Origin of the sequence: Candidatus Manganitrophus morganii, assembly GCA_021651055.1 — a bacterium.
Taxonomy (GTDB): domain Bacteria; phylum Nitrospirota; class Nitrospiria; order SBBL01; family Manganitrophaceae; genus Manganitrophus; species Manganitrophus morganii.
Genome location: JAJHOH010000001.1, coordinates 806,529 through 1,267,901, shown reverse-complemented (window position 1 = coordinate 1,267,901; position 461,373 = coordinate 806,529). Strand labels below are relative to the sequence as shown.

Annotated in this window: 400 protein-coding genes, 4 tRNA genes, 4 pseudogenes and 3 riboswitches (1 of these 411 cut by a window edge); of the genes and pseudogenes, 219 read left to right on the top strand and 189 right to left on the bottom strand. The window is 57.3% G+C overall.

Features of this window, described 5'->3' with window-relative positions; translation table 11 throughout:
* Positions 1 to 196: 196 nt before the first annotated feature.
* Together MCM46_05650 and MCM46_05645 are read left to right on the top strand one after the other, a co-directional pair.
* Positions 197 to 409, top strand: a complete 213-nt coding sequence (locus tag MCM46_05650) for a cold shock domain-containing protein (GenBank protein ID MCG3111293.1) — start codon at positions 197 to 199, stop codon at positions 407 to 409.
* Between the two features lie 81 nt (positions 410 to 490).
* Entirely contained in the window at positions 491 to 1,903 is a 1,413-nt protein-coding gene (locus MCM46_05645) for an FAD-binding oxidoreductase (GenBank protein MCG3111292.1), read from the top strand.
* 246 nt (positions 1,904 to 2,149) lie between these two features.
* Here MCM46_05645 and MCM46_05640 read toward each other — a convergent pair whose 3' ends face one another.
* Both MCM46_05640 and MCM46_05635 read right to left on the bottom strand, forming a co-directional pair.
* Entirely contained in the window at positions 2,150 to 2,911 is a 762-nt protein-coding gene (locus MCM46_05640) for a hypothetical protein (GenBank protein MCG3111291.1), read from the bottom strand.
* Positions 2,911 to 3,918, bottom strand: a complete 1,008-nt coding sequence (locus MCM46_05635; GenBank protein ID MCG3111290.1) for an SIR2 family protein — start codon at positions 3,916 to 3,918, stop codon at positions 2,911 to 2,913. Before MCM46_05635 ends, MCM46_05640 begins: the two co-directional genes overlap by 1 nt.
* 315 nt (positions 3,919 to 4,233) lie before the next feature.
* Between MCM46_05635 and MCM46_05630 the strand changes: the two genes are divergently transcribed.
* Both MCM46_05630 and MCM46_05625 read left to right on the top strand, forming a co-directional pair.
* Positions 4,234 to 4,851, top strand: a complete 618-nt coding sequence (locus MCM46_05630; protein MCG3111289.1) for a MarR family winged helix-turn-helix transcriptional regulator — start codon at positions 4,234 to 4,236, stop codon at positions 4,849 to 4,851.
* Positions 4,852 to 4,907: 56 nt separating this feature from the next.
* Positions 4,908 to 5,786, top strand: a complete 879-nt coding sequence (locus MCM46_05625) for a multicopper oxidase domain-containing protein (GenBank protein MCG3111288.1) — start codon at positions 4,908 to 4,910, stop codon at positions 5,784 to 5,786.
* 70 nt (positions 5,787 to 5,856) lie between these two features.
* On the opposite strand, the gene MCM46_05620 is transcribed toward MCM46_05625, so the two are convergent.
* On the bottom strand, positions 5,857 to 6,852 hold the full coding sequence (locus MCM46_05620) for a ParB N-terminal domain-containing protein (protein ID MCG3111287.1): 996 nt from the start codon (positions 6,850 to 6,852) through the stop codon (positions 5,857 to 5,859).
* Between the two features lie 247 nt (positions 6,853 to 7,099).
* On the opposite strand from MCM46_05620, the gene MCM46_05615 reads away from it, so the two are divergent.
* Complete coding sequence (locus tag MCM46_05615) at positions 7,100 to 7,474, top strand: peptidoglycan-binding protein (GenBank protein MCG3111286.1); 375 nt, start codon at positions 7,100 to 7,102, stop codon at positions 7,472 to 7,474.
* A 162-nt stretch (positions 7,475 to 7,636) separates the two neighbouring features.
* Here MCM46_05615 and MCM46_05610 read toward each other — a convergent pair whose 3' ends face one another.
* The 8 genes from MCM46_05610 to MCM46_05575 all read right to left on the bottom strand — a co-directional run bounded on the left by MCM46_05610 (position 7,637) and on the right by MCM46_05575 (position 18,542).
* On the bottom strand, positions 7,637 to 10,516 hold the full coding sequence (locus MCM46_05610) for a hypothetical protein (GenBank protein ID MCG3111285.1): 2,880 nt from the start codon (positions 10,514 to 10,516) through the stop codon (positions 7,637 to 7,639).
* A gap of 571 nt (positions 10,517 to 11,087) precedes the next feature.
* Complete coding sequence (locus MCM46_05605) at positions 11,088 to 11,471, bottom strand: hypothetical protein (GenBank protein MCG3111284.1); 384 nt, start codon at positions 11,469 to 11,471, stop codon at positions 11,088 to 11,090.
* Between the two features lie 89 nt (positions 11,472 to 11,560).
* Positions 11,561 to 12,409, bottom strand: a complete 849-nt coding sequence (locus MCM46_05600) for a hypothetical protein (protein MCG3111283.1) — start codon at positions 12,407 to 12,409, stop codon at positions 11,561 to 11,563.
* Between the two features lie 2 nt (positions 12,410 to 12,411).
* Positions 12,412 to 12,735 (bottom strand): zf-TFIIB domain-containing protein, encoded by a 324-nt coding sequence (locus tag MCM46_05595; GenBank protein ID MCG3111282.1) that lies wholly within the window; start codon positions 12,733 to 12,735, stop codon positions 12,412 to 12,414.
* Positions 12,736 to 12,915: 180 nt separating this feature from the next.
* Complete coding sequence (locus MCM46_05590) at positions 12,916 to 13,839, bottom strand: hypothetical protein (GenBank protein ID MCG3111281.1); 924 nt, start codon at positions 13,837 to 13,839, stop codon at positions 12,916 to 12,918.
* A gap of 4 nt (positions 13,840 to 13,843) precedes the next feature.
* A complete protein-coding gene (locus tag MCM46_05585; protein ID MCG3111280.1) occupies positions 13,844 to 16,483 on the bottom strand; it encodes a PAS domain S-box protein in 2,640 nt (879 codons plus the stop codon).
* A gap of 79 nt (positions 16,484 to 16,562) precedes the next feature.
* Complete coding sequence (locus MCM46_05580; GenBank protein MCG3111279.1) at positions 16,563 to 17,780, bottom strand: ABC transporter permease; 1,218 nt, start codon at positions 17,778 to 17,780, stop codon at positions 16,563 to 16,565.
* Between the two features lie 81 nt (positions 17,781 to 17,861).
* Entirely contained in the window at positions 17,862 to 18,542 is a 681-nt protein-coding gene (locus MCM46_05575) for an ABC transporter ATP-binding protein (GenBank protein ID MCG3111278.1), read from the bottom strand.
* 211 nt (positions 18,543 to 18,753) lie between these two features.
* Between MCM46_05575 and MCM46_05570 the strand changes: the two genes are divergently transcribed.
* A complete protein-coding gene (locus MCM46_05570; GenBank protein MCG3111277.1) occupies positions 18,754 to 20,148 on the top strand; it encodes a carboxypeptidase-like regulatory domain-containing protein in 1,395 nt (464 codons plus the stop codon).
* A 27-nt stretch (positions 20,149 to 20,175) separates the two neighbouring features.
* On the opposite strand, the gene MCM46_05565 is transcribed toward MCM46_05570, so the two are convergent.
* The 3 genes from MCM46_05565 to MCM46_05555 all read right to left on the bottom strand — a co-directional run bounded on the left by MCM46_05565 (position 20,176) and on the right by MCM46_05555 (position 23,795).
* On the bottom strand, positions 20,176 to 21,303 hold the full coding sequence (locus MCM46_05565; GenBank protein MCG3111276.1) for an efflux RND transporter periplasmic adaptor subunit: 1,128 nt from the start codon (positions 21,301 to 21,303) through the stop codon (positions 20,176 to 20,178).
* Positions 21,300 to 22,832 carry a TolC family protein gene (locus MCM46_05560; protein ID MCG3111275.1) on the bottom strand — a complete coding sequence of 511 codons (1,533 nt, stop codon included), beginning with the start codon at positions 22,830 to 22,832 and terminating at the stop codon, positions 21,300 to 21,302. The genes MCM46_05565 and MCM46_05560 overlap by 4 nt, the downstream gene beginning before the upstream one ends.
* Positions 22,833 to 22,988: 156 nt before the next feature.
* On the bottom strand, positions 22,989 to 23,795 hold the full coding sequence (locus MCM46_05555; GenBank protein MCG3111274.1) for an outer membrane lipoprotein-sorting protein: 807 nt from the start codon (positions 23,793 to 23,795) through the stop codon (positions 22,989 to 22,991).
* 280 nt (positions 23,796 to 24,075) lie between these two features.
* Between MCM46_05555 and MCM46_05550 the strand changes: the two genes are divergently transcribed.
* The 3 genes from MCM46_05550 (at position 24,076) to MCM46_05540 (ending at position 25,810) form a co-directional block, all read left to right on the top strand.
* Positions 24,076 to 24,387, top strand: a complete 312-nt coding sequence (locus tag MCM46_05550; protein MCG3111273.1) for a hypothetical protein — start codon at positions 24,076 to 24,078, stop codon at positions 24,385 to 24,387.
* A gap of 288 nt (positions 24,388 to 24,675) precedes the next feature.
* A complete protein-coding gene (locus tag MCM46_05545) occupies positions 24,676 to 24,858 on the top strand; it encodes a hypothetical protein (GenBank protein ID MCG3111272.1) in 183 nt (60 codons plus the stop codon).
* Positions 24,848 to 25,810, top strand: a complete 963-nt coding sequence (locus MCM46_05540; GenBank protein ID MCG3111271.1) for a site-2 protease family protein — start codon at positions 24,848 to 24,850, stop codon at positions 25,808 to 25,810. Before MCM46_05545 ends, MCM46_05540 begins: the two co-directional genes overlap by 11 nt.
* Before the next feature lie 184 nt (positions 25,811 to 25,994).
* On the opposite strand, the gene MCM46_05535 is transcribed toward MCM46_05540, so the two are convergent.
* The 4 genes from MCM46_05535 to MCM46_05520 all read right to left on the bottom strand — a co-directional run bounded on the left by MCM46_05535 (position 25,995) and on the right by MCM46_05520 (position 32,033).
* Positions 25,995 to 27,482, bottom strand: a complete 1,488-nt coding sequence (locus tag MCM46_05535) for a response regulator (GenBank protein ID MCG3111270.1) — start codon at positions 27,480 to 27,482, stop codon at positions 25,995 to 25,997.
* Positions 27,475 to 29,676 carry an ATP-binding protein gene (locus MCM46_05530; GenBank protein ID MCG3111269.1) on the bottom strand — a complete coding sequence of 734 codons (2,202 nt, stop codon included), beginning with the start codon at positions 29,674 to 29,676 and terminating at the stop codon, positions 27,475 to 27,477. Before MCM46_05530 ends, MCM46_05535 begins: the two co-directional genes overlap by 8 nt.
* A gap of 12 nt (positions 29,677 to 29,688) precedes the next feature.
* Positions 29,689 to 30,903 carry a hypothetical protein gene (locus MCM46_05525; protein MCG3111268.1) on the bottom strand — a complete coding sequence of 405 codons (1,215 nt, stop codon included), beginning with the start codon at positions 30,901 to 30,903 and terminating at the stop codon, positions 29,689 to 29,691.
* A 344-nt stretch (positions 30,904 to 31,247) separates the two neighbouring features.
* Positions 31,248 to 32,033 (bottom strand): inositol monophosphatase, encoded by a 786-nt coding sequence (locus MCM46_05520; GenBank protein ID MCG3111267.1) that lies wholly within the window; start codon positions 32,031 to 32,033, stop codon positions 31,248 to 31,250.
* A gap of 196 nt (positions 32,034 to 32,229) precedes the next feature.
* On the opposite strand from MCM46_05520, the gene MCM46_05515 reads away from it, so the two are divergent.
* The 14 genes and pseudogenes from MCM46_05515 (at position 32,230) to MCM46_05450 (ending at position 49,376) form a co-directional block, all read left to right on the top strand.
* Positions 32,230 to 33,549, top strand: coding sequence for an MATE family efflux transporter (locus MCM46_05515; GenBank protein MCG3111266.1), 1,320 nt, complete (start codon positions 32,230 to 32,232; stop codon positions 33,547 to 33,549).
* A gap of 57 nt (positions 33,550 to 33,606) precedes the next feature.
* Complete coding sequence (locus MCM46_05510; GenBank protein ID MCG3111265.1) at positions 33,607 to 35,088, top strand: VCBS repeat-containing protein; 1,482 nt, start codon at positions 33,607 to 33,609, stop codon at positions 35,086 to 35,088.
* Between the two features lie 167 nt (positions 35,089 to 35,255).
* Complete coding sequence (locus MCM46_05505) at positions 35,256 to 36,395, top strand: polymer-forming cytoskeletal protein (GenBank protein MCG3111264.1); 1,140 nt, start codon at positions 35,256 to 35,258, stop codon at positions 36,393 to 36,395.
* Positions 36,396 to 36,558: 163 nt separating this feature from the next.
* Positions 36,559 to 36,918 (top strand): annotated as a pseudogene (gene mscL, locus MCM46_05500) (large conductance mechanosensitive channel protein MscL).
* A gap of 160 nt (positions 36,919 to 37,078) precedes the next feature.
* On the top strand, positions 37,079 to 37,807 hold the full coding sequence (locus MCM46_05495; GenBank protein MCG3111263.1) for a DUF481 domain-containing protein: 729 nt from the start codon (positions 37,079 to 37,081) through the stop codon (positions 37,805 to 37,807).
* A gap of 98 nt (positions 37,808 to 37,905) precedes the next feature.
* Complete coding sequence (locus MCM46_05490; GenBank protein ID MCG3111262.1) at positions 37,906 to 39,750, top strand: chloride channel protein; 1,845 nt, start codon at positions 37,906 to 37,908, stop codon at positions 39,748 to 39,750.
* 237 nt (positions 39,751 to 39,987) lie between these two features.
* The gene (locus MCM46_05485; GenBank protein MCG3111261.1) at positions 39,988 to 41,550 is read left to right on the top strand and encodes an ATP-binding protein; all 1,563 of its coding nucleotides are present in this window, start codon (positions 39,988 to 39,990) and stop codon (positions 41,548 to 41,550) included.
* Positions 41,537 to 42,940: a sigma-54 dependent transcriptional regulator gene (locus MCM46_05480; GenBank protein MCG3111260.1), complete on the top strand. Its 1,404-nt coding sequence runs from the start codon at positions 41,537 to 41,539 to the stop codon at positions 42,938 to 42,940. The genes MCM46_05485 and MCM46_05480 overlap by 14 nt, the downstream gene beginning before the upstream one ends.
* A gap of 238 nt (positions 42,941 to 43,178) precedes the next feature.
* The gene (locus MCM46_05475; GenBank protein ID MCG3111259.1) at positions 43,179 to 43,409 is read left to right on the top strand and encodes a hypothetical protein; all 231 of its coding nucleotides are present in this window, start codon (positions 43,179 to 43,181) and stop codon (positions 43,407 to 43,409) included.
* Positions 43,410 to 43,902: 493 nt separating this feature from the next.
* Positions 43,903 to 44,367 (top strand): universal stress protein, encoded by a 465-nt coding sequence (locus MCM46_05470; protein ID MCG3111258.1) that lies wholly within the window; start codon positions 43,903 to 43,905, stop codon positions 44,365 to 44,367.
* Between the two features lie 40 nt (positions 44,368 to 44,407).
* A complete protein-coding gene (locus MCM46_05465) occupies positions 44,408 to 45,361 on the top strand; it encodes a TerC family protein (GenBank protein ID MCG3111257.1) in 954 nt (317 codons plus the stop codon).
* Between the two features lie 107 nt (positions 45,362 to 45,468).
* On the top strand, positions 45,469 to 45,744 hold the full coding sequence (locus MCM46_05460) for a hypothetical protein (protein ID MCG3111256.1): 276 nt from the start codon (positions 45,469 to 45,471) through the stop codon (positions 45,742 to 45,744).
* 161 nt (positions 45,745 to 45,905) lie between these two features.
* Positions 45,906 to 46,358 carry an HIT family protein gene (locus MCM46_05455; GenBank protein ID MCG3111255.1) on the top strand — a complete coding sequence of 151 codons (453 nt, stop codon included), beginning with the start codon at positions 45,906 to 45,908 and terminating at the stop codon, positions 46,356 to 46,358.
* Positions 46,359 to 46,430: 72 nt separating this feature from the next.
* Positions 46,431 to 49,376, top strand: a complete 2,946-nt coding sequence (locus MCM46_05450) for an ATP-dependent helicase (GenBank protein ID MCG3111254.1) — start codon at positions 46,431 to 46,433, stop codon at positions 49,374 to 49,376.
* Between the two features lie 157 nt (positions 49,377 to 49,533).
* On the opposite strand, the gene MCM46_05445 is transcribed toward MCM46_05450, so the two are convergent.
* The 5 genes from MCM46_05445 to MCM46_05425 form a co-directional block, all read right to left on the bottom strand.
* Entirely contained in the window at positions 49,534 to 51,129 is a 1,596-nt protein-coding gene (locus MCM46_05445) for an ATP-binding protein (GenBank protein MCG3111253.1), read from the bottom strand.
* Positions 51,130 to 51,304: 175 nt separating this feature from the next.
* Positions 51,305 to 52,255: an alcohol dehydrogenase catalytic domain-containing protein gene (locus MCM46_05440; GenBank protein MCG3111252.1), complete on the bottom strand. Its 951-nt coding sequence runs from the start codon at positions 52,253 to 52,255 to the stop codon at positions 51,305 to 51,307.
* Between the two features lie 86 nt (positions 52,256 to 52,341).
* Entirely contained in the window at positions 52,342 to 52,659 is a 318-nt protein-coding gene (locus tag MCM46_05435) for a DUF3467 domain-containing protein (GenBank protein MCG3111251.1), read from the bottom strand.
* A 113-nt stretch (positions 52,660 to 52,772) separates the two neighbouring features.
* On the bottom strand, positions 52,773 to 53,921 hold the full coding sequence (locus MCM46_05430) for a DNA recombination protein RmuC (protein ID MCG3111250.1): 1,149 nt from the start codon (positions 53,919 to 53,921) through the stop codon (positions 52,773 to 52,775).
* 127 nt (positions 53,922 to 54,048) lie between these two features.
* Entirely contained in the window at positions 54,049 to 54,555 is a 507-nt protein-coding gene (locus MCM46_05425) for an ORF6N domain-containing protein (protein MCG3111249.1), read from the bottom strand.
* A 162-nt stretch (positions 54,556 to 54,717) separates the two neighbouring features.
* On the opposite strand from MCM46_05425, the gene MCM46_05420 reads away from it, so the two are divergent.
* From MCM46_05420 to MCM46_05395, 6 genes are all read left to right on the top strand, one after another.
* Entirely contained in the window at positions 54,718 to 55,440 is a 723-nt protein-coding gene (locus MCM46_05420) for a hypothetical protein (protein ID MCG3111248.1), read from the top strand.
* Positions 55,441 to 55,525: 85 nt separating this feature from the next.
* On the top strand, positions 55,526 to 56,956 hold the full coding sequence (locus tag MCM46_05415; protein ID MCG3111247.1) for a hypothetical protein: 1,431 nt from the start codon (positions 55,526 to 55,528) through the stop codon (positions 56,954 to 56,956).
* Between the two features lie 23 nt (positions 56,957 to 56,979).
* On the top strand, positions 56,980 to 57,225 hold the full coding sequence (locus tag MCM46_05410; GenBank protein MCG3111246.1) for a glutathione S-transferase N-terminal domain-containing protein: 246 nt from the start codon (positions 56,980 to 56,982) through the stop codon (positions 57,223 to 57,225).
* A 47-nt stretch (positions 57,226 to 57,272) separates the two neighbouring features.
* Entirely contained in the window at positions 57,273 to 58,382 is a 1,110-nt protein-coding gene (locus MCM46_05405) for a KamA family radical SAM protein (protein MCG3111245.1), read from the top strand.
* A gap of 93 nt (positions 58,383 to 58,475) precedes the next feature.
* Positions 58,476 to 59,027 carry a dCTP deaminase gene (gene dcd / locus MCM46_05400; protein MCG3111244.1) on the top strand — a complete coding sequence of 184 codons (552 nt, stop codon included), beginning with the start codon at positions 58,476 to 58,478 and terminating at the stop codon, positions 59,025 to 59,027.
* 46 nt (positions 59,028 to 59,073) lie between these two features.
* Positions 59,074 to 59,430 (top strand): peptide chain release factor-like protein, encoded by a 357-nt coding sequence (locus tag MCM46_05395; protein MCG3111243.1) that lies wholly within the window; start codon positions 59,074 to 59,076, stop codon positions 59,428 to 59,430.
* A gap of 398 nt (positions 59,431 to 59,828) precedes the next feature.
* Here the strand turns inward: MCM46_05395 and MCM46_05390 are convergent, their stop codons facing one another.
* The 4 genes from MCM46_05390 to MCM46_05375 form a co-directional block, all read right to left on the bottom strand.
* The gene (locus MCM46_05390; protein MCG3111242.1) at positions 59,829 to 61,514 is read right to left on the bottom strand and encodes a GspE/PulE family protein; all 1,686 of its coding nucleotides are present in this window, start codon (positions 61,512 to 61,514) and stop codon (positions 59,829 to 59,831) included.
* Positions 61,515 to 61,524: 10 nt separating this feature from the next.
* Positions 61,525 to 61,752: a hypothetical protein gene (locus tag MCM46_05385; protein ID MCG3111241.1), complete on the bottom strand. Its 228-nt coding sequence runs from the start codon at positions 61,750 to 61,752 to the stop codon at positions 61,525 to 61,527.
* Positions 61,753 to 61,976: 224 nt separating this feature from the next.
* On the bottom strand, positions 61,977 to 62,213 hold the full coding sequence (locus tag MCM46_05380) for a tetratricopeptide repeat protein (GenBank protein MCG3111240.1): 237 nt from the start codon (positions 62,211 to 62,213) through the stop codon (positions 61,977 to 61,979).
* 3 nt (positions 62,214 to 62,216) lie between these two features.
* On the bottom strand, positions 62,217 to 66,596 hold the full coding sequence (locus tag MCM46_05375; protein MCG3111239.1) for a DEAD/DEAH box helicase: 4,380 nt from the start codon (positions 66,594 to 66,596) through the stop codon (positions 62,217 to 62,219).
* Between the two features lie 229 nt (positions 66,597 to 66,825).
* Between MCM46_05375 and MCM46_05370 the strand changes: the two genes are divergently transcribed.
* The 7 genes from MCM46_05370 (at position 66,826) to MCM46_05340 (ending at position 74,109) form a co-directional block, all read left to right on the top strand.
* Positions 66,826 to 67,584, top strand: a complete 759-nt coding sequence (locus tag MCM46_05370; GenBank protein MCG3111238.1) for a hypothetical protein — start codon at positions 66,826 to 66,828, stop codon at positions 67,582 to 67,584.
* Positions 67,585 to 67,886: 302 nt separating this feature from the next.
* Positions 67,887 to 68,567 carry a MotA/TolQ/ExbB proton channel family protein gene (locus MCM46_05365; GenBank protein MCG3111237.1) on the top strand — a complete coding sequence of 227 codons (681 nt, stop codon included), beginning with the start codon at positions 67,887 to 67,889 and terminating at the stop codon, positions 68,565 to 68,567.
* The gene (locus tag MCM46_05360; GenBank protein MCG3111236.1) at positions 68,564 to 68,980 is read left to right on the top strand and encodes a biopolymer transporter ExbD; all 417 of its coding nucleotides are present in this window, start codon (positions 68,564 to 68,566) and stop codon (positions 68,978 to 68,980) included. The genes MCM46_05365 and MCM46_05360 overlap by 4 nt, the downstream gene beginning before the upstream one ends.
* Position 68,981: 1 nt before the next feature.
* Positions 68,982 to 69,851: a TonB family protein gene (locus MCM46_05355; protein MCG3111235.1), complete on the top strand. Its 870-nt coding sequence runs from the start codon at positions 68,982 to 68,984 to the stop codon at positions 69,849 to 69,851.
* Positions 69,852 to 69,899: 48 nt separating this feature from the next.
* Entirely contained in the window at positions 69,900 to 72,194 is a 2,295-nt protein-coding gene (locus MCM46_05350) for a TonB-dependent siderophore receptor (protein ID MCG3111234.1), read from the top strand.
* Positions 72,195 to 72,212: 18 nt separating this feature from the next.
* Positions 72,213 to 72,893: a Fe2+-dependent dioxygenase gene (locus MCM46_05345; GenBank protein ID MCG3111233.1), complete on the top strand. Its 681-nt coding sequence runs from the start codon at positions 72,213 to 72,215 to the stop codon at positions 72,891 to 72,893.
* Between the two features lie 13 nt (positions 72,894 to 72,906).
* Entirely contained in the window at positions 72,907 to 74,109 is a 1,203-nt protein-coding gene (locus MCM46_05340; protein ID MCG3111232.1) for a PepSY domain-containing protein, read from the top strand.
* 11 nt (positions 74,110 to 74,120) lie between these two features.
* Here the strand turns inward: MCM46_05340 and MCM46_05335 are convergent, their stop codons facing one another.
* A complete protein-coding gene (locus MCM46_05335) occupies positions 74,121 to 74,525 on the bottom strand; it encodes a 6-carboxytetrahydropterin synthase (protein ID MCG3111231.1) in 405 nt (134 codons plus the stop codon).
* 17 nt (positions 74,526 to 74,542) lie between these two features.
* Positions 74,543 to 75,274, bottom strand: coding sequence for an SDR family oxidoreductase (locus MCM46_05330; protein MCG3111230.1), 732 nt, complete (start codon positions 75,272 to 75,274; stop codon positions 74,543 to 74,545).
* Positions 75,275 to 75,528: 254 nt separating this feature from the next.
* Between MCM46_05330 and MCM46_05325 the strand changes: the two genes are divergently transcribed.
* The 5 genes from MCM46_05325 to MCM46_05305 all read left to right on the top strand — a co-directional run bounded on the left by MCM46_05325 (position 75,529) and on the right by MCM46_05305 (position 79,926).
* Positions 75,529 to 76,200, top strand: coding sequence for a 7-cyano-7-deazaguanine synthase (locus MCM46_05325; GenBank protein MCG3111229.1), 672 nt, complete (start codon positions 75,529 to 75,531; stop codon positions 76,198 to 76,200).
* Positions 76,193 to 77,152, top strand: coding sequence for a hypothetical protein (locus MCM46_05320; protein ID MCG3111228.1), 960 nt, complete (start codon positions 76,193 to 76,195; stop codon positions 77,150 to 77,152). The genes MCM46_05325 and MCM46_05320 overlap by 8 nt, the downstream gene beginning before the upstream one ends.
* A gap of 72 nt (positions 77,153 to 77,224) precedes the next feature.
* Complete coding sequence (gene rplI / locus MCM46_05315) at positions 77,225 to 77,689, top strand: 50S ribosomal protein L9 (protein MCG3111227.1); 465 nt, start codon at positions 77,225 to 77,227, stop codon at positions 77,687 to 77,689.
* Between the two features lie 172 nt (positions 77,690 to 77,861).
* Complete coding sequence (locus MCM46_05310; GenBank protein ID MCG3111226.1) at positions 77,862 to 79,142, top strand: nodulation protein NfeD; 1,281 nt, start codon at positions 77,862 to 77,864, stop codon at positions 79,140 to 79,142.
* Positions 79,143 to 79,158: 16 nt separating this feature from the next.
* Positions 79,159 to 79,926, top strand: a complete 768-nt coding sequence (locus MCM46_05305) for a slipin family protein (protein ID MCG3111225.1) — start codon at positions 79,159 to 79,161, stop codon at positions 79,924 to 79,926.
* Between the two features lie 9 nt (positions 79,927 to 79,935).
* On the opposite strand, the gene MCM46_05300 is transcribed toward MCM46_05305, so the two are convergent.
* Together MCM46_05300 and hemL are read right to left on the bottom strand one after the other, a co-directional pair.
* On the bottom strand, positions 79,936 to 80,334 hold the full coding sequence (locus tag MCM46_05300; protein MCG3111224.1) for an ATP synthase subunit I: 399 nt from the start codon (positions 80,332 to 80,334) through the stop codon (positions 79,936 to 79,938).
* Positions 80,334 to 81,617 carry a glutamate-1-semialdehyde 2,1-aminomutase gene (hemL, locus tag MCM46_05295; protein MCG3111223.1) on the bottom strand — a complete coding sequence of 428 codons (1,284 nt, stop codon included), beginning with the start codon at positions 81,615 to 81,617 and terminating at the stop codon, positions 80,334 to 80,336. The genes MCM46_05300 and hemL overlap by 1 nt, the downstream gene beginning before the upstream one ends.
* A gap of 123 nt (positions 81,618 to 81,740) precedes the next feature.
* On the opposite strand from hemL, the gene MCM46_05290 reads away from it, so the two are divergent.
* A complete protein-coding gene (locus MCM46_05290; GenBank protein MCG3111222.1) occupies positions 81,741 to 84,356 on the top strand; it encodes a hypothetical protein in 2,616 nt (871 codons plus the stop codon).
* Positions 84,353 to 84,943 (top strand): type II secretion system GspH family protein, encoded by a 591-nt coding sequence (locus tag MCM46_05285; GenBank protein ID MCG3111221.1) that lies wholly within the window; start codon positions 84,353 to 84,355, stop codon positions 84,941 to 84,943. The genes MCM46_05290 and MCM46_05285 overlap by 4 nt, the downstream gene beginning before the upstream one ends.
* Positions 84,944 to 84,949: 6 nt before the next feature.
* Here MCM46_05285 and MCM46_05280 read toward each other — a convergent pair whose 3' ends face one another.
* Together MCM46_05280 and MCM46_05275 are read right to left on the bottom strand one after the other, a co-directional pair.
* Positions 84,950 to 87,823 (bottom strand): hypothetical protein, encoded by a 2,874-nt coding sequence (locus MCM46_05280; GenBank protein ID MCG3111220.1) that lies wholly within the window; start codon positions 87,821 to 87,823, stop codon positions 84,950 to 84,952.
* Between the two features lie 24 nt (positions 87,824 to 87,847).
* Positions 87,848 to 88,309 (bottom strand): hypothetical protein, encoded by a 462-nt coding sequence (locus tag MCM46_05275; protein MCG3111219.1) that lies wholly within the window; start codon positions 88,307 to 88,309, stop codon positions 87,848 to 87,850.
* A 623-nt stretch (positions 88,310 to 88,932) separates the two neighbouring features.
* Here MCM46_05275 and MCM46_05270 point away from each other — a divergent pair.
* Entirely contained in the window at positions 88,933 to 90,138 is a 1,206-nt protein-coding gene (locus MCM46_05270; GenBank protein ID MCG3111218.1) for an FAD-binding oxidoreductase, read from the top strand.
* 102 nt (positions 90,139 to 90,240) lie between these two features.
* Here MCM46_05270 and MCM46_05265 read toward each other — a convergent pair whose 3' ends face one another.
* Positions 90,241 to 90,576, bottom strand: coding sequence for a hypothetical protein (locus tag MCM46_05265; GenBank protein MCG3111217.1), 336 nt, complete (start codon positions 90,574 to 90,576; stop codon positions 90,241 to 90,243).
* 196 nt (positions 90,577 to 90,772) lie between these two features.
* On the opposite strand from MCM46_05265, the gene MCM46_05260 reads away from it, so the two are divergent.
* On the top strand, positions 90,773 to 90,922 hold the full coding sequence (locus tag MCM46_05260; protein MCG3111216.1) for a hypothetical protein: 150 nt from the start codon (positions 90,773 to 90,775) through the stop codon (positions 90,920 to 90,922).
* 79 nt (positions 90,923 to 91,001) lie between these two features.
* Here the strand turns inward: MCM46_05260 and MCM46_05255 are convergent, their stop codons facing one another.
* The 5 genes from MCM46_05255 to MCM46_05235 all read right to left on the bottom strand — a co-directional run bounded on the left by MCM46_05255 (position 91,002) and on the right by MCM46_05235 (position 93,522).
* Positions 91,002 to 91,397: a type II toxin-antitoxin system death-on-curing family toxin gene (locus MCM46_05255; GenBank protein ID MCG3111215.1), complete on the bottom strand. Its 396-nt coding sequence runs from the start codon at positions 91,395 to 91,397 to the stop codon at positions 91,002 to 91,004.
* A gap of 3 nt (positions 91,398 to 91,400) precedes the next feature.
* Positions 91,401 to 91,628 carry a hypothetical protein gene (locus MCM46_05250; protein MCG3111214.1) on the bottom strand — a complete coding sequence of 76 codons (228 nt, stop codon included), beginning with the start codon at positions 91,626 to 91,628 and terminating at the stop codon, positions 91,401 to 91,403.
* A gap of 419 nt (positions 91,629 to 92,047) precedes the next feature.
* Complete coding sequence (locus tag MCM46_05245; protein MCG3111213.1) at positions 92,048 to 92,239, bottom strand: hypothetical protein; 192 nt, start codon at positions 92,237 to 92,239, stop codon at positions 92,048 to 92,050.
* Positions 92,240 to 92,257: 18 nt separating this feature from the next.
* Entirely contained in the window at positions 92,258 to 93,259 is a 1,002-nt protein-coding gene (gap, locus tag MCM46_05240) for a type I glyceraldehyde-3-phosphate dehydrogenase (GenBank protein MCG3111212.1), read from the bottom strand.
* The gene (locus MCM46_05235) at positions 93,256 to 93,522 is read right to left on the bottom strand and encodes a BON domain-containing protein (protein MCG3111211.1); all 267 of its coding nucleotides are present in this window, start codon (positions 93,520 to 93,522) and stop codon (positions 93,256 to 93,258) included. The genes gap and MCM46_05235 overlap by 4 nt, the downstream gene beginning before the upstream one ends.
* A gap of 450 nt (positions 93,523 to 93,972) precedes the next feature.
* Between MCM46_05235 and MCM46_05230 the strand changes: the two genes are divergently transcribed.
* The 3 genes from MCM46_05230 to MCM46_05220 all read left to right on the top strand — a co-directional run bounded on the left by MCM46_05230 (position 93,973) and on the right by MCM46_05220 (position 95,362).
* A complete protein-coding gene (locus MCM46_05230) occupies positions 93,973 to 94,308 on the top strand; it encodes a hypothetical protein (GenBank protein MCG3111210.1) in 336 nt (111 codons plus the stop codon).
* Between the two features lie 66 nt (positions 94,309 to 94,374).
* Positions 94,375 to 94,797 (top strand): hypothetical protein, encoded by a 423-nt coding sequence (locus MCM46_05225; GenBank protein MCG3111209.1) that lies wholly within the window; start codon positions 94,375 to 94,377, stop codon positions 94,795 to 94,797.
* A gap of 112 nt (positions 94,798 to 94,909) precedes the next feature.
* Entirely contained in the window at positions 94,910 to 95,362 is a 453-nt protein-coding gene (locus MCM46_05220; GenBank protein ID MCG3111208.1) for a hypothetical protein, read from the top strand.
* Here MCM46_05220 and MCM46_05215 read toward each other — a convergent pair whose 3' ends face one another.
* The 16 genes from MCM46_05215 to MCM46_05140 form a co-directional block, all read right to left on the bottom strand.
* Complete coding sequence (locus MCM46_05215; protein MCG3111207.1) at positions 95,363 to 96,715, bottom strand: cytochrome ubiquinol oxidase subunit I; 1,353 nt, start codon at positions 96,713 to 96,715, stop codon at positions 95,363 to 95,365. It abuts the gene before it with no gap.
* A gap of 18 nt (positions 96,716 to 96,733) precedes the next feature.
* Entirely contained in the window at positions 96,734 to 97,849 is a 1,116-nt protein-coding gene (locus MCM46_05210) for a cytochrome b N-terminal domain-containing protein (protein ID MCG3111206.1), read from the bottom strand.
* A gap of 7 nt (positions 97,850 to 97,856) precedes the next feature.
* On the bottom strand, positions 97,857 to 98,402 hold the full coding sequence (locus MCM46_05205; GenBank protein ID MCG3111205.1) for a ubiquinol-cytochrome c reductase iron-sulfur subunit: 546 nt from the start codon (positions 98,400 to 98,402) through the stop codon (positions 97,857 to 97,859).
* Positions 98,399 to 99,622 (bottom strand): hypothetical protein, encoded by a 1,224-nt coding sequence (locus MCM46_05200; GenBank protein ID MCG3111204.1) that lies wholly within the window; start codon positions 99,620 to 99,622, stop codon positions 98,399 to 98,401. The genes MCM46_05205 and MCM46_05200 overlap by 4 nt, the downstream gene beginning before the upstream one ends.
* A gap of 33 nt (positions 99,623 to 99,655) precedes the next feature.
* Positions 99,656 to 100,030: a hypothetical protein gene (locus tag MCM46_05195; protein ID MCG3111203.1), complete on the bottom strand. Its 375-nt coding sequence runs from the start codon at positions 100,028 to 100,030 to the stop codon at positions 99,656 to 99,658.
* Positions 100,031 to 100,261: 231 nt separating this feature from the next.
* Positions 100,262 to 101,197: a sigma-54 dependent transcriptional regulator gene (locus MCM46_05190; protein ID MCG3111202.1), complete on the bottom strand. Its 936-nt coding sequence runs from the start codon at positions 101,195 to 101,197 to the stop codon at positions 100,262 to 100,264.
* 41 nt (positions 101,198 to 101,238) lie between these two features.
* Positions 101,239 to 102,198 carry an ATP-binding cassette domain-containing protein gene (locus MCM46_05185; GenBank protein ID MCG3111201.1) on the bottom strand — a complete coding sequence of 320 codons (960 nt, stop codon included), beginning with the start codon at positions 102,196 to 102,198 and terminating at the stop codon, positions 101,239 to 101,241.
* A gap of 107 nt (positions 102,199 to 102,305) precedes the next feature.
* Positions 102,306 to 103,145, bottom strand: coding sequence for an ABC transporter ATP-binding protein (locus MCM46_05180; GenBank protein ID MCG3111200.1), 840 nt, complete (start codon positions 103,143 to 103,145; stop codon positions 102,306 to 102,308).
* Between the two features lie 103 nt (positions 103,146 to 103,248).
* Entirely contained in the window at positions 103,249 to 104,658 is a 1,410-nt protein-coding gene (sucB, locus tag MCM46_05175; GenBank protein MCG3111199.1) for a 2-oxoglutarate dehydrogenase, E2 component, dihydrolipoamide succinyltransferase, read from the bottom strand.
* Between the two features lie 52 nt (positions 104,659 to 104,710).
* Entirely contained in the window at positions 104,711 to 105,691 is a 981-nt protein-coding gene (locus MCM46_05170) for an alpha-ketoacid dehydrogenase subunit beta (protein ID MCG3111198.1), read from the bottom strand.
* Positions 105,692 to 105,787: 96 nt separating this feature from the next.
* The gene (locus MCM46_05165; protein MCG3111197.1) at positions 105,788 to 106,750 is read right to left on the bottom strand and encodes a thiamine pyrophosphate-dependent dehydrogenase E1 component subunit alpha; all 963 of its coding nucleotides are present in this window, start codon (positions 106,748 to 106,750) and stop codon (positions 105,788 to 105,790) included.
* Positions 106,751 to 107,705: 955 nt separating this feature from the next.
* The gene (locus tag MCM46_05160; GenBank protein ID MCG3111196.1) at positions 107,706 to 107,918 is read right to left on the bottom strand and encodes a hypothetical protein; all 213 of its coding nucleotides are present in this window, start codon (positions 107,916 to 107,918) and stop codon (positions 107,706 to 107,708) included.
* A gap of 44 nt (positions 107,919 to 107,962) precedes the next feature.
* Entirely contained in the window at positions 107,963 to 108,325 is a 363-nt protein-coding gene (locus tag MCM46_05155) for a response regulator (protein ID MCG3111195.1), read from the bottom strand.
* A 114-nt stretch (positions 108,326 to 108,439) separates the two neighbouring features.
* The gene (locus MCM46_05150) at positions 108,440 to 109,423 is read right to left on the bottom strand and encodes an NTP transferase domain-containing protein (protein ID MCG3111194.1); all 984 of its coding nucleotides are present in this window, start codon (positions 109,421 to 109,423) and stop codon (positions 108,440 to 108,442) included.
* A 73-nt stretch (positions 109,424 to 109,496) separates the two neighbouring features.
* Positions 109,497 to 110,243 carry a Crp/Fnr family transcriptional regulator gene (locus MCM46_05145; GenBank protein MCG3111193.1) on the bottom strand — a complete coding sequence of 249 codons (747 nt, stop codon included), beginning with the start codon at positions 110,241 to 110,243 and terminating at the stop codon, positions 109,497 to 109,499.
* A gap of 301 nt (positions 110,244 to 110,544) precedes the next feature.
* Positions 110,545 to 111,918 (bottom strand): sigma-54 dependent transcriptional regulator, encoded by a 1,374-nt coding sequence (locus MCM46_05140; protein MCG3111192.1) that lies wholly within the window; start codon positions 111,916 to 111,918, stop codon positions 110,545 to 110,547.
* A 252-nt stretch (positions 111,919 to 112,170) separates the two neighbouring features.
* On the opposite strand from MCM46_05140, the gene MCM46_05135 reads away from it, so the two are divergent.
* Positions 112,171 to 114,171, top strand: a complete 2,001-nt coding sequence (locus MCM46_05135; GenBank protein ID MCG3111191.1) for an ATP-dependent helicase — start codon at positions 112,171 to 112,173, stop codon at positions 114,169 to 114,171.
* A 47-nt stretch (positions 114,172 to 114,218) separates the two neighbouring features.
* On the opposite strand, the gene MCM46_05130 is transcribed toward MCM46_05135, so the two are convergent.
* Positions 114,219 to 115,331, bottom strand: a complete 1,113-nt coding sequence (locus MCM46_05130; GenBank protein MCG3111190.1) for an SGNH/GDSL hydrolase family protein — start codon at positions 115,329 to 115,331, stop codon at positions 114,219 to 114,221.
* Between the two features lie 146 nt (positions 115,332 to 115,477).
* On the opposite strand from MCM46_05130, the gene MCM46_05125 reads away from it, so the two are divergent.
* The 19 genes from MCM46_05125 (at position 115,478) to MCM46_05035 (ending at position 131,908) form a co-directional block, all read left to right on the top strand.
* A complete protein-coding gene (locus MCM46_05125; GenBank protein ID MCG3111189.1) occupies positions 115,478 to 116,485 on the top strand; it encodes an ATP-binding protein in 1,008 nt (335 codons plus the stop codon).
* Between the two features lie 137 nt (positions 116,486 to 116,622).
* Positions 116,623 to 117,285: a hypothetical protein gene (locus MCM46_05120; GenBank protein MCG3111188.1), complete on the top strand. Its 663-nt coding sequence runs from the start codon at positions 116,623 to 116,625 to the stop codon at positions 117,283 to 117,285.
* Between the two features lie 149 nt (positions 117,286 to 117,434).
* On the top strand, positions 117,435 to 117,857 hold the full coding sequence (locus tag MCM46_05115) for a VOC family protein (GenBank protein ID MCG3111187.1): 423 nt from the start codon (positions 117,435 to 117,437) through the stop codon (positions 117,855 to 117,857).
* 6 nt (positions 117,858 to 117,863) lie between these two features.
* Complete coding sequence (locus tag MCM46_05110; GenBank protein ID MCG3111186.1) at positions 117,864 to 118,844, top strand: hypothetical protein; 981 nt, start codon at positions 117,864 to 117,866, stop codon at positions 118,842 to 118,844.
* A gap of 22 nt (positions 118,845 to 118,866) precedes the next feature.
* On the top strand, positions 118,867 to 119,355 hold the full coding sequence (locus tag MCM46_05105; protein MCG3111185.1) for a cupin domain-containing protein: 489 nt from the start codon (positions 118,867 to 118,869) through the stop codon (positions 119,353 to 119,355).
* Positions 119,356 to 119,611: 256 nt separating this feature from the next.
* Entirely contained in the window at positions 119,612 to 119,986 is a 375-nt protein-coding gene (locus tag MCM46_05100) for a YciI family protein (protein MCG3111184.1), read from the top strand.
* 543 nt (positions 119,987 to 120,529) lie between these two features.
* A complete protein-coding gene (locus tag MCM46_05095; GenBank protein ID MCG3111183.1) occupies positions 120,530 to 120,958 on the top strand; it encodes a YciI family protein in 429 nt (142 codons plus the stop codon).
* A gap of 35 nt (positions 120,959 to 120,993) precedes the next feature.
* Positions 120,994 to 121,416, top strand: a complete 423-nt coding sequence (locus tag MCM46_05090) for a VOC family protein (protein ID MCG3111182.1) — start codon at positions 120,994 to 120,996, stop codon at positions 121,414 to 121,416.
* Positions 121,413 to 121,769 (top strand): YciI family protein, encoded by a 357-nt coding sequence (locus MCM46_05085; protein MCG3111181.1) that lies wholly within the window; start codon positions 121,413 to 121,415, stop codon positions 121,767 to 121,769. Before MCM46_05090 ends, MCM46_05085 begins: the two co-directional genes overlap by 4 nt.
* Before the next feature lie 41 nt (positions 121,770 to 121,810).
* A complete protein-coding gene (locus MCM46_05080; protein ID MCG3111180.1) occupies positions 121,811 to 122,194 on the top strand; it encodes a hypothetical protein in 384 nt (127 codons plus the stop codon).
* 121 nt (positions 122,195 to 122,315) lie between these two features.
* Positions 122,316 to 122,672, top strand: coding sequence for a DUF1428 domain-containing protein (locus MCM46_05075; protein ID MCG3111179.1), 357 nt, complete (start codon positions 122,316 to 122,318; stop codon positions 122,670 to 122,672).
* A gap of 117 nt (positions 122,673 to 122,789) precedes the next feature.
* Positions 122,790 to 123,218: a YciI family protein gene (locus MCM46_05070; GenBank protein MCG3111178.1), complete on the top strand. Its 429-nt coding sequence runs from the start codon at positions 122,790 to 122,792 to the stop codon at positions 123,216 to 123,218.
* 66 nt (positions 123,219 to 123,284) lie between these two features.
* Entirely contained in the window at positions 123,285 to 124,466 is a 1,182-nt protein-coding gene (locus tag MCM46_05065; GenBank protein ID MCG3111177.1) for an efflux RND transporter periplasmic adaptor subunit, read from the top strand.
* Between the two features lie 8 nt (positions 124,467 to 124,474).
* Positions 124,475 to 127,618 carry an efflux RND transporter permease subunit gene (locus tag MCM46_05060; GenBank protein MCG3111176.1) on the top strand — a complete coding sequence of 1,048 codons (3,144 nt, stop codon included), beginning with the start codon at positions 124,475 to 124,477 and terminating at the stop codon, positions 127,616 to 127,618.
* Between the two features lie 20 nt (positions 127,619 to 127,638).
* A complete protein-coding gene (locus MCM46_05055) occupies positions 127,639 to 128,892 on the top strand; it encodes an RNA polymerase sigma factor (protein MCG3111175.1) in 1,254 nt (417 codons plus the stop codon).
* A 197-nt stretch (positions 128,893 to 129,089) separates the two neighbouring features.
* Positions 129,090 to 129,809, top strand: coding sequence for a class I SAM-dependent methyltransferase (locus MCM46_05050; GenBank protein MCG3111174.1), 720 nt, complete (start codon positions 129,090 to 129,092; stop codon positions 129,807 to 129,809).
* Positions 129,810 to 130,001: 192 nt separating this feature from the next.
* On the top strand, positions 130,002 to 130,709 hold the full coding sequence (locus MCM46_05045; GenBank protein ID MCG3111173.1) for an FKBP-type peptidyl-prolyl cis-trans isomerase: 708 nt from the start codon (positions 130,002 to 130,004) through the stop codon (positions 130,707 to 130,709).
* Positions 130,710 to 130,977: 268 nt separating this feature from the next.
* A complete protein-coding gene (locus tag MCM46_05040) occupies positions 130,978 to 131,568 on the top strand; it encodes an exopolysaccharide biosynthesis protein (GenBank protein MCG3111172.1) in 591 nt (196 codons plus the stop codon).
* A gap of 112 nt (positions 131,569 to 131,680) precedes the next feature.
* On the top strand, positions 131,681 to 131,908 hold the full coding sequence (locus tag MCM46_05035) for an amphi-Trp domain-containing protein (GenBank protein MCG3111171.1): 228 nt from the start codon (positions 131,681 to 131,683) through the stop codon (positions 131,906 to 131,908).
* Positions 131,909 to 131,954: 46 nt separating this feature from the next.
* On the opposite strand, the gene MCM46_05030 is transcribed toward MCM46_05035, so the two are convergent.
* Positions 131,955 to 132,512, bottom strand: coding sequence for a DsbA family protein (locus tag MCM46_05030; GenBank protein MCG3111170.1), 558 nt, complete (start codon positions 132,510 to 132,512; stop codon positions 131,955 to 131,957).
* Positions 132,505 to 133,002 carry a peroxiredoxin gene (locus MCM46_05025; GenBank protein MCG3111169.1) on the bottom strand — a complete coding sequence of 166 codons (498 nt, stop codon included), beginning with the start codon at positions 133,000 to 133,002 and terminating at the stop codon, positions 132,505 to 132,507. The genes MCM46_05030 and MCM46_05025 overlap by 8 nt, the downstream gene beginning before the upstream one ends.
* A 136-nt stretch (positions 133,003 to 133,138) precedes the next feature.
* On the opposite strand from MCM46_05025, the gene MCM46_05020 reads away from it, so the two are divergent.
* Positions 133,139 to 134,038, top strand: a complete 900-nt coding sequence (locus tag MCM46_05020) for an SDR family oxidoreductase (protein MCG3111168.1) — start codon at positions 133,139 to 133,141, stop codon at positions 134,036 to 134,038.
* 9 nt (positions 134,039 to 134,047) lie between these two features.
* Entirely contained in the window at positions 134,048 to 135,040 is a 993-nt protein-coding gene (locus MCM46_05015) for a GNAT family N-acetyltransferase (protein MCG3111167.1), read from the top strand.
* A gap of 34 nt (positions 135,041 to 135,074) precedes the next feature.
* Here the strand turns inward: MCM46_05015 and MCM46_05010 are convergent, their stop codons facing one another.
* From MCM46_05010 to MCM46_04985, 6 genes are all read right to left on the bottom strand, one after another.
* The gene (locus MCM46_05010) at positions 135,075 to 135,356 is read right to left on the bottom strand and encodes a hypothetical protein (GenBank protein ID MCG3111166.1); all 282 of its coding nucleotides are present in this window, start codon (positions 135,354 to 135,356) and stop codon (positions 135,075 to 135,077) included.
* 134 nt (positions 135,357 to 135,490) lie between these two features.
* Complete coding sequence (locus MCM46_05005; GenBank protein MCG3111165.1) at positions 135,491 to 137,338, bottom strand: glycoside hydrolase family 15 protein; 1,848 nt, start codon at positions 137,336 to 137,338, stop codon at positions 135,491 to 135,493.
* Positions 137,339 to 138,442: a glucose 1-dehydrogenase gene (locus tag MCM46_05000; GenBank protein ID MCG3111164.1), complete on the bottom strand. Its 1,104-nt coding sequence runs from the start codon at positions 138,440 to 138,442 to the stop codon at positions 137,339 to 137,341.
* 100 nt (positions 138,443 to 138,542) lie between these two features.
* Positions 138,543 to 139,124: a hypothetical protein gene (locus tag MCM46_04995; protein MCG3111163.1), complete on the bottom strand. Its 582-nt coding sequence runs from the start codon at positions 139,122 to 139,124 to the stop codon at positions 138,543 to 138,545.
* A 24-nt stretch (positions 139,125 to 139,148) separates the two neighbouring features.
* On the bottom strand, positions 139,149 to 139,544 hold the full coding sequence (locus MCM46_04990; protein ID MCG3111162.1) for an ester cyclase: 396 nt from the start codon (positions 139,542 to 139,544) through the stop codon (positions 139,149 to 139,151).
* Positions 139,545 to 139,564: 20 nt separating this feature from the next.
* Positions 139,565 to 139,720, bottom strand: coding sequence for a hypothetical protein (locus MCM46_04985; protein ID MCG3111161.1), 156 nt, complete (start codon positions 139,718 to 139,720; stop codon positions 139,565 to 139,567).
* Between the two features lie 318 nt (positions 139,721 to 140,038).
* Here MCM46_04985 and MCM46_04980 point away from each other — a divergent pair, with 318 nt between their 5' ends.
* The 3 genes from MCM46_04980 to MCM46_04970 all read left to right on the top strand — a co-directional run bounded on the left by MCM46_04980 (position 140,039) and on the right by MCM46_04970 (position 142,552).
* Entirely contained in the window at positions 140,039 to 140,776 is a 738-nt protein-coding gene (locus tag MCM46_04980) for a rhomboid family intramembrane serine protease (GenBank protein ID MCG3111160.1), read from the top strand.
* A gap of 17 nt (positions 140,777 to 140,793) precedes the next feature.
* Positions 140,794 to 141,633, top strand: a complete 840-nt coding sequence (locus tag MCM46_04975; protein ID MCG3111159.1) for an ATP-dependent Clp protease proteolytic subunit — start codon at positions 140,794 to 140,796, stop codon at positions 141,631 to 141,633.
* 115 nt (positions 141,634 to 141,748) lie between these two features.
* Positions 141,749 to 142,552, top strand: coding sequence for a hypothetical protein (locus MCM46_04970; protein ID MCG3111158.1), 804 nt, complete (start codon positions 141,749 to 141,751; stop codon positions 142,550 to 142,552).
* A 156-nt stretch (positions 142,553 to 142,708) separates the two neighbouring features.
* Here the strand turns inward: MCM46_04970 and MCM46_04965 are convergent, their stop codons facing one another.
* From MCM46_04965 to MCM46_04940, 6 genes are all read right to left on the bottom strand, one after another.
* Complete coding sequence (locus MCM46_04965; GenBank protein ID MCG3111157.1) at positions 142,709 to 144,376, bottom strand: PxKF domain-containing protein; 1,668 nt, start codon at positions 144,374 to 144,376, stop codon at positions 142,709 to 142,711.
* Positions 144,377 to 144,595: 219 nt separating this feature from the next.
* On the bottom strand, positions 144,596 to 145,570 hold the full coding sequence (locus tag MCM46_04960; GenBank protein MCG3111156.1) for a hypothetical protein: 975 nt from the start codon (positions 145,568 to 145,570) through the stop codon (positions 144,596 to 144,598).
* Positions 145,571 to 145,584: 14 nt separating this feature from the next.
* On the bottom strand, positions 145,585 to 146,439 hold the full coding sequence (locus tag MCM46_04955; GenBank protein MCG3111155.1) for a hypothetical protein: 855 nt from the start codon (positions 146,437 to 146,439) through the stop codon (positions 145,585 to 145,587).
* A 51-nt stretch (positions 146,440 to 146,490) separates the two neighbouring features.
* Entirely contained in the window at positions 146,491 to 147,324 is an 834-nt protein-coding gene (locus tag MCM46_04950) for a fibronectin type III domain-containing protein (protein MCG3111154.1), read from the bottom strand.
* 15 nt (positions 147,325 to 147,339) lie between these two features.
* A complete protein-coding gene (locus tag MCM46_04945; protein ID MCG3111153.1) occupies positions 147,340 to 154,803 on the bottom strand; it encodes a fibronectin type III domain-containing protein in 7,464 nt (2,487 codons plus the stop codon).
* A gap of 297 nt (positions 154,804 to 155,100) precedes the next feature.
* Positions 155,101 to 155,189, bottom strand: a riboswitch (cyclic di-GMP riboswitch).
* 98 nt (positions 155,190 to 155,287) lie between these two features.
* On the bottom strand, positions 155,288 to 156,733 hold the full coding sequence (locus MCM46_04940; GenBank protein MCG3111152.1) for an FG-GAP-like repeat-containing protein: 1,446 nt from the start codon (positions 156,731 to 156,733) through the stop codon (positions 155,288 to 155,290).
* 190 nt (positions 156,734 to 156,923) lie between these two features.
* On the opposite strand from MCM46_04940, the gene MCM46_04935 reads away from it, so the two are divergent.
* The 7 genes from MCM46_04935 (at position 156,924) to MCM46_04905 (ending at position 165,610) form a co-directional block, all read left to right on the top strand.
* Positions 156,924 to 158,723, top strand: a complete 1,800-nt coding sequence (locus MCM46_04935) for a M3 family oligoendopeptidase (protein ID MCG3111151.1) — start codon at positions 156,924 to 156,926, stop codon at positions 158,721 to 158,723.
* Between the two features lie 99 nt (positions 158,724 to 158,822).
* On the top strand, positions 158,823 to 160,109 hold the full coding sequence (gene tviB / locus MCM46_04930; protein ID MCG3111150.1) for a Vi polysaccharide biosynthesis UDP-N-acetylglucosamine C-6 dehydrogenase TviB: 1,287 nt from the start codon (positions 158,823 to 158,825) through the stop codon (positions 160,107 to 160,109).
* A 12-nt stretch (positions 160,110 to 160,121) separates the two neighbouring features.
* Positions 160,122 to 161,138, top strand: a complete 1,017-nt coding sequence (locus tag MCM46_04925) for an NAD-dependent epimerase (GenBank protein ID MCG3111149.1) — start codon at positions 160,122 to 160,124, stop codon at positions 161,136 to 161,138.
* A 109-nt stretch (positions 161,139 to 161,247) separates the two neighbouring features.
* Positions 161,248 to 162,699 (top strand): hypothetical protein, encoded by a 1,452-nt coding sequence (locus MCM46_04920; GenBank protein MCG3111148.1) that lies wholly within the window; start codon positions 161,248 to 161,250, stop codon positions 162,697 to 162,699.
* A 132-nt stretch (positions 162,700 to 162,831) separates the two neighbouring features.
* Complete coding sequence (gene ligD / locus MCM46_04915) at positions 162,832 to 163,890, top strand: non-homologous end-joining DNA ligase (protein MCG3111147.1); 1,059 nt, start codon at positions 162,832 to 162,834, stop codon at positions 163,888 to 163,890.
* 59 nt (positions 163,891 to 163,949) lie between these two features.
* Positions 163,950 to 164,816 carry an SDR family oxidoreductase gene (locus MCM46_04910; protein MCG3111146.1) on the top strand — a complete coding sequence of 289 codons (867 nt, stop codon included), beginning with the start codon at positions 163,950 to 163,952 and terminating at the stop codon, positions 164,814 to 164,816.
* 59 nt (positions 164,817 to 164,875) lie between these two features.
* Entirely contained in the window at positions 164,876 to 165,610 is a 735-nt protein-coding gene (locus MCM46_04905) for a DUF2892 domain-containing protein (GenBank protein MCG3111145.1), read from the top strand.
* A gap of 55 nt (positions 165,611 to 165,665) precedes the next feature.
* On the opposite strand, the gene MCM46_04900 is transcribed toward MCM46_04905, so the two are convergent.
* Positions 165,666 to 166,427, bottom strand: coding sequence for a GGDEF domain-containing protein (locus MCM46_04900; protein ID MCG3111144.1), 762 nt, complete (start codon positions 166,425 to 166,427; stop codon positions 165,666 to 165,668).
* Positions 166,428 to 166,709: 282 nt separating this feature from the next.
* Between MCM46_04900 and MCM46_04895 the strand changes: the two genes are divergently transcribed.
* The 5 genes from MCM46_04895 (at position 166,710) to MCM46_04875 (ending at position 171,365) form a co-directional block, all read left to right on the top strand.
* Positions 166,710 to 167,363 (top strand): sulfite exporter TauE/SafE family protein, encoded by a 654-nt coding sequence (locus MCM46_04895; GenBank protein MCG3111143.1) that lies wholly within the window; start codon positions 166,710 to 166,712, stop codon positions 167,361 to 167,363.
* Positions 167,363 to 169,441, top strand: coding sequence for a cation-translocating P-type ATPase (locus tag MCM46_04890; protein MCG3111142.1), 2,079 nt, complete (start codon positions 167,363 to 167,365; stop codon positions 169,439 to 169,441). The genes MCM46_04895 and MCM46_04890 overlap by 1 nt, the downstream gene beginning before the upstream one ends.
* 93 nt (positions 169,442 to 169,534) lie before the next feature.
* Positions 169,535 to 170,242 carry a lysophospholipid acyltransferase family protein gene (locus tag MCM46_04885; protein MCG3111141.1) on the top strand — a complete coding sequence of 236 codons (708 nt, stop codon included), beginning with the start codon at positions 169,535 to 169,537 and terminating at the stop codon, positions 170,240 to 170,242.
* Between the two features lie 32 nt (positions 170,243 to 170,274).
* Entirely contained in the window at positions 170,275 to 170,607 is a 333-nt protein-coding gene (locus MCM46_04880; protein ID MCG3111140.1) for a hypothetical protein, read from the top strand.
* A 140-nt stretch (positions 170,608 to 170,747) separates the two neighbouring features.
* Positions 170,748 to 171,365, top strand: a complete 618-nt coding sequence (locus tag MCM46_04875; protein ID MCG3111139.1) for a CHAP domain-containing protein — start codon at positions 170,748 to 170,750, stop codon at positions 171,363 to 171,365.
* Between the two features lie 90 nt (positions 171,366 to 171,455).
* Here MCM46_04875 and MCM46_04870 read toward each other — a convergent pair whose 3' ends face one another.
* Positions 171,456 to 172,052 carry a hypothetical protein gene (locus MCM46_04870; protein ID MCG3111138.1) on the bottom strand — a complete coding sequence of 199 codons (597 nt, stop codon included), beginning with the start codon at positions 172,050 to 172,052 and terminating at the stop codon, positions 171,456 to 171,458.
* A 285-nt stretch (positions 172,053 to 172,337) separates the two neighbouring features.
* Between MCM46_04870 and MCM46_04865 the strand changes: the two genes are divergently transcribed.
* The 5 genes from MCM46_04865 to MCM46_04845 all read left to right on the top strand — a co-directional run bounded on the left by MCM46_04865 (position 172,338) and on the right by MCM46_04845 (position 176,146).
* The gene (locus tag MCM46_04865) at positions 172,338 to 172,646 is read left to right on the top strand and encodes a protease inhibitor I42 family protein (protein MCG3111137.1); all 309 of its coding nucleotides are present in this window, start codon (positions 172,338 to 172,340) and stop codon (positions 172,644 to 172,646) included.
* Between the two features lie 43 nt (positions 172,647 to 172,689).
* A tRNA-Glu gene (locus tag MCM46_04860) sits at positions 172,690 to 172,765 on the top strand.
* A 181-nt stretch (positions 172,766 to 172,946) separates the two neighbouring features.
* Entirely contained in the window at positions 172,947 to 174,140 is a 1,194-nt protein-coding gene (locus MCM46_04855) for an efflux RND transporter periplasmic adaptor subunit (protein ID MCG3111136.1), read from the top strand.
* 16 nt (positions 174,141 to 174,156) lie between these two features.
* Positions 174,157 to 174,885, top strand: a complete 729-nt coding sequence (locus MCM46_04850) for an ABC transporter ATP-binding protein (GenBank protein MCG3111135.1) — start codon at positions 174,157 to 174,159, stop codon at positions 174,883 to 174,885.
* 43 nt (positions 174,886 to 174,928) lie between these two features.
* Positions 174,929 to 176,146 (top strand): ABC transporter permease, encoded by a 1,218-nt coding sequence (locus MCM46_04845; GenBank protein ID MCG3111134.1) that lies wholly within the window; start codon positions 174,929 to 174,931, stop codon positions 176,144 to 176,146.
* Positions 176,147 to 176,239: 93 nt separating this feature from the next.
* Here MCM46_04845 and MCM46_04840 read toward each other — a convergent pair whose 3' ends face one another.
* Both MCM46_04840 and MCM46_04835 read right to left on the bottom strand, forming a co-directional pair.
* On the bottom strand, positions 176,240 to 176,563 hold the full coding sequence (locus MCM46_04840; protein MCG3111133.1) for a YnfA family protein: 324 nt from the start codon (positions 176,561 to 176,563) through the stop codon (positions 176,240 to 176,242).
* A 39-nt stretch (positions 176,564 to 176,602) separates the two neighbouring features.
* A complete protein-coding gene (locus MCM46_04835; GenBank protein ID MCG3111132.1) occupies positions 176,603 to 176,962 on the bottom strand; it encodes a hypothetical protein in 360 nt (119 codons plus the stop codon).
* Between the two features lie 397 nt (positions 176,963 to 177,359).
* Between MCM46_04835 and MCM46_04830 the strand changes: the two genes are divergently transcribed.
* Positions 177,360 to 178,784: a DUF4382 domain-containing protein gene (locus tag MCM46_04830; protein ID MCG3111131.1), complete on the top strand. Its 1,425-nt coding sequence runs from the start codon at positions 177,360 to 177,362 to the stop codon at positions 178,782 to 178,784.
* 208 nt (positions 178,785 to 178,992) lie between these two features.
* Positions 178,993 to 179,232, top strand: a complete 240-nt coding sequence (locus MCM46_04825) for a hypothetical protein (protein ID MCG3111130.1) — start codon at positions 178,993 to 178,995, stop codon at positions 179,230 to 179,232.
* A 36-nt stretch (positions 179,233 to 179,268) separates the two neighbouring features.
* On the opposite strand, the gene MCM46_04820 is transcribed toward MCM46_04825, so the two are convergent.
* Positions 179,269 to 179,862: a hypothetical protein gene (locus tag MCM46_04820; protein MCG3111129.1), complete on the bottom strand. Its 594-nt coding sequence runs from the start codon at positions 179,860 to 179,862 to the stop codon at positions 179,269 to 179,271.
* A 112-nt stretch (positions 179,863 to 179,974) separates the two neighbouring features.
* Here MCM46_04820 and MCM46_04815 point away from each other — a divergent pair, with 112 nt between their 5' ends.
* Positions 179,975 to 180,472, top strand: coding sequence for a mechanosensitive ion channel family protein (locus tag MCM46_04815; GenBank protein ID MCG3111128.1), 498 nt, complete (start codon positions 179,975 to 179,977; stop codon positions 180,470 to 180,472).
* A 271-nt stretch (positions 180,473 to 180,743) separates the two neighbouring features.
* A complete protein-coding gene (locus tag MCM46_04810; protein MCG3111127.1) occupies positions 180,744 to 181,583 on the top strand; it encodes a hypothetical protein in 840 nt (279 codons plus the stop codon).
* Positions 181,584 to 181,644: 61 nt separating this feature from the next.
* On the opposite strand, the gene MCM46_04805 is transcribed toward MCM46_04810, so the two are convergent.
* The gene (locus MCM46_04805; protein MCG3111126.1) at positions 181,645 to 182,334 is read right to left on the bottom strand and encodes a LuxR C-terminal-related transcriptional regulator; all 690 of its coding nucleotides are present in this window, start codon (positions 182,332 to 182,334) and stop codon (positions 181,645 to 181,647) included.
* A gap of 331 nt (positions 182,335 to 182,665) precedes the next feature.
* Between MCM46_04805 and MCM46_04800 the strand changes: the two genes are divergently transcribed.
* A complete protein-coding gene (locus tag MCM46_04800) occupies positions 182,666 to 184,282 on the top strand; it encodes a sigma 54-interacting transcriptional regulator (protein ID MCG3111125.1) in 1,617 nt (538 codons plus the stop codon).
* A 170-nt stretch (positions 184,283 to 184,452) separates the two neighbouring features.
* Here the strand turns inward: MCM46_04800 and MCM46_04795 are convergent, their stop codons facing one another.
* From MCM46_04795 to MCM46_04780, 4 genes are all read right to left on the bottom strand, one after another.
* Positions 184,453 to 185,994 (bottom strand): tetratricopeptide repeat protein, encoded by a 1,542-nt coding sequence (locus MCM46_04795; GenBank protein MCG3111124.1) that lies wholly within the window; start codon positions 185,992 to 185,994, stop codon positions 184,453 to 184,455.
* A gap of 9 nt (positions 185,995 to 186,003) precedes the next feature.
* Positions 186,004 to 186,513 carry a hypothetical protein gene (locus MCM46_04790; protein MCG3111123.1) on the bottom strand — a complete coding sequence of 170 codons (510 nt, stop codon included), beginning with the start codon at positions 186,511 to 186,513 and terminating at the stop codon, positions 186,004 to 186,006.
* 199 nt (positions 186,514 to 186,712) lie between these two features.
* Positions 186,713 to 191,851, bottom strand: coding sequence for a fibronectin type III domain-containing protein (locus MCM46_04785; protein ID MCG3111122.1), 5,139 nt, complete (start codon positions 191,849 to 191,851; stop codon positions 186,713 to 186,715).
* Positions 191,852 to 191,892: 41 nt separating this feature from the next.
* Positions 191,893 to 193,479 (bottom strand): hypothetical protein, encoded by a 1,587-nt coding sequence (locus MCM46_04780; protein ID MCG3111121.1) that lies wholly within the window; start codon positions 193,477 to 193,479, stop codon positions 191,893 to 191,895.
* Between MCM46_04780 and MCM46_04775 the strand changes: the two genes are divergently transcribed.
* Positions 193,439 to 194,035, top strand: coding sequence for a hypothetical protein (locus MCM46_04775; GenBank protein ID MCG3111120.1), 597 nt, complete (start codon positions 193,439 to 193,441; stop codon positions 194,033 to 194,035). The genes MCM46_04780 and MCM46_04775 overlap by 41 nt on opposite strands.
* Positions 194,036 to 194,513: 478 nt before the next feature.
* On the opposite strand, the gene MCM46_04770 is transcribed toward MCM46_04775, so the two are convergent.
* The 11 genes from MCM46_04770 to MCM46_04720 all read right to left on the bottom strand — a co-directional run bounded on the left by MCM46_04770 (position 194,514) and on the right by MCM46_04720 (position 206,693).
* Positions 194,514 to 195,725 carry a hypothetical protein gene (locus MCM46_04770; protein MCG3111119.1) on the bottom strand — a complete coding sequence of 404 codons (1,212 nt, stop codon included), beginning with the start codon at positions 195,723 to 195,725 and terminating at the stop codon, positions 194,514 to 194,516.
* On the bottom strand, positions 195,722 to 196,426 hold the full coding sequence (locus MCM46_04765) for a hypothetical protein (GenBank protein MCG3111118.1): 705 nt from the start codon (positions 196,424 to 196,426) through the stop codon (positions 195,722 to 195,724). Before MCM46_04765 ends, MCM46_04770 begins: the two co-directional genes overlap by 4 nt.
* The gene (locus MCM46_04760) at positions 196,410 to 198,344 is read right to left on the bottom strand and encodes a tetratricopeptide repeat protein (protein MCG3111117.1); all 1,935 of its coding nucleotides are present in this window, start codon (positions 198,342 to 198,344) and stop codon (positions 196,410 to 196,412) included. Before MCM46_04760 ends, MCM46_04765 begins: the two co-directional genes overlap by 17 nt.
* Positions 198,341 to 199,591 carry a protein kinase gene (locus tag MCM46_04755; protein MCG3111116.1) on the bottom strand — a complete coding sequence of 417 codons (1,251 nt, stop codon included), beginning with the start codon at positions 199,589 to 199,591 and terminating at the stop codon, positions 198,341 to 198,343. Before MCM46_04755 ends, MCM46_04760 begins: the two co-directional genes overlap by 4 nt.
* A gap of 11 nt (positions 199,592 to 199,602) precedes the next feature.
* Entirely contained in the window at positions 199,603 to 201,114 is a 1,512-nt protein-coding gene (locus MCM46_04750) for a tetratricopeptide repeat protein (protein MCG3111115.1), read from the bottom strand.
* 13 nt (positions 201,115 to 201,127) lie between these two features.
* Positions 201,128 to 202,189 (bottom strand): hypothetical protein, encoded by a 1,062-nt coding sequence (locus MCM46_04745; GenBank protein MCG3111114.1) that lies wholly within the window; start codon positions 202,187 to 202,189, stop codon positions 201,128 to 201,130.
* Between the two features lie 32 nt (positions 202,190 to 202,221).
* The gene (locus tag MCM46_04740) at positions 202,222 to 202,698 is read right to left on the bottom strand and encodes a hypothetical protein (GenBank protein ID MCG3111113.1); all 477 of its coding nucleotides are present in this window, start codon (positions 202,696 to 202,698) and stop codon (positions 202,222 to 202,224) included.
* A 58-nt stretch (positions 202,699 to 202,756) separates the two neighbouring features.
* The gene (locus MCM46_04735; GenBank protein MCG3111112.1) at positions 202,757 to 203,134 is read right to left on the bottom strand and encodes a hypothetical protein; all 378 of its coding nucleotides are present in this window, start codon (positions 203,132 to 203,134) and stop codon (positions 202,757 to 202,759) included.
* Between the two features lie 95 nt (positions 203,135 to 203,229).
* Positions 203,230 to 203,613: a hypothetical protein gene (locus MCM46_04730; GenBank protein ID MCG3111111.1), complete on the bottom strand. Its 384-nt coding sequence runs from the start codon at positions 203,611 to 203,613 to the stop codon at positions 203,230 to 203,232.
* A 429-nt stretch (positions 203,614 to 204,042) separates the two neighbouring features.
* Entirely contained in the window at positions 204,043 to 206,109 is a 2,067-nt protein-coding gene (locus tag MCM46_04725; protein MCG3111110.1) for a sigma-54 dependent transcriptional regulator, read from the bottom strand.
* Between the two features lie 185 nt (positions 206,110 to 206,294).
* Positions 206,295 to 206,693, bottom strand: a complete 399-nt coding sequence (locus MCM46_04720) for a hypothetical protein (protein ID MCG3111109.1) — start codon at positions 206,691 to 206,693, stop codon at positions 206,295 to 206,297.
* 162 nt (positions 206,694 to 206,855) lie between these two features.
* On the opposite strand from MCM46_04720, the gene MCM46_04715 reads away from it, so the two are divergent.
* A complete protein-coding gene (locus MCM46_04715; protein MCG3111108.1) occupies positions 206,856 to 209,078 on the top strand; it encodes a GAF domain-containing protein in 2,223 nt (740 codons plus the stop codon).
* Positions 209,079 to 209,203: 125 nt separating this feature from the next.
* On the opposite strand, the gene MCM46_04710 is transcribed toward MCM46_04715, so the two are convergent.
* Entirely contained in the window at positions 209,204 to 210,169 is a 966-nt protein-coding gene (locus MCM46_04710; GenBank protein ID MCG3111107.1) for a PKD domain-containing protein, read from the bottom strand.
* Between the two features lie 322 nt (positions 210,170 to 210,491).
* Between MCM46_04710 and MCM46_04705 the strand changes: the two genes are divergently transcribed.
* From MCM46_04705 to MCM46_04670, 8 genes are all read left to right on the top strand, one after another.
* Complete coding sequence (locus MCM46_04705) at positions 210,492 to 211,004, top strand: cytochrome c family protein (protein MCG3111106.1); 513 nt, start codon at positions 210,492 to 210,494, stop codon at positions 211,002 to 211,004.
* Between the two features lie 13 nt (positions 211,005 to 211,017).
* Positions 211,018 to 213,195 (top strand): molybdopterin-dependent oxidoreductase, encoded by a 2,178-nt coding sequence (locus tag MCM46_04700; protein ID MCG3111105.1) that lies wholly within the window; start codon positions 211,018 to 211,020, stop codon positions 213,193 to 213,195.
* Positions 213,196 to 213,918 carry a 4Fe-4S dicluster domain-containing protein gene (locus MCM46_04695; protein ID MCG3111104.1) on the top strand — a complete coding sequence of 241 codons (723 nt, stop codon included), beginning with the start codon at positions 213,196 to 213,198 and terminating at the stop codon, positions 213,916 to 213,918. It begins immediately after the preceding gene.
* 104 nt (positions 213,919 to 214,022) lie between these two features.
* Positions 214,023 to 215,396, top strand: a complete 1,374-nt coding sequence (gene nrfD / locus MCM46_04690; protein ID MCG3111103.1) for a polysulfide reductase NrfD — start codon at positions 214,023 to 214,025, stop codon at positions 215,394 to 215,396.
* Complete coding sequence (locus MCM46_04685) at positions 215,374 to 215,910, top strand: DUF3341 domain-containing protein (GenBank protein MCG3111102.1); 537 nt, start codon at positions 215,374 to 215,376, stop codon at positions 215,908 to 215,910. The genes nrfD and MCM46_04685 overlap by 23 nt, the downstream gene beginning before the upstream one ends.
* Positions 215,907 to 216,383, top strand: coding sequence for a cytochrome c (locus MCM46_04680; protein MCG3111101.1), 477 nt, complete (start codon positions 215,907 to 215,909; stop codon positions 216,381 to 216,383). Before MCM46_04685 ends, MCM46_04680 begins: the two co-directional genes overlap by 4 nt.
* 9 nt (positions 216,384 to 216,392) lie before the next feature.
* Positions 216,393 to 217,649 (top strand): cytochrome ubiquinol oxidase subunit I, encoded by a 1,257-nt coding sequence (locus MCM46_04675; protein ID MCG3111100.1) that lies wholly within the window; start codon positions 216,393 to 216,395, stop codon positions 217,647 to 217,649.
* On the top strand, positions 217,649 to 218,986 hold the full coding sequence (locus tag MCM46_04670) for a cytochrome ubiquinol oxidase subunit I (protein MCG3111099.1): 1,338 nt from the start codon (positions 217,649 to 217,651) through the stop codon (positions 218,984 to 218,986). The genes MCM46_04675 and MCM46_04670 overlap by 1 nt, the downstream gene beginning before the upstream one ends.
* 9 nt (positions 218,987 to 218,995) lie before the next feature.
* Here MCM46_04670 and MCM46_04665 read toward each other — a convergent pair whose 3' ends face one another.
* The 4 genes from MCM46_04665 to MCM46_04650 form a co-directional block, all read right to left on the bottom strand.
* Complete coding sequence (locus MCM46_04665) at positions 218,996 to 220,084, bottom strand: SDR family oxidoreductase (GenBank protein ID MCG3111098.1); 1,089 nt, start codon at positions 220,082 to 220,084, stop codon at positions 218,996 to 218,998.
* A gap of 90 nt (positions 220,085 to 220,174) precedes the next feature.
* Entirely contained in the window at positions 220,175 to 220,786 is a 612-nt protein-coding gene (locus MCM46_04660; GenBank protein MCG3111097.1) for a porin family protein, read from the bottom strand.
* A 36-nt stretch (positions 220,787 to 220,822) separates the two neighbouring features.
* The gene (locus MCM46_04655; GenBank protein MCG3111096.1) at positions 220,823 to 221,263 is read right to left on the bottom strand and encodes a DoxX family protein; all 441 of its coding nucleotides are present in this window, start codon (positions 221,261 to 221,263) and stop codon (positions 220,823 to 220,825) included.
* Between the two features lie 40 nt (positions 221,264 to 221,303).
* Positions 221,304 to 223,100 (bottom strand): thiamine pyrophosphate-requiring protein, encoded by a 1,797-nt coding sequence (locus MCM46_04650; GenBank protein MCG3111095.1) that lies wholly within the window; start codon positions 223,098 to 223,100, stop codon positions 221,304 to 221,306.
* Between the two features lie 244 nt (positions 223,101 to 223,344).
* On the opposite strand from MCM46_04650, the gene MCM46_04645 reads away from it, so the two are divergent.
* The 5 genes from MCM46_04645 to MCM46_04625 all read left to right on the top strand — a co-directional run bounded on the left by MCM46_04645 (position 223,345) and on the right by MCM46_04625 (position 230,933).
* The gene (locus tag MCM46_04645; protein ID MCG3111094.1) at positions 223,345 to 223,797 is read left to right on the top strand and encodes a DUF5069 domain-containing protein; all 453 of its coding nucleotides are present in this window, start codon (positions 223,345 to 223,347) and stop codon (positions 223,795 to 223,797) included.
* A 90-nt stretch (positions 223,798 to 223,887) separates the two neighbouring features.
* Positions 223,888 to 225,069 carry a tRNA 4-thiouridine(8) synthase ThiI gene (thiI, locus tag MCM46_04640; protein MCG3111093.1) on the top strand — a complete coding sequence of 394 codons (1,182 nt, stop codon included), beginning with the start codon at positions 223,888 to 223,890 and terminating at the stop codon, positions 225,067 to 225,069.
* A gap of 474 nt (positions 225,070 to 225,543) precedes the next feature.
* The gene (locus MCM46_04635; GenBank protein ID MCG3111092.1) at positions 225,544 to 226,773 is read left to right on the top strand and encodes an epoxide hydrolase 1; all 1,230 of its coding nucleotides are present in this window, start codon (positions 225,544 to 225,546) and stop codon (positions 226,771 to 226,773) included.
* Between the two features lie 541 nt (positions 226,774 to 227,314).
* Positions 227,315 to 230,257 carry a PAS domain S-box protein gene (locus MCM46_04630; GenBank protein MCG3111091.1) on the top strand — a complete coding sequence of 981 codons (2,943 nt, stop codon included), beginning with the start codon at positions 227,315 to 227,317 and terminating at the stop codon, positions 230,255 to 230,257.
* 346 nt (positions 230,258 to 230,603) lie between these two features.
* Positions 230,604 to 230,933, top strand: a complete 330-nt coding sequence (locus MCM46_04625) for a PEP-CTERM sorting domain-containing protein (GenBank protein ID MCG3111090.1) — start codon at positions 230,604 to 230,606, stop codon at positions 230,931 to 230,933.
* A 78-nt stretch (positions 230,934 to 231,011) separates the two neighbouring features.
* On the opposite strand, the gene MCM46_04620 is transcribed toward MCM46_04625, so the two are convergent.
* Positions 231,012 to 231,443, bottom strand: a complete 432-nt coding sequence (locus MCM46_04620) for a CBS domain-containing protein (GenBank protein MCG3111089.1) — start codon at positions 231,441 to 231,443, stop codon at positions 231,012 to 231,014.
* 260 nt (positions 231,444 to 231,703) lie between these two features.
* Between MCM46_04620 and MCM46_04615 the strand changes: the two genes are divergently transcribed.
* The 6 genes from MCM46_04615 to MCM46_04590 all read left to right on the top strand — a co-directional run bounded on the left by MCM46_04615 (position 231,704) and on the right by MCM46_04590 (position 243,243).
* Positions 231,704 to 232,867 carry a hypothetical protein gene (locus tag MCM46_04615; GenBank protein ID MCG3111088.1) on the top strand — a complete coding sequence of 388 codons (1,164 nt, stop codon included), beginning with the start codon at positions 231,704 to 231,706 and terminating at the stop codon, positions 232,865 to 232,867.
* Positions 232,868 to 232,972: 105 nt separating this feature from the next.
* Positions 232,973 to 238,486 carry an excinuclease ABC subunit UvrA gene (uvrA, locus tag MCM46_04610; protein ID MCG3111087.1) on the top strand — a complete coding sequence of 1,838 codons (5,514 nt, stop codon included), beginning with the start codon at positions 232,973 to 232,975 and terminating at the stop codon, positions 238,484 to 238,486.
* Between the two features lie 311 nt (positions 238,487 to 238,797).
* Positions 238,798 to 239,955, top strand: a complete 1,158-nt coding sequence (locus MCM46_04605) for a glutathione-dependent formaldehyde dehydrogenase (protein ID MCG3111086.1) — start codon at positions 238,798 to 238,800, stop codon at positions 239,953 to 239,955.
* A gap of 30 nt (positions 239,956 to 239,985) precedes the next feature.
* Positions 239,986 to 240,624, top strand: coding sequence for a hypothetical protein (locus MCM46_04600; GenBank protein MCG3111085.1), 639 nt, complete (start codon positions 239,986 to 239,988; stop codon positions 240,622 to 240,624).
* A gap of 164 nt (positions 240,625 to 240,788) precedes the next feature.
* Positions 240,789 to 241,277, top strand: a complete 489-nt coding sequence (locus MCM46_04595; protein ID MCG3111084.1) for a hypothetical protein — start codon at positions 240,789 to 240,791, stop codon at positions 241,275 to 241,277.
* Between the two features lie 355 nt (positions 241,278 to 241,632).
* Positions 241,633 to 243,243, top strand: coding sequence for a peptide chain release factor 3 (locus tag MCM46_04590; GenBank protein MCG3111083.1), 1,611 nt, complete (start codon positions 241,633 to 241,635; stop codon positions 243,241 to 243,243).
* A gap of 20 nt (positions 243,244 to 243,263) precedes the next feature.
* Here MCM46_04590 and MCM46_04585 read toward each other — a convergent pair whose 3' ends face one another.
* From MCM46_04585 to MCM46_04570, 4 genes and pseudogenes are all read right to left on the bottom strand, one after another.
* The gene (locus MCM46_04585; GenBank protein MCG3111082.1) at positions 243,264 to 245,420 is read right to left on the bottom strand and encodes an ATP-binding protein; all 2,157 of its coding nucleotides are present in this window, start codon (positions 245,418 to 245,420) and stop codon (positions 243,264 to 243,266) included.
* Positions 245,421 to 245,800: 380 nt separating this feature from the next.
* Complete coding sequence (locus MCM46_04580) at positions 245,801 to 249,139, bottom strand: fibronectin type III domain-containing protein (protein ID MCG3111081.1); 3,339 nt, start codon at positions 249,137 to 249,139, stop codon at positions 245,801 to 245,803.
* Between the two features lie 99 nt (positions 249,140 to 249,238).
* Positions 249,239 to 249,691 (bottom strand): annotated as a pseudogene (locus MCM46_04575) (fibronectin type III domain-containing protein).
* 124 nt (positions 249,692 to 249,815) lie between these two features.
* Positions 249,816 to 250,011, bottom strand: a riboswitch (cyclic di-GMP riboswitch).
* A 64-nt stretch (positions 250,012 to 250,075) separates the two neighbouring features.
* Positions 250,076 to 250,170, bottom strand: a riboswitch (cyclic di-GMP riboswitch).
* A gap of 301 nt (positions 250,171 to 250,471) precedes the next feature.
* A complete protein-coding gene (locus MCM46_04570; GenBank protein ID MCG3111080.1) occupies positions 250,472 to 253,153 on the bottom strand; it encodes a beta-propeller fold lactonase family protein in 2,682 nt (893 codons plus the stop codon).
* Positions 253,154 to 253,453: 300 nt separating this feature from the next.
* Between MCM46_04570 and MCM46_04565 the strand changes: the two genes are divergently transcribed.
* A complete protein-coding gene (locus MCM46_04565; GenBank protein ID MCG3111079.1) occupies positions 253,454 to 253,606 on the top strand; it encodes a DUF3309 domain-containing protein in 153 nt (50 codons plus the stop codon).
* A 57-nt stretch (positions 253,607 to 253,663) separates the two neighbouring features.
* On the top strand, positions 253,664 to 253,870 hold the full coding sequence (locus MCM46_04560) for a CsbD family protein (GenBank protein ID MCG3111078.1): 207 nt from the start codon (positions 253,664 to 253,666) through the stop codon (positions 253,868 to 253,870).
* Positions 253,871 to 254,164: 294 nt separating this feature from the next.
* Here MCM46_04560 and MCM46_04555 read toward each other — a convergent pair whose 3' ends face one another.
* Both MCM46_04555 and MCM46_04550 read right to left on the bottom strand, forming a co-directional pair.
* The gene (locus tag MCM46_04555) at positions 254,165 to 255,871 is read right to left on the bottom strand and encodes a PAS domain S-box protein (protein MCG3111077.1); all 1,707 of its coding nucleotides are present in this window, start codon (positions 255,869 to 255,871) and stop codon (positions 254,165 to 254,167) included.
* A gap of 481 nt (positions 255,872 to 256,352) precedes the next feature.
* Entirely contained in the window at positions 256,353 to 257,609 is a 1,257-nt protein-coding gene (locus MCM46_04550) for an HTTM domain-containing protein (GenBank protein ID MCG3111076.1), read from the bottom strand.
* Positions 257,610 to 257,783: 174 nt separating this feature from the next.
* Between MCM46_04550 and MCM46_04545 the strand changes: the two genes are divergently transcribed.
* The 4 genes from MCM46_04545 to MCM46_04530 all read left to right on the top strand — a co-directional run bounded on the left by MCM46_04545 (position 257,784) and on the right by MCM46_04530 (position 262,474).
* On the top strand, positions 257,784 to 259,628 hold the full coding sequence (locus tag MCM46_04545; protein ID MCG3111075.1) for a carbamoyltransferase: 1,845 nt from the start codon (positions 257,784 to 257,786) through the stop codon (positions 259,626 to 259,628).
* On the top strand, positions 259,597 to 260,040 hold the full coding sequence (locus MCM46_04540) for an SxtJ family membrane protein (protein MCG3111074.1): 444 nt from the start codon (positions 259,597 to 259,599) through the stop codon (positions 260,038 to 260,040). The genes MCM46_04545 and MCM46_04540 overlap by 32 nt, the downstream gene beginning before the upstream one ends.
* Positions 260,040 to 260,192 carry a DUF5989 family protein gene (locus MCM46_04535; GenBank protein MCG3111073.1) on the top strand — a complete coding sequence of 51 codons (153 nt, stop codon included), beginning with the start codon at positions 260,040 to 260,042 and terminating at the stop codon, positions 260,190 to 260,192. The genes MCM46_04540 and MCM46_04535 overlap by 1 nt, the downstream gene beginning before the upstream one ends.
* Before the next feature lie 149 nt (positions 260,193 to 260,341).
* Entirely contained in the window at positions 260,342 to 262,474 is a 2,133-nt protein-coding gene (locus tag MCM46_04530) for a tetratricopeptide repeat protein (GenBank protein MCG3111072.1), read from the top strand.
* 29 nt (positions 262,475 to 262,503) lie between these two features.
* Here MCM46_04530 and icd read toward each other — a convergent pair whose 3' ends face one another.
* From icd to MCM46_04510, 4 genes are all read right to left on the bottom strand, one after another.
* Positions 262,504 to 263,757, bottom strand: coding sequence for an NADP-dependent isocitrate dehydrogenase (gene icd / locus MCM46_04525; protein MCG3111071.1), 1,254 nt, complete (start codon positions 263,755 to 263,757; stop codon positions 262,504 to 262,506).
* Positions 263,758 to 263,958: 201 nt separating this feature from the next.
* Complete coding sequence (locus tag MCM46_04520) at positions 263,959 to 267,651, bottom strand: DUF4091 domain-containing protein (GenBank protein ID MCG3111070.1); 3,693 nt, start codon at positions 267,649 to 267,651, stop codon at positions 263,959 to 263,961.
* Positions 267,652 to 268,045: 394 nt separating this feature from the next.
* On the bottom strand, positions 268,046 to 269,038 hold the full coding sequence (locus MCM46_04515; GenBank protein MCG3111069.1) for a PstS family phosphate ABC transporter substrate-binding protein: 993 nt from the start codon (positions 269,036 to 269,038) through the stop codon (positions 268,046 to 268,048).
* 31 nt (positions 269,039 to 269,069) lie between these two features.
* A complete protein-coding gene (locus MCM46_04510; GenBank protein MCG3111068.1) occupies positions 269,070 to 270,308 on the bottom strand; it encodes a putative porin in 1,239 nt (412 codons plus the stop codon).
* Between the two features lie 739 nt (positions 270,309 to 271,047).
* On the opposite strand from MCM46_04510, the gene MCM46_04505 reads away from it, so the two are divergent.
* From MCM46_04505 to MCM46_04495, 3 genes are all read left to right on the top strand, one after another.
* A complete protein-coding gene (locus MCM46_04505) occupies positions 271,048 to 271,590 on the top strand; it encodes a hypothetical protein (GenBank protein ID MCG3111067.1) in 543 nt (180 codons plus the stop codon).
* Between the two features lie 337 nt (positions 271,591 to 271,927).
* A complete protein-coding gene (locus MCM46_04500; GenBank protein ID MCG3111066.1) occupies positions 271,928 to 273,952 on the top strand; it encodes a TonB-dependent receptor in 2,025 nt (674 codons plus the stop codon).
* 80 nt (positions 273,953 to 274,032) lie between these two features.
* Positions 274,033 to 274,659 carry a YfiR family protein gene (locus MCM46_04495; protein MCG3111065.1) on the top strand — a complete coding sequence of 209 codons (627 nt, stop codon included), beginning with the start codon at positions 274,033 to 274,035 and terminating at the stop codon, positions 274,657 to 274,659.
* A 52-nt stretch (positions 274,660 to 274,711) separates the two neighbouring features.
* Here the strand turns inward: MCM46_04495 and MCM46_04490 are convergent, their stop codons facing one another.
* Together MCM46_04490 and MCM46_04485 are read right to left on the bottom strand one after the other, a co-directional pair.
* Positions 274,712 to 275,509 carry an outer membrane lipoprotein-sorting protein gene (locus MCM46_04490; protein ID MCG3111064.1) on the bottom strand — a complete coding sequence of 266 codons (798 nt, stop codon included), beginning with the start codon at positions 275,507 to 275,509 and terminating at the stop codon, positions 274,712 to 274,714.
* A 310-nt stretch (positions 275,510 to 275,819) separates the two neighbouring features.
* On the bottom strand, positions 275,820 to 278,945 hold the full coding sequence (locus MCM46_04485; protein ID MCG3111063.1) for a PAS domain S-box protein: 3,126 nt from the start codon (positions 278,943 to 278,945) through the stop codon (positions 275,820 to 275,822).
* A gap of 475 nt (positions 278,946 to 279,420) precedes the next feature.
* Between MCM46_04485 and MCM46_04480 the strand changes: the two genes are divergently transcribed.
* On the top strand, positions 279,421 to 281,130 hold the full coding sequence (locus MCM46_04480) for an EAL domain-containing protein (protein MCG3111062.1): 1,710 nt from the start codon (positions 279,421 to 279,423) through the stop codon (positions 281,128 to 281,130).
* Between the two features lie 196 nt (positions 281,131 to 281,326).
* On the opposite strand, the gene MCM46_04475 is transcribed toward MCM46_04480, so the two are convergent.
* Together MCM46_04475 and MCM46_04470 are read right to left on the bottom strand one after the other, a co-directional pair.
* Positions 281,327 to 281,908: an NAD(P)H-dependent oxidoreductase gene (locus MCM46_04475; GenBank protein ID MCG3111061.1), complete on the bottom strand. Its 582-nt coding sequence runs from the start codon at positions 281,906 to 281,908 to the stop codon at positions 281,327 to 281,329.
* A 14-nt stretch (positions 281,909 to 281,922) separates the two neighbouring features.
* Positions 281,923 to 282,942: an alpha/beta hydrolase gene (locus MCM46_04470; protein MCG3111060.1), complete on the bottom strand. Its 1,020-nt coding sequence runs from the start codon at positions 282,940 to 282,942 to the stop codon at positions 281,923 to 281,925.
* 192 nt (positions 282,943 to 283,134) lie between these two features.
* Between MCM46_04470 and MCM46_04465 the strand changes: the two genes are divergently transcribed.
* Entirely contained in the window at positions 283,135 to 283,848 is a 714-nt protein-coding gene (locus MCM46_04465) for a Crp/Fnr family transcriptional regulator (GenBank protein ID MCG3111059.1), read from the top strand.
* Here MCM46_04465 and MCM46_04460 read toward each other — a convergent pair.
* The 15 genes from MCM46_04460 to MCM46_04390 all read right to left on the bottom strand — a co-directional run bounded on the left by MCM46_04460 (position 283,845) and on the right by MCM46_04390 (position 300,845).
* Complete coding sequence (locus tag MCM46_04460; GenBank protein MCG3111058.1) at positions 283,845 to 284,420, bottom strand: hemerythrin domain-containing protein; 576 nt, start codon at positions 284,418 to 284,420, stop codon at positions 283,845 to 283,847. The two genes, MCM46_04465 and MCM46_04460, sit on opposite strands and share 4 nt — an antisense overlap.
* Positions 284,421 to 284,533: 113 nt before the next feature.
* On the bottom strand, positions 284,534 to 285,460 hold the full coding sequence (locus tag MCM46_04455; protein MCG3111057.1) for a carboxypeptidase-like regulatory domain-containing protein: 927 nt from the start codon (positions 285,458 to 285,460) through the stop codon (positions 284,534 to 284,536).
* Between the two features lie 70 nt (positions 285,461 to 285,530).
* On the bottom strand, positions 285,531 to 290,447 hold the full coding sequence (locus MCM46_04450) for a multicopper oxidase domain-containing protein (protein MCG3111056.1): 4,917 nt from the start codon (positions 290,445 to 290,447) through the stop codon (positions 285,531 to 285,533).
* 297 nt (positions 290,448 to 290,744) lie between these two features.
* A complete protein-coding gene (locus MCM46_04445; GenBank protein MCG3111055.1) occupies positions 290,745 to 291,197 on the bottom strand; it encodes a DUF4149 domain-containing protein in 453 nt (150 codons plus the stop codon).
* A gap of 179 nt (positions 291,198 to 291,376) precedes the next feature.
* A complete protein-coding gene (locus tag MCM46_04440; protein MCG3111054.1) occupies positions 291,377 to 292,750 on the bottom strand; it encodes a sigma 54-interacting transcriptional regulator in 1,374 nt (457 codons plus the stop codon).
* A gap of 120 nt (positions 292,751 to 292,870) precedes the next feature.
* Positions 292,871 to 293,257 (bottom strand): hypothetical protein, encoded by a 387-nt coding sequence (locus MCM46_04435; protein ID MCG3111053.1) that lies wholly within the window; start codon positions 293,255 to 293,257, stop codon positions 292,871 to 292,873.
* A 259-nt stretch (positions 293,258 to 293,516) separates the two neighbouring features.
* Positions 293,517 to 293,843 carry a c-type cytochrome gene (locus MCM46_04430; GenBank protein MCG3111052.1) on the bottom strand — a complete coding sequence of 109 codons (327 nt, stop codon included), beginning with the start codon at positions 293,841 to 293,843 and terminating at the stop codon, positions 293,517 to 293,519.
* A gap of 60 nt (positions 293,844 to 293,903) precedes the next feature.
* The gene (locus MCM46_04425) at positions 293,904 to 295,217 is read right to left on the bottom strand and encodes a cytochrome b N-terminal domain-containing protein (protein MCG3111051.1); all 1,314 of its coding nucleotides are present in this window, start codon (positions 295,215 to 295,217) and stop codon (positions 293,904 to 293,906) included.
* A complete protein-coding gene (locus MCM46_04420) occupies positions 295,217 to 295,720 on the bottom strand; it encodes a ubiquinol-cytochrome c reductase iron-sulfur subunit (GenBank protein MCG3111050.1) in 504 nt (167 codons plus the stop codon). The genes MCM46_04425 and MCM46_04420 overlap by 1 nt, the downstream gene beginning before the upstream one ends.
* 123 nt (positions 295,721 to 295,843) lie before the next feature.
* The gene (locus MCM46_04415; protein ID MCG3111049.1) at positions 295,844 to 296,257 is read right to left on the bottom strand and encodes a CBS domain-containing protein; all 414 of its coding nucleotides are present in this window, start codon (positions 296,255 to 296,257) and stop codon (positions 295,844 to 295,846) included.
* Positions 296,258 to 296,307: 50 nt separating this feature from the next.
* Positions 296,308 to 296,841 (bottom strand): universal stress protein, encoded by a 534-nt coding sequence (locus MCM46_04410; GenBank protein MCG3111048.1) that lies wholly within the window; start codon positions 296,839 to 296,841, stop codon positions 296,308 to 296,310.
* Between the two features lie 91 nt (positions 296,842 to 296,932).
* Complete coding sequence (locus MCM46_04405) at positions 296,933 to 298,642, bottom strand: AarF/ABC1/UbiB kinase family protein (protein ID MCG3111047.1); 1,710 nt, start codon at positions 298,640 to 298,642, stop codon at positions 296,933 to 296,935.
* A 10-nt stretch (positions 298,643 to 298,652) separates the two neighbouring features.
* Positions 298,653 to 299,105: a universal stress protein gene (locus tag MCM46_04400; protein MCG3111046.1), complete on the bottom strand. Its 453-nt coding sequence runs from the start codon at positions 299,103 to 299,105 to the stop codon at positions 298,653 to 298,655.
* Between the two features lie 84 nt (positions 299,106 to 299,189).
* Entirely contained in the window at positions 299,190 to 299,645 is a 456-nt protein-coding gene (locus tag MCM46_04395; GenBank protein ID MCG3111045.1) for a response regulator, read from the bottom strand.
* 30 nt (positions 299,646 to 299,675) lie between these two features.
* Positions 299,676 to 300,845: a PAS domain S-box protein gene (locus MCM46_04390; GenBank protein ID MCG3111044.1), complete on the bottom strand. Its 1,170-nt coding sequence runs from the start codon at positions 300,843 to 300,845 to the stop codon at positions 299,676 to 299,678.
* 173 nt (positions 300,846 to 301,018) lie between these two features.
* Between MCM46_04390 and MCM46_04385 the strand changes: the two genes are divergently transcribed.
* Positions 301,019 to 301,696 (top strand): response regulator transcription factor, encoded by a 678-nt coding sequence (locus tag MCM46_04385; protein ID MCG3111043.1) that lies wholly within the window; start codon positions 301,019 to 301,021, stop codon positions 301,694 to 301,696.
* Between the two features lie 12 nt (positions 301,697 to 301,708).
* Here MCM46_04385 and MCM46_04380 read toward each other — a convergent pair whose 3' ends face one another.
* The 6 genes from MCM46_04380 to MCM46_04355 all read right to left on the bottom strand — a co-directional run bounded on the left by MCM46_04380 (position 301,709) and on the right by MCM46_04355 (position 307,886).
* A complete protein-coding gene (locus tag MCM46_04380) occupies positions 301,709 to 301,894 on the bottom strand; it encodes a hypothetical protein (protein ID MCG3111042.1) in 186 nt (61 codons plus the stop codon).
* 357 nt (positions 301,895 to 302,251) lie between these two features.
* Entirely contained in the window at positions 302,252 to 302,773 is a 522-nt protein-coding gene (locus MCM46_04375; protein MCG3111041.1) for a universal stress protein, read from the bottom strand.
* 78 nt (positions 302,774 to 302,851) lie between these two features.
* Positions 302,852 to 303,295, bottom strand: coding sequence for a CBS domain-containing protein (locus MCM46_04370; protein ID MCG3111040.1), 444 nt, complete (start codon positions 303,293 to 303,295; stop codon positions 302,852 to 302,854).
* A gap of 270 nt (positions 303,296 to 303,565) precedes the next feature.
* Entirely contained in the window at positions 303,566 to 304,987 is a 1,422-nt protein-coding gene (locus MCM46_04365) for an MBL fold metallo-hydrolase (protein MCG3111039.1), read from the bottom strand.
* Between the two features lie 34 nt (positions 304,988 to 305,021).
* Positions 305,022 to 307,427, bottom strand: a complete 2,406-nt coding sequence (ppsA, locus tag MCM46_04360) for a phosphoenolpyruvate synthase (GenBank protein MCG3111038.1) — start codon at positions 307,425 to 307,427, stop codon at positions 305,022 to 305,024.
* Positions 307,428 to 307,472: 45 nt separating this feature from the next.
* Positions 307,473 to 307,886, bottom strand: a complete 414-nt coding sequence (locus tag MCM46_04355) for an OsmC family protein (GenBank protein ID MCG3111037.1) — start codon at positions 307,884 to 307,886, stop codon at positions 307,473 to 307,475.
* A 247-nt stretch (positions 307,887 to 308,133) separates the two neighbouring features.
* Here MCM46_04355 and MCM46_04350 point away from each other — a divergent pair, with 247 nt between their 5' ends.
* Positions 308,134 to 309,495, top strand: coding sequence for a diguanylate cyclase (locus MCM46_04350; GenBank protein ID MCG3111036.1), 1,362 nt, complete (start codon positions 308,134 to 308,136; stop codon positions 309,493 to 309,495).
* A gap of 188 nt (positions 309,496 to 309,683) precedes the next feature.
* Positions 309,684 to 310,613, top strand: a complete 930-nt coding sequence (locus MCM46_04345) for a calcium/sodium antiporter (protein ID MCG3111035.1) — start codon at positions 309,684 to 309,686, stop codon at positions 310,611 to 310,613.
* Positions 310,614 to 311,007: 394 nt separating this feature from the next.
* Here the strand turns inward: MCM46_04345 and MCM46_04340 are convergent, their stop codons facing one another.
* From MCM46_04340 to MCM46_04330, 3 genes are all read right to left on the bottom strand, one after another.
* Entirely contained in the window at positions 311,008 to 311,241 is a 234-nt protein-coding gene (locus MCM46_04340) for a hypothetical protein (protein MCG3111034.1), read from the bottom strand.
* Between the two features lie 415 nt (positions 311,242 to 311,656).
* Complete coding sequence (locus tag MCM46_04335; protein ID MCG3111033.1) at positions 311,657 to 313,069, bottom strand: sigma-54 dependent transcriptional regulator; 1,413 nt, start codon at positions 313,067 to 313,069, stop codon at positions 311,657 to 311,659.
* A gap of 4 nt (positions 313,070 to 313,073) precedes the next feature.
* Positions 313,074 to 314,420, bottom strand: a complete 1,347-nt coding sequence (locus MCM46_04330; protein MCG3111032.1) for an ATP-binding protein — start codon at positions 314,418 to 314,420, stop codon at positions 313,074 to 313,076.
* Positions 314,421 to 314,855: 435 nt separating this feature from the next.
* Here MCM46_04330 and MCM46_04325 point away from each other — a divergent pair, with 435 nt between their 5' ends.
* From MCM46_04325 to MCM46_04305, 5 genes are read left to right on the top strand one after another with little or no spacing between them, the layout of a single operon-like run.
* Positions 314,856 to 315,248, top strand: coding sequence for a response regulator (locus tag MCM46_04325; GenBank protein MCG3111031.1), 393 nt, complete (start codon positions 314,856 to 314,858; stop codon positions 315,246 to 315,248).
* 52 nt (positions 315,249 to 315,300) lie between these two features.
* Positions 315,301 to 317,232, top strand: a complete 1,932-nt coding sequence (locus tag MCM46_04320; GenBank protein ID MCG3111030.1) for an ATP-binding protein — start codon at positions 315,301 to 315,303, stop codon at positions 317,230 to 317,232.
* An 11-nt stretch (positions 317,233 to 317,243) separates the two neighbouring features.
* Positions 317,244 to 318,596, top strand: a complete 1,353-nt coding sequence (locus MCM46_04315) for a sigma-54 dependent transcriptional regulator (GenBank protein MCG3111029.1) — start codon at positions 317,244 to 317,246, stop codon at positions 318,594 to 318,596.
* A 58-nt stretch (positions 318,597 to 318,654) separates the two neighbouring features.
* Complete coding sequence (locus MCM46_04310) at positions 318,655 to 319,473, top strand: hypothetical protein (GenBank protein MCG3111028.1); 819 nt, start codon at positions 318,655 to 318,657, stop codon at positions 319,471 to 319,473.
* Between the two features lie 11 nt (positions 319,474 to 319,484).
* Positions 319,485 to 320,159 (top strand): tetratricopeptide repeat protein, encoded by a 675-nt coding sequence (locus tag MCM46_04305; GenBank protein ID MCG3111027.1) that lies wholly within the window; start codon positions 319,485 to 319,487, stop codon positions 320,157 to 320,159.
* A 213-nt stretch (positions 320,160 to 320,372) separates the two neighbouring features.
* Here MCM46_04305 and MCM46_04300 read toward each other — a convergent pair whose 3' ends face one another.
* Complete coding sequence (locus MCM46_04300) at positions 320,373 to 320,564, bottom strand: TMEM165/GDT1 family protein (GenBank protein MCG3111026.1); 192 nt, start codon at positions 320,562 to 320,564, stop codon at positions 320,373 to 320,375.
* Between the two features lie 67 nt (positions 320,565 to 320,631).
* Between MCM46_04300 and MCM46_04295 the strand changes: the two genes are divergently transcribed.
* Together MCM46_04295 and MCM46_04290 are read left to right on the top strand one after the other, a co-directional pair.
* Positions 320,632 to 320,796 carry a hypothetical protein gene (locus MCM46_04295; GenBank protein MCG3111025.1) on the top strand — a complete coding sequence of 55 codons (165 nt, stop codon included), beginning with the start codon at positions 320,632 to 320,634 and terminating at the stop codon, positions 320,794 to 320,796.
* Between the two features lie 722 nt (positions 320,797 to 321,518).
* Positions 321,519 to 322,619, top strand: coding sequence for a hypothetical protein (locus MCM46_04290; GenBank protein MCG3111024.1), 1,101 nt, complete (start codon positions 321,519 to 321,521; stop codon positions 322,617 to 322,619).
* Positions 322,620 to 323,089: 470 nt separating this feature from the next.
* Here the strand turns inward: MCM46_04290 and MCM46_04285 are convergent, their stop codons facing one another.
* Together MCM46_04285 and MCM46_04280 are read right to left on the bottom strand one after the other, a co-directional pair.
* A complete protein-coding gene (locus tag MCM46_04285) occupies positions 323,090 to 323,707 on the bottom strand; it encodes a LysR substrate-binding domain-containing protein (protein MCG3111023.1) in 618 nt (205 codons plus the stop codon).
* A gap of 183 nt (positions 323,708 to 323,890) precedes the next feature.
* Positions 323,891 to 324,022: pseudogene (locus MCM46_04280) on the bottom strand (LysR family transcriptional regulator).
* A 146-nt stretch (positions 324,023 to 324,168) separates the two neighbouring features.
* Here MCM46_04280 and MCM46_04275 point away from each other — a divergent pair.
* Positions 324,169 to 325,626, top strand: coding sequence for an MFS transporter (locus MCM46_04275; GenBank protein MCG3111022.1), 1,458 nt, complete (start codon positions 324,169 to 324,171; stop codon positions 325,624 to 325,626).
* Positions 325,627 to 326,218: 592 nt separating this feature from the next.
* On the opposite strand, the gene MCM46_04270 is transcribed toward MCM46_04275, so the two are convergent.
* The 6 genes from MCM46_04270 to MCM46_04245 all read right to left on the bottom strand — a co-directional run bounded on the left by MCM46_04270 (position 326,219) and on the right by MCM46_04245 (position 332,217).
* Positions 326,219 to 326,292, bottom strand: a tRNA-Gln gene (locus MCM46_04270).
* A 58-nt stretch (positions 326,293 to 326,350) separates the two neighbouring features.
* Positions 326,351 to 327,775, bottom strand: coding sequence for a glutamate--tRNA ligase (gene gltX / locus MCM46_04265; protein MCG3111021.1), 1,425 nt, complete (start codon positions 327,773 to 327,775; stop codon positions 326,351 to 326,353).
* A gap of 120 nt (positions 327,776 to 327,895) precedes the next feature.
* The gene (locus tag MCM46_04260) at positions 327,896 to 328,477 is read right to left on the bottom strand and encodes a hypothetical protein (protein MCG3111020.1); all 582 of its coding nucleotides are present in this window, start codon (positions 328,475 to 328,477) and stop codon (positions 327,896 to 327,898) included.
* Positions 328,478 to 328,484: 7 nt separating this feature from the next.
* On the bottom strand, positions 328,485 to 329,330 hold the full coding sequence (gene larE, locus MCM46_04255) for an ATP-dependent sacrificial sulfur transferase LarE (GenBank protein ID MCG3111019.1): 846 nt from the start codon (positions 329,328 to 329,330) through the stop codon (positions 328,485 to 328,487).
* Entirely contained in the window at positions 329,327 to 330,823 is a 1,497-nt protein-coding gene (locus MCM46_04250; GenBank protein MCG3111018.1) for an insulinase family protein, read from the bottom strand. The genes larE and MCM46_04250 overlap by 4 nt, the downstream gene beginning before the upstream one ends.
* Positions 330,820 to 332,217 (bottom strand): insulinase family protein, encoded by a 1,398-nt coding sequence (locus tag MCM46_04245; GenBank protein ID MCG3111017.1) that lies wholly within the window; start codon positions 332,215 to 332,217, stop codon positions 330,820 to 330,822. The genes MCM46_04250 and MCM46_04245 overlap by 4 nt, the downstream gene beginning before the upstream one ends.
* A 195-nt stretch (positions 332,218 to 332,412) precedes the next feature.
* Between MCM46_04245 and MCM46_04240 the strand changes: the two genes are divergently transcribed.
* A complete protein-coding gene (locus tag MCM46_04240) occupies positions 332,413 to 333,102 on the top strand; it encodes a periplasmic heavy metal sensor (GenBank protein MCG3111016.1) in 690 nt (229 codons plus the stop codon).
* A gap of 60 nt (positions 333,103 to 333,162) precedes the next feature.
* On the opposite strand, the gene MCM46_04235 is transcribed toward MCM46_04240, so the two are convergent.
* Both MCM46_04235 and rlmN read right to left on the bottom strand, forming a co-directional pair.
* On the bottom strand, positions 333,163 to 333,318 hold the full coding sequence (locus MCM46_04235) for a YHS domain-containing protein (GenBank protein MCG3111015.1): 156 nt from the start codon (positions 333,316 to 333,318) through the stop codon (positions 333,163 to 333,165).
* An 84-nt stretch (positions 333,319 to 333,402) separates the two neighbouring features.
* Positions 333,403 to 334,506 carry a 23S rRNA (adenine(2503)-C(2))-methyltransferase RlmN gene (gene rlmN / locus MCM46_04230; protein ID MCG3111014.1) on the bottom strand — a complete coding sequence of 368 codons (1,104 nt, stop codon included), beginning with the start codon at positions 334,504 to 334,506 and terminating at the stop codon, positions 333,403 to 333,405.
* Between the two features lie 202 nt (positions 334,507 to 334,708).
* Here rlmN and MCM46_04225 point away from each other — a divergent pair, with 202 nt between their 5' ends.
* From MCM46_04225 to MCM46_04125, 21 genes are all read left to right on the top strand, one after another.
* Positions 334,709 to 336,361, top strand: a complete 1,653-nt coding sequence (locus MCM46_04225; protein MCG3111013.1) for an Ig-like domain-containing protein — start codon at positions 334,709 to 334,711, stop codon at positions 336,359 to 336,361.
* 205 nt (positions 336,362 to 336,566) lie between these two features.
* Complete coding sequence (locus tag MCM46_04220; protein MCG3111012.1) at positions 336,567 to 337,712, top strand: hypothetical protein; 1,146 nt, start codon at positions 336,567 to 336,569, stop codon at positions 337,710 to 337,712.
* A 147-nt stretch (positions 337,713 to 337,859) separates the two neighbouring features.
* Positions 337,860 to 338,627, top strand: coding sequence for a hypothetical protein (locus MCM46_04215; GenBank protein MCG3111011.1), 768 nt, complete (start codon positions 337,860 to 337,862; stop codon positions 338,625 to 338,627).
* Between the two features lie 118 nt (positions 338,628 to 338,745).
* Positions 338,746 to 339,339, top strand: a complete 594-nt coding sequence (locus MCM46_04210) for a hypothetical protein (GenBank protein ID MCG3111010.1) — start codon at positions 338,746 to 338,748, stop codon at positions 339,337 to 339,339.
* A gap of 710 nt (positions 339,340 to 340,049) precedes the next feature.
* Positions 340,050 to 341,441 (top strand): hypothetical protein, encoded by a 1,392-nt coding sequence (locus tag MCM46_04205; GenBank protein MCG3111009.1) that lies wholly within the window; start codon positions 340,050 to 340,052, stop codon positions 341,439 to 341,441.
* A gap of 11 nt (positions 341,442 to 341,452) precedes the next feature.
* Positions 341,453 to 342,277 (top strand): hypothetical protein, encoded by an 825-nt coding sequence (locus MCM46_04200; GenBank protein MCG3111008.1) that lies wholly within the window; start codon positions 341,453 to 341,455, stop codon positions 342,275 to 342,277.
* 119 nt (positions 342,278 to 342,396) lie between these two features.
* Entirely contained in the window at positions 342,397 to 344,979 is a 2,583-nt protein-coding gene (locus MCM46_04195) for a tetratricopeptide repeat protein (GenBank protein ID MCG3111007.1), read from the top strand.
* Positions 344,980 to 344,990: 11 nt separating this feature from the next.
* A complete protein-coding gene (locus tag MCM46_04190) occupies positions 344,991 to 347,705 on the top strand; it encodes a carboxypeptidase-like regulatory domain-containing protein (protein ID MCG3111006.1) in 2,715 nt (904 codons plus the stop codon).
* Complete coding sequence (locus MCM46_04185; protein MCG3111005.1) at positions 347,702 to 350,242, top strand: hypothetical protein; 2,541 nt, start codon at positions 347,702 to 347,704, stop codon at positions 350,240 to 350,242. Before MCM46_04190 ends, MCM46_04185 begins: the two co-directional genes overlap by 4 nt.
* 146 nt (positions 350,243 to 350,388) lie before the next feature.
* Positions 350,389 to 351,048 (top strand): class I SAM-dependent methyltransferase, encoded by a 660-nt coding sequence (locus tag MCM46_04180; GenBank protein MCG3111004.1) that lies wholly within the window; start codon positions 350,389 to 350,391, stop codon positions 351,046 to 351,048.
* A gap of 73 nt (positions 351,049 to 351,121) precedes the next feature.
* The gene (gene dat / locus MCM46_04175) at positions 351,122 to 351,907 is read left to right on the top strand and encodes a D-amino-acid transaminase (protein ID MCG3111003.1); all 786 of its coding nucleotides are present in this window, start codon (positions 351,122 to 351,124) and stop codon (positions 351,905 to 351,907) included.
* A 131-nt stretch (positions 351,908 to 352,038) separates the two neighbouring features.
* On the top strand, positions 352,039 to 352,509 hold the full coding sequence (gene rimP / locus MCM46_04170) for a ribosome maturation factor RimP (protein MCG3111002.1): 471 nt from the start codon (positions 352,039 to 352,041) through the stop codon (positions 352,507 to 352,509).
* 109 nt (positions 352,510 to 352,618) lie between these two features.
* Complete coding sequence (gene nusA, locus MCM46_04165; GenBank protein MCG3111001.1) at positions 352,619 to 353,971, top strand: transcription termination factor NusA; 1,353 nt, start codon at positions 352,619 to 352,621, stop codon at positions 353,969 to 353,971.
* A 75-nt stretch (positions 353,972 to 354,046) separates the two neighbouring features.
* The gene (infB, locus tag MCM46_04160; GenBank protein MCG3111000.1) at positions 354,047 to 356,581 is read left to right on the top strand and encodes a translation initiation factor IF-2; all 2,535 of its coding nucleotides are present in this window, start codon (positions 354,047 to 354,049) and stop codon (positions 356,579 to 356,581) included.
* A 63-nt stretch (positions 356,582 to 356,644) separates the two neighbouring features.
* Complete coding sequence (locus MCM46_04155; protein MCG3110999.1) at positions 356,645 to 356,926, top strand: DUF503 domain-containing protein; 282 nt, start codon at positions 356,645 to 356,647, stop codon at positions 356,924 to 356,926.
* A gap of 26 nt (positions 356,927 to 356,952) precedes the next feature.
* Complete coding sequence (rbfA, locus tag MCM46_04150) at positions 356,953 to 357,315, top strand: 30S ribosome-binding factor RbfA (GenBank protein MCG3110998.1); 363 nt, start codon at positions 356,953 to 356,955, stop codon at positions 357,313 to 357,315.
* A gap of 78 nt (positions 357,316 to 357,393) precedes the next feature.
* Complete coding sequence (locus MCM46_04145; GenBank protein ID MCG3110997.1) at positions 357,394 to 358,374, top strand: bifunctional oligoribonuclease/PAP phosphatase NrnA; 981 nt, start codon at positions 357,394 to 357,396, stop codon at positions 358,372 to 358,374.
* A gap of 67 nt (positions 358,375 to 358,441) precedes the next feature.
* Entirely contained in the window at positions 358,442 to 359,425 is a 984-nt protein-coding gene (truB, locus tag MCM46_04140) for a tRNA pseudouridine(55) synthase TruB (GenBank protein MCG3110996.1), read from the top strand.
* 20 nt (positions 359,426 to 359,445) lie between these two features.
* Positions 359,446 to 359,715 (top strand): 30S ribosomal protein S15, encoded by a 270-nt coding sequence (gene rpsO, locus MCM46_04135; protein ID MCG3110995.1) that lies wholly within the window; start codon positions 359,446 to 359,448, stop codon positions 359,713 to 359,715.
* A gap of 193 nt (positions 359,716 to 359,908) precedes the next feature.
* Positions 359,909 to 361,999, top strand: coding sequence for a polyribonucleotide nucleotidyltransferase (gene pnp / locus MCM46_04130; GenBank protein ID MCG3110994.1), 2,091 nt, complete (start codon positions 359,909 to 359,911; stop codon positions 361,997 to 361,999).
* 91 nt (positions 362,000 to 362,090) lie between these two features.
* Complete coding sequence (locus MCM46_04125; GenBank protein ID MCG3110993.1) at positions 362,091 to 363,347, top strand: insulinase family protein; 1,257 nt, start codon at positions 362,091 to 362,093, stop codon at positions 363,345 to 363,347.
* Positions 363,348 to 363,433: 86 nt separating this feature from the next.
* Here MCM46_04125 and MCM46_04120 read toward each other — a convergent pair whose 3' ends face one another.
* Positions 363,434 to 364,825 carry a diguanylate cyclase gene (locus MCM46_04120; protein ID MCG3110992.1) on the bottom strand — a complete coding sequence of 464 codons (1,392 nt, stop codon included), beginning with the start codon at positions 364,823 to 364,825 and terminating at the stop codon, positions 363,434 to 363,436.
* A gap of 312 nt (positions 364,826 to 365,137) precedes the next feature.
* Between MCM46_04120 and MCM46_04115 the strand changes: the two genes are divergently transcribed.
* From MCM46_04115 to MCM46_04085, 7 genes are read left to right on the top strand one after another with little or no spacing between them, the layout of a single operon-like run.
* Positions 365,138 to 366,685 (top strand): type I restriction-modification system subunit M, encoded by a 1,548-nt coding sequence (locus MCM46_04115; GenBank protein ID MCG3110991.1) that lies wholly within the window; start codon positions 365,138 to 365,140, stop codon positions 366,683 to 366,685.
* A complete protein-coding gene (locus MCM46_04110; GenBank protein ID MCG3110990.1) occupies positions 366,682 to 367,833 on the top strand; it encodes a PDDEXK nuclease domain-containing protein in 1,152 nt (383 codons plus the stop codon). The genes MCM46_04115 and MCM46_04110 overlap by 4 nt, the downstream gene beginning before the upstream one ends.
* The gene (locus tag MCM46_04105) at positions 367,826 to 369,124 is read left to right on the top strand and encodes a restriction endonuclease subunit S (protein ID MCG3110989.1); all 1,299 of its coding nucleotides are present in this window, start codon (positions 367,826 to 367,828) and stop codon (positions 369,122 to 369,124) included. The genes MCM46_04110 and MCM46_04105 overlap by 8 nt, the downstream gene beginning before the upstream one ends.
* Complete coding sequence (locus MCM46_04100) at positions 369,117 to 370,496, top strand: hypothetical protein (GenBank protein MCG3110988.1); 1,380 nt, start codon at positions 369,117 to 369,119, stop codon at positions 370,494 to 370,496. Before MCM46_04105 ends, MCM46_04100 begins: the two co-directional genes overlap by 8 nt.
* A gap of 25 nt (positions 370,497 to 370,521) precedes the next feature.
* Positions 370,522 to 371,406 carry a DNA adenine methylase gene (locus tag MCM46_04095; GenBank protein MCG3110987.1) on the top strand — a complete coding sequence of 295 codons (885 nt, stop codon included), beginning with the start codon at positions 370,522 to 370,524 and terminating at the stop codon, positions 371,404 to 371,406.
* Positions 371,407 to 371,411: 5 nt separating this feature from the next.
* A complete protein-coding gene (locus MCM46_04090; protein MCG3110986.1) occupies positions 371,412 to 374,363 on the top strand; it encodes an HsdR family type I site-specific deoxyribonuclease in 2,952 nt (983 codons plus the stop codon).
* Positions 374,360 to 374,674, top strand: a complete 315-nt coding sequence (locus MCM46_04085; GenBank protein MCG3110985.1) for a M48 family metallopeptidase — start codon at positions 374,360 to 374,362, stop codon at positions 374,672 to 374,674. The genes MCM46_04090 and MCM46_04085 overlap by 4 nt, the downstream gene beginning before the upstream one ends.
* 78 nt (positions 374,675 to 374,752) lie before the next feature.
* On the opposite strand, the gene mutS is transcribed toward MCM46_04085, so the two are convergent.
* The 10 genes from mutS to MCM46_04035 all read right to left on the bottom strand — a co-directional run bounded on the left by mutS (position 374,753) and on the right by MCM46_04035 (position 385,110).
* The gene (gene mutS / locus MCM46_04080) at positions 374,753 to 377,371 is read right to left on the bottom strand and encodes a DNA mismatch repair protein MutS (protein ID MCG3110984.1); all 2,619 of its coding nucleotides are present in this window, start codon (positions 377,369 to 377,371) and stop codon (positions 374,753 to 374,755) included.
* Between the two features lie 137 nt (positions 377,372 to 377,508).
* Positions 377,509 to 377,862 carry a LapA family protein gene (locus MCM46_04075; protein ID MCG3110983.1) on the bottom strand — a complete coding sequence of 118 codons (354 nt, stop codon included), beginning with the start codon at positions 377,860 to 377,862 and terminating at the stop codon, positions 377,509 to 377,511.
* A gap of 7 nt (positions 377,863 to 377,869) precedes the next feature.
* Entirely contained in the window at positions 377,870 to 378,346 is a 477-nt protein-coding gene (locus MCM46_04070; protein MCG3110982.1) for an HIT domain-containing protein, read from the bottom strand.
* The gene (locus MCM46_04065) at positions 378,343 to 379,140 is read right to left on the bottom strand and encodes a uracil-DNA glycosylase (GenBank protein ID MCG3110981.1); all 798 of its coding nucleotides are present in this window, start codon (positions 379,138 to 379,140) and stop codon (positions 378,343 to 378,345) included. Before MCM46_04065 ends, MCM46_04070 begins: the two co-directional genes overlap by 4 nt.
* Positions 379,113 to 379,640, bottom strand: coding sequence for a tRNA (adenosine(37)-N6)-threonylcarbamoyltransferase complex ATPase subunit type 1 TsaE (tsaE, locus tag MCM46_04060; GenBank protein ID MCG3110980.1), 528 nt, complete (start codon positions 379,638 to 379,640; stop codon positions 379,113 to 379,115). The genes MCM46_04065 and tsaE overlap by 28 nt, the downstream gene beginning before the upstream one ends.
* A 14-nt stretch (positions 379,641 to 379,654) precedes the next feature.
* Positions 379,655 to 380,272 carry a hypothetical protein gene (locus MCM46_04055; protein ID MCG3110979.1) on the bottom strand — a complete coding sequence of 206 codons (618 nt, stop codon included), beginning with the start codon at positions 380,270 to 380,272 and terminating at the stop codon, positions 379,655 to 379,657.
* 62 nt (positions 380,273 to 380,334) lie between these two features.
* The gene (locus MCM46_04050) at positions 380,335 to 381,903 is read right to left on the bottom strand and encodes an NAD(P)H-hydrate dehydratase (protein MCG3110978.1); all 1,569 of its coding nucleotides are present in this window, start codon (positions 381,901 to 381,903) and stop codon (positions 380,335 to 380,337) included.
* Positions 381,900 to 382,286 carry a holo-ACP synthase gene (gene acpS / locus MCM46_04045; GenBank protein MCG3110977.1) on the bottom strand — a complete coding sequence of 129 codons (387 nt, stop codon included), beginning with the start codon at positions 382,284 to 382,286 and terminating at the stop codon, positions 381,900 to 381,902. Before acpS ends, MCM46_04050 begins: the two co-directional genes overlap by 4 nt.
* Complete coding sequence (locus MCM46_04040; protein MCG3110976.1) at positions 382,283 to 383,014, bottom strand: pyridoxine 5'-phosphate synthase; 732 nt, start codon at positions 383,012 to 383,014, stop codon at positions 382,283 to 382,285. Before MCM46_04040 ends, acpS begins: the two co-directional genes overlap by 4 nt.
* Positions 383,015 to 383,259: 245 nt before the next feature.
* Positions 383,260 to 385,110, bottom strand: a complete 1,851-nt coding sequence (locus MCM46_04035; protein MCG3110975.1) for an alpha-amylase family glycosyl hydrolase — start codon at positions 385,108 to 385,110, stop codon at positions 383,260 to 383,262.
* Between the two features lie 132 nt (positions 385,111 to 385,242).
* On the opposite strand from MCM46_04035, the gene MCM46_04030 reads away from it, so the two are divergent.
* Both MCM46_04030 and MCM46_04025 read left to right on the top strand, forming a co-directional pair.
* The gene (locus MCM46_04030; GenBank protein MCG3110974.1) at positions 385,243 to 385,836 is read left to right on the top strand and encodes a hemerythrin domain-containing protein; all 594 of its coding nucleotides are present in this window, start codon (positions 385,243 to 385,245) and stop codon (positions 385,834 to 385,836) included.
* A 26-nt stretch (positions 385,837 to 385,862) separates the two neighbouring features.
* Positions 385,863 to 386,663 carry a DHHA1 domain-containing protein gene (locus MCM46_04025; GenBank protein ID MCG3110973.1) on the top strand — a complete coding sequence of 267 codons (801 nt, stop codon included), beginning with the start codon at positions 385,863 to 385,865 and terminating at the stop codon, positions 386,661 to 386,663.
* On the opposite strand, the gene MCM46_04020 is transcribed toward MCM46_04025, so the two are convergent.
* From MCM46_04020 to MCM46_03995, 6 genes are all read right to left on the bottom strand, one after another.
* Positions 386,657 to 387,178, bottom strand: coding sequence for a metallophosphatase family protein (locus MCM46_04020; GenBank protein ID MCG3110972.1), 522 nt, complete (start codon positions 387,176 to 387,178; stop codon positions 386,657 to 386,659). The genes MCM46_04025 and MCM46_04020 overlap by 7 nt on opposite strands.
* Positions 387,179 to 387,188: 10 nt before the next feature.
* Positions 387,189 to 387,665 carry a DUF4864 domain-containing protein gene (locus MCM46_04015; protein MCG3110971.1) on the bottom strand — a complete coding sequence of 159 codons (477 nt, stop codon included), beginning with the start codon at positions 387,663 to 387,665 and terminating at the stop codon, positions 387,189 to 387,191.
* Positions 387,656 to 388,096: a DUF4864 domain-containing protein gene (locus MCM46_04010; protein MCG3110970.1), complete on the bottom strand. Its 441-nt coding sequence runs from the start codon at positions 388,094 to 388,096 to the stop codon at positions 387,656 to 387,658. Before MCM46_04010 ends, MCM46_04015 begins: the two co-directional genes overlap by 10 nt.
* A 114-nt stretch (positions 388,097 to 388,210) precedes the next feature.
* Positions 388,211 to 389,182 carry an aldo/keto reductase gene (locus tag MCM46_04005; GenBank protein ID MCG3110969.1) on the bottom strand — a complete coding sequence of 324 codons (972 nt, stop codon included), beginning with the start codon at positions 389,180 to 389,182 and terminating at the stop codon, positions 388,211 to 388,213.
* Between the two features lie 187 nt (positions 389,183 to 389,369).
* On the bottom strand, positions 389,370 to 389,777 hold the full coding sequence (locus MCM46_04000; GenBank protein MCG3110968.1) for a hypothetical protein: 408 nt from the start codon (positions 389,775 to 389,777) through the stop codon (positions 389,370 to 389,372).
* 238 nt (positions 389,778 to 390,015) lie between these two features.
* Positions 390,016 to 390,453 (bottom strand): hypothetical protein, encoded by a 438-nt coding sequence (locus MCM46_03995; GenBank protein ID MCG3110967.1) that lies wholly within the window; start codon positions 390,451 to 390,453, stop codon positions 390,016 to 390,018.
* A gap of 237 nt (positions 390,454 to 390,690) precedes the next feature.
* Here MCM46_03995 and MCM46_03990 point away from each other — a divergent pair, with 237 nt between their 5' ends.
* Positions 390,691 to 391,950 (top strand): outer membrane protein transport protein, encoded by a 1,260-nt coding sequence (locus MCM46_03990; GenBank protein MCG3110966.1) that lies wholly within the window; start codon positions 390,691 to 390,693, stop codon positions 391,948 to 391,950.
* Between the two features lie 7 nt (positions 391,951 to 391,957).
* On the opposite strand, the gene MCM46_03985 is transcribed toward MCM46_03990, so the two are convergent.
* Entirely contained in the window at positions 391,958 to 392,266 is a 309-nt protein-coding gene (locus MCM46_03985; protein MCG3110965.1) for a PilZ domain-containing protein, read from the bottom strand.
* A 209-nt stretch (positions 392,267 to 392,475) separates the two neighbouring features.
* Between MCM46_03985 and MCM46_03980 the strand changes: the two genes are divergently transcribed.
* Together MCM46_03980 and MCM46_03975 are read left to right on the top strand one after the other, a co-directional pair.
* A complete protein-coding gene (locus MCM46_03980; GenBank protein MCG3110964.1) occupies positions 392,476 to 393,123 on the top strand; it encodes an outer membrane beta-barrel protein in 648 nt (215 codons plus the stop codon).
* Between the two features lie 117 nt (positions 393,124 to 393,240).
* Positions 393,241 to 393,651 (top strand): hypothetical protein, encoded by a 411-nt coding sequence (locus MCM46_03975; GenBank protein ID MCG3110963.1) that lies wholly within the window; start codon positions 393,241 to 393,243, stop codon positions 393,649 to 393,651.
* Between the two features lie 9 nt (positions 393,652 to 393,660).
* Here the strand turns inward: MCM46_03975 and MCM46_03970 are convergent, their stop codons facing one another.
* From MCM46_03970 to MCM46_03945, 6 genes are all read right to left on the bottom strand, one after another.
* A complete protein-coding gene (locus MCM46_03970; GenBank protein MCG3110962.1) occupies positions 393,661 to 394,071 on the bottom strand; it encodes a VOC family protein in 411 nt (136 codons plus the stop codon).
* Between the two features lie 32 nt (positions 394,072 to 394,103).
* Positions 394,104 to 395,066 (bottom strand): dienelactone hydrolase family protein, encoded by a 963-nt coding sequence (locus MCM46_03965; GenBank protein ID MCG3110961.1) that lies wholly within the window; start codon positions 395,064 to 395,066, stop codon positions 394,104 to 394,106.
* Between the two features lie 143 nt (positions 395,067 to 395,209).
* Positions 395,210 to 396,229 carry an acetylserotonin O-methyltransferase gene (locus MCM46_03960; GenBank protein MCG3110960.1) on the bottom strand — a complete coding sequence of 340 codons (1,020 nt, stop codon included), beginning with the start codon at positions 396,227 to 396,229 and terminating at the stop codon, positions 395,210 to 395,212.
* A gap of 54 nt (positions 396,230 to 396,283) precedes the next feature.
* Positions 396,284 to 396,631, bottom strand: a complete 348-nt coding sequence (locus MCM46_03955; protein MCG3110959.1) for a hypothetical protein — start codon at positions 396,629 to 396,631, stop codon at positions 396,284 to 396,286.
* Positions 396,632 to 396,637: 6 nt separating this feature from the next.
* Positions 396,638 to 396,880: a hypothetical protein gene (locus tag MCM46_03950; protein ID MCG3110958.1), complete on the bottom strand. Its 243-nt coding sequence runs from the start codon at positions 396,878 to 396,880 to the stop codon at positions 396,638 to 396,640.
* A gap of 149 nt (positions 396,881 to 397,029) precedes the next feature.
* On the bottom strand, positions 397,030 to 398,655 hold the full coding sequence (locus MCM46_03945; GenBank protein ID MCG3110957.1) for a hypothetical protein: 1,626 nt from the start codon (positions 398,653 to 398,655) through the stop codon (positions 397,030 to 397,032).
* Between the two features lie 233 nt (positions 398,656 to 398,888).
* Between MCM46_03945 and MCM46_03940 the strand changes: the two genes are divergently transcribed.
* The 4 genes from MCM46_03940 to MCM46_03925 all read left to right on the top strand — a co-directional run bounded on the left by MCM46_03940 (position 398,889) and on the right by MCM46_03925 (position 402,248).
* Positions 398,889 to 399,332, top strand: a complete 444-nt coding sequence (locus MCM46_03940) for a cyclic nucleotide-binding domain-containing protein (GenBank protein MCG3110956.1) — start codon at positions 398,889 to 398,891, stop codon at positions 399,330 to 399,332.
* 161 nt (positions 399,333 to 399,493) lie between these two features.
* Positions 399,494 to 400,525 (top strand): alpha/beta hydrolase, encoded by a 1,032-nt coding sequence (locus tag MCM46_03935; protein MCG3110955.1) that lies wholly within the window; start codon positions 399,494 to 399,496, stop codon positions 400,523 to 400,525.
* Between the two features lie 96 nt (positions 400,526 to 400,621).
* Positions 400,622 to 401,608 carry an aldo/keto reductase gene (locus tag MCM46_03930; protein MCG3110954.1) on the top strand — a complete coding sequence of 329 codons (987 nt, stop codon included), beginning with the start codon at positions 400,622 to 400,624 and terminating at the stop codon, positions 401,606 to 401,608.
* Between the two features lie 220 nt (positions 401,609 to 401,828).
* On the top strand, positions 401,829 to 402,248 hold the full coding sequence (locus MCM46_03925) for a hypothetical protein (protein MCG3110953.1): 420 nt from the start codon (positions 401,829 to 401,831) through the stop codon (positions 402,246 to 402,248).
* A gap of 5 nt (positions 402,249 to 402,253) precedes the next feature.
* Here MCM46_03925 and MCM46_03920 read toward each other — a convergent pair whose 3' ends face one another.
* From MCM46_03920 to MCM46_03905, 4 genes are read right to left on the bottom strand one after another with little or no spacing between them, the layout of a single operon-like run.
* Positions 402,254 to 403,000, bottom strand: a complete 747-nt coding sequence (locus MCM46_03920) for a peptidase (protein MCG3110952.1) — start codon at positions 402,998 to 403,000, stop codon at positions 402,254 to 402,256.
* Between the two features lie 25 nt (positions 403,001 to 403,025).
* Complete coding sequence (locus tag MCM46_03915) at positions 403,026 to 403,829, bottom strand: transglutaminase family protein (GenBank protein MCG3110951.1); 804 nt, start codon at positions 403,827 to 403,829, stop codon at positions 403,026 to 403,028.
* The gene (locus MCM46_03910) at positions 403,820 to 404,755 is read right to left on the bottom strand and encodes an alpha-E domain-containing protein (protein MCG3110950.1); all 936 of its coding nucleotides are present in this window, start codon (positions 404,753 to 404,755) and stop codon (positions 403,820 to 403,822) included. The genes MCM46_03915 and MCM46_03910 overlap by 10 nt, the downstream gene beginning before the upstream one ends.
* A 3-nt stretch (positions 404,756 to 404,758) precedes the next feature.
* Entirely contained in the window at positions 404,759 to 406,249 is a 1,491-nt protein-coding gene (locus tag MCM46_03905; GenBank protein MCG3110949.1) for a circularly permuted type 2 ATP-grasp protein, read from the bottom strand.
* Positions 406,250 to 406,672: 423 nt separating this feature from the next.
* Between MCM46_03905 and MCM46_03900 the strand changes: the two genes are divergently transcribed.
* The 3 genes from MCM46_03900 to MCM46_03890 all read left to right on the top strand — a co-directional run bounded on the left by MCM46_03900 (position 406,673) and on the right by MCM46_03890 (position 409,351).
* Positions 406,673 to 408,019, top strand: a complete 1,347-nt coding sequence (locus tag MCM46_03900) for a sigma 54-interacting transcriptional regulator (protein MCG3110948.1) — start codon at positions 406,673 to 406,675, stop codon at positions 408,017 to 408,019.
* 167 nt (positions 408,020 to 408,186) lie between these two features.
* Entirely contained in the window at positions 408,187 to 408,390 is a 204-nt protein-coding gene (locus MCM46_03895) for a hypothetical protein (GenBank protein MCG3110947.1), read from the top strand.
* A 130-nt stretch (positions 408,391 to 408,520) separates the two neighbouring features.
* Complete coding sequence (locus tag MCM46_03890; GenBank protein ID MCG3110946.1) at positions 408,521 to 409,351, top strand: hypothetical protein; 831 nt, start codon at positions 408,521 to 408,523, stop codon at positions 409,349 to 409,351.
* Between the two features lie 77 nt (positions 409,352 to 409,428).
* On the opposite strand, the gene fusA is transcribed toward MCM46_03890, so the two are convergent.
* From fusA to MCM46_03870, 4 genes are all read right to left on the bottom strand, one after another.
* Positions 409,429 to 411,525, bottom strand: coding sequence for an elongation factor G (fusA, locus tag MCM46_03885; protein MCG3110945.1), 2,097 nt, complete (start codon positions 411,523 to 411,525; stop codon positions 409,429 to 409,431).
* A 74-nt stretch (positions 411,526 to 411,599) separates the two neighbouring features.
* Positions 411,600 to 411,806, bottom strand: coding sequence for a cold shock domain-containing protein (locus MCM46_03880; GenBank protein ID MCG3110944.1), 207 nt, complete (start codon positions 411,804 to 411,806; stop codon positions 411,600 to 411,602).
* A gap of 244 nt (positions 411,807 to 412,050) precedes the next feature.
* Positions 412,051 to 412,419 carry a metallopeptidase family protein gene (locus MCM46_03875; protein MCG3110943.1) on the bottom strand — a complete coding sequence of 123 codons (369 nt, stop codon included), beginning with the start codon at positions 412,417 to 412,419 and terminating at the stop codon, positions 412,051 to 412,053.
* The gene (locus MCM46_03870; protein MCG3110942.1) at positions 412,416 to 413,057 is read right to left on the bottom strand and encodes a dienelactone hydrolase family protein; all 642 of its coding nucleotides are present in this window, start codon (positions 413,055 to 413,057) and stop codon (positions 412,416 to 412,418) included. The genes MCM46_03875 and MCM46_03870 overlap by 4 nt, the downstream gene beginning before the upstream one ends.
* A 197-nt stretch (positions 413,058 to 413,254) precedes the next feature.
* Here MCM46_03870 and MCM46_03865 point away from each other — a divergent pair, with 197 nt between their 5' ends.
* The gene (locus MCM46_03865) at positions 413,255 to 413,821 is read left to right on the top strand and encodes a class I SAM-dependent methyltransferase (protein MCG3110941.1); all 567 of its coding nucleotides are present in this window, start codon (positions 413,255 to 413,257) and stop codon (positions 413,819 to 413,821) included.
* 14 nt (positions 413,822 to 413,835) lie between these two features.
* Here the strand turns inward: MCM46_03865 and metF are convergent, their stop codons facing one another.
* The 7 genes from metF to MCM46_03830 form a co-directional block, all read right to left on the bottom strand.
* The gene (metF, locus tag MCM46_03860; GenBank protein ID MCG3110940.1) at positions 413,836 to 414,705 is read right to left on the bottom strand and encodes a methylenetetrahydrofolate reductase [NAD(P)H]; all 870 of its coding nucleotides are present in this window, start codon (positions 414,703 to 414,705) and stop codon (positions 413,836 to 413,838) included.
* Between the two features lie 74 nt (positions 414,706 to 414,779).
* A complete protein-coding gene (locus MCM46_03855) occupies positions 414,780 to 415,088 on the bottom strand; it encodes a hypothetical protein (GenBank protein MCG3110939.1) in 309 nt (102 codons plus the stop codon).
* A 16-nt stretch (positions 415,089 to 415,104) separates the two neighbouring features.
* Positions 415,105 to 416,574: a YdiU family protein gene (locus MCM46_03850; protein MCG3110938.1), complete on the bottom strand. Its 1,470-nt coding sequence runs from the start codon at positions 416,572 to 416,574 to the stop codon at positions 415,105 to 415,107.
* A 118-nt stretch (positions 416,575 to 416,692) separates the two neighbouring features.
* Positions 416,693 to 417,037, bottom strand: a complete 345-nt coding sequence (locus tag MCM46_03845) for a hypothetical protein (GenBank protein ID MCG3110937.1) — start codon at positions 417,035 to 417,037, stop codon at positions 416,693 to 416,695.
* A gap of 171 nt (positions 417,038 to 417,208) precedes the next feature.
* Entirely contained in the window at positions 417,209 to 417,463 is a 255-nt protein-coding gene (locus MCM46_03840) for a hypothetical protein (protein MCG3110936.1), read from the bottom strand.
* A gap of 101 nt (positions 417,464 to 417,564) precedes the next feature.
* Positions 417,565 to 418,644: a cytochrome-c peroxidase gene (locus tag MCM46_03835; protein ID MCG3110935.1), complete on the bottom strand. Its 1,080-nt coding sequence runs from the start codon at positions 418,642 to 418,644 to the stop codon at positions 417,565 to 417,567.
* A gap of 106 nt (positions 418,645 to 418,750) precedes the next feature.
* On the bottom strand, positions 418,751 to 420,853 hold the full coding sequence (locus MCM46_03830; protein MCG3110934.1) for an EAL domain-containing protein: 2,103 nt from the start codon (positions 420,851 to 420,853) through the stop codon (positions 418,751 to 418,753).
* A gap of 396 nt (positions 420,854 to 421,249) precedes the next feature.
* On the opposite strand from MCM46_03830, the gene alaC reads away from it, so the two are divergent.
* The 31 genes and pseudogenes from alaC to MCM46_03675 all read left to right on the top strand — a co-directional run bounded on the left by alaC (position 421,250) and on the right by MCM46_03675 (position 449,921).
* Positions 421,250 to 422,422, top strand: a complete 1,173-nt coding sequence (gene alaC, locus MCM46_03825; protein ID MCG3110933.1) for an alanine transaminase — start codon at positions 421,250 to 421,252, stop codon at positions 422,420 to 422,422.
* A gap of 9 nt (positions 422,423 to 422,431) precedes the next feature.
* Positions 422,432 to 423,745 (top strand): homoserine dehydrogenase, encoded by a 1,314-nt coding sequence (locus tag MCM46_03820; protein ID MCG3110932.1) that lies wholly within the window; start codon positions 422,432 to 422,434, stop codon positions 423,743 to 423,745.
* Positions 423,738 to 424,838, top strand: a complete 1,101-nt coding sequence (thrC, locus tag MCM46_03815; protein ID MCG3110931.1) for a threonine synthase — start codon at positions 423,738 to 423,740, stop codon at positions 424,836 to 424,838. The genes MCM46_03820 and thrC overlap by 8 nt, the downstream gene beginning before the upstream one ends.
* 43 nt (positions 424,839 to 424,881) lie before the next feature.
* Positions 424,882 to 426,087, top strand: coding sequence for a cofactor-independent phosphoglycerate mutase (locus MCM46_03810; GenBank protein MCG3110930.1), 1,206 nt, complete (start codon positions 424,882 to 424,884; stop codon positions 426,085 to 426,087).
* A 22-nt stretch (positions 426,088 to 426,109) separates the two neighbouring features.
* A complete protein-coding gene (locus MCM46_03805) occupies positions 426,110 to 427,378 on the top strand; it encodes an aspartate kinase (GenBank protein MCG3110929.1) in 1,269 nt (422 codons plus the stop codon).
* 63 nt (positions 427,379 to 427,441) lie between these two features.
* Complete coding sequence (gene cimA / locus MCM46_03800) at positions 427,442 to 429,004, top strand: citramalate synthase (GenBank protein MCG3110928.1); 1,563 nt, start codon at positions 427,442 to 427,444, stop codon at positions 429,002 to 429,004.
* A 75-nt stretch (positions 429,005 to 429,079) separates the two neighbouring features.
* On the top strand, positions 429,080 to 429,958 hold the full coding sequence (locus MCM46_03795; GenBank protein ID MCG3110927.1) for a trypsin-like peptidase domain-containing protein: 879 nt from the start codon (positions 429,080 to 429,082) through the stop codon (positions 429,956 to 429,958).
* Positions 429,959 to 430,220: 262 nt separating this feature from the next.
* Positions 430,221 to 430,496: an integration host factor subunit alpha gene (locus MCM46_03790; GenBank protein ID MCG3110926.1), complete on the top strand. Its 276-nt coding sequence runs from the start codon at positions 430,221 to 430,223 to the stop codon at positions 430,494 to 430,496.
* 12 nt (positions 430,497 to 430,508) lie between these two features.
* Positions 430,509 to 430,838: a MerR family transcriptional regulator gene (locus tag MCM46_03785; protein ID MCG3110925.1), complete on the top strand. Its 330-nt coding sequence runs from the start codon at positions 430,509 to 430,511 to the stop codon at positions 430,836 to 430,838.
* Position 430,839: 1 nt separating this feature from the next.
* Positions 430,840 to 430,916: transfer RNA gene (locus tag MCM46_03780), tRNA-Pro, on the top strand.
* Between the two features lie 160 nt (positions 430,917 to 431,076).
* Positions 431,077 to 431,859: a 5'/3'-nucleotidase SurE gene (gene surE / locus MCM46_03775; GenBank protein ID MCG3110924.1), complete on the top strand. Its 783-nt coding sequence runs from the start codon at positions 431,077 to 431,079 to the stop codon at positions 431,857 to 431,859.
* A gap of 168 nt (positions 431,860 to 432,027) precedes the next feature.
* Entirely contained in the window at positions 432,028 to 432,705 is a 678-nt protein-coding gene (locus MCM46_03770) for a protein-L-isoaspartate(D-aspartate) O-methyltransferase (protein ID MCG3110923.1), read from the top strand.
* 66 nt (positions 432,706 to 432,771) lie between these two features.
* A complete protein-coding gene (cysS, locus tag MCM46_03765) occupies positions 432,772 to 434,226 on the top strand; it encodes a cysteine--tRNA ligase (protein MCG3110922.1) in 1,455 nt (484 codons plus the stop codon).
* On the top strand, positions 434,223 to 435,038 hold the full coding sequence (gene rlmB / locus MCM46_03760) for a 23S rRNA (guanosine(2251)-2'-O)-methyltransferase RlmB (GenBank protein MCG3110921.1): 816 nt from the start codon (positions 434,223 to 434,225) through the stop codon (positions 435,036 to 435,038). The genes cysS and rlmB overlap by 4 nt, the downstream gene beginning before the upstream one ends.
* The gene (locus MCM46_03755) at positions 435,038 to 435,505 is read left to right on the top strand and encodes a hypothetical protein (GenBank protein MCG3110920.1); all 468 of its coding nucleotides are present in this window, start codon (positions 435,038 to 435,040) and stop codon (positions 435,503 to 435,505) included. The genes rlmB and MCM46_03755 overlap by 1 nt, the downstream gene beginning before the upstream one ends.
* A gap of 32 nt (positions 435,506 to 435,537) precedes the next feature.
* Positions 435,538 to 435,696 (top strand): hypothetical protein, encoded by a 159-nt coding sequence (locus tag MCM46_03750; protein ID MCG3110919.1) that lies wholly within the window; start codon positions 435,538 to 435,540, stop codon positions 435,694 to 435,696.
* A 293-nt stretch (positions 435,697 to 435,989) separates the two neighbouring features.
* The gene (locus tag MCM46_03745; GenBank protein ID MCG3110918.1) at positions 435,990 to 437,132 is read left to right on the top strand and encodes a DUF898 domain-containing protein; all 1,143 of its coding nucleotides are present in this window, start codon (positions 435,990 to 435,992) and stop codon (positions 437,130 to 437,132) included.
* An 11-nt stretch (positions 437,133 to 437,143) separates the two neighbouring features.
* A complete protein-coding gene (locus MCM46_03740) occupies positions 437,144 to 438,262 on the top strand; it encodes a M48 family metallopeptidase (protein MCG3110917.1) in 1,119 nt (372 codons plus the stop codon).
* A gap of 55 nt (positions 438,263 to 438,317) precedes the next feature.
* Positions 438,318 to 438,392, top strand: a tRNA-Gly gene (locus MCM46_03735).
* A gap of 167 nt (positions 438,393 to 438,559) precedes the next feature.
* A complete protein-coding gene (locus MCM46_03730) occupies positions 438,560 to 439,201 on the top strand; it encodes a histidine phosphatase family protein (GenBank protein MCG3110916.1) in 642 nt (213 codons plus the stop codon).
* A gap of 70 nt (positions 439,202 to 439,271) precedes the next feature.
* Entirely contained in the window at positions 439,272 to 440,183 is a 912-nt protein-coding gene (locus tag MCM46_03725; GenBank protein MCG3110915.1) for a phosphoribosylaminoimidazolesuccinocarboxamide synthase, read from the top strand.
* A 358-nt stretch (positions 440,184 to 440,541) separates the two neighbouring features.
* A complete protein-coding gene (gene typA, locus MCM46_03720) occupies positions 440,542 to 442,374 on the top strand; it encodes a translational GTPase TypA (protein ID MCG3110914.1) in 1,833 nt (610 codons plus the stop codon).
* Between the two features lie 180 nt (positions 442,375 to 442,554).
* Positions 442,555 to 443,139: pseudogene (locus MCM46_03715) on the top strand (hypothetical protein).
* A gap of 238 nt (positions 443,140 to 443,377) precedes the next feature.
* Positions 443,378 to 444,619, top strand: coding sequence for a ferredoxin oxidoreductase (locus tag MCM46_03710; GenBank protein ID MCG3110913.1), 1,242 nt, complete (start codon positions 443,378 to 443,380; stop codon positions 444,617 to 444,619).
* Positions 444,620 to 444,634: 15 nt separating this feature from the next.
* Positions 444,635 to 445,513 carry a thiamine pyrophosphate-dependent enzyme gene (locus tag MCM46_03705; protein MCG3110912.1) on the top strand — a complete coding sequence of 293 codons (879 nt, stop codon included), beginning with the start codon at positions 444,635 to 444,637 and terminating at the stop codon, positions 445,511 to 445,513.
* 35 nt (positions 445,514 to 445,548) lie between these two features.
* Positions 445,549 to 446,292: a 2-oxoacid:acceptor oxidoreductase family protein gene (locus tag MCM46_03700; GenBank protein ID MCG3110911.1), complete on the top strand. Its 744-nt coding sequence runs from the start codon at positions 445,549 to 445,551 to the stop codon at positions 446,290 to 446,292.
* Between the two features lie 383 nt (positions 446,293 to 446,675).
* A complete protein-coding gene (locus tag MCM46_03695) occupies positions 446,676 to 446,861 on the top strand; it encodes a hypothetical protein (GenBank protein MCG3110910.1) in 186 nt (61 codons plus the stop codon).
* 13 nt (positions 446,862 to 446,874) lie between these two features.
* Complete coding sequence (locus MCM46_03690; GenBank protein MCG3110909.1) at positions 446,875 to 447,387, top strand: mismatch-specific DNA-glycosylase; 513 nt, start codon at positions 446,875 to 446,877, stop codon at positions 447,385 to 447,387.
* A complete protein-coding gene (gene modA, locus MCM46_03685) occupies positions 447,384 to 448,178 on the top strand; it encodes a molybdate ABC transporter substrate-binding protein (protein MCG3110908.1) in 795 nt (264 codons plus the stop codon). The genes MCM46_03690 and modA overlap by 4 nt, the downstream gene beginning before the upstream one ends.
* Positions 448,175 to 448,855: a molybdate ABC transporter permease subunit gene (gene modB, locus MCM46_03680; GenBank protein ID MCG3110907.1), complete on the top strand. Its 681-nt coding sequence runs from the start codon at positions 448,175 to 448,177 to the stop codon at positions 448,853 to 448,855. The genes modA and modB overlap by 4 nt, the downstream gene beginning before the upstream one ends.
* Positions 448,839 to 449,921, top strand: coding sequence for an ABC transporter ATP-binding protein (locus tag MCM46_03675; GenBank protein MCG3110906.1), 1,083 nt, complete (start codon positions 448,839 to 448,841; stop codon positions 449,919 to 449,921). The genes modB and MCM46_03675 overlap by 17 nt, the downstream gene beginning before the upstream one ends.
* Before the next feature lie 10 nt (positions 449,922 to 449,931).
* Here MCM46_03675 and MCM46_03670 read toward each other — a convergent pair whose 3' ends face one another.
* A complete protein-coding gene (locus MCM46_03670; GenBank protein MCG3110905.1) occupies positions 449,932 to 450,435 on the bottom strand; it encodes a cyclic nucleotide-binding domain-containing protein in 504 nt (167 codons plus the stop codon).
* Positions 450,436 to 450,635: 200 nt separating this feature from the next.
* Here MCM46_03670 and MCM46_03665 point away from each other — a divergent pair, with 200 nt between their 5' ends.
* A complete protein-coding gene (locus MCM46_03665) occupies positions 450,636 to 451,511 on the top strand; it encodes an MBL fold metallo-hydrolase (protein ID MCG3110904.1) in 876 nt (291 codons plus the stop codon).
* Here the strand turns inward: MCM46_03665 and MCM46_03660 are convergent.
* The gene (locus MCM46_03660) at positions 451,470 to 451,775 is read right to left on the bottom strand and encodes a hypothetical protein (protein ID MCG3110903.1); all 306 of its coding nucleotides are present in this window, start codon (positions 451,773 to 451,775) and stop codon (positions 451,470 to 451,472) included. The genes MCM46_03665 and MCM46_03660 overlap by 42 nt on opposite strands.
* Positions 451,776 to 451,793: 18 nt before the next feature.
* A complete protein-coding gene (locus MCM46_03655; GenBank protein MCG3110902.1) occupies positions 451,794 to 452,129 on the bottom strand; it encodes a hypothetical protein in 336 nt (111 codons plus the stop codon).
* Positions 452,130 to 452,419: 290 nt separating this feature from the next.
* Between MCM46_03655 and msrA the strand changes: the two genes are divergently transcribed.
* The 3 genes from msrA (at position 452,420) to MCM46_03640 (ending at position 457,270) form a co-directional block, all read left to right on the top strand.
* Positions 452,420 to 453,061: a peptide-methionine (S)-S-oxide reductase MsrA gene (gene msrA, locus MCM46_03650; protein ID MCG3110901.1), complete on the top strand. Its 642-nt coding sequence runs from the start codon at positions 452,420 to 452,422 to the stop codon at positions 453,059 to 453,061.
* 323 nt (positions 453,062 to 453,384) lie between these two features.
* Entirely contained in the window at positions 453,385 to 456,501 is a 3,117-nt protein-coding gene (locus MCM46_03645) for a hypothetical protein (GenBank protein ID MCG3110900.1), read from the top strand.
* 211 nt (positions 456,502 to 456,712) lie between these two features.
* Positions 456,713 to 457,270 carry an HdeD family acid-resistance protein gene (locus MCM46_03640; GenBank protein ID MCG3110899.1) on the top strand — a complete coding sequence of 186 codons (558 nt, stop codon included), beginning with the start codon at positions 456,713 to 456,715 and terminating at the stop codon, positions 457,268 to 457,270.
* Positions 457,271 to 457,371: 101 nt separating this feature from the next.
* Here the strand turns inward: MCM46_03640 and MCM46_03635 are convergent, their stop codons facing one another.
* Positions 457,372 to 457,737 (bottom strand): CBS domain-containing protein, encoded by a 366-nt coding sequence (locus tag MCM46_03635; protein MCG3110898.1) that lies wholly within the window; start codon positions 457,735 to 457,737, stop codon positions 457,372 to 457,374.
* A gap of 168 nt (positions 457,738 to 457,905) precedes the next feature.
* On the opposite strand from MCM46_03635, the gene MCM46_03630 reads away from it, so the two are divergent.
* The 4 genes from MCM46_03630 to MCM46_03615 form a co-directional block, all read left to right on the top strand.
* Entirely contained in the window at positions 457,906 to 458,172 is a 267-nt protein-coding gene (locus MCM46_03630) for a hypothetical protein (protein MCG3110897.1), read from the top strand.
* A gap of 215 nt (positions 458,173 to 458,387) precedes the next feature.
* Positions 458,388 to 459,485, top strand: coding sequence for an RDD family protein (locus tag MCM46_03625; protein MCG3110896.1), 1,098 nt, complete (start codon positions 458,388 to 458,390; stop codon positions 459,483 to 459,485).
* A gap of 114 nt (positions 459,486 to 459,599) precedes the next feature.
* Entirely contained in the window at positions 459,600 to 460,316 is a 717-nt protein-coding gene (locus MCM46_03620) for a hypothetical protein (protein MCG3110895.1), read from the top strand.
* Positions 460,317 to 460,585: 269 nt separating this feature from the next.
* Positions 460,586 to 461,373: the beginning of a hypothetical protein gene (locus MCM46_03615; GenBank protein MCG3110894.1), read on the top strand. 832 nt of this gene lie beyond the right edge of the window; only the first 788 of its 1,620 coding nucleotides appear in the window; it begins with the start codon at positions 460,586 to 460,588; the stop codon falls past the right edge of the window.

The following is a 461,373-nucleotide window of genomic DNA, read 5'->3' as shown; positions in this document are numbered from 1 at the left end:
ATTCGACGCGAGCCGCGCCCGGGCGGTTCGATGAGGTTGGCTTGTCCTACTTGAGTGGAGTATTACTTCGGAATTCCCTCCATGGGGTTGATTGATTCCTCCTCCCTTGGAATGCTAACTTAGTAGTATCGATATGCGTGTGTCCGCATTCCGGTTTCAGGCGGTTTGGGACACTTAATTACCAAAGGAGGAATCAATGGCAAAGGGACGTGTAAAATGGTTTAGCCGCGAAAAGGGGTATGGCTTTATTTCTCAAGAGGACGGGGAGGACGTTTTCGTCCATCACACCGGACTCAGCGGCGAGGGTTACCAGAATCTCGAAGAAGGGGAAGAGGTCGAGTTTGACGTGACACAGGGGGTGAAGGGCCTGCAAGCGACAAACGTCCGGCGGATCTCAAAAGCCGCCTAAAATATCTCGAAGTTTCTGAAAATCGGATCCGCTGAATCATCTGGGATGTTCCGCTCTGTATGTAAAAAGAGGAGGTCGAGGATGTCCGATTTGCTTATCGCGCTCCGCTCGGGCGGGGAGAGCCGCTTGAAGGAAGCGAGGGTCCGGGAACTCAAAGAACGCCTGCGCGGCGGGCTGATTCGACCGGAGGATTCCGGCTACGATGAGGCGCGCCGCGTCTACAACGCCATGCATGACCGCCGTCCGGCGATGATCGTTCAAGCGGCGGAAGCGGGCGACGTGACCGCCGCGGTGCGGTTTTCGGCGGAGCACGATCTTTTGCTGGCGGTCCGGGGGGGCGGCCACAGCATCGCCGGTTTCAGCACCTGCGACGGCGGGATGGTGCTCGACCTCGGACGGATGAAAGGGGTTCGTGTCGATCCGGAGCGCCGCACCGCCCGGGCGGAGGGGGGAAGCACCTGGCGCGATTTCAACGACGCCACGCATCCCTTCGGGCTGGCGACGACCGGCGGGATTGTTTCCACCACTGGCATCGCCGGGCTGACCCTCGGCGGTGGGATGGGGCATCTCGCCCGCCGTTGCGGGCTCTCCTGCGACAATCTTCTTTCGGCCGATGTCGTCACCGCCGACGGCCGCTCCGTCACTTGCAGCAAGGAGCGGGAGCCCGATCTCTTCTGGGCCCTCCGCGGCGGGGGCGGGAACTTCGGCGTCGTGACCTCCTTCGAATACCAACTCCATCCGGTGGCCGACATCCTCGGCGGGCCGACCTTCTATCCGCTCGACGGCGACATCCTTCGCGGCTACCGGGCATTGATGGACGAGGCGCCCGAAGAGCTCAATGCGCTTTTGGTGTTGACCCTCGGCCTCCCCGTGCCGTTTCTTCCTGAAAAGTGGCATGGGCGGCCGATGGCGGCGGTGCTGATCTGCTGGAGCGGACCGGCCTCTCAGGACGAAGCGGTCCGCGGGCGGCTGAGCCGCCTGGGCTCGATCGAGGGTCAGTATCTTGAGCGGATGCCCTACCCGGTGATCAACACCCTCTTCGACGAACTTCTCCCCAAGGGGCTCTATCACTACTGGAAAGGGAATTTCATTACCCGTATTGCCGACGGCGCGATCGACGTCCATCTCGACTACGCCGCCCGCATCCCCTCTCTTCAGACGGCGACCATTCTCTTTCCGATCGACGGCGCCTGCCATCGTGTGAAGTCCGACGCCACCGCCTTCGCCTACCGGGATGCTTCTTTTGCCACGGCGCTCGGGCCGAGTTTTTCCGATCCGGCCGACACGGAGCGGAACGTCGCGTGGGGCCGCGCTTACTATGAGGCGCTCCGGCCCTTTTCAGAAGAAGGGGGGTATGTGAACTTCATGTCAGAGGACGATCAGGAGCGCGTCCGCAGCAATTACCGGCAGCACTATCGGCGGCTGGCGGAGATTAAGAAACGGTATGATCCGATGAATCTATTTCATTTGAATCAGAATATCAAACCAGCCTAAAACCTAATTTTTATAGAACACGGAAGGCTATAGGAAGAAAGAACATTCTATTCCGATTTTGGTAAAACCACATCTCTTTGCATCTGCGTAATGAGGTTCTTATATATATTTCTGCGAACTTCGCCTGTGACTTCGATCGGATGCATAAAGGGAGTCAATATGATTGCTGGCAGCCATTGAAAGATAACATTGGCATCGGCTAGCGTATATGAATATTCCTGCTTGCTCCGACTCTAATGCCTGGAGTTAAGGAGGGTTCGGAATGAGTTCATACTTGATGCGGACCTTCCGGCGAAAGTGAATTGGCGGTACTTCGACTTCGTTGTTCTCCTGTCTGAGACCTCCGATAGTCAGAGTAAATTCCTGTTCTGGTGTTGGAGTGGTAGTCGGATATTCCAGCACAAAACATATCCTTTGATGAAAATGCATCGGGCCGCTGGGAGTGACGAGTGTCATCTTACCTTCTGTCAGAAGGGCATCGTTGCAGCGCCAATTGTGTCCAGGTGATACATACGATGGATTCCTGGCAAACGTGGCATAGGAAGGAGGATATGGATCATCAGGTAACGTTAGATATTTGGTTGGTGTAATCTCGCTCTTGCTGCCATCGACGAAGATTCTCACCTGATCGGGATTGAGAGAAAACACCTCATTGTGAAGGGACTCAAACTGTAAATAAATTCTAAAGTCTTCTGTTGGCCTTGTTTTGGTACCGGGAAGAGGAAGAATCGGTACGAGATATCCCATCACAGCAGTAGTCACCCCAGCATTTTGAGGCCGAACCGAAATAGTAAGATCAGGCAATTCTAAAACGCCGTTCGTATTTAGTTTCGTTGATTCAATTTCATCTATGAAGGGATAACTGCTTTGGCCAAAGCTTAGGGCTACACAGCCTTGGAGAAAAACTGCGACGCATAACACAGATAGCAATATAAAGAATGAGTTTCCACGAATATCTTTAGATATCATACGCGGAAGAACATGAGTTAGGAGCAGAGTTGAACCCATTATGGTCGTTGATTCTCAAGGAAGTAATGTTTATTCAATAATTTAAATTGATCCCCTTCTAATGCTTCTAGAAGTTTATACGGGAAATAGCCTGATAGCCCTTCGAGAATATCTGATCCAAAAGGACAGTGATCTGTTTCGCTATGTTCTAATTTTTTGATAAAATCTCTTGGCCCTTCTGGCGAAACTACATATATCTTCAACCCATGTTCTTTTACAGCCGCTGCGATAATCTGGTTAATATGCTTGTCACGGAAGCGGTATCCGATAATTAATATCCTCCTATCTTTCTGAGAAAGAACTTGCTTGAAGATATCAGCGTACCATCTAAGAAGAGGCTCTCTGCTTATTTGATGTTCTTTATCTTTCCCAATCACCATGATATTTGAACCATCTGAGCTTTTCCAGTTGAATGAACCGTGTAACTTTACATAATGTAATTCCAGATTGGATAATTGATCGGCTGGTATCCAAGTTGAGTCATTTCCTCTTATTACCGTGATAAAGTCACCTTCTTGCAGCATAGATTTTCTTCTATCGTTACTTGAGTAATCGGGTATTCGTTTCATCTTCGGAAGCACAAGCGGTTTGTTCGATGAGTTATAAAATCTTTCGACAAAGATATCCTGATTTAGAGTAAAGAAAAATCCAATCGTTCTCATGTCACCGGAAAAACGCTCAATAAATTTATTGACCGCATACATGTAATCTATATTAGGGTGTTTATTGTAATTTAAAATAAGCTGATCTAGTTGTCTATATGCTTCAAGAACTGCGGTCTTTATAGCTGTTCTATCTGAATCAAACCACTTACCTGTCTCACCGAGAAGAACCTCGTTATATATAGACTCATAATCAAAGTCCTTCAGCAGAACATCTTTAATTAATTGTCGGTCCTGAATCTCTGGATGATTAAAAATTTGTGACCACATCCCATCTGCAAGAAATCCACCGAAGTTGTGACTAAACCCCGCACCTGTTAGCAGGATATTTTGAGATATATCCATTATTCCTAGCCCTCTACCATCCCACCCGATCGCGCCAAATCTTCCGTCTTAACTCAATCCCTCTCCACATCCGAGTACCTTCCTGATTTATCTCTTGCATCATAAATCCCTGCGGAAGATAACGGCTCCATCATAACCAAGCCGAAATCAAAAGGAAAGTGTTATCCGTTTCAACCTGGGGCGATATTTTTGCCCGTCTGTTACTTCTTGTTTAAAGGCGCGCATTCTTTTTTGTTGACAGATCGGAAGGCGGCATGATATTTAGGAGTCCTAACTAATTTGGTAGAACCATCTCAGACAAAGACTCGGAGCAGTATGCAACACGACGAATCGTTTCCTATTGAAGAGCGGCTTCTCTTTGGCCTGGAGCAGGTGGTCCAGGCGGTCGGGTTTTTATTGGAGCGCCGCAGCCGGGATTCGGCGATCAGCCCGTTGCAGCTTCGGATCCTTCTGACGCTGTTGAAGACGGGGGCGAAGCACACCGTCGGAGGAACGGCGGAGGAGCTGTCGGTGACCCCCGCGACGGTCAGCGACGCGGTCGCCTCGCTTGTCAAAAAGGGATTGCTCGCCAAGAAACGGGGAACCGAAGACGGAAGGGTGGCCCATCTGGCGCTCAGCGCGCGGGGAAAGCGGCTGGCCGTGTCGCAGACCGTTCCCGACGAGCTGATCGACTTGATTCGGACCCTCTCCAAAGGAGAGCAGGAGTCGCTCCTCCTTGTCTTGATCAAATTGATCCGGGGATTTCAGGAGCGGGGGATGATTCCGATCGCGCGGATGTGCACCAATTGCCGCTTCTTTTCCCCGAACGCGTATCCGAATTCGAAGAAGCCGCACCATTGCGGATTTGTGGAGGCCCCTTTCGGCGATCGCGAGCTGCGGATCGAATGCCCCGACTACGCGGCGCCGGCCGGTCTGAATGTGCTGAAAGATTAAATTGAATATGGGGAAGGTTACGGCGGAATGAAAACATACAAATAAAGGAGCAGTGCATGACACATTTGAAAAAAGCCGCCGCCATCGGCGCCGCGGGCGTTTTGATCGGCTGGATGATCCTGCCGGGCGGGACGTCGGCCGCCACCGTGAAAGTTCATCTCACGGCCGAAGAGAAGACCCTTCCGATTTCCGCCGACGAAACGTATGAAGCCTGGACCTACAACGGAAAAGTCCCGGGCCCCGTGGTTCGCGTGAAGCAGGGGGACCAGGTCGAGTTTACGTTGGAGAACAAAGGGGCCCGGCCCCACTCGATCGACTTCCACGCGGCCCGGATCAATCCCGGAGTGGCCTACCGGAGCATCGGGGTCGGAGAGACGAATTCGTTTACCTGGAAGGCCGAATATCCCGGTCTCTTCGCCTACCACTGCGGGACCTCGCCGATGATCCAGCATGTCGCGAACGGCATGTTCGGGGTGGTCATCGTCGATCCGCAAAAGCCGATGCGGCCGGCGAGAGAGTATGTCCTCGTTCAGAGTGAGTTCTACCCCGACGTCCCCGCCATGATGGAAAAACGGCGCAAGCATGTCGTCTTCAACGGCCGGGTCAATCAATATATCGAAAAGCCGTTGATCGCCAAACCAGGGGAGCTGGTCCGGCTCTACATCGTGAATATCGGACCGAACAACTTCTCGGCGATCCATGTGATCGGGGGGATTTTCGACGCGGTTTATGAAAGCGGAAATCCGGCGAACGCGGTCCGCGGGGTCCAGACCTGGACCATCCCTCCGGCCGGCGGCGCCATCTTCGAATTGACCTTCCCGGAAGAGGGGAGCTACCCGATCGTGACCCACTCCCTTTCCGACGCGCTGAGCGGGGCCATCGGCGTGATCAAAGTTTCCAAGGATGCCGACGGCAAGACGGAGCTGGTGCCGTAACCTTCCCCTCCTTGCAGTCGGCCCGGGCGGCCCCGATTTCCTTCGCGGGGCCGCCTATCACCTTTCCAGCTTATTCGGTTTCCTCCGCCACCCCGCCTGTCTTCGCCAGATCTTCCATCTTGATCTTCTCCGGATTAAACTTCGCCAGCGCCTTGTTCATCCGCTCCAGCGTTTCATTGAACGAAAGCTGCTCGGCATCTTTGGGCCGAAAGCGGATCGGATTGATTCTTGCGACGACGAAGCTGCGAAGGTAAGGGCTGGTCAGTCCGCGGGCTTTTAGAAGCTCGACCCGGCTGCTGACCGTCTCATCCAATCGGAGCAAGGTGTCGGCCCGTTCTTGACGGAGCGCCGTTGCGTCGCCGATCGGCTTCTTGATGAAGGTGTCGACGCGCCGCAGGATCGGATGATACGCCCCGCCGGAGAAACGGGGGCGCGCTTCGTAGCAGAAGCCGAGGGTGATCAGGGCCGCTTCTTCGAATTCGAGCTGATAGGTCTCTTCCGTGGCGTCGCCCAGGCCGGCCAGTTCCCGATACATCCGGACCACTTCCAGCGCCCGCTCGCGAAGGTTGTGCGCCTTCTCGGTATTCAGGGCCAGGATTTGATAGGCGACCGATGCTTCGGGCGCGACGATCGCGATGATGCTTTTGGCGCCGAGGGTCCGCATCGCCGAGAGCCGGTGATGGCCGTTGGGGGTCCAGTATTTCGCGATGCCCTCCTTGTCGATCCGAACGGTGATGATCGGGTCGAGGAAGCGACCGATCTTACCGATCACCCGCTCCAGCTTGAGGACATGCGTTTCGGAGAGATTGCGTTGATAGGGGGTCGGCGACACTTTGTCGATCGGAAGCGCCGCCATCACCAGCCAATGACCGCCGTAGGGCTCCCGGTAGATCGACAAGACCTTCCCGCCGTCGGCTTCGATCTGCTGATGGAGATCGATCACATTTCCCGGCGGTCGCGCGGCCAGCAGCTCGGTCGCCGCCAGCCCCACCGACACCCCCGCCGGCTTCCGCCGTTTTCGAACGGCGCCCGGCGCGCGCGGCTTCTTCGGTTTTTTCTCCGGCATGAGAAATCCCTCAGGAGGGTAACGCAATATCATAGCCTAAGCCGGCATAAAAAGGGAAGCCCTGCCGGCTGAACAACAGGTAAGCGGTCGTACCTGCGAAGTGATTAATACAATGGAGGGCGGACGCCTCCTCCTTCGAGTGGATTGATCGCCCGTGAGAGGCGCTGCTACGCTGGGTTTATCATCGAAGGGGTCCTCGGAGGGGAGCCGCGATGATCCTGTGGAACGCAAGCGAAGGAGGTATGTGATGAAATTTAAAATGATCGCAGTCAGCGTGATGGCAGTTCTCTTCTTGGTCTCCCCGGTTTATGCGCAAGGGGCCGTCGAGCAAGACAAAAAAGAACAGGGAGATGCGATGCAAAACGGCGGCGCGGGCCAGGAGGAGGCCCCGGTCGTGGCCGAGGTGGTGATCATCGAAGTCCAAGAAAAACTAAATGACCAGGGATACGACGTCGGCGCTCCCAGCGGAAAATTGGATCCCGGCACGCAACAGGCGCTCCGTGACTTCCAGAAAGAAAAGGGGCTCCCGCAGACCGGACAGCCCGACGAGAAAACGAGGACCGCACTCGGCATTCAAGAAGACGATACCGGGATGGGGGGCCAGCAAGGGGGCAGCCAGTAATCGAAACAACCGCAAGCACCCACTCCACCAGGCCAAATAGCGAACGCGCTCACGAACAGCGAAGGAGAGAAGGCTGAGGTTGGTTCAGCCTTCTCTCCTCATGATGGTTTCAGCGGTTCAATTAACATGGAACGGAGAACTTACCGCTCGTCTTTCATTTATTCATTTAAATCCCTCGTCTTCCTCCGCCCCCGCGCGCGGTTTCCACTCCAGCGAATAATACTCGCCGCGGTCGCGCCCCCAGGGATCGAACGCGTTGACCACATTCGACAACTCCGGCGCCAGCTCCGGCGCGGTCCGCAGCAGCACCCGCTTGAGCGGGGAGACCTCCACCAGGTGGCCGTTCGGCGTTCCCTTCTCGATTACTTTTCCGTCGGGGCCGTTGTTCGTCACCCACTCGACGCCGAGATGGGTGTAGAACTCGGGGCGGAAGCTGGAGGTGAAGAAGCGGTCGCTGAAGAGACGCCGGGAGGCGTTGAGGATGAAGACCTGGAATTGGGTCTCCGAGATCGCGAAGCCGTGCGGGCGGGTGAATTCCGAGAGCCAGCCGACGACAGTATCGACATCTTCGATATTGTCGACCAGGCTTCCGTCGGGATGTCCGAGGCAGTCGGTGATCGGCGTGCCGTCGTCGTTGACCTGAGCGGAGGTGATGACCTTCGACGCATCGCAAATGTGCTGGCCGTAGACCTCGCGAAGGAGTCCCACCAGTTGTCTTTGTTCAACCCCTTCCGGTGAATCTTTCGGAAGGCGCGGATCGATGAAGTCGTCGAAGCGGGTCAACTGCTTCAATCCGTATTGCCGGCGGAACTCGTTGAAGCGGGGGACCCCCCGCTCGCGGTCGCGGATCAGATCGAGCGCCGGCACATCGAGCCTGTTCGTCGCCGTCTGAAGGCGCGGCATCGGGAGGTTCTGGAGAAACTGCGGCTGGTTCTGGAGGGTGAGGAGACCCAAGCGTTGCCGCCCCATCGAAAGGGCCCAGTTGGCGAGGCCGCGGCTCTCCATCGCCGCCGTCGCTTTTCCGCGGAAAGTTTCGATCACCGGAATCTTGTTTCGGATGACATTCGGATCTCCGGCCTCGCGGAATTCGATCAGGTCGGGGACCAAGGCATGCAGCCGGTAGACGGTGACGAACTCTTCCGGGAAGTTGAAGGGGGAGCCGAAGTGGTTGATCCCGCCGTTGACATGATCGGGGTTCGCGACATTCCAGATGTCGGTCTTCTTCGGATCGAACTTGGCGAGGATTGCGTCATCCGAATAGACCCGGCTTCCGAGACCGAAGATCCCCGGGCCGGATGCGAAGACCGAATACCACTGTCCCGCTTTCCGGGCGTTTTCCGAGGCGCCGAAGTTGTCGATCACGATCTTCTCCAACGCCCGGGAGACGAGGTTGTCGCCGTGGATCAGCCCGCTCCAGTTGGAGTTCATTCCGAGGAAGAGCGGCTCATCGTAGAGGAGCTGCGGGGTCCATTCGATCGTGTGGATTTTGGCGATCTCCGCCGAGACGACCAGCCGCGCCGCCTCGAAGAGCTCGTCGTCGGTGACTTCCTTGTTGCGGATCACCCCATCGGGCCGCGCGGGGTTGCGAAGGCCGGAGTCGGCCTCCGGCATCTCCGCCGCCTGCGTCCGGAAGGCGTCGACGAAGAGGTTGTGCTCGCGTGCGAAGAGGTTGTGATAGAAGCTCATGCCGATCGACCAGTTGTCCGGAAACGCGGTCGCTTCCTGGCCCGACCAGGCGGGATGGATCGGATCGCCGGGCGAAAACGGGGGGAGGTAGCCGTTCTTCTCGCCGGCCGCCTCCCGCTGCGGGATCGAAACCAACAAGAGCTTGGCCCGGTCGGCCGGATCGCGCTTCACCCGGCGGCGCGACCTCTCGTCATAGCCGTAGATCTGAGAGGCGTCCCACCAGGCGGTGACGTTGTTGTTCGTCGTTTTGTAGGCGCGAGTGAGAACGCGCTTGCCCTTGTGGATGAAGGTCGCGGGATCGCTTTCGTCGGCGGTGAGCGATTTTTCCATTCGATCATCCGGACGGCAGCCGAGCTTCGCAGCCTCTTCCGGTGTGATCGGCTGCTCCACATTGGCCACCTTCTGCGTCGCACAGCCGACGGCCATCATCTCCGGCCCGTTCTGTCCTTCTTCCAGATGAGAGAACCAGTCGTGCGTCATGAACTGAATCCAGAACGCCGCCAGGACGTTGAAGAAGGGGGCCTTCTTGTAGTCGCAGTTTGCTTCGGGCGAGTCGCCGGGGAGCCCCTGCCCTTCTCGGCATTTCTCCGGCTGTGACTGCGGGCGGGTGAAAAGCTTCCGGCTGATCACCTGCGGATCGGGGGTGAGCAGACCGAGACGATCGCCGTGACGGTTCCGGGCCAGCTCCTCTTTACCGAGGTCGGGGAAGGTCGCCTCGAATTGAACGTTTCGGGCGAACGGCATCTGTGTCGATCCCATCGCCGGGTTTTTGAGATCGTTGCAGATCCCGGTCAGTGTGCGATGTCGGATCAACTCTCCTCGGCAAAGCTGCGGGCCGTTCCCCCCGACGGCGGAAAAGTTCGGATCGCTCTGCGGCAGACGCATTGTGTCCCAGACCTTCAATGCCGCACCGGGAATGCCGTCGCGTCCCTGGATATAATCGGGATAGGTCCCGCTGTTGTCGAAGAGATTGAATTTGACCAGCTCCACCCGCTGATATTCCAGATCGAGGAGGGCGCCGTCGATCCCGCGGCCGTTCGGATCGAGATGCCGATTGGTCCTGTCGGAGCCGGGGACGCGGCTGTTCAGATCGCCGGTGGCCCAGTAGTTCGACCAATCGAGCCAGGGGGCGCTCCGGAAGGCGGCGGCTTTTTCTCCGCCGCGGCAGCGGGCAGTCGCTTCCTGGACCTTTCCGAGGAACCGCTCGGTCCGCTCGCCGGCGACGGGACGGAACCCGCTCGCCGCCATCTTCGCGCAGCTGTCGAGATCGCGCTGCCCCTCCAGCCGTTTCTTCGCCCCGGCGCATCCACCCATCACGATTAGGATCAACAATAATGCACAGACCGCTCTTTTCATCCTCCCCTCCTTGGTCGAAGCCGAGACGTCTCTTTCCGTCTTGTTCAATGCCGCCTGGTATATCACGCAATGAGATTCAATTCAATAAAAAACAGGGAGAGTCCCCGTGGGCTTGGGCGCGGGCCGATCCCTCCGGAATGTATGCCGGGCGGAACGCTCGGCTCGGGAGGAATGCCAGGGTCCCCGAGAGGGTCCCTTGCTTCCCAAAGCCCACGGGGAGGGGATGCGGCAGCAGATGGGTGGGAATCCCAACGGCGAAGAGAACGCCGAAGGAACGGCTACCGCAGGCTCTGTATTCATCTCTCATCGGGACCTTGCAACAGAGATGCCGCAGTGGTTTATCCGTTCCGAACAGAGACTTTTACTGGAAAGACAAAGGATTTGTGAGTAGAGGAAAGAATGAAGTTTAATTTTAAGAAGAAGCTGAGAAGTTTTCGGATACACCCGATTAAAAAGAATACAGTTTATTGAATGAGGTCGAGGTTTGTAGTAGGGGCGCACCGATGTGTGCGCCCGTCTTTTTCTTTTTCGGTTGAAAGACAGGGCGGACACACAGGTCCGCCCCTACTGATCAATTGATTCCTTGGACGACTTTCTTTTCGAAGGGAGATCCTTTTTTAGTACGGCCCTGTGCTCGGATGGTCACGCCTTGAGGCGGCGGATCGGTCAGGGTGAAGGAGAGCTCAAGGACCTGTTCCCCTCCGGCGGGGAGGGTTCCCTGCCAGTGGGGAACGCCGGCGGTCAGTTCCAAGCCTTTTGAAGAAACGACGGTGAGATGGGTTAAATCGAGATCGGTCCGGGCGAGCAGCGTGACGGTGAGAACCCATCCTCCCCCGGGCGACGGCACGCCGTCAAAGAGGATTTCCAGAGAGATCGGCTCCTCGGCGGAAGCGGAGGAGGGGAGGAAGAGAGTCAGCAGAACAAATCCGATGATGATGGCTCTCCGGAGGTTCACGGGGTTCTCTAGACCGATTGTTCTTTCACGTTGGGACGGTCTGATCATAATCATCCTCATTCCAATTTCCATTAAGAAAAAGAGGCCGATCAGTCGGAGAAGGGAAGGAGATTGAACTCGGTCCGCCGGAGGATCTCCCCCGCCTCGTTGGTGACGATCAGATCGTCGCCGTCCCAGGCGATCGCTTCGGCTTGACCAAAAAAGAAGAAGATGCTCCGGCGTTTGCCGGCGAGATAACGATCTCCATCTTTCGGTTTTTCGAAGAGATGGATGGAATTGTAGGTGAGAACGGCGAGGCGAGATCCGTCGGGGGCGAGGTCCGCGGCGGTGACCAGGCCGTCGATCTCGGTTTTGCCGACATAGGTGACAGTCTGCTCGCGCTCCGGACGCGACAGGTCGAGCCGGTAAAGGAACGTCTCGTCGGCCCCCCGCTCTTTGGTGAGGATGTACATCGCGCCGTCGGCGAAGAAGCAGGCTTCGGCATCCGGTGAGCGAAGGCCGGGATAACGGAAGGGGAAGCGGGCGGCGACATTGACGGTTCGAACGCGCCTCGGATCGACCTCCGGCACCCGATAGACGACGAGGTCGGTCCGGCGGTTCCTGTTGTTTCCGATGTCGCAGAGATAGAGGAACCCGACATCGTCGATCGCGATGTCCTCCCAGTCGACGTTCCGTGTGTTCAGAACTTCGACGGCGCCGATCGACCGGCCGTCCCGGGTGGCGGCGAAGATCCGCGGGCGGTCCCCCGAATCGTTATGCGTCCAGAAGACGCCGTCGAGACGGCGGCTCTTCACCAAGCCGGACGATTCGCTGATGGCGGGCTCTTCGAACCGGGCGTCGGGTGTCTGAAAAAGGGCGGCGCGGCCGATCGAAACCGATCCGGCGAGAAGAACGAAGAGGGCAATGAACCGGACGGCGCGGGAAGCGAGGCGGCTCATCCTTACTTCTTGAAGACCTTCCGAAACCCGCTCAGAAATCCCTTCGGTTCCTGGGCCTGGAGGAGAATTTCGAGCTCGCCGTTATCAAAGAAAACACCTGAGCAGTTGCTGCAGCGATCGATCTTGATCCCGAGATGCTCCACCTCCTGGAGGTCCGAGCCGCACTTGGGGCACTTCATCCAGTGGGTGTTTTTTCGGGCCAGGGCCTCCTCCTCGTCCCGGTGGGAATCGCGCTCTTTGCGCATCTTTTCGATCAACTCTTGGTTCTTCTTGAAAAAATATTCTTCTTCCTGGTTGTAACCTTGCTTTCTCATATCCAATTCCATATGCCTCTTCCTTTCTCTGCGAAGATCCGGATTTAAACGGTTAGAGGGAAACGCCGGCCTGTTTGAAGCGCCGATCGGTTTTCGCTTGCTTCATCCCGGTGGGATGATAACCGAATCGAGGCCCGGATTTCAACGGGGCCCGTCGCCGGAATGCCGAAGAGCGATTCGAAATTCTGCCGCTTAGGACAATACGATCAGCCGCTGATCGTCCTGATCCCAGCGCCAGGCCGGTTCGCTCCCATGAAGATGAACCCCCCCGAGCCGGCGGTCGATCCCGTTCAGCCCGATCGAATCGGCGTGGCCGGCGAGGACGGCCCGGCCGCTGCCGGTGACCTCAAACATCCGTCCCATCGTGAGGAGCGGCGAGGGGCCTGCGGTGAGCCGCTTGAGCGCGGCGTAGAAGATCAGGTCGGTCATCCAGAAGACCTTCTCGCGGCGATTGACCTCCCGGAAGATTCGATCGGGCCGGTTTTCCCCGGAGGCGATCACCTCGAGCGCCCATTGCTCGGTCAGGTTCAACCCGTTCTTCCGTGAGGGAAACTCTTGGAGATGACGGAGCAAGGCGTCATGGAGGAAGGGGAGGGGAGCGGTGCCGTCGCGAAGGAGCCGCTCGATCCCGCTCGGGTCGGGGGAGCAGAAAGCGCTCCAGGCGCGGCGGGCGAGATCGAACTCCGCCGCAGTCACCTCGTGTTCGGTTCCAAAGAGCCGGGTTAATTCTTCGCCGCTTAAATGGCCGAGATGTTTTCCGATGCAGATTAAGAAGAGTTTCGTTTTGCCCAGCTTTTGCCGGGAGAACCAGTCGAGCAGGTAGATGAGATTGATCTGGCAGAAGAGGTCGTGCTCGAACCAGAGGAGCACCCGGTCATGTTCGCGGAAGCGTTCTAGGTTTTGATCCTGTTCGGCGAGAAACGGGAGGGCTTTATCGAAAGGAAGGTAGCCGTTCTCCGCGGCGAACCGCGCGCGGAGTGTTCGCCATTCCTCCGGGGGCAGACCGGCCGGAGTCGGTCCCTGACAGAGCGCATCAGCCCACCGGATGAATTCGCCGGGGAGGCCCGCTTCCTTCAGTTTCGGGAGGATATCATCACCGGGCCGAATGTGAAGCATCGGATTATTCCCACGGCTGCTGAAGCGCTTCCATCACCCTCCGAAGAAGGTCATCGGGGCGGTAGGGCTTCGGGAGGAAGAGGACGTTCGTGAAGTCGAAGGAGTGATCGGTCCGGTGGCCGCTCGACATGATGATCTTCAGCTTCGGGTCGATTTGACGTAGCTGGCGGAGGACCTCTCCCCCCGATCGATGAGGCATCATCACATCGAGAATGACCAGGTCGATCGTTTCTTTCTCTTTGGAGAAGATCTCGATCACCTCCCTGCCGTCCCCCGCCGTCAGAACCTGATAACCTTTTTGCTCCAGAATCGCTCTCCCCAGATCGCGAATCGCCTCTTCGTCATCCACGAAAAGGATCGTTTTTCCGCCGCCCGTGGCCGGTTTTTCGGACGAGGGAGCAATCGATGAAATCGGGGCCTGCTTTGTCCGAGGAAAATAAATCGAGAACCGGGTCCCCTCGTCTCTCGCGCTCTCCAATTCGATCCAGCCTTGATGCGCGGCGACGATTCCGTAGACCGCCGACAGCCCCAACCCGGTCCCCCGCCCGACCTTCTTGGTGGTGAAGAAGGGCTCGAAGATCCGGTGGCGAATCTCTTCATCGATTCCGATGCCGTTGTCGGAGATGGAGAGCCGGACATGGTCGCCGCTTTTGGCGTTGGGGTGCGCTTGGCAATGCGCGTCATCGACGATCATATTTTCGACGCGAATCAGAATCCGCGGCTCCCAGTCGGACGGCGCGGAAGCGTCCGCATTTTTTTCGATCTTCTCCAACAGGGCATCGCGCGCGTTGACGCAAAGATTCATCATCAGCTGGTTCATCTCCCCCGCATCGGCCAATACAGGCCAAAGATCGGCGGCGACGTCGATCTCCATCCGGATTCGCCGGTCGATCGCCTGCCGGAGAAGACGCGCCACCTCTTTGACTTCCATCCCGAGATTTTGCGGCCGCCGGTCGATCGGACTTCGCCTGCTGAATGAGAGGAGTTGTTTGGTGAGCGAGGCCGCTCGCCAGGCGGCCTGTTCGGCCGTATTTACGAGGCCGTGCAATTCGCCGCCGGGAGGAAGCTGATCGAGAACGAGATCGAGGCTTCCCGTGATCGCCGTGAGGAGATTGTTGAATTCGTGGGCGACCCCGCCGGTGAGCTGGCCGACCGCTTCCAGCTTATGGGCGTGCCGGAGCTGATCTTCCAGCTGTTTCCGTTCGGTGATGTCGTTCAAGGTGCCGAAGAGTCCGGTCAAAGCGCCCTTGGCGTCGCGGGCGGTCTGAAGGTAGGTTTCGATCCAGCGAACCCCTCCCTCCTTCGTCCGGTAGCGGGTCTCATACCGGGCCGACTCTTTTTTCCCCGTCGTCAGCGAGCGGAGGTGCTCCTCATTTTTTCGCTTGTCGGGAGGGTGAACGTATTTCCAGAAAGGGGCGCCGAGGCTGGCCTCGACCGAAAAGCCGGTCATCGTCCCCCAGGCGGGGTTGAGAAATTGAAAGCAGCCGTGGATGTCGGCCTGAAAGATGACCTCCTTTACATTTTCCACGACCGAACGGTACTGCTCCTCCGATCGACGCAGATTCCGATAGAGAATCAGGTTATCGAGCGCGTCGGCGATTTTTCGGGAGAGGTCTTTGAAGAGCCGCTTCTCGTTCGGGCACCAGACGCGCGGATGGGAGCATTGGTGCAGACCGAGCATCCACGGTTTGCCGAGCTTGGGCCGAAGGGCGGTGGAGATATGGGACTGGATCGAAAAATCTTTTTGCCACGCCGGGTTTCCCGGGATCGGCCGGTCGGGCCCATAGGTCACCGGCTCCGCCTGATCGAGGGACGACCGGCACATCTCCCGGACCACCGCATCGAAAGGAAGCTCAACGTTCTTGGCAAACGCGCCGGGATATTCCGGAACGGTGCTCTCGACGGGGACGCGCCAGGTGGGGGCGTCCGGATCGCACGGATAAAAAAGCCATGCGCGGTCCGCGTTGAAGATCTGGCGGATCCGCTCGATGACCCGGGTGATCATCTCTTCCACGTCGTTCGTCTGCTCGATGATTTCGGAGATCTGCTGCATCGCCGACATGTAGGCCAATGTGGCCCGCCGGGTCTCCTCCAACCGCTTGCGCTCCAGGGCGGCGGAGATGATCTCCCCCACCATCTTCAAGAGGCGGATGTCCGCTTCGGCCCACCTCTTTTCGGCGCGGATTGAGTCGAAGCCGATAAAGCCGACCAAGGCGCCGCCGTAGGTGACCGGGACCGAAAGAACCGAGCGGACGCCGTCTTGCTCGAAAATCGATTTTTCGGCCGCGGCTTCGGGAGGAAGGTCGGCGATGCGGGGAATATGGATGCTTTCAAAACGGCGGAGTTGGTCCATCCACCAAGGAAAGATGTCGACCGAGAGTCCTTTGACATTGTCGATGATCGAGGCGATTCCTTCGGCGCACCACTCGTGGGTGTTCTCGATCCTGGTCCCCTGATCGGTAAAAAGGTAGAGATAGCTGCGGTCGTCCCCGGCGAACTCGCCGATCGTTTTGAGGGCCCAGCTGATCCCGTGGTCGGTTTCTTCCGGGGGAAGGTTAATGAAGTAGGTGGAGATGGCCGTAATCTGTTTTTCAATGCCGATTCGATGTTGAAGCGCCTCTTCCGGCTTGAATCGCTCGGTCATTGAAAGATCCTTGGAGAGTTGTCTAAAAGAATGGCGCAATCATAACATGACTTTTTTGTTTGATCCACCCTGAATATACCTACTGATATCTAAGCGCCTCGGCCGGATCGAGGTTCGACGCCTTAAAGGCCGGGTAGAGGCCGAAGGTGATTCCGACCGCCATGGCGAAGAAGAAGCCTAGGAAGACGGCGCTCGGCAGGAGCACGGCGTTCCACCCGGTGATGGCGCGACTGGCGAGCCAGCCGAAGCCGAGGCCGAGGCTGGCGCCGAGCAGAATTCCGATGATCCCTCCGATGAGGCTGATGGCGACCGACTCGATCAGAAACTGGGTCAAGATCGCCCGGCGGCTCGCACCGATCGCTTTGCGCAGTCCGATCTCGCCGGTCCGCTCCGTGACCGTGACCAGCATGATGTTCATGATTCCGATCCCGCCGACCAGGAGCGAGAGGGCGGCGGTGCCGCCCAAGATCACACGAAAGGTAAAGATAATCAGCTCGGTGTTTCGGACCAGCTCGTCCTGGCTTCGAATCACGAAATCTTCGACCCCGTCGTGCCGCTGCAGGAGGATCGACTTGATCATCGCGTCGGTCTTCTTCATGTTTCGCCGCTCGTCCACCTTCACGATGAAGGAGTTGAGCTCATCGTTTCCCTTGAAGAGCTTCATCGCCGTTGTCGCCGGGATCAGGACCGTCTCGTCGTAATTGATCCCATGCAGGCTCCCTTTCTCCGCCAGGATGCCGACGACGATAAAGCGATGATCGCCGATTTTGACGTCCTGGCCGAGCGGGTCGGCGCTCCCGAAGAGCTCTTTTACGATCTCGGTCCCGAGCACCGTCACCTTTTTGAATTCAGCGCTGTCCTCCGCGGCGAGGAACCGGCCCCGATCGACGTCGTAGTTTCGTATCTCCCGGTAGGTCTCGAGGACCCCTTCGACCATGCCGCTGTAATCGCGGTCGCCGTATTTAAGGTGGGATTGGAAGTTGATGACCGGCGTGACTTGCTCGGCGTAGGGAACCATCGCTTTGACCTGCTCGATGTCGCCGTAACGGAGCCCTTTGGAGCGGCCCGGGAATTGGCGGAGCTCCTCTTCATTCAACTTCTTGGGACGGATCGAGAGGAGGTTGGTCCCCATTTTTTCGATCATCTCGACAGTCATTTTCTGGCCCCCCTCGACGATCGACGACATGGCGATCACTGCCGCAACGCCGATGATGACCCCCAGCATCGTCAGCCCGGAGCGGAGCTTATTGGTCGAGAGATTCTTGAAGGCATCGGTAAAGATTTCGAAGAAATTCATGAAGAAGTCCCTTATTTGTAGGGCCGACCCGTGGGTCGCCCTTCTTTTGTGAGCGGATCCGGGCGAGGCGCCCCCTCGCCCCTACGAATTCCGTTTCACATCATCCACGATCCGGCCGTCTTTTAATACGATGGTCCGCTCGGCCGAATCGGCCAGCTCTTTGTCGTGCGTCACCATGATAATGGTGTGGCCGTCCCGATGGAGCTGGCGAAGGAGGTCGACGATCTCATGGCCCGATTTCGAGTCGAGATTTCCGGTCGGCTCGTCGGCCAGAATGATGTCCGGGCGGTTGACCAGCGCCCGCGCGATCGCCACCCGCTGCTGCTGTCCGCCGGAGAGCTGGTTCGGCCGGTGGTGGATCCGATCGGCCAGGCCGACTTTGGCCAGCGCTTCTTTCGCCCGGGCCGTCCGTTCTTCTTGCGGAAGACCTGCATAAAAGAGGGGGAGCGCCACGTTCGCCAGGGCGGTCTGGCGGCCTAAAAGATGAAACGTCTGAAAGACGAAGCCGATTTTCCGGTTGCGCACCCGCGCCAGGTCGGGATCGGAAAGATGCTGGGTCTCCTCTCCCTTCAGAAGGTAGGTTCCCGAGGTCGGGCGGGAGAGGCAACCGAGGATATCGAGCAGGGTCGTTTTCCCGCTCCCGGAAGGCCCGATGATCGAAATAAAATCGCCGCTGTCGATCGTAAAGCTGATCCCGGCGAGGGCGCATACCGCGACCTCTCCCATTTGGTAGGTTTTGGTGACCTCTTTCACTTGGATCAGCATGGCTCGGTGCCGGCTAGAAAGTGTGGTGCCGAAGTTAGAATAACAAAAGGAGGATGAAAATTCAATTTTGATCGATGTGGCGTGTCCGATCCGGTCATTGACGCTTAATCACTTTGAGGTATACTTCATTGGGTAAAGAAAGATGTAATTATTCCATCCAGGAATTTTAAATAAAAACGTGCTCAGATCTCCCGGAAAGGGGTGCTTTGTGCAACACTTCGATCGCATATTGTCCGTGGTTTTGACCGCAGGGTTTCTACTCGCCGGCTGCGGCGGGGGGGGCGGAAGTTCCGACGCGTCTCCGACATCCCCGGAAACGACCACCCTGCGAGGCGTCATTTTGGAGACGGCGGGGACCGATCAGACCAAGGTGGCGGAGAGCGCCACGATTACCGCGGAGGTGGTGACCGCGGAAAAGCCCGGACTGGCGAAGACCGACATCCTGACGGCCCAAACAAACTCGGATGGAAGTTTTGAAATTCCGGAGGTTCCCGTTGGGGCGACCGTCACGCTGACGATGAGCAAGGAAGGTTATACCTCCACGACGAAAGAGATCGCCATTTCAGGCCTGACGTATGCCGGCGCTTCTCTCCAGCGGAAGGACGAAACGTCTGTGATCCTTACCGCCTCCGGAGGGACTTTGACGACGGACGGCTCGGAGTTAGTGGTCCCGGCCGGCGCTTTAAATGAAGATGTCCCGAATGTCACCCTTACTTCTTATCATACCGCCCAAAATCTTCCGGTTCCGCTCCCCGACGGCGCCACCCCGCTGGCCGGGGCGGATCTGAGCGCGTCGACCGAAGTGGTCTTTAACGCCGGGTTCGGCGCCGCTCTGATGACCCAGCCCCCTTCAAATCTCACCGCCGACGATCTTCAAGACGCCGATATCCGGCTTTTTGAATTCACCGCACTCGGCTGGCAGGAGCGTCCGGGGAAGGGGATTTTGCTGACCGCGGGACCGTATGCCGGTTCTCTTGGGCCGGATCCGGATGATCCCGCGACCCTCTCCGGCCTTTTTCCCGCCGTTTATGCCCGGATGGGGATCCTTCCGGGATCGGTGAGCGGAACGGTCCGTAATACGGCCGGTACCCCTCTTCCCGGCGTCTACGTTTTCGGAGGGGGGGACCTGGCGATCACCGACAGTAACGGAAACTATCAACTGCAAAGGGTATCGGTCCTGAAAGACGCGGGAGAGAACATCCCCCTGATCGCCGCGACCTCCGGCTTTTTGGCGGGCGCTCAGGTGGCGACGCTTGCGCCGGGAGAGTCGGCCGCGGTTGATTTCACCCTGACCAGCCTGATCCAAATTCCTACCATCGGATCGAACTCGGAAAGTTTTTCCATCGGGACGATCCGCCTTACCGTGACGGCGCCACTGTCGAATCCGGAACCGCTTGACGCTGATATCGTCCGAGGGGGGGTCTTATTGGGAGAGTTCTCGCTCGACCCGGGCGAGTCGGTTTTTATTATCTATATCACGGACGGAAGTTTTTCGACGGTGTATGCGCTGGATATCCTCGTCTTATCAGGAGCGGTCGATTTTGACGTACAGGGCCAGGCCAGCACGTTGAATGCCGGCCAGGACCAGCTTTTTATCCTGTAACGTTCAGGCGTTTCTCCCACCCCACCTTTATGCCCGTTCCTTGGAATTCCGTTTTGGCAGGATAACTTGATCCCCCTCCTTCAAGCCTTCGGTGATTGTGATGACACTCTCATTCCGAAGGCCGAGGACGATGGGGCGGAGCTGATCCTCGCCGGAGGGGAGGCGCAGGGTGACCGCACTCTTCCCGTCGTTCTGGTTCAGCGCGATCAGGGGAAGGTAGAGGACATCTTTGGCGACATCGGTAATGATGTCGATATTGGCAGTCATCGACGGTCTTAAGCGTTGGTCGGAGTTGTCCAATTCGATCGTGACCTCGTAGGTGACGATGTTGTTGTTTTTCTCCCCCTTCGGAGAGATTTTGACGACGCGTCCCTGGTAGATCTGGTTCGGGATGGCGTCGAGGCGGATTTCGGCCGGCTGGCCGGCCTCCACCTGGCCGATATTCACTTCGTTGATCTTGGTTTTCACCCACATCTTCGAGAGATCGGCGATCTTCATCAGCGTCGTCCCCCCCGAAAAACCGGAGGTCCCGGAAGAGACGATCTCGCCGACCGAAACGCTCAGCTCCAGGACCGTCCCGGAGAGGGGAGCGTAGATGGTGAAGTCGTCCGGTTCATCGCTCGTCAAGTCCCGTTGAAGATATTTCTCATAGAGCGCTTTGTTCCCACTGAGGGTGAGGAGAAGCTGGCGTTTGGAGAGGTCGTACCTGATCTGCGCGTTGTCACGCAACTTCTGGGCGCTCTCCAGCTCCTTTCGGGCGACGAACCCCTTCTCGAAGAGCTCCTTCATCCGGTTGTATTCCCGCTCGGCCTCTTCGAGGTTGAGCCGTTCCTGCTCGATCGTCGCCCGCGCCTCGGCGACCCGCCGCGCCTGAGTTGATTCCTGCTGGATCCTCGCCAGCGGCTGCCCCGCCTCGACGGTATCTCCGGAACGGACGAAGAGTTTTTTCACCTCGCCGGCCTGCTCCGATTTGATCTCGACGATGTTGGTCGGCTCCAACGACCCGGTCTCGGTCGCCTTGGCGACGACATCTCCCCGCTTGACGACGACGATCTCCTCGTCGGCCGCCGCGTGCCGTCCCTTGCCGCGGAAGGTCGCAATCCCGGCGATCAATACAAAGATGACCAGGGTGAGGACGATCGTTTTTTTTCTCACCGCTTCTCTCCCGCGGCCGGGACCGTCTCGATGTTAAAGCGCTCCAATAAGAGGCCGGTGACCCGGTCGAGATTGATCAATGATTTATTATAATCGGTGATCGCCCGGATCTCCCTCCCCCGCGCGTCGGCGAGCTCCGTTTGGAATTCCAGAAGGTCGTGGCTGCTGATCAAGCCTAGCGCTGCCCGTTCGTTTCCGGCCGAGAGCTGCCGCTCGGCGAGGATCCGGGCGCGCCGGTTTGATTCGATCCGGCGGTAGTCGGTCTCCACCCGCCGAAGGCCCTCTTTGGTTTCGAGGGTGATCTGCTGGATCGTCCGTTCTCGATTGAGGGTCGCCCGGTTCCATTCGGATCTTTCCCTCTGAACATTGGCCCGCGCCGAGCGGTTGCCGAGGGGGAAGCTCAAGACGACCCCCGCCTCCCAGCGGTAGAAGTCGCCCGATTCGATCTGGTCGAGTTCGGTCGAGTAACTTCCGCCGATTCCGTTGAGGCCGACACTTCCGACGAGATCGAGGGAGGGATAGAGCTGATTTTCTGCGATCCGGATGGAGAGCGCCCGATTCTTCAGCACCATCTCACTCTGTTCGATCTCCGGCCGTTCTCTCAGCGCGGTGGTCAGGAGGGATGCCTCGTCGAGCTCGATGCGGGTGTCGATCGGCGCCTCCGTCGGAAGAAGAGGGGGCGGGGCGCTGAACGATTGCTCCGGAAGGTTGAGGAGCCGGCGCAGTTGGTCTTCCGTATCCTCGATCCCTTTTTCGGCGACCACCACCCCTTCAACCCGTGAGGCGACCCCCGCCTCGGCGACCAAAATTTCGATCGGCGCCAAAAGTCCCAGCTCAACCTTGTTTCGGTTGAGCTCCAAGAGCTGCTCTGCGGCCCTTAGCGATTGTTGCTGCACTTTGAGGTTCTCCCGTTGGAAAATCAGATCCCAGTAGACGTCGCTGATTTCCAAGATGATCGCCATCAACTGTGATCGAAAAACCGACTGTGAGATCTGCAGTTGGGTTTGAGCGATCCGAAGGAGGCCTTGGGTGACCTCCCTCCCGAATCCGCGCAGCAGCGGCTGTGTGAAAGTCAGGACAGGCTCGCCGCGAAACGTGGGGTTGATCTCCTGGAGGGTTGCGCTGGAGCGGCTTTGTGAAAAGGTGACGTCGTAATCGCCTCCCCAGCCAAAGCGCTGATTCAGTCCGAGGCTCAGCCGCTGGGATTCCTGATCCACCTGGCCGGTCTCGACAAAACCGGCTTCGATGACGGAGGTGCTCTCCTGAACCGATTTGCCGACGCGGGCATCGAGGTGAAGGGTTGGATCGAATTGGCCTTGTTCGAAGAGAATGTCCGATTCCTGGAGACGGATGTTTTCCCGCTCTACCTTAAGATCGACGTTGTTTCCGAGCGCGATGCGGATGGCCTCCGTCAGTGAGAGTGACTGCGGGGTCCTTTCCGCCGCTTTGAGAGAGGATGTCTGAAAAAAGGGGAAAAGAAGCAGGGTAAAAGAGAGCATGACCACGATCCTGGAAGGGAAGTTCGGCATAAGTGGATCTTAAGATAACAAATGCAGGATGAAAATTCAACGGAGAGAGGGGAGATAAATTGCGGATTGCGGAATGGGAAACAGAAAATGAAAGGGAAAGGCCCCATCTCCTGTCCCACCTCCGAAATCCGCATTCCGCAATCCGAAATCGTAGTGTTATCGCCGGAGGGCTCTTTCGGAGAACTGGTCGTCTTGCAGACCGACGTTGATCTTCACGTCGCTCACCTCGACGAAAGTCTTTCTGGAAGATTCCGCGTTGACGACCTGAGAGCCCTTCCATACATATGATTTATCCACCTGTTGCCAGTCGATCCATTGCGTCTTCAGCAGGGTTCCATCGTCGGAAAAGTAATCGACCTTTCGAAGGGTTCCCTCGTTTTTGGAGAGGTGGAGAATCTTCTTTCCATAGAGATGGTGATCCTTGAGCTTGCTCTCAACCACGTAACAGGGCTCGCCGCGGACCTCGCTCTCCGGAAGAAGTTGATGCTCATCCCATTCGACAGGACGCTGGTGCATGTCTTCAAAAAGAAGATCGGAATCAGGCTCGTTATCGTGCTTGTGCCGTCCCGGTTGAAGACGCCTGACCTGACGCAACTCCGGGAGATAAAGCCAGAGGTCGGCTTGATTTTCTTGCGCCCGTTCCCAGAGAAGGAACTTAATCCCCTTGTCGTTCACAGGCGATTCAGTAACGAGGAGCGTCTTGCTGTGGAGATTCTCCTGGCCGGCATAATTCTTCCAGTAGAGCCGAAAGATTGTTTTCTTCTCGGTTCCGTCGGTATCGACGATCCGGAAGGTCACCTGCGAGGTCTGATCCTTGATCCCATACATCCGCTTGTGAGCCGCCTTGAGGATCGCTTCGGCGGTGGGTCCTTGTTTGGGGGGAGCCTCCTGGGCGATTGCGAGGGGGGCGGGGAGGAGCAAGAGAAAAACAAAGAGAAAGAATCTACCGATTACAGGTTGCATCGTCATAAAGCGACTTCCTTTCTCTGCCGGAAGATGGGGAGAGGGCCCTTGATCCGGCAGCCGAAGAGGAAGCGTATCAAAAACCCTGTCATCCGTCAAATTGCCTTCCATGATTCTCCTAGGTAATGGGGGCGTGTCGGCGCTTGCCCCTGTTTTCCTCGGTCGGTCCCGAGCGATCGGTGAGATCGCCCTTCCTAAGTTCTATCGAAGAAAGTTGACACGGAGGGCTTTTTGTCATTATGATCAAAAAATCCTTTTTGATTAAAACGGGAGCCGCTCCGTGGCCGATACGTCGGACAAACGAAAATCAAATCAGATCGCTTTTATCCTCTCCGGGATTCACCCGGGGCTGGGGCAGTTTTACAATGAGGATTGGGGGAAAGGAATCGCCTTTTTTGTTTCCTTTTTCTTCTTGAACGGTTTGCTTCTCCCCGAAAGTTATCTTGATATTTTGCGGATGAAGGTGCCGATGAGCTGGAATCTCTTCTTGCGACTGCTCTTGCTCGGCGCCTTCTGGGCAGTCTCCATTTATGATGCGGATCGATCCGCAAAGAGAAGGAACGCCGCCCTTTCCGCCCCGTCCCGGACTTAGTTTCCCTTACCCCTGAGCACTGGCGATCTCCGAGGCTTTTTCCCCTCCCACTCCGTTCAGAGGCAATTTCCCGTCGACAGGTGGCAAGTTGAGAATTCATCTGGTAAACTGAGGCGATGATGGGGAAGTTCTTATCGGGATGACTCCGGATTCTCCCCGTTGAGACGGTTATTTGACCCAGCTTCTTGGACAAATGCAATACAACGTTTCTGAAATACAACTTGCCAGCGGAATGAAGAGAAGATTATAATTAGTCACAAGAATCGGTGTGCCAAAGGAGTCGCCCCGGTGGATCGATTACAAATGCTCCAGGGAAAACAGGTCGAAGTCGTTTATCAAGGGATCGTTTACAAGGGGACGTTGGTCGGCGCGAGCGAGAGTGAAGTCTATCTTCAAACGCTGAACGACTGGGTCACCCTACCGATGGAAGATGTCACCGACGTTCGAGAGGCGAGCGGAAATGGAGCATGAAAGCGAAGGACCAAAGATCCCTGAAGTAAAAGAGGTTTTCCACACCGGCCCGATCGGAAACGGGATGGCTCCTCCGATGCAGGAGGAGTCTTGGATCGCGGCGGGGGAAGAGGAGAAGACCCGGTTTGCTCTTCCTGCCATCCTCTTTCTCATCACCATTTTTACCACCCTTTTGGCGGGAAGCTACCAGGAGGGGGGAGAGCCCTTTCGCCGTCCCGCCGACCTGGTCAAGGGGATTCCCTTCTCATTCACGTTGATGTCGATCCTTTTTGTTCACGAGATGGGTCATTACGTGACGTCAAAGTATTACGGGGTTAAAACGACCCTCCCCTATTTTATTCCGGGTCCCTGGGCGCCCTTCGGCATCGGAACGTTCGGCGCGTTTATCCGGATGAGATCCCCCATTCTCCGAAAGAACGCCCTCCTCGACATCGGTGCCGCCGGGCCGATCGCCGGATTTGTAGTCTCCATCTTTGCCGTGGGGATCGGCCTTTATTCATCGAGGATTGTGGAGATTCAAGAAGGAAACGCCTTGCTTCGCCTGGGCGATCCGCTGATGTTCACCTTCTTGGCCCATTTCCTCGGGAAGGTTCCTCCGGCCGGTTATGATGTGGCGCTCAGTTCCGTCGCATTTGCCGGATGGTTCGGCTTGTTTGTGACCTCCATGAACCTCCTTCCGATCGGTCAACTCGACGGGGGGCATATCGCTTACGCCCTGCTCGGACGCAAGCAGCGATTCCTCTCGATCGGGATGGTTGTGACCCTGATTATCTTGGGAGTGATCGGATGGCCCGGCTGGTATATCTGGGCGATCTTGATTTCATTCCTGGGCCTTCATCACCCACCGACGATCGACGAAGATGTGCCGCTCGATCTGAAGCATCAATTGATCGGGTGGGGATCGATCGTCCTCTTTATTGTGACCTTCATGCCGGTTCCGTTCAAAGTCTAGCAGGCTACTGAAACAGTCCACCTGCTTCGTTCTCAGTCGCTCAGAAATCCTCACGTACAACAAAGTACGCTGCGGTTTCCTCGCTCCCTGCGGCCTCGCATCTGGAACTTTTTGAGCAGCCTGAAGATATTTCAAACTTATTAAACGATTGGGTTGTATCAGGTTTTTTGTCGAAGTACCGGGGTTATCCTGAAAGGGCATCGAGATCGGAGAATTCCGGATCGAGGAGGGTTTTTTCTTCAATTCCCAGGAAAATGTCTACCAGATTCGGATCAAATTGGCTCCCCTTGAACCGCCGGATTTCGTCCCGCGCTTCGGCCAGCGTGACCGCTTGTTGATAGGGGCGGGGAGTCGTCATGGCGTCAATCGTATCGGCGATGGCAATGATCCGAGAGAAGAGCGGAATCTCTTCTCTGGAGAGGCCCTTCGGATATCCGCTTCCGTCCCACCATTCGTGATGGTGGAGAATCGAGGAGAGAATTTCCCGGGAAAGGCCGATTGTCTCCAGGATTTTGACGGCATTGCCGGGATGCGACTTCATTAATTCGAATTCGTCCTCGGAGAGCTTGCTCCCCTTTTTTAGAATGTCGTCGCTGCTGCCGATTTTTCCGATATCGTGCAGGATCGCGGCAATGATCAAGTCTTGCATCCGGCCCTTTGAGAGTTGCAGCGCTTTCCCGATGACCGCCGCGTATTGCGCCACCCCGGAGGAATGGCCTTTGCTGAATTGGTCTTTGATCTCGATGGCGGCGACAAGGGCTTGCAGCGTTCGAAGATAGCTGTTCCGGATGTCGCGGTAGAGGCGCGCATTTTCGATTGCCACCGCTACCTGTCCGCAAAAGATCGAGATCAGCCCCAGATCGCTCTCCCCCAACGGCTGGCCGCGGTTGAATTTAGAAAGATTCAGAACGCCGATCACCTTCTTTCGAATCATGATCGGAACCGCCAGTCCGGACGCGACCTTTTCATCGTCGAGGAGACCCTTCAGATCCGGGTTTTCTTCGATCCCTCCTTGCACCAAAATCGGCTGCTTCTTCTCCACGGCCAATCCGGCGATTCCTTCTCCCACATGTTTTTTTAGCTTGTTTTCATCCAAATTCTCGAAGCCGGTGGTGGCTTTCACGACGAGTTCGCCGGTTTTTTCGTTCAGAAGCATGATGCTGGCGCGATCCACTTTGAGTTCCGTTTTCACCAAATCGACGATCAGGCGCATCAGATGGGTGAGATCGGTCTGCATCATCAGCTGTTGGTTGACCTGAAAGAGCGGCATGAGCGATTTCATCCGGACGTTTTCCTGACGCAACCGGTACTTGTCGAGGGCGTTGTGGATGGCGGAGAGGAGCTCCTGGCGCGTGAACGGTTTGAGGATAAATCCCATGGCGCCCATTTTGAGCGATTCGATGGCGGTGGTAATCGTTCCGTGGCCGGTGATCACGACCATGATGATTTCGGGCCGGACCGATCGGGCCATCTTCATCAACTCCAGGCCGCTCATCCCCGGCATTCGAATATCGGTGAGAAGGATTTCATAAGGGCCTTGCTCCAAAAGCTTCATCGCCTGCATCCCTTGAGAGGCGGTTTCAACATCGAATCCTTCAGAGGAGAGAAAACGCTGGCCCAGTTCCAGGATGGTCCTCTCGTCGTCGACCACCAAGATCCGCTCTTTAGACATTTCGGCTCCCTTGATGCGAGAGTGCAGGGAGCTTGATCATGAAATTGCTCCCCTTCCCGAGCTCGCTTTCGACTTCCAGCCTTCCGCCGTGTTTCTCGATAATGTTGTAGCTGATGGAGAGGCCGAGTCCGGTACCCATTTGGCGGCCTTTGGTGGTAAAGAACGGATCGAAAATGTTTTGAATATTATCCGGATGGATTCCCATACCGGAATCTTTGAATTGGATCATGACCATCTCTTCGGACGGACTCTCATGGAGGGAAGTCCTGTTCAGCATGAGCGGTTTCTCCGGGAGGGTCGATGTCTCGATCGTGAGCATGCCCCCTTTGGGCATCGCATCAAACGCATTCTTAATTAGGTTGATGAAGACCTGCTTGAGCTGATCGGCGTCGGCCTGGACGGGGGGGAGATCCTTTGCAAACTTCTCGACGATATTGATGTTGGAAGTTTTTGCTTGATACTGAATCAGGGTGAGCGTATTTCGGATGAGGCCGTTGATGTCGATCGGCTCTTTTTTGGAACCGTGAGAGCGGGAGAAATCGAGCAGATTACGGACAATCTGCCGGGATCGCAACGCTTCGCTCTCGATGACTTTCAGATCTTTCGTCCGAGGATCTTCAGGGGGCATTTCGGAGAGGAGGAGACTGGTAAAGCCGAGAATGCCGGTGAGCGGATTGTTGATCTCATGGGCGACGCTGACCGCCAGTTCTCCGACGGAAGCAAGCTTGGCCGACTGCATCAGCTGTTCGCTCTGGTTCTTTTTCAGCTCTTCCATCTGTTCCTGGACCCGTTTATAAAGCCGCGCGTTTTCGATGGAGGTGCCGGCCTGAGAAAAGATGATCTCCAGCATCGAGAACTCATCTTCCGTATAAATATCTTCCGACCGTTTGTCGTCGAGAAAGAAAAGACCGATGAGGCGTCCCTTAATATAGATGGGGCCGACCAGCGTGACGCCCAGTTTCTCCATCTCCCGGATCAGCACGGTCAAATCACGATCGCTGGGATCTTCTTCAGACTGTTTTGCGATCTCATTATACACCAGAAGTTCTTTCTGAATACCTTGAATATTGAAATATTCGATCAGAGGATTATTGGAAGAAAGGGCAAGGGTGGCTTCGTCAAAACCTTCTTGAGCGCCGATAATGACAAAAGGGGATTCCTCTTCCACCAAGAGAATCGCCATCTTCTTCGCCGTCAGCTTGGTCATCAATGTGTAGGTGAGATCTTTACAAAGCTTTTCGAGGTTGATCGTGTTCCGCATCATGGTGGAAAGCCGGGAGAGGAGGAGTTTTTGGTCGTACTCGCCTTTGAAAAAAATCCGATCGGTCGCCCGCTGAAAGAAGCGCTTCAACGGTTCGAAACCGATGGCCACCAAAAGGGCGGAGAGGAACATCCGGAAGGTCGGCTCGGATTTATCCCCCAAGGTATTCTGGGAAAAAAGAATCATAAAGACATAAACGGAAAAGGTGATAATCAAGAGCATGGAATAAACGAGGGTGCGTTTGAGGATGATCTTTATGTCCAACAGGCGGTAGCGAACGATGGCATAGGCGATAAAACTGCTCATAATGATGGTGAGGATCTGGCCGAGCCAGTTGAGGGAGAAAATGCCGAGGGTCGGGAGGATCAAGTTGGTGATCATTCCGAGATTGGCCGAGATGAATGTGCCGAAGAAGACGTAGCGAATCTGCATCCGGCTGATTCCGGAGGAATTGAAATATTGCTTGCTCAGAATAATGAAGGACCAGCAGAAATAGGCAATGATAAAGATGAAATAAATCGGATAAGCGGGCCCGAAAACAATTTGCTTTTCGCCGGAGGCGGTGTGGAGCACGGCCTGGATGACCATCTCCGGCAGCAGGGTGAGCGCCAGAATCCCCAATGCGGGTGCAAGGGGGAGCAGATAGGCAAGTCGAGAAGAGCGCTCTTGAGAAAGAAAGGTGAAATTGAAGAACAAGAAGGAGGTCACGATGGAAATCGGGCTGACATATAAAATCTTAGACCAGAGAAGCGATTCAACTGGATCGACGGCGGAACGGAAGGGAATCACCGAGAAACACCAGGAGGCGACACTCAGCGCCACCAGACTGTACAGCGCGTTCAGGGTGTTCTTACGGCCCCGGGACCAAACGACAAAACCCAGCGCCAGATTGGTGATTCCCGCCAAAAGGCTAAGACTATTTTGGATGTCCATCTTGTTCCCGCTCTACTTGGGAAAGAGCTCGGCCATCGGCTGGTGGAATGTCTTGATATACTCTAACTTTTCTTGAGAGACCAATTCATTGAAGCTTCTGAGGGGAGCAATTTTAAATTTCATCTCTTCACTCCATCGGGTCATTTGATGGACGAGCTGGTCATCGAATTGTCCGACGGCGAAATGTCCTTTCCAATTGCGCGCGGCTAAAATCATCACCTCGCCGCAGCAGGTAAAAACATCGTCGGACTGTGGAAAACCGAATGAGAAATGGGTATCCACGCCGGGAGCCTGAGCGACCACATCCAGGATGAGAACGTCGGGCCTTGTCCAGACGAGGTCCTTGGAGGTGTTCCGGGGCTGCGTGTCGTCGAGTACGACGGCGCCGGGCTTCAAGTGCTCCGGCTTGATGAGAACCTCGACCGAATTCGTGACGACAATGACGATGTCCGCCTGGCGAAGACTATGAAGGGTGGTGGCCACTTCGATGGTGACCGATTTTATTTCTTGCTGCAGAAGATCCAACGCGACTCGCTTGGCCGGGCGATCGACGAGGAGTAATTTCCCTATTTTCCTCTTCTCGGAAAGGATCCGCGTACAGGGGACGCCCATGTAGCCGGCCGCGCCGACGATCGCCAAGGTTTTTTGTTCCAAGTCCATGTTTAAGACGTGGGCGATTTCATCCAGCATCTGGAGGATGACCGAAGTGGTATAGGCATGTCCTGTGGTGACGCCGATATTGGTTTTGTCGGTCAGGTATTCGCCCCCCATGCTCATGGAGGTGGAAAGCGCGCCAAGGCCGATGACTTCGCAGCCGAGCTTCTCGGCCAACCGGGCCGTTTGAAGGATCCTTTTTTTAGCAAGGCGCTGATTGTAGTGCATCTGCTCAGGGGTCAGCGGACAGATGACGATATATCCGGTCTTATCCTCCCCGTCCGCCGACTTCAGGCCGGTAATGCGGGAGCCGATGATCGGCCACAACATCCGTGTGGCGCGTTCGACCCAGTGGGGCGGAAAATAAGACGAAAAGGGATACTTTCTCGAAATATCGGTGAGATCTCTTGGATGAATGAGGAAGGCATAATCCCCCTTGCGGATCACGAGGCGAGCGATGATCCCAGGGAACCACAAAATAAAGAGGTCTCGAATGGCGGCCAGAAAGAGCGCCAATGAATTGACGGTGAGTTTAAAAAAAGAGGGATTCTTCCTGGATTCTTTATCGCTCATCTGACTCCTGCTGAAAAGTTCGAATGTGTTGAACAAAACTGAACAGCGCTGTCGATGGCTAAAAAGCAATTTTTATACCAACAGTGTATTGTAAGATAGATTAACTATGCCATTCAAAATCAATGACTTATAAAAATTTTAAGAATGCCCGGAAAAAAGTAAGACCGAAAAGAGGACGAAATTACCCATCAGTTGACAAAAAATGTCACTCTGTCCTGGTATTCAGAGTGCTGCAGCAAGGGCTTTCCCCGCTTATCCATGGACTGAAATTAAAACGAGATAGATCAAAAAGAGGGCCAGGGGAGCGGGTTCCCCATTTTCGCCTGCCGGTCAGCAGGGGGTCTTCATCGGACCTTTTGCAGCACGTCGATCATCTCTCTATGAATTTTTCCATTGGTGGCGAGCAATTCCGAATCGTAAATTGAATAGGGTTTCCCGGAGAAATCGCTCAATTTCCCGCCGGCTTCGGTCAGAATCAAACTTCCGGCAGCGGTATCCCATGGCTGGAGCTTAAGTTCCCAGAAGCCGTCGAGCCGGCCGGAGGCGACATAACAAAGATCGAGCGCCGCCGAACCGGTTCTGCGGACCCCCTGGGCCTTCATGCTGAAATTGATAAAATGATTGAAGTTGTTGATCGGGTCGGTTCGAACATCGTAGGCAAAACCGGTGACAAGAAGACTCTTACTCAGGCGGGTAGCCGAGGAGACGGAGATCGGTTTCTCATTGAGGAAGGCCCCTTTCCCCCTTTCGGCGAAGAAGAGTTCGTTCCGAAGGGGATCGAGCACCATGCCGAGCTGCACCTTCCCCCGCATCTCCACCGCGATCGAAACGCAGAAAAAAGGAAACCGATGAGAGTAGTTGGTCGTTCCATCCAACGGATCGATAATCCACCGGAAGGGAGAAGGTTCGGTTCGATCGTGGCCCTCCTCCGCCAGAACCTGGTGGTCGGGGAACTGTTTGTTGACCATTGCCACAATCGCCTCTTCAGAGCGATGATCGATGTTGGTCACCAGATTGAGGTCCCCCTTATAGGAGACCGTGACCTCTCCTTCCAGTCCTTTCTTGAGGATCCGTCCCGCCTTTTTCGCGGCGCGAAGGGCGACTTCGCGAATGCGTTTCATTTCCGTCATGGCTGCAATATATCATGTTTTATATTGAAAGTTAAAAAAATGTGATCAGTTGCCGATCCGAACCAAAGCGGATATAATCATTCACATCCATGAAAGATCGATTTGTTTTCCTTCCATTTCCTCCGTTTTCGTCTTGCCGGCCGCGCCGTTTGCACACAGAAAAGCATCTCCGGGCTGTCCCGCGATGAGAAGAGAGGTGCGCCGAAAGATTTTGGCGCTGGCCCTGCCTGTGGTCGCCAGCAGCCTCTTGGAGCGGGCGGTCACGACCACCGATATTTTCTTGGTCGGCGGGCTCGGAGCCTCTGCGATTGCAGCCGTCGGCCTCTCACAGTTGATCATCGTTTTCATGATGAGCTTGATTGCCGGGCTATCGGTCGGAACCACGGTGGTCGTGGCTCAACTGGTCGGCGCGCAAAGAGGACAGCGGGCTTCGGAAGCGGCATTCAGCGCGTTATGGGTCGGCTTTGCGCTCAGTTTTTTGATCGGCGGGGTCGGGCTTTTTTTCCGCCGGGAAGCGGCCGCCCTCCTCGGAGCGGAGCCGGCGCTCATCAAATTGATCGATGCATACCTCTTTTATATTTTTCTCTTTTTGCCGGTCAGCGTCGGAGTCGATCTTCTTTCAGCGATCATGCATGGAAGAGGGGATACGCGAACTCCGATGGTCGCCATTATCGGGGTGAATCTTCTCCATCTCGGCATCGCTTACGCGTTGATCTACGGCCATTTCGGATTCCCGGCGATGGGCGTTCGGGGGGCTGCGATTGCGGTCGGCATTTCCGAAATCTTCGGCGCCGTCTTCCTTTTGATCAGGGCCTTTCAGAAAGGTTTTCTCCACCGAACCCCGCTTCGCCTCGATTTGATCCGGCAGGTCGTTCGTGTCGGTCTCCCCTTTTGCGCCGACCGGCTTGTCCAGCAGGTGGCCCAAATGTCGTACGCACGGGCCGTGCTGGTCTATGGGACGGTCACCTATGCCGCGCATCAGGTCGGGCTTGCGATCGAGGCCTTCTCCTTCATGGCCGGAAGCGGGTTTGCGATTGCCGCCGTCACCTCCGTGGGGCAGAGCATCGGCGCCTCGCAATACAAGCGGGCGAAGGCTGAGAATTGGGAGGCGAATCGACTCGCCGTCTTGGTGATGGCCTCCATGGGAATTGTTTTTTTCTTCTTTCCCTATTTATTACTTCGGCTGTTTACGGAAGATACGGAGGTCGTTCGTCTAGGGACCCTCTTCCTGAAGATCGTCGCGCTGATTCAGATTCCGCTGGCGATCACGATGGTCCTCTCCGGATCCCTCAAGGGGGCGGGGGACACCCGCTTTCTCCTGACGGTCACCTTCGTCGGCGCCTGGCTGATCCGGGTTCCCCTCGCCTTTTATTTTTCTTTCGTCCAGCCTCTCGGGATCACTTACGTCTGGGGGGTGATGGTGGTCGATTGGTTTGTCCGCATGACGTTGACCCTCCTTCGATATCGCTCCGAAAAGTGGCAGAGCATCCGTGTCATCGAGCAGGAAAGATCGTAATCATCCGTTTGCCAAAATGGGATCTCGGCAGTATTCTTACAGTAAAGAGGTGCCGGGATGCCGTTTTCAAAAAAGCTTATCTTTTTATTGATTCTTTCTGCGCTCTTCGGCTGCGGCCGGAAGGAGGCGGATGACAGTGTCGGTGTCGCGGTGGTCCCGACGTTCTTTAAACTTCCGGCCGGGGGAGAGGTGCAACTTTCGGCCGATGTGTTCGGGACCCTTGACAAAGGGGTGACCTGGCAGATCAACGGACCTGGAAGTATCAATCCCGCGACCGGCCTCTATCGATCGGATCCTAATTTCGATTCGAATAGACCGACCGCCACGATCCAGGCGGTCAGCCAGGATGATCCGAGTGCGATCGGTTTTGCGGCGATCACGATGACCTCTTCCTCGAAGTCGTCGAGCGATCCGGCGGTTCCGGTCGGATCCCGCAGCTTGGTCATGGGGGGATACACAGTCCGCGCGGGGCAGACGATTGACCTCAATGGGGATAGCCTGCTCGACATGGTTTCGGTGAGTCGTTCAGGAAATCTCGCGGTGGTCTTCCTGGGGGTCGGCAACGGCCTCTTTCGAAAACAGGCCGAGATTTCATTGGGCGACCCATCCGGCGTCACCGTCGGCGATTTTGTCAATTCGGAGGCCTTTATTGCCGATCTTGCGATCGGAAGCCGAGACGAGCGGGCGGTCAAGATCATCTCCGGAGAGGCGGGGAGCCCTCACGTCGCTTTCCCGGTGACCGTCACGACCCACTTACTCCCCGGCGGGGTAACCCCCTCGGCCCTGGCCGCCGGGCAGTTCCATGGCGATGTCGCAAGCCGAAATTCGGATCTGATCGTCGGAACCGAAGAAGGGTCGATCATCCTTTTTCTACAGGACCGGTCCACGAATCAATTTAGTCCGCAGCCTTCCATTGCCGTCGGCGGAAAAGTGACTCAGATGGTCACGGCCGATTTTAATGGGGATGAGCTTCTCGATCTGGCCGTCCTCCGTGAAGGGGCCGGCGATGTCCTCGTCTTCCCGGGCGACGGTGCCGGCGCCTTTTCCGAACCGGTCTCCGTCTCATTCTCATCGCCGCCGACGTCGCTTGCGGTGGGGGACTTGAACGGAGACAGCCTTATTGATTTGGCGGCGGCGCATCAGGCCTCCAGCCAAGTTTCGACCTCGAATGGGACAGGGGATGGGACGTTTTTGCCGGCCGTTTATCTCCCCGTTGACTTTCCGCCCGGAGCGATCGTCGTGGAAGATTTCAACCTCGACAGGATTAATGAAACCCCCACCCGACCGGGAAATCCGATGTTGGACATCGCCGTGACCCTTCCCTCTTTACGTGAAATTCTGGTTCTCTTCGGAGACGGCACCGGGAAGTTTATCGGAAAGTTTAATCACAGCACCGGCACCACGACCCCTCTGACTCTGATCTCCGGATTCTTTCTCACCGGGGGTTTCCAGAGCCCGCAAGGTTTTCAAAGCGTCAGCCTGGTCTATCTCAGCGAAACGGAAGACAAGTTTCACCTCCTCAACAACATCAGCTTCTAGTCTAGGGCGTAAACCGCTCCCCCCTAAAAACTTACAGACATCGCCCTGTCGCTTGGAGCCGTGCCGCCCGCGGCATTTTTAATGCCCCATCCGGGGGATTGCCACGCGTGCCGATGGGGATCAAAATGGAGAGGGTAGGCGAGGGCTTTGGTTTTGGAGGCAGCGCGATGAAAGCGAATATCAGAAAGGGGATTCAACGAAGGTGGGTGAAGGGGGTTCTGCCGTTTTTTGTCGTGATGATTTTGGGGATAATTTTTTTGCGCCCCCTCTCAGCCGCGGCCGAGGAAGGGTCGCCGGACAGCTCCAACAGGGTCGTCACCCTCCGGGCCGATCAAACGGTGAACGGTGATTATTTTGCTTTTGGGGATGTGGTCGAGATTTTGGGGACGGTTCATGGCGACGTCTACGCGGCGGGGGGAAAGGTCCGAGTCGCAGGGAAGATCTCCGGCGATCTGCTGGCCGCCGGCGGGGAGATCGATATCGAGGGGAAGGTCGATCAAGACGCCCGGATCGCAGGGGGCGAGATCACCCTCTCGGGCAACATCGGAAGAAACCTCACGATCGCAGGCGGCCGGATCATTCTGGCCGATCCCTCGGCGGTTCAAGGGAACGTCATCTCCGCCGGCGATCTCGTGATCTCCAATCAGATTCACGGAAATGTAAAGGCGATGGCGGGGAATCTCCAAATTACCTCGACGGCAGCGGTCGGCGGGGATATCTCCTACCGGAGTCCTCAGCCGGCGCGGATCGCGGAGGGGGCGGAGATCGGCGGGACGGTGATGCGGCGGACGCCGCATGAGATGTTCGACTTTTCTCCCGGCCGGATGATAGGGGTGATGGCCGGTCTGATTTTTTTCTTCAAAATGATCAGCTTCGTATCGACCCTCCTCCTCGGATTGCTGTTGATCTTTCTCTTTCCCGGGTTCAGCCGCGCGGTGGTCTCCACGCTGAGGGAGAAACCGTTGGCGTCGCTCGGCTGGGGACTGGTCTGGCTGATCGTTACCCCGGTCGTCCTCATCGCCCTCCTGGCGACGGTGGTCGGAATCCCGCTTGCCCTGATCCTCTTTCCCCTCTACTTTATCAGCCTCTACCTGGCGCGGATCGGGATCATTCTCTGGGCCGGCACCGCCATTCTGGAGCGGATGGGGAAGCAAGGACATCCGGGATGGGGATTACTCATCGGTCTCTTCCTTTATATGCTGCTGACGCTGATCCCGGGACCGGGCGGTCTCATCAGTCTTCTTGCGATTCTCTTCGGGTTGGGCGCGGCGCTTTTAACCTTGAGGGCGCAATACGCCGCCGCATGAACGGTAAGGGCGGTTCTCAGACCGCCCACCCTTCATCGAATTCTTTTCGTCATCCGTCCAATATCACCCAATCATTTGTATATTGACATGGGATAAACCCTGAGGATATGATTCCGATTCCAGTAAGCGTCGGGCCGCGTCCATCTCTTCAGAATAAGGAGAACTGAACATGTTTAAAGAGTTCAAAGAATTCGCCATGCGCGGGAATGTCCTCGACATGGCGGTCGGGGTGATCATCGGGGCGGCCTTTGGGAAAATCGTGAATTCGTTCGTGGCCGATATCATGATGCCGCCTCTCGGCCTGCTTCTCGGGCAGGTCGATTTCTCGAATCTCTTCATTAATCTCTCCGGGAAGCCGCTGGCTTCCCTGGCGGAAGCAAAAACGGCCGGCGCGCCGACGATCAACTATGGTGTTTTTATCAATCAGGTAATCGATTTTGTCATCGTCGCCTTCGCGATCTTTTTCCTGATTCGACAGATCAATGCAATGAAGCGACGGTCTGAAGCGCCTCCGGCCGTGCCGACGACCAAAAGCTGCCTCTACTGCCTGTCGGATATTCCGCTCAAGGCAACCCGGTGTCCCCACTGCACATCGGAGCTGAAGGCTGCGGCCTAGGGTTTGCTCTTTTATTCGGGAAAACAACACTTCCGCTTCCCGTCCCTCACTCAATAGGAGAATACTTATGAAATATCCGATCCGTCTTGTCGTCACGTTTTGTCTTGCGATTGCGATTGCCGTTCCGTTGTATGCTCAAGAAACGCCCCCCTGGATGGGAAACCTGGAGCTTTCTTATGTTGAGACCTCCGGGAACACGAACGCGGAAACGATGGTGGTGGCCGGCAAGGTAGAGCGCACCTTTGCCGCTTCGAAGCTATCGGGGGAGGTGAAGGCGCTTTATGGAAAAAGTGAGGAGATCACCTCCGATAAGAACTGGATCGGCATCCTCAAATATGATCGGAACATTACCGAAAGTACATACGGCTTTCTTTCGCAGACGGTCGAGCGGAACACGCCGAAGGGGATCGAGGCCCGTTATATCACGCTCGTCGGTTTGGGTCATTATTTCGTGAAGACCGCCTTGGACACCTTGCGGGCGGAGGCCGGTCTTGGTTATACCCGAGAGAACCCGGTCTCTCCCTTGGAGGATGAAGGTTTTCCGACAGCCCGCCTCTTCGGCGGCTATATCCATGCCTTCACGGAGAAGACCCGATTCGAGCAGACGGCGGAGTACACGCCGAGCTTACAGGAGGCGAAAGATTACCTGATCAACGAGGAGTCGGCCTTCATCACGAACCTGATGGGAAACCTCGCCTTCAAGATTTCCTACGCCGTCGTCTACGACAACCAGCCTCCCGTCGGGTTCGGGAAATATGATCGTCTTTTTAAGACGGCGCTGCTCTATACGTTTTGAGATGAATGATTGCGCATCCTTGACGGACTGTGATAATTTCATGAAATAAAGTAATGATCCGTTCAGTCACATGAACGTCAAAGTAGATCACCCAGCCTATGGCTCCTGTATCGAAATCATCAACGACTGAAGGCCTGCCGGTCGCCCCTGCATTAGAGGCGGCGCATGTTCCCCAGCGGGCGACGCGGGTGGACCGGCGCGTCGTCCAGGTGACCTTCGTCGCCGTGCTTATCGCGCTTGTTGCGGGGGTGATTGCGCAAGGTCTCGCCCATTTGATCGATCTAATCACCAACATCGCCTTTTATGGCCGTTTTGCTTTGACGCCTGTTTCACCTGCAGGTCATCAACTTGGAATCTTTGTGCTCTTTGTCCCTGTCGTGGGTGGAATCTTGGTCGGTTTTATGGCGCGCTATGGCTCCAAGAGCATCCGCGGACACGGCATTCCGGAAGCGATGGAGCAGGTTCTGATCAATCAAAGCCGTATTCCGGCGCGGATGGCATTTCTCAAGCCGATCTCCGCCGCGATTGCGATTGGAACAGGAGGGCCGTTTGGCGCGGAGGGGCCGATTATCGCGACGGGCGGCGCGCTCGGCTCCGTGGTGGGTCAGCTCTTGAAAACGACCGCCGACGAACGGAAGATTCTTTTATCGGCCGGGGCGGCGGCCGGCATGTCGGCGACATTCGGCAGCCCTGTGTCGGCTGTCTTGCTGGCGATTGAGCTGTTGTTATTTGAATTTCGGCCCCGCTCCTTCATCCCGGTGGCATTGGCCAGTGTGACAGCGGCGGCGGTTCGAATGGGATTTGTCGGCGCGGCCCCCGCCTTTGCCATGCCTGAATTAGCCCAGCCCGCCGGGGCGGCGATCGCCTCTTACATTTTCCTGGGCGCCGCCGTCGGGGTGGTCTCCGTCTATATCACGCGTGCGGTCTATGCGATTGAAGATGGGTTCGAGCATTTACCCATTCATTGGATGTGGTGGCCGGCGCTCGGCGCGGTTGCCGTCGGCGTCATCGGTTATGCCGTGCCTCGAACCCTGGGGATCGGGTATGAAAATATTGAGGAGATCCTTTCAGGAGAGATCACCGGCCAAGCGCTGGTGATCCTTTTTACTTTTAAATTCATTTCATGGGCGGTCTCGCTTGGAAGCGGGACCTCCGGGGGAACGCTGGCTCCCTTGTTCACCATTGGAGGAGGCCTGGGAGCCGCTCTCGGAAGCGCGACCTTGTTTCTCTTTCCCCATATCGGGCTGGATGTGCGCGTCGCCGCTCTTGTCGGAATGGCGGCGATCTTCGCGGGAGCCTCCCGGGCGCTGCTGGCTTCCGTGGTCTTTGCCTTCGAGACGACCATGCAACCGCTGGGTCTGCTTCCGCTGCTGGGTGGATGCACAGCGGCCTATTTGGTTTCGAGCCTGCTCATGAAGCATACGATTATGACGGAAAAAATTGCGCGCCGCGGAGTCCAGGTCCTCACCGAATATACGGTTGATTCCCTAGCGCAGATACTCGTTCGAGAGAGCGCTTCATACCCGGCCGTCTCGCTTAAAGCCGATATGACGGTCGAGCAGGTTCGCTCCTGGGTTGTTTTAGATCTTCCAGAGAGCCGTCATCAAGGGTTTCCCATATTAGACCCAGAGGGCCATCTTATCGGCGTCTTAACCCGGCGCGACTTGTTTGATCCCAACATTCCTGTGACGACACCACTCAAGGAACTTATTAAACGGCCGCCGGCTGTCGTCTTTGAAGAGCATACCCTTCGTGAAGCGGCCGACTTGATGGTCGAAGAGGATATCGGACGGCTTCCTGTAATCAAGCGATCCCATCCATCCAAAGTCGTTGCCATGCTGACACGGAGTGACCTGCTGTTAGCACACCGCAAACGCCTCGAAGAAGCGCACCAAATGCAACAGAGTATCCGTTGGGGTAAAGGTCCATCCGCTTCGGGATAATTCACAACCATCCTTCCACGAGAGATCTTGAGAGAAACGTCGGAAGCAAGGTTCCTTAGCCCCCTATTTTTTCTTTGCCGGCCTGAAGCGTATTGTAATAATCTCTGTTCTTAAAGAAGAATCGCTTGTTGCATTCGCGCTAACACTCCGAATGGGACTGTCACCGTCACGCCGCCTTCTTGGCGTTCGGGCCTATATTTGGTATGATCCTCCTATCGTTCTCCCAAGGTAGTCGTTATGATCCATTTGTCCCGATGGAACATCGGTCTTCAGACGAAGATTACCCTTTATGTGATCGGGATCGTCGTCTCGGTCCTTTTGATCGCAATCACCGCTTCCCGGCTGGTTATCGAGCGGCAAGCCCGCTTACTCCTCCGGGAAGAATACATCACCCTCGTCAGGCAGATCGGGGCCGGCATCGGAACGCTCGGAGAGCTTAGAGATCGGCCGGTTTTAGAAGAGGAGCTGGCGAAACTCCGGGAGATTGATCCGGAGATTCTTCTGATAGAGATTTTCGATCTGGCAACAGGCGCACCTCAGTTGATGGCCGGAAGCGGGACGGCAGTCAGTGGATTGAGTCCCCTGCCGGCTGAATCGGAAATCGAAATGATCCGGCGAGGGGATCCCGTGGCACATCTCGCGGAGCTGCGGGGACAGCTTTTTTGGGAAATCCAGGCGCCGGTCAGGATCGGAACGCAGGTTTCCGGCTTGGTCCTTGCCCAAATTTCCATGACGCGATTCGAAGCGCTGGTGGCGCGGGACCGCCTCCATGCCTTTCTGGTGACAGGGGCGGTCGCGGCGGTGATCTTGATTTTCCTGGTCTGGTATCTGCGCCAGAGGATCGGGCGGCCGATCGGGTCGCTGGTGGCCGAGATGGCCCGCGTGGAGGCGGGCGACCTGGAACGGCAGGTTTCAATCGAATCTCAAGACGAAATCGGCGCACTCGCGGCGCAATTTAACCGTATGCTTCTGCGGCTTCGGGAGGGAACCGAGGCGGTCCGGCAGCTAAATGAATCGCTGCAGGGGAGAATCGAGCGGGCCACCGCCGAAGTCAACCGGCGTTACGAAGAGCTGGTGCGGGTGAACCGGCGTCTCTCCGAAATGCAGCTCCGGCTGGCCGACAGCGAGCGGCTGGCCGCGGCGGGGCAGATGGCGGCGGCGCTGGCTCACAAGATCGGGACCCCGCTTCACTCGACCCTGGGGCACCTGCAACGCCTGAAGCGGGACACCTCGACGGAAAAACGGGAGGAGCGGCTGAAGATCATCGAGTCGCAGCTGGAGCGGATGGTTCAGAGCATCCAAGAGGTCCTCGAAAAGGTCCGCAAGCCGGCCCCTCGGATGGCGCCGGTGGAGATCAATCCCCTTTTACAGGGGCTGCTCGATTTGGTCATGCCGGGGCTGTCGTTCCGCGGCATCGAGATGCGGACCTCTTTTGAGGAGCGGCTGCCGGCGACGCTCGGGGACAATGGGGAGTTGCAGGAAGCGTTTCTCAATCTTCTCACCAATGCAATGGATGCCATGCCGAACGGCGGGCTCTTGCGCTTGGAGACCCGATCGAATGACGGAACGATCCGCGTCACGATCGCCGATACCGGCGTCGGAATCGCCGAAGCCGATCTGGAAAAGATTTTCGAGCCGTTCTTCTCGACGAAGGAACGGGGAAAGGGAACCGGTTTGGGGCTGAGCATCTGCCGGAACATTATCAGAGCGCACGGCGGGGAAATTGAAGCGGAGAGCCGCCGCGGCGCGGGGACGACATTGATCATTACACTGCCGGTGAGGGATCATGAGACGAAATGAATCCGCTTCCGCCCGAATGTTGGCCGTGGACGACGACGCCGTCGCCTGCCAGCTGCTGGTCGAGATTTTATCGGAAGAGGGATACACCGTCGAATCGGCCTCCGGGGGCCGGGAGGCGGTCGACCGTCTGGAGAAAGCATCTTACGACCTGATCATCACCGACCTGAAGATGCCCGGCCTGGACGGTCTGGAAGTCCTGCGCCGTTATAAAGAGCAGAGCCCGGAGACACTGGTGATTTTAGTGACCGCCTTCGGATCGATGGAATCGGCGATCGAGGCGATGAAGGCGGGCGCTTTCGACTATGTCAGCAAGCCGTTTCGGGAAGACGAGATCAAGATCGTCGTCCGGCGCGCCCTCAATCAACGCCGTCTGAAAAAAGAAAACGAGCAATACCGGCAGGAGTTCGTCCGGACCTACGGCCTCGATCAGATCGTCGGCCACAGCCGGCCGATGACCGAGGTCTACAAGACGGTTGCGATGATCACCGGCCAGAACAGCACCGTTCTTATCCAGGGGGAGAGCGGGACCGGAAAAGAGCTGATCGCGCGGGCGATCCATTACAACGGCCCCCGCGCGGGGAGGCCGTTCGTCGTGGTGAACTGCGCCGCCCTCCCGGAGCCGCTCCTCGAGAGCGAGATGTTCGGTCATGTGCGGGGGGCTTTTACCGGGGCGGTCGTGAGCAAAAAGGGGCTCTTCGAAGAGGCGGAGGGGGGAACCCTCTTTCTCGATGAGGTCGGAGAGATGAGCCTTTCACTTCAGGCCAAGCTGCTGCGGGCGCTTCAGGAGCGGGAGGTCCGGCGGGTCGGCGCCAACGATCCGATCCGGGTCGATGTCCGAATCGTCGCGGCGACCAACCAGCCGCTCGATGTGAGGGTGAAAGAAGGCCGGTTCCGGGAAGATCTTCTCTATCGCTTCCGCGTCGTCACGATTGCCCTTCCCCCTTTGAGGGAGCGGAAAGAGGATATCCCCTTGTTGGCCGACTATTTCTTGAAACAATATGCCGCCGAGACAAAAAAAACCGATCTCTCTTTTCATCCCCAGACAATTGAGGCGATGTGCCGGTACGACTGGCCGGGAAACGTCCGGGAGCTGCAACATGCAATCGAACAGGCGGTGGTCTTGACGACCGGCCGCATCATCCTTGCGGACGACCTTCCTCTGTCGATTCGGGATGTGGCGGTTACGGGAGAGGCGCTTCCTCCCTTTCCGCTCATGTCGCTCGATGAGTTGCAGCGGCGTTATCTGATCCGGGTTCTTCGTGAAATCTCGAACCGAACCGAAGCGGCGCGGATCTTGGGGGTCGACCGAAGGACCCTCTACCGAATGGCGCGACGGTACGGCATTCCTCTTGCGGACGAACGGGGCGAAGCGTCCCCCTCGTCCGAATAACAAGCAAAGACGCCCCACCCCCTGTGGCCGTTTGGCTTCTCCTCGCCCTGATCCTCTCTTTCCCCGTCTGTTCTTCTTTCATGCCGAAAGGTTATTTCTTCTTGAAAGAATAAGTAGATACGCGGCGGTTCTCAATTTTCCTTCGATCGGAATGCGGACGGCATCCCTTCTGCAATATGCTGCGGCGTGAGTCGTTTCAAAGGGCGGGCGTTCATTCTTAATGAAGGAGGCATGTTTCATGGCTGGATCGACAAAAACGGAATTTCAGGCGAGTGTCTATGCCGAGCAGGGTAAAAAAGAAATGTCACGCTCTTCTACCGAGCCGTCGGGCGGCTCTTCGATCATCGCACCCGGACTCGATCAATTTTATGAATTTCTTTACCGATACGGTCTCGCGCTCGTTCTTTTCTCATCGGTAGCCTTCAGCTTTTGGATGATTTGGGCGCTTGATTTCAGCGGCGGGATGTAGACGGGCAGCGGCATTCTCCGAATGATCCGGCACGCGGCCGGGCGGGTCACTGGGGCGTCCGTCTGGCGATTTGGGAGGACCGTTGCCTAGAGGAGCCATCGGGCCGACTGACGAGTTCGGTCCGATGGCTCTATGAAATGCCCTCCTTTGTCACGCGTTCATCCCACCCTTCTCAGGCAAGATCTGGTTCATCAGGCGATCGAATCTTTTCTCAATTAAATCCTTCCATGTTTTTTCTGACGAAGGGCACGTTCAGAACGGTCTTCCCCATTCCCTTCCGTCTTGATCTAATCGATTCTTCCCTCATTGACCTCGCTCTTTCTACCGGGTTAGAATAAAAAACTGTTTTCTCATCCGCCCGAAGTTTCCGCGGTCGTGGGACTTCGTCGCGCGATGCGTTAAAGACTTCCGGTTCACTTTCTGTTAAGATGAATGGGGTAAAAACCGTTGGGAGGAGGAGAGAGCCCCCAGGCGGTATTTGAGAGGGAGGATCATGATGACGCCCCGCCGTATCTTGGTGGCCACCGATTTTTCAGAGTGTTCAAAAGACGCGATCGACTCTGCCGCGCGTCTGGCAGCGTGCTTCTCGGCAGAGCTTTTTCTGCTTCATGTGTTTGAGCCGCCGTTTTATACGCTGGAAGGAAGGGAGGCCCGCATTCATCCGGAGGTCGACCGTTGGGTTCGGGAATTGAGGGAAAAGGAATCGAAAAAACTGGACGGAGAGGTGGAAGCGGTGAAACGCCAAGGGGTCAATGTCCGCCCCTATTTTAAGGAAGGGTCGCCGCTGGTCGAGATCCTGAAAGTCGCGGAAGAGATCGGGGCCGATCTCGTCGTCCTCGGAACCCATGGACGGACAGGGATGGACCGTTTCGTCATGGGGAGCGTGGCGGAGCGGGTGACGCGGAAGGCCCCCTGCTCCGTCCTGATCATCCGGGAGAAACATCCGGGCGGCGGCTAGCCTTTATATCAAAACCAGAAAGGAGATAATCGTTAAATAAATGTGGCCATGGATTCTTTTCAATCTTTTCGTTCTTGCCATGTTGGCTTTGGACCTCGGTGTGTTTCATCGAAAGGCCCATGTGGTTCGCCTCAAAGAGGCGCTGGGGTGGAGCGTGGTCTGGATCGGCCTGGCGCTCCTCTTCAACCTGCTCATTTATTCCTGGCTCGGTCCGGAGACGGCCCTCCAGTTTTTAGCCGGTTATATCATTGAAAAGTCGCTGAGCGTCGATAACCTCTTCGTTTTCCTGCTGATCTTTTCCTATTTCTCCGTCCCCTCGGTCTACCAGCACAAAATCCTATTTTGGGGGATTCTCGGCGCCCTGATCATGCGCGCCATCTTTATTGCCGCCGGGATTACGCTGATTGAAAAGTTCCATTGGATGATTTATCTCTTCGGCGGTTTTCTGATTATCACCGGCATCAAGATGGCCTTTCAAAAGGACAAAGAGCTTCACCCGGAAGCGAACCCGGTCCTCCGGCTCTTCCGCCGGTTCGTCCCGGTCACCGACCAATATCACAACGACCATTTTTTTGTTCTAAAAGAGGGAAAGCGTTGGGCCACCCCCTTGTTCGTCGTCCTTCTTCTGATTGAGACGACCGATGTGATCTTCGCCGTCGATTCGATTCCCGCCATCCTGGCGGTGACGCGGGATCCTTTTATTGTCTACACCTCGAACGTCTTCGCCATTTTGGGACTGCGCGCTCTCTACTTTGCGCTGGCCGGCATCATGCAGCTCTTCCATTATCTGCATTATGGTCTCTCTCTCATCCTTGTTTTTGTCGGGACGAAGATGCTGATCTCCGACATTTACAAGGTCCCGATCGGCATCGCGCTTGCGGTGATCGCCGGAATTCTCATCGTTTCCGTCGTTGCGTCGATTCTCCGGCCCCGACCGGAGGCGGTACCTACCCCTCCACCCGGCCAGCCCGAGGAGCAGGGCGGCCACCATTGACATCGTCGGCTCTGAGGAGCCGCTCGGTCCGTGTCTTTTTGCCGGTGATGGTATCCGATCTTTCACTGTGATAGGATGAAAATAAGCATCAAGTGAAGGAGGTGTCGATGGAAAAGTTGCCGGAAGAGAACGAAGAGGTTTACCAAGTCATCGTTGAAGATCGCGAATGGCGCAAGGGGCCGGTCTTCCGCCCGTTGAGCCGGATGGAGCGGTTGAAGTTCAGCTTGATGACCCTTTTCGGCCTGACGATTTTCCTGGCGGTGATTGTTTCCGCCTTCTTCATCGGGCTGGTTTTGGCGATTCCGCTGACGGTGATCTGGATGATCTGGCTGGCCCGGATCGCTTGGCGCTTGCGGATGCGATCGCGCGCCAACCGGTTTTAGCGGGACCGGTGAAGAACGTCTCCAAATTTAACGACGCGTCCCCCCTTTTAAGGGGACCCAATATTTGTGGCCGCGTTCCCGTCTTTTCCTTTCCTTAAGCACTCCACTCCTGTATAATCCACTCCCGAAAAAAGATTAAGGTTTCGGGATGGAGTCCCAAAGTGTCCAAGGTTGAACGTTCTCATTGCGGTTTCTGCAAAATCATCCGGGGAGAGGTCCCAAGCCATCCCGTTTTTGAGGATGAGGTCTCTTTCGCCTTCCTCGATCATCGGCCCCTCTTCGCAGGGCATCTCCTGCTTGCGCCCAAGGTCCATTATCCGACGCTGGTCGATCTTCCGGCCGCTCTGCTTGCGCCGCTCTTCGGCAGCGCGCAGTTGCTGGCCCGTGTGGTGGAGGAGGGGATGACGGCCGAGGGGAGCTTCATTGCGATCAACAACCGTGTCAGCCAGAGTGTCCCGCATCTTCACATCCATGTGGTCCCCCGGCGAAAAGGGGATGGCCTGAAAGGGTTCTTTTGGCCGCGCCACGCCTACAAGAACAACGATGAGATCGCCCAGGTCCAGCAAACCCTCCGGGCGGCGATCGACCGAATCCGATCGGCGGGTGCGGTCTAGTCCGAGCGAGCATCGGATTTTTCGTCCCTCATTTTCATTGACTTCCTCGGCGGCTTTCTTTACATTTTCCAAATGGAACCCTCCTCTCTTCTCGGATCGGAAGCCGGCACCCGTCCCCTCTCGCCGAAGCAGAAAGCGGCGGTGGAACATGGCGAAGGACCGCTCTTGATCATCGCCGGGGCGGGGACGGGAAAGACCCTCGTCATCACCCGCCGGATCGCCCACCTCATCTCGACCAAAAAAGCAAAGCCGCATGAAATTTTGGCGCTCACCTTCACCGAGAAGGCGGCGAAAGAGATGGAGGAGCGGGTCGATCTGCTGGTTCCCTACGGCTATACCGGCATCACGATCTCGACTTTCCATGCTTTCGGCGATCGGATCTTGCGGGAGCATGGGCTGCGGCTGGGGCTTACCCCCGATTTTCGGGTGTTGTCGCGGCCGGAGCAGGTGATCTTTTTCAGAAAGCACCTCTTCTCGCTCCCCCTCAAGACCTTTCGTCCCCTCGGCAACCCGACTAAACATATCGAAGCGCTCCTCTCCCTCTTCTCGCGCGCCAAGGATGAAGATGTCGGCCCCGAGACCTATCTTGCCTATGCCGACCGGCGGCTGACGAAGGCCCTGGCGACTCCCGAAGATCCGAGCCTCTTGGAAGAAGCGGCCTTTGAGAAGGAGCTGGCCGAGACCTACCGGCGTTATCAGGATCTTCTGATGGAGGAGGGGTGCATCGACTTCGGCGACCAGGTTTCAATGGCGCTGCGCTTGCTTCGAGAGAACCCGACCGTTCTTAAAAAAGTCCAGTCGCAGTTCCGGTATATCCTGGTCGATGAATTTCAAGATACGAACTTCGCCCAATTCCAGCTGGTTCGCCTGCTCTCCGAGAGCCACCATAACATCACCGTCGTCGGCGATGACGATCAGAGCATCTACAAGTTCCGGGGGGCGGCGATCTCGAATATCCTCGGTTTCGGAAAGATGTATCACGACGCGAAGCGGGTGGTCCTGACCGAGAATTACCGCTCGGTCCAGCCGATCCTCGACGTTTCTTATCGCCTCATCCAGCAGAACAACCCCGACCGTCTGGAGGTTCAGGAGAAGATCGACAAGCGCCTGATCTCGCAGGTCGAAGAGCCCGCACCGTCGCTTTTAGAGCCGCCGGTGGTCCATCTCCATTACGACACCCTCTCGTCCGAGGCCGATGCGGTGGCGCGGATCATCGCCGAGGAGCACGAAGCCGGCCTCGACTTCGGCGATGTTGCGATCCTCGTCCGGGGGAATGCCGACGCCGATTCGTTTCTCCGGGCGCTGAACGTCCGCGGGATTCCCTATCGGTTCACCGGCAACCGGGGCCTCTACTCGCGGCCGGAAGTCCGGCTGCTGATCGCCTTCATGCGGGCGGTCGCCGACTTCCACGATAGCAGCAGCCTCTACTATCTCGCGACTTCGGAGCTTTACCGCTTGCCGGATGAAATCCTCGCCCGATGCAATGCGTTGGCGCGCCGGAAGAACCAGAGTCTTTATGACGTTTTTAAGACGATTGAATCGGTAGGCATCTCCGTTTCGCCGGAGGCGGCGGCGACCCTCGAGAAGTTGCTGGCCGATTTACAGGCCTCGCTCCAGCGGGCGCGGGAGGTCGATGTCGGGGTGGTCCTCTACGAGTTCATCCGCCGCAGCGGGTTGCTGGAGCAATATGCCGAGCGGATGACGGTGGCGCAGGAGGTGAAGATTCAGAACGTCGCCCGCTTCTTCGAAGAAATCCGCCGCTTCCAGCAATTGACCCCGACCGCGGCGCTGCACGACGTGGTCACCTACCTCGATCTTCTGATCAAGGCCGGGGAAGATCCCCCCGCCGCCGAAGCCGATGTCGATGCGTCGGCGGTTTCGGTCCTGACGATCCACAAGTCGAAGGGGCTGGAGTTCGACACCGTCTTCATGGTCGGTCTGGTCGACGGGAAGTTCCCGAGCCGGGAGCGGAGCGAGCGGATCGAGCTGCCGGTGGAGTTAATCCAGGAAGTGCTCCCGCAGGGGGATTTCCACATCCAGGAAGAGCGGCGGCTTTTCTATGTCGGGATGACCCGCGCGCGGCGGCGGCTTTATCTCTCCAGCGCCCGCGACATCGGCGGGGTGCGCGAGCGGAAGGTGAGCCCCTTCGTGCTGGAGGCGTTGAATCTCCCGATTCAGGCGGTGCCGACGACGAAAGCATCGGCCCTGGAGGCGATCGCCCGGCATGGGGCCGTGGAGCAGCCCGATCTCTTCACCCGCCGCGCTCCGGCTTCGGATGAGCCGCTTTATCTGACGCATTATCAGATCGATGATTATTCCACCTGCCCGCTGAAATACAAGTACACGCATATTCTCCGCGTGCCGATCTATCAGCATCATGCCGTCCTCTACGGCAATGCGATGCACCAGGCGGTGGCGGTGTACCTCTCGGCGAAGATGACCGATCAAACCATTCCATTCGAGGAAATCCTCATCGTGTTCAACCGGGCCTGGCGGAGCGAGGGGTTCTTAAGCCGCCAGCATGAGGAGCAACGTCTTGCCGCCGGCCACGCGGCGCTCCGGCGGTTCTATGACGAGCAGGAGCGGGGCGGGCGGAAGCCGACCTACATTGAGAAAGAGTTTTCATTCACCTTTGAGGGGAACCGGATTGCGGGGCGGTGGGACCGGGTCGATGAGACGCCAGAAGGCGGGGTGATCATCGACTACAAAACCGCCGAAGTGCATGATCAGAAGACCGCCGATAAGAAAGCAAAAGAGAATCCGCAGCTCACGCTTTATGCCTGGTCGTATCGGGAGCGGTTTGGGACATTGCCGGTGCGGGTGGAGCTGCATTTTCTCGACTCGGGGTTTATTGGAACGGCGGTGAGGAAAGAGAAAGAGATTGAGAAGATGCAAGAGAAGGTCCGCGTTGTCGCGGAGGGGATTCGAAAGGAAGACTTCGAGGCCCGGCCGACCTATATTGCCTGCCAGTATTGCGCCTACCAGGATATTTGTCCGAATACGGCGGGCGCGGAGTAGAAACGTGAGGGATCAAAAATTGTACCCATTTTTCATCTTTCAAGCGGGAAAGACAGTCGGGTGCTTTCACCCGCGGATGGAGAGGGAAGGATCGATTACAGAAAAATGAAAGAGGCTCAGTTTAGGAGTGTGCTCCAAGTGGGTGTTGTAGCATAAGCTAAGCTTTTTCGGATAAAGCCCGATTAGACTTTGCTTCAGTCGTTTTAGGAGGAGGTAGACTCTCCGGTAGGAAGATAGTAAAGGTTGATCCATCTCCGAATTTGCTTCTCACTTCGATTTTTCCGTGAAGTATTTCAAGTATATTTCTGACAATGGTCAGGCCCAAACCGCTCCCGCCGACTTTTCGTGTCATCGAACCGTCGATTTGCCTGAAAGCATCGAAAATGGCGGGGAGGTCTTCGTCTTTGATCCCAATACCGGTATCCTCAATCGACAAAAGAATTCCTCCATCCGCATTGGCGGCAGAGATGATAATCGACCCTTCCTCTGTGAATTTAATCGCATTGGTGAGAAGATTCATAAAGACCTGCCGGATCTTTAGCGGATCACTTTGAATCCTCTTTAGGTTGTCCTCGATTTTCCAATTTAATTCAACTTTCTTTCCATTTAACAGCAGCGCTACCTTCTGAGCCGCTTCCGGAAGAAGGCGTCTTAAGTCTACTGATTCGATGGCGATCGATATCTGGCCCGATTCCATTTTTGAGAGATCGAGAAGGTTATTGATTAACTCAAGCAGTTCGATGGCGTTTCTTTGGATTCCATCCATCGGACTTTTCAGATAGTCGGGGATTTCGCCGTAAGTTCCTTCCAATACAAGGGAGGAGTAGCCGAGGATGGCATTCAGCGGGGTTCGCAGTTCATGGGAGACGTTGGAGACGAATTCCGATTTTAGACGGGTTGCCGCCTCCGCCTCCTTCTTTTTTTGTTCCAATGCCTCGATGATCTGCTGTAATTTTTCCTGCCCCTGTTTTTGATCATTGACATCGGTTGCCGTTCCTAACCAAGCGAGAACCCGCCCCTGAGGATCTCGCTCCGGAAAAGCGCGATAGAGATGCCAACGATAGACGCCATCGGCCCGCTTGAGCCGGCACTCCATTTGATACTCTTTCTCTCCTCTGAGGGCTTCTGTCCACTTATCGATTGCCGCTTGATGCTCTTCTGGATGGATCATCTTTGTCCATCCCCACCCCTCACTCTGTTCAAAGGTCAGACCGGTATAGTTAAACCAGGACTGATTGAAGAATTCGAAGGCGCCGTCCGGCTGGGCAATCCAGACAATCTGTGGGATAGCCTGGGTAAGGTTCCGGTAAGGCTGGGAGAGCGCCGCATTTTCTAGAGGGAGGGTCTCAGCGGGTCGGGGGAGTTCCTCTTTTTTGTGCAATCCCGTCAGGACCGCCACTTTCGCCTTGAGGGAGTCTGGATCGAACGGCTTGATAATGTAGTCAACGGCTCCGACCGAATATCCTTTCTCCACATCTTCTTGGGATTTGTTGACGGCCGTAATGAAGATGATTGGAATATCGCGGGTCTTTGGGCGCTCGCGAATAAGAGCCGCCGTCTCATAGCCATTCAGCCCCGGCATATGGACATCGAGCAGAATGAGGGAGAATGACTTTTTCAGGAGAAGTCTGAGCGCTTCCATCCCTGACTGTGCCCGGACCAGGTGATAGTCGGGGGAATCCAGGACCGCTTCTAGGGCAAGAAGATTCTCCGGATGATCATCGACCAATAAGATATTCATTTCTTCTTTCACTTTGGACATCCCCCCATTAAAGACTTTTCTCTATTTTACAGAATTCTTTTTACCGTATACAAGGGGGAACTCTGAAAGAGCTGTCTGGAGCGGAGAATAAGTGAAGAAAGCAGAGGACCAACTCCTGGATCGGAACCGCAATCGACGCCCAAGATCAAAAACAGGTGGGGGATTTCTAGGGGCGAAGCATTACCTTCAACACCCCTCGCTCCGCCGCTTTCCGAAACGCTTCCTTCCCTTTCTTCAACGGAAACACCGCCGTAATCAACGGGCGGACATCCACCTTCTTCTGAGCAAGTGCTTCCAGAGCCGGTTCGAACGGTCCGCACCGGGAGCCGACGACGGTAACCTCATCAATCACGATTTTCGCCAGATCGACTTTGGGGCGGCCGGCGCAGGTCGTCTTCAGGACGATGGTTCCTTGAGGGCGGACGAGTTGTTGGGCGAGGTCGAAGCCTTTCGGGGAACCGGTGGCGTCAATCACGATGTCGGAGAGATGCTGGAGCGGGACGGTTTGGCCAGGGGAAAGAGATTGAATGCCCCACTGCTCCAGGAGTTCTCTTCGTTCTGTGTGTCGTCCGACGGCGATCAAGCGGCAGCGGTCTTTCAGGACTTGTGCGATCAGAAGGCCAAGCTTGCCGTCGCCGAGGAGGGTGACGCGCTCTTCGGGACGGATCGCAAGTTGCTCGGTGATTCTGAAAGCGGCGGCGAGCGGTTCGGTGAAGACCGCTTCTTCGTCGGTGAGATTTTCCGGAACAAGGTGGAGATTCTGAATCGGCAACGAGAGCTGCTCGGCGAAGCTGCCGTCCCTTCCTAGGATGCCGAGGACGGTCCGTTGAGAGCAGTGGTTTCGCATCCCTCGAACACAGAAGCAGCAGCCGCCGCAGGCGGCGTTGATTTCACCGACGACCCGCTTCCCGATCCAGGCCCGATCGGGGGCCGCTTCGACGACACCGACGAATTCGTGTCCCAGGATGCCGTGGAAACCCATGTAGCCTTTGGCGATTTCAAGATCGGTGCTGCAAATTCCGGCGAGGGAGACGCGGATGCGGGCTTCATCGGGTATGGTGGGGAGCGGAAGATGCTTGCGGAGGGAGAGCGATTTCTTAAAAAAGAGGCCTTGCATCGATCATCATGTAGGGGCGTGATTCATCACACCCTGATCCATCCCATATGGCAAACGACAGGGCGCAATGAATTGCGCCCCTACGATTAGAGATAAAGCCCCTGGTAGGGGGGATTGCCTTTGTCCGGCTCGCCGGCGACTTTGATGGTACCGAAGCGCTGCTCGTAGCGCTGGATGTTTTCTTGAAGGGCGGCTAAGAACCGTTTCGCGTGGGCGGGGCTGGTAATCACGCGCGACCGCACCTTCGCCTTCGGCGCTTGCGGCTGGATGTAGATGAAGTCCATGACGAACTCGGTCTCGCTGTGAGTCAAGAGGGCGAGGTTGGTATAGATTCCCTGAGAGGTGGCATCGTCAATTTCGACCTGGACTTGAACAGGGGGCTGCGATGGTTGTCCGTTCGACATGAGGGTCCTTTCTATTTTATGTGGGGGCCCGTCCGGCAATTAAAAAGAAAGGTCCTCCGATGCCCCCACACCCGCGGCTCGGACAGGCAGAGCCAGATCCTCGCCTTGATTTATTAATCGAACAGGGCTGGGCGGGCCAGTTCTTCTTTGGGGAGGGTGACTTTTACTTTTGGGTCCAACACTTTCGTCTCGGCGCTTTCATGGTCGATCGTGACGAGGCGGTCGCCGAGCCGGTCGAGTTTCTTGGAGGCCTCTTCGTATTTGCCGCGCGTGTTCGATAGATGTTTCCCGATGACATCGAAATCGTCTTTGAATTTAAGAAAGTCTCCCGAGAGCCGTTGCAGGCGCTGGTGGATCTCCTGCGCCGATTTCTCGATCCGCAGCCCGCGGAATCCGAGGACGATTGCCTGAAGATAAGCATAGAACGAGTTGGGGGAGACGGGGATCACCCGCTTTGTAAGGGCATAGCTGCAAAGGCTTTTCTCGTCGCCGAACGATTCGTCCTTGATGATCGTTTCGTAATAAACATTTTCAGCTGGGATATACATCAGCGCGAAGTCGTACGTTCCCTCATCCGGAAGGATATATTTCGCGGCGATGGCATCGATGTGCTTTTTTACGTCGGTGAGAAAGCGTTTTCGATGGGACTTCTTCTCCTCGTCAACGCTGGTTTCGATCATCTTCTTGAAGTTCTCGAGCGGAAATTTGGAATCGACAGACACCAGTCCCGGTCCCAGGGTGATCACGGCATCAACCGCTTCGTTGCTTTTAAAGCGATATTGCAGGGAGAAGTGGGTCGGCGGGAGGACCTGGGCGAGGAGCTCGCCTAAAAAAAGCTCGCCGAGGCTGCCGCGCAGCTTGGGGGCGCGGAGGATCTCCTGAAGCGAGGAGATATCTTTTCCGACCTCGTAAACCTGCTGGGTCGCTTTGGTGAGCTCCCCGAGGTTTTGCTTCACTTCGCCGACGACGCGGGCGGCGTTATCGAGGCGCGTGCCGATCTGGCCGGTGGCCGAGGTGAGCTGCTGATTGACCGATTGAAGCTGGGAATTGACCTGCGTCGTGATTTGTGAAAGCTGCTGCTGCATCTGGTTCGTATTTGCGGTCAGCGTTTCCGAAAGCTGCTGGCGCAGCTGATCGACCTGCTGCTGCATCACAAGCATTCCGGCATCGGCCGCTTGCGCGGGCGGCTTGAATGAGCGAACGAGGAGCACCAGAAGAAGGACCACCAAGACCGCAAGGAGAACAAAAATCCCCAGTTCCATAAAGAAGTGCTCCTGTTTGGTATCTGTTGATCATTACTACCGGAATCGAGGGGTGAAGTCAAACAGATTTTCAGAATCGAGGGAAGAGAGGCGGTCGGGTTTAATGAAATCGGCGGAGGGTGCCGAATTATTTAAACCCAATTTTCCGGTTTGTGTTTTCCGGCGGGGCCATCAATTGCCGGATTGCTTCGAAGACCACCTGGAATTGCTCATCATATTTCTTTTCGAGTTCATCCAGTTTTTTCACCAGATCTTTGTGGGAGGCAATCATCTCGCGTAGTTTGACGAAGGTGCGCATGATGAGAATGTTGACCTCAATAGCCCGCTCGCTGTTCAAAGCGCTGGAGAGCATTGCGACCCCCTGTTCTGTAAAGGCATAGGGGAGGTATTTGAGGTGCTGACCGCGTCCTGTTTTTAAGGTCGCATTTTGCGACCTTAAAAATTTTGCTTCGTCCGCAGTAAGTTGAAACATAAAATCGGGTGGAAACCGCTTTATATTTCGGCGAACTTGTTCGTTCAATCTTTTTGTCGGCACGCCATAAAGTTTGGCAAGATCCCCGTCGAGCATCACCTTATGTCCCCGGATAAAATAGATTTTCTGCTCAATGACTTCCGTAGGAATGGTTGTCTTCATTCAACGCTCCGCCTTGAAATCACCGGGTTTGGGATGGGGCGATGATAGGTAATTATGGGATGATTGTCAATTCAGAGATTGCCGGACGCTCCATTTTTCGGCCCGGGATCAATTGGCCGTGCTTCCTTTACAACCCCAACCGCCTGTGTTACCTTTCGCCCCATGGATAAAAAGATCATCATCTGGGGCCATCGGGGCGCGTCGGGCCATGCGCCGGAGAATACCCTTGTTGCATTTCAGAAGGCGATGGCGATGGGGGCCGACGGCATCGAGTGCGATCTGCGCGAGAGCCGGGAGGGGGATCTGGTCGTCTTCCACGATCCGACGATCAAACGGCTGACCGGACAGAGCGGCCGGGTCGTCGATTTGACCCTCTCCGAATTAAAGCGGCTCGACATCGGGAGCTGGTTTGCCCCTTCGTTTGCGAGACAGACCGTTCTCACGGCGGCGGAGCTGATCGACAAAATTCCCCCTCCTTTTCTGCTGAACCTGGAGATCAAAGCGGCCTCTCCCCAGAAAGTCGTCGACCTGATCCAAAAGAAGGGAATCGCCGATCGGGTCATTGTCTCCTCGTTCGATCATATTCTCCTCAAAAAAGTCCGCTCCCTTCATCCCACCCTCCCGATCGGCTACCTGGTCAACCGGGAGCCGTGGAAAAAGACGCTGCAGGAGGTCCGGCGGCTGGAGGCGGTCTCCATCCACCTTGCTTCCAAAAAGGTGACGCTGGCCCTCATTGAAAGCGCCCACAAAGAAAAACTGAAAGTCTACATCTATACGGTTAATGATCCGGCCCAGATGGCGGCTTTTATCGAAATGGGGACCGATGGTCTCTTCACCAATTACCCCGACCGGTTGGCCGAGGTTCTAAGTAAAAAGAAGGAGTAAGGGGGCTTTCTCCTCTCAAAATCTTACTTGCGGATCGGCTTCCGGCGGTGTTATCATCAAATCATTGTCTTTGGAGAATTTGACATTGTCCAAGGCCTTTGAGCCTCCACCTGACCCATCGAGAGACGCGCCCATTCAAAAAAAGAGCCATTCGATCCGGGGTAGCCTTGTTCAAGAGGGGCTTTTTAGGCCCGAAGGGACTTCGGCGGCCGGAAACGACCTCTGGCGGATCGCGACCGAACCATACTGGATTACAAAAGAGGAGTTGGGTTTTCTAGAAACGCTTGGAAACCAGCTCCTTTCTTTTTACCAGGCGGCGAACCGGCTTTACCTCGACAGTGTCCATGGCCGGGCGCCCCGTTGGGTCGCAGGTTATCTCGATCAGGGAAAACCGGAATCGGTCGTCGAATATGGCCGGATGAACCGGTTTAAACAGGATCTGCCGGGGATCATTCGACCCGACCTCATCCCGACCGAAGAGGGGATGATTGCGACGGAATTGGATGCTGTTCCCGGCGGCATGGGGCTGACGGCGGGACTCTCGATTGCTTACGCTTCGGAGGGAGACCGTCCGGTCGGTGAGCGAGACGGGATGGTGGCCGGTTTCGAGCGGATGATCCGGGCCCATGCTTCCCAAGAGGATCCGCTTCTGGCAATCGTCGTCTCGGATGAATCGAAAGATTACCGCCCGGAGATGGAGTGGCTGGGGCGGGCGCTTCATCAACGCGGACTTCGGACGCGGGTGCTTCATCCGAGAGAGATCTCTTTTACCGAAGAAGGACTCTGGGCCGATCGGGAGCGGATCGATATCCTTTATCGTTTTTTCGAGCTCTTCGATCTAAAGAACATCCCGAAGTCGGAGCTGATCCTCTATGCCGCCAAGAAGAAGCAGGTGGCCATGACGCCGCCGCCGAAGGCGTTTCTGGAGGAGAAAAGTCTCTTCGCTCTTTTTCACCATCCTGTTTTGCAGGAATTCTGGTTGGGGCATTTGGGGGAGGGGACGATGTCTCAGCTCCGGCGGATTTTCCCGAAAACCTGGATCATCGATCCGCGCGAGGTCCCTCCCCATGCGATCATTCCCGACCTCACCCTGGAGAGTCGGCCGGTCACCGATTTCCGGCAACTGGGGGAGGCGACGCAGAAAGAGCGGCATTTGATCATCAAGCCGTCCGGTTTCTCGGAATTCGCTTGGGGAAGCCGTGGGGTCATCGCGGGCCACGATCATCCGGAAGAAGCGTGGAAAGAGGCGATCGATCGGGCGCTACAGAGCTTCCCGACGACCCCCCATCTCCTCCAGAAGTTCCACAAAGGGAAAAAGGTGACGGTCCGTTATTACGACTTCGAAGGAGCGCGAGAGGTTGCGATGGAGGGGCGTGCGCGGCTGTCGCCCTATTATTTTGTCGATGGAAAGGAAGCGAAACTCGGAGGAATTTTGGCCACTGTCGTCTCCACCGAGAAGAAGCTGATTCATGGGATGGTCGACGCGGTCATGGCGCCGTGCGCCGTCGCGGTATAGAGAGGGGATTTGGTAAGTAAACAATGGAAAAAATGAAACTGTATGATCTCGATTCATGTCCTTATTGTCGGATGGTGCGGGATAAATTAGAGGAGCTTGGGCTCGAATACGAGAAGATCGCGGTTCCTTCTTATCGGCCGAACCGGAAGGAGGTCTTCGAGGTCTCAGGGCAATATTTGGTGCCGGTGTTGGTCGATGGCGATGTCGTCCTGGACGACGAGGATGAGATCATCGCCTATCTGGAAAAAAAGTACGGACAGCAGCCCTGACGAGGGGGCGGGCCTTTCTATTCCATTATGAAGAGGGGAGTAGCGCTGTGGAGCAGTGGCAGAAAGATATCAAAGAAAGTATCGACGACGTCGAGACGCTGGAGAAGATGTTGGGCGTCCCTGCGGAAGAGGTGCGCGAGATCGTCGAGCAGTACCCAATGCGGATCACGCCGCATGTCTTTAAATTAATCAGAGAGAAGGGGGATTCCATCTGGAAGCAGGTGGTTCCGACCGCCGAGGAAGACCATCCCGACGCCGCCTGCGATTCCGAAGATCCGCTGCACGAGGAGAAAGACAGTCCCGTGCCGAATCTGGTCCATCGCTATCCCGACCGGGTGCTGCTGGTCATCACCAACCAATGCCCGATCTATTGCCGATTTTGCACTCGAAAGCGGTTTGTCGGCTCGCCCGGCACGTTGACGCCGGAGAATCTCAAGCAGGTGGTCGATTACATCTCGGCCCATACCGAAATCCGCGATATCATCCTCTCCGGCGGCGATCCGTTGATGGTGGTCGACATGCTTCTGGAGCGGGTCTTAAAGGCGCTCCGCGCGATTCCGCACCTGGAGATCATCCGGATCGGCACCCGCGTGCCGGGGACCCTTCCCTCCCGGATCACCGAGAACCTCTGCAACATGCTCAAGAAGTACCACCCGCTTTATATGAACCTGCATTTCAATCACCCCGACGAAATTACCCCCGAAGTCGCCAAGGCCTGCGGGATGCTCGCCGATGCCGGGATTCCGCTCGGCAGCCAGACCGTCTTGCTCGAAGGGGTCAATGACGATCCGGAGGTGATGAAACGACTGATGCAGAAGCTCCTCTCGATCCGGGTGAAGCCGTATTATATCTATCAAGCCGACCTGGTGAAGGGGACGCATCACTTCCGGACCCGTGTGGAGAAGGGATTGAAGATCATCTCCGCGCTGCGCGGCCATACTTCCGGGATGGCGGTGCCGCACTATGTGATCGACGCCCCCGGCGGCGGGGGAAAGGTGGCCATTCTCCCCCAGGACACCCTCCTCTACCTTGATGACGACCAGGCGATTGTGAAGAACTACGAGGAGAAGACCTTCAAATACCCCCAGCCGAACGCTCCCAAAGAGGTGAACAAGGACGCGGCGTCATTCTGGGTGGTTCCGCACGATACCGACTAAAAAGTTGATGGTTTTGATTGCAAGCAGTCCCCATTTGTGGTAGCGTACTTTCAATCGAACACATTATGTGGGGCACTTAGCAGGAGGGATCGGATGATCAAGAGCGATCGGTGGATTCGGCGGATGGCCAAAGAGCACGGAATGATCCAGCCGTTTGAGGAGAAGCAGGTCCGCGCCGGAGGGATTTCCTACGGTGTTTCTTCGTACGGTTACGATATCCGGATTGCCAACGAGTTTAAAATCTTCACCAACATCAACAACACCCTCGTCGACCCGAAGGAGTTCGATACCAAATCGTTCGTCGACTTCAAAGGGGATGTTTGCGTGATTCCGCCCAACTCTTTTGCGTTAGGTAAAAGTGTCGAGTTTTTCAAGATTCCCAGGAACGTCATGACGATCTGCGTCGGAAAATCGACCTACGCCCGCTGCGGCATCATCACCAACGTCACCCCGTTCGAGCCGGAGTGGGAAGGGTTCGTCACCCTGGAAATTTCCAACACCACCCCGTTGCCGGCGAAGATCTACGCCAACGAGGGGATTGCTCAGGTCCTCTTCTTCGAGTCGGACGAGGTGTGTGAGGTTTCTTACGCCGATAAGAAGGGGAAATATCAATCTCAAGTCGGGATCACGCTTCCCAAGATATAGTCTGTCGAAGATGAATCTGTTTGCCATGAGAAAATCGGAGGGGAGCGTGAGGAAGAAGCCGTTTGCGACCGATATGAAGACCCTCGAACGCGAAACCGAGGTCTCGTTTTACAAAAGCAGCGGTCCGGGCGGGCAGAAGAAAAATAAAACTGAATCGGCTGTTCGCCTCCACCATCCTCCCTCCGGAGTGATCGTCATCGCCACCGAGCAGCGCTCTCAAGTCCAGAACCGTCTCGCAGCGTTCCGCCGCCTCCAGCGGAAATTGTCGACGCTGAACCGGGTGCCAAAGCCGAGGGTGAAAACCCGTCCTCCAAAAGCCGCCAAGGAAAAAGTCCTTACCTCCAAGAAAAAACTCGCCGAAAAGAAACAGCTGCGCCAGTCAAAAGACATCGCTTCGGAATAGATCCAACCCTATCTTTTTTCTCTCCGATCGGACCGATCTAAACGACCTTACGGCATTTTTTCCCAGCCACGGCCGGATTGCTCTTCTCGTTTGTTCTCAGTGAGGGAGTGGATCGGATTTGGGGCCAAAATAGGGAATCGGTTTCTTGGGGGCTAAGGCCGGGTGGGATTGATCGAGGAGATTTTTCCCGCACCCGTTGCAATGCGCCGTGCCGCTCTTATACGGTGATCCGCAAGAGCGGCAATGAAGCGCGATCATAAACCGGCACTTCCAGCAAAAAGAGCGATGATCTCCATTTCGAACCTTGCACTTTGGACATTCCATACCTAAAATCTACCAGATTGTGCCGGTTCGTCAATTTGTGAGTCAGCCGCTTTCTCATCGATCGTCTTCGGCGTTTAGAGACCCCGCGTGACACGGAGAATCTCTTCAATCGTCGTCAACCCTTTGGCGATCTTTCTCACTCCGTCGAGCCTCATGTTGATAAATCCTGCCTGCGCGGCCTGTTGGCGAATCGCCGCCAGGGGGGCTTGTTCACCAATAAGCCCGCGAATGGTCTCATCTGTCACGAGGACCTCATAAATGGCAATTCTCCCCTTGTAGCCGGTCCCGTTGCATTCGGCGCACCCCTTCCCGCGAAAAAATGCGATTTCGACCGACCCGTCCAGCAGTCCAAGCGCATCAAGATCGCTCTTTCCGGGCGTATGCGGTGTTTTGCATTCCAGGCAGATTTTTCTCGCCAATCGTTGCGCCACAATCCCCAATAAAGAGGGGGCGAGAAGATAAGGTTCGATTCCCATTTCAACGAGACGGACGATCGCGCTGGCCGCGTCGTTTGTATGAAGGGTCGAGAGGACGAGGTGCCCCGTCAGTGCGGACTCCGTCGCGATTTCGCCCGTTTCGGGATCCCGAATTTCACCGACCATAATGATGTTCGGATCTTGCCTGAGAATGGCTCGAAGCGCGTTGGCGAAGGTAACGTTCTTCTTAACGTTGACCTGGACCTGATTGATCATCGGAATTTGATATTCGATCGGATCTTCAACGGTGATGATGTTTCTCTGTTCGGAGTTAATCACGTTGAGACAGGCGTAGAGGGTGGTGCTCTTTCCGCTTCCGGTCGGGCCGGTGACCAAGATGAGCCCATAGGGCTGGGTGATCATATTTCTGATCGAGGCGAGATTCTGCGGGGAAAGTCCCAGCTCTTCCAGGCTGAAGCGAACCCGCTTCTGGTCGAGCAGCCGGAGAACGACCTTTTCCCCGTAGTAGGTCGGGAGCGTGGAGACCCGCGCGTCGATCTCCTTTGAGCCGATTTTCAATTTGATTCGTCCGTCCTGACACTTCTGTCGTTCGGAGATATCCAATTTGGAGAGGATCTTGAGACGAGAGAGAATGGCCGGTTGCTGCTTTTGAGAGAACGTACGGACTTCCTTGAGGATGCCGTCGATTCGAAAACGGACCGAGAGTTTGTCCTCCCTCGGCTCTACATGAATATCGCTGACCCCTTCTTGAACGGCTTGGATGAGGATGTCGTCGACCATCCGAATGATCGGAACCTCTTTCCCCGCCTCTTCGAGAAGCTTCAATTCTTCCGCAGAAAGGGGAGCCTCGTCCGATTCAACGACCATCTGTGACTTTTGCGCGCTGTAATTCGATTCGATGGCCGCCAGAATTTCTTTTTCTAGGGCCAAGACCACCTGAATCTTGCAACGGGTCTGCCGGGCGAGCACATCGAGCACTTCTATCTGAGTGGGGTCGCTCGCGGCAATGGTGAGATCCTTTTCGTTGAGGTAGAGAGGAAAGATTTTGAATCGGGTGGCCATCGCTTCCGGGATAAGTTCCAAGACCTTGGGATCGATCCCGATCCCCTTCAGTTGAATGATCGGAAGATTAAACTGGACGCCGAGGGCTTTTAGAACATCTTCCTCCGAAACGAATCCCATCTCCACCAAGAAGGAGCCGATCTGCTTCTGCTTGAAGCCGCGTTTCTCTTGCTCTTCCAGGGCCTTCGCCAGTTTTTCCTCTGTAATGTGTCCTCCGGCGACAAGAATTTTTCCGAGTTTTTCGTGAACGGCCTTCAGCATGAGTCGATCCCTAAAGATTGAATAACTTGTTGATTTCTTCCTGAGTCATAATTCTCTTCTCCTCTTTTTTCTCCTTTTGGGTTTCGGGGAAATCATCCCGGAGCAGGTCGGCAATCGTAATAGAGGAGAACGGTTTGGAAGAGGCGGTCCGAACCGATTGGTTGTCCGTCCCAGGATCGGTATGTAAAGCGGGTGAAAGTTTTCGTCCGCAGCCGCCACAGTAAAAATCAGCGGTCATCTCGTTGCCGAAACCGCATTGCGGACAATGGACTAAAATCTGAATGCCGCATTGTCGACAAAACGATCGATGGCCCTTATTTTCCGTATGACATTGCAGACATTTCATGCGGATTACTCCCACATTTTACATGAAATGACTCTAACACACGACTGTGTATTGTCAAATGGGATGAGGGGTATGGCAGCAGACAAACGATGTAACGGTGGGGGGGAAGGGGAGGGTTACTTCCCTTCGATGTCCTTCAACCGGGTTTCGGCCTGCTTGGCCGTTTCGGTTTCCGGATAGTCTTTCAGAATCCGCTCGTAAAGCTGCCGCGCATGTTTGAAGTTCCGCTGCTGCTCTTCGAATTGGGCGGTGTCGTAAAGTTCTTTGCTCTTCGCCTCCGGGTTGCCGCATCCGACCGCCAGCAACAGAAGGCCGATTGAAAAGATTTGATTGATCCGATGATGCCACTGCATCCGTCACTCCGTCAATAAGCCGATCTGTTCCATCTCCCCTTCGCCCTCTTCTCCCGGTTCTTCCGGCGCCAACAACCGGCCCGACGTCAGGGTCCGCTCGATCTGCCGGGCGGTCTCTTTCTGGAGCTTTTCGGAGATCCAAATTTCCTTTCCCTCGCGCGATCCGACGAAGGCGCCGCCGTGGAAGGCGACGGCGTTCGACGGCTGGGCCGTCACCCGCCGGCCCGGGGTCAGAATGCCGATCAGGTTCAATGGATCGACCGCGGAGAGGAAGACCGTCTCCGGCTCCGGCGGATGCTGTTTCAGATGCCGCAGCGACTCGACCGCTTCCGGTAGACCATACTGCTCCCCGCCGACATCGAGGACAAATCGCCCCCCCCGAACCTCTCCCCGTTGTTCCAGCCGCCGCAGGATCGGAAGAAGTTGATACCAGGGAGGCGCTCCCTCTTCGCGGCCCATGAGATCCCTGAAGAGAATCCCATATCTTTGAAGGAGCTGCCAGGCCCACGCCTCAACATATTCTTCGGGTGGAATGGTGTCGAGAGCAGAGCGGAGGAAGGTCCATCGGCCGCTTCCGCGCGCCCGAGGGGTCCGCTTCCATCCGCGCCGCCGGCGAGAGAGGGCGGCCCGCTCCGTGCGATTCGGATCGGTCAACAACCGAACCGCCGAGAACCCGTCGCCGGTGACGAGACCGGCGGCGACCAGCTCCCAGAGCGCCTCATCCACCTGCGTCGGGAGGAGACGGGTGGCGGTGAGCAGATCGGAGACGAACGAGGCCCCTTGTCTGCGGAGCGCGTCAAGGACTGTCTTCGCATTTTCGCTGAGAAAGGGAATCTCTTCCGATGATATTCTGAGCCAGCCGAGATCTTCCCGCGCCATCAGCGAGATCGGAAGGTTTCGCGTCGCCTGCCGGGGCCGGCCCGGTTCGTCGCCGTTGTTTTTGGTGGCCGATCCTTTCCCTGGGCCATTCTTGGAAGCGGGCGGGGTCAGCCGTCCCCAGGCGACCTCGCCGTTCAAGCAGAGCTCATCGAGCCAGGTTGGATTGTAGCGGGCGACCCGGGAGGGGAGGATGATCCGCTCCCACGCGCTGGCCGCAATCTCAAATCCCTGGAGCTGCTCGATGACCGAGAAGAGCCCCTCGCGGCCGTGCAGCTGCGTTTTCGGAAGAAGCCGGTGCCACTGGAGGAGAAATTGGAGGAAGGTTTCCACTGAAGCCGGCTCAATCTGACGCCGCAGACGGTCGAGCGTCAGACGGTGGATCCGACTGAGCAGGCGCCGCGCACACCATTCGGTTTCGGCTGCATCTTGTGTGAAGTGGCCTCGCAGGACAAACCCTTCCGCCTCCAGTGCTCCTAACGCCGATTCGACATGATCCGGGTCCAATCCAAGGTCGTGGGCGATCTGCACCGTCGTGGCCGGGCCGACCACTTCCAGCCGCCCGCGTACCAACGCCACCCAACCTTCGGAGGCCGACCCATCCTGTCGAATCCCGTCAGGGATGATCGGCGTCGTTTGCGGGGTCAGATCGGGCCGGGCGGCATGAACCATCGGCCACTGCTCGACGGCGATCCAGAAGCGCCGGTCGTCCGGACCGCGCGCCTCCACTGCGCGGCCGGAGAGATGCAGCGTATGGAAGAAGGGGGACCAATCGATTCCCTCCACGGCGGGAATCATTCCCATCAGTAAGAGCGCATCGTGCAGCTCGTCGGCGTCGCGGACCAACGGCCAGGCCTCTTTCCGGACCTGCTCGATGGCGAGCGGATCGAGCCGGCCGATGTCGCGGACCGACTCCACCGTCAACGTCCGCCGGGTCGCCACCGCCCGCGCCCGCCGCTCTTCCAGCGGCGCGTCATCCAGGAAAGCATACGGGCTGGCGTTCAAAATCTGATACGCGAAAGGGGTCGGCTCGCGCGTGTCGGCGGCGGTGATTTCGATTTCGCCCCGCTCAATCGACCGAAGCAGATCGAGCCAACCGTCGAGATCCATCGCTTCATGCAGGCAGTCGACGATTGTCTGCTCGACCAGGGGATGATCGGGGACCGGGATATCTCCCGGCAGGTTTTCCCGGCAGGCCATCTGCTGCGGGAAGACGGCGCAGAGAAGATCGTCCGATTTCATCCGTTGGAGCGCCGGCGGAACCCGCTTGCCGTTCCGCTGACGCAGGATCGCGAGCGAGCGGTTGGCGTTCCACCGCCAGCGGGTGTTGAACATCGGCGCGGCAAGAAGCGCTTGTACCAAAATTTCACGGCCGTTCTCGGCCCGGAGCATCTTGGCGATCTGCTCCAGCGGAAAACTTTGCTGCGGTCCGAGCGAGAGGACGATCCCGTTATCGTCGGCGCTCGCCTGCAGCTCAAAGTCAAACGTCCGGCAGAAGCGCTTCCGGAGCGCCAAACCCCACGCCCGGTTGATCCGCCCGCCGAAGGGGGAGTGGATGACGAGTTGCATCCCCCCCGATTCATCGAAGAAGCGTTCGAAGAGAAGATGCCGCTGGGTTGGCAACAGGCCGATCGCGGCTTTCTGTGCCTGGGCGTAATGGACCATCTGGCGGGCGCCGAATTCATCCAGCGCCGCTTCTTCCATCAACCAGGTCGCCGCTTCGTCGGGCCGATCGACCCGGTCGGAAAGTTCTTCGCGCAGATCGGAAAGCGCCGCCGACAGCTCCACCGTCCGCGCTGGCGCTTCGCCGCGCCAGAAGGGGATCGTCGGAGGGGCGCCATGGGCGTCGGTGACGACGACATCGCCGCCGCGGACATGAACGACACGCCAAGAAGTGTTTCCTAAGAGAAAGACATCTCCCGAGAGGCTCTCGACGGCGAAATCTTCATCGACCGATCCGACGACGATTTTCTCCGGTTCCGCCACGACCCGATAGTCGGCGAGCTCCGGAATGGCGCCGCCGGAGGTAATCGCCGCCAGGCGGGCCCCGCGCCGGGCCTTGATCTTCTTGTTCACCCGATCATGATGGAGGTACGCCCCGCTCCGGCCGAGCCGGGTGGCGAATCCCTCGCTCAACATCTGAACGACTGCGCCGAATTTCTCTCGCGTCAGCTGATGATACGGCCAGGCGCCTCGGCTGAGATCGAAGAGGGCCTGCTCGTCCATCTCCCGATCGGCCGTCTCGGCGATGATCTGCTGCGCCAAAATATCGATCGGCGCCTCCGGGGGAATGATCCGGTCGAGGCGGCCATGGCGGATCGCCCGGATCAGCGCCGCGCATTCAATGAGTTCATCCCGCGTGAGGGCAAAGAGCCGGCCTTTCGGGGTCAGGCCGAGGGCGTGGCCGGAGCGCCCCACCCGCTGCAAAAAGGTGGCGATCGACCGGGGGGAGCCGACCTGGATGACCAGATCGATGAAGCCGATGTCGATCCCCAGCTCCAGGGAGGCGGTCGCGACAACCGCTTTCAGCTCCCCCGCTTTGAGGCGCTGCTCGGCTTTGAGCCGAATCTTTTTAGAGAGGCTGCCGTGGTGGGACGAGACCGCATCCTCGCCGAGAAGGTCGGCAAGCTGATGGGTCACCCGCTCCGCCAACCGGCGTGTGTTGACGAAGACGAGGGTGCTTCGATGCTGCTGGATCAGCGCCGCGAGGCGATGGTAGACCTCGGCCCACTGCTCGTTCGAGCAGACTGCGGAAAGCTCGCTGGGAGGAACTTCAATCGCGAGGTCGAGGTGGCGCTGATGGCCGACGTTGACAATCGCGCAGGGGGAATGTCCATCGGCATCGACCCGTTTGCTACCGATCAAAAACCGGGCGATCTCCTCCATCGGCCGCTGCGTGGCGGAGAGGCCGATCCGGACCGGCCGCTTGTTGCAGAGCGCTTCCAGCCGTTCCAATGAAAGGGCGAGGTGAGATCCCCGCTTATCGCGCGCGACGGCGTGGATCTCATCGACAATGACCGTTTCGACCGTCCTCAGAATCTCGCGGCTTTTTTGCGCCGTGAGCAAAAGGTAGAGCGACTCGGGGGTCGTCACCAGAATGTGCGGCGGCTTCCGGAGCATCGCCTGCCGCTCATGCGAGGGGGTATCGCCGGTCCGGACCAGCGCCCGGATCTCCGGCAGCTTGACCCACTGTTTGACCGCCCGTTTTTGGATCTCCTCCAGCGGCGTCTCAAGGTTCCGCTGGACGTCGCTGCTGAGCGCTTTGAGCGGGGAAACATAAAGGACCTTCACCTCATTCGCAAGCCGCCCCGCGATCCCGTCCCGAACGAGCCGATCGATGGCGCAGAGAAAGGCTGCCAGCGTCTTTCCCGATCCGGTCGGCGCCGCGATCAGGGTATCTTCGCCCGAGAGAATAGGGGGCCAACCGAGTTTCTGCGGTTCGGTCGGCTCGCCGAATTTTTCTTTGAACCAGTCGGCAATAATGGGATGAAAGGGGGTTAAAGACATGGGGGTCATTATACACTTTAGGAGGGGGGGTAGGGAAGAGGGAGAAGGAAATAGGAATGAGAAAGGACCGGCATTTTTGACATGGATGAGAATGAGAATTGTGGTAGAGTGTGGATTGCCTTAATTAGGACCGGACTACTTGAGAGATAGCTACGCACTCGAAGCGACCGTGAAATACCGCGGGGTTTTATACTAGGCGGCGGGCCACCTTGATCGTGAGGGGCGGCAGATGCGAAGAATTTTTCTCATTGTTTTTGTAATTGGACTATCCGGGTGCAGCGCCCTCCGGAGCGCCAAGCTTTTTGCCCCCACCTGGTTCGGATTCATTCAGATCGACGACGGCGTTTATGTCGATGCGTCGATGCCCCCTTCCCAACGTGAGACATTGTTAGAGACAATTGGCACTGCGAAGGGGCGCGTCTCGGACTTTTTCGGTCGTCTCAAAGGCAACCCCACGATTTATGCCTGCTCCACTGAAGCCTGTTTTGCCGCAAACGGCGGCTTGACGGCGAGAGCGAAAGCATATGGGTCGTCCAGGGTGTTGCTTTCACCGCGTGGACTCGGCCTGGTGACGATCTCTCACGAGTTGACGCATGTCGAGCTTTATCGCCGGATCGGTGATTTTAGGGCCTGGCATGCGATTCCTCCCTGGTTCGATGAGGGCTTGGCGGTTCTGGTCAGCCAAGATCCCGACTACACCATCGATACGTGGCTGCGGGCCACCGATAACGGCCGGGGCGCTCCGGCGCTGAAGCTTCTCGGCAAAGTGATCCCCTGGTCCGATGGACAGCGAAGTTACGGCACGGCAAGACAGGCCGTCGGAGAGTGGTACTCCCGCGCCGGCTCGGAAGGGCTTTTACGGCTCATCCGCGGGATCAAGGCAGGCCACGACTTTGAGACCCTGTTCGGTCGTTATCCCGTCATGCCGATCCCATCGGACCCGCTGCCCCACACCGTCGGAGCGCAGAACGCGAGCTGGACGCCATGAGTTCGCCCGTACTTCCTCCGCGCTCCGGTCCGCGACCGCGCACGACCGACGCGAACCCTCACTCCCGACCCGATCAACATCCGCCTCACATTTTCTTTCATTAAATTTAAAAAAGATGTTGACACCGGAAAGCCGGATGGGGTATCTTGTCGATGATATTGAGATTGATTCTCAATTGCACGAGGCTCGCGCCGTAACATTTTTGGCCCAAGCCCAAAGTCGAAGCGATTCGGCTTTGGGCTTTTTATTTTCACCGGGCGGAAACGGGGCGGGCGATCTTTTTTCAGGTAGGAGGAATCTTTATGGATGCGATCTTTCATCGGTTGGCCCTCTTGGGGGATATATGGGTGCTCTGGCTGCTCGTCGTCGCTAGCGTGGTTTCTTTGGGCGTCATGCTGGAGCGGTGGTGGCTCTTCCGGAAAAACCATCTCGACTTTCCGCGTTTTCTGGAGACGTTGGCCGGCCGCTTGGAAGAGGGAGATCTGGCGGGCGCGCGGCAGGCGGCGGAGAACGGACGGGGGGTGGAAGCACGGGTGGCGGCCGCGGGTCTGGCGCACTTTGCCAAGGGGCCGGCCTCCGTGTCGGAAGCGATGATCTCCCGTCTGGTGCTGGAGCGGGCCGCTCTGGAGCGCAACCTGATTATTCTCGGGAGCCTGGGGAACAACGCGCCGTTCATCGGATTGTTCGGCACGGTCCTCGGCATCATCAAAGCCTTCAACGACCTTGCGACGAGCGGCCAGTCGGGGGTCGGCGTCGTGATGATCGGCATCTCCTCGGCGCTGATCGCCACGGCGTTCGGGATTTTCGTGGCGATCCCGGCCGTGGCGGCCAACAACGCTTTCCACACCCGAGTAAAAAGAGTGAACGCCAATGCCCAAAGCCTCATTCACCGTGTGCAGGTCTATTTAAGAGATGAGACCAAGCGAGGCGCGCATCGTCTTGTCGGCGCAACGGAAGAAGAGAAAGAGGAGGTGCGCGCATGAGCGGATCGGATTCCGGCGATGACGGTGTGGTGACCGGCATCAATGTCACGCCGCTGGTCGACGTGGTCCTGGTGCTCCTGATCATCTTTATGGTGACGGCCCATTTTACCTCCAACGGGGAACTGAAGATCAATCTACCCAAAACCGCCGCGGCGGAGGCCCCTCCCACCGCCGCCGGCCTGATCGTCTCGCTCGACGGCGAGGGCCGGCTTTTTCTGATGGAGGAAGCGGTCGATCTCAACGGCCTGAAGGCAAACCTGGCGCGCGAGGCGGAGTTGAATCCCGGTGTGCGGGTGACATTGGCCGCCGACGGCCGGATTCATTACCAGCAGGTCGTCGGTGTTCTCGACGCGATCAAGCAATCGGGGGTCACGCGGGTGGCGTTGGCGTCGGAGCAGGGGGCGTCGCCTTAAGATGATTCTCCTTAAGCAGATATTGAGCGGCACAACTATCGGGATCTTTCTCTCGACCCTCGTCCATGCCGGATTGGGCGGCGGGGTCTACTATACCTTGACCTCGGCCGTCGAGCCATCCCCCCGCGTTGTGGCCGAACTCGACCTCTCCATGACGTCGCTTTTACCGGCTCCCCCCGCCCCGCCCCCGCCGGGAGCGGGAGCCCAGGCGGAAACAAAGCCCGCTCCGATCCGGACCGTCGCGAAGAAGCGGGCGACGGCATCTCCTCTCCCCCAGAAGGAGACGCCGCCGAAGCCGGAAGCGATCATCCCGCCGGTCGTTTCGGAAGTCTCCTCCGATCTTCCGGAGGTTTCGGAGGCGCCTGAAACCCCCTCCCCGGAGGAGGCTCCTTCGGAAGTCTCTTCCGTGGAGGCTCAGGAGACAGACGGGGGCGAGTCCGCAGCGGAAGAACCTGTCTCCGTCGCCGCGGCGGAGAGCGGCGAACCTGGAGGTGTGGCCGGGGGAATTCCGGGGGGGACTCCCGGCGGGGAGACGGGCGGGGTGTCTGGGGGATCGGCCGATGCCGCGGGCCGCTACCTTTCCGCCGCTCAAGTCGCCAAACTCCCTCGATGGGTCGACAATCTCATCACCCCCCGCGACTACCCCCGCTCGGCGCGGCGGGAAGGGAAGGACGGACGGGTGCTCCTCTCGGTTTTCATCGACGCGGGCGGGCGGGTGAGGGATGTTCGTCTGTTGCAGGGAAGCGATGAAGCTTTAAACGAAGTGGCCCTTCGCAAAGTCCGGGAGGCGGTCTTCACCCCCGCCTACAACCAGAAAGGGGAGCCGGTCGCCTGCAAGGTGACCCTCCCGATCCGATTCCATTTACAATAGGTTCAAATCAAAAACGCTCACCTCTAAAAGAGAAAGGAACATCTGAGAATGAGACAACTGAAACGGACCTGCCGCCGCAACCGGCGGCTGGTGGAAGCGACGGCGAAGAAAAGAAGCGTCAAACAATCCCATGCAGAGATCAGACCGCGCAAAGGACGCTTCACCCAATCGATTGTCAGCGCCATCGGCGCCGCCGCTTTGATCGGCATGGGGACGGTCGCCTGGGCGCAGCAGACGAATGAAGAGTCGGCCGTCCTTCCGGAGGTGGTGGTGCCGGGGCAACAGGAAAGAGATGAGGACTCCTACAAGCCCGAAGCGCCCGCCTCGCCGAAATTTACCGAGCCGCTGGTCGATATCCCGCAGACGGTCACCGTGATTCCCGAGGCGGTGATCGAAGAGCGGGGGGCGACGACGCTGCGCGACGTGCTGCGCAACGTCCCCGGCATCTCCCTCCAGGCCGGCGAAGGGGGTGTTCCGGCCGGCGACAACCTGTCGATCCGCGGATTCAACGCCCGGACAGACCTCTTCATCGACGGCGTCCGCGATTTCGGCGGCTATTCCCGCGATCCGTTTAACGTCTCACAGGTCGAGGTCTTCAAAGGTCCGGCCTCTTCGTACGCCGGGCGCGGCTCGACCGGCGGCGCGATCAATCTGGTCAGCAAGCGGCCGCTCCTCGATCCCCTCTACGGGGGGACAATCGGGATCGGCACCGACGATTTCAAGCGGGCAACGCTCGATCTGAACCAACCGATCGAAGGACTCAAAGGGACCGCGCTCCGGCTGAATGCCCTCTGGCATGACGCCGACATTCCGGGCCGGGACGTGGTGACCGATCAGCGTTGGGGGATGGCCCCGTCGATTGCCTTTGGACTCGACACGCCGACTCGTTTGACCCTCAGCTACTTCCGTCTCGATCAAGACAACATCGCCGGCTATGGCATCCCCTGGGTGCCGGCCGGCAACAGCGACCCGGTGCTGGCGACCTACGCCGACGAAGCGCCGCCGGTCGACTTCAGCAATTTCTACGGCCTCAAGGATCGCGATTTCGAAAAAGTAGTTACCGACATCGCCACCGCGGAGATCGCGCACGACTTTAACCCCTCCGCCACCCTCCGCAATCTGACCCGCTACGGCCAGACCCGGCGCGACTCGGTCATCACCGCCCCGCGCTTTGCCGATTTAGATCCAGGACCGCTGACGGTGCAGGGGACAGTGATCAACCGGAATCTGCAATCGCGCGATCAGACCGACACGATCCTCGCCAACCTGACCGACCTGACCCTCCGGTTCCGGACCGGCGGGATCGATCATGCCGTCGCCACCGGAATCGAATACACTCATGAGACCTCGATCAATTATCTGAGGACGGGACCGACGGCGCCTCAGACAGATCTCTACAATCCGAATCCCGACGATCCGTATCCCGCTTCGTTGAGGCGGACCGGCGCCAAAAACGATGCAACCGGAAAATCGCTCGCCCTTTTTCTCTTTGATACCCTTCATATCGGGGAGCGGTGGGAAGTGACCGGGGGGTTACGGTGGGACTACTTTGATCTCGACTATCAGTCGCGCGCGGCCGATGGTGCCGTGACACCGTTTGAGCGGACCGACCGGATGCTCAGCTGGCGGACCGGGATTGTCTTCAAGCCGGCGCCGAATGGGAGCCTCTACGCCGCCTACGGAACGTCGTTCAATCCCTCCGCGGAAGGGCTGACCCTGGCCAGTACCGCGACGGCCGCCAACAACGCCGATCTCGAGCCTGAAGAAAGCCGGACCTATGAAGTCGGCACCAAATGGAATCTGTTCGAGGAGCGCCTTGCCCTGGCGGTGGCCTTCTTCCGGACCGAGAAGACCAACACGCGGACCGAAGACCCGACCGACCCCGCCGATGTAATCGCGCTTGAGGGAAAAGAACGGGTCGACGGCGTGGAGCTGAGCGTCGCTGGAAACGTCACCGATCAATGGCAGCTCTTCGGCGGCTATGCCCTTATGAACAGTGAAGTCGTCGAAACGCTTGACGCGGCGGAGGTCGGAAACGAGCTGGCCAATACGCCGAAACACTCCTTCAGCCTATGGACGACCTATCAGTTGCCGTTGAATCTCGAAGTCGGGGGAGGAGCGCAGTTCGTCGGTGACCGATTCTCGAACGTCAACAACGATCGGACCGCGCCGAGCTACTGGCTCTTCGACGCGATGGTCGCCTACCGGGCGACCGAGAGCCTGACCCTTCGGGTCAACGGATACAATCTGGCCGACGAGGGATATATTGAGTCGCTCGGCGGCGGCCACTTTATCCCCGGCGCGGGGCGGTCGGCGATCGCCGCGGCCGACTTTCAATTCTAAGACGAAAGGAGAAGACAGATGTTATTAAGCATCCCCGACATATTGACGAAGGAGCAGCTCGTGGAGGCCCGGAGAGTCCTGGATCAGGCTGAATGGGTCGACGGCCGCGTCACCGCAGGGCATCAATCGGCCAAGGCGAAGGACAACATGCAGGTGCGGGAAGGCCATCCCGCGGCGGTGAAAGTGGGGGAGATGATCCTGGAAGCGCTCGGGAAAAGTCCGCTGTTTATTTCGGCGGCCCTCCCGCTGAAGGTCTTCCCGCCGCTCTTCAATCGCTATCAAAACGGCCAGTCGTTCGGCACCCACGTCGACAACGCCGTCCGACAGGTTCCGGGGACCCCCTACAAAATACGCACCGATCTTTCGGCGACCCTCTTCCTGAGCGGGCCGGAAGAATACGAGGGGGGTGAGCTGGTGGTGGAAGACACCTATGGCGTGCAAAGTATAAAACTGTCGGCCGGCCACCTGGTTCTTTATCCTTCGACGAGTCTTCATCATGTCCGGCCGGTGACGCGCGGGACGCGTCTCGCCTCCTTTTTTTGGATTCAGAGCATGGTCCGCGACGATGCCCGGCGCTCGATCCTGTTCGATCTCGATTTGGGGATTCAGCGGCTGGAGCGGGATCCCGGCCATCCGTCGGTCGTGCAATTGACCGGCGTTTATCACAACCTGCTGCGGCATTGGTCGGAGGTGAGTTAGAGGAGGGATGGAAATGGAGAAGGTTTCGACCCGACAAACGATCATGTTCCGCAATATCCTTTTTTGGGTCCATCTCGCGGCGGGGACCGTCGCGGGTCTTGTGATCCTGGTGATGTCGGTGACCGGCGCGCTGATCGCCTTCGAACCGCAGATCGTCGATTTCGCGGAGCGGGGGGTTCGGAATGTGCCCCCTCCGGCGCAGGACGCGCAAAGATTAAACATGGAGACGATCGTGACGAAGGCGCGGGAGGCGTTTCCGCAGCTCCCTCCCAGCGGCGTCTCCATGGGCTCCGAGCCGACCTCCTCCGCCGCGGTCAGCTTCGGGCGGGAGGGGACGATCTTCGTGAATCCCTATACCGGAGACGTGTTGGGACAAGGCTCGAAGACCCACAAGCTCATGCATGAAATTGAAGACTGGCACCGCTGGCTCGGCTCGCGCGAAATCGGAAGGCCGATCACCGGCCTCGCCAACGCCGCATTCTTGATCCTGGTCGTCACCGGTTTCTACCTCTGGTGGCCGAGACGGTGGGCCGGCACGACCCTCAAAACGGTGACCCGTTTCAACCCGCGTTTGCAGGGAAAGGCGCGCGATTGGAACCGTCATAACGTCATCGGTTTCTGGTGCGCGCCGGTTCTCCTCGTCATCACCCTGACCGGACTGGTCATGTCGTATCGTTGGGCCAACGATCTCGTCTACAAGATCACCGGAAATGAGCCCCCTCCGGCCCCGCAAGCGGCTCCCTCCGGGCCGCCCCCTGAATTTCCGCTCGACAAGGTCGAGCCTCTCTGGGCGCGCGCGGAGGCGCAGGCGCCCGGCTGGGTGTCGATCCGGCTCCGCTTCCCGCAAAAGCCGGAGGGGCCGGTGACCGCCACCATTCAAGAGCCGGCGTCGTGGCATCCGAGCCCGCGCTCGCTGCTGACGCTGAATCCCGTGACGGCGGAGGTGGTGAAGTGGGAGCCGTTTTCCGAATACAACCTCGGAAGAACATTGCGCGCGTGGGTCCGGCCGATCCACACCGGCGTGGCGGGGGGAATTCCGGGTCAAATCATCGCTCTTATCGGGGCGATGGGAGGGATCCTGCTCGCCTGGACCGGTCTTGCCATGGCGTGGCGCCGGATCTTCCAACGCAGGCCGAAGTCGGTCGCGGCGCCGGCCGTCAGCACGGCGGAACCCCCCCTCTTAAGTCAAGACCCTGGGAAACTGATTGAGGAGTGACTTGTTATCGGCTATGATTCCCGGTAACTCGCAAACGACTTCGGCGTTTCCCACAAACGGACCTCGGAGACCGGAAGTTTTTGCGAGACGGCGTAGTCGTAAATCAGCTTGGAGATTGCCTCGGCGGTGGGGTTTTCATCGATGAGGAAGTATCTTTCTTTCCTCTCTTCGAGCGCGGGGATCAGCGGGTCGCGGCGGCAGAGGATCATGTTGTGGTCGAGGTTGTCATCGATCCAGACCTGAACGACCTGCTTGATCTCTTCGAAGTCGCGGACCATTCCGAGGTCGTTCAGTTTCTCGGAGAAGAGCTCGATCTCGACCTTTCCATTGTGGCCGTGGAGATGGCGGCACTTGCCGCTGTAGTTGAGAAGCCGGTGGCCGTAGCAGAAGTGGATTTCGCGGGTGACTTTATACATCCATTGTCCCTTTCAAATTAAGCAATCAGCCGTCCGCCATCGACGACAATCGTCGCGCCGGTCATAAAGTCGGTCCCCTCGATTAAAAAGAGAATCGCGTTCACGATGTCCTGCGGCGATCCGATCTTCTTCAGCGGCGTATTCCGAGAGATCTCCTCCTCTTCGACCGGGTCGAGGTCTTCGGGAAGGAGAATCGGGCCCGGGGCGATGGCGTTCACCTCGATTTTGGGGGCGAGGGTCTTGGCGAGGCCTTTCGTCATCGCGATCACCCCTGCCTTGGAAATGCAGTAGGGGAGATAATCGACGTAGGGGCGAAAGCCCGACCAGTCGGCGAAGTTGATGATCTTGCCCCCCGCCTTCGGCATCACCTTCGCGGCGGCCTGGGCGCAGAAGAAGCTTCCCTTCAGATTCGAATCGAGCGTCCGATCCCAGTCTTTTTCGGTGACCTCAAAGAGCGGCGTTTTAAAAAAGACCGCCGCATTGTTGACCAGAACGTCGAGGCGGCCGAGAACCTTGACCGTCTCCTGAACGATCCGCTCGCAGTCGCGTCCTTTGGCGAGATCTCCCTGAACGGCATGCGCGGTGCCGCCCCGCTTCTCAATCTCTTTGACAACCGTCTGGGCCTCCTTTTTGGAGCGATTGTAATGGATGGCGACCTGCGCCCCTTTCTCGGCAAGCGCCAGCGCGATCGATTTCCCGACCCGGCGGCCGGCGCCGGTGACGAGGACCGTCTTTCCCTTGAGTTTCATTCGAGCATTGCTCCCGTTTGCAGAATTTCGCTATGATAGTATGCGGGGCGGAAAAGATCAAGGAGGGATCGGGTCTTCCCTTTTTTGCCGGGTGTCAAGATTTCCGTCGGTATCGGACAATATTGTGCCAGAAAAATTTGATCGAAATACAACTTCGGAATTGATTTGATGAAAGCACTTTGTTAGAATCGGCTCCTATCTCGGAAGTCCAGGCTGGTATGAAAGGTCGGAAGGGAAGAGGCAGAGAAGAAAAGGTGCTTGCTTTAGTCAGCGGCGGGATCGACAGCGCGGTGCTGGTGTCGGAACTGTCGTCTCAGTTCACATCGGTGATTCCCTTCTACATTCGAAACGGATTCGCCTGGGAGAAGGTCGAGCTTCACTGGCTACGCCGTTACCTCAAAAAGATCGCCTCCAAGACCATCGCCCCCCTTAAGATCGTCGACCTGCCGCTTCGGGATATCTACCCCGATCATTGGAGTTTGACCGGAAAGAAAATCCCGTCCTTTGAATCGGAGGATGCGGCCGTCTACCTTCCGGGAAGAAATATCATTCTCCTCTCGAAAGCGTCGGTGTATGCGGCGCTGCAGGGGATCGCGTTTATCGCCTCCGGCATCCTCAAGGGGAATCCTTTCCCCGACAGCACCCCCCTTTTTTTCAGGACGATGGAAGCCTCCCTGTCGGAAGGCCTCCGGGCCCCCCTCACGGTGATCACCCCCTATGCGCAGATCACCAAACGCGAGGTGCTGGAGCGCGGGCGCGCCCTTCCCCTCTCCCTCACCTTCTCCTGCATCGCGCCAAAGGGAATGGTCCACTGCGGAAACTGCAACAAGTGCGCGGAGCGGATGCGGGCTTTCCGGGCCGCCGGACTCTCAGATCCAACCACGTATCGATCGATGCCAAGAGTGAAAGGAAAGTCTCATGACTGACAATGCCGCAACCTTCCCAGACCCGTCCGGTTGGGAGCGACGAAGCCGGACCTTCCCGAATCGTCTTCGCCGAAAACTGAACGACTATTGGTTGATCCCCCTTCTGATCTGCTATCTTCAACTTTCGACTCAGTTCATTTACCCGGCCGAGCCGCCGCTGGAGCGGCTTTATAAAGGAAACCGGACCTTCGTCCAGGGAATTCCGATCTTCTACAAAATCGCGACCCACGAATTCCCCTACACGTTGATGGGGCATTTTTATGAGATCGCCGGCCATCATCTTTATCGGTTCGACTTAAACCAGGTTTCCCACCGCGATTTGAGGGTGGCGCTCGAATCTCCTGGGATCGGTCAAGAGATTTACGATCGCCTGGCGGCCTCCCGCCGGCATCGCCAAAGCGAGCTCGGAGGAATCTTGACCCTCTCGCACCGGCAGGGAAATCCGTCACTCCGTCTCTATGAGATCACCTCTCTGAATGAGGTTTATCTCGGCCGGCTTCGAGAAAAAGGGGATTCGGTGTCGCAGTTCATCGCATTCCTCGATGATAAAGAGGCCCAAGAGGTGTTCGAAAAGGTCGGTGTGGAACGGAAATGGAGGGGCGATCTGATCTCCGCTCTGAAGAGTGAACGGCTGACCGCTCCGATCAAGCAGAGCCTCATCGACAACTTCATCGATACTTACGAGGCCCTTTCCGAGTCGCGTTATCTCCTCTCCCCTTATCAATTCAAGGAGGCGCTTGGAAAAATCCCCTTCGGGGAGCGTGTGGTCGGTCTCTATCACTTCCATAACGGCTTTAATGAGCCCCCTTCCTCCATTGATATCGAGCAGAGCCTCCGAAAGAGACAGATCGTGATGACCCTCAATAAAGAGGGGTGGACCCTCTATGATGTCGCCAAGGAGGATCTCAGGCGGATCGATATAGACGTTGACAAGACGGCCGCGCTCCAATAAAATAGCAAAATTCGGCCCGGCACCCCGCCGGGCCTCGTCTTGCAATCTATCCGGCGAAGGGAGAAGCGCTTTATGAAAGTGATTTTAAGAGAAGATGTCGATAAGTTGGGAAGAATGGGGGACCTGGTCAACGTGGCGGACGGTTATGCCCGAAATTTTCTCCTTCCGAGGAATATGGCGGCGCTGGCGACGACGAAGAACATCAAATCGCTCGAGCACGAAAAGAGAGTGATCGCCGATCGGGTCAAGAAGGAAAAGATGGCGGCGGAGGAAGAGGCGAAGAAAATCAGCGCCGTTTCCGTTTCCATCCCGGTCCAAGTCGGCGAGGAGGGAAAGCTCTTCGGATCGGTCACCTCCAAGGATATCGCCGACGCCATTGCGGCTCAGGGTTTTGAGATCGACAAACGAAGGATCCAGCTTGAGAAGCCGATCAAAGAGATCGGGACCTTCATGGTTCCCGTTAAGGTCCATCACGACGTGACCGCCCAGGTCAAGGTCGAGGTGATCAAGTCGGAAGCGGTCGAAACAGAAGCATAATCGCGTGAGGGCTTCGCCCTCACGCCGTTTCTCCCCCCCTCTTTATCCCTTCATGTAGAGACGGTCAACGGGTACCCAGGGCGAGGCGGCGCCTCGCCCCTACATGGACCCACTCGCCACTCCAACGCTGCATTTCTTGACTCCCCTCCGGCAAAGGACTAAGATTTATTCCATGCGTCCTTTACGTCAATCCCTTTTTTCTCTTTTTCTTTTGATCATTTTTCCTCTGATGGCCGAGGCGAAGCCGATTCATGTGATCACCTATGACGGGATCATCAATCCGGTGTCCTCCGAACTCTTCACGACGGCGATCACGCAGGCCGAGCAAGCCGGCGCCGAGGCGTTGATCATCCAGCTCGATACCCCCGGCGGGCTTGATACCTCGATGCGGGATATCATCAAAGCGATGGTCGCTTCGGAGGTTCCCATCGTCGTTTATGTTGCCCCCAGCGGCGGGCGGGCCGGATCGGCGGGGGTCTTCATCACCCTCGCGGCGCATGTCGCGGCGATGGCCCCCGGCACCAATATCGGCGCGGCCCACCCGGTGGCGATGGGGGGGGAGATGGATGAGGAGATGAAGAAGAAGGTCACGAATGATGCCGCCGCTTATATCCGATCGCTGGCGGAGCGGCGGGGGCGGAACGCCGAGTGGGCCGAAAAAGCGGTTCGCGAATCGGTCTCCATCACCGAGCAGGAGGCGGTGAAATTGAACATCGTCGATCTCGTCGCGGACGATCTTTCGGATCTCCTCAAAAAAATAGACGGCCGGACGGTCGCGACCTCCCAGGGGAAGCAGACCCTCTCGACCGAGAACGCCGAAGTGGTCAAGAACCCAATCAGTCTGCGGCTTCGAATCTTGAAGGCGATCTCCGATCCGAATGTCGCCTACATCTTGATGCTGGTTGGCATTACCGGCCTGATTGCGGAGCTCTACAGCCCAGGGGCGATCTTTCCCGGCGTGGTCGGCGCGATTTCGTTGATCCTCGCCTTTTATTCCTTCCAGACCTTGCCGATCAACTATGCCGGGCTTCTGTTGATTCTGCTCGCCGTCGTTCTTTTTGTTGCGGAGGCCTTCGTCCCGAGTTTCGGGCTTCTGGGACTGGGGGGAATCACCGCGCTGCTCTTCGGCTCGCTGATGTTGATGGACACCGATCTTCCCGCCCTGCGTATTTCACCGGCGGTGATTTTTTCAACGGTGGGCGTGATCCTTCTCTTCTCGCTCGTCTTCATTCGCGCCGCCTGGCGCGCGCAGCGCGGCGGCACGGTGACCGGAAAAGAGGGGATGGTCGGAGAAATCGGCGTGGCGATCGCCGATCTCGCGCCGCGCGGGATGGTTCGCGTCCACGGAGAGATCTGGCAGGCGGAGGGCGACGAGCCGATCGCGAAGGGAGAAGAAGTGGCGGTGACGGAGGTTATCGGATTGAAATTGCGCGTGCGGAAGATCAAAAAATAAGAATAAGGAGGATGAAATGCCATTGACGTTTCCGGTTGTCGCCCTGTTGTTGCTGATCTTTTTCATCCTGATCAACGGCGTGAGAATTCTCAAGGAGTACGAACGGGCGGTCGTCTTTCGCTTGGGACGGTACTCGAAAGACGGGGCCCTCTACGGCGGGAACGGGCCGGGGCTGATCATCTTGATCCCCTTTTTGGATAAAATGGAGCGGGTCAGCCTGCGAACCGTGACGATGGATGTTCCGGCGCAGGATATCATCACCCGGGACAACGTTTCGGTGAAGGTGAACGCCGTGATCTATTTCCGCGTGGTCGATGCGCCGAAGGCGATCCTGGAGGTAGAAAATTTCCTCTACGCCACCTCCCAGATCGCCCAAACCACGTTGCGAAGCGTTCTCGGTCAGAGCCAGTTGGACGACCTCCTCGCCAAACGGGAGGAGATCAACGCACAGCTCCAGGTGGTGATCGATCAGCAGACGGAACCGTGGGGGATCAAGGTGACGGCGGTGGAGGTGAAAAACGCCGATCTGCCTCAAGAGATGCTCCGGGCGATCGCTCGGCAAGCCGAGGCCGAGCGGGAACGGCGGGCGAAGGTCATCCACGCTCAGGGGGAATTCGAGGCGGCGCAAAAACTGGCCGACGCGGCCCGGATCATCAGTACCGAGCCGGCGACGCTGCAGCTTCGTTATCTGCAGACGTTGACCGAGATCTCCAGCGAGAAAAGCTCGACGATCCTCTTCCCGATCCCGATTGATCTGATCTCGGCGTTTTTCAAAAAGTCGTAAGGGACCCTGTTATTTTCGCAGCGTCTCCAGGTAGACCGAGCTGGTCATTAAAAAAAAGCCGATGAGGATGCCGGCGACGCTGATCTCCTTCCACTGGATGATGTAAAAGAAAAGACCGACAATCAAGAAGACCTTTCCGCTGTAGACCAGCTGTTCTTTATGCCGGCGGGAGGGATCGATCAGTCTTCGCTGAAACATACGGTGGAGGCTTCGAAAGTTAAACATCCCCAGAACCCCGCCGATCATCATCGACGCCCCGAACGCGCCGAAGAAAAGAAGGGTCACCAGTCCGATCCCCGCCAGAATGATCAGCCCGTTTCGTTCAATCCGATGAAGCGCCTGATTGCTCCGCGTCAGAAATTGTTCGCGGTCAAACGGAGGGGGAGAGGGGCGGGGCTGCGTCGTCATTAGAGCTTTTTGAACGCCCGGTAGGCCGCCGCGACGGTCTGCTCAATATCGGATGGACTGTGGGCCGTCGAGAGGAAAAAGGCCTCGAATTGAGAAGGGGGGAGATAAATTCCCTGTTCCAGAAGGGCGAGGAAGAACTTCGAGAAGCGGTCCCGGTCCGACTGGAGGGCGGTCGTGTAGTCGGCGACCTTGTTGCTGTTGAAGAAAAGGGTCATCTGGGAGGCAACCCGGTTGATTTGAACGGAGATCTTGGCTTTCCGCGCGGCGTCGGCGAGCCCCTCGGCCAGATCGGCGGCGCGGCGTTCGAGTTTTTCGTACACGCTCAAATCCTTCAACAGAGAAAGCGTGGCCAGCCCCGCGGCCATGGCGATCGGATTTCCGGAAAGGGTTCCGGCCTGATACACCGGACCGACCGGCGCGACCATCTCCATGATTTCGCGCTTTCCGCCGTACGCGCCGACCGGAAGTCCCCCGCCGATGATCTTTCCAAGGCAGGTCAGGTCGGGACGGATTCCATAACGCTCCTGCGCCCCGCCGGGGGCGATCCGAAAGCCGGACATCACCTCATCGAAGATCAGCACGGTCCCGAACGGCCGCGTCAGCTCCCGTAATCCGGGGAGATAACCGTCTTCCGGAACAATCGTTCCCATATTCCCCGGGACCGGCTCCACGATCACGCAGGCGATCTGGTTTCCTTCCTGTTCCAATGTTTTCTGAAGCAACTTTAAATTATTGAATGGAAGGGTGATCGTATCGCGCGCGAGGTCGGGGTGAACGCCGGGAGAGTCGGGAATGCCGAGGGTCGTCGCGCCCGATCCGGCTTTTACGAGGAGGGAGTCGGCGTGGCCGTGGTAGCAGCCTTCGAACTTGATGATCTTGTTCCGCCGGGTGAAGGCGCGCGCCAGGCGGATGGCGCTCATCGTCGCCTCTGTTCCGGAGTTGACGAATCGAACCCGCTCCATCAGCGGGAAGTTGGCCTGAACCGATTTGGCGAGATCGATTTCCAAGGCCGTCGGCGCGCCGAAGCTGGTTCCGTTTTCGGCCGCTTTTTTGATCGCCTCCACGACTTTCGGATGGGCATGGCCGACGATCATCGGCCCCCACGAAAGGACATAGTCGATGAAGCGGTTTCCGTCCGCATCGACGAGCTTGCTTCCTTTCGCTTTTTTAATAAAGAGGGGGTTTCCGCCGACCGATTTGAAAGCCCGAACCGGGGAGTTGACCCCGCCCGGAATCCGCTTCTCCGCCTCTTGGAAGAGGGCCGCCGATTTTTCTCGTTTCATCCGCCAAGCTCCAGAAATGTTGCTTCATTCTAAGGAAAGGGGGGAGGCAAGTCAAGTCGAGGCCGAACGCGTTGACAGTACTGGACTCTTCGACTATCCTTTTGATGAGTATTTCTAGGGATAATGATGAAAAAAGGATGGCAGAGCGGTATTTTTTTCCTCTTTCTTTTCGTGCTCTTGGCAGGTTGCAGCAACGATCCCCGAAACACCGGCCCGCGCGAGTCGCCGGAACCGACCGGTTGGAGCGACACAAGCGACTTATCCAAGGGGATTTTCTACGCCTTGGCGACCGATCCGACCAATTCAAACGTCATTTATGCCGCCAGCTCCACGGTCAGCGTTTATAAAACGACCGACGGAGGCGCCACCTGGAGCGCCGCCAACCGGGGCCTTCCGGGACAGCCGGTCCGCTCCCTGATCGTCGATCCGATCAATCCGCTGAAGATTTACGCCGCTTTGGCGGGGGGAGAGCTCTTCAAGACCGAGGACGGCGGCGCTTCCTGGCAAATCATCGGATCGGGTCTGGTTCAGAACACCGCCTACGCGGCGGTCTTTAATCCCTATGCCCCACCGAGCAACATGGATGTGAGTGCCGGAAATGCGAGCAATTCATTGAGCTGGAATGCAGTCCCCAATGCCACCGCTTACAAGCTCTACTTCCGGGCCTGTCCCGGCTGCACGACCCCTCCGTTATTCGATACCGCCACCTGGACCCTGCTCGATCGGCCCGATCCGGTGGCGCTCAGTTATGTCCATACCGGCCTGACGAATGGAATCCCCTACTATTATGCCGTGATCGCCGTTGTGAACGGAGAAGAAACGACCCCCTCGGCGATGGTTTCAGCCGTTCCGGAAAACGTGACCGGCCAGAATCCTCCCCCCAGCGCCACCAAGGTGACGGCGGGAGACGGCCAGAATACGATTCGGTGGGGAACCGTCTCCGGCGCCGGGACATATAGGGTCTATCGTGAGGACGAAGCAGGCGTTGATGTCACAGATCTGTTTAATCTGATCGAAGATGGGATCACCGGGACCTCCTTTACCGATACGAACAATATCTCCAACGGGACCCCCTATTACTATGTTGTGACACAAAGTGGAAATCCGACGGCTCCCTCTCCGGAAGTGTCGGCCACCCCCGCGCGGATGACCGCCCTTTATGTCGGAACCGGCGGTGGCGGGGTCTTTTCCAGCGGGCCGGCCGGTGAGTTTCGCAAAGCAAGCAATACCGGTCTTGGGACCGGAGACGGCCTCGATCTCTCCGCCCTGTTGATCGACCCGACCGTGTCGCACACCAGCCTTCCGACCCTTTATGCGGGAACGCGGGGAGGGGTGTATCGCAGCGTCGACGGCGGCGATAACTGGGTTTTAAATAACGCCGGTCTGACCGGGTTGGGGATTCTGAGTTTGACTCTCGACGGGCCGAGGGGTATTCTCTACGCCGGGACGCCGGAGGGGATCTATCAGGGGAGCGCCGATGGAACGGGCAGCTGGGTTTCCATCGGCGCTCCGTCCATGGAATCGGTGACATCGATTATGATCGATCCAAGCGATTTCCGGATCCTCTATGCGACCAGCGCGACCGGCGGGATCTTCAAAAGCACCGATGGAGGAGCCGCCTGGTCGACGATCAACCAGGGGTTGACGACGACCGATATCCGGGCTATTCTGATTCATCCTCAGAATCGGAGCCTCCTTTATGCGGGCGGGGTGGGTACGGTGTTCAAGAGCACGGATGGGGGAAGCCAGTGGACGGCGATCGACCTCGGAAGTCTGGAGAACGTCTCGAACCCCCTTCCATTTGCATCGGTTAAGTCGATGATTTCCACCTCGGGAAATATCTTGTACGCCGGCGGCTCCGCAGGGGTTTTCAAGAGTGTGAATCAGGGGAAGGCCTGGACCGCCGTGAACACGCGGCTCGCCTCCCGGGAGGTTCAGGCGTTGGCCGCTCACCCCGATCAGCCGGGAATCCTCTACGCCGCGCTCTCCGGCGACGGCATCTATAAAAGTCTCGACGGCGGCGCCAGCTGGCGGGAAGAGAACGGCCCGGCCGGCCAGCCTGCCCAGCAGATTACGAAGTTCGTCAGCAGCTTGATCGTCGATCCGGGCGAGCCGACGCGGCTCTACGCAGGCACCTCCGGCGGCGGGGTGTTCCGGGGGACGGTCGGATCGGACGGGCATCTTACCTGGTCGCCGATGAATACCGATGTAAGCGCGACATTGCCGACCGGCGGCGTCCACAGTCTGGCGATTCTTCCGGGAAGTCCGCCGACCCTTTTTGCCGGGATGTTTCAGAACGGCATTTTTAAGGTGGTCGATGACGGCTCCGACGTATGGGTCCGTGTCACGGAGGAGAACCCCGGCGGGGGGGACGACCTCTCCGCCCGGAGCGTTTTTGCCCTCGCCGTGCATCCGGAATTTCCGTCGGTGCTCTTCGCCGGAACGACGGCCGGGCTCTTCAAGAGCAGCGACGGCGGCGCGAGCTGGAATGGAGTTTCCGATTTGAACGGGATTCGTGTTCACGTCATTACCTTCGACCCGGCCCTGTCTCCGTTCGGATCGGGGATGTACGCCGGCACCGACGCCGGCGTTTTTAAGAGCCTCAACGAGGGGGTCAACTGGAGTCCTCTCGATGACGGGATGGCTTCCCCTATTTATGCGATTCTGGCCGATCCGCAGCAGAACAGTATCGTCTATGCCGGCACGGTGGCGACCGGGATCTATCGGAGGGCCCGGTGATCGCGGCAAGCCGCTCCGGTTCGTTTCGATCCAATCAAGACGGGTTTACCTTTTTGACGGTGATGTTTTCGATCGTGCTGATCGGAACGATGATCGGCACCGCCGCCCGGCAGTTGACCACGGTCGCCAAGCGGGAGAAGGAAACGGAGCTGTTGTTCCGGGGCCAGGCGATCCGGCGGGGGATCGAGCTCTATTATCGAACCGGCCGGGCCGGTTTCTCACAGTATCCCCGGAGGCTCGACGATTTGATCAAAGATCCCGGCTCTCCGGGAATCCGGCGCTATTTGAGGAAGATTTATCCCGACCCGGTCACCGGGGGGGAGTGGGTTCTCCTCCGGGACGGAAGCGGCCGGGTGAAGGGGGTTCGCAGCGCCAGCGAAGAGACCCCCCTCAAGATCGGAAATTTTCCGGAAGAGCTGAAAAGCTTCGAGGGAAAGAAGAAATATTCGGAGTGGCTCTTCGAGTACAATCCGCAGCAGGCGATTCACAACCCGCCGCCGTCGAAAGCGCCGGTCCCTCCTGCAACCCCGTCGTCCCCCCCTTCGTCATCCGGACTCAATCCGACCGATTCGCCGCCGCCGTTTTGATTCGCATCAAAATGCATTCCCGAGGGTGATAAAGACCAGTGTGATTCCTTCCTCGCTGAGCCCTCTCGCAACCCCCCCTTGAAGACGAACGGGAATATAATAACCGAGATAAAAATCGGTTCCAAGACTGCCGCCGACCCCGCTTTTAAAGGAGGGTCCCCCCTCTCCCTCGTCCCAGGCATCTCCCAGATCTCCGAAAACGGTTCCGTGCAGGCGGCGAACGAAGAAGGGAAACGTCCCCCATCCCCGCTCGACGTTTCTGAGCGGAAAGCGGTATTCGACCGAGAAGGAAAGGGCCCGCTCGCCGCGGAATTCCCGCGCCGGATATCCGCGGAGGAGGAAGGGCTCCTCCTGAAAATCGGCAAAGGGGGCGGTCAGCCCGCCGAGCTGAAAACTCCGCTGAACGAGGAGATCGCCGCGCGCAAGCCCCCCGGAGAGCTGGGCGGCGAAGAGTTGGTTGGGCCAGGGGAGGGGATAATATTCGCGCCATGCGCCGATCGTCCTCCGCCGGTTGAAATCTCCACCGAACTTCCGGCGGAAAATTTCTTGAGTGAGGAAGAGGCGCCGCCCTTCTTCCGGGCTGATCGAGAAGCCGTATTCATGGGCGCTGTTGTAGATCCAAGAGAGACGAAGCCCGCTTAAGACCCCCTCCTCCGGAATCACCAGCGACGCGCCAATATCGGTCAGCGACGCGAGCGCCTCCCGCTGATAACCGACCGAAATAAACGACTGCCGCTCGAAGGTGAGGAAAGGAAAGATCGCTTCGATGCGAAACCGCCGGTTCCGCTCCCAGTAGGTTTTCTCATCCCCGTCCGGCTCGATCAGCAGATCCCCATGGGGGTCGGCCCGGTCGAGCCACTGGAAATGAAGGGTCGGGGTAAAGTGATCGTTCCAATAATCGATCTGATAGGAGAACCGGTCGCTCTCCGAACCGTAAAAGAGATTGAGAAGGTAGCGGTCCTTCCCGAGCGGATCGACCCCTCCGGTCAGCGCGCCGACGGTCAGCCCCTCTTCATCGACCCCAAAGAGGGGGACCCAGAACCGGGGGAGAAGGGTCGCCGGCTCAAAGTAGGAATGGACCCGGCCGGCCTCCTCGATCGGCGGTGCATTCACAGGGGAAGCCTCTTCCGCCGGCGCCGCGGCCGCGATGGAGATCGGTTTCCAGGAAGATCGATCATACGGGATCGACGCAATCTCAAATCCGTCCGAATGATAGGAGGAGAAGAAGATCGACCTCGAATCGGGGGAGACGAAGGGGGTGAAGGCCCCTCCCAAGAGACGGGTGACCCGATAGAACTGCCGGTCGGAAAGAGTGTAGGCAAAAAGATCGAAGACCCCTTCCCGATCGGAAACAAAGAGAAGGACTTCTCCATCGGGAGACCAGACGGGGGTGAAGTCGAGCGCCGCATCTTCCATCACCCGATCGAGACGACTCGAATCGAGATCATAAAGCGCGATGTCCTGATTTCCCCCGCTCCAGAGGGAGAGGACAATCCGCTTACCGTCGGGCGACCAGCGGGGGGCGGCGAAGAATTGATCCCGCTCGCCGGCGAGGAGGAGACGGCTCTCTCCGTCTTCCCAGATCCAGAGAGCGCTCCGATCGATCTCCTGCCGGACGAAGAGGACCCGTTGTCCATCCGGCGAGAAATCGGGGTCTTTCGCCCGCAGCCCCTGGGTCAGCCGCCGGCGCTTTCCCTCCTCCAGATCAAACCGGTAAAGATCGCTATAGGTGGAGAAATTTCCGATCACCTCCATCTGGGAGAAGACGATCGATTTTCCGTCGGGGGACCAGGAGAGTCCGGCATCGGAGTTTCGCCGGATCGAATTCTCTTCCGATGTATTCCACGTCGATTCCCCTTCGGAGGCGAGAAATTTGATCTTTGGATATTCCCGCCGGTTGATCTCGGTGTAGGCGATCCGTTTCCCGTCGGGGGAAGGGACGGGGGCGAGCTTCCAAAAGTCGGAACGGCTCAGGGGGCGAGGGGTCGTGATTCCTTCTTCCTTCAAACGCGCGGCCTCCCGGCGATATTTTTCCTGAAGTGAATCTTTCCACTCCCACCAGAGCGCGCCGAGGCGTCTGCCGAAGACATCCTCCGCATTGCTTTCGATGAAAAAGGGAATGAGGCGGCCGCTGTACCGGTTGCTCCACTCGGCGATCTTCTCCTCTCCGTAGCGCTCGCGCAGGAAGCGATGAAAGGCGGCCCCGTAGTAATAAGGGGTCATTCCGGCGGGCCAGCTGTCGGGAAGATGCGCCTGGTCGATCGACTTGAATCGATCTTCCAGAACGGCGGTTCGAAGGAGCATCTCCGAGAAGGTCCCGTCGGACCGGTCGGTCGTTCCGGCCTCGCTCTCCTCGTATGTCGCCAGTCCTTCAAGCAGCCAGAGCGGCTGCCAGACATTCGGCAGAATGGCGCGGCCGAAAATATACCGGAACACCTTGGGGAGTCGATGCGCCTGATCGAGCTGGACGATGTGGGTGTATTCATGAAAAATAATCGCCCGGAGCCAATTCCGATACCGGATGGGGGTGAGGATCCCGGCGGCGGGGGGATAAGGGTTGATGTAGATCGTATTATAGGGAAAAGGGGTCGCCTCTCCCTGGACCCGGTCGGCGTGGTCGACCAACACCAGCTGTGTTTTTCCGGAAGGGCTCCAATGCAGCCGCTGCGTCAAACGGGTGTGGGCCTCCTCCGCATGGCGCGCCGCCTCCGCGGCGGCCCGCTCTTCCCCCTGATGAAAGTGAATCGAGAAATGGGGGGTCTCGAGTGTCTTCCATGTCAGCGAGGGATCGAATTTGGGAGGGGTGAGCGGAAGGGGAATACACCCGGAGAGAAGGACAAAGAGGAAGAACCGCCTGAGAAAAAGGGTGTGCCTCTTCACGCGGCCCGTCGGCGCTCCCGCCCGTTACCAATCGCGGTATTTGGTTTCATCGAGGGCGGTCTCTTCGCTTGTGGTATAGATGTCGTAGACATCCTCTTCGCACCAGGTGTCGGAATCGGGGGGATCGGTATAACAGCGCAATCCCCACTCGCCCGATTCGGCCATCGGATCGGGAAAGGGCTTCCGGAGATAGCGCCGGGTGGTCGTCTCGACCTCTCCCGTCAGCTCCACTCCCAGGAGGAGCTCCAATTTCTTGGGGTATCCGAAGGGGCTGCTCACCTCTTTGCAGGTGAGTTTGTTCCGCTTGCAGAGCTCCCCCAGAAGGTTGTCCCCGTCCCGGTTCCAGTCGCGATTGAAATCGTCGATTGCTTTCCGAAGGATTTGGAGGCGTTGTTTCAGCTCCGTCTCTTTGGCCCGCTTGGAGATATTTTTTGAAAGGGGAAGCGCCATCATCGCAAGGACGAAGATGATGACCATGGTGATCATCAACTCCAGCAGGGAGAACCCGGCCTGACGGCCCCTCCGCGGCTCACGATCAGGGTGTAGAAAAGAAATCAGAGCGGTCCTTGCCTCCTTGGGTTTTCAATCCGATCCGACGCCGGACCGGCTTCCATCCGATGCGATTGAGATTATAGCGGATCGTTTTAAAAGGTCAAGGGATGAAGGACAGAACTGGTGAGGCGCTGGGCGGGAGCCGTGAGGGAGAAGATTTATTTCTTGTTTAAGACTTGCAAGGAGAGACCCCCCCGGGTTCGTTGAACGAACAGCCGGACTTGGGGGGGATCCGGTGGGGGGGCTCCCCTTGGGCTTCCCTGCTCTCCCGGAGGAGTGCAAGTGGGCCAAAATGAAAAAAAGTGCGAAACGTTTACAACCCGGTTCAGAAATCAGACGCGCGCTGAGAGGGGCCGCCGATGGAAGCGGCCGCTGCGCTCTTTCTTTTGTGATCTGAAGCACTCCCGCACACATTGGTCTCTTGTAATGTGCAAGTGCGGTGCCCAAGTACAGCACCCAAATACCGTTGATCATTCGTCTCCGAGATTGGTGATCCGACCGAATTTGGATATAATGGTCGAAGACGGGAAGCAGATCTGATTCATCGGGAGAGCGCTTTGGAGCCATTCGATATTTTGATCGTGGGGGGCGGGATTATCGGGAGCAGCATTGCAATGGCCCTCTCGGAACGGGGGGGCGGTCGGATCGGCGTGGTCGATATCGACCTCTCCGGGACGTGGGGTTCGACCGAGCGGAATGCCGGCGGGGTCCGCGCCACCTGGGAGCAGCCGATCAATATCGAATTGGGAAGGCGATCGATCGCCTATTACGAGACGGTGGCGGCCGAGGTCGGGTTTCAACAGAAAGGTTACCTCTGGCTCTACAATCCGGAGCAGTGGCGGCGGGCCGCAGAGCGGCTGGCGGCGCAACGGCGGTTGGGGGTTCCGGTGGAGGAGTGGACCCCGTCCGAGGTTCAAGCCCGATATCCTTTCCTCGATCGGCTGGAAGGGGTGGCGGCGGCGACCTTTTCCCCCCGCGACGGCCTGATCAACCCGAATCTCTTAAAACTACATTATCGCCGGGTCGCGTCGGAGCGGGGGGTCGCCTGGATCGACCGCCATGCCGTGGAGCGGATTGCCATGGCGCAGGGGCGGATCGACAGCCTCCTCCTGCGCGAGATCCGATCTCAGGAAGAGGTGACGCCGTTCCTCACAGAGGGGACCCTCCCGGAGGGGAGCGCGACCCAAACGATCTCGGCGCGCATCGTGGTGAACGCGGCCGGGCCGTGGGCGCCCCGGCTCGCCCGGCTTTATGGAAAAGAGATCCCTTCCGCTCCGGTCCGGCGCCAGGTCTCCGTCGCCCACAGCCGGGAGGTCGATCTGACCCCCTTCGGAATGATCGTCGATACGACCGGTCTTTATTTCCATGCCGAAGCGAATAACCTTTTGGCGGGATACTCGGTTCCGACCGAGCCGAAAGGGTATCGTTTCGAGGACGAGGGATACGACTTCTTTTTACAGGAGATCTGGCCCCGGCTCTGGGAGCGGGGGAGCCGGTTTGAAAAGTTGAAGTATGTGAGCGGGTGGGCCGGGCTCTATGAAGTCTCCCCCGACAAAAGCGCCATCATCGGCGCGGCGGCCGGCCTGGCGGGGGTTTTCGAGGCCCATTCTTTTTCAGGCCGGGGGGTGATGCAGTCGTATGCCGCCGGCCAGGCGCTGGCGGAGTTGATCGTCGAAGGACGTTATCGGACGCTCGATCTCGCCCCCCTTGCGGGGGATCGATTCGAGAGAGGCGCACCCCTTCCGGAGGGGCTGCATATATAAGAGAGGGTGTAGGGTGTGGGGTGGTACAGGGGGTAGGGTGTAGGGGGGCGGTTCCCTATACCCTAAACCTACACCCTACACCCTATACGCTACACCCTGCTTTTAGGCGGCTCTTTCGCGGAGCTGGGCCATTTTATCATGGAGTGATTTGAGCTTTCGTTCGATCTTTTTCGCATCCGCCAGTTTTTTCTTGATCGTCGGATCGGAGACCGGGTTCTTCGCGCCGTTCGCCTCGGCGAGCTCGAAGATCCGCTCGCCGATCTCGGAGAAATTTTTCTCCGCCTTCTGTTCGAACAAAAAAATCTGGTAGCGCAGCTTTCCGATCTGCGCCAAGTGGTCCGCTTTTTCGGAGACCGATCCCGGCCGCCGTTTGACGCGGGGAATTTCCCCCCGCATCTCCCGGGCGATATCCTCCTTCATCTTCATCCATGCATTCATGCAGTACTCCTTCCGAAGAACCTTCTTCTTTATTGTAAGATTTTCCGGAGAGACGATTCAAGCCGACCGAGGCGGAGGCCTTCCCGACCGGAGGAATTTCCGGTGCCTTTTTAAATCTGTTTCGATACCATGCCGCCATTGCCCATCATCCTCTGTGTAAAGACCGCATGCCGCGCGCCGATCAGCCGATCCGCCAATGACGATTCTCAAGCTGCTGGAGTCGAACGGGCGGGTGACCCTTCGGCAGATCGCCGACGCCCTCTCCGAGACCTGCCATGAGCGGACGCTCCGGGGCGCAGGTGGAGATAACCGCGCCGGCGCGATTGAGACGGATGGTGGAGAATGAGGCGTGGAAGGTGGCGGGAAAGTATCAGAAGGGGAAGATCAATGCCGTGGCAAAACCGCATCGGGGAAAAAGAAAAAAATTAGTCTTCATTCCGTATGGGCTTTTTCCTGAAGAACTCGGCGACGGCTGCTTTGCCGGCCCGACCCTGTGCAACATCGAGAACAAGCTGGACCAAAGCGGTATTGGTGATTTTAAGATCGACCTGATTGAGTTCCAGAAAAACCAGGGCCGCTGCCGCGCCGACCCGTTTGTTGCCGTCCACAAAAGGATGGTTTTGGACGATATGGAAAAGGTAGCCTGCCGCCATTTCGAAGAGATCTGTATGGAGATACTGATCTCCGAATCCGGCCTGGGGCATCGCCACGGCCGATTGCAAGAGCATCATGTCCCGGATGCCGGCGGTTCCCCCGTAATGGGTGATCTGGTCGGCATGGATTTCGATCGCCTCTTCCAAGGTGAGAAAGATCGGCTCCATTTTTCACTCGGCCAATTTCTTAAGAGCGCGGCCATAACGTTTGTTCACCTTTTTCAGCGCGTTCTGAAATGATTGACGGCGTTTTTCATCCGGAGCCGGAGCGATAATCAGGCACTTCCCGTCGGTCGTCACCGAGAGCGGGGTTTGATCATCAATCTCCAAAAGGTCGAGCACCGGACGGTCGATCACCAGTGCCAGGCTGTTGCCGTGTTTGGTCAGACGTTTGATCATATTGAGCCTCCAAGACAAGGTTGATTCAATGTATCTCCATTGTATTACCTCTTTTTCAGGAGGTCAAGGGAGGAATCGAATTCTCAATGTGGGAGGCTCAACCGTCGTGAAATGCTAGAGTGATTCAGCCTACGGGCGCCGAACCATCACCTCTCCGCCATTGAGGTGACAAAGTTCTTTGACAAGCGAGAGCGTAGTGCGGGAGTTCTTCACGGAGGGCGTTCGCGCGAAGAGTCTGTCGCAGGGTTGCAAAGGTGTGGCGTCTGTTTAAGGAATGGCTGATATGTATCCGGATGGGGATGCTCGCAAAGGATGTTGCAAACGCTTCTCCGGCAAGGGTTGACTAGGGGTCCTTCCGATACCGAGAGTTCAAAAACTTTGAGGCGGCGGCCGGCCCGCTTTCGGGCCGGCGCTGTATATCATCCCCTGTATCTTTCCAGCCGATCGACCTCCTTCAGCCGCTTCTGCATCTCTTTGTTCGGGTTTCGCTTTGCGAACTGGCTGACCCGGTGGATGATGAAGTAGCGTCCCCCGTCCCGATTGAGGCAGGAGGTTTCTCGCTCGGGCTCTTTCTTCCTGCACTTCGTGTTCGGCATCTCTTTCAGAGTCATCGCGTTCTCTCCTTCGGGCTATAAAAGTTTCGTCACATCGACAAGACGGTTCGAGAAGCCCCATTCGTTGTCGTACCAGGCCAGGACCCGGAGCAGGTGCTCGCCGACGACCATCGTCGACGGCGCGTCGATCACGGCGGAGTAGGGGGAGCCGATGTAGTCGATCGAGACCAGTTCCTCTTCGGAAACTTGCAAAATCGGGGCGAGGCGGGGGTTCTGCTCCGCCTTCCGGAAGGCCCCGACGATCTTCTCCACATCGACCGGCTCCCGCGTCTGGGCGACCAGATCGAGGATCGAAACGTCCGGGATCGGGGCGCGAATCGCCATCCCGTTGATTTTCCCCGCCAGCTCCGGAAGGGCCTGGGTCGCCGCGATCGCCGCGCCGGTGGTGGTCGGGATGAGGGAAAGGGCCGCGGCCCGGCCTCTTCGTTTGTCTTTTTTCTTCGGGCGGTCGAGGAGTACCTGGGAAGAAGTATAGGCATGGACCGTGTTCATCAGGGCATGTTCGATCGTAAAGGCGTCGTTGAGCACCTTGGCGACGGGGGCGATGCAGTTGGTCGTGCAGGAGGCGTTCGACACGATGTGATGGCGCCGGGGGTCGTAGCGATCCTCGTTGACCCCCATTGTGATCGTCAGATCGGCGTCGCGGGCGGGGGCGGAAACAAGCACCTTCCGCGCGCCGGCTTGCAGATGTTTCAAGGCCCCCTCTCGGTTCGTAAATTTCCCGGAGCATTCAACCACCCCTTCCACGTCCCACTCTTTCCAGGGAAGCCGGGAGGGATCGGCCTCGCTGAGCACGGCAATTTTCTTCCCATCCGCGACAAAATGGTTCCGCTCCACCTCGAAGGGATGTTTCCATTTTCCGTGAACCGAATCGTATTTAAACGCGTAGGCAAGGCTCTCCGGATCGGAGATGTCGTTCACGGCGACGACCTCCAAATCGTTATCCTCCCTTTGAAGGGCGATTCTCAAAAAGGCGCGGCCGATCCGGCCGAATCCGTTGATTGCAATTCGTCTCATGCAGCCCTCCTTGCGGAGCAGGGGACGATCCGAAGCGCGTTCTCGACCGCCAACACCCCTTCGGTAAAACGGACGGTGTCTTCGATCATCGCTTTTTCGGCGAGCAGGAGGACAGACCCTTCCAGACGGACCACCCCGGCGGAGACAACGATCCGAAGGTCGGGAGGGAATTCGATCACGGCGCTGCGCTTCAGGCTGTTTAAGATGCGCGCGCGAATCTCCTGATCGTGTGTCGAGAGGAGCCCTTCTTTCTTCAGTGTCATCCTTCGCTCCCGATGAAATAAATTTCGATCATCGCAGATGAGACCTTGTTTTCCGATGATCTGCTAAAAAATCCTAATTCATAGCGGAGCAATATTTGTACCAGGGGAGGTTATCCCAAAGCCGGAAGATCTCCATGCAAAAGGAGAAGGCTCGGGCGTTCCCGCTAGACGCGTCTGATCCCTTCCGGGAGATCCGCCACATGGTAATCTGGAAATGTATAAAAACCCCCGTTCTCCTGTGATCGCTTCGTTCATCTGTGCAAGCTTTTTACAAAGGGAAGTTGGGGCGCCCGGATCGATTCATTTTTAATCAAGTAGGAGTGCTCCGTTCTCCTTTAAAAAGGCACTTTTCTTGCTACCTTGTCTTGCTGATGGAGATCAATAGGCATATCACCTCTGGACGAAGCTCAATCAGATCACGGTATATTGCGAATCCTATGGAGATGAAAAATGTTGAGGATGATCAAGAAATATCTCCCCGCTTTTGGGACTTTATTTGCCATCACTTTCTTTTTGGTCATGGCGCTTACCGCCTTGGCTCACGTCCAGCACGCGCAGCAAGAGAAGCAAGGTCAGCAAGGTCAGAAGGAGAGCCGAAGCGCGATCGGAGCGACCCGGCAGCGCGGGAGCGTTTCGGAGCGTCAACCGGTTGTTGGACAAGAGGGGAGGACGCTCTCGGAAGAGGTGGCCCCTATCGGTCTGCGGACGGAAATGATCGCGCCGATCAGAAATCAAGGCCAGACCCGGACCGATCGTCAAGAAAGCGAACCGTATCGACTGTTTTAGCCGGACCCGTCGGTCGGTAGGAAAGGCCGTTCGGGTTTTTTACTTGTAAGTAAGGGAGGTATTGTGATGAAAAAAGGATTTTTCGTCCTATTTGGATTATTGATAGGAATGCTCGTCATGGGACCGATCGTGTCTCATGGGCAAATGACGCAACCCGATCCGCAACAATCGGAGCGGGATCTCAATCAACAGCAACCGTCCGATCCGGAATTTGAAGAGGGAAGAGGGGCGGCTCCCGGTGGCGGCGGGGTGACCCTCACGGAGGGAAAACTCTCCGGCGAGGTCGTCAGTATCAATCAACAGACCGGGACGATTGAGATTAAAACGGAGGAAGGGGTGACCAACCGATTCACGGTCGAGGAAGGGGCGAAAAGCCAGCTCAATCAGATCAAAAAAGGAGATCAGGTCGATCTGGTGATGACCCTTCGCGCGACCCCCCAACAAGGAACACAAGGCGGATCGATGGAACAGCCGCCGATGACCCGATAATCAGTGTCGCTGTTTTCCGATCATCGGCGACGCGCATGATCTTTTTGAACGAACCCCGGCGGCCCGCGGTAACGCGGCCCCGGGGTTTGCAGTGATCGATAAGGAGAGATGGATGATGAAAAAAATGTTTTTAGCGCTACTTGGATTGATGATGATCGGTCTCTTCGCTCCGACGGGGCCGATTCCGACCGTTGCGCAAATGGCGCAGCCGGATGAGCAGCAGGGTCAACCGGGGCGTGATTTGAATCAACAACAGCCCGATCCGGGGATGGAGTCGGAGCAGCCGGGAATGGAATCTGAGGAAGGGATGGCCCCCGGCGGAACGCCGATGACCCCGACGAGAGGAACGGTTTCGGGAGAAGTGCTCGATATCGATCCGGTGACCGGATTGATTGCCGTTCGGACCCCGGAAGGGATGGTGAATATCTTTACCGTCGAGGAAGGGGCGAGAGGCCAGCTGGATCAAATCGAAGAAGGGGACCAGATCGACCTGGTCGTGGTCCTCAACGCGGTCGAGGTGACCCCGCAAGAGGAAGGGGGACCGATGGAGCCGCCGGCCGGGTAATCAGCGTCTCCTCATTTCTTCAGAGCCCCGAGGGTTCGGATCATTCCGATCGTCGGGGCTCTTTCTTTGACGGTCGAGAGCTTCGCGCATCGAACGGCCCCCTCCCAAGCCGATCTCTCTTTCATCTTCCATCGTCATTTTGCCGTAGATCAGATAGGGATATCGCGCGTTCTCCCGGGCATAACCCATGTTGATCATCGAGAAGATCGTAAAGAGTCCGAGGACGATCAGAAGCGCTTGGGGGAAACGGCCTCCTCCTCCCCACTCCGACTTGAAGCGCAGGGCGCTGAGATAAAAGCCGTAGTTGAGGATTCCCAATCCGATTAGGACCCCCATCGCAATGTATTTATGCGGTTGCATCTTTCCCAGGGGATTCACCTCGGCCGAGGTGAAATACTCGGCGAAGGGGATGTAGCGCACCTGGTAGGGCATCACGAAAACGATCGCCGCGATTCCCATCACGATGAAGGTGATCAGCCGGTACCGCTTGAAATGGGGGTTTTCTTTGTATCGAAAATAGGCCATCCGGAACATGTACCAGGTTCCGGCGATAAAGAGAACGTTGATCAAGAGGACCTGGAGAACGAAGATCCACGATTTCTCGCCGAGCATCAGCCGGCTGAACGCCCCCTCGGAGGCGAAGCGGACCGCTTTCAAATAGGAAAACCCGATGATCGGCATCAGAAGAAGAAATCCGAACCCGACAATCACCGAAAAGGCGCCGACCCATTCATGATAGGCCCGCTCCTCCGGATCTTTCGTCCGCAAATAACGGATGGCCGAAAGCGCGGCGATGCCGAAGCCGAACCACGACAGATTTCCGGCGAAGCGATGAAGGGTCAGTTGGACCATCGTCGGGTTGATGGCCCGTTTGAGAAACGGCTCGACCGGGCCGGGGGTCAGCAGGAAAGAGCCGACGATGTCGATCATCACCATCGCGATCACCCCGAAGGTCGCCCCCAGCCAGGCGATAAAAAGATGGGTTTTTCGCGGCCACTTTCCCCAGCTGTAATACCAGGGATAGAGACAGGCGGCCTCCCCCAAGAACATCGATGCTTCGAAGATCAGCGGCCAGAACATGATCCGAAAAAGAAGGGTCCAGAAGGCCGGCCAGAGGATCGTCAGCAAGAAAACGAGGACCACCCCCAAAAACGCCACCGTCGCGCTCATCAATACCAGAGTGCGGGCAATCGAATGGGAGAGCCGCTCGTAGCGCGGCTCGCGGGTGAGCACCCCGACCGATTCGGCCGTGGCGCCCAAGAGCATCCCCCCGACGATGAAGGTGGCGAAGAGGGAGTGAAGCGACGCGGTGACCGCGATCGCCCATCGGCTTACGAGCAACGACTCCTCCATCGCGATCCTCCTGTTGCGTCAGTAATTAAAAATCCGCGCCCCCGCCATCAGGGCGAGGACGATGATAAAAAGATAGACCCACGTTCCGATGATCGTCGGGACCGGCCTTCGGATGGGGCTGACCTCCGGGTGGCGCTCGACAAAGGGAACGAGGGGGAGAAAAAGAAAAAAGAGGGTGACGAGAATCAGCCCGATCGGGATCAACCGCCCCGGAAAGAACATCAGCCACTCGTCCACCGACCAGAAAAACCACTCCGGCCGGGGAATGATCTCGGTCGGCGGCGGCTCCTCGCCCCGGTAAGGGGAGAAGGGGAAGAGAATCGAAAAAAGCGAAACGGCGGTGATCAGGCCGAAGGCGACGATCGAGTCCCGGAAAACCTGGGCGGGATAAAAAGGCTCCGTCTCGTCGGGGGTCATTTTCGTCACGATGATCGATTCCCGCGGGACCCCCTTCGCCGTCAGCGCCGCGATCTGATCGCGGTACTCGATGACCGACCCGAAGAGGCCGTGTTTCCGGATCAGGTAGAGGTGCAATGTAATCAAAATTCCGAGGACCAGCGGGAGAACCCAAACGTGCAGGGCGTAGAACCGGGTCAGCGTGAGGGTGCCGACATGTTCTCCCCCCAGGAGCGCGCTGCGAAGAAAGGGGCCGACCAGGGGAAAGTAGGAGAGGGTGTTCCCGAAGACCGTTCCGATCCAATGGGCGTTGTCGTCCCACGGCAAAAGCCCGCCGGTCAAGCCGATGCCGATCACCGTCAAAAAGATCAACGCCCCGATCACCCATGTCATCTCCCGCGGCCGCTTGAACGCGCCGCTCACGAAGACGCGGAACATGTGAAGTCCGATCACGATGAAGAGAAGGTTCGCCGACCATCGGTGCATGCTCCGCAGATACCAGCCGTAGCTCACCTGCTCCGTGATGTACCGGATCGACTGCTCGGCGTATTCCCCGTCGGGGACGTAGTAGAACATCAAGAAGGCGCCGGTGACGAACTGAATCGTGATCAAAGACAAGGTGGCGCTCCCGAGCGTATAAAACCAGGCCCCCCGCTTCGGGAGCGGCTTCTGAAGCATCCGCTCGAAAATATCGAGCCCCACCCGCTCGTCGAACCAATCCCGGAGCGATTGTCTCATCCGCAACTCACACCTGCTTCCTCGGATCTTTCCATCCGACTTCGTAAACGTTCGCCGGGTCTTTCAGATAGACCAGCCCGTTCTCCACCTTGTATTCAAGCTCCGCCAGGTTCCGGGGCGGGGGGCCGCCGATCACCTCCCCGAAGTTGTTGTAGAGTCCGCCGTGGCAGGGGCAGATAATCATCCGCTTCGCCTCGTCCCAGCCGGTCGGGCAGCCGAGATGGGTGCAAAAAGAGGAGAAGAGGACCAATTTTCCTCCTTTCTTCACCGCGAAGAGCGGCCGCGAGGTCTCCCGCGTCCGCCATCCCTCTTTCACAAAATAGGGGACCTGAAACATCCGGGGGAGATCTCCGATCGACTCCATTTCCGCCAGGGAGGCGATCGGCGCCCACCGCGTCGATTGGGCGAGGTCTTCCCGGACGCGGAAAATCGGCGAGAGGATGTAGCCGATGATCGGCGCCGAGAGCATCAGGCCCAAAGCGCCGAAGATGCCCAGGATTGCCCGTTCCATGAAATGCCGCCGTCCGATCGGCTCTTCCGTTGTCTGATTCATCGTTGTGCGAGCTCCGATGCCGGTTGTTTTTCATCTTCAAGATGGATCTCTCCATACACCGTATACGGCCGCCGGGCCTGCTCCCGAATCACCCCCATCACCAGAAAAGTCGCCACGGCGCAAAAGCCGACCGAGATTGCCAGCCACGCTCCCCGGGGGTGCGGCGGCGTTTCCCGGAGGGGAACGTGGCGGAGGTGATAGAAGGTCATCAGAATCAGAACCAGGGTCAGCCCCCGCCGGATCCAGACCTGCTGCGCGGCGAGGACCATGAAGAAAGCCGCCAGAAGGAGCGCTCCGATCAGAACGCGGGAGCGCCGGGGATGGGAGGAGATCTGGGCAAAAAATTGGTTGCTCAAGTAGAAAAGAAGTCCGATCAAGAGAAACTGGATCCGCAGCAGCCACTCCAGCTCGAAGAGAATCCGCTCGTAGGCCCGCGGATTGGCCCGCCCGATCTGAAACGAATAGAGCATCCCCGCGATCGGCTGAATCAGGAGCAGACCGGTTCCGATCACCATCCCCAAGTGCATGACCCGCGTATAATAGGCCTCTTCTTCCCCTTTGGGTTTTCTCCAGAGCAGCTGCAAGCCGCCGTACAGGGCGATCGCATAGAAGGAAATGATCAGGACGCCGAGAAATCGATGGAGCACCAACGGCGCCCAGGTCGGGTTCGTCAGAAAGGTGAGCCGGATAAAATCCGATCTCCCCGGGCCCCCCATGTCCCCCTCGCCCGGCGTCAACATCGAAGAGCCGATGCCGTCGAGGAGCGCGCCCCACATCAGAATCAACACGGCGGCGGCGGCGCCGAGTGCGATATGCCGCCGGATGCTTTTGGCCCTTGTTTTTTCCCATCGATACCAATAGGTATAGAAAAACCAGATGTGAAGCAGAAATACGCCGATCGCGATATAGACGGCGGGTTTGAACCGTTGAAAAATATAGACCGTCGACACCGGAAAAAGCCCGATGAACAGCTCGACCATAATGACGGCGAAGACGGCGCTGACACTAAAGACCACCGCGACAAACCGGACCAGCGACCGGCCGAGCCGGGTGTAGAAGGGGTCTTTGATCCCGAGGTATTCCAGCGCCGGAGCCAGGACGATAAACCCCGCCGTGAGACCGGCCAGGGCGATATGGAGCAGACTGAATAATCCGACCGCCCCGCTGTTGCCGAGGATCGGGAACTGAATCGGAGGAAGGAGAAGGTCACTTTCAGGCATTGCGCTTCTTCCTTGCCGCGCCGCCCGCGCCGTTTAATGGGTGCGCTGCGAATGTCGGGGAGAGGATTCCAATTCCGTCAGGAACTGATAGAGCTCACCGCTGCTGATCGGCTCTTTTAAAAAGCAGACGTTCGGCATCTCCGGAAAGGCGAGGGGGACGCGCTCTCTGCAGAGGACCACCGCCGTCGCCGACGGCCGAAGGTCTTGCAGATTCATCAAAAACTCCAGGGCGTCCATCCCCGACATCTGATCTTTCAAAAGAACGACATCGACCGGAAGTCTCTTGATGAAAGAGAGGGCGTCCGCCGCCTCGTGAATAAGCACGATATTATAGGTTGCGCCGAGATAGGTGAACCGGTCGAACCCGTCGTAACCCTGATCCAACACCATCAGATTTTTTTGATGCATGGCCCCTCTCCTCAAATAATCTATTGGGATTGTGGAAAAGCAATATCCGTACCCCTTCCGGCAGAGGGGTTTCCGATCTATTTTAAGGGGAGCGGAAAGATAAACGAAGGTAAGAAGGATGATCCTTTTGAACGAGTCGTGAAATAACTGCTCATCCCCGCTTTCCATGCAGAAGGATGGTGTAGAATTTACGCATGAAAATGAGAAGGGTGTTTCAGAGCGGAGAAGGTCTCAGACTTTGATATTCAACTGCTGGATCTTATTATAAAGCGACCTGCGGCTGATCCCGAGAATCTTCGCCGTCGCCGTTTTGTTCCCCTTCCGGTCTTTCAGCGTGCGGATGATGAGGGTCTTCTCCGCGTCTCCGAGAGAGGTCCCCACGTCGAAGACGATTTTATTGTTGGGAACGCTCTTTAACTGGAAACGCCGGGGAAGGTACTCGGGAATGATGACGTTTCGGGGGGTCAGCAACACCGCGCGCTGGATGACGTTCTTCAGCTCGCGGACATTTCCCGGCCAGGGATAATTGACGAAGAGGTCGAGCGCCTCCGTAGAAAACTCGGTAATACTTTTTTTATACTTCTCGTTGTACTCGCGCAGGAACTCCCGGGCCAGGAGCGGGATATCTTCCTTCCGTTCTTGGAGCGACGGCAGGCGGATGATGAACCCCTCCAGACGGAAGTAGAGGTCCTTTCGGAAGGTCTCTTTCTGAACGGCCGCTTGTAGATCTTCGTTCGTGGCGCAGAGAATCCGGACTTCGACGTGGATCAGATCTTTTCCTCCCACCCGGTAGAACGCTTTGTCTTCGATCGCCCGCAGCAGGGTGACCTGCGTTTTCTGATCCATCGTCCCGATCTCATCGAGGAAGAGGGTCCCGCCGTCGGCGCGCTCGAAAGCGCCCGAGGTCTGCGCATGCGCTCCGGTGAAGGCCCCCCGCTCGTGGCCGAAGAGCTCGTTTGAGACAAGATCGGGGGTCAACGCGCCGATATTCACCGGAATAAAGGGGCCCTTTCGGCGGATGCTGGCATTGTGAATGGCGCGCGCGGCCAATTCTTTCCCCGTGCCGCTCTCTCCGATGATCATGACGGAGAGATCGGTTTCCGCGGCGAGCCGGATCATCTTGAAGACTTCCATCATCGGCTCGCTTTTACCGATGATCTCTTTCATGGATAATGCTCCTTCCATTCGATCGTTCTTTTCTTCTATCATCAATGAAGTCCCTCTCTCGACCGCCGATTCATCTCGGCGGTCCTTAGATGGCACGCGACAAAATGCTCCGGCCCCGCTTCAATCAATCGGGGCGATTCGTCCTGGCGGTGATCGCAATAGGATTTGAAGGGGGTCCCCGGCGCGCCGGGCCGCTCTTGTTTCTTCCGAAGGCGGGGATCGGGGACCGGGACGGCCGAGAGCAGCTCCCGGGTGTAAGGGTGCAGGGGATGTTTGTAGAGGACCTCGCTCGGGGCCAGCTCCACGATGATCCCCAGATACATGACGGCGGTCCGGTCGGCGAAACTCTCCACCAAAGAGAGATCGTGCGCGATGAAGAGATAAGAGAGGCCGAAGGTCTCCTGAAGGTCGGCGAGCAGCTCCATCACCTGCGCCTGGACCGAGACGTCGAGGGCGGAGACCGGCTCATCCGCGACCACCAGCTCGGGGTGGAGGATCATCGCCCGCGCGATCCCGATCCGCTGCCGCTGCCCCCCTGAGAATTCATGGGGGTAGCGGTTTAAAATGGAGGGCCCGAGCCCGACCCTTTGGAGGATCGACGACACCCGCTCCCGCCGCTCCTCCCGTGAAATGGAGAAGTGGATGTCGAGCGGTTCCGCGACGATGTCCAAGATGGTCATCCTCGGATTGAGGGAGGCGTAGGGATCTTGGAAAATGATCTGGAGTTTCTGCCGCATCCGGCGCATCTCTTCCTTCGGGAGGGTCAAGAGATTTGTCCCGTTGAAGTAGACTTCTCCCGCGGTCGGCTCGATCAGACGGAGGATCGATCGGGCCAGCGTGCTCTTGCCCGAGCCGCTTTCGCCGACCAGGCCGACGGTTTCCCCTTTCCGGAGGACCAAATCGACCCCATCCACGGCGGGGTGAACCCCTTCCTGCCGTTTGAACAATCCCCCCTTGTAGATCGGGAAATATTTTTTAAGTCTTTTGACTTCGAGCAGCATATTTTTTGTGGGGTTTGTAGGGGCGATCCTTGTGATCGCCCGGATCTAGGACGAATACATAGTGGAACAGTGCAAACACGGTGGAACAGTGCAAGCACGATTCGCCCCTACGTTGAAGCAAATTCCTTTCTCTTTTTGGACCATTTCTTTGTTTCGCCCAGACGGGGGACCGCCGCCAGAAGCTGCCGTGTGTAGGGATGCTGCGGTTTTTCGAAGAGTGAGAAGACATCGGAGGTCTCGACCACCCGTCCTTCTTTCATCACAACCACGCGTTGTGCCGTCTCTGCGATGATACCGAGATTATGGGTGATTAGCAAGACGGCCATCCCGATCTCCTCTTGCAATTTACCGATGAGGTCGAGGATCTGCCGCTGGATCGTCACATCGAGCGCGGTCGTCGGCTCGTCGGCGATCAAAATGGAGGGGCGCAGGGCGAGCGCCATCGCGATCATCACCCGCTGCCTCATTCCGCCGGAGAGCTGATGCGGGTACTCCCGAACCCGCCGCTCGGGGGCGGGGATCTCCACCTTGCGGAGCATCTCCACCGCTTGGTTCATCGCCTCTTTTTTCCCGACGTTTTCATGAAGAACGATTCCTTCCGCGATCTGCTCGCCGATCGTCAAGACCGGATTGAGCGAGGTCATCGGCTCTTGAAAGATCATCGAGATCCGATTCCCGCGGATCTTCCGCATCTCTTTTTCCGGAAGCGCCAGAAGGTCTTTCCCTTCAAAGAGGATCTTCCCTCCGACGATTTTCCCCGGCGGATCGGGAACCAGCCGGAGAATCGAAAGGGCGGTGACGCTTTTTCCCGATCCGCTCTCTCCCACCAATCCCAAGGTTTCCCCCCGGTGAAGATCGAAGCTCACCTCTTCCACGGCGGGAACAACCCCTTCCATCAGATAGAAGTGGGTCTTAAGCTGTTGGACTTGCAGGATCGGCTCCGGCATTCGGGTCTCCATGATTTTTGATTTTGTAGGGGCGCAATTCATTGCGCCCTATCTGTGCAAGAAATCGGGTATGCGAAAAATCAGGGCGTGATGAATCACGCCCCTACAGTGTAAATTTCCCTTCCTCCAAAATCTCTTTCACCCGGTGAAGAAAGGCGTTTCCGGTGGCGCCGTCGATCACCCGGTGGTCATAGGAGAGGGCGAGATACATCATCGGCCGGACGGCGATCGACTCGTTTCCGTCGACCTCGATCACCACCGGCCGCTTGACGATCTCCCCCATCCGGAGAATCCCGACCTGGGGTTGAAAAATGATGGGCGTACCAAATAAGTTCCCTTCCCTCCCGGGGTTTGAGATCGTAAACGATCCGCCGGTGATCTCGTCGGGACTCAGCGTTCCCCGGCGCGCCTTCTCCGCCAGCTCGGCCGCCGCCCGGGAGAGCCCGGCGAGCGACATCTCGTGGGCCCGCCGGATGACCGGAACCATCAATCCCTTCTCGGTCTCCACGGCGATTCCCATGTGAATCTCTTTCCGGATGATGAGGCTGTCGTCCGCGACGGCGGCATTCAGGGTCGGGTGCTCCCGGATCGCCTGGACCGCGGCCGCGATGAGGAAGGGGAGATAGGTCAGCTCCTGACCGGTCTGCTCTTTGATCGACCCCTTCTTCTCTTTTCGCAGCCGGACGACTTTCGCCATGTCGACCTCCGCCACGGTGGCGACATGCGGCGCGGTCCGCTTGCTGTAGACCATATGCTCGGCGATCATCTTCCGGAGGCGGGAGAAAGGGATCACCTGATCTCCCTCTTTCGGCTCGTACCGCGGGATCTTGAACTCTTTGAACTGGAGCGTTTCGGCGGGGAGCGGCGCCGCCGGTTTGGCTCCCTCGTGAGATGGGCGAGAGGGGACCGGAGAAGCGAGTGCGCGCTGTTTCTCCGCCGGCTGGGTTTCCTCCTCCCCGACATAGCGGAGAATATCTTGCTTGGTGATTCGTCCGCTGAGACCGGTTCCTTGCACTTGCGAGAGATCGACCTGATGCTCCTCGGCCAGCTTTCGGACGAGCGGGGAGATCCGTCCGATGTCGCCGCCGTCCCGTTTCGCTTCGTCTTTGTCTGACTTTACCGCCGGTTTTTCCGGAGAAGGCGCCGTCGGCGGCGGGGCGGGACGGGCCGATGCGGCCGTCGTCGGCGGGCGTTCCGTCTCCGGGGGACGCCCCGGCGTCGTGGCGGGAGGACGTTGCACTTCCGGAGGCTTGGCCGCTTCCCGCTCCGCCTCTTTCCCGTCTCCGATGACGGCGAGCTCGGCCCCGATCGAAACGGTCTCTCCCTCGGGGACGTAGATTTTGGTTAGGGTTCCGGCGCCGGGAGAGGGGATTTCCACGTCGACCTTATCGGTCGAGATCTCCGCGATCGGCTGGTCGGTCTCGACCTGTTCCCCTTCCCGGACCAGCCACTTCGCGACCTTCCCTTCGACAACACTTTCTCCCATTTGAGGCATGATCACTTTGGTAGACATATTTCCCTCTGAATATGTGGGAGGGACATTCCTGTCCCGACTCTTCAGAAAATCAATAAGCCGCCAGCGTCCTCGCCTTCGCGACGATCTTGTCGACGTTCGGCAGAATGAACTCCTCCAGCGGGGGGCTGAAGGCATAATGGGTGTCTTCCGACGTCACCCGCATGATCGGGCCGTCGAGCGCATCGAAGCACTCTTCGGAAAGCCGGGCGGAGATCTCTCCGCCGATGCCGCCGGTCCGCCGGTCTTCATGGATAATGACGACCTTGCTCGTCTTCCGGACCGATTGGAAAACCGTGTCCCAATCGAGCGGCCGGAGCGATCTCAAGTCGATCACCTCCACGCTGAGCCCATCCTCCTTCTCCAGTCGCTCCGCCGCCGCGAGTGAAGGATGGACCATGGCGCTGTAGGTGATAAAGGTCATCTCCGATCCTTCGCAGCGGACCGCCGCTTTGCCGAGGGGGACGATGTAGTCTTCTTCCGGAAGCTCTTCCTGGATTCTTCGGTAGAGATATTTGTGCTCGAAGAAAAGGACCGGATCGTTGTCCCGGATCGCCGCCTTGAGAAGGCCTTTGGCATCGTAGGCGGTGGCCGGCGCGACAATCTTCAGCCCGGGGACGGGAAGGAAATACGATTCGGGATTCTGAGAATGAAAAAGCCCGCCATGGACCCCGGCTCCGGAAGGACCCCGGATCACCATCGGCACCTGCGCGCGCCCGCCGTGACGGTACCGGAGGGTTCCCGCCATGTTGATAATCTGATCGTAGGCACAGGAAATAAAGTCGGCGAACTGCATCTCCGCGATCGGCCGCATTCCCGAGACCGCCGCGCCGATGGCGGCGCCCACAATGAGCGATTCGGCGATCGGCGTGTCGATCACCCGTTCCGGGCCGAACTCCTGAAGCAAGCCTTCGGTCGCTTTGAACGCCCCGCCGAGGATTCCGACATCTTCACCCAAAAGGAAGACATTTTCATCCCGCTTCATCTCCTCGAACATCGCGTCATGAATGGCTTTGATATAAGTGGTCGGCATTTTAAAACCTAAGCAACGGGAGGCGTGAAGGGTGAGGCGTAAGGGGTCAGATCAAAGGATAAATCTTTTACGCTTCACGCCTCGCGCCTCATGTGTTTAAAATGGATTTGCATAAAGATCCTCAAGCGCCTCTTTCCCCTCCGGCCAGGGGCTCTCTTCGGCGAATCGGACCGCCTCGTCGGTAATCTCTTTGACCTCTCTCTCGGTGTCTGCCTTCATCTGATCGACGTTATACCCCTTCTTTTCGAGGTAGATCTCGAAGCGCTGGATCGGATCGCGGCTTTCCCATTCGATCAATTCATCTTGGGGCCGATAGAAGGGTTGGTCATGTTCGCTGTGGCCGTGATAGCGATAGGTTTTGCATTCGATCAGCGTGGGTCCCTCCCCCTGGCGCGCCCGCTCGATGGCGGCATGAGCGGTCTTCATGACGGCATGGAGGTCGTTCCCGCTGCAAACCGCTCCTTTAAAGCCGTAGCCTTCGGCGCGGATGGCGACATCTTCCACCGCCATCTGCATGTTCTGCGGGGTGGAGTAGGCGTAGAAGTTATTCTCACAGACATAGATGACCGGCAATTTATGAATGCCCGCGAAGTTGAGCGCTTCATGAAAGTCGCCCCGGCTGCTGGCTCCCTCCCCGAAGAAAGCAATGGCAACGTGGGGCTCTTTTTTTATTTTAAATTTCAACGCGGCGCCGGTGGCCACCGGGAGAGTGGAGGCCAGCATGCTGGTCGCCCCGAAAACCCCCCGCTCCAGGTCGCCGGCGTGGAGAAAAGAATCTTTTCCCTTCGAAAGTCCGGTCTTCTTGCCGAAGAGCTGGGCCATGAGGCGATTGGGATCGACCCCTTTGACGAGAAAGGCCCCCATGTCTCGATGCAGGGGAAAGATAATATCTTCCCGGCGCAATCCGTAGCAGACGCCGACCACGATCGCTTCCTGGCCTCTGCCCGAGTAGACCCCTCCCAAAATTTTACCTTGGCGATGGAGTTTGGAGACGCGATCTTCATATTCGCGCGTGAACTTTAAATAAAAATAAAGCTCTTTATCTTCCTTATTTTCCATAAATTCACCTTTAAATTTTGGTGTGACTCCATTCTAACACAAATGGGTGGAGACCTTGTAGAGAGGGCCGGACGGGGGCGCTTCGTCGGATCGATTCTGGAAGTTGCCGGTGGGCCAATAGGAAAGACAAGATCAATGGCGGTAGAGACGTCCCGCCGGGACGTCTCTACAGGGAACGTATGTGGCGTGTTGAACACGCACGCGCGTCGCATTCCTCGCAGCTTGCTGCGGGGAGCTTCAATGGAGGGGAATGGATCGGACGAGGGGAGCGCCGGATCGAAGCCGGCGCCGCTCGAATTCTCGCCGCGGATGAAAGGGGCTGCTCCGCGCAAGGTGGATTCGGCACGGAACGGGTCTCTCCAAGATCATGTATCCGTTTGTTTTGTGGAGACGGTCGGCCGGGCACGGATACAATTTATTTTCAATGTCGGTTTCTTTATAAAAGAGTGAAGGACCTTCCAAACCCTCCCTTTGGAGGCGTGACGTCGGGAGAGGGATCTTGATTCCGACGGAGGCCAGGGAACGAAGGCCCGCGCGATCGAATCGCGGATCGATCTTTGCTGTCTGGACCGCTTCTCAGGAAAGGATGTCAGCATGGCTTGCTCGATCAAAAGTAAGTTATTAATTCAATATTTGTGTTCATCGAGATAAATCTCTCGGTCTTCGAGCAGAAACGGCCGATCAGGCCGTTGCTCTCTGAAGGGGTTATCTCCGATTGGTGACGATCAGCGGGTCGATGATTTCACCGCAGTGGATGCAACGAAACACTAGAAGCGATCCTTGTTGCGTATAAATCACTTCCTTGTACATCAACCCTCCACATTTCCTACAAGTCATTCTCCCCTCCTTCGCTGGATGATCAAGATTCGTTAAGTGTCATTCCTGCCATATCCGGCAGGTCTAAAGTGCGGCCTTGCACCTGTTTTATCGAATTGCCCCTTGGCGCGAATAAGCGCTAATAAGAAAGAGAGGCTTTGATGTAGCCGTAATCCGATGAAGATTCTGTATCTGTATATGAAAATGATCTGTCATGATTTTCCCTGCCGATGGTGCCGATCCAATCCCTGAGCAGCCATCCAACCCGGCCGCTGCACATCGGGCAGAAAGGGTTTTCTCGATCGTAGATTTCGTCGCAATCCAAACAGATTTTCGCTTGTTTGATGTTCATCCTCCCTCCTTTGGTTTCGCAGTACGATGAGAATGGGGCTCATCCTAATGGCACGGGCAGAGCTCTCTGATCTTCTTTTTGATCTTAAAGAAGCTGGCGGTGTTCATGACATAGGCCTCCGAGACCCACCAGAGGTTTTCATCGCTGCTGGTGTCGTAGGCCGACCAGATCACGACCGGCGGTGAGGCGTTCCCTTCACGAAAGCACCGCAGGATATCGGCGCTGTCGATGTCCGACAAGACCGTATCGATCAACACGAGGTCCGGGAAGTCTTGCCGATATTTAGAAAATGCTTTTTCGCTGGTATCTGCGAGGGAGGCCTCGTATCCCTCTTCCATCAACTCGGCTCGAAGCAGCTCTCCAATATAGTTCTCTTGGCTGACGACCAGGATCTTCTTTTTCATCATGGCTCTACCCCGTTCCTCTGTTGGGTATGATCCCTTTGGGATTGCCTCGATGGCTTCAGAGAGACGCCATCCTCGTATGCTAAATAAGGACGATTGACGGATTTCCGATCCGGATTAAACCGCTTTGCTTTCGGCCACGGCGTAGGAGCTTTCCTCCCGTCCGACCTCTTTCGTTTCCTGAAAGGGGGTCTTGCCGATCTTTTGAAGCGTTTGGAGGACCCGATGGCTGCTCCCCCAGTCGCTCCAAAAGACCTCCTTCACTTCCAATACGGCGATCTGATCGGGACAGCGCTCAAAAATTCCGCGCGAGAGGGTCGCCGACTCCATCGTGCGGTATTCCCGTTCGATGGTCGAGAGCTCATGGACCGTCCCGATTGACCCCCTGATCCGCTCGAAGCGCTGCCAGATGCCGTGCAGGTACCGCTGGGTCAGGGCCATCAAAGTGGAGGCTTTGAGCACCGAGACGAAGGTGTTCCAGAGATAGCCGCTTTCATAGAAGGCCACCGCGGCTTCTCGGTCCGGTTTTTCCAGAAAACGGCCGACCTTCCGGGCGCCCATTTCGTCGGCGTTCGGCAGCGGATCGCCCGGAGCGATCCAGCCATATTCCACCTCGGGGCCTTCGGGTTGGATACCGAGCAGCGCGATCTGATCCGGGTGGCGCTGCACAACCTGATCGGCGGCGGCCACGTAGCGCATAAAACGATCTTCCTCCTGGATAAAATGATCGGAGGGGAAGAAGGCGATCCGGGCCTCCGGATCTTCTTTGATGATATAGGTCAGCGGCAGCAGCGCGCCAGGGGCGGTTTCACGGTTGTAGGGCTGAAAAACCAGGGAATGGTCAGGCAGGCTCGACAGCTGAGAGCGGATCTCCTTGATATGGCTTGGGTTGACCACGATACGGGTGCGCTCGGGGGGGATCAACTGCGCCACCCGATCCAGCGTATGCTGGAGCATGGAGCGCTTTCCGGTAAACGCGATATACTGCTTCGGCGAGCAAAGCCCATACGATGACCGAATGAACTGGTTCATCCGCGTCCCTTCTCCCGCCGCCAATACAACCGCCCATAGATTTCCCTTCTCAGAATTTACATCACGCATCAATATTCCTCCCTTCTTTGCGTTGTCACAGGACAAACCATTCCGCCCCGATAGCGTTTACGAAACAGCCGACTTATGCGGCATGCGTTAAGGTCAGCGTCTTTTCCGGTTCTTTCGGTGAACTTTGGTTCAGGCTGAGTGTTTTCAATGATTGGAGATCCTTTATATGGATATTCCCTTTACTCTTGTGGATAATTCCCAATTTTTGGAAACGGTTGAGAATCATGGTCGTCGTCTCCCGGGTGGTTCCCGCGAGGCTGGCCAGAATCTCATGAGTCAGTCGGAGCTGAATGGAAGAGGGAGGAGCGGCGGGAGATTTCGCTTGTTTTGTCGCGAAGTGAATCAGCACTTTGGCTAACCGAGAATGAACCGGCGCGTAAAAGAATTGAAGCAGCCGGTTCTCCGATTCACATCTCCTCGTTCCGATCAACCGCATGATGCCGAGCGTGAAGAGGGGATTCTGCTTCAGCGGTTCGGATAATAGATCGGTCTTGAGGCTGATAAGGACCGATTTCTCGTATGCCACAGCCATTTCCACGCGTGCCATCTCCCCGGCCATGCTCAATTCGCCGAAGGTTTCTCCGACATGATAAAGGGATGAGGTAAATTCTTTTCCACTCTCCATCAGGGTTGCGATCCGAATCGACCCGGAATAGACCAGATAAACCTGATCGCTCGGATGCCCCGGGAGGTAGATAGACTTACCCTTCTCAAAAACAAGGATCTTTGACTTGGTATGAATTGTTTCCAATTCATAATGGGATAGGACCGAATAGGGGTCACAGCTCTGAATAAATGGAAGCAAATCTGCCTTTTCCATATTTACCTGAGATGAAAGTGGTTTCATAATATGCGCAAAAATATGCGTTCTACCTGAAAAACATTTCCTATGTTCAGGCAACCCTCAGCTAATGAATTGCTTTAAAGTTCAGGAAATTGTGAGGAAACCAGACTTTTGTGAAAAACTAGTAATTCTATGGAGCAAGATCAATGCCAGTAGAAAAAAAGGCATTTTGGGGAGAAAGGGTCATCTGGATGACACCTTTTCTGTGGATAAGGTGTGGATATATGGCGGGAGTGTAATGGATCGTTCAATCAAATTGAAAAAATGAACGGAATGTTTAGTACTCTACGGTAAAGGTCTTTCGGAAGAATTCGGTGAGATGGTATTTCTTGATCTTTCGGTCGAGGGCGGGTCTTGAAATTCCTAAAATCTCGCAGGCTTTTCCTTTGTGTCCCCCGGTGTGACCGAGAATGTTTTGGATATGCAGCTTTTCAATCTCGGAAAGAGAGGCAATGATATTTCTGGGCTGGGCGGAGGCCGGTGGCTGGGTAAGGGGGAGAAGCGAGAGGGACTCTTCCAGAATCACGTTGCCCCGGGTGAGGACGACCGCCCGGGTGAGGACATTTTCGAGCTCCCGGATATTGCCGGGCCAGGGATAGTTCATCAAGACATCCATGACTTTGGGGGAGACGCCGTTGATGTTCTTATGCATATTGGTGCTGATTTTGTTGAGAAGATACTGGACGAGCGGGGGGATGTCTTGCATCCGCTCTCGAAGCGGGGGAACTTTGATGCTGATGACCTTCAATCGATAATAGAGATCCTTCCTGAATTTGCCGACTTTGATCAATTCTTCCAAGTTCTTATTCGTCGCCGCGATGACCCGCACGTTTGCTTTTATTTTTTCTTTTCCCCCGACCCGCTCGAACTCCCGCTCTTGAAGCACCCGGAGCAATTTCGCTTGAAGGTGAATCGACATATCGCCGATTTCGTCGAGAAGGAGGGTCCCTCCCTCGGCCATTTCAAACTTTCCTTCCTTCTTTTGGATGGCCCCCGTGAAAGATCCCTTTTCGTGGCCGAACAGCTCGCTTTCCAGAAGGGTCTCGACCAGCGCCGAGCAGTTGATCCCGAGAAAAGTGGTGTTGTAGTTGGCATGATAGTGAATGGCGCGGGCGATCAGTTCCTTCCCTGTTCCGCTTTCCCCCTCGATCAGAACGGTCGCGTTGTTCTCCGAAGCGATGGCGATGGTTTTGAAGATCTGGAGCATCTGCGGCGTTTTCCCGACGATGTTGCCGATCTTCATCGAGGAGAACTCGTCCGACAGCGGTCCGAGCGGTGACCGTTTCAGGGCGATGATCCCCTTGATCTTTCCGATGACGGCGTTCAGCTCATCGATATTGATCGGCTTATTGATGTATTCGAACGCGCCCGACTTCATCGCCTGGATCGTCGTGTCCATATCGATAAAGGCGGTCATGATAATGATGAAGGTGTTGTCGTCGATGGAGCGGATCTCTTTGAGGACCGACAGCCCCGTCATGTCGGGGAGGCGGTTGTCGAGCAGAATGATTTGGGGAGTGAAGGTCTTTACCTTGTCGAGACCCTCGCGTCCCGTCAATGCGGTTTGGACCTCGTATTTTTGATGCTGAAAGTGGAGAGACAAAAGCTCGCAGTTGGACGGATCGTCGTCGATCACCAATATCTTTTGCACGTTCCCCCCCATCCTTGGAGACGCACCGGCGCGTGGTGCGGTTGAGTCGTCCAGTTCAGTTGATTCGTTTTCAGAAAGGACACATTAGACATTAAGCGAAAATAATAGCAAAGAGCAAATATAAAATTCAATGATTATATGCTTGAGATCCCGTGCGGCGCTATGACAGATCGCAAACCGGTTCACCGCCGGAGGTTTCTGCGGCGGCAACACCTTCTTGCTCTCATCTATAAAGGCCCCTATAATCGGGGGATGAAGAAGTATATCTTGAGGGAGCCACCGAAGCAGGCCGCGCTCGATTCCTTTCGGGCGGCCTACCAATCTTCCCTCAATGAACAGCAATTTCAAGTCGCCACCGCCCCCGACGGTCCCGCCTTGGTGATCGCCGGAGCGGGGAGCGGCAAGACCCGGACCTTGATTTACCGACTCGCCTGGCTGGTCCACTGCGGCGTCAAACCGGAATCGATCCTCCTGCTCACCTTCACCCGCCGCGCCGCGCAGGAGATGCTCAAACGAGCGGCGGAATTGCTGGATGAGCGATGCCGGCGGGTTTCCGGCGGCACCTTCCATTCGGTCGCCGCCGCCATCCTCCGCCGGTACGGCAAAGCGCTCGGCCTCTCCTCCTCGTTCACGATTCTCGATCGCTCCGACGCCGAGGATGTGATTCAGCTCCTCCGCGGCGAAATGGGGCTTTTACCCCAAAGAGCAGGCTCTTTGGGGACCCCAAAAAACGCAGAGAAGGGGAAGCGCTTTCCGAAAAAGGGAACCCTTTCCGATCTCTTCAGCAAGGTTCAAAACAAGCTGATGACCCTTGACGAAGTCGTTGAGGGGGAGTACCGGCACTTTACCGATCAGATCGAGCTGATCCGCTCCCTTTTTATACGTTACCAAAAATACAAGACCGACCGCCACCTGGTCGATTACGACGATCTTCTCGTCGATCTTTATGCGCTTCTTTCGGAGCACGCGCCGATCCGAGAAGCGCTGGCCGAGCAGTATAAACATCTCTTGGCCGATGAATATCAAGACACCAACAAGATCCAGGGGGAGATCGTCCGTCTTCTCGGCCGGGACGGGCGGGTGATGGCGGTGGGGGATGACGCCCAGAGCATCTACTCCTTTCGCGGGGCCGATTTCCAAAACATTCTGCGGTTCCCGCAGTATTTTCCCGGAACGCAGGTTTACAAGCTCGAAGAGAACTACCGCTCGACCCAGGCGGTCCTCGATCTGGCCAATACCGTGATCGCCGAATCAAAACAGCAATATCCCAAGCGCCTCTTTACCCGGAAGCAAGGAGGGATGAAGCCGGCGCTGGTGCGGGCCCAGGAAGAGTCGGAGCAGTCGCGGTTCGTCGCCCAGAAGATCTTGGAGCTGCGGGAGGAGGGGATTCCGCTGTCGGAGATCGCCGTCCTCTTCCGATCGAGTTTTCATTCGTTCGATTTGGAGATCGAGCTCGTCCGGCGCGGCCTCCCCTTCGAGAAGCGGGGGGGCTTCAAGCTGGTGGAGACGGCGCATGTGAAGGATCTGATGAGCCACCTTCGCATTCTGGTCAATCCCTCCGACGCCGTGAGCTGGAACCGGCTTCTTCTTTTGATTCCAGGGGTCGGGCCGCGGACCAGTCAGAAGATGATCGCAAAGGTGCAGCAGGAGGGGAGAGAGTCGCTGCGGGGGTTCGCGCGGGGCGCGCAGGCCGAGCCGATCGGGCGTCTGTTGGAGGCGCTCTTGCAGGCGGAGTCGTCCGATTCGATGACCGGCCGGATCGAGCGGGTGATGGAATATTATCTCCCGCTGATGAAAAACAAATATGACGACCACCCCAAGCGGACGAAAGATCTGGAGCACCTGCTGCTCATTTCAGAGCGGTATCGGAATCTTTCCCGGTTTCTCTCGGACCTGGCCCTGGAGCCGGACGCGTCGATCGTCGGCGTGGCGCCGGCCGACGGCGATCAAGAAAAGCTGGTCCTCTCCACGATCCACTCGGCCAAGGGGCTCGAATGGCGGGTGGTCTTCATCCTCTGGGCGCTCGACGGTTATTTTCCGTCGATCTACTCCTTCACCCATGAGGCGGAGCTGGAGGAGGAGCGCCGGCTGATGTATGTCGCCATCACCCGCGCCAAGGAGCAGCTCTATCTTACTTATCCGATCCGGGTCTTTCATCGCGCCAGCCATGCCGTTCTCACGAAACCTTCCCGATTCATCGAGTCGGTTTCGGAGGAGATTCTGGAGCCGTGGGTGTTGTCGGAGGAGGGGTAAAGGGGACGGAAGAGAACGCGCAATGATTGGAGGAAATCGTTTCGCCGTCAAAGCGGATGTTGCCTTAGAATTTCCTCAAGGACGACATCGCTGACGACTTCGTGTCCGTATTGATTCCAGTGGTAATCGGTTTCGGAGTTGAATTTTTTATGATCTTTTTCCCAAATCTCGCTGAATCGGTCGGTGAGGTCTACCGCTTGGAGGGAGAGCGTCCTGCATGTTTCTAAAAGCGCTCTATTTATTTGGTATGTTTTCGTGCTCTTAGAATCGAGATTGTCATAGATCGCCTGCCTGTTGCCGTCGATCAGGACGAGAACCTTTATCTGATGCAGCACGGAAAGTTTTTGAATTTCGTGAAGGAGGTGGTCGAGCAGTTCATTCAGCAACCGATCGTTCGATAGGAGGGCGGAGTTTGTATCGACATTCGCTTCATACTGTCTTACATCGCCGTATAAGAGTTGTTTGAGCAAATTTACTTTCGCCGGCAATTCCAGATTGAGCGCCATAAATCGAATCAAAGCGGAGTTTCTTGCCGCTCTTTTCAGGTTCAGATTGGATGCAGGATGGGGCGGCACCTCAACGAATTGATCTCCGCTTTTCGTAAGGGTCCAATTATCTTTTCTGCCATAGCCGTATAATGCTTCATCGAGATCGTTGTGAACGAGATTAAAAATCACCATGTCCGGTTTATATCGAATGGCTTCTTTGAAAACATGAAGGTAGTGGGCCATATTTGCGCCGGAATGTCCGAAGCTGTAGGTCTGGAAAACGGGTTTATCGGCTTTTGCATTTAATTTGGCTTCGGCCAGGTATGGGAATGACCGTTGGTAATCGACTTGAAACGCCTCGACATAAGAATCCCCGATGACGGCGATTCTAAAAACGTCGTCTTGTTTATCTGTTGTATAGTCATAGGGAGAATTCCACCCGCTGGTGTTGATCCGATACTCCGACCTTTCAACCCCGCCGGGTCCTCTGGTAATGACCCCTCTTTGATTAGGTACAAAATGATTCCCAAGGGTCGGGTGAAAAAAAGTATCGGGAACGTCGCTCACCGGCAGGGCCGTTCGTGCGAGCAATTCCAGCAAGACGAGTAAACCGACCATTGTCGGAAAGGTGACAAGCGCGATGTTTTTGCAAAAGTTTAGAAACCGTTTCATCGACTCATTTTGGGTCGGATTGGGCCGCGATCTTAATCGGGGTCGATCATCGAAGGTGAAGCGGGACGAATAGAAGTTTAACGGAGATCCGAAATCGGGTCAACTATGGCAGTGATTGGACCACGGGTAAGATACAAGGAATCGATATGAGTAATCCGCTGATTTCGTTTTTAACCGGTCTCGGGTCGCGGCGTGTCGTCGAGACCGTTCTTCCGAGGCGCACGTTGGAAGAAGTCGTCCTTCCGCCTCAAACCCGGCGCACGCTGGAGCAGGCGCTGGCCCAAGTTCGGAATCACGCCCTGATTTTCGGCCGCTGGGGTCTCGGGGAGCGCCATACGGCGGGACGCGGCTTGGTCTTCAGCTTTGCGGGGCCGCCCGGGACGGGGAAGACGATCTGCGCCGAGGGGATCGCGCATGCGCTCGGCCTGAAGCTTCTGATCGTCAACTATGCCGAGGCGGAGTCGATGTGGGTGGGCCAGACGCCGAAAAATATCGTCGCGACCTTTCAGGCGGCGGCGGAGCAGAATGCCGTCCTCTTTTTCGACGAGGCCGATGCCATCGCGACCCGCCGCTCCGCCGGCGCCCCGACGCCCCATTCCCGCGAGATGAATTTGACGGTAAACGTGCTCCTTCGCGAGCTGGAGTCGTTCAACGGCATCGTGATCTTCGCGACCAACCTTGCGGCCAATTTCGATCCCGCTTTCGAACGTCGCATCCGGACCCATGTGCTGTTTGAAATGCCGGGGGTGGAGGAGCGCGCGCGGATCTGGGATTTTCAGATTCATCCGAAGAAGACCCCGCTGGCGCCCGACGTCGATTTCCGCCGCCTCGCAGAACGTTATGAACTGAGCGGCGGCGATATCAAAAATGCCGTTATTAAGGCCGCCTCCGCCGCGGCGGCCGAGCCGGGCGCGGACCTCGGCAAACAGATCCATCAGCGCCATTTCGAATCGGCCGCGGAAGCGGTCCGCTCGGCCAGGTCCATCATGCAGCAGTCGCTTTTTACCGAGGAGGGAGGTGCCGCCTCCGATCCATTGAGTGTGTGGCAAAAGATCGAGGCGCAACGGCAGACGACCCTCCTTGTGGCGCTCGGGCTCTCCGGCGCGGCATTGGCGGCCGCGCTGGTCGCCGTCGCGCTGGTGCTCCTACATTAACCCTGTGAGAATAGCAATCGCGGCGGCGATTATTTCAATGGGGCACAGCCTGGGACTCCGGGTGATCGCCGAAGGGGGTGAGGGGAATGTTGCCCATTGCGAGACAAATCCGAACCGCTTCTAGCGCGGGATTCTTCTTGGCAATCGCACTGCTCCTGACGGCCTGCGCCGCGCCGTTCGAGGCGATGATCCAAGACGACCTCCCTCCCGAGAGCCCGCGGGGCTATCTGGAGTTCTATTGTACCGAGTGTATCGCGGGGTGGGGGATCTTCCGGATCGAGAATGGCAAAGAGGTTCCTGTCGGCCAGCAGCCGTTGGGGGTGAGAATCGAGGCGTCGATCGAGAACCCGGTGAGAATAAAACGGCTTTGGATCGCCCAGGAGCCGGGCGTCCATCTCTATTCGATTCGGTTGTTGCCGTATGCTTTTTTGGAGAACGACCATGCCGGGAGTATGCATATCCGTATCACCGAAAATGAGCTGACCCCCTACCGCATCGTTTTTACCAGGGAGACCGATTTCACCTTTCGGTGGAAGATCTGGGCCGGACCGGCCACCCCTCTGGTGGTCGATTCTGACTCCCTTCAAGCTTTGGCCTCGGGTCTCAACGATTCGGCGTGGGACAGCCGGTGGTATGCGGTGCAGGCGCTGGGACGTTATAAAGGGGGTCTTCCGCCGTCGATCCGGGCCCGCCTCGAAGAACTTTCGAGCGATGACGCCTATCGCCATTGTCGCAAAACAGCGACAACGACCGAATGCGACGAGCTCCGCAAAGAGGCCGCTCAAGCGGTTAAAAATTGAAAGCAGCACAACCCGCGGAGTTGAATCCCTCTCAGTAATCGGTCATTGACATGAATGAGTGAACTGGAATATACAGGGGTAGCGAAGCGTAAAAAGGGTCTCTGCTTCCAAATAAGTTATGCCTACTTGTGAATGAGTGAGGCTAGAAGATGAAGCCACGAATCAAAATCATTACCCTGGCTGTCCGCGATTTGGAAAAATCTTTGGCTTTTTACCGTGACGGAATGGGGCTAAAAACGGAAGGGATCGTCGGCACCGAATTTGAGGATGGCGCGGTGGTTTTCTTTGAAATGAATGATGATCTCATCTTGGCGCTCTGGCCGAAGACCTCGTTGGCGAAGGATGCAAAAATCGCTGTCACGCCGGCCAGCCCCTCCGAATTCTCCATCGGCCACATCGTCAATTCCAAACAGGAAGTAGACGCGATCATAAAGCAGGCAGAAAGGGCGGGGGCCAACATCACCGACCCGCCGCACGACCGCTTTTGGGGGGGGTATGCCGGATACTTCCAGGATTTGGACGGGCACCTGTGGGAAATCGCCTGGAATCCCCAGTGGGTTGTCAAAGAGTGAGGTTGGATGGAAATTCCTGTCGTCGATATCGCCGGGTTGGTTTCCGGAACGGAAGCGCGTCATGCTATCGCGGAGAAAATCGGCCGGGCGTGCCGCGACTTCGGCTTCTTTTACATCGTCGGTCATGGGGTAGACGAACCCCTGCAGCAGCGGCTGGAAGCGGTCAGCCGGCAGTTCTTTTCGCAGGATCTTAAGACAAAGCTTGCAATCGGCATGGCGCGGGGAGGCCGGGCCTGGCGGGGATACTTCCCCGTCGGCGGCGAGCTGACCTCCGGCCGGCCTGATCTAAAAGAGGGGATTTATTTCGGGGCCGAGCTTCCGGAAGATCATCCCCTGGTAAAAGCGGGCACCCCGCTGCACGGCCCCAACCTCTTTCCGTCCGGGTGGCCGGAATTTAAAGAGACCGTTCTCGACTATATGGCCGCCATGACGCGGGTTGGACATGCGTTGATGGCCGGCCTCTCCCTCAGCCTCGGTCTGGAGGAGTCGTATTTTGCCGACCGTTATACGGCCGATCCGCTGGTCCTGTTCCGCATCTTCAACTATCCCGCCCCTTCAGGCAGCCCCGAGGAATCCGGCTACGGGGTCGGCGAGCATACCGACTATGGATTGCTGACGATCCTCAAGCAAGATCTGTCGGGCGGCTTGCAGGTAAAAATAAAATCTCAATGGATCGACGCGCCGCCGATCCCCAATGCTTTTGTTTGCAATATCGGAGACATGCTCGACCGCCTGACGGCGGGGCGCTATTTGTCCACCCCGCATCGGGTGTGGAATCCGGCGGGACAGAACCGTTTGTCTTTTCCGTTCTTCTTCGACCCCAATTTTAATGCGGAAGTGAAGCCGATCGAAACGGGTGTGGTGAATGATAATAAAGAAGCGCGTTGGGACCGCACCAGCGTTCACGCGTTTCGCGGCACCTATGGGGATTATCTCTTGAGCAAGGTGTCGAAGGTTTTTCCGGAGCTGCGCCGGAAGGTGCTTTAACGTTCACACTAGGTGAGAAACGATGCGTAAGGTGAATCTGAAAGATATTCCTGATGAGACCTGGTCGTCGCCGAAAGGGAAATTCGGCGGGGCGAGCAAAGAGATCTCTGTCGCGTTGGGGCGAAAGCCTTCGTCGATGGACCTGAAGGAGCGGCATCCCTTCGATGTGGAGTTGTGCCGCCTTCCTCCGGGAAAGATCCACTCTCCTTATCACTCGCACAGCGCGCAGTGGGAGTTTTATCATGTGATCTCCGGCGCGGGACAGGTCCGGCATCAGGAGGGGATGACTTCCATCGAAGCGGGCGATGCCTTTCTTTTCGAGCCGGACCAGCCGCATCAACTGATCAATAACGGGGCTGAGGATCTGGTTCTCTATGTTGTCGCGGATAACCCGATTGGCGAGTCGGCCCATTATCCGGACAGCAAGAAGTGGCTTGTGCGCTCACCCGAGCGTAGGGTGGTCCGGCCGGAGGGGGCCGAGGAGTTGGATTATTACAGTGGGGAAGAATAAGGGAGAGTAGTCTCTAGATTTCGGAGTTTAGCTTTGTAGGGGCAGGCCTCCGTGCCTGCCCTTGTCTTCATCCAGATTCAATCAATGCGGGCGGCCACAGGGGGCCGCCCCTACCAGATCGAACCGACCTGACAGTCCCCAGCTTTTTCGATGATCCATTTAAAAATCCCCTCAACCATAGCCCATTTGTCGATTTTCAGCCCCTCCGACGACTATTGAATGTTCATAGACGATACGTCACAACTTGGAGCAAGCCATGAAATATATCTGCCTGATCTATTTCGATGAAAAGAAACTGGAAGCAATGTCCAAAAACGAACTGGACGCCTTTATGGAGGAGTGCCTGGTCTGCGATGTGCAGCTCAAGAAGAGCGGTCACGCCATTGCCTGCCAAGTGCTCGAACCGATTCAGTCCGCCACCACCGTCCGGGTCCGAAAGGGCAGGGTATCGATCATGGATGGACCCTTCGCCGAAACAAAGGAACAGCTCGGCGGGTTCGTCCTCATCAATGCCAGGGATCTGAATGAAGCAATCCAGGTCGCCTCGAAGATCCCGCCGGCGCGCCTGGGGAGCGTCGAAGTCCGGCCGATCGGCGAATCAAACCACACGTTGCTTGGAGCGCGAGAATGAAAAAGAAATACACCGGAAGCTGCCACTGCGGCGCGGTCCGCTTTGAAGCGGAGATCGATCTGAGCGAGGGGACCTTTTGAGGGAAGTGAATGATCTTTGTACTAGACAGCGGGCGGTCCTCCTATGTATTTTAGCCGTATCGTTAAAATCACTGGGGGATTAATACCACATTGCACTTGATCGGCCCAGTCTTCCTTTCATTGCAATCACCGGTAGTGGGTCAGTTTAAATTTTGTCATGCTCGCGGAAGCGGGCATCCAGAGGTTTAAGAGCACTGGATTCCCGCTTTCGCGGGAATGACGACCAAAAAGGAACCGCTCAACCCAAACTGACCCACTACCCAATCACCGACCGGTTTGACCGGGGCCGGCTGGAACGAATCGTTTGATAAACTCGCGGAAAGCTTGAAATAACTTAGAAGAGGGAAAATTGTCGATTTTGGCCCCGCCCAACGACTAGATAATGAAACATGAAGCGGTGGCTTCTTCCGGCTGGAACCATCCAAAAGCCGGGTTCAAACTCTAAACCAGAAGGAGAATGAAGATGCGATACATGATCATCGTCAAGGCGAGCAAAAACTCGGAAGCCGGCGTGATGCCGGAGGAGAAGCTCATCGCCGAGATGGCGACCTACCACGAAGAGCTGGCGAAGGCCGGCGTCCTGGTCGACGGCGCCGGCTTGCAGGCAAGCGCGAAGGGGTTCAAAATTAAATATTCCGGAAACAAACGGACCGTGGTCGACGGCCCCTTTACCGAAACGAAGGAGATGATCGCCGGCTACACGATCATCAATGTAAAATCGAGGGAAGAGGCGGTCGAATGGGCCAAGCGCTTCCCCAACCCGCACGGCGAAGGGGCGGAGACGGAGATCGAGGTTCGCCGGTTCTTCGAGCTGGAGGACTTCGCTCCGAGCGAGGCGGTGGATCGCCATCGCGAAATTTGGAAAGAGGAGAATCTCTCCAAGAATAAGTAACTGATCAAATGGATGAGGCATCGAAAGGAGAGAAGATGGCGACGAAAATTTTCGTGAATCTACCGGTCAAGGATCTCAAGAAGTCGATCGATTTCTTTACGAAGCTCGGCTTCACCTTCAACCCCCAATTCACCGACGAGACGGCCACCTGCATGATCGTGAGCGAGGAGAACTTCGTGATGCTCTTGACCGAAGAGAAGTTTAAGAGCTTTACGCCGAAACCGGTTTGCGATGCGACCAAAAGCACCGAGGTGCTCCTCGCTTTATCATTGGAGAGCCGCGCGAAGGTCGATGAAATCGTCCGCAAGGCGGTCGCCGCCGGGGGAACGACTTACAAGGAGCCGCAAGACCACGGCTTTATGTACGCGCATGGGTTTCAAGATCCGGACGGCCACATCTGGGAGCCGTTCTTCATGGAGCCGAGCGCGATCAACCAGGCTAACGAGGGATCGAGATGAAATACATGTTGCTGATTTACCTTGAGGAAAAAACGTTGAGCGAGACCGAGCGGGAGGCGTGTTACAAGGAATCGACGCAACTCGCGCACGATTTGAAATCGAAGGGGCAATATCTGTCCGCCAATCCGTTGCATCCGATCTCGATGGCGACCAGCGTCCGGGTCCGCAGCGGCAAACGTCTCGTGACCGATGGGCCGTTCGCCGAAACGCGCGAACAGCTGGGCGGCTATTTCCTCGTCGACGCAAAGGATCTCGACGAGGCGATCGGCATCGCCGAGCGGATTCCGATGGTGCGCAAGGGGACGGTCGAGGTCCGGCCGGTGATCGAGATGCCGGGCCTGCCGACGGAATAACGTCTGTAACCGATTCGATGAAGGATGAAGGAGGGAGAGAAATGGCGAAGAATAAAGTGGTGTTTTTCGAGATCCCCGCTTCGGATTTTAAGAAGGCCAAAGCATTTTATGAAAAGGTCTTCGACTGGAAAGTCGAGCTCTGGGGGGACGAGGGGGCGATGGCCTACACGACGCCGGTCGATCAAGAGCACAACCCGACCGAGCCGGGCGGGATCAACGGCGGGTTCTATCAACGCAAATCCAAAACCGACCAGCCGTCGTTCGGCGTGGAAACCGGCTCGATCGATGAGACGCTGAAGGCGATCGAGAAGGCGGGAGGGAAGGTCGTTACGCCGAAACACGCCACCGGAGAGTGGGGCTTCATGGCCGATTTCGCCGATCCGGAGGGGAACGTCATGACCCTTTGGGAAAAGGCGAAGAAATAAATCGGCCACCGGCGCGCTGAACTTTGAAAGACGCAAATAAGCGGCCTCCCTCTGCGGATGAAGATGCTCCGGATTGAAACGGATAAGGGGTCGTTCACTTTTAAACGAAGGAGAAACGCATATGGCGAAGTATGTCGACGGTTTTGTCATACCGATCCAGAAGAAAAACCTGCAAGCTTACCGCCGGATCGCTCAGAAGGCGGGGAAAATCTGGCGGGAGTACGGCGCTCTGGAATACCGGGAATGCGCTGGAGACGACCTGAAGGTGCAGATGGGGGTGCCGTTCACGCGCCTTGTAAAAGTCAAGCCGGGTGAGACGGTGGTCTTCGCGTGGATCGTCTACAAGTCGCGCGCGCATCGCGACAGCGTCAACGCCAAAGTGATGAAAGACCCGCGCCTGCATATGGACCCGAAGGCGATGCCTTTTGATGTCAAGCGGATGTCCTACGGCGGATTCAAGGCCTTGGTCGACCTCTGAGCCGGTGAAGGGGTGTATTGACCTGGGGTAAAATGAAATTATCGGTTTCGGCCATTGCGGAATGATGGTAGAATCTGGAATCAATCAAAGCGTCATTTGAGATAAGGAGAGACGAACATGCGATTCATGGTCATCGTCAAAGCGAGCCAGGAGTCCGAGGCCGGCGTTTTGCCGAGCGAGACCCTGTTGACCGAAATGGGAAAGTACAATGAGGAGCTGGTCAAAGCCGGCGTGATGCTGGCGGGGGAGGGACTGCAGCCGAGCGCGAAGGGGGCGCGCGTCCGCTTCAGCGGGGCCAAGCGGACCGTGATCGACGGCCCTTTCGCCGAAACGAAGGAGCTGGTTGCCGGCTTCTGGCTCTGGCAGGTGAAGTCGAAGGAAGAGGCGATCGAATGGCTCAAGCGGGCCCCTTTCCAGGAGGGAGAGGTCGAAATCCGTCAGGTGTTCGAAACCGAGGATTTCGCCCCCAGCGATCCCACGGGAGAACTCCGCGCGGCGGAGGAGCGCCTGCGCGCGCAGACCGAACAGCGCACCCCGAAGCGGTAATCACGGCGGGCGACCCGGCGTTCAGGCTTCACGCGAGGCGACGCCGACAAGCAAAGGAGAACATCGATGAAGGATACAAGAAACGGAGGGCGCGGCGACCGGGAAGGGAGCCTGAAGAGACTCCGTTGGGTCATTCTCGGAGTGGTGATTGTCCTGCCAATCGCCGGCGGCCTCGTCGGGATGAAGGTGCTCCAGTTCAAGGCGATGGGGGACGCCGCCGCCCAACAGGTCATGCCGCCCGAGCGGGTCAATGCCGCCGAGGTGCGTGAAGAGCAGTGGCAGCCGCGCGTTTCCTCGGTCGGAACGGTCATGGCCGTTCAGGGAACGGTGGTTAGGGCCGAAGCCGAGGGGATCGTCCGCGAGATCGCGTTCGATGCGGGCGCCGTGGTCAAGGCCGGTGATCTGCTGGCGCAGCTTGATGCTGATATCGAGCAGACGCAGCTGCGTTCGGCCGAAGCGGCGGCCGAATTGGCGCGCCTCTCCTTCAAACGTGCCAAAGAGCTTATCGAAAGCGACGGGATCTCCCAGGCCCAGTATGATTCGGCCGCCAGCAACCTCAAGCAGGCCGATGCCCAATTGGACAACATCCGGGCGGTCATCGCCAAGAAAACGGTGCGCGCCCCCTTCTCCGGCAAGCTCGGCATCCGGCAGATCAGCGTCGGGCAGCTTCTCCAGAGAGGGAGCCCGGTGGTGTCGCTTCACTCCCTCGATCCGGTTTACGTCGATTTCTCATTGCCGCAGCAGCAATTGAGCGATCCGGTCGAAGGGCTGAAGGTGGCCGTGGCATCCGACGCTTTTCCAAAGCAATCGTTCGGGGGGAAGATCACGGCGGTGAATCCGGAGATCGATCCCGCGACGAGAAACGTCCGGGTCCAGGCGACATTGGCCAATCCCGGCGGCCGGCTGCGGCCCGGCATGTTCGTCTCGGTCGAGATGATTCTCGCGCGGTCGGAAAAGGTGTTGCTCATTCCGGCGACCGCAGTGGTTCACGCTCCCTTCGGCGACTCTGTTTTTGTCATTGAAGAGGGGCCCGCCGGTCCGGGCGGAGCGAAACCGCTCGTTGTCCGGCAGCAGTTCGTGCGCCTGGGCGCGCAACAGGGGGACTTTGTTGTTGTGACCGAAGGCCTCAAAATCGGCGAGAGAATCGTCTCCACCGGCGTTTTCAAGCTTCGGCCGGGGATGGCGGTGGTCATCGACAACACGCTGGCGCCCCCCTTCACATTAACGCCGAAGCCCGATAACAGCTAAAAGGACCCATGATGAAAGCCTTTACCGATATTTTTGTGCGCCGTCCGGTCCTGGCGATCGTGGTCAATGTTCTGATCATCATCGCCGGCCTGCAAGCCTGGAAGACGCTGAGCGTCCGCCAATATCCCCGAAGCGAAAACGCCTCGGTGACGATCGCGACCGTCTACATCGGCGCGAGCGCCGACGTGGTGCGCGGTTTCATCACCACCGCGATCGAGCGTTCGATCGCCTCCGCGGACGGCATCGATTATGTCGAATCGAGAAGTCTCCTCGGTCTCTCCCTCGTCACCGCCCGCCTGAAGCTCAACTACGACCCCACCCGCGCGCTCGCCGACATCACCGCGAAGGTGAATCAGGTTCGAAACGAGCTGCCCGCGGAGGCGGAGGTCCCTTCCATCAGCGTGCAGTCGGCCGACTCGGAGTTCGCGGCCGCTTACCTGAGCTTTGCGTCCGACGCCCTGACGCAGAGTGAAATCACCGATTACGTGGTGCGCGCGATTCAGCCCCGCCTCGCTTCGCTCGCGGGGGTGCAGAAGGCGGAGATCATCGGCGCGCGCACCTTCGCGATGCGGGTCTGGTTGAAGCCGGCGCAGATGGCGGCGTTGAACGTCAGCCCCGCACAGATTCGCGCCGCGCTGGCGGCGAATAACTTTCTCGCCGCCGTCGGCAATACGAAAGGGGCGTTCGTTCAGGTCAATCTGACCGCCAACACCGACTTGCACACAGTGGAGGAGTTCAAACAGCTCGTCATCCGGCGGGAGAACGATACCATCGTCCGGCTGCAGGACGTCGCCGACGTCGAGATGGGGGCGGAGGACTACGACACGGAGGTCCGTTTTACCGGACAGACGGCGATTTTCATCGGAATTTTTCCGCTCCCCCACGCCAACACCATCGACGTGGTCGAACGGGTCCGCGCGGAGCTCGATTCGATCCGGCGCGATTTGCCGAAAGGTCTCCAGGGGAGCGTCGCCTATGATGCTTCCGAGTACATCAGCAGCGCCATTCACGAAGTGCTCGGCACCCTCACCGAAACGTTGATCATCGTCGTGCTCGTCATCTTTTTCTTTCTCGGCTCCTTCCGGTCGGCGCTGGTACCGATCCTCGCCATCCCGGTCTCTCTCATCGGCAGCGTCTTTCTAATGCAGTCGTTCGGTTTCACCCTCAACCTGCTCACGCTGCTCGCCATCGTGCTGTCGGTCGGCCTGGTCGTGGACGACGCCATCGTCGTGGTCGAGAATGTCGAACGCCACCTGCGCGAAGGGCGCACGCCGTTCCAGGCGGCGCTGGTCGGAGCGCGCGAGCTGATCGGGCCGGTGATCGCCATGACGATCACCCTCGCCGCGGTCTACACGCCGATCGGCCTGCAAGGGGGTTTCACGGGGGCGCTCTTTCGCGAATTCGCCCTCACCCTCGCGGGGGCCGTCACGATTTCCGGCATCGTAGCCCTGACGCTCTCGCCGATGATGGCGGCGAAACTGCTTCGCAGTGCGGACCGGGAAGAGCGCGGCTTCACCGGTTGGATCAATCACCACTTCGACCGTCTGCGCCAGGGGTATGGGGGGATGCTCGACCGGACGATGCGGGCCCGTCCCGCGGTCTATACCGTCTGGATCGCCCTCAGCCTGCTGACGGTCCCGATGTACCTCTTTTCACCCAAAGAGCTGGCGCCAGTGGAGGACCAAGGGTTCATGTTCGGCATCATCAACAACGCGGCGAACGCGTCGGCGGACCAGAAGAGCCATTTCGGCCGCGCCGCCGAGCAGGCGTTTCTCTCGACACCCGAGCGGGATGTGACCTTTCAGATCCTCATGTCCCCCTCGGATCCGTTCGCCGCGGCGATGGGGGTCGGCGGATTCAGCGGGATGGTCGTGAAACCGTGGGAGCAGCGCGATCGTTCCATCTCGCAGATCTTGCCCGAGGTGCAGGGCAAGCTCTCCGCCATTCCCGGCTTGCAGGTATTCGCCGCCAGACCCCCCGCGCTGCCGGGCGGCGGCAACTTCCCGGTCGAATTCATCATCGCGTCGACCGCCGAGCCGGAGCGGATGCTGGAAGTGGCGCAGAAGCTTCAGATGAAAGCGATGGAAAGCGGCCTTTTTTATTTCCCGCCGGAGATCGACCTGAAATACGACCAGCCGCAGTCGGAAATCGTCATCGACCATCAGAAGGTCGCAACCCTCGGCCTGAACAACGCCCAGATCGGCGCCGATCTGGCCGCCGCGCTTGGCGGCAACTATGTGAACCGCTTCAACATCGCGGGACGGGCCTACAAGGTGATCCCGCAAATTGCGCGCGCCGAGCGGCTCAATCCCGATCAACTGAAAGATATCTACGTCACCGGACCGGACAACCGGCTCATTCCGCTGAGCGCGATCGCGACCATCCGCGACGGCACGGTGCCGCGCTCGCTCAACCGCTTCCAGCAGATGAATGCGATCAAGCTTTCCGGAATGACCGCCCAGCTCGATGAAGGGCTGAAGGTTCTCGAAAATGCCGCGCGCGACATTTTGCCCCCCGGCTACACGATCAACTACACCGGAGAGTCTCGGCAGCTTCGCACCGAAGGGGGGAAGTTCCTTCCGGCGCTGGGACTTGCGATTCTGTTGATCTTCCTCGTGCTCGCGGTGCAGTTCAACTCGTTCCGCGACCCGCTGGTGATCCTTCTGGGGTCGGTGCCGCTGGCGATGTTCGGCGCGCTGATTTTCACCGTCCTGAAGATGCCCAACCCCGATCTTCCCTACTGGACCGACGGGTGGACCACGACGATGAACATCTACGCGCAGGTCGGGCTGGTGACCCTCGTCGGGCTGGTGGCGAAAAACGGCATCCTCATCGTCGAATTTGCCAACAAGCTTCAAGAGGGGGGCGCCGACAAGCGGTCGGCCGTCAAAGAAGCGGCGATGACCCGTTTGCGCCCCGTCTTGATGACCTCTGTGGCGACCGTCGCGGGTCACTTCCCGCTGACGCTGGTCAGCGGTCCGGGCGCCGCGGCGCGCAATTCGATCGGCCTGGTCCTGGTCGGCGGGATGATCATCGGCACGATCTTCACCCTCTTCGTGGTGCCGTCGCTCTACATGCTGATGGCCAAGCAGCACAACGCCGACCGCGCCGCCGTACCGCAGCTCCAACCGGTCGAGGCGGCGAAGTCCTGACCGGCCTGTTTGGAATTTGGATGGGTCAAGATGCAGCCGAAAAAATGCGCGAGGTCGTGGACGGTGTTTACCGCTCCGACTCGCGCCGCGTCCTCGCCACCCTGATCCGGCTGCTCGGCGACTTCGATCTGGCCGAGGAGGCGATGCACGACGCCTTCGCCGCGGCGGTGGAGCAGTGGCGGCAGGAGGGGGTCCCAAAGAATCCGGCGGCGTGGCTCATTTCGACCGGCCGCTTCAAAGCGATCGACGGGATGCGCCGTCGCGCCCGGTTCGACGCGTCGCTCGGGGAGATCGCCAGGAGTCTGGAGGCCGCCGCGAGTGATACGTCCGGATGGGAAAATGAAAGTGTCGAGGACGACCGCCTCCGCCTGATTTTCACCTGCAGCCATCCCGCCCTCCCCCCCGACGCCCGGATCGCGCTGACGCTGCGCGAAGTCTGCGGCCTCACGACGGAAGAGATCGCGCGCGCCTTCCTGACCGCCCCTCCCACGGTGGCGCAGCGGATCGTGCGGGCCAAGCGAAAAATCAAGGACGCGGGCATTCCCTATCAGGTGCCGTCGCAGCGCGATCTTCCCGACCGGCTCGACGCCGTCCTTCGTGTCATCTATCTCGTTTTCAACGAGGGTTATTCGGCGTCGTCGGGGAGCTCGCTGACGCGGCGCGACCTTTCGGCTGAAGCGATCCGGCTCGGAAGGCTCCTCATCGAGTTGCTGCCGGAGCCCGAGGCGATGGGGCTTCTGGGACTGATGCTGATTCAGGAGTCGCGGCGCGCCGCGCGCGCCTCCCCGGAAGGGGATTTGATCCTGCTCGACAACCAGGACCGCTCGCTCTGGCGCCGGGATCAGATCGCGGAGGGGACGGCGCTGGTGGAGCGGGCCCTGTCGTCGCGCCGGTTCGGCCCCTACACGCTCCAAGCGGCGATCGCGGCGGTCCATGCCGAGGCGCCGACCGCCGCGGCGACCGATTGGGCCCAGATCGTCGGACTCTACGACGTGTTGATGCGGGTGGAGCCCTCCCCCGTGATCGAGCTGAACCGCGCCGTGGCGGTGGCGATGCGCGACGGCCCGTCGGCCGGTCTTGCCCTCATCGACGCTCTCCTGGCAAGCGGCGAACTGGAGGAGTACCACCTGGCGCACTCGGCGCGCGCCGACCTCTGCCGCCGGCTCGGGAAAACGAAAGAAGCCCGCGCCTCCTACGAACGGGCCCTTTCCCTCACGCAGCAGGAACCGGAACGGCGGTTTCTCCGGCGGCGGCTGGACGAACTGCCGAACTAAAAATCGAGTCCGTTGCCTTTCCGATCGGACTTTTTCTGCGACATCCGACCCGGATCCTTCCCGAAAACAAGTCGTTGACATCATCGGTAAACTGGATTATACAGAACAACCGGAGGGGAAAATGTCTTTTGGGGCATTTCATCTTGTACGGTCGGTTGCCGGAACGAAATCCCTTTGAACAGGGTAGGAGCGTTTAAATGAGTGTCAGGAGAGTCCTCAACGGTTTCTTAAGGCCGTTCGGTTATAAGGTCGCCAAGTTTACCCCGGAGGCGGACATGGAGCCTGAAATCCATCATGGCTTCACATTGTACAATTACCGCACGGAAGACGGAAAATTCGACTACGAGAAATACCGGCAGATCCAGACGGAGGGGAACAAAAAAAAGATCGATCGCGTTTGGGTGCAAGAGGAAAACATCGACTTCCTCTCCCGTTATATCGCCGAGCGGATCGGAACGCCCCAATTCGGTATTTGCCATGGAACGCGACGCGGCCTGGAACAGTCGTGGTTCGGCGCGCGCCTCAAATGTAAAGTGATCGGGACCGAAATCTCCGACACGGCGGCGCAGTTCCCGAATACCATCCAGTGGGATTTCCATGAGGTCAAGCAAGAATGGGTGGGGGCCGTCGACTTCATCTATAGCAATTCGTTTGACCACAGTTACGATCCGGAGAAATGTATCAACGCCTGGATGTCTTGTATCAAGCCGGGGGGGCTTTGCATCCTGGAGCATAGCTCCGGTCATGCCCCGTCCCGCGCCTCCTCGCTCGATCCGTTTGGCGCCGATCTCCGGCAGATGCCCTACCTCATTTCGATTTGGGGAAAAGGGGCGTTTTGCGTCCGCGAGATCCTTCAAGCGCCGTTCAAAAGACCCGATCTTGCCTATTCCTACTTCATCGTGATCCACAAATTCTAACAAACGGCCGGAGCCCCGATTTTGCGGTTTGGCCGGGGGAATTGTTAATTGCGCGCAAAAGGTGTATTTTAACGGCTGTTTGCATTCGGCGGCCGGGTTTTTTGCGGCGTGATGGTGCATTCGGTCGCAGGGCAAACGCGAATGAGAGAAGGATCCATACGGATCAGTGAGTGATCAAACAAAGGAGCATGTATGTTATTTCGATTCATTGCAATTGTTGGTTTAGGACTTCTGTCCGTTTCGGTTTACGCGGCCGATAAATCGGATCTTAAAACGCAAAAGGACAAAGTCAGCTACAGCATCGGATTGGATATCGGGAGAAATTTAAAAGACCAATCGATCGAGGTCGATCCGAAACTGTTGTCGCAGGGGATCCAGGATGCGACCTCCGGAAAACATCTTCTGACCGACGAGGAAATCCAGAAGGTCATGTCGACGTTTCGGGAAGAGATGCAGGCCAAGGCGGCCGCGCAGGCAAAGGTGGTCGGGGATAAAAACCTGAAAGAAGGGAATGCCTTTCTGGCTGAGAATAAGAAAAAAAAGGGGGTGGTGACCCTTCCAAGCGGCCTGCAGTACAAAATCATCACCGCCGGCACAGGAAAGAAACCCAAAACCACCGATACCGTCACGACCAATTATAAAGGGACCCTCATCGACGGGACCGAGTTCGATAGCTCGCATAAGCGTGGAGAACCGGCCAGTTTCCCGGTGGAGGGTGTGATCCCCGGCTGGACCGAGGCGCTGCAATTGATGCCGGTCGGCTCGAAATGGCAGCTTGTGGTTCCCCCGTCTCTTGCTTACGGTCCCCGCGGCGCCGGGCAGGCGATCGGGCCGAACGCGACGCTGATTTTCGAGGTGGAACTCCTCGCGATCGAGGAAGCGGGTAAAACACCCCAATAAGGACCCTGTCCCATTTGGGGGAGCGGTTCCCCACAGTCCTTTTTAGACGTTAATGAACACGCTTCGCGCGTCGTACGGTTCGTTTGTAGGGGCGTATTGCCATACGCCCCTACAAATTGCCGACCTGCGCAGCGGCTCTCTTCACCCCGCCTGGAATTGATCCCGTCTGGAAATCAATGCTAACATAGAAGCCAGCGATGCGCTCTTACGCTGGACTTACTGATGTAAGATCACGCCTGACCCTAAATCGTCTTTATTTCCGGGACGCATGAGCAAAGATCGAAAACTTACGAATCTGGAGCAGCTGCTCGATCGGATCGAAAAGGCCGCGGAGGAGGATCGGGTTTCTCTCGGGGCGATTTTGGAGAGGGTGGGACGGAGTTCGTTCGGTCCCTTGCTGCTTGTGGCGGGGTTGATCACCCTGGCGCCCCTGATCGGGGATATTCCGGGCGTGCCGACGATCATGGCGATGTTTGTATTGTTGACCGCGGGACAGTTGCTGTTCCGCAGGAACTATATTTGGCTGCCGCGCTGGCTGCTGAAACGGTCCGTGGCGCGGAACAAGCTCTGCAAGGCGCTCGGGTGGCTGCGGCGCCCGGCGCGGTTCGTCGATCGCCTGTTACGGTCGCGCCTTACGATCTTCACCCAAGGCGCCGGAATCTACGCCATCGCGGTCGGCTGCATCGTCATCGCCGCCGCGATGCCGGCGATGGAGCTGGTCCCCTTCAGCGCCAACGGCGCCGGGGCGGCCCTCACCGCCTTCGGTCTATCGCTCCTCGCCGACGACGGGCTCCTGGCGCTGCTTGCTTTTGTCTTCACGGCCGCTACCTTCGGATTGGCTGTTTATCACCTGCTCTGATTCGAAATCATTTGCGTGGCTCGGGTTCCGGTACAGAGGCAATGCGGAGCGCCGGGGAAGTCGCTGCCGAAAACTAAAATCCTGTCGGAAAAAGAGAGAAGGAGTTTGAGTGATGCCGCCACGTAAATCTCGAGACTTGGAACGCACCTACACCCGCCGGCAGTTTGTAGAAAAGCTGCGCCGCTTGGCAGACGCTTTGGAAAAGGAGCGGCCTTTCACAATACAAGTCGCCGGCGAGCGACTCCACATCCCCGCCGACGCCGTTTTTAACATCGAGCACGAACGTGAGGGGGCGGAGAATGAGTTGGAGTTCCAGCTTCTTTGGAAGAGTACGATCTGATTCTGTTTTTGCCTCGTTACCGAACGCCGGCGCCCGATCATTCCGGCTACGCCGCGCGTCTTCGGTCCATCGCCGCTCTGACGGCGGCGATCGCGGCCGTCATCGATTCGTAGTCTCGGGGCCCGTCGTAGCGGAGGCGATTGATGAAGAGGGTCGGTGTCCCGTTGACGCCGTCTCGGATTCCCCGACGGAAATCCTGCTTGACCTCTTCCCGATGCATATGTGCCTTCATCTCCCGGTCGAAGCGGTGGAGATCGAGGCCGATCGCGTCGGCATAGTCGAGCAGGTCCTCATCTTCAAGCCGATCCTGATGGGTGAAGAGCATGTCGTGCATCTCCCAGAATTTTCCTTGCGCGCCGGCCGCTTCGGCCGCCTCGGCCGCCGGCAGGGCGTGGGGGTGAATGTTCGTGATCGGGAAATGCCGGTAGACGAGCCGGACCGTATCGGGGTTGTCGGCCGCGAGCGCTTGCAGCACGGGATGGGCCATCCCGCAGTAAGGGCATTCGAAATCGCCGTATTCGAGAAGGGTGACCGGCGCGTCGGGCGGGCCGAGAATCCAATCGTCGTCGGTGATCGGCGTCTTTTGTATTTGGTCGTTAAGCATAACGGGCCTCCTTCGGGCGCGCTCCCTGGATCCGTTCGAGCGCATCGAAAATGATGTTCAAGCCGGGCGCGATCGCGGGATCTTCGGAAACCCAGCACTCGCGGAGCATCCCTGTCTCGTCGATAAAGAAAAGGGCGCGCTCGCTGATCCCGTCTTTTTCGCGAAAGACCTCATATTGGCGGGCGACCTCGCCGTGGGGCCAGAAATCGCTCAGCAACGGAAAGGTCAAGTGCTGGCGCTCGGCCCAAGCGCGATGCGAGTAGGTGTTGTCGACGCTGACCCCCAGGACTTCGGCGTTGTAGCCGCGGATGTCGTCGAGAACCTCTTGTATGAGCGACAACTCGCTGGTGCAGACGGGCGACCAGTCGGCCGGGTAGAACGAGAGGACGACATTTTTTCCGCGATAGCCGCTCAGCTTGACCGGCTGCGCCTCGCCGTTCGGCAAGGTGAAATCGACGGCCGGTTTGTTTGGATAAGAGAGAGAAGCCATGGTATCCTCCTTTGCTTCCTGAATTTATCTGGACCTTTTTATCTTCTCTGTATATATTTTATTCTACGCCGATGGCTCTTCAGGGACAATCGGTGCGAAGTGTCCCAGGCGCGGCTGCACGCCCAATGGGGTCTGAATGAAAACACTCGAAGGCAAAGTGGCCGTAGTTGCGGGCGCCACGCGGGGCGCGGGAAGGGGGATTGCCTGCATGTTGGGCGAAGCGGGGGCGACCGTCTACTGCACCGGCCGGAGCAGCCGGAACGTGAAGCAACAAGGGGAAGGGGGGGAGTTTGATTTGGCCGGCCGGCCGGAAACGGTTGAAGAGACCGCCGAGAAGGTGACCGCGCGGGGCGGGGCCGGCATCCCGGCGCGGGTTAACCATACGGTCGAAGATCAAGTCAAAGCGCTCTTCGATCGGGTCCGGACCGAACAGGGGCGGCTCGATCTGCTGGTCAACGATGTCTGGGGGGGAGACGCGTTGACCGAGTGGGGGAAGCCGTTCTGGGAGTTGTCTTTGCAGAAAGGATTTTTAATGTTGGAACGCGCCGTCCATTCTCACATCATCACGAGCCGTTACGCCGCGCCGTTGATGATCGCGCGCGGGGAGGGGCTCGTCGTCGAAATCACCGACGGGGACAACTTTGCGTATCGGGGCAATCTTTTTTATGATCTCGTGAAAATCTCCGTCATCCGGCTCGCCTACGCGATGTCGGAGGAGCTCCGTCCGCATCGGATCACGGCGCTTGCCGTGACCCCCGGTTTTCTTCGGTCCGAAGCGATGCTCGATCACTTCGGCGTGACGGAGGCGAACTGGCGGGAGGGGGCGAAGAAAGACCGGCACTTCATCGCCTCGGAGACGCCGTTCTACGTCGGCCGAGCCGTGGCGGCGTTGGCCTCCGATCCCGAGGTGTCGAAGAAGTCCGGTAAGGTCTTCAGCTCGTGGGGCTTGGCGCGGGAGTTCGGCTTCACCGACATCGACGGAAGCCGGCCGGACTGGGGGAGGTATTTTGAGGAGAACGTTTCGAACCGGTCGTGAGGGCGTTGAATGAAAATTCGACCGGCCGTCATGGAGGATGCCCCCGCGATCAGCGCCCTCGTCCGTGCGCTGGCGGAGGAATTCATTGTGCCCGACTTCATCGAAGCGGCGGCCAAGCGGCTGCTCGAAGAGATGGATACCGCATCGATCCGGAAGTACATTGCGTCCGGCTGTCGTTATCACGTCGCCGAAGAGGGTGGGAAGATCATCGGCGCGGTTGCGGTGAAAGAGAACGGCCATCTCTTCCATCTCTTCGTGTCGAAAGATTTTCAGGGCCACGGCATCGCAAGGGCGCTCTGGGAAACAGCCAAAGGGGCGAGTCTCGCCGGCGGGAATCCGGGACGGTTCACCGTGAACGCCTCCCTTGCGGCCGTCGGCGTGTATGAAAAGCTCGGTTTTGTCAGGCAATCTGAACCGGTTAGCCAGTCGGGGATCGTTTATGTGCCGATGATGCTGGACTTGAGGGTTGGTCGGAAGGACGAAAGACTCCACATTCGAGATGCAAAGAAGATCGACCGGGAGGCGATCCGGGAGGTGACGCTGGCCGCTTTTCAGGAGTACGCGGCGCAGATGCCGGTCCATTGGGAAGGCTACCGGAAGGGCATATTGGCCACCCTTGCGAATATAGAACCGGCCGAGCAGATCGTTGCGGAGCGCGAGGGTGTGATTGTCGGCGCCATTCTATTGTACCCGGCCGGGAGTGTCTATTCTCCGCCGAACAATCCCCCGATGACGCGAGCGTGGCCGGAGATGCGCTTATTGGCCGTCGCGCCGGCGGCGCGCGGGTTCGGCATCGGAGCGGCGCTTGTGCACGAGTGCATCCGGCGTGCGCGCCGGTCGGGGAGTCAGGCGCTGATGCTGCATACCAGCGATGTGATGCAGGTGGCGATGCGGATGTACGAGCAGATGGGGTTTGTGCGGGCTCCGGAACTCGACTTCCATCTGTCTGGAGACGTGACGGTGAAGGGTTACCGCTTCAACCTGGATGTCCCGACATCCTAAGCCGGCATCGCCGATTGAAGCGGGTCCGCTGAAGCTACGAAGGGAGATCGGAAGGGGGGTCGAAGGGTTGTCCAGAGAGCTCGCGCAGGAACTTCATCTCGTTTTCGAGGGTCCGAACGCGCTCTCCCAGGCTCTCGCGAAGCAGGCTCTCCACGCGGCAGTTCGCCAAGAGATAACGCACCATCGTCTGAAGACAGCTGATTCGCCATTCCGTATCCGCTGCTTCTTCCGAATCCATCTGCGTCTGTTTCTCGACCGCCGCGGATGCCTGATTCAATTCGTCGATCGCTTCGCTCAGTTTTTCTTTGATAGACATCTCCGCCTCCAACTCCAATCCAAAGTGCGAGAATCAAGCGTAGCATTTTTGGAGGAGAAAGTTCAATCCCGATTCAAGGGGGGGAACAGACATTCGCGCGGTGACCTTTTGTAGGGGCGTATTGCAATACGCCCCTACGCTCGATCGGCGCTTCCGAGCGCCCGGTCGAGGTTGAATGCGGCGCTGATCAGGGCGAGATGGGTGAACGCCTGCGGAAAGTTCCCCAGCGCCTCCCCCACGGGACCGGTCTCCTCGGCGTAGAGGCCAAGGTGATTGGCGTAGCCGAGCATCTGCTCGAAGATCAGCCGGGCGCTGTCTCGCTTTTGGGGATCGAAGCGGCCGGCCCGCGCCATCGCTTCCACCAGCCAAAAGGTGCAGATGTTAAAGGTTCCTTCGATATCGTCGAATCCGTCCGGCAGGTCCCGAACGTTGTAGCGGTAAACGAGGCTGTTGGAGACGAGTCCCCCCTCATCGGGTGATTTGAGGACGGCATCGAGCGTTTTCCGCATCCGGGGGTCGTCGGGAGAAGTAAAGAAAACCAGCGGCATCATCAGCGTCGCCGCATCGAGAGAGTGCCCGCCGTAGTACTGAACGAACGTCTCCCGTTTCTCGTCCCATCCCCGGGTCATGATCTCCTGATAGATCGTATCGCGGCAGGAGAGCCATCTTAAGCGGTCCGCCGGAAAAGAACGCTTCTCGGAGAGCCGGTGGGCCCGATCGAACGCCACCCAGCACATCAGCTTCGAGTAGACAAAGTGGCGCCGGCCGCTCCGGACCTCCCAGATCCCCTCGTCGGGCTGATCCCAATTCTTGCCCAGGTAATCCATCAGCCGGCACAAGCTCTGCCAGAAGTCGTACGAGATCGGCGCGCCGTATTTGTTGTAGAGATAAACGGAGTCCATCAGCTCCCCATAGATGTCGAGCTGGAGATGATTGTAGGCGTCGTTGCCGATCCGGACCGGGCGCGATCCCCGGTATCCTTCAAGGTGGCCGAGATGCTCCTCCGTAAGATGGTGCCGGCCGTCGATTCCATACATGATTTGAAGCGATCCGTCGGGATTCAGTTCTTTGCAGCGCGCCTCCACCCACCCCATGAATGCCGTCGCCTCTTCCGTAAGACCGATCCGCATCAAGGCATAGAGGGTAAAGGCGGCATCCCGGATCCAGGTGTAACGATAATCCCAATTTCGCCCCCCTCCCACCACTTCGGGCAGGGAACAGGTCGGTGCGGCGACGATCGCCCCGGTCGGCTGAAAGGTCATCAGCTTCAGAAGCAGCGCCGAGCGATGCACCATCTCACGCCACCGGCCGCTGTAGGTGCACTTGGAGAGCCAGCGCCGCCAGTAGTCGACCGTCTTTTTAAAAAGCGCGGTTGCCGCTTCCTCGGTGAGCCCGGCCCCGCAGCCCGGTTCTTCCGCGGTATCCTGCAGAAGAAAGGTGACGCTCTCTTCCTCCCGAAGCGTAAACGCGGCGGTCACGCCGTTTCCATCCCGCCGAAGCGGTACGGAGGTCGCCAAGCCGAGCGCGAGCGAAGGAGATTCGAAGCGGACGCCCCCCGGGAGAAGATGGGTTTGGTGTTCATCGCGTGCATAGTTGAAGGCGGGGCGGCACTCCATTCGAAAGGCCATCGTCCCACGGACGACCCGGACGCGGCGAACGAGCTGGTGGCTCCCATGTCCTTCCCAGGCCGGCTCAACCGGCATGTAGTCGGTCACCTCTCCGACGCCGTCCGGAGAGTAAAAGCGGGTCACCAGGATATTGGTGTCGGGCCAGTACGATTGTCTCGGTTGCATGTTTGCCGTCGGGTCGGCCGGCGCAATCTTGAAGCGCCCTCCGATCCGGTCGTCTAAGATGGCGGCAAAAACACTGGGCGAGTCGAAATGGGGAAAGCAGAACCAGTCGATGGAGCCATCCATGCCGACAAGGGCCGCGGTGTGCATATCGCCGATCAGCCCGTAGTTTTCAATCGGTTGATATCCCATTTATAGGTCGGCTACTTCGCAGTAAATTTTGACGGCCTCTTTCCCTTCGTTCAGGAGTTGGAACAACCGTTCGTAATTTTCGAGCCCTTTCACCGGATGGGTCAGAAGACGCTTGAGCCACCCAGGATAGGCCGACTCGGCATAGGCCAGATCGCGCACCCCCGCCTCGAAGTGCTCCCGGTTGGCGCTAACGGTCCCGACGGCGACCTTGTTTCCCAGCACGAATCCCAAGTTGATTTGATCGGCCGGGACTTCGCTCCGACCCTCTCCGCCGGTGACGCTGGAGAGAATCAGCACCCCGTTTTTTCCCAGTGCTTCCATCGCCTCGAAGGCGATCGGAGCGTGTCCTGTCGCTTCCAAGATGAGATCGAACGGTCCGTACCGCCGCGCCGCGTTGCCAACAGAGACCTCTTGTGTCGAGAGGTACCGGGCCCCGATCGCTTCGGCAAGGTCGGCATTCAGATAAGGCTTCTGTCTGCGGGCAAAAGTGGTTACCTCCAAGCCCCGGAGGCGGAGGATCAGCGTCGCCAGTAACCCAATCGTTCCGGCCCCCAGCACTGCCGCCCGTTGCGGTTGCCAGATCTTCAGCCGGTGCTGGATCTCCTTCGCCTGGGCCCATCCTTTTTCCATGACGGTGCTCGGCTCCAGCAAGACCCCGATCTCTTTCAAGGCGGGAGGCACTTCGATCAGGTACTCCATATCATCGACGTAATATTCGGCCAGATACCCGTGGAGGAGATTGATGCCGCGCTCATAATAAGTTTCATCGGTGGTAAAGTCGGAGAGGCCGATTTGATCGTAAAGGCTGCGGCCCGGCCGGCGGACGGTGGAGACGACATAGCTGCCGGGCGTCAGACCGGTGACATTCGGTCCGACCGCCTCCACACGGCCAAAACTTTCATGGCCGAGGATGAGAAAGTCTTCCCCCGGTGGCGGGGTCCCGTAGAGCGCTTCATTAATTTCTCGGTCAGTGCCGTCGACGCCGACGCGGAGCACTTTCACGAGAACGCCCCGTCCGTTCGGGATGCTTTCGATATCAGGCCGGGCCACTTCAGTCAGATGGGCTGAATTGGGTTTTCCGGGATAAACCGCAATCGCTTTCATTTTTCGCTCTGGGAGTTCATTTGGGGGCTCGTTGATGTACGTCGGCTTCCCTTCCAGTTTAATCAATCGAAGGGGACGATCACAATAGGGACCGTTTTGGTTACCGGATCAACTTAAATTCTACATCCGTCCCCATTTTTAGCATGTAGCCGAGCTGGATATGAAAATAGCCGAGGGTCTCCAGCCAGCGGGCGTTCTGAAGCGGGCCGGCATCGACGGCATCAAAGCCGATGTCCCGTCCCATTTGAAGAACCGTTGCCTTCGATTCCCCTTCATCCCCCGCGACAAAAAGGGAGATCGGCTCGTTCTTCACCCGTCCGGTATCCATATGGCCGGCAAAAGCGGTATTGAATGATTTGATCACCTTCGCGCCGGGGGCTTTCTTTTGAATCTCCTCCGCACCGCTGGTCGTGCAGCCGAGCGCAAGCTGATAATCGGGAGTGATGGCATTCGTCACATCGAGGAGCGTTTTTCCGTTGACACTTTCTCCCATCTCACGCAACGAATCATCAACGGCATCAAACGGGACGGCGAGGATAACGACCTCTCCCCAGGCAGCGGTCTCCCGGACCCCGTTTGGATCTTTCCCCACGTTTCTGACCGAGTACCCTGCACGCTCCAACCCTCGCTTCAGCGCGCTTCCGACATTTCCATTTCCGATAATTCCGATTTTCGGTTTCATTGATTTCTCCCTCCGCTTCCTTGGCTAAAACATGGTGTTGTTGTTCGCCGATTTCTCCGGAACCTCTTGGATCACGTCCCAATGCTCGACGACCTTTCCGTTTTCCAGCCGGAAAATATCAGCCACCGCCATGCCGCGGTCGTCCGGCTTTCGGACCATATGGCTGTGGAGCGCCACCCGATCCCCTTCGGCGATCTCTCTTTTGAAATTGACCCGCAGAGAAGGAAAGGCTTTTGTAAATTCGCGGACAAAGGCGATAAACGCGTCCGGGCCGTCCGGCGCCATCGGATTGTGCTGCCGGTAGTAGGGGCCCATGTATTTTGCGACCGCTTCCTCGGGCTTCTTTTGATTGAAGGCGAGATCATAAAATTCCCGGACGACTTTTTTGTTTGTTTCTTTTGCTTCTAATGATTGAGTCATCTCTTCACTCCACAAGGTCCTTACGCCGTCCTCGCTCCGCCTCCGGGGATTTGGACGAGACCGAGTTGTGTCATGACGCTCAGGCTGTCGTAATAGAACATCTTTTCAACCATATGAAGCTGCTCAAAAGTGCTCCAGTCCCTTGCGTTCCAGGCGCGGTCGGCGCGCCGAATCACCTCAGGTTCTCATCCACACTGCTCATAACAGCGGTTCCTTTTCCGGTTAAAAGCCTCCGGCGCATGTTCCCATCCTAGCCCCGGCCTTGAACATGTGTCTATAACCCTTTGGAAGAGGGGGAGAATCCTCACAATGCAGGGTGTATCTCCCTGCGCCAAGCGGAGGAAGAATCGTCTTGCTCGGAAAGGGGATGTTGACTTGATTTGTACGACCCGGCTATACAGGAGGAAGAAGTCGAGAAATAACGTCTTACGAAACGCATAGGTAACGTTGACAAATTGTTGCCCGTGATTTCGTCTGCCAGGAAGCCGAAAAACATGATTCCGATTCGCGATACCATCCCAAGCAGGAGTACCCCTGTCGTCACTTGGTCGCTGATTGCCCTCAACACGGCCGTCTTTTTTTATGAGCTCAGCCTGGGCCCGATCGGCGTCGAACAGCTCTTTTATTGGTTCGGCCTCGTTCCCGCCCGCTACAGCCATCCCGAGTGGGCGCGGACGGTCGGGCTCCCTCCCGACGAGTACCTCCCTTTTCTGACGAGCATGTTCCTGCACGGGGGATGGCTGCACCTGATCGGCAACATGTGGACCCTTTGGATCTTCGGCGACAATGTCGAAGATCGAATGGGACACGCTCGCTTTTTGACCTTCTACCTGCTGACCGGCCTTGCGGCGGGGTTGACCCACTGGCTCACGAACATCGATTCCATTGTCCCGACGGTCGGCGCTTCGGGGGCCATTGCAGGGGTGCTGGGGGCCTATTTCATCTTGTTCCCGCACGCCCGCATCATCGCGATCTTCCCGGTTTTCTTCTTTCCGTTCTTTTTCGAGCTGCCGGCGGGGGTTTATCTTTTGTTCTGGGGGCTCAGCCAGCTCTTCAGCGGGACCCTCTCAACGCTTGCCGCCGCAGACGTGGGGGGGGTGGCTTGGTGGGCGCACGTCGGCGGCTTTGTTTCGGGGATGTTGCTTTATCGGCTCTTCATCCTTCGTCCGCGCGACGGTCCCCGGCGATTCGAGCGGGACGAGGTCGGCATCGAAGGGGCCTGGGCCCGTTAACCGATTAGGAGGAAACCATGGGAGTCGGCGATCTCTTTTTTTTCTTCTTCATCTTCACGGCGCTCCAGCCGGTCCTGCAGCAACGCCTTCTTGAAGGCTCGCGCCGGCGGCTCATCGCGCAGATCGAGCACAAGCGCGGCTCGCGCGTTATCCTGCTGGTCCACCGGCAGGAGACGATGAATGTGCTCGGCTTTCCGATCATGCGGTATATCGACATTAACGATTCCGAGGATATCTTGCGCGCCTGCGAGCTGACCGATCCGGAGGTGCCGATCGACATCGTATTGCATACCCCGGGCGGACTGGTTTTGGCCGCGCTCCAGATCGCCCATGCCGTGCGCCATCGGAAGGGGAGGGTGACGGTCTTCGTGCCGCATTATGCCATGTCGGGGGGGACGCTCATCGCCCTTGCCGCCGATGAAATCGTAATGGCGCGCGACGCGGTGCTCGGGCCGGTCGATCCGCAGCTCGGGCAATATCCCGCCGCCTCCCTGCTGAAGGTGGTCGCAAAAAAACCGATCTCCGAGGTGGACGACAATACCCTCATTTTCGCCGACATCGGTGAAAAGGCGATCAACCAGGTTCGCGAGAGCGTCGGCGAACTGCTGCTGCGCACCCTGCCGCCGGACAAGTCGGCCGAGCTGGCCGGCCTCCTTTCCACGGGGACATGGACCCATGACTATCCGATTCGATTTGAGGAGGCCCAACGGCTCGGCCTCCATGTCCGCTCGGAGATGCCCCCTGAGATCTTGCAGCTGATGAGCCTCTATCCGCAGCCGGTCCGGCGGCAGCCCTCGGTGGAGTACCTGCCGATGCCGCGCCGCGCGCAGGAGCCGGCGCGGGGGGCGTCTAAGTAGCTGTCTTGGAGAGCGGTTGACTTCCTCATTCGACTGGACTATATAGGAGAACCGGGGGTGAAGAAGGACCCCTTCTGCGACCCACATGTGTTTAAAGAGACGGCCCTGAGACAAAATGCAGAGGAAGATCGCGGCCTTTGTTGCATTCAATGCCTATTTATTCTGTATCCTCATTGCATTTTATAATGCGCTTCCCGAGCTCTTTCACCTGAACTTTCGTTCTTCTCTGTCCCCTTTATTGCCCGATCCGTACTTTGAAACTCCCCAATGGGATTTTAGGCGCCTTCCTTTTCTTCTCCTGAGCCTCCTGGCGACATCGATCGCGGCCGTTCTGGCCGGTGCGATCGTAAAGCGCCGGGGCGGGGTGGTCGCCGCGAAGAGCGCCATCCCGATCACGATTGTGTGGATCGAGATTTTTTTCGTTTCTCTTTTTACCGGGACCCTCGCTTCCGGAGCCGTCTCCCTTGCGGCCGTCCCCCTCACGATCTTGTTCTCCTCCTATTGCGGGAACGTCGGCGAACGGATGCAGCGGGAATACTATTCCGATACGACGATTTTTGGGATTTATCCTTATCATTTTATCTGGATAGTGTTTCCCCTTTTCGTCTATTCGATGATGACGGCCGCTTGGCTTCCCTATCTTGTAGATGCTCTCTTTCACAATGGGCTGGGTGCGAGTTTTTCCGAAACGCTTCTCCACCTGCTCTCCCTGATATACACTCTCCTTCCTTTTTTAGGGATGAGCGCACTTCTCCATATCGTTTATAAAATACTGACCGGAAGGATTTTCAAAATACGATCGGAATGGGGGAGGGCCCTCTTCACGATGGGCCTCTTGGTCGTCGTTCCGATCGTTCTCTATCGGGTTTTGTGGGTGATCGGACGATTGATGCGACTGATTCCTTTAGAGGGGATTTAATGGAAAACCAGACGTCTTTGCAAACAAAGTAGTGCCAGCACTACGAGCATCGTCCGGATATGAGAGGTTACTTAAGTAAGCCGTGTTTTATTAGGCCAGACGAGCAGAATAGAGCGGGAGAGGGAGCCGAGGCCTCTCCCGCTCAAAGCGAGGAGTTTATTTTGACTTTAGATCGATTTGTATCGTATGGGTTGAGCCATCATCGAGCATGGCCCGCAATTGCCATGTTCCTGACGAGAGCGGCTTGGTATCTAAATTATAGATATATTGATCATCACTGTACCTGAATTGATTTCCGGTGTCGGCATTGGAAACCGAGGAAGCATCGATCGGATCGCCGACCGGTTCTGTACCCGAAATCTTTTGCAGCGAGAGGTGTGCGATTGCGGTCGATACTGGTAAACTATTTTCATCGAATAGCTGGAATTTCACCGGAATCACACTTCCCAACTTGAACACCGTTCGACCGTCCGCTGTGAGCGGAGGTAGAAAACCGTAGAATTGGTGCTGAGGCACCTCTTCATCGCCGAGATACCGAGTCAGAAAAAAACCGCTTCCGCCGTTCGGATTGCTTTCGCCATGCAGCACAATTTTCCGATCATTCTGAATTGCGATGGAATAGGCACGCTCCCTGAACCCCAGATCGGTAAAGACCATACCGTTCTCGCCGAAGTTTAAGTCGGGCGTGCCGTCATTATTGAAGCGTATGAGAGCAAAATCGAGGTTTTGTACCGGTTCACCGGTTCTCGGATCACCAAAGCCAGCAGCAAGAATCTTGCCGTCGGGTTGAGCGATCATCGCGTGGAGACGGCTTCCTCGGTCGCCAATTTGCAGGGCCACCAGTCCTCCAAAACCGAACCCTGTATCCAGCGTTCCATCAGAATTATACCTTGCAAGCGCAAGACGAGAGGCGGATTCTCCACCGACCAAGATCTTGTCATCAGGTTGAATAGATACGCCATTATTTGAATCCGTGGTTCCTCCAAAATCGGTGGTTACCAGACCATCTGCTCCGAATGTTAAGTCTATGGTGCCATCGTTGTTGTAGCGCTCAAGGCCAAAATCGTTGGTGCTGGTTGTGATATATCCGATTATAATGATTTTTCCGTCGGATTGGATGCCAAAGGGGTGAGGGGGTTGGTGGTTATTACCCCCTAATCGTTCTGAGATGACCTTCCCGCCCGATCCGAAGCTCTCATCCAGTGTTCCGTCGGAATGATAGCGACCCAACCATACATTATCGTCATTGCTGGCCGCGTTAGTCACCCCTCCCGCTAAGATCTTCCCGTCCGGTAGAACCAGAATCTGGTGAAGCGCGTCAGCGGCCTGAAATGGGACGTCGGCGTGGGGCAGACCGTCCGTGATAAACCCGCCCGTCCCGAAGCTGGTATCCAGACTTCCGTCCTGAAGATAGCGGACCAAAGCGTTATCATTATCATTTCTTCCGTCCTCTTCGATTCGTGCAACTCCGCCGGCGAGGATCTTGCCGTCCGGTAGAACTGCAACAGAATGCGCGACAGACTTTTCGCCTAGGACGCCTTGCGTAAAGCCGCCGATACCAAAATCAGGGTCCAAAGTCCCGTTTGCGAGGTATTGCGCCACCGTAAAACCAAATGGAAAACAATTTCCGGCGACTAAGATCTTTCCATCCGGTTGGATTGCGAGGGCGGTATCTCCGTCACAGGGTGGGTCGGTCAACTCGGTGACTTTTCCTCCCACACCGAAGCTCTCGTCCAAATCTCCAGGAGCGGCTTCTGCTTTATTTTCAAAAAATCCACCCGATAGTAATCCGATGACGACCAGATATACCATTATCTTATTCATTGGACCTCCCCTGGATGATTCTTTCTGTCTTTTTTTGAGATAAAAACGGTCAAATAATATTACTCAGGTGTAATAATGTCAATTATTTATTCTAGTCAATGATGTCCAAAGGTGACCGGAGGTAGGCCGGTAGCATATAGAGAATATAAGTAGACCGATTTGGGCCGGTAGATTCCTGAGGTTCTTAAGATTGATGGGGATGAAAAAACGGCCTGATTTCTAAGGCGAGGTAGAGGCGAGTCCCAGTGGTCCCGAAGAGTAGGTCACAGAAGGGAGAACCGAGTTATTCCCGCTGTATTGAAGCGTTCCGCTGTCGTTTTGCTCCATGTCGCCTTGGGACGGATAGGCGCCTGGAGAAAAGACATACTGGGTCCAATCGACCTTAGGAGCATCGAAGGCGGTCGGGCTGGCGTTGTTTGTCTGCCAGCTGCTGGTGATATCCATCAGTTGATCGCCGGCCCCGGGCGCGTCGAGGGTCCCCGATCCGCCCAAGATATAATTGACCACCTGGCGCTCCCGCTGATCGCTGGTGGTGCAGCCGGGAGGAGCGGGAGGCCCGGAGGCGCTGGCGCAGGAGGCCCAGTGGAAGATGTTTTCCGCCAGGTAGCCCATATGCAGGTCGGACACTTGGCTTCCGGCGGAGAGACAGTCGGTCCCTCCCTCCGCGCAGAAATCGGCTTCGGTCGGGAAGGAGCTGGTGAAGGGAAGAAGGGAATTGCCCCCTGTGGGGACCGACATTCCCTGGCTTTGCGGGTCGAAGCGGATATCGCCGCAGTTGAGGCCGGCCAAGTTATTCGCCGTCGAGCTGACCGTCCGTCCGCATTTATAGGTGGCTCGATCGTCACCCGTTCCTAGGACCGTATCGGGCCCGGGGTCGTCCGAAGAGACGATCCCAAACATATTATCGGTCAATGCCCCGGGGCCGGAGCGGTTGAAGTAGGGGCCGACACAGGGACCGACGGGGCAGAGGGAGGGATCGATATGCCGAAGCATCAAAGCCGGGCTATAGCCGGGACAATTGGGGCACTGCGGGTTGGAAAAAAGACCGGTGCATTCTGTTTTGGTCGCGCTCTCCTCCGGGCCGGCTCCGCCGGTGACGACGCAATCGGCGCGGCTCTCCGCCGGGGAAAGTAAAAGAATTCCGAAAAAGGCCAAGCCCAAAAAGAGAATGGATAAATAATTGATCCGTGACATCGTTATTCCAAAAATTAAGGACATTGGTTCCATGAGCTGCCTGATACGGCGAACATTCCCGGATTGAATTGGGAGCCCTGACAGAGGTTTCCGCCCCGATCGACGCAGGTAATCACCCCGGTCATCCCCGATTCAAACCGTCCCTCTGAAGCGACGCTGCTTGTGGTCAGGGTGCAGTTGGAATCTTGGTTGTCATCCATGGTCATTCTGAAGGTGCCGACGGCGTTTCCGACCATCTGACCATTGGCGTCGGTGACGGAATCGACGGTAAAGAAGATATTCATCGACTGCTCGTTATCCTCATCGAAATCCCAACCATATTCGATATGATGGACCCTGAGGGTGCCGAACGTATCGGAACGGAATTGATAAAACGGCTGCCCGACCCCTCCCAGGCTGGGGGGGCTCAAAAGGACCGTGGGGGAATTGGGATCGTCGATTCCAAGGGGGATGATTTGGAAGACCGATCCTTTCCCCTGGCAAGGGTAAGGGAAAGGAGGGCCGCTCGTATCGTTCGGACCACAAGGGGCGCCCCTTCCAAAGCGGTTGTCGATCAGATTGAATCCGCCGGGGAGATCGGGATCAAATTGAGAGGAGCAGAAATCGCCGAAGGAGGAAGGGGAGCAGTCGTCGTTGGGGTTGAAAGGATCGCTGGTATCTGGGAAAGGCCCAAACTCGCAGTTCGTGGCACTCGTCCCTGCACAAGCCACTCCATTGGCGTCGCTGGTGGAGAGATTCTTGTTGCCGTTGTTGTTGACCCCCATCCCGGTATTGAGGGTGAGGGTCTTGCTGACCTGATTTCCGGCCCCCCAGGTAAAATCCGGAACGGCGAGAAAAAAGAGGATTGAAATAAGAAGAATCGGTTTCATAAACCTCCTTACCTTCCTTCTAAACCACTAAACCACCGGTCGGCGATTTTGTCAATTTAAGGCGACCGAAATTTCATTGGAGTCTCCGCTGGAGCAGCCGTCGGGGTTTACCGCCGTCACTTTGTAAAAGTAGGTCTCTCCCGGAGAGAGGTTCCCGTCCAGAAAGCTCAGCGAGGTCACCGGCTGCGACGTGATCTGGGTGTAGGCCGTTTGGCCGGAGGCGCGGCGAAAGAGATGATACCCGAGGAGATCCGACTCGATGAGACCGGACCACGAAAGAAGGATGCTCTCTTTTCCCTGTCGCGGACTCCAGAGATTCGTCGGCGGCGGGGGAGGAGGCGCGGAGGCTCCTTCCGTAAAGTCGACCACCAGCCGCGTCGGCTGGTCCCCATTCGGAAAAGCATACGAGCCGCCGCCGGGCGAGATCTCGGTCGTTACGCCGCGGGTGGCATCGATCAATCGAACGACCGGGCGTTGGCAGAGATTGTCGGCGGTTTTGAACGTCCAAGAGAGGATAATATTGGCTCCGGCGCGATCCGAGGAGACATCGATATTCCATGTGTGAGACGGCTGGTCGTTGCTCCGGATATCTTGCCAGAGCCATTCGCTTCCGGCGATGTAGTCGGGGTGGCTCGGATATTCCGGATGAGGAAAGGTCGCCTGGAGGGGGCCGGTCGGGAAGGCGATCGTGTCCCACTGATGATTGAAGTTGTCGTCGGCAGCGGGATTGACACCCAGGATCAGTCTGCTTTGAAGGGCTCCGTTTGTTGCGAAGGGATCGGGAATCGAGAAATTGAGGACCATATACCAATCGAGGGCCCAGCCGATGGAGGCGGTTCCCATCGTGCCGATCAAGATCATTAGAATTGAGAAGAATCGTTTCATCGATTTCCCCTTGGTTTACGGCTTCACAACAATGAGGCTATATGTATTCGCCGCATTTGCGTCGGTCACCTGCAGCCAGTATCCCTGCCAGAGCTGGAGGGTCGCCTTCATCGCAGGATCGGGATCATTGTAAGTCCGGAACGTGTAAGCGGCGCCGTCCCATCGATAAAGGGCATTTCCAACCCATCCCGCGGCGGCCGCATTGGCGTAGGATTTGAAATTGGCATCGTTGACCGAGGAAGTGCAGGTTCCACTCCCGCCGTTCCGACTCACGCAGGTGGCATCGAGCGCGATATCTTTCGTGTATGGATTTCCAATGATGTTATACCCTTGCATCAGCGGGATCGAGAAGGTGGCGGCCGCATTGGCCGACCCGGCCGGGTTCAGGAACCGTGTGGTGTCGGGGGATTCGAGGAAATACCCGATCCCCGCTTGTACCGTATCGGTGGCAGAGAGGGTGGCGAACGATCCGGTTTGGCTGGTTGTTCCGGTCGAGACCCATTTTCTGATATTGACGGGAATCCCGACGCTCGATCCGAAAACGGTCGCCACGTCGGCCGGGCTCGGGGTCATCGGAACGGAGACCATGTTCCAGCTGCTCATCAGATTCGTTGACGGAACCGGCGGATTGGCCGATGCGTTGACCACGTTGGACATCGCGGAAGTCCACGGTTTCGCGTCGGTGCTTTTCATCGCAAAGTAATAAGGGGTATTCGGATTCAGTCCCGTGACGGTCACGGTTTCCGTCGTGCCGGCCGCTTGCGGCGTCAGGGAGACGTTTGCCGCCGTTGCATCCGAGAATCGGATCTCTCCGGCTCCCGGGGTGGCGGCGTCATCAACGATCTTCAGGGTCGAATAACGGATATTGTAAGAGGCGACGGTTCCGCACGGACAGCCGGTACCGGTTCCGGCGTCTCCCGGCGCGGTCCAAGTTAATGTCGTCGAGGTGGGGGTGCGCGTGCTGATGGCCAGATTGGTCACCGCATTCGGGGCGATAAGATCGGTCACCGTCGGACCGGAGAGAAGGCCCAAAGAGGGGACGACCGGCAAGAAGACCTGCTTTGCCCCGTCGGCCGCCTCGAAGAGATACGTGTGGCTTCCAACGCCGGAGTTTGTGGTGTAGCTGTATTGCTCCCCGTTGATATAGTTGCCGTCTTTGAGCGCCGCCGCGGCGCTGCTGTCGACGGCGAGCGATCCCTCCTGAGCGCCATCGATATGAACTTTTACATACAGCGGGCGGTTGTTGTCGGGGTGGGTGTAGATCACTTTATACGTAAATTGTGTCGATCCGCTCTCGCCGTTATTGGGGTTGATCCCATCGGTTCCGTACCCGCTCTCCGATGAGAACTGAAGGAACGGCTCGTTGACGGAGACGTTCGGTCCGGAGAGGGTTCCGCTGGTCGGGAGACGATAGGTATTGCTCCCGTCGTTGGCGAGGAAGTAATAATTGTGCGGCCCGACCGCCAGCCCATTCACCGCGGTGCTGTAATAGAATTGCTCTCCGTCGGTGTAGTCGCCGTTCCGCAACGGATCGTTGGTGATGAATTCGCCGTCGTGGATCATCTCGTGCCCGCCGTCGCCGTCGATGAAGACCTTTAGCGAGGTGGGGGCGAAGTTCGATCCGCTGGCATAGACGACCTTATAGGTGAAAATATGGTTCGGGTTCCATCCGTCGGGATCGATGCCGTCGGTGCCGAAGTATCCCCCTTCCGGCGAGTAGGAGAGGGTCGGAAGGCTGTTGTAATTGACCTGGATATACATTTGCGTGACCCGGATTTCTCTGCAGTTTGAGGAGCGGCTGCAACCCTCGTGATGCTTGACCACGCCGAGGAGGCTCTCGATGTCGTCCCACGTCCAGGTCGTGCCGGTCTTGGGATTCGTGTTGTGGAGGGCGCCGGCGTAGGTCGTGTAAGTGCTGGTTCCGGGGGTGTCGTAGCTGGTCATGTAGTCGGTCCCGCCGACCTGGAGCCCGACCGAGAAGTCCACATCGTCGGTCCCATTGTCCCGGATGATGGCAAAGAATTGAACCGAAGTAATCGCCGATGTGCCTCGGCTGACGTCGTCCATGTTCATGTAGAGCCTGTGGGTGTTTCGGGTTCCTCGCGCGTAGGAGACATCTCCGTCATAGCGCCAGGGGGCACTGCTTAAATTGGGGGAAAAAGCGGTGTCGGTGGTCAGCGAGGTGTCGTTCGCAATGGCGGTAACCCTCCGTTTCTGGTGGGGGGAACCGGCGGTGAGAATGCTCCCCACGCTCATGGCGGAGAAATTGCTTCCGACCCCGGTGACCGTCGTCGAGGACAAGGCGTTCGAGAGGGTTCCATTCCCGCCGTAGCCGGGATCCAGCGCGGTGGAAGGATCCTGATCGGTCCCCAAGAAGGTGAATCCCGAAGTCTGTGAGTTCCGGCTTGCCGGATAAATGACGATCCCGGAGCTGACCGAATCGGTGACGGAGGGGGCCAGGAAGCCGTCGCCGTCGAGCGGCCAGAAGACCGCCGTGACACCGTCGGTCGCATCGAAGGAATAGGCGTGGGTGCCGGGATAGTCGAGATACACGGTCACGGTATATTGCTCGCCGTTCGTGTAGTTTCCATCCCGCAGGCTCGCCGCGGCGCCGGTGTCGAGCGACATGGCATGGACGACCGTATTGTAATCGAGGAGGAGCCGGGGGTAACCGGTCACCGGGGGATTGTTATCGGCGTCTGTGTAAATAATTTTATAAGTGAACTGAGAATTGACCGTTCCGCTGTTCGGCTCCACCCCCCTGAGCGGGAGATCGTTCGCGAATGTGAATGAAGCCGCGGAGAGATTGGGAGAAAAAGCCATATCGACGGTTAATGAAGTATTGCTCGCGATGGCCGTCACCGTCCGGGTTTGGCCGGAGGCGGTGATCGTGCTTCCAACCTGGAGCTGGGTGGTGAAGCTGGTCCCGCTGCCGGTGACGGTTGTTGTCCCCGAGGTCGTTAAGGTGCCGGTGCCCGACCAGACGGAATAGGTGAACGCGACCCCGGAGAGATTGGGGGAGAAGGGGGTATCGACCGTGAGACTGGTATTGTTTGTGATGGCGGTGACTGTTCGCGTCTGTCCGCTGGCTGAAGTGATGGTGGTGCCGACCTGGAGTTGGGTCGTGAAGCTCGTGCCTGTTCCGGTGACGGTGCTGGTTCCCGAGGTTGTCAGGGTGCCGGTGCCTGCCGACGTAAGGGCATATCCCGTCTGGCTTGCAAAAGAGAGGGTCGGCGCGTTGGCGGAGACGACCGGGCCGATCAAGGTTCCGGAGAGGGGCGTTCGCACGGTATTCGTGCCGTCCGAGACGTCGAAATAGTAGTCGTGCGGCGTTCCCTGTGCACCCAGCGTCGTGGTAGAGAGATACTGCTCGCCGTTGGTATAATCCCCATCTTGCAGCTCTGCGGGGGCTTCCGTATCGAGGGTCATGGCGACGCCGCCGACGCTGCCGTCGATGTGAACTTTGGGATAGCCCGCTGCGGGGGCGAGGCCGTACGCTTGCGTATAAACAATCCGGTACTTGAATTGCGTCGTCGTAATCCCCCCGTTCGGGTCGACCCCGTCGTCAAAGTACCTGGGATCGGTTGAATAGGTGAGCCGGATCGGGGAGTAGCTGACGGTCAGATAAAGTTGTGTCACTCGGATTTCATTGGAGTTGGTCTGATGCACGATGACCGCTCTCATCCCTTTGATGTCGTTCCAGCTCCAGTTTTCTCCGGTCGCCGGATGGGTGGTATAGATGGCGCCGGCGATAGCCGTTCCATAAGCATTAGGGGGGACTTGGGTTGTTCCCGAGAGGTAATCGTCGCTGCCGAGCCGCAAACCGAAATCAAACCCGGTGGTCGTCGAGCTGGAGGTATCCCGGGCGACGGCAAACAACTGAATGGAGGTAATCGTAAGGGCGTCGGAAAGGGCGGCCGGATCGTCGAGCTCCATATAGAGCCGGTCGCCGTTGACGGTGCTTCTGGCAAAGGAGGTGTCCCCATCATTGGTGTCAAGCGCGACGGTATTGGCGTAGGTGCTGGTACCGTTGGTGCTGCAAGTCGGGGTCGCGTTGCAGAAGGTCCATCCGGTAGAGGCCACGATCGTCGCTTTTCCGGATGGGGCCAGGTTCGGGGCGGCGCCGTTGAGGGCGACATCGGGGCCGCTGTAGGTCGCCGTGCCGGCCGGCAGCCGGGCGGTGTTGGTTCCATCGGTGGCGGAAAAGTAGTAATTATGGGTTCCCTGCGCAAGGGTGGCGGTGTGGATGTATTGTTCACCGTTGGCGTAGTCGCCGTCGCGGAGGGCCGCGGCGGCCGTTGCGTCGAGGGTCATGGCGACGCCGGTGGCATTGCCGTCGAGATGGATCTTGGGGTTGCCTGCGGCGGGAGCGACGTTATTCACCTGATAATAAACCGTTTTGAATTTAAATGACGTTGTCGTATTTCCGAGGTTTGGGCTGACCCCGTCGCTGATGTAGCCGGCCTCGATGGAGTTTTGCAAACGGACCGGGCCGTAGCTGACGACGACATAGAGTTGTGTGATCCGCATCCGGGTGTTATTGGTGTGATTCACGACCGCGACCAGGTTTTTGATGTCGACCCAGGTCCAGGGGGCGCCGGTCAGGGGATTGAATCCATAGGCGGTCCCCGATAACGTGACATAACTCGTTGAAGAGGTGCTCAGGACCGATCCTTCGATGTGGTTGTCGGCGGAGGAGAGCCCGAGGGTAAAGTTGATCGTGCCCGATTCGCTTTTGACCACCGCGCTGACCTGGACCTGCGTGATGAATTGGCCGTTGTCTTGGGCGTCATCCATCGTCATAAATAAAAGGTCGCTGCTGCGTCTCCCCCGGGCATAGCTCGAATCCCCATCGTTGGTGTCGAGGGCGGTCTCGGAATTGAAGCAGTCGGAGCGCCTAAATCCGGAATTGCAGAAGCTGAACCCGGCGGTTCCATCGGCCACATCGGTTGGAAAGAGGGTGAAGCTCCCGGCCGGAAGGGAAACGGCGGGGCCGCTGAAGTTTCCCGTAACCGGAAAGAGGACACTGTTGGTGCCGTCGGAGACGCTGAAATAATAGGTGTGGGTTCCGGTGGAATAGCCGGCAGGGGCGGTGTAGGTGTATTGTTCGCCGTCGAGGTAGTCGCCGTTATAGAGAGATGGGTCGGAGGCGCCGGTGTCAAGGGTCATGGCGACGCCGGTCGCGTTGCCGTCGATATGGACCTTAGGGTTGTTGGCGGCCGGCGCTGTGCCGTTGGCCTGGCTATAAATGACTTTATAGGTGAAAGCGGTGGTGCTTTTTCCGGAGTCGGGACTGACCCCGTCGAGGGAATTGTAGCCGGCATCTTCCGCGAAGGAGAGGATGACCGGTGTATGGACGACCGCAACGCTGAATCGGGTGATCCGAAGGTCGTTGGTGTTTTCATTGAGGACCACGCCGATCATCTCATTGAGATCGTCCCAGGTCCACCCTTTTCCCGTGTCGGGGTTGATTTTGTAGAGGGCGCTGGCCGGGGTGTACGTGGTATAAGTTCCGCAACTGGAGCTATTGGCGACGTTGAAGGCGGTGCTGACATAGTCGGTGCCGTTCAATCGCAGGCCGATCCGAACGTTTGCCAATGAGGTGGTTACCGAGCACATCACCGCCGAAACCTGGACCGAGGTGATCGAACCGGTCAGAGCGGAGTCATCCATGTCGATATAGAGGACCTCTCCCTTGACCGAGGCATTAAGGTCGGCGTAGCTGGTGTTTGCGTCGCTGGTGTCGAGAGCGGTCGTCGCATCCGCCCCGTTAAAGCCCCAGTCCCCGATGCTCAGTTCATTTTCGCCGGACGGCAGGATGGTGTCGGTCCCCGCGGGGATCTGTACTCCGGGTCCGGCAAGCGTGCCGATGGTCGGTTTTTGGGTGCTGTCCGATCCGTCCGAGGCGGCGAAGTAATAGGTATGCTGACCGGAGGAGAGGGAAGCAGCCGTGTAGGTGTATTGTTCGCCGTTTTCAAAGTCGCCATCCCTAAATTCGGGCTGTTCCGCGCTGGTATCCCGGACCATGTCATGTCCGCCGTCGCCGTCGATATGAACTTTGATCAAGGTCGGCGCATTGTTGTTTAAATTGGTATAGACGACTTTATACGTAAATGGAGTGGAAGCCCCGCCCCCTTTGGGAAAGACGCCGCCGGTCGATCCGAAACCGGTATCCGGACTATAGGAGAGGGCCATCGGAGCGATGTAATTGATCGAGAGATACATCTGGGTGACCCGGAGGCCGTTTGCATTGGTCACATGTTTAACGACCCCCATCATATTATTGATGTCGCTCCAGCTCCAGGGGGCCAGCGTCGCCGGGTTATGGGTGTAAAAATCGCCGCTAAACGTTTGATAACTGGTCGTTCCGCCGAGGAAGGTGAACGGCACCGCCAAATCATCGTCGTTCGGCAACTGCGGGCTAAAGGCGGAACTGACCGTAAGATCATTCCGGTCGGTCACAGTAGAAACCGTTCGGGTCTGTCCCATCGCCGTAATCTGACTTCCGGCTGCCAGCTGGGTGTTAAAACTGGTGGCGTTTCCATGGATGCTGGTGGCCCCGATGGAGTAGATGGTCCCGGAGCCCGGCACCTCATCAAAGCTTTTAAGGAAATCGATGCCGTTGGTCCGGATTCCGATCTGCAGATTGCATGGGATGGTGGCACAGCGCGCCACCACGTTCAGCCGGACGCCGGTGATCATTGTTGTTGCAGCGGGGAAGTTGTCCAAATCCATATAGAGCGTTTCGTCAAGTACGGTGCTTGCCGCGTAGGAAGTGTCGCCATTGGAGGTGTCAAGAGCGGTGGCCTCTGACCCGCCGGGAGTGAAGGTCCATCCTGTGGATAGCGCATTCTTCCCGGAAGGGGAGAGGGCCTTTGTAAAATTGACTCTCACAAAAAGTTCGGTGACCCGAAGGGCGTCGGAGTCGGTTGAATGCTGCACGATCGGAATCAATGAGTTGATGTCGTCCCAGGTCCAGGGGGCGCTGGTTCTCGGATTGGTTGTATAGAGGTTCCCGGAATAACTTCGGTAAGAGGTGCTTCGGACCGTTCTGGTGCTGCCGAGACGGTCGGTTGTGTCGGTCGGCCCGGCCCGAAATCCCAACTGAATGCCGGTGCTCGACGACCCGGTGACCCGGGCCATGGCAAAAACCTGAACATCGTTGATCACGAATCCGACGTGGGTAGTGTCGTCCAAATCCATGTAGATTTTGTTGCTCAAAGCGCTGTTTTGGATATAGCTTGCATCGCTGTCGTTGGCGTCCCAGACGTTGGCATAGGTGAACCCGCCGCCGACAACCGTCCAAGTCCCCGTTGTGCTGAAAGTGGCGTTTTGGCCGCTGGGGTGCAGCGTGAGGGTGTCAGCAAGGCTGTTCGTGGCATTGAGAAGAATCGCTGCGAGGAGGAGTAAGCCGGCGATAAAAATAGGGCAAAGTCGGAGGAAAGATGTTCTTTTTCCGAATGGTGTTCGTTTCCTCACGGATTGCCCTTCCTTTGATAAATTCTTGCCAAACGTACTTGCCGACGTGCCGGGTTTTCTGTTCTCCGGTTCCGTCCGCCGGATGAATAAAATTTACTAACGGTATATCCTAAATCAAGTATATCGTTGCCCCGCTCACAGTCAACAGGAATCATGACACAATGATGTCGGTTGTGTCGCTTCCACATCGCCTGCTGATCTAAATTTATCGTGAGCGCCGACTTGGTGGTTTTCATTCGCATCCCCCAAAAAAAAAGCTCATACCACCTTTGTGGATGAGCTTCGAGCGATAGCCGCTTCGGTAATCCTTGCAACCCTATCTTTATCAGACTTAGGTCAAGGACTTTGCGCCCCTGCTCTTTCGAGAAGGGTAGCTCTTGTCGGTGGCATCAATGGTTTCTTTATGTAAGCATAACTATACGGCGGGGATGTCATTGCGTCAAGGGGAATAGTATTCCAATTTTGTATGATGTGGGATGGTAATTTAGTTGGGATCTGCGTGAAAAAAAACGGAAAGCGTGTTGTCCCCGGCATGGGTTACAGCCAGATCGTCTGTTCCATCGCTGTTCAGATCTTCGGCCACGATCGCCAGGGGCTGATTGTCGGTTGATTGTTGGATCGGATCGGAGAAAAGACCGTTGCCTGTATTCAATAAAATCGAAATGACATTATTGTTGCTGTTTGAGACAGCAATATCGGGATTTCCGTCGTCGTCAAAATCTCCCGTTGCGGCAAATTCGGGGCGTCCTCCCCCGGGGAGCGGTAATGTTTGGACTGAAAAGTTCCCGGCGCCATCTCCAAACAACAGCGTCAGATCGGCACTGACACTGTTGACGACAGCCAGATCGATATTCCCATCGCTGTCCCAGTCTCCGGAGATAATTGCATTGGGACCTGTTCCGACGGAAATCGGCGGCTCCGGGCTATCAAAACCGCTTGCGCCGTCATTGAGCAAAATCGCAACCTTGTCGTCTGATCCGAGCACGACGGCCAGATCGGTTCTTCCGTCTTTATCCAGGTCGGCGGCAAGAAGCGCGATGGGCCCGCTCCCTTCGCTCGGGAAAGAAAGCGGAGATTGGAAAGTCCCGTCTCCGTTTCCGAGGAACAAAGAAATATCGCTTGTGGAGAGATTGGCGGTGGCGAGGTCTGGGTCGCCGTCGTTGTCGAAGTCGGCTGTCACGATTGCAATGGGACCGTTTCCGGAGGAAGGAATTTCCGTGGTTGGGCCGATTCCGGTATGAATCCCCAGGAAAAGAGAGATGGATGAATCTCCGAAATTCACAACGGCCAGATCGTCAAATGAATCGGGCCCAAAACGTCCCATAACAAGCGATTGAGGAAAAACGCCGACCGAGAAAGTCTCGGCGGCCGAGAATAGTCCGTTCCCCATCCCTTTCAAGAGTGAAATGGAGTTGTCGTCTACATTTGCGACGACTAAGTCCACGGAACTGTCATTATTAAAGTCGCCGGCAGCGACTGCTGAAGGGGTGGTTCCCACAGGATAAGTGGTCGGGCTGGAGAAGAGGCGGAAAGTCACTTCCACCGCCGTTGTTCCGGAGACCCCATCCGCGGAGGCGGTGATGGTCGCCGTTCCTTCCGCGATGCCGGAGGCGAGGCCGTTGGCGTCGATGCTGACAATATCCGGATTGTCCGAAGACCAGGTAAACGTCACACTGGAGATCGATGTTCCGTCCGCATCCCGTGCGGTTGCACTGAACTGTAGGGAACCTGTTTTTGAGATGGTCACGGCCGTCGGGGAGACTTCAATCTCGGCGATGACCGGGAGAGGAGGATCCGTGCCCCCCCCTCCTCCGCCGCCACCGCCGCAAGCGGCGACGAAGACGGATAAGAATACCCCTAAACAGAGGGGAAGTCGAGTAAAGATGGATCGGCGAAATAGCCGATCCGGTATGAGAAATGAGAGTTCCATCGGTATTTAAAAGATTATCTCTCGACCGGAAATCTGTCAAACTTGTTAATGAAGATCGGGTTCGAAAGAAAGAGGTCGGATTGTGGGTCCATTTGAGCAGACTGATATTTTTATGTTCCAGGGAATTCATCGTTTATGATATTGTAATTCTGACAGATTTGAGAGCGTACCCACGGATAAGGGGAAGAAATTGAAAGAGTCCGGATTGCCGACTTGGAATTTGAGCGATTTGTATCAAGGGATCGATGATCTCAAAATCGAGGCCGATCTCCGCGATTCGCTCCAGCAGGCCGAGCGGTTCGAGCAACAATATCGGGGCCGCATTCTTTCGGGCGAGATGACCGGAAAGCGTTTTTTCGAAGCGCTGGAAGAGTTGGAATCGATTCGGGAGCGGGTCGATCGGGTTCTTGCTTATGCTTACCTTGTTTTTGCCGCCGACACGCAGAATCCTAAACATGGGGCGCTGCTTCAGCGAACGCAGGAGCGTTTTACCGAACTTCAGCGTCATCTCCTCTTTTTTGAATTGGAATGGACCGCGGTTCCGGAGAAGAAAGCCGAGGAAGGGATGCAAGCGCCCGAGCTATCGAGGTATCGTCACTTTTTAGAGTCGATCCGAAAATGGGCGCCGCATCGGCTCTCGGAGGCCGAAGAAAAAATCTTGGAGGAAAAGGCGAACACCGGCATCCGCGCCTTCCAGCGGCTCTTTGATGAAACGATCAATCAGATTCAATTTCAGGTCGACATCGGCGGAGAGCGCCGTTTACTCGCCGAGCAAGAGGCGCTCGCCTTGCTTTACGAGCCGCAGCGCGAGGTCCGGCGAGCGGCGGCGAAAGGGTTGACCGAGGGGTTGGAGCGAAACGCCTCCCTCTTTACATTCATCTTCAATCAAATTGTGGCCGATCATGCCAGCGATGACCGGCTGCGCCGTTTCCCCGACCCGATGGCCTCCCGGAATTTATCGAACGAAATCGAGCCTGCCGCGGTCGATGCGCTTCTCGCCGCCTGCGAATCCTTCTACGGCTTGGTCGCTCGCTATTATCGATTGAAGAAAGCGCAACTCGGTCTGGATCAGCTCTACGACTACGACCGTTATGCTCCGATGACTGCCAGGTCGGAGCCGATCCCGTTCGATAAGGCAAAGGGACAGGTTCTCTCGGCTTTTACCGACTTCTCGCCTCAGGTGGCTGAAATCGCCTCTCTTTTCTTCGAGAAACATTGGATCGATGCCCCCGTTCGCCCCGGTAAGCGGGGAGGGGCTTTCAGCCACGGCACCGTTCCGAGCGTCCATCCGTATGTCTTCGTCAATTATCTCGGGAACCCCCGTGATGTGATGACCCTCGCGCACGAGCTCGGGCATGGGGTGCATCAGTGGGTGTCGCGCCGGCAAAATTACTTCAACTTCGATACGCCGCTCACCACCGCAGAGACCGCCAGCGTCTTCGCCGAGATGCTTGTCTTTCATCGATTGCAGAGCGAAGAACAAGACCCGAAAAAGAGGTTGGCGCTCCTGATGGAAAAACTCGAAGAGAGTTTTGCAACGATTTTCCGGCAAGTGGTCCTCTGCCGATTTGAGCAGAGGGCGCATGCGGCGCGAAGGACGGAGGGAGAACTCGGCCCGGATCGAATCAATCAACTTTGGCTCTCGGAGAACCGTGCGATGTTCGGCGACGCGTTGACGCTGACCGATGATTATCGATGGTGGTGGATGTACATCTCCCATTTCATTCACTCCCCTTTTTATACCTACGCCTACGCTTTCGGACACCTGCTTGTCCTCGCTTTGTATCATCAATATAGGGAAGAGGGAGAGACCTTCGTCCCGAAATATCTCGAGCTTCTCTCGGCCGGAGGCTCGCAACCGCCTAATCAATTAATCCAGGAAAAAATCGGACTGGATATTACGAAGCGTGACTTCTGGCAAGGAGGACTCCGTTTCCTGGAGCAAATGGTGGAAGAGGCGGAACATCTTGTCGAGAAAAACAAAGGATAGACCGATGTAGACCGATATGGATGAGATTAAAGCATCCTCTTTTTGGACAAGGTCTTTAAAGTTTGATACACTTCTCCGAAAAAATGTAGAGGGAAATCGATGACGGCGACGAAATTAGAAGATCGGATCACCATTGCAATTATCGGCTTGGGCTATGTCGGCCTTCCTCTGGCGGTTGAATTCGGAAAAAAATTTAAGACAATCGGATTTGATATCAACGCAAAGCGGATCGAAGCGCTCGAGAAGGGATTCGATGCCACCCTGGAAGTTTCGGAAGAGGCTCTTCGCGCAGCCGAAAAACTCGTCTACACAACCGACCGGCAGGGGATCAAAGCGTGCAACTTTTTCATCATAACCGTTCCCACGCCGATCGATGCGCATAAACGTCCCGATCTCACCCCCGTGGTCAAAGCCACTGAGAGTGTCGGGGCGGTTTTGAAAAAGGGGGACATTGTCGTTTATGAATCGACCGTTTATCCCGGGGTGACCGAGGAGATCTGCGTGCCGATTCTGGAGGAGAAGTCGGGTCTGAAATTCAACCACGACTTCTTTGCCGGGTATTCTCCGGAGCGGATCAATCCGGGAGATAAAGAACATACCGTCACCAAAATCCTCAAGGTCGTCTCCGGCTCGACGCCGGAGACCTTGGAGATAGTGGATGCCGTCTACAGATCGATCATTATTGCGGGGACCCATCGTGCGGAATCGATCCGTGTGGCCGAGGCGGCGAAGGTGATCGAAAATACCCAGCGCGATGTGAATATCGCACTCATCAATGAGCTGGCTCTGCTCTTCAGTCGTTTGGGGATCGACACGGAGGCGGTGTTGAGGGCCGCCGGGACGAAATGGAATTTTCTCAAGTTCTCTCCGGGACTGGTCGGCGGGCATTGCATCGGCGTCGATCCGTATTATCTGACGCACAAAGCACAGGAGGTCGGCTATCACCCCGAGGTGATCCTCGCCGGACGGCGGATCAATGACGGTATGGGAAGCCATGTTGCGGAGCAGGTCGTGAAGTTGATGACGAAAAAGGGAATTCCGGTGGTCGGGAGCGACATCCTCATCCTCGGGCTGACGTTCAAAGAGAACTGTCCCGACATCCGGAACACGCGCGTCGTCGATATTATCCAAGAATTAAAACAGTACAATGCCCATGTGCACATCTATGATCCCTGGGCCGATGTTCAGGAAGTGGAGCATGAATACGCCCTCAAACTGGACGAGACCCTGCATGAGCACTACTATGATGCCATCATCTTGTCGGTAGCCCATCAGCAATTCAAAAAGTGGACGGTGGACGACCTGAATCGATATGCCAAGGAGCGGCGGGTCATTTACGATGTGAAACATCTCTGGGATCGGTCCTGGGTCGATGGACGGTTGTAAAGGAGTTCACCATTGAAAGTTCTAGTTACCGGCGCGGCCGGGTTCATCGGCTTCCATCTCTCATCGCGGCTCCTCTCCCAAGGGCACGAGGTGGTCGGCCTCGATAACTTAAACGATTATTATGATGTTTCTCTGAAACAGGCCCGGCTCAAGCAGCTTGAAGGCCATTCGAACTTTCGGTTGGTAAAGGCCGATCTGGCGGATCGGCCCAAGATGGAAGAGGTATTCCGGAACGACCGATATGAGCGGGTCTTCCATCTCGCGGCCCAAGCGGGGGTCCGCTACAGCCTCACTAACCCGCATGTCTATATCGAAAGCAACCTGGTTGGATTTCTCCATATCCTGGAGGGGTGCCGCCAAGCGCAGGTCCCCCACCTGATTTATGCCTCTTCCAGCTCAGTTTACGGCGCCAACACACAGATGCCATTTTCGGTCCACGACCGGGTCGATCACCCGGTTTCGCTTTATGCCGCTACCAAGAAGGCAAACGAGTTGATGGCCCATACTTATTCTCACCTCTATCGTATTCCGACCACCGGTCTTCGCTTTTTCACCGTCTACGGTCCGTGGGGACGGCCCGATATGGCGCTCTTTCTTTTCAGCAAGGCGATCCTGACGGGAAAGCCGATCGAGCTCTTCAACTTCGGAAAGATGGAGCGCGATTTTACCTACATCGATGACATCATTGAAGGGGTGGTTCGCGTGGGGGAGAAAATTCCGGCCCCCGATCCGAACTGGAGCAGCCGAAACCCCGATCCGGCCACCAGTTCCGCCCCATATCGAATCTTCAATATCGGAAACAATAACCCGGTTGCACTTCTCAAACTCCTCGATACGCTTGAACAGTGTCTGGGGAAAAAAGGGGAGCGGCGGCTGGTTCCGATTCAGCCGGGAGATGTTCCGGCGACCTATGCCGATGTCGATGATCTGATGAAGGAGGTCGGATTCAAGCCGGCGACCCCGATTGAAGAAGGGGTCCGACGCTTCGTTGATTGGTATCGCGGCTACTATCGGTCTGAACGTCCTTAGATTTCCCCAATTCCTTAGGGCTCCTTTCTCGAGAATCTACACTTTTTCCCCAATCCCTCCTTTTTTCTAATTCGGCTATGCTTAGGCTTTTAGACGAAAGGAGGGATGTATGCCCTGTTTGAAAAATGGAATCAAATCGATCGGGTCGATCCTCTTGTCCGCAGCGCTCCTCTTCGGCTGCAGCGGCGGGGGCTCCTCCGCTTCGGGTCCAGGGGTCCCCCTCCCATCAGGAGAGGTTGTTTCGGTCGAAATTCCAGAAGGGGAGGAACCAACCCCGCCTCCGCCTTCAGCAGATGCGCCCCCTCCTGGAGAGGACACTCCGGCCCCCATTGATCCTCCTCCTGCCAATCCTCCCATCACCTCGAATCCACCTCTGATTGTAGACGGTTGGATGTTAAAACATAAAGAGACGTTCGATACCCCCCTTCCGGCGAATCTTCCCTGGGAACGGGACGCGTACGGCCAGCCCGAAGATCCCTGGGATGAGGATGGTTCATTCTTCTTCAAAAAATATGAGTCGTTCGGGAAGAATTTTGCCGATGCGCTTGGAAAATTCCTCTCCTTCCGAAAGTCGTTTCCTTATAGCGAAAACGGTTGGCTGACTTTCGAGCTCTACGGAAGAGATGCCAATGCAAGCGGCACCCTCGATCTGAACGAGCATGGGGGAGAGTTCTTGATCTCTCAACTGGGAGACGGGAACCGCGTCCTGCAACTGAACGACACGGTTCATTACGACGGTGCCGAAGTGCGAAGCACCGAGCCGCTTCCGTCCGAATACCGAATCCGGCTCAAAGTCACCCCGGTCTCCGCCGGCGGGCGCGATGACGACGGCGTCTGGCGGAAGAACGGCTACTCGGATAAAACGGAGACCGCCGATCCATGGCGATTCTCCAATCAATCGACCGCGCCGCTGGAGGCGTGGCGGGAGAACGGCTTCTACTTCCTCGCCATCCTCGACACAAAACCGATGCCGCACAACAACGTCTGGATCCATCACCATCGGAAAGTCGTCATCGACTCCGACAATAATTTCTACGACGACCTTCCGGGGAATGCCTGGTCGACGATCTGGACGCCGCGGGGTCGGATCACCGAAGGATCGCATCCGGTTTCCATGCTGGCCCTCGACGGCAACAACTTCGGCAGCGTCTGGACCGGCAATCCCTTTCATTGTTTCTATAACGGCGCTTTTCGCGGCTGCGGGCCGACCGGCCATACGGCGGCCGACGCCTACATCAACGGCGAGACCTACACCGTCACGATCGAACGGAATGCGACCCACTATATCCTGGAGGTCTCCGGCCGGTTCCAATACGGCGGGGTGACGACCTACCGCGGCGCGATCGATTTTCGAAAGACCCCGGTCTGGCACTACAACAACACCCCCGAAGACGCCCCGCGCGACAAAAACAGCCAGCCGCTGAAAAGCATGGGAATCGACTGGAACGCCTGGCCGGCCGATTCCGCTTACCCCGATTACTTCATGTTCGGCGATCCCCACATCACCCACTACGAGGGAACCGTCCTCTACGACGACGTCGAACTCTGGGTGAGACCTTAAACGATCCTGACAACGTAGGGGCACAAATGTTGTGCCCCTACCGTTTTCCTCCTCTTGCCCCCCGATCTTGCTTTGGTCTATCCTGGATGTAAGGAAGATTTCATCCGGTCCAACCATTCTGAGCGGGTCGCCATGGGACTCAAGCCTTACCGAAAAAAGCGAAATTTCGAAAAAACGCCCGAGCCGGTCCCTGCCGTGAAGCCGGCCCGGATCAAGCGGACCCCCCCTCCAGAAGGGTCCCCTTTGACGGTTGAAGAATTTCTCTCCATGAAGAATCCCACCGGCGATGTGATCGTCGAGATCGACGGCGCCCGTGTCGCCCTCACCCATCTCGAGCGGGTCTACTGGCCGGCGGAGCGAATCACCAAATTCGAGTTGCTTTGCTATTACATTCGCGTTTTTCCGTTCATCGATCCTTTTCTTCAAAACCGGCCCGCCATTTTGCAGCGGTATCCCCGCGGCATCGCCGCGCCGAAATTTTTCCAACATGATCTTCAAAGCGCACCGAGCTACTTGCGGAGCGCCCGGATGCGGAACGAAGAGGGGAGAGAGATCGACTACGCCGTTTACTCCGGGCTTGCCTCGCTCCTTCACCTGGTGAATCTCGGGACGATCGAGCATCACCCCTGGCATTCGACGGTTGATCGAATCGACCGTCCCGATTGGTTGGTGATCGATCTCGATCCGGGCGGCGCTCCCTGGGAGAGCGTATTGAGGACGGCGCGGGTGACGCGCGCGGTTTTCGGCGGCTGGGGCCTTTCCGTTTATCCAAAGACCTCCGGGTCGTCGGGGATCCATCTCTATCTTCCTTTGGAGCCGATTTACGACTACGATACGGTGGCATTGTTCGCCGAAGTGGTTGCAAACGAAGTAGCCCTCCGTGTTCCGGAAATTGCGACGGTCGCGCGGACCCCGTCGGCGCGTAAAAAAGGACAAGTCTATGTCGATTGGCTTCAGAACGCGCGGGGGAAGTCGGTGATCGCACCTTATAGCGCTCGGGCCAAAGGGGGGGCGACGGTTTCGATGCCGGTCACCTGGGAGGAGATCAATCAGGAGGTGCGAATCGCCGATTTCACAATTCGAAATGTGCCGAAACGATTGAAGACCGAAAGGGATCGGTGGAGCGGATTCTTCGATCATCGGCAACGACTTCCGGGCCGTCCGATGAGGAAAGGAAAACAGGCGGCCTGATCGGATCCAAATGATCTATCTCATACACTACGTCGTTGGAAATTTTTGAGGAGTGAGCGATGGAAGAGAAAAGGAAAGTGCAACGTCCGGCGCAGCGCCAGGAGCGCCAGCCGGGGATTGAAGCGGAGATGACGCCGCAACCGAAATCAAAGGAACGGGGTTATCGCGGAAGCGGCAAGCTGCAGGGGAAAGCGGCGTTGATCACCGGCGGCGACAGCGGAATCGGCCGGGCGGTGGCGATCGCCTACGCGAAGGAAGGAGCCGATGTCGCCATCAGCTATCTCAACGAACATCAAGATGCGGAGGAGACCCGGCGCCTGATCGAAAAAGAAGGGCGCCGCTGTATCACGATGGCCGGGGATATCGGGGAGGAGGCCTTCTGCCGTCGGATCGTCGATGAAACGGTGAAGGGGTTCGGCCATCTCGATATTCTGGTGAACAATGCCGCCGAACAGCACCCGCAGGAGGGGATCGAGAAGATCAGCGCCGAACAACTCGAGCGGACCTTCCGGACGAATATCTTTTCATACTTTTTTGTGACCAAGGCGGCCCTCCCGCACCTGAGAGAAGGGAGCGCCATCATCAACACCACCTCGGTCACCGCCTACAAAGGGAGCCCGCACCTGCTCGACTATTCGGCGACAAAAGGGGCGATCGTCGCTTTCACTCGGTCGCTCTCTCAGGCGCTCATCGCGCGGGGGATTCGGGTCAACGGGGTCGCCCCCGGTCCGATCTGGACGCCGCTGATCCCGGCAGAGGCGAAATCGCCCCAGCATGTCGCTGAATTCGGGAGCAATGTGCCGATGGAGCGGGCCGGCGAGCCGGATGAAGTGGCGCCGAGTTATGTCTTTCTCGCCTCGGAGGACGCCTCGTATTATGCGGGGCAGGTGCTCCATCCCAACGGCGGCGTCGTGGTCAATGCCTGAAGCAATATTCTATTTTCGGAAGGGTTCACAAAATCGATCTCGTTCAGAGGAGGAATGGCATGTCGGAACATCCGGAGGAGCAGGTGAACAATGATATCAATGTCGGGAAGGTGGAGCGATGGCTCTCGGCGGTCGGCGGCGGAGGACTCATTGCCTATGGCTTGAAACGTCGCACGTGGCCCGGTTTCGCATTGGCCCTTGTCGGCGGGGCGCTGGTGCACCGCGGGGTCACGGGGCACTGTTACGCCTATCAAGCGATCGGGGCGAACACGGCAGGGAAGCGACAGCTGACGGAGAAGGAGAGGGGAGGAGCGGGATTCAAAGAAGAGGAATCGGCCGGTGGTGCAATCGAAGTGGAGAAGAGCATCACCATCGATCTGCCGCCGGAGACGCTTTATCCGCTATGGAAGAACCTGCAAAACCTCCCTCGATTTTTCGATACGATTGAGTCGGTCCGCGAGGAGAACAACGGCCGTTCCTACTGGGTGGCCGGACCCGGCACCGGCACCCAATTGGAATGGGAAGCGCATTTGATCGAAGATCATCCGAACGCGGCGATCAGCTGGGGGGCGGGCGAAGGGGGAGAGGCGGAGATCATCTCGGTTCGTTTTGAAGCCGACCCGAACGGGGCCGGGACGCGTGTCCGGCTCTTCCTCAAATATGATCCGGCGCACAGCCTCTTGGGGGCGGCGTTTGCCCGCCTGTTCGGTGATGTCCCGGAGGAGGCGTTGGAGCGAAGCCTCAACCAGTTCAAACGGCTCATTGTGACGGGGGAGATATCCGAGGCGGCCTGAGGGAAGGCATTGCGGGGGAGGGGAATCGGCCCGATCTCTCGGGGGCGGTCCTCTCTTAAGCGGTTTTATCGTAGCGGGAGTAGGTCCATCCCGATTCGGACTCGATGCGATTCCCCCCCTTCCGCTTGGCCCGGTACATCGCGTCGTCGGCCCGTTTCAAGAGCCGCTCGGGGGTATCCCCCCGTTTGAAAACCGCCACCCCCATACTTAATGAGATGTTCCCGTTTCGATGTTGATGGAAGGCGAGCCGGATCCGCTCGCCGATCTCCATCGCCGCCTCCAGATCGGTATCGATCAAGATCACAGAGAACTCATCCCCGCCGTAGCGCGCCCCGCAATCGACCCCCTCCCGGATCATCCGCAAGATAATCTGGCCGGCCTCTTTCAAAACGGAATCGCCGGCCGCGTGCCCATAAGAATCGTTATATTTCTTAAAGCCGTCGATATCGAGAAAGAGAAGGGAGAAGACCTCTTTTTGGCGATTGGCCCGCTCCACCTCTTTCCCGAGCCGGTGATGGAAGAAGCGGGAGTTGTAGATTTCCGTCAGGTGGTCGGTCATGGAGAGCCGTTGCAGCTCCATCGTTCGGGATTGCTGCAGCTTGGTCCGCTGGATAAAGAGATAAATCAGAAGAAAGACCATGACCAGATTTAAAGAGGTGCTTACAATATTCGAGAAGAGGTCTCTTCTTGATTGGAAGAAAGATCCGGTTTGATAGAGATCAACCCACCAAGGGGTGGCTCCGATCAAGAGAATGAGGAAGAGACTCACGAGAACAAAGAGAGTCTCCAAGCTTGTTTCCGATCTGTCTAATTGCATCGGCGGATTCCTGGAAATGTAATCAAGCTGACGTACGAACGAGGAAACAAAGAGCGAAAATACAGAGGAAAAACCGAGGCAGAACCACCACTTCTTAAAACGTCCAGGCAGATCGTAGCATAGCTCTTTTTTTTATTCAATCCCTGTCCCACGGCACGTCGACACGTGCTCAAGAAAAGCGGTACGAAAGTTGCGTTTTCATACGGTCGTCCGTTCGGCGCGTCGAGGGACCGTTCTCCGGTTTGATCTTCCGCTGCCGTGCACCGTTCTTTGGGAGAAAAAGTGATCGAATACCTGGCATTGTTCCTGATCAGCCTGGCCGCCTCTTTCCATTGCGTCGGGATGTGCGGCGGCATCGCGGGGATGCACCATGCATGGATGGGAAGTTCTCGCGGTCGGACGGTTCACCTCCTCCTCTACCATGGCGGGCGGATTGGAACCTACCTCTCCGTCGGCGCGCTGTTCGGGGCGTTTGGAACCTTGCTGCTCGGGACGCAGCGGCTGCTGTCGCTCATGACCGGGAGTGTGATCATCTGGATTTCGGTGATGGCGCTTTTTTTCTCCCCGGGAAAGGGGCTCCCGTTTCTGGCGGGGATCTTCGCTTCGCTCTTCGGGTGGGTGAAGGGGAGAGAGGGGTGGGCGGCCTCCTTCTGCTTTGGGATCTTTCATGGTCTTCTCCCTTGCTCATTGGTCTACGCTTTCGCCGCAAAGGCGGCGAGCACCGGATCGGTTTCGGCCGGGCTCTTCACGATGATCAGCTTCGGATTGGGAACCGTCCCGGCGCTTCTCTTTTCGGCCAAGCTGCTCTCTTTTTTTTCTCCCGCTGTTCGCGCCCGATTCATCTCGGCGGGAACCCTCTTCCTGTTGATCCTGGGGGTGATCACACTATTGCGTGCATTCATCCCGTTTCATCCCGGACATGAGGGGAGGTTTTGATGAAGAGACCGCTCCATTGCCGGCATTGCCGGCTGCCGATCCGCTCCGGCCGATCCGATCCCGACCCCTTTTGTTGTTACGGCTGCCGGCTTGCTTTCCGGATCGTCGGCGAGCAGGGGGAGGGGGGCGAAGCCGCTTTTCTCCTTGCCCGGCTGGCGCTCGGCGCGCTCCTCTCCATGAACATCATGACCTTCAGTCTTCTCCTCTACGGAAAAGCGATCCCGCGGGAGGTGATCCCTTCGTTTCATCTTCTTCTTTTTCTTCACGCAACGCCGTTGACGTTTCTTCTCGGGGTTCCTTTTTTCAGGGGCCTTCTTCAAGAGGCGAAGCGCCTCGCGTTCGGGATGGATAGCCTGATCGCCCTGGGGGCCGGCGCGGCGTACCTCTACTCGACCTTCGCCTGGCTGACCGGAGAGGAAGGGGTCTATTTCGATATCGGAGCGATGATTCTGGTACTGGTGACCCTCGGCCGGTTTCTCGAAGCGACCGCCCGCGCGCAGGCGGCCGACGGGATCAAGCGGCTCCTCTCCCTTTCCCCGCCGACGGCAACGGTTCTGATCGGCGGCAGAGAAATTCGAAAGCCGGCCGAAGCCGTCCAAATGGGAGAGATCCTCCGGGTCCGTCCGGGAGAACAGATCCCGGTTGATGGAGCGGTGATCGAAGGAGGCGCGACGGAAGGGGCGCTGGTCGATGAGTCGATGCTGACCGGCGAGGCGCGCCCGGTCGAGAAGGGGATAGGAGACCGGGTTTATGCCGCCACGCTGAATGGAGAGGCCCCTCTGATGATCCGCGCGACCGCCCCGCTGGCCGGGTCACTTTTCAGCCAGATGATCTCTTTGATGGGAAAGGCGCAGCAGGCGCGCGGGGAGATGGCGCGGATGGCCGATCGCATCTCCTCGTTCTTCATCCCGGTGGTGCTCCTCTGCGCGGCCGGAACCGCCCTGTTCTGGTGGCGGCGGGCCGGTGGGACGGCGGCCCTCTTCAATTCACTCGCCGTTCTCCTCGTCGCCTGTCCCTGCGCCTTGGGGTTGGCGACGCCGATGGTGATCTCGGTCGGAATCGGCCGGGCGGCGCGAGAGGGGATTTTGATCCGGTCGAGCCGTGTCTTTGAAGTCTTGCCGAAGGTATCTACCCTTTTCTTCGATAAAACCGGAACCCTCACCGAGGGAAAGCCGATTCTTCTCTCGATTCTCCTTCCCGCGTGGGGGAGCGTCCGTCCGGAGCCCCTTCTGGCCGTCGGCGCCTCCTTGGCGCAGCCGTCGGAGCATCTGCTGGCCCGATCGCTTGCTGCCGCCGGCATGGAGCGGGGGATCCCGCTCTATCCGACGGCCGGATTCAAAAACCACCCCGGCCTCGGCATAACGGGCCAGGTGAAGATCGACGGCGACGGGAAATGGGTTTGGCTCGGAAGCCGGCGGTGGATGAAGGAGAATGGCCTTCTCTTCGACTCACTCCTGGAGGAAGAGAGCCGCTGCGCCGCTTCGGCGGGGAAGAGTCTCGTCTTTTGCGGATGGGAGGGAAGGGTTCATGGGGCTTTCGTTTTTGGTGATCGTCTTCGCACGGAGTCGGCGGAGGCGGTCTCTCTTCTCCGGAAGGAGGGCTTTTCCGTCCACCTGTTGAGCGGAGATCAAAAACAAGCAGCCGAAGAGATCGGAAAACGTCTCCCCGGGTGCGCCATCCATGCCGAGCGGCTTCCCCATGAAAAATGCGAAGAGATCGGCCGGGTGAAAAAAAGAGGAGCGGCCGTCGCGATGGTCGGCGATGGAATCAACGATGCCGCCGCCCTTGCCGAGGCCGACATCGGCGTCGCCATCGGATCGGGGAGCGATGTTGCGAAAGAAACCGCCGACGTCAGCCTCGTCCAGACCGATCTTCGAAGAATCGCCTGGCTGATCCGTTTTACAAAAAGGGCTTCACGCACGATCAAACAAAATCTTTTCTGGGCTTTCTTCTACAACATCATCGGCGTCGGCTTTGCGATGGCCGGGATGCTCCAACCGGTCCTCGCCGCTCTGGCGATGATTGCCAGCAGCTTGCTGGTGATTTGGAACAGCCTCCGGCTGAGGGGATTTCAATGAAGGGAGGGTAAGGAGCAACGCGCAATCTTGTTTGAGTTCTTCGCATTGATCTTGTAGAATGACACGGCGATTGAACAAACTCCGGGAGCCTTCGTGCCGAAATTGTTTCTTGAGAAAATCCTTTTCCGTCTGGCCTATTGCTTCGCCTGGTTCTTCGTCCATCTCTATCGCTGGACCTGCCGGGTGGAGGTGAAGGGCCCTCTCCTCGATTGTCTGAATGACGACCGGCCGGTCCTGCTGACCTGGTGGCATCAGGATATGCTGTTCAATTTCTATTTTCTGATCTCGTTCGCCAAAAGACGGAAAATCGCGACGATCGTCAGCCAAAGCAAAGACGGGGCGCTCGCCGCGTATCTGATCGAAAAATTCGGCTTCACCGTTCTTCGCGGCTCCAGCTCCAAAGGGGGAAAAGAGGCGCTCGATCTGCTGACCGATTTCGTCCTTAAAGAAAAGGCGGTCGGGATCATCGTCTGCGACGGCCCTCGCCCGCCGGGACGGATCGCCAAGCCGGGGATCATCCTCCTTGCCCGAAAGACCGGCTATCCGATCATCAAGATTCGCTCATGGGGATCGCGGCAACATCTTTTTCAAAAGAGCTGGTGCAAGCTTGCGTTGGTTTTTCCTTTCTCGCGGGTGACCGTTTGGTCGGACACCCCCATGGCGGTTTCAAGGGAGTCGCGCCGCCAGGAGCTGGAGGAATACCGTCTGGAAGTCGAGAAGCGGCTCAACGAAATGGCCGCCGTTTCGGAGGGTCATTTCGGAGTCGATCGAACCGCGTCGGTTTCCGTAAAAACAAATTGACTCACCCCTCGTCGATTTGATAACCTGCGCCTATGTTGGCCAAGACTGTTTTAAATACGCTTCATACCTCCTTTCCCGGGATGCTGGTTACCGGCGTCACCGGAGGGTTGATCGGATCGTTCATCGGCGGACCGTTCTGGATCATCCTCGCCGCCACGATCGGCGCCCTCATTGGCATGGTCGTCTGGCGTCTCGGCGGCCGGCGTTTCTTCCTTTTCATCGTCGTCGGCGCGTTGTTGGGGGGACTGCTGGCCCTTTTGATCGCCGGTCCCGAACAGGGATTGATCGGGGCGGCGACCGGGGGGGCGATGGGGGGCTTCATCGCGGTCAACTTCCTGATGATGCGTCCCCGACAGCCTTCCTGACCGATTGGGAAACCACCCTAGATCGCCCCTCTCCCCTCCTTAATTTCCTGAAATTATTCCCCGAAGACATCTTTCCCCATTGCAATATTTCGATACTTCTTTTTTAATGTTCCGAGAACATCCATATCGGAGGAACATTGATGATGAAGCGCTCGATCTTGACCTTCTCCACCCTGGTTATCTTGACGGCAGGAATGGCGTCCACCGGCGGGAGCATGGAAGTCGCTCCCTGCGGGACCACCCTTGCCACTCATGCCGGCGTCCCCGCCCGGTCGAATATTATGACTCCCGACGAGAGCTGCGGCGGTCGGGCGACTTACGGATTACAGTATCAGTGCGTGGAATATGTCAGGCGCTTCTATCATCTGGTGAAGGGAATGGAGACCCGGGAAGGGATGATGGGAAAACGTTGGAACGGCAATGCGAATACTTATTTTAAGACTGCCGACAAAAAGGGGCTCGACGCCTTCGAGAACGGCGGGCAGGTGGCGCCGAGGCCGGACGACATTCTCGCTTTCCAGGGAGGCCCTTACGGCCATGTCGCGATTATCACACGGGTGGCCGAAGATCATATCGAATTTGTCGAACAGAATTTCTCCCCGGCAGGTAGAGGCCAATTGGCATACAACCCGGTCACGAATCGGGTGGAGAATCGAAAGGCCGGGGGAGAGCTCTTCGTTGTCGAGGGGTGGCTTCGCTCCCAGTCGGATCGGAACCTTGTCCCACAGGCGCCGATCGAAGCGGTCTCGGACAGATAATTCGAAAGCGTGAGGCGTCGGGTGGCAGGCTTGGGGGGTAGAAGATTTTAAGATCTTCTGACCTGCCTCCGACGCCTCACGTATTTAGGTCTACTGGACTCCGCCCGCAGGAGGAAGAAGCGGGGGCGGGGTCTCTCGTTCAGACCCCGGAATATCCTGGCCGGGCTGGCCACCCAATCCGTCGCGCTGATCCAGTCCTCCTCCCTGATCGGTTCCCGGAGGACAATCGGTCATTCCAAATTGATCCTGATTTCCGGGGTCCGGCTGACCGAAGCTCCCTCCCTGATCTCCGGGCACACTCCCTTGCGGGTTTGGCGGAATGCTCCCCGGCGGGTTGGAGGGAAGACTTCCTGGAGGGTCGGACGGGACACTTCCGGGCGGGTTCGGAGGAACGCTTCCCGGCGGCAATTCGCGTTGTTCGAGCTGGCGGTCGCCCGGTGCCCCCGGCTCTCCCAGACCGCCTCGGTCGCCTGGATTGACATCGGGCGCCGTTGATCCGGGAGGACAGGGATCCACGCCGCCTCGATCTCCGGGATCCGGAGCAGTCGATGGCGGGGTGCCGAACGGATCCGAATCGGTTCCGGGAGGGGTACTGAAATCGCCCGGTCCTCCCCGGTCCTCCATTTGCGCAAACGACGGTGCCGCGCTAAGCAAAAGCAAAAGTAGGAACAAAGCACTTTTTCTCATTCTGCATTCCTTTCTCTACAGTGTCTGGACATAAAATTGATAGAACAATGAAAGAGCAAGAAGAGGGCCATGTCTGGGAGCGCTTCTTTTGAGGTTTTTTGGGAACGACGGAATCTGGATGTGTAAGAGTGCCGACTTTCTGCGCAAACCGACAAGAAGGGCCGGAAACGACTGAGCAGAGTTTATACATCCATCCGAGGCTTCAGGAGAAAAGCCGTTGACAAAGGAAAGCAATTTCGTTTAAAGTACCGCTCAGTTGATCGTTTATTCGAGTGGACGACGAAGATGGCGGAGCAAATCCAAACCGAAATCAAAAAGATCCATGCCAAGGTCGGAGAGCCGTTCAAAATCCGTATCTGGGAAGATCGTACCCGAGGAAGCCGGTATGTACCGACGTTCGACGCCGCCGTTCTCAAGCTCATCAGTGACGAATACGAGCGGACGCGGCACGTCCGGACCAACGACATCGGGATGCATTATTTTGAGTTCGTCCCCGTAAAGTCCGGGCGGTATTCGATCGAATTCGAATGCCGGTACGGCTGGAAATTCTCTGCGGAAGACCGCCTGCTTTACGAGGTGGAGGTCGCCGGGTAGGCCTTCATCCGGCCCTGCGGTTGATCCGCTAAAATCAAATCATGGTCCCATCGTCTAGTGGCCTAGGACGTTGGCCTCTCACGCCGAAAACACGGGTTCGAACCCCGTTGGGACCACCAATTTAAATACTCGAAATGGCATCTACCAGCTGCTTAAGCGCGCTGTAGATGCCATTTTTTATCCGCACGGTAAAAATAAAATCAGCGTCTCTCGGGGGGGGCATCGCAAGGTTGGCTTGATTGACAGAGCGGACCCCTCCCCCTATAATCAATTGTTCGCAATTAAATAGGGACAAATTCAATGGCAATATCCCAGGAATGGAGAAAAGGTCTCCTCGGGATTGCGGTTCTGGTCGCAATCATCGCAGGGGTGACCCTTTTCCGCGGGGGGGAAAAAGCAGCGGAGTACCGGACGGCGAAGGTCGAGCAAGGGGAGATCACGACCAGCGTTTCGGCCACCGGCAAGGTCGACGCCGTCGTCACCGTGGAGGTGGGGAGCCAGGTTTCCGGGAGGGTGCAGAAGCTCTTTGCCGATTTTAACTCGCGCGTCGAGAAAGGACAGGTGGTCGCTCAAATCGATCCGTCCCTTTTTGAGGCGCAGGTCGAACAGGCGCGGGCGAAATTGGCCAACGATGAAGCGAATACAGAAAAAGCGCGCGTTCTCCTGGCGGATGCAAAACGCGCCCTTAAAAGAATGGAGACCCTTTTCGCCCGCGACTTCGTCTCCGAGAGCGAAAAGGAGGCGGCGCAGAGCGCCCATGATTCGGCCGTTGCCAATTTGAAGGCGGCCGAGACCCAGATCGCGCAAGACCGGGCCTCTCTCAAACTTTCTGAGGCGAACCTCCGCTATGCCACGATCCTTTCACCGGTAGATGGAATCGTCATCTCCCGGAATGTCTCCGTAGGACAGACCGTGGCCGCCTCGCTTCAAGCGCCGACCCTCTTCACCATCGCTCAGGACCTCACGGAGATGAAGGTGGATACCAGCGTGGATGAAGCCGACATCGGAAGGGTCGCGATCGGACAGGAGGCGGAGTTCACCGTCGATGCCTACCCCGACACCCCCTTCCGCGGGACGGTCCAAGATATCTACAATCAGCCGGTCGTGCTCCAAAACGTCGTCACCTATGCCGCCATCATCCGCGTGAAGAATCCCGAATTGAAGCTCCGGCCGGGGATGACCGCCAACGTCACGATCCGGGTCGCGCATAAAGAGAATGTACTCAAGCTGCCGAACGCGGCCCTTCGTTACCGGCCTGAGGGTGAATCGGGCCGGTCCGTTCCCGTAAAAAAGGGGGGAGGGCGAACGACCGACGTTTGGGTGCTGCGGGAGGGAAAAGAGCTCGCGGTGCCGGTGACCCTCGGATTGAGCGACGGGAGTTTTACGGAGGTCCTCTCGGGCGACCTCAAACCGGGGGATCGGGTGATCACCGAAAGGCTCGGAGGCGCCACCGCCGCTCCCGGCGGCCGCAGGGCTCCCTCGATGAGGTTTTAATCCGAAGATGGATCCGTTGATTCAGATCGATGCGCTCTGGAAGGTCTACCGGACCGGCGAAATGGAACTGGCCGCTTTAAAGGGGGTGTCGTTCTCCGTCTCCCGGGGAGAGTTTGTCGCGTTGATGGGGCCGTCGGGCTCGGGGAAATCGACCTTGATGCATTTATTGGGCTGTCTCGATCGTCCGGCCCGGGGGCGTTATCTGCTCGACGGGGTGGAGGTCGGCGGCCTGAAACCAAACGAGCTGGCCCGAATTCGAAACCGGAAGATCGGTTTTGTCTTTCAAGGATTCAATCTTCTTTCCCGGACCACCGCGCTCGAAAATGTGGAACTTCCCATGTTGTATGAGGAGTCCTCCGGAAAAGAGCGGCAGGTGCGGGCTCGGGAGGCGTTGGAGGGGGTGGGGCTGGCGGATCGGATTTATCACTATCCGAATCAGCTTTCCGGCGGGCAGCAGCAGCGGGTGGCGATCGCCCGGGCGCTGGTGATGCGCCCTCCTCTCATTTTGGCCGATGAGCCGACCGGAAATCTCGATACCCGCACCTCGATCGAAATCATGTCGCTTTTTCAGGAGCTGAATGAAGCGGGGATGACCCTTCTTCTGGTGACGCACGAACAGGATATCGCGCAATATGCCTCCCGGATCATCCGTTTCCGGGACGGGCAGATTCAGAGCGATCAGCCGGTCGAAGGGCGGGCGAGCGCGCGGGAGGCGTTAACGTCGATGGCGGGAGATCTCGCATGAGGCCGCGCCGTCGTCGGTCGGCTCCATTCCATAGGGAAATTGAATGACTTCGGCAAGCGCATTGAAGATTGCAGGCCGGGCCCTGGCCCGAAACACGATGAGATCGGCGCTCACGATGCTCGGAATGATCATCGGGGTCGGCGCGGTGATCACCATGGTTTCGATCGGCCAGGGGGCCAAAGCGCAGGTCGAAGCGCAGATCGCCACGATCGGGTCGAATATGCTGATGATCTTTCCCGGAAGCACGCGGCAAGGCGCGGTCCGCGGCGGATCGGGGACGATGACGACCCTCACCGAAGCGGATGCGAAGGCGATCGAGGAGGAGGTATCGGCCGTCCGATGGGCCGCCCCGTCGCTTCGCACCTCGGCCCAGGTGGTCAGCGGAAACCAGAACTGGTCGACGGGGATCATCGGGAGCACCCCCGACTACTTTATTATTCGAGATTGGTCGTTTGAGTCGGGGAGCGCTTTTACCCAATCGGCGCTCAGCGGCGCGGCGAAGGCGGCGGTCATCGGAAAGACAGTCGCTCTGAATCTTTTCGGCATGCAAGATCCGGTGGGAGAGACGATCCGAATCGGGAATGTTCCGTTCAAAGTGGTCGGCGTCCTCTCTCCCAAGGGGCAATCGACGCAGGGGCAAGATCAGGATGACACTGTCGTGATTCCCCTCTCGACGCTTCAGAAACGGATCATGGGGGTCACTCATATCGGGATGATCCTGGTCTCCGCGAATTCTCCGGAAGAGACGGCGGTCGCGGAAGAAGAAACCCGCCTTCTGCTCCGGCAGCGCCATCGCATTCTCTCCGGAGAGGAAGACGATTTCCGCGTCCGCAATATGACCGAGATCGCCAGCGCCGCGGAATCATCCTCGGAGGTGATGACCCTGCTGCTCGGCAGCATCGCCTCGGTCTCATTGATCGTCGGCGGGATCGGGATTATGAACATTATGCTCGTTTCGGTGACCGAGCGGACCCGAGAAATCGGCATCCGGATGGCGGTCGGCGCGCGCGGGCGCGACATCCTCCTTCAGTTTCTGATGGAGGCGGTCGTCCTCTCGCTGACCGGCGGACTGCTCGGCATCGCCCTCGGGATGGCCGGCTCCAAGATCATCTCCACCGTCGTCCAGTGGCCGACGATCGTCTCCCTCCAATCGATCTTCCTCGCTTCGGCATTCTCGATCGCCATCGGGATCTTCTTCGGGCTTTACCCCGCCCGGCGCGCCGCGTCGCTCGATCCGATCGAGGCGCTTCGGTACGACTAGCGAAAGGTTTCACCTGCAAAGTGGCAATTTCGAAAAGATAAAATCCTTAAATATTTGTGCGAGAGCGAAGGAAAGGATCAGCGCAAATAATCGTTATGTTCCTAAAATGATAATTGTCATTCCGACAAGACAAACAGCAACCCCGACCAAATCCCATGTCGTAGGCTGCACGGAATCAACGAGCCATAGCCATAGGATCGCAACCGAGACATAGACCCCGCCATAAGCAGCATACACGCGGCCCGCCGCCGTCGGATGTAGCGACAACAACCAAGAAAATAATGCAAGGCTTGCAGCGGCGGGCAGAAGTAGCCAGACTGAAGCGTTCTTCTTGAGCCAGAGATAGGGCAGATAGCAGCCCACAATCTCCGCGAGCGCTGTAACGATAAAGAGTCCAAGTGTTTTGGCGATAAGCAAGTCTAGCCCCCTAGATGCGAAAAAGGTATGAATCCGCTTTTAACGGAAGTTTGAAGCCCTTGCAACAACTTGATTGAGTGTTTCGCCTATCTCTGCTTGGACGAAGGGTTTAACGCCGTCGGGGCCTGTGATCTGTAACCAGATTGATTCGCTTGACGACTCTACTTCAAGCCTGAATGAGAAAAACGGGCAACAAAGTCTCTCATTTTCGACAAATTCTGCTGCTTTGATTAGGAGCCCCTTTTCATTTGGCAGCTTGAACGCATACCCGTTTGGCAAGTCGTGTATTGCTTGCACCAATCCAAAGACGCTTTTTGTAGTCGCTGTGTGTTGTTCTCTATTCGCAAGAGGGATGGCGTTCATATCGCAAAAGAACAAGGGGTGTTCGTCAGTGCTCAACGTGAATCACCTATCAGTTTATTTTGTTTGTCTGGAAAAGGAGACCAACCAGCCGTTCCTAGAACAAAGACCTACATAGGGCGGAAGCTTTTCAGAGCTTCTGTTTGTTTATAGATGCAATCTACAATATTTCAAGGGCGTTTTCAATGATTGGCTACTGATGATACATCCTCTGAGATTTCTCGAAGAGCCCTTTCTTAACCAGGCCGTCGGCATCACTTTACCCCACTTTCATGCTCCGTCAAAGCACAGAAAACAAACCCGAATCGGTAACAGGTAATCCAAAAAAACACCTATTTTGTTCTTGAACTGCTCAGACGCTTTCGGTTAGCATGAATTGGCCGACCGGGATGGGCCCGGTGGGGCACTGTATTTAAGAGAGGAGTATTTGTCTCGAATGTTTCACATGCTGCAACCGATTCGTTTTGTTCTGTCACTTTTTCTGTTGATGTCATTCATGACTTCCTGCGGCGGTGGGGGAGGGGCTTCGTCTGATTCCGGTACAGGAAAGGCCGCCATTCTTCTCACCGACCGAGCTGAAGAGAAGATTACCGATCATGAGGGGAATGTTATTACCACCGCACAGGAGATCTGGGTAACCTTTAGCCAAATGGCTCTAAAGCCGGTGAAAGGGCCGTGGGTTTCGGTCTTCAGCGGACCGCCCGATATATCGGTCAACCTGTTGGCGCTTCAGGGGAAGGCCGATCTGATCGATGTAGTCGATCTTCCGGCGGGGGCTTATGATAAAGCACGCATCAAAATCGAGAGCGCTTGGTTTATCGATGCGGAGGGGGTTCGGCATGATGTGATCGTCCCTTCCGGGAAGGTGACGATCAAGTTTAAACGTCACCTCATTATCCGAGCCAATGATGAGACCGAGGTCCTCTTTGACTTCGTCCCGGGTAAATCGATTCATCTGATCGAAACCGGAAGCGGCAAGTTTATCCTCCGGCCGGTGGTCCGGGTGCGGGTTCTTGGGGAAGAGGTGACCGATTTCGTTAAGATCGAGGGGCAAATCGTCTCGGTCGATTGTAACGAAAATCAGCTGACCCTCGATCCACGACATGGCGAGCCGATGACCGTTCACCTGGAGGATGCGCTGATCGTTCTGAAAGACGGCTCCTTCTTTAGCGAAGGAGACGATCACGGCGACGACGAGCGCAGAAAAAGGGCGGCGCAAATTGCTTCCTGTCAGCAGCTTGAAGAAGGACAATTTATCGAGGTGGTCGGCAGCAACGACGAGGAAGGGATGATTCACGCTTCTTTGGTGTTGATCAAAACGGAGGAGCCGGCTTCACACCGTCTCGAATTCACCGGAACCCTCCTGGAGGTCGATTGCGACCAACAGACATTCGGCGTTACCTTCAGCGGCGGGGAGATCGAGGCGACCCTCCTTCCGGAGACAAAACTCTTCACGGCCGACGACGAAGCGGTTCCGGCGGCGGAGGTTTGCGAGCGATTGAGCGAGGCGGTTCAGAAGCGGATCGAGGTGGCGGGGAAGGTGGAGAATAATCAGGTCATCGCCGCCGAAATCACCCTTTTGCCCGAGGCCCCTGTTTCCATGCCGACCCGCGTGGCGGGGACGGTGGAATCGGTTAATGTGACCGGAACGGAGGTCACCGGGTTTGTTCTGGAGGCCGACGGCGGCCAGTCGTATACCATCACAATCGACGCTCAGACCGAGATCAAGGATCAAAACGGAGATCCGGTTGCGCCGAATGCCCTTCTCAATCAGCGGGTCCGTGTTGAGGGAACCCTCGACACCGGGACCACCCCGCCGACGATGGAGGCGGCGGAAGTCGTTCTCCTTTCCATTCCGTAGTTTCTCTTCGGTGCATCGGCATGGAAATTCATGCCGGTGCACCTCTTTCCTCCGCAATATTCAGAGCATCCCCGAATGTAATCGTCCTTACATAAATTGTTTCTGAAATGAAGGAAAATAAGAAAATTGGGGGCTTGACCGAAGCGGAGCCATGGGGTAGACGCCGCGGTCAGGGATGTTAACCTCATTTTTTAAGGAGGGGAGAGTTATGTGGCGAAAAATGGCAGCCTCATCTGCCGGCGCCGGTCGTGCCGGCCATCCTGGAGAGGCGGTATCAGGGACCGCTCCATTCCAAAAGAGGAGAGCCCTGTCACCCTTCAAGACAGGTCTCGATCTGTTTTATGAGTTTCTCTATCGACTCGGTCTCCCATTGCTTCTGTTCGGGTCGCTGACCTACTTCGGATGGGTCCTCTGGTCGATGGATTATTCATCGGTCGGATCGGGATAGCCGGGATCTACTGGGAGATCCCTGGCATGGAAAGGGTTATGTCGCGGATGCTCCGATCTGCCCCAGGACCCGGCGGAGTTTTCTCCGCCGGGTCCTGGAGTGCGGGGCGGCCGGATCGCCGTAAAGCCGATCGGCATAGGATCGGGTCGCTTCATCCTCAATGCTGAACCAGCGGCTTCCACGCTCCGTTTCCGCGATCGGCCCGCACGGATGGTGCTTCCGGATTTCATCGCGCAGCGCCGAAAGCCATTCCGGATCGAAAGAGGTGAAACTGATTCCGATGCCGCGGGTCGATTTTTTGTAGCAGAGGGTGCCGCATCCCTCCAGAATTCCCCGTTCCAGGTGCGGTTGATCAGGTCGATACCGATCGAAAACCGCCGAAAGCGGCCGGTCGATCTCCCGGAGAATTTCTTCTGGGAGGGTCAGGATCGCTTCGGTTTGTGTTCCATGAAGGGGTTGTTCCGGATGATGGAGCCGGACATGCGGGATCTTTCGGTAGCGGCAGGCTAAATCGAGAAGAACGGCGGTCTCCTCCATCACCTCCCGATCCCGATGGCGAATCGTCGGATGACCGGGAACCCGCGCGGCATGCAAAAAACCGATAAGATACGCTTCTTGCTCCGGACGCATTGTTCCTCCTCTCTTTGGAGAGATCTTAGTTGATCTCTCTTCGATTATCAATCCCGGCCCTGTTTGACAACAGAATTCCGCCCTTGTTATTTTGAAATAGGTGAATGCGATCATGGACGAATTTCTCGATCAGCTCTCTTATTTTGCGCCGAGGGCAGGGGTGGCGCTGCTCGTTTTGATCGCCTTTTATGTCGCCGGTCTCCTCCTCCGGAAGCTGACGCGCCGGATCGGCGAGCGGGCGGATGTCAGAAACGACATTTTGGTCCTCATCGGACGGACCGGTTCGACCTTCCTGATTGTGATGGGGGTGATCACGGCGTTGGGAACGGCGGGGGTGAACGTTTCGGCGCTGGTCGCCGGTTTGGGGCTGACCGGTTTCGCCCTCGGGTTCGCCCTCAGGGATGCACTTTCCAATCTCCTTGCGGGGATATTGATCCTCATCTACCGCCCCTTCAAGCGTCACGACCGGATCTCCGTCGCCGGGTTTGAGGGAATCGTTATTGAAACCGACCTCCGCTACACCACCCTTCAAGGAGAAGACAAGAGAATCCTGATTCCCAATGCCACTCTCTTTACCCATTCGATCGTTCTTTTAGATAGAAAGAAGTGAGCCGGGTCGGCGAATTCGATAATGGATCGAGGCCGCCCTCGAGGTAGTGGGTCAGTTTAAATTTTGTCATGCTCGCGGAAGCGGGCATCCAGAGGTTTAAGAGCACTGGATTCCCGCTTTCGCGGGAATGACGACCAAAAAGTAACCGCTCAACCCAAACTGACCCACTACCGCCCTCGAAATTGGATTGTTGGAGGAGAGATCCTATGGTAGGATAAACCGATTTTCCGTTCGGAACGTTCTACCTGATTTTATTTCCGGGAGGGATGCCTTGATCAACAAGAAGCGCAATCGAAGGGGATGGAAGATTCTTGTCGTATGGGTGATTTGGTTTCTCACCGGGTGCGCCGAGCTTCCCGTAAAGGGAGTCGCGGAGGAGAAAAACCGTCTGGAGGAGAAGCGGGTGGCGGCGGTGGACCCCGCTGTGGCGGTGCCGCCGCTCTTCTTCAGTCCGGATGGACAACATGCCGTCTGGATTAACCGGACCGGCGGGCAATTTCAGGTGGTGTTGGATGGGGTTGCAGGACCGCCGTTCGACAGTATCGCCAAAGGGCCGGTGGTCTTAAGTCCCGACGGCCGGCGCCTGGCTTATTTGGTGGAGAATAAGGAGAGCGGTCATCTCTCGGTCGTCGTGGACGGAACCGCGGGCCCGGAATACGAAAAGATCCTTTCAGGAACGCCGATGTTCAGTCCGGACGGCCGTCGAATCGCCTACGGCGCCGTGCTGCAGGAGAAGTATCGGGTGATCTTGGACGGAGTCGCCGGACCCGATTATGAATTGATCGGCCATCTGACCTTCAGCGGAGACAGCCGGCGTTTTGCGTATGCGGCGCAGAAGGAAGGAAAGCGATTTATCGTTTTGGATGGGGTTCCGGGACCTCCTTTCGAGGATGTTTTCATCTCAGGCTTTAGTCCCGATCATCGGCATCTCGTCTATTATTCGACCGAGAAGAAAAAAAAGAGGGTGTTCGTCGACGGCCGGCCGGGTTCCGAATTTGATACGATCGGTCCGGTCCGGTTTCATTTCGAAAGAAAAAACGGCCCCGGACGGATTTCTTATTTGGGATTACGAGGGGAGGAGATCATTCAGGTGACACAAGAACTCGATTGAGATTTTGTGGGGGCGGCCCGTTGCGAAAAACGAAGCAGGGCGGAGACACAGGAGCCTGCCCTTATCTTGCCCGACCCTTTCCGTTCGTCTGGTTTCCGGCCGCGATCTTTGCAACAATGCCCGCCCGTGAGCTGGCCTTCAGTTTCTTCATGATATTTTTGACGTGATCCTTCACTGTATGGACGCCGATGCCGAGCTCCGATGCGATCTCCTTGTTGATCAATCCCCGGCTGATCAGATTGCAGATCTCTTCCTCGCGCTTTGTCAATTTGACTTCATCGGCCGGGGCGGAAGAAGAGGACCCCGCCCGCTCCTGTATCGGCTCGATCAGGATCATCACCGGCGCCGCTTCTTGTCCGGCCCCTTCCAGGACGATTCCCCGGAGGGAAAAGGTCGTTCCCCGAAGGGGAAGAAGCTCGCAGACCGGCGTTCCTTGATTTTGACCGTTCGGCTTCGAAAGCGCATCGAGAATCTTGGCTCGGAGCTGGTGAAGTTGCTTGACCAGTTTTCCCTCTTCCGCTCTGGAAGAGGATCCCCGTCCGCCCCGGATCTTTTTCAAAATGTCGTCCGCCTGTTGGTTCATCAGGAGGATCTCTCCTCTCGGCCCCATCACCACGACGCCGGGGGAGGAGCGCCGGTTGATCAACGACATGATCTCGGGGGCATCGGAAGGCCCGGTTTGGGGCGGCGTTTCTTCTATGAACGGGAATGCGGCCAGATAATCCATCTCATGCTTCACTTCGTGCGCCATTGCTTCCCCCTTCTTGCGATTTCTTTGCTCTAACGTGAATCCTGTTGCTATACAAAGCAAAGGGGATGCCATATTCCTGAATACAGCCGATAGCTCTTTTTAATAAAGAAATATTGGTTTTTTTAAAGCTACGCTCGATATCTGCGTCTCTGATCTTTCCGATTTCCGGAATTCGGTTTTGATTTCCGGAAAACAGGAACAAAAAAAAGTATCCATTTATGTTCTAATCTTCACAAAACGAAAAACAAAACCGGACGCGCGTGATCTCTCCTACTCATTTCTACGTTGAAACTTTTCGAAATTATCATTACAATCTGCACGGGAGTGAAGTATGCCAAGCTTGAGGATCTACCTTAAAGATGAATTTCGCTGGGTCTTTACTCTCCTGGAAAAGGAGATCCGGATCGGGCGAAGCCATGAGAATCATATCGTCCTTCCCCAGCCGGAGGTGTCGCGCCAGCATGCTTTTCTCCGCCGCGACGGGAAAAGGTTTATCGTGGAGGACAAAAGCGGCCGGGGGATCGACCTCAATTTCCAGACAGTGAGCGAGGCCCCGCTCCGTCATGGGGATGTCCTGCGGGTCGGTTCCTATCGTCTCATTTATGAGCTGGACGAGCACGAAGAGCCGTTCACCGAAACGATCACGCGCGAGCCGACCCTCAATCTTCCCGGCGCGGCCCGTCAAAAAGAGAAGGGGATCGTCCGCTGCCAGATCCATATCGTATCGGGGCCCGATGAGGGGAAGGTCTTTCCCCTCCCGGAAGGGGTGACCCGAATCGGTCGAAGCGGCCGAAACAATGTGGTTCTCTCCGATCCGTCGGTCTCGAGCCTGCATCTGGAGATCGAGGCCGGTCCGTCTGCGATCCAGGTGCGTGATTTGGGGAGCACGAACGGAACACGGATCAACGGGCAGCGGATTCAAAGCTCCGTCGCAGAGATCGGCTCCGAGATTCAGGTCGGCCAGACCAAGCTGAAGATTCATCCGGAAGAGCCGACCGAGCCGATCGCTCCCCCTTTCCTCGGCCGCCTCATCGGACAGAGCCCGAAGATGCAAGATGTCTTCCGAATGATCCAGCGGGGGGCAAAGGGAGAGGTCGCCGTCCTCGTCCAGGCCGAGACCGGCTGTGGAAAAGAGCTGGTCGCACAGGAGATCCACCGCTTGAGCCCCCGCGCCCAGGGCCCCTTCATCACCCTCGATTGCAGCGCCATCCCGAAGGAGCTGATCGAATCGGAGCTCTTCGGACATGAGAAGGGGGCCTTTACGACCGCCGTCGCCCAGCGGAAGGGGGCGTTCGAGCTGGCCCGCGGCGGAACGATCTTCCTCGACGAGATCGGGGAACTGCCGTTGGAAATGCAGCCGAAACTGCTGCGAGTGCTCGAAGAGCGGACCTTCAAGCGGGTCGGCGGCAATGAAACCCTCCGCTCCGATTTCCGAATTATCGCCGCGACGAACCGTTGGCTCGATCAAGAGGTGCTCCAGGGGCGTTTCCGGCAGGATCTCTATTTCCGGCTCTATGTTTTGCCGATTTTTCTCCCCCCGCTCCGGGAAAGAAAAGACGACATCCCTCTCCTCATCGAGCACTTCCTGAAGGGAAGATCGGTGCAGGTGGTCCCCGCGGCGATGGAGAAGCTCCTTGCCCATACCTGGCCCGGCAACGTCCGGGAGCTGAGGAATGTCATCGAGCGGGCCGTCGTCATGATGGAGGGAAGCCTTCTGAGTCCGGAGGATCTCCTCTTCCTTCAGTCGCCGGAGCGGGAGGGGCCGCGGATGTCTTGGGAAGACCAAAAAACAACCCCGCCGACCGGATCGCTGGAAGAGATCGAAAAACAGGTTATCCAGCGAACGCTCAAAACCCACCAGGGAGACAAGAAGGCCGCCGCCCAGGTCCTCGGGATTGCCCTCTCTACCCTCTATGAAAAAATAAAACGCCATCAGATTGCCGATTAAAATTCTTTCCCTTCCTTCGTAGGGGCGCACCGGCGTGTGCGCCCCATTTTGTTTCCGTTCCGTTTGATTCTGTGCAGTGAGGTGAGGGCGGACACAGCGTCCGCCCCTATAAGGGGAATGATTCCACGGGGGAGAGAGGATCAAACACAGGGAAGATTCTCAACGATTCGTTAAAACCGCACGGTAACAATGCCGCCGTAAATATTCCTCCTGTACTCGAAGAGTGGGATGTTCGAGTCATTTTGTTGGTGCAGATACTGCAGCGCAAAATCGACATTCCGGGTTATTGTTCTAGAAAGGGTGACGATTGCCAGCCACTCGTCATCCTCTCGCTCTTCGCCGGGGGGCTGCTGATTTTCCTCATCGAACCGGCGGATCACATATTCGGTGTCGGCCGCAAAGGTGATTTTGTTCCAGGGAGGAAGGACCACCCCGGCGCTGAACCGATGGCCGTTGAAGGTCCAGTCGTCCTCGGCGGGCCGGTCGCCCGCTTCTTCCCTTTCGAAGTAGTAGCCGACATGGAGATTCGCTTTCGGCCGGAAGACGAAGTAGTGGGTGAACCCGGCTTTGTGTGTCTGAACGTCCCGGTCGGAATTGTCCGGAAAGAGCGGCTCGATATCGTCGAACTCCTTTGCCCCGAACTGGTATAAAAACTCGGTCACATTCCGTTTGGTCTCCTGAAGAATCAAACGGGGTCCGACGTTCTGCCGGAGAAGGTAGCGGTCTCCCCCCAGCGTCGCGAATTGCAATTCATACTGCAAGAGAATCTCCGCCGCGCCGAACCGCCTTCCGGCGTTCACGATCACGTTATGGCTCTGGATGTTGAAGTCGTTCAACAGATCGTCTTTATGGAAATTTTGATAAAAACTGTACTCGGCCCGGCCGGTCCACTCGGGGGTATTGAGCCACTGATAACGGCCGCGCAGAAACAAAAGGGCGAGCAGGTCGCTCTCTTCCGTGATCGCTTGGGGAGAGGACGGAATCGTCCGGCTCGGCTCCAGAATGACGTTGTCGTCATACTGAACCCCGGCGGAGAAAGAGAGGTCCCATCGTTTTTGATGTCTTGCCTGCTGATCGATCCGCTCCAGATAGTCGCTGGCCGATTGGGCCGTTTCCCCTTCGGGGAGAAGGGTCAGGACGTTTTGAAACGACTTCCGGGCCGGTCCCATCTCTCCTGCTTCGAAGTGGGCCGATCCGGCGTGATAGTTCGCCTCCAGCGCGATCTCCGGATCGAGCGAGGCGGCCTTTTCCATCTTCGCCGCCGCTTCTTTCGGTTTTCCCATCCGCCGCAGGATCAATCCTTGATAGTAGTAGACCCGCGCCCGGCTGGGGTCGACCCGTTGGACGAGATCGAACTCTTTGAGCGCTTCGTCGTCTTTATCCTGCTGATAATAGAGCGCTCCCAGGTCAAAATGGGCGGGGATGAAGGCGGCGTCCCGCGCGAGGGCTTCTTTGAAGCTCTTCTCCGCCTCGCCGAGCTGGCCGGCCCGCGCCTGGGTGACGCCGATGTAGTAGAAAGCCTCCACCCCCTGCGGATTCTCGTCGAGCGCTTGTTTGAAGTGCTTCATCGCGCCGCCGAGATCGTTCTGATTCAACCGGACGATCCCCGCCGAGAGCCGGTCGTGGTAGCCTTGCGGCTCGGCGGACCAAGCGAGGTTGGCGCCAAAGAGCAGGGTGAGAATGAATATGCCGAGAAGGAAGGTGTTCTTCAAGGGTGTCTCCTATGTTCGAATTGTTGTGAAAGTGGGCGAACTGTGTGTCTTTTTCAGATTCATCGGGTTTTCTTCGTCCTCCATCCAACGGGTCGGGTTAAGGGCGATGTATTCCCGGATGCGGTTTAATTCATTTTCATCACGGATGATGCGTTCATGGTAATTGCGTTGCCAGAGTTTTCCGGGAAAAGGGAGCCAGCCCTGCATCCGAATGGCACTGATGTATTCATGTGTTGAAATCGATTTGAATCCCTGAAGGATGCGGCCGACGGTTCTGTCCAGGGTTCCGTAGGGGCGATCCTTGTGATCGCCCTTGCCATTCCGGATGGTGCGGTTTGAACGGGGATGATGGTGGGAATGCGGGCGAATACAAGATTCGCCCCTACGATTGAGATCGGACAAGACAATAATCCCATGTATATGATTGGGCATCACCACGAACGCGTCTTCCTGTATGCCTGGATATCGATTTGACAGATTTTCCCAAATCGATTCGATCATCTTTCCCGCTTCGTTCAACCGCATTTCCTTCTCGATCACATCTCCGAACAGGCATTCCCGATTCTGCGTGCAGACCGTTACGAAATAGGCTCCGGTCTTGGAATAATCGTGTCCTTTCAGTCGAATCGACCGGCGATGGTGGATCTCCGGATTGTATTTGGGAACCATCGATGATTCTCCCGGATGTCTTCACAATCATGATGAATTCGCCGATGCATCAGGGAACCGTTGCGGTAATATCAATGTCGTCCCATGCTAGGGTTTGTGCGCTGGTCATTCCCAACTCCATCGAAATCCGCGCCAAGTCGGCCGCGGCCGCTTCATAGAAAGGAACGCTCTCCATGACGATTCTTCCATCGATGCGCAGGAGCGTCGTTTTCCGATTCAGATCCACCTCGATTTCGAACGTTTGGGCAAAGTTTTGTCTCCAGAATACACCGATGCCGTTCGATGGGGTCCGATCGTTATAGTCGAGAATGTTGTTGGGGCGATAAGCCAAAGAGGCAACGATTCTTCCCGCGGAATCTCGCAGGACGATGGCGGCAAAACCGACCTCGCGCGAGGCGACCAGAGAACGCCACCGGGCTGTATAAATGCCGCTCTTGGGAGGTGTGCCTGCCACTGTTCCACGAAGATCAACACCGCCTGTTCTCTCGGCGATCTGGTTTAATTCCACCGGCCTCGTGTCCATATTGCCGACGAAAGAGCGAACCAAAATAGTGCCGGCCGAAGTGCTTAGGGAGAGCGAGTCGCCGACGGGATCTCCGATCAAGGTGGTCTCAGGCGGCTGATCTAAGTTGCCGATATCGAAGCTAGCGCGGAAGAGAATCCGGCCGGTTGACGCGCCGGCCGATTGAGAATAAAGGCTCAGGTTGCCCGCCGCATCATAGGCCCGAATGCGATAGGTGTAGGCGGTGGCCGTTGCCAACCCTGTGTCGTTGAAGCTTGGCTTGGTAGGGTCGATCGCAGAACCGGTATCGATTTCGACGCAACTTGCTCCTGTTGCCAAGCAACGTTCGAGCCGATAGCCGACAACCCCGACATTATCCGTGGAAGCGCCCCAGGAGAGGCCGATCTCGCTTTGGTTCAGTCCTCTCCCCGAAAGACCGGTCGGGGTGGTTGGCGGGGTCACGTCTGTGAAGCCCGCGGCGATGTTCGAGTAGCCGCTGAAATTTCCGGCCGCATCGATTGCACGGGCACGATATCGATAGAGTATGCCGGCGGTCAATCCTGTGTTGTTAAAACTGGTGGCAGCCGGCTGGCCGATTTCAACGAAATTCGTGCAATTTGCTCCTTGACAGCGCTCCACCCGATACCCTGTCACGCCGACGTTATCCGTTGCAGCACCCCAGGAGAGATTGATTTGCACTTCACTCACGACCCTGGCGGTCAAATTGCTCGGCGCTGTCGGGGAAGTGATGTCCCGCGTTGCGGCGGTGGCGGTGTTGGAGAAGCCGCTTAAATTGCCCGCTGCATCGACGGCGCGCACACGGTAACTGTAGAGGGTCGCCTGTGACAGCCCTGTGTTGTTGAAGCTGTTTGTCCCGCTGGTCGCAATCTGAGCAAAGTTGGCGCAGTTGGCTCCTTGGCAGCGCTCGATCCGATATTCCGTCACCCCGACGTTATCGGTGGAGGCATTCCAGGAGAGATTGATCTGCGTTCCGCTGACGGGGCTTGCCGCGAGATTGGTCGGCGAGGTAGGGGCGGTCGTATCAGGTGTTGTGGCGGATGCGATATTCGAATAGCCGCTGAAATTGTTGCCCGCATCGACGCCGCGGACGCGATAGCGGTAGGAAACGCCGGGGGAACGACCCGTGTCGTTGAAGCTTGTCGTGGTTGGCTGGGAGATTTCAGCAAAGTTGGAGCAGGTGGCTCCCTGACATCGCTCGACGCGATACCCTGTTACGCCGACATTGTCCGTGGAAGCTCCCCAAGAAAGGTTGATTTGACTTCCGCTGACTGGGTTCGCGGCCAGGTTGGTCGGTGCCGTGGGGGCAGTGGTATCTTGGGTTGCTGCCGTGGCTATGTTGGAGAAGCCGCTGAAGTTGTTGGCGGTATCAATCGCTCGGACTCGATAAGAGTAGAGGGTTCCGGCAGAGCGACCGGGGTCGTTGAAGGTCGTCGCGGTGGGTTGAGCGATTTCAGCGAAATTGGTGCAGTTGCTCCCTTGGCATCGTTCCACCCGATATCCGGCCAAGCCGACATTGTCGGTCGAGGCGGTCCAGGAGAGATTTATCTGAGTTTCACCCACCGTCGCGGCCGTCAGGTTCGTCGGCGCTGTTGGGGCGGAATTATCGGGAGTCGTTGCCCCGGCGGTGCTGGAGTACCCGCTGAGATTGCCCGCGGCGTCGACGGCGCGAACGCGATAAACATAAGAAGCGCCGGCGGAGCGTCCCGTGTCGTTGAAGGTTGCACCGGTCGGTTGAGCGACTTCGACGAAGTTGGCGCAGGTTGTTCCTTGGCAGCGCTCCACCCGGTAGCCCGCCACACCGATATTATCGGAAGAGGCTCCCCAGGAGAGGTTAATTTGAGTTTCGCCGGCGGGGGTAGCGGTCAGATTTGTCGGTGCTGTTGGAGCAATTGTATCGCGGGTGACGGCCGTCGCGGTGTTGGAAAAGCCGCCCAAGTTGGTGGCCGCATCGACGGCGCGGACGCGGTAGCTGTAGGAGACCGCCGGCGACAACCCCGTGTTGTTGAAGCTGGTCGTAGGGCTGGTTGCAATCTGTGCGAAGTTGGCGCAGTTGACTCCTTGGCAACGGTCGATACGGTACTCCGTAACTCCGACGTTATCGGTGGAGGCATTCCAGGAGAGATTGATCTGCGTTCCGCTGACGGGGGTTGCCGCGAGATTGGCCGGGGGCGTCGGTGCGGTGTTGTCGGGGGTGGTGGCGGTTGCGATGTTGGAATAACCGCTGAAGTTTCCGGCGGCATCCGAAGCGCGTACACGATACCTGTAAGCCGTGGCGACGGAACGGCCTCCATCATTGAAGGTCGTGGCGGTTGGCCGGCCGATTTCAGCGAAATTGGTGCAGCTTGCCCCAGAACATCGCTCCAATCGATACTCGGTTACGCCGACGTTGTCGGTGGAGGCTTGCCAAGAGAGGTTGATCTGAGTTTCGCTCACCGCCGCAGCGGTGAGGCCGGTTGGCGCTGTGGGATCGGAGGTGTCGAGTGTGGTATCGGTTGCCGTATTGGAATACCCGCTGAAGTTATTGGCTGCATCGACGGCGCGGACACGATAGCTGTAAGAGACGCCAGGGGAGAGCCCCGCGTTGTTAAAGTTCGGCGCAATCGGCTGAGCGATTTCAACAAAGTTGGTGCAACCGGCTCCCTGGCATCGCTCGACCCGATATCCGGCGACGGCGACATCGTCGGCGGAGGCCCCCCAGGAGAGGTTAATTTCAGTCTCGCTGTCAGTGTTCGCCGTTAAATTCGAGGGCGCTGTCGGCGCATCCTGATCCGGTGTGGTCGCACTCGAAATGTTGGAGTAGGTGCTGAGATTTTCGTTTACATCCATGGCGCGGATGCGATAGGTGTACGAGGTAGCGGGCGAGCGTCCTATATCATCGAAGGTCGTTTCTGTCGTCTGGGCAATATGCTCGAAACTGGTACAGTTGGTTCCTGGGCAGCGCTCAATTTGGTAGGTGACCTCTCCAAAGTTATCAATCGATGCGGTCCAAGAGAGTCTGATAAGGTTTTGGCTCATGGCGGTGGCGAGCAATCCGGCAGGCACTGTCGGAGGTTCCGTTAGACAGTGGGGCGTGACGGCCGTCGCCCCGTCGATGTCCACATTTTCATTGGCGACGATGTCGATTCCACTGCCGGGTTGCGAAGAGACGGTCGGGGGAAGATGATCCCATTGATTTCGCCGCGCATAGAAGGGTTGAACCGTATCGGCCACAGTAAGATCGACGGTGGTATTGCAACTGAGGACATTCCCGCCGCTGTTTTCCTGCGTCGTTCCGCCGAGGTAGGGAGCGGCGCTGCCGGCGACTGAGATGCCGGTCTGATTGTTCGTGATCGTGTTCCGCTCGATCGACGGCGCCGCGCCGTCCAGCAGAGCGATGCCCAGCCGGTTTTCACGAAGCGTGTTCTGGTCAATGGTTGGAGCGGCGTCGTTTTGGACCAGGATGGCCGCCGTGATCGGCTCTTCAGTGGAAGTAAAGCCAAAGCCGCGGAATTCGTTGCCTTGAATCAGCGGTGATCCACCGTTGACTTCAATGGCGGTATGGCTGTTTTGGCATATCCCTTCGCATCGGTTTTGCTCATCAATAAATCGATTATCGCTAATAATAGGCCCGCCAGAGGCGATTTCGATTAATGTGTCGATCGTCCCATTATTCGGATCGAATTTGAAACCGGAGAGGACGGTATTGTCGGCGGCGATGACGGCCACCGGAATCGAACGTCCCGAGGTAATCACCGTCTCAGCGACATCTTCGCCGATCAGGTTGACCCCCGGCTTCATCCGAATCGGGAAGGTCTCGGTAGAATCATCGTAAGTTCCCGCGGCGGCGCGCACCGTCTGGCCCGGATTCGCCTGCGCTAGTGCGCGCGTGATGCTCCGGCACGGGCTGCTCTCCGTTCCGCATTCGGCGCCGTCTACACCGTTTTCGTCGATGAAGACGGTCGTCTCCGGGGTCAGGATCGTTACGGTCGCCGTCGCGAAGAGAGTAGGGTCGGCATTGCTGGTGGCTTTGACGGTGACGACGCTTGATTCGGGAAGGGTCGCGGGGGCGGTGTAGGTCGCCGGGTTCGTCTGCGTGATCCTCCCGACCGATGGGTTTCCACTGTCGATGTTGTCGACGCTCCAGATTACACTGGTGTCTTCCAGCCCGGTCAGGGTTGCGGTGAACGTTTCACTGTTATTGAGTAAGACAAAGGCCGACGGTGGTGAGAGGCTCAGGGTTGGAAGGGGCGGCGCTTCAACGGCAACCATTTGAACGGTGATCGTGGCCGGTGTATCGGGCGATAAATCGGAACTCGCTTCACCCCGAAAGAGTACTGTCCCTTCGCTGTCGAGGGCTTCAATGATAAACAGACGGGCGCGGCCCGCCGGGACCTCCAGTGTGATCGTCACTTCCTGGCCGGGGGTGACGCCGACGGTAGTGGAAGCGAGGGATCTCCCTTCGGCATCGGTCACACTCAGACGCACCTGCGCCACACCGGAAGGAGAGGGAGCGTGGGCGGCTTTGCTCGAAGACGGATTTCCGGCGGCGGGGATTTTGAGCTTGATCCCGACCGGCGTCATTCCTCCGCTGCTGCTGGAGCCTCCCCCGCCGCCGCAGGCGGTGAGGAAGAGAAGGGCGAGCAGGGAGAGAGAGTAAAAATATCTTGGAAGGATTTTCTTTTTCATGAAGGTTTTCTTTTTGTCTCACGCACACCGATTGTGTTGGTTCATTCTTGAGAGATGCTCGCACTCCGTGTAAGGAGTGCGGTTTCGTTACTGAAGAACGGAAAATCGTCCCCCATGGAGAAGAAAACATCGTTGATGGTTCCCTCTGATAGAAAATCTATCCTCTCCCAGATAGCGAAGGAGCGTCCTGCGCCGTCTACGGCGAGGGAGGGATAGGATTTGTTCGGTCGGATGTCCCGTTTGCTAATTTGAGAAAAAGAATAATTCAGACCGCCATCGATGCTCTTGGCAAGAAGGATCTCGTTCTCGTCAAAACCGAAGAACGTTTCGACAAGGGCGATGTAGATATTCTCTGCCCCGTCTAAGGCGATGCTGGGATGTGATTGGTTTTCGGAGTTTGCCAGAAACGTTCCAATGGGTCGGTTTTCATTAAAATTGAGTGAACTCCCATTGAGTCTTCCCGAATTAAAGAAGACAAAGTAGTCGTTGCAGTCACAATTCGAGGTGTCCCAGGCCACATAAACTTTTCCATCCGTCCCTGCGACCAGTGTTGGATTTGTGTTTGAAAAGGTGGAATCAGAAACGGGAACGGGGGAGATGAAATTATCCCCTCCATTTGTAGAGGCGGTTAAGAAGAGTTGTCCCTCGTCCATCCAGCCGAGAAAAATCTCTCCGGCGGCCCCGATGGAAAGGACCGGCTGAGTTTGATTGGCATCGCCGCTGTCTGGATCCAACAAATCGATCAAATTGATTGGCTGAGGGTCTATGGGTGTGCCGTCCGAGCGGATTCTTCGAAAAACAATATCGAGTCCTGTATTTGGCTGCTGAGCGGACCAAGCAAGAGAGACGACTCCGTTGGAAAAAACACTGAGGGTCGGATTTTGAGGTGACAGTCCACCTATTCCTACGTAAAACGGTTGGAAAGTCTGTCCTCCAGGGCGACGGACGACTACTCGAACATTAGGGGGATTGCAGCATTCAATGAATGCAACATAGATCGAACCGTCGGGTCCGATCACGATTGTCGGTTCGGATTCTTCTTGAGAACCGCTTGGGAAAACGGGGATCGGAGCTACCCAAACTCTTCCATCACTGGTTTCGGAGAATTGGACAATTTCTCGCTCCTCTTGATTGATGAACTCTGTCCAGACCGCATAGACCCTTCCTTGGTGAAAGGCAACACTTCGTTGGCCGGAGGAATCGGTCGAGGCGGGCCGAAAGAATGAAGCAAGGGAAGTTAAGGGAATGTTTTCCGGAAAGAAGAGAACCGGTTCGGTTACCATCTTCACGGTTGCCTGAGCACGCCGATCGGGATCGATGTTGTCGACCGCTTCAATCGTGATCGGAATAGGCACACCGATCTGCGTCTGCGTTCGATCGATGGGAATCGTATCGGGTGCGGTGTAGGTGAAATTATTCGGGGTTTCGCCATCTGTAATCTGGCCCAGGTCGGGGGCTTCTTCCGAAGTTTCTCCAACAATTGAAAGGCTCACCTCGGCCGTCGTGGCGTTCGCCAACGTGAAGGTCTCAGTTTGCGGGTTCTCCGGTTCGCTTCTCGTCAGAATGGTACTGGGGGGAGTGATCTGAATGGCTAGAATCGGCGGAACCTCCACGTCGATCTCGACCATCGCAATCCGAATGGTCGGCGAGGTTCCCGGCTCCAGATCGACCGTGGTCTCCCCGATAAAGCGGGGCTGCTCTTCCGAGTCGAACGCGGTCACCACAAAATGCCGCGCCGGTCCGGCGGGGATCTCCAGATCTACCACCGTCTCTTCCTCCGAATTGACCGCCACCGAGTCGGAAAGAAGTTCCATCCCCGGACCGGTCACGTCGATTCGGACCGAAGTGATCCCGCTGGGGGCGGGGGCGGAAGCGGTCTTCGCGGCCCCCGTTTTAGATGAAGAGAGGTTGAAGGAGAGACGAACCGATGCGGTTCCGTTTTCTTCTCCGCCTTGGCAACCGGTGAAAAAAAGAGAAAGCACGGCCACCAATAGCCAATTAATCCTTGCGTTAAGTCGTGTCTTGTTCATGATGAAGTCGAGTCCTTATGGTTTAGTGAGTTTTAGAGAAGTCTTAACATTGAGTGGATTCTCTTCGTCTTCCGCCCAGCGGGCTGGGTTAAAGGCAATGTATTCGCGGATGCGATTCAAATCGTTCTCGTTCCGGATGATGTGTTCGTGGTAATTGCGTTGCCACACCGGAAGGCCTGTGGTTCCCCGCGACTTATTGATCTCTTTGGTCGCGGCTGATTTAAAAGATCCGATGACAACCCCGACAGATCCAGGTTTTGGCCCGTGGGGTGGTTGCGTTGGTAGGGGCGACGCATGCGTCGCCCCTAGGGAATCGGTGATGACCAGGATTCCGTGGAGATGGTTGGGCATGATTACAAATGCATCTAATTCAATTTTCTGGAAATGGTGCGGCAATTCATCCCATACCGTTTGGACCATTTTCCCGAAGTCATTCAATGTCACCATCCCACCTGTGACCTCTCCAAACAAGCATTCCCTGTTATATGTGCAGATCGTTAGGAAATAAATTCCCGTCTGTGTATAATCAAATCCCCTTAATCGAATCGAATGTCGGTGGTGTAGGTCTGGATGATACATCCTCGCCATATTTTTCCGTCGGGCGACGCATGCGTCGCCCCTACACGTCTACTCTAATTCGGAAAATTCACATCAATCCGAACCGGGACAGGTGGCGGCGCGCCCGCAGATCCGGAAGGGGTCGGAGGGACCAACATTCCCATCGACGGGGCCATCACCTGATGTCCGGCGGAGCCCTGCGGAAGCTGCGGAGCGGCGAAAAACGTCCCGGTCGAAAGAATCGCCGCGCCGCCGTCGCCGATCGCCTCGGCCCCCGAGATCATCGCGGTCATATCGAGCGGAAAGAGGGGGGTGTCGAGAAGCGCTTTGCGGGCCAGCTCGAATTCGGGATCTTCTTCCACTGCCAGGAAGAAGGCGCGGGAGGCTTCCCGATATTTGTTTTGGTCGAGGTATTCGAGTCCCTGGGAGTAGAGACGGAACGCTTTGAAGTTTTTCGTATGGATCGTCCCGACCGCCGCCTTGGTCTGGCTGTCGAGGCTTTCCGGGCAGTGGCCGATCCCGCAAAGGATTTTGAAGACCAATTCTTTTTCCAGCTGGTAGAAGGCCGGCAGATCTCCCTGGACTTCCGGATTCGTCAGCGACTTCCCGCTCTCCGTCTGCGTAACGGCGGCGTCGAGGCGGATCTTCTCCTGATCGAGATCGAGGAAGCTGCCGGTGGTGATTTTCCCGGCGCCGAGGAGTTTCCCGACGCGGGGAGCGCTCTTGGCATCGACCAATCCCGACTGCGAGAGCTTCAACTCATCGAGAAGCGCTTTGAGCTGGACCCGTTCGACCACCTTCAGCGTCTTGACCTTGGAGAGGTCGGTGATGATCATCGCCGCCAATCCCTTTGAAAGAGGGGCGTAGGTCTGCTGCCCCAAATTCTGGAAGGGGGAGACTGCAATCGCCCTGGCGTCGATCTTTCCGGTAAGCTCCTTTTCCTGCTGCAGGATTTCCCGGGCGGTCCGTTTGGCCTCTTCTTGCAAGAGCAGCGTCAGATATTTCGAGACCTCGCGGTTTCCCTCGCTTCCCGGATCGAGCCGGACATATTGTTTCCAGGCGGCGATCGCTTTGGACGGGTCCCCGGCCCGCAGATGGCTGAGACCGAGATAAAGCGCCTCTTGCGCGCCGGCTTCTTTCCCCTCGTAGGCCTGGATGATCTCGGCATAGCGCCCCTCTTGGTAGAGGGTCTTCGCCGCCGACTCCGGCCGGCCGATCTCCTCGGCCCATCCAAGCATCGGCATTACCCATATGAAAAACACGAACAAGATCAGTTGTCGTCTCATTGCAGTTCCTTTAGTAGGAGGTTCTCCATCCGCTCCCGCGCTTCCTGATGCCGGGCGTCGATGGCGAGGGCCTTTTGATACATCTCTAAGGCCTTCTGATTGTTGTTGGATTGTTCAAGGGCCAACCCTTGCAGAAAAAAATCGTGGCTCGACTTGGGCGACGCCTGCGTCGCCCCTACCTTGGAAATAATTAAATCGGCCATCTGTTTCGAGAAGTTTTTTTCCAGAATCGCCCGTTCGGCGGCGCGGCCTTCGAGCGCGCTTCCCTCGGCGATCCCTCGTTCGACCTCTACGATCCGGCCGTCGATCCGGAGCCCCCCCGCCAAAGAGGTATATCCCCCCATGATCAGGTATTGGGCCCCGAGCAATTTCCCGAGGCGAAGTTGGCTGTCCCGGTCGGCGATGTCGAGGCTGGCGATGGAGAGCTCTTCCAAGATTTTTTGGAGCGACTCCCGATCGATCAACCGAAGGTCGGGGCGTCCCGAGAGCTGCTCCGAAATCCGATCGGCGAGGGTGCGGCCGAGTCCCTGCGTGGCGACGGTTTGGCCGATCCCATGGTCTTCGAATTCCAGGACGGCCACGGTCAGCAGATGTCGTTCCGGAAGGAGAGACGCCTCCGGACGGACCGGAGACGTCGAGGGAGAAACGCAGGCGGTGAACGCAAACAAGAGTGGAATCAGAAAATCAAAACGCCGTTTCATTTCCCCCTACTTCCTCTAACACTTTTTGATCTTTCTGGACAGCCGACGTGCGCTCCGTCAGCTTTCCATAAGAAAGCCCCTCTTCCACCTCCACGATTTCGAGAAGGCCGACCCGCTTTTTCTTGTGGCCGATCGTCTTCCCATCGACCACGATCGCCTCCCCTTCATCGATGATCTTCAATTTGGTTCCCGGTTTGATCCCGTGGCGGGTTCCGAGGTTGATGATGACCTGGTTCCCCTCCTCGACGGAGGCGATCTTCCCTTTCAGAGGATATTGCTCCTTGATCTTTTTGCCGAGCGCCTGCGCCGTCTGATCGGCGAGGGCCAACAGATTCTTCTGCGGGCCCATCTCGTCGGCGTGGGTGATCTTGATCGCGGAGGTCTCCGGATCGATCAGCCGAAGGCTCAGCCGGACCCCCTCCGGAATCTGCACCAGGCTACCGGTGACGATCAGCCGGGCCGAGAGGAGCTTCCCGAGCTTGAGGGCCGTTTCGGGATCGGCCAGTTCGGAGGAGCCGAGATTCAATTCGGTCAAAAGTTTATCGAGCATCTCCCTTTCCACCACCGCGACCCGTCCGCCGGCGGAGAGCCGCTGTGTCATCTCGGCTTGGAGGACCTCCGTCATTCCCTCGCGGAGGAGCCCCCCTCCCATCAGCTTCATCCCGAGGAAAGCCACCGTCATCGGTTTGGACGACCAGGGATCGGTCGGCGGAACCTCCGAGACCTTCCCTTTCTTAAACCGCTCGGCCAGATCGGCGACCAACCCGTCGACCCGCTTCTGCCGTTCCATATCCTCTTTGAAGGCGAGGTGTTGCTCCATCCGCTTCATCAGGTGTTTTGCGATCTCGTCTTCCGGATCGACGCTCAACGCTTCCTGATAGAGGGCGAGCGCCTTCTGAGGCTGTCCCTGCTTCTCGTAAAGAACGCCGCGGTTGGAGAGGATTTCGGGGGAGTAGGGGTTGTGGACGACCGCCTCTTGATACATCTTCTCGGCCATCGCATATTGTCCTTGCTCGGAGTGAATCCGCCCCGCGTTGTTGAAAGCGGTCGCCCGCTGCCAGTCGCTGGAGAGTTTTCCCTCGGCGGCGCGGGTGAACTCGGTCAACGCCTCCTGCTGATTCCCCTGCATGGCGAGCACATTCCCCTTTACCAGATGAACCAGGCCGTTGTTCGGGTCGTCTTTTTCGACCTCTTCGGCGATCGAGAGCGCTTTGTCGGTCTCCCCCTTTTGAAGATGAATTTCGGCGAGCCCCTCTTTTCCGAGGATCGCCTCCGGTGATTTCAGCTGGGCGATTTTAGAAAATTCGCTCTCGGCGCGATCAAATTTTCCCTCTTTGAGGAAAACATGTCCCAGGCCGGCCGCCGCCTGCGCATCCTTCGGGTTTGCCTTGAGCGCGGTTTCAAAAAGCGCCTTTGCCAGCGTGGTTTTTTTCGCCTGAAGTCCCCGTTGCGCCACGGTGGTGACGAACCGGGTAGAGGAGGGGCCCCCTCCTTCCAGGACATCGGTGATCCGGGCGCCGGGACCGAGGATATAGGTCGTCGGAAGGATCACCTTTACTTCATACGCGCCGAAGACTTTTCCGTCATCTTTCACCACCGGGAAGGGGAGGGAATGTTGTTTCAGATAAGGATCGAGCGTCTTGGCGTTGTCTTGCGTCACGGCGAGGATGGCGATCCCCGCCGTCTCGTACTGCACGTAGAGATCTTTGAGATGGTCGAGCCCTTCCCGAGCTGGCTTGGAGTCGAGCTTGAAGAAGTAAACCAGGACCATCGGCTTTTTCTTTACCGATTCCAATGCGGTGAAGCCCGGGGCGGTCTCCCCCTTCTTTAGGGCGGCTTCGGCGATTCCGGTCACTCCGATCAGAAAGAGGAAGACCGCGGCCATCCCCCCCACGACGATTCTATTGATTGTCTTCATGGAGTCTTCTCCTCTTCTGTGAGTTTTAAATCGACCGGGACCTTCTCCCCGGAGACGACGGTGATCGTCGCCTCCAGCGGGTGGTGCCCTTCTTTCCTCAAGACCAATTCATGCGAGCCGGCGGGGAGATCGAGCATCAGCGGGGTAAGCCCCTTCGGTTCGCCGTCGATGAGCACCTCCGCGCCGATCGGCGTCGTCGTCAGATCGACCTGGCCGATCTGAGGGGTGGAGACCGCCTTGGCGCCGGCGCTTATCGGATCTGCCGGCGCTTGATTGGGGGCTAAACGCCACCAACCGATCAGAGCCATAAGCCCGATGACGGCGATGGGCGCCCAAACCCAATACCGGCCCTGGCCCGCAGGCGTTGGGAGGGGCGCCTCTTGGCTCCCGGAGAGGGCCATGGTCGGACGCTCCTCTGCGGCCTGCTCCCGATGCGTCGACAGCGCGGCAAGCGCATCGGCCATCTCCGCCCCGGTGGAGAAGCGTTGACCCGGTTCCTTCTCCATCGCCTTCATCACGATGTCGCTGAGCGGTTTTGGGATGTCGGGGGAGAGGCTCGCCGGCGGAGCGGGGTTTTTGGTCAACACCTGGTGCATGATGGCGGCGACATTGTCCCCCGGAAAGGGCTTTTGACGGGTCAGAAGCTCGTAAAGGAGGGCGCCGACGGAGAAAAGATCGGAGCGTCCGTCGACCCGCTCTCCCTTGCATTGCTCCGGGGACATGTACTGCGGCGTGCCGAGGAGGTGGTCGGTCTGTGTGTGGCCCCCTCCGTCCAGTCGCGCGATCCCGAAGTCTGTCACTTTAACCGTCTGCTGCTCCGAAGTCAAAAGAATATTTCCCGGTTTGATATCCCGATGGATCACCCCTTTGGAATGGGCAAAGTCGAGGGCGCGGCAGATGTCGATTCCGATCCGGACGATCTGGTCGGCGGTCAGCGGCGTTCCTTTTTTGAGAAGCTGGCCGAGCGAAGTCCCCTCGACATATTCCATGACAATGTAGGCGGTGCCGGTGGCGGTGTCCTCCCCGGTATCGAAGATGGTGACGATGTTCGGATGGACCAGCCTTCCCAAGGCGAGGATCTCCCCCTGGAAGCGCTTGCGGGTCTCCTCCGATGCTTCGAACAGCTCCGGGCGGAGGCACTTGAGAGCGACCTGCCGGTGGATCTTGGCATCGCTGCCAAGGTAGACGATTCCCATGGCGCCCCGTCCGATTTCGATTAAAATTTCATAACGTCCGAGTGATTTCATTGTTTGATCCGTTAATTGTTCCCTTCAATGGCTTTCAGCCACTGGGCCACTTGAACCGCCTCCGGGGAGGTCGGTTTTAATTCGAGATATCTTTTGTAGTGCAGCGCCGCCTTTTGAGGATTCCGGAGGACACTATCATAAAAAGTGCCAATATTAAAGTGGGCATCGGCATATTTGGGATTCACCTCCAATGCCTTGACGTAGGCCTGCTCGGCTTTCTTCATCTCTTTCATCCTCCGAAAGACTTCACCCAGGTTGTTGTGGGCCTTCGCCGATTGGGGCCAGAACCGAATGCTCTGCGCCAGAAGATCGGACGCTTCGGGATACCGCTTTGCTTCGGCGAGGAGGGTTCCCATCTGAAAGAAGGTTTCTCCAAGGAATCGTTTCACCTCCCGGCTGGGGACGGCGAAAGCGATTCCCCGCGCGTCCTGGAGCGTTCCCAACACCACCCCGACGACCTCTCCCTGCTTGTTTAGAAGCGGGCCGCCGCTGTTTCCGGGGTTGATCGCCACATCGGTCTGAAGGACCGGGCGATCCCCGAGGACCCGCTCCGGCGCGCTGATGATCCCTTGCGAGGCCGAGTGGTTGAGACCGAAGGGACAGCCGACCGCCATCACGGACGCGCCGGCCTTGGGGTTGTCGGACGGAGCGAAAGAGAGCGGTTCCGTTTCTTGAAACGCAATCTGAAGGAGGGCCAGGTCGAGCGCGCTGCTGACCGATATCACCGACGCAGGATATTTGGCGCCGTTTTGGAATTGGACCGTCAGGCGGTTTGCCTGATTGGCCTGATGACCGCTCGCCAGGATATACCCCCCCCCGACGATGAAGCCGCTTCCTTCGATCTTCCCCTGTGACGTTTCGCCTTGAACGCAGACCACCTGAGGGAAAGAGAGGGCCGGTTCCGGGGGGGGCGTCCGAGCCATCTGCCCCGCCGGAAGAGAGGGGGCCAAAGCGACCGGCGCGGGAGGCATGGGGAGGGGAAGGGGCGGTCCGGCCAGCTCTCCGGTGAGGTGAATGTCGCCGTCCCCCTCCTCTTCCGCGATTCCTTTCCCCCGCGCCAGCTTGTCCCCCGGAACGTCGGTCAATTCGGCGAGCCGCATCTGCGCCCGGGGGGCGAGGGGGTGGGTCGGTGCGAGGCTGAGGAAGCGGCGATAGTGAAAAATCGCCTGAACGTTGTTGGCTTTTTCATAGGAGTAGATGTTGGCCAGGTTGTGGTGGGCCTTGAAATGGTTCGGATCGATCCGGACCACCTCCCGGTAGGAGGCGACCGCCTCTTCAACCTTGTTCTGTTTCTGGAGAATGACCCCTCGTCGGAAAAGCGCCTCGGTGTTCTGCGGATCGAGCTTGAGGGCGGCGTCGAGCGACTTGAGGGCGTCGTCCAGCCGATTTTGATCGTAGGCGATCAGTCCCTCTTCGAGGTGGGTCGGTCCGACCGCGTCGGGCCGAAGCTGTCGGCTGCATCCGGCAAAGAGGATCCAGACGGAAAAGAAGAGAAGGGCGTTCTTGAAGCGTCGTTCCATCATCAATTTCACCTTTTTAATCCAAGATCGGGTAACCCGATTTGGCGACGGTTAACCCTTTCACATCGCCGTAAGGGATGGTCTCTTCTCCCTGGCTCCCGAAGCGGGGGTTCTTGTCGGAGAATCGGACGATGTCCCCTTTATGCGGGAGGGTGTTTCCCAAGACGCGCGCTTTGGAGAACTTTTCCGAGACGAAGACGACCGACAGTTCTCCGATCGGATTCTCGATGACGCCGACGACCTGATTCGTCTCCGGGTCGGTCAGGACCTTCTTGACCGAGAAGATCGAGAGCCGATCGCCCACGTGGACCTGCGCATTGGCGCCGGCGTTGATGTAGACCAAATTCTCTTCCAGGTGAATCACCTTTCCGAGGCCGGTCGAATGGGTCCGGAGCCGCTCTTGGACCGCTCCGAGGATGAAGCCGAGGGAGTCTTGGATCGTCTGCCGGGTTGCTTTGCCGAGGGGCGTTTTGTGAAAGGCGTCCCCGCCGAAGGTCAGCGTCGGGAAATTGATATCGATGGCGACCGCCTTCTCCCAGGCCCGCCCTTCCGAGCGGTAGGAGTGAAGGATCTCCCCGGTGGAGGTGTCGATGATCCGAAGGTCGATCGCCACGTGCGCCGCGGTGAACTCCGCCGACGCCTTTGGAAAGAGCCAGGTCAAGAAGCCGGCCCGTCCGCCGACCCCGACCGCCTTCTGCTCGAACTCGGTGACTTCTCCGACGATCAGATAATCAACTCCAAGAAGCTGACCGACCTGGGCCGCCGTCTCCTTCGTCACCAGCTTGGAAGCGGAGAGCTCCTGCTCCCGCATGATCTGGGAGAGGATCGCCCGCTCGACAACCACTACTTTTCCGGTGTTGATCAGCTCGGTGACCACCTGGGCGGCCAGCCCCCCGCCGATGTCCCATCCTCCATACACCTGAGCAAACCGGTCGGTGGCGCCGAACCGGGCGACCGCGACGCGGACCTTCCCCGCGGGGCCCGCCGCGACCGGCTCGGCCCAGGCCGTCGGAAGGCCCAGGCTGAGGGAGCAGAGGATGGCGACGATGAAGGATTTAAAATGATGTCCGGTCTTCATGATGATCTCTCCCTTTGGAAACGCCGCAGCGCTTAGCATCGCTTGTTCGATTCGTTGATGATGTTGACGTTGACCTGGCTGTTGATGCTCCCCTTGTTGTTTTCCACGTTCGCTTCGTTGCTCGAGTCGATCAAGATATCCCCCGCGATGATCAGACCGCCGTCGTCGGTGACCTTCTCCAGCCGGCTTCGGGCCCGGTCGGCCGCCGTGCACTCCTGTTCCGGGATCTCGGAGGGGAAGATGTTCGCCCGGACCCGGATCGACTCCTCGTCTCTTTGCTGGCGCTTTTTGATGTCGCGGATGGTCGCCTTCAATTCCTCTTCTTCTTTTTCCTTTTGTTCCTGGTCGGCCGTTTTCGGTTGTTTCTCTTCCGCCTCTTTTTTTGCCTCTTCCCGCGCCGTCTCTTCGCTCTGGATGGGAGGGGCTCCGTGCGTCGGTCCGATCTCCCCCCCGAGCAGCAGGGCGATCAGCGTAAATCCGAGCGAGGCGATGATTTTTTTCGTTTCCATGAGATTCCCCTCCCGCGTCCGAAGGGGCGTGGGATTGGTCCCACGCCCCCCTCGGTTCCTACTTGTTGTTGCTGTTGACGTTGGTGGTGCTCAGATCGCTGTTGTTGATTTCAGTTTTGCCGGTGATGTTCGCCGAGTTCGATTGCGCGATATCCCCGCTGTTTCCGACGACGCTTCCGACGGAGTTTTTCTGGAAGGTCTTGTTGCCGGTGACGACGGCGCTGTCTTGAACGTCTTTGATCACCTGGTTGCCGATTCCCTTGGCTTGATCGCCGCCGACGTTGTCGCTATGCTCCCGAACGTCCCGGCCGGCCGCCTTGACGGTTTGATTGACCTCTTTGCTGTCATCGCAGCCGAAGAGGCAGATCGCTTTGCTTTCCATTGCCGTCCCGAAAACCAGGGCCAATCCCATCACGGTCGCTACGAATGTCTTCATTTTCATTTCCCCCTTTATTTGGAAGTCGTTGTTTTAGGTTGTCGTTTCCGCTTGATCGGAGAGACCCGGGCGCCCCGCCCGGGTCCCGCACCGGACTATTTGTTGTTGCTGTTGCGGTTGTCCGTGCTCAGATCGCTGTTGTTGATTTCGGTCTTGCCGGTGATGTTGGCGGAGTTCGATTGAGTGATGTCGCCCTTGTTGAAGAAGACGCTGCCGACCGAGTTGCTCTGGACCGTGGTGTTGCCGGTCACGACGGCGCTGTCTTTGATGTCCTTGATCACCTGGTTGCCGATTCCCTTGGCCTGGTCGCCGTTGACGTTGTCGCTTGCTTCGCGAATGTCGCGGCCGGCCCCTTTGGCGGTCTGATTCACGGTGGTGCTGTCATCGCATCCGATGAGGCAAATCGCCTTGCTCTCCATCGCGGTTCCGAATACTAAAGCCAATCCCATCGCAGCTGCTACCAACGTTGACTTCTTCATTTTTGTATCCCCCCTGTGGATGTTTTGGTTGATCTTGTGAAGAGTGCCGGCGGCCCATCCGCCGATTCCTCATTCACTTTCTTTTTGCGTTCACGGGCAGGGGGTATAGCAAGGGGTGTGCCAAGTTTTTTGAAGATGCCTTTTTTGTGAAAGGGACGCGAAAAATGGGGCGTCTCGACTTTCCGGTTCCGTCTATCGCGTCCATCCCGGCTTGGGTTTTCTGGTTCCTGGAAGAAAAATTATGGATTCCGGAAAAAAGAAGAGAGGGGAGAGGAAGAGGATCAGGGAAAGCGGTCGCGCGTCGGTTTCCACTTGGCACAGAAGATACAGTGTATCTGAAGATGTTCATCCTCATTACGATCACGAGCCTAAAAAGGAAGGCCCTCTTTCATCTGTCGAAGGTCTCCTTAGGATTTTTGCTAAATGGGGCTAACGGATGTCGCGCCCGGTCCGTAAATTCATGGTCCGGATGAGCCGGGCCAGATAGGTGCGTTGAAGTCCCAATATCTCGGCGGCTTTGGTCTGATTGCCGCCGGTTTTGTGAAGGGCGTCCTGGATGACCGACCGTTTGTATCGCTCCAGGGCTTCATGAAAGTCTTGCGGCCCCCCCATCAGAACCTTGGCGGTCGACTCCTCCTCCGGCAGAATAATATCGTCGGGGGTAATGATCTGGTCTCGATCCAAGACGACCGCGCGCTCGATGACGTTCTTTAACTGGCGGATGTTTCCCGGCCAGCTGTAATCGGCCAGGAGGGTAATCGCCTCCCGGGTGATCGCCGGTTTTTCTTTTTTGCATTTCATGCTGAAGAAATTGAGGAACTGGTCGACCAGCAGGGGAAGGTCGTCGAGGCGCTCCGAGAGGGGTGGAAGGACGAGGGAGATGACATGGAGGCGGTAGAAAAGATCGCTCCGGAATTTGCCGGAAGCGATCTCCTTTTTTAAATCTCGATTGGTTGCGGAGACGATGCGCACGTCGATCGGAATCGCTTCCCGCCCGCCGACGCGCTGCACCTCCCGCTCTTCCAACACCCGAAGGAGCTTTGCCTGCATCGTGGGGGAGACCTCTCCGATCTCGTCCAAGAAGAGGGTGCCGCCGCTCGCCGTCTCGAAGATCCCTTTCTTCTGAGAGAGGGCGCCGGTGAAGGCCCCTTTTTCGTAGCCGAAGAGTTCGGCCTCCAGAAGGCTCTCGGAGAGGGCGGCGCAGTTGATGGCGTAGAACTTTTGATCCCGTCGCAGGCTGCATTGGTGGATCGCCTTGGCGAAGAGCTCTTTCCCGGTGCCGGTTTCGCCGATAATGAGGATCGTCGAATCGACAGGCGCAACCCGTTCGATCTGCTCGAAGAGGAGCTGCATCTTGGGGCTCTTCCCGATAATGCCGTGGAAGTCCGATTCTTTCTGGATCGCCCCCTTCAGCTCTTCATTCGCCTGGGCCAGCGCCTTGTTCTCCATCGTATAGCGGAGGAGCTGGCGATGGGTCTCCCGCAATTCGCGGACATGATTGAAGAGGGGGGGGATCATCTCCAGGCGCGCCTGGACCATTTCCGGCGATTCCTTCCGCGAGGGTTTCGACTTCCAGGTGAAGCGGTAGCGGGAATAAGGGGCGTTGAAGAATTGCCCGCGTTCCAGGGTGACGGTCAACGGACCGGCCTGAAGGGTTCCCCCCTTGACGATCTCGTAGGCGCTGTTTTCCTTTTGATACCGTTCCGGGTCCTCCTCCACCTTGGGGACGAGGACCTTGAGCGCTCCCCCCTGAGGATGGAGAATCAACCCTTCCGGTATCGTCGGATTGTTGGGTGATGTCGAGATCTCCGTTCTAAGAGAGACCGCCCTGGCAATAACCACTTCCCTTTTCGAAGCGCTTTCGATGACGGCGAGCCGGCCGTCCCTTTTTTGAATCTGGTATCCTCCGAATTCTCGAACAAGGTTCTGGAGCTTGAGTTGAGAAACCTCCTCGATGCAGCGGGCCTCCTCGACGACCGGAAAGAGCTTTGTGAGTCCCTCGTAGTTCCCGCGGATAAACCCGAAGTTGCCGAGAATCGGCTCGACATTCGGTCCGAATTGGGAGAGCAAGATCGCCTCGGGGCGCTGGGTTTCGGAAGGGGGAAGATACTGCAGCTTGAAGTAGTTGGCGAAGCCGGTGGCCCAAAGATTGGAGCAGTAGAGCGCCTGCTCCATCTGATTTTGAAGCTTCGCAATGATCTCCAGGACGGAGGGGCCGTAGCCCGCTTGGAAATACTCTTTGGCCGCCAGGTAGGTGATCTCTTTTGTCCCGCCGGCATTTTCGGCTGCGAAAATTAAATTCTTGAGGATGTGATGAGGAACCCAGTTGTTGTGGTCCGACAGAAATGCCTTTGGGTCGGCAATCGGATTGAGGCGATTCTCCCCCGACAGGATCTCGTGGTAGTCGATATCGTCCCCCTTCCCGATCCGCTCCAGATGAAGAATGAGCATTCGGGTGAGAAGACAGGTTGTCCAGGGGGTTTCTTGGTCCATCATGAAGCTCTGTTGTAAGGATATGGAAAATACCTACGAAATACTTAAGGTGTGTTGGCGTGAAGCTACCTCAAAATTGGATCATTTGTCAATGAAATAAGATGCCGTTTTTTAAATCCTCCGCGAGCAGTCAAGTCGCGGTCGGCGGGAGGGAAAGATCAAAGGGGGGTTGATCGGATCGACGAGCGTCAGCGGCTCTCTTCGTCCGGTGTTGGTTTCGGATCAGGGGTGGACGATTCGGATTCCGGCGGCGCGGGAGATTCTTTTTCATCCAAGCGTTCCAGCTGGGCCAAGGCGTCTTTCATCTTGACGCACCACTCCTCTTTCGATTCGCCCGATTGGCACTGCTCCCATTTTCCCTTGCTCTTTTCGGCCAGACCGACCAGGGTCTGCATGCCGGTGGCAAGGGCGTTCAACGCTTCATCCAGCGCCCGCTCGAGCCGCTCTGTTTCGGAGGGAGGCGGCTCCGGTTCTGCCGGGGGAGCCCCCCAGACCGGGAGATCGACCTGGCAGAGGATCAGGAAGATCACAACGGGGAGGGCCCATCGGCGTGATTTTTGGGAATGTTCTTGCTGAAAAAGAGCCATCGCGCTCTCGCGTTATTCAATCATGGTCAGATTCAATATACTCCTTTTTAAAGTGGGCCGACAAGAGGAAGGGCCGCAATTCATCCTGGCTGCCTCCCTTGTTATTCCGGGGGAGATATGCTAAAGTCAGCCCGTTTTAAACGGTTGGCGTGATTGATAAAGATGAAGAAATCCCATCCGAGCAGATCGACCTCCGCTTTTAGTCTGGTCCCAGGAACCTCTCCTCAAAGAGGGTATTCAGAAGAGGAGATCCTGGAGAAAGCGGTGAGAGTCGCCGATGGACGATGGGGAGTCGCGTTCGGGTTCTTTATGACCTTTGACTCCGAACAGTCGGGTCCCCTTTGGATTGCGTCGGGTTCTCCTCTCAACGCGAGGCGGGCGGCGAAGCGCATCTTGGCCGACGCGTCGCTCATCGATCAACTCCAAAAGAAAAGAAAGCCGATCTTCCGGGCCGACCCGAAGGCCCCCTCTGTTTTAATTCCACTTTCCCGAAAAATCGTTCCTTTCGGCATTTTCTGCCTCATTCTCGAGCGGGCGGTCTGGAATCGCGCCGATTTTGCGGCCGCGTCGGAAATCGCCTGGCAGGCCGGGACGGCGATTCAGACCCTACGCCAATTAAGAGAGAAAGAACGGGCCCTCCTCCGATGGGATCGTTTCCGACGGATCGTTGCGGAAGTTTCTGCGGAGCGGCAGCCGACATCCCTTTTTACAAAGATCGTCCGGCAGGGGATTGCGTTTTTGGGATTCGATTCGGGCGAAATCGTCCTTTGGGATCCGGCCCAGAGCCGCCTCATCGTTCAGGCTGCTGTGAACATGCCGGCCGGTTCCGAGAAGGCGACGTTCCGAATGGGAGAAGGGATCAACGGAATGGCCGCCCGGACCGGAAGGACGATTGTCTTACATCGGGAACGCGCTTCCTCCTCCCTGGCCAAGGGCGCAAAGGCGCCGCCATATCAAATCAAGGTCGCCTCGCCGCTCCGAATCGGAGGACGCACCCTCGGATCGCTCAGCCTCCAAGCCAAATCGGCCGCAAAGCGCATTTCGGATCAGGACCGATTTTTCCTGGAGGCCCTGGCGGATCAGGCGGCCATCGCCGTTGAGAATGCGCGGTCTCTCGATTTGAATCAAAAGGAACTGGCCGAGGCGGAGATGCTTCGGAAGACCGGGATCGAACTGAGCGCCGGGTTGGATCGCTCACGGCTCTTGGAGACGATCTTACATCGGGCTCTATCACTTTCCGGTTTGGACATCGGTTGGATCGCTCTCTGGGATTCTGAGCAGGGATGTCTGAAGATCGAGAAGGGGGTTCATCTTCCCCCGGCCCTTCTCGGGAAAAAAATCAAGATCGGGGAGGGGCTGGTCGGAAGGGCGGTTCAGGAACGGAAGGTCCTCTTCGTCGATCCCGGTCTAAAGGGAGGGGAGCCGCTTTGTGAAGCGACCCGCCAGCTCTCCTTGGAATCGGCCATTGCGGCCCCCATTCTCTGGAAAAAGAGAATCCTCGGCGCCTTCTGTCTCGGCACGCGGGACCCGGATCGGCGCATTTTACCGCAGGCGCGTAAAACGGTAGAAGCGCTCTGCCAGCACGCAGCGCCCGCCCTGGCGAACGTTTCGCTTTTCGAGTCGCTTCGCGGCGAGAAGGAACAGTATCGGCGGGATTTGGAGGCGCGTCTGGAGGAGTTGAACCTGCTCCAGGAGGAGCTGGCCCGGAAGGAAAAAATGGCCGCCTTGGGGCAGATTGTCGGAAATGTGAATCACGAGCTCCGGCAGCCGCTCGAGGTGATCACCAACGCCGCCTATTATCTTAAAATGCAGCTCGATCGGAATGAGATCGGGCCGATCAAAAAGGAGTTCGAGCGGTTTCTCACGATTATTTCGGATGAGTGCCAGTCGGCGACCGATCTGGTGAACGAGCTGCTCGACTTCACGCGCAAAAAGGAAGCGGTGTCGATCCGGGTCGATCTGAACCAGCTTCTGGAGAGTCTCCTTCAGCGGGCCCCCCTTCCGGAGACGGTCCGGATCAAGCGGCGCTTCAGCCGAAAGATCCCGATGGTGTTTATCGACCCGATTCAGGTCTCGCGCGCCTTGGGTAATTTTATTCTCAACGGGATTCAGGCGATGACACAAGGGGGAACGCTCGAGGTCGCCACCCACCTGACGCGCAAGTCGGTGGAAGTCGTTATTCATGATTCCGGAGAGGGAATTGCGCCGGAGAACATGAGGCGGATCTTCGAGCCTCTCTTCACCACCAAAGCGCGCGGGGTCGGTTTGGGACTTCCGCTCGCCAAGCAGTATATCGAGGCGAACCACGGCGAGATCAACGTAGAGAGCCGGGTTGGCATCGGAACGACCTTCCGCGTCTCCTTCCCCCGGCTTCAAGCCGCATAGTCCATTCAAAAGACGTTCTTCGTAAATCGTTACAGGTGGCCCCTTCTTTTCCTAGGCTACCCGTGAATCGTAAATCTTCCGTTTAACGTATCGCGAATAGCGTTTTTTTCATTTCACGATCCCTCTCACGGATCGACCGTGATGGTGGCCGACGCGATCGCCGTCGCGCCGTCCGGGTCGGTGACGGTCAACGTGGCGATAAACTCGCCGGGGCGCTCATAGGTATGGCGGGCGGTCGGCGCGTAGAACGGCGGGGAGCCGTCCCCGAAATTCCAAGTATAAAAAGTGATCCACCCGTCGGGGTCTTCCGATCTCGTGCCGCTGAAGGCGACTGTGAACGGCGCCTCCCCTCTTCTCGCGGTGGTCGCCATTTGAGCGGTCGGCGGCGAATTGTCGTCGGTGACGGTCAGGATCGCCGACTGGCTGGGGGGAGCATCGTCCAATGGCGTGAAGACGGGAGGATCGGGAGGCGCGACCGTCACTGTGACGGCGGCCTCTCCGGGCGCCAGCGCGGTGGCGAGCCCGCGCGGATCGACCGAGACGATTTCCGGGGCGCTCGAACTCCAGGAGAAGAGAATGCCGTGGAGCGTCCTGCCGTTGGGATCTTTCGCCGTCGCGGTGAACCGGGCCTGGTTTCCGACGAAGAGGATCCGGTGTGTGCTGGTCACCTCGATCGAGGCGATGGGGGGGGCTTCGGGCGGGACGACGACCGTGATCTCGGCGGGGTTGCTGACGTCGTCGCCAAAAGAGGCCGTCAGCGTCGCCGTCCCTTCTTGGAGTCCCGTTACCCAACCGTCGGAGGAAACGGTCGCAGCCGTCGGGTTGTCGATCTTCCAGACCAGGTTGATCCCGGTCAGCACTTCACCCTGGCCATTGAGGATGGTCGCCAAGAATTGTTCTTCGGCGCCGATACCGAGAATGGCCGAATTCGGCGTAATTTGAATCTTCGCAATGTCCGGGGGGGCCAGCTCCTGCAAGGGGGCGGGCCGGGGGGAGGAGTCCTCGCCGCAGCCGATGAGAAACAATAAAAGGACCAGGGGAGCGGCGGTCCGGAGCGATCTCATCGAGTGAAGCAGGCCGAATCGGTTCACGATTTTTTCCCTCGGAAGAAAGTTTACATTCGGGTCGTAACGCTGCCGTGAGCAAGACTCACGGTTGAGAAAGAGCAAGGACGGTGCCGTTGATAAACGCCGAAAAGAAGCGATTGTTTGTTTCTCTCCAAGAATGATTCCCCCTCTTTTGCAAACGAATTGCAAACCGCTTCACAGAGATGTTGTTGTCACCCAACGGAAGGAGAGAGGGCTACCTCCAACGGCGGAATTGCCGCCGGAGAACCGAGCGTCGTATCTTGAAAGGTAATACTTTGTAAAGGGAGAGGTTGACCTATTCTGAAGAGAGGACGGATCGGCCATCATGCGGAAGCGGGTTGGAATGCTGTTGGCGTTTTTGGTGATCGGGGCGGCGGTTGTTTTGGGTGCGATCTACGCTCAGACAACCGCCGACTTCACCGGTCAGGATCGTCAGCCGATCGCATTCAGTCATCAGCGTCACGCGGGGGAGCTGCAGATCGATTGTCTCTTCTGCCATCGCGGCGCCCGCATCTCTCCCGCCGCGTCGGTCCCTTCCGTTTACCTCTGCATGACCTGCCATCGCTCCCTGAGAGAGCAGACCCCGGAGACGGAAAAGCTGCTGGCCTATTGGAACGACAAGGAGCCGATCCCCTGGATTCGGCTTCAGCGTCTTCCTGATTTTGTCCAATTCACGCATGAAATGCACCTGGATGCCGGCTTCCAGTGCGCCGACTGCCACGGGGAGGTCGAGCGGATGTCTCAAACACCCCGGGCCGCCACCTTTGAAATGGGGTGGTGCATCGACTGCCACGAGCGCAACGGGGCCTCGCTCGACTGTTTTACCTGTCACTATTAGAACGGATCATTTGATGGATTTAAATCGGCGCGATTTCTTGAAGGTCATCGGTTTGGGCGCGGCGGGGTCGGCGCTTCCCGGATGCGGGGGAGAGACGGCGAAGCTGATCCCCGCTGTCTTGCCGGATGAGGAAATCGTTCCGGGGGTGGCCAACTGGTACGCCTCGGTCTGCCGGGAATGCGAGGCGGGGTGCGGCATCATCGTCCGGGTGATGGAGGGACGGGCGAAGAAGATCGAGGGGAATCCCGACCATCCGTTGAATCGGGGAAAGCTCTGCGCCCGGGGGCAGGCGAGCCTGCAAGGTCTCTACAACCCCGATCGGATCCGCGGCCCGCTCCAGCGCGACGGCGAACGGGGCGAGGGACGTTTCAAGCCGATCCCTTGGGAAGATGCCATGTCGCGCTGGGTGGCGGCGCTTCAAAAACATCCGGGCGGCGCCGTCCTGATCAGCCGGCCGGTCCCGGGAACGCTGGCCGGTCTCTTCTCCACCTTCATGAAGGAAATTTCGGGAACGGTTTTATTTTATGAGCCGTCGGCGGAGCGGCCTTTGCGGGCGGCGAATCGGAAAAGTTTCGGGATCGATTTTCTCCCCGACTACGATCTGGCGAACACGACCTATCTTCTCTCCTTCGGGGCGCCGTTTCTCTCTCATTGGCTCTCCCCGGTTCATTTCGGCATCGCCTACGGAGAGATGCGCCAGGGCCGGCCGGCGGTCCGGGGCCGGTTCGTTCAGGTGGAGCCGCGTCTTTCGATGACGGCCGCCAGCGCCGACCGTTGGGTCCCGATCCGTCCCGGAACCGAAGGGCTCCTCGCGGTTGCGATCGGCCGGCTCATTTTGAAAGAGGGGCGGGCGAAATTATCGAGGGAAGACCGCTGCCGCTTTGAGAAATTTTATGATCCCTTTTCAATCGACCGGATCGCCAACGAAACGGGGGTGGCCGAAGAGGAGATCGTCCGGCTGGCGCGCGAGTTCTACACCGCCGCCTCCCCCCTGGCGATCGGCGGGGGGATCGCCTCGGAGCAGACCAACGGGACCGACACCTTGGTCGCGATCAATGCTCTCAATCTCTTGGTCGGGAACATCAATCAACCGGGAGGAATCCATTTCTTCCAGCCTTCCGGCTTTCCCGCTTCGAGCGCGGAGGTCGTCGGGGAGCAGGCGCTTCTCGATCTGAAGAATCGGACTCAGAAACCCTCCCGCGCCCTCTTGATGCTCTATCAATCCAATCCTCTCTATACCCTTCCTCCCTCGACGCAATTCCGGCAGGTTTTCGAGGAGGCCGACTTCATCGTCAGCTTCAGCCCGTTCCTCGATGAATCGACCGCCATGGCCGATCTGATTCTCCCCGACCATTTCTTTCTGGAGTCGTGGGGGGATCATGTCACCGAGGGAATCGCTCCGGCGGTGGGGCTGGCGCAACCGGTGGTGATTCCGCGATACGATACCCGTCCGGTCGGCGACCTTTTCCTGAGCGCCGCGAACCGTTTCGGGGGAGGGTTGAAAGAGCGGCTTTCCTGGACCGATTTCAGAACGATGGTCCGGGAGCAGTGGCAAGATTTCTTCGCCCTCCGGCAACCGGCGCAGCCGTTCGATGCCGCGTGGGTCGAGGCGCTTCAAAGAGGGGGCTGGTGGAAACCGGAGGGGAAGCCGGTCCCGATTTCTCAACGGGGGGCGCCGACCGCGCCGGAGCCGGCCCGGTTCGAGGGGAGCGAGAAGGAGTTTCCGTTCCACTTCTATCCCTTTCCGTCGATGGGTCTCCATCAAGGAGAGGGGGCCAACCGCCCCTGGCTTCAGGAGCTTCCCGACCCGTTGACGACGGTCGTCTGGGGAAGCTGGGTGGAGATCAACCCGAAAACCGCGCAGGAATATGGATTGGCGGAGCGGGATCTGGTCCGGGTGATCTCTCCGTACGGCGTGATCGAGGCGCCGGTGATCTTTTTCCCGGGAAATCCGCCCGATCTGATCAGCATGCCGCTCGGGCAGGGTCATACCTTCTACGGCCGTTATGCGAGGGAGCGGGGGGTCAATCCACTCACCCTGCTGGCGCCGCTCATCGATCCCCCCTCCGGGGGGCTGGCAACCGGGGCCACACGCGTCCGGATCGAGCGGACCGGAAAGAGGGGAAGGCCGGTCCTGGTCGACCAGACGGGACAGGGAGCAAAGCGACATACTGAAGAAGGAGAGGCTTAAATGGTGGAATATCGGGATCAGAATGCGCCGCCGGGAGGACCGTATCAATGGGGAATGGTGATCGACCTTGACCGCTGCACCGGCTGCGAGGCGTGCATGGTCGCCTGCAAAGCGGAGAACAACGTCCGGATCGCCGGGGAGGATGAAGCGGCCAAGGGGCGGGCGGTCTCCTGGATTCGGATCGAGCGTTACTGGGAGGGGGAGTACCCGAACGCGCAGCTCAAATTCATGCCGGTCCTCTGCCAGCACTGCGGCAACGCCCCCTGCGAGCCGGTTTGTCCGGTCTACGCCTCCTATCACACGCCGGACGGGCTGAACGCCCAGGTCTACAACCGCTGCGTCGGCGTCCGCTACTGCGGGAACAACTGCCCCTACACCGTCCGCTACTTCAACTGGTTCGAGCCGCACTGGGACGAGCCGCTCAACGAGCAGCTCAATCCCGATGTCACGGTCCGCTCGGTCGGCGTGATGGAAAAGTGCACCTTCTGCGTCCAGCGGATTCGGGCCGGACAACAGACCGCCCAAAAAGAGGGGCGAAGGGTGAAAGACGGCGAGGTGACCCCGGCCTGCGTCCAGAGCTGCCCCACCGAGGCGCTCGTCTTCGGCGACCGGAACGACCCCGAGAGCCGGGTCTCCAAGCTCGCCGAGAGCGACCGCGGCTTCGGCCTGCTGGAGGAGCTGGGAACAAAGCCAGCGATCACCTATTTGAAGAGGATAAAATAAAAATTTTCAATAGAGGGGGAGGCCCCGTGCCTGCCCTGTCTTCATCATCAAAATCATCAATGCGGGCGGCCATGGGGGCCGCCCCTACCAGTGATTAAAAACCGATGGAAGCCAGAAAAGATTTCTTTCTGACAAAACAGAAGCGGGCCGGAGAGCGGGCCCATTGGGAGCTGATCCAGAAGGCGAACAGCGATCTGCTCGCTCCGATGCTCCGGACCGGACCGGCCTACTACCTGATTGTTGCGATTCTGGCCCTCCTGGTTCTGGCGGCGGCCGGCGCTTGGACATACATGATCCAGACGGGAATCGGACAGACCGGACTGCATCCCCCCATCTTTTGGGGAATCTTCATCGCCTCGTTCGTCTTCTGGGTCGGGGTCAGCCACTCCGGCACCTTCATCTCAGGGGTCCTTCGGATTTCAAACGCCGAATGGCGGCGGCCGATCACCCGGATCGCCGAGCTGATGACCCTCTTCTCGGTTATCGTTGCCGCCCTCTTCATCTTCGTCCACCTCGGGCGGGTCTGGCGGTTTTATTACCTGATTCCCTACCCGAACCAGCGGGAGATCTGGCCGAACTTCCGCTCGCCGCTGATGTGGGACGCCGCGGCGATCTTCACCTACGCCACCTCCAGCCTGATCTATCTTTACATCCCGCTGATTCCCGATTTCGCCCTGATGCGCGACCGGGTGACCGGCTGGCGGCGGCCGTTTTACCGCGTCCTCTCGCTCGGCTGGCGCGGGACGCAGACCGAGTGGCGGTGGCTCGGGATGGCGATCCGGATCATCACGATTCTGATCGTCATGGTGATGATCTCGGTCCACTCGATCGTCGGGTTCGACTTCGCCGTCTCGCTCGTGCCGGGCTGGCACTCAACGATCATCCCGCCCTATTTCGTGGTGGGGGCGATCCACTCCGGGATGGCGACGGTGGTGATGGGGCTTTATCTTCTCCGAAAAACCTACCGGCTTCACGATTACATCCGGCTTGAGCATTTCGACAAGATGGGAAAGCTGATGCTCCTGATCACCCTGCTCTGGGGGTATTTCTACTTTGTCGAGCGGCAGGTGGTCTGGTTCGGCGGGATTCCGGACGAAATGACGGTGCTCGACGCGATCCTCTACGGCTCCTACGCCCCGCAGCACTGGGTGATGATTCTCTTCAACTTCCTCATTCCGCTGATCGCCCTGAGCATCCCCCGGTTTCGGCGCTGGCCGCTCGGGCTGCTCGTCATCGGCGTGATGATCAATATCGCCATGTACATCGAGCGGATCTTGGTCATCGTCCCGTCGCTCGCCCACCCGCGCCTCGAATATGCCTGGGGGCGGTATTTCCCCTCCTGGGTGGAGCTGACGATCCTGGTCGGATCGTTCGCGTTTTTCCTGCTGCTGTATGTCTTGGCGATCAAGTTCGTTCCGATGATTTCGATCTGGGAGGAGAAGGAGGGGATCCTTCATGGCCGACACGAAGAGCGCTGAGAGAAGGAAGAAGGTGATCTTCGGCCTCTTCGAGCCGAAGACGCCGATGCGCCCTATTATCGACCGGCTGAACGAGATGAAATTTCCGGCAGGGACGGTCGAGATCTCCTCGGCGGTTCCGATTCTGGCCCAACCGGTCGGGGTCGGATGGGGGCGGCTCCATCTTTTTCATGTGACGATGATCGCGGGGGCGATCGGACTCCTCTTCGGGATCTTGCTGGCGGGGGGAACGGCGCTTCTCTATCCGCTTCGAACGGGGGGGAAGCCGATCGTCTCCCCTTCGATCGTCGGGATCATCTCCTATGAGATGATGATGCTTTTTGCCATCGTCACGACGTTCGTGACGATGGCCGTCCAGATCGTCCGGAGCCGCCGGGCCGGGGTGGGGTGCGACCCCCGCATCGACGAGGGGTTCATCGGAATTTCGGTTCGGCTCGACCGGGAAGACCCGAGGAGCGGGACGATCCGGGACCTTTTCCAGGAGGCGGGGGCGGTGGAGGTGGAGACCGAATGAACGTCCTGCGCTCGAATCTTCTCCGCGCCGTCCTCTTCGCCGGGATCGCCTGGATGACGTTGGCCCTGCCGGGGTGCTCCCGGGATATGGCGGAGCAGCCGTCGTTTCAGCCGCAGGAAGCCCCCCGTCTCCACTCGCCGGAGGGGAGCGTCCCCCGGAAGAGCCGGTCGGTGCTGCTTTCTCCTCCGCCCGAAACCCTCGACCGGGTCGCGCGGGGAGCGGCCCTCTTCGACATCAACTGCGCTCACTGCCACGGGAAGGTCGGGTTGGGGGATGGCCCGGTCGGCCGCTATCTGGTCCTCCCCCCCTTCAATCTGCAGGCCGATCAAACACGACGCCGTCCGGCGAAGGAGATTTACGAGATCGTCACCGACGGCCGGGTGGTGATGCCGGCCTTCAAAGGGGTCCTCTCGGCGGAAGAGCGATGGGAGGTGGCCTATTTCGTGAAGTCGTTCGGGGGGGATCCAGGATAGGAGAGCACATTGCCCGAAATTCTCGAACCGCTCGGCCGGGTGAATTTCCCCCTGATCGGCAACAGCCTGGTCATCGGCCTCTTCAGCCTGCTTCATGTCGCCCTGGCGAGCCTGGCGGTCGGCTTCATGATCCTTGCCCCGATCTTCGAAGGGATTGATCAGGGGAACCGTTTCTACGCGGAGGTCGCCCACGGCCTGACCCGCTTCACCATGGTCACCTTCACGGCGAGCCTGGTTCTGGCGGTGATCATGGTCGAGCTTTTCGTCGGGCTCTTCCCCCGGACCAATTCGTGGATGTTCAACCAATTCCGGTATCCGATCTATCTTGCGATCGGCGCATTCTTCCTGCAGCTCTTCTGTCTCTACCCCTATTATCACTTCTGGACGCCGATCCGGCGGCGGAGTCCCGCGCTCCACCGCGCGCTCGGTCTTCTGGCGGCTTTTTTCATATTGGTCTGGGTGGCGGTCCTGGACGGCATGGGATCTTACATGCTCACGCCGGTCTCCGCCGAAGGGAGCTGGGCGAATCTCATGAATCCGACCTGGCTGCCGCTGGTCGTCCATCGGTTTTTCGGCAACTTCGTCTTCGCCGGGTTCGCGATCGCGGCCTACGCCGGCTGGATGCTCGGGAGGGGACGGGGTGATCCGGAAGGGGAGGCCTACTATGCTTCTCTTTTGAAGATCGGTTTTCTGATCGGGCTGGCGGCCCTTCTGATCCAGCCGTTCACCGGCCTCTTCTACGCGACGCAGATCCGGAGCGCCTCCCCGGAGGCCTATGCGCAGCTGATCTGGGGGCGTTATCAGTGGCTGGTCTATCTTCAATTCGTCCTGATCGCGTTTCTCTTCACCGGGAGTCATCTGATCTTAAGATCGCTCCGGGCGGAACGGGGGAGAACCCTCCCCGGGGAGTGGCTCCTCTTCGGGAGCGCGTTTCTGATGGTCCTCTTCGTCGAGCGGCCGAACGTTCGGCGTCTCTTCACCTTTGCGTTGGTCGGACTGAGTTTTTTTTATCTCTATCGATGGCGGGAGGGGCTTCGCGCGGCGGGAGGGGAGCAGCTCAACCGATCGACCGTCCGCTCTCTGGCGATCGGGCTCGGCATCGTCTCCCTTCTGACCTACTGGACGATGGGGACGATCCGGGAGACGGCCCGGCGGCCCGACACCGTCCGCAACATCATCTCCCTCTACGACGAGGCCCGGACGCCGAGCTACGCGCGGCCGGGCGCAGCGCCGGGTGCTGAAGAGATTGGCGCGGGAGGACCCTGATGCAGACGGAGCCGTTGAACGTTTCGATCCTGACCGGAAAGATCGCCATCGCCACCGCCGCCCTGACGCACGGGCTCTTCGCCACCTTCGTCGTCGGGACGACCCTGATCGGGGCGATCATCGCCACCGTCGCCTTCGTCAACCGGAAAGAGCCGTACATGCGTCTCTCCCGGACCCTCGCCTTTACGCTGGTCCTGACCACCGCGACGGTCTCGTTCATGGGGGTCACCCTTGTCTTCATGCTGAATATCTACTGGCCCCGCTTCTGGAGCACGATCTTCCGGATCATGTTCTGGCCGTTCATCCTGGAGGCCTCTTTTTTCCTCGGAGAGGCGGTCTTCATCTACGCCTGGTACTACACCTGGAACTGGAGCGCCTTGGAGGGATGGCGGCGGCGCGCCCATCTCTCGTTCGTCTGGATCGGGACCTTCTTCGCCCTCATCGCCATGGTGATGATCGACATGGTCGCTTCCTACATGCTGACGCCGGCGCCGCAGAATACGGCTTCTATCTGGCCGAAGCTCTTCAATACCACCTTCCTCCATCTCGACATCCACCGCTTCTTCGGAAACCTCACCTGGGCCGGCTTCGCCCTCGCCGCTCTTTCGGCGATCGGGTATCTTCGCGCCAAAGCCCCCGAAGACCGCGCTCATTATCAATGGACGGGGCGGCTTCTTTTTGTCATCGGATTCGCCGCGCTTCTGATCATGCCGATCAGCGGCTTTCTTTATCTGCGCCAGATCCGATACAGCCAGCCGCAGGCCTTCTTCACCCTGATGCTCGGCGAGCGCTCCCCCCTCTTCGATCTGGTCGCCCTCCTCTACGGTCTCCTCGTCGCCGTCGGATCGATCCACATCTACAAAACGGTCCGGTCGAAGACGCCGCGCCCCGCCACCTTCGACAGCTTCATGCCGGTCTCGCTCGCCGCGGTCGCCCTCGCCGCGCTGCTTCTCGCGACGCCGTACCAGATTCAGAACATCCCGTACGCCTCGCTCCTCACCGATCTTCGGATCAACCCGCTCGGAAAGATGCAGCCGTATAAATACATCGCCCTCGCCCTGTTGATCGTCCTCGGCCTCTTCAACCTCGTCTACTTCATCCGCGCCTTTCCCTGGCGGCGGATTTGGGAGCGGGACCGGTGGGAGGGGCCGGCGGGGCGTCCGGCGCCGTATCTGCTGATCTCGCTTGCCCTTCTCTCGATCTTGATTTATCTCTCGATGGGATGGGTCCGGGAGACGGCGCGCGCCGCCAACGGCTATCTCATTTACGGGATGGTGTCGATTGAAGACGAGCGGCCGACCTATCAACCTTCCGAGCGCGTTCAAAAAGAAGAGTAATCGCCCGATCTATGCCGCCCGCGCCCGGAAGAGCCCCTTTCGTAAACGATTCGGTTTCCGTAAAGAGGCGATCGAGAACCGGAGCGCGGCCGTCGATTGCTTCGCGAAACCGAGAAAGGTTCCGACCGCAACGCCGAGGGTGCCGATGGTCGAGAGGGCGAGGGCGCCGCGGTAGATGTTCAGCCGGTATTGGAGGCTGGATCGTTTCGCCCCCTTGCCGAAGATGCCGTATGCGCCGCCGTCACCGGGGACCGGCTCCCAGAGGTTATCCGGCCGGTTCGGATCGACCGGCGCATCGGTCTGTTGGCCGGTGTAGCCCTTTCCGGCGAGATACCGATCGAGCAGGCCCGGAATCACTTTATTTCCGAGGATCGCTTTGGCGGCGGGCCAGCCGACGGTCCATTCCCGGCGGTGATGGTGCGCCGCCCGGACGATCGCCTCCGCCGCGAGCTCCGGCTGGAAGATCGGCGGAACCGGTTGCGGATGATTCGGCAGTCGCGTCTTGGCCCAGCCGAACTGGGGCGTATTCAGCGCCGGGAGCTGCACCATCGTGATCCGGACGCCGCTGTGGTCGTGAATCAATTCCGAGCGGATCGAGTCGGTAAATCCTTTGACCGCATGTTTGGCCCCGCAGTAGGCCGACTGCAGCGGGATCGATCGGTAGGCGAGCGCGGAGCCGACCTGGATGATCGTCCCCCGATTCCGAGGGAGCATCCGGCGGAGCGCCGCCATCGTTCCGTAAACGAACCCGAGGTAGGTCACGTCCGTCACCCGTTTAAATTCTTCCGGCGTCATTTCCTTAAAGGGGGAGAGGACCGTCGCGATTGCATTGTTCACCCAGATGTCGATCGGCCCGAACCGCGCTTCAACCGCTTCGGCCGCCGCTTCCACCCGGTCGGGGTCGGCGACATCGGTCGGGAGAACCAAGGCCTCCCCTCCGGCTGCTTCGATCTCCCGGCGGGCCCCTTCCAATCCCTCTTTTCCGCGGGCGAGGAGGCCGATCTTCGCCTTTCGCTCGCCGAAGAGACGGGCGACCGCCCGCCCGACGCCGGCGGAGGCCCCTGTAATGACCACGACTTCTCCTGTTTCACTCGCCATCTTCTCTCCTTCCACTGTTCCAATGTCCAAACGTTCATGCTGCGGAGCGCCGACGCGCTTCTCCCCATCCGATCTCGTTTCGTCGTTGCCTCAGAACCGATAACCGACGCCGACGGTCGCCTCCCAGGTGTTCAGCGATTCTTCAAAGCGATCAACCAGCTGGTCGATGAAGCGATAGCGCCCTTCGAATCGGAGCGAGATCCGCTCCGTCACCGGCGTGGCGGCGCCGAGCCCGACGTTGTAAGTAAATCCGCTGTCGTCGCTGATCCTCGCGGGGACTCCCGCGACCGATCCGAGGGTAATGTCGCCGTCCAGGTCTCCTTGCGCCCAGCCGATCCCCGTAATCAAGTAGTAATTGGTCGGATCTCGCGGGTTGGCGTTCCAGAGAAGATTCAGATCGAGCAGATGGACATTCATATCGCTGCCGCCGCCGGGGGCATTCTTCACTTCGCTCGGAACGAACGTATAACGGCCCTCGACCCCCAAAGCCGCGGTGGGGTGATAGAGATAATGGCCCCCCAGGACGAAAGCGTCATCTAACTCGGGCCGCCTTCCCAAGATCGACTGATCGGTCAGATTGTCGCCGAAAAAGGCGCCGGCATGTAGGCCGAATTCCCGACTTCCCGGCTGGATCTCCGCCGTTGCGAGACCGGCAAATAAAAGGGTGGCGATAAAGATCGACATAAAGAGAGGTTTCTTCATTATTTTTCCTCGTTGAGTATTTTGGAGTATTTTGCGTCAAGCGACCTTTCGTCGTGCAACCGCTTCGGTTCGATCGACCGATTCCGGCCGCCGTTTGGCATCGATGCTGATGCGCCCCGGGCCGGCCTCCATGACGTAGAGGAGGCCGCCGATCATCGCCAGGTTCTTCATGAAGTGGATCATCTGGTTCGGATCGGCAAAGTTGGTGTGGAAGATCAAGGTCGTCGGGATCATGAAGATCAAAAGGGCGAGGCTCCCCCAGAAGGTATAGGCGCCGAGGAGGAGCGAGAGGGCGCCGCCGACCTCCAGCACGATCGCCCCGACGAGAAAAAGGCCGGGGAGCGGCATGCCGGCCGATTCCATGTAAGCTTGTGTCTGGCCGGGCGCCATGATCTTGTTCAATCCCGACATGAGAAAGATGGCCGCAATCAGGATGCGGCCGAGCAGTAGAAAATAATCATTCCGGTCTGATTTCATAACAACCTCCGTTCTATCTTGCTCCACATTCCGCTTCGGTTTATTGTTTCCCCCGAAGCGGAAGATATTGTTGGACCAAATCTTTGAACGACTGGCGGATCACCCCCAGGGTTTCCGGATCTCCCTTGAAGAGGGACTTCGCCAGCGACTTTGCCTGGTCGAAGGTGATGTGCGGCGGCAGCGGCGGGACGTTCGGGTCGGTGATCGCTTCGACGACGACCGGCCGGTCGGCCATGAACGCTTGCTCCCAGGCCGGACCGACCGCATCGGGGGAATCGACGCGGATTCCCCTCAGGCCGATCGATTCGGCATACCGGGCGTACGGAAAGTCGGGGACGTTCTGGGAGGCCTCGAACTTCGGGTCGCCGACGAAGGCCCGTTGCTCCCAGGTCACCATGTTGAGATCGCGGTTGTTGATCACCAACACGGTGAACTGCGGATTGCGCCACTGCCGCCAGTATTTGGCGACTGTAATCAGTTCGCTGTTCCCGTTCATCTGCATCGTCCCGTCCCCGACGATGGCGAAGACCGGCCGGTCGGGAAAGGCGAATTTGGCGGCGATGGCGTAGGGAATCCCCGGGCCCATCGTCGCGAGGGTCCCGGAAACGGAGGCCATCATCCCGCGGCGGATTTTAATGTCGCGCGCATACCAGTTGGTGACGGTGCCGGTGTCGCAGCAGAGGATGGCGTTTTCCGGCAGGCGCGGCGACAACTCCCAGAAAACCCGTTGGGGATTGAGCGGATCGGCCGTGTTCATCGCCCGGGCTTCCAAGACCTGCCACCAGTCGGCGACGTTTGCTTCGATCCACTCCCGCCACCTCCGGTCGCCCTTCCGTTTCAGGTAAGGGATCAGCGCCCGGATCGTCTCGGCGCTGTCTCCGACGAGATTGACCTCCATCGGGTAACGCATGCTGAGCATCCGGCCGTCCGAGTCGATCTGCACCCCGCGGGCCTGTCCTTCATCCGGGAGGAACTCCGAGTAGGGAAATCGGCTTCCGATCATCAGGAGGGTGTCGCACGCTTTCATCATCTCCCAGCTCGCGCGGGTGCCGAGAAGCCCGATCGATCCGGTAACGAAAGGGAGATCGTCCGGCAGGACCGCTTTGCCGAGGAGCGCTTTGGCCACCCCCGCTCCGAGGAGATCTGCGATCTCGATCACCTCCTCGGCGGCGCGCAGCGCCCCTGCGCCGACCAGGATCGCGACCCGGTTTCCGGCGTTGAGGACATCGGCCGCGCGGCGAAGATCGTCTTCATTCGGAACGACGCGGGGGTCGGCATAGCCGATCCCGGAGAGAACGGTTCCATGTTTTTGAGGCGGGTGCGGCACCGCGGCGAGCTCCTGGACGTCGGCCGGAATAATCAGGCAGGTGACGGTCCGTTCGACTTTGGCGATCCGGACGGCGCGGTCGATCAGATGGCGGATCTGGGCGGCGTCGGAGGCAACCTGGACGTATTCATGGGCGACGTCTTTAAAGAGATTGGCAAGATCGACCTCCTGTTGGTAATGCGCGCCGATGGCGCTGCGCGGAACCTGTCCCACGATCGCGACGACCGGCTGATGATCGAGCTGGGCGTCGTAGAGGCCGTTCAGCAGATGGATCGCCCCCGGCCCCGAGGTCGCAAGACAAACGCCGACCTCGCCGGTGAATTTGGCATGCGCGCAGGCCATGAAGGCCGACATCTCTTCGTGCCGGACCTGAACAAATTCCATCGATTCGGAGGCGCGGTTGAGGGCCCCCATGATCCCGTTGATCCCATCGCCGGGATAGCCGTAAATCCGTTTGACCCCCCACTCCGAGAGCCGCTTTACCAGAAAATCGCTGACCGTTTCACCCATGAGCGCTTCTCCTTGATGTGATATGCCGATTTCGGTTTGGACGCGCGTTTCCTCTCAATGGGAGGCGCACCCCTGCCACGGCTCAATAGTAAAATTGTATAAGGAAGCTTACCTTCAGGACAATTAACCCATTTGGATGATGGTCATGATGGAGAGGGCCGCATCGGAGATTGAATATCCCGGCGGGATTCGGATAGACTGGAGCGATGGGGTTCGATTCACGATCTAAACGGGAGGGATTCAGGTGAAGGTAAAAGCGTTGGATCTGACAAAACAGTTTCCCAGAAGTCCTCAGGAAAAGCTCGGCGGCTACGCGCATCTGGCCCGGATGGCGGACAAGGCGCGGGCGAAGGGGGCGGGCACCCTGGGAGAGTATCTCTATCCCTGTCCGCTTGATCAGGCGCTCTTGGAATTTCTCGGCCTCGACGGAGATCTGTTCCAGAAAGCGGCGGTCGAGCTGGAGGATCAGGACCTCCTGAAATGGTTTCAGCACAACGCCAAGATCCACACCCCGGAGCAGATCGATGCCTGGAACAAGGTCTTTCTCACCCGAACACCGCAGAACGAGGAGAGCCGCCAGCGATTCCTCAAAACACGGGAACGGGTCGCTCCCAACCGAACCGACGTCACGAGCTGGATCGATCTGCTCGATCTGGAAGAGGGTCGTGAGGTCCCTCAGCGGACGGTGAGAAGTTAAGAGAAAGTGATGAGCGTAAAAGAACTTTTCCGTTCGCTCTCCTCACTCCTCACTGGTTTTCAGGTGCTCCTCATGTTATGATCCCTCGTTATGTCAAAAATGCCCCCGAACAGTCTGGTCGTTCACTACCACGAGATTGCCCTCAAAGGGGATAACCGTCCGCTCTTTGTCCGCCAATTGATCGAAAACATTCAACAGGCCACCTTGCGCCTCGGCGTTCAAAAAATCGTCGCGCCGCGGGGAAGAATTATCCTTTTCCTGGAGGAGGGGGCGAATTGGACGGAGATCGTCGCGCGGCTTAAATCTGTTTTTGGGATCGCCAACTATTCGCCCGCCTGGCGGCGGTCGACCGGTTACGAAGCGATTGAAGAGACCATCGCCGCGCTGATTCCCGAAAAAGCCTTCGCGAGCTTTCGAATGTCGGCGCGTCGCGGAGACAAAAGCTACCCGATCCGGTCACAGGAGTTGAACGAGCGGCTGGGCCGATTTGTAGAAGAGAAGAGCGGCGCGCGGGTCGACTTGGAAAATCCGGAGCGGACCTTTCACGTCGAAATCCTCCCGAGGGAGGCGCTGATCTACACCGAAAAACATCGCGGGCCCGGCGGGCTTCCGGTCGGCGTCTCCGGCCCGGTCGCCGCGTTGATCTCAGGCGGCATCGACTCTCCCGTCGCCTCCTACCAAATGATGAAGCGGGGATGCACCGTCTCCTTCATCCACTTTCATAGTTATCCCCTCGTCACCAAGGCCTCTTGGGAGAAGGCGGAGGAGCTGGTGGAGCATCTTACGGCGTATCAGTTCCACTCGCGGCTTTATGCCGTTCCCTTCGGAGAGGTCCAGCGCCAGATCGTCACGAGCGCCCCCCCGGCCCTTCGGGTCGTCCTCTACCGCCGGTTCATGGTTCGGATCGCCCAGGAATTGGCGCGGCGGGAGGGGGCCAAAGCGCTCTTGACCGGGGAGAGCGTGGGGCAGGTCGCCTCTCAGACCTTGGAAAATCTCGCCGTGATTGAGGAGGTGGCCGCGCTGCCGATCCTCCGCCCCCTGATCGGCTTCAACAAAGATGAGATTATTACCGTGGCGCAGGAGATCGGAACCTATCCGATTTCGATTCAGCCCGATCAAGACTGCTGCCGTCTCTTCATCCCGCCGCACCCCGCCGTCCGCGCACGTTTGGAGGCGATCCATCAAGCCGAGGCGAAGCTCGACATCGACGGGTTGGTCAAGATGGGGGTGGAAGGGGTGGTGATCCGAGAGTTTCGTTTTGGAGAAGGATAGCCACGCTTCGCTCTTTTAGGGGCGGCGGAACCCGATTCCCTCCACTTCGAGCCTCCCTCTTTCCTTGTTCCCTTCCGTAAAGTCGAATCGAGCCCCGATCACTAGGAAAATGGGGACTGTCCCCATTTTCTCACGTCTTTTTAAGAGCGCCCTGTTTCTCTGGAGCCGAAGGAGAGGGTGCCTCATCTCCCCGCTTTTTGTGTAAGTTATCTCACCGAACTTCCCCCTCTCCAACTGTTATCTAATATCTTACACACCAACCACTCCATCCGTACAATAAAGGGTTAGGCGCCCGAACAAACGAATTGCCGGAAGAAGGCCCGATGAATCGTTGGATGATCCCAGAATGGCTCGAGTACATGCAAAGGATGCCCGGCCTCAATCGCCGGCGCCTTTGCGATGCCGCGGCGGCAACGTGACTGCAGGCTTGCTAGAGCGTCGCAATCTGTTTTTCAAGAAAGAAGGAGTACAGCTATGGATATCGCACAACAGACAGTTACTGATAAGGTTGCAATTCGTCCGTTTCGTGTGAATGTGTCGGAAGCGGAACTTACCGACCTGCGGCGGCGCATTGAGGCCACGCGGTGGCCGGAGAAGGAGACCGTCGCGGACACGTCGCAGGGCGTGCCGCTCGCGCCGCTCCAGGACCTCGCGCGCTACTGGGCGACGGACTACGACTGGCGTAAGTGCGAGGCGAAGCTCAACGCCCTGCCCCAGTTCACCACCGAGATCGACGGGCTCGACATCCACTTCATCCACGTGCGTTCGAAGCACAAGGGCGCGCTGCCGGTCATCGTCACGCACGGGTGGCCCGGTTCGATCCTCGAGCAGATCAAGCTCGTCGGCCCGCTCACCGACCCCACGGCCTTCGGCGGCCGCGCGGAGGACGCCTTCGACGTCGTGATCCCGTCGATCCCCGGTTATGGGTTCTCGGGCAAGCCGACGGCGACCGGCTGGGATCATGCCCGCATGGCGCGCGCCTGGATTGTGCTGATGAGGCGCCTGGGATACACGCGATACGTCGCGCAGGGCGGCGATGTGGGAGGACAGATCACGGACGCGATGGCGGTCGAGGCGCCGGCGGAGCTCCTGGCCATCCACACTAACTTCCTGTTCGCCCTTCCGCAGGACATGTCGAACGCGATTCAGGGCGGCGGACCGGTGCCGTCTGATCTCACCGACCAGGAGCAACGCGCCCTCGACAAGCTGAGGGGCTTCTTCGTCAAGAACGCGGCTTACGCGATCGAGATGGCGACGCGTCCGCAGACGCTCTATGGAAACGCAGACTCTCCTGTCGCCCTCGCGGCCTGGCTGATCGACCACGGCGACGGCGACGACCAGCCGGCGGCGACGGTCCTCGCGGCGATGCGCACGCCGACCAAGGGACAGCCGCCGGAACGGCTGACGCGGGACGACGTGCTCGACAACATCACCCTCTACTGGCTGACAAACACCGGGGTCTCCGCGGCCCGCAGCTACTGGGACAACAAGCCCCCGTACTTCGGCCCCAAGAAGTTCTCCATCCCGGCGGCGTTCACCGTCTTCCCCGGCGAGATCTACCAGCCCTCCCGGCGCTGGGCGGAGCGCGGCTACTCGAACCTCTCCTACTTCCACGAGGCGGACAAGGGCGGGCACTTCGCGGCGTGGGAAGAGCCGCTGCTCTTCGCGTCGGAGATGCGCGCGGCGTTCAAGTCGGTGCGCTAGCTAGGTCTCTCGGGGGACGGTGAGGAAAATGGGGACAGTCTCCATTTTCTCATTCCCATTTTGTATCTCGCCGTGATTCAGGAAGTGGCCGCGCTTCCGATCCTCCGCCGCACCCCGCCGTCCGCGCCCGCCTCGAGGCGATCCATCAAGCCGAGGTGAAGCCCGACATCGACGCTCTCATCAAGCGCGGTGTAGAGGGGGTTGTGGTCCGAGAATTCCGTTTCCTGGGCGAAATCGGACGGTAACCTTCGTAACCTCCCTTCCGGTAGTCTCCGAATTTATCCTCATCCTTGGTCTTTTAACTCTTCCATACCACAAAAAAGTAACATATTTTTTACAGCAACCATTATGCCTAGACGTTATCATTTAGAAAAATATTAACTAAAACATGGACTTATGTCATACCGATTTAATAAAAAGTGGCATAATTTAGATGAGAATCGGATGAGAGCAGATCTGGAAGATCGTTGATCCTTCCGCCATAAGAATTGACTGAAGGAGTGCGCGCAAGTGTTTTGACAATCAAATTATTGGAGAAACAATGAAGGGACCTAGACCGGAAGAGGGCGCGGGGTTGAACGCCCGTCATGGACCGGCGATCGTAAACATATTATCCGAAGAAACCTTCGACGACCTCACCCGTCTTGCCGCTCAACTCTGTTCCGCGCCGATCGCATTTATCCACGTCATCGAGAACAACCAACACTACATCAAGTCGGGCATCGGCCTGGAGCCGCAAGCGAATCCGCCTGACCTGCCGTTTTTCTCCCACGCCATTTTGCAATCCGATGTTTTTATCGTGTCGGATGTGTCGATCGACCCGCGATTTTCAACGGACCCACGGGTCCGGTCCGGTCCGCTCCGCTTTTACGCCGGCGTGCCTCTCATGACCGACCGGGGAGAGGTCGTGGGAACGCTCTCTGTGATGGGTCCGACTCCGAAAGTCCTCCATCCCGATCAGATCGAATCCCTGCGAACAGCGGCTCGGCAGGTGACCTGTCGTTTTAATCTCAGGATTCAACTTGCCGAATTAAAACAGAGCACCCAAGAAGGCAAGCTGTTCAGAGAGCGGCTTGCCGCCGAGCATGCCATCACACATGTGTTGGCCCAGTCCAAAACCCTGTCGGACGCCGTTCCGAAAATCCTTCGGATCGTCTGTGAAAGTCTGGGATGGACGATCGGTATTTTCTGGAGAGTCAGTGATCAGGTCAGCGCCCTGACCTGTGTTGAAACCTGGCAGGCCCCTTCCGCGAATGGCTCCGATTTTGAAGCGTCGAGTCGAGAGATGATTTTTGAGCCGAACGAGGGCCTTCCCGGACAGGTCTGGAGCCATGGCGAGCCGACCTGGATCATCGATGCGGCTGAGGAGCCGCTGTTGGCCCGAGCCTCCCTTGCGGCAAAGGAAGGACTGCATGGGGCCTTCGCATTTCCGGTTCGGGGCCAGAATAAAATTCTCGGCGTGATGGAGTTCTTTTGTTCCGGGAGAAAGAAGCCGGACGACAGCTTGCTCGAAATGATGTCGAACGTCGGAAGCCAGATCGGCCAATTCATGGCGCGGAAACAGGCGGAGGAGACCCTCGTTCAATGGGCGGCGATTGTCGAGTCGTCCGAAGACGCCATCATCGGAAAGACCCTCGACGGGATCATCACCAGCTGGAACAGCGGGGCCGAGAAGATCTTCGGTTATTCGTCGGAAGAGGTTCTGGATCAGCCGATCTCGATTCTCTTCCCGCCCGAGCGCCTGAATGAATTTCAGGAGATCCAGGATCGAATCGCGCAGGGGGAACCGGTGACCCACTCCGAGACGGTGCGGGTGAGAAAAGACGGCAAGCGAATCGACGTCTCCATGACGGTTTCACCGATTCGAGACAATGCGGGAAAGGTCGTCGGCATCTCGTCGATCAAGCGGGATATCACCGGGCGAAAAGAGATGGAGAAGGCGCTCCGCGAGAGCGAGGCGCGCAAGGGGGCGATTCTGGAATCGTCGCTCGATTGTATTATCACCATCGATCATGAGGGGAAGATCGTTGAATTCAATCCGGCGGCCGAGAACACGTTTGGTTACTGCCGCGCCGATGTGATCGGAAAGGAGATGGCGGAATTGATCATTCCCCCCGCTCTCCGGGAACGGCATCGGGCCGGTCTGGCCCACTGTCTTGCCGCCAAAGGAAAGAAGGTCTTATACCGCCGGATCGAAATGACGGCGATGCGGGCCGACGGGAGCGAGTTTCCCTCCGAGGTGACGATCACCCGGATTCCCCTCGACGGTCCCCCCCTCTTTACCGGCTATGTTCGGGATATCAGCGAGCGCAAACGGACGGAGGAAGAGCGGGACCGCTTCTTAATGCAGGAGCGTGTTGCGCGCGCCCAAGCGGAGGAGGCGCGGCGGCACATGGCTTTTCTGGCGGAGGCCAGCACCCTTCTTTCCTCCTCTTTGGATTATGAGGCGACCCTTTCCAGCGTGGCGCGCCTTGCGGTTCCCTATCTGGCCGACGGTTGCGCGGTCGATATCCTGGAAGAAGATCAAACGGTGCGCCGCCTGGCCGTGGCCGCGAGCGACCCTTCCAAAGAGAAGATCGGAAAAGAGCTGATCAACCGCTATCCCCCCGATCCGGGCGGGAAACACCCTCTTCAACGGGTCCTGCGGACCGGAAAGCCGATCTTCCTCCCGGAGATTACCGATGCGATGTTGGCCTCCGTCGCGCAGAATGAAGCGCATCTGAGAATCGGCCGATCGCTCGGGTTGACATCGGCCATCATCGTGCCGCTTTTAGCCCGGGGGCGGACGCTCGGCGCCATCTCGTTTGTGTTGACCGATTCGGGCCGCCGCTATCGTCCGGCCGATCTGATCCTGGCGGAAGATTTGGCCCGCCGGGTCGGCATGGCGGTGGACAATGCCCGACTCTATCGGGCGGCTCAAGAGGAGATTAAGGAACGAAAACGGATGGAGGATCACCTTCAGTTTTTGGCGAGTCACGACACATTGACCCACCTGCCGAACCGGGTCGTTTTTACCGATCGGCTGAACCAGGCGGTCGAGCGGGCCCGGCGTTATCCGAAGTTGATCGCCGTCTTTTTTCTCGATCTGGACGGGTTTAAGGGAATTAATGATTCATTCGGCCACGCGATTGGAGATCGATTGCTCAAAGAGATGGCCGAGCGGTTGACCCATTCTACGCGTCGAAGCGATACGGTTGCCCGGCTGGGAGGGGATGAATTCACCCTGATCATCCCCGATCTGTCGGAAGCCCAAAACGTCACGATCATTGCGCAGAATATCGTCAATGCATTGGCCGAGCCGTTCAGCCTGGAGGGGTATCTTTTTTCAGTGACGGCGAGCATCGGCATTTCTCTTTACCCGCGTGACGGAACGGATGCCGAAACATTGCTGCAAAAAGCCGATCAGGCGATGTACCGCGCTAAAAAACAAGGGGGAAATCTTTTCCGGTTTTATTCTCCGCCGCACGTTTCGGATAAAAATTGATCGACAGAGCCGGCTTCAGGCCGGAAGGCGGCTCCGTTCGGAGAGAGAGTGGTTCCCCCCCGTGACTCTTTTTTCCATATATCCATCGCACCGCTAGAAACCGTTCGATCCCCCATTCCATTCCGTTTCAATATAGGATGAATTGTTTATATCGAAGTAGATGTTTCGATCGATTTTGGATTCGATTTCCCCTCATCGCCCGGCACAGGGCATTCAAAACTTGGAGAATGTGACGCTGATTCCGGCCCGACCTGTTGGAACGGACGTTGCATTGCATATTGATTGCGGCAGAGGTTGGGGTAGGGGATCTGTAAGCTGGAATACGTTCGAAGATAAAGGAGAAAAGATGAAGAGGATAATGACGATAGGGGCCCTGTTGGCCGTATTGTTTGCAGCGACCGATCGGGCCGTTGCCGTCCCGATCGATTTGGAAAGAGGGACGACTTTCCTTTCCCGGTCGGATTTGGAAAATCGGAAGAATCAGCATCGGTCGTCTTTTTCGGGCTCGCTAGAAAAACGGCGTGACACCTTCCGAGATCTTCCCCGTAAGCCCCCCAAGGATAAAAAGGATAAGAAGGATAAGGAAGTGGTTTCGGTTCCGGAACCGGGGTCGCTTATTTTGATGGGGAGCGGCTTGATCGGGTTGGCTCTCTGGAGAAAATGGCGGGACAATTAATCCGGACGGGCAGGTCGTTCAAAGAGGGTGCGGAAATTTTTTCCGCACCCTCTTTTTGTGAGGACTCAATGAAAACAGTTATGCCGCTTTGCTCGGCTTGGAGATCTCTTGAACGGTCTCGGTGACCTCTTCCGGTTTTCCGACTTTGAGGGCGATATCGGCCTGCGCGATCATGCCGAGGATGCGCCCTTGATCATCCACCACCGGAATGCGCCGGACCTGATACTCCTTCATTAAGTCGGCCGCTTTCTGGACATCGTCCTCCGGCTTGCAGGTGACGAGGTCCTCGCTCATACACTCTAAGACCTTCACCTCCCGCGGGTGTCTCTCTTCGGCCACGACGGTCAGGCAGATGTCCCGGTCGGTGACCACCCCGACGAGCTTTTTGTCTTCTTCGCACACCGGGACGATCCCGACATCTTCATCCCGCATGATCCGGGCCGCTTTAACCGAGATCTCCTCGGGTGAACAGTAGCTGGGATTGGGCGTCATGATATCTTTACACTTCATTTTTTCCTCCTATCATTAGACTCAGATGAATTCAAAAATTGAAGGCCCTCTTCATCTACCCTCACGAAGCGGGTAAATCAACGAGGGTTGAGGATGGGCCTTCATAGCGAATGATCGCTTCAATATCAGTATAAAGGGGAGGCCTATCAGCGAGTCAATAGTTCAAAGGGATTACCCTTCCAAAAAAGAGGTAGATAAAGATTGAACTTCGGCGCACCTCCGGCTAGAATTCTCCAAATCATGTGACGGGGAGGCCGTTATTGCTGAAGCCGGGTCGATTCGCTCTTTCCTATCTGATTCTCTTCTTATTCGTTGGGTACGGCTGCCAAAGCCGGCACGGAAACGGTCTGTATGAACTTCAATCGGCCGATCAGTCTTTATGCCGTGAGATCGATCATCGAATCGACTTCCAAAACCGGATCGAGACCCTCAATCTGATCGCGCAGGCCTATTACAATCGCTGCTATGAGAAGGTCATTCAGTACGGTCCAAGGGCCCAGAGCGCCTATCGCCAAAAGACCTTTTCGATTGTCAGAGAGACCGGCAATCTTTTTTTCCCCGATGGGACCTTGATCGACTATGTTTTGGAAAGTCACGAGCGCGCTTTTTTCTCTTTCCTTCTTGCGGCAAGCTACGGGCAGCTCGGCCAAACCGAAGCGGCGAAGGTGGAGCTGAGGCGGCTCGATCATGAGCTGATGACCCGGCTTTACAATTTCGGGGAAGACCCGGTGAACATCTTGCTTCAAGCGGTGCTCTGGGAGCGGCTGGGCGAGGTCCCGGAATCTCGGGTCGATTGGAGCCGCCTGCGCCTGCAAAAGAATGTCGATGAGACGATCGGCGCCTTCGCGATGCGGCGAATGGAAGCGATCGATCGGAGGGAAGCGCTTCGGTCGGAGTGGAAGGTCTATGCCGTCGATTTCTTTCCGAAGATCGAATGGAAAGTGAAATGGATCGATTCGACCGGCGGTTATTTCGCCATCTACCCGGCTTTGGGCTTCCTCGAAGATTGCGCCTCCGACACCGGGGTCCGGCTTTCCACGGAGAGTTGGTTTGATAAGATCGCGGGGAGGTATCATCACGATTATCACCCCCTTTTAAACCTTCAGAGCTGGGTTCGGCTTCCGGTGGGACTCGTCTACGGCGCGACCACCTTTGCATTCGGGACCGGCCTCGCGGTGGGGGGATGCGCCTTGGATGCGTGGATGAAGGGCCATGGTGATTTGTGCCGGGGGGCGATCGAGAGTGGTTTTGAGATGATAAAAGAATCTCCGGGGGTGGTTCGAAAAACCATCGAACCGGACCTGCGGCACTGGGAAAACGTTCCGGCCGCGATCCTGGTGACCACGGCCGAAGAGCCGGCCCTGGAGAGCTGCTTGAAGGGGATTTGGATGGCAGGCACCGGGCGAGTCCGACCGATTTTCTGATCACCTTAATGACTTCCACCCCCGTGTTTCCGGATGCGAATCGTGATAAGATGCAACGTTCGTTTGGCGCGGATGGCAGCGCCTCCTTTTCATTAAAGATGACACATGTCGAAAGATTTTATCTCCATCAAAGGGGCCCGGCAGAACAATCTGAAGGGGCTTGAACTGGAGCTTCCGCTCAACGAATTGATCGTCGTTACCGGGGTGAGCGGCTCGGGGAAATCGTCGCTCGCGTTCGATACGATTTATGCCGAGGGGCAGCGCCGCTACGTCGAAACTTTCTCGCCGTACGCCCGGCAGTTTCTCGACCGGATGGACAAGCCCCGGACCGACCGGATCGAAGGGATTCCGCCGGCGATCGCGATCGATCAGACCAACCCGGTCCGGACCTCGCGCTCAACGGTTGGAACCATGACCGAGTTGAACGACCACCTCAAGCTCCTCTTTGCGCGCGCCGCCCGGCTCTACTGCCGCGGCTGCGGCCGGATCGTCCGGCGCGACACGGCCGACAGCATCGCCGAGGAGCTTCTGGCAAAAGACGAAAACGGGTTGTCGGCGTTGATCGTTTTCCCCGTGCCGATTCCGCAGAACTTCTCGGCGGAAGAGATGAAGGGCTTGCTCGCCGGACAGGGTTACACGCGGATTCACCGGGAGCAGAACGGGCTTCTCGAAGTGATTTCCGATCGCGTCCGGCTCACTCCCGATCGCCGCCCCCGCCTGGTCGAGGCGCTGGAGATCTCTCTTCACCAGGGACGGGGCCGTGTTTCGATTTATCCGTTCGATGAGGCCGGTCAGACCGGCGCGCCCCGTCGCTTTTCTTCCGACTTCCATTGCCCCGACTGCGATCTCGTTTATCGCGATCCGTCGCCGAGCCTCTTTTCGTTCAATTCGCCGATCGGCGCCTGCGACGCCTGCCGCGGCTTCGGCCGGACAATGGGGATCGACGACGGCCTCGTCATCCCCGATGAAGGGAAGAGCCTCGCACAGGGGGCGGTCCGCCCCTGGCAGACCGAGAGCAACCGCGAGTGCCAGGAGGATCTGATCCGGCTCGCGCGCCGCCGCGGGATTCCGATCGACACCCCTTGGCGACAGCTCGGCGAAGAGGAGAAACGGTGGGTGATCGAAGGAGAGGGGGAGTGGGAGGATAAAAAGTGGTACGGCGTGCGCCGGTTTTTCCGGTGGCTGGAGACGAAGAGCTACAAGATGCACATCCGGGTCCTTCTCTCGAAGTACCGCGCCTATCTTCCCTGCGCCGATTGCCTCGGCGCCCGGCTCAAACCCGACCCCCTCCTCTGGCGGATCGGGACCGGGGAAGATGCCGATCGGGCGCTTCCGCCCGAGCGCCGGTTCAAGCCGGCCTCCGTCTCGATCGATACCGCGGCCTTCGCCGCGCTTCCGGGGCTGACGATCCATGACGTCATGCTCCTCCCGATCGAGCGCTGCGCCGGTTTTTTCGACCGGCTTCAGCTTCCGGCGCCGTTGGATGAAGCGACCGATCTCCTCCTCAAAGAAATCCGGACACGCCTCCGTTATCTCGTCGAGGTCGGGCTCGGCTATCTCTCCCTCGACCGCCAGTCGCGGACCCTCTCCGGCGGCGAAGTCCAGCGGATCAATCTGACGACCGCCCTCGGCACGTCGCTCGTCAACACCCTCTTCGTCCTCGACGAGCCGAGCATCGGGCTGCACCCGCGCGACATGGGACGGGTGATCGGTGTCCTCCAACGCCTTCGCGACGCCGGAAATTCGCTAATCGTCGTGGAGCACGACCCGCAGGTGATGCTTGCCGCCGACCGGATTCTCGATTTGGGGCCGGGGCCGGGGGAGCGGGGCGGAGAGATCGTCTTCTTCGGCACCCCCGGACAACTGCTGCGGGCGCGCCGCTCTCTCACCGCCGAATACCTCACCGGAAAACGCGCCGTCGCGTCGGAAGCAGATCGGGCCCCGAAGCCGCCGGCATCCGCGTCGCTTGAGATCGTGGGGGCGGCGGAAAATAATCTGAAAAACGTCGATGTGAAGATCCCGCTGGGGCGGCTGGTTTGTTTGACCGGGGTGAGCGGCTCGGGAAAATCGACCCTCCTGCAGGATGTCTGTTATCGGGCGCTCCGCAAAATCAAGGGGAAGCCGACCGAACCGGCGGGCCGGCACCGGGCGCTCCGGGGCCATGAGCAGATCCGCGACGTGGTCCTCGTCGACCAATCGCCGATTGGGCGGACGACCCGCTCCAACCCGGCGAGCTACGTCGGGGCGTTTGAGGCGATCCGCAAAGCCTTTGCCGCCGAGCCGCTCTCGCGCGAGCGGGGCTATCTGGCATCGACCTTCAGCTTCAACGCGGGGACGGGGCGCTGCCCGACCTGCGCCGGCTGCGGCTTCGAGCATGTCGAGATGCAGTTCTTGAGCGATGTCTACCTTCGCTGTCCCGACTGCGACGGCCGCCGCTACCGGCCGGAAGTGTTGGAGGTGAAGGTGGCCCCGTCGAACGCCCCCGAGAAGGGGGCGCTTAAGTCGATTGCCGATGTGCTCGAAATGACCGTCTCCGAAGCGCTCGCTTTTTTTGCGGGCGATGTCGAGGTCGCCCGATCGTTGGAGCCGCTCCAGGCGGTCGGGCTCGATTACCTTCGGCTCGGCCAGCCGGTTCCGACCTTGAGCGGCGGCGAGGCGCAACGGCTGAAGCTCGCCGGGTTTCTCGCCGAAGCCCACGGCGGAAAAGCGGGTGAAACAGGACTTCTCTTCCTTTTCGATGAGCCGACGACCGGACTCCACTTTCACGACATCGCCAAGCTCCTCGGCGCTTTTCGGCGGCTGCTCGCCGAGGGACATTCGCTGGTGGTGATCGAGCATAACCTCGATGTGATCCGCGCGTCGGATTGGATCATCGATCTCGGTCCCGAGGGGGGCGATGCCGGTGGGGAGATTGTCTGCGCCGGGACGCCGGAGGAAGTCGCCAAGTGCGACCGGAGCCACACCGGTGTCGCTTTGAAAGCGTATGCGCAGGCGGTCGTCTCGGTCGTGCCGTCGGCCCGTCCGGCGCGCCGCGCGAATCGATCGGGAAAGAACGATGTGATCCGGATCCATAACGCGCGGGAGCACAACCTGAAGGGGGTCGATGTCGAAATTCCGCGCGACCGGTTCACCGTCATCACCGGGGTGAGCGGGAGCGGCAAGAGCACGCTGGCGTTCGATATTCTTTTCGGGGAGGGGCAGCGGCGGTATCTCGAATCGCTCAACGCTTACGCCCGGCAGTTCGTCCAGCCCTCCTCCCGGCCCGACGTCGATGCGATCTTCGGCATCCCGCCGACGGTGGCGATCGAGCAGCGGACCAGCCGCGGGGGACGGAAGAGCACCGTCGCGACGATGACCGAGATTTACCATTTTCTCCGGCTCCTCTTCGTGAAGCTCGGGACGCAATCGTGTCCCGATTGCGATATCGAGATCGAGCAGCAGACGCCGGAAGCGATCCTGGCCCGATTGATGCGCGATGAACGCGGGAAACGGATCAGTCTGCTGGCGCCGCTCGTCGTGGCCCGGAAAGGCTATTACACCGACCTGGCGAAGTGGGCGGAGGCGAAAGGTTTTACACAGCTTCGGGTCGACGGGGTGATGACGCCGGTTGCGCCGTGGCCGCGGCTCGACCGGTTCAAGGAGCACAACATTGAATTGCCGATCGGCGAGATCAAGGTCCAGCCGTCGGCGGAGGCCGCGCTGCGCGCGCTGCTGACCCGCGCGTTGGCGTTCGGGAAGGGGGTCGTCCAGATCGCCCCCTCCGAGAAAATTTTCTCGATCAAGCGGGCCTGCGCCCGCTGCGGCCGCAGCTTCGCCGAGCTCGATCCGCGCCTGTTCTCCTACAACTCGAAGCACGGCTGGTGCGGGCGCTGTTATGGAACGGGAATCGTCCTTCCGGGGTTCGATCAGGAGCAGACGGGGGAGGAGATCTGGTGGAACGCCTGGTGGGAAGGGGCCGAAGCGACCTGCCCCGCCTGTGAGGGGAAGCGCCTCTGCCCGGAGGCGCTCGCCGTCCGTTTCCGAAATGAAAATATCGCCGAGATGGCCGCCCTTCCGGTTGAAGCGGCGGAGCGGTTTTTCCGTGATCTCAAGCTAAAGGGACGGGAAGCGGAGATCGCCCGGGATCTTCTGGCGGAGATCCGATCCCGTCTGGCGTTTTTAAAGCAGGTCGGCCTCGGCTATCTTTCGCTCGATCGGGCGGCGCCGACCCTCTCCGGCGGCGAGGCCCAGCGGATTCGCCTTGCCTCGCAGCTCGGATCGAACCTGCGCGGCGTCTGCTACATCCTCGATGAGCCGACGATCGGCCTCCATCCGCGCGACAACCGCCTATTGCTCGACACCCTCCACGCGCTCGAAGCGAAGGGGAATACCGTGGTGGTGGTCGAGCATGACGAGGAGACGATCCGCCGCGCGGAGTATGTGGTCGATCTCGGTCCCGGCGCCGGACGCAACGGCGGGCATGTGGTGGCCCAGGGTTCCGTGAAAGAGTTGATGCGTCATCCCGAATCGGTCACCGGGAAATTTCTGGCCGAGCCGCTCCGGCATCCGTTGATCGAGCGGAGGCCGCCGCTCAACGCGGGGGAGCCGCGCCTGACGATCGTCGGCGCCCGGTTGAACAATCTGAAAAATCTCAAGATCGATCTTCCGCTCCGTCGGCTCGTCTGCGTTACCGGCGTGAGCGGCAGCGGCAAGAGCACCCTGGTCCGGAGTGTCCTGCACGACAATCTGAGACACCTTCTCGCCGCCAAGCGGGGCCGCGGCGCGCCGGGTCTCGCCGGGTGCGATGAGATCCGCGGTTGGGAGTCGGTCCGAAACGTCCTCGAAGTCGACCAAACGCCGATTGGAAAGACCCCTCGCTCCTGTCCCGCGACCTACGTCGGATTTTGGGACGAGATCCGCCGCCTCTTCGCCGCGACCCCGGAAGCCCGGATGCGCGGCTACGGTCCGAGCCGGTTTTCGTTCAACGTGAAGGGGGGACGGTGCGAAGGGTGCGAGGGGCAGGGGGCGCGGAAGATCGAGATGAGCTTCCTTCCGGACGTGACGGTCGCCTGCGAGGTCTGCGTCGGCGCCCGCTTCACCCCCGAAACGATGCTGGTCCGCTTCAAAGAGAAGAACATCAGCGAAGTGCTCGCCATGAGCGTCGATGAAGCGGCCGAATTCTTCACCGCCCACGCCCGGATTCACCACGCCCTGCGGCTGCTTCAGGATGTCGGCCTCGGCTACTTGACCCTGGGTCAGCAGAGCCCGACCCTCTCCGGCGGGGAGGCGCAGCGGATCAAGCTGGTGACCGAGCTGGCGAAGGCGAAGCCGGTGGAGGCCGAGTCGGCGGCCTTTTCCCATTCGCTTTATGTGCTGGACGAGCCGACGATCGGCCTGCACATGGCCGACGTGGAAAAGCTGATCCGGGTGTTGCACCGATTGGTGGCGGCGGGCAATACGGTCATTCTGATCGAGCACAACCTCGACATCATCGCCGAAGCCGACTGGCTGATCGACCTGGGGCCGGAGGGGGGGGACGGCGGCGGCCGGATCGTCGCGGCGGGACCGCCGGAGAAGATCATCCGCGCCCGCAACGGATCGCATACGGCGAAGATCTTGGCCGAGTTTCTGAAGAAATGACTGAACAGAAATAGATCAATCAAAACCGCAAGCCATCTTTTCCCTGCGATACCGGCTTTCCTTCCATCTTTATCATTCTTTATTATTCCCTTGGAGCGATCTTTCCTCAAATCAACGCGCATCCGGATGATCGACCGGTCTGTCGGAAAGCTCATTCGCTCAGCAATGACGCGGCGAGATACCCCTTTTTAATGGTTTCCCTGCTTACTGAATTTCCTCTTCAAAGGGTCTAGACTGAACCCAAGTCTATTCAAGCCGGCCTGTCGCTTGCGGAACGGGTCCTGAATCTAAAAATCTTGCGAGGAGAAATAATGATGCGTGCAATGGTTTATCGCGGCCCTTACCGGGTGCGCGTGGAGGAGAAGGAGAGGCCGTCGATCGAGCATCCGAATGACGCGATCGTCCGGGTCACGCGCGCGGCGATCTGCGGGTCGGATCTTCACCTTTATCACGGGATGATGCCCGACACGCGCGTCGGCATGACGTTCGGTCATGAATTCACCGGCATTGTCGAAGAAATCGGCGCGTCGGTCCGGAACCTGCAACGGGGCGATCGGGTTCTGGTGCCGTTCAACATCTGTTGCGGCTCGTGTTTCTTCTGCGTCAGAGAGCTCTACAGCAACTGCCACAACACGAACGCGAACGCGAGCGCCGTCGGCGGCATCTACGGCTACTCGCATACCGCGGGCGGGTACGACGGCGCGCAGGGAGAGTATGTGCGGGTGCCGTTCGCCGACGTCGGCCCGAGCAAGATTCCGGAGTGGATGGATGAAGAGGACGCGGTCCTGCTCACCGACGCCTGTCCCACGGGATATTTCGCGGCCGAGCTGGGCGACATCAAAGAGGGCGACGTGGTCGTCGTCTTCGGCGCCGGTCCCGTCGGGCTCTTCGCCGCCAAATCTTCATGGCTGATGGGGGCCGGCCGCGTGATCGTCGTCGATCATCTCGATTATCGCCTTGAAAAGGCCCAGACGTTTGCGCAGGCCGAGACGATCAATTTTACCGAGCACGACGACATCGTGATGCATATCAAAAAGATGACCGACTTCCTCGGCGCGGACCTCTGCATCGACGCCGTCGGGTGTGAATCGGACGGAAGCTTCTTCCAGGTGCTGACGTCGAGCAAGATGAAGCTGCAGGGGGGCTCGCCGGTGGCGCTCAATTGGGCGATCGACTCCGTACGAAAAGCCGGCAACGTGTCGGCGATCGGGGGCTACGGCCCGCTTTTCTCCGCCGTCAAATTCGGAGATGCGATGAACAAAGGGCTGACGATTCGGACGAACCAATGCAGCGTCAAGCGGCATTGGCCGCGCCTCTTCGAACATGTCCGGAACGGCGTCCTCAAGCCGAGCGAGATTGTGACGCACCGCATCCCGCTCGAAGAAATCGCCGAAGGCTACCACATTTTCTCGAGCAAGCTCGACAACTGCATCAAACCGTTGATTCAACCTCAAGCTCAAGCAGCATAGACAGAATAGAGAAGATAAAAGGAGAGGGTCATGGGATATATCGCGCAAAAACCGAAGATCGCATACGACACGGAGGCGCTTCGCAACCGGATTCCCGGCTGGGGGGTCGATCTCGATCCGAAAGACCGGCCGGCCGTTCCGAAAGAGAAATTCAACCCGAATACCGGCGCCCACTGGGACTTTCCCGAGCGGCAGGTCGAACGCTGGCCGCGGGAGAAATCGCCCGAGCATAAATTCCTGACCCCCGTGTTCGGCACGGCGTGCCCGCCGAAAGGGCTCTCCGGGGCGATCCGGCGATACGCCTATACGCTCAGCGAAGGACGGACGGCGCATTGGCTCCTCCTTCTGGGCGCCGATCGCGTCGATGTGATCGAGAGCCGGCTGGGAGCGCTTTTAAGGGGTCGGCCGGACAACCCGATCACCGAAACCGGCGTGCTAAGCGAATTCAAACGGAACGGCCTCCGTGCCCGGTTCGGACAGCGCCGGGCCGACGTAAAGCACCAGGCGGTCGATCTGCTCCTGTTTGCCGCTACCTATCTCATTATTGGGCGCGCCGTCTACGCGCTGGGCCGCGCCATTGCGGGGAACGGCCGCTCCGGCAGCGAGCCGGAGGAGATTGAATCAAAGGGTTTGGGGGCTTTGTGGAGAAGCGTCCGTATGACAAAATAGGTCGAGGATCTGTTCTTAATAATCGTAATTGACAGTTGTTGTCATTGGTCTTAGAATCACCTGCAACGACTCCCGCAGAGATTCACCCTCCCCGGAGGGGGACGGGGGTTGAAGAGGAAATTTTCCTCATCAGCGGGTGACTCCTCAAACAACGGAGAAGACGAATGAAGGACGACATCAAATCCAACCTCGATACGATTTTTCGGACGCACCAAGAAAAGAAAGACAACGCACAGAAGCTTGAAGAGGAAAAAGGGCGCCGGGAAGAGGAGTTTTTGTCCCAGTTTTACCTTCACCAGAAAACGACGATCAAGCCGGCGATGGAGGCGATCGGAAAGTACATCTCGGAAAAAGGCTATTCATACAGAATTGACGAGAGTAAAGATGAAATCACCCATGACGTCAAACGCCGGGGCGCCTCGATCTCGATCTGTTTTCTCGTCGGCCGAGACCCGCTCCGGCCCTCTCATGAGTATCCCTATTTTACTGTTTTCTGCGATAAACATGCCCAGCGGGCGCGGTTTAGCGAAAGCACGATCTCTCCCGGCCTGAGCGGCCGTTCCGGCGCAGCCGGAGAGGCGCCGCTGACAGAAGTGACCGAAGAGCTCATTCACAAAAAGATCATTAAAATTCTGACCGAGGTCTTCAGGTAAGAGGTTCCGTTTTCCCGCGAGCGTTTCGTAACCGTCCGCAAAAGTCTCAGCCCAAAGCGGGCTCTCTTCCGGGCCGTCATTCCCGCGGAGGGGGGAATCCCGCTCCGTATCCTATCCCATTCCCAAGTCCCTCCTCGGGTTGACAGGAGTCCGATTATCCTGTACTTTTCATCTTTTGTGAGCCGATGAGCAAAGGAAAAGCGCGGGTGACGGGAAGGGCCGCTGCTGAAGCGAAGGGCCCCGTCATCCTCCTGTCTGGAGTGCCGTTCCGCCGGGAGAACCAGGAGCGCCGGGCGGACCCCGCATCCTCTTTATCTCTTCTCACTTTCATCCTCATTATTCGTTGAGAGAACATATGTTTGAACTGGCCGAGATGGCTGTCATCGAAGAAATCAAGCGCGAGGTGGAGCGCCGGCGGACCTTTGCCATTATCTCCCATCCGGATGCCGGCAAAACGACCCTCACCGAGAAGCTGTTGCTTTATTCTGGCGCGATCGAGCTGGCCGGCGCGGTGAAGGCGCGCAAGAACCAGCGCCATGCCACCTCCGACTGGCTGGAGATGGAGCAGTCGCGGGGGATCTCCATTACCTCCACCGCGCTTCAATTCGATTATCAGGGAGATCGATTCAATCTCCTCGACACGCCGGGCCATCAGGATTTCAGCGAGGATACCTACCGGACCTTGATGGCGGTCGACAGCGCCGTGATGGTGCTCGACGGCGCCAAGGGGATCGAGCCGCAGACGAAAAAGCTCTTTGACGTCTGCCGGATGCGGCATATCCCGATTTTGATTTTCATCAACAAGATGGACCAGCCGGGCCGGCCGCCGCTCGACCTGCTGGACGAAATCGAAAAAGTCCTCGGGATGGGGGCGGTGCCGAAGAACTGGCCGATCGGAGAAGGACCCGATTTTCAGGGGGTCTATGATCTGGAGCAGAAACAGGTCCTCCGCTTTCAGAGGACGGTCCGCGGTCAACAGCGGGCGCCGGTTTGGGTCGGCGAAATCGACGATCCCCAGTTTGTGGAAGAGATCGGCGGGTCGGCCTACCGACAGCTTTGCGAAGATGTGGCGCTTTTGGCGGGGGCCGGATTTTCGTTCGAGCGGGAACGGTTTCTAAAGGGAGAGGTGGCGCCGGTTTATTTTGGAAGCGCCATCCACAACTTTGGCGTGGAGCCGTTCCTCGCCGGCCTCAAAGAACTGGCGCCCCCCCCGGGGGCCCGGATGAGCAGCCACGGCCTGGTTGCGCCCGGGATCGAGGCTTTCTCCGGATTCATCTTTAAGATCCAGGCCAACATGGACCGCCGGCACCGGGACCGGATGGCCTTCCTGCGGGTCTGCTCCGGGCGCTTCGAAAAAGATATGCTGGTTTACCATTCCCGGCTCGATCGGAAAGTCCGGATGACCCGGCCGCACCGCCTCTTCGGCCGGGAGCGGGAGACGATCGAAGAGGCCTTCGCCGGCGATGTGGTGGGGTTGGTCAATCCCGGCCTCTTCGCCATCGGCGACACCCTCTGCTCCGTGGCGTCGCTCAAGTATGACGGCATTCCCCGGTTTCATCCGGAATGTTTCGGCATTCTGATCAATCGGAACCTGTCCAAGAACAAACAATTCCAAAAAGGGCTTCAGCAATTGGAGGAAGAGGGGGTGATGCAGGTTCTCTTCTCGCCCGACGGCGCCCGCCGCGAGCCGATTCTGGCGGTGGTGGGGAATCTCCAATTCGATGTCGTCCAGGCGCGGCTCCAATATGAATATGATGTCGAGACATCGGTGGAGCGTCTCCCCTATACCTCCGCCCGGTGGATCAGCGGCGACCCTCAAGCGATCGACAAGATGATTCGGCTCCGGTGGGACGGGATGCACTTGCAGGACCGGGACGGGCAGATGGTTGCCCTATTCTCCACCGAAAGAGAGTGCGCTTTTCATCAGAAACATTATCCGGAAATCGAGTTCAAGGAATTAAAGTAGGTTCCGACAGAAGGCGAAAATCATCCGTTCCTCTCCTTCCACCGGGTGGGGAGGGAGAGGGTGAAGGTGGAGCCGACGCCGTATCGGCTCTCCACCCGGATCTCTCCATGAAGCAGGCGGGAAAGGTCTTTCGCAATTTTCAAACCGAGGCCGACCCCTTCGTATTCCCGGGTCAGATCGGCATCGATCTGGTAAAAGGCGGTGAAGAGCTTCGGAAGCGCTTCCGGCCGAATTCCGATGCCGGTATCCTGAACGGCGATCTCGACGGTCTCCCTTTCGGGATGATTTTTTCCCGAAACGGTAATGCTTCCCCTCTGTGTGAATTTGATCGCATTGGAGAGGAGGTTGGTCAAGATCTGCTTCACCTTGTTCCCGTCCGACACAATCGGGGGGAGCGATTCGATTCCATCCCAGCGAAGCGTGAGCGGTTTCTTCTCCAAGAGCGGTTTCATCCCTTCTACGATCTCTTCCAGTAAATCGGGCAACCGGAGCGGTTCCGGAGAGACCGTCTCCTTACCCGACTCGATTTTCGACAAATCCAGAACATGATTGATCAGACTGAGGAGCTCTTTGGCATTCCTCGCCACCCCTTTCAGCGGCTCCTTTTGTTCAGGTCCGATTGCGCCGTAGGTTTCATCGAGTAAAAGCTGGGTGTATCCGAAGATGGCATTGAGCGGGGTTCTGAGCTCGTGGGAGACATTCGACACAAACTGTGATTTGAGGCGGCTCGACTCTTCGGCTTCGAGGGTCTTCCGTTTCAGCGCTTCTTCCGACGCGCGGCGCTCCGTGATGTCTCGGGAGATCACCACAACGTCATGAGGCCGTCCCCCTTCGGTCGAAATCGGAAAGAGAATATATTCATAAAAGCGCATCCCCGACAGCGCCATAAAGTGGACCTCGCTTTTGTCCGGCCGGCCGGTCGAGAGGACCTGCTTTCTTCTCCGATCGAACTGTTCCATCACCTCGGCGGGGAGCCCCAAGTCGCGCCAATTCTTTCCGACCATGTCGGATGCGCTGAATCCCAAAACCGCCGCCCCGCCGTCGCTGACGAATTTGTAGCGGCCTTCGTGATCGAGCACATAGATATTGTCGACCGAGGCGGAGAGAATCCCATTGAGCGTGCCGGCCTGTTCGCGAATCCGCTCATTGAGCTGCTGGAGCGCCCGCTCCACCCGCTCCCGCTCGGCTAGCTCTTGCTGTGAGATCGAGTAAAGCCGCGCATTGTCGATGGCCAAGGCGGCGCGCCGGGCGAGGTCCTGAGCGAAGAGGAGATCTTCTTCCGCATAGTGGCGGCCCGACTCCGCCGTGACGAACGTAATGGCGCCGAAGATTCGTTCGCGGGCGATCAATGGAACGATCATCACCGACCTAAGGCCGAGCTCCCGGAGAATGCGTAAATGCTCCGGATCCCGGGCACTCTCTTCCAATACATTATCTCTGATCTCAGCATAAATCTCCGGTGTGCCGCTTCTAAGCACCTGCGGAATCCCCCGTGTCGCCTTCGGATCGGAGGGATATCGGCGTTCGACCTCATAGGCCAGCTTCACTTTCGCCGGGTCGATATGCGCGGTGGCCAGCCGTTCAATCGATTGATCCTCTTCGAGGATGTCGACGACGCACCAATCCGCAAGTTTGGGGACGGCCAACTGAGCCACCCGGCTCAGCGTGGTTCGATAGTCCAAAGAAGAGGCGAGCAGACTGTTTGCATCGACCAAAAAAGAGAGATAGTTCCGGGCCGCCTCGGCGTCAACCCTGGCTTTGTGCTCCTGTTGCAGCTCCCGATTCTTTTTATACAGCGCGACGAAAACGGAGACTTTCGATTTGAGAATATGCGCGTTGAACGGTTTGAGAACATAGTCGACCGCGCCGACGGAGTAGCCTTTGAAGAGATGGTCTTCATCGTGGCTGATGGCCGTCAGGAAAATAATCGGAATGTGCTTCAGCCGCGCCCGGCGCTTGATCAATTTCGCCGTCTCGAACCCGTCGAGCTCCGGCATTTGGACGTCGAGCAGAATAACGGCGAAATCGGGATGAAGGAGGAGCTGTTTTAATGCCTCTTCGCCCGATTGGGCTTTGACAATCTGGTAATCGGGAGAGTCGAGAATCGCCTCCAAAGAGAGAAGGTTTTCAGACCGGTCATCCACAAGCAAGATATTTATTTTTTCCTCAGCGTTCATCTTCCGAAAGGGCGGCTCCTGATAAAGAGGGGTTGGCCTCAAAGGAGGCCGGCGGCGGAAACATGGAATAATAAACGAAACGGAGGATTGGATCTGAACGTTTGGCCATGGCGCGGGGATTGGTTTTCCTATGTCATCATCAAGACAGGAGTTATTCTAAACGAAGTGGATTGCCGTCTGCAAGTAGGACGAAGCGGGTTTAACGTGGATAAGATAAAGAGCGATCGGGCAGATCCTTATCCGGTTTAATTCATAAACCGTCGGCGGTCGGATTGTTGCAACGGGACCTCGGGAAGCGGTCCCGTTGCAACGAACGGTATACGGAGAAAATAGGGGAGTTTTTTAGAAGCCGTCGTTCTCGGCACGACCGGCGCGTGCCTTTACTGCTTTCTTTGACCCTTCCGAAGCAGCCCCGCCAGAATGATCCCGATCAGACCCAACCATTCGGCCGAGTCGAGCGGTCCTGCGGACGGGCCGTTTTCGGGGAGATTCATCGCACAGCCGCCGCCGGACGCGGCCCCGCCATCCCCTTGAGACGTCGATCGGCTTTCCGCGATTCCCATCGGCATGGCCGAGGCGCGCGCCGTGTTCTGGAAGTTGCCGGAACGGTCGTAGCTGGAGGCGGAATAATAATAGGTCACGTTGCTCTCCAGCCCGGCATGAATCACGCTGACCGATTCGTTCGATTGTCCCGCGAAATCCCCAAGGATCGTTCCGTCGTTCAGATCGGCCGGGAAGCGATCGGTTCGATAGAGGATACGGACCCCCGCGAAATCGAGTTCGGAAGGATTGACCCAATCGAGGGTGACGTTCTGAACGCCCGGGACGGCCCTGAAGCGCTCGACGTCTGCCGGCGGGGTGACATCGCCCAACGCGGCCGTCGTAAAGGTCTGGTCGTCCGACACCGAGAGATTTCCCGCGGCATCGGCGCTTCGGACCCGGTAGTGATAAACGGTCTCGGATTGGAGACCGGAGAGGATTTCCGAGTGGCTGTTCATCAGCGTGGCATTCAACGTGGTCAGGTTACCATACGCCGCCGTCGTTCCATATTCCACCTGGGTGGTTGCAGGCTCATCGGTTCCCCAGCTGATCGCCACCCGGTCGGCCCGGAGATCCCCCGCCGTGATTTGAGAGAGCCCCGGCCCGGTTGTGTCGGGGGTCGCGGCGGTGGTGAAGGTGCGGTCGCCGGAGAGGGCGGTGTTGTCGGCGGCGTCTTTGCTGATCACACGGAAGTGATACGTCGTGGACGGATTGAGGTTGTTCAAGGTCCGGGTGTGCCCGGTCCCGAGGGTGGCGTCGAGCGTGGAGAGAGCGCCGTAGGCCGTTGTCGTCCCGTACTCCACGCGCGCGGTGGCCGGCTCATTTGTATTCCAAGAGATCACGACGGAGGAGGAAGTAAGATTGCCGGTCGTGATGCCGGAGAGGGTCGGCGCCGCCGTATCCGGGAGGGCCGGTGTCGTGAAAATGTTGTCGCCGGAGGTCGCCAGGTTCCCGGCCGCGTCTCTGCTTCGGACCCGGAAATGATAGGTCGTGGAGGCCAAGAGGCCCGTCAGATTTTGGCTATGGGAGGTCGTCATCGCGCCGTTCAACGAAGTGGTCGATCCGTAAGAAGTGGTCGTGCCGAATTGGACCTGTGTGTCGGCCGGCTCGTTGCTGGTCCAGGTAATCGTGACGCCGTTGCTGGTGAGGTTACCGGCGGCGATCGTCGTGAGGGTCGGCGCCGTGGTATCGGGCGGGGCCGGGGTAGTAAAGGTGTTGTCGCCGGAGGTCGCCAGGTTTCCCGCGGCATCTTTGCTGAGAACGCGGTAGTGATAGAGGGTGGAAGGAGAGAGGCCGGTCAGATTTTGGCTGTGGGAGGTCGTCATCGTACTGTTCAGCGAGGTGGTCGATCCATACGCCGTCGTCGTGCCGTACTGGATTTGAGTGTCGCTCAATTCATTCGTCGTCCAGCTGATCGTGGCGCTGCTGCTGGTGAGATCCCCCGCAGCGATTCCAGAGAGGGCCGGCGCCATTGTATCGGGCGGTGCCGTTGTCGTAAAGGTATTGTCGCCGGAGGTGGCGGTATTGTCGGCGGCATCTTTGCTAATGACCCGGAAGTGGTAAGTGGTCGAAGGGGTCAAATTGCTTAACGTTCTCGTATGACCGGTTAAGAGGGTGTTATCGAGCGCGGATGTCGCGCCGTAGGCCGTGGTGGTTCCATATTCCACTTGGGCTGTGGCGGCTTCATTCGTCGTCCAGCCGATGACCGCCGAAGTGGCCGTCACGGTTCCTGCCGCAATGGCGGAAAGGATCGGCGCAGTTGTGTCGAGCGCCGCAGAAGTGGTGAAGGTGCGGTCTCCGGAGGCGGCGGTATTGTCGGCGGCGTCTTTGCTGAGGACCCGGAAATGATACGTCGTGGAAGGATTGAGGCCGCTCAAGGTCCGGGTGTGATTCGTTACCAAAGTCGAATCAAGTGTAGAGAGAGAGCCGTATGCGGTGGTGAGTCCATATTCCACCCGGGTGGTGGAAGCTTCATTGGTATTCCAAGTGATCACGACCGAGTCTGCCGTCAGGCCGCTGGCGGTGATCCCCGAAAAAGTTGGAGGATTATTATCCGGCGGCGCCGGGGTAACGAAGGTGTTGTCGCCCGAGGTCGCGAGATTTCCGGCGGCGTCTTTGCTGAGAACACGGAAGTGATAGGTCGTAGCTGGAGTCAGCCCGATCAGGCGTTCGCTGTGCGCCGTGGCCAGTGTTGTATTGAGGACGGAAGAAGATCCATATGCCGTGGTCGTGCCGTACTGAACTTGGGTATCGGACAACTCATTGGTGGTCCAGCTGATGGTGACGCTGCTGCTGCTGATGGAGCCGGCAGAGATTCCAGAGAAGGTCGGCGGTGTGGTATCGGGCGGGGCCGGTGTGGTAAAGGTGTGATCCCCGGAGGTCGCGAGATTTCCGGCGGCATCTTTGCTGAGAACCCGGAAGTGATAGGTGGTGGAAGCGGAAAGCCCGGTCAACCCCTGGCTGTGGGAAGTGGACAGCACGCTGTTGAGTGTGGTCGTCGATCCATAAGCCGTGGTGGTGCCGTATTGAACTTGGGTGTCGGCAAGTTCATTCGTCGTCCAGCTGATCGTGGCGCTGTTGCTGGTGAGGTTTCCGGCGGCAATTCCGGAAAAGGCCGGCGGTGTCGTGTCGGGGGGGGCCGGCGTCGTGAAGATTCTGTCCCCTGACGTCGCAATATTATCAGCGGCGTCTTTGCTGATGATCCGGTAGTGATAGGTCGTCGAAGGGCTCAGGTTGCTCAACGTTCTCGTATGGCTTGCAACGAGGGTGGTATTGAGGGCCGAAGAAGCGCCGTAGGCGGTGGTGGTTCCATATTCCACCTGGGAGGTCGCCCCTTCATTCGTTGTCCACGCAATCACGACAGAGGTGGAGAGGAGATTGTTGATCGTGATGCCGGAAAGGGTCGGCGCCGTGGTATCGGGCGGGGCCGGGGTGGTGAAGGTGTTGTCGCCGGAGGTGGCGAGGTTCCCGGCGGCGTCTTTACTGAGGACACGATAATGATAGGTGGTAGCGCCGGTCAGCCCGGTCAGGTTTTGGCTGTGAGCCGTGGAGAGGGTTGTATTGAGGGTGGTTGAAGATCCGTACGCCGTGGTCGGACCGTATTGGATCTGAGTGTCGGCCGACTCGTTGGTGGTCCAGCTGACGGTCGCGGAGGTCGGGGTGAGGTTGCCGGCGGAAATGCCGGAGATCGCGGGGGGTGTTGTGTCGGGCGCAACGGCGGTGGTGAAGGTGTTATCGCCGGAGGCGGCGGTGTTTCCTGCGGCGTCCCGGCTGATGACCCGGTAATGATAAAGGGTCGAGGGGGCGAGGCCGCTGAGGGTGCGCGTGTGGCTGGTGAGAAGGGTGCTGCGGAGGGCCGATGAAGATCCGTAGGCGGTCGTCGTTCCATATTCGACTTGAGCGGTGGCGGCTTCGTTCGTCGTCCAGGTGATGACGGCGCCGGTGCTGGTGATGCTGCCGGCGGCCATTGAAGAGAGAACGGGGGAGACCGTATCGGCAAAGGTTTTGCTGACCTCGGCGGAAAAAGCGCTCTCGGCGTCGGCGTCGTTATAAGCGGTGACGGCGAAGTAATAGGTTTGGCCTTCACTCAGCCCGGTGACGGTGTAGGCGGTTTGATTGCCGACGTCGACGGGGGCGCCGTAACTTCTGGAGGCGGTTCCAAAGTAGACTTTGTAGCCGGCCAGATCGCTCTCCGTATTTGCATCCCAAGAGAGAGAGGCATTCGCTGCCATGGCGGCGGTCGTCCAATTGAGAACGAGAAGAAAACCGAGGATCACCAGAGCGCTTCGCTTCGTCCGTTGTGTTCGCATGTTGTGTCGCCTCCATGCAGAAAAAAAAGCCGCCAAAGAAAAATCCTTTGGCGGCTCGGCGGGCATGGAAGAAGGTGAAGAGGAAAGGGAAAGGGTGTCGGGTGTGATGAATCAGGGTGTAGGGTGTAGAAAAATCCAAACCCTATCCCCTCTCACTACCCCCTATACCCTACCCCCTACACCCTTTCTTTAGCCCCGTTGCTCTGCGTCCTCCCCTTTCGAAGAGTTTGCTCTGTGCAAAGGTCGATAAAATAAAAAAGCCCATTCCTCGGAATGGGCTTTTGCCTAAAGATGCGCCGGCATCGTCATGGCAACCAGACGAACCGTGGGAAGCGGATCCCCTACTCATCGGTCTCTTGGCTTTGCGTCCTACCCTCTCGGATAGTTTGCCCTTTTCACGAGTGATTCAAATCTGTCGTCTGCATAACGCAAGAGAGATGCCTCTCCAGGCCGGATGGGGTCTGAAATGGATATTGTTCAATCGATCTTGACAGAGGGCGGGTCCGGGTGGAGGTGTCGCCTAAGGAGCCGAGCTAGGGGGTGGAGGGTGTTGGAAGGTTCTTGAAAATGTCGAGTGATGCAAAGTCAAACAAATCGAGGGATCGGTTTGTTTGGACCGAAGGAAAGACTATTTTTGTCCCGGCGGTGGGAAAGGGGTTACTTACCCATCTGTAAACAGGTCACCTTTTTTACAAGGATTCGTCACGGTTTTACCGGGGTGACCCGGATCGACCGAGTGGTCGTCCCGGCCGGGAACCGTCCCTCCGGCGTTAAACGTCCGTCGGAGCCGATCGAATAAACAAAGACGTCGTTGGAATTCAAATTCGCGACGTAGATGAACTTGCTGGAGGGATCGGGGGTGATCGAGCGGGGCCCCGACCCACCGGCGACCGTTCCCAGCGCGGTCAACGCGCCGGTTGTGCCGTCGATCCGGTACATCGAAATCGTGTCGGCGGAGTTGGCGACATAGGCAAATCGGCCGGAGGGATCGACCGTGATGGAGAAGGGACGGGTCCCGGCGGCGATCGCGCCTGTTTGGGTCAACCTTCCGGTGGTTGCGTCGACGGAATAGATCCAGACATTATTGGCGTTGTAGTTGGCGGCATAGGCGAATCGGCCTGAAGGATGGATGACGATGGAGTTCGCCCCCGATCCCCCCGGGGCATGCCCGAGGAGGGTCAGCCCTCCGGTCGATCCGTCGAGCGTGTACATCGAGATATTGTCGGAGATGGTATTGGCGACGTAGGTAAACTCGCCCGAAGGGTGAACCGTGATGGAGATCGGGCTGACCCCCGCGTTGACGGTCCCGATCAAAGATAAAGCGCCGCTGGTTTGATCGATCCGATAGATCCAGACATCGGTCGACGAGTTTTCATTGGCGACATAGAAATAGCGGCCGGCCGGATCGACCGCGCCGGCGTAAGGCCCGATGCCGGTCGGCGCCGTCCCGATGGCGGTCAAGCGGCCGCTGTTTTGATCGATCCGATACATCGAAACGTTGTTCGACCCGAAATTGCCCGCATAAACAAACCGTCCCTTCGGGTCGACCGTGACCGAGTAGGGCTCCGTCCCGGCGGCGATCGATCCGATTTTCGTAAGAAGTCCGGAGGCGGGGTCGACTGTGTACATCGTGACATCGTTGGAAGCTGAGTTGGCGGCGTAGGCAAAGCGGGGGAGGGTGGAGGTGTCGGCGCCGACGAGGATGCTCCTTTGTGTGGCCGCGCTCGCCCCCTCGTCGTCGGTGATCGTGAGGGTTGCGACATAGGTCCCGGCGGCGGGATAGGTATGTTCGATCGCGGCGCCGGTCCCGCTTGCGCCGTCGCCGAAGTTCCAGACATAACTTGAAACGACCCCATCGGGATCGGAAGAGGTTGAACCGTCGAATCGAACCGTCAGCGGGGGAGGGCCGACGGTCGGCGTCGCGGTCATCCGCGCCGTCGGGAAGGCATTGGCGGCGGGATAGACGATGAACCGGTCATATTTCACCCCGGCATTGTAGTTGATGATGCCCGGAACGCCGGAGAGGATCCGCGAGGAGGCGCCGTCGTTGAAGCTGAAGAGGGGGGCGCCGTCGACGGAGATGTCGAGGACCACCGGATTGCTCCCGGCGACCTTCACGCGAACGGTGTAAGGTTTGTTGGCGACGATGCCGGCCGGGGCCGATCTAAGGGATGTCCAGACCCCCGCATTTCTACGATAGAGCGTGGCGGTCCCTTTGGTGGAGAGCTGAACCGAATAGAGATCGGCGGTAAAGTTCGAATCGCTCCTCCCGCGGACGACAATCCCCGAGTAGAGCGACCCTGCGGGAACGATCAGGACCGATTCCACGATATAGTCGTCGGTCCCCAAGTTTGGGGTGATCGCCGCAGCGTTCGTTCCCGCTGTCGAGACGGCAACGTTTCCATCGGTCGCCATGCTCCCCCCCGCCGACCGCCAATTTGCGCCGAGGCCGGTCGTTCGATCGAATTCATCCGAAAAGAGCGTTGCGCTCCCCGATGTCACGGAAAGGGTCCGCTGCGCGGAGGCCCTCGCCCCCTGGTTGTCGGTGACGGTGAGGGTGGCGGTGAACGTGCCGGCCGTTGAATAGGTATGATCGATGATCGGTCCGGCCCCGTTCGATCCGTCGCCGAAATCCCAGGCGTAGGAGGAGATGCTTCCATCCGGATCGGAAGAGCCGCTCCCATCGAAGTGCACCGTCAACGGGGCGGCCCCGGAGCCGGGGCCGGCGGACAAGGCGGCCAGGGGAGGCCGGTTGGCCGGAGGGGAGGCTCCATTGTCGGAAACGGTGAACCGGTCGTATCGCACCCCGGCGTTGTAGTTGATGATCCCGGGGACGCCGGAGGTAATTCGCGAAACGGCGCTGTCGCTGAAGGTGAAGAGGGGGGCCCCATCCAGGAAGACGGTCAGATCGACCGGACTGCCGCCGGTGACCTTCAATCCGAGCGTATAGGCTCTGTCGGCGACAATCCCTGCGGCGGCCGACCGCAACAATGTCCAGGCGCCTCCATTCCTTCTGTAAAGATTGACCGTCCCTGTGGTCGAGAGCTGAGCCGAATAGAGATCGAACGTGAAGTTTGCATCGTTTCTCCCCCGGGCGATGATCCCGGAGTAGACCGAGCCGGGCGGAATCAGGATGACCGATTCGACGGTGTAGTCATCGGTTCCCAAGCCGGGGGTGATCGCGGCCGCATTGGCGCTCCCTTGGGAGCGCGCGGTATTGCCGTCGGCGCTGAAGCTTCCGGCGGTCACCCTCCAGGAGGGGCCCAACTCGGCGGCCCGGTTGAATTCATCATTAAAGAGCGTGGCGGCATAGCCCGTTTCGTGTATCAGCGCGCTGCCGAGGAGAAAAAAGAGCCATCCCCATTTTCTAAAATGTGATTTCATGGGATCCCTCTCTTTGCAAGAAAGTTGCAGGCGCTTTCCACGGAGGGACGCGACAGGCCGATGAAAGGCAAGATCAATCTTAACTTCTTCAAGGATATCCTTATACAGCGAGGCATACAGCAAGGCCTGTTCGACGAAAAGGGATAGCCATCTGAAGGGTAAGAGAGCAAAAAGGGTGCCCGTGGAATTTCTGTGAAAGATTTATACATGCCGTCTTAGGATCGCATCGAACCATACCCCCTGCCAGGCACACGAATTGCTCTTAACTTCATTTAGTTTCACTCAGAAAGGAGAAACAATATGAGCACCATTTTGATTGTCCTGCTGGTTTTGCTTCTCATCGGCGCGTTGCCGGCTTGGCCGTACAGCACAAATTGGGGATATGGTCCGACGGGGGGGGTGGGATTGATTCTCCTCATCCTGCTGATACTGGCGCTGACCGGACGCCTCTGAGAATCGACGACAGCAGTTTGTTGCAACGCGCCACTTTTTAAATCAAAGGAGGGATTGATGAACTGGGATCAGATTGAAGGAAATTGGAAACAGTTTAAAGGGAAAGTGAAGGAGAAGTGGGGAGAACTCACAGACGACGATCTCCAAGTGATCGGCGGCAAGCGGGATAAACTCATCGGAAAGCTGCAAGAGAAATATGGAATCGCGAAAGAAGAAGCGGAAAAGGAATTGAAAAACTTCGAAGATCAGAGCCGAGCGGCGTAACCGGATCGTCGTCCCGCGTAGAGGGTAAGGGGCTTCGGCCCCTTGCCCTTCATTTAAGAATCGAGTAAGAATCGAGCCGGTGGATTATCTCGGCGGCCGGATCGTCCTGAACACGCACGCGCGTCGCATTCCTCGCAGCTTGCTGCGAAGGTTAGATGCGCGAATGTGCCGTTGCAATGGATGGTGAACCTCCACCCACATCGTTCGTGGAGCGAACCATACAAATAGAGTTTTTCCATCCTTTCGGGTCGAAGATTCCCCGCAGCTTGCTGCGGGGAGCTTCAATTTTCCGGATCATGGCATGGTCGGCTGTTCCGGGATGTCAATGGTAAAGATTGTCCCTTGGCCGAACACACTCTCGACGGCGATCTTCCCACCGAGGGAATCGACTATTTTTTTGACGATCGCAAGCCCCAAACCGCTTCCTCGAGCATATTCCCCCGAGGCTTCTTCGGCGGCGCCGAACTGTTGGTATTCTTCAAAGAGCCGCTCCAGCCGCTGGGGTTCCATTCCGACACCGGTGTCCAGAACGACGATCTGAAAACCTTTCGGTTCCGCGATGGGATAAAGATTGATTCCGATGGAGCCTTGATGGGTGAACTTCACCGCGTTGCTCAACAGATTGGTCAGGAGACTCCGGATCATTAAGGGATCGGTTGGAAAGCGGCTGGGAAACGAGGGAGAGATACGCTTCTGAAGGGTCAGCCCTTTTTCACGCAGAAGCGGCTCAAATGTGATCGACACTTTTTCCAGCAGTTCCGGAAGATTCGTCTCGATGACTTTCGGTTTCATCTTTCCGGACTCAATCCGCGCCAGGTCGAGAATGTTGTTGATGAGCCGAACCAAATCCTCCGTATTTCCGTAGATGCGGGTCATGATTTTTGATTGTTCCGCGTTGACGGAGCCGTACGTTCCGTTTCGAAGCAGCTGTATGAATCCGATGATGCTGTTGACCGGTGTTTTCAATTCGTGAGAGATGTACGAGAAAAAACGGTTTCGGGCCTGGCTGACCTCTTCGATCCGGACGGTTTTTTCTCTGAGCGCTTCGTTCATTGTGTTGATGTCATTCTCAACCTGTTTCTGACGCGTGATGTCTTGCGCCATGCTGATGGCAAATTGCGGCTCTCCTCCGCTATCCCGGACAAGAGAAACGATCAGGTGGCCCCAGATGATGCCGCCGTCCCTCCGGTAGTATCTCTTTTCCAGTTGGTAACGCTCCGTTTTCCCCTGGATGAGTTCTTGAAAAAGGGCCCACTCTTTCGCCACATCCTCCGGATAGGTCATCTGGGTGAACACCATCCGGCCCAGTTCCTCCCCGTTGTAGCCGAGCATCTCCTGCAGGGCTTGGTTGCTCTCGATCGATCGTCCTTCCCGGTCGACCCGCGCAATTCCCACCGGAGCCAAATCAAAGATGGTTCGATACCGCTTTCCGATTTCCCGAAACGTTTCTTCAGCCCCTTTTCGCGCGGTGATATCGCTGATGATGCACCTGCATCTGATCGTTCCATCGAACTCCATGACGACGATGCTGTCTATTTGAGCATAGAAGAGGGTCCGGTCTTTTTTCATCAGCTTGATCTCGCAGCTCTCGCGCTGTTCGCTTTTAAAAAGCCTGATCCGGTAATCCTGGAAAAGAGATTGATCTTCATCGGCGACATAGAGGGAAAAAGGGGTTTTAATAAGATAGCCTTTCTCCATCTCCAGGAGTTCCGAGCCGGTCCGGTTGACTTCGATGATCAAGCCGTTTTGATCGAGCGTAAAGTATCCCACCGGAGCGGAGTCATAGAGCTCGATATGCCGGTTGCGTGATGCTTCAAGTTGCGCCTGGTAGGCGCGGCGGATCTCATCGATCTCGAGCTCTTGCTCCACCTCGCGGACCTCTTTTTGATAAATAAGGCGCTGGATCTCTTCGAAGTGACGCAACAAGGGAGAAGACCCTTTGTGCTTCAGCCGCTCTTCGGCAAGCTTTCGAATGGGCTCTTCGTTTTCCATCATTGCCATGCGTTCCTCCCAACGCTAAGAGAACGGGTCCGGTTCCATATCGACTTACTTGACGACCGATCCAAAGACGCTTCTGTTCTCTTTCGGAGAATAAGGGTGAGTGATATACGGTTTCCGCACGCGCTTACCGTCACCGAATGGCCGCAGCGGTCCTTCGTCTCAAGATCAAAATGAGACGGAGCGAAAGAATGCAGTGAATTCAAGAATGAAAATGATTTCCCCCCGCTTGCCCGGTAACGAGTGGGCGGATGCAATACGGAAGGATGTGAGGCAGGATTATTTAGAGAAGCGTCCGCCTTGTTAATCCATGAGCAGGTCTCCATAACCGATAAGAGAAGTTCATTCCAGAAAGCGAAAGATCAACACCTTGCGAGAAATTTCCAAGCGAATCTTCATTAGATATTTAGCATTTTTGTTTCCATGTTTGCAACTGTATTTTCGGAAGAGGGTTTTGATATTAAGGAATAAAGGGAACCGACCCTTATATTTTTCCGCAGCCGTATTGATGCGTCGATTTCGGGAAGAACCATCCCGATTTTTCGGTCAGGAAAAGGCGGACCGATCTGTCCGGCACGTGAGAACAGATCGTGTCGAGCACCGCTTTGAAGATTCTTTTTTCCGGATAGGGATTGGCGTTGAACTCGCGGAGGGTCCAGGCATTCAAATCGAGCACCGCCCAACCGTCGCGCTCGGTCACAAAGGCCGAAAGCTCGGCCGGCAGACGGGGCGCCACATCGGGGTGCATCCGGATTTGGCCGTGGCTGACGTTCCCCGTATAAACGTTGAACGAGAGGGCGGAATCCCAGCGATTCACATTATTCAGAAGCGGGAGGATTCCGATAAAGAGGACGGCGAGCGCCTGCGGGAGGTTGTAGAAACGGGGGGCGGCGAACATTTTTTTGAACGCAAACGGCGGCGCTTTGTAAAAGAGCAGCCAGGCCTGCGCCGCCATCGTCTGGCCCCAGATCCAGGCGCTGTTGTTCCAGTCGTTTCTGAACGGTCCGATGAGGAAAAAAATAAGCGCATGCATCAACATCGCATCGTAGAGGGCGATGGCGCGAAACCGCTTCGTCAGAAGTCCGATCGCGAAGAGCACTTCGAAGAGCGCCGCAAAAACGCCGAGGGTCGGCAGGGTGGGAATGTCGTACGGCAGAAGATCGGTCAGCGGCCGGATGAACCAGGGGAATTCCTCGTTGAAAAAATGGGTGTTCAGCTTCTGGACGCCACCCCAGAAATAAACCGCGGCGAGGATGAACCGAAATCCGGCGAGAATGCGATGCGCTTCCTCCTCGCCCGCATCCCTTCTGTAGGTGAGCAGAAGGAGGAAACAGAAAAAGAACTGATAAAACGACGGCCAGATGCGGCTCTGATCCTGTAGAAAGAGAATCGTAAAAGCCGCAACGATCAACCCGACCCACATTTTCGACCGAGGCTGGATGACCAGGGCGAGAAGGAGGCCGGAGAAGAGGGCGAGAAACAAATAATCGAACGGATAGGAAAAAGCCGGAATGAGACCAAAGAGGGGAACCAGAGGATAGCGCCGGCTGGAAGTCCAGAGCTTCCAGGAAAAGCCGAGGCAGAGCAAAACGAAAACGGCGAGAAGTCTGATCAATAAGATCAGCCGTTTTTCTTCGCTCCCGAAGATCGATATCGACCCCTCCGTCTGCAATTCCGGCCCGCTGATTCGCGGCGAGGGGCTCAGGTGCGAAGCCGGTTTCGATGGGTGTTTCGTCTTCATGCTGGCTTTCTCTTCAAAGAATAAACAGACCGAATATATCATAGGTCAGGCTGTTTTCGTTCACGGATAAGATCACGTGAGGCGATCGCCGGTTTTCGAGATCCGTGAAGACCGGATGCCAAACGTAAGATCCTCTATCTTGACAGAAATCAGGATCGATGTTAAGACCGATGAATGGCGTCAACCGTTTTAGGCATTTCGGCATATTATCACGACAGCGCCGCGGCGTTGCTGCGCGACGGCGAAATCGTCGCCGCCGCCCAGGAGGAACGCTTCACCCGGCGGAAGCACGACGCCCGGTTTCCAGAACAGGCGATTGCCTACTGTTTGAAGGAGGGGGGCGTCCGCCTGACCGATCTTGAAGCGATCGTCTTCTACGATAAGCCTCTGGTGAAATTCGAGCGGCTGCTCGAAACCTACCTCGCCGAAGCCCCCCGGGGGTATCGCTCCTTCGCCGCCGCCATGCCGGTCTGGCTGAAGGAAAAGCTCTTCCTGAAACCCCAACTGAAAAAGGAGTTGGCCCGCCTTGGACAATGCGGGGCGCCGGCGCTCCCGCCGCTCTATTTCGCCGAGCACCATCAGGCCCACGCCGCCTCCGCCTTTTATCCCAGCCCCTTTTCCCGCGCCGCGGTCCTCTGCATGGACGGGGTCGGAGAGTGGGCGACGACCTCGGTCTGGCTGGGGGAGGACCATACGCTGACCCCGCAATGGCAGATCGATTTTCCCCACTCCCTCGGCCTCCTTTATTCGGCCTTTACCTATTACACCGGCTTCAAGGTCAACTCCGGAGAGTATAAATTGATGGGCCTGGCCCCCTACGGCGAGCCGGCGTATGTCGATCTGATCCTGAAGCAGTTGTTGGATCTGAAAGAAGACGGGACCTTCCGTCTGAACATGGACTATTTTCACTACACCACCGGTCTGACGATGACGAACGCCAAGTTCAATGCGCTCTTCGGCGGACCGCCGCGCGCCCCGGAAGAAAAATTAACGCAACGGGAAATGAATCTCGCCCGTTCGATCCAGGCGGTGACGGAAGAGGTCGTTTTGCGTCTGGCGAGAACGATTCATCGCGAGCTGGGGGTCGATGCGCTTTGTCTGGCCGGCGGCGTCGCCCTCAATTGCGTTGCCAACGGACGGCTCCTTCGGGAAGGCCCGATGCGGGAGATCTGGATTCAACCGGCGGCCGGCGACGCCGGCGGCGCGCTCGGCGCGGCCCTCGCCTTCCGGCACCAATATCAGGGACAGCCTCGGACCGCGACCCGGACCGATCGGATGGCCGGCGCGTATTTGGGGCCCCGGTTCAGCGCGTCCGAGATCAAGGGCTATCTCGACTCCGTCGGCGCCGTTTATGAACTTCTGGACGACGCGCCGTTGATGGAATCGGTCGCGGAGATTCTCGCTCGGGAACAGGTCGTCGGATGGTTTCAGGGGCGGATGGAATTCGGACCGCGCGCGCTCGGCGCCCGCTCCATTATCGGCGATCCCCGCAGTGAAAAAATGCAATCGGTCATGAATCTGAAGATCAAATACCGGGAATCGTTCCGGCCGTTCGCCCCCTCGGTTCTCTTTGAATCGGTCTCCGATTTCTTTGATCTCGATCGTCCGAGTCCGTATATGTTGCTGACCGCTTCGGTCCGCGAGGAGCACCGTCTTCCGATGACCTCCGAGCAGCAACGCCTCTTCGGCATCGATAAACTCAACGTCAAACGCTCTTCGATCCCCGCCGTGACCCACATCGATTATTCCGCCCGGATTCAAACGGTGCACAAGGAGACGAATCCCCGCTACCACCGACTCCTTCAGGCCTTTCAGCAACGGACCGGCTGTCCCGTTCTGGTGAACACCTCCTTCAATGTTCGCGGGGAGCCGATCGTCTGCACGCCGGAAGACGCCTACCGCTGTTTCATGCGGACCGAAATGGATTACCTGGTCCTGGAAAATTTCTTGCTGGCCAAACAGAAACAACCTGTCTGGGAAAAAGAGGATGACTGGAAAGAGACGTTCGAGCTGGATTGATCAAATCGTAAAACTTCCCCACCCGCCGACGATCAAGGAACTCCGCTCGTTCGGCCTCCTCATGGGGTGTTTTATCGCCGGGCTCTTCGGCTTGCTCTTTCCCTGGCTGTGGAATCTGAAATTCGTTCTTTGGCCTTGGGTGGTTGGAAGCGTCTTTGTCCTTTGGGCCTTGGCCCTGCCGGCGACCTTGGCGCCTGTTTTCCGGGGTTGGATGATCGCGGGGGGGATTCTCGGATGGATCAACACCCGGATCATTCTCGCGCTGGTTTTTTATCTCCTCTTCTTTCCGCTCGGACGCGTCATGCGGCTGTGGGGATGGGACCCGCTGCGGCGCGCCTGGAAGAAGGAGGGAATCAGTTACCGGATCCAAAGCAAAGCGCTCGATCGAAAACAGATGGAGAGACCATTCTAATGATCGAATTTTTGAAAGACCTCTGGGGGTTCATGAAGGAACGCAAAAAGTTTTGGCTTGCGCCGATTATTCTGATTTTGGTGTTGTTGGGAACGCTGATCGTTTTTACGCAGAGCTCGGCGGTCGCTCCCTTTATCTATACGCTTTTTTGAAAACGGCCCTCAGAGAGATCCCTTTCCCCGGCATCACCGTAGAACGCTGTCGCCGTTTTAACCCCAGCCTTGTAACGATCGCGCAAACATCGGAACGGCCGGAAGTCTTTGTATAGCCATATTTCGATGTTATAATATGCGGCAGCACGATGGATGAGAAAGATCACAAAGAAAGACCGACCGAAACGGAAACCATTCCTCGCAACGCGCTACGCCGCCCCCGCCCGTTCTGGAAAAGCATTTTATTCACAATCATCATCGTCACCGCTTTTTTCGGCCTCCTTGAACTCCTCTTGGCCTTGATCGGCGTCCGCTCCGTTCTCGTGACCGAAGATCCCTTCGTCGGATTCGCCGAAGAGATCCCCCTGTTCGTCGAAGAGCCCCAACCGGACGGATCGGTTCTTCTCAAAACGGCCCGGAACAAATGGACCTGGTTCAATCGGGATCAGGCCTTTCCCAAGGAGAAGTCGGGGAACAGCTATCGGATCTTCTGCATGGGAGGATCGACGACCTACGGTCACCCCTATTATGACCGGGTCTCGTTTTGCGGATGGCTGCGGGCGTTTCTGCGCGCCGCCGACCCGTCGCGCGACTGGGAGGTGATCAACGCCGGAGGGATCAGCTACGCCAGCTACCGCGTGGCCCACCTGATGAACGAGCTGACGCAATATCAGCCCGATCTCTTTATCGTCTACTCCGGACAAAATGAATTCCTCGAACAACGCTCCTACGGGGGCCTGATGGAACAGCCTCCCTGGACGCTTCGGGCGAGCGCCATGCTCAGCCGCACCCGGACCTGGGCGGCAATGGAACAGGCCCTCGAGGCGGTCCGGCCCGACTCGATCAAAAAAGCAAAAGAGCGCTATCAGCTGAGCGGCGAGGTGAATGAAATTCTCACCCATACCCTCGGCCCGACGACCTATCGTCGCGATGACCCCCTCAAAGAGCGGATCATTACGCACTATCGGCTGAACCTGATCCGGATGGTCCAAATTGCCCGGGAGAGCGGCGCGGAGGTCCTCTTCGTTCAACCCGCGATCAACCTCAAAGACATGTCCCCTTTCAAGAGCGAGCACAAGGAGGGACTCGGTGAGCAGGCGCTTAAGGAGTGGGAGGAACGCTATCGGCGCGGCGGGGAACTTCAGAAGGAAAGCCGCTTCAGCGAGGCGTTGGCTGCTTATCGCGAGGGGCTTCAAATCGACGATCGTTACGCCGACCTCCATTACCGGATCGGACAGGTTCTCTTTGAAATGAAAAAATATGACGAGGCGGAAAAAGCCTTCTGGCGCGCCGTCGAGGAGGATATCGTCCCGCTTCGGATCTTGCGTTCGATGCAACAGGTCGTCGAGGAGGTGGCCGCGGACGAGGGAGCGCCGCTGATCGATTTCCCCCGTCTTCTCAGAGAGGCCTATTCGCGTCAATACGACCATGCCGTCTTCGGCAAGGAATATTTCGTCGATCATGTCCATACCAACATCGAGGGTTACCGTCTCTTGGGTCTGGCGCTGCTCGATCAAATGGCACAACAGAAAGTCGTCACCCCCGATCCGTCGTGGGGCGCCGAGACGATCCAGACCGTGGAGAAAGAGGTGATGTCGGGCCTCAACCGCTTCGCCGACGGGCTGGCCCTGAAGAATCTGGGGAAATTGTTCGATTGGGCCGGGAAATTTGAGGAGGCCAACGCGGTCTTCTTGCGGGCCTTGGAAGCGCTCGGTCCCGACGCGGAGATCTATCGGCGGCTGACCACCTCTGCAATGGGCCGCGAGGCGTTCGATGAGGCGATCTTTTATCTCAGCCAGGCGGCCGTCCTCGAACCGGACCGGCCAGAGATCCATCACAAATTGGCGAGATTGCTGGCGCAGCAGGGGAGAATCGAGGAAGCGATCGAACATTACCGAATGGAGCTTCAGCGTTTTCCGAACAACTATATCGTTCATACCGATCTGGCGGTCATGCTTGCAAGGAAGGGAGAAAACGAGGCGGCGCGGGGTCATTTCGATGCGGCGCTGAAGCTGTCGCCCGATTTCGAGTTCGCCCATTTAAATCTGGCGATCCTCTTGGCCAAGGAGCGGCGGTACGAGGAGGCTTTGGCCCACAACCGGGAGGTGCTTCGGGTGAACCCCGCCCAGCACCTGGCGCACATTTATTCCGGCGTGATCCTGAAAAACCAGGGGAAGACCGAAGCGGCGATTCAGCACTTCTCCGAGGCGGTGCGGCTGAAACCGGACGACCCGGTCGCTAAGAAAAACCTGGAAGAGGCGCTGGCCGGACGCAAAAAATAATTGCCTGAGAAAGGTCCGACGAACGGCGTTCATCGCGTCTTTATTCGCATCCGACGGATGATCGCATCGCTGAATTCAGAACAGGTCACCCCCTTCGAATCGGGCGTCAGCCGGGACAGGTCGTGGGTGAAACACCTTGCCTCGAGCGTTTTACCGATCCCCTTTATCATCAGGTCGGCCGCCTCGATCCATCCGATGTGACGCAGCATCATCTCCGCCGAAAGAATGAGCGAAGAAGGGTTGGCGATGTTCTTTCCGGCGATGTCTGGGGCGGTGCCGTGGGTCGCTTCGAAAATGGCCACCTCGTCGGAGAGGTTGGCCCCCGGCGAAATGCCGATGCCTCCGACCTGCGCGGCCAACGCGTCGGAAATATAATCGCCGTTCAGATTCAGCGTCGCGATGACGTCGTATTCCTCCGGACGCAACAAAATCTGTTGGAGGAAGGCGTCGGCGATCACATCTTTGATCACGATCCCATTCGGCAATCTCAGCCACGGCCCGCCGTTGATGTCGACCCCGCCGAATTCTCGTTTGGCGAGCGCATAACCCCAACGCTTGAACCCCCCTTCGGTGAACTTCATGATGTTTCCTTTGTGGACCAGAGTGACCGATTTGCGCCGATGGTCGATGGCGTACCGGATCGCGCGGCGGACCAACCGCTCGCTCCCTTCTCTCGACACCGGCTTGATGCCGACGGCGGCCGATTCGGGAAAGCGGATTTTCGTCACGTTCATTTCCCTCTGCAGAAATGCGATCAGTTTCTCGGCTTCGGGCGAACCGGCTTCCCATTCTATCCCGGCATAAATATCTTCGATGTTTTCGCGGAAGAGGACCATGTCGACTTTGTGCGGCTCCTTCAGCGGGCTCGGCACACCCGGAAACCAGCGGATGGGACGGAGACAAACGTAGAGATCGAGCCGCTGCCGCAGCGCCACATTCAGGGAGCGAATGCCGCCGGAAACCGGCGTGGTCAACGGACCTTTGATCGACACGACACAATCGCGCATCGCCTCCACCGTTTCATCCGGCAGCCAAGCCTCCCCTCCGTAGACTTGCACCGCCTTCTCGCCGGCATATACTTCCATCCATTCTATTTTCCGTTTGTCCCCGTAAGCATCGGCCACCGCCGCATCGACCACGCGCCGCATCGCCGGGGCGATGTCGATCCCGATGCCGTCCCCCTCGATGAAGGGGATGATCGGGGAGTCGGGAGCATTTAGGGTGTGATCCGAATTGACCGTTATTTTTTTGCCTTTGTTTGGGACGTTGATGCGTCTCTGCATGGTTTCATCCCTTCAGCCGTCTTTATTCAGTCTATCATTTTAGTTTAGGGGGTCGGGGAGGTCTTATCAAGACCACCCGTCCGGCGGTGAATGAAAAGGGGGGAAGGGAGGCTTTGGGGAAAAATGGCCGGGGCGCCCCTGCTTCGGAAAGGAAGGGCGCCCCGGTTCGCTACCGTCCGCTTCTCTTAGGAGAGGCGGGTCTTAAGGATGGCCGACGCTGAAATTATCAAAGGAGGTGACGGCGGCCGCAGTGGCGTAAGAGCGGACGCCGGCATAATTCCCCCCCGTCAGGCTGGCATCACTCAGGTCAATCGCCGCGGTGCTCTCTCCGTTGAAGAAGACCCGCAGCGAGCTCCCTTGCACAACCAGCCGAATCGGATAAAAGGTATTGTAGCTCATCGGCCGGCTTGCAAGCGCCAAGCGGGTAAAAACCCCGTTCACCCTTTTGATCAGTGCGACGCTCCCCAGGCCCGGATCGACCAGCGCGTAATAGAAATTGTTCGGGTCGGACCAGCGGGCGGTCACGCCGCAAGAGTTTCCGCTGACTGTCACCTTACAGTCAACCGAAACATCCTGGTTTGCGCCAATCATCGTTGTCCACTGTGCTTCCTGTCCTGCGGTGTCGCTGTTCCGGAGCTGGTTGGTATTGATCTCGAAATTAAGAAGGTACTCGTTCCAGCTGCTTCCCAGGCCCGTGTTGTTCGCCCGGTTGAACGACTCGTTGATCGAGCCGCCGAGGGAAACGGCGTTGTACCGGTCGAACCCGGTCGCCCCGACCGCGGCGGCGTAGGAGCGGATTCCGGAAAAAGCGCCTACCAGCGAAGTGTCCGTTGCTGTGATGGCGGGGGTGGTCTCTCCGGCGAAGTAGGCGGTGAGGGTGTTCCCGTTCGCGGCCAGTCGGAGGCGATAGAAGGTGTTGAACGCCATCGTCCGGTCGGCCGATCCCAGCGCCGTATAAACGCCATTGACCTTCTTGAACAAGACGATGTTCCCCAGGCCGGGATCGAGCCGCAAATAGTAATAGTTGCCGTCGTCCACCCACCGGGCCATCACCCCGCAGGAGCTTCCGGCGGCGGCCGTCTTGCAGTCGGCGGAGACCTCCTGATTCGGACCGAGGCTGCTGGTCCAGCGGGCCTCCTGGCTGGCGGCATCGAGGTTTAAGACCTCGTTGCCGCGGATCCCGAAGTCGGCCAGATATTCGTTCCAGCTGCTTCCCAGGTTCGTGTTGTCGGCCCGGTCGAACGTTTCCGCGCTGCCCGACGAGAGCGCATGGAAGCGGTCGAACCGGGTCGCCCCGGCGGCCGCGGCATAAGATCGGATGCCGGCGTAATCTCCGGTGTTCAGGGAGTCATCGTTCACGCGGATCGCCGGCGTGCTCTCTCCGGCGAAGTAGACGCTGAGGGCGCTCCCCTCCACGACCAGACGGAGCCGGTGGAACGTGTCGTAACCGATCGGCCGCGGCGTCTCTCCCAGCTTGGTATAGACGCCGTTGACCTTCTTGAAGAGGGCGATGTCTCCCAGCCCGGCATCGAGCCGCACGTAATAGAAATTGTCGGCGCTCGACCAGCGGGCCATCACCCCGCAGGAGCTTCCGGCGGCGGCCGCCTTGCAGTCGGCCGCGACATCTTGATCCGGTCCAAGGCTTTGGATCCACCGCGCCTCTTGACTGGCTGCGTCGAGGTTCACGACCTGGTTGCCGCTGATTCCGAAGTCGGTCATATATTCGTTCCAGCTCGGTCCCAGATCGGTCCCGTCGGCGCGATCGAACGGCTCGCCGACCGGGGTGGCCGCCGTGACGGTGAGGGCGACCGTTCCTTCCCGGATCAGACCGCCCGAAACGGCGCGGAGGGTGACGGGGTGGGCGCCGAGCGGTGTCGCGCTCTGGGTTGCGATGCGCAAGGTCGCCGTCCCACTTCCGTTCACCGGCGGGGTGACCGAGGCGGGGCTCACGGTGCAGCTCACGCTCGGGTGGGGGGCGGCGCAGGTCAAGGCGACCGCCGCGTTAAAATCAAAAAGCGAAGAGAGGATCACCTGCGAAGTGGCGGTTCCCCCTTCGATCACGCTGGCCGAAGCGGGGGAGTAGCTCAGCTTAAAATCGGCCGTCCCCGGCGTCGGCCCTCCCGACGCGTCGTGAGAGAGGATCTGCAGCGCCATATTTTCCCGCGCACGGTAAAGATCGGCCGGGTTTCGGCTCCAATCATAGATGCGGGTCGCGACGGTGTCGACCTGCCTTTCCGCATAGTCGCCGTCTCCCAGCTTCGCCAGCAGGTTCATATATTCGTAATCCTCCATCCCCTCCCGGAGGAGTTTCAAGCGGATCGACTCGATCGGAATGTGGGTCGTCCCGCCGATTTTGGCCGGCGTCCCCGGATAATAGAGGGTGCCGTCGCCGTTTCCGCCGAAGTCGTACTGGCTGACCCACGGATCTCTCTGACCGTAGGCGTAGACCATGTCGAAGTAGAGCTCTCCTTGAAGATTATATTTGAATGTTTGCCACTGCATGATCCGGTTGAACATCGCCGGAAGGTCGATCATGAAGGCGGGCCAACCGGTGTGATAGCCCTCCGGATCGTATTGTCCCCCGCCGATGATGCCGCAGCCGTGCGAGCCGCAGGCCTGATACCACCAGGTCTCCGGACCATATTTGCTCCGCTGATTACCAATGGTATCCGCGCCGCCGGGAACCTCGCTGCCCGGCTCTCGGCCGGTCGGTTTGTTGTCCAGATACCGGATCGTCGGGGTGAAGAGGTCGAGACACGGTTCGATGCGGGTCGAGCCGCATTGGGTGATGCCGTAATCGGCTGCGCTCTGAACACTGGTGGTCACCAGGGCGCGCAGGCGGGGATCGGCTTGATGGAGCGCCCTGGCCCGATCTTTAATCGTTTGCCACTGCGCCGGCTGATCCGGCTTCGGCTCGTCGAAGATATAGGAAAAGAGACGATCGATCCATCCTCTCGCCGCGGCGCGTTGCGCGATATCTCTTAAGAAGGGGAGATCGGTTTCGTGCGCGAAGGTCGATATCCGATAGCCGGTCATTTTCGCCCCCGGCAGTTTTCCTCCCGGCAAGGGTTCCGTTCCATCCATGAGGGGGCCGAATTTGGCGATAAAGGGATCCCATCCCATAATGTGGGGAGCCGGCAGGTAATCGCCGGTAATCCGGTGGAGGAGGTTGGCCTTCGCATAAATTTTGACGATGTCGTACTGATTCGTGTAGGCGCCGAGCCCATGTCCGGGAGGGATGAGATGATAATCGATCGAATAGGCCGACCTCATGGTTGAAGTCGACGGGAGGACAAAGTTCCAGACGGTCAATTCGATCGGAACGACGACGGGCGCCTGATTGGCCGCGGTGACGGTCGCCGTTCCTCTGTAAAGACCCGGAGCGGCGTCCTGAGGGACATAGATCTCGATCCAGACCGGCTGGTTCCGGCCGGAGGTCACCGAGAAAGGAAACGCATTCCGGACCTCCCGGGTGTATTCGTCTCTCTTCGGGATCAGAGCGTCGGGCCAGAATCCGAGCCTTCCTTCCGTCGTGGAAAGGGTGGTGATGTTGATGAAGGCCGCCTTGTAGATCATGACCGAGCTGCCCGGAATGAGGCTTCCGTTCGGACCGGTCAGATCGCTGACTGTCACATTGACCCCTGAGAGATTCCCCGAGTCGGCCGAGACGATGAGCTGAAACGCCTCGAATTCATTCTTGGCCGCCTTTAAGATGGCAGCGGTTTGACTTGTTTTGGGCGCGGTTAATGAGATTTCCCTTCGGATTTTGACCGTGGCATGGTCGGTCCAAACGACCATCGCCTCCGCGGTCTGGATCGACCCGAGCAGCATTAAAAAAGAGGCCAATACCATCCAGCCTGCCGAAGGCAGGTCGAATCGTTTTCCTTTATCCATTATTTTCCTATCTACAGAAGGGTTGAAAGAGGGAGGCATTGAACGAAGGCCTCTTAGCGCCGCCGGAAGGAAGACACGAGAAGGGTATATCTTACCCGGAGAGAACTTTCGTGGGATAAGACCTGGGAAGTATACCAATCTTCTTCCGATTGGCTATAGGGAATCGGCGTAATTGAAGGGGGAAAAAGCCTTAGACGAAAAAACTTTTTTCAATTACGGGAGAACAGCTATCGGTGTCGTGGTATTTCGCGGGGGAGAGGAACAATCCGTCCGTCGGCTTGGGACGGGGGCGCTGCTTTCATTTTAACGGAAGGACTGTTTTTCACATTCAAAACCGGAGGGGGGCACTTCGGCAGTGCCCCCCTCCCATTCACCGACGCGGAGTGATGAAAAGTTATTTTTCCTTTTGAAGAAGGTCCTCAATGCTGACGCCGACCTGTGCTCCTCCGCCGAAGACCGATCCGGCCACCCGTTTCTGGAACCGGGTCTGTGCCAACTCATACGCCCGATCGGGAAGGGCGATGTAGCCGACCTCTTTAGCGAGCGCCGCCCCATTGCTCATGTAGAAATTGACGAAGCCCTCCACCTCCGGTTTTTTAGCCGACTGGGTGCTCACATAGATGAAGATCGGACGCGCCAGCGGTTGATAGGTTCCCTCCAGGATGTTGTTGTACTCGGGAAGAACCGCTCCTTTTCCGTTGGAATCATTTTTGTCATCAATCGGCACCAGCTTGAGCCGGTCTTTGTTGTGCTCAAAATAGGCCACCCCGAAGAAGCCGAGGGCGTTTTGGTCGGAGGCGACCCCCTGGACGAGGACGTTGTCATCCTCGCTGGCGGTGAAGTCGCCGCGGCTGGCTTGGGATTTTCCGACGATCGCCTCGGTAAAGTAGTCGAACGTGCCGGAGTCGACCCCCGGACCGTAGAGGCGGATCTCCTTGTCGGGCCAGCCGGAGCGGATCTGGCTCCACTTCATGACCTTTCCCTGGGCGGCCGGCTCCCACATCTTCTTTAATTCCTCAACGGTGAGGTGATCGACCCAGTGGTTTTTCGGGTTGACCACCACGGCGATGCCGTCGTAGGCGACCGGCAGCTCAACATATTTGATATTGTTATCGACGCAAATTTCCACCTCGGAGAGCTTGATGGGGCGGGAGGCGTCGGAGATGTCGATCTCGCCGGCGCAGAATTTCTTGAAACCGCCGCCGGTGCCGGAGATGCCGACGGTCACCCTCACGCCGGAATTCTTTTTCTGGAACTCCTCGGCCACCGCTTCGGTGATCGGGAAGACGGTGCTGGAGCCGTCGACCTTGATGAGGGTCGATTTGGCCCATGCGGCCGCGGCCAATCCGATCAATAGGATCATGACGAGAACCGATTTTTTCATCATTTCTTTTCTCCTTGTCTGTCGTTGAACCGTGTTAAAACTTAATTGAAGCATCTACCTGAAGTCGGTCGATATCATCTTTTCCGCCGGCTCCCGGGGGAAGCGTTTCATCTTCAAGCTCGGTCATGAAAAACTTCGCTTTCAGCTGGAGCGCTTTGGTCGGATTGTAGGCGACCCAGACGATGTGTCCCTTCCGATTGGTCCCGCCGTTCCCGAAATCAGAATCGGCCAGATCGGCCACGGTGGCATCCGTTTCGACGAGCTTGTAGAAGTAAGCCGCTTCCCAGGATTGAGGATCGGAGGCTTTGCCGACGATCACGCCGGCTTGATAGCCCATGTCCTTATCGGTCGTCGTATCGGCGAGATTTTTAACGTAATCCCCCTGAAGGGAGAGAGGAAGGTCTCCCACCTTGGTGGCAAGCTGGAGTGTGATATCGACGACGCGGTAATTGTTGACCAAGATATTGGTCGGCGCGGTCGCCGGAGGGGTCGGAGGAACCCGCGTATTCCCTTCTTGAACAGCCGCCTGTCCGAACGTTCCCAGCGTCGCATTCTTGAAATTGTAAAATGCGCCGGCCAGCATCAGTTTCGTGTTCTTGCCAAGGCCGATGTCGGCGCCGACCTGCTCACCGAACAGCCATTGGTCGTTGTTGTCGCCGCTGTCTTCATCGAGAAGGAACTGGCCGGCATTGACGAAGAGGGTGACCCTCTCCGAGAGCGGAAAGGTGAGGCTTTCGGCAAAACCTTCCGGGGTCACGTCGTCGTCCCAAACGATATCCGAGCTGTAAGCCCGAAAGAACGGATTCGGCATTTTCCCGCCGGTCAGCTTCAGCCACTGGGCCGCTTTCCATTGTAAGTAAGCTTGCTGGATCCAGAGCGGCTTCTGGCTGAAGAGACTGTCGAAGCTCTGATTGGTTGAAACCTGTTCTCCCCCTCCGGAGGCGAGCTGAATGCCGACGAGAAATTCGTCGATTTTTAGGGTGCCTCCGAACCGCAACCGAAAGCGCTGCCGGTGCCGGTCTCTGTTGCGGCTGGCGGTTTCGCTGTCGTTCATGAACGATTCGTGCCGAAGGCGGAGATCGCCGCCGAAGGTAATCCGATCGACCCCCTTCGTCAGTTTGGTCGTTTGAAGGGAAGCGGCTTCTTCTTTTGAAATGGTTCCTTTATCAACCAATAGCTCTTCCAACGTTTTACGGTCTTCTGCGAAGCCTTTGATGCTCGACAGTCCCACAAGTCCGATCGCCACCAGCATGATTGCCATGAATCGGGACATCTTCTCTTTCTCCTTTCGCTCGTCTTTTGAGGTTTATAGGTTAGGACGGATTCTCTTTTTGCTCTTTTCGAGATCGCGCCCATTGGGGAAACGTATTATCCGATCGCCCGGGAGATCTCACGGAGGATCGCTTTCCTTAAACTGATTTTTTTCTTCTTTTTATTTTGTGCCACGGTGATCTGCTTTCCCTTATTAAAATGGACTTTGATGTTTGTCAGGAACATCTTTTAAAGACAATTGCATCGTATCGGTCCGGAGTCACGATGTCGTTGCAGAGATGTTAAATCGCTGTTAAATCACGTGAGAGAAGGTGCTCGCCCTGGATGCCGGCCGTCCCGGCGGGCATCCTCATTAACGCCTGAACACGCACGCGCGTCGCATTCCTCGCAGCTTGCTGCGAAGGTTAGACGCGCGAATACAAATAGAGTCTTTCCATCCTTTCGGGTCGAAGATTCCCCGCAGCTTGCTGCGGGGAGCTTCAATGTCTAAAACGTCGGAAGTCCTTTTTTCCCAATTGGAAAACTGAATCCGACCGACTGCAATCATTGTGTCGTCCGAGCCCTCTTCTCTGTTTGCGGGAAGTGGAATCAGGAAGAAGCGTCTTCCGGATCCCTTCGCGACGCTTCGGTGAGGGTCTGCATCCGGGCCGTCACCTTTTTTTAGCATCCTTTCCAAAGGAAGCTTCTTTTGTTAGAATAGCGCCGACCGATTACCGAACCTCAAACCAAAAGGAACGATGATGAAGAAAGCGACCATCCTTTTCAGGCTCGCCGGGGGAATTTTGCTCTTGTCCCTTTTTGCCGCTCCGGCCCCCGCGGAGCCGGGCCGCTCGTCCGAGTCGCCCGCCGCACCCGCCGCCAAAGAGGCCGCCGGTCGCCGCGATATTCTGGTTGAAATTTTTCTCGCGCCGGAGCGAAAGAATGAGGCCGACGCCGTTAAAAAGGAATTCGAAGCCCTCTCGATTACCAAGGTGCGCCCGCAGGTTTTCCGGAAGGGACATCCCCCTCGAAATATCGGCTTCGGAAAAGAGATTCCCGCCGACGTGGCGAGGCAGGCGATTCAGTTGGCGCTGAAGTATAATGACGGAATCCAATTTCTCCTTCCCGAGAAGCGCCTGGCCGCTCATTATATCGGCATCGGCGTTTCGATCTTTGATGAAGCCTTTCAAATCCCGGTCAGCCCGGAAGAGCTAAAGCGAATTTCAGATCCGTCGCTGACCGACGATCAGTTTCATCAACTCTACCGAGAAATGACCGACAAACCCCCCAGAATCCAACGCTGATCCTGAAAAGTCAGGAGGGGCGTTTGAGACCCTCCTGACTTTTATTCCTTTCCTTCAAGACGTTTCCGTTCGCTCACCGGTCGGCGTCGGCCCGGAAATTTCGTTTCGTCCACTCCATTAAACTTCTGACACATGATTTTAATCTACATCTTATCCTTGATTCCCGTTTCTCAAGCGGGTGCTATACTTAGTGCCATTCTATTTCGGTATCTACCCTTTTGAAACTCAATGTACGGCTGCGATACCATACCTTAATGAAGGATAAAGAACTTCTCTGGGCCGATCAGTTCCAAACGACCGTCAGGATCGAGGCGAAGCGCATATGAGGAGCCGAATAGTGGAAAACGACTTCGAGGGCACGGCGGCCGGATCGAGGCGGCGGCTTGTTTTTGTGATTCGTTGCCTCGTTCTTGCCGTATGCATCGCGCTCAAAGCTGCAGCGGCTGCAGCGGAGGAGGCAACGAAACCGATGTATCCCGACGATCTGTTGAGTATGACGATTGAAGAGCTGATGAACATCGAGGTCACCTCCGTGTCAAAAACGCCGGAGCCCTTGAGTGAGGCGGCCGCATCGGTCTACGTGATTCCAGGTGGAGAGATTCGCCGGTCCGGCGCTTCGAGCATTCCGGAAGCGTTGCGGCTGGCGGATCATTTGAACGTGGCGCAGAAAAATTCGCGTGACTGGGGGATCAGCGCGCGCGGATTCAACACCGATCTGGCCAATAAACTGCTGGTCCTGATCGATGGGCGGACCGTTTATACGCCGCTTTTTTCCGGTGTTTTTTGGGACAGACAGGACACTCTGCTCGAAGATATCGATCGGATCGAGGTGATCAACGGTCCCGGCGGCGCGCTCTGGGGCGCCAATGCGGTCAATGGCGTGATTAATATCATGACCAAAAGCGCCAAAGAGACGCAGGGGGTTTACTGGGAGGCGGGCGGGGGAACAGCGTTGCGGGGTTTTACCGGGATACGCTACGGCGGCATGCTCGCTCCCGATGTCTATTATCGGGTTTATGGTAAGTATTTCGACAGGGGGAATGAAGTCTTCGCCGACGGGAGCGAGGCCTCGGACGCGTGGCATATGTCCTCAGGCGGGTTCCGGATCGATGCCGAAGGGTCTCTAAAAAATCATCTCACCTTGCAAGGCGATATTTACAGCGGCGACGAAAACCTCACGACAGGAGGGGTTGCCGAGATCAGCGGCGGCAATCTGCTGGGGCGCTGGTCGCATACCTTTTCGCACGATTCCGACATGAGCCTGCAACTCTATTACGACCAGACGCATCTGTCTATGTTTGTTCCGGCGCTTGTGATTAATTCGATCGTCTTTGCTCCCGCCGGAACTTTCGAAGATGACCTCGATACCTATGACCTCGATTTTCAGCATCGCTTCCGGCTGGGCGAGCGCAACCGTTTTGTGTGGGGCCTCGGCTATCGCTTCACCCGAGACGTGGTCGGAAACGCGCCTGGTTTGGCGTTTTTCCCGCCGGTTCTGAACCAAAGCCTCTTCAGCGGATTTATACAAGATGAGATCACGCTCCGGGAAAATCTGACCCTCACCCTTGGGACCAAGGTCGAATACTACGACTACACCGGATTGGAGCTGGAACCGAGTGCGCGGCTTGCATGGACACCCCTCGAGCGACAGATCCTTTGGGCGGCGATTTCACGCGCGGTTCGGACGCCCTCCCGCATTGACCGGGACCTCTCTCAGCCGGCGCCGCCCCTGGTCCTCTTGGCAGGAGGATCGGATTTTGATTCTGAAAAGCTGATCGCCTACGAACTCGGCTATCGCGCTCAACTCGGTCAAAAGATTTTCGGCTCCATCTCGACCTTCTACAACGATTACGATGATATCCGGAGCACCAGCACCACGCCCGGCACGATCCTCCCTTTTTTCTTTGAAAACAATCTCGAAGGCAAGACGTATGGATTCGAGATCAGCGCAAATTATCAGGCGCTCAGTTGGTGGCGGTTGCACGGCGGCTACAACCGCCTCAAAGAGCACATTCGTGTCAAACCGGGAGAGACCGATTTCAACAATGCGCGCAATGAAACAGGCGATCCTGAACAGCAGTTTTCATTCCGTTCCTCCATGGACCTGCCGCAAAATGTAGAGCTCGACGCCGCCCTCCGTTGGGTCGACACGCTGCAGGTGAATAATGCCGGGGCGGCCGCGACCGTGCCGAGCTATTTTGAGTTGGACATCCGTCTCGGCTGGCGTCCCACGAAAGAGCTGGAACTCTCCGTCGTCGGGCAGAACCTTCTTCACGATCATCACCCGGAGTTCGGCCCCCCCGGTCCGAATCGGGTGGAAATTCAGCGGGCCGTTTACGGAAAGATCGCATGGCGGTATTAGAGATGAAGTCAGGAGACGGAGTAACTGCTCCGGCCCGCATAGAGGGCGAAGGTTTCATGGCGTCGCATCGGAACTCAAAGATGATATTGCGTATCGATCTATTTCGGCTGTTTTTAACTGGGGTCACGTATATCGTTGCCATGATTCTTCCTGCTCAAGCCGAGCCGCGGACACTCACTGAGTACGAGATCAAGGCGGCATTTATCTACCACTTCGCCAAGTTTGTGGAGTGGCCGGAAGAGATCATGAGAGAGGGCCGGCCCTTTGTGATCGGGATCGTGGGGGACGATCCCTTCGGCGATCTTATCGATGAGGTGGTTTCGGGAAAGAATATCCGAGACGAGCGGATGACGGTGAAACGATTCTCCAAGATCGAAGAGGCGGTCGAATCCCGGATTCTCTTTGTCAGTCGCTCGGAGGAGGAGAACCTCACCGAGATTCTAAAACATCTTAGCCAAACGCCGGTATTGACTGTCAGCGACATCGAGCGCTTCGCTGGAAAGGGGGGGATGGTTCAATTGGTCATGGATCAAAACCGGGTCCATTTTGCAGTCAATGTGGCTGCATTCGAGCGGGCCAGTTTGAAACCGAGCTCTCAGTTGTTAAAGTTAGCCCGGATCGTCCCCGAAGGCGGCGCAGATAAAAGACTTCCCTCCGAGGAGGGGTATTCGGGACTTTCCATCTACCCGCTTAGAGTAATGAGGTGATCTGATCGGAGTCGATCGGTTCAGCGATCACTCTTCATAAATCCCAATCTGATTAGCGGAGCGCCCGCTCGGAGAATTGATCGTCTCTTAAGCCGACATTGACCTTCACCTCGCTGAGCTCAACGAAGGTTTTGCGGGAAGACGCTGCATCAACGATTTGGGAAACCTTCCAAACAAAGCTCTCGCCGATCCGCTGCCAATCGATCCATTGGGTCTTCAACAGGGCTCCCTCGTCGGAGAAATAATCGATCTTTCGAATCGTCCCTTCGTTTTTAGAGATATAGAGGATTTTTTTGCCGTAAGCGGGATGCTCTTTCAGCCGGCTCTCGATGACATAACACACCTCCCCCCGCACTTCCTCCTCGTTCATCAACTGATGTTCGTCTTTTTCAATGGGGCGCTGGTGCATATCCTCGAAGAGCAGGTCCGAGTCGTCTTCTTTATCGTGCTGATGTCCCCCTGCCTGGATTCGCCGCACCTGGCGAAGCTCCGGAAGATAAAGCCAAATATCTGCCTGTTTCTCTTCGGGCCGCTCCCAGAGGAGGAACTTCTCCCCTTTGTTATTGGCCGGCGACTCCGTTACCAGGAGCGATTTGCTGTTTAAATTATCTTTTCCGAAATAGTTCTTCCAGTAAAGCCGGAAGACGGTCTTCTTTTCTTTTCCATCGGGAGGGACGACGCGGAAAGTGACCTTGGAGGTCTGATCTTTCAGATGATACATCCGCTCCATGGACGCTTTGAGGATCGCTTCAGCCGACGGAACCGGCTGAGGGGAAGTTTCCTCGGCTGCGACGGAGGAAAAAGAAAAAATAAATACGAATAAAAGTATTCCACGGACTGTTCGGATCATATGTATTCTCCAAGCTGACAAGGTGATTAGATTAGTTTACCATCTGGATTTCCAGTTGCAAGCGATATATGCAACGGTTCAATGAATGAAGAGAGTCACAAAGAAAAACCGGCTGTAAAGGAAGAATGCGATCGAAGCGGTACGGTTGAATTCGGATGACGGTCGCAAACAGGAACCTGGAAGCGCCGGCAGCGCGGCATCAGTAAATTACTGAAAAGACAACCTCAATGATCGAATGTGAAGAAGAAAAGGTGACGATCAACAGATCAATGCCGGCCAGCTTCGATATGACTGAAGAAAGCGGAATTTGTTATAACACCGGTTCTCCAGAGCGGCTGATGAGCTTTACCATCACCGTTATCAGCTCAGTCGGCTCCACCGGTTTGGCGATATGGATCCGGAAGCCTGCCGAGAGTGCGCGTCTTCTGTCCTCCGGCCCGGCATAAGCCGTTAATGCAATCGCGGGAATCTGCTCGAAGCCGTGCGATTTCTCCCAAGATCTGAAACGATCGATGAAGACATACCCATCCATTCCCGGCATCCCGATATCGGCAATCAGAAGATCCGGTCTCTGTTGCATAGCGCTCTCCAGAGCCTCTTCCGCCGATCCGGCCGGAGCGACCCTTGCGCCATATCGTTCAATGACCGCAGTCAATAAGTCGCGCGCATCTGATTCATCGTCGACGAGAAGGACCTGGAGACCTTCCAATACCCTCGGATAACGGCGGGACCCTTCCATTTGATCTAAAGAATGTGGCGGCTGTAACGCGGCGGGTCTGATTCGAACGGCGCGGATCGGAAGCTTTACCTTGAAGGTTGCTCCTTGCCCGTTGCCGCGGCTTTCTGCAGAGACCGTTCCCCCATGCAACTCCACCAAATGCCGGACAATCGCAAGACCCAGGCCGAGTCCTCCCTGGCTTCGTATGCTGCTCCCCTCGGCCTGGCGGAAGCGATCGAAGACATAAGGAAGAAAATCGGAGGAGATCCCAATCCCTGTGTCTTTTACGGAAACCTCAACATAGGGATCGACCCGCTCCAAGCGGACCTCCACCTGCCCTGCATCCGGCGTGAATTTAATCGCGTTTGAAAGGAGGTTCCAGATCACCTGCTGTAGCCGGTCCGGATCGGCCAGAACGGGACCGATCGAGGAGTCAAGCGCGGTGTGGACCTGAATTCCCTTTGCCGAGGCGGCCGGCCGGAGCGTATCGACCACCGCCGCGATCACGGGAGGGATATCCACAGGAGAAACTTGAAGATTAAACTTCCCGGCGATAATGCGAGAGACATCGAGCAAATCATCGATTAACCTTGCCTGCGAGAGCGCATTTCGTTCAATCGTCTCAAGCGCCGTTTCATACATTTGATCGTCCGCATCCCCCATCCTCAGAAGCCGTGTCCATCCGTAAATCGCATTCAGCGGCGTGCGCAACTCGTGGGAGACGGTCGCCAAGAATTCATCTCTGAGTCGATTCGCCTCCTGAGCTTCCGATCGCGCCTTCTGTTCCCGGGCGAGCGATTCCTCCCGCTCCCTCTCGGCTTCCCTACGCTGGGTAATATCCCGCGCAATCTTAGAAACCCCGATGATCCTGCCGTACTGATCCTTAACCGGAGAAACGGTCAAAGAGATCGACAGCGTCTTGCCGTCTTTTCTAATCCGGATCGTCTCGTAGTGTTCAATGCGTTCTCCCCGGTTGATCCGCCTGAGGATTTCTGCCTCTTCACTGATCCGGTCTGCTGGAATCAGGAGGGTGACGGGGCGTCCAATCGCTTCCTCCGCCGAGTACCCGAAGATTCGCTCGGCTCCCTTGTTCCAACTCTGAATCACTCCTTTCAGTGACTTGCTGATGATCGCATCCTCCGAAGATTCGACAATGGAGGAGAGATGCAGACTGGCCTCCTCCGCGCTCTTCCGGTCGGTAATATCGGTGCAGACACCGATCATTCGATCCGGCTTCCCGGATGGGTCCAAGAACAGTCGCCCCCTGGCCTCCAGCCATTTGATCGCTTCGTTTGATCGGATGATCCGATACTCGACATGGAAGGTGCTCTTTTCTTCAAGGGTCTGTGCGATCGTATCCAGTACCCGACCGAGATCGTCCGGGTGGATCTCGCGTTTGAAATCCTCAAAGGTTCCGCCGAAAGTTCCCGGCTCAAGCCCGTGGATCGCTTCCAACCCCGTGGACCACGCGGCTTTTCCGGACCGGATGTCCCATTCCCACGTCCCCATCTGGCCTGCTTCCAAGGCGATGTTCAAGTGCACCTGTTTTTGACGTAAGGCCTCCTCCGTCTGTTTACTTTGGATGGAAAAGGCGATATGGCCGGAAATGGTTTGTATCAGATTCACTTCGTCTTCAAGGAACGGATGCGGCCGATTATAATAAACCATGAATTTCCCAAGAAGGCGGCCCTGATAAACCAATGGGAAAAATCCGAGCGCATGGATTCCTTCATGGCGCACCGCCTCCTTTAGAGAGGATTCCATTGGCGCAGCATCGATATCATGAATGCAGATCGGTTGTGGATTGGATGTGTCGGTCGGCCAGGGCGAATGTCCCTCGACCGCCCTGCGGTATTCTTCCGAAAGTCCGCGCCAGCTTTTAAATCGCATGACTTGATTGTCATCCATCAATAGAATGGCAGAACGGTCGGCCTTCGCCGCCCGGAGAATGATATCAAGCGAAGTCTTGTAAATTTCTTCGAGGTCCTCGGCGCGGTTAACCTGATCATTGAGTTGAAAGATGTGTTGCAGTTTACTGGTTTGCTCCGAATGCCGATCTCTTTTCTGTCGGCGCATTATTTCGAGCTGAGAGATCATCCAGTCAAGTTTGCCTCTCTTCGTTTTGCCGTCAAGAATCGGAGGGATTTCATAAAAATGGTTGGGATAGACATCGTTTCCGATGATGGCGAGAGGATGAGTGCTCAACGAACTCTCCACGACATCCGGGGTGAGTCGGCTGCGGCTGTATTGGCAGATAATTCGCGCCGGGAAGCCGGGCGTGAAGATTTGATTGATCGTCGCCTCCCAATCTCTTATCTTTTCCCCGCTGATATCGGGACCCAACGCCCAGGTCATCTCCACGGCAAACCGGATGCCTGTAAATCCGGCTGAAAGAGCCGCATCGATGAAATGGCGCACTTGCAGCGTTTTCTTGTCGGAATCACATTCTTCCGGCGGACGCCATTCCGCTCTCGTCCAGAGCAGGAGGGCGCCTCTTTTCAGTTCCTTGGAAACTTCGATGCCACTCTCTTCAAGGGCGCGGGTCACCTGGTCGACGGTCTGATCATCCGCGATGTAGGCGCATTGTTCTCCCTGCTCTAAACCTTGTTTGATAAATAGGATCAGCGCCGGCATCTGTTCGGACGGATCCTTGTCATAAATAAGACAAAGATGATCTCCTGGCTGTAGATTCCCGATCTGCTCGGTCAACTCGTTCATGAGGTCTCCCTCCAGCGTAAAAAAACTTCTTTAATTATAGGAGAGATCCTTTTTTAGATGCAAGTTATCCTTTAAGATTGAGGGTCCCCAATGTCTTCCACCGCCGCTTTGCTTTCCTCCGATCATTCTTCTTGACCTGTGGGTTTTTAACCCTACGTTTTATCTTTGATTCTATTTCCGGGGCAGGTGATATACTTAGCGTAACCCTGAAATGGTATATTAGCATGCCTTATATTAATATGACTGCGGTGCCCGATCTAGATGACCAAACCTGGAATACTCCTTGCCGCCGACGAGTTCCTTCCTCTTTTTTAGCGGCTGTAGACACTCTGGCATATCCTCCATCGCATATCGGACAGTTTTAACCGACGAGAAGCAGGGAGAGAGAAACGATCTACGTCTCTCTCATCGGTGGATTCTAAGGGGTGATGCAAGACAAGGGGGTTTTCCTCATTGAAGGAAGAGAGAGGTTTTTATGTCTCAGACGATACGTGTATTGATCGTTGAGGATTCCAAGGAAGATGCGGAGCTTTTGGTCCGAGAGCTGACGAAAGGAGGTTACGACCCGACCGTTCTGGTCGTGGATACCGCAGAGAAGATGAACGCAGCATTGGAGCGGAATACCTGGGACATCGTTTTTTCGGACTACTCCATGCCGGACTTCAATGGATTGAGGGCGTTGGAGTTGTTGAGGAAGAATGCGCTTGATGTGCCGTTTATTTTCGTCTCCGGTACGATCGGTGAGGAAGTTGCGGTCGCGGGGATGAAAGCGGGCGCCAATGACTATCTGATGAAAGGGAATCTAAAGCGGTTGATCCCGACGATAGAGCGGGAGTTGAGTCAAGCCAAAATGCGTCTGGATCACCGCCAGTCGGAGGAGATGGTGAGACACCTGGCCTATTATGACCCATTGACGGCCCTTCCGAATCGGACCCGACTCCATGACCGTCTTCAAGCGGCCATTGTCGCTGCACAATTTGAGGATCATCCTATGGCCCTTTTGTTGCTGGATTTAAACCGCTTCAAAGAGATTAACGACACCCTCGGGCATCATCGGGGAGATTTCCTGCTGCAGCAGGTGGGGCAACGGTTGTCCGAGATCGTGTATGAGCCGAATATGGTGGCCCGGCTCGGTGGGGATGAATTCGCTGTGCTCCTGCCGAAACTCACAGAGAAAGAGGATGTTCACGCGGTGGCGCATAAAATCATCGAAGCGCTTGCGAAACCGATGATGATTGAGGATCTGCCTATCGTCGTGGACGTCGGTATCGGAATTGCGGTTTATCCCGATCACGGTGCCAATGCCGAGACGCTCCTTCAAAGGGCGGATGTGGCGATGTACACCGCTAAAGAAATCGGAAAAGACTATGCGATCTACGAAGACAGGCTAAATCGATATAGCCCGCGTCGGCTCGTGCTTTTAGGGGAATTGCAGCAGGCAATCGAAAAGAACGAATTACTACTCCACTTCCAACCGAAAATAGATCTTCAGGAACATCATGTCGTTGGTGTGGAGGCGCTTGCCCGTTGGAAGCATCCAGAACATGGCTTCATTCCACCGAATGAGTTTGTCATTCCTGCGGAGAAAAGCGGATTAATCAAGCCTTTTACCGAGTGGGTCCTTAATGCCGCTCTTCGGCAGTGTCATGTCTGGCAAGAAGAAGGTCTCCGGATCAATGTGGCTGTCAACCTGTCGAGGCGGAATCTCCAAGACCCAGAGATCCCCGATCTTATTGCAACGCTATTATCGACCCACCGCCTGGAGCCGACCTGTCTGAGCCTTGAGATCACTGAAAGCGCGATCATGGAAGATCCCACGAATGCAGTAGAGATTCTGACGCGCTTGAGCGGAATGGGCATCGAGATTTCGATCGATGACTTCGGCACAGGCTATTCGTCTCTCGCTTCACTGACCAGGCTACCGGTTCGCTCACTTAAAATCGACAAATCTTTCATCTTAGGCATGGCGGAGAATAAGAACGATGCCGTGATTGTACACTCCACGATCGGATTGGCCCATCACCTCGGACTGAATGTTGTCGCCGAAGGGGTTGAGAGCGCCGCCCTTTTGGAAAAGTTATCCGCGTTTGGTTGTGATGAGGCGCAGGGCTATTTTATCAGCCGGCCGGCCCCGGCAGAGGATCTGATCCGCTGGTTGCGCGAGTCATCCTGGAGATTAAAATGACCTTGGACGAAGGCGGTCTACTCGAAAAAATAGGAGCGCATAAGGTCAATAGAGTAGCAGATTTAGAAGAAGACGTTGAGAGAGAAGGGATCGGACATCCCGGCTCACCAAGAGACGATTTGAAAACCGGCTGGCCTTCGTGGACATCTTAGATTTTTTGTTTTGAGTTCAATGACGTATTTATTTAGGATCTGATTCAGTTCCCCTCGGAACCAAGAACGCGCATTTTGGCGAGCCATTTCTCTCGGCCTGCTTGGCTCCCTTCGACCATTCCGATCAGGCTTTCTTTAATCGGCTTGATCCCCGATAATCCAAGAATGCTTCGCTTCAGCCCTTTCACACCGTGTGCGCGGAAATAAAAACGATAAAAAAAGGCCGGCATCCCCATCGTCACCACGATGCGGGCCGATTTTCCGGTGAGAAGCTTTCCCATCATGGCCCCATTTGGTTTGCCGATGGCGAAGCCATATCGAAAGACCTGTTCGAGGAATGCCTTGAAAAGAGCAGGCATCGTCCCGAGCCACAAGGGGAAAAAGATCACCAGGTGATCGGCCCAGGTGATTGCATTCTGGGCCTCCCGGATCGACTCGGGGGGGGCGCCACGCTCGAAATCTTCTTTGGTGCGCAGGATCGGAAAATCGAGCCTCGCCACGTCGATGAGCCGGACTTCATGTTCTCCCTGTCTGGCCCCCTCGGCGTAAGAGGCCGCGAGTGCGTTGCCGAAACGTTTTCCGTCCGGGTCGGGATGACCCTGGATAATGAGAATCCGTTTTGTCATCTCCGCTCCTCTTTTTATGGACCGGCCCGTTCGATGAATTTTTTTACTTCGGCCCAGACTTCCTGATTGTGGCCGACCCAAACGTGGCCGCCGTCCGGATAACCGATGAAGCGGGCGCCCGGAATCTGCTCCGCTGTATAGCGCCCGCTCTCGAAGGTGCCGAACAGATCGTTCTCGGTGCTGAAGACCAGGGTGGGAATCGTCACATTCTCGAGGTCGTAGCGGGTGAGCGACTTTGCAAGGGTCGTATCGCTCCACAGTCCTTTCTCTCTTTTCGCAATCGGAGCGACGTTCCTCAAAATCCGGAGGACGCGTTCCTGCTCCTCCGGAGAAGCCCTCCTGAAGTCGTCGATGGGGGTGGCCAGGATCGTCTCGATCAGGGTGTCGCGCGCCAGCTTCGTCGCCGTCCAGAAAATAAAATCGGACCGCAGCGTCGTCTTGATCACCCATTCCATCAGCGGTGATGTTTCCTCCGGCTGATCGGCAGGGCGGGGTTTGAAAGCGAGGGGAACGGCGAGGATCATCGCCGAGCAGCGTTCCGGATGCCGCAGACAAAGCTGCATCACCGACGGCGCGCCGGCCGATCCCCCCAAGGCGGCGACCCGCGGCACATTCAAGGCGTCGAGGAGGCAGGCGTGTGCATCGGCCTGAGCCGCCGGCGAGGGATCGGCCGGAAATGGGGTGCGAAGATAGCCGAACCGCGACGGGGCAATCACGGTAAATCCGCCATCGATCAACGGACGCGCGAAGTCGAGCCCCTGGTCAAACCCGCCGCCGCTGCCGTGGACCATCAGGACCGGCGACCCTGTTCCGGCAACGGCATATTCGATCGGGCCGCAGGCGGTGGTCGCCATCCGGCTGCCGGAGGAGATGCGGGCGTGCGCCGCGTCAAGCGCGTCCCGATAGCTGAAGTAAGTCAGTGTCGCCGCGATAAAAAATGCCAAGCCCACGAACGTTAAGACCACGCGACCCTCGCGTGTGCGGCCGGTCGCGCGACCCTCAGTGACCCCGGTTTCAACAGTCGACTCTTTCATTGCATTCCTTTTTCTGACGAGAGGCCCAATTTCATTCTGAAGCGGTTCGCACCGTGAGCACAACCCCCCAAACGGAGCATTCCGCTCAAATCCCCCCTTTTGGGGGGTTGCGGCGGACGGGTTTCCTTTGGCAGAGTGGAGTCGAGGCGAAGAGCCCGAAGGGAGCCTTCGCCAAAACAGACGAGGGTCATCATGGATTCGTACAGTAAGATGCCGCAGACCGATTGCAACCATTGCGCGGTTCGGGTCCTTTCCTCTTTTTGCGGGGAGCTGAAGTCGCAGGAGATTGATCTTTTCATGAAGATGAAGCGAGCGCATCTCTATGAGAAAAACGACACGATCTTCTACGAGGGAACCGCTTCCACCGGGATTTATATCCTCTGTTCCGGAAGCGTTAAACTGATCCAATCTTCCAAAAGCGGAAAGCAGCAAATTCTCAGCGTCGTTTCTCCGGGAGAGTTGATCGAGAAGAGCCTTCTTTTCCATTCCGGGAGGCATTCGACGACGGCGCGGACACTGGAGCGGTCGGAGGTCAGCTTCTTTTACCGGGACGCGTTTTTGGAGGTGTTGAAATCGAACAACCACCTTGCTATGAACCTGATCAAAACCCTCAGCAGGGAGGTCGAAAACGTTCAGGAGCGGACCCGGCAGATCCTCTTCAAGAGCGCCAAGGAGCGGCTGGCGGAGACACTTCTTACCTTGGGGCGAAAACATGGGGCGAGGCGCGACCGGGATATCGCGATTGAGCTTGATTTAAAACGGGAAGAGCTGGCCGAGATGATCGGTGTAGAGCCCGAGACGGTGGTTCGCCTTTTAGCACTTTTGAAGAAAGAAAAACTGATCCGGATTGACGGAAGAAAGATTCACATCACCGATGAGGAAAAGCTGATCCAGCTCTCCGATTAACATTCCTTCCCCCGTAACGCTTCGGTGATGGAATGCATCCGGGCCGTCACCTTCGTTTTTTCCTCTTTCGTCAAAGAGGATTCGGAGAGCTTAAAAAGAACCTGATTTTCTTTGTTGATGTGAAGCCGGATCAGGTGGACGATCCGAAGCCCCGGATCGAGAACCGCTTTGCGGATCCCCTCGTCGATCGGCGCGATGCTCCGACAAAAAGAGGGGAGCGCTTTTTTCCAGGTACAGAAAGCCGCCCGGATCTTCTCATGCTCGCGCACCATCACCTCGATCGGGCCGTACTCTTTGCCGATGTATTCGGCGAGTACGGGAAAGAGCGCCTCTTCTTCCTTCCGAAAATGCGGACCGATCTCCTTCTCCAGGGCGACGGCCAAATCTTTGAGGAGACCCTTCTCGATCTCCACCCGCTCGGGAAGGGTCTCCTCGGCGGGCTTGCGAAGGTAGCTAAGGGAGCGCTCGATCAGCTCCAGTTTCAGCAGCGTCGCCCGGTGCTCCTCTTTTAAAAGGTGTGTCGGGCCGTCGCTCTCTTCGATCCTATGACTCTTCGGTTTGCTCTCTTCCATCCATTCTCTCCTTGCATCGGACCAGACACATTGAAACATCTTGAGAGTGCCCCCGTCATATTCGAATCAACTTCGGTCGAAAGGCCGACGCGAAGGATGGACCGCAGCACGGACTACTCTTGAATGAAAAGCTTCTCTTTATCGCCGGTCAGGTGTTCGTGGGGGAGCGCTTCCGGTCCGATTCGGAACTTTTCCTGCCGTTCGTATTCGGGCCGCCTCACCGTGGCCGCATCGAACGCGAAGTCCAATTCGACCGTTTCATCGGCCGAGACTGTGATCTCTTTCTCAATCGGCTTCAGATGCGGATGCCAGGCGATGACCCGATAACGCCCCGGCGGAAGGCGGTCGATTTTGAAGACCCCGTCTTTTTTCGTCATTTCGTAGTAAGGGTTATCGACTGAAAACATCCAACCCTGCATGAACTCATGCATTCCGCAGATCATCTGGGCAATCCGTTTTCCAGGATCGAGACGGATCATTCCGCCCCTCGGCTCGTTCGAGACGGGGAGGGGGAAGTTGAGGATGATGTTCCCCCGCTCGTTCTGGAAGATCTGGCCGTTGTGGATCACCGGGTCGCGGTTGACGACCGAAATCGGCTGGTGGTTTTGGATCACCCGAACCAGCGGATGCTCATGGCGGGTCCGCCCCTCCTTGTCGAGGTAAGTATGGTCGCCGGGGGCGATATCGAGGGGGTGAAACATGCAGTTCTCGGCGACGAACTGAGGCCGGATCGAGGGGAAAGGTTTTCCCTTCTTAACATCAACGACGGCGACAACGGCATCCTGCATCCCGCCGCCAGCGCCGACGATGAACTCCTGGACGATGACATTTCCCTCGCCGTCGGAGATCATTTTGCAAAAAGGACCGAAGGGATAGAGGACCAGCGGGAAAACGCGGACGGGCGGTTTCGGGCCGTTTAAAGTGACTTTTCCGATAAGGGTCCCTCCGTTGCTCACCTCCATCTCATCGTAGGCATACGAGGGGAGGAGGGGGGAGATCAAAAATAAAAAGAGAAGCCCAATCACAATTTTTTTGCTCACCGGTTCAGATTCCTCCATCAGAAAGGAATGGGGCAGGAGGTTTGACCTCCTGCCCCATTTTTGGAGAGCGTTACCGCTCCAGCATGGAGAGCGGTCCCGGAGCGTCCCCCTGTTGAGAGAGGGTATCGGGAGCTTCCGGATCGGGAAGCTCCGCCGTTTTAGATCCCACTCCGGCGCCGCCGTTCAGCGGTTGGATCTTTCGATCCCCAGCGGGGAGGACTTTCATGTACCCCCACTGTCCGGCGGCCGCATACGGCATCCGGTGGTTCTGCCAGAGGTAGACCCCTGGAATGTTGAATGGACCGCCGGCCCCCCCTTGCAGGTTGACCTCGATGTTCTGAGACGATCCGAACTCGCTGGAGCTGAGCAGATCGGCCCCCGCCATGTTCGGCTTGAGGGGCCACTCATGCCCTTCGATGCTGAAGACCTGATTTTGCTCGTTGAACGCTCCGAAGACGTGGATGCGAACCGGGTCGCCCGCATGCGCCGTGATGGTCGGCGTGGCCGGGTCCGATTCCCCTGCAACACAGGGGGTGAACATCAGACCGATCTCGCACCCTTGCTCTTCACGGTACATCCACGGCTCGCTCCGGTAGTTGACCCCGGTGAGCCCTCCGATCTGCTGAATGTACGGCATGAACGAGGTTCCGATGATGTTGTCTTCGTCCTGGAAGAAGAGCGAGGCATCCCGGTAATCCGACCGATTCACATTCTGAGGAAGGGATCGATCGATCATCACGTCGGTCTGCCAGGCGTTCTTCAACGAGACATCCTCGCCGGTGACCGGATCTCGATACTTCGATCCGGGCGGTCCGACGATGATCGCCCCGAAGAGGCCGTCTCGGACGTTGTTAATGAAGTTGCCCCAATCCCACACCATTGCTGCCGTCTCCCCGTATTGCGGATGGGCGTAGAAGGTATAGGTCCGGCTCTTGCCGGGGGCGACCATCTGATCGCCCGGGTTGTTCCCGACGTTCACCCCGTGAGAATCTTTCGGGTCGAAGGCCAGCATGTCGGCGCTGAAAGACGCCTTGCTCCCCTTCATTTCATTTTTTAGGTTCACCTTGATGCAGTCGCCGACGTTGACATGGAGGGTCAACGGCATCGGCTGGAAACCGCCGTCGGCGACTTTGGTTTTCTCCCCTTCGAGCATGAAGATCTTACCCGAAGGATTCGCCACCTGCAGCTTTCGGTCGAAGTCGACCTCGATGAAGTCGGGGGCTTTGTTGTTGAATTTGAGCGCCCGATCGGCTGCAATGACGTTGAAGGTTTTCACCGGGGCATTGGCCGGACAGACCGACTTGGCCGATTGGGGAATTTCCCCGGTGCCGGGGAGTTTCTGCAGATCTTTGGTCTCCTTGTCCAACACCCGGACGATCCCCCAACTCCCTTCCGAGAGGTGAGAAGGCCGGCCGTTGTAGTGGAGGTAGTCCCCCGCGATCTGCTGCGCTCCCCCCGCCTTGGTGACGAGATCGTACCGCTCGGCGATCCCGACATGCCAAGCATTCTTCAGATCGGAATGCTCCGCATACCGCTCCGTTCTGAACGCGTGGCCGCCGAGGTGCCAAACGTGGGTCTCATTCATCATGACATGGAGAAGTCGGAAGACGAGGGTGTCTCCCAGATACGCCCGAAGCATCGGGGTGCTCGGATCCTGGTGGGCCTTGCTCGAGAAGATCAAAGTCGGATCGGGATTGTTTTTGAGGCGCCGCGCCACCGATTCCGCCCGGAAGTTGAATCCGCCTCCGGTGGTGTGGGTGCCGCCGTTGAGCATCTTGGCGGCGGTCAGATCCAAATCGTAAGGCATTTGGAACGACAGGGTTTGCCCCGCGTCGATCGCCACCTGGAGGGTCTGGCCGGGGGGATTTCCCTCAGTGACCACCTGGGCGGTGTGCGGCACGGTGTCGTGCGGCATGACGATCAACTCTCTGAAGCTGCCGTTGACCCCGTACCCGATCGGCTCCGTCGTATGGACATCGGCGACCGTTCCGCTCCGGATTTCCTTTCCAGTTTTCGGATCATGGTAGGTGGAGCCGTACGGCTCCACGATCATTGCCCCGACCCCGCCGTGCGGCCAGGTGGTGGCCCCGAAGGCGTGGTCGTGCCAGAAGACCGTTCCGACGTCGGCGTCACCCCAGTAGCGGTAGCGGATATACTCCACCGAGGCGATCTCCCCCTTCTTGTGGGGGTGTTTCAGCGGCTCGTTAAAGGTGATCGTATCGCCGTCGATCGCCTTGATCCAGCGGACTTCGGAGGTTTTCACCTCGTCCATCCCGATCATCAGATCGGTCCCGACATGGAAGGGGGTCGCCCCCTCGGCCATCTTGATCTTGATGCGGCTCGATCCCGCCTTGATGTCCTCGGTGAGGACGGAGTTCATCGGCGTCGGGAGCCCCTTGTGTTTCTTCTTCGACATCTGCGTGAAAGGCCGGACCGACTGCTCGTAAGAGAAGCCGCTGATCACGCCGTCGGAGGCCTGGTTGTCGAACTGAATGAAGTGGGGATGGATGTTGATTTTCGACATCTGGAAGTTGGTGACGTCGTTATCCTCCCATTCGCTCTTTAAGATGACGTCGACGCAGTCGTAGACGTTGTACCGGTAGACCAGCGGGATCGTCTTGTCGCTGGCCGGGTTGGCCCGGACCTCCGCCTCGTCTTCATGGAGGACGTAGATCAATCCGCTTTTGTCTACGACCGGCTTGATTTTCCCGAGGCCGGTGGACAACTGGATCGGCGTTTCAATGAAGTGGATCGTGTATTGTTTCCGTCCCGCGCTTTCCGGGCAGAGGCTCCATCGTCCCTGCTCTCCGGGTCGGGCCGGCTGGTTGGTCTCTTCGCCCGGCGCTCCGACGCCACCCGGTTCGGCGCCGACCGACCCGGTGTTTTTGTCCATGTGAATCGGCTCCAGCCAGGGGGCCGGACCGTGGTGGCGGGCAAAGGGCACCCGCTTTCCGAAGTGCGGCTTGAAGTGCGGCCAGGCCAGCTTCCCGGTCACCGGCTCGAAGAGAATCGGCGGCCGTTTGCCCGGCATCGGCGATTTATATTTCGGAAAATCGAACTGGCCGGTCGCCTCCGGCTCGCCCATCGCTTTGTTCCCTTCCCAAGCCCAATCCCAGACGGTGCCGTCATAGGCGGCGATCTGTCCCTTCTCGTCCGAGGTGTGACCCGGCTGACCGGCCGGCGGAAGCATCATCTTCACCCAGTCCTTGATCGAGATCTCTGGGATCGGCTTGCTCCAATCCGATTTGTTGGAGGTGAGGCTCCATTTCTTGTCATACCAGTCCATCGTCTTGCCGACGAGCTTGTCGGAGGTGACGGCCGGCTTGATTCGGCCCTTCCGATCCGGGAGTTCTTGCAGCGGCGGCATGATGTCGGTGCTGCCGAAGGGGTAGTTCCCGGTCTGCAGGGTGTTGTAGTTCCGCCAGTAGCCCCACATCCCGGCGACGTAGTGATGCGCCACGTGGCAGTGGAAGAGGAAATCCCCCGCCAACTGCTGGCAGAGCCCGCCGCCGCACTCGGTCTGAAGGTCGAGGACCTCGGACGGTCCGATCACCTCAACGTCCACCCGATCGGAGGTGGTCCGGATCTCGGGAAATTTCACCGGTCCGTTCCCCGCCGCCGTCATGAGAAAGTCGGCCTTTCCGTCGGCCTTCGGCTGGCGAAGCCAGCGGATGGTGCCGCCGTGGGGATGGTGGGAGTGGAACACTTCGCCGCCGCCGTGAACCAGGCGGAATTTGATCGGGTCTCCCATATACGACCGAGGAATCGTCGTCGGGACGTCGGCAAAGGTGTAGGAACTGTAGGCGAGGGACTCGTCCTCGAAGTGGAAGTACTTTTCCTGAAGGGCGAGGTTGTTGACGCCGAACGGCTCGCTCCGGTAGCTGATGGCGCGGGCGGAGGGGCGGTAGGCGTCGGTGTTGGGATCGCGCTGCGGGATCATCTCGCCGTTTTTATTCAACGGCCGGAACGATTCGTCGCCGATCTCATGGTAGAAGATCACGAATTCCCGGAAATCGGGCTGATTGGGAAGTTCGATCATCACCTGCCATCCGCTTTTCGTCTCTTTGCCGGTGATGGCATCGAGATAACGCGCCCCCATCGGCTCGACGATGAAAGATCCGATCATTCCGAGGCTCGCCTGCTCGCGTCCGACGTGGCTGTGGAAATTGTGGACCCCTTCCTGCTCGTTCGGCCGGATGTACCATTCGAACGTCTGGCTCTTGCCGGGGGTGACGTTCGACTCTGGATTGGAGGCCGTGGCGGCCTGACCCGACGCCTGGACGATCATGCTGGAGCCGTGGATGTGGATCCCGACATCCTCGCCGTCGAGCTTGTTCCGAAGGGTGATTACGACGCAGTCCCCCTGGTTGCCCCGGATGTTCAGCGGCTGGATCATGTCGGTTTGAAGACCGGTCGTCACCGCTCCCGGGTCATACCCCTCTTTTTCACGGGCCTCCGCATTCTTTTTCTCTTCCGCCCGGACTTTGTCGATGTTTTCGGTCAAGACGTACATGTAGCCGGGATGAAAGTCGAGCCACTGGTTCAGCGTGATCTCGACGTTGATGGCGGAGATGTCATATTCCTTGACCGGCGCGTTCTTCGGGCAGCGGCCGCCCGCGGTCACGCTCTCCCCGGTGCTCGCTGGCCCGAGGAAATAGCTGCGATCCATCTGCTGCATCATGCTCATTCCCTCGAAGGGTCCCGAGCCCCCCGTATGGTCCGAATGTTGTTTCATTCCCTTGGAGATTTCATCCATCAATTTGTTCATCGCGGCGTCGACCCGGTCGGAATGGCCGGCGCGGCCTTCCGCTTGGTCTTCCCGCGCAATCTGTTCTTTCAGCTTTTCTTCCCATCCGGAAGAAGCGACCGGCTGCGCCTCGGGGTGGGTATGGTCTCCCCCGGCGACGGCCCCTTCTTTTCCCGATAGAATCAACAAGAGGGCTATTGACGCCGCCCTCCAAAGATCCCTTCGTACAATGTTCATCATTTCTCCCCCTGTATGTTTTCTTTTTGGATCAACGTTTCAGCAGGATGTGGATTGCTCTGTGGAATACACCCCGTCGGCTGTTCTTCATTGCGGTTCGGAACAGTGTATCTCCGAGAGCAAAAGACATGCCTCTCACGGAAGCGTTTGAAAAAGGCCCGAATGGAGCGGAATTTTATTTTTTTCGGAGAAGGGGAGGAGGAGGGCGGTCCGGCGGCGCTGTCCAACTGTCCAATGTCTTGGTCACAACCGGCCCGCCGACTTGGACAGGTGAACAGCCCGCCGCAGGATCTCTCCTCGCTAATATCCTCTGGCGAGATAGACCGCCGCCAAGACGATGAAGAGGCCGACCAGCAGGTTCAATCGAGCCATCCACCGGACGGTCCGTTGGAGCGGGTGAGGCGCCGCCGTGGATCGGCTGATTCGGATCGATCGAGGGCCGAGGACGATATCATGAAGAAAGGTCAACGAGATCATCAATGCGATTAGGGTCAACTTCATCCCGAACCAGCCTTCCATTCGTAGGGGAAGTCCAAGATGATAAACACGAAGCAGGCCGGTGACCAGGAGAATCCCCAGCGCGGTCCAGCCGGTGAGACGAAAACGTCTCCCGATTTCACTCATCAGCCCCGCTCGATCCACGGGAGGTATCTTTCGGAGGGAGGGGATGAGGACGATGGAAAAAAAGAGCATCCCCCCGACCCAAAACATCGCCGCCGAAATGTGAATCCAAATTAAAACCATCCAGAACATACGTTTTTCCGTCCTTTCCATTCGGAGGAGTCTGTTTTGATCGTGGAATTTAAGACAATCAGATCACCCACGATCGTTCTCAGATCTTTCGACAAACCTCCCCGAGTCGACCGGTCGGGATCGGTCGAAGAAGAGAAGACGGCGGTCACGATGGGGAACCAGGTGGATAGGCGACGACGTCAGCGATCGAGTTGATACCGTTTGATCTTGTTGTAGAGGCTGGCGCGGGCGATGCCGAGGGAGCGGGCGGCGAGCGACTTATTCCCCTTGTGCCTTTTGATCGCGTCGATGATCTGATCTTTTTCCACCTTGAGCACCGCTTCATCACGTGAGATGGAGAGGGGGATCGACGGAGAGGAAGGGATCGGGATCTCTTCGTCGATCAGGAACGATTCGGGAAGGATTTCGAGGCCGGGGGAGACGAGCACCCCCCGCTCGATGACGTTCTCCAGTTCCCGGACGTTCCCATGCCAGTGAAATTTCATCAGCAGGCTCAACGCCTCTCCCGACAGATACATCGGGCCTCTTCCGTTCGGGAGGGCATATTTTTCAATGAAGTGTTCGGCGAGCAACGGGATATCATCCGGCCGCTCGCGAAGGGGGGGAATCACAATCGGCATCACCGCCAGCCGGTAGTAGAGATCTTCCCGGAAGTTCTTTCGGGCGATCGCCTCCTTCAGCGGCTTGTTGGTGGCGGCCACCACCCGCACATTCACCTTGATGCTCCGATTGCCTCCCACCGGCCGCGCCTCCCCTTCTTGCAACACCCGAAGGAGCTTCGACTGAAACGCCAAGCTGGTGTCGGCGATCTCGTCGAGGAAGAGGGTTCCCCCTTCGGCTTCTTCGAAGAGCCCTTTTTTGTTCTGGATGGCGCCGGTGAAGGCCCCTTTGACATGGCCGAAGAGCTCGCTCTCCAGCAACGTTTCGGGAAGCGCGCCGCAGTCGATGGCGATGAAGGGCCGATCGCGCCGGAGGCTGCTCTGGTGGATTGCCTTGGCGACGAGCTCTTTGCCGGTGCCGCTCTCGCCGTAGATCAGGATCGTCGCATTGCTGGGGGCGATCAGCCGGATCATCTGAAAGAGCGCTTTGATTTTTTTGCTCCCCCCGATCATGCCGCAGAAGGAGCGTTCCCCGGCGGAGGGGGCTTTCCGTTTTCGTGCAGGGGTGTTCTCTTCGGAGAGGGGCGCTTCGGCAGGGGAGAGCTCTTGAATCACTTCAATGGTGCGGATGACCTTCCCCTCCTGATCCAAAATAGGGTAGGATCGAAATTCTTTGAGGACGGGGCTTCCCCCTTCCGTCGATTCGGTCTTGCGGATCACACGGTAAGGTTTATTGGTCTCGAATGTCTGAAGGCAGGGGCAGGGATCGCAAGGGTGGTTTTTTCCATGGAGGACTTCGTAACACTTTTGTCCGGTCGGGCTTGCTCCGGCGGTTCTTCCCCGGACCGTCTTATTGGCATAGGTCAGGTTGAAGTCCCGATCGATCACAATAATCGGGTCGGCGATTCCATCTAAAACGGGGTGAGGATCGTTCCTGAAGTCGGACTCGTTCACGGTGATGGCCCTGTGTCTTTGGTAATTTCACACTATCCGATCCCTCCTTTCGTAACAATGATATAAATCACGGCAAGAGTTGATCTAGATCAACTCTTGCCCCGATCGCCTCGACCGCCGTCAGACGGTCATTTCGACTCTCCAGTAAAGATCTTCGTAGAGACGCCGGGAGACCGGATTCTCCGGGTCGATCTCCATCGACATTTCCAGGTGATGGAGCGCTTCCCTCAGGTTTTTCATCGCAATCAATGCCACCGCACAATTGTAGTGACCTTGCCAGAAGGTATCGTCCATCTCCGAGGCGACGATGAAATTTGAAAGCGCCTCCTGGATTTTTCCTTGTCGATAAAGCTCCACCCCCCGGTTGTTCAGGTGCGCTGCCTGGGCGAAGACCACCTCCTCCTCTGGAACCGGTTCCGGCTGAAGCGCAGCCACAAAGCCGATTAGAAAGAAGGAGACGATCACCAATCCCGCCACCCCAAGCCGATGGCTCCATTTTGATTTCATCTCCCTTCCCTCCTTTATTCTCCTACCGATCGACGCTGGGACCTTCCATCCCACCTAACTCATGAAAGAGCAAAGAAGGTGCCGAGCGGGTCCGATGCGATCCGAAGCCGGTTGTTCAAGGAATATAAAGCGTTAGAAGAGTGAATCTCTTTTTTATTTTGGGAGAAGGAGGCGGCCGTTGTCCAATTCGACTAACCGGCCGGACAATCTGAACAGTTGGAGCGGAAATCTTCAAGGCAGGCTCGGCCGCTTTCCCTTCTTACTTTAACGAGAGGAGATAAGCCACCAATGCATCCAGCTCTTCCTTCGTTCCGCGGAAGGGAGGCATCATCGTCTCCGGGGCGACCGACTTCGGATCGGGAAGAAACTTCTTGAGCCACGCCTCGTCCCGGCGGCTTCCGACCTTGGTGAGATCGGGGCCGACCGGACCCCCCTTCCCCTGAATCGCATGGCAGGCGGTGCATTGGCGCTCGCCAAAGAGCTTCTCCCCCTGTTTTATTTTCGCCGCGTCGGCGGCCGAGGCTCGCTCCGCGAAGGTTAAAAAGAGCGCCAATAACGTGAAGATCAAAAGAGATCGGTTTCGCATACGACTCCTCCACTCAAATTAGAATTGATTATTTTCCCGAACGTCTCTTGGGTTTCCTTATCACTTTTTCAGGCTGAGCATATACCGCGTTAAATCTTCCAGTTCCGGTTCGGGGAGACGGGTCGGCGGCATGATTGATCCGGGGACCAATGATTGCGGGTCTTTGAAGTGGGCGATCAACCAATCGCGGTCGCGCGCATCGCCGACGAAGGAGAGATCGGGCCCCACCTGCGCCCCCTGGCCGTGGATGCGGTGGCAGCCGGCGCAGGCGAGCTTGGCGTAAATCGCCCGCCCCCGCTCGACCGCCGGATCGGTTTTCTTCAACGCGGCGGTCTCCTTCATCGCCAGGCCGAGAAGGGTGAAGACGAAAACCAAAAAGAACGCCCCGGCGCCGATCGCGATCGGACGCCGCGCCGGCGAGCGCTCCCGCTTTCGGCCGAGAAAGGGGATGGCAAAGAGAATTGCGAAGAAGAGGACCGGGAGGACAAAGGTGACGACCGGCTCCCACGGTCCTTCCGAATATTTCAGAAGCTGATAGTAGAAGAGATAATACCACTCCGGAACCGGGCGGAAGGTGGTGTCGGTCGGATCGGCGGGATCCCCCAAATGCGCCGGAAAGAGGTTGACCAGGACGACCAGCGCCAGAAAAACCGCTCCCATCGCCACCGCATCCATGAAGACCTGCTTTGGATAAAACGGCTCCGAGATCCGCTTCGCCCGCGCTTTGTCCCAGGGGCCGGCCGGACCGACCCTTCGAAGGATGAAAAGATGTCCGGCGATCAAGAACATAATCAGCCAAGGAAGAAAGAGGGTATGGATGGCGAAGAACCGGCTGAGGGTCAAGGCGCCCAGCTCCGCCCCGCCGCGGAGAATCCGCGCGAGGGTTCCGCCGATCCAGGGGACGCTCCCGACCAGATTGATCCCGACCTGAGTCGCCCAGTAGGCTTTCTGATCCCAGGGGAGAAGATAGCCGGTGAAGCCGAAGGTCAGTGTGAGGATTAATAAAAAAACACCGACGATCCACATCGGCTCCCGCGGCGGTTTATAGGCACCATAGAGAAAAACTTGGAGCATGTGAAGGCCGATCGCCACCATCATGGCACTCGCCCCCCAGTGGTGCAGTCCCCGGACAAAGGCGCCGAATGGGACCTCCTCCTGGATGAACTTCACGCTCTCATACGCATGGTCAGGAGTGGGGGCGTAGTAGAGGGCGAGAAAGGTTCCGGTCGTCGCTTGTAACAGGAAGAGAAAAAGGGTGACGCTTCCGAAGATATAAATCCAGCTGGCGCCCCCCGGAATCGCCTCATCGAGGAGATGATGAAGGATCGGCGGCAATTTGAGACGGTCGGAGAGCCAGGAGAAGAGGCGATTCATCAGATCGCCTCTTTCTTGGGAAGACCGGCTTTGAATTCCTGATAAAGAACAAAGAGCCGATCCCCTTCGATTTTCGTCGGAAGCGTGTCGAGCGGGCGGGGGGCGGGACCGGCGAGGACCTTTCCTTCAAGGTCAAAAACCGAGTTGTGACAGGGACAGAGAAATTGCTGATCTGCGTCGGACCATCGATAACCGCAGCCGAGATGGGTGCAGATGGGGGAGAAGGCGACCACCTCGCCGTCCGGTTTTTTGTAAGCCCAGAACGACCGGACGGTGTTGCTCTTCATCCAGCCGCTGGAGGAGGAGCGAACCACCTCGAGTTCTTTCGGCCGGTTAAGCTCGATCAGATCGAGCGGTCCGACCTCCGACCAGGGCTCTTCCCGCTTACGGAGGGTCGGGAGAACCGCATATCCGAGAAGAGGAATTCCCAACCCCAGACCGATAAGTCCTGAAATGGCTGCAATGATCTTTCCGAAAAAACCTCTTCGGTTGATCTCCGACATCTCACCTCCGTTTGAGTGTTTTTAATAGGGAACAATTATATCCAATACTCAAACGAAGGCAATGCCTTTTTTGAGGAAAGGGATATTCCGGACGTCTCTCGCGATAAGAGGCGACTGTGAAATCTATTCCGGCGGGCCGAGGAAAAATCCGGCCATCTCTTCCATGTAGAGCGGCCGGAGGAGATCCCGGACCGAAAAGACGCCGACCACCTCTCCTCCGCGGGTCACGGCAAGGTGGCGGATTCCCTTCGACTCCATTAGGTCATTCGCCTCCATCACCGTTCTGTCGGCCTCGATGGTGATGAGGGGGAACTGCATCACCTGCCAGACCAGAATGCCGGCGGGGTCAAGCTGTTTTGCGATCACCTTTCGGACGATATCGGTCTCGGTGATGATCCCGACATAGGCCCCTTCCCGGGTCACCAATAAGCTTCCGATCGCGTCTGCCGCCATCCCTTTCGCCGCCTCCGAAATGTTTTCATCGGCATCGATCGCGTTGATCTTCATTGTCGTAAATCGTTCCACCAGAGGAATCATCGGGCTCCTCCTTTCCATATTTACAGAGGCTATCGTTTTCCGGGGCGCCGTCAGGCGGCCGCGGTTTCTTCTTTTGCAAGCGTTTTTTTATTCTCGGCCGCCGCCTGCCGCCGCACCGCTACGATTGGGACGGGGGAGGCGCGGAGGACCCGCTCCGTCACGCTTCCCATCAAGAGGCGCTGCACCCCCGTTCGCCCGTGCGTCCCCATGACGATCAGGTGGCATTGGAGATCTCCCGCCGCCTTAATGATTTCGGCGGCGGGATCACCCTTGAAGAGATGGGTTTCGACCAGGAGCCCTTCTTCTCTCAATGGGTGAGCCATTCGATCGAGCTTCTGTAGCAGCCTCAGTTCAAGAAAGTCGAACGGTTCAATGTGGGAGCTGGCGATGTCGATCGGCTCTATGACATGGGTTAAAAGAAGCGCCGCGTTCAGCTGGCGGGTGAGTTGAACCGCTTCATCGAATGCCGCTTTCGCGCATTCCGAGAAGTCGGTGCTCATAAGAATTTTCTTTATCTTCTTCATGTCGGTCTCTCCAGAAGCAAAAGGATCGTTCCCGCTTGTATCGCCTGTGGTGGTATCCATTATTGGCTTCCGTAACTCTATTCTGACCGAACCGAGAAACAGCGACAACCCCCCAAAAGGAGCGTTTCTTCAGGAAGCTGTTCTCTATTTTTTATGGCAGAGGGGCCTGCCGGAGTCGGGAGAGAAACCAGACGAAGAGCACTCCCCAAAGCGCCGCACTGAGGTGGCTGAGGGAGAGGCCGAAGAGGACCCGTTTCCCTTCCAGATAAAAAAGACCGAGGGTGACGACCGAGATGGCCGTCAGGACCAGGCCCAAGATCCGAAGGTCGTTTTGCCGATCGAACTCCTGCTTGATCCCATGGAGGTCGCCGGCGTCGAGCTTCACGCCGATCTCGCCCCGCTCCACTTTGATCAACACTTTTTCAACGCGATCGGGCAATCCTTTGAGGAGTTCCAGCCGGTCGAAGAGATCGGTTTCGACGCTCCGCAGCAGACGCCGCGGGCTCCAATACGCCTGCCACGCTTTTTGGACGAACGGCTCCAGCTCCCGGTTGAAGTCGAATTCGGGATAAAGGAGCAGCCCCATCCCCTCGGTGGTCAGGATCGCCTTGCCGAAGAGGGCGAGGTCGGAGGGGAATCGGATGCCGTTTCGCGTTCCCTGATTGATCGCCCGGAAGAAGGCGCGAGCGGCGCTCGGCGGATGGGGCGAGTAGAAGAATTCGCTCAAGATGTTGGAAAGATCTTTCTTGAAGCCGCTGACGTCGCTTCGTTCGTCGACCAACGCCAGGCGGAGAAAGTGTTTGGTGAACCCCTCCATGTCTTTTTTGACGAAGCCGAGGAGGGCATGAAGCAGGGTGCGCCGCGCCTCCTCATCCAAATAACCGACCATCCCGAAATCGTGCAGGCAGAGCGACCCCTCCGGCGTGGCGAAGAAATTGCCGGGGTGCGGATCGGCATGGAAAAACCCGGCGGTCAGAAACTGCTCGAAGAAAGCATCGACCCCGATCGAGGCGAGCCGTTTTCGATCGATTCCCAATGCCTCCATTCCCGCCAGGTCGTCGGCCTTGACCCCATGCGAGAAGGTCATCGTGAGGACCCGCTTCGTCGTCCACTCCCAGTAGACCCGGGGAATGTGGATGTTCGGATTCTCCTTGAAGATCGCCCGGAAGCGTTCGGCGTGATGTCCCTCGGCCTCGAAGTCGAGCTCCCGCAGGGTCCAGTCGGCGAACTCCTTCACGATCCGGGTCGGCCGGTAGATGTTCCACTCCGGGATGAAGCGCTCCGCCAGACTGGACAAATAATAGAGAAGATGAATGTCCTGCCGGATGATTTTCTCGATCTCCGGCCGCTGGACTTTGACGGCGACCTCGGTCCCGTCGATTAAAAGCGCGCGATGGACCTGGGCAAGCGATCCGGCCGCCGCCGGTTTTTCCTCGAAAGATTTGAAGAGCGCCTCCGGGGGGGTGCCGAATTCTTCCGTGACGATCCGGCGGACCGCTTCGTATGGAAAGGGCGCGACGTCGCTTTGCAGCTTGGAGAGCTCCCGGGAGAGGGGCTCGCCGACGAGATCGGCCCGCATGCTCAAGACCTGTCCCAACTTGACGAAGGTCGGTCCCAATCGCTCCAGGACCGATCGGAGGAGGGCGGGGGAGAGAATCGGACCGCTCCCGTCGATTTTCATCAGGGGGGCTTCCGGGGGACGCCGGGTGAAAACGGCCCGGAGCCGAAACCAAAGGGGGATGAAGTATTTCAGCCGCAATCGCTGAATGAGGAGGTCCCCCCCCGATTCGAAGACGACCCCGACGATCGTCCGCAGGCGATTCAAGTCGGTCCATTTGAATTGGAGCGATCGGTCATTCATTATGCGACCGTTAGGCCGGCGTGAAGACATGCTGCGGGCTCTTGATCGTCAGGACGGGGCAGGGGGCCTGCCGGACCACCTTCTCCGCCTGGCTTCCCATCATGACGTGCGAGAACCCGGTCCGTCCATGTGTCCCCATGATGATCAGATCGGTATTGTGCTTCCGCGCCACCTGAATGATTTCTACGAAGGGGACTCCGTCGGCCAACAGCGCGCTTGCCTCCAGCCCTTCCTTTGCGGCCTGCTCCACAAGATCATGGAGCATGGCGTTGCCGCGGTCTTTCATGAAGGCGTATCCCTCATCGGCCATCGGGGTCATCTCATCGGGATGATCAGGCCATTCGAGGGTGTGCATAAAAACCATCTTTGCGCCGATCCGTTTGGCCATCGAAAAGGCATAGTCGACCGCCTCGTTGGAGAGCTCTGAAAAATCGGTGGGGACGAGAATGGTATTGATCTTCATGGCGACCCTCCTTTCGTTATTGTCAGCTCATTGTGTGCTACAGGACGGATCGACGGCAATCCCACGAAAGGGGGGTTTTGACAGCTAAGCGGAGGGGGGAAGCGAGGCGATGACAATCCAGTACTCCTGAACCGCGTGGACCACCCGCATGAAGTTGTCGAATTCGACCGGTTTTTGGATGTAGGTGTTGACGCCGAGGTTATAGGTTCGGACCACATCCTCCTCTCGGGGGGAGGCAGTCAAAACGATCACCGGAATCGACTTCAGCGCCTCGTCTTTCTTGATCTGCTGGAGCACCTCCATCCCGCCGACCTTCGGCAGATTCAGGTCGAGCAGGATCATGCCGGGGCGGGGAGAGGAGGCGGGGTCCTTGTATTTGCCCTGGCGGTAGAGATAATCAAGCGCCTCTTGACCGTCCCTCACCACGATCAATTCGTTCTTCACCCTTCCTTTGGCGAAGGCGCGCCGGGCGATCTCGATATCCTGCAGATTGTCCTCCACCAGGAGGATCTTCACCGGTTGAAGAGGTTGACTCGACATGGCCTTCCAGCTCCTACTTAAAATGAATGTTTATCGTGAGTCCTTTTGGGGAAGGGTAAAGAAGAAGGTGCTTCCTTTCCCCAGCGCAGACTCGACCCAAATTTTCCCGCCGCAGTCCTCGATGATCTTCTTGCAGATGGCGAGCCCCGCGCCGGTCCCCTCGAACTCCTCCTGGGGATGGAGCCGCTCGAAGAGTCCAAAGATCTGAGCCTGATAGCGGGGATCGATCCCGATGCCGTTGTCCTTGACCGAAAAGAGATAAAACCCCTTCTCCTCTTTGAGGTCGATTTCTATTTCCGGAACGGACGACATATTGAATTTAACGGCATTGGAGAGAAGATTCTTGAAGAGCTCTCCCATCCGGGTCGGATCGCAAACGACCGTCGGGAGGGGATGTTTCCGGGAGATCCGGACCTTCTTCTGCTCAATTGTATAAGAGAGATCCTGCTCGACATTCCCGAGGATCCGGTTGAGATCGATCTTCTGCTGCGCGGGGGCTTTTCGGGAAATCGAGGCGAGCGTCAGCAGGTCGTGGATTAAATCTTTCATCCGAACGGCGGACGATTTGAGAAATTGAACATAGCGGCGTCCCTCGTCGTCTAATAGATGAGCGTAATCTTCGGCGAGGAATCCGGCGAACGCCTCGATTCCCCGCAGCGGCTCCTTTAGATCGTGCGAGACGACATGAACGAAGTCGTCCATCTCGCGGATTTTCTCGCGCAGCTTCTGTTCCACCCCCTTCTTGTCGGTGATGTCGCGGACGATGCTGATGACCCGGGCGCCCTCCTCTGTTTCAATCGGGCTGAGGCTGATCTCCACCGGGAACTCGCTCCCGTCTTTTCGGCGGCCCGCCAGGTCGAGGCCGGCCCCCATCGGCCGGGTGCGCGGCTGGGTGTGATAGTTTTCCCGGTGGCCGACATGCGCCCCCCGAAAGCGCTCCGGCACCAGGATCTCAATCGGCTGGCCGAGCAGCTCTTCCCGGAGATAGCCGAAGAGCTTTTCCGCCTGGGCGTTCACCAGCGTGATCAATCCGCCCCGATCGACGATGATGATTCCATCGGGAGCCACCTCCAAAAGGCGCTGAAACTTCAACCCCGCCTTAAGATGGGTGCTCTCGGTTTCCTCCGCCTGCGCCAGTCGGCGACGGAGGAGGTCGATCTCCGCGAGAAGTTGCTCTTTCGTCTTTTCTCTGTCGTTCATACGAATCCGGCTTAATTTTTGATGTTTGCCGCGCCGCTCGAATCGGCCCGGATGATAGCAGAGGGAAGGGGGGAAGGCAATGACCTTTTCCTCCCTCCCGCGTCGTTGACAGCGGCTTACAACGAGAATATAATCTCGAATGATCGTTCACCTCTCGATGGATTATATCCCATATGAGTACCGTCAACAAAGAGTCGATTCCGATCTTTCTGGTGGAGGACAGCCCTTCCGACATCGAAGTGATCCAACGCTCCCTCAAGAAGGGGGGCATCTCGAATCCGCTCCACATCGCGCGGGACGGTCAGGAGGCGGTCGATTTTCTCCACGAACGGTTTGCCCACCCGGGCGTTCTGATCCTCGATATCCATCTTCCAAAAATCAACGGCATCGATGTTTTGCACGAGGCCAAACAGATCGATCCCGAGATCATTGCGATCATGCTGACCAGCCACGCTTCCATGAAGACCGCCATCCAGTCTTTGAGGCGGGAAGGGGCTTTCGATTACCTTGAGAAGTCAAAGGACGATCTGCCGCAGCTGATCGAAGCGGTCCGTCTCGCAATCGAGAAGCGGGCCCTTCAGCTTCAGAGCCGCTGGGTGGTCCAGGCCGAGGGGAGCGAGCGGGTCATCGACATGAAGAAGGTTCAAGAGACGTTCGATCTCTCCAACCGGGAGGTGGACGTCGTCAAGTGCCTCTGCCGGGGGGACGCCAACAAGGAGATCGCCGACCGGCTCTTCATCAGCGAGCTGACCGTCAAAGGCCATCTCAAGAAGATCTATCAAAAGATGGACGTTCACAACCGGGCCACCCTCGTCTCCAAAATCTTGTCTGGACCGATGCTCGGCGTATAACCTGCCGGCCGATTAAGCAATCCCCAGCCCGTAGTGCCTCCCTCCTCGTGCCTCAGCGGAGCAGGGGACCGATCGATTCCGGATCACGACCGGATCGATCAGGTCGCCGCAACAGACGCACCGCGCCATGGCGATCCCCCCTTCTATTGTGAAAACCCGCTCTTCCACCATCATCCCCCGGCATCTCAAACATCTCATCGGATTCTCCTCTTTGGCGATGTTTCTCTGGTTGTCGGTTTTTTGCGCTTGTCTTAAATGGCTTGAAGCAGTTCAGCGTCTTTCACTTCTGTTGAACATGATGCCATTTTGCCGGATCATCGCGCGGGGCACAACGCCCCGAAAGGGGTGTTTTCGCCCGAAGGGGTGTTTTCGGTAGAAGAGAAGAGGGGGATCTATCGAATGAGATGATGCGGCGAAAGAGGAATGAAAGGGAATGAATTTGATGTTTCAGGAAGGGGAGAACGATTTATCGTCGGGGCGACCCCGATGGGTCGCCCTTTTCTAATGACGGATCAGGGCGAGGCGCCGCCTCGCCCCTACGGCAACCGATTCGAATCAGATCATTATTCCCCAGTTGTCCGAGGAACCGGCTGCCGCCATTTGTTCTTCGATCTTTTCTACTTGGGGAACTTTTTCCGCCTCTTTCTCTGTCCACGACCGGACGGTCAGAACCGGGATCGACGCGGTTCGGACGACCCGCTCGGCCACGCTTCCCATCATCAAATGGGCCATGCCGCTTCTCCCGTGGGTTCCCATCACGATGAGATCGCATTCCAGGCGCTTCGCCTTGTCGGCGATCTCCGTGGCCGGATCTCCCTTGAAGAGATGGGTCTCGATCTGGACCCCCTTCTGTTGCCAAGGGCGCGCGATCCGATCGAGCCCCTGGCTGGCTTTCACCCGATCGAATTCGGAGTATTCGATCAGCGCAAAATCGAGCGGGTAGTTGAGCGGGGTTAAAATATGGGTCAGAAGGAGCGTCGCGTTCAGCTGCTGCGCGAGAAAAACCGCATAAGCGATCGCCGCTTGTGAGCAGGACGAAAAATCGGTCGGCACGAAAATTTTATTCACCTTTTCCATGGCTGGTTCCTCCATTCGATTGCAGATGAGAGACGTTCCGCCGGGACGTCTCTCATCTCTTTCGCGATCCGCAATCTTCTAAAATACGGGGAGCGGTCCCAAGGCCGATTCGAGATAACCGGCCAGGAGATCCCGGCGGGTGACCATCCCGGTTAAACGGTTCTCCTTATCGACCACCGGGACACGGATGAGATGGCCTGATTGAAAGAGAACCATCATCTCCTCCGCCGCCATCTCCGCTGTGATGCAGATCGGCTCCGACATCACCTCTCCCGCCAAGGTTTCCCTTAAATCCAATCCGGCGAGCAGGGCGTTGAGGAGGTCGAATTCGGTGACGATCCCGATGAGCCGTCTCTCGGCGTCGACGATCGGAATCCCGCCGAAGCGTCCTTTGATCATCGCTTCCGCAAGGTCATGGCAGGAAGCGTCGGATGTGAAGGAGACGACTTCCCGTTCCATCATATGCGAGGCATCCATCTCCCAAAGTGTTTTGCCCCCAATCCAATAGTCTGTTCCACCCATGATCGTTCTCCTTATCAATCCCGAGTCTTTCGGGGAATCCTCCATCGCTCCATCTTACTGCCCCTCATTCGCTTCCTTGCTTTTTTATAGAGCAGGATTGATGCCGGACCGACGCGGCATCGACTTTTCTTTTTTGTAAGCAATTACGGGCGGTTTAAAAAGGGGGCTGTAAAGAGGCAAACGACAGGGATGTCCGGGTGTTCAAGGGGGTAGACAGAATGGACAATCGTTGAAGGAGAGGAGCGGATGACCACGTCATCACAGGAAGGATTATCCCAATTCCACCGACTCCAAATAGTCCGGGACGCGGCAGCGCCATCGAAGGCTCTCTTCGATTCGGTGTCTTAGCGCGTCGGCCGCTTCCGGCTCGCCGTGCGTGATGAAGGTTTCTTTCGGCGGGACCGCGAAGCGGCCGAGCCAGTCGAGAATGTCGTCGGCGTCGGCGTGGGCCGAGAATTGGTCGAGGACGATCACCTCCGCTCGAATCGGGATATATTCGCCGTGGATCTTGATCGTCTTCGCCCCCTCCGCCATCGCGGCGCCCCGGGTTCCCCCGGCCTGATATCCGGCGAAGACGATCGTATTTCGCTCGTTCGGGGCGAACGTCTTCAGGTGATGCAGCACACGGCCGCCGGTCGCCATTCCGCTCGCCGAGATCAAGATCATCGGCTCCCGGAGGGCGTTTACCCGTTTCGATTCCTCCACGCTGTGGACCAGGTGCGCGGTCCGGACCATCGCTCGGCATTGCGCCTCGTTCAGACGATGTTCGCCGAGGTGCTCGTAATAGAGGCCGGTCGCCTCGATCGCCATCGGGCTGTTGAGGAAGACAGGGAGGTCAGGGATCGCCTTCGCTTCTTTCAGAAGATGAATGGCATAGAGGAGGGTCTGGGCGCGGCCGACGGCGAAGGCGGGGATCACGACCACCCCGCCCCGCGCGGCGGTCCGGTTGATGATCTCGGCGAGGATCTTTTTCGGATCGGCCGGATCGTGACTGCGGTCTCCATAGGTCGATTCGATCACGAGATAGTCGGTTTTTCGAATGACCGACGGCGGCGCCATCAGCAGATCGTTCGGACGTCCCAGGTCTCCGGAGAAGAGAAGCGAGGTTCCGTTGAACTGAAGGGAGGTGAGCGCGGCGCCCAAGAGGTGTCCGGCCGGAAGGAATTGGAACGTCAATCCTTCTCCCAGATCGAACGCCTTTCCGAATTCGACGGTCCGAAACGAATGAAGCGAGCGCTCCGCGTCTTCCCGAGTATAAAGCGGGAGGGCCGGGGCATGCTTGGAAAAGTGATGGCGGTTGGCGTACGCCGCATCCTCTTCTTGAAGGTAACCGCTGTCGGGGAGGAGAATCCGGCAGAGGTCCCGCGTCGCCGGGGTGGAATAGACCTTCCCGGCGAAACCGTCCCGGACCAGAAGGGGGAGGTAGCCGCTGTGATCGAGATGGGCATGGGTGAGGATCACCGCATCGATCTCTCTCGGCGCGACCGGCAGCGCTTCCCAATTTCTGAGACGGAGTTGTTTAAATCCCTGAAAGAGCCCGCAGTCGATGAGGATCTTCTTTGAGCCGATGGAGAGGAGTTGTTTCGACCCGGTGACGGTTCCGGTCGCCCCCAAAAAGGCGAGCGCCGGGGCCGCTTCTTTGTCGGGCGAAACGGAATCAGGCTCGCGATCCAATCGTTTGTATCGTTTCACATTCCTCCAGTCGGGAAGAAGAAAAACTTCACCGTCAGGCGGCCTCTTCCCGTTCGGTTTCCAGAATCATCAGGGTCGTTTTCATCACCGCATCGGGATTCAGCGAAATAGTGTCGATCCCTTCCTCGACCAGAAACCGGGCGAACTCCGGATAGTCGCTGGGGGCTTGGCCGCAGATGCCGATCTTCCGGTCTTTGGCTTTCGCCGCGCGGATAACCGTGGCGATCATTTTTTTGACCGCCGGATTGCGTTCGTCGAAGATCGACGCCACGATCGCCGAATCGCGATCGACCCCCAAGACCAACTGCGTCAGGTCGTTTGAGCCGATCGAGAAACCGTCGAAGAGCTCGGCGAACTGCTCGGCGAGGAGAACATTGCTCGGGATCTCGCACATGACGTAGATTTCCAGCCCGTCCTTGCCTTGCTGGAGGCCGTGTTTGCGCATCTCGGCGAGGACCTTCTTTCCCTCCTCCACCGTTCGGCAGAAGGGGACCATCAGCTTCACATTCTTCAGCCCCATCTCATCGCGGACCTTTTTCATCGCCCGGCACTCGAGCGCAAAGCCCTCCCGGTATTTCGGGTGATAATAACGCGAGGCGCCGCGGAAGCCGAGCATCGGGTTTTCCTCGGCCGGCTCGTATTTTTTGCCGCCGAGCAGGTTGGCATATTCGTTTGTCTTAAAATCGCTCAGCCGCACGATGACGTCGTTCGGGTAGAAGGCCGCCCCGATCATCGCCACCCCCTGCGCGAGCTTGTCGACGAAGAACTGCGGCTTATCGGCATACCCCGCGGTCAATCGATCGATTTCGGTTTTGACCGAGGCCTCTTCCAGTTTGTTGTAGTCGATCAGCGCCATCGGGTGGATTTGGATATAGTTGCTGATGATGAACTCTTCCCGCGCCAGCCCGACGCCGTCGTTCGGGATAAAGGAGAGGCCGAACGCCTCCTGCGGATTGGCGACATTCATCATGACCTTCGTTCTCGGCCGGCCGATTCCTTTGAGATCGATTCGGTCGATGTCGAAGGGGAGTTTCCCCTCATAGACAAACCCGGTCTCCCCCTCGGCGCAGGAGAGGGTGATTTCTTGGCCGTCTTTTAGGACTTCGGTTGCCCGCTCCGCACCGACGATGGCGGGGAGCCCCAATTCCCGGCTGACGATCGCGGCGTGCGCCGTCCGTCCTCCCCGGTTGGTGATGATTGCCGCCGCCCTCTTCATGATCGGCTCCCAATCGGGATCGGTCTTATCGGTCACCAGAATCTCGCCAGCGTTGAATTGATGCAGCTGCTGCACGTTCTTGATGACGTGCGCTTTGCCGGTCGCGATCTTCTCCCCCACGCTCCGGCCGGTGACGAGGACCTGTCCCCGTTTCTTGAGCCGGTAGATCTCCATGACATTCCGGTCCCGCTGCGACTGGACCGTCTCCGGACGGGCCTGGACGATGAAGAGCTCGCCGGTCAAACCGTCTTTCGCCCACTCCATGTCCATCGGGGTTTCGCGTCCGGCTTTGGCGCTGTAATGGTCTTCGATCACGCAGGCCCAGCGGGCGAGGGTGAGGATCTCGTCGTCGGTCAGAGCGAAGCGAATCCGGTCGTCCGCCGGGACCGGGATATTCTTCGTCATCTTTCCCCCCCCGATGTCGTAAACCAATTTGAATTCCTTATTTCCGGCGATTTTCTGAAGAATGGGTCGGAAACCGTGAAGCAGGGTCGGCTTGAAGACGGTGTATTCATCGGGATTGACCGAGCCCTGGACGACATTTTCCCCGAGCCCGTAGGCGGCGTTGATTAAGACGGCGTTCTTGAAGCCGGTCTCGGTGTCGATCGAGAACATCACGCCGGAGGCGGCGAGGTCGGAGCGGACCATGCGCTGGACGCCGATGGAAAGGGCGATCTTCAGCGAATCAAAACCTTTGTCGGCCCGGTAGGAGATGGCGCGGTCGGTAAAAAGGGAAGCGAAGCAGCGTTTGCAGCTGTCGAGGAGCGCCGCGTGCCCCTGCACATTCAGATAGGTCTCCTGCTGGCCGGCGAAGCTGGCGTCGGGGAGGTCCTCGGCGGTCGCGCTGCTTCGGACGGCGACGTCGAGCGGGTGGGGAGCCCCCTCGCTGAGGTCGTCATACGCCGCGATGATTTCTTCTTCGAGATCCGCGGGGAGGGCCGCCGAGAGGATCGCCTGGCGGATCTGAAGACCCCGCCGGCGAAGATCGCCGATGTTGTGCGTGTCGAGGCCGCGGAGGGTCTCCGCGATCTTTTGATCGAGCTTCGCCTCCAGCAAGAAATAACGGTAGGCTTCGGCGGTGACGGCGAATCCGTTCGGGACTTTCACCCCCTGGGCCGACAGCTCCCGAACCATCTCTCCGAGCGAAGCGTTTTTCCCGCCGACGAGGGGGACATCGCTGATCCCGATCTCATTAAACCATCGGATGTAACCTGTTTTGTTCAATTTAACCTCCTTATCGAGTTCGCTTCAATCACCCTGCCGATCCGGTCAACCTTCCTGAAGCAGAACTTCGATCTGCGGCGGATGGGTCAGCGAGTTGTGAATGGTGCACCCCTCCACGACCTTCTGAAGCCGGTCTTTCATCGCCGCGGGAAACCCCTTCGGCAGATTGACCCGCGTGCTGATCGCCCCGATCCGGTGCGGCTGCTCGGCGTAATCCCACGACACCGCCACCGCGAGCCCCTCCGTCGGGAGGTTGTGGCGCTGGCAGAAGCGGACGGCGAAGTAGCCGATGCAGGCGCCGAGCGAGGTGATGAACATTTCAACCGGCGTGATTCCCTGATCGTCGCCCCCGTCCTCCTTCGGCTGATCGATGATCAGCCGGTGGCCGCGGACCGCTCCGGCGAGTTGGACGCCGGAACGCCAATCGATCGTTATCGATTCTTTTTGCAGCTCTTTCATGTTATTTCCTTTCTCGAAGGTTCAACGATTCTAATGCTCGTAATGATCGATCATCGATTCACCTGTTGCCATTTTGACCCAGGCGGCGGCAAGGGGACAACCCCCCGAAAGTGGTATTTCATTGCAAATAACGGAAGGGGTGTCTTCATCGCAATACCCCATATGGGGGGTTGCCCTTTTTCAGGGAGGTGCGAGAAAATATTGAATATGAGTACTGGATCAGCGTAAAAAAATAGGATCGTGCATCATGAAGAAACATTCAAAAAGAGAACGACTTCTCAAGGAGGTTGATTTCATCGAGGAATCTTCTGTTCAGGCTGAGCAAAAGGGGATCGAACCGATATGGCGAGATGAAAATGAGGGAAAGATTCTCTCGAGCGTCGTGGAGCAGACCGCCGATTCGGTTGTCATCACCGACCCTGCGGGCCGGATCGAATATGTCAACCCGGCCTTCGAAAAGCAGACCGGCTTCAGCAAACAGGAAGCGGTCGGAAAAACGCCGCGACTGGTCAAATCGGGAAAGCAGGACGCGGCGTTCTACAAGCAGCTCTGGGATACGATTCGAGCGGGGCGCGTGTTTCGAGGGGTGCTGATTAACCGGAGAAAAGACGGCTCGATTTATTACGAAGAGAAAACGATCACGCCGCTTATAAACGCGGAGGGGACCATTGTCCACTATGTTTCCACGGGAAAAGATATCACCCCGCGAATGCGCTTAGAGGAGGAGCGGATGCGGTTGGTCGCAACGCTGGAGGAGACCACCGATTTGGTCGCGATTACCAATGCGGATGGCGAGATCGTTTATCTAAACAAAACCGGTCGAACGCTGCTTGGGCTTCCGTCTGACGGACCCCTCCCCGTTATTAAATTGTCTGATGTCGTCCCGGAATGGACCCGAACGCTTCTTATCGGGGAAGCGATTCCCTCGGCCATTCGTCATGGATCGTGGAGCGGGGAGACGGCATTGATCGATCCCTCGGGGCGGGAGGTGCCTGTATCGCAAGTGATCCTCGCCCACCGAACGTCGGGGGGAGAGGTCGAGTTTCTCTCGACCATCGCCCGGGATATCAGCGATCGCAAAATGCAAACGGCCAATCTGGAATACCTTGCCACGCACGATCCGTTGACGAATCTTCCGAATCGGACCCTGTTCCTCGATCGGCTCAACCATACTCTCCTCGCCGCGCAAAGAGAAAAGGGATCCTTCGGCCTTTTGATCATCGATCTCGATCGATTCAAAGAGATCAATGATTCATTGGGCCATCCGGTCGGAGACGCCGTCCTGCAAGAGGTCGGAGTGCGCCTGAAGCGGGCGCTCCGAGACTCGGATACCGTCGCGCGGATTGGGGGAGATGAGTTTGCCGTGATATTGCCGAATGTAAACCGTGAAGGGGGACGCGCCGCGATCCGAAAAATTCTGACGGCACTTGAAGAGCCCTTTGTCCTGGATGAAGGTTCTCTTTTCGTTTATGCCAGTGTCGGGATGGTTCTCTTTCCCGAGCATGGCAAAGAGGCCCTGATCCTCATCCGCCGTGCAGACGAAGCGATGTATCGGGCGAAACAGTCCGGAAGCGGCTATGAAATCGATTCTTCCCTCCAAAAAAAGTGAGGCCTGCCTATTTTACAAAATGTGATTTCCCCCCCTGCCGACGGCGCATGCCCTCCCCTTCACCACGTTCCCGAGAGAGAGCCCCCTCTGGATTCAACCCGATTGATCGGCCTTCTCCGGCAATGCAGATCCGAGCGGGCCGTATTTCAAGACACATAAAGAAGAAACATTAAACCTGGTCCATAAGGATGAATGACTACATCATCTTGATCATGGGTGTCGTGTGTGCCGGATTCGGGGGGGATCTCTTCGTAAGAGGTTCTGTCGGCCTTGCTCGCTGGATGCGGGTTTCTCCGGGGATTGTAGGTGCAACCGTTGCGGCATTCGCGACATCCAGTCCGGAGCTGTCTGTTTCCATCAATGCCGCGCTGGCTGGAACGCCGCAAATCGCCCTCGGAGATGCGCTGGGCAGTAATGTTGTAAACATTGCGCTCATCCTCGGTCTGGCCTTAATGTATGCGGGAATCCAAGGATCTCGTGACAGTCTAAAACGTGATTTTCCGGTGGCGCTGTCGGTTCCAGTGATTACGGGTACCCTGCTTCTCGATGGTACTCTGTCCCGGACGGAGGGTGTGCTATTGTTGAGTATCTTTCTTGCCTGGCTGACGGCTGCCGCCATTGAGGCTCGTAAACAGCGAAATGCGGCTGCGGCCATTCTCGGAGAGCGTCAGGGGTGGTTGGCCGCACTCTCATGCACGGCGGGTCTTGGTTTTCTGATTGCCGCAGGAAGTCTCATTGTCGCGGGGGCGAAAGGCATCGCCTACTCTTTTGGGATCGATGAATTTATTATCGGTGCAACGGTTGTTGCCGTCGGGACGTCCGTGCCGGAGCTTGCAACTACCATCGTTGCGAAGATTCGAGGTCACGATGAGGTGAGTCTGGGGACGGTTCTTGGCAGCAATATCTTTAATGGTCTTTTCATTATTGCCGTGGCAGCCGTCATCCATCCTATCACTGTCAAGGTGATCGAGGTGGCAGTCGCGTTGCTGTTTGGACTTGCGGCCGTTTTGCTCATCTTTCCTACGCGGAGCGGTTTTATCGAACAAAGACGGGGGCTATTGCTTTTGACTCTTTACATTGTCTATCTCATCACTCTTTTTCAACTATATGTTCGTTAAAGCATATGGTCGAGAACGAAGGGGATATGACGATTGGGAGCTCCACCATCGAGCGCATAACTTGGGTTTAAAGGTAGTGGCGGAGGGGGGTCGAAAATCAGGAGATCCTGGCGCGCTTGACGGAGATGGGATGTGATGCCGCACAGGGTTACTTCATCAGCCAAAAGAATCAATGCCGTCGCCGTAATTGCAGATGAGAGTTCCTTTTAAGGTCAAACGTGTTGACTGATGTGTATGTTCTTCTGTTATGAAACCCCTTCGAATTTCGTTGCCTTCACTATTTGGTTGTGTTCCGGGATCCGTTAATAACGGAGGAGGATGGGGCCCCATCCTCCTCGGCGTTGGCCGATAGGCCGAGTTGCCTTACATTTCCTTCATTCACGATGAATTGCCGTCAGCGATTCGATGGAGCCGTCTGCTTCTTCATCTGTGGAACTCGAAGAGTGGCATTGAGAACAGGTACTCCCTGCTCCCGTGTGTAAACCTCTGGAATGATCCGTTCCGGATTGCCGTCAGTCCCGATGGTGCCGGGTGGAGGGGTATGGGCCGAGAGCAGAGCCCAAGCGAGGTTGACGTAGAAAAACGCGAACAACACAATTGCCCCAAAACTAAAATAGAGATCGAACATTGGATTCTCCTTCTTTTCAGAATACAGTTTTTAATTTGGTGATTGGATTCGGTTGAATTACGATTTCTCCAATCACGCTGCTGTATAGAGCAAACCGGATGCCAAAATGGGAAAAAATCAAGATCAATCGTTGATCCGATTGAAATCTCTAAGAAAAGGACTATACCACTCGTGAGTGTGTCGGAGAGTTCTTCGGGAGCATTGGGTGATATCGCCGCGAAACGGGGGGATTGCCCCATTCACAGGAATGTTGTGTGCGTCGATACTGCCTAAAATCCATCCGTCGACGAGGAATTTTAGGCGGCTGAGCCATTTCATTGATGCAAGGGGTGCGGGCAGGTGGACGGGTAAATCTTTCAGCGAAAGAATCAAGGCGGTTCGTGCCGGTTCCGCTCAGATCTGGACCGGAGTTCTATTAAGAAGAAGAGGGCTCGAGTTTATACTTATCCATCCGGTATCGGAGCGTATCGCGGGTCAGTCCCAGGAGCTTCGCTGCCTGTGTGACATTCCAGGAGGTCTGCTCAAGAGCCTGAAGGACAAAGTCGCGCTCCACCTTTTCCAACGAAATGCCCTGGAGAGGAAGGGAGAAACGGTCCATATTCTCCTTTTGCCGGTCGACCTGATTCATTTTGATAAAACCGGTAAGGAGCGAGAGCTGCTCCGGTGCGATCACGCTGTCACGGGAGAGGAGGACAGTCTGTTCAATCATGTTCCGAAGTTCTCTGACGTTGCCGGGCCAGGAATAATTGAGAAGCACTTTTTCCGCTTCGGAGCTAAAGCGCATTCCTTGTTTCCCATAGCGCCGCGATTGAATCTTTAAAAAATGATCCGCAAGAAGCAGGATGTCATTTCCGCGGCTGCGGAGGGGAGGAAGCTCCAGGTTGATAATCCGAAGGCGAAAAAAAAGGTCGGAGCGGAATCGTCCTTGGCGGACGGCTTCTTCCAGTGATTGATTTGTCGCGGTGACGATGCGGACGTCGACCTTCTGTTCTCGAATATTCCCGATGCGGCGGATCACTTTGTCTTCAAGCGCTTTGAGCAATTTGGCTTGAAGGGAAATTTCAATTTCCCCGATCTCATCTAAAAAGAGGGTTCCTCCTTCCGCCGCCTGGAAAAGGCCGATCTTCTTCTCTTTCGCGTCGGTGAAGGCGCCTCGCTCATAACCGAAGAGCTCGGCCTCCAGAAGCTGAGTCGGGATCGAGGCGCAATTAATTTCGATGAAAGGGCCGTTTTTTCGCGGACCGTTATAATGAAGCGCCCGGGCCGCCAGCTCTTTTCCCGTGCCGGTCTCACCGGTGATCAGAACCGCCGGCGGATCTCCTTCCGTCAGCTTCCGCTCCGAATCGATGATTTGCTCGATCTGATGTTTCAAGGAGCGCATGGGGGGCGACTCTCCAATCAGGGCGGAAAGGGCGCTTTCACCCGCTTCTTTTTCTCTGTAATAAGAGAGGGTCCCTTCCAGCTTGGACTGGCCGACCGCTTTGTCGAGGAGGACCTTCAGTTTTGCGAGGACCAGCGGTTTATTCATAAAGTCATAAGCGCCGGCCTTCATCGCGTCGACTGCCGTTTCAATGTTCCCATGTGCAGTGATGATGACGATCTTCACCTGCGCGTCACGCTCCTTTATCCGAGCGAGGGCGTCAAGGCCGCTCATTCCCGGCAGCTGTAGATCGAGTAAGATGACGTCCGGCTTAAACGAATCGAGCTGCTGGAATCCTTCCTCGGCGCTCTGGGCGATTCGGACCTCGTATCCATAGCGTTCCAGATACGTCTTCATGTTTTTTGCCAGCGTCGTTTCATCTTCAATGATGAGCGTAGCGTACGACATCGATCTACCCCGCTAATGGAATGTGCATAAAAACCGTGGTTCCAACCGCCGCTTCGCTTTCCAGCCGCAGGGTTCCGCCGTGCCGCTCGATGATCCGTTTGGCCAGTGAGAGTCCAACCCCCATCCCCTTTGATTTCGTCGTATAAAAGGGCTTAAAAATCTTGCCCATCTGCTCGATCGGGATGCCGCACCCGGTATCTTTAATCACGACCTCCACCCGGCCGTCACTTTTCTCGATTCGGCTCGACACGGTCAGCTCCCCCCCGTCCGGCATAGCATCGAGTGAATTGGCGATCAGGCTGATGATGACGTGGCGCATCAATCCCTCATCCGCATGGACGAGGTGAGAAGACGGATCCAGCTTTTGCGTCAGCTTCACGTTCCTTTTTTTTATCTCCCGATCAAGGGAGTCGAGCGTCGATTGGATCAGGCCGTTGATTTGAATGGAGGCGGGATTTCCGCTCGGCGGCTTGGAATAGACGAGCAGTTCTCGGATCCAATCCTCAATGCGGTCTGTCTCATGAATGATCTCCTCGGCGGTGGCGCGAAAGGGGGGGCTCTCTTCCAGCGCCACCTCCGCGGAGGAGCGGATGGAGGCGAGCGGATTCCGGATGCCGTGGGCCACGGCCGAAGCCATCTCTCCGATGGCGGCCATCGTTTCGGATTCGACGAGCTGCTCCTGCTGACGCCGAATGACTTGCGCCGCGCGGCGGACGATCCAAAAAAGAGAGGCATAGAGAAAGAGGCCTCCTAAACCGGCGCTCAACCAGACCAGCCGGTTTCCCTGTTTGATGGCATGAAAGAGGGTGAGCGGAACTTTGTAAACTTCTACCACGCCGACGACTTTGTTCTCCCTGATGTTCCAAATAGGGATATAAATCTCGGCGAAAAAGGGAACCTCCTGATCGAAAACGTGCTCCGGTTTTGATGATTTCCCGGAAGTCCCGCTCGTGACGGCCAGTTTTCCCGAAAGCGCCGTCTCCAATTGGGGGTTGGGGCTGAAACGATGGCCGATGAAGCGATCGTCATCCGACCAGAGAATCGATCCGTTGCTGTTGTAAACATTCGCTCGGACCACCTCCGGCATGGTCGCAATCTGCTTGAAGAAGGCCTCGAAAACGGTTTTCGTTTTTCCGGGATCATCCGTCTCGAAATAGCTCCGTGTGTTCTCCGCTTGCGCGATGGTCTGGACAAACTCCATCGTTACGACGGCGTCGCGCTGGAGCATGTTGTGCGTAAGAAAGTTCGAGAGGAGAAAAGAAGAGACGGCTGTGATCAGTCCGATGGAGAGGAAACTCAGAAGCGCGAACCGGCGGAGCAGATTAAATGAACGTTTTTTTTTAATCGCCATTAGACTTAAATCGCTGGTAGAAGAAATAGATTCGAGTTACTTCAAAATCTTCGATTAATCTAGCCCATTGCCGGCAATGAGTCAATGCGCTTAAGAACGTCAGAATAGCAATTTATGTTCCAAACACGATCGACTTTTCCCGCGGTCATCGATTCATCGCAATTATGGTAGTTCGCATTCAACCTGAAGGTAACACCCGGATTTGTTGTTGATCGACCATTGGGACATTTCCCCCAAGTCGTGGGGCAAATCCCCCATCGTGGGTGAATTGACCCGGAACAATTCTGACGACTAAAAGTAAACGATTATTTTTCTGCGTGTTTACGAGTGAATACATCAATATTCCTCGTCCGGCGCTTCGGCATTATATTTGCCCTTCGCTGTAGCGCTGAAAGGGCATTGAATCTCGGGATAGTGAGGGAGAGAAACATCATCTTGAAAAATAAAATCTTAATTGTCGAGGATGAACCGGTTCTGCAGAAAAACATCGCAATCAGCCTTCGCCGCGAAGGGTATGAAGTGATGGAAGCGAGTAGTGGAGCGGACGCCTGGCGAATATTAGATGTTTCTTCAATCGACTTTCTTATTTTGGATGTAGGCTTACCCGATTACAACGGCCTTGAGCTATTGAAAGAGATACGAGAAATCCACCCGCGACTTTCAGCAATTGTGATGACGGCGCGGGACGCTCCGGAGATACAAGACAGGGCAATCAAATGGGGCGCAGCGGCATTTCTAGCAAAGCCGATTGCGCTTCACGTATTAAAAGCCAAGATCCGGAGCATCGAAGAAAAAAAACATCCCCAACAACCGGAAAGCAAACAATGACAAACACTTTTATTGCGGGCCGAAGATGCCGGAGCTTTCCCGAATTGTTCAGATGAAGCGGCCGATTTTCCGCAGCCGGCTCTTTTTTAAGTTCATCATCCCTTATATTTTTTTAATCGTGCTCGTTTTCTCCCTCAGCGGATGGCTTTTCTTCTCCTCTGCAAGCGAGGCACTCGACGCGGAATTGTCCCGACGCTTGATCGGGGTGGCTGATTTGACTTCGAGAACGGTGAATCCCGCTTTCATTTTGAGAATTCAGCCCGGGGATGAAGACACCTCTCTTTATCGGCTGATCCTGGGGGAACTGGAAAAGATTCGAGAGGCCGCTCAGGTGAAAGACATCCATCTTTTTAATCGTCAAAACAGGGTCATCGTCGATTTAGATGGAACGCAAGCGATCGGAGAAGAGGATCTGCTCCTCCAGATCGACGCCTATGAGCTTGGTCAGGTATGGCGCGGACAGGCGGTCTCGTCCATTCTCTACCGGGGACGAGACGGGCGGTTTTATAAAGCCGGTTATGCCCCCTTCAAGGATGAACAGGGAGCGATCATTGCGGGAGTCGGGGTCGAAGTGGGGGTCGATTTCATGCAGATCATGGATCGGGTCCGCCGCCAGTTCATCGGAATCACCCTTGCCAGCGGAGGTTTGATCCTCCTGATCAGTTTTCTGATCTCCCAATCGATCATCCGTCCGATACAGACGCTGACTTCCGCGACCGAGGAGCTTGGAAATGAGGAGGGCTACCCGAGGGTCGATTTAAATCGAAACGACGAGCTGGGCGACCTCGGAAAACATTTTAACCGGATGATTGATCAGATCCGGACAAAAGACGCATTGCTCCGTCGAATGTACGACGAAGAACGGACCCGCGCGGAGGTCCTTGAAGGATACAGCCAAACACTCCTGAAAAGCATCCCGAGCGGGGTCTTGGGGGTGAACCTGAAAGGAGAGATCACTTCGTGTAATCCGGCCGCCGAGAAGATACTCGGCCTCTCCTCATCGAGCCTGCTTGATCGGCCGGTTCAGGAGGCCCTCGGCGTCTGCGCTCCTTTGGAGAAAATCATCATGACCGCGGTGACCACCGGAAGGGAGGCGGCCTGGGAAGAATCCCCGGTCGAAGATCCATCCGGGGGGAAACGTTGGATCGGTGCGATGGCTTCGCCGATTAAAAATGGGGGAGGAAGAGAAATCGGCGCCACCGCGGTTTTTGCCGATCTCACGGAGGTGAAAAACCTGCAAGAGGAGATCGCGTTAAAGCGGCAGATGGCGATTCTCGGCGAGCTCTCGGCGGGGATGGCGCATGAGATCCGAAACCCGCTCGCCGCGATTCAGGCGCTCGGCGAGCTGCTCAGCCGAAAGGTGAAGGGGATGGCGGGTCGCGATGAGCAAGACCATGTTCCGTCCGGTGAGGGAGACCTTGAGGAATTGAGCCGGGATCTGGTCGCCGAGATCAGGCATCTGAACCGCTTCGTCACCGAATTTCTGATTTATGCGCGAATGCCGCTGCTTCGTATTGAAAAGAGCGATCTTCGGGAGATTGTCGATGCGGCCCTCTCGCTGGCCGCGCCGTCCGGAAGGCCGGAGCGGGTCGCCGTCCGGAATAACATTCCCCCTTCCTTCCCCGAAGTGCCGGTCGATCCGATTGAGTTCCGGCGGGTCCTCCTTAATTTAATCCAGAACGCATTCCAGGCGATGGGGGAAGAGGGGGAGCTCGGCATTGATGCCGAAATTGTACATCGGCATCTCGTGCTGCGCGTCTCGGATACCGGCCCCGGGATTTCATCGGCGCACCGGGATAAAGTCTTTCGTCCTTTTTTTACGACAAAGCAGGGGGGAACGGGGCTGGGCCTCGCGATTTCAGAGCGGATCATCCGCGGGCACGGCGGAAGCCTGAGCTTTGAAACCGGCGAAGGGAAGGGGACGACCTTCATCGTTCAAATCCCTCTGCAGGAACCGATAGAAACACCCACCCTGATTTCATAGCGGAGTGAACGATGATTCGGATGTTGATTGCGGAAGACAAAGAGGCGATGCGGCGGTCGTTGGTCCGTCTTTTCTCTGAAAAAGGACATGAAGTCATCGAAGCGGGGAGCGGCGCGGAGGCGCTGGAGCGCTTCAACGAGACGGAGGTTGATCTGGTGATTACCGATCTTCAGATGGGGGAGGTCGGCGGACTCCAGGTCCTGTGCGAGGTCAAAAAACGGTCGCCCCAGACCCCGGTGTTGCTGGTCACGGCGTTCGGAACGGTGGAGACCGCGGTGGAAGCGATGCGCCAAGGGGCGTTCGACTACATCCTCAAGCCATTTTCACTGACGGAAATCGAAGCACGGGTGGAGAAGGCGCTGGAACAACGAAGACTGCTGACGGAGAACCGGTACCTGAAAGAAATACTCAATCACACCGTCGGACGGATGGTCGGCCGCTCGGAGCGGATGCAGCAAGTCTATCGGCTCATTGAAAAGGTCGCTCCCTACCCCTCCCCTGTGTTGGTCCTCGGAGAGACCGGAACAGGAAAAGAGCTGGTCGCCAGAGAGACGCACCGGATGAGCGCACATCATGCCGGCCCGTTCATCGCGGTTAATTGCGGGGCGATCCCCGAGAATCTCCTGGAAAGCGAGCTCTTCGGATATGAGAAGGGGGCGTTTACGGGAGCCACGGCCCAGAAGAAAGGGTGGCTGGAGTTGGCCGAGGGGGGGACCTTATTTCTCGACGAGATCGGCGAGCTTCCCCTCTCCCTTCAGGTCAAGCTCCTGCGGTTTTTACAGGAGCGGGAAATTCAGCGGGTGGGGGGAACAAAAACCATCCGGGTCGATGTGCGTTTGATCGCCGCGACGAACCGCGATTTAAAAGATGAAATTCAAGCGCACCGCTTCCGGGAAGACCTTTATTATCGAATCAGGGTGATTGAAATCCATCTCCCCCCGTTGAAAGAACGGCACGGAGATATACCGGAACTGACGGCTTACTTCTTGCAAAAGTTTAGTCGTGAGCTTCATAAGAAGCTCGAAATCGCCCCGGAAGCCCTCGATCTGCTGTCCCTCTATCCATGGCCCGGGAACGTGCGGGAGCTGGAGAACGTCATCGAACGGGCCGCCGTTCTTTCGGAGGGGGAGGTCATTCGAGCAGGCGATCTTCCCCCGGAACTCCAGCTGGTTTCAACGCCGACGGAATCGAACGGGGAGGGGGCCGAATTGGGCCTGACCGAGCGCTTGGAGATGCTAGAGCGTGACATCATCAAGAAGACACTGGAGGAGACGGCGGGAAATCAGACACAGGCGGCCAGGATGCTCCGCCTGCACCGCAGCTCGCTCCAGTACAAGATGCGCAAGTATGGGCTGTTGGATTAGCGGAGCCATTCATGGACTTCTGCGGTGCGGCGTTCTTTTTGGTCTTATATGGGCGAGCATGACGATCTCCGTCGGAGATTCCGCCGCGGCGGAGCGATCCGACGCGCTCATCTCGGAGATCCGCGCCCTCGATACGACGTTCCAGCAGGTGTTGAATCATCTCGATCGATCGGCGCGGCAATCGGAGGAGATCTCTCGTGAAGTGCGGGCGCTCAAGTCGCAAAGGAGAGCCGGCGTTCTCGATCAGATCCGGCTCGAAGCGCTTCTCTCCCGCTTGAGGGAAATGCTCCTCGACCGGCGAGAGTTAAAGAAATTGGAGCAGACGCTCCAATCCGAGCGGGAGAAAAAGGCCCAGCTTCTCTACGATCTGATCGGAGAGGAGATCGCGTCGCTTCTTCGCGAGGCGGAAGCATCCGTGCGACGGGGGGAGGAGGAGCGGGCCGACGAAATTCATCGCTCGATGCTGGCTAAAATGCAAATGAGAGAGAATCTGCGGCGGCCCCGATCGCTTCATCTCACCGCGCTTCCGAAAATTGAGCTGCCCGACATGGAGGAAGCCTCCCTGATCGAGATGAGGGAGATGGCGGTTTTACTTCGAAATGATGCAGAAACACTCGATAAAAAAAGAAAAGAAATAGAAGAAGAGAGACGGGTTCTTTGGGAGGAGCTCAAGATCAAACAGACCCTGGCGCGGGTGCAGGGATTCCCCAGAGGAATTGAAAAAGAGCCGATCGATCACCAGATTCGAGCTCTGGAAGAGGGCCTGGCGGTCCTCGATGAGGCGGTGGAGCGTTATAAGGAGCGGGTGGGGGCTTTATTCACGCTATCGGACGAGATGTTAGAGAAATCGAAACGGGAAGAAGATCGTCTAAAGTAAAGGCGAAGAAGATGTTTCAGCGCGTGCTTCGAACAATATTACGATTCGGACTCTTTTCCGGGAGATGCAAAGCCGCCGCTTTGTTTTGCTCATGTATGGTTCTCGCCTCGTGCGCTTCCAGTCTACATACGCGGGGACTGGAGGCGACCGTATGGGAAGATCATGCCGAGGCGGCTCGCTTTTACCTGGAACATTTGAAAGACCACCCGGACGATCTCCGCGCCAGAAACGATCTCGGGGTCTCCTATCTTCGGAGCGCGCAGTATGATCTCGCCTTTCTGGAATTTCAGAAGGTTCTCGCCGCCGATCCCCGGTATGTCCGGGCTTATTACAACATTGCATTAGTCTATAATTTCAAAGGTCTCCTCGACGAGGAGTTCAATGCCTATCAGAAGGCCTTGGAAATCGACCCAGGTCACCTTCCCACCCGATTAAACCTTGCCCATCTGTATATCGAACGGGGAGAGACCACAAAGGCAAAAGAGATTTATGAAGCAGTCCTCCACGCACATCCGAATCAGCCGCGTGCCCTCTACAACCTCGCCTTGCTCTATGATCAGGAAGGAAAGGGAAAGGAAGCCGTGGCGTTGCTTGAGCGATTTCTAGGCCAGCAGCGGGATCCTCAATGGAGAGAAGAGGCCGAGGAACATCTTACACGGTTAAAGCAGTTCTCCTCCGCCCCATAGGGGCTGAATCCAGTCTTTTAAATCTTGCCTTTCCAGCTCCAGAAACTTCACTGCCGATCGAATATGTTCATTCGATCTGGTTGAGATGCGCCTTATTCCATCGTGGTGAGGAAGACCGCTTCTTCGAACGGCATCGGATTGATCCGGAACAATCTCTCCTCAGAGAAAGGTCGACCGAATGTGAAGTGGTAATGATGTTCACACGCTCGGCGTTCAGGCCCCATTGTGGGTGGATAAGCGACACCATCCAGTGCCGGTGCTGAGTACGAGCGCTCCCGCCGCGGCGATGAAAATCGCGGTTTTGTTTGCATTCTGATCGGCCGCATAGAGAATCGTCGCGAGTTGTGTCTTATTCTCTAATTCGGCCAGAAAGACCGTCACGAAAATCATGATCAGTGTCTGCATTCTCAACCCCTCCTAAGTTCAATCGGACCTTCGACGACGGCGATTCGATGCCGCGATCCGATCAGCGATGATCTTCTCGACCGCGATCATCATCGCGAGGATCATTATCTCGGGTCAAGATTCCCCGATCGTCGCGCCCTCTGTTTCGACGGGACCGCCTCCGATCCTCTTCAAGGTCCCGGTCGTCCGATCTGTCGCCGCTCGAATGATCACCCCGCCGTTTCATCTCTGATGAAAATCGACCCGGCTGACGGTCGACAACCGAGCCGTCGCCTCGGAACTTTAACTCGAACAAGGGATCGTCTAAACCGGCCGAATAAGAAAAAGCCGTCCTGAATAATACGATCGCGAGTCCTACGGCAAAGGTGGCTGTATGAATGATTCGGATCATCTTTTTCTCCTAAAAGTCGAATAAATAGAAACGGTGCAACCGGGATGCCGCCATTTAGTTTGCAGGAACGATGATGACGAGATCCCCCGGCGGTGATGATCCATCGTTTAAGATCAGGGGTCCGGTGGGAGTTTTCACCCAGTGCTGGGGCAAATACCCCAGCAGAATACCGGTCTTTTAAGCTTCTAAAGAGGATGGATCTGTTCCTTCACGATTTCGAAGAAGTGACATCCTGCAAACACTGCTGGATTCCCGGCACCCTCCGCCGGTAATCCGTTTATTCGGGGACGAAGACCGGGCCAAAGGAGGTGCGGCGTTTGAAGCGGATCACACGATCAGCGTTTTCTTTCTTTTACTAAGATGTCGCGCGGTCTTTTTGAGCGAGGTAATCGATCCCTAGGATGATATTTTATCCCGCTTAGGAGACCGGCATGCTGTTTGCTTTACGGCCCCGTATGCGGGACGGCGGTCCGAATGAGAGAGCATCGATGAACGGCATAACAGGATTTCAGATCATGGCGGAGAATAGAACTTCACTTTTACCTAAGAGAAGGAGTCATAAAATGAAAAACATTTTGAGAGCTTGGCTATTGATCACGATCGGGCTGACGTTCGCCGCTTGCGGCGGGGGCGGCGAGGGGGGATCGGACGGCAGTGGAGGCGGCGCCGGGAACCCGACGTTGGGAATCTTATCGATTCAAAAATTGGGGGCGACGGCGATCCCCAATGAGAATGCGTCTTCAAAACCGGTTTTTGCGTCGAATCTTTTTGGAAAGGGATGGCGCTTGGGTCCGCGCCAGGCCTTCGCGCAGGCGGCGCCCTGCGTCTCCGATGCGCCGACCTCTTTTGCGGTTTCCGGCGGCAAGGTGTGGATCAACCAGGCCTATGCCATTGTCGATGAAGTCGAGTTCAACCGGGAACCGTCGAGCGCGACGAGCCCCGAGTTTGGCCCCTTCGCGCTCGACCTGACCAACACCGACGCCAACGTCGGAGAGGCGATCACGGTCGATGTGCCGGAGGGGAATTACAGCAGCGTGAAGTATCGGATCAAACGGATCGAAGATGACCTGAACCAGCCGATTAAAAACGTCGCCGATGTCGGCGTGTTTAGAGGCAAATTGGTCGGCGAGCCGAAGCGCCGGCCGAGTATCTGGATCGAGGGGGTGATCGGCGTCGGATCGGACGCCCAAGGTTTCTCCTCTTGCAGAGAATTTATCTTTGTCGCCGATCATCGTTGGGAGGTCCGGGTTCCATTCCAAAGTGTCTCCGCAGGATCGACGGCGTCCAATGCGGTTCTCCTCTTTGATCTTGAAGCGGCCTTCACGGCGGGGATGGCGGCTTCGGGCGCCACCGCGCAGAGTCTTGTCGGAGAGGTCGGCGGGAGGAACGAAGACAACATGGGGACGCAATACCTCGACGGCCGGACAAAAGACGAGGACCACGGGACCTCGATCGCCAAAGCGATCACGGCGGCGCTTCCGGGGAACGTGAAAATCTTCTCGCAGTCTGCGACTGCTCCAAGGGGATTCGACGATAACCCGTCCGTTTCCGATCTGGTGAACAGCACCGCCCCGGCGGGAACGACCGTCATCGACGACAGCGCCAACCGGGTGAGCGGCGACGACAATCCTTCGGTTTCGGATCTGGCCGAAACCGCCGGGTAGTCCACCCTGCTGAAGCCGGCGGCGGGAGAAATTTTCCCGCCGCCGGTACGCAAGCGATCCCAATTCATGTTACTGCACAAACTTCGAAGAGTAAGGCCTGGTGAGGAGAGTGATGATCGGATTAAAAAGTTCCGCCCCGGAGCGACTTAACCATCTCTTTTGGGATCTTGGCATGATTCCATCCGCATCATTCAACAGATTCAAAGAGTCAACGAACTCGGATCATGAAGATTCCTGCATCGGAGCAGAGGTGAAGAGGAAGAGATTTAAGCGGACTACCGATAGAGATAAAGTAGTGGCTGGCCTTCGTGGATAATCTTAGAGCTTTTTGTTTCGAGGTTCAGTGACATAGGGTTATTAGAAGTTCCCTCCACTGATTAAATCGGGTGTCCGCATTTGATGATGTTAAACCCGTATCAGATTATTCAGCGATTCGGTGTAAGCATTTGTTGCCGGTTCGCAATATTAATTCAGCCTTCAGCCTTTTTTCCGTTTGTCGATGAATCGGTACGTTGCTCCGCGCAAGCGTCCCGAACGCACCCGCGCAGCCAGCGATGCGCAGGATCGGCATCCAGCCGTGGGTGCCAGAGCAATGAAACCGTGATCTCCGGCGTGGAGACCGGAAGGGGAAAACGATGCATTCCGGCGTGCAGGTTTCCGGTGTGTCGTTCGGGAACAGTGGCGATCAGATCGGAGGCCCGAGCAATCGCCAGCGCGGTCGAAAAACCACCCACGATCGTGACGATCTCCCGTTGCAGCCCGAACGGTTTCAAGGCGTCATCAATCGGTCCCCGGTCGAGCCCCCGCCGCGAGACGCAGATGTGCCTGCCGGTCACATAACGGGAGAGAGTGATCTCGCCCCGGCTCAGCGGGTGCCCCTTTCGCACGACGCCAATGAAACGGTCTCGGAACAATGCCTGCGCACGCACCTCCGGACCGGTCGTCTCCCCGACAACGCCTGTTTCCAGATCGACGGTCCCGTCGCGAAGTGACGCGCTCTCTTTGTCCGGCTTCTGCACGAAGCAGAGCCGCACGCCGGGCGCTTCCTCGCCGACGCGAGCAATGAGGCCCGCTCCGAAGTTTTCCACAAAGCCTTCGCTGGTCCGCAGCGTGAACGTTCGGACGAGCTGATTGAGGTTTAGCTTCTCGGCAGGGCGTAAAACCGAATTTGCGTCCTGCACGAGTCGACCGACCCGCTCGCGAAGTTCGAGTGCTCGGGGTGTGGGAACGAGACCGCGTCCTGCCCTGACCAACAGCGGATCGCCCGTCGTCTCACGCAATCGCGCCAGCGCCCGGCTCATCGCCGACGGGCTCAGGCGCAATCGTCGGGCCGCGCGCGCAACGCTGCCTTCGGCGAGCAGCACATCCAGGGTGATCAGCAAGTTGAGATCGGGTCTCGACATGGGTCGAATATAGCACAGTTTGATTGTGATGTGGCGTCAAACGCATGAATAAAGTGTAAATGGCGCGCCTTCCGCCGTGTCAAGCAAATGACTATACTCTGTTTATGACAGCTCCGCTTCGGGAGCCGCCGGAAAAAGGAGTTCAGATGAAGCCGATTATTGCAGAACGAGATGAGGCCGTTGCTGGAAGTGTGGAACGGGCCCCTTCGGTCCGGTGGGCGCTCGCCACCCTTTCGCTCTCCATGTTGCTCTCCTCGCTCGGCACCAGCATCGCCAATGTCGGTTTGCCGACGTTGGCAGAGGCGTTCAACGCCTCCTTCCAGGAAGTCCAGTGGGTCGTTCTCGCTTATCTCCTCGCCATTACCACCCTGATCGTCAGCGTCGGACGGCTCGGCGACCTCACCGGCCGCCGACGGCTGCTACTGGCCGGAATCTTCCTGTTCACGGTCGCCTCGGTCCTGTGCGGCGTCGCGCCCACGCTCCGGATGCTGATTGCCGCACGGGCGGCGCAGGGCCTGGGAGCGGCCATCATGATGGCCCTCACCATGGCCTTTGTCGGCGAGACGGTTCCGAAGGCAAAGACCGGTAGCGCCATGGGGCTGCTCGGAACGATGTCCGCGATTGGCACTGCGCTCGGTCCATCGCTCGGCGGCGTTCTGATCGCAGGACTCAGTTGGCGGGCCATCTTCCTCGTCAACCTACCGCTGGGACTCCTGACTTTCATTCTCGCCCATCGCACCCTGCCGATTGATCGCCGGGAGCCGAAGGCGGATCGGGCCGGCTTCGACCCTGTGGGCACGCTGCTGCTTGCGCTGACGCTCGCGGCGTATGCACTCGCCATGACGATGGGGCGCGGCCGTTTCGGTTCGCTCAACATCACATTGCTGTTGGCTGCGGTCTTCGGAGTCGGCCTCTTCGTGCTCGCCGAGGCGAGCGCCGCATCGCCTTTGATCCGATTGGAGATGTTCCGCGATCCGGTGCTGAGTGCGAGCCTCGCCATGAGCGCGCTCGTCTCGACGGTGATGATGGTGACGCTGGTGGTCGGGCCGTTTTATCTCTCGCGTGCGCTTGGGCTTGATGCGGCGATGGTTGGAATCGTCTTATCGGTCGGTCCGCTGGTCGTCGCGCTGACGGGTGTGCCGGCCGGTCGCATTGCGGACCGCTTTGGCGCGCAACGCATGACCCTCGTCGGGCTCATCGGAATCGCGGCCGGCTCCTTCATTCTTTCGATGATGCCGGCGACGCTCGGCATCATCGGCTACCTCGCGCCCATCATAATCATCACCGTCGGCTATGCGCTGTTTCAGACGGCCAACAACACTGCCGTCATGGCAGAGATCCCCGCGGACCAGCGGGGCGTCATTTCCGGCATGCTCAACCTATCGCGCAATCTCGGGCTCATCACCGGTGCATCCGCGATGGGCGCGGTATTCGCGCTCGCATCGTCAACGATCGACATCACCACGGCGCGTCCTGAGGCCGTTGCCAGCGGCATGCGGATCACGTTCGCAGTCGCGGCCATTCTGATCGTCGTCGCGCTTGCCATCGCGGTTGGAAGCCGTGCGCTCGCAAAACGCCCTTCGCACGCTGGATACATGTCATAATCCTACTCGACGTGATGCGTCAGCGTTGGGACCGCCAGCCTGTCGGGAACTGACAATACAGCTTAACGTGCCCTCGCATCAATCACACAATGCATTTTGACCATATCACGCACTTTTTTATCAATCATGTATTGCGTTTTTGTATCTAACAAACAATGAGCAATGAAATTCACAAATCAATCACGTATTGCGGATACCCTAAATTTAAAGAATCGCATATTCGGCCATTCCGTTGTATAGGGTCGGTTACAGAAATGCTATTCAACTGACCAGAGTCAACGACCGCAGATCCTAGAGAACCCTTCTCATCTCGTGACCTGGGGCATAGCAGAGACTTCGAAACTGCCAGCTTCTAAAATTCTTACAGGCATTAGAATTCAATAATTCAAAACTTCAAGGGATTATCGCTCATCTCAAAAAGGGGTCGAGGATTAGAACTGATAATAATAGAGATTCTCAACTGTTTAGAAGCTGATCTCGAAAGTACCTGCCTTCCGAAAATCCAGTCTCGAATTCCATGTTGAATACAGAAGCATTATTTTTGTTAATAAAAAAGAGGAATTTGACCGTTTTGAATGAGGAAGAAAAGAGGTGGCTGGGGGACGAGGATTCGAACCTCGGTAAGCAGAGTCAGAGTCTGCTGTCCTGCCGCTAGACGATCCCCCAATAGAGAAGGTTGGAAGGTAGAAAGAATTTAACGGAAAGCGCTTTTTCTGTCAAGCGACTATTTTGCGGTGAATTGAGCCACCTGTCGGTCTAATCGCTTTAGTGATTTTTCTTTTCCGAGAATTATCAGCACATCAAAAATGCCCGGGCTCACCGTTTTCCCGGTGACCGCGGCGCGAACCGGCTGAGCGATCTGGGCCAGCTTCAATGCCAGTGTTTCACTGATCGATCGAAAGGCTTCTTCCAGAGGCGCGTGCTCAAACGGCGTTCCCGCCAGCCGATCGCGAACCGCCTTCAGGATTGGAAGGGCTTCCGGGGTCAGAACCTTCTGGGCTTTTTCATCGACCGTGATCTCATCCGTAAAGAAATAAACGGCCGACTCCGCCATTTCCTTCAACGTCCGGGTCCGCTCGCGCAGTGCGACGACGATCTGCTCCAGTCGAGCCATATCGATCTGGCCGGCAGGGACGCCGAGCCGCTCCAGGTGCGGGAGGAGAAGCTGCGCGAGCCGCTTCGGATCGCCGGTCTTAATATAGTGTGCATTCAGCCAGATCAGCTTCTCGGGATTAAAGACCGCGGCCGAAGCGCCGACCTGCTCGATCGAGAACTTTTCAATCAGCTCCGGCAGAGAGAAGATCTCCTGGTCTTTGTGGGACCAGCCGAGACGGACGAGGTAGTTGACCATCGCCTCCGGAAGATATCCTTCTTCGCGATACTGCTGAATGGCGGTCGCCCCATGGCGCTTGGAGAGGCGTGCCTTGTCGGGGCCGAGGATCATGGAAACATGCCCGAAGCGCGGGAGGGGATAACCGAGCGCCTGATAAAGCTGAATCTGCCGCGGGGTGTTGTTCAGATGGTCGTCCCCCCGGATCACGTGGGAGATCTGCATGTCGACGTCGTCGACCACCACACAGAAGTTGTAGGTCGGCGTCTCGTCCGATCGGAGAATGATCAGATCGTCCACGGTGCTGGCGTCGAAGACGACCTTCCCCTTGACCATATCGTCGATGACGATTTCCCCCTCGGAGGAGGCCTTAAACCGGATGGCGGCTTCCTTCCCCGGGATCGGTGCGGTCAGCAGGCGGCAGCGGCCGTCGTAACGGGGGACTTTTCCTTGGGCCATCGCCTCTTTTCGTCGCGCGTCGAGCTCTTCGGCGGTGCAGTAGCAGCGGTAGGCCAGACCGCGGTCGAGCAGCTCCCGGACCTTCTGTCGATAGAGATCAAACCGGTCGGTCTGCCGGATCGGATCTTTGTCCGAGCCTTCCCATTTGTCCCAATCGAGACCGAACCAGCGCATCCCGTCGATGATCGCCTCGATCGCCTCATCGGTCGATCGGGAGCGGTCGGTATCTTCGATCCGGAGGAAGAACTTTCCGCCATGATGGCGGGCAAAGAGCCAGTTGAAAAGAGCGGTCCGGGCCCCGCCGATGTGAAGGTAGCCGGTGGGGCTGGGGGCGAAGCGGACGCGAACGTCGGACGACATATCGAGCAATCTCCTTCTACCTAAAAACGTTGCGAAATTATGGCATCTTTGAGAACGAAAGTAAAGTTGTAGGGCGGACCGTTGTGTCCGCCCTGTCTCTCTGAAATTCTCTGCCGGTGTTTAAAACGGGTTCACGCTTAAAAAATCGGCGGGCGGGGTGAACCGGGCGGGGTCGGAGGGTTCGGTCCGGAGCGAATTGTAGTCGGCGACGACCGTTTCAAAATCGCTGGCGGGGTAGATCGTTCGAAGGGGAAACTCGGCCGCGTCGGCGGTGACCCACCGAAGGGAGTGCCACTTTTTCCCCTTCTCTTCAAGAATAATCAAATAAAGGCGCGCCGCCCTTTCCTTGATGGTCCCCTCCTTTAATAAAATCCGCTTCTCTTCCAGGGGAGCCGGGGGGGGCAACCATCCCTCCCGGACCGCTTTCAGTATCCGCGCCGGACCGAGCCTCGCCCGAAAATAGATCCGGTCGGCGGGGAAAAGACGGAGCTCTTCCATTTCTTGGAGGTCGTAGAGGTCGATCTCCTCCGATCCCGCCGGCTCGTATCGGATCTTTGATCCGGTTTGGTGGAAGATTCCCTTGGCGGTGATCGGGGCATGGTAGGGGGAGTGAAGGGTCAATGTCAGATCGGCGACCCACACCGGCGGGGGGCCGGGGGCCTCAGCGGTCAGCAAGAAAAAAAAGAGGAATAAAAAAAACAACGATCGGCTATTTCTGATCATCGGACCGGTGCAGCAGGATCACATTTCCGTTCGGCCGAGCGGCGCCTCCCGGTCGATAGCCGGCGAGATCGAGGGTGACCCATTTGAACCCGCAGGCTTGAATCTGCGCGACCAACCCTTCCCTCCGCTCGGCATCGAGAAGGGCCGGGAATTCTTCGACCGCGATTTCGATCCGGGCTGTCTCGCCATGGTAGCGGACACGGAACTGCCGAAATCCGGTCCGGCGAAGAACCTCTTCCGATTCCTCCACCTGTTTGAGACGTTCGTAGGTGATCGGCGTTCCGTGCGGAAATCGCGAGGAGAGGCAGGCGGAGGCCGGCTTGTCCCAGGTCGGGAGCCCCAACTCCCGCGAGAGCGACCGGACCCCCTCCTTGTCCAACCCCGCCTCGACCAAGGGACTGCGGACCCCCCGTTCCCGCGCGGCCTTGAGGCCGGGACGGATATCGGTCAGATCGTCGAGATGGGTTCCATCCACGATGGTCCGGAGGCGTTCTCTTTCAGCGACGTCGGTCAGGAGGGTGTAGAGGTCGTCCTTACAGAGGTAGCAGCGGTTTGTATTATTCTCGGCATAGCCGGGAATTTCGAGCTCGTCGGATTGAACGAAGATCTGGCGAATGCCGATGGCGGCCGCGACCTGCTTGGCCTCTTCCAGTTGAGACGAGGGAAAGGTTGGGGAGATCGAGGTGACGGCGACGGCGGTCTCCGGGAGGGCGTCATGAGCAACCTTCGCAACGAGGGCGGAGTCGACCCCGCCGGAGTAGGCGACGGCAACCGATTCCATCTCGTGGAGAATTTGAAAGAGACGATCGTATGCAGGTTGCGAGTCCCTCACCGGGCCGCTCCCTCTTTGCTCTCGGGGATGTTGATCAGCGGCGGGTCGCTTGTTCGGATTCCCCCCTCCGGTTCAGGGGCGTTTTTCATCGCCCCCGCCCCCGATTCCACCGGCGGAGGAGCGGGAGGCTCCTTCACGTTCGCTTCGCTCTGCTTCGCGACGACGACCAGCGCGTAGTGTTCCGGGTCGAGATACCTCTTGGCGACCCGCAGGATGTCGTCTTGAGTGACCTTCTTGATATAGCTCGGGTACTTTTCGAAGTAGTCGAGCCCGAGTTGATAGTACTCGATGGCGGAGAGGAGCGAGGCGAGGCGCGCTGTGGTCTCCATCCGCAGCGGGAAACTTCCGACCAGGTAGGCCTTTGCTTCGGCGAGCTCCGTTTCGGTGACCGGCGCGCTCCGGATTTTCTGAATCTCGGCCAGAACCCCCTCAATCGCCTCGTTGGCGCTCTTCGATTTGGTCTGAAGGTTTACGGCGAATTCGCCGGGAAACCGGTTGGCGTCGAAGAGGGAGTAAATCGAGTAGACGAGACCTTTGTTGTCCCGGATATCGGTCATCATCCGCGAAGAGAATCCGCCGCCGCCGAGAATGTAATTCATCACCGTAACGGCGTAATAGTCGGGATTTCCCCGCTCGATGCCGACGTGGCCGAGGATGACGCTTGCCTGGGACAGCTCCTTGTCGATCAGCTCCATTTTTCTCGCCTGAACGGGGGAGGGAGGGCCGATTCTCGGAAAAATGATCTGCTTTCGTTCCCACTTCCCGAAATACTTTTTGGCGAGCGCCACCGCTTCCCTCTCTGTGACGTCGCCGACGATCGAGAGGATCAGATTGTTCGGGGCATAATAAGTATGATGGAAGGCGGCGATCTCTTCGCGTGTGATGTTCGGAACCGTCTCCTCCCGGCCGATCACCGGATGTTGATAGGGGTGCTCGCCGAAGATGATGCTTCGGAAGGCCCGGTCGGCGATCGTCTGGGGTTGGTCTTTTTCCGAGAGGATGCTGCCGAGGATATTTTTTCGAACCCGCTCCACCTCTTTCGGATCGAAAGCGGGGTTGATGAGGATGTCGGACAAGAGATCGAACCCGGTATCCACCTCCTTCTTGATGACCCGGAGACTGGCGGTCATATAATCTTCGCTGGCGCTGGCTGCGAGGTTGGCCCCGATGAAATCGACCGCATCGGCGATTTGGGTTGCGCTCCGCTTCTTGGTCCCTTCATCGAGGAGCGAGGCGGTCAGGTTGGCGAGGCCGGCCTTGTCGTTCGGATCATAGAGGGAGCCGGCCCGAATCAGCGCCTCGACGCTGACGATCGGGAGGGAAGGGCGCTCCAGGATCAAAAGGGTGATCCCATTTTCCAAAACCAGCCGCTTTGGTTTGATCTCCGCGGCGGAAGCGGGGACGACCGATGTGAAAATGGAAACGAGAAAAAGAAGGAGGATCAAACGAACAAGAGGCCCCGGGAAGAGGGCCGGCTTTCCGGAATAACTCATCGAGACTCCTTTGCAGGCTCATCGGGAGCGGTGCTTTCCGCCGCTTCGGCCTCTTCTCCCGCGGAAGGGGGAAGAAGGGTGCCGACGCTCCGCTGATCCTCGACCAGGTACTTCCGGGCGACGCGCAGGACATCCTGTGCGGTGACCTTCCGGATGTTGTCGACGAACCGGGTGACATATTCATGCCCCGCGCCGACCGTCTCCGCCGTGCCGATCCGCATGGCGCGATAGAAGTTGGAATCGGATCCCAGAATAAATTCAGCTTCGATCTGGTTCTTCGCTTTTTGCAGCTCCTGATTGGAGACCGGCTCCGTTTGAAGCCGGCTGATCTCATCGGTCAAGGCCTCTTCGATTTCTTCAGGGGAAACCTGCGGACGCGCCGTCGCGTAGACGTAGAAGAGCTCCGGATCGGCGGTCAGGCCGTCGTAATGGCCGCCGGCATCGAGCGCGATCTGCTGCTGATAAACGAGGCCGCGGTAGAGCCGGGAGCTTTTTCCGGACGAAAGAATATTTGCGAGGAGCGTCAGCGCATAGGTATCGGGACTCTTGTAGTTGGGAGTATGAAACGTGGTGAAGACAAACGGCAGCTGCGCCTCCCGTTTTACAACGGTCCGCCGCTCGCCGAGCTGAGGGGGTTCGGGCGGAATGTATTTCGGCGGCGCCGGCCCTTTGGGGATCTTCTCGAAGGCCGTCTTGATTTTGGGGAGGAGGATCTTGGTATTGAAGTCTCCCACCACGACGATTGTCGCGTTGTTCGGCTGGTAATAACGTTTATAGTAGTCGAAGGCGTCGTCGCGGGTGAGATGGTCGAGATCGCTCATCCAGCCGATGACCGGCGCATGGTAGGGGTGGACCAAAAAGGCAATGGCGTATAATTTTTCGATCAGGAAGGAGTAGGGGTCGTCGTCCGTTCGGGTCCGGCGTTCCTCTTTCACGACCTCCGCCTCCAGTTGGAACTCTTTCGGATCGATGATGAGGTTTTGCATCCGGTCCGATTCCAGCTCCAGCGACAACTCGATTCGATCCGAAGCGAAGTTTTCGAAGTAGGCGGTGTAGTCGTTCCCGGTGAAGGCGTTCTCTGTCCCACCGTTTTTGGCGACGATCCGTGAGAACTCTCCCTTTCCATACTTCGGGGTTCCCTTGAACATCATATGCTCGAGGAGATGGGAGAGGCCGGTTTTGCCGGTGATCTCATTCCGCGAGCCGACCTTGTACCAGACCTGGAAGGTGACGACCGGCGCTTTGTGCTCCTCCAGCAAGATCACCTTGAGGCCGTTGGGAAGAATCACCTCTTCGATCTTGGCGGCCTGGCCGAAGACGGGGACGAGAAGGAAAAATAAAAGAAGGAAAAAGAGGGAAGGGTTCCGGCGGGGCGATCTTTCTCTTCGATGCATCCTGGCTCCTAAGCGATTTTCTAAACTCGGTCATCTTAACAGATGCTTAAAAAGTGTGTCAAGGCAGCGTTGGGGTTCAACATGTTGAACCCCAACTTTTGCGTGGCTCGGAACCGGCGGTTGTCTGATGAAGGATTTTCGTTTATTATAGACACTTGTGATGACCAGTCGAAAAATTATCTGAGGAGGAATCTGATGGACAAACGGAATCTGTTCCGGCAAATTGGAATCGGGATGTTGATGGTCTCTCTGACCGCGACGACAGTGATGGCGCAGGGATCCCCCGGCCAAAGTCCCCACCGCGGCGGGGGGGGAGGGCGGACGGAACGACCGCAGGGCCATCCTCCGTCTTCCGGGATGCGCGGCGGAAGTTTCTTTTCGGCGGAGGGGTTAAAGGAGGGGCTCAATCTGAACGACGAGCAGGCGAAAAAACTCCACGATCTTTTTATCGATTATCGCAAGGGAGGGATCCAAAAGCGGGCCAATCTACAGGTGGCCGAGATTGAGCTGGAGGAGTTGATCGCCGATCCGAAGCTTGACCTTTCGAAGATCGAGAAAAAGGCGAAGGAAAAAGAAGCGCTGGAAACCGATATGATGATGTTTCGGGTCCGCTCGATGGCCAAGGCGAAAGAGTTTCTCTCCGATGTTCAGTATGACAAATTCAGATCGATGATCGAGCGCCGGATGTCGATGGGCGGCGGTGGAATGCATTCAATGATGGGCGGGATGTCTCACGGAAAAATGGGTAAAGGAAAAGGGATGAAGGGCTCGCCCCACGGTTCGATGGGGGGTGGTAAAGGCTCGCCGCACGGCTCTATGGGGATGGGATCCCCGCACGGATCGATGGGAATGTCCGATGATTCGTACGAAGACGACGATGAATAAATAGATTCGTATTCACTTGACCGGAGATCCGCGATCTCCGGTCAAGCAGAGAGACTTCCTTTATCCCGCCTTCCGGGCGTATTGTTCGGGAGACTTCTGGAACTTCTGAAAACATCCCTCCGAGCAAAAGCAGTAATGCTTTCCTTCAAAATCGGTACAGATGTTCTCGTTCGTTACCTGCATCCCGCAGACCGGATCGGTCATCGACTTTTCCATATCACTCTCTCCTCGCTTTAAACTGATAATCGCTCACTATTCCAGTGTAGCGTTTCAGGAAACCGCGGTTCAAGAGGGTGGTGTTTAACAGGGCAGCGCTGAGGTTGGGGTCTGCGTCCGGCGAACGGGTTGGACCAAAGGAAGGGATGCGGCGCCGACTTCACTGTTGAGCTGGCCGCAGGCGGCGAGGATATCTCTTCCTTTGCTCTTCCGGACGGTGGCCGTGAGGCCGGCGTGGTGCAGGATGTCCTGGAAGCGCAAGACATCCTGATCGGCCGGGCGGCGATACGGTGAACCGAGAAATTCATTAAAAGGGATCAGGTTGATCTTGCATCGGATCCCATGGCTCAGACGGACTAATCGTGCGGCATCTTCGGGCGTGTCGTTCACCCCGGCCAGAAGGACATATTCGAAAGTGATCCTCCGGCGAGACGGAAGGGGGAAGGCTTTGCAGACTTTCAAGAGTTCTTCGATCGGGTAGAGCCGGTTGACCTTCGGCATGATTTGGTCCCGAACTTCATTTGTGGTGGCATTTAAGGAAATTGAGAGGTTCACCGGCACCTCTTCCCAGAGCTTTAAAATCTGTGGGACCATCCCCGCCGTCGAGACGGTGACCCGGCGCGGCGAGAAACCGAGCCCGATCGGCGAGATCATCCGTTTGAGCGCCTCGACCACCTGGGTGAGATTCGCCAGCGGTTCGCCCATTCCCATCATCACGATATTGGTGATTCGGCTCTCTTCCGGCAGGGTCCGTTGAACGGTGAGGATCTGGCCGACGATTTCATCGGCCTTCAGGTTGCGCTTCAGTTTCTCCTGGGCGGTGAGGCAGAAGCCGCAGTCGAGGGTGCAGCCGGCCTGCGAAGAGATGCAGAGGGTGAGGCGGTTGTCGTCCGGAATCAGGACCGATTCGATCCGGTTTCCATCCTCCAACCCTAAGAGAAACTTCTCAGTTCCATCGATTGACTTCCGGCGGGTGACAATCTCGAGATGGCGCAGAGACGCCTTTTCGGCCAAAAGGGCGCGGTCGGCCTTGGAGAGGTCGGTCATCTCTTCAAAATCGGCGGCCCGCCGCTGATAAAGCCAAGAGAGGAGCTGCTTGGCGCGGTATTTTTTCCAGCCGAGGTCAAGGAGCCACGCTTCCAGCTCCTCAAAAGAGAAGGCGAGGATGTTCTTTTTGCTCTCTGTCATGTTGCTTACCCTATCATAGAGATCCCCTCTTCTGCAATGTGGTGAGTATAACGCGAGGGGAGGACCGGGTCCCGTTCCGAGTTCTCTCGTTCATGTTCAGGCATCGAACAGGGATGTCATAGAGGGTAAAAAAAGCTTGACATTAAAAAGAAGGTAATTCACTCTAGAAGGCATTAACTTTATTTAAAGAGATTCTCCGATCGTGGAACGCCGTCTTTTCATCTTTAGACCCGGACAAACGCTTTTCATCCTATCCCTTCTTGTTGCCCTCTTGTTTGGGTGCGGCGGCGGAGGGGGTGGGGGTGGCTCCGATGGAACCAATCCTCCTCCGAACAATCCTCCGCCCGGCGGAGGAAATCCGGGAACACCCAACACAGACCCGCCGTCGGTCATTTCTGCGGCACCCCAAGGGAATTCCGTTTCGGTCAGCGCCTTCATTGAGATCACCTTCGACAAATCAATGGACGTCGCTACTTTTCAGGGGGGTCTGGAAGGTTTGGGGAACATCGGATATGCGGCGGTCTGCGTCGATGCGGACTGCAAGATAATTCGCTTGAGTCGTACAACCAATTTGGAATATGATTTTTCTTATACACTGACACTCTTGCCGCAGGTGAGAGACCAGGAGGGGAATCTCCTCTCTTCTCCTTACGTGTGGTCGTTTGAAACGGAAGTATTTGTCCCCCCCCTTTCATTTAGCAGCATTACTGTGGATGGTGACGGGATCAATACCGGCGAGTGCACCGCAATTGCCCTGGACATCACGGGGAGGACCCATATTGTCTACTATTCTGAAGAAGACGGGCTTCCCAAACATGCCTTCTGCTCGACAGATTGTAGCAATCCTGCAAATTGGAAAAAAGAATTGATCGATCTAGAGATTAATCAACTCGAAGACCAGAAGCTTGGCCGCGATATTAACCTGGCAATCGACGGGGAGACCCTCCATGTCAGCTACCGGGATGTGGATACGAGTGATGCGTCTATATTGGGGGGGACGGACAACGATAACCGGGGAATATTAAAGTATGCCAAGGGGGTAAAAAATGCGGATGGAAGCGCTTGGGTCTGGTCTCGGGTAATTGTTGACGATACCCTCTATGGTGTGACAGACACCTACATCAAAGTTAGAAATAACACGGTCCACATCAGCTACCGGAAGATCGGCGACACTTCAAGTCAAGATATCATTGCTTATGCCACCTGTTCAGGATCTTGTGATTCTCTTGGGGCAGTGTGGAATAAAATCAACGGCGAGCAAGGAAACGATGCCGGGGCGCCCAACCATATATTTGTTACCGATACAGCGATCCATATCAGCTATTACTTAGATGGAACAATGAAATATGCAACCTGTCTTATGTCTAATGATTGCTCCGATCAGGGTCTTGTCCCAATAAATTGGAAGTCAATTGTAGTTGATAATGGGGGGGCGGATCAGGCTGACGTTGGAACCGAGAATTCTCTGGCTGTGGATGACGGTGATGTCATACACGTTACATACCGGGACAACAGCAACGGTCTTCTAATGTATGCCCGTTGCGAAAGTAGCTGCGCAGATACCGGTGATGCATGGGAGAAGATTGCCATCGATGCGGCGGGAGGGAGCAGCCAGATCAAAGTGGTGGGCAATGTCCTCCATGTCAGCTACCGGAACGATGACAATAAGAATCTAAAGTATGCGGTCTGTCCATCGAATTGTCTCGTCCCGGAGAGTTGGTCGACCTATACGATTGACGCCCCCGGTGAGGTTGGATTGGACACCTACCTTGCAGTTGACAACGGAACGGTTCACATCAGTTACCGGGCCGCTGGGGATGCTGAGGACCTTAAGTATGCGCGAGGCATTCCCTAAGGTGTCTATGAAATATCGGTTTTATCGGTAGGTAATAGGCGCGTTTTATACTTAATGAAATTTAAATTTTTATTTGAAATTTTTGTTGACAGGTTAGTTTTTTTTATGTAGAGTGAAGTCTCCGTAAATAGCAGTATAAGATATACAGTCTCGGTTTTATTCAGAAAGGCAGTTGCTTCACCATTTTGGAGCGGGAGTATTCGTTATGAAGATACTTGGATGCTCGAAGTCTTTACTGCCATCCTCGAAAAGCATTCGTTACATTCTTCCCACCTTAAGTTTTACGGCTCTTCTCATTGTTTGTTCCACGCCGGTTTGGGCTCAATTTGGCGGCGGCGGTGGCGGCGGCGGCGACAACGGGTCGCAGCCCCCTCAACCCGGTCCCCTTCCACAGGCGACCGTGACGCCGCTTCCTTCCGATGCCCCGGCCCCCTGGGGAACCGATCCGGCGACCATTCCCGGAGCGACCATCTCCGATACGATTACAGGAAATGGGTTCTTGCAGGAGACGGTTTCGCTTCAGAATGGGAACAGCTTCTTTTTTCAAAACATCACGACGACCGATTTCTCCGTTGCTTCGTATGTCAAGAGAACGGAAGGGGCGAACAACGACCCCACGGGAAATATCATCTTCAATCAAGTTCTGAAAGATCCCGCCTGGGGACTGACCGACCATAGCTTCATCAACGGCTTCAAACAGCCGATTCAGCTCCATTTCGATATCGTCGAGTCGAAGGTCGCCGCATTGTCGGGCGGCTTCAACCAGATGGACATGTTTTTCAGACAGCAGCCTTTCCTCGATACCGCCACGGGAAGGGTTCGGGTCCGTCAAGACGTCGGGGTCTGGATTACCGGTTTTAACGGAGTCCATGGGGATGACGTTACACAAGACGAGGACTTTACCCTCGGCTCCGGAGATCTTTCTCATGTCATTGCCAGGTCGATCGGGAGCGGTGGGGGCGACGATGATGGCGGGTTTGGCGGTCGCGGTGACGACGGCGATGGCGGGCCGATCGATTTCTGGAACGATCTCACGGTTGTTAAAGTCGTCGATCCGGTCACCAACCAAATCGTCAGTTTCAGCCGGTGCAACGATTTCGGCGATCCGACCGGGCGGTTGGAGGGCGAATTTAGAGAAGATGCAGGGCGCCGCGGGGGATGTAATGCAACCCGTTCAAGCGGCTCGGGCCGGCCTCCGATTCCGAACCACGATTCCGACAGCTTTCAGTTGACCCCGATCTGGTGGGATCGCTGGGGCGGCCCCGGCTCCGGACAGCTGCGCAGCGGTCTGAATACCGACTTCCCGGATGGTTCGGGAAGCAACGGCGGTGATGGTGACGGTCGGAGATAGTTTAGTACGTCGGTAAGGTAGTAAAGGGAAGAAAACAGGAAACAGAAAGAAGGGTAAGAAGGCTATTCGCCGGATTGCCGGTTTCATAAATATCCGGTTATCGATCAATCTTCAAGAATATTAATAAAGATACAGGGGGGAACATTGATGAGAAATGGTAAAAGAAACAAATGGTCGATTATGATGTCGGCGTTCGGGATCGTCTCGATCGCGAGCGGCGTCGCCTTGGCGCAAGTGGGAGCCCCTCCCAGTTTTAACACGGACAACCCGTCGCCCTTTCCGTATGTTCATACCGGAGTCGGCGGGTCGGGGACCCAACTGACCGGGGGGCAGTTGATTACCTTCCAGGGAACCATGGGAAGCGGCAACTTTTTCCAGCAGGAATTCGTGAATATCGATCCGGACGGACCCGGAGGGGCCGGGCCCGAAGCGGCGATCCACACGATGTTGGAAGGGGCCAGCACCGGAAAGGCTTTTGTTCAGGAGTCGTTCGTTCTATTGAGTGGTCAGAGACCGCCGACGATCCAGAACAACACCCCGTCCCCCATTGTTCCTCCGCCGGGCCATACCCAGATCTCTTTCAGACAGTCGGTCAAGGACAACGGGTTTTCTACCACTGCCAGCCTCGATCCCGGACAAGATATTCACATCCACCAGCAGAATGCATCGCCCGATCCGGTCAACGGCCAGTCGGGCGGACTTTCGTTCAGCAACGTCTCGATTCTTCCGAACAGAACCGGTCCAAACGGAGAACAGCATGCCACCGATCCATCCTGCGGTACGGGTGCGGGGGCGCCGGTCTTCTGTACCACGATCGATCAGCAGGTCAGGGTTACGGAAGGGGCCACTGTGATCTTCACTCAGGACATGGATTTCACAACGGGAGGACTGCCGACAATCGTTCAGGGTCCATAAAGAACGCTTGAAAGTGGATGGAGTTTAATTTAATTAGGGAGGCACGACATAAATGCGATCAATTTACAAAAAAACGACTCTGGCCGTAGCGGGAGTCCTTCTCTCTGCAGGATTTGCAATGGCCCAGACAACGACCGTGAACTTCGCCAGCCCGACCTGTAACACGGCGGCCACCTGCGGATTGGCGGGCGGCACAAACCGGTTGACGGAGATCAGCGGCGACAATTTCTTCTTCCAAGAGGCGATTGTCATCAACGGACGGCAGCTGAATCACATGATCGTTCGGAGCAAGCCCGACCCAGCCACCGGTTCGGTCTTCATTCAGGAGACCTTCACCCCGGGAGGAGCGATTCAGGGGGCCACGAATACCAGCTCGATCGATCAGCTTACCTTCAAGCAGACGATGAATGCAACCGGCGGAACGGTGAGCGTGCTGGCCCGGATGGACAATCTGAACATCATTAACAAGGGGACCGGCACCGGCCAAGAGAACATGGTCGGCACCGAGATGAACATTACTCAGAGCATCACCGATACGGCGCAGGGGCTTAACGTGAACACGGTGACGATCACGCCGAACATCAGCACACCGGCGTTGGGTGATTTCAATACCTCGATCAACCAGGCCGTCAGCGATCCGACGACTCCTGGTTTCACATCGACGATGACGTTCCAAACCGGTTCGCCGGCCAGCGTCGATCAGAACTTTTAGTTAAGGAATTAAAGAAGTCGACGGAAACGGGGAGGGAGGCGGCCCGCCGCCTCCCTCCTCACTTTACCTCGCGTATCGTTCCTCCGTACTCCTCTTTTCCATCCTGCTCTTTTCTTCCGCACCGAAAACCGGATATGCATGAATGGATCACGCGAATGATGAGTGTCTCACCCGAGAGGGGATGAGGCGCTGTCGCCGTCTGTTGCCGCGTTCAGAGAGAACAACGCCGCAGAAGCGGCGGAATTTCTTGGTCGGCGGAGATCGTTAACGATCCATCACCGCGGCGTTTTCCCGTCGGCGGAGGGTGCAAAAAAGAGTTGCCATACAACAATTTTATGATATTCTCAGTTTGTTGGTTAGGTGTTTCACCGCAGAAGGATCCGGAGATGGTTCTTCGATTAAGAACGTTGCTACTCGAACACGCGGCCGATCAGATGGCTCACTTTGCTTACGATCTGAAGGTGCGCGCTTTAGGTTTAGTTCGTACCGACATATTTCCCGCAGCGAGCTGCGGGAAGCTTCAATCACGAAGCCCCCTTATGGGTCTGGCAATAGGCTTACTCCGGCAACGCGAACATCATCTTTCGTGTCGGCCGATGTAGATAGGATATATGGAGCATATTCTTCAAAGAGTGGGGAGAGGATAAGTTCAATTGCACCTTAGGCTCCTCATTCTTTCTCTTTTAATTTTCTTTTTTTTTAGTCTCCCTGTGTTAGCCGAAGAAACGGGACTCGTCGGGAACCTGCATCTCGGCGGGTATCTGAAAAATGAGACCGCTTTTCGATTCCAAGAGCCGGTTGCCTTCACGAAAATTCGAAACATCCTCTTTTTAGAAGCCGCCGCCGATCCCCGGACGAACCTGCATCTCTATGGCTCTTTCTGGGCTTGGTACGACGCCGCTTATCTCTATGCTGATTATGATACGATCAATCCCCCGAATGATCCGAATCTCCCCCTTCCATTCCTCTCTCAACGCGATCGAGAAGATTACCGCTATTTTTCCGAGCTTCGAGAGCTTTACTTCGATCTTTTGCTTCCAAACCTCGATCTCCGGGTTGGGAAGCAAATCGTCGTTTGGGAGCAGCTTCTGGGATTCCGCATCATCGATGAAATCAATCCGCTCGACTTTCGGGAGTTCGTTCTTCCCGATCTGATCGATTTCCGAATCCCGCTTTGGACCGTGAAGGCCGATTACTACTTCGGCCAATATCAGTTGGAAGCCCTTTGGATTCCCTTCTTCGAGCCCCACCGTCCCGCTCCGCCCGGGTCGGAGTGGGAACTCTTCCAGCGGCTTCCGGGACAGGAGGAGCCTCCAAAGACGATCGACAACTCCGAATATGGCGCGCGGCTCTCGCGGACCTTCGGCGGAATCGATCTGGCGGTCAGCTACCTCAATGTCTGGGACCCTTTTCCGACGCCGTTTCGGGAGTATACCGGCTTTCGATTCTTCGCCCCTCCGTCGAAGTGTCTTCCGACGGAGGTCCGGTTCGATCAGCCGGTGACCGATCCCGATTGCGGGCCGGTGTTTCATCCGCGGTTTAACCGGATGCATATCTTCGGCACCTCGGCGGTGCTCAACATGGGCAGTTATATCCTCAAGGGAGAAGCTGCTTATATCACGGGAAAATATTTTGGAACGCGCCTGGCCGATCGGGACGGGGACGGTCTGCTCGATCACGGCGGCGCCCTGGAGCGAAACCATATCCGGTGGGGGGTGGAGGTCGACACCATCCTGAAGGGGGCGGATCTCTCGTTCGCGGTATCGCAGTGGATCGTTTTCGGCTGGGATAAAGTTCTCTTTCAAGACAATTACGACACCTTCCTCAGTTTTTTCGGGCAGAAGTCGTTTCGGAGCGCCTCGGTGAAAGCACAATTCTTTATCCTTTATCTGATCAACAACGGCGAGCTGCTGGTGAAGCCGAAGGTCTCCTACCAAATTTCGGAGCAGTTCCAGGTCGCGGTCGGGGCCGATATTTTTCACGGGAAAAAGGAGACCTTTCTACCCGATATCGCCGCGCCGGCGAGCGACCGGCTCTTTAAATTCGTGAGCACTTTCGTCGGCCATGATCGGGTGTTCGTCGAGTTGAAATACAGTTTCTGATGGGAGGAGCGGTGCCGGTTCTTGTTCTAATTCTATTTTTGCTGGGAGCGGCGCAGCCGGCCTGGGGGGCGTCCGATTGGAACGTCCAGCTTTTTACCGGATATAACGATGCTTTGTTAAAGACGCTCAACAATGAAAAGCTCACCCAGATCGGACCGTTCCCTCCAAGGGTGGGGGGAAGCCCTCCGATCGAGGGGGGACCGCTGTTTGGAATCGAGGTGGAGTGGCGTGTGCGGCGCAGCTTCTCATTGGTGGCGCTGACCTCTTTCTGGGAAGGGGAGTCCAGCGCGCGTGAATCGAGCGAAATGCGTTTTCAGGATTTCGGCATCGTCCCTTTTCGAGCCGACCGGACCACCCGGGTTTCGTTCAATGAGTATGCCCTCCGGGGGCGATACTATCTCGTCGATGAGCCGCAGCGGTATCGGTTTTACCTCGAGCTAGGTTTTTTTAATCAAGTCAAGGTGACCTATCGAGAAGATTTTAGTTACGTGTTCGAGGCGAATGGACAGCAGTTCCTTCGAAATGTCCTCTCCCGCGCCTCCAGCCGAGGGGGCTATCTTGTCACCTGGGGAATCGGGGGCGATTATTACATCACCCGTTGGGCAGCGATCAACATGACGGCGAATTATCGGCTGGGAAACGCGGTTCCACTCTACTACAAGTCGTATCGGCACACCTTTTTGGAGGAAGATGCAATCGAGGAAGCGCTCGGAATAACGCGCCTACCGGACGATGGAGATCCCGTTTCCTATGTGGACCGGAATAGCAGAGCACAGTTCCTCGAGATGGAGTTGAGCGGCTGGCAGGCGGCCGTCGGAATTAGGATATTCTTTTAAACGGTATTATGATAAAGCAGATCTACGTCATCATGATCCTCCTCTCTCTCTGGAGCCCATTTTCCTGGGCGCAAGAGACCCCGGTAGAGGAAGAAAAAACGCCCTCTGTGGAAAAAGAGATGAAGGAAAAGATCCCCGAATCAAGGCTGAAAAGAAGGATGGAGGAGGGGATTCGATTGATGCGGGAGAAGAAGTGGGAAGAGGCGATCCGGCTGTTTGAAGAGATGGCGAAACAGTCTCCTCAACAGGCGGAGATCTTCTTCCGTCTGGGGGTCAGCTACATGGAGCTCGGAAGAATTCCGAAAGCCGAAGAGGCCCTCAAGCGGGCGATTCGCCTCAATCCGGAGGATGTCCGCCCCTATTTTCAGCTGGCCGGACTCTATGAGCAGACACAACGGCTGCAAGACGCGCTCGATCTCTACGATCGGGTCATCCAGGTAGACCCCCTCGGAGAGGGGGCCCAAATCGGGCTTTTTAAAAAGTACCTCGTCCAAGGAATTCTCATCGCGCGTGCAGGCGATTTTGACGGTGCTCTCCGCTTTTTTAAGTCGGCGGCGGAGATCGATCCCGGCAACCCGGATCCCCACTATAACATCGGCCGGGTTTATCAGAGAAAGGGAGAGGAGGCCAAGGCGGAAGAGGCCTTCCAAAAGGTGATCGAGTTGGCCCCGCAATATCAGCCGGCCTATCTGGAGCTCGGAGATCTCTATCAGCGGCAAACGCGATTCCAAGAGGCGCTCCAGGCCTTCATCGCCGCGGCCCAAATCAACCCGAATACCCCCGGCGGGAGGAACGCGCAGGCAAAAATCCCTTTCCTTCAGGGCATCCTGTTGGCCCAGAGCGGAAGGGCGGAAGAGGCTTTGAGGGCGTTTCAACAGGCCCTCCGGATCTCGCCCGATCCGGCGCCGATCTATTTCAATATCGCTCAGGTTTACCTCAGGATCGGAGATTTCGAGAATGCCGAAGCGGCCTTAAACCGCACCCTGGAAGTCGATCCGAGAAATCAGGGGGCGTTTTTGAACCTGGGTATTTTATACGAGCGACAGGGAAAGCTGGAGGAGGCCTTGCGTGCATATGAAAGCGCCCGCGATGTCCAACCGGCGAGCCCGGATGGGGTGAATGCGGCGGTCAGCGCCCATACCGTGCGGGGGAAGAGGGCCATCGAGGCTGAAAAACTGGATGAGGCCCTGGAGGAGTTTAAACAAGCCGTGGCGCTGCAGCCGAAGAATCCGGCGAATTATTTCAATCTCGCTTTGCTCCATGTCCGGCGTAACGAACTCGCCGAGGCCACAGATGCCTTCGATCAGGTCATCACCCTGGACCCTTCCGAAGAGGATGCTTATTTGCCGCTGGCCGAGATTCTTGAAAAAAGCGGCCGTGAGCAGGAGGCGATTGAAACTTACGAGCGTCTTATCGCGCTCGGTCCGGAGCCTTTGGCGACCCGGGCCAAACTCGGTCTCCATCTTCTCAAAGGGGTCGCTTTCGGAAAGCAGCTGCGTTATGACGATGCCCGCGCCGAATTTGAAGCGGTGATCCGGCTGGACCCTCAGGAGATGAGGGGGTACTACAATTTGGCATTGGTTCAGATCAAAACGAACGATCCCTACCCCGCAACGGAAAATCTCAAAAAGGTGTTGGAGATCGATCCCAAGCAAACGGTCATTCGATTTCAGCTGGCCAAGCTTTACGAAGACTTGGGACGCCCCTACGACGCCCTCGACCTCTACCAAGGAGGGCTGGAGCAGGAGGGGGTGAGCCCGTCGCTCGTGGAGGAGTTCGAGGAGCGGATCAACGTTCTTTTCGGGACGATCTCTTTCGTCTATCAGGTGACCTATGACAGCAATATCAACTTGAGCGAAAACGAGGAGAGCGACTTAAAAACGGAGATCTTCTCGCAGTATCAGCGGTTCTTTCTGTTTGGGGAAGGCTGGCGGAGCGGTTTTCGCCTCACCCCTTCGCTGACCATGTTCCATCGGGACCAGGTCTCTGTTTTCACCGGACAAGTCGGCCTCTTTGGCGACTGGAGGCAACTCCAAAGAGGAATTTCATACGGATATAATTTTCGCGTCGGATTGTTTGAGGGTTCTCTCTCCGACCGATCCCACGAGCTTTTCCTGGACGGGTTCCTCCCGGCGGGGGACTCTTCGACGCTCAGCGGTTCCGTTCGGCTTCGATATTTCGACTCGGTTGATAATGATTTCAACACAATCGACAGCGACATTTATGACGGGATTCAGCCCTCCCTCTCGAGCAGCTTCGCGACCGACGGCATCTTGGGGGGCCGGCTCGCGGTCTCGGGCGCGCTTTATGCCAACCTCAATACACAGGAGATCAATGATACAGCCCAGTCCGCGGACGACTATGCCTATATCGGTTTTTCCCCGTCGATCTCTTTTGATCGTCCGTTGATCCAAGGGGTCATTCTGAATCTCTCTTACAGCTACTCCTATCTACACTACTTGCATCCCGATTCGGTTCTCGGGGAGAAACGGGTCAGCCATGCTCATGCGATCAATGGAGGGGTGACGGTGGGCTTGGAGCGGGGACTCCAGCTCTATCTGCGGGGCTCTTTGTTGGCCAATCGGTCAAACCAACCCGGAATCCCCCCTGAACGTCAGACCGCCGTGACGGCCGAGAAGGTGAACTCATTGAGCGAATATACAAAGTGGCTCACGACATTCGGCATCCGGTTGCTCTTTTAACGAGGAAGAAAGTGAAACGAAACGGACATCGCAATCGGAATTCACCGGGCGGGTGGATCGGGCTCCTGATGATTCTCCTTCTCTCCTGCAGCGGGGGGGAGCAGCGGAACGATCGTCCCCTCCTTACCTCCAACTGGGGGGGAACCGCCGGGGGGCCGATCAACGGGCGTCTGGAGGTGCAGGTGTTCGATGATACCACCCGGGATCCGTTTCCGGGGGTCCTCGTCTCGCTGGGGGATTCGGGGAGAATCACGACGACGACCGACGGCCAGGGAATCGCCGTCTTCACGGGGGTGATCGGGCCGCAGGACGTTCATGTCTACTTTTGCGGAGGATGCGACGCCGACGCGGCCAATCCGGTGATCCCCGTCCTTTACCGGATCGCCTCTTATTATCAGGTGAACGCGAGGCAGGTCTCCATCCCGATCATTCCGGGCGACCGGTCGTTCACGGAGGCCGTCTTTCAAGGGAAAGTCTTCGATGTGGAGCGGGACGAATCGGTTTTTGTCTCCGCCCTTGATGAACTGGGGGTGTTTGACGTTCTTGGCCCGCTCGGCTCGACGACCTATCACTGGGTGACGGCCGAGTCGCAGCTGCTGAATGATCCCGATCCTCCCCCGATCGATTTGACGTTCGTTTTTACGAGAGATCTGGATGAATGGGCGGCCGCAGATCCGGACGGCGGACGCCAAGGGTTCAATCAGGTGGCGCTGATTGGAAAAGCGATCAACGTGTCGAAGCAGCCCCAAGCGGGCGTCCGGGTCGGCGCGCGATACTTCGGTGGAAACGATGCCGGCCGGCCTTACTATTTTGACGAAGCGGGCCGGATCGATCCAAGCTTGGAGGCGACCACGGCCGACGGCCGATTTCTCTTCCTGCGGCTTTCGTCGAACAATGATGTTTTTGTTTCGGCGCGGCAGATCGGGGTGGGAGTGGGCGCCCGGTATATTCATCTTCCGGTCGCGGGGACGACCGTCTTCACCCTCCCGGTCCTTCCGATCATCGAGCAGGCGGTCGATCTTTCCGGCCGGGTCGTCGTCTATCGGCCCGATTTTCAGGAGGAAGAGCGCAAGGGGTTCCTTTCGAGCGAAAACGTCGGGGTGGAGGGGGTGCTCATCAATTTTTCAGGGGATCCGGTGAGTGAGATCGTCGTCACCGACAGCGGAGCGGAGATCGGCGGAAATTATCGAAGCGTGCGCCATCTCCTCCCGAACAGCCGCTATATCGCCGTTGTTTTGGCGGGGCGGACTTTCCGGCAGACCTATCAGGAGCTGCAATTCAATAACCGCTCCAAGACAAATTATCCTTTGGCCGTGGTGCCGCTGGGGAATTTGGTCGCAATGGTGCGCGCGGCAAAGGAGGACGACACCAGCGGCCTGGAGGCCGGCACGGCGGAGATTCTCGCTCGGATCGTGGCGCCGACCGGCCAGACCGATCCGAACGGCGATCTGATCCTCGCCCCGATCCCGAATGTCGAGATCGCCGTCGTGGACGCCTTTGGAGATGAAGTTTTGACTCGCGCCTATTTTGATGATGAGGGGGAGGTCGATCCCGACCGTGAACAGACCGGTGCAAAGGGGGCGTTCCTCGCCTTTGGCCTCACGCCGGGGGTCTACACTGTGATTGCGACCGATCCGATTACAAATGAGACGATCGACCGGAAGAGCCTCCTAGTGTATGCCAACGGCGTTCACTTGGTGGAGTTGGTCCAGGCGTCCGGAGAGATTGTCCTGGGGGTGATTCGCGATCCGGAAGGGAATACGATCACCCCCCCCCAGCTCTCTCTGATCGGGGAGAATCCAGACTGTCCCCAATTCGGAGAAGGCTGTTCCCTCCCGGCCGCCGGGGAATATTTCGTTCGAATGGAGCAGCGGACCGGCGGCGGCGATTATTCCGTCCCGGTTTCCGGCTCCAAGCGCGCTTTGGGATTGTCGACCTTCCGCCTCTCTTCGGACGGGACCTTGAACAATGTGGCGTTCGCCGCCGGCTTGGGCCCGCTCGCAGTGGGAGGGCGTCTGACTTTTGATATCGGCTTTACCCCTTCGGTGTCGCTGGTCGAGACGACCGGGTTGATCACCCTTCCACCCGGTTTTTCCCATTCCGATATAGGAGCGGTTTTGATCGGAGCGGCCGCTCCTCGGGGAGAGGCTTTTATCGGCGCCGATATCATCGGGTTCTTTCCGGGGAAGGTCGGCCCCGGTTTCCGGGTTCTCTCCCTCCCTCCGGAAGGAGCGCTCTCTTATTTTGTGACAGCGACTGCTCGAAACAACAGCGGAGCATCCAGTCTCATTCAGGTGCAGGGTCTTCCGGGGATCCCGATCCGCCAAGATCTGACCCTGCCCGATCCGCCCCGTCTTCTATCGCCCGTTCCTCCCGCTCCTGAAGAGGAGGCAGAGGTCTCGGAGAACACCCCGCACCTCGTCTGGGCCGCTCCGGATGCGGGGCCGGTCGATCTCTACCGGGTGACCCTTGAAACAGAGGAGGGAGAGCAGCTCTGGGAGGCCTGGGTTCCGGGCAGCCGGACCGAAATCACCCTTCCGGCTTTCCCGGAGGAGGCACCGGACCAACTCGACCCCTTTGTGGACGGGCGGCCGATTATCTGGAGAGTGCATGCGATCCAGGCGGGGGGGCTTTCGTTCCAAGAGTTCACTTTCCGTCAGCTTGCGCAGCGGCGTGTATCCGACGCGAGCGCCGTTTCGCGCTTTATTCCAAAGAGGCAACAATGATTCGATCTCTTAGAAAAGAAATCGGCCACCTCCTTCTTATGATGATCGTGGGGATCTTCTTCAGCGCCTGTGTCAACAGCGAGCCGGACAGTGACAGTCTCTTTAATCAGAACCGGCCGCCGGTGGCCAATGCCGGTCCCGACCAGACGGTTCCGAGCGGCGCTCAGGTCCAACTGGAGGGAAGCGGCAGCGATCCGGACGGCAATGAAGTCCGGTATGAATGGCGAATGGTTCAGACGCCGGAGGGGAGCAGCGCCCAGCTCGACACCCCCGCTTCTCCGACGACCGGTTTTGTTGCCGATACCGATGGGGTCTACCGGATCGCGCTTCAGGTCGTTGAAGAAGTCGATCAGAATATTCCCGAAGGGGCCCCGATCGAGAATACCGGCGCGACCAGCGAGCCGGACGAGGTGATGGTGATCGCCGGAGACCCGGGGGCGTTCGAAAATGCCGGCAATAAGCTGATCCTCGATGGAAGCCATTTTGCCCTCTCCACCACCGTGTTGGATATCGGGGATCCGTTGCAGGTCGGCGCGAATACCCAGCTGAACGAGATGACGGCGGAGGGATGGTTCTTCGCCGGCGCGCTGCCGGCGGCGGGGACGGAGGCGCTGCTGATGCGGAAGAGCGATTTCTTCGAGATCGTTCTCACCTCCAATGCCGATCTTCTCTTGCGGATCACCCCGCGGGTCGGACAGCCCGTTACGCTGGGACCGGCCCCGTTCAACACCGGTCAGTGGCATCACGTCGCCGCCGTGATTGCCGGGAGGAATCAACACCGCGCCTACCTGGCCGTCGATGGAACGACCGTCGCCGCGGTCGATTTAACGGGGTTGCTCCTCAACAATAATCCGAACCGGCTGACCATCGGCGGGGGGGCGGGAAAAGCCTTTCTGGTGGGGATGGCCGATGAGATTCGGGTCACCCAGGATGTCCGCTATCCCGAGGGGGGCTTTGATCCGCCGGTGGAGCGTCTCATCCAAGACTCTCCTTTCGTGCCGGGGGCGCGATTTGCGGTGCATGGCCTCTGGCATTTCGACGAGTTCGCCGGGGCCGAGCTTTTCACCGACTTTTCGCTCCGGCGAAACGATCTCTTCCTGGTCGGGGAGGTCGGCTTTCAGCCCTTCGGCCGGCTCGATTTCCCGCGGCGGTTCCATACGATCACGCCGCTGGCGGATGGAAGCCTTCTCATCGCGGGCGGGATCGACGACGGCGCCCGCACCGTCTCCGAAACGGAGCAGATCCGGGACGACGACCAGCTCGATAATCTAGCCCCGCTCAACATTGTGAAGGTGAGCGACGAGCAGGTGGAATCGGGAGACGGCAGCAACAGAGTATTCCAACTTCAGTTAAAGAAAGCGATACCAGACCCGCTCTTACCGACAGCGATCTTCGGCCCCATCGTCAGTGATCCGGGGCCGGACCCTTCTCCGACGGTGACTGCAGACGATCGGCGCGTCGTGATTACCGCTGGGAATCTGACCGCGACCGATAACGGGCTTGGCGGATGGACGGGGGACGCCGAATCGGGAACGATCGACTATGAGACCGGGGCGATCTCGCTGACTTTCGCAACCCCTCCTGCCAACCAGACGCCGCTTGTCGCCAACTATTTTTACAACCGGGGGACCGGCGTTTTCTATCACACGGCGACAAGACTGGACGACGGCCAGGTTCTGATTGCAGGCGGCGCCGATAAAGATGAGGATCTGATCGACCGCGCCCTCCTCTTCGATCCGTCGATCGATAACTCCGTCGTTGAAACGACGGAAATGGAGGACCCCCGGCGCTTCCACACGGCGCAGCTCCTTTCAGATGGGAGGGTGCTGCAGGTCGGGGGAGAGACCGACTTATCGGATGGGACAATTGAAACGTTGAGAAGGACGGAGTTTTACAACCCGGCCGCGCTCGCTTTCACTCCAGGCCCGCTGCTGATCCAGAAGCGTAAGCTGCACCGGACAATTCCTTTCAGAGAGTGTAACCAGAACGCACAGGACGATCGCTTCCTCGTCGTGGGGGGGTACGATGAGACCAATCGTCCGATCAAGACCGCTGAAATCTACTCGGGAGGGGCCAACGGCGGGTTCTTTCTGACCGGATCGATGTCGGTCGAGCGGGTCCGGCAGGCTCTGGTCTGTCTCCCCGACGGGAAGATTCTTGTAACAGGGGGGATTGATGCGAGCGGCCGTGTTCTGGACAGCGCCGAGATCTATGATCCCGTCACCGGCCTTTTCACGCTGCTGCAGGCGGGGATGAACTCGGCGCGGGCCGAACATACCGCCACGCCGCTCCCCGACGGAAAAGTTTTGATCGCCGCCGGGTTCGATCAGTCGGGGCAGGGCCTTGCCTCGGCCGAGATCTATGATCCGGACCAAAATCTATTTACCCCCCTCTCCGACTCTCTCGGTCTGGCCCGATTCGGTCATGTCGCCCTGCCGTGGACGGAGAGCGCCTTGTTGAAGGAGGGGGTGCTTCTGATCGGCGGGGGGGATGCGTCGGGATTGCCGACAGCGTTGATCGAGATTTTTTTCCCGTAAAACACCTGGGCGAGGCGGCGCCTCGCCCCGACAGGAATCCAATCCGGAACGTCATCGAATCCGTTTGAAACCGCCCGCCGTTTCGCTTGATTGCCTTCTCCAAATATGATAGGTTAAAAACGCCTCAAAACATCGGAAGGCCTATCGTGAGCATCTACTCCTCCCAGAAAAAATATTTTGAAGAGGCCTACCGGACCGGCGAGCATGGCTGGCCCGTGGAAGGAGCCTCCGTACCGGTTTCCCGTTTCGTCGCGCGATTTAAGAAAGAGCGCTCCGCAGGCCGCGTGTTGGATATCGGCTGCGGCGAAGGGAGACACTCCGTTCTTTTTGCGCGCGAGGGCTACCGGACGGTCGGTCTCGATTATCAGCCGCTCGCATTAGAGCGGGCGCGCCGGATCTCCGGGAACGGATTGGCCCGGGCAAACCTCCGATTCATGCTGGGAGATGTTTTCCATCTCCCCTTCCGGCCCGGAACATTCGACGTCGTTCTCGATTACGGCTGTCTCCATCACATCCGCCGTAGGGATACGAAGAGCTATCTTGGGAACGTCGGTCCGGTTCTCAAGCCGGGGGGCTACTTTCTCCTTTCCTGTTTTTCGACGCACTTCAAACACCATCCTGATGAAAAGAGAAAACGGGATTGGATGGTGCACAACGGTCACTACGACCGGTTTTTTCGGAAGGGAGATTTTAAGTCGATTTTCGGCCGGGACTTCGAGGTCTTGAATGTCGAAGAAGAGCGGCAATCTATCTATGCATTTTTCCATGTGTTAATGCGGAAAAAGGAGAAGGGAAGACGCTCCTAGAAAAGGAAAGTTCATGCCCAATATTGCATTCGTGAACGGGAAATGGAGTTCAATCTCAGCCGCGAAAGTTTCCGTGGAAGACAGAGGCTTTCAATTTGGAGACGGCATTTATGAGCTGATTCGAACCTATCAAGGAGAGGTCTTCCATCTCGATGAACACCTCTCCCGCCTGGAGGCCAGCGCCAAAGAGATTGAAATTACCCTCCCGTACACCGGAAGCCAGTTGGAGAAGATCATCCGCCTCGGATGCCGCAAGAGCGATTTTGCCGACGTGAAGATTTATATTCAGGTGACGCGCGGCGCCGCCCCCCGCCTCCACTCCTTTCCAAAAAAAGTGAAGCCGACCGTGGTCATGACCTTCCGGGAATTCGAGCCGCTTCCACTGAAACTTCGTGAAGAGGGGGTGGCGATTATTTCCACCCCCGATATCCGATGGGCACGGTGCAATGTCAAATCGCTCAACCTCTTGCCGAACGTGATGGGCCGGGAGCAGGCGCTCCGTGCAGGGGCCTTTGAGGCGATTTTTATTCGCGACGGGAAGGTCACGGAGGGGGCCGGGAGCAACCTCTTTGCCGTGCTTGGGAAGAAGATTATTACCCCGCCGGCGGGCCCTTACATCCTCTCCGGTATTACCCGGGAAGTGGTTCTCCGGATCGGGAAGAAGAACGGTTTGGAAATGCTCGAGAGAGAGCTGAAGCTCTCGCAGTTACCCTCGACGGATGAGCTTTTCCTCACCGGAACGACCGTGGAAATCTTGCCTGTGGTCCGCTTGGACGGCAAGCCGATCGCCACCGGACGGCCTGGAGAAAAGACGGAATTTTTATGCCGCGCCTTTCAAGAACAGATTGCCTCGAAATAGGGGATTCGTCTTGCATTTTGTCATTATTTGTGCTATAAACACTTCTGAATTTGGTCTGCTTTTCAAGTGGGCACGGTCTTCCGCCCACTTTTTTGTTTTAAGGGACCGAAATCGGTCCTGATGGGGATCAGATGGATCGAACGGTTCTGGTGGACAGGGTCAAAGAAATTGCGGAGCCGATGCTAAGGTCGCTGGGATTGGAATTGGTTGAGGTCGAGTATGCCGGTTCCGCAAGGAGCGGCACCCTTCGCGTTTTTATCGACAAACAAGGGGGGGTGACCCTCGATGATTGTGAAAAGGTCAGCCGGTATCTCAGCCAAGCGCTCGATGTCGACGATCCGATTCCGCATCACTATACATTTGAAGTTTCTTCGCCCGGCCTTGATCGACCGTTAAAAAAGAGAGACGATTTTTCTCGATCGATCGGAAAGAAGGTCAAGGTGAAAACATCCGCTCCGATCGAAAACCAGAAGGTGTTCACCGGTCGGCTCGCCGATTTCAAAGAGGAAAAAGTGACTTTATATCTGGAAGAAGGGAAGGGAAAAGCGATCGAGATCCCCTTCGACCAGATTGCGCAAGCCCGCCTTGAGGTCGAGTTTTAGCTGAAGAGACCCTGATCCTCCTGGAAACCAGGCGGGTTCAAGAGATATCATGGATCGGACCGTGCCAAGATCCTGGCCCGATCCGTCGGAAAATGGAGGTTGATAGAAAATGAATCGCGAGCTCCTCTCTGTCATCGATCAGATTGGGAGAGAGAAGGGAATAGAGAGCCAGAAGATCATCAAGGCGGTGGAATCCGCGCTCCTGACGGCGGCGAAGAAACGATACGGCGCAAACGAGAACATTCAGGTGCGGCTCGACTCTCAAACCGGAGAGATTGAAGTGATCTCCCTGAAGAAGATCGTCGAAGCCGTTACCAATCCCCGCGCCGAAGTTTCGTTGGAAGAGGCCAAGAAGGTCGATGAATCTGCGGAACTGGGGGATGAGATCGGCTCTCTCCTTGAGATGGAAGATTTCGGCCGGATCGCCGCGCAGACCGCCAAGCAGGTGATCTTTCAGCGCGTGCGTGAGGCGGAGTGGGAATCGGTCCATCGAGAGTACTCGGTCCGTCAGGGAGAGATCATCAGCGGAATGATCTTGGGCCAGGAGCGTCGCAATTACATTGTGGAGCTCGGTAAAACCGAGGCGATCCTTCCGTACCAGGAGCAGGTTCCCCGGGAGAGTTACCGCCGCGGCGATCGGATTCGCGCCCATCTGCTCGAGGTGAAGCCTTCGGCAAAGGGGCCGCAGATCGTTCTGTCGCGGACCCATCCCAATTTTGTCGCGAAGCTCTTCGAGATGGAAGTTCCGGAGATCGCCGAAGGGGTGGTGATCATCAAGGGGGTTGTCCGGGAGCCGGGCGATCGGACCAAGATCGGGGTCTTTTCCAAAGATTCAGCCGTCGATCCGGTCGGGGCCTGCGTCGGGGTTCGCGGCTCGCGCGTTCAGGCGGTCGTCCGTGAACTCAAGGGGGAGAAGATCGATATCGTAACCTGGAGCGACGATCCGCGGACCTTTATCGGCGAGGCGCTCAGTCCGGCGGTCATCGAGAAGGTCGGAATTAACGAGGCGGAGAAGTCGGCCCTGGTAGTGGTCTCCGATCAGCAGCTTTCGCTGGCGATCGGAAAGAAGGGGCAGAACGTTCGCCTGGCCGCCAAGTTGACCGGCTGGAAGATCGACATCATCAATCAAGGAGAGTACGAGAAAGAACGGGCCAAGGAGCGCGAGCAGGAAATTGCGGCGGCGATCTCTCATGAGCAGAAAATTCAGGCGGATGCGCAGATTGTGGAAGAACAGCGCCAAGCGGCTGAGAAACGGGAGTATACCCTCTCCGATGTCCCCGGTCTGGGAGAAAATATGGTCGAAGCGCTCAAGGAGCACGGAATCGACAGCGTTCAAAAGTTGGCTGAGACAAACGAGGAGGCCCTGTCCGATCTTCCGATGATCGGAATGAAAACGGCCGCCAAGATTATTGAGGAGGCGAGGGACCTTCTCAAAATGGAAAAGAAAGGGGAAGGAGCCTGACCGATCGGAAAATTCCGATTTGTTCGCGAGGGTAGATCGCCCGTGGATCTCTTTTCCAGAGAAAGAAGGTAGACGATGAGAGTTTTTGAGATTGCAAAAAAAATCGGCATCCCGACCAAGGAGATGATGGCGCTCCTGAAAAGGATGGGAATCAAGGCGAGCAATCATATGAGCGCCTTGGAGGAAAGCGACATCCAAGCGGTCATGAAAGGGATGGAGAAATCGTCGGTGGCGAAGACTACGTCGAAGGGGACGAAGTCTGTCAAAGCAGCCCCTCCTCCCCCGCCCGTCGTCGAAAAGAAATCACGCGTCCTTATTAAGAGAAAGCCGACGCCGGAAGAGATGGCCCCTCCTCCTGTGGCCATCCAGCCGGAAGCGCCGGCCGTAGAGACTCCGGAGACAGAGGCGCCGCTCAGCCCAACCATGGAGCCGATCGCTCCCGCAGCGGCAGCGACATCGGCCCCTTCGGATGTGGTTTCCCCTCCGGTCGAAGAGGTCAAACCGGCTTCTCCCGCCGCGGAACCTGCGCCGACCCCCGGCGTCCTCAAGGTGGTTCCCTCGCCGGGCGGAGCCAAAGAAGCGGCTGAGAAGAAAACCGATAAAGATAAGAAGAAGGGGAAAATCGAGCTTCGCCCCGAATTGAAGAAAGATTTTGCCTCCAAGTTCAAGGAGAAAGCAAAACGACCGAAAAAGCGCTGGGATTCGGATGTTGTTGTCGAAGAGCCCGAAGCGATCGCCGAGGTCCCGGTCGAGGCGAGGAAGTGGCAAGACTTCAAGCCGATCCATCGCAAAGAAGACCGAAGGGGACTCCGAAGGGGGCCGGCGGTCTCAACCGATATCACCAAGCCGCGGAGGAAAGTGGTCAAGCTTTACGAAGGAATGACGGTAAAAGAGTTCTCCGAGCTGATCGGACAAAAGGTTCCCTCCATTATTTCCAAATTGATGGCGATGGGAAAGATGGCGACGATCAACCATCCGATTTTGCTCGATGAGGCGTCGCTGATTGCGGAGGAATTCGGCGTCAAAGCCGAGTTGGTTTCCGAGAAGACGGAAGAAGAGATCCTCAGCCCGTCGATGCCGGACGATCCGAACGACCTGCTGCCGCGTTCTCCGGTGATCACGATCATGGGGCATGTCGATCATGGGAAGACCTCGCTGCTCGACTCCATCCGGCAGACGAAGGTGACGGAAGGGGAAGCGGGGGGCATCACGCAGCACATTGGGGCCTACACGGTGACCGTCGGCGATAAACGGGTCACTTTCCTCGACACGCCGGGTCATGAGGCCTTTACCGCCATGCGGGCGCGCGGCGCCAAGGTCACCGATATCGTTATCCTGGTTGTGGCGGCCGACGACGGAGTGATGCCCCAGACGATCGAGGCGATCAATCATGCCAAGGCGGCGAATGTCCCCATCATCGTTGCAATCAATAAGATCGACAAGCCGGAAGCGAATGCGGACCGGGTGAAGACTGCGCTTGCAGAGTTCGAACTGATCCCGGAGGCGTGGGGGGGCAAGACCATCTTTGCCGAGGTTTCCGCGAAAAAGAAGATCGGTCTGGAGGATCTGCTTGAGATGATCCTCCTGCAGGCCGAAGTACTCGAGCTCAAGGCCAATCCAACCCGGCCGATGCTGGGGACGATTGTGGAAGCGAAACTCGATCGCGGCCGCGGGCCGGTTGCGACCGTCTTGGTCCAGCAAGGGACGTTGCGAGTCGGGGATATCTTCGTGACCGGAGCGCATTTCGGGAAAGTCCGCGCCCTGATCAACGATAAAGGAAAAAAAGTAGACCAGGCCGGACCCTCCATCCCGGTGGAGGTGATCGGTTTGGACGGGGTTCCCTTGGCGGGGGACACCTTTGTGGTCGTGGCCGATGAGCGGACGGCGAAAGAAGTGGCCCAGGGCCGGTCTCAGCGGCAGCGGCTGGCCGAGCTTTCTCAGACGCGGCGTGTCACCCTCGACGATCTCTATCAAGAGATTCAGGAGGGAACGGTCAAGGAGCTGAATATCATCGTTAAAGCCGATGTCCAGGGCTCTGCGGAAGCGATTAAAGAGTCGCTCGAAAAGTTGACCTCCCCTTTGGTGAAGCTCCGTGTCATTCACCGCGGGGTGGGGAGCATCACCGAATCGGATATTCTCCTCGCCTCGGCATCGAACGCGATCGTGATCGGGTTCAACGTCCGGCCGGAAACGAAGGGGGAAGATTTGGCCGAGCGGGAGAATGTCGATGTCCGCCTCTATACCATTATTTATGACGCCATTGCCGACGTGAAGGCCGCGATGGAAGGTTTGTTGGAGCCGACCCTGAAGGAGCGAACGCTGGGACGGGTCGAAGTTCGGCAGGTCTTCCAGATTCCGAAGCAGGGGGTGATCGCCGGAGGCCATGTCAGCAGCGGCCTGATCTCCCGAAACAGCGCCGGAGCCCGCGTCATTCGGGACGGTACGGTCGTCTATGAAGGAAAGATCGGTTCGCTGCGTCGCTTCAAGGACGACGTCAAAGAGGTCCAGGCTGGATACGAGTGCGGTATCGGGATCGAAAACTTCAACGACATCAAAGTCGGCGACGTGATCGAAGTCTACACGCACGACAAGATTGCGGCAAAATTGTAATGGGGAAGGTGCTCGGCGTCCGGCCGAGCGGCTTAATGCGAGATGGCGTCGCTTGATACGAAAATGGTTGTCGGAATTTGCGTCATCGAGCTGTACATTCCCCAGAACGGCTCTCTGAAGGGAAAGCGGCAGGTCCTGCAAAGCATTAAAACGAAGATCAAAAACCGGTTCAATGTGGCGATTGCAGAGGTGGGCGAGCAGGATCTCTGGCAGAAAGCGATTCTCGGTGTGACGACGGTCGCGAACGACAGAAGTTTCGTAAACGAGGTGATGGATAAGGTCGTCGGGTTTATCTCGAGTTTTCCGCAGGTCCAGATCGTTCATCATCAACTGGAGCTGATTTAAGTCTCTCGCTGGAGAGGAGGGCGGAGGTGTCTTTCGCCGTGCAAGAGTATAAGAGAACAAATCGAATCGGAGATCAAATCAAGATGGAGGTGGCCGACATCTTGACGACAAAGATCCGCGACCCCCGGATCGGGTTCGTCACCGTGACCTCCGTGGACGTGTCCGATGATTTGAAGCATGCAAAAATTTTTGTGACGGTCCAGAAGGATCAGGATGCGAAGCAGGCCTTCATGGGGCTTCGGAAGGCGACCGGTTTCGTTCGGGCGGAATTATCGAGAAGGCTGCAGATCCGGCGCGTTCCGGAAGTGGTCTTCTTACCGGACGAATCGACCGAGAAGGTCTCCCACATCCTCGATCTGCTCGACCGGATTGAGAAGGAAAAACGGTGATGCATCAAGCAGGGGCCTGCGGCTCAAAAACCCTCCAAGGGGAGTCGGCCTCCGTTGCTGCAGTCATTGGGAGCGTGAATGAGTCTCGCTGAAGTGGTTTCGGTTCTCCAAGAGAAGCAATCGTTCGTCGTTACGGGGCATGTCAGTCCCGAGGGAGACGTCATCGGTTCCGGCATGGCATTGGCCCTGGCCCTCCGGGACATGGGGAAAACAGCGGAGGTGGTCAATCGCGATCCGATTCCCCAGCAGCTTCTTTTTCTCCCCCATGAAGGGCTCTTCACCCGGCAGAAAGCCATTACGCAAACGGCCGACGCCCTCATTGTGGTCGACTCCGGCAGCTTCGAGCGGACCGGATATACCCGCCCTCCCTCTATCCCTACCATGATCAATATCGACCATCACATCACCAACCCTTCGTATGGGAATATTAATTGGGTGGTGCCGACGGCGATGGCGACCGGGGAGATGATTTATGATCTGCTCAAAACGATCGGGGCCCCCATCACCCCCCCCATTGCCACGTGCATTTATACCGCCCTCATTACGGAGACAGGCTCGTTTCGATTCGTCAACACCACCTCCCGGGCGCTTCAGATCGCGGGGGAGATGATCGAGAAGGGGGCCGATCCGTTCCGCATCGCCACCGCCCTCTTTGAGGCGAACACGGCGGGGCGGTTGAAATTGCTCGCTGAAGTGCTGATGAAGATGGAGGTCAGCGCAGACGAGCGGATTGCATGGATCCATGTTTCGGATGAACAGCTTCGAAAAACCGGGACCACCTTCGAAGATACGGAGGATTTTGTGACCTACCCCCGCTCGATCGAAAAGGTCGAGGTGGCTGTCTTTTTTCGCGAGACAGGTCCTGAGCAATATAAAATCAGCTTCCGATCGCAGGGAAAGGTCGATGTCGCCCTCCTGGCGAAACGCTGGGGAGGAGGGGGACATACGTATGCGGCCGGATGTACCCTCGGCGGTTCCTGGCAGAAGGTGAAAGAGTGGGTCCTCACCTCCGTGCAGGAAGCAATCTATGAGAAAATATCGTTAAACGTTCGTCGTTAAACGTCAAACGTAAGAAAAAGTAGAGGCCGTTCACGATTCACCAATAACGAATAACGGATAACGAACAATGAAGGATGGGATTCTCAACATCGATAAACCGGCCGGGTGGACCTCGCATGATGTGGTCGCGAAGCTCCGCGGCCTCTTGCGGATCAAGAAGGTCGGCCATGCGGGGACCCTCGATCCGGAGGCGACCGGGGTGCTCCCGATCTGCTTCGGAAAGGGGACGAAGGTCGTTCCTTTTCTGATGGATGCCGAGAAGGAGTATGATGCGGTCCTCCGTCTCGGAGAGGAGACCGACACGCAAGATGCTACGGGCAAGGTTCTCAAGACGGTCGATATCCCCGCTGGGATGGCGGCGCAGGTTCGCGAGATGGCGGAATCGTTCGTCGGAACCTACGCGCAGATGCCGCCGATGTACTCCGCCATTAAGGTGAAGGGGGTCCCCCTTTATCGCTCGGCGCGCGCCGGAGAAGTGGTCGAACGGACGGCCCGGACCGTTTCGATCAGGGAGATCCGTTTCAAGGGGTTTGAGGGAAGGGACGCCGCCTTCAGCGTGGTCTGCTCGAAAGGGACCTACATCCGGACCCTCTGCGCCGACATCGGCGAAAAGTTGGGGGTAGGGGGACATCTCCTCCGGCTGCGCCGCACCCGCGCCGGTCAATTTCCCATCGTCGATTCGGTCGAGCTGAACCGGTTTTGCGAGCTGTACGCAGAGGGGGATTGGGAAAAGGAAGTCTACTCTTTGAACGAGGTGTTGAAGGATCTTCCCGCGGTTTGGGTGAAAGAGCCCTACCGAGAGAAGGTTCTGCATGGTGCGCCGGTCGGCCCCGAGGGGGTCTTGAATCGATCCTCTTTTAAAAAAGGAGAGCCGCTTCGCATTCTCGATCCGGAAGGCCGTCTCTTAGCGATCGGCCGCGCCGTCATGAATGAAGATGAGGTGAGGGAAAATCGACAGTCTTTCTTTAAATCGGAAACGGTTCTTTTCGACCTCTCTAAACCGGAAGTCGGTGCAGGGGTGGAAGGATCGATCCGGAGTTCATTATACTAACAAATAAGGAGGAACATCACGTGCCGCTCGTTAAGGAAAAGAAGCAGAGTGTCATCAAGGAAAATGCGATTCATGGGAACGATACCGGCTCGCCGGAGGTTCAGATCGCCCTTCTGACGAATCGGATTACTTATTTGACGGAGCATTTTCAGACCCACAAGAAAGATCACCATTCCCGGCGCGGACTGATCAACATGGTCAGCCGTCGGAGGAAGCTGCTCGATTATCTGAAGCAGAACGATTTTGCCCGGTACCAAGCGATCATCGGAAAGTTGGGGCTGAGAAAGTAACTCAGCCAATGCAGTGGATCTTCCACGGTGTGAAGGTCCAGCTAAATAATGTATCGCAGCCGGCACAGAAATACAATGAAGAGCCAATAAGGGGGGGGATGAAGTGAGGCGCCGCGCGCCTCGCGTTACTTCTCTTTCTTGGTTTTTCATTGTAGTTCTGTGGCCTGCTGCCCTAGTGGAGGAGTCACAGAGTATGATTCATCGCGTAGAAGCAGAGATTGCAGGGAAAAAACTGATCCTGGAGACGGGACGGATGGCCCGGCAGGCGGATGGAGCGGTTCTTGTCCAGTATGGCGACAGCCTCGTCCTGGCCACGGCCGTCGCTTCCAAACAGGCAAAAGATGTCGATTTTCTTCCGCTCACGGTCGACTATCAGGAGCGGGCGTATGCCGCCGGAAGGATCCCGGGCGGATTTTTCAAAAGAGAAGGGAGGCTGAGCGAAAAAGAGACATTGACCAGCCGGTTGATCGACCGGCCGATGCGGCCGCTCTTCCCTGATCATTGGTATTTTGAAACCCAAATCATCGCCTCGGTTCTCTCGAGCGATCTCTCCGCCTCGACCGAGATTCTCGGGATGGTCGGCGCGTCCGCGGCGGTGACCATTTCGGACATCCCCTTCAACGGCCCGATCGGCGCGATCCGCGTCGGCCGGATCGACGGAAAACTCGTCGCCATGCCGAGCCTGGAGGAGATCGAGAAGAGCGACATGAACATCGTTCTCGCAGGAACCGCCGAGGCGGTCATGATGGTCGAAAGCGAGATCAAAGAGCTCCCCGAAGAGGCGGTTTTGGAAGCGGTCGCTTTCGGGCATCAAGCGCTCCAGACGCTGATCGGACTGCAGAAGGAGCTTCAAGCGAAGGTCGGCAAGCAGAAGCGCTCCCCCGTGGCGATCGATCGGGATGAAGCTTTCGAGAAGCAACTGAGGGAGACCCTCGTTGGGCCGATTCAAGAAGCGATCCTGATTTCGAACAAGACCGAACGGCAGGAGCGCCTCGATCAGATTCTCAAGGAGAAGATCGCGTCGATCAATACCGGCGAGGTCGATCGAACCCGGGAGATCAAAGCGCTCTTTCACGAGCTGGAGCGGGAAGCGGTCCGGGAGATGATTTTGAGCAAAGGGGTCCGGGCCGACGGCCGCGGGCCGGCCGATATCCGGCCGATCACCTGCGAGGTGGGGATTCTTCCCCGCACACACGGGTCAGCGCTTTTCACCCGCGGCGAGACGCAGAGTTTGGCCGTGGTGACCCTCGGAACCTCCGACGACGAGCAGCGGATCGACTCTCTGGAAGGGGAGTGGAAGAAGACCTTCATGCTGCACTATAACTTTCCCCCCTTCTCCGTCGGCGAGGCCCGGCCGCTTCGGGGACCCGGCCGTCGCGAGATCGGTCATGGGGCCTTGGCCGAGCGGGCGTTGAAACCGATCATCCCGAGCAAAGAGGCCTTCCCCTATACCCTGCGGATCGTCTCCGATGTCTTGGAGTCGAACGGCTCCTCTTCCATGGCGACCGTCTGCGGCGGAACCCTCGCCTTGATGGATGCCGGGGTGCCGATCGTCCGTCCGGTCGCCGGGATTGCGATGGGGCTGATCCTGGAGGGCAAACGGGTTCAGATCCTCTCCGATATCTTGGGACTGGAAGATCATCTGGGGGATATGGATTTCAAGGTCACCGGAACGGCGCAGGGGATCACTGCCTTTCAGCTCGATATCAAGATCGGCGGGTTGACCATCGAGATCATGAAACGGGCGTTGGAACAGGCGAGGCAAGGACGGCAGCATATTTTAGGGAAAATGCTGGAAGCGCTGGCAGCGCCCCGGCCGGAGCTTTCCACTTATGCGCCGCGAATCGTCACGATGAAGGTGAAGCCCGACAAGGTCCGCGAAGTCATCGGACCGGGCGGAAAAGTCATCCGCGGGATCATCGAGAAAACCGGCGTGAAGATCGATATCGAAGACGACGGGACGATCCATATCGCCTCGATGGATGACGCCGCGGCCCAAGAAGCGATCGCGATGGTCAATATGATCGTCGAAGAGGTCGAGGTCGGCCGCGTCTATGTCGGAAAGGTCACCCGGATCATGGATTTCGGCGCCATCGTCGAGCTTCGACGGGGGGTCGACGGCCTGGTCCACATCTCTCAGCTGGCGCATCATCGGGTCAAGAGTGTGACCGATGAGGTGAAAGAGGGAGATGAGGTCACGGTGAAAGTTCTGGAAGTCGACAGACAGGGAAAGATCCGCCTCTCCCGCAAGGAGACCCTTCCTCCCCCTGCAAAAGAAAGTTAAATGTGAATCGTTATTCGTTGAACGTAAGAACGGGAGGTTCAGTGCCTTCCGTTCCACGTTTAACTTTTAACGGATAACGAGGGATCTCCTTATGGTTCGGAAAGTCGTTTTAGATAACGGAATTCGGATTGTCGCGGAAAAAATGGCGTCCGTGAAGTCGGTCTCGATCGGTCTGTGGGTGAATGTCGGCTCCCGGGACGAAGAGGCGCACGAGCACGGCATTTCCCACTTCCTTGAGCATATGTTCTTCAAAGGGACGGAGAAGCGGAGCGCAAAAGAGATCGCCCTGGAGACCGATGCCATCGGCGGCGAGCTAAACGCCTTTACCTCTCGTGAGACGACGACCTTCTACGCCAAAGTCCTCGACGACCATCTCTCCAAGGCGGTCGACATTCTCTCCGACAACTTCCATCACTCCACCTTTGAGCCGCGCGAGATCGAGAAGGAAAAACAGGTTGTGATCGAAGAGATCAAAATGGTGGAGGATGATCCGGAAGATCTGGTCCATGACCTCTATACCAAAGATATTTGGAAGGGAAACACCCTGGGGCGGCCGATCCTCGGGACGGTCGAAACGATCTCCGGCATGACCCGCAAGAAGATCCTTCGTTTTCTCAAGCGCGCCTACGATCCGAAGCAAATCGTCGTCTCGGTCGCCGGCCACTTCGATCTTCCCCCATTGATGAAGGCGCTGGAGAAGGCCTTCGGAAAGTATTCGGCCAAGGAGATCGATCTCCATCCGAGGCTGGCGCCCCAGATGAGCCCCCATTTCCAGGTGAAGAAGCGAAATTTAGAGCAGGTCCACATCTGCATCGGGACACAGGGACTGCCGCACCGCCATCCCGACCGGTATGCGCTCTATGTGCTCAATACGATCCTGGGCGGAAGCGTCAGCTCGCGTCTTTTTCAAGAAGTCCGGGAGCGGCGGGGTCTCGCTTACTCCATCTACTCCTATCCCTCTTCTTATCAGGACGGGGGGCTCTTCACGGTGTATGCCGGGACCGGCGCCAAAAACGCGCCGAAGGTGATTGTGCTGATCTTAAAAGAGTTCAAGCGTCTGAAAGAGAAAGGGGTCGATCCGGTCGAGCTGGAGAAGGCGAAAAACCACATCAAGGGGAGCCTGATGCTCAGCATGGAGAGCACCAGCAGCCGGATGAGCAAGCTGGCGAAGGACGAGCTTTACTTCGGCCGGCATTTTTCCCTGGAAGAGGTGGTCCGCGAGATCAACCGGGTTTCTCTCGATCAGGTCCAGCAGCTTGCCAAAGTCCTCTTCGACTCGAAACATCTCTCCCTCACCGCCCTCGGAAAAATCGATTCGAGTCTTCTGCCGCAGGATTTGAGTCTTTAAAAGACGGGGGCCAGGGGTCGGGGATCGGAGAAAAGAATAAAGAGGGTTCAAACAGGAGGTCTTTACGGGAATCGTAAAGACCTTTTTTATTTGGTTTTTCCCCGGCCCCCGGCCCCCGACCCCTGGCCCCCATCTTTCGTCGAGAGGCAGACCCGGTTCCGGCCGGTCGATTTGGCGCGATAGAGGGCGCGGTCGGCCGCTTCGATCAGATCGTGCGGCGAGGCGGCGTTCTCCGGATAGGTGGCGAGCCCGATGCTCACGTTGAGGGCGCCGCCCGGCTGCGTTTTCCCGTTCTTGAACGGATAGTCGGCGATGGCCTTCCTCAGCCGCTCCGCGATGATCTTCCCTCTCGTCCGATTCGTCTCCGGCATAATGATCGAGAACTCTTCCCCCCCGTATCGGGCCGCGATGTCGGTCTCCCGGATATTCCTTCGGATCAGATCTCCCAACGTCCGGAGGACTTCATTCCCCATTAGATGGCCGTGTGTGTCGTTGTACTGTTTAAAGTGGTCGATGTCGATCATCGCCAGGGTCAGGGCGCGGCCGTAGCGTTGGGTCCGGGAGAGCTCCGAGGAGAGCTGCTGCAAGAGGTGGCGGTGGTTGAAGAGGCCGGTGAGCTCATCGGTAATCGCCATCAGCCGCGTCATCTCCAGGATTTTGGCCTTTCCGATAGAGGTGGCGGCGATGGTCGAGACGAGGGAGAGGAGAGAGGTTTCTTTCTCGGAAAATAGGTGCGGCTTGAAATCGTTTACATAGAGAATTCCCAAGATCTTCCCTTCGTTCCAAAGGGGGATGGCCGCGACCGCCTCGATCTTTTCTTCCAGGAGGACGGGGTTATTGAACTTGGGGAATTTTTTCACGCTCTCGATGGCAACGACCCCCTTCTGATTCAGAATATAGGTCGTCAGCCCCCCTTTTCGGACCCGCCAGCGCCGGACACGGGCGAACTCTCTGGAGAAACCTTTCGACGCCACCAGGACCATCTCGCCGCGCTCCTCGTCGAACATCGCCAGGCTTCCGGCCGGCGTGCGGGTCAGTTCGGTGGCGTAGTCGATCACCGTGGTATAGAGTTTTGCGATGTTCTCGTTCGAGGAGAGCTTCAAGCTCAGATCGTAGAGGGAGAGGTATTCGGAGAGAAGCCGTTCCGCTTCCCGTTGGCTCTTTTGCCGCTCGTCGATGAGGGTCCAGGCAAGTCTCGCCGACCGTCCGCTGATCACCTCGACGCCGGTCTGTTTCGAGGCTTGCAGGGCGGTCTCCACGTCGAGGGAGCCGGTGACGTTGATGATGATGTCGTTTTTTTTCTTGAGTAAGGTTTTGAAGTCGGCCGTGGTCGGGATGCGGAGGGCCTTGGCGAGGCGGATGCCGGGGGCGGTTTTTTTTCGATCGGCGACGCCGGTGATTTTAATCGTCGGATCTTCCGAAAGGATTTCCAGAAGGGAGGTCCCCCCTTTCCCGGCGCCCACAATCGCAATCCGCATCACGGCGTCTCCTGAGTGACCGGGGGATCATACCTAAAGGAAATACGGATGTCAATGGGGGTCGGGGGCAGAGAAAAGCGGGAGATGGACGCACTCCCGGACTTCCCGCCGTGATAAATGGCTTCCATCCGCCTCCGAGGATCATGTCATTCCGGTGTTGATCTTTTCCCGCCGATTTTCTATAGTAAACCAATTGTTTCATCCCCCAGTGGAAAATCAGGAGCGGGCGCCCCCGGCGCCCGGCAGTCGAGATAAGAGTCCCATCGGAAACATCGGTTACGGTTAGTATCCCTTTTGTGAAAAGAGTATGTCATGAATGGAACCGACAAAACGCTGGAATCCTGGATCTGGGACGCCGCTTGCTCTATCCGCGGTGCGAAGGACGCCGCCAAGTATAAAGAGTTCATCCTCCCCCTCATCTTCACAAAGCGCCTCTGCGATGTTTTCGATGATGAGCTGAACCGCATCGCCCAGGAGGTCGGCTCGCGCGCCAAGGCGTTCAAGCTGGTGAAGCGCGACAAGAAACTGGTTCGCTTCTATCTCCCGCTGGAGCCGAAGAACCCCGACGACGCCGTCTGGTCGATCATCCGCACCCTCTCGGATAAAATCGGCGAACAGCTCACCACCCACCTGCGCGCCATCGCCGACGCCAACCCATTGCTCAAAGGAATCATCGACCGCGTCGATTTCAACGCCACCACCCACGGGCAGCGCGATTTGGATGACGACCGCCTCTCCAACCTGATCGAGGCAATCAGCGCCAAGCGCCTCGGTTTGAGCGATGTGGAGCCGGATATCATCGGGCGCAGTTACGAATACCTGATCCGGAAGTTCGCCGAGGGGAGCGGTCAAAGCGCGGGCGAGTTCTATACCCCTGCCGAGGTCGGCCTGGTGATGGCGCGAATTATGGATGTCGAGCCGGGGATGACCGTTTACGACCCCTGCTGCGGCTCCGCGGGCTTGCTCATCAAGTGCGAGTTGGTGCTGCAAGAGAAGATGAATCTTCGCTCCCGCAAAAAGTTCGCCCCCGCCAAGCTCTACGGCCAGGAGTCCGAGCCGGGCACCTGGGCGATGGCGAACATGAACATGATCATCCACGATATGGAAGGGGAGATTCAGATCGGCGATACTTTCCGAAAGCCAAAGTTCCGCGAGAAGAACCGCCTCCAGACCTTCGACCGGGTGGTGGCCAATCCGATGTGGAATCAAACCGAGTTCAAAGAGAAAGACTATGACGCCGACGAGCTCGACCGCTTTCCCAAAGACGCGGGTTATCCCGGCAACAAGGCCGATTGGGGATGGATGCAGCACATCCTCGCAAGTTTAAAAGACAGCGGCCGCGCCGCCGTGGTGCTCGACACCGGCGCCGCGTCGCGCGGCTCCGGCAACGCCAATACCAACAAGGAAAAAGAGGTCCGCCGCTGGTTCGTGGAGAAGGATCTGATCGAGGGGGTCCTCTACCTTCCGGAAAATCTCTTTTACAATACCACCGCGCCGGGCATCGTCATCGTGTTGAACAAAGCGAAGCCGAAGGACCGCAAGGACAAGTTGTTTCTGCTGAATGCAAGCCGAGAATTCGTGAAGGGGGACCCGAAGAATTACCTCCCGGAAGAGGCGATCGCCCGCATCGCCGAGACCTTCACCGCCTGGAAGGAAGTCGAGAAGTATTCGCGCATCATCACCCGCGAGGAGATCGCCAAGAACGACTTCAACCTCTCCCCCAGCCGCTATATCCACACCGGTGAAGGGGAGATATACCGGCCCCTTGCGGAGATCGTGGAAGAACTGGAGACGCTGGAGGCGGAGGCAAAAACCACCGACGCGGCGCTGAAAGCGATTCTGGCGAGGATCGGCCGATGACCCGGAAAAAAGCGGATCGTTCTCCGAAACCTGAGAAGATTCATCACCTGCTGCGCGGTGAATTCTACCGAGCGGTCGCGGAAATCCTTCAAAAAGCACGGAGCAACGCGTACCGGGCCGTCAACTTCGCCATGGTCGAGGCATACTGGCAGGTCGGGCGGATGATCGTCGAGGAGGAGCAGGAAGGCAAGAAGCGGGCGGGCTATGGCGAAGCGGTGATCCGCGGCTTATCGGAGCGCCTCACGCTCGATTTCGGTAAGGGATTCAACGTCTCCAACCTTTGGGCCTTCAAGCAATTTTACGCCGCTTTCCCAATTCTCCGCACAGTGCGCGGAGAATCTTCCGGCGTTCACCCGACGGAGAGCATGGACAACATCGACCCGACTCCGGCAATATCCCAAACGTTACGCCGAGAATTGACCTGGTCCCATTACCGGCTTTTGATCCGCGTGGACAAACCGGAAGCGCGCGCCTGGTACATGAAAGAAGCCGCCGAGCAGGACTGGTCCGTCCGTGCATTGGAACGGCAGATCCACTCGCTCTGCTACGAGCGTCTGCGGGCGAGCCGGGACAAGAAACCCATCCTCAAGGAGATGAAAGAGAAGACCGCGTCGCTTGCAGACCGGCCGCGCGATTTCATCAAGGACCCTTATGTCCTGGAGTTCCTCGGCCTGAAAGAGATCCCCGCCTTTCGGGAATCCGATTTGGAGCAGGCGATCATCGGAAAGCTCCAATCTTTTCTGCTGGAACTCGGAAAGGGTTTTGCTTTCGTCGCCCGGCAGGAGCGCATCCGCACCGAGACCAAAGACTTCTTTGTCGATCTGGTTTTCTACAACTACATTCTCAAATGTTTCGTCCTGGTTGATTTGAAGACGGGCGAGCTGACGCACCAGGATATCGGCCAGATGGACATGTACGTCCGCCTCTACGAAGACAAACGCAAAGCCCCCGACGACAACCCGACCATTGGAATCATCCTCTGCACGGAGAAAGACGCGACGGTCGTCAAATACTCCGTCCTCCAGGAGAACAAGCAGCTCTTCGCCGCCAAATACCAGCTTTACCTCCCGACCGAGCAGGAGTTGATCGAGGAGATCGAGCGGGAGAAGGCGATGATTGTGAAGGAGCAAGAGGTGCTGTATGGCTGAACGAACAATGATGGGCCACTCGCTGCTGTTGGAGAGGCCTCCTCGTAGCTGGACACCTGCCAGCTTCGGAGACATTTGCAGCCGAGTTCAAGATCCAGCTTCGCCTTCAGCCGATGGCTCACGGCTCTATCTCGGACTTGAACATCTCGCTTCAGGTCTTCCATCTCTTGTCGGGCGCGGAACCGAGTCGGACGTTCATAGCAGCAAGACAACATTTCGAAGTGGGGATGTACTCTTCGGGAAGCTCCGTCCTTACCTGCGCAAGTCTGTCTTAGTTAACGAGGATGGTATCTGCTCAACGGATATCCTGGTGTTTCGAGCAACGGAGAGGTGCATCCCTGAATTTCTTTGCATGCTGACACATACCGATGAATTTGTCGGTCATGCAAAAGCGACAACCTCTGGCGTGCAACACCCACGTACCTCATGGGCTTCCCTGCGGGAGTTCAAAATCACCATACCACCACTTGACGAGCAGCGGAAGATTGCAGCGGTGTTGGGAGTGGTGCAGCGGGCGATCGAGCAGCAGGAGCGGCTGTTTCAGCTCACCGCCGAACTGAAAAAGGCGCTCCTCCACCAACTCTTCACCCAAGGCCTCCGCGGCGAACCCCAAAAACAAACCGAGATCGGACTTGTGCCGGAGAGTTGGGGGGTAGTGGAACTTGCCAATCTTTTTGAGATCAAGCACGGTTTCGCATTTGAGGGCGAATTCTTTGCTTCCGATGGCAGCTATATCCTACTGACACCCGGACATTTTTTCGAAGAAGGCGGATTCAGAGACCAGAAAGACAAAACTAAGTTCTACACTGGTGATTTCCCGCGGAGCTATTTGTTAGAGAAAGGTGATCTACTCGTCGCGATGACTGAGCAGAAGGCGGGCTTGCTAGGCAGTTCCATAGTTATCCCGGAGTCGGACAAGTTTCTTCATAACCAGCGGCTGGGTTTAATTCACAGACTCCATGATTCAAGGCTGAATAAGCTGTTCTTGTATTATTTCTTCAATACCGCCGATGTCCGTAAACATATCGCCATGACTGCCAGCGGATCAAAGGTCCGCCATACATCGCCAGGCAAGATTCGCGAATTGAAGATCGCGCTCCCCAGCTTGGACGAGCAGCGGCAGATCGTCGGGGTGTTCCAAGTGGCGGACATAAAGGTTGAGCTGCTTAGACGCAAGTACGCCGCGCTCACGACCCTGTTCCGCACCCTATTGCACCACTTAATGACCGCGCAACTAAGGGTAAAGGATTTTGAAATTCAAAACATGGAGGAGTTTGTTCGCCATGCCTAAGACGGTCCAAAAAGAAATCAAGTCGCTTGGACTTGACCTGAAGAATTTCCGAACTATACCTCAAGCAGATGAAGGACATGCAATCAACGCGATGATAGCCATTAATCCAGATTGGTTTTGGCCATTGATGGAAAGCTTGCTGGATGACGGCTACGAGCCTACTGAGAACATCATCGTCCTGCACACTGACGGCAAGTTAGTAGTCAAAGAGGGGAATAGACGTGTTGCGGCGCTTAAATTAATTTTTTCCTTGGTCGGCAACATCGAAATCCCCCAGCATTTGAGGAAGAAAATAGACACCCTTTCAACCGAGTGGAAAGCGCAAAATGCCGTTGTGCCTTGTGCGATATACGAAAGTACGGAAGTAGTTACGGTTGAAAAGCTCGTGGCGCGTACCCATGCCAAAGGTGAGAAGGCAGGCAGAGATAAGTGGAACGCTGTTGCTAAAGCGAGATTCGGGCGAGATCAGAAGGGGCAACCGGAGCCAGGCCTTGACCTGCTCGAGAAATTCCTAGGAAATAGCAAAAACGTTTCGCTTCAACAAGCTGAACGATGGGCAGGCGATTACCCATTAACTGTTCTGGACGAAGCCATTCAGAAGCTGTCGCCGCACCTTGGTTATCAGTCTGCGGCTGAACTGGCTTCTCAATACCCCAAGAAGCATAAGAAACTCCTTGAAAGCGTTCTCTACGATATTGGAATAGCGCACTTGGGGTTCAAAGAGTTGCGTGATAACACAGTATTCTGGGCGGCATCCTATGGGGTGGTAACAAATAAGAATGTAAATCTCCCAAGTACGCAGCCGTCCTCACAGGGAACTATGAACTCAGTGGCATCAGGCGGACAGGCTGTTTCGCCCGGCGTGCAGTTATCTGGGAAAAACAAGGCTGCTCCTGCCTTTGCGTCCAATGACCCAAAGTCTGTCCGGAAAAAACTAAAAAGTTTCCATGTGAAAGGTGCAGGGCGTGACAAACTTGTGACACTCCTGAACGAAATCAAGAAACTTAAACATGAAGAGCATCCGCATGCCTTCTGTTTCCTGTTACGGAGTATGTTTGAATTATCTGCAGTGGCTTACTGTGCGGATCACAAGCCACATGGGGGGCCAATTACGCAGAAACCTGATGGACGGAATAAGGAGCTTGCTGTGTTACTTAGGGAGATCACTGGTCACATGACGGGAAACGGGAAAAATAAGGAGAAGGTGAAACTCTTACACGGCGCAACAACTGAAATTGGCAAGAAGGACGGGATACTGTCAGTCACCTCGATGAACCAACTTGTACATAATCCGTCGTTCTCCATACAACCTCCCGATATCAGCATCATGTTCGGGAATGTTTTCCCATTGCTGGTTGAGATGAACAACTGATTTCAGAACGTAGGGAGAGTTTACTGTGAGCCTTTACAAGACACCATTACGATATCCTGGCGGAAAACAACGGATCTGGCGCTTTATTGACGAGATCGTAACCACCAATGATCTTGAGGGAGGGCACTATGTGGAGCCATACGCGGGGGGGGCGGGAGTTGCAATGGAGCTTTTGCTGCGAGGGAAGGTTTCTGGTGTCCACCTTAACGACGCCTGCGTTGCGGTATTTTCATTCTGGGATTCTGTTCTGAATGAAACAGAAAAGATGTGCCGAAAGATATCACGAGCATCACTGACTGTCGAAGAATGGAAGAGGCAACGAGAGATTTTCAGGAAGCGCGAAGAAGCCGACCCTCTTGAGTTAGGGTTCGCTACATTTTATCTAAATAGATGCAACCGCTCTGGAATTCTCACTGGGGGCGTTATTGGCGGCATCGACCAATCGGGGCCTTGGAAAATCGATGCTCGCTTCCCACGGAACGAACTTATTAAGCGTATTGAAGCTATTGCGGACAGAAAAAGAGCCATTCATATCAGAAATTGGGACGCCGAGAGATTCTTAATGGAGTATGTTCCAAAGCTCCAGAAGAAAACGCTCGTGTACTGTGATCCGCCATACTTTAAAAAGGCTGATCGATTATACCCAAACCACTACAGCCGCGAAGACCATGCCCGCATAGCGAAAGTTATCCAGGATAATCTCAAGATCCCTTGGGTTGTGTCATACGATTCCGCTCCAGAGATTCTGTCTTACTACCCAAGAAGAAGATCATTCTTGTATACACTCCAATACAATGCAGCCAGAGCCTATAAGGGTCGGGAGATGTTCATTTTCTCTGACAAAATCACCATACCTGAACGGTCAGCCCTTCCGAGTATCGACGAGACACTGCTAACATCCTTAGCGTGAGACCAATGCCCACGCCTACCGAACACAAAACCGTCCAAGCCCGCATTCTCTCCTACGCGCAGGAGATCGGCTGGCGCTACGTGCCGCGCGCCGAAGCCGAGACACGGCGCGGATTTGACCCCAACGGCGCCACGCCGGAAGAGCGCGCCCGCCCGGCGTCGCTCTACTTCGGCGACCTGCTTCATTCCAAAGTCCAAGCATTCAATCCGAAATACAAAGAGGCCGAAGGCGCGCTGGTCGGTGAGTTCCAGCGGCTGAATACCGACATCGCCGGGAACCGCGATTTCCTCGCCTACCTCCGTAACCAGGGGAAATTCTTCTGCGCCGAAGAAAACCGCGAGCTCGACTTGACGGTGATCGACTACGGCGACCTGACCCGCCCGCGCGAGCAGCGGCGCAACGTCTATGAAGTGACGGAGGAGTTCTACGTTCACAACGGCCGATACGGCACGCGGGAGGATGTGGTCTTCCTGATCAACGGCCTTCCGGTGCTGGTGATCGAATGCAAAAACGCCGACAAAGACGAGGCGATTGCGCTGGGGGTAGACCAGATCCGCCGCTACCATGAGGAGACCCCGGAGGTCATGGTCCCGGAGATGCTCTTCACCGCCACCGAGGCGATCGGCTTTTCTTACGGGGTCACCTGGAACATGGTGCGGCGGAACATCTTCCGCTGGAAGCATGAAGAAGTCGGCAATCTCGAAGCGAAGGTGAAAACCTTCTGCGCCGCGCCGAATCTGCTCCGGTTCCTCAAAGACTTCATCCTCTTCGCCGAGAAGGACGAGGAGCTGCAGAAGATCATCCTCCACCAGCACCAGACGGCGGCGGTCGATCGGGTGATGGCGCGCGCCCTCGACCCGAAGCGCTCGCGCGGCCTGGTCTGGCACACGCAGGGGAGCGGCAAGACTTACACGATGATCATGGCGGCCGAGCTGCTCTTCAAGGCGAACGAAGCGCAGAAGCCGACCGTCCTCTTGATGATCGACCGCAACGAGCTGGAAGACCAGATGCTCAAAAACCTGGCGGCGGTGGGGCTGGGCAACGTGAAGCACGCCGACCGGATCGCCACCCTCAACAAGCTGCTGGATGAAGAAGGGCAAGATTATCGCGGCATTGTCGTAACGATGATCCACAAATTCCGCGACATGCCGGCGAATCTGAACAGACGCAAAAATATCTTCGTCCTCATCGACGAGGCACACCGGACCACTGGCGGCGACCTCGGCAATTTCCTGATGGCCGGCCTGCCGAATGCGAGCTTCATCGGTTTCACCGGCACGCCGGTCGACAAGACCGCTTACGGCAAAGGAACATTTAAAACCTTCGGATGCGAGGACGATCAAGGTTATCTGCACAAATATTCCATCGCAGAGAGCATTGAAGACGGTACGACCCTGTCCCTCTACTACAATCTCGCCCCCAACGAAATGCTGGTGCCGCATGAATTGATGGAACGGGAATTTCTGGCCCTGGCGGAGACAGAAGGGATCGCCGACATCGAAGAGCTGAACAAGATCCTGGACCGGGCGGTGAACCTGAAAAACTTCCTCAAGGGCGACGACCGTATCCAAAAGGTGGCGCGTTATGTGGCCGATCATTACCGCGAAAACGTGGAGCCGCTATGTTACAAGGCGTTCCTGGTCGCCGTCGACCGCGAGGCGTGCTCGTTCTATAAAGAAGCGCTGGATACCATCTTGCCGGGATACGCGGAGATCGTCTACACCGGCAACAACAACGACCCGCCCCACATGAAAAAATGGCATTTGACCGAGACGAAGGAAAAACAGATCCGGAAACAGTTTGCGAAATTCGGGGAACGGCCGAAGATCCTCATCGTCACCGAGAAGCTCCTCACCGGATTCGACGCGCCGATTTTGTATGCGATGTATCTCGACAAGCCGATGCGCGATCATACCTTGCTTCAGGCGATCGCGCGGGTGAACCGGCCCTACGAGAACGAGGCGGAGGAGATGGTGAAACCGCACGGCTTTGTCCTCGACTTCGTCGGCATCTTCGACAAGCTGGAAAAAGCGCTCGCCTTCGACAGCGACGAGATCAACGCCATCGTCAAAGACATCGGCCTGCTCAAGCAGCTCTTCAAAGCCAAGATGGAGAGCAAAGCCCCGGCGTATCTGAATCTGATTGTAAAAAACTTCGACGACAAAGACGTGGACAATCTCATCGAGCACTTCCGCGATAAAGATCGCCGCAAGGAGTTTTTCAAAGAGTATAAAGAGATCGAGATGCTCTACGAGATCATTTCACCCGACCCCTTCCTGCGCCCGTTCATGGAAAACTACGCGACCCTTTCATCGATCTATGCCGTGGTGCGCAACGCCTATGCCAAGAGAGTCTATGTGGATAGGGCGTTCCAAAAGAAGACCAACGCTTTGGTCCAGAAATACATCGGCGCGGAGATGGCCGCGGAATCGCCCTCTGAATTCGTGCAGATCGACAGCGCGACGATTGAGACGATCAAAAAGGGGGACCAAGGGAATGCCACAAAGGTGATCAACTTGATCAAGTCGATCGAGAAGAGCGCCGAGGAGAACAGCGGCGACCCTTTCCTGGTCGCCCTCGCCGACCGGGCAAAGGCGGTCCAGGAAAGCTTTGAAGACCGGCAGATCAAAACCGCCGACGCGCTCGCCGGTCTTTTGAAAGAGATCGAGAAAAACGAGCAGCGGAAGAAAGAGCAGGCCGCAAAGGGGCTGGACGGGCTGACCTACTTCGTCCTCTGCAAGCTGACCGAGGATGGCATCCCGAATCCCGATGTCGCAAGCCGGAAGGTCGCCGCGGCGTTCTCGAAATTCCCGAACTGGCAGCGGAGCGAGGCGGAGCTGCGCGAGGCGCGTAAGCAGGTGACCTTCGCCCTCTTCGCCGAGGAGGAAAATATGGACAAAGTCACTGCCACCGTCGAAGCGCTCTTTACCCTTTTGCAGAAGAGTTTTCGTAAGTGAAGAGAGGGCAAGAGAAAGAAGCGCTCAAAGTCCGTGTGCTCGAATGGGCCGACAAACTAGGGGTGAAGGTGCGCACTCTCTCCGCCCGACCGATGAAAAACAAATGGGCCTCGTGCTCCACGGCCGGCAACCTGAGCTTTAATACCGAGCTTTTGGCCTTTGATAAGGAAGTCATCGATTACGTGATTGTCCACGAACTTCTTCATTTCTTCGTTCCCAATCACGGAAAGCTTTGGAAGAGCCTTATGCGCGCGCACCTCGGCGATTATGAGCGGCTGGAGGTTTTATTGAGAGCGAAGGAGCAATCCTGAAAGCCATTCCAAAACTCACGGAAGCCCACGCGGCGCGCCTGCGCCGCTTTCTCTCCGCGCCGAGACATGACCGGCCGCTTATCCATCTTGGCGGTCCCGCCGTGCCTCTTCCGCCAGCTCGACGAGAATCTGCAGCGCCTGCATCGGGGTGAGGTGGAGGGGGTCGATTTTCCGGAGGCGTTCTACGATAGGGTTGGTTTCCGCCGCGGGGGACGCAGGGGAGAGAGGAGCGGCGAAGAGATCGGGCTGCGCAGGGGGGGAGAGGGTCGGCTGCCAGGCATTTTCTTCAAGTTGTTTCAGCACCGCCTTGGCCCGATGGATGATCTCGGGGGGAAGCCCGGCGAGCCGGGCCACCTGAATGCCGTAGCTTTTGTCGGCCCCCCCTTCGACCATTCTTCTCAAGAAGATGATCTCATCGTTCCACTCTCGGACCGAGACGTGATAATTCCGAATCCCTTCGTTGGCGCCGGCCAACTGCGTCAGCTCATGGTAGTGGGTGGCGAAGAGGGTCCGCGCGCCGAGCCGTTCCGAATGGGCGTGCTCCGCGATCGCCCAGGCGATGCTCATCCCGTCGAAAGTGCTCGTCCCCCGGCCGATCTCGTCGAGGAGGATCAGGCTGCGGGAGGTGGCGTGCCGGAGGATCTGGGCCATTTCGGTCATCTCGACCATGAAGGTGCTCATCCCTTCCGAGAGGGCGTCCTGCGCCCCGACCCGCGTGAAGATCTGATCGACCACGCCGATCGTCGCCTCGCGCGCCGGAACGAAACTTCCCATCTGCGCCATCAAAACGATCAGCGCCACCTGCCGCATGTAGGTCGATTTCCCCGCCATGTTCGGGCCGGTGAGAATCAACAGGCGCTGCGAGGGGGGATCGAGCAGGGTATCGTTGGGAACGAAGCGCTCCCTCGCCCTCAACTGCTCCAGGACCGGATGCCGCCCTTCGACGATGCGGATCGTCCTCCCTTCGTTCACTGTAGGACAGACGTAGTTGTTTTGGTGCGCCACCTCCGCGAGGGCCGCCGTCAGATCGAGCAGCGCGACCTTCTTCGCCATCGACTGGACCCGACCCGCCATCAGCGAGAGGTCGTGCCGGATCTCTTCGAAGGCAGACTCCTCCATTGCCCGGATCGCCTCCTCCGCCCCGGTCAGCTTCTCTTCGATTCTTCGCAGTTCGTCGGTCGTGAATCGCTCGGCCCGGGTGAGGGTCTGCTTGCGAACGTAGTCGGGGGGAATTTTCTTCAACTGGCTCTCGCTCACCTCGATGTAATAACCGAAGACCTGGTTGTAGCGGACTTTGAGCGATTCGATCCCGGTCCGCCGCCGCTCCTGCAGCTCGACCTGGGTCAGCATCGCGCGTCCCTCTTTCTGAAAACGCCGAAGCTCGTCCAGTTGCGGAAGATACCCTTCCCGAATCACCCCTCCTTCTTTGATCGAGAGGGGGGGCTCGGGGACGATGGCGCTTTCGATGAGCCGGTGGACTTCATCGAGGTTATCCCAACTCCGGAGGGTCTCCTCCAAGAGAGGCGCCGTCGCGCCCGACAAGGCCTTGTGGATTTCCGGAAGAAGCGCGATCGACTCCTTCAGCGCCACCAGATCCCTCGGGTGAGCCGCCTTGAGGCTGATTCGTCCGATCAACCGTTCGAGGTCGGAGATCTTTTCGAGCAGATTTCGAAGGCGGGTCCGAAGCAGGAGATCGTCGTAGAACGAAGCGATCGCCTCCTGTCGTTCGATGATCTTCGCGGGGGAGAGGAGAGGACGGAGAATCCATTCCCTCAAGAGGCGTCCCCCCATGGCGGTCACCGTCCGATCGAGCAGGTGAAGCAGCGTTCCTTGGGCGCCCTCGCGCGAAGTCGGAACCAATTCCAGGTGCCGCTGCGCCAAGGGATGCAGGCGCATTTGCTCCCCGGAAGCGTGCGGCCGAAGCGAGAGGATGTTGCCGAGGGCGGTCTTTTGCGTCTCCTGAACATGGCCCAAGAGGGCGCCGGCGGCAAGGAGCGCGGGACGATCCCCGCCGAGAGCGGCGACGGAATGGATTTGAAAGTGAGATTTCAGAAGGGCTTCCGTCTGCTCGGGGATAAAGAGCGCGGGCGCCGTGTAGCGGATCGGCCATCGCCGGAAAAAGAGCGGCGCCTCTTTCCCTTCGAGGGAGGCGGGGAGGATCACCTCCCTTGGATCGATCTTCGAAAGCTCGCTTTCGATCTCGCTCCAGCCGTCGGCGGAGGCGATCCGAAAATCGCCGGTGGAAAGATCGAGATAGGCGAGCCCGAGCGACTTGGCTTTTTCCAGCGGGGAGGCGAAATCCCAGGCGACGGCGGCGACGTAGTTGTTCTCCTTGGGGGAGAGGAGCTCCGGCTCGATCAGCGTTCCGGGGGTGATCACACGGACCACCTCCCGTTTCACCAGTCCCTTTGCCAAGGCGGGGTCTTCCACCTGCTCGCAGACCGCCACCGCGAGGCCGGCCTTGATCAGCTTGGCGATATAACCGGAGGCGGCATGGTAGGGAATGCCGCAAAGCGGAACGGAGTTCTCTTTGCTTTTATCACGTGAAGTGAGGGCGATCTGGAGGATCTTCGACGCGGTCACCGCATCTTCGTAGAACATCTCATAGAAGTCGCCGACGCGGAAGAAGAGAATGGCGTCGGGGTGCCGCCGCTTGGTATCGAGGTATTGCTTCATGAGGGGGGTTACTTCAGGCATGATGAAAATCCTTAAAAGAGACCTTTCAGCCGTCAGCTTTCAGCGTTCAGCTCTAAGAAAGACCTAGAACGAATGACTTTAGGACAGCATTGATCTGTTCGCTGATTGCTGAAAGCTGAACGCTGATCGCTTTCTTTTTACCCGTCTCCCATCGCATCGTCTTGACTGTCGTCTACATCGGTCGAATAGGTCGGATGTCGGGGAGTCGTTTTCAACGCCTCCGCGCGCAGATGATCGAGGTCGGTCTCCAACACTTCGATCCGCTTGTTCAGCTTTCGTTTCTCCAGCTTCATCTTCAGCCATCCCGGAAAGGTCATCAGCACCGCGAAGAGAATCCCGACCAGAAAAGAGCCGATCACGATCAGATAAGCCGGGACAGGCGGGAAGGGCCCTCCCCCGATGAAGTGAAGCGAGATCTGCTCCTCTTGATTCATGTAGGAAAAGGTGAAGAGAAAGAAGACGACGATAATGAAGAGGATCAGTCGGAGCACGGCGGCCTCATTTGAAATGACGCTTCAATTGGCGGTAGGTTTCCTGGATGTCTTCCGGGATGACCCGCACTTCCGGGGTCACCGTCATGAAGTTGGTGTCCCCCCCCCAGCGCGGGACGATGTGGAAGTGAAGATGCTCTTCGATCCCGGCTCCCGCGGCCTTCCCGAGATTCAGCCCCATGTTGAATCCGTCCGGTTTGTGCGTTTTGCGAAGAACCTCCAGCGATTTCTTCATCAGACGCATCATCTCGGTCGTGATCGTATCGGAAAGCGCCTCCAGGGTGTTCACATGCAGATAGGGCGAGACCATCAGGTGGCCGTTGTTGTAGGGGTAGAGATTCATCATCACGAAGGCATGTTTCCCCCGCGCCAGAATTAGGTTGTCACGGTCTTTCTTCTCCCCCGGCTTATCACAGAGGATGCAGCCGGGCGTTTTCTCCCCTTTGATGTAGTCGATCCGCCAAGGCGCCCAGAGATGCTTCATCGTTTTTTCAGTTCCTCCATGATCTTCTTGAGGTCTTCCCAGACGGTTTTCTTCTCGTTCGGGTTGCGCAGGAGGTAGGCGGGGTGGAAGGTCGGAAGGAGCTTCACGCCGTGATAGTCGTGGAATTTCCCGCGCAGGGCCGAGATCTTCTGCTGCGTTTCGAGAAGGGTTTGGGCCGAGAAGGTGCCGAGGGCGCAGATGACCTTGGGGCGGATCGCCTCGATCTGCTTCAGCAAAAAGGGGCTGCACGCGGCGATTTCATCCGGCTGCGGGTTCCGGTTCTCGGGGGGGCGGCACTTGATGATGTTGGCGATGTAAACCGTTTCCCGGGAGAGCCCCATCGCCTCGATCATCTTGGTCAAAAGCTGTCCGGCCCGCCCGACGAAGGGTTGCCCCTGAGCGTCTTCATCGGCGCCGGGCGCCTCGCCGACGAACATCAACGCTGCATGGGGACTTCCCGTTCCGAAGACGATGTTCTTCCGGGTCGAGCAGAGCTTGCAGCGCCGGCAGTCGCCGATCTCGTCTCTCACCTCCGACAGGGTTCTTGCCGGGGTCGCCGCGGAGGCGATCGGGAAAAGCGCGCTCGGCGCTTCGGCGGCAAGGAGCGATTGCTCCGCCGGTTCGTAGGGTTTTGATTTATTTTGATTTGGCATCTGTTGGGTTCCTTCATCCACTTTTATTGTGGGCGCCGGCGAAATATTCCAGGCATCGATCCCTTCCTGGCGATACCAGGAGAGCCGGGCCTTCATCTCGCGCGCAATCGCCGCTAGTTCTTCCCGTCGAGGATCTTCCACCGGCGCGCCTCCCGAATTTTACGAAGCCATTCTTGATAATGCGATCCCGATGCGGAGAGGTGGAGCTCCCGCTGATCCTCTCCTGCATACTGAAAGGTGATCGTCAGCCGGGCAGGGGGGAGAACCTCCAGCCCTTTGTCGGCCCATTCGACGGCGGCGACACCCTCTCCCTCCAGGAATTCTTCCAGGCCGAGCGCCTCCATTTCGGCCGCCTTTTCCATTCGATAAAGATCGATGTGATAGAGCGGAAGCCGTCCTTCGTAACACTGCATCAGGATGAAGGTCGGGCTGGTGATGTAGCGCTCGGCGACCTCCAGCCCCTTCGCCAGTCCCTGAACGAAGCGGGTCTTCCCGGCCCCCAACGGCCCGATGAGGGCGAGGACTTCGCCGCCGGTCGCTTCTCTTCCGATCCACTCCCCCAGGGCGAAGGTCGCCTCGCTGGAATCGCTGTAGAGGGAGAGGCTCTCTTCGGGACGATCCTGGGCGGCCGGAGGAACCATCGACCCCTTCTTTCCTAAGCCGGGATGAAGCATCGCTCCATCGCCTTGGCTAAATTTTTGAGCGTTTCGACGTTGCGCACGATATGGGAAGGCTCCGTATCGGCCGGGCCGTCGTACGGCTTCCCCACCACCAGGGCGTCGGGACCGAGCTGGAGGCTTGAGAACTCATCGAGGGGGGAGAGGAATTCTTTGATGCCGGCCTTCTCGAAGATCTCCCGGGCCGCTTCCGGATTGAGCGATCGAAGTTGATAATTCGGCGCGGCCTCCGGTATGATTTGGCCGGCGTCTCCGGAAAAGGTCTCCTCATTCTTGATCGGTTTGAAATACTCCGCCTTGAGAAGAAGAAGATCGCACGGCAGATCGGCTTTGAGGCTGTAGATGTAGTAGAGGATATGCTGGCGGCCGACTTTAACGACCTTGAAGAAGAGGTCGAATCGTCTGCCGTCGATATCGCCGGTGAAGTAGGGATAAACGAGCGCGTTTTCCTGCGCGACCAAACCTTGCAGCTCGGCGGCGAGGCGGAGGAAGTTTTTCTTGATCCGTCGCTTGTCGATCCAGGAATGGACCACCATCGAAATGCCGATGACGGAGAGGATGAGGAGGAAAAAAGCGGTAATTTGGGACAGTGTCATGTAATGCCTCTTAATTTTTGTTTGTTTCCTGATGTTCTGTAGGGGCGTATTGCAATACGCCCCTACGGCGGTAAGACGCCGGAATTACGTTTCACATAATTTTGGATCGCCTCCGGAATCTTCTGAATCAAATCGGAGGCGATCAGGCCGATCTCCCCGCGGTCGGCGGCGGCGAGATCGCCGGCCGTGCCATGAAGCGCCACCCCTCCGGCGGCGGCATCGACCGGGTCGATCTCCTGCGCCAGCCAGGCGCCGATCATCCCGGTGAGGGCGTCTCCGGTTCCGGCCGTCGCCATTCCCGGATTGCCGGTGTTGTTGACGCGAACGGCGCCGTCGGGGGTGGCGACGACGGTGTGCGCTCCCTTCAAGACCAGAATGGCCCCCCATTGCTCCGCGAAATGGGCCGCGACGGTGAAGCGCTCTTTTTGAATGAGATCGGTCCGCTTTCCGGTCAGACGGCTCATCTCTCCCGGATGCGGGGTCAAAATCACCGGGGCCTTCCGTTTCTTCAGCGGCGAGAGATCGCCCGCGAGGGCATTCAGGCCGTCGGCATCGACGACGATCGGAAGAGAGATCTCGGCGATCAAGGTTCGGATCAGCCGCTGCGTCTCCTCGTTTTGCGAAAGACCCGGTCCGATGGCGACGGCATCCTTCCCCCGAACCGCTTGAAGAAGACTTTTCTCCGCCGCAAGCGAGAGGGTCCCCTCCGGCGTTTCCGGAAGCGGAAGGGTCATCACCTCCATCAAATCGGCCGTCGCGAGATCGATCGATTTCGGAAGGGCGACCGTCACCAGTCCGGCGCCGCAGCGCAGCGCCGCAAGAGAAGTCATCAGCGCCGCCCCTTTTTTGCCGAACGAGCCGGCGATGACGAGAAGGTGTCCCGCCGTCCCCTTGTGCGCGCCGCGCGGGCGGGGAGGGGGGAAGCCGGCGAGCTCTTCCGGGGTGATCAGCTCGACCGGGATTTTCGCCGCCTCGATCATCGCCGGCGGGAAGCCGATGTCGATCACGGCGAGTTGGCCCCGGACCTCCAGCCCCTCCTGAAGAAAGTGGCCCCATTTCGGGAGGGCCATCGTAAAAGTGTAATCGGCCTTCACCGCGACGCCGAGGACCTCGCCGGTATCGGCCGAGATCCCGGAGGGGATATCGACCGCAACGACCTTCCGGCCCGTTCGGTTGATCAGGGTGATCGCCTTTGCGTAGTCCCCCTCGACCGGATGGGAGAGCCCGGTGCCGAGGAGGGCGTCGATGATCAGATCGCTTTCCGACAGCTCCTGCGTCAGATGGTTCCAGCGGAATGAGCCGGCCACATGAAGGACGCCGCCGGTCTGCATCCAGATGTCGAGCGACGTCTTCGCGTCCCCCCCGACCTTCTCGATCGGCGAGAAGAGGTAGACGATGACCTGCGCGCCGCGCATCCGCAGATGCCGCGCCGCCGCGATGCCGTCCCCGCCGTTGTTCCCGCGTCCCGCCAGGATGACCACCCGCTTGCCGGCGGCCGGACCGATCGTCTTCTCGATCTCGTCGACCAATCCCCGGGCCGCATTCTCCATCAGCAGGAGCGAGGGAATGGCGTAGTCGGTCGTCGCCTTCCGATCGAGTTTTTTCATCTCCTCTGCGGTCACGATTTTCATTGATTCGTCACCAAAATCACTTGCGCGATCGAATAGTCATGATCATGCGTGATGCTGGCGAAGACGTCGGCGACGTTTCGCGCGTCGGCCAGCTCGCGCGTCCGGCCCCAGAGCTTCACCTCCGGCTTGCCCGCCGGGTTGTTGATTGTTTCGATCTCACGCCATCGGGTCCCCATCCGAAGTCCCGTCCCCAGCGCTTTGAGGATCGCCTCCTTCACCGCGAACCGGGCGGAGAGGTGGACGTGGGGGGCCTTTCGATGAAGGCAATAAGCCTGCTCGGTGGGGGTGAAGACCCGGTCGAGAAAACGAGGGCCCCACCGCGCCGTCATTTCTTGAATCCGGGAGATTTTGACCAGATCGACCCCGATTCCGACAATCGTCATCGGTTCCCTTTACCCGCCCCCTCGATCTGTTCCTTCATCTCGCGGACGGCCCGCTCCATCCCGACCAAGACGGCCCGGGCGATGATGCTGTGGCCGATATTCAGCTCTTCGATCTCCGGGATCCGCGCCACGGCGGCGACATTCTGATAGTCGAGGCCGTGCCCCGCGTTGACCCCCATCCCGAGCTTGGCGGCGAGCCGGGCCGCCTCTAAAATTTGATTCAGCTCCGTCCGGCGATCTTTTCCCCGGCTGTTGGTGTACGGGCCGGTATGGATCTCGATCAGATCGGCCGAGACCTTATGCGCCTCCTTGATTTGCGCCGGATCGGGATCGATGAAGAGGGAGACCTCAATTCCGCCGTCGTGAAGGAGATCGATTGCTTTCTGCAATTCATCCCGGTTCGAGACGACGTTGAGTCCCCCCTCGGTTGTCAGCTCCTGCCGCCGCTCCGGGACAAAGGTCACCATTTCCGGTTTCACCTCAAGGGCGATCCGGACCATCTCATCCGTCGCGGCCATCTCCAGGTCAAGCTTGGTCTGAATCGTTTCCCGAAGGATTTTGAGGTCTCGATCGTGGATGTGGCGCCGATCTTCACGAAGGTGGACGACGATCCCGTCCGCCCCCCCCAGCTCCGCCAGGACCGCCGCGGCGATCGGATCGGGCTGTTTCGCCTTCCTCGCCTCGCGCACCGTCGCCACATGATCGATATTCACCCCGAGTCTCGCCAAGCGTTTCTCCTCTTTGTTGAACACGCACGCGCGTCGCATTCCTCGCAGCTTGCTGCGGGGAGCTTCAATGGGAAATTTTAGAAGAACCCCTTTAAATTCGGACCATTATTGCAGAAACGGACCAGGGGGTCAAGGGCTGAGGCGGGCGGTTTTTATCCGTTTTACGGGATGTGCGGGGGCGGGTTTCAAACCCGCCCCCTGCAGGAAATCTCAATTCAAAATCCGAAATCGCCGATCCGCAATCGTCAGGCGAGGATCGCCATCCCCGCGGGGGGGAGATCGATCCGGACCGTCGCCCGGTCCTGATCATAGAGGACCGGAACCCGTTTGTTCCGGGGAGGGTGGCGAAGCTCCGTCTCGCCCCAATCGCCCCGGTAGAGAAACGTCATCATCGAGCCGGGGGGGTGCAAGGAGGCGTCTACCGTGACATCGGCTCCGCGGGGTGCGGTTCCATGGGGGTTGAGCGCGACCAATACTTCCTGATCGAAGAGAAGGCGCGACCAGGCGGCCAGCTCCCCGGCGCCGGGGATCGAGAAGGGCTGTCCCAGAAAGGAGGTCTCGCGAAGGTACTGGCGGCCGCGCCGCAGCGCGAGGCCGGTGGGGCCGTTCTGGTTTCGGATCCGCGCGATTGCCCTGATCCGAAGGAAGGTCGGATGGTTGGGATCGAAGAAATGGCAGCCGGCGGTTCCGAATGCGCCGAAGCTCCCGCCGAACATCGCCTCGCGGATGTAGCGGTCTTCGAAACCCGAATCGATCGCCGGATCGTGGCGATCCTCCGTCCCGTCGAAGGCCTGCTCGGTGCCGTAGTAGAGGCAGGGGATGCCGAGGGTGGTGAGCTGGACCCCGACCGCATGGGCGACCTGCTCGGCCTTGTTGGGGATCGGATTGCGCGCCGCAAAGCGGTGCTTTCCATCGCGTCCGACCATGTCGTGATCGTCGAGGATCGAGATATGGTAGCGCCCGGTCTCCCGATGGCTTCCGAGGATGTCGTGGCCGCTGAACTGATTGAAGAACCGGGCCGGCTCGGTCAGCCCTTTGACCAGGGCGGTGAGATTCCGGGCCGGCTCGCCGATATCGAGGGCGGCGTCCAGATTGCGGCCGAAGATATCGAGGTAATCCCGGGCCAGCGCGGCGCCGCCGGTGACCTCGCCGACGAGGAAGAAGTTTTCTTTTCCGATCGACTCGGCATATTCGCGGATCGCCCCGCAGAAGTTCCGGGAGCCCTCGAAGCTGACATGTTTCACCGTGTCGATCCGGAAGCCGTCGCAGTCGCTCAACGCGATCCAGTATTGATAAACGCGGGCGACCGCCGAGAGGGCTTCGTTCCGGTTCAGGTTGATATCTTTGAGATCGAAGAAGTCGCCCCGGCGGAATTCATTCTCGGGATGGAGCGGATCTTCCCACGGCTCCGGATCCCACCGCCCGATCCGCCCGGCGCGGGTGTACCAATCGCTGTTTTGAAACTCCTTCGGCCAGACCCCGTCGTCGAGCGAGAGGATGTCGGGAATGCTGGCGCCGGCTCCGGATCGCCAGCCGTGCATCGGATACGGCGGCGCGTAGCGATAGGAGAGATCGCTCTTCGGCTCTCCGCCCTCATCGTAGAACCAATTGTTTCCGGAGTGGTTGTAGATGATATCGAGGAGAATGTACATCTCGCGGTCGTGGGCGGCGTCGACCAGATCCCTCAGCTCCTGAAGGGTCCCGAACCGGGGATCGACGTCGAGAAAGTTCTGAATCCCGTAGCCGTGATAGGTCTCCAGATCGGGCCGCTGGCGCCAGATCGGGCCGATCCAGAGGGTGGTGATGCCGAGCTCTTTTAAATAATCGAGTTTGCCGGCAATCCCCTTGAGGGTGCCTCCCTGGAATCGCCGTCCCGATTCTTGCCAGAGTCGCCGATCGGCGGCGGCATGTTGATCGGGATGTCTCCAATCAAATAAGGGGCGCTCTTCTTCATGCCCGTCGCTGAATCGGTCGGGGAGAAAGAAGTAAAGGGTCTGGTCGCGCCAGGTGGCGGGACTCGGCTGAACGCGGCCGCGGGGTCTAAGGTCGGCGGCCGAGAGGGTCGTGGGGGCGGATGGTTCGACGATGGTCGGCATGGGTTGTCCTCCTGGGATTGAGGTAAGTGGCTTTCTTCAGGTTAGCGAAAATGGGCGATGGAATTCAACTGTCGGTTTCGGAATGGGCTTATGTTAGAATAAAAATTAAATGGTCATCACGGAGACGGAATCATGCCGATCACCATCGGGCGAGGGCCCGAGGTTACATTCACCAATCCATTGGGATGGCTTCGCGGTTGCCACGACCGGATCGCGCACTTTCTGAAAATGCTGGCGACCGTGGCGACACGGCGGCAATGGGGGGCGCTTCACCGGGCCGATCGGGAAGCGCTCGAAGCATTTCTCCGCTACTTCCGGGAGGCGGCCCCGAAGCATACCGAAGATGAGGAACAGTCGCTCTTTCCGAGGTTGAAGGAATCAACCGCTCCGTCTGCGGTCGCGTTGCGGCCGACGCTGCATGTGCTGGCGGCGGAGCATCAGACGATCCAAAAGATCCAATCTGAGGCTGAACAGCTTGTCGAACGGTGGCTGATGGAAGGACAACTTCTCCCTCATGAAGGGAAGCGGCTGCTGGCGCTGCTTCCACCGCTGCAGGAATCGTATGAAAAGCATATGGAGGTTGAGGATCGGGAGGTTTTTTCGGTCGCCGCCCGTGTCCTGACCGCATCGCAGATGGTTGCGATGGGGCGCGAGATGGCGAAGCGGCGGGGGATCGATCCCGATCTGGCAATCGCCTATCCGATGGAAGGTCCCCCCGCCGACTGAAGCAAGGCTGAAGAGGAGCGAAGCGAATGTCCCAAAAGCCCCTTGTGTTGTATCATGCCGGATGCGCGGACGGTTTTTCCGCCGCCTGGGTGGTGCATCAACTCGGAATCGATGCCGAGTTTCGTCCGGTCGACTATGAGCATGGCCCCCCCGACGCCACGGGGCGCGACGTGATGATCTTCGATTTCGCCTACCCGCGCGAAGCGCTTCTGGCGATGAAGGAAAGGGCCGCTTCGCTCGTCGTCCTCGATCACCATAAAACCCACGCGGAAGTTCTCTCCGATCTGCCGTTCTGCCGGTTCGATATGGAGAAATCGGGGGGACAGATGGCGTGGGAATATTTTAAGAAGGAGGAGCCCCCTCCCTGGCTGGTTGCCTACACGGAAGATCGCGATCTCTGGCGATGGGACCTCCCCCATTCCCGCGAAGTAAACGCGGCGCTCCGCTCTTACCCGAGAAAGCTCGACGTTTGGGACGCGCTCGCAAAACGGGACGTGCTCGAATTGGTGGCGGAGGGAAAGGCGATCGCCCGCTACGAGGACCAGCTGGTCCGGGCGCTCGTCCGGCTGGCGCGGGAAATCGAATTCGACGGCCACAAGGTCCTCGCGGTCAATACCTCCGCCCTTCTTTCGGAAGTGGCGGGGAAGCTGGCGGAGGGCCGCCCCTTCGGGATCGCCTGGTTTACCCGCGCCGACGGAAAACGATCGGTCGCCCTTCGCTCCCGCGAGGGGGGAATCGACGTTTCGGAGATCGCCAAGCGCCACGGCGGCGGGGGGCATCGGAACGCGTCCGGCTTTATCGCCGAGGCGAAGGGGTTTGATTATTGATCGTCGAACGCAAACGATCGTGAGATCGGCCGTCCTTCCTCCAGAAAAATCAGCTTCAACTGAACCCTCTCCTTGCTCCACTCCATCAAACCGATCGATCGCTTCAGCGAGAACCGCTTCGGTCCGGCGCCGCCCGGATTGAAGTAGATCATCCCGTCCTTTTGTTCGATGATTCCCTTGTGGCTGTGGCCGGAGATCACCAGATCGGGATCGGCCCCTTTCAGCCGCTCTTTCATTTCACCGGCCGGCTTCCAATAATCTTTGACATTGTGAATCAGAAGGATTTCTCTTCCGTCGAGCTCGATCCGATCCATATCGGGGAGGCGTTCGAGCGGTGTGCCGAGATCATTGTTTCCCCGAATCGCCGTCACCGGCGCGATCTTCTCCAGGGCGGAGAGGACCTCCTTGCTTCCGATATCACCGGCGTGAAGAATTCGGTCGACCTTTTCGAAATGCTTCAGCACCGCCGGATCAAGCCGGCCATGTGTGTCGGAAAGAATGCCGAATCGGGTCATCGCCGCCCCGCTATAAAGCCCGGAAGGGATCGAGCGGTTCCAGCCCGTCGATTTTCCAGCTCCCCTCCTCGAAAACCATCCGGTATTCGACCGTCGCGAGCCGGGCGTTTGCCCCGGCGACATCGACTTCCAGCACGGCGCGGTTGTCGCCCGGGTGGAAATGAAGCCTTCGGAAGAGGACCTGCGCCGGCCGGGCGACCTCCTTAAAGCGGGCGCGAATCCTCGCCTCAAAGAGGTCCCGCGGGAATTCCTTTCGGAAGGCCTTGGAGACAAAGGTATAGGCGCCGCTGTAGTCGTCCCGCTTAAAGGCGTCGAGTTGTTGCCGGACGACCGACGCGATCTGCGCCAGCGTTTCCTTCCGGTCGGCCGGGTCGGTGAGAGAGGTCCCACTGCTCGATCGGTGAAGGGGGGGGCCGCCGGCGGTACAGCCGAGGAGGAGAAAGAGGAACATCATTATCCCGGGAAGGATCAGGGTTCTTATCCCCACCCGATCGGCCCCCTTGCCCGAAGGGTGATGAGGGTGATGCCGTCCACCCGCCATCCTTCCTCCTCCCGGATCATTTGATATTCCGCCGTGACTTTTTTGTGGTTGAACCCGGTGATCTCGACCCGGGCGGTTGCCTGGGCGGGATCGGGGGAAAAGTGGATCCCTCCGAACGAGACGATGAGCGATTTGGTGATCTCCGGATACTCGGCGCGGACCATTTGCGCATACTGGTCCGGCGAGAATCGCTCTTTTATTTTTTTAGAGGTGAGGCGGTATGCTTCTTCATAGTCGTTGAATGTGAATGCGTCGAGCTGCTGCCGGATGACCGACGCGATCTCTTGTTCTTCGGGGGAGGGATCGGGGGCTTGAATGGGACGTGTTGAGGGACGCAAGGTGAGGAGGGTAAACCAGAGGATCAGGCTGGGGATCATGGCGGGCCTCCGAAGAAGAGGGTTTCTGCCGATCGGATGATAACATGAGAAGTGAAGGAGAACCTAGATGTTAAATCCAAAGGGTCACCGCGCAGCCTCTTCGATTTCAGTTTTCTACCAGGCGTACGCTTCCGGCGCCTCTCCCCGGGGGCCGGGCCAGATTTTATCCAACTGCCGGAGGAGCTGTTCGTCGAGGGTGATCTCGAGCGCGCGGAGGCTGTCGGCCAGCTGCGCCAGGGTCCGGGGGCCGATGATCGGGGCGGTAACGACCGGATTGGAGAGGACCCAGGCGAGGGCGACCGTCGACGGCGATTCGCCGATCCGTTTGCAGAGATCTTCATACTGCGTCAACTGGGCGCGATGTTTTTCGACCTCGGACTGGAACTCCTCCGTGCTCCGCCGCCCTTCGGTCGGCTTTGCGAGGGCCCCGGCCAGGAGACCGCCGGCGAGGGGACTGTAAGGAATCAGTCCAAGGCCGTAGGCGCGGCAGACGGGGATGACTTCCAACTCGATCGTTCTTGTTTGCAAACTGTAGATGCTCTGCTCGCTGACGAGTCCCATGAAGTGGCGCCGCGCAGCGAGCTGATTTGCGGTGGCGATCTGCCAGGCGGGGAAATTGCTGCTTCCGATGTAGATCACTTTTCCCTGCTGCACCAAGATCTCCATCGCCTGCCAGATCTCTTCCCAAGGGGTTTCCGGGTCGATGTGATGCATTTGGTAGAGATCGATGTGGTCGGTCTGCAGCCGCCGCAGGCTCTCCTCGCAGGCCCGCCGGATGTGATAGGCGGAAAGACGCCGCTCGTTCTCCAACTCCCCCATCCGGCCGTAGACCTTCGTCGCCAGGATAATCTGGTCGCGGCGGCCCCCCCCTTGCGCCAGCCACCGGCCGATGATCTGCTCCGTCCACCCTTCGCCGCGCTTCCAACCGTAAACGTTGGCGGTATCAAAAAAATTGATCCCGAGCTCCAACGCCTTGTCCATGATGGCGAAGCTTTCCTTCTCGCTCGTCTCCGGTCCGAAGTTCATCGTGCCGAGGCAAAGACGGCTGACCTTGAGCCCGGTTCGTCCCAACCCAACATAGTCCATTCGCGCATCTCCTTCACAAGCCGTGGTAGAGGCAGAGTCACAAGGTCTCTTAAAGACGTGTCCCTTGCAAATTAACTTATTTCCCTCAAGAGTGCAAGCACGACTTCAAATGAAGATTGGGTGTTCAATAGCGAGGCCGGTGCAAGATGCACCGGCCTCTATTTATTTTTATTGTTTTGCAGCGTTTCTATTTTGAGTTGTTGTCGGGTTGTTTCGAGCCGTTGCCGTTTTTCCCCGCCTCGGCCCCCCCTTTGTCGCTGCTGGCCGGCGGGCAGGGAACGTGTTCGGCGTCGATCTCTTCATTGGAATTTTTGGTGAGCGGACTGTCATTCCCCACCGCTTGATCTCGTCGGCCGAGATTCGCTGTCCCATCCAACCCCGCCGCCTGGTCCCGGCTCGACGGCAATTCCCCGCTTAATCCGGGCGGACACTCGGCCGCCATTTCTTGCCGGTCCCCGCTTTTCGGTTTTTCTTCGGAGGCCGCCGGGGAATTTTTCTTTTCCGAGGGTTTTTCACCCCATCCTAGATCGGCCTGAATAAAAAAGATCCCCATCACAAATACCAAAATCCAAATCCCGTGCATTTTCTTCATCACGACGTTGCTCCTCTGAGGTTGAAACCTCCCCCCGTCGCAAATACCCTATACATCCATGGTAATGTTTGAGGCGAAGGCGGGTCAAGAGAGGGCCAAAGAAGGTGTGGGGCGCCGGAATGCACAGATCTTCAATCGGATAGGTTTGAAGTCTGAGAAACGACAACGCCCACCGACGAGTGGGCGTTGTCTGCATCCTGAGCTGATTTGTTTTGAATTGGGGAATATGGATTTAAGTGCGCTATCTCCCTCGCCGCATCGGGCTCGGCGGCAGGGCATCGTAGCGTTGCTTCAGGTCGGGGTGCTCGGATAAAAACCGGCTGACCGCTTCTTTGTCCGCAAAGACCTCCGGGCTTCGCTTCTGGTACTCTGCGATCGTGAGATCATGTTTGGCGAGCACCTTCGCCACCTCCGCATTGATCTCCTCTTCCATTTTTTGCAATTCTTCCATCGAGGGGCCCCCTCCCTCCGGATCGCCGAATCGCGGCGCCCCCCGTTGGCGGAAATAATCCCGCATCGATTCCCCCAGATCGATCCGCGCCTTCACATACTTTTCGACTTCCGCCGGACTGGCCGCGGTCCCCGGTGCGGTGTCGGCGGCCGATTCGGACACCATCCACCCGATGGCGCCGATCATGAGGATGACAATCCATCTAAAATTCGCTCGAAAGTGGTTCATCGGTTTCCCTCCGTCTAAGCAACGATTCAATATTCATGACGATTTCTGATGAAAAGCTGATCGATAGTCTGCCATGGACGGGGGGAGGGTGTCAACGGTGTTCCTTGGTCTTGACCCTTTTCCCCGAGAAGCTGACATTATTCTAAAATCGAGTACACTTAAAAGGAATATTTTATGTCGGAGGGAGATCATGCTCTCCCTTGTCTTTCACCTTGTTTTTGATTGAGGGAGGTCGGAATGGGGACGGTTTGGAAGGCGTTAGCCGTTTGGCTTGCGGTTTTAATCTTCGGGTTTGTTTCTCCGGCGATGGCCGGCGTATATACCTATTCTGATGTGATGATCGGCGGACGGAGCGCCCAGATGGGCGGGGCCTACACCGGCGTCGCGGAAGACGGGTCCGCGGCCTACTTCAACCCGGCGGGGCTGGGCCAGATCACGACCCCCAGCATGTCGATCTCCGCCAACGGCCTCGATATCCAGACGTACACCCTTGAAAAGCGCCTCTTCGGGCAGGATCTCACCTTCCGATCGAACGCATTTTATCCTTCCGCCTGGTCGGTCGTCCAGTCGTTGGGGGAGTATCGGCTTGCTTTTTCCGCAATCGTCCCGAGCAACCTTGATGTGATCTCAACGACGAACTTCAGAAATGTGGAACTGTTGCCGGGCCAGTTCTTCGATGTCGGATTGATTGATTCCAGAATCAAAGACCGTGTTTATCTCATCGGCCCGTCGCTGGCGTACCGGATCACGCCGACCTTGATGGTCGGTGCAACCCTCTATTATTGGTATGGTGAAGCCCTTCGAGAGACGACCCTCTTTTTCGGTGGAGCGAGCGGGCAGAGCCAGGTAGGGCAGTTCAGCCGGACAAGCACGACGACGCACGGTCTGCTGGGGCAGATCGGTTTTTTAGCAAAGCCTTCCGAACGCTACGCGGTCGGCCTGCTCCTGCGTGCGCCGGTTCCTCTGAGCCAGACGGTCAAAACGGACAATCAGGAATATTCGTTTGACGCGACATCCGGTATTTTTACGAACAGTTTTTCACAAAGCGAAACAAGCCAGTCGGCCCGGCGCCCGCCCGGCGCCACCCTCGGTCTGGCGCTTCATCCGTCCTTAGGCCGGACATTCTCCTTTGATCTCTCCTACTATGGTTCCGCCGGTTATTCTGTTTCATCGAGGCAGATCGACATCCGCCCGGTTTGGAATGCGGCGTTCGGGTTTGAAGAGGTGATCCGGCCGAAATTCCCGATCCGGTTCGGCCTCTATACGAATCGAAGCGCCGCGCCCCGTCTGAATGATCGTCCAACGGTGCAGGATGACCGGGTCGATTCGTACGGGGCTACCCTCGGCGCCGGCTACATCGATGAACTTTCTACGTTCGATGTGGGGATGCGCTACGCGCTGGGGAAGGGAAAGACCAAAGATGCAACCACCGGAGAGCACTTTGACGTGAAATCCCAGGTGCTGACCTTTTTTGTCTCCGGCAGCGTTCTTTTCTGAGGGTCGGTTAATTCGAACCCCGGTTGATCCACTTTCGGATTTTTTCTTCGTTTTGGGCGGAGAGATTGAGGAACGAGACGCCGGCGCCGATGCCGGGATGGATGTAGAGGACGCGGGCGCGGACGCGGATTTCGTCCGGGTCGGCGTCGGCCAGTTTGAAGCGAAGCTCGAATTCGGCTCCGGTCTGAAAATCGGCCACCATTTCGATGTACATCCCGCCGACGCTCAGGTCCGTGGTGCGCCGCTTCCCAACACCGACAATGTCGATATCTGTAATGAAGGGGACCCGTTTTGATGCGCGCTGGTCATCCGCCATGGCGGCCTTCCTACACTAAAGGTGAATCCAGATAGGGGATGGACGGGAAGAAGATTAGCAAATGTTCCCTAAGGCGTCAAGGTAAAAGTGGACGAAATTACTCCGCGTTTTCATTCTGCAGAAATTGCATTCGTCCTGTTGTTTCGTTTATGATGAATTTGTTTTGCGGTTCATTCAGGGTACATACGGGACAGGGAGCGCGTGCTAGGATGATTCGAAATCGGAGGGTGTGGAAAGCGGTCATCGGCGCGGTTCTCTCTTTTTTCCTCCTTTCCGGACCGGCCCTGGCGGAAGAGGAGGGACGGAAGAAGTTCGATCTCTCGGCCGCTTTTCGGTACAGTCTCCCGATCGGAGAGGAAGAGCCGGGATTGGATTGGTCGGACCTCTATGAGGAGGGCTCCGTGGGGGCGCTCGAATTGAGCTATCGCGCCACCCGTCGCGTCGCCGTCTACGTTGGAGGGGCCTACCATCTCTACCGGGCGAAAGAGATTTCGCTGGAGACCCCCGCGGGGACCGTCAACGGGCGGTTTAACGATCAGGAGCTGCTCTCGGTTTATCTAGGGGTGAAGGGATATCTTTTCGGTCCGGCCCTTCCACAAGAGGCGGCCGGCATCGATCCCTACCTGCGAGCCGATGTCGGCTTCACCCAATTCAACGGGGCGGACTTCAACGCCGAACCGATCGCCGATCGGAGCCGGAAGTTCGCCTTCTCCTTCGGCGTCGGAGCTGATGTCCTCACCTACACGAATGTTCTCCTCTTCTTCGAGATAAAATATGAGGATCACGGTATTCCCGACGCAGCGGGGGAGTCGTTCCGCGCAATGCCGATTTCGGTGGGCGTTCGGTATTTGATGTAGAACCGGTTCTGTTTCTTCATCCCAAAATTGACTTTCTCTCCGCATCGCAGTATCATGCCGTGGTTTCCTGCCTGCCGGGTCGCGCTTCGGACTTGATTTGTTCCGCGGAGAAGGGTGATGCTCAAGCTGATGGCCTCGATCTTTATCCCTCTGATGGCGCTGCATCTATCCCCCGTTTCCATCCTGGAGCCTCCCAGCCCTGTTATTTCCGATCTCGATATCTCTCCCGCGTCCGGCCCCGCCGGGAGCATCTACACGATCTCGCTTCGGATCGCGAGCCAGGGCGGTATTGTTCCGCTGCTTCATCAGGTGAGGGAGGGACGTGAAGAGCTCGACATCCCTCTTCGAGACGACGGCCTGGAAGGGGATGTGAAGAAGGGGGATGGGATCTACATCGGGCACAGCGGGGTCCCGCCTCGGGCGGCCAGGCAGACCCACCGCTTCGAGGTCTTCGTGCAAGATCACGCGGGGCGTAAAAGTAACGTGCTGGAGTATCGGTTCACGGTGTTGAAAGGGGCGGGGGTTTGAAGGGAAACTTTAATCGGAAAATGTGATCCCCGTCTTCTGTACTTCTTGATACGGCAGCAGCCACACCATCGACTCGTCGTGCAAATCAATCACCTGAATCCGGTTGCCGAACGGATCGCGGAAGTCGCAACGGAACCGCGGTTCTAGCTTGAGCCCATATTTTTTACCGACTTTTTCGCGGACTTCCGTCACCTGTTTGTCGTCCCGCACGATGAGGGCAAAATGCCGCGTCCGGTCGGGCTTTACCTCGTCGACCTCGAACATGGCCAAGAACTGATGCTCGCCGAGCTTGAAAAAAGCGTCACCCTCCCCATCATCGAGTTTTTCGAGATTGAAGACATCCTGGTAGAAAGCGATCCCCTTCTCCAAGTCATCCACTTCGATTGCAATGTGACCCAAGCCGTAGACATGCACGCTCATCTCGATCTCCTTATTTCAGTGCGGTGGCGGAATCATTTTTGAGTTAAGGACTGCTGCGGAGTCAATTTTTCCAGAAAATGCCGGGCGACCCGGTACCGAATGTAGCGGTCGAAAAATGAAGCGGTGTAGTGTCCGGCGGGGAGGACGATCCAGTCGGGCTGTCCCAATGCCTTCCAAAGTTCTCGGGCGTTCGAATGAGGGATCACCTTGTCGAAGCGGCCATTGACCATCAAGATCCGCTCCGGGTCGAGCCGCCCTGCATAGGTGAGCGGGTCGACCGGTTTCAGCGCGGTGATCGCTTCCCGTTTGAATTCCTCGGCGCTCCACCCGTTCGCGAGCATGATCCGGTCCCGAATTCTTCCTTTGACATATCCTTGTGGGGAGGCCATGATCTCGGGAAGATTTCCCCCGCCGAGGAGATAGGCCGCCGCTTCGATCTGACCGTTGGCTTCCGTAAGAAGGGTGCCGACAATCGCGCCGAGACTGATGCCAAGGAGGCCGATCCGTTTTGCATCGACGGAGGGCTGGCGAGAGAGCCAATCGACAAGCTGCGCCGCCTCCGCCACTTGCAGCCGGATCAGCTCCGCGAGGGTGTCGAGCCTCACAGCGGCGCTGCGGAGGCCGGTCAGGTAGCGCTGGCTGCTGAACTGCAAACAAATGAATCCCTTTTTGACGAGCTCTTGCGCAAAACCTGAAATGATGCGGTCGCCCCAGATGCCGGGGAGCAGGAGGATCGCCGGAAAGGGTCCATCCCCCTCCGGCTGCCAGACGCGGACCGTCATGGCGCCGAGGTGAACTTCTTCAACGAGGTAACCGTCGTCCTGATGAAAAACGGTCCGCTGAATCGCCTGGTAGGGCGGACCGGGATCTTGGAGGGAGAAGATCGGATTGGTTCTCACGCCGGGGGTCTCTCTATGTCTGTTGGGGTACTCGATACAGGCGGCCATCGATAAAAAGAGAAGCAAAAAGAGAATGGCCTGATTCAGCCGGTTCATAAGCCGGTCCTCATTGAGGACTTACACAGCGGGCGGGCGGTTCAGGGCGAGCGATGAAATGCCCATCAAAGACGACACTTTATTCTAAAATAGCGGGAGCGCGGTTTACAACTATTTAATGTGTGTTGAACGGTTGGGGCAGCCTACCGACGCTGAGGGGAAGGTTTTTTTCTCCGAGCGGTTTTCAAGGTCGCCTCCAGAATTCCGATCTTCCCATCGACCCGCGTCCGGCGGAAGCGTGAAAAGCCGGCGCGCTTCAGCCAGGCCGTCGCCTCCTGCCAGGTGTAGCAGCGGCCGCGTTCGGTGAAGAGAAGCATCATCAGGTTGAAGGAGGAGACGTCGGGGGGATGGGCCTGGTCTTTGTCGAGAAAATATTCGACGATGATGAGCCGGCCGCCCGGTTTTAAGGCCTTTTTGATTTTCTTCAAAACCCGGCGGTTTTCTTCGGGGGAGTAGATGTGGACCACATTGGAGTAGAAGATCACGTCATACGGCCCGCCGTAGTCGTCGCTGAAGAGATCCCCTCCGATGACGTCGACCTGTTCCGAGAGGTCTGCGCGCTTTGCTTCGGCAAGGGCGACTTTGACCGCCGCCGGGCGGTCGAAGATGGTGGCGTGAAGTTCGGGATATTTGACCAGCAGGGCGAAAGCGTACGAGCCGGCCCCCCCCCCGAGGTCGAGAAGGGTCCGGGCGCCGCGCAGGTCGATGGGGCGGAGGATCTTCGGGGCAAGGTAGAAGCTTCGCTCATGAAGGGCTTTGGAAAAATGTTTGCGGAAGGCCGGATTGTCGGGCGGAGGACGTTTCTTCGGCCGGCGGCCCTTTCGGACGGCGTCGGCCAGACCGATCCAGTCGTCCCAATGCTGGCCGGCGAGCCAGATGAAATTGGTGATCGATTGGATGCTGGCGGTGTCGAGGTAGGTTCGGCTAAGGGGGGTGTTACGATAGCGTTCGCCCGACTTGGCGAGGAGGCCCATCCCGGTCAGGGCGTTGAGGAGGAATTCCACCCCTTCCGGGGAGGCATCCGCCCTGCGGGCGATCTCCTTCGCCGTCGCCGGTTTCTTCCCGATATGGGTAAAGAGGTCGAGCTCCACCCCGGCGATCAGTGTGCGGGAATCGGTGAAGGCGTCGGCGGTGCGGAGGAGTTCTTCGTAGGTTCGGATCAAGGGGTGTCGCTCCGTTTGTTTTTCATTCCGAATTCCTCATTCCGCGAATATTCCTCACAGCCCCATCCTCCGTTTTAAATAAAGGTATCCCAGCGAGAGAAGGCTCATCAGGATGACGGCGGCGAGGGTGAGGATCAAGATGCGGAGTTTGGTGCGGATTTCTTTTTCGATCAATGCGTCGAACCGCCGCTCGATCTCATCGATCTTGGCGTCGACCTTCGCTTCGATCAAGAGCATCTGCTCCGCCGCGAATCGGTCCGCCTCGGTGCGGGCGTGGGAGACAAATTCATTCCGCTTCCGATCGATGTAAAGGTCGGTTTTCTCCCGGACCCTTTCCGCCATCCGCGCGGTTACAAAAGGGCTGAGGACCTTTCCGATATTGATCCAGACTTGCCATGCCATCGACGATTACCCTTTCAACAAAAGGACCGTGAGCCAGCCCTGAACAAAAAAGAGGATCACGATCAGTGACAGTTCCACCTTCAATGCGCGGGAACGAAGTTGAAGAAGCTTTAAGAAGACGATCCGTTGGACCATCCGCGGGAGCGCGCGGTACCAGGCCCTCAGTTCGATCAGGTCGTATAGAAGATAGCCGGCGAAGAGGAGCGCCACGATCCACCGAAACGCCGGATAGGGTTCAAAGATTTCCATGCTGATGACCTTTCGGAATCTGTTCCGGCTGCTATCCTAACGATTCTTTCGACAAAGATCAAGACGGAAGAGGTTGTGCGGGGATAAAAAAGATCCGCCGCCAGGGTCGCCGGCGACCCGGCGGCGGTCTGTCTTGGGAAGAGATGCTATTAGAATCGCGAGGCGGTGAGTTTGACGTCGGCCCGCTCCCACGCTTTTTCGAAACGTTTCTTCGCCGACGCCGCTTCCTTCTTTTTCCCTTGGGCTTTGCGGCTTTTCATGAGGCCGTAGAACGACCAGCCGTTGTTCGGATTTCGCTTCAGATCTTCCAGATAAACCTGCTCGGCCTCTTCCGGGCGCTCCGCCGCCAGAAAGACCGCGCCGAGATTCTGGCGGACCGGCTGATACCAGGGGGGCGGCTCCTCGTAGACGAGGCGGTCCTCGATCTCGACCGCTTCGTTGAGCGCCTTAACCGCGTCGTCGGTCCGGCCCTCACCGGCGGCGATCTCTCCGGAGAGGACTTTGGTTGCGATCTGGAGGAGCGCCTTGCCCGAGTTGATGCTGATGATCAGGTCGGGGCCGACCTCTTCGGCCAGCTTCGCCAATGAATCGAGCTCCGCTTGGGCTTCTTCCATTTTTCCGGTCGCCGCGAGGGCGCGCCCGCGGGCGTAGTGCCAGATGCCGGTGGTGTATTTAAATTCGGCCGCCGGAGCCGGCTCCTTCAAAATCTCTTCCCACTTTCCGAACCGGGTCAGGGCGAAATAGGCGGTCGGCTTGAACATCTCGAGCGGCGGGACCCCCCGCACCAATTCATCGGGGACCTTCTCCACCAGATTCCGCGCCGCTTGAATCGCCACTTCACTCCTTCCGGCCATCGCCGCCGCCGCGTAGAGAAAGTGAATGTTGTGCGGGTAGTAGGCCATCGTGTAGAAACCTTGCGCTTTCCGGTCCTGGATAAAGTTCTCATCGGCGTGGATGGCGTGGACGTTGGCCTCCTCGGCCTCTTTGTACATCCCGACCCGGATGTAGACATGGGCCGGCATGTGGACCAGATGTCCCGCCCCCGGCATCAGCTTGGCGAGGCGCTTGGCGCAGGGGAGGGCGCGTTCCGGCTCGAAGGAGGCCTCGACGGTGTGAATGTAGTAGTGGCAAGCGCCGGGATGATTCTTGTTTTTATCGAGCACCGTCTCGAGCGTTTCAACGATCTCTTTGGTATTTCCTTTCGCCTCCCCCTCGTAAGTCCAATAGTCCCACGGCTGCAAGTCCATCAGCGCCTCGGCGAAGAGGGTCGCGGCGTCGGTATCTTTCGGATATTTTTGGGCGACCTCGCGCATCGCGCCGGCGTAGGCCTGATCGCGCGCCGTGCGGCTCTCTCCCGGCTCGGCGGCGTAACGCTTCGAGAGGGCGTTGATGTAAGCCCGCTCGGCTTCCGAGACTTTCGGGGCAAGGGCGACCGCATTCTGAACCAGCTCGTGGGCCGAAGGCTCGGTCTTCGGCTCCATCGGCAGATTGATGTTCGGCCCCATCGCCAGCGCCGCCCCCCAATAACACATGGCGCAGTCGGGATCGATCCGCGCCCCTTCCATGAAGGAGACGATCGCCTCCTCATGATTGAAGGCGTAGGTGAGCCGCAAGCCCTGGTCGAAATAACGCTGGGCTTGAGGAGATTTCGTGGTGATCTTGTGGTGATGTTTTCCGAGGTTGTCGTAGAGAGGAACCGAGGCGGGTTCCGCCTCCTTCGCGAGGGAGGGAGCCGCCCAGAGCAACGCCAGAAGCAAAAGTGTTCCGTATTTCATCGTTGTTTTCTCCTTTCCGATCGAAGTGACTGCTGAAGGGTTAAGATGCAGGGGTAATGGAGTGAAGTATAAGCAGGGTCCGTGGAGATAATCAAGGGGGAGTATAGAGCAGTCCTTCTTCTCGGAGAGGGAAACCAATCGAATGATCGACCTGTCGAACTCTTTTGGGGCGGGACGATATGGTATACTTCGGGTGGTTTCCACGGAGCTTTTTTACAGATGGAGGATCTTCGATGAAGCCGGACATTCAGGAGCGGGTGCGTTTTCTCCGGTCGGTTTCTTTTTTCTCCTCGCTCTCCGAAAAAGACCTCTCCGATATCGCGATCTGGTCGAGCCGGATCTCATATAAAAAGGGCGATGTCATCGTCCGAGAGGGATCTCCGGGAAAGGGTCTCTACATCCTGATTTCCGGGAAAGCCGATGTCTCGGTCAAGGTCGGTTCGGAAAAACGAATCGTCGGCGCCCTTTCCGCAAACGATGTCTTCGGGGAGATGTCGCTGATCGAGGAAACCCCGCGGACAAGCAACGTGATTGCCGCCGGAGAAGCCGAATGCATCTACCTTGACGCGCACATTCTCCGAGAGAAGATGACCTCTCATCCCGCCGTGATGATCAACCTTCTCAAGACCATTTGCCGGAGGCTCCGGACCACTGTCCAAGAGCTCCGGGGGTTCTAAACTTCCCATCCAAAAAGCAAGAGGTCGTTTCCCGCACAACCTGATCTTGTTCTTCCTTCCTCTTGATTGGCTTGCCCCCGCCTGCCTATAATTTAACCATGAATGTGAAATCTCTCGATCATTCGATCCCCTTTCGTCATCCTCCCTTTGAAGAAGGATGGATGAAGCTCTTGTGGGGGCAATTGAATCGGATTCGTCCCGACGGTGAGAGCCTGCGTCGCGCTCTGACCGGTTGGGGAAAAATGGCCATGTGGGGTCTGGTCCCCATTCTGGCGGGGGTTGCCTATCAAGCAAGGGTGAGCGCAAACAATGCCCGACGTTATCCGGCCCCCGGCAGACTGATCGATGTAGGGGGACGCCGTCTTCACCTCCGTGTGATGGGAGAAGGAAAGCCGACGGTGCTTCTGGAGGCGGCCGGATTCGGCTGCTCGGTCGATTATCTCGCGATCCAGTCGGAGATTTCGAAAACGACCCGCGCTTGCACCTACGATCGGGCGGGGATGGGATGGAGCGATCCCTGCGATGCACCGCGCAGCGTTCGTGCGCTCGTGGAAGATTTAAGGACGCTGCTCCGGTGCGCAGAAATCGAACCTCCTTATGTCCTCGTGGGCGGATCCGCCGGGGGACTGATCATTGAGTTCTTCGCGCGAACGTACCCGGAGGAGGTGGTCGGGCTGGTGCTGATCGACGCCCTGGATGGGGAGGTGCTTGCGCGGTTGCCGCGCGCCAGCGCGCACGTAATGAAGATGGTCTCCCTTGGACAAATTTTCGCCCGCTTAGGAGTTCTCCATCTGCTTGATCCTTTCAGTCTAAAAAAGCTGCCGCTGGACGAGGGGAGCATCCGCTCGGTGCTGACCTATCGTGCCGCCGCCTGGGATGCGGCGCGATGCTTTCTGAAGAGTCTCGAGAGAAGCGAAGCCGATCTGCGCGAGGCACCGCCGCTCCGGCCCGATCTGCCGCTTTGCGTCCTGACCCACGGCCTCACCGGCGACCTGCTCGGACCGCGTGGCGATCCTGAATTATTGCAGGAGATCGAACCGATCTGGCAGGCGCAACAGGCCGCCCTGGCACAGCGTTCTTTGAAGGGGAAGCAGATCATTGCGGAGAAAAGCGGCCATCGAATTATTGCGCAGCAACCCGATCTGGTTCTTCATGCGATTCAAGAAGTCATTGAGGCGGCCAAACAGGGTTGAACCTTCAAGAGACTTTCCATTGCTTCGATCTTCATGAAGCATCGATCTAACCGACTAAGCAGGATCATTGCTTTCAGCCATGAGAAGGAGCTTGGCATGCAAAAGCGACCATTGGGGAGAGAGGGTCTGACCGTATCGGCCATCGGCCTTGGCTGCATGGGAATGTCCGAATTCTATGGGCAGAAGGATGATCAAGAATCGATCGGGACGATTCACCGGGCGCTTGATCTCGGGATTAACTTTCTCGACACCGCCGACATGTATGGAGTAGGACACAATGAAACCTTGATCGGGAAGGCGATTGCGGGACGGCGCGATCAAGTCATCATTGCCACCAAGTTTGGGAATGTGCGGGGCCCGAACGGAAGCTTCCTCGGAGTGAACGGTCGGCCGGACTATGTCCGGTCGGCGTGTGAAGCGAGCCTGCGGCGGCTGAACGTGGAGGTGATCGATCTTTATTATCAGCATCGGGTTGACCCGGAGACGCCGATTGAAGAGACCGTCGGCGCGATGGCGGTACTGGTCCGTGAAGGGAAGGTCCGTTATCTGGGGCTGTCTGAGGCGGCCCCGAGCACGATCCGCCGGGCGCAGACCGTTCACCCGATCGCGGCGCTGCAGACCGAATATTCTCTTTGGACCCGCGATCCGGAAGACGAGATCCTTCCGACCTGCCACGCGCTTGGGATCGGTTTTGTCGCTTATAGTCCTCTTGGCCGCGGGTTCCTGAGCGGAAGGATCAAGCGCTTTGAAGATCTGGAGGAAGGGGATTTCCGGCGCCTCTCGCCCCGCTTTCAGGGAGAGAACTTCAAGCGCAACCTCGACCTCGTCCGGCGGATCGAGGAGCTGGCTGTTGAAAAAGGGGTGACCCCTTCGCAGCTGGCGCTGGCGTGGCTGTTGGCGCAGTGGAATGAGATCGTACCCATCCCCGGGACCCGCAAGCGATCCCATCTGGAGGAAAATATCGCGGCGCTCAATATCGAGATGACTTTGGAAGATCTTCTTTCGATTAATGAAGCGGCCCCGCACGGCGGCACGTGGGGGGAGCGTTATCCCGAGCAGGGAATGCGGGCGGTGAATCTATAAAGGGCATTTTCAGAGGACCCGGGCGCCGAGATAACGGCTTCTCCAGTGTGCAAGACGATATCATACTCCCTGCCCCAATCTCTTCCTAAGTAACGCAGTACGGCAGACGAGTACTCCTTTCGGATTACCCCTTTTGGGGGATCGTTATCGGGCTCAAACGTTGATAAGATGAAGTTAGGGTATCTGCTTTCCGGGATTCATATACTGTGAGGTGAGAGAGATGAAACGTCGGGCCAGCTCGGTTCTGATCGGAATCTGGATGATGGGAACACTCCTTTTCCCGCTTTCTCCAGCCAGGGCGGCGGAGGAGGAGAAAGCTGTTCATCCGGTCAGACCGGTTCAATCGGAGCCGGATCTCGATTCCGATCGCGCCCCGGCGGTCGGATCAGAGGACCCCGAGGCCGGGGCCGGCCTCGACGATGTCCTCCAATTTGAGTCCGGAAAGGGCGAGACGCCGCCGGAGCGGGAAGGGGAAGCGCTTCGGTTTCATCAGAATTCCACTTCGGAGCGCTTCGAGAATGCCGATGAGCATGGGGAGCTGGTTCTCTCCTTCTCGGCCGAGGGGGTGGAACTGAAGCTTCGAAGCATCACGGGTGCGGAGGCGCCGGTGGCCGGCGCGAACCGCTCGCCCGAAGAGTGAATGGACTAGATCGGGTCGAGTTTTTCCCCCCAGCAAGGATCGGGAAGACGCGCGAAGGTTTCCCGAAGCCCCTCCGCCCACTGCCTTTTGATTTCGCGAAAGTAGGGATCTTGCTGATCGATGCTCCGGCGGACGTCGACCCGCAGACGGTCGCGCTCGTAGCAGAGCAGATCGATCGGAAGACCGACGGAGATATTGCTTCGAATCGTGGAATCGAAGGAGAGAAGGGCGCACTTGGCCCCTTCGTCCAAAGTACTGCTCCGGGTGATGAGGCGATCGAGAATCGGTTTTCCGTATTTACTCTCTCCGATCTGGAAGTAAGGGGTTTCCGCCGTCGCCTCGATGAAATTCCCGGCCGCGTAGATATTGAACAAACGCGGCTGCTCGCCGCGAATCTGTCCCCCCAAGATGATCGACGCGATGAACTCCTCCCCATGCTGCTTCAGATAGCCGCCGTCAATTTCATAGATCTTCCGTAAAGCGCTTCCGACCAGCCGCGCCGCGGCGAACAGCGACGGCACATTCCAGATCGTCTCGCCGATCTCCGCGGAAGGATCTTCGTCCAAAAGATTGATCACCCCCTGCGTGATCGACAGATTCCCTGCGGCCATTAACACCAGCAGCCGGTCTCCCTGTTTTTCATAGACGGTCATCTTCCGGAAGGTGGCGATATGATCGACACCGGCATTGGTCCGGGAGTCGGAGGCGAAAACCACTCCCGAATCGAGCAACATTCCAACACAATACGTCATCGGGTCTCCATTTAAATGTAAAGGGCTATTGTTGCGCGCTCATGACTTGAACCTGGACGTTCATGGTCTCGTCGCCGCCGCCGAATCGAACGCCGCGCACCGGGCAGGCGTCGAGATAATCCCGCCCGACGGCGAGGCGGAGATGCGCGGCTTCCGCCGGGCTTCCGTTGGAAACGTCAAAACTCAGCCAGCCGATCCGGTCGACCCACGCTTCCGCCCAGGCGTGCATGGCGAGCTCCGGATTCGCTTCGGTGCCGGTGTAAAGATAACCGCTGATATAACGCGCCGGAATGCCGAGGATACGGCAGCAGGCGATGAAGAGATGGCTGTGATCCTGGCAGACGCCGCTTCCCTGCGATAAAACTTCGGCCGCCGTGGTTTGGACCGTGGTGGTTCCCTTTACATACCGGACGGCGGCCCGAATCCGTCCCGCAAGGGAGTGAAGGGCGGCGACCGGATCCGAGGCCGTCCGATCTCGGTCTTCCTCTGAAAAATGGCGGAGGCGCGGATCGGTCGCCGTCAGCGCGGTCTCCCTTAGAAAAATAGGCGGGGAGAGTGTTTCGCCCCGGTCGGGGCCGGGCACCTCCGACATCTCGACGACTCCTTCAACCCCGATCCGGATCTCTTCGTGGGGCTCTTCGACGGTCAACAACTGTGTGAGATTCCCGAAGGCATCCACATATTCCGATGCGGCAGCCGGAAGGTCGAGGCGCCATTTCAGGATCTGCTGCCGCCGGTTTGATCGGGGGGTCAGACGAAGCGTCTGAACGCTGCGCTGGACCGGTGCGCTGTAGCGATACACGGTCTGATGCTTTACCTTCAGGCGCATGCCTCTCCCCGAAATCCCTCGCCTATTTTTGCGCTCAGCCTGCCGAGCGCGCCGGTAAAATCGATCAGATAATCGTGCAGGTGATATTGGAGGGTCTTTCGGATCCGTCCGTCGTGAAGCAGAAAGTGAAGATCTGCGGCAAGCCGCACCGCTTCGGGGCCGATCCCGCCGGAAAGCGGCCGGAGAAGATCGTTGACTCGGTCCATGCAGGCGTGAAGAGAGCAGGGAATCTCCTCCCGTAGAATCAGAAGTTCGGCCACCCGGCCGGGGGTGATCAGATCTCGATAGAGGCGCCGGTAGGCCGCGGCCGCGCCGACCGACCGGAGGATCGCAAGCCATGAATAATAGTCGGCCTCCCGTTTTCCCTGCTGGAGCAGGCAGGCGTACCGGGCCCGGAGGATGCGTATGGTGTGATCGGCCCGTTCGAGGAAGGTTCCCAAATCGATTGGGCGGAGCACCTCCTCCTGACTGAGGGTGCTGTGGAGAATACCGCGGAGGAGATACGTCCCTTCTTTGACCCGTTCCAGGAAAGGGATCACCCCCGCGGAGAGAAGGCGATCCTCATCGACCTCTCTGAGATCGAGCCAGGTCGCGTTTAAGCTCTCCCACATTTCGGGAGAAAGGTTCCCGTTGACGGAGCGGCCGTTTTCCCGCGCCGCCCGCAGAGAAGAAAGAAGGCTCACCGGATTCTCCAGGTCGATGCTCATGAAGCGGAGAACCTTCGCGGCGGAAGGAGAACCGTAACGCGCAAAAAAATCTTCCCGCTGGCCGACCATGGCAAGAAGGCCTTCCCATTCCCGGTCGGCGGAGAGCGCGACTGGCAGAAGCGAGGCCTGATAGGTGACCTCGATGGCGCGCGCGGTGTTCTCCATCCGCTCGATGTAGCGTCCCATCCAGTAAAGGTGGTCGGCGACCCGCAGAAGCATATTTTACTCCTCCAGGACCCAGGTGTCTTTTGTCCCTCCCCCTTGGGAAGAGTTCACGACCAGGGAGCCGTCGCGTAACGCAACACGGGTGAGGCCGCCGGGGACCAAATGAACGGTCCGGCCGCTCAACACGAAGGGGCGAAGATCGACATGCCGGGGCGCGATCCCCTGTTCCACAAAGGTGGGACAGGTCGAAAGGGAGAGGGTCGGCTGGGCGATATAGCTCTCCGGATTGCGAAGAATGCGCTGCCGGAAGAGATCCCGTTCTTTCGCGCTGCTGGCCGGTCCGATGAGCATGCCGTATCCTCCCGAGCCGTGAACCTCTTTCACGACCAACTCGCTCAAATGCGCTAAGACATAAGCGCGTTCTTCCGGATTGCGCAGTTGAAAGGTCGGGACATTTTTCAGAATCGGCTCTTTGCCGAGATAAAAGCGGATCATCTCCGGAACGTAAGCATAGATTGCCTTGTCGTCGGCCACCCCGGTGCCGACGGCGTTGGTGAGGGTGACCCCTCCGGCGCGGTAAACCGAAAGAAGTCCCGGCACCCCCAATGCCGAGTCGGAGCGGAAGGCGAGGGGATCGAGAAAATCTTCATCGATCCGCCGATAGAGAACATCGACCCGGACCGGTCCTTCCATCGTTTTCATGTAAACTTTGTTGTCCCGGACGAACAGATCGGATGCTTCGACGACTTCGATTCCCATCTGCTGCGCGAGAAAGGTATGCTCGAAGTAGGCGCTGTTATAGGGACCGGGTGTGAAAAGCGCCACGGTCGGCTCATCGACCCCTGCCGGGGCGATCGAGCGGAGCGTTTCAAGGAGCAACTCGGGATAATGTTCAACCGGCGCGATGGCGTGACGGCGGATGAGATCGGGGAAGAGTCGGGTCATCATCCGGCGGTTGGCCAGCATATAGGAGACGCCGGAGGGGGTCCGCAGGTTGTCTTCAAGGATGTGAAACTCCCCCTCTCCGGTATGGACCACATCGAGCCCGGCGATGTGAACGTAGAGCCCGCCGGGGAGGTTGATCCCCTGCATTTCGACCCGGTACTGGGGATTGCTGAAGATCATCTCGGCCGGGATGCGCCCCGCCTTGAGAATCTCCTGGCCGTGGTAGAGATCGTGAAGAAAGGCGTTGAGAGCGAGGACCCGCTGGCGGAGGCCGGCCGCCAGGATCTTCCATTCTTTCGCCGGGATGATCCGGGGGATGAGATCGAATGGAATCAACCGCTCGGCGCCGGCGGATTCACCATAAATCGCAAAGGTGATGCCGAGCCGGCGCAAAAGACGTTCCGCTTCGTCCCGTTTCTGTTTCATTTGCGCGGGAGGTACGGTTTGCAGCCAGTCGTTGAAGGAGGCGTAATGCGCTCGAATTATACCGTCCGGCTTGCGCATCTCGTCGATGGCGTGTCGCCGAAGCAGGGTCTGCTCCGAATCCGATACCGTCGCCGTATTTCCAACGGTCCGAGGGAAAGAAAGCCGTTCTGGTTTCATTGCATCCTCCGTATCTGGCGTATCTGGCGTATCTGGTCAATAAAAAAGGCCTCCTCTCCAATACCCACCTCATTATGGGAGAGGACGCCTTGCCCGTCCGGGAATACAACGTTGTATCCGACCTATAAAAAAGCAAGAGCTGTACCCTATTCCAGAATCGGTGTGCAAGCAACGGATGGAATTGTTTTATCATCAAAATTCAGCCGTTCAGCGAAACGGCCCGACGCTGAAACGATGACCTCGGATGACAGAATTGTCTTTTGTCCGACGATTTGAGGCGAAGCGGTGTTTCTCCAGAATGGACGGATGGGAGTCAGACTGGATTTCATTTCCCTCTTGATTCTTGGTGAGAAGGGGAGTAATGAATAAGACTGGTTTGGGGTTCCCTTTTCCGATAAAGAACGGGAAACGATTGGAGTCGGCATGAAGTTCGACGCGGCGGCGATTTTAAACGCGATGAGTGAAGGGGTCTTCGCGGTGAATACCGATAAGAAGGTCATCTTCGCCAATCGGGCGTTGGGGCGGATGTTGTTTCATCATGATGAGGCGGCGGCCGATCTCCAAGCCGTTCAGCAGATTCTCAGCGACAGCATCTTCGTTCCGAAACATGCGGCCCTTCTCGATCGTCTGATGTTCAATCGAGAACGTGTTTCACACTATGAAACGGTTCTAAGAGACCTGAATGGAATGCCGATCCCGGTCCAGATCCATATCGATCTTCTCCTGGATGAAGCGGGGGAGGTGGTCGGCGCCGTGGAGATCGTCCGGAATCTCGCCCCGTTCTCTCCAGAGCCGGGAGAAAAACAGTCGCGACCCTCCGGCCTTCGCTCGCTGGTCGGAAAGAGCAAGAAACTGTTGGAGATGCTCGATCTGGTGGCGTCGGCTTCCGGATCGACCGCGACCGTCCTGCTGGAGGGGGAGAGCGGCACCGGAAAGGAATTGATCGCCCGGGCGATCCATCAGATGGGCCCGCGACGCGAGAAGCCGTTCATCGCCGTGAATTGCGCTTCTCTTCCGGACGAGCTTCTCGAAAGCGAGCTCTTCGGCCATATGAAGGGAGCCTTCACCACGGCGATTTATGATCGCCCCGGCCGATTTGAGCTGGCCGATCATGGGACCCTCTTTCTCGACGAGATCGGCGATATGAGCCCGACGGCGCAGGCAAAGGTGCTTCGGGTCTTGCAGGAGCATGAGTTTGAGCGGGTTGGGGGGACGAAGACGATCCAGGTCGATGTCCGGATTATCGCCGCGACCAATAAGGATCTCACCGAGGAGGTCCGCGCCGGAAAATTTCGGGAGGATCTTTATTATCGTATCCGCGTCTTCCCGATCCGTGTTCCTCCGTTGCGGGAGCGAAAGGATGATATTTTCCCCCTCATCAAACACTTCATGGCGAAGTTCAGCCGCGAGACAGGCAAACAGATCAGCAATATCTCGCCCGAGGCGCTTGAATATCTCCTCTCATACGATTATCCTGGAAATGTGAGGGAATTGGAGAATATGATCGAGCATGCCTTCGTGACCTCGCCCGGGCCGACCTTGTCGATTGAACATCTTCCGAAACCGGTGGCCCCTCTATCAAAGCAAGCAAAGCAAGCCCCCCTTTCCTCTCGGAAGGAGGGGACACTGGCCGATCAAGAGAAAACATTGATGTTGAAGGCGCTCGAGAAAACAGATTGGAATCAGGCAAAGGCCGCTGAGGAATTGGGTATCAGCCGATCGACCCTTTGGCGGCGGCTCAAGGAGTATGGCATCAAAATCCCCAAGTAAATCTCATTCTGAAACTACTCATGTGTCAACCTGAAACACTTGAAACACTTCGAAAGATACTCCTGAAAACATAAGTCATTGATAAAATGTGATTTTTAATTTTTTATTCATTTGGCATCTCCTTTGCTCTAGAGATAGGGCATACAACCTTTTTGAAGGAGGGTGCCATGGAAAATGGATTTTTTGAGTTTGGGTTTTTTGCGTTGGCTGCTTTTGCCTTTGTGAATGTGATTTGGGGAGTAACCATGGATGCCCCGCCGGTTCGGCGAGGGATCACGCATTCTGATTTGAAAGAATTGGAAGCGGGTATCCCGATGGAGGGGGCTGAATTGGTCACCCCAACGCTTAAAGAAAAAATACACGTCGGTTAGTTCCCTCCTTCGGGAGGGCCCCCCACCGGGGTTGGAGCCGAATGAGAGTGCATCGGCTCCAGCCCCGGCCCCTGACGTGGGCATAATCAGAATCCAATCAAGAAACGTTTTTTTATAGAAAGGGAAAGCATTGCTGACCGTATCGACGGCTTCTACCGTCATCAAATCAAAGTCGACTGCTCGGCCGCTGAAGAACCAGGGCGAACCGTTCTCCTGGCTAAAGGGGATGGTCACCAACAAGGTTGATCTCTGGAGGGTCTCGGACAGTCTGAATGTGAATCCCTCGACAGTTCAAAAAATATTGGAGGGGAGTCAGGTTTCGAGAAGCGTCACCAAGAAGATTCACGCCGCCTTTGAACAAGGGGGAGCGCTCGGTGAAAAACGAACACGCCGGAAAAATTTTTCGCCGAACCATTCGACGATCGAGAGGTTGATGGAAGTCTATTCTCTTTATGAGAAAGAAAAAAGTCTCAGGGGGGTCGGAGCGAAGCTCGGATTAAGCTGGGAGCGGGTGCGCCAGTTGTTAAAGAAGGGGGCGGCGATCGGGCTGTTCAAATATGAGCCGCCGAAGGCCCCGCTTCTTTCAAAGGACAAAATATTGAAGGATTACCGCAAATTCCTCAAAATGGCCAAAGTGGCGAAGTCAAACCATGTCTCTGCGAATTATCTCTCAAAGCAGATCACGCTTCTGGGAATCTCCGACGAAGAACTCGAGGCGGTCCGGACGGAGGGTCGTAAACTACAAAGCATCAAACAGTACGACACCCTCGTTCGGAAACGGGGCGTCCATCCGACGACTACCGAATTGAGTCGATCGAAAGCAACCCGATCACTCGCGTTCAACATCAGAAGGTCGTGGGGATCGCTGGAGGCGTTTCGGAAGGAACGGAATATTGTCCCCGGCAGGCCGGTTCAGAAGACGAATGTAAAAGAAGAAGCGCCGGTTTTGGCGGGGGTGTAGGGTCGGTAAATAAGATAGAAGGGTAAAAAAAACACGCGGAGATCGAATCTCTCCGCGTGTTTTTTATTGCTGTTTTCTTATTTTCGCTCTTCGGCCCGTTTCGCTTGGTAGGCTTTGATCAGCTCATCGGAGATCTGTCTCGGCACCGGGGCGTATTTGAGGAATTCCATGGTGAATTCTCCTTTTCCCTGGGTGCCGCTGCGCAGATCGGTCGAGAAGCCGAACATCGCGGAGAGGGGAACCTCGGCCTCGATCTGGACGAAGCTGTCGTTGCTCTGCGTTCCGGTGATAATCCCGCGCCGCTGATTGATCAGACCCATGACGCCCCCCTGAAATTCGGTCGGCGCTTCACATCCGAGCTTCATGATCGGCTCCAGGATGACCGGTCTTCCCTGGGGATACGCCTCGCGGAACGCCGCCATGGCGCAGATCTTAAAGGCCATTTCGGAGGAGTCGACCGGGTGGGAGGCGCCGTCATTGATGACGACCCGGACCCCGACCACCGGGAATCCGATCAATGTGCCGGTCTTGACCTGCTCGCGGAAACCCTTTTCGCAAGCCGGGATGAATTCACGGGGAATGGAACCCCCCTTGATATCATCGACGAACTCGAACGTTTCGACCGCGTCGGCTGGAAGCGGTTCAATGTAGCCGCCGATCTTGGCGAACTGGCCGGAGCCGCCGGTCTGTTTCTTGTGGGTGTAGACGAAGTCGGCCCGTTGTGAGACCGTCTCCCGATAGGCGACCTGCGGTTGACCGTTTTGGACCTCGCAGCCGTACTCCCGCTTGATCCGCTCCATATAAATGTCGAGGTGCAACTCGCCCATTCCGGAAATGATCGTCTGGGCGCTCTCCTCGTCCCGGTGCACCCGGAAGGTCGGATCTTCACGCGTAAAGCGGTTGAGCGCTTTGGAGAAATTTCCGGCGCCGGCCTTGTCCTTCGGCCACACGGCCAGGGAGATGACCGCATCGGGAACGTGCATCGAGGTCATCGTGTATCGGACGGTTCCATCGGTGAAAGTGTCGCCGGAGGCGCAATCGACGCCGAACATGGCAGCGATATCACCCGCCTCGGCGCTGTCGATATCGTTCATCTCATCGGCATGCATCCGGACCAAACGGGAGACGCGGATCTTCTTCCCATTCGTCGAGTTGTGAATGACATCTCCCTTGCTGAGCTTGCCCTGGTAGAGGCGGGTATACGTCAACTGTCCGTACCGCCCATCTTCGAGCTTAAAGGCCAACATCACCAGCGGTTTGTCCGAACGGCTCTCGAGAATGACCTTCGCCTCATTATTGTCCTGATCATGAGCCACATTGGTGACCTCGGTCGGATCGGGGAGATAGTAGCCGATCCCATCGAGGAGCAGCTGAACCCCTTTATTTTTGAAGGCGGATCCCATCATGACCGGGATGAATTGAAGGGCGATCGTCGATTTCCGGATTGCCTTTCGGAGCTCTTCGGTCGAGACCGGCTTTTCTTCCAAGAATTTCTCGGCAATGGCATCGTCAAAATCAGCCATCGCTTCGATCAGGTCATGGCGCAGGCTTTCGGCCCGCTCTTTGAGCGCCTCCGGGATCGCTTCTTCCCGAATATTCTCGCCGTTGTCGCCGTCGAAGTAATAGGCTTTCATATTGGTCAGATCGATCGTTCCTTGATAATCCTGTTCGGCGCCGATCGGCATTGAGATGGCATGGGCGTTATGGCCCAGCTTCTCCCGCAGCTGCTTGATCACGCGGAACGGATCCGCTCCAGATCGATCCAGCTTGTTGATGAAGGCGATCCGCGGAATCTTGTACCGGCGCATTTGCCGGTCGACGGTAATCGACTGGCTCTGCACGCCGGAGACGCCGCAGAGAACCAGGATCGCCGCGTCCAACACCCGAAGCGCCCGTTCCACCTCGATCGTGAAATCGACGTGGCCCGGCGTATCGATGATGTTGATGACATTGTCCTTCCAGGTGCAATAGGTGGCGGCCGACTGGATGGTGATCCCCTTCTCCCGCTCGAGTTCCATGGAGTCCATCTTCGCGCCGACGCCCGATTTTCCCCGGACCTCTTCAATTCGATGGATCTTCCCGGTGTAATAAAGTATCCGTTCTGTCAGAGTCGTCTTACCGGAATCAATATGCGCTGAAATGCCGATATTTCGAACTTGACTGATGCTTGCCATGATTGCTCCTCACATGAAACACCCCGCCGGAACAGAATCCGGCGGGGTGCCCTTGGGTCAAAAAGGTTTCTGTCTTAGGAAACGAGTTTGACGTTGGTGGCTTGCGGCCCTTTTTGGCCTTGGGTCACTTCGAATTCCACCGCGTTTCCCTCTTCGAGGGAGCGGTAGCCGTCGCCCACAATCGCGGTAAAGTGGACGAAGACATCGCCTTGTCCATCTTCACGTGTGATAAACCCATAGCCCTTGCTGCCGTTAAACCACTTCACGGTTCCTTTGATCATTTCGGTGTTTCTCCAACTGGTGTTATTATGCCAGCCATTCGCTGACGGAACGCCCATTGCTCCTTCAGTGTCAGTAAGCCTCTAAATAAAAAAGCCGCAGCGTGTTGTAAAAGGCTGCAGCTTCCGATGGATTCTGTTCAACTTTTACAATGGACTGCCTCTTATATATCATAACGAGCCGATTGCGTCAATAGGAAATTCGGTCGCGTCGCGACGCAGGGAGACGCATGCATCTCCCCACCTTTCAATCATATCCGTAACGCGCGAGGATCTCTTCATCGAACCCGAAATAGTGGGCGATCTCGTGGACCAGCGTGATTTCAATCTCCCGGATGAGCTCTTCCGGGTCGGGAAAATCTTCCTCAAGCGGTTTGCGGTAAAGGTAGATTACGTCCGGGAGCATTCCGGAGTCATCGACGGTCCGCTCCGGAAGCGGGATTCCCTGATAAAAACCGTAGAGGGCTCCCTCCGGATCATCGTCGATCAGGTCCTCGGCCTCCGGACCGGGCCGATCCTCGATGAGAATGGCGATGTTTTTCATCGCCGCCTGAAACTCGGACGGAATCCGGTCGATTGCTTTTCGGACAAGCCCTTCAAACGATTTCTTTGTCACGAGATCCTCAATTGAGTTTTTAAAAAATCCCCGATCAGTTGGATCTCCTCCGGAATGACTTGGTGTCCCATCGGATACTCCTCCAATCGAGGCTGATATCCTTCCCTTACGAGGACCGTGTGTGCTTTTCGGGATCCGTTCACCGGAACCACCTCATCCATCGTCCCATGCACGAGGAGGATCGGTGTCTTTACAGATTCGGATGATTTCTCGGCGGCGAGCATTTCTGGAGAGGCAAGATAACCGCTGAGCGCAATGATCGCCGCAAGCGGTTGGGGATAACGAAGGCCGACGTCGAGACTCATCACCGCCCCCTGTGAAAAACCGATCAACGCGATCCGGTCGGAGGGGATTCCCTCCCGGGTGATCAGTTGGTCGAGCAGATCGAAGAGCAAACGGCGGCTTTCCAAAATTCCCGATTGACCCTGCGGCGGGGAGGTGTACCACATCCGTCCGCCGAAGTCGTCGGGAAAGGGGAATGGAGCGTCGGGGAAAATCCAGTGAATTCCGGGAAGCGCGATCTCATCGGCCAACGGCATCAGATCTTCCCCGGTGGTGCCGCGGCCGTGCAATGTGATCACGCATCCTTCAAACCTCCCTGAGGGGGTTTTCTCGTGCCGTTCAAGGCGGTTCGGCATGGTGTCCTTTTCCTCTCGTGCTTGAATCGATCTTAATCCCGGACTATACTCGAACGAAGCGCTCCATCGTCCGCCGCGTCGAGTTCTCCTCAAAGACGATATCAGGACGGGCCTTTCATTTCAATTGAGAATTTCCCCGGAGGTGGAACATCGGTTTTTATTCGCGCGTCATTTTCCCAAGGCTCCTTGATTTCGCGATGCGCCGGGACGATCTATCCGAATTGAGGCATACCCTTCTCGCCGATCTGCGCGGGGAGGTTCTGGAGATCGGATTCGGCACGGGGCTGAATCTCCCGCATTATCCGCCGGGGGTAAAGAAGCTCACGACGGTCGATCCCAATCCCGGCATGAGCGCTCCGGCAAAGAAGCGGATCGCCGCTTCGCCGATTCCGGTGGAGAGCCGGCTGCTCGATGCCGAACGGCTTCCGTTTCCGGACGGCTCATTCGATGCCGCCGTCAGCACCTGGACCCTCTGCAGCATCACAAATATCGATCAGGCGCTTCACGAGGTTCATCGGGTTTTGAAGCCGGGCGGGCGCTTCTTCTTCCTTGAACATGGCCTTAGTGATGAATCAAAAATTCAGAAATGGCAGCATCGATTCACCCCCTTGAGCAAGACGTTCGCGGACGGCTGCCATTTGAATCGAGAGATTCAGCTCCTCATTGGAAAATACTTTAAGGTCGTCCGGCTCGATCGGTTTTATCTGGCGGGGGCGCCGAAAATCGCCGGTTATTTCTATCGGGGGACGGCTGAGAGGATGTAACGTGTGCCGGTGGCTTAACGAAGATCCGAGAGCAACTCGAGGATGGCCCGCGTGGCGGGGGATTTGTTCAGGGTATAGAAATGAATTCCGGGGGCCCCTTTGCTCAGAAGCTCTCGGCATTGCGTCACCGCGTGGCGGATGCCGTGCGCCATCACGGCCGCCGGATCTTCCTGAACGGCTTCCAGTTCGCATAAGAAGGAGGCGGGGATCGACGCGCCGCACATTTCCGTGAAGCGCTTCACCTGGCCGACGTTGGTGATCGGCATGATGCCGGGGAGGATGGGGACGCGGATTCCGATCGCCCGGGCCCGTTTTACAAAATCAAAATAACATCGGTTGTCGAAGAAGAGCTGCGTGATGACGAAATCCAACCCGGTCTCGATTTTCTTCTTCAGGTTCGCCAAATCCTTTTCGAGATCGCGGCACTCGACGTGCCCTTCCGGGTAACAGGCCCCCCCCACGGCGAAATCATTGCGCTTTCGGATGTAAGCCACCAATTCGTGCGCGTAGGAGAACCCATCGGCGGGGCGGTTAAAGGTTGCCTCCCCTTTCGGCGGATCGCCCCGAAGGGCCAGCACATTCTCAATGCCTGCCTCTTTCAGCTGGCTTAGAACCCGATCAATCTCGTCCCGGTCCGATCCGACGCAGGTGAGATGCGCCATCGCCTCGACGCCGTGTTCTCCCTTGATCCGCTTGACCACCTCGACCGTTCGCTGGCGGTTGCTTCCCCCTGCGCCATAGGTGACGGAGACAAACGCCGGCGCGAGCGCCTTCAATTCGCCGATGGTCCGGAAAAGATGTTCCACCCCTTCTTCCGTTTTCGGCGGAAAGAACTCGAATGAGAAAATCGGACGGCCCGATTCAAAATAAGCTGGGATTTTCACCTGATAAACCACTCCGAAAGCATTGTTATTATCTTAAACGAAGATTCGAAAAACTGGAAGAAAAAAATGGGAAGTCAGTTGAGCGGGATCAGACGGATACCGGGCTCCTTCGATTCCGGATGATGAAATTTGAATCCGCCCGGTTCCTGATAATCGAGCGTCACCCCGTCCATCCGGCGGGCGCTTTTGGCTTCAATCGCAACGGTCAGGCCGTCGTAATCTTGGACCTCATCTTCTGCTTCGGGGGTTGAGACGAGGACGATTCTAAAAAGGAGCCGGCCGTCGTCACGGTTGTTTACCGTCAGGCGAATGACGGCATCGGACGGATGCTCGACGATGAGCGCGTTCAATTTTTTCCGTGCTTCGGGGGTGATTTGAATCATCGATTTCTGAGTCCGATTATGATGAGCAGCTGACTTCTATTCCCTTTGCCCAATCCGGCGGCGGGGCGGCGTAATGATTTTGATCCGGCTGCTCATCGAAGGGGCGCTTGAGGAGTGTCAGCAGCCGCCCAATTTCGGTGTAGTCCCGTTCCCGTGTCGCCTTCCGGATGGCGGTCTCGGCCAAATAGTTGCGAAGGATATATTGGGGGTTGATCCGATCCATCGCGTTTTTTCGCTCTTCATCCCGCGCGCCATCGGCAAGCAATCGGGCCCGGTAACGTTCGGCCCAGGCATCGAAGGCCGCCGCATCGATGAACCGATCCCGAAGATCGGCGTTCTTCTCACCCGGGGCTTGCTTGAAGTTTCCGAGCGCTCGGAAGAAGTTCGTATAGTCGATATGGTTGTTCTGAAGGAGCCCGAGAAGGTCGATCAAGAGGGGAGCGTCTCCGTTCTGAAACGCTTTTAGTCCCAATTTCCGGGCCATCAATGTAATATAGTGCGCATTAAAGACCGGCTCGTATTGGTCGAGTGCCTCTGTCAGCGCTTCTTTCGAGATCAGCGGCGAGAGGGCCTGCGCCAGGGCGCTTAAGTTCCAAAGGCCGATCTGCGGCTGGCGGTTAAATGCATACCGGCCGATGTGATCGGAATGATTGCAGACAAAACCCGGCTCATACGCCTCCACGAATCCAAAGGGACCGTAATCGAATGTGAGACCCAGGATCGACATGTTGTCGGTGTTCATCACCCCGTGGGCGAATCCGACCGCCTGCCACTCGGCCATCAACCGCGCCGTCCGAAAGACCACCTCCGTCAGAAAGAGAGCGTGCTTCTCCTTTTTTTCCGCCAATTCGGGGAAGTGATGGGCAATGACATCATCGGCGAGGGTCTGGAGATGCTCGTGCTGGCGGCGGTAATAAAAAATCTGGAACGAGCCGAAACGGACATGGGAGGGGGCGAGGCGCAGCAAAACCGCGGCGGTCTCCACCGTCTCCCGGAAGATCTTCTGATCGCTCCCGACAATGGAGAGGGCGCGCGTGGTCGGAATGCCAAGCCCATGCATCGCCTCACTGCAGAGATATTCGCGAATGGTGGAGCGGAGAACGGCGCGGCCGTCGCCGTCGCGGGAGTAGGGGGTGCGGCCGGCCCCCTTCAATTGCAGCTCCCACCGCTCCCCGGATCGGGTTCGAACTTCGCCGAGGAGGATCGCCCGTCCATCTCCCAACTGCGGGACATAGACGCCGAACTGGTGGCCGGAGTAGAGCATCGCGAGCGGCTCGCTCCCCGGGAGAAGCTGATTGCCCGCAAAATAGCCGACGAACTCCGGACGCGCCCCTTCCTGGGGATCAAGCTCGATCAACCCCGCCGCATCCGCATTGAAGTGGACGAGGTAGGGGTCGGGGAGCGGCGTCGGAGAGAGGCGGGAGTAGAACGCGGCGGGAAGGCGCGCGAAGGAATTATCAAAGCGGAGTGTTTCGAGTTTTCTCATGAAATCCTAAAGCGATGATCAAAAAATCATTATACATCAGCAGCGGGACGGTTTGTAAAGATCGATTTCTTCCGTATTCCTCCAAGCGATCTTTATCGTGAGCGGCCTGGGAAGGTCTTTACCATCGGAGAATAAAGAGGGGAAACTCGAACCGAAGTGTTGGAGGCGGGATAGATGGAGCATTGATTCGAAAATCAGGATAGGTTTCGGGAGTCTCATTTTTCCCTTCGCGGTTTATTTCAGCCAGCGCGGTGGACGGATTGGTTTCAGGTGAAGGGGATTCCGGCCGACCCTTGCCGACACGCTGGTTGTATCCGATGTTGAAGGAGGCGATCCCGGTCCCAACCACGATCGCCGTACCGACGCTGACGCCGACATAGACCCTTGTTTCGCCGGCATGAGAAGTCGAGGGCGAAAGGAGCAGGGTCAATCCGATTAGAAATACAACGGGCACCTGTTTCATGGAGATTTCCTGATCGATGTGAACACGCACGCGCGTCGCATTCCTCGCAGCTTGCTGCGAAGGTTAGACGCGCGAATACAAATAGAGTTTTTCCATCCTTTCGGGTCGAAGATTCCCCGCAGCTTGCTGCGGGGAGCTTCAATCGGGATGAGCTTGTTCCGGTCTTTGATTTTACTCGCCCCGTTCCTGATAAATCTCAAAATAAGCGTCGATGCTTTCGTGAAGTTGCCTTCGGATTTCCGCCAGGCTTCCATTCATCACATGCAGCGGCATTTCCCCCTCGGTCCCATCGGGGAGGGTGACCGGAACATGCGGATGCACCTGCTCCGGAGCGGTTCCGGGGTCGAGCCGAATTCCGTACGTGAGGGTGTACTCCGGTTTGACGATTTTCAGCTTTCTCTTTCCGTTCTCTTTTTTATCGGCCATCTCGGGAAGGTCCTTCCGTTCGTGGGGGACGCCTCTGCTCCCCGCAATTACCCCAGGTAGAAGATCTGCTCCAAATCATACGGGATTCGAATCGATCTTGTCTACTCCGGCAGCTTCGGCGGGGTGATGTTGATCGGCTCGCCGGTGAGGGATTTGAGGAATTCGACCAGCGCCTTTTTGTCCTGATCGGTCAGAAGGCTCAGAGGGGTGAGCAGCGGATGGCGGGGGGAGGTGGTCGGCTCCGCCTTGACGTAGAATTCGACCACCTCTTCCAGCGTCGCGAAGATGCCGTTGTGCATGTAAGGCGCGGTCTGGGCGATGTTGCGGAGGGTCGGCGTCTTGAAGTGCTCCTTCTCCGCCTCGTCCTGGGTGATCGCGTAGCGGCCGATGTCGTTGGGGATTCCCTCTCGTTTCGGCAGGCCGAGCGGATGAAATTTGTTGTCGGTAAAATTCGGTCCGTTGTGGCAGGTGACGCATTTTCCTTTTTCGTTAAAGACTCGGATGCCGTGCTGTTCGGTCGGGGTCAATGCGTTATCATCCCCCGCCATAAATCGGTCAAAGGGAGAGTTGTTGGAGAGAATCGTCCGCTCGAAGGCGGCGATCGCTTGCGCGATGCCGTCGGCTGTCACCCCGGTTCCGAAAACTTTTTTAAAGGCTTCGATATATCCGGGAACACCGTTCAGCTTTTGCACAAGGCGGTTTAAATCTTCCCCCATTTCGATCGGATTTTGGATCGGACCCAACGCCTGTTCCTCGAGCGATCCTGCGCGGCCGTCCCAGAAGTGCGTCTTATTATAAGCGACGTTGAAGATTGTCGGCGCGTTCCGGTTCCCCTTCTGTCCGCCGATGCCGACCGATACCGGCCGGGCATCCGAGAAGCCATGTTCCGGGTTGTGGCAGGTGGCGCAGGAGACGGTGTTATCCCGCGAGAGCCGCGGATCGAAGAAGAGCATCTTCCCCAATTCTATCTTAGCCGGGGTTTGGAGATTGTAGGGGGGGATCGACGGCGCAAGGAGCGGATGAAGATGAAACGGCGGATTCGGAAGGGTATCGAAGAGGGTCTCCGGAGGATACTTGTTGCTCTTCTTCGGGCGGGCCTGAAGCGGGGCCTCCCATCCCAGGAAGAAAACCATAAAAATGATGAACCCGAAAGTGATCCAATGGTATCTTCTCTTCTTCACACGATCCTCCTCAACAAGAAAGCGGGCCGATTATAGGGGGCGGTTTAGCTTCTTGTCAAGGTGGAATGAGGCCGGAATGTTCGGGACAAACAGAGAGGATGATTCGTTACGAGGGAAACGAGATTCCTTTTTTCTCGACCAGGAGCTTTGTCGCCTCCTCCGCCGCCAGCGGACGGCTGAAGAAGTATCCTTGCATGCCGTCGCATTTCAGTGATCGGAGGAAGGCGAGCTGCTCGGCCGTTTCCACCCCTTCCGCGACGACCTTCAGCTTAAGGCTATGGGCCATATTGATGATGGCGCTGGTGATGGCGGCGTCATCCGGATCGGTTGTGATATCGCTGACAAAAGAGCGATCGACCTTCAAGTTGGAGATCGGAAAGCGCTTGAGATAACTCAACGAGGAGTAGCCGGTCCCGAAGTCGTCGACGGAGATCTGTATCCCCATGCCCTCGAGCTCGGAGAGAACCGAGGTGATGATTTCAATCTTTTGCATCAAGATGCTCTCGGTCAATTCAAGCTCCAGGAACTCTGCGCCGAGCCCGGTTTCGGTCAAGATTCGCCGGACCGTCTCAATCAAGTTTCTCTGCTGGAACTGGCGTCCGGAGAGATTGACCGCAACCCGGATCGGCGGAAGGCCGGCCTCCTGCCACGCTTTATTCTGAGCGCAGGCGGTGCGAAGCACCCATTCTCCGATCGGCAGGATCAATCCGGTCTCTTCGGCGAGCGGAATGAATTTCGCGGGGGAGATCAGCCCCGATTCGGCGTGATGCCAGCGGACCAGGGCTTCCATCCCGACAATCGCTCCCGTGTTTAAATCGACCTGAGGCTGATAGTGCAAAAGAAATTCATTCTTCTCCAGCGCCTTCCGAAGGGAGTTTTCCATGGCGAGCCGCTCGGAGACCTTTGCATTCATTTCGGGAAGATAGAATTGGTAGTTGTTGCGTCCCTGTTCCTTCGCGCGATAAAGGGCGGTGTCGGCATTTCTCAGCAGCTTATCAGGGGTGTCCCCGTCGTTGGGGTAGAGGCTGATCCCGACGCTGGGGGTGACAAAAAGCTCATGCCCCTCGACAAAGAAGGGGGTCATAAAAATATTGACGATCCTTTGGACCACGATCGGGACATCTTGCGTCTGGGCGATGTCGGTGAGCAGGAGGGTGAATTCGTCTCCACCGAGGCGCGCAACCGTCCCGTTCATGGCGTTTAGACGGGCGACCGTGTCGGTCCGGCGGAGGCAGATGTTCAGCCGGTCGGCAACCCCTTTGAGGAGAAGATCCCCGACACCATGCCCGAGTGTGTCGTTGATCAGCTTGAAGCGATCGAGATCGAGAAAGAGAACCGCCACCAGCCGTTGATGCCGCTTCGCTGTCATCAACGCCAGCCGGAGATGCTCCATAAATAAAGCCCGGTTCGGCAAACCGGTTAAAGAATCATGGTTGGCGAGGTATTGTAAACGCTCTTCGGAGAGTTTTCTCTCGGTGATATCGATCACGAAGCCTTCCAGGGTCAGCAGTTTCCCATTAGACGCAAAGATCCCGATTCCTTGCTCCCACACCCACTTCTCGTTTTGAGCGGCATCCACCATTCGATAGACCAATTTGAACGAGTGTTTCTCCTTGAGAGCGGTCTTGATGTCCGCTTCGATCCGCTCCAGATCGTCGGGATGGACCAGTTTAGCGAAAGAGATTTTCGTGTTTCCGATCAGGTCGGAGGGAGGATAGCCGGTCAACTCCAATGCTCCCTCGCTGGCAAACTCCATCGTCCGGTCCGGGTCATATTTGCAGCGATAGGCCATCCCCGGGAGATTGCCCATCAGTGTGGAGAGCACCCGCTGGCTTTCCCGCAGCGCCTCCTCCGATTTCTTCCTTTCCGTAATATCCTGAGCCAGCGAAATGATTCCCTGGATCTGTCCCGCCGCGTCTCTCATGACGGAACCGGAGATCAAAACGGGAATTCTTCTCCCGTCTTTCGAAAGGTAGGTGCTTTCAAATACACCCGAGCCCATTCCCTTAAAGGGGGAGTCATCTGCAAAAATAAACTCAACCGGCCGGCCGACGAGCTCCTCTTCGGTATACTTCAACAGATTCCGGGTCGCCCGGTTAATCGTTTTGATCAGACCATCCGGATCGATCACGATGAGGGCATTCATCATGCTATCGACGATGGAGTCGACGTAGTCTTTATCGAGGGAGGTCGCCTTTTCTGTCTTCAATCTGTTTTTCCGATCAATTCTGTTTTGTAGCGCTTCTTCAGAGGATTCCCTCCGAATGTGGGATGTCGAAACACCAATGAATCAGCAAAGAAAGCAGGACTTTCCCATTCATTGTAGGAGCCGACCCTCTTTAGTTTACTACCTCTTGATTTTCTGTCAATTCTTCACTTCCCCACCATGGCTCGGATTAAGGAGTTATCACTGCGCCGTGAACCGGTCGAGAGGTTCGGACCGGTATGGTCACTCGGATCGATCGTTCTTATCCCTCACGGCCATCCGGATGGGGCTGATCTACCCGGTCTGTCGTGCTATTTGTTTGACAATCTAAGCCTTTTTAAATAGAATGGTTAAATTTCAATCAGTTTGATTTCTCAACTTATTTGCGAAGAGGGTGGAGTGGAATTTCAACGAATCAAACGGCTGCCGCCATACGTGTTCAATGTCGTCAACGCCATGAAAATTGACGCCCGCCGCCGGGGCGAAGACATCATCGATTTCGGAATGGGAAACCCGGACCAGCCGACCCCGACGCACATCGTTGAAAAGGCCATCGAAGCGCTCGAAAACTCAAAAAACCACCGTTACTCCGCCTCCAAGGGGATCACGAAGCTTCGGCTGGCGATCACCGATTGGTATAAGCGGAATTATGCAGTGGAGTTGGACCCCGATACCGAAGCAATCGTGACCATCGGCTCCAAAGAAGGGATCTCGCATTTGGCTTTGGCGACGCTCGGCCCGGGGGATGTGGTGCTGGTTCCCAGTCCGACCTATCCGATCCACCCCTACAGTGTCGTCATTGCCGGCGGGGAGGTCCGCTCCATCCCGCTGGCGCCCGGACGCGATTTTTTCGAGGACATGATCACCGCCTTCAAGCAAACCTGGCCCCGTCCGAAAATGTTGATCATCAATTTTCCGCACAATCCGACCACGCAGGTCGTCGAACTTGATTTCTTCAAGAAGATCGTCGATTTCGCGCGCGAGAATCAGGTTCTGGTGGTCCATGATCTGGCCTATGCCGATCTGGTTTTCGACGGCTATAAAGCGCCGAGCTTCCTTCAGGTGCCCGGGGCGAAGGAGGTCGGCGTCGAATTTTATACCCTTTCAAAAAGCTACAACATGCCGGGATGGCGCGTCGGCTTCTGCGTCGGAAATCGGGAGATGATCGGGGCCTTGACCAAGCTGAAGAGCTATCTCGACTACGGGATCTTTCAACCGGTTCAGATCGCCGCGATCATCGCGCTGAACGGACCGCAGGATTGCGTCGGTGAGGTGGTGGAGCTCTACCGCCGTCGGCGGAATGTCCTGGTCGACGGCTTAAACCGGATCGGCTGGAAAATTGAGAAGCCGAAGGCGACGATGTTTGTCTGGGCGCAGATTCCGGAGCCGTTCCGGCAGATGGGGTCGCTCGAGTTCTCCAAGCTTCTCTTGACGGAGGCGAAGGTCGCCGTCGCTCCCGGGATCGGGTTCGGAGAATACGGCGACGATCATGTCCGCTTCGCCTTGGTCGAGAACGAACACCGGACGCGTCAGGCGATTCAGGGGATCAAGAAGGTTCTCAAGGGGAAATAGCTTTTAACGATGAAATCATCCATCAAAGTCGGCTTTATCGGTTTTGGGACCGTCGCCACCGGCGCGGTGAAGATTCTGACCGAACAGAAGGGGCTGATCCGAAGGCGGCTCGGCTGTCCGATCGAGATCGTTCAGATCGCCGACCTCGACGTCAAACGAAGCCGGGGGGTTTCCCTTCCAAAGGGGGTTCTGACGACCGATGCCATGAAGGTCGTCCGGCATCCCGAGATCGATATCGTCGTGGAGCTGATCGGGGGATATGATCCGGCGCGGCAGTTCCTCCTGGAGGCGATCCGGCGGGGAAAACAGGTCGTCACCGCGAACAAAGCGCTGCTCGCCGCCCACGGGGAGGAGATCTTTCGCGCGGCGGTGGAGCAGGGGGTCGATGTCGGATTCGAGGGGAGCGTCGGCGGCGGCATCCCGATCATCCACGCGATCAAGGAAGGCTTGGCGGCCGAGAAGATCGCGGCGATTTATGGGATCGTCAACGGCACCTGCAATTACATCCTGACGAAGATGACCGACGAGGGGAAAAAGTTCTCCGAGGTCCTTGCCGAGGCGCAGCGGCTCGGTTATGCCGAGGCCGATCCGACCCTCGATATCGGCGGGGCCGACTCAGCGCACAAGCTGGCGATTTTGACCTGCCTCGCCTTCGGGACGGCGGTTCCGCTCAAGGAGATCTACACGGAAGGGGTCGACAAGGTGACGCCGCTCGACATCGCTTTCGCCGAGGAGTTCGGCTACAAGATTAAGCTCCTCGCTATCGCGAAAGCGGCCGACGGCGAGATCGAGGCCCGCGTTCATCCGACGATGATCCCCAAGGAGTATCTCCTCTCCCGGGTCGGCGGGGTCCATAACGCGATCTACCTTGTCGGAGAAGCGATCGGAGAAGCGCTCTTTTACGGGCGGGGCGCGGGAAGTCTTCCGACGGGGAGCGCGGTGGTCAGCGACCTGATCGACATTTCCAGAAATATCTTAAAGGGGGCGAGCGGCCGGGTTCCGCCGGCCTCCTTCCTGCCGGAAGCCCGGCCGGCGCTTCGGATCAAGCAGATGGACGAGATCGAAAGCCTCTACTATCTCCGGTTTATGGCCGAGGATCGGCCGGGGGTTCTCAGCAAGATCTCCGGCGTGCTCGGGAAGCACCGGATCAGCATCTCGTCGGTTATCCAACAGGGAAGAAAGGCCGGGGGAAATGTCCCGCTGGTGATGATGACCCATCGCGCCAAGGAGAGGGACGTCCAAGAGGCGCTCTCTAAAATCAATCGAATGGATTACGTCTCGGAGCCGACCATGCTGATTCGTGTGGAGGGTGAAGATGAGTGACACTCCGAAAAGTCGGTTGGGAAGTTTCGCCGTGAATCAACGATGGCCCGGGATCATTGAAGCATACAGAGAGTTCCTTCCGGTCACCGACCGGACCCCGGTCATCACATTGCATGAGGGAAACACGCCGCTCATCCCGGCGCCGCGGCTCGCCGCGGCGGCGCACGCCGACATCGATCTCTATCTCAAATTCGAGGGGGAGAACCCGACCGGCTCCTTCAAAGACCGGGGGATGACCCTGGCGATCTCGAAGGCGAAGGAGGAGGGGGCCAAGGCGGTCATCTGCGCCTCCACCGGAAATACCTCCGCTTCCGCCTCGGCCTACAGCGCGCGCGCAGGAATGAAAGCGTATGTCTTGATCCCGGAGGGAAAGATCTCCCTCGGCAAGTTGGCCCAGGCGATGATCCACCGGGCCACGGTGATCCAGGTGGATGGGAACTTCGATGAGGCGCTGGAACTGGTGAAGCAGGTGGCGGAGAAGTATCCGATCACCCTGGTCAACTCGATCAACCCCTATCGGCTTGAAGGGCAAAAGACGGCGGCTTTTGAAGTTTGCGATCACCTGGGAACACCGCCGACCTATCATTTTCTGCCGGTCGGCAATGCAGGCAACATCACCGCCTATTGGAAGGGTTACAAAGAGTACTTCCATCGCGGAAAGGTGACGGCGTTGCCGAAGATGATCGGTTTTCAGGCGGCTGGCGCCGCGCCGATCGTCCTCGGACATGTGGTCGAGAAGCCCCGAACGATCGCCACCGCCATCCGCATCGGGAACCCGGCCAGTTGGAAATTGGCCGTGGAGGCGGCGGCCGAATCGAAGGGGGAGATCAATTTGGTGACCGACGATGAAATCGTCGAGGCCTATCGGATGATCGCCGGTTTGGAAGGGGTCTTCTGCGAGCCGGCCTCGGCCGCCGGGGTGGCCGGCGTGGTCAAGTTGAGCAAGCGGGGATTTTTCAAGAAGGGGGACAGGGTTGTTTGCACGCTGACCGGCCACGGCCTGAAGGATGCCGACTTTTCGATGAGCATCGCGCAAAAGCCGACGACGATCAAGGCGCGCCTGGATGATGTTCTGAAGGTTTTGGGATTTTGAGGGAAGGGCGACGCATGCGTCGCCCCTACAAATAAAAATTCGAATGAAATACGTTGTTTTGGTTGCGGACGGAATGGCTGACCGGCCGATCGAAGCGCTCGGCGGGAGGACGCCGCTTGAAGCGGCGAAAACACCCAACATCGATCTTCTTGCGACCTGCGGTGAAATCGGCTTGGTCCGGACGACGCCGGATGGATTCGTTCCGGGGAGTGATGTCGCACACCTGTCGATCCTTGGATATGACCCGCGCCGGTTTTATTCCGGGAGAGGCGCGCTTGAGTCGGCCGGGATGGAAGTCTTGCTTAATGAGGGGGATGTCGCCTTCCGCTGCAACCTTGTGACCCTTCGGGACCGGCAGAAGGGATATGCCTTCAACGAGCTCTCCTCCCGGGTATTTTTAGAGGATCCCACGGCGGGGAAGATCGGTGATGAGGAGGCCCGGGAACTGATCGATCTGCTCAACAATCTGCTCGGGAGCGATCAGATTCAGTTTTATGCAGGAAAAGGATATCGACACCTGATGGTGTGGGTCCACGGCGCCTTGAAGGTGGAGTGCCTCCCGCCTCACAAGCTGGTCGATAAGGAGATTGTCTCGGTCTTCCCCCGCGGCGCCGACAAAGGGGTTTTAAAGAAGCTGGTTCAGAGCGCCTTTACCGTTTTATTGGACCATCCGGTCAACGAAGAGCGGATTGCGCGAGGGGAGCGGCCGGCCAACGGCGTCTGGTTCTGGGGGCCCGGGCGAGAGGTTCCACTGCCTCCCTTCTCAACGCGATTTTCAAAGGGCGGGGCGCTGATCTCGGAGGCCGATCTCCTGCGCGGCTTAGGGCGAAAAACAGGAATGAAGGTCATTGATGTCCCCGTCGGCGACGATGCGGCAAAGGTGAAGGCGGCCTCCGAAGCGCTCGAAGGACATGATCTGGTCTATCTTCATTTTGAAGCGTGTGATGCGGCGGGGCATGCAGGCGACCTGCAGTTGAAAATGGAGGCGATCGAGCGTTTTGATCGGCAGCTCGTCGGCCCGTTGCTCTCTCAACTGAGAGAGAAGGGGCCGTGGCGGCTGCTTCTTCTCTCGGATCACGCCACGCCGGTATCGAGCCGGGACGCGGCCGGCGATCCGGTCCCCTTTCTCCTCTGCCGGGGTCTCGACGGAAAAAAAGAGGAGCGCCCCTTCTCGGAGAGGGAAGCGGCCGGAAGCGCGAATTTCTGGTCCGAAGGCCATCGATTGATGGAGCATTTTTTAAAAGCATAAACAGGGGATGGGGTTTATTTAAATGTTGATTGTTCAAAAATTCGGCGGGACCTCCGTCGGAACCACCGACCGGATTAAAAATGTGGCGCGGCGGGTCGCGCAGGCGCGGGCGGAGGGAAACGATGTCGTGGTGGTCGTCTCCGCGATGAGCGGGGAGACCGATCGGTTGATCGGGCTTGCCCACCAGATTTCCCCCCTTCCCGATCAGCGCGAAATGGACATGCTGATTTCGACCGGAGAGCGGGTGACGATCGCCCTGCTGGCGATGGCCCTTCAGGAATCGGGGGTGGCGGCGCGCTCTTTCACCGGAAGACAGGTCGGCATCTTGACCGATGCCGTCCACACCAACGCCCGGATCGAGCAGATCACCGCGGAGCGGTTGAAGGAATCGCTCGCCGAGGGGGTTGTCCCGGTGGTGGCCGGTTTTCAGGGGATCAATCAGCGGTCGGATGTGACGACCCTCGGCCGGGGGGGCTCCGATACCACCGCCGTCGCATTGGCCGCCGCGCTGAAGGCCGATCTCTGCGACATTTATACCGACGTCGACGGGGTCTATACGACCGACCCGAATATCGTTCCGAATGCAAGAAAGTTGTCGAAGATCTCCTATGAGGAGATGCTGGAGATGGCGAGCCTGGGGGCGAAGGTGCTCCAGACCCGTTCGGTGGAATTTGCAATGAAATATCAGGTTCCGGTCCGTGTCCGGTCGAGCTTCAACGACCACGAGGGGACCCTGGTGACAAAGGAGGATCTAGAGATGGAGCAAGAGGTCGTCTCGGGGGTGACCTACGATAAAAATCAGGCGAAAGTAACCCTCCTCGGCGTGCCCGACCGGCCGGGGATCGCCTCGAAAATTTTCGGCACCCTCGCCCGGGAGAATGTGGTCGTCGATATGATCATCCAGAACGTAAGCCAGGGAGGGATGACCGATATCTCCTTTACCGTCCCGAAGGGGGATGCGCGGCGGGCGAAAGAGACCCTTTCCAAATTGGCGGAAGAGATGGGGGTGCAGGACATTCAATTGACGGAGAACATCGCCAAGGTCTCGATCGTCGGGGTCGGGATGCGCTCCCACTCCGGGGTGGCGGCCAAGATGTTTTCCAGCCTGGCGGCGGAGGGGATCAACATCATGATGATCTCCACCTCCGAAATCAAAATCTCCTGCGTCATCGATTCGAAGTATACCGAGCTGGCGGTCCGGACCCTTCATGATGTTTTCGAGCTGAGCAAGACCCCGCCGCAGAAGAGCGAAAAGGGCAAAGCCAAGACGGTGAGGCGGGCTTCAAAATAAAAGGTCTTTGCGGGCGCGAGCGACGCTCGAAGAGGTCTCACAACCGCAAAGACAGGAGTGACCATGCAGATCGTTGAGATCTACGATACCACGTTACGCGACGGCGCACAGTCGGAGGATGTCTCCTTCTCCGTCGAGGATAAGCTTCGCATCGTCCAGAAGCTCGATGAGCTCGGCCTTCATTACATCGAAGGAGGATGGCCGGGGGCGAACCCGAAGGACATCACCTTCTTCGAGGAGATGAAAAAAATCCCGCTCAAGTCGTCCAAGCTCGTCGCTTTCGGCGCCACGCGGAAATCGAGAAACAAGGTCTCGGAAGATCCCAACATCAAAGCACTGGCCGAGGCCGGGACTGAGGTCGTCACCCTTTTCGGCAAGAGCTGGGACTTGCACGTCACCGAGGCGCTCGGGATCACGCTCAAGAAGAATCTGGAGATCATCTCCGATTCGATCGAGTACCTTCGCTCTCAGGGGAAGCGGGTTTTTTACGATGCGGAACATTTCTTCAGCGGTTATCTGGCGAAGCCCGACTACGCGCTGAAGACGCTGGAAGCGGCCAAGCGGGCCGGCGCGGAATGCATCATCCTCTGCGACACCAACGGCGGAACGATGCCGTGGCAGCTCCGCGAAGCGCTGGAGGTGGTTCAGCGCGAGATCGGCGGCTCGCTCGGCATCCACACGCACAACGACTCCGAGATGGCGGTGGCGAACGCCTTGACGGCGGTCGAAATCGGCGTGACTCAAGTGCAGGGGACGATGAACGGTTTCGGGGAGCGCTGCGGAAACGCCAACCTCTGCTCGCTCCTCCCGAATCTGAAATTGAAAATGAAGATCAACTGCATCGCCGACGGCCAGCTCAAGCGGTTGAGAGAAGTTTCTCACTTCGTCAGCGAGATCGCCAATCTCCCCCACAACAAACACCAGCCGTATGTCGGCGACGCCGCCTTCGCCCACAAGGGGGGGATTCATGTCCACGCCGTCCGGAAGAATGCGGAAACATACGAGCATGTCGCTCCGAGCAAAGTGGGAAATCGGCAGCGGGTCCTGATCTCCGACAACGCCGGAAAGAGCAACCTTCTGGAGAAGGCGAAGGAGTTCCGGATCAACCTGGCGAGCGACAGCCCGCATCTTACGGAAATTCTCGAACAACTCAAAGAGCGGGAGCACCAGGGCTACCAGTTCGAGGGGGCGGAGGGCTCCTTCGAGCTGATGATGAAGAAGGCGCTCGGAAAACATCAGAAGTTTTTCGACCTGGTCGGTTTCCGCGTGATCGTCGAAAAACGAAAAGGAAGCGAGGAGACCTTCTGCGAGGCGACCATTATGGTCGAGGTAGGGGGCCAGGTGGAGCACACCGCGGCGACCGGAAACGGACCGGTCAATGCGCTCGACCACGCACTTCGAAAGGCGCTCGAAAAGTTTTATCCGGCCCTCTCTCAGGTCAAGCTCCTCGATTATAAGGTCCGCGTCTTGACCGCCAGCGACGGGACCGGATCGAAGGTCCGGGTCTTGATCGAATCGGGCGACGGCGAGAAGAATTGGGGGACGGTCGGGGTTTCCGAAAACATCATCGAAGCCAGCTGGCAAGCATTGGTGGACAGCATCGAGTACAAACTATTGAACAGCTGAGCGCCGCGCCGTTTCAGGCGCGCTTGCGTGTTTACCATCGGTCGGCCTATAATTTAGGAAATGAGAAATCGCTCGATGCAGATTGCGAAAGATAGGCTGACCTCCATCCTCCCCCTCCTTATTGTTATTCTCTTCGTCTCCTGCACGGAGCAAACCGCATCGACCCCGGTCGTCGCCTCCGCTCCCGAGCCGCACTTCGAAGAGATCGAGCCGATCGGCGAGATCCCCGCGCGCGAGCTCCTCATCACGGAGAAGGCCTTCATCCGGGTGGCGAAGCGGGTCACGCCGGCGGTGGTAAACATCAGCACCGTCCACTTCGTCCGTCATCCCGATTCCGCTCAAGATAGAGGGCTTTTTCAGGACTTCCTGGGAGAGCTCTTCAAGGACCCTCCCCGCCGGGAGTTCCGGCAGAGGAGCCTCGGCTCCGGCTTCATCATCAGCAGAGACGGCTACATCATCACCAACCATCATGTCATTTCCGAGGCGGACAAAATCACGATCAAGCTTTCGGACCGGAGAGAATTCATCGGAACGATTATCGGAAAAGACCCCAAAACCGATCTCGCGATCATCAAGATTCCCCCTCAATCCGATCTGCCGGTGGCCGACCTCGGCGACTCGGGCCGGCTTCAGGTGGGAGAGTGGGCGATTGCGATCGGAAACCCCTTCGGCCTTGACCGGACGGTGACCGTCGGCGTCATCAGCGCGACCGGAAGGACCGACCTCGGCCTGACGGATCAGGACAACTTTATCCAAACCGACGCCTCAATCAACTTCGGAAACAGCGGCGGCCCTCTCCTCAATGCCAAGGGGGAGGTGATCGGCATCAACACCGCCATCGTCGCCACGGGACAAGGGATCGGCTTCGCCATTCCGATCAACATGGCGAAAACCGTCGTCGAGGAATGGGTCGATAAAGGAACCATCAGCCAGGGCCGCCTGGCCCTGCCGTAGCCCGAAATACCGACCTGCCTTGAAGATCCCGTGATTTTCGATTGATCTTTTTCTCCGAGTGGATCTCACCGCCGAAGGTTTCCAAGGGCGGAAAATAGACGGTAAGGCCGGATATTCCTCTTCTCTTCCGTATTCCCTACGAATAAAACACTTGACATTATCGGCAACCTATTGTATTTTATGGCCAATTTGCAAGCTCTCCGAGAGAGAGACTGTCTTCAAGAATAAACCCAGCCGAAATGGACCGAAGAAAGGGGTCACGATGAGAAAAGCCGACATCGCCAATGAAGTCTTCGACAAGTTAGGAATCTCTAAGAAGGAATCGGCCGATATTCTTGAAGTCATACTGAATTCAATCAAGGAGGTCCTCAAGAAAGGGGAGATGGTCAAGGTCGCCGGTTTTGGAAATTTTGTCGTTCGACAGAAGCGGGCTCGGAAGGGTCGAAATCCAAAGACAGGCGAGGAGATCGGAATCACCCCCCGCCGTGTGGTGACATTCAGACCGAGCCAGGTCTTTAAAAAGTTCGTCAACCAGTAGGCATAGGAGAGGATGCAGGACAAACTCTTTTATAAGATTGGGGAGGTCAGTCAGCTCACCGGCCTGGAAGCATACGTCCTCCGTTTTTGGGAATCGGAGTTTCCGGCCCTTCATCCGAAGAAGAGTAAAGGAAACCAACGGGTCTACACGAAGCGGGAGATCGATCTGATCCTTCAGATCAAGAAGCTCCTTTACCAGGAGGGGATGACGATCGCGGGGGCGAAGAAGAAATTGAACGGCGCCCCCGTTCCATCGGATCCGCCGATGAGAGAACCCCGTCACGAAGAGACCCTCGATCGGGTTCGAAGGGAACTGGAAGAAGTTTTACACATTTTAAGTTAGGCGGGGCGTAGCGCAGCCTGGTAGCGCACTCGTTTGGGGTGCGAGTGGTCGCTGGTTCAAATCCAGTCGCCCCGACCAATTTGTAGGTGAGCGGTCCATCTTTCGTGAAGAGAGGTCAGACCGCTCACCGACAGGCCCAGGGTCATTGAGATAAGATCTGAAAGCTGCTTGGCAGCTTTTTTTGTTTTGTGCAGGGGCGCCGCGCCTCTGCTCCGGTAAGGGTAGAAAGGTTTTTGTTTTGAGCAAGAAGGAAAAGCTCATTCTGGCGACGAATGATGACGGCGTCCACTCGCCCGGCCTGCATCAGCTGGCCGACGCACTCAAAGAGGTCGGCAAGGTGGTGGTGATCGCCCCCGATCGTGAACGGAACGCGGCGGGCCATGCCTTGACTCTTCATAAGCCGCTTCGCGCCGATGAGCTCCGTCCGGGGGTGTTCAGCGTCAACGGGACGCCGACCGACTGCGTCAATCTCGGGGTGCTCTACTTATTGAAGAACGCGCGGCCCGATTTGATCGTCTCCGGGATCAATAAGGGAGGGAATCTCGGCGACGACGTGACCTATTCCGGGACGGTCTCTGCGGCGATGGAGGGGACCCTTCTCGGAATTCCTTCGATCGCTTTCTCCCAACTGGGCGACGGCCAGTATCACTTCGAAACGGCGGCGCGGTTTGCCGTCGGGCTGGTGCGGCTGGTTCTGAAGGAGGGGCTTTCGCGGGAGGTCTTCCTCAACGTCAATGCCCCGAATCTTCCCCCGAACGAGATCAAGGGTGTTCGGATCACCACGCTCGGCAAGCGGGTTTTCGACGACAGCACCATCATCGAGAACACCGATCCGCGCGGGAGAAAATATTTCTGGATCGGCCTCAACGGAATGAAATGGGAGAAGCGGAAGAATTCCGATCATGAGGCGGTCGAGCGCGGGGAGATCTCGGTGACCCCGCTTCATCTCGATCTCACCCATCACGAAACGGTCGAACGGCTCCGCTCCTGGAAAGAGCAGCTGGAGACGGAGATCGGTTGAGGTGAGGCCCAAAGTAAGGGATTTTCCATTTATCGTTTTCCATTTTTCATTTCCGATTTTAAAATGGCAAATGAGCGCAAATGAGCGCAAATGAGCAATGATAAATGATAAATGGAAAATCGCCTCACCCTTCTTTTATCTGCGTTTTTGCATAGGATAAGACCGATCATGAATCATTTTGAGACCGCGCGGCGCCGCATGGTCGAAGACCAGCTGATCCCCAGGGGGATCAAGGACGAGCGGGTGCTGGCGGCGATGCGGAAGGTCCCCCGGCATCTCTTCGTCGAGGAGGCGTTTCGCGACCGGGCCTATGGCGACCATGCCCTTCCGATCGGGGAGAGGCAGACGATCTCCCAGCCGTACATGGTGGCGTTGATGTCGGAGGCGCTGGCGCTGAAGGGGACCGAGAAGGTGTTGGAGATTGGGACCGGATCGGGCTATCAGACGGCGGTGCTGGCGGAATTGGCGGCGCGGGTCTGCTCGATCGAGCGGATTCAATTCTTGGTTTCGAAGGCGTGGAAGATGATTGAAGAGCTCGGCTACCGGAACGCCGTCATCCGACAGGCCGATGGCTCTTTCGGCTGGAAGGACGAGGCCCCGTTCGATGCGATCCTGGTCGCCGCGGGAGCGCCTCAGATTCCGTCGGTCTTAATGGATCAGCTCAAGGTCGGCGGGAGGATGGTGATCCCCATCGGAGAGCGGACGTCGCAAACGCTGAAGAAGATCGTCAAGGAAGAAAAAGGGCCTGTCACCGTCTCGATCACACCCTGTCTTTTTGTTCCGTTCTTGGGGGCGTCCGGTTGGAGCAAGGAAGAGGAATCGACGGGAACGGACGCTCATAAATGATACTGTCTGCATCTTGACACCGCAGCCCGCCTGAAATCATACTAGGCCGTTCAGCAGGAAAAATCGATGCTAAAAATCAGCAATACTCTTTCCGGCGAAAAGGAGCCGTGGTCCCCGATGATGGACAAAGAGGTCCGCCTCTATGTCTGCGGCGTGACCGTCTACGATCATTGCCACCTCGGCCATGCGCGGTCGGCGATCGTCTTCGATGTAGTCAGAAATTATCTGGAGTACAAGGGGCTCTCGGTGCACTATATCAAAAATTTCACCGATGTCGATGATAAGATCATCCGCCGTGCGCAGCAGGAGGGGAAGGAGTGGAAGGAGATTTCTGAAAAGTATATCGCCTCCTACGAAGAGGACATGGCCCGGCTGGGGGTGCGGCTTCCGACGGCGGCGCCGAAGGCGACCGAATACATCCCCGAAATGATCGGACTGATCGAGGCATTGATCTCGAAAGGGATCGCTTATCCTGTAGACGGGGATGTCTATTACGAGGTGGCGAAGTTTCCCTCGTATGGAAAGCTCTCGAAGCAGAAGCTCGACGAGATGATTTCGGGCGCGCGGGTGGAGGTCGATGAGCGAAAGAAAAGCCCGCTCGACTTCGCCCTCTGGAAATCGTCGAAGCCGGGGGAGCCGGCCTGGGAGAGCCCCTGGGGGATGGGGAGACCGGGGTGGCATATCGAGTGCTCGGCGATGTCGATGAAGCTGCTGGGGGAGACCCTCGATCTGCACGGCGGCGGCAAGGATTTGATCTTCCCGCATCATGAAAACGAAATCGCCCAATCGGAGGCGGCGACCGGAAAGGAGTTCGTCCGGACCTGGATTCACCATGGCTTCGTCACCGTCGATCAGGAGAAGATGTCGAAGTCGCTCGGCAATTTCTTCACGGTGAAAGAAATCTTCGAGAAGTCCCCTCGATTTCCAGAGGCGATGATCGCCGAGGTGATTCGCTTCTACCTTCTCTCGACCCATTATCGATCTCCGGTCGATTTTTCCGATCAGAGCCTCAAGACGGCGAAGAGCGGTCTCGATCATTTCTATGAGCTTTTTCAGAAGTTGGAGGAGATGAATTTGCAATCGATCTCTCCCGCAAACAGTGTTGCGGCCGGTTCGGAGTGGGATCGGTTCCGAGAGGCGTTCGAAGCGGCGATGGAGGATGACTTTAATACTGCCCGTGCGATCGGTGTGCTTCAGGAGTTTCGCTCCGAGGTCAATGCCCGGATGTCAAAGGGGGAAGATTCATTTCTAGGGATCGCGAAAGCGCTTCTGAAGGGGCTCGGCGGTGTCCTCGGCCTCTTCCGAAATCCTCCTTCCGAGTGGAGTCATCAACCCTGGGAGAAAGGTCTTCCAGCGAAGGCCGCGTTCGATGAGGCGGCGATCCAATCGCTCCTCCGCGAACGGGAGGAAGCGCGCCGGAAGAAAGATTGGAAGAAGTCGGATGAGATCCGGGATCGGCTGGCCCAAGCGGGGATTGTCCTCGAAGACCGGCCGGACGGGACAACGCGGGTGAAGCGATGAGAAGAGAGAAAACCCCCAGAGATCCAAAGCCAAGGGAGCCGCGGCCTTCGCTCTCCGTCGAAGAGGCGGTGATCTACGGGATCAATCCGGTCCTGGAGGCGCTCCGGGCGAAGCGGCTGAACAAGGTCTTCCTGGCGCCGGGCCGGGGCGGCCAGGAGGTCGACGAGATCCGGACCAGTGCCCGGCAGCAGCGGGCGACGGTCCAGACGGTTCCGCGCGATGTGCTCGACCGGATGGCCAAGACCGCCAAACATCAGGGGGTGGTCGGTCTTCTCTCGGCCCAAAGTTATACCGAGCTGGATGAGATTCTACAGGGAATTCGACGGCGCGGGGAAACTCCTTTTCTCCTGGTCCTCGACGAGGTCGAAGACCCGCGTAACTTGGGGGCGATCATCCGGACCGCCGATGCCGTCGGCGTCCATGGGGTAATCATCCCGGAGCGGCGCGCGGCCGGGTTGACCGGCGTGGTTTCGAAAGCGTCGGCCGGCGCGGTGGTTCATGTTCCCGTGGCGCGGGTGGTCAATATCTCGGCGACGATCGACCGGCTGAAAAAAGAGAACATCTGGACCGTCGGAATCGAGGCGGGAGCGCCGACCTCTTATTTGGAGTATGATTTTGCCGATCCGGTCGCCGTTGTCGTCGGCGCGGAAGGGAAAGGGGTCCATCAAAAAGTGCTCGAGCACTGCGATCAGGTCGTCTCACTGCCGATGCGGGGGAAGGTTTCTTCGCTCAACGTCTCGGTCGCCGTCGGCGTGGTCGCGTACGAAGTTTTAAGGCAACGCAACGAAAGATTAAAGAAAGGAGCAAATTAATGGAGGTATCACGCGACACCCATCTGAAATTGGCGTTCCTGCTCTGGGCGCTCGTCGGCACCGGTCTGCTAATCGCCGGAGGAATTTTTCTTTTCGGCGGACGAACGATGAGCGAGCTCGACCCGGCCAGGGGGACGCCCGGAATCGCCGAAGGGATCGGGCTGCTGATCGCGCTCATCACCGGATTCGCGAAGGGGAACTTTGTTCTCCCGAAGATCGCCAAAAAGAACATCGCCCGGATCGAGCAGCTTCCCGAGAAGAGCCCCTTCTACATGACCTTCAGCGTAAAAAGCTGGCTGTTGATCCTCGTTATGATTTTGATCGGCCGGACCATCCGTTTCTTCGGAGCGCCGGCGCTGGTCATCGGCGTCATCTACGTAGCGGTCGGTTTCGCTTTGGCCCTGGGGAGCCGGAGCTACCTGGTCGCGCCGTCGGTCCGCACAATGGAAAAGAAGATCCCTTCGTAACGAGGGGCTTCTTCATAAAAAGGAGGTGAGAAATGCCTGCATCCGAATCCGAATTCAAGGGAAACCCAATGCTGGTCTTGAGCCAGGGACCTGATGATAAGTTTCCGTTTCAGTTTGGCTTGAAGAAAGCGAAGCTGATTTTGGAGAATCTCGACGAGATCAAAAAATTCGTCGAAAAACATTCCAAGTAAAACCTGGCGATCGTCCTTACCGATCGAAGGTCTCTTTTCCGGCACCGGCCGAGCCCGCCAGACTCAATGCGGACCGGTCGGCGTTTGTGCATTCCGGTCATGATTTCGCCTCATTGATCTCCCCTCCGCAGAGGCATTCCCGACCGCCCCTCGATTCAAAGGGACATCCCCTTTCGGAATAATACAGGGTAAGCTGCTTGCGAAATTGAAGCCGCATGCTACACTTGCTTTTCAAGAGTTGCGGTTCTGTCCGAAAATAGGCTGAGGATGGTTTCTCAGGCGAGGCGTCGACAATGACCGGAAGCATGCGGTGTTCCAAATGTGGATTGACCCAGCTGGCCCGATCGGCCTGCAAAGCGTGCGGCGCGCCGATCGCGGGGATCGCTTCCGGTCTTCCAATCGAGCCGCGGCCTGCCGTCCCTCAACCGATCAAAAGGGAAGCGGTGCCGAAATCCGAGGCGACCGAGACCGATGTCAACGCGGGGGGGACAGGCCTCGTCCACCCTCTCTCCTTCCATGGAACAGGAGGGGCGCTCTTCGCCATCCGGATCATCAACATGTTTCTGACCCTGGTGACCCTCGGCATTTATCACTTCTGGGGAAAGGTCCGCGTCCGCAACTACCTTTGGGGGCAGATGGCGTTCAACGGAGATCGATTTGCCTATCACGGCACCGGCAAAGAGCTCTTCATCGGATTCCTCAAGTCGGCCGTGGTATTCGGTCTCCTCTATGCCCTTTTCCAGGCGGTTCCTTTTGTCCCCGGGGGACTCACCGCCCAAATCGGCGTTCTCCTTCTTGCGTATGGCCTCTTATTGACCTTCATTCCCCTTGCCATGGTCGGGGCGCGCCGGTATCGTTTGAGCCGGACCTCCTGGCGGGGGATCCGGTTTTCATTTCGCGGAGAGGCCGCCCCGTTCATCAAGCTTTTCATTGGGGGAACCCTCCTCAGCATCGTGACGTTGGGACTCTACTATCCGATTTTTATGGTCGATCAATATCGATTTATGACCACGCACACTTACTTCGGAAGCAAGAAATGGGAATTCAACGGGCGAGGGGGCGATCTCTGGGGAAGTTTCGCGGTCGCTGTTTTTCTGTCGATCTTGACCCTCGGTCTTTACTGGTTTTGGTTTCTTGCTAAAAAGCAGCGATATTTGTGGGAGCAGACCACCTTCGGCGCGGCCCGCTTCCGGGCTTCTATGACCGGCGGGGGATTGCTCCTTCTGAATCTTGGAAATATTTTTCTTCTTCTGATGACCTTGGGCCTTGCCTGGCCATGGGTGGTCATCCGAAATATTCGCTACACCCTCTCTCACCTCACAATGGAAGGCCCGCTCGATCTGGCGTCGGTTCAGCAGGAGAGCCAGAGCGCCTCGGCCACGGGGGAGGGGCTGGGAGGACTCCTCAATCTTGATTCCGATTTCGGTGCCGCTTGAACCCTTTGCCGATGGAGTGGCGCGGTTACTACCTCGACGGTCAAACCGCCCATCGGCAAACGGCAACCATTCTCCTCACCGGCAGCGGTCTGAAGGTGACGACCGAGCAGGAGAAGACGTTCTTCTGGCCTTATCGCGAGATTCGCCAGACGCAGGGCTTCTACCCGGGCGAGCAGATCCGGTTGGAATGGGGCGGGCCCGACCCGCAGATCCTTCTCATCTCGGAAGAAGGATTCCTGAATGCCCTTCACCGTCTGGCCCCCGATCAGACGGCCCACTTCAACGACCCGACCCGGCGGAAGCGACGTCTGAAACTCGCTTTCCTTGCCGCTCTTTTTACCGTCGTCTTTTCACTCACCCTTTATTTTTGGGGCATTCCCGCCCTCGCTTCGATGCTCACCCCGCATGTTCCCTTCTCCTGGGAGGAGCGGATGGGGGAGGCGATCGTCGACCAATGGGTCCCGCCGGAGAGCCGATGCAGAGAGGAGCGCCCATCGGCGATCATCGAGGATCTTGTTAAAAAGTTGACCGGCTCTCTTCCGGATGCGCCGTACCGCTTTCGGGTCATCGTCGTCGATCATCCGCTGGTCAATGCTTTTGCCGTGCCGGGCGGGACCACGGTGATCTTTCGAGGGCTGCTGGAGCGGATGCAGACGGCGGAGGAACTCGCCGCCGTCCTCGCGCATGAGTTGCAACACAATCTTCAGCGCCACGCCACGCGATCGATTCTGCAGGACACGTCGATGGGGCTGCTCCTTTCGGCCCTCACCGGAGATGCAACGGGAGGGATCGCATTCGGACTCCAGAGCGCGAAGACATTGGGGCTGATGCACTACAGCCGGCAGAATGAAGAAGAGGCCGATCGGGAGGGAATGCGGATGCTCATTGACGCGGGGATCGACCCGAAGGGAATGATCACCTTCTTCGAAATGATCAAAAAAGAAGGGATGGAAATGCCGGCCGCTTTGAAGTACCTCTCTTCCCATCCGCTGACGGAGGAGCGGATCGAACGGCTGAAGCGCTTGGCAAAAGAAGCCCAAGGCCCGTTCGTCCACCTTCTTCCGGACGACCGATGGGAAGAGCTCCTCCACATTTGCCAATCGCAGGCCGGGCAGCCTTCTATCGAATGAATGACACTCAAACGCTTGACAACGATTTTCGAAACAGATAAAATTTCCAGCCTATGCGGGAGTAACTCAGTGGTAGAGTGCAACCTTCCCAAGGTTGAGGTCGCGGGTTCAAGTCCCGTCTCCCGCTCCAATTTAGCTCGGCAGTTTGTAAGAGTCGGATGAGGCTTCTGTCTGCTCCCCGTTTTATGGGGAGCCATCCCGGCTCGGCTCCCACTCCACCAAGATCAATCGGAATCAGCCGGGTTCTTGTTATTAAGATCCCGGCTTTTTTATGTTTACGGTAAGGACCCGACCAGAATGAAATGGTGCGACGGAGCGCCTCGCTTTGAATTCCTCCCCGAAGATCGGCCCACCCGCGTTTATCTCCTCCGCCACGGGGAGGTGACGACCTTCGAGCGAAGGACCTTCAACGGCCAAACCGATGTCGGGCTCACTCCGCGAGGGCTCTTGCAGCTCGAAGAGGTCGCGGCGCGCCTTGCCTCCTGTCCGATCCGAGAGGTTTATACGAGTGACCTTCAGCGAAGTGTCCGAGGAGGAGAGGCGATTGCAAAAGCATGCGGTGTTTCCCTCTTCCAGATGTCTGAATTACGAGAGAAGCACTTCGGACGCTGGGAGGGGCTCACCGCCGAGGAGATCTCCGGCCGAGATCCGGAGGGATGGTCCGCCTGGTTGACGAATCCGGCCGACAGCCGCCCGGGAGGGGAAGAGTCGTATCGCGAGGTTGGAGAGCGGGCATTGGCGGCCTTTGAGATCATTTTAAGGAAGCATGCGGGGGAAGAGGTGGCGGTCGTCGCGCACGGCGGGGTCAACAAGGTTCTCCTCGCCGACGCGCTTGGACAATCCCCGACGGCCCTTTTCCGGATCGAGCAAAAATATGCCGCGCTGAACATCATCGATTACTTCAAAAACAGAGCTGTCGTGAAACTGATCAACGGCTGATTGACAATCGGGTCGCGGGTAGGATAAAAAGGAACGATTTCTAAAACAAGAGGGAGCGGAGGTTATGGGGATGAAAATGAAGGTACCGAAAGAGATTCTCTTGGAGAGTCAACTGACCGGCTTGGGGACGCCGACGCGGGGGAAGGTGCGCGATATTTACGATCTGGGAGACGCGTTTCTCTTCGTCGCCTCCGATCGGATCTCCGCCTTCGACGTCGTTCTGCCGGAGGGGATTCCCGGAAAAGGTTATGTCCTCACACAGCTCTCTCTGCATTGGTTCGACCTCTTCGCCAAAATGGGCGATTCGGTGCCGAACCATGTAATCACTGCGGAATTCGACCGCTTTCCTGAAAAGTGCCGTCCTTATCGGGATGTTCTGGAAGGGCGGAGCATGCTGGTTCGGAAGGCCGAGCCGCTTCCGGTCGAATGCATCGTCCGAGGGTATCTTTCCGGCTCCGGCTGGAAGGAATATCAAAAAACAGGGACCGTTTGCGGCGAGAAGTTGCCGGCGGGCCTGGTCGAATCGGCCCGTCTTCCGGAGCCGATCTTTACCCCTTCGACCAAGGCGCCGATGGGAACCCACGATATCAACATCTCCTTCGAAGAGATGAAGTCGACGGTCGGAGCCTCCCTCGCGGAAGAGGTCCGCGCGGCGAGCCTGAACATTTACAAAAAGGCGGCGGCGCACGCCGAAAAGCGGGGGATCATTATCGCCGATACCAAGATGGAGTTCGGCCTGGATCCGAAGACGAAACGCCCCCTTTTGATCGACGAACTTCTCACCCCCGACTCTTCCCGTTTCTGGCCGATGGACACCTACGCCCCCGGCAAGGGGCAGCCGAGCTTTGACAAACAGTATGTCCGCGACTATCTCCTCTCGGTCAACTGGAGCGGCACTCCCCCTCCGCCTCATCTCCCCGCCTCGGTTGTGGAGCAGACGAGCCGGAAATATTTTGAAGCGCTCGAACGTTTGGCAAAGTAAGGGCCGTCCGCTGGAATCGGGAGTATATTGTCGGGAGGGTAGTGACTGAGTCTGGAATCAATTTCTGGATTGTCATTCCCGCGCAGGCGGGAAAGCGCCTGGAACCGACTTGATGTGCACAGCGCCTCCGATCGCTTCGCGACAGCAATCCAGTGATTTAAAACCTCTGAATGCCCGCTTCCGCGGGCATGACGACTTTGGAATTTCAAAATGAGTCACTACCGTCGGGAGTATATCGATTGACGAACCGGCGGTAGAGTGTTATAATCCGTTCCACGTAACTTTTTTGGGTCCGCGTATATCCACACAAACCCCAAAGCTTTTTGGGGTTTTTTTTTGAGAGGGAACCGACAGAAGCATGAAGGCCGAAATCCAGAACAAGTTGAGAGAAGACATTCGAAACATTGCGATTATCGCGCACGTCGACCATGGAAAGACGACCTTGGTGGATAAGATGCTCCGGCAGGGAGGGGCTTTTAAATCCCATGAAGGGGTTGTCGAGCGGGTCATGGACTCCAACGACCTGGAACGGGAGCGCGGAATCACGATTTTGGCCAAGAATACGTCGGTTCACTATAAGCAGTTCAAGATCAACATCGTCGATACCCCGGGCCATGCCGACTTTTCGGGAGAGGTGGAGCGGACCCTCAACATGGTGAATGGGGTTCTTCTTCTCGTGGACGCGTTTGAGGGGGCGATGCCCCAGACCAAGTTTGTTCTCAGAAAGGCGCTGGAGCTCAACCTCCGCCCCATCGTCGTCATCAACAAAATCGACCGGGCCGACGCCCGGCCCAAGGAAGTGGTCGATCAGGTGGTCGATCTTTTCCTCGAATTGGAAGCCAATGACGATCAACTCGACTTTCCGATCGTTTACGCCTCGGCCAAAGCGGGCTTCGCCAAGCTGAACCTGGAAGATTCCTCCACCGATCTCTCGCCCCTCTTTGACACGATCATTTCAAGGGTCGGTCCTCCTGCCGGAGATGAGGCGGCGTCGCTACAGATGCTGGTGACCTCTCTTGATTATGATAATTTTGTCGGCCGGATCGCGTTGGGGCGGATCTTTCGCGGGAAAATTCGCGTCGGAGAGACCCTGGCCCTCGTTCAGGGAGAGGGAGCGAATATTAAGGGAAAGGTCACGCGAATTATCGGATATGAGGGGCTGAAAAAGGTGGAATTGGCCGAAGCGGCCGCGGGTGAGATCATCGGCGTGGCCGGCTTTGAAGAGGCGCAGATCGGCGCCACCCTGGCCGATCCGAATGCGCCGGAGGCGCTGCCGACGATCTCCATCGGCGAGCCGACCATTTCGATGAATTTTATGGTGAACACCTCTCCGTTCGCCGGGAAAGAGGGGAAGTTCGTCACGAGCCGCAACCTTCGGGAGCGTCTTTATCGAGAGCTCCGGTCCAACGTCGCGCTCCGAATCGAAGACACCGGGAACACCGATGTTTTCAAGGTGTCGGGGCGGGGAGAACTCCATCTTTCGATTCTCATTGAGACGATGCGACGGGAGGGATATGAGTTTGCCGTTTCGAGGCCGACCGTCATTTTAAAAGAGATCGACGGGAAAACCTATGAGCCGATCGAGCGCCTGATGCTCGATATCGAAGAGGCCTATATTGGGACGGTGATGGAGGGGCTCGGCCGACGGCGGGGAGAGATGGTCAATATGGGGAACACGCTCGGCGGGCACGTTCGTCTCGAATTCGAGGTCCCGTCCAGGGGATTGATCGGTTATCGATCCGAATTTTTAACCGCCACCCGCGGCACGGGAATCATGAACTACACCTTTTCCTCTTTCCAACCGCACAAGGGCGAGATCTCCTCTCGAACAAAGGGGGCGCTGATTTCGATGGAAACCGGCGAGGCGATCCTTTTTTCGCTCCATCATATTCAAGAACGAGGCGTTCTTTTCGTCTCTCCCGGAGAGAAAATTTATGAGGGAATGGTCATCGGCGAGCATTCCCGGGCGAACGACCTGATTGTGAATGCCTCTAAAAAGAAACATCTTACCAATTTCCGCTCTTCCACCGCAGAGGATGCCCTCGTATTGACTCAGCCGAGAAAAATGAGTTTAGAAGAGGCGATTGCCTTCCTGGCGGATGATGAACTCCTGGAAATTACCCCTCAGACAATCCGGTTGCGGAAGAAATACCTAAGCGAACTGGACCGGAAGCGTCTGGCCAAAAAATAGGGTTTTTCTCTCCCGGGACAGGCCTTTGATTCTGGGTGGAAAAAGGTGTTTTGGCTGCGATTTTTGATTTGACAAGCGTTCTTCCGCTGTTATATTATGAAAAATATTTTAAAGGTATCCCACTCATTAAATCAGTGATCGAACCCTTCGATCATTCACCTGAGAAAATAAGGAGTTGTAATGAAGCAGACGCAAGAGCCAGCCTATCGTGTTCTTCCTGGTCCGGAGGGGCTTCTCCCCCCTGCCGCTGCGATCATGGGAATTCATCTTCCGGAAGATGGAGAGGGTTTGGTCGAAGGAAGGATCGTTCCTGAAGAAAAGGCGATGGAGGCCGCGGCGATTGCCATGCTGACGCGGAAAAACCCGACGCTCTTCCCCGGACCGCTCATGTTGTGGGGATGGAATGAACATACCATCGAGAAATCAGCTCCTTTTTTTGAAGTGGCGCGGGAAATCCCCGGCGTTCGCATTATCCCTATGCCCGATTATCGTCCGATCTATCCGAAGATCGATCCGGAAGCGGTGATCAATCCATGCCATCCCAATCTCACCATCTGGCATAATAAAATCGAAGCATGCGTTTTCATCGGTGTTCACTGCCATTTCGCAAATATCACCCTCAAGATGATCCGTGCGGGAACGAATTGCTACACCATCGCCCTCTGCGCCGAAGCGGGCCATGAAGATGCCATGGCCTCCGTCCCCCAGTTCACGGCTGAAAAGCTGAAGAAGTTTGCCGAGACGCTGAAACGGGTGAAGAAGAACGGGATCAAACCGCTGTACGAGGGCCAGGGAATCATCCCCTCCGGATGGGCCCAAATTGCGGGGCTGACCGGGGTCGAGGCGGTGAAGCCTGAAGAGGAGATGGTCGAGGCTGGTTTCGCGCACGATTTGGAAAAAGGGTTGGACGAGAACGAAGAATAACCCGCTGGTTGAATTTTTATTTTGATATTGACCCCCAAGAGATTTTTTGGGGAGCCCTCAATAAGGAGGTCACCGAATAATGAGCGAAGGACTCGGAGAAGAGGTTAAAACAAACCCGCAGGGAGACGTCATCACGGCGGCCCCGGCCCCCTCGAAAGAGGCGAAGAAGGGAGCGGCGGCGCAGAGAATCGTCGATCCCGATTATCTGTTTTTGCAAGCTCCCCGCGAGAAAACGTTTATCACAGGGAGCGAGGCGGCGAAAGAGGCGATCCGGCGCGCGAACGTCGACGTGGCGATCTCCTATCCGATCACCCCTCAGAGCGAAACGATGCAGCAGGTCGGTTATCTCTATGCCGAGGGGTATGTCAAAGATTATTATCGCGGCGAGGAAGAGTATGGCGTGATGTCGGCGATCGCCGGCGCGTCCCGCTCCGGAGTGCGTTGCCTTTCCGCAACCGCCGGACCGGGCCTGATGAGAGGTCTTGAGGTGATCTCCTCCTGGCCGGGCGGACGTCTCCCGGCCGTTCTTCTGATCATGTGCCGGGTGATCAATGCCCCGCTGGCGATTCAGCCTGACAATGTCGAGCTCTCCTACATGCTCAATACCGGCTGCCTTCTCTTCCATGCCGAGAACCAGCAGGATTTTTATGATTATGCGCTTGCGGCGTTTATGATCGGCGAGAAGCCGGAGGTCACCCTTCCCGTCGCGGTGGCGGTGGATGGTTTCTTCGTCACGCATGCGCGCGGCTGGGTGTCGCTTCCAGCGGCAGATATCAAGCTTCCCCCTCGGGATTGTTATCATGAAGCGGTGCCGATGATGGATAACGAAAATCCGCCGATCCGCATTTCGCGTGACGCGCCGATTCAAAAATCGAATTTTATCTCCTATCAGATGCATGCTTCCTGGCAGCAGGAGATCTGGGCGGCGCAGGAGCGTTCCCGGAAGTGGATCGATCGATGGCTGGGAGGGTTGATCGAGGTGGTCAATCCGAAAGCGAAGATCATGATTGTCGCCTCAGGCGCCGCCGTTTCCCAGTCCCGCGAAGCGGTCCGGCAGGCGGCCGAGCAGGGGATTGAAGTCGGTTTGGTGAAGATTCGGTCCATCCGTCCTTTCCCGGCCGATGAGGTCAGGGCGGCGCTCGATCATGCCGAAAAGATTCTTGTTCCCGAGTTCAACTATGTCGGCTGGCTCGCCAAAGAGGTCAAATCGACTATTCGAGGAAGCGAGCGGGTGATTTCTGGGCCGCGGGTGTTCGGTGGAATGTCGATGCCGACGGAGTTGATCTTGGAATATATTACGGGTACGCCAAACAGACGGTAAATAGGAGGTTCTCTCATGTCTTTAGATACCATTCGCGTCTCCCCAGGGTTCCAGAAGTTTTTACCGAAGGAATATCAGGATCTCGTCGAGAACGGTCCTTTTACGAAAGAGAGAAAAGTCTCGGAGCTCGGCTCTTTTAAGGAAATCCTTGAAGAGCATCCGATGTGCGCCGGCTGTGCGATGACCCTCTTCATCCGGGTGACCCTTCTTGCGTTGCCGAGCGTAGAAAATTCCGTCATCATCGGAACGGCCGGCTGCGGGCGGTTGGCATTGAGCCAGGCGGCGATTCCATTCGTCTACGGAAACTACGGAGATACCAATGCGGTCGCCAGCGGATTGAAGCGCGGTCTCTCGGTTCGCTTCAAAGACAAGCCGAAGGATGTGATCGTGATGGCGGGAGACGGCGGATTGGCCGACATCGGTTTCTCGGCGGTGATGCACTCCTGGTTCCGGAAAGAGAAATTCACCACCATCATGCTCGATAACGAAGTCTACGGAAATACCGGAGGACAGGAGAGCGGGATGACCCAAAAGGGGATGGTTTTGAAGATGGCCCCGAACGGGAAAAAATTTGAAAAGATGGATATGATCGGTCTTGCGAAGACCTCCGGCGTGTCCTACATCGCCCGAATCGCCCCGACCAATCCGACCCGCGTGGCGAACACCGTCCGGAAAGCGGTTTTGATTGCGCGTGAGGTCGGCCCGACCTACATCCAGGCCTATACCTCCTGCAACATCGAATATGCGATTCCGACGCCGAAGGTGATGGATGACGCCCGGGAAGTCGAAAAAGATCGGTATGGCTTTATGGAATACATGACCGACGACGCCAAAGCCTATTGGGAAAAGTCAGAGGCGGATCGCCGGAAACTGAAAGCGCCCCAGACAAAATAGGACAACGGCGAGCAGACGATAAGAGGAGGTTGAGCATGGCGGCAATCGATACGGGAGTAAAGCGATTTAACATCCGAATGGCTGGCATCGGAGGTCAGGGGGTGGTAACCGCCTCTCATATCTTAAGCAACGGGGTGATCATCGGAAAAGGGGAGAGCACGCTGGTTCCCTTCTTCGGATCCGAGAAACGGATGGCGCCGGTCGAAAGCTACGTCCGAATCGCGTCGGGGAAAATTTATGAAATCGGGGAGATCATTTATCCCAACATCATCATGATTTTCCATCCTCAGGTGATTACCCACGGCAAATCATATACGATGCCGTTCTATTGGGGTCTGAAGAAAGATGGAGTCGTGTTGATCAACAGCGATGTTCCCGTTCCGATGATTGCGGATCAGGTCCGGGAGCTGGAGGAAAACAACGCGAAGATTTGCTACATCCCCGCGACGAAGATTGCCAACGAAGTCGGCGGGACCGACCTGGCGACCAACATGGCCATGTGCGGCGCCATCGCCGGAATTATCCAGATGCCCGATTTGAAATCGCTGGAGCAGTCGGTGAAAGAGCGTTTTCTCGGAAAAGGATTTGTCGTTTCGGGGGGAACCGCCTCGCTGGACAATGTGATCGAAAAGAAGTTCGCCAAAAAAGCGGAACTGGTGGCGAAGAATTTCGCGGTGGTACAGGCGGCCCATGAGTACGCGATCGAGCAGGGATGGAATCAGTGGCAGAAAGATCGGGTCACCGCCTCGGACAAGCTGCAAAAAGCGGGTGTGAATTAATCAACGTTTGGAGGATGATGGATGTATTCAGTCGCGGATATTGATGTAGACATTTGTGGTGCAACGAAATGCCGGCTTTGCACCCAGTTTTGTCCGGAGTCCAATACGATTTTATACGATTCGGTCCGGGCAACGGCTTACGTCGCGGTAGACCGATGCAAAGGATGCGAGATTTGCGTCGGTGTTTGCGATGATTTGGCGAAGCATCACGCGATTAAGATGCTCCCCATTACCGAATTAAAGAACGGATTCGAAATCCGGAATGTCGGTTTTAAAGACACCCTCGTTACAACGAAATAGTCTCTACGGCATTCGCCATTCACATCGATGGGCTGATCTGATACAATCAGGTCGGCCCATTTTATTTTAAGTTGAGGTCGGTCATGAAATGTCAAAAGTGCGGCCATGAGAACGATCCGGCCATGCCCTGGTGCGACAAGTGTTTAACCGAATTCCCCTCCTCGAAGGGCCGCTATTTGGCCTGTCCGGAATGCCGCCATCAGAACGATCCCGACGCCTTTCACTGCGAGGTCTGCCACGAGCCGCTCCGGCCCGGCCAGTCGGAGTGAGGAGACCAAGACGATGACGCCGCTCCCCGACATCCTGGAGGCCGAGCTCTCGATCGTCTTCGTCGGGATCAACCCGGGAACCACCTCCGCTCAGGTTGGACACTACTACGCCCGCTCAACGAACCTCTTCTGGCCGATGCTCCACGAGAGCGGCCTTCTTCCGCATCCGCTCAAACCGGAGGACGATTGGAAACTGGTCCGATTCGGCATCGGTTTGACCGACGTCGTCAAGCGCTCCTCCGACAGCGCCTCTGATTTGACGAGGGCCGAATTTGAAGCCGGAGCGATCGTCGTTCAAAATAAGATCAGGATGTACCGTCCGCGGATCGTTTGTTTGAATGGATTGACCGCATACCGAGCCCTCTTCGGCCGAAATGAAGGGCCGGGGGCCAAACCCGAAAGGATCGGGGAGAGCAACGTCTTCGTCGTCCCTTCAACCAGTCGGCGAAACGCCGGTTATCCTCGGGAGACGGTTCTCTTTTGGTTCAAGGAGCTCGAGCGGTTTCGAAGGGAGAAAATGGCGTGAGGCGGATCGGCGTACCGGGGCTGTTCGTCTTCATCTGCGTCCTCATCGCATTTTCATCGAATGGAGCGGCGCCCTCTTCGCCGACCCTCGCCGTCGCCGCCGCCTCGGACCTTCAGTTCGCCATGGGAGAGATCGCATCGGCCTTCGAGAAGTCGACGGGGAGCAGGGTGAAAGTCTCCTTTGGCGCCTCCGGGAGCTTCGTTGCACAGATCACGGCGGGCGCGCCGTTCGATCTCTTCTTTTCGGCCGACGAGTCGTATCCGAACCGGTTGATCGAGACGGGACTGGCCATTCCTGAATCGTTTTTCCGATATGCCACCGGACGGCTCGTCCTCTGGGTGCCGAACGAGTCTCCAATCGACGTCGCCAAAGAGGAGATGCGGGCCCTCCTTCACCCGTCGGTCCGGAAAATCGCCATCGCCAATCCGGCCCATGCCCCCTACGGCAAGGCGGCGGTGTCGGCGCTGCAATCGTCGGGGCTTTATGAGCGGGTGCAATCCCGTCTTGTCCTCGGAGAGAACATCTCGCAGGCGACCCAGTTCGTTCAGTCGGGGAATGCCGACATCGGCCTGCTCTCCCTCTCTCACGCGAATGCGGCGGCGATGAAAGAGAAGGGGCGGTTCTGGTTGGTTCCGGCCGACGCTTACCCGCCGCTCCATCAAGGGGTGGTGATCTTACGCCGAAGCCGGGAGGCGGCGTTGGCGCAATCGCTGATCGATTTCATCAAATCGGGAGAGGGAAAAGTGATTCTGGAACGATACGGCTTTACTCTGTCGTCGGAGGCGAAATGAATTGGGAGGCGCTCCGGCTCTCAGTGGAGTTGGCGTTGCTGACCTCGGTCTTCCTTCTCTTGTTAGGGATTCCGTTGGCCCATTGGATCGTCCTCTCTAAATGGCGCTGGAAGTTCTTGGTGGAGGCGGTGGTCGCCCTTCCGATCGTTCTCCCGCCGACCGTTCTCGGCTTTTATCTTTTGGTGGCGTTCGGCCAAAACAGTCCGCTCGGCGCTTTTTATGAGTCGATCGCCGGCACCACCTTGCCGTTTACTTTCGGCGGCCTTTTGGTCGCCTCCATTCTTTATTCTCTCCCCTTTGCGGTGCAGCCTCTGGCGACGGCCTTCGCGGGGGTGAATCCCCGGCTTGTCCAAAGCTCGTGGGTGCTCGGCGAGTCGCGTTGGAGGACCTTTCTTCGGATCGTCCTGCCGCTGTCGAAAAGCGGAATCATCACCGCGTTCGTCCTCAGCTTCGCGCATACCCTGGGGGAGTTCGGCGTTGTCCTGATGGTCGGCGGAAATATTCCGGGGGTGACGCGAACGTTGTCGATCGATCTTTACGATCAGGTCCAGGCGCTCAATTATCGGTCGGCGGGAGAGACGGCCCTTTTTCTCCTGATCCTCTCGTTTTTTTTCCTCTCCATCGTGACTTATATGAACCGAAAGCGACAAGGAGCAGCGGGTGGAACTGAACGTTGATCTCCACTATCCCCTCCCGAAGGGCGGGGGTCTGCAGGCCCATTTTTCCGTTCCGCTCGATTCTCCCCGGATCGTTGTTCTCTTCGGCCCGTCGGGGAGCGGCAAGAGCACACTGCTCCATTGTCTGGCGGGACTTCTTCAGCCGGGGCGGGGAGAGATCCGGCATGGCGACACGATTTGGTTCGATGCGTCGCAAGGGATCTCACTTCCGCCGCAGCGGCGTTCGGTCGGTCTTCTCTTCCAGGACTACCCTCTCTTTCCCCATCTCACCGTTCAAGAAAATATCGCCTATGGCCTGCGCCGGTGGAACCGTGCGGAGAGCGAGCGGTCGGTCCGCGGTTGGATCGACCGGTTTCAGCTGGGCGGAAAGGAGAATCGATTTCCGGCGGCCCTCTCCGGAGGAGAGCAGCAGCGGGTGGCCCTGGCGCGGGCGCTTGCGCCCAAGCCGCGTTTATTGTTGCTCGATGAGCCGTTCTCCGCGCTCGATCTTCGCACGCGGGCGCTTGCTCGCGCTGAGGTGCGGCGATGGGTTGAGGAGGAGCGGGCGACGGCATTGGTCGTCACCCATGACATCGTTGATGCGATGACGTTGGGAGAAGATTTGATCATTCTCTCGGAAGGGGTGATTCTTCAACGGGGCCGCCCGCTCGACATTTTCAGCAGACCGGCCAGTCCCGAGGTGGCAAAGATCGTCGGGGTGGAGAACCTGTTGCCCGCGCAGGTGATCCTTGCTTCGGAAGAGCGGGTGATACTGGAGGTCGGAAAAGGACGAATCATCGCCGTCGGAGAGGCGCCCCCCGGCGGTCGTTGTTTCGTTTCGGTCCGCGCCGAGGAGGTGATCCTGGAGCGGGGTGCGCCGGCCCAGAGCAGCGCGCGCAATCGCCTCGTCGGCTTCATACAAGAGTGCATTCCAGTCGGCGCGCAGGTCCGCGTGGTGATCGATTGCGGCTTCTCCCTGACGGCGCTAGTGACCCGTCAAGCGGTGGAGGAACTCTCTCTCCGGCCGGGCGCGGAGATCACGGCGGTGATCAAAGCCTCCTCGGTTCACCTGATTCCGACGGAATGAAACGGGTCCTTTAATCCTCCTCGACCGTTCCCGCCTTGCCGCCCCCATAAAAGGTGTAGTTGATCGTCTGCAGGAAGAGGTCGTTCATCGCGTCCAGATTGGCACTCATCTTCAAGATGATCTCTTTCAAGAGCTGATGGACCAGCGCGGGCTGCTCTTTCTCCATCTCGTCGTAAACGAACCGATGGAGCAGAAGCACCAAACCGTCCGCGGTGACTTTTGCCCGGGACGCATGCCGCCGGCTCACGAAGAAGGAGAGCTCTCCGAAGAATTGTCCGGAGGGAACGGTCGCGATGACCTGCCGATGGCCGCTGGGGGTCTTCTTTGTGATCTCCACCGACCCTCGCTGAACCAAATACAAAATGCCCGGGAGGTCCTCTTCTTTATAGATGACTTCATTTTTCTTATACTCCCGCTCTTCCACCTTCTGGATAAGATACCGGAGCTCATCGACCGTCAACTGTGAAAAAAGGGGGAACTGTTTCAGATCTTCAACGGTTGTTTTGGTTGCCATTCGTATCCACCTCCTTGCATTCTCAATCGGGTTTCCATGTCTGCGAACTTGTTCTTAGACGCCATCCCATCCGTGGGCACAATATATGAGACGAGGATCGCGTGTCAATGCCTCTTGTCAGGAAACCATTCAGCGGGGAGCTTTGCAGAAGTCTCTCATTGTGACTATAATGGGGTATTTTTAGTGGATCGGAGTCGAAGATGGCCAACTTGAAGAGGCGATTAGCAACCAATGTGGCAGGAAACTTCTTCGTCGACGCCACCTGCATCAATTGCGATACCTGCCGGCAGCTGGCTCCAAAGAGCTTCAAAGAAGAGGGGGACTATTCGGCGGTGGCGCGCCAGCCGGAGGGAGACGCGGAGCTGCTTCAGGCGTATCAAGCGCTCTTGGCCTGCCCGGTCGGATCGATCGGCACGGAGCGGAGCGACAAACCGCGGCTGCAAGAGGCGATGAAAAGTTTCCCGCTCCTTCTGGAAGACGGGGTCTACTATAACGGATTCAACTCGGAGAAGTCGTTCGGCGGGAACAGCTACTTCATCCGCCATCCCGACGGAAACTGGCTGGTCGATTCCCCCCGGTACGTGGGGCGCCTGATCAATGCATTCGAGGAGATGGGGGGAATTCGCACCATTTTTCTGACGCATGAGGATGATGTCGCCGATTCGGCCCGTTACGCCGAGCATTTCGGGGCGACGCGCATCATCCACCGGGCCGACGCTGCGGCTTCGCCGGGGGCGGAGCGGGTCGTGGATGGAGAAGAGCCGATTGTGGTTTCGGAGGCGTTTCAGATCATTCCGGTTCCGGGGCATACCGAGGGGAGCATGGCGCTGCTTTATGATCGGCGGTTTCTCTTTTCGGGCGATCATCTCTGGTGGGACCCCGAACGGAGGGCGCTCAGCGCTCCGGAACGGCTGGTGTGGGACGGGGAGCGCCTGTTGACGTCGGTCGCCAAGCTGCTCGACCATGCGTTCGAATGGGTGCTGCCGGGCCACGGCGACCGCATCCGCCTCACCGCCGTCGAAGCGGCGGCGCACTTAGAGCGTCTGCTCGAGCGCCGTCGCGCGATGGGGCGATAACCGGATCTTCACCCCGTGTTGGCGTGCAATCTCTAAGGTCGACTTGTATTCGCGGAGAAGATCTTCCCTCTCTTGAAGGATCTCGTCGAGAAAAGCGTCGTCGTTTTCGGAGACTTCTTCCAGCGCTTTCTTATAATAGTCGGCTTCGGTTCGGGCGAAGAGCTCGCCGTTTCGAATGGCGATCGCCTTGTGGATCAGAAATAAAATGACGACCGTCTGGAGCAGGATCAATCCAACCAAGATTCGTTGCTTTGAAAAATCCATCCATTCCCTCGTTCGATTTCAAGGAACAACGATTTTCTTTTTCTTTTGTTGTGTTGCGACCAAATGCATTTCGGCTAGGATCTTGAAAAACGATCCCATCCCGAGCTTCGCCTGCTCTCTCAACTTCGGATCAAGCTCGCTGTGGCGGATCATCAATTCAAGACCTTCTAAATAGACCAGGGCCTGCCGGTAGTAACGTTGGATCGGTCCCCGTTTTCCTCCATCCGTTTGCTGGATGGCCGTCATGACGATCTGATACGTCCGCTGCCAGAAATAATCAAACAGCTCTTCGTCCGTGTTCAGGGAACGGTTTTTCTCGTTCCCGATCGGTTTTTGTAGGCCGTGTACGGGCATCGGTCTCTCCTGGCATTCGAGCAATGGCGGTGCCGGGCCATTTTCTCTAAATAATGAATAATCCATCGTGGGATCAAAGCCGTCGTATTCTACAATTCCAGACAAGGATATGCAATAAAAAAATATCCGAGGGACGGAAAAAATGCGGCTCAACCGTCAAAGTCGTTCGGCCGGCTTTTCCCGGACACGACGATGCCGCATTGCAACGGGAAGGCGATGAAACCCTCTTTGTTTTTGTGATAAGATAACGCGGGAGCGGAGATGAATCGGCTCGATTCGTGAGGACCCTGATGAAAACATTCGGTTTAAAAGCGGCGGGGTGGGTGATGGGGTTGTGGATGGTCATTGTCCCGATGGCCGCGCACCCGTCGGAAAATGCCGCGGCGCCGGGCGCCCGGACGGAGATTGCGACCTTCGCCGGGGGCTGTTTTTGGTGCATGGTCCCCCCCTTCGATCAGCTCAAGGGGGTGGTTTCCGTGACGTCCGGCTATACCGGCGGCCACGTCGAGAATCCGACCTATGAGCAGGTCACAGGCGGGAGAACGGGACACACCGAAGCGGTGCAGATTGTCTATGATCCGAATCTCATCGGTTACGACAAATTGCTGGCGATCTTCTGGCTGAATATCGATCCGGTCGCGGTCAACCGGCAGTTTTGCGATTCCGGGGAGCAGTACCGGAGCGAAATTTTCTATCACGGCGAGACGCAGAAGCGCCTGGCGGAGGAGTCGAAAGCGGCCATCGAAAAATCGGGGCGCTTTCGAGAGCCGATCGCGACGAAGATCACCGCCGCCTCCGAATTCTATCCGGCGGAGGATTATCACCAGGATTTCTATAAAAAGAGTCCGGTCCGCTACAAGTTTTATCGTTATCTTTGCGGACGGGATCAGCGTCTCGAGGAATTGTGGGGGAAGGCTCAGGCCGGCCACTGAGGTTTTGGAACGAGACCCTTTCATCCGGAAAGATCGATCCGGACCGAGTTCACCCTTCCTCCACGAATCAACTTCCTGCCGATCTTGTCCTTCACGTAAGAACCCCCCTTCTTAAATAGAGATACACCGATTGTATCCGAAACGATATTCCCGGAGAGAATCCCCAAAATAGAACCCTCCTTTTTCCGGCCCCGACGTTGCAATGTCTCCCCCGCAGTCACTCGAGCCATCCACTTCGGATGTTGCCAATCCCTGCGAGGGGGTGCACGGCTTCCCTCCTTCGCAATGTCCACTCATCACAACGAATCAAGGAGGATCAAACAATGAAAAAGAATCGGTCGATATCCCATTGGGATCGACGTTGTCGGGAAGCGCTCTTTTTTCTGGCGCTCGTGGTGTTCTTCGCGATCAGCCTCTCCAGGGTTACCCTCGGTTATGCGGCGCCGGTGACGGGGACCAAGAAGGTAATGGTCCTCCGGGTCCATTTTGCCGATTATGCGGCGAATTCGCGGTACTCTCTCGCGCAGGTTCAAGGATTTTTTGGGAACCTCGATACCCTTTGGCAGAATACGTCGTACAGCAACATCACAATCGACTCGGTGGTCTCCGACCTCTTCGAGCTTCCCGATAACCGAAACCTGTATGTCGATGATTTTGCGGACGGGGATCTCTCCAACGGGGGAAAGTTCTCCAAGGTCCTCAACGATGCGATTGCCGATTCTCCGGCGGGGCTCGATTGGACGAATGTCGATGCGGTGATGGTGGTGATGGCTGAAACCAACGCGGCCCAGTTCCACCGCGGCCAGGCGACAAAATGTAATTTGCCGATGGGCCCCGGAGGGGCGACCAAATTGGTTGGCTGCGCCATCTTCAGCGAAAACCCGACCGAAAGCGATCTTCAGGTCTGGGGACGCTGGGCGCACGAAATGGGGCATGCTTTTCAACAAGGGGGACCGGCCCATCCGAGCAACTACAACAATGAGTTCGAGCTGATGGATAGCAACTACCCCGGCCAGACCGGGGTCTTCGAGAAGCAAGACCACACCGGCTTTCCGGGGTGGTTACCCGGAACGAAATACCAGCTCTTCACCCCACCGAGCGGCGGAGGGTTCGCGGAGATCTGGGCGATGGAGTATCCCCCCGCCAACTTGCCGAACATTCAGGCGGTGAAAGTGGAAATCACGGCCAATTTTTACTACCTGATCAGTGTGCGGCGGCGGGTCCTCGGCGATGACCTCAACGGCGACTTCACCCCCGTCGGGATTCCGGCGGAAGGGGTCTTGATCGAGCGGGTTTCGGAGGGATCGGATCCCTGGGTCACCGTGATCGGCCCCGGCGGCTCCGGGGGGACCTGCACCGCCCCCGGCTGTAACCGCAATGCCCTGTGGCAGGAGGGACAGACCTACGACGGCGGCGCGGATGGGGTCTTCATCAGCATCTTCAAGAAGACCGACCCCGACCATTATTTTATCCGGGTCGCCTACGAGAAACAGACCTTCCAGCCAGACGTGATGTTGAATCCCTGGACCGCGCCGCCGGGGAATACCTGGGAGACGACCGATATTTGGGTCGACAGCCCCGTAAACGGCTATGGAACGTACCGGTATGGGACCTGGGCGGATGGAAGCGGCGGGACGGTGCCGACCGGCAACGGCGACGACCCGGTCGTCGGCCAGGTCAACCGGCTTTATGCCCGCGTTCGGAATGTCGGTTTCTCTCCGGCGACCGACGTCGTGGTCAACTGGGAGATCACCGATCCCCCCGGCGTCGGAATCGCCGGGGCCAACGGGTGGGCCCTTATCGGGATGGTCGATAAGAACAGCTTTCCGGGACTGGCCAATATCCCGGCCGGCGGGTTTGTCGACGTCTACGTCGAGTGGACGCCGAATTTCACCGTCTCGGCGGCCGACATGGCGGCGGGGGTCTTTGCCTTTCACACCTGTGTCCGGGTGAAGCTGAATCAGGTGGCCGGCGAAACGGTGCTGGGCAATCAAGACGGCGACCGGGAACAGGAGAACATCTCTTATTTCCAAGCGGTGTCGCCGGGGGCGCCGGGCGGCGCCACCTACAAACATGTGATTCGCCTCCGCAACGACGATCTGGTGAATAAGAAGATATTTTATCTCTCGTATCTTTCGACCCTGCCTTCCGATTGGAAGGTCGATTTCAACGGCGGGGTGCAGGGAGTGGAGCTTTTACCGAACGAGATGCGCGAGCTTCCGATCACGATCGAACCGGGAAGCAGTCAGCCGATCGGCAGCGTTTACGGCGTCGATGTCTCCGCGTCGAGCATGCGGCTGTTGAAGAACGATCTCAATCCGAAAGATCAACATCCGGAATTTAAACCGCTCGGCGGGGTCCGGGTGGAGGCGCGTGTCCTGGCCCCGGTGAAGGTGAAGTGCCGGGCGTTTCGAAATCCGGATGGAACCCTCCGTGTCAGCGGCGACTTTTTCGCCACCCCCGACTTCGGAACGGTTCTCTCGAAATATTATCACCCGGAGCAGCCTTGGCCGGTCTTGATCGTGGGGGTGGCCGACGGCCGCTTTCTCGATCGATCGAAGCAGGTCGTGACGGTCGCCAAAGACGGAACCTTCGAAGGACTTTTGAGGCCCGAGAAGGTTCCGGCGCAGCAGATCGCTTGCATGTTTGCCGGAACAACGGAGCTGGCCAGCGCCGCGAGCGGCTATGTCGTGCCGACGAATCTGGTCAACGGGATTGACTTGACCGAAACGGCCGTGAGCAATCCGCCGTCCGCGGTTGTGTCGGGCGCCGGTTTTGCGGTGACCGATACGGTCTTCAACCAGGGGGCGGCCGCATCCGGGATCTCCACCACCCGGTACTACTTCTCGACCGATACACTCAAGAGTGCGACCGATAAACTCTTGACCGGCAGCCGCGCGGTGCCGGCCCTCGCCTCCGGCGCGACCTCAGCCGGAACGGTCACCGTCAAAGTTCCGGCCGGAATCGTGTCGGGGGCCTATTACCTCCTCGCCTGCGCGGACGACACCAAGGTGGTTGGGGAGAGCAACGAAGCGAACAACTGCCGCCCTTCCAAGACGGTCGTGAAGGTGAGCGCTGCTGATCTCGTCGAGACAGCAGTGAGCGATCCGCCGGCGAGCGCCTTGAAGGGGAGCAGCTTCTCGGTGAAGGACAACGTTCAAAATATCGGGAATGCCGCCGCGGCGCTTTCGGCCACCCGGTATTATCTGTCGCTCGACACCCTCCGGAACGGGGGAGATGTTCTTCTGACCGGCGGCCGGTCGGTCCCCGTTCTGAACCCGGGGATCTCTTCGACCGGAGCGACCTCCGTCACCGTTCCGACGACCACCGTTGCCGGAAGCTACTTTCTGCTTGCCTGTGCCGATGACAAGGGGGTCGTTGTTGAAAGCAATGAGACGAACAACTGTAAAGCGTCTCTCACGAAAGTGAAGGTTCCTTGATGCGGTTCCCCCTCTTCTCTTCATGGGGAGAGGGGGATTGCATGATTTTCCTTCTTAACTAGCTCCTTCGAATCGCCATGCTAGCCCTTTGCGGTGAGTTGACCCCTCTGAGTGGGGCGTGGTTTTCTGGTCTTATCGGGTGCACGCCCGCGCGAGGAATAGCGATCGGTCATTCAGACCGGAATAAAAACCCGAGCTCAAGGAGGGGAAGATGTTTAATCTTTTGACGCGCAACTGGTGGCTGCTCATCGTTCGGGGAATCTTGGCGATTCTCTTCGGTGTGCTGGCATTCATCCGGCCGGAGATTACTCTGGCTACAGTCGTTCTATTTTTTGGCGCTTATGTTTTTGTAGACGGGATCTTTTCGATTATTTTAGCCATGGGCGGTTGGGACTATATCGATGATTATTGGCTGCTCCTGCTGCAGGGGATTGTCGGCGTCGGCATCGGACTGCTCACCTTCTGGGCGCCTGGAATCACGGCGCTCAGTCTGGTGTTTTACATCGCGGCCTGGAGCCTGGTTGTGGGCGTCCTCCAGATTGTGGGGGCCGTTCGTCTAAGAAGAGAGATCGAAGGGGAGTGGTGGCTGGTGCTGAGCGGTGTGGTGTCCGTTCTCTTCGCCGGAATTTTAATGTGGAACCCCGTCGCGGGGGCCATCGGACTTCTCTGGGCCATCGCGATTTATGCCGTTATTTATGGGGTCATTCAAATCGTGCTCGGCTTCAGAGTTCACGGCTTGCGTGGACAGCTGAGGAGGGCGGAGGCGTAGGAGTAAATTCAATTAGAATCTGTCGATTAGGAATTGGAGCGCGAAGGCACAGAAGAGAGCCTTTGATTCCTAATTGAGCCATTCCTAATTCTTAATTGAATTTATTTGTACCGGCCGGCCAGATCGGCCAGCGAGACAATTCCGGCCAGCCGCTTCTCTCGGCTGAGGACCACCAGCCGCCGAAGCTGCTTCTCCTGCATCAGCTTGGCCGCTTCTTCCACCTCTGCATCTTCGAAACAGTAGACGACATCCGATAACATGGCGTCTTGGACTTTGGTTTGGGTTGGATCGTCTCCCACCGTCCGGATGTTGACATCTTTATCGCTGAGCATCCCCACGACACGATCTCCATCACACACCGGCAAGACGCCGATCTTCCGCTCCTGCATCTTTTCAGCCGCTTCTTGAAGGGTCGCTTCGGGGCGGATCACCTCGACATCCTGTGTCATAATTTCTTTCACCTGCATTGTCTTCTCCTGTCGTCGTTTTGCTCCGTATCATTATGAGCGTAACCCGCCGCCCAGAATGGGGTCTATCCTCCAAAAGGATTACTCCTTTCGGGGAATGGTTCTATTCAAGCTCATCGGCTAAACTAAGTTGTCACCATGATTACAACCCAACCGGAGGAAACGACCATGATGAAGAAGATTTTTGGTTTGATTGGTGTGTTTATGATGGTGTTGACGCTGGCCGGCGTCGGCTTTGCCGGCAAAGCGGTCACCGGAGAAATCGTCAAAATCGACGGCGAGATGGTCTCGATCAAGGACGACTCGGGCAAGGTTCAGCAGGTCCATGTCGATCCCAAAGCCACCAAGAAGACCGGTGAGCTGAAGCAGGGCGCGAAAGTCACCGCTCAGGTCAATGATCAAGGCCACGCCGAATCGATTGAAGTAAAGAGTTAAGCAGCGTCGCAAATATTGGAAGGCCCTCCCTTATGCACTACGAGTAGGGGAGGGCTTTTTTTATTTTCAGATGTTTCTTTTACTTTCCTCTTTGGATCAACCTTCTTCATCTCTAATATACCCCAATATACCCAAAGTTTGACTTTCTCTTTTGCGGTCATTATGATGCGTAAGTCTGCCTCCGTATATTCCAGCAATAAAAGAGATCAGGTGTCATGGGTCAAATTCAACCAATATTTTATATCCTTGCTGTAATTGCGGTCGTTGCCGTCTTCTTCTTTTGGTTTATGGAGAGAAAAGCGGTGACAGAGAACTCTGACCGGACGGCCGTCATTGGCTTTTGGAAACGCTTTGTCTCGGATGTATTAGATGCCTTTTTACTGGGGCTTCTCGGTTTTATGCTCTTTTTCCTGGCTCCCGTTTTTAACATTCTTGGAGAGAAAGGCTGGTGGATTGGACTCGTTGTGACCTTCCTTTATGCGGGCATTTCACAGTCTGCCATTGGAAATGGTCAGAGCCTAGCCAAACGGTTGCTCGGTATTCAGGTAATCAAGCGAGACGGAACGTTCATGTCGCTCTCTGAGTCTTTTTTACGATATTCCGTTTTAGCGTTTATTGCTTATGGAGGTTGGATATTAGCCGGGCTTACAGCTAGCTTCCCATTTCTTAAACAAGATTGGTTCTTGACGTTTTTTGGATTAATCCAGATGGTCTGTTTTTTGGGGGTGGTGTTGATCGTACCGGTCCACCCTTTGAAGCAGGGGCTGCACGATCTTCTTGTCAATACAGTCGTGGTGAGAGTAGGTTCGTTTACCCCAGAGAGAATTGAAGCGTTGAGAGATGTTCGAAAGGAACGACGAGCTTATGTCATTATTTTTGTAATGGTTGCACTCCTCGTTATGGCAGCAGGCACCATCAAGATCTTTTTCACTGATACGGACACACTCTCAAAATTGTTTGAAACTTCTCGGCGCATCGAAGAAGTAACCTCTTTTCAAAATATCGGTTTCGAATTCAAAGTGAATTCGGGAGAACTGGTTTTAAAAGGTTTTCTGCCGGTATCTAAGTTTAATGATAAAGATGTATTGCAAGCAGAGGTCAAAAAAGCAGTCGATCTGGTTATGACAGACCGTCCGGTACAGAAGGACTTCGTTCTGACCTTTCAGGTAAGAACGGGTTACAACATTGGAATTACCTCACGTTACAACACACAAGTATTCCGATTCTCCTCGAAAGATCTAGGGCAAAGGAAAACGATTAAATTCAGAGCAAGAACTTCTTTTGTCGTGACGCCTGTCTCTTTTAATCATTAACATCCCAGAATTGACTTTCTTGCAGGGGAACAGTATCATGCGGGTGTTTGCCTGGGATAGCCCATGGAGCAATTCGGTTCTTCGTAAACCACTCCACTGGAGAGGGGGTCGGCGATGGCGGAAGCGAGGGGGATCGGAATTAGAAGCCCGTTGCGATCCCTCGCCCGACTTTTCTTTCTTTTCATCCTTCCTTTCTTTTTCCTTGCTGCCTGCTCACTTCAGAATCTTAAAGAAGGGGAGTCCCTCGCAGATACTTCCAAGGGGCTCCTCGTCGGCACGGTTGAGTGGCGGCAGGGGGGACGGCCCGTCGAATCTAAATCGAGATTCCAACTCAACAACCTTCAATGGAAACGCAGGACGTACATTCACAACCTCGAAGGCTCCGATTTCCGGATTCCGCTTGCTCCGGGAAAATATTCTTTCACCTCCATTACGGCGTTCAATCCCGAGATCAACAAAACCACCGGGAGAAAAGCAGCGAATGTTGGTCTCGTCTTCGTGAACCTCCTTAACTTTGTAACGGCACCTTTTTATTTTGCACTTATTCCAATCATCGATTCCGTCTCGTTCCTCTATCCTGAGAATGCGTTCGAGATCAAAGAACATGAAGTCACTTATGTTGGAAAGATCATCATCGATCTTGAAGATCCCCTCCCTGCGGGAACGGCAAAACCACAGATCAGGGTAGTGGATGAGGAGGATCGAATCGCTGCGGATCTCCAGACGATAGGCGGGATTGAGGGGATTGAGAAGCGGCTTCTGCCTGAGGTTACGCCCCAGGTAGATGCGGATTCACTTACGGTCAAGACAGAAAAGGTGAGTGATCTTTGATATCAACTATCTTTGATAGAGAGGAGGTTTCATCATGGCGATCGATATTCGGAAAGATCTGAAGGTAATGTTTCCCCAGTTGGTAGTGGAAATGAATCCTGATGTGTTTCCGGTTGTAGAAAATGTTCATAGTGTACCGATTGAGCAGTAATCTAAAACACAAGCCAAAAAGGCAAGACAGACTCAAATAAAAAGGCGTGACTATCGCTTTTTGAGAGTGGCGTAGCTTAAAAGAAGGTCAAGCCTGAAATGAAAACTCAGGAGATATTATGAGCAAACAAAGTCGATATCGCTTCCGAAAGATCGACAACATAGGTGCCGCGGATGCTCAGGAAGACGAACAATTCTTGAAGACATGTTTCATAGATACTGGTGACTTACAAATGCTTCGAGACTGTTCTGATCCACATCACTTTGTTATGGGACGAACTGGTTCAGGTAAAACTGCGCTTCTTCGCCAGTTGAAGGAAGTGGAAGGAAGAGTAATTGAAGTACAACCTCAGAGCTTAGCGCTTGCCTATATTTCCAACTCCTCTATCCTAAATTTTTTATCACAACTGGGGGTTAAGCTTGATATATTCTTCAGACTTCTTTGGCGTCATATTTTTACCGTGGAGATATTAAAATATCATTTTAATATCAGAAATGAAGCAGATAAGATTAGTTTTGTCGAAAAAATTAAAAATTTATTTCGGGATAAACAACACACTCAGGCACTGGAGTATTTAGAAAATTGGGGAAAGATGTTTTGGGAAGAGACTGAGTATCGTATTAAAGAGCTTACAAGTAAACTTGAAACTGATTTGAGTGCTTCAATCCTCACAAAGATTCCTGGCATCACATTCACCAATGAGGGATTGCAGAGGCTTACTGAGGAAGAGAAACAGGAGGTTATTCAGAGAGCCCAACATGTTGTTAATCAGGTTCAGATACGTCAATTGTCTGATGTGATTGACTTGGTCAATAAAGTAATCACTGATTCTCAGAAACGATACTACATCGTAATTGACAGATTGGATGAAAATTGGATTGAAGACAGCCTAAGATATAGGCTTGT

What these genes read in the sequence shown, in the direction of transcription:
- MCM46_05650 (MCG3111293.1), top strand. Translation starts at nt 197, where the DNA reads ATGGCAAAGGGACGTGTAAAATGGTTTAGCCGCGAAAAGGGGTATGGC.
- MCM46_05645 (MCG3111292.1), top strand. Translation starts at nt 491, where the DNA reads ATGTCCGATTTGCTTATCGCGCTCCGCTCGGGCGGGGAGAGCCGCTTG.
- MCM46_05640 (MCG3111291.1), bottom strand. Translation starts at nt 2,911, where the DNA reads ATGGGTTCAACTCTGCTCCTAACTCATGTTCTTCCGCGTATGATATCT.
- MCM46_05635 (MCG3111290.1), bottom strand. Translation starts at nt 3,918, where the DNA reads ATGGATATATCTCAAAATATCCTGCTAACAGGTGCGGGGTTTAGTCAC.
- MCM46_05630 (MCG3111289.1), top strand. Translation starts at nt 4,234, where the DNA reads ATGCAACACGACGAATCGTTTCCTATTGAAGAGCGGCTTCTCTTTGGC.
- MCM46_05625 (MCG3111288.1), top strand. Translation starts at nt 4,908, where the DNA reads ATGACACATTTGAAAAAAGCCGCCGCCATCGGCGCCGCGGGCGTTTTG.
- MCM46_05620 (MCG3111287.1), bottom strand. Translation starts at nt 6,852, where the DNA reads ATGCCGGAGAAAAAACCGAAGAAGCCGCGCGCGCCGGGCGCCGTTCGA.
- MCM46_05615 (MCG3111286.1), top strand. Translation starts at nt 7,100, where the DNA reads ATGAAATTTAAAATGATCGCAGTCAGCGTGATGGCAGTTCTCTTCTTG.
- MCM46_05610 (MCG3111285.1), bottom strand. Translation starts at nt 10,516, where the DNA reads ATGAAAAGAGCGGTCTGTGCATTATTGTTGATCCTAATCGTGATGGGT.
- MCM46_05600 (MCG3111283.1), bottom strand. Translation starts at nt 12,409, where the DNA reads ATGAGCCGCCTCGCTTCCCGCGCCGTCCGGTTCATTGCCCTCTTCGTT.
- MCM46_05595 (MCG3111282.1), bottom strand. Translation starts at nt 12,735, where the DNA reads ATGGAATTGGATATGAGAAAGCAAGGTTACAACCAGGAAGAAGAATAT.
- MCM46_05590 (MCG3111281.1), bottom strand. Translation starts at nt 13,839, where the DNA reads ATGCTTCACATTCGGCCCGGTGATGATATCCTCCCGAAACTGAAGGAA.
- MCM46_05585 (MCG3111280.1), bottom strand. Translation starts at nt 16,483, where the DNA reads ATGACCGAGCGATTCAAGCCGGAAGAGGCGCTTCAACATCGAATCGGC.
- MCM46_05580 (MCG3111279.1), bottom strand. Translation starts at nt 17,780, where the DNA reads ATGAATTTCTTCGAAATCTTTACCGATGCCTTCAAGAATCTCTCGACC.
- MCM46_05560 (MCG3111275.1), bottom strand. Translation starts at nt 22,832, where the DNA reads ATGCCGAACTTCCCTTCCAGGATCGTGGTCATGCTCTCTTTTACCCTG.
- MCM46_05555 (MCG3111274.1), bottom strand. Translation starts at nt 23,795, where the DNA reads ATGCAACCTGTAATCGGTAGATTCTTTCTCTTTGTTTTTCTCTTGCTC.
- MCM46_05540 (MCG3111271.1), top strand. Translation starts at nt 24,848, where the DNA reads ATGGAGCATGAAAGCGAAGGACCAAAGATCCCTGAAGTAAAAGAGGTT.
- MCM46_05535 (MCG3111270.1), bottom strand. Translation starts at nt 27,482, where the DNA reads ATGTCTAAAGAGCGGATCTTGGTGGTCGACGACGAGAGGACCATCCTG.
- MCM46_05530 (MCG3111269.1), bottom strand. Translation starts at nt 29,676, where the DNA reads ATGGACATCCAAAATAGTCTTAGCCTTTTGGCGGGAATCACCAATCTG.
- MCM46_05525 (MCG3111268.1), bottom strand. Translation starts at nt 30,903, where the DNA reads ATGAGCGATAAAGAATCCAGGAAGAATCCCTCTTTTTTTAAACTCACC.
- MCM46_05520 (MCG3111267.1), bottom strand. Translation starts at nt 32,033, where the DNA reads ATGACGGAAATGAAACGCATTCGCGAAGTCGCCCTTCGCGCCGCGAAA.
- MCM46_05510 (MCG3111265.1), top strand. Translation starts at nt 33,607, where the DNA reads ATGCCGTTTTCAAAAAAGCTTATCTTTTTATTGATTCTTTCTGCGCTC.
- MCM46_05505 (MCG3111264.1), top strand. Translation starts at nt 35,256, where the DNA reads ATGAAAGCGAATATCAGAAAGGGGATTCAACGAAGGTGGGTGAAGGGG.
- MCM46_05495 (MCG3111263.1), top strand. Translation starts at nt 37,079, where the DNA reads ATGAAATATCCGATCCGTCTTGTCGTCACGTTTTGTCTTGCGATTGCG.
- MCM46_05490 (MCG3111262.1), top strand. Translation starts at nt 37,906, where the DNA reads ATGGCTCCTGTATCGAAATCATCAACGACTGAAGGCCTGCCGGTCGCC.
- MCM46_05485 (MCG3111261.1), top strand. Translation starts at nt 39,988, where the DNA reads ATGATCCATTTGTCCCGATGGAACATCGGTCTTCAGACGAAGATTACC.
- MCM46_05480 (MCG3111260.1), top strand. Translation starts at nt 41,537, where the DNA reads ATGAGACGAAATGAATCCGCTTCCGCCCGAATGTTGGCCGTGGACGAC.
- MCM46_05475 (MCG3111259.1), top strand. Translation starts at nt 43,179, where the DNA reads ATGGCTGGATCGACAAAAACGGAATTTCAGGCGAGTGTCTATGCCGAG.
- MCM46_05470 (MCG3111258.1), top strand. Translation starts at nt 43,903, where the DNA reads ATGATGACGCCCCGCCGTATCTTGGTGGCCACCGATTTTTCAGAGTGT.
- MCM46_05465 (MCG3111257.1), top strand. Translation starts at nt 44,408, where the DNA reads ATGTGGCCATGGATTCTTTTCAATCTTTTCGTTCTTGCCATGTTGGCT.
- MCM46_05460 (MCG3111256.1), top strand. Translation starts at nt 45,469, where the DNA reads ATGGAAAAGTTGCCGGAAGAGAACGAAGAGGTTTACCAAGTCATCGTT.
- MCM46_05450 (MCG3111254.1), top strand. Translation starts at nt 46,431, where the DNA reads ATGGAACCCTCCTCTCTTCTCGGATCGGAAGCCGGCACCCGTCCCCTC.
- MCM46_05440 (MCG3111252.1), bottom strand. Translation starts at nt 52,255, where the DNA reads ATGCAAGGCCTCTTTTTTAAGAAATCGCTCTCCCTCCGCAAGCATCTT.
- MCM46_05435 (MCG3111251.1), bottom strand. Translation starts at nt 52,659, where the DNA reads ATGTCGAACGGACAACCATCGCAGCCCCCTGTTCAAGTCCAGGTCGAA.
- MCM46_05430 (MCG3111250.1), bottom strand. Translation starts at nt 53,921, where the DNA reads ATGGAACTGGGGATTTTTGTTCTCCTTGCGGTCTTGGTGGTCCTTCTT.
- MCM46_05425 (MCG3111249.1), bottom strand. Translation starts at nt 54,555, where the DNA reads ATGAAGACAACCATTCCTACGGAAGTCATTGAGCAGAAAATCTATTTT.
- MCM46_05420 (MCG3111248.1), top strand. Translation starts at nt 54,718, where the DNA reads ATGGATAAAAAGATCATCATCTGGGGCCATCGGGGCGCGTCGGGCCAT.
- MCM46_05410 (MCG3111246.1), top strand. Translation starts at nt 56,980, where the DNA reads ATGGAAAAAATGAAACTGTATGATCTCGATTCATGTCCTTATTGTCGG.
- dcd (MCG3111244.1), top strand. Translation starts at nt 58,476, where the DNA reads ATGATCAAGAGCGATCGGTGGATTCGGCGGATGGCCAAAGAGCACGGA.
- MCM46_05390 (MCG3111242.1), bottom strand. Translation starts at nt 61,514, where the DNA reads ATGCTGAAGGCCGTTCACGAAAAACTCGGAAAAATTCTTGTCGCCGGA.
- MCM46_05385 (MCG3111241.1), bottom strand. Translation starts at nt 61,752, where the DNA reads ATGACCGCTGATTTTTACTGTGGCGGCTGCGGACGAAAACTTTCACCC.
- MCM46_05380 (MCG3111240.1), bottom strand. Translation starts at nt 62,213, where the DNA reads ATGCAGTGGCATCATCGGATCAATCAAATCTTTTCAATCGGCCTTCTG.
- MCM46_05375 (MCG3111239.1), bottom strand. Translation starts at nt 66,596, where the DNA reads ATGTCTTTAACCCCCTTTCATCCCATTATTGCCGACTGGTTCAAAGAA.
- MCM46_05370 (MCG3111238.1), top strand. Translation starts at nt 66,826, where the DNA reads ATGCGAAGAATTTTTCTCATTGTTTTTGTAATTGGACTATCCGGGTGC.
- MCM46_05365 (MCG3111237.1), top strand. Translation starts at nt 67,887, where the DNA reads ATGGATGCGATCTTTCATCGGTTGGCCCTCTTGGGGGATATATGGGTG.
- MCM46_05360 (MCG3111236.1), top strand. Translation starts at nt 68,564, where the DNA reads ATGAGCGGATCGGATTCCGGCGATGACGGTGTGGTGACCGGCATCAAT.
- MCM46_05355 (MCG3111235.1), top strand. Translation starts at nt 68,982, where the DNA reads ATGATTCTCCTTAAGCAGATATTGAGCGGCACAACTATCGGGATCTTT.
- MCM46_05350 (MCG3111234.1), top strand. Translation starts at nt 69,900, where the DNA reads ATGAGACAACTGAAACGGACCTGCCGCCGCAACCGGCGGCTGGTGGAA.
- MCM46_05345 (MCG3111233.1), top strand. Translation starts at nt 72,213, where the DNA reads ATGTTATTAAGCATCCCCGACATATTGACGAAGGAGCAGCTCGTGGAG.
- MCM46_05340 (MCG3111232.1), top strand. Translation starts at nt 72,907, where the DNA reads ATGGAGAAGGTTTCGACCCGACAAACGATCATGTTCCGCAATATCCTT.
- MCM46_05335 (MCG3111231.1), bottom strand. Translation starts at nt 74,525, where the DNA reads ATGTATAAAGTCACCCGCGAAATCCACTTCTGCTACGGCCACCGGCTT.
- MCM46_05330 (MCG3111230.1), bottom strand. Translation starts at nt 75,274, where the DNA reads ATGAAACTCAAGGGAAAGACGGTCCTCGTCACCGGCGCCGGCCGCCGG.
- MCM46_05320 (MCG3111228.1), top strand. Translation starts at nt 76,193, where the DNA reads ATGACTGACAATGCCGCAACCTTCCCAGACCCGTCCGGTTGGGAGCGA.
- rplI (MCG3111227.1), top strand. Translation starts at nt 77,225, where the DNA reads ATGAAAGTGATTTTAAGAGAAGATGTCGATAAGTTGGGAAGAATGGGG.
- MCM46_05310 (MCG3111226.1), top strand. Translation starts at nt 77,862, where the DNA reads ATGCGTCCTTTACGTCAATCCCTTTTTTCTCTTTTTCTTTTGATCATT.
- MCM46_05305 (MCG3111225.1), top strand. Translation starts at nt 79,159, where the DNA reads ATGCCATTGACGTTTCCGGTTGTCGCCCTGTTGTTGCTGATCTTTTTC.
- MCM46_05300 (MCG3111224.1), bottom strand. Translation starts at nt 80,334, where the DNA reads ATGACGACGCAGCCCCGCCCCTCTCCCCCTCCGTTTGACCGCGAACAA.
- hemL (MCG3111223.1), bottom strand. Translation starts at nt 81,617, where the DNA reads ATGAAACGAGAAAAATCGGCGGCCCTCTTCCAAGAGGCGGAGAAGCGG.
- MCM46_05290 (MCG3111222.1), top strand. Translation starts at nt 81,741, where the DNA reads ATGATGAAAAAAGGATGGCAGAGCGGTATTTTTTTCCTCTTTCTTTTC.
- MCM46_05275 (MCG3111219.1), bottom strand. Translation starts at nt 88,309, where the DNA reads ATGATCACCATGGTCATCATCTTCGTCCTTGCGATGATGGCGCTTCCC.
- MCM46_05265 (MCG3111217.1), bottom strand. Translation starts at nt 90,576, where the DNA reads ATGAATGCATGGATGAAGATGAAGGAGGATATCGCCCGGGAGATGCGG.
- MCM46_05260 (MCG3111216.1), top strand. Translation starts at nt 90,773, where the DNA reads ATGACGATTCTCAAGCTGCTGGAGTCGAACGGGCGGGTGACCCTTCGG.
- MCM46_05255 (MCG3111215.1), bottom strand. Translation starts at nt 91,397, where the DNA reads ATGGAGCCGATCTTTCTCACCTTGGAAGAGGCGATCGAAATCCATGCC.
- MCM46_05250 (MCG3111214.1), bottom strand. Translation starts at nt 91,628, where the DNA reads ATGATCAAACGTCTGACCAAACACGGCAACAGCCTGGCACTGGTGATC.
- MCM46_05245 (MCG3111213.1), bottom strand. Translation starts at nt 92,239, where the DNA reads ATGACTCTGAAAGAGATGCCGAACACGAAGTGCAGGAAGAAAGAGCCC.
- gap (MCG3111212.1), bottom strand. Translation starts at nt 93,259, where the DNA reads ATGAGACGAATTGCAATCAACGGATTCGGCCGGATCGGCCGCGCCTTT.
- MCM46_05235 (MCG3111211.1), bottom strand. Translation starts at nt 93,522, where the DNA reads ATGACACTGAAGAAAGAAGGGCTCCTCTCGACACACGATCAGGAGATT.
- MCM46_05230 (MCG3111210.1), top strand. Translation starts at nt 93,973, where the DNA reads ATGTTGAGGATGATCAAGAAATATCTCCCCGCTTTTGGGACTTTATTT.
- MCM46_05225 (MCG3111209.1), top strand. Translation starts at nt 94,375, where the DNA reads ATGAAAAAAGGATTTTTCGTCCTATTTGGATTATTGATAGGAATGCTC.
- MCM46_05220 (MCG3111208.1), top strand. Translation starts at nt 94,910, where the DNA reads ATGATGAAAAAAATGTTTTTAGCGCTACTTGGATTGATGATGATCGGT.
- MCM46_05215 (MCG3111207.1), bottom strand. Translation starts at nt 96,715, where the DNA reads ATGGAGGAGTCGTTGCTCGTAAGCCGATGGGCGATCGCGGTCACCGCG.
- MCM46_05210 (MCG3111206.1), bottom strand. Translation starts at nt 97,849, where the DNA reads ATGAGACAATCGCTCCGGGATTGGTTCGACGAGCGGGTGGGGCTCGAT.
- MCM46_05205 (MCG3111205.1), bottom strand. Translation starts at nt 98,402, where the DNA reads ATGAATCAGACAACGGAAGAGCCGATCGGACGGCGGCATTTCATGGAA.
- MCM46_05200 (MCG3111204.1), bottom strand. Translation starts at nt 99,622, where the DNA reads ATGCCTGAAAGTGACCTTCTCCTTCCTCCGATTCAGTTCCCGATCCTC.
- MCM46_05195 (MCG3111203.1), bottom strand. Translation starts at nt 100,030, where the DNA reads ATGCATCAAAAAAATCTGATGGTGTTGGATCAGGGTTACGACGGGTTC.
- MCM46_05190 (MCG3111202.1), bottom strand. Translation starts at nt 101,197, where the DNA reads ATGAAAGAGATCATCGGTAAAAGCGAGCCGATGATGGAAGTCTTCAAG.
- MCM46_05185 (MCG3111201.1), bottom strand. Translation starts at nt 102,198, where the DNA reads ATGCTGCTCGAAGTCAAAAGACTTAAAAAATATTTCCCGATCTACAAG.
- MCM46_05180 (MCG3111200.1), bottom strand. Translation starts at nt 103,145, where the DNA reads ATGCCGGAGCCGATCCTGCAAGTCCAACAGCTTAAGACCCACTTCTAT.
- sucB (MCG3111199.1), bottom strand. Translation starts at nt 104,658, where the DNA reads ATGTCTACCAAAGTGATCATGCCTCAAATGGGAGAAAGTGTTGTCGAA.
- MCM46_05170 (MCG3111198.1), bottom strand. Translation starts at nt 105,691, where the DNA reads ATGCCGACCACTTATATCAAAGCCATTCATGACGCGATGTTCGAGGAG.
- MCM46_05165 (MCG3111197.1), bottom strand. Translation starts at nt 106,750, where the DNA reads ATGGAAAATAAGGAAGATAAAGAGCTTTATTTTTATTTAAAGTTCACG.
- MCM46_05160 (MCG3111196.1), bottom strand. Translation starts at nt 107,918, where the DNA reads ATGAACATCAAACAAGCGAAAATCTGTTTGGATTGCGACGAAATCTAC.
- MCM46_05155 (MCG3111195.1), bottom strand. Translation starts at nt 108,325, where the DNA reads ATGATGAAAAAGAAGATCCTGGTCGTCAGCCAAGAGAACTATATTGGA.
- MCM46_05150 (MCG3111194.1), bottom strand. Translation starts at nt 109,423, where the DNA reads ATGCGTGATGTAAATTCTGAGAAGGGAAATCTATGGGCGGTTGTATTG.
- MCM46_05145 (MCG3111193.1), bottom strand. Translation starts at nt 110,243, where the DNA reads ATGGAAAAGGCAGATTTGCTTCCATTTATTCAGAGCTGTGACCCCTAT.
- MCM46_05135 (MCG3111191.1), top strand. Translation starts at nt 112,171, where the DNA reads ATGAAGAAGTATATCTTGAGGGAGCCACCGAAGCAGGCCGCGCTCGAT.
- MCM46_05130 (MCG3111190.1), bottom strand. Translation starts at nt 115,331, where the DNA reads ATGAAACGGTTTCTAAACTTTTGCAAAAACATCGCGCTTGTCACCTTT.
- MCM46_05125 (MCG3111189.1), top strand. Translation starts at nt 115,478, where the DNA reads ATGAGTAATCCGCTGATTTCGTTTTTAACCGGTCTCGGGTCGCGGCGT.
- MCM46_05115 (MCG3111187.1), top strand. Translation starts at nt 117,435, where the DNA reads ATGAAGCCACGAATCAAAATCATTACCCTGGCTGTCCGCGATTTGGAA.
- MCM46_05110 (MCG3111186.1), top strand. Translation starts at nt 117,864, where the DNA reads ATGGAAATTCCTGTCGTCGATATCGCCGGGTTGGTTTCCGGAACGGAA.
- MCM46_05105 (MCG3111185.1), top strand. Translation starts at nt 118,867, where the DNA reads ATGCGTAAGGTGAATCTGAAAGATATTCCTGATGAGACCTGGTCGTCG.
- MCM46_05100 (MCG3111184.1), top strand. Translation starts at nt 119,612, where the DNA reads ATGAAATATATCTGCCTGATCTATTTCGATGAAAAGAAACTGGAAGCA.
- MCM46_05095 (MCG3111183.1), top strand. Translation starts at nt 120,530, where the DNA reads ATGCGATACATGATCATCGTCAAGGCGAGCAAAAACTCGGAAGCCGGC.
- MCM46_05090 (MCG3111182.1), top strand. Translation starts at nt 120,994, where the DNA reads ATGGCGACGAAAATTTTCGTGAATCTACCGGTCAAGGATCTCAAGAAG.
- MCM46_05085 (MCG3111181.1), top strand. Translation starts at nt 121,413, where the DNA reads ATGAAATACATGTTGCTGATTTACCTTGAGGAAAAAACGTTGAGCGAG.
- MCM46_05080 (MCG3111180.1), top strand. Translation starts at nt 121,811, where the DNA reads ATGGCGAAGAATAAAGTGGTGTTTTTCGAGATCCCCGCTTCGGATTTT.
- MCM46_05075 (MCG3111179.1), top strand. Translation starts at nt 122,316, where the DNA reads ATGGCGAAGTATGTCGACGGTTTTGTCATACCGATCCAGAAGAAAAAC.
- MCM46_05070 (MCG3111178.1), top strand. Translation starts at nt 122,790, where the DNA reads ATGCGATTCATGGTCATCGTCAAAGCGAGCCAGGAGTCCGAGGCCGGC.
- MCM46_05065 (MCG3111177.1), top strand. Translation starts at nt 123,285, where the DNA reads ATGAAGGATACAAGAAACGGAGGGCGCGGCGACCGGGAAGGGAGCCTG.
- MCM46_05060 (MCG3111176.1), top strand. Translation starts at nt 124,475, where the DNA reads ATGATGAAAGCCTTTACCGATATTTTTGTGCGCCGTCCGGTCCTGGCG.
- MCM46_05055 (MCG3111175.1), top strand. Translation starts at nt 127,639, where the DNA reads ATGGGTCAAGATGCAGCCGAAAAAATGCGCGAGGTCGTGGACGGTGTT.
- MCM46_05050 (MCG3111174.1), top strand. Translation starts at nt 129,090, where the DNA reads ATGAGTGTCAGGAGAGTCCTCAACGGTTTCTTAAGGCCGTTCGGTTAT.
- MCM46_05045 (MCG3111173.1), top strand. Translation starts at nt 130,002, where the DNA reads ATGTTATTTCGATTCATTGCAATTGTTGGTTTAGGACTTCTGTCCGTT.
- MCM46_05040 (MCG3111172.1), top strand. Translation starts at nt 130,978, where the DNA reads ATGAGCAAAGATCGAAAACTTACGAATCTGGAGCAGCTGCTCGATCGG.
- MCM46_05035 (MCG3111171.1), top strand. Translation starts at nt 131,681, where the DNA reads ATGCCGCCACGTAAATCTCGAGACTTGGAACGCACCTACACCCGCCGG.
- MCM46_05030 (MCG3111170.1), bottom strand. Translation starts at nt 132,512, where the DNA reads ATGCTTAACGACCAAATACAAAAGACGCCGATCACCGACGACGATTGG.
- MCM46_05025 (MCG3111169.1), bottom strand. Translation starts at nt 133,002, where the DNA reads ATGGCTTCTCTCTCTTATCCAAACAAACCGGCCGTCGATTTCACCTTG.
- MCM46_05020 (MCG3111168.1), top strand. Translation starts at nt 133,139, where the DNA reads ATGAAAACACTCGAAGGCAAAGTGGCCGTAGTTGCGGGCGCCACGCGG.
- MCM46_05015 (MCG3111167.1), top strand. Translation starts at nt 134,048, where the DNA reads ATGAAAATTCGACCGGCCGTCATGGAGGATGCCCCCGCGATCAGCGCC.
- MCM46_05010 (MCG3111166.1), bottom strand. Translation starts at nt 135,356, where the DNA reads ATGTCTATCAAAGAAAAACTGAGCGAAGCGATCGACGAATTGAATCAG.
- MCM46_05005 (MCG3111165.1), bottom strand. Translation starts at nt 137,338, where the DNA reads ATGGGATATCAACCGATTGAAAACTACGGGCTGATCGGCGATATGCAC.
- MCM46_05000 (MCG3111164.1), bottom strand. Translation starts at nt 138,442, where the DNA reads ATGAAAGCGATTGCGGTTTATCCCGGAAAACCCAATTCAGCCCATCTG.
- MCM46_04995 (MCG3111163.1), bottom strand. Translation starts at nt 139,124, where the DNA reads ATGAAACCGAAAATCGGAATTATCGGAAATGGAAATGTCGGAAGCGCG.
- MCM46_04990 (MCG3111162.1), bottom strand. Translation starts at nt 139,544, where the DNA reads ATGACTCAATCATTAGAAGCAAAAGAAACAAACAAAAAAGTCGTCCGG.
- MCM46_04980 (MCG3111160.1), top strand. Translation starts at nt 140,039, where the DNA reads ATGATTCCGATTCGCGATACCATCCCAAGCAGGAGTACCCCTGTCGTC.
- MCM46_04975 (MCG3111159.1), top strand. Translation starts at nt 140,794, where the DNA reads ATGGGAGTCGGCGATCTCTTTTTTTTCTTCTTCATCTTCACGGCGCTC.
- MCM46_04970 (MCG3111158.1), top strand. Translation starts at nt 141,749, where the DNA reads ATGCAGAGGAAGATCGCGGCCTTTGTTGCATTCAATGCCTATTTATTC.
- MCM46_04965 (MCG3111157.1), bottom strand. Translation starts at nt 144,376, where the DNA reads ATGAATAAGATAATGGTATATCTGGTCGTCATCGGATTACTATCGGGT.
- MCM46_04960 (MCG3111156.1), bottom strand. Translation starts at nt 145,570, where the DNA reads ATGTCACGGATCAATTATTTATCCATTCTCTTTTTGGGCTTGGCCTTT.
- MCM46_04955 (MCG3111155.1), bottom strand. Translation starts at nt 146,439, where the DNA reads ATGAAACCGATTCTTCTTATTTCAATCCTCTTTTTTCTCGCCGTTCCG.
- MCM46_04950 (MCG3111154.1), bottom strand. Translation starts at nt 147,324, where the DNA reads ATGAAACGATTCTTCTCAATTCTAATGATCTTGATCGGCACGATGGGA.
- MCM46_04940 (MCG3111152.1), bottom strand. Translation starts at nt 156,733, where the DNA reads ATGGAACTCTCATTTCTCATACCGGATCGGCTATTTCGCCGATCCATC.
- tviB (MCG3111150.1), top strand. Translation starts at nt 158,823, where the DNA reads ATGACGGCGACGAAATTAGAAGATCGGATCACCATTGCAATTATCGGC.
- MCM46_04920 (MCG3111148.1), top strand. Translation starts at nt 161,248, where the DNA reads ATGCCCTGTTTGAAAAATGGAATCAAATCGATCGGGTCGATCCTCTTG.
- ligD (MCG3111147.1), top strand. Translation starts at nt 162,832, where the DNA reads ATGGGACTCAAGCCTTACCGAAAAAAGCGAAATTTCGAAAAAACGCCC.
- MCM46_04910 (MCG3111146.1), top strand. Translation starts at nt 163,950, where the DNA reads ATGGAAGAGAAAAGGAAAGTGCAACGTCCGGCGCAGCGCCAGGAGCGC.
- MCM46_04905 (MCG3111145.1), top strand. Translation starts at nt 164,876, where the DNA reads ATGTCGGAACATCCGGAGGAGCAGGTGAACAATGATATCAATGTCGGG.
- MCM46_04900 (MCG3111144.1), bottom strand. Translation starts at nt 166,427, where the DNA reads ATGCAATTAGACAGATCGGAAACAAGCTTGGAGACTCTCTTTGTTCTC.
- MCM46_04890 (MCG3111142.1), top strand. Translation starts at nt 167,363, where the DNA reads ATGAAGAGACCGCTCCATTGCCGGCATTGCCGGCTGCCGATCCGCTCC.
- MCM46_04880 (MCG3111140.1), top strand. Translation starts at nt 170,275, where the DNA reads ATGTTGGCCAAGACTGTTTTAAATACGCTTCATACCTCCTTTCCCGGG.
- MCM46_04875 (MCG3111139.1), top strand. Translation starts at nt 170,748, where the DNA reads ATGATGAAGCGCTCGATCTTGACCTTCTCCACCCTGGTTATCTTGACG.
- MCM46_04870 (MCG3111138.1), bottom strand. Translation starts at nt 172,052, where the DNA reads ATGAGAAAAAGTGCTTTGTTCCTACTTTTGCTTTTGCTTAGCGCGGCA.
- MCM46_04865 (MCG3111137.1), top strand. Translation starts at nt 172,338, where the DNA reads ATGGCGGAGCAAATCCAAACCGAAATCAAAAAGATCCATGCCAAGGTC.
- MCM46_04855 (MCG3111136.1), top strand. Translation starts at nt 172,947, where the DNA reads ATGGCAATATCCCAGGAATGGAGAAAAGGTCTCCTCGGGATTGCGGTT.
- MCM46_04845 (MCG3111134.1), top strand. Translation starts at nt 174,929, where the DNA reads ATGACTTCGGCAAGCGCATTGAAGATTGCAGGCCGGGCCCTGGCCCGA.
- MCM46_04830 (MCG3111131.1), top strand. Translation starts at nt 177,360, where the DNA reads ATGTTTCACATGCTGCAACCGATTCGTTTTGTTCTGTCACTTTTTCTG.
- MCM46_04825 (MCG3111130.1), top strand. Translation starts at nt 178,993, where the DNA reads ATGTGGCGAAAAATGGCAGCCTCATCTGCCGGCGCCGGTCGTGCCGGC.
- MCM46_04820 (MCG3111129.1), bottom strand. Translation starts at nt 179,862, where the DNA reads ATGCGTCCGGAGCAAGAAGCGTATCTTATCGGTTTTTTGCATGCCGCG.
- MCM46_04815 (MCG3111128.1), top strand. Translation starts at nt 179,975, where the DNA reads ATGGACGAATTTCTCGATCAGCTCTCTTATTTTGCGCCGAGGGCAGGG.
- MCM46_04805 (MCG3111126.1), bottom strand. Translation starts at nt 182,334, where the DNA reads ATGGCGCACGAAGTGAAGCATGAGATGGATTATCTGGCCGCATTCCCG.
- MCM46_04800 (MCG3111125.1), top strand. Translation starts at nt 182,666, where the DNA reads ATGCCAAGCTTGAGGATCTACCTTAAAGATGAATTTCGCTGGGTCTTT.
- MCM46_04785 (MCG3111122.1), bottom strand. Translation starts at nt 191,851, where the DNA reads ATGAAAAAGAAAATCCTTCCAAGATATTTTTACTCTCTCTCCCTGCTC.
- MCM46_04775 (MCG3111120.1), top strand. Translation starts at nt 193,439, where the DNA reads ATGGCTAGAATCGGCGGAACCTCCACGTCGATCTCGACCATCGCAATC.
- MCM46_04780 (MCG3111121.1), bottom strand. Translation starts at nt 193,479, where the DNA reads ATGGTCGAGATCGACGTGGAGGTTCCGCCGATTCTAGCCATTCAGATC.
- MCM46_04770 (MCG3111119.1), bottom strand. Translation starts at nt 195,725, where the DNA reads ATGAGACGACAACTGATCTTGTTCGTGTTTTTCATATGGGTAATGCCG.
- MCM46_04765 (MCG3111118.1), bottom strand. Translation starts at nt 196,426, where the DNA reads ATGAAACGGCGTTTTGATTTTCTGATTCCACTCTTGTTTGCGTTCACC.
- MCM46_04760 (MCG3111117.1), bottom strand. Translation starts at nt 198,344, where the DNA reads ATGAAGACAATCAATAGAATCGTCGTGGGGGGGATGGCCGCGGTCTTC.
- MCM46_04755 (MCG3111116.1), bottom strand. Translation starts at nt 199,591, where the DNA reads ATGAAATCACTCGGACGTTATGAAATTTTAATCGAAATCGGACGGGGC.
- MCM46_04750 (MCG3111115.1), bottom strand. Translation starts at nt 201,114, where the DNA reads ATGATGGAACGACGCTTCAAGAACGCCCTTCTCTTCTTTTCCGTCTGG.
- MCM46_04745 (MCG3111114.1), bottom strand. Translation starts at nt 202,189, where the DNA reads ATGAAGACCGGACATCATTTTAAATCCTTCATCGTCGCCATCCTCTGC.
- MCM46_04740 (MCG3111113.1), bottom strand. Translation starts at nt 202,698, where the DNA reads ATGGAAACGAAAAAAATCATCGCCTCGCTCGGATTTACGCTGATCGCC.
- MCM46_04735 (MCG3111112.1), bottom strand. Translation starts at nt 203,134, where the DNA reads ATGAAGACATTCGTAGCGACCGTGATGGGATTGGCCCTGGTTTTCGGG.
- MCM46_04730 (MCG3111111.1), bottom strand. Translation starts at nt 203,613, where the DNA reads ATGAAGAAGTCAACGTTGGTAGCAGCTGCGATGGGATTGGCTTTAGTA.
- MCM46_04725 (MCG3111110.1), bottom strand. Translation starts at nt 206,109, where the DNA reads ATGATGGACCAAGAAACCCCCTGGACAACCTGTCTTCTCACCCGAATG.
- MCM46_04720 (MCG3111109.1), bottom strand. Translation starts at nt 206,693, where the DNA reads ATGGCTCTTTTTCAGCAAGAACATTCCCAAAAATCACGCCGATGGGCC.
- MCM46_04715 (MCG3111108.1), top strand. Translation starts at nt 206,856, where the DNA reads ATGAAGAAATCCCATCCGAGCAGATCGACCTCCGCTTTTAGTCTGGTC.
- MCM46_04705 (MCG3111106.1), top strand. Translation starts at nt 210,492, where the DNA reads ATGCGGAAGCGGGTTGGAATGCTGTTGGCGTTTTTGGTGATCGGGGCG.
- MCM46_04700 (MCG3111105.1), top strand. Translation starts at nt 211,018, where the DNA reads ATGGATTTAAATCGGCGCGATTTCTTGAAGGTCATCGGTTTGGGCGCG.
- MCM46_04695 (MCG3111104.1), top strand. Translation starts at nt 213,196, where the DNA reads ATGGTGGAATATCGGGATCAGAATGCGCCGCCGGGAGGACCGTATCAA.
- nrfD (MCG3111103.1), top strand. Translation starts at nt 214,023, where the DNA reads ATGGAAGCCAGAAAAGATTTCTTTCTGACAAAACAGAAGCGGGCCGGA.
- MCM46_04685 (MCG3111102.1), top strand. Translation starts at nt 215,374, where the DNA reads ATGGCCGACACGAAGAGCGCTGAGAGAAGGAAGAAGGTGATCTTCGGC.
- MCM46_04680 (MCG3111101.1), top strand. Translation starts at nt 215,907, where the DNA reads ATGAACGTCCTGCGCTCGAATCTTCTCCGCGCCGTCCTCTTCGCCGGG.
- MCM46_04670 (MCG3111099.1), top strand. Translation starts at nt 217,649, where the DNA reads ATGCAGACGGAGCCGTTGAACGTTTCGATCCTGACCGGAAAGATCGCC.
- MCM46_04665 (MCG3111098.1), bottom strand. Translation starts at nt 220,084, where the DNA reads ATGGCGAGTGAAACAGGAGAAGTCGTGGTCATTACAGGGGCCTCCGCC.
- MCM46_04660 (MCG3111097.1), bottom strand. Translation starts at nt 220,786, where the DNA reads ATGAAGAAACCTCTCTTTATGTCGATCTTTATCGCCACCCTTTTATTT.
- MCM46_04655 (MCG3111096.1), bottom strand. Translation starts at nt 221,263, where the DNA reads ATGAAATCAGACCGGAATGATTATTTTCTACTGCTCGGCCGCATCCTG.
- MCM46_04650 (MCG3111095.1), bottom strand. Translation starts at nt 223,100, where the DNA reads ATGGGTGAAACGGTCAGCGATTTTCTGGTAAAGCGGCTCTCGGAGTGG.
- thiI (MCG3111093.1), top strand. Translation starts at nt 223,888, where the DNA reads ATGTCAAAAATGCCCCCGAACAGTCTGGTCGTTCACTACCACGAGATT.
- MCM46_04635 (MCG3111092.1), top strand. Translation starts at nt 225,544, where the DNA reads ATGGATATCGCACAACAGACAGTTACTGATAAGGTTGCAATTCGTCCG.
- MCM46_04630 (MCG3111091.1), top strand. Translation starts at nt 227,315, where the DNA reads ATGAAGGGACCTAGACCGGAAGAGGGCGCGGGGTTGAACGCCCGTCAT.
- MCM46_04625 (MCG3111090.1), top strand. Translation starts at nt 230,604, where the DNA reads ATGAAGAGGATAATGACGATAGGGGCCCTGTTGGCCGTATTGTTTGCA.
- MCM46_04620 (MCG3111089.1), bottom strand. Translation starts at nt 231,443, where the DNA reads ATGAAGTGTAAAGATATCATGACGCCCAATCCCAGCTACTGTTCACCC.
- uvrA (MCG3111087.1), top strand. Translation starts at nt 232,973, where the DNA reads ATGTCGAAAGATTTTATCTCCATCAAAGGGGCCCGGCAGAACAATCTG.
- MCM46_04605 (MCG3111086.1), top strand. Translation starts at nt 238,798, where the DNA reads ATGATGCGTGCAATGGTTTATCGCGGCCCTTACCGGGTGCGCGTGGAG.
- MCM46_04600 (MCG3111085.1), top strand. Translation starts at nt 239,986, where the DNA reads ATGGGATATATCGCGCAAAAACCGAAGATCGCATACGACACGGAGGCG.
- MCM46_04595 (MCG3111084.1), top strand. Translation starts at nt 240,789, where the DNA reads ATGAAGGACGACATCAAATCCAACCTCGATACGATTTTTCGGACGCAC.
- MCM46_04590 (MCG3111083.1), top strand. Translation starts at nt 241,633, where the DNA reads ATGTTTGAACTGGCCGAGATGGCTGTCATCGAAGAAATCAAGCGCGAG.
- MCM46_04585 (MCG3111082.1), bottom strand. Translation starts at nt 245,420, where the DNA reads ATGAACGCTGAGGAAAAAATAAATATCTTGCTTGTGGATGACCGGTCT.
- MCM46_04570 (MCG3111080.1), bottom strand. Translation starts at nt 253,153, where the DNA reads ATGAAATCACATTTTAGAAAATGGGGATGGCTCTTTTTTCTCCTCGGC.
- MCM46_04565 (MCG3111079.1), top strand. Translation starts at nt 253,454, where the DNA reads ATGAGCACCATTTTGATTGTCCTGCTGGTTTTGCTTCTCATCGGCGCG.
- MCM46_04560 (MCG3111078.1), top strand. Translation starts at nt 253,664, where the DNA reads ATGAACTGGGATCAGATTGAAGGAAATTGGAAACAGTTTAAAGGGAAA.
- MCM46_04555 (MCG3111077.1), bottom strand. Translation starts at nt 255,871, where the DNA reads ATGGCAATGATGGAAAACGAAGAGCCCATTCGAAAGCTTGCCGAAGAG.
- MCM46_04550 (MCG3111076.1), bottom strand. Translation starts at nt 257,609, where the DNA reads ATGAAGACGAAACACCCATCGAAACCGGCTTCGCACCTGAGCCCCTCG.
- MCM46_04545 (MCG3111075.1), top strand. Translation starts at nt 257,784, where the DNA reads ATGGCGTCAACCGTTTTAGGCATTTCGGCATATTATCACGACAGCGCC.
- MCM46_04540 (MCG3111074.1), top strand. Translation starts at nt 259,597, where the DNA reads ATGACTGGAAAGAGACGTTCGAGCTGGATTGATCAAATCGTAAAACTT.
- MCM46_04535 (MCG3111073.1), top strand. Translation starts at nt 260,040, where the DNA reads ATGATCGAATTTTTGAAAGACCTCTGGGGGTTCATGAAGGAACGCAAA.
- MCM46_04530 (MCG3111072.1), top strand. Translation starts at nt 260,342, where the DNA reads ATGGATGAGAAAGATCACAAAGAAAGACCGACCGAAACGGAAACCATT.
- icd (MCG3111071.1), bottom strand. Translation starts at nt 263,757, where the DNA reads ATGCAGAGACGCATCAACGTCCCAAACAAAGGCAAAAAAATAACGGTC.
- MCM46_04520 (MCG3111070.1), bottom strand. Translation starts at nt 267,651, where the DNA reads ATGGATAAAGGAAAACGATTCGACCTGCCTTCGGCAGGCTGGATGGTA.
- MCM46_04515 (MCG3111069.1), bottom strand. Translation starts at nt 269,038, where the DNA reads ATGATGAAAAAATCGGTTCTCGTCATGATCCTATTGATCGGATTGGCC.
- MCM46_04510 (MCG3111068.1), bottom strand. Translation starts at nt 270,308, where the DNA reads ATGTCCCGATTCATGGCAATCATGCTGGTGGCGATCGGACTTGTGGGA.
- MCM46_04505 (MCG3111067.1), top strand. Translation starts at nt 271,048, where the DNA reads ATGAAGAAAGCGACCATCCTTTTCAGGCTCGCCGGGGGAATTTTGCTC.
- MCM46_04495 (MCG3111065.1), top strand. Translation starts at nt 274,033, where the DNA reads ATGATATTGCGTATCGATCTATTTCGGCTGTTTTTAACTGGGGTCACG.
- MCM46_04490 (MCG3111064.1), bottom strand. Translation starts at nt 275,509, where the DNA reads ATGATCCGAACAGTCCGTGGAATACTTTTATTCGTATTTATTTTTTCT.
- MCM46_04485 (MCG3111063.1), bottom strand. Translation starts at nt 278,945, where the DNA reads ATGAACGAGTTGACCGAGCAGATCGGGAATCTACAGCCAGGAGATCAT.
- MCM46_04480 (MCG3111062.1), top strand. Translation starts at nt 279,421, where the DNA reads ATGTCTCAGACGATACGTGTATTGATCGTTGAGGATTCCAAGGAAGAT.
- MCM46_04475 (MCG3111061.1), bottom strand. Translation starts at nt 281,908, where the DNA reads ATGACAAAACGGATTCTCATTATCCAGGGTCATCCCGACCCGGACGGA.
- MCM46_04470 (MCG3111060.1), bottom strand. Translation starts at nt 282,942, where the DNA reads ATGAAAGAGTCGACTGTTGAAACCGGGGTCACTGAGGGTCGCGCGACC.
- MCM46_04465 (MCG3111059.1), top strand. Translation starts at nt 283,135, where the DNA reads ATGGATTCGTACAGTAAGATGCCGCAGACCGATTGCAACCATTGCGCG.
- MCM46_04460 (MCG3111058.1), bottom strand. Translation starts at nt 284,420, where the DNA reads ATGGAAGAGAGCAAACCGAAGAGTCATAGGATCGAAGAGAGCGACGGC.
- MCM46_04450 (MCG3111056.1), bottom strand. Translation starts at nt 290,447, where the DNA reads ATGATGAACATTGTACGAAGGGATCTTTGGAGGGCGGCGTCAATAGCC.
- MCM46_04445 (MCG3111055.1), bottom strand. Translation starts at nt 291,197, where the DNA reads ATGTTCTGGATGGTTTTAATTTGGATTCACATTTCGGCGGCGATGTTT.
- MCM46_04435 (MCG3111053.1), bottom strand. Translation starts at nt 293,257, where the DNA reads ATGAAATCAAAATGGAGCCATCGGCTTGGGGTGGCGGGATTGGTGATC.
- MCM46_04430 (MCG3111052.1), bottom strand. Translation starts at nt 293,843, where the DNA reads ATGCGAAACCGATCTCTTTTGATCTTCACGTTATTGGCGCTCTTTTTA.
- MCM46_04425 (MCG3111051.1), bottom strand. Translation starts at nt 295,217, where the DNA reads ATGAATCGCCTCTTCTCCTGGCTCTCCGACCGTCTCAAATTGCCGCCG.
- MCM46_04420 (MCG3111050.1), bottom strand. Translation starts at nt 295,720, where the DNA reads ATGTCGGAGATCAACCGAAGAGGTTTTTTCGGAAAGATCATTGCAGCC.
- MCM46_04415 (MCG3111049.1), bottom strand. Translation starts at nt 296,257, where the DNA reads ATGATTCCTCTGGTGGAACGATTTACGACAATGAAGATCAACGCGATC.
- MCM46_04410 (MCG3111048.1), bottom strand. Translation starts at nt 296,841, where the DNA reads ATGGATACCACCACAGGCGATACAAGCGGGAACGATCCTTTTGCTTCT.
- MCM46_04405 (MCG3111047.1), bottom strand. Translation starts at nt 298,642, where the DNA reads ATGAATGACCGATCGCTCCAATTCAAATGGACCGACTTGAATCGCCTG.
- MCM46_04400 (MCG3111046.1), bottom strand. Translation starts at nt 299,105, where the DNA reads ATGAAGATCAATACCATTCTCGTCCCCACCGATTTTTCAGAGCTCTCC.
- MCM46_04395 (MCG3111045.1), bottom strand. Translation starts at nt 299,645, where the DNA reads ATGTCGAGTCAACCTCTTCAACCGGTGAAGATCCTCCTGGTGGAGGAC.
- MCM46_04390 (MCG3111044.1), bottom strand. Translation starts at nt 300,845, where the DNA reads ATGAACGACAGAGAAAAGACGAAAGAGCAACTTCTCGCGGAGATCGAC.
- MCM46_04385 (MCG3111043.1), top strand. Translation starts at nt 301,019, where the DNA reads ATGAGTACCGTCAACAAAGAGTCGATTCCGATCTTTCTGGTGGAGGAC.
- MCM46_04380 (MCG3111042.1), bottom strand. Translation starts at nt 301,894, where the DNA reads ATGAGATGTTTGAGATGCCGGGGGATGATGGTGGAAGAGCGGGTTTTC.
- MCM46_04375 (MCG3111041.1), bottom strand. Translation starts at nt 302,773, where the DNA reads ATGGAAAAGGTGAATAAAATTTTCGTGCCGACCGATTTTTCGTCCTGC.
- MCM46_04370 (MCG3111040.1), bottom strand. Translation starts at nt 303,295, where the DNA reads ATGGGTGGAACAGACTATTGGATTGGGGGCAAAACACTTTGGGAGATG.
- MCM46_04355 (MCG3111037.1), bottom strand. Translation starts at nt 307,886, where the DNA reads ATGAAAGAGCTGCAAAAAGAATCGATAACGATCGATTGGCGTTCCGGC.
- MCM46_04350 (MCG3111036.1), top strand. Translation starts at nt 308,134, where the DNA reads ATGAAGAAACATTCAAAAAGAGAACGACTTCTCAAGGAGGTTGATTTC.
- MCM46_04345 (MCG3111035.1), top strand. Translation starts at nt 309,684, where the DNA reads ATGAATGACTACATCATCTTGATCATGGGTGTCGTGTGTGCCGGATTC.
- MCM46_04340 (MCG3111034.1), bottom strand. Translation starts at nt 311,241, where the DNA reads ATGTTCGATCTCTATTTTAGTTTTGGGGCAATTGTGTTGTTCGCGTTT.
- MCM46_04335 (MCG3111033.1), bottom strand. Translation starts at nt 313,069, where the DNA reads ATGTCGTACGCTACGCTCATCATTGAAGATGAAACGACGCTGGCAAAA.
- MCM46_04330 (MCG3111032.1), bottom strand. Translation starts at nt 314,420, where the DNA reads ATGGCGATTAAAAAAAAACGTTCATTTAATCTGCTCCGCCGGTTCGCG.
- MCM46_04320 (MCG3111030.1), top strand. Translation starts at nt 315,301, where the DNA reads ATGAAGCGGCCGATTTTCCGCAGCCGGCTCTTTTTTAAGTTCATCATC.
- MCM46_04315 (MCG3111029.1), top strand. Translation starts at nt 317,244, where the DNA reads ATGATTCGGATGTTGATTGCGGAAGACAAAGAGGCGATGCGGCGGTCG.
- MCM46_04310 (MCG3111028.1), top strand. Translation starts at nt 318,655, where the DNA reads ATGACGATCTCCGTCGGAGATTCCGCCGCGGCGGAGCGATCCGACGCG.
- MCM46_04305 (MCG3111027.1), top strand. Translation starts at nt 319,485, where the DNA reads ATGTTTCAGCGCGTGCTTCGAACAATATTACGATTCGGACTCTTTTCC.
- MCM46_04300 (MCG3111026.1), bottom strand. Translation starts at nt 320,564, where the DNA reads ATGCAGACACTGATCATGATTTTCGTGACGGTCTTTCTGGCCGAATTA.
- MCM46_04295 (MCG3111025.1), top strand. Translation starts at nt 320,632, where the DNA reads ATGATCTTCTCGACCGCGATCATCATCGCGAGGATCATTATCTCGGGT.
- MCM46_04290 (MCG3111024.1), top strand. Translation starts at nt 321,519, where the DNA reads ATGAAAAACATTTTGAGAGCTTGGCTATTGATCACGATCGGGCTGACG.
- MCM46_04275 (MCG3111022.1), top strand. Translation starts at nt 324,169, where the DNA reads ATGAAGCCGATTATTGCAGAACGAGATGAGGCCGTTGCTGGAAGTGTG.
- gltX (MCG3111021.1), bottom strand. Translation starts at nt 327,775, where the DNA reads ATGTCGTCCGACGTTCGCGTCCGCTTCGCCCCCAGCCCCACCGGCTAC.
- MCM46_04250 (MCG3111018.1), bottom strand. Translation starts at nt 330,823, where the DNA reads ATGAGTTATTCCGGAAAGCCGGCCCTCTTCCCGGGGCCTCTTGTTCGT.
- MCM46_04245 (MCG3111017.1), bottom strand. Translation starts at nt 332,217, where the DNA reads ATGCATCGAAGAGAAAGATCGCCCCGCCGGAACCCTTCCCTCTTTTTC.
- MCM46_04240 (MCG3111016.1), top strand. Translation starts at nt 332,413, where the DNA reads ATGGACAAACGGAATCTGTTCCGGCAAATTGGAATCGGGATGTTGATG.
- MCM46_04235 (MCG3111015.1), bottom strand. Translation starts at nt 333,318, where the DNA reads ATGGAAAAGTCGATGACCGATCCGGTCTGCGGGATGCAGGTAACGAAC.
- rlmN (MCG3111014.1), bottom strand. Translation starts at nt 334,506, where the DNA reads ATGACAGAGAGCAAAAAGAACATCCTCGCCTTCTCTTTTGAGGAGCTG.
- MCM46_04220 (MCG3111012.1), top strand. Translation starts at nt 336,567, where the DNA reads ATGAAGATACTTGGATGCTCGAAGTCTTTACTGCCATCCTCGAAAAGC.
- MCM46_04215 (MCG3111011.1), top strand. Translation starts at nt 337,860, where the DNA reads ATGAGAAATGGTAAAAGAAACAAATGGTCGATTATGATGTCGGCGTTC.
- MCM46_04210 (MCG3111010.1), top strand. Translation starts at nt 338,746, where the DNA reads ATGGCCCAGACAACGACCGTGAACTTCGCCAGCCCGACCTGTAACACG.
- MCM46_04195 (MCG3111007.1), top strand. Translation starts at nt 342,397, where the DNA reads ATGAAGGAAAAGATCCCCGAATCAAGGCTGAAAAGAAGGATGGAGGAG.
- MCM46_04185 (MCG3111005.1), top strand. Translation starts at nt 347,702, where the DNA reads ATGATTCGATCTCTTAGAAAAGAAATCGGCCACCTCCTTCTTATGATG.
- rimP (MCG3111002.1), top strand. Translation starts at nt 352,039, where the DNA reads ATGGATCGAACGGTTCTGGTGGACAGGGTCAAAGAAATTGCGGAGCCG.
- nusA (MCG3111001.1), top strand. Translation starts at nt 352,619, where the DNA reads ATGAATCGCGAGCTCCTCTCTGTCATCGATCAGATTGGGAGAGAGAAG.
- infB (MCG3111000.1), top strand. Translation starts at nt 354,047, where the DNA reads ATGAGAGTTTTTGAGATTGCAAAAAAAATCGGCATCCCGACCAAGGAG.
- MCM46_04155 (MCG3110999.1), top strand. Translation starts at nt 356,645, where the DNA reads ATGGTTGTCGGAATTTGCGTCATCGAGCTGTACATTCCCCAGAACGGC.
- MCM46_04145 (MCG3110997.1), top strand. Translation starts at nt 357,394, where the DNA reads ATGAGTCTCGCTGAAGTGGTTTCGGTTCTCCAAGAGAAGCAATCGTTC.
- truB (MCG3110996.1), top strand. Translation starts at nt 358,442, where the DNA reads ATGAAGGATGGGATTCTCAACATCGATAAACCGGCCGGGTGGACCTCG.
- pnp (MCG3110994.1), top strand. Translation starts at nt 359,909, where the DNA reads ATGATTCATCGCGTAGAAGCAGAGATTGCAGGGAAAAAACTGATCCTG.
- MCM46_04125 (MCG3110993.1), top strand. Translation starts at nt 362,091, where the DNA reads ATGGTTCGGAAAGTCGTTTTAGATAACGGAATTCGGATTGTCGCGGAA.
- MCM46_04120 (MCG3110992.1), bottom strand. Translation starts at nt 364,825, where the DNA reads ATGCGGATTGCGATTGTGGGCGCCGGGAAAGGGGGGACCTCCCTTCTG.
- MCM46_04115 (MCG3110991.1), top strand. Translation starts at nt 365,138, where the DNA reads ATGAATGGAACCGACAAAACGCTGGAATCCTGGATCTGGGACGCCGCT.
- MCM46_04110 (MCG3110990.1), top strand. Translation starts at nt 366,682, where the DNA reads ATGACCCGGAAAAAAGCGGATCGTTCTCCGAAACCTGAGAAGATTCAT.
- MCM46_04105 (MCG3110989.1), top strand. Translation starts at nt 367,826, where the DNA reads ATGGCTGAACGAACAATGATGGGCCACTCGCTGCTGTTGGAGAGGCCT.
- MCM46_04100 (MCG3110988.1), top strand. Translation starts at nt 369,117, where the DNA reads ATGCCTAAGACGGTCCAAAAAGAAATCAAGTCGCTTGGACTTGACCTG.
- MCM46_04090 (MCG3110986.1), top strand. Translation starts at nt 371,412, where the DNA reads ATGCCCACGCCTACCGAACACAAAACCGTCCAAGCCCGCATTCTCTCC.
- mutS (MCG3110984.1), bottom strand. Translation starts at nt 377,371, where the DNA reads ATGCCTGAAGTAACCCCCCTCATGAAGCAATACCTCGATACCAAGCGG.
- MCM46_04070 (MCG3110982.1), bottom strand. Translation starts at nt 378,346, where the DNA reads ATGAAGCATCTCTGGGCGCCTTGGCGGATCGACTACATCAAAGGGGAG.
- tsaE (MCG3110980.1), bottom strand. Translation starts at nt 379,640, where the DNA reads ATGGTTCCTCCGGCCGCCCAGGATCGTCCCGAAGAGAGCCTCTCCCTC.
- MCM46_04055 (MCG3110979.1), bottom strand. Translation starts at nt 380,272, where the DNA reads ATGACACTGTCCCAAATTACCGCTTTTTTCCTCCTCATCCTCTCCGTC.
- MCM46_04050 (MCG3110978.1), bottom strand. Translation starts at nt 381,903, where the DNA reads ATGAAAATCGTGACCGCAGAGGAGATGAAAAAACTCGATCGGAAGGCG.
- acpS (MCG3110977.1), bottom strand. Translation starts at nt 382,286, where the DNA reads ATGACGATTGTCGGAATCGGGGTCGATCTGGTCAAAATCTCCCGGATT.
- MCM46_04035 (MCG3110975.1), bottom strand. Translation starts at nt 385,110, where the DNA reads ATGCCGACCATCGTCGAACCATCCGCCCCCACGACCCTCTCGGCCGCC.
- MCM46_04030 (MCG3110974.1), top strand. Translation starts at nt 385,243, where the DNA reads ATGCCGATCACCATCGGGCGAGGGCCCGAGGTTACATTCACCAATCCA.
- MCM46_04025 (MCG3110973.1), top strand. Translation starts at nt 385,863, where the DNA reads ATGTCCCAAAAGCCCCTTGTGTTGTATCATGCCGGATGCGCGGACGGT.
- MCM46_04020 (MCG3110972.1), bottom strand. Translation starts at nt 387,178, where the DNA reads ATGACCCGATTCGGCATTCTTTCCGACACACATGGCCGGCTTGATCCG.
- MCM46_04010 (MCG3110970.1), bottom strand. Translation starts at nt 388,096, where the DNA reads ATGATCCCCAGCCTGATCCTCTGGTTTACCCTCCTCACCTTGCGTCCC.
- MCM46_04005 (MCG3110969.1), bottom strand. Translation starts at nt 389,182, where the DNA reads ATGGACTATGTTGGGTTGGGACGAACCGGGCTCAAGGTCAGCCGTCTT.
- MCM46_03995 (MCG3110967.1), bottom strand. Translation starts at nt 390,453, where the DNA reads ATGAACCACTTTCGAGCGAATTTTAGATGGATTGTCATCCTCATGATC.
- MCM46_03990 (MCG3110966.1), top strand. Translation starts at nt 390,691, where the DNA reads ATGGGGACGGTTTGGAAGGCGTTAGCCGTTTGGCTTGCGGTTTTAATC.
- MCM46_03985 (MCG3110965.1), bottom strand. Translation starts at nt 392,266, where the DNA reads ATGGCGGATGACCAGCGCGCATCAAAACGGGTCCCCTTCATTACAGAT.
- MCM46_03980 (MCG3110964.1), top strand. Translation starts at nt 392,476, where the DNA reads ATGATTCGAAATCGGAGGGTGTGGAAAGCGGTCATCGGCGCGGTTCTC.
- MCM46_03975 (MCG3110963.1), top strand. Translation starts at nt 393,241, where the DNA reads ATGCTCAAGCTGATGGCCTCGATCTTTATCCCTCTGATGGCGCTGCAT.
- MCM46_03970 (MCG3110962.1), bottom strand. Translation starts at nt 394,071, where the DNA reads ATGAGCGTGCATGTCTACGGCTTGGGTCACATTGCAATCGAAGTGGAT.
- MCM46_03965 (MCG3110961.1), bottom strand. Translation starts at nt 395,066, where the DNA reads ATGAACCGGCTGAATCAGGCCATTCTCTTTTTGCTTCTCTTTTTATCG.
- MCM46_03955 (MCG3110959.1), bottom strand. Translation starts at nt 396,631, where the DNA reads ATGGCATGGCAAGTCTGGATCAATATCGGAAAGGTCCTCAGCCCTTTT.
- MCM46_03950 (MCG3110958.1), bottom strand. Translation starts at nt 396,880, where the DNA reads ATGGAAATCTTTGAACCCTATCCGGCGTTTCGGTGGATCGTGGCGCTC.
- MCM46_03945 (MCG3110957.1), bottom strand. Translation starts at nt 398,655, where the DNA reads ATGAAATACGGAACACTTTTGCTTCTGGCGTTGCTCTGGGCGGCTCCC.
- MCM46_03940 (MCG3110956.1), top strand. Translation starts at nt 398,889, where the DNA reads ATGAAGCCGGACATTCAGGAGCGGGTGCGTTTTCTCCGGTCGGTTTCT.
- MCM46_03935 (MCG3110955.1), top strand. Translation starts at nt 399,494, where the DNA reads ATGAAGCTCTTGTGGGGGCAATTGAATCGGATTCGTCCCGACGGTGAG.
- MCM46_03930 (MCG3110954.1), top strand. Translation starts at nt 400,622, where the DNA reads ATGCAAAAGCGACCATTGGGGAGAGAGGGTCTGACCGTATCGGCCATC.
- MCM46_03925 (MCG3110953.1), top strand. Translation starts at nt 401,829, where the DNA reads ATGAAACGTCGGGCCAGCTCGGTTCTGATCGGAATCTGGATGATGGGA.
- MCM46_03920 (MCG3110952.1), bottom strand. Translation starts at nt 403,000, where the DNA reads ATGACGTATTGTGTTGGAATGTTGCTCGATTCGGGAGTGGTTTTCGCC.
- MCM46_03915 (MCG3110951.1), bottom strand. Translation starts at nt 403,829, where the DNA reads ATGCGCCTGAAGGTAAAGCATCAGACCGTGTATCGCTACAGCGCACCG.
- MCM46_03910 (MCG3110950.1), bottom strand. Translation starts at nt 404,755, where the DNA reads ATGCTTCTGCGGGTCGCCGACCACCTTTACTGGATGGGACGCTACATC.
- MCM46_03905 (MCG3110949.1), bottom strand. Translation starts at nt 406,249, where the DNA reads ATGAAACCAGAACGGCTTTCTTTCCCTCGGACCGTTGGAAATACGGCG.
- MCM46_03900 (MCG3110948.1), top strand. Translation starts at nt 406,673, where the DNA reads ATGAAGTTCGACGCGGCGGCGATTTTAAACGCGATGAGTGAAGGGGTC.
- MCM46_03895 (MCG3110947.1), top strand. Translation starts at nt 408,187, where the DNA reads ATGGAAAATGGATTTTTTGAGTTTGGGTTTTTTGCGTTGGCTGCTTTT.
- fusA (MCG3110945.1), bottom strand. Translation starts at nt 411,525, where the DNA reads ATGGCAAGCATCAGTCAAGTTCGAAATATCGGCATTTCAGCGCATATT.
- MCM46_03880 (MCG3110944.1), bottom strand. Translation starts at nt 411,806, where the DNA reads ATGATCAAAGGAACCGTGAAGTGGTTTAACGGCAGCAAGGGCTATGGG.
- MCM46_03870 (MCG3110942.1), bottom strand. Translation starts at nt 413,057, where the DNA reads ATGCCGAACCGCCTTGAACGGCACGAGAAAACCCCCTCAGGGAGGTTT.
- MCM46_03865 (MCG3110941.1), top strand. Translation starts at nt 413,255, where the DNA reads ATGCGCCGGGACGATCTATCCGAATTGAGGCATACCCTTCTCGCCGAT.
- MCM46_03855 (MCG3110939.1), bottom strand. Translation starts at nt 415,088, where the DNA reads ATGATTCAAATCACCCCCGAAGCACGGAAAAAATTGAACGCGCTCATC.
- MCM46_03850 (MCG3110938.1), bottom strand. Translation starts at nt 416,574, where the DNA reads ATGAGAAAACTCGAAACACTCCGCTTTGATAATTCCTTCGCGCGCCTT.
- MCM46_03845 (MCG3110937.1), bottom strand. Translation starts at nt 417,037, where the DNA reads ATGAAACAGGTGCCCGTTGTATTTCTAATCGGATTGACCCTGCTCCTT.
- MCM46_03840 (MCG3110936.1), bottom strand. Translation starts at nt 417,463, where the DNA reads ATGGCCGATAAAAAAGAGAACGGAAAGAGAAAGCTGAAAATCGTCAAA.
- MCM46_03820 (MCG3110932.1), top strand. Translation starts at nt 422,432, where the DNA reads ATGAAATCATCCATCAAAGTCGGCTTTATCGGTTTTGGGACCGTCGCC.
- thrC (MCG3110931.1), top strand. Translation starts at nt 423,738, where the DNA reads ATGAGTGACACTCCGAAAAGTCGGTTGGGAAGTTTCGCCGTGAATCAA.
- MCM46_03810 (MCG3110930.1), top strand. Translation starts at nt 424,882, where the DNA reads ATGAAATACGTTGTTTTGGTTGCGGACGGAATGGCTGACCGGCCGATC.
- MCM46_03805 (MCG3110929.1), top strand. Translation starts at nt 426,110, where the DNA reads ATGTTGATTGTTCAAAAATTCGGCGGGACCTCCGTCGGAACCACCGAC.
- cimA (MCG3110928.1), top strand. Translation starts at nt 427,442, where the DNA reads ATGCAGATCGTTGAGATCTACGATACCACGTTACGCGACGGCGCACAG.
- MCM46_03795 (MCG3110927.1), top strand. Translation starts at nt 429,080, where the DNA reads ATGCAGATTGCGAAAGATAGGCTGACCTCCATCCTCCCCCTCCTTATT.
- MCM46_03790 (MCG3110926.1), top strand. Translation starts at nt 430,221, where the DNA reads ATGAGAAAAGCCGACATCGCCAATGAAGTCTTCGACAAGTTAGGAATC.
- MCM46_03785 (MCG3110925.1), top strand. Translation starts at nt 430,509, where the DNA reads ATGCAGGACAAACTCTTTTATAAGATTGGGGAGGTCAGTCAGCTCACC.
- MCM46_03770 (MCG3110923.1), top strand. Translation starts at nt 432,028, where the DNA reads ATGAATCATTTTGAGACCGCGCGGCGCCGCATGGTCGAAGACCAGCTG.
- cysS (MCG3110922.1), top strand. Translation starts at nt 432,772, where the DNA reads ATGCTAAAAATCAGCAATACTCTTTCCGGCGAAAAGGAGCCGTGGTCC.
- rlmB (MCG3110921.1), top strand. Translation starts at nt 434,223, where the DNA reads ATGAGAAGAGAGAAAACCCCCAGAGATCCAAAGCCAAGGGAGCCGCGG.
- MCM46_03755 (MCG3110920.1), top strand. Translation starts at nt 435,038, where the DNA reads ATGGAGGTATCACGCGACACCCATCTGAAATTGGCGTTCCTGCTCTGG.
- MCM46_03750 (MCG3110919.1), top strand. Translation starts at nt 435,538, where the DNA reads ATGCCTGCATCCGAATCCGAATTCAAGGGAAACCCAATGCTGGTCTTG.
- MCM46_03745 (MCG3110918.1), top strand. Translation starts at nt 435,990, where the DNA reads ATGACCGGAAGCATGCGGTGTTCCAAATGTGGATTGACCCAGCTGGCC.
- MCM46_03740 (MCG3110917.1), top strand. Translation starts at nt 437,144, where the DNA reads ATGGAGTGGCGCGGTTACTACCTCGACGGTCAAACCGCCCATCGGCAA.
- MCM46_03730 (MCG3110916.1), top strand. Translation starts at nt 438,560, where the DNA reads ATGAAATGGTGCGACGGAGCGCCTCGCTTTGAATTCCTCCCCGAAGAT.
- MCM46_03725 (MCG3110915.1), top strand. Translation starts at nt 439,272, where the DNA reads ATGAAAATGAAGGTACCGAAAGAGATTCTCTTGGAGAGTCAACTGACC.
- typA (MCG3110914.1), top strand. Translation starts at nt 440,542, where the DNA reads ATGAAGGCCGAAATCCAGAACAAGTTGAGAGAAGACATTCGAAACATT.
- MCM46_03710 (MCG3110913.1), top strand. Translation starts at nt 443,378, where the DNA reads ATGAGCGAAGGACTCGGAGAAGAGGTTAAAACAAACCCGCAGGGAGAC.
- MCM46_03705 (MCG3110912.1), top strand. Translation starts at nt 444,635, where the DNA reads ATGTCTTTAGATACCATTCGCGTCTCCCCAGGGTTCCAGAAGTTTTTA.
- MCM46_03700 (MCG3110911.1), top strand. Translation starts at nt 445,549, where the DNA reads ATGGCGGCAATCGATACGGGAGTAAAGCGATTTAACATCCGAATGGCT.
- MCM46_03695 (MCG3110910.1), top strand. Translation starts at nt 446,676, where the DNA reads ATGAAATGTCAAAAGTGCGGCCATGAGAACGATCCGGCCATGCCCTGG.
- MCM46_03690 (MCG3110909.1), top strand. Translation starts at nt 446,875, where the DNA reads ATGACGCCGCTCCCCGACATCCTGGAGGCCGAGCTCTCGATCGTCTTC.
- modB (MCG3110907.1), top strand. Translation starts at nt 448,175, where the DNA reads ATGAATTGGGAGGCGCTCCGGCTCTCAGTGGAGTTGGCGTTGCTGACC.
- MCM46_03670 (MCG3110905.1), bottom strand. Translation starts at nt 450,435, where the DNA reads ATGGCAACCAAAACAACCGTTGAAGATCTGAAACAGTTCCCCCTTTTT.
- MCM46_03665 (MCG3110904.1), top strand. Translation starts at nt 450,636, where the DNA reads ATGGCCAACTTGAAGAGGCGATTAGCAACCAATGTGGCAGGAAACTTC.
- MCM46_03660 (MCG3110903.1), bottom strand. Translation starts at nt 451,775, where the DNA reads ATGGATTTTTCAAAGCAACGAATCTTGGTTGGATTGATCCTGCTCCAG.
- MCM46_03655 (MCG3110902.1), bottom strand. Translation starts at nt 452,129, where the DNA reads ATGCCCGTACACGGCCTACAAAAACCGATCGGGAACGAGAAAAACCGT.
- msrA (MCG3110901.1), top strand. Translation starts at nt 452,420, where the DNA reads ATGAAAACATTCGGTTTAAAAGCGGCGGGGTGGGTGATGGGGTTGTGG.
- MCM46_03645 (MCG3110900.1), top strand. Translation starts at nt 453,385, where the DNA reads ATGAAAAAGAATCGGTCGATATCCCATTGGGATCGACGTTGTCGGGAA.
- MCM46_03640 (MCG3110899.1), top strand. Translation starts at nt 456,713, where the DNA reads ATGTTTAATCTTTTGACGCGCAACTGGTGGCTGCTCATCGTTCGGGGA.
- MCM46_03635 (MCG3110898.1), bottom strand. Translation starts at nt 457,737, where the DNA reads ATGCAGGTGAAAGAAATTATGACACAGGATGTCGAGGTGATCCGCCCC.
- MCM46_03630 (MCG3110897.1), top strand. Translation starts at nt 457,906, where the DNA reads ATGATGAAGAAGATTTTTGGTTTGATTGGTGTGTTTATGATGGTGTTG.
- MCM46_03625 (MCG3110896.1), top strand. Translation starts at nt 458,388, where the DNA reads ATGGGTCAAATTCAACCAATATTTTATATCCTTGCTGTAATTGCGGTC.
- MCM46_03620 (MCG3110895.1), top strand. Translation starts at nt 459,600, where the DNA reads ATGGCGGAAGCGAGGGGGATCGGAATTAGAAGCCCGTTGCGATCCCTC.